We start from the raw sequence: 450,992 nt of genomic DNA on the forward strand, positions 1-450,992 counted from the left end.
GTTTCTCGGCGAGCAGCAGCACGGTCTATACCGCGCTGATCACGCCGACAGCGGATGGCCCGGTGACCCTGGACGTCGCGGCGGCTGTGGCCGAGGACGCGGGCGGCAACGGCAACACGGCTGCGGTGCAGGCGGTCTCGGAGTACGACGCGACGGCCCCTTCGGTCACCATCACCGGCGTGCCGACCCTGTCGAGCGCGCCGTTCACCGCGACGTTCACCTTCAGCGAGGCGGTCACCGGCTTCGCGGCGGGCGATATCACGGTTACCAACGCGGCGGTCTCGGGCTTTGCAGCCAGCAGCAGCACGGTCTACACCGCGCTGATCACGCCGACGGCGGACGGCCCGGTGACGCTGGACGTCGCGGCAGCTGTGGCCGAGGACGCGGGGGGTAATGGCAACACGGCGGCAACCCAAGCCAGCAGCCAATACGACGCCACCGCCCCCTCGATCACCATCACCGGCGTGCCGACCCTGTCGAGCGCGCCGTTCACCGCGACCTTTACCTTTAGCGAGGCGGTTACCGGCTTCGCGGCGGGCGATATCGTGGTTAGCAACGCGTCGGTCTCGGGCTTCGCGGCGAGCAGCAGCACGGTCTATACCGCGCTGATCACGCCGACGGCGGATGGCCCGGTGACGCTGGACGTCGCGGCGGACGTGGCCGAGGACGCAGGGGGCAACGGAAACACGGCTGCGGTGCAGGCGGTGTCGGATTACGACGCCACCGCGCCGTCGGTCACCATCACCGGCGTCCCGGCGCTGACCAGCGCGCCATTCACCGCGACCTTCACCTTCAGCGAGGCGGTTACCGGCTTCGCGGCGGGGGATATCGTGGTTACCAACGCGTCGGTCTCGGGCTTCGCGGCGAGCAGCAGCACGGTCTACACCGCGCTGATCACGCCGACGGCAGACGGCCCGGTGACGCTGGACGTCGCGGCGGACGTGGCCGAGGACGCGGGGGGCAACGGGAACAGCGCTGCGGTGCAGGCGGTCTCGGAGTACGACGCCACCGCGCCGTCGGTCAGCATCACCGGCGTGCCGACCCTGTCGAGCGCACCGTTCACCGCGACCTTTACCTTCAGCGAGGCGGTCACCGGCTTTGCGGCGGGCGATATCACGGTTAGCAACGCGTCGGTCTCGGGCTTCGCGGCGAGCAGCAGCACGGTCTACACCGCGCTGATCAGCCCGACGGCGGACGGCCCGGTGACACTGGACGTCGCGGCGGACGTGGCCGAGGATTCAACCGGCAACGGCAACACGGCTGCGGTGCAGGCGGTCTCGGAGTACGACGCGACCGCCCCTTCGGTCACCATCACCGGCGTGCCGACCCTGTCGAGCGCGCCGTTCACCGCGACCTTTACCTTCAGCGAGGCGGTTACCGGCTTTGCGGCGGGGGACATCGTGGTTAGCAACGCGGCGGTCTCGGGCTTCGCGGCCAGCAGCAGCACGGTCTACACCGCGCTGATCACCCCGACGGCGGACGGCCCGGTGACGCTGGACGTCGCGGCGGACGTGGCCGAGGACGCGGGCGGCAACGGCAACACGGCTGCGGTGCAAGCCGGCAGCCAGTACGACGCGACCGCGCCGTCGGTCGCCATCACCGGCGTTCCGACCCTGTCGAGCGCACCGTTCACCGCGACCTTCACCTTCAGCGAGGCGGTTACCGGCTTCGCGGCGGGGGACATCACGGTTACCAACGCGGCGGTCTCGGGCTTCGCGGCGAGCAGCAGCACGGTCTATACCGCGCTGATCAGCCCGACGGCGGACGGCCCGGTGACGCTGGACGTCGCGGCGGCTGTGGCCGAGGACGCGGGGGGCAACGGCAACACGGCTGCGGTGCAGGCGGTCTCGGAGTACGACGCCACGGCCCCTTCGGTCACCATCACCGGCGTGCCGGCGCTGTCGAGCGCAGCGTTCACCGCGACCTTTACCTTCAGCGAGGCGGTCACCGGCTTCGCGGCGGGCGATATCGTGGTTAGCAACGCGGCGGTCTCGGGCTTCGCGGCGAGCAGCAGCACGGTCTACACCGCGCTGATCACCCCGACGGCGGACGGCCCGGTGACACTGGACGTCGCGGCTGAAGTGGCCGAAGACGCAGGGGGTAATGGCAACACGGCGGCAACCCAAGCCAGCAGCCAATACGACGCGACGGCCCCCTCGGTCACCATCACAGGCGTCCCGGCGCTGTCGAGCGCGCCGTTCACCGCGACGTTCACCTTCAGCGAGGCGGTTACCGGCTTCGTGGCGGGGGATATCGTGGTTAGCAACGCGTCGGTCTCGGGCTTCGCGGCCAGCAGCAGCACGGTCTACACCGCGCTGATCACGCCGACGGCGGACGGCCCGGTGACGCTGGACGTCGCGGCGGCTGTGGCCGAGGACGCAGGCGGCAACGGCAACACGGCTGCGGTGCAAGCCAGCAGCGAGTATGACGCCACCGCCCCCTCGGTCGCCATCACCGGCGTGCCGGCGCTGTCGAGCGCAGCGTTCACCGCGACCTTTACGTTCAGCGAGGCGGTTACCGGCTTCGCGGCGGGGGATATCACGGTTACCAACGCGGCGGTCTCGGGCTTCGCGGCGAGCAGCAGCACGGTCTATACCGCGCTGATCACGCCGGCGGCGGACGGCCCGGTGACACTGGACGTCGCGGCGGCTGCGGCCGAGGACGCAGGGGGCAACGGCAACACGGCTGCGGTGCAGGCGGTCTCGGAGTACGACGCCACCGCGCCCTCGGTCACCATCACCGGCGTGCCGACCCTGTCGAGCGCGCCGTTCACCGCGACCTTCACCTTCAGTGAGGCGGTTACCGGCTTCGCAGCGGGGGATATCATGGTTGCCAACGCGTCGGTCTCGGGCTTCGCGGCGAGCAGCAGCACGGTCTACACCGCGCTGATCAGCCCGACGGCAGACGGCACGGTGACGCTGGACGTCGCGGCGGCTGTGGCCGAGGACGCAGGGGGTAATGGCAACACGGCGGCAACCCAAGCCAGCAGCCAATACGACGCCACCGCCCCCTCGATCACCATCACCGGCGTGCCGACCCTGTCGAGCGCACCGTTCACCGCGACGTTCACCTTCAGCGAGGCGGTTACCGGCTTCGCGGCGGGGGATATCATGGTTGCCAACGCGTCGGTCTCGGGCTTCGCGGCGAGTAGCAGCACGGTCTATACCGCGCTGATCAGCCCGACGGCGGACGGCCCGGTGACACTGGACGTCGCGGCGGCTGCGGCCGAGGACGCAGGGGGCAACGGCAACACGGCTGCGGTGCAGGCGGTCTCGGAGTACGACGCCACGGCCCCTTCGGTCACGATCACCGGCGTCCCGGCGCTGACCAGCGCGCCGTTCACCGCGACCTTCACCTTCAGCGAGGCGGTTACCGGCTTCGTGGCGGGGGATATCATGGTTAGCAACGCGTCGGTCTCGGGCTTCGCGGCGAGCAGCAGCACGGTCTACACCGCGCTGATCACGCCGACGGCGGATGGCCCGGTGACGCTGGACGTCGCGGCGGACGTGGCCGAGGACGCGGGGGGCAACGGGAACACGGCTGCAACCCAAGCCAGCAGCCAATACGACGCCACCGCGCCGTCGGTCGCCATCACCGGCGTCCCGGCGCTGACCAGCGCGCCGTTCACCGCGACCTTCACCTTCAGCGAGGCGGTTACCGGCTTCGCGGCGGGGGATATCGTGGTTAGCAACGCGTCGGTCTCGGGCTTCTCGGCCAGCAGCAGCACGGTCTACACCGCGCTGATCACGCCGACGGCGGACGGCCCGGTCACGCTGGATGTTGCGGCGGCTGTGGCCGAGGACGCGGGGGGCAACGGCAATACGGCGGCCGTGCAGGCCAGCAGCCAGTACGACGCGACGGCCCCCTCGGTCACCATCACCGGCGTCCCAGCGCTGTCGAGCGCGCCGTTCACCGCGACCTTTACCTTTAGCGAGGCGGTTACCGGCTTTGCGGCGGGGGACATCACGGTTACCAACGCGGCGGTTTCGGGCTTCTCGGCCAGCAGCAGCACGGTCTACACCGCGCTGATCACGCCGACGGCGGATGGCCCGGTGACGCTGGACGTCGCGGCGGCTGTGGCCGAGGACGCGGGGGGCAACGGGAACACGGCTGCGGTGCAGGCGGTCTCGGAGTACGATGCCACCGCGCCGTCGGTCAGCATCACCGGCGTGCCAGCGCTGTCGAGCGCGCCATTCACCGCGACGTTTACCTTCAGCGAGGCGGTTACCGGCTTTGCGGCGGGCGATATCATGGTTAGCAACGCGGCGGTCTCGGGCTTCGCGGCGAGCAGCAGCACGGTCTATACCGCGCTGATCACGCCGACGGCGGACGGCCCGGTGACGCTGGACGTCGCGGCGGCTGTGGCCGAGGACGCAGGGGGTAATGGCAACACGGCTGCGGTGCAGGCCAGCAGCGAGTATGACGCCACCGCCCCCTCGGTCACGATCTCGGATTTCACCGGACCCCAGGGCGGTACGTTCAGCGCCGAGATCACGCTCAGCGAGGCGGCCGATGACTTTGCCCTCGGGGACATCGCGCTTGAAAACGCGACGGGTGTGCTCAGCGGCACGGGCACCGGCTACACGCTGGTCGTCACGCCGCTGGCAGCGGGCACCGTCTCGGCACAGGTCACGGCGGGAAGCTTCACGGATGCGGCGGGCAACGCCAATGCTGCGGCCTCGAACCGTGTGTCCTTTACCCATGACCCGGTGGCGCCGACGGTGGCCATTGTCGATCTGCCGGACGAGTTTGCCGGCGCGGCGAGCTTTTCGGTAACCATCCTCTTCTCGGAGGACGTCACCGGTTTTGCCCCTGAGGGGATCATCGCGCAAAACGCCAGCATCACTGCCCTCAGCGGGTCCGGCACGCGGTATGCTGCCACGATCCGTGCCACGGGGGCCGGGGATGTGGTGCTGCGGATTGCTGCGGGGGCTGCCCGGGACGCGGCGGGGAATGCCAGCCTTGCGTCGGATGCGGTGCGGATCACCAACCGGACGGTCGCCGAAACTCAGGGCCAGATCACGCGGTTCATGCTGCACCGGGCAGTGCAGCTGGTGTCCAATCAGCCCGGCCTTATCTGCCTGATGCAGGGAACCTGTGCCGGGGGGTGCTGAACGTCAACGCCAACGAGGACGGGCTGCGGTTCAGTGTGAGCACGATGTCCGGCGCGCTGACGGCGGACTGGCCGCTGTGGGTGCAGGTTCAGGGTTCGCGCAGCGCTGATCCAAACGGCGATACGGACTATCTGATCGGCACCATCGGCGCGCATCACCGGCTCAGCGACACGCTGTATCTGGGCGCGATGCTGCAGGTCGACCATGTCGCGCGCAATGACGGTATCGGCCGGATCGAGGGCAGCGGCTGGCTGGCCGGACCTTATGTGGTGGGGCGGCTGCCGGACCATCCGCTCTATTTCGAAGGCCGGTTGCTATGGGGTGAAAGCCGCAACACGATCAGCCCGTTCGGCAGCTATAGCGACCGCTTCAATACCGAGCGGATGCTGGCGATGGCGCGGATCACCGGCGAGGTGGCGCTTGGCGACGTGACGCTGATGCCGACCTTCGCGGCCTCGCATACAACCGACCGGCAGCGGGCTTATACCGACAGCCTTGGCAACGCGATCGGCGCGCAGGATATCGCGCTGACGCGGGTAGAGCTGGGGCTGGACGTTCAATGGCCGGTCTTGCTGGGCGTGTCGGAATGGATCGTTGAAGGCGGTGTCCGGGCGCTGCATTCGCGCAGTTCGGGCAGCGGGTTGACGGTGGCCGATTCTGCGCCGGTGGATGGCACGCGCGGTCGGCTGGATCTGGGGCTCAGGCACGTGACCGGGTCAGGCGGCGAGTTTTCGATGAGCGGCTATTACGACGGGATCGGCCAGCGGGACTATGAAGGCTACGGGCTGGCAATCGGCTACCGGCGGAGTTTCTGACACCGGTCTCGGGTGACAAGGAAACGGGGCGCTCAGGCGCCCCGTTCGCTTTCAGACCCTTCGCCCGATTGACGCCGGGGTCGCCGCGCTGACCGGATGCTGGGAAGCTGCGCCAACGGCGAAGCGGGCCATGCGTCTGCCGTTTGTGAGGATGGCGGCGTGTCCCACGATGGGACAGGGAGGTGAGGTGAGGAATTTCAGGGGTTTAGGGAGGGGCGTTAAGGATTTGGCAAGGTGTCCCTGGTCAACCCCTGCGACCCTTCGCGCCTGCCGCCGCTGAGCCCTGCGGAAGGGGCCGACGCCAGCCCCCTCCCTCAGTCATCCCCCTGCGGGCGGTCAGCCTGTGCAGGGCCTCAGGCGAATGACCGGCGGCGAGCGATCAGATGAGCGGCCACTTCGATCACCGCCAGCAGCAACATCGACAGCCCGACAAGGGGAAAGAAGATCCCCGCCGCGATCGCCATCACCAACAAGGTCCGCGGGATGCGCCAGTCGGTCGGAACGCTCGGGATGCCCAGCGCGCCCGAGGGGCGGCGCTTCCACCACATCGTTGCCGCCGACACGCACAGCATCACCATGGCGAGGCAGGCCAGCAGCAGGACGATCTGGTTTGCCAGACCCCATTCCTGACCCATGTGGACCGAGATCCCCCATTCCGCAAAGCGCCCCAGCGCGCCAAGATCCTCGAACCCGGCGTCGTACAGAACCGCGCCGGTATAGCGATCAAGGTGGATCGTCCGTTCAAAGCTGATGTCATCGGGATAGACCGAGGCGGTGAAGACACCGGTCGGACCGCTGGGCAGGCTCAGCGCGTAGCCGGGAACGATGCCAAGGCCTTCGACCGTGGCCACCACCGCGTCCAGCACCTGCGGCGCAACCAGATCCGGCTGATCCGATGCCATCGCGGCGGCGGTGTGGCCTGCGTGCTCTCCGGCAGCGGGGAGGGGCGAGGCGGGGATCGGCTGGCGCTCCATGATCCAGGGGGCGCGGTCAACCACCGCTTCGGTGGGGACGCTCGACAGCGGCAGACCCGACCAGTAGCCATCCGGCATCCCCAGCCCCAGATCATAGGCGGTGTCGTAGAATTTCGCTCCCCAGACGCCGGACCACGGCAGGCCGGTCAGCGCAAGGAACACGATGAAGACACCGGTATAGATCCCGGTGACCGCGTGCAGATCGCGCCACCATGGACGGCCCCGCGTGGCTTTGATGCGCAGCGTGCCGACGGTTTTGCGTCCGCGCGGCAGCCACAGGTAGATGCCGCTGGCAACGAGCAGGATCATCCAGCCCGCCGCCGCCTCGATCAGCCGGTTGCCGAACCAGCCGACGTATTCCAGCGAATGCAGCTTGCGCACCACATGCATCGCCGGGCTGCCCGCCGCGCCGCCGTCCCACAACGTGCCCAGAACGCGGGCGTCATACGGGTCGACATAGACCGTGTTGCGCAACCCGTCTTCGCCGGTGATATCAACCTCGGCGCTGCGGTCGGGGGCCGGTGCGGGCGAATAGGCCCGCAGCGTGCCGGGATGGGCAGCAAGGGCGGCGGCGGTGATCTGAGAGGCCGACAAGGCATCGGTCCGGGGTTCGACGAAGCGCATCTGGTGATGCGCGGTGTTGTTGATTTCATCCTTGAACAAGTAGATCCCGCCGGTCACGGACAGGATCAGGACGAAGGGCAGGACGATCAGTCCCGCGATGAAATGCCAGCGCCAGACAGCGCGGTAGAGCGCGGCCGTGGCCGTGCGGTTTGTCTCTTGGGTCATGGGTACATTCCAGCAGCCCGTCTGCGGGACGGGCGGGTCAAAGGGCGGTCCTGCGCGCGGTCAGCGCTGTGGCCATCGGATCTTTTGCCGGTCAGGCGATCCGCGGGGGTGCCCGTGTGGAATGGTTGATGTTTCGTCCCTGCGCCGCGCGGCGCAATGCCTCACCCTGCCGCCACAGATCGTGCGGGCGGAAGGCAAGGCTTACAGCGGGCGAGGTGACATGGGGGGGCTGCGAGAGGGTATGACAGAAGGGGCAATGGTATTCATGCCCGCCGTGCCCCGAATGATCGCTACAGATATCGCTCTGCGAGGCCCCAAGGATCATCGCATAGACCGCCCGGGCATGGCTGGTCTTGTCGGGTGCCATGAGTGCCGCCGAGACAACGTTCGTCACCGCAAGGCAAACGCCGAGCGCGAGAGCGAAAATCAGGGGGAACCGGACCGTCATGCTGCCGATATGCCAGCATCGCACGGCAAGGTGAAGACGGTGATTTGCCACGGCAGTCTTTTGCGCGTTGCGATGCGGCGTTGACGTTCGTCGTATCCGCCAACCCCGCTGGGGTTAACGCCTGCCCATGGCGGCGAATGCGCCGGGCGACTGGCCCTCGTGCCGGGCAAAGGCCAGTCCGAAGGCGCTGGCGGACCCGTAGCCGACCTTCAGCGCGATTTCGGCATTGGTCAGCCCGCCCTGCCGCAGCAGGGTCTTGGCCACGGCCATGCGCCAGTCGATGACATATTCCATTGGCGCGCGGCCGACCTCTTTGCGGAACCGCGCGTAGAAGCCCGAGCGCGACATCCCGGCCTCTTTCGCCATGCCGGTCACGGAAAGGCTGCTGTCGGTGTCGTCGTGGATACGCCGCAGGGCGCTGGCCAGATGCGGATCCGAAAGGCCGCGCAGCAGTCCCGGCGGCAGGCGTGCCGCAGGGCCCGAGCGCAGGGATTCGATCAGCAGCACCTCCAGCAAGCGCTCAAGGATCATCTCGCGCCCCGGACGGTGGGCGCGGGTTTCTTCGTGGATCATCGGCACAAGGGCGGTCAGGCGGCCCGGGCCGGAAATATGGATCATCGCGGGCAGCAGCGACACAAGCAGGTCACTGGCAGGCGTGTCAAAGCGGCAGTGGCCGACAAGGGCGCGCACATCGACCGGGGCGTCGCACTGGCCAAGACGAAAGCGACCGGGGCCGGTTTCCAGCGGCAGGCGCGGGACATGTGGCGGTGGCGGCACCGCGCTGGACATGGTGAAGCCCTGCAGGTGCGGGATCAGGACGAAATCCCCGGCAACCAGCGTGACGGGGGCACGCCCGGCGACGTGCAACTGGCAGCGCCCCTCGACCATCGCGCAGTAGAAGGGGCTGGCCAGATCGCGCCGCTCGACCAGCCACTGGCCCCCGGCCTCGACCATCTTCGAGATCGAGACCGAGGGTTTGAGCAGCGAGACGACGCTGGAAAGGGGGTCTGCGGGACTGTCGGGCATGTTTCTGGACGATCAATGGATGATTGCGGACATTCGTATATCGAACGAACGGATCTTGGCGCGTATTTCTCGATCTCACAAGACAAGGATCGTTCCTATGCCCCGAATTCTTATCACTGGCTGTTCCTCGGGTTTCGGTCAGGCCATCGCCGCGCAGTTTCTCGATCAGGGGTGGGAGGTCGTCGCGACGATGCGCAGCCCCTCGGCTGAAGGGTTGCCGGTGTCCGACCGCCTGCAGGTGCTGGCGCTGGATGTGACCGACCCCGACAGCATTGCCGCCGCGCTGGCTGCGGCGGGGCCGATCGACGCGCTGGTGAACAACGCCGGTGTCGGCATGCTCAACGTGCTGGAAGGCGCGGATATCGCGCGGGCCCGTGAGCTGTTCGAAACCAATGTGCTGGGTGCGATGGCGATGACCCGCGCCGTGATGCCGGCGATGCGCGCCCGGCGCAGCGGCGTCATCGTCAACGTCAGTTCCAGCGTGACGCTGCGCCCGTTGCCCGCGTTGTCGATCTACAGCGCCAGCAAGGCCGCGCTGAACGCCTTTACTGAAAGCTTTGCGCTGGAGGCGGCTGAATTCGGCGTCCGGGCGCGTCTGGTGCTGCCCGGCAGTGCGCCGGGAACGTCCTTTGGGCGTAACGCCGTGGCGCGGATGGGCATGGCGGTGCCCGAGCCGTACGCGCCCTTCGTGCAGGCCTATTTCCAGAGCCTTCAGTCCGCGACGCAGAAGACCGAGGCGCGGGAGGTCGCGCGGGCCGTCTGGCGTGCAGTCACGGATGAGACCGCGCCGATGAAGCTGCCCGCCGGTGCGGACGCGGAAAGCTGGTTCCGCGAAGACGGTCTGGCCACGGCCTGAGACCGGCGACCCAATCAACCCTGCAAAAGGAAAACACCATGAACCGACTGATCACCCTGTCCCGCGCCCTGCCAACGCCCGCGCCAGAGATTACCGTAGCCTATACGCCGATCCGGCTGCCGATGCCGGGACGCCAGCCGCTTGAGCTGCGCCTCACCGCGCCGGCGGTGGGCAATGACCTGCCCGTCGTGATTCTGCTGCACGGCTTCGGTCCGTCGAACTATATCCCGTCAAAGGACGGCTACGCGCCCTTGGCGCAGTTCTGGGCCGAACGCGGTGTGGCGGTGATCCAGCCGACGCAAGCCAGTTCGCGGGTTGGCGGACTGGATCCCGATCAGCCCGGCGGGCCGTTCTTCTGGCGTGAACGGGTGGCGGAAGTTCATGCCATCCTCGACCAGCTGGCCGAGATCGTGCGACAGGCACCCGCCGTGGCCGGGCGGCTGGACCCTGATCGGATCGCCGTGGCCGGGCATTCCTTTGGCGGCTTTACCGGCGGTCTTCTGCTGGGCGCGCGCTTGCAGGGCGAGAGCTTCGCGCATCCGCGGATCCGTGCCGGGATCCTGCTGGCCGCGCCGGGGCGCGGTGGTGCGGATCTGACACCGGAAAGCGCCGCTCGCTTTCCCTTTTTCGATGTGGATTTCAGCGCGATCACCATCCCGACGCTGGTGGTCATCGGCGCACAGGACGCCCCGCGTTTCACGCCCCGGGGTGCCGAGTGGCACGCCGACGCCTTCCACGACGCACCGGGGGCCGAGGCGCTGCTGACGATCCACGGTGTCGGCCATGGTCTGGGGGGTATCGCCGGGTGGGACGCTCGCGAGACCGAGGTCGAAGACCCCGACGCTTTGGAAGCGACGCGTCGGTTGACGCTGGCCTGGCTGCGGAGTGCCTTGGCCGTGGCCCCGGACGCCTGGACAGAAAGCCAGTCTGCGCTTGCAGAGCACGCGGCATCGATCGCGGAGATTGCGGTGCGATCGACAGCCAGCGCGGCGTGATCGGCATCGCGTCATGACAGCCTGTCGCGTTCTCGCCGCGTCCAAAGGCTTGCAGCCTGCGCCCTGAGCCGGGCAGAATGAGGGGCGCTGCCGCTCAAAGCGCAGCGCCCCTCTTGTGCTGGACCCTCAGACGGCCCGTGTGTCGCCGCCGCTCAGCAAGCGGCGGCTGTCAGCATCAGGGCCGCACAAGCCGGTTGCGCAGGATGCCGATGCCGTCGACCTCAAGCTCGATCACGTCGCCGGGGTTGAGAAAGCGCATCTGCTCCAGCCCGCAGCCATTGCCGACGGTGCCCGAGCCAATGAACTCGCCGCTGTGCAGGGTTTCCGAGGCCGAGACATGCGCGATCACATCCTCGAACTTCCAGTGCATCGTGCTGGAATTCCCCCGGCCCCATTCCTCGCCGTTGACGCGGCAGATCATGGTCAGGTTGTAGGGATCGGTCATTTCATCCGCCGTGACCAGACAGGGGCCCATCGGGTTTGCGGTGTCGAAATCCTTGCCCTTGGCCGGTCCCAGCTGGCCGCCCATTTCGGCGGTCTGCGCGTCGCGGGCGGTCATGTCGTTGAAGATCGTGTAGCCGAAGATGTGGCTGCGCGCGTCTTCCTTGCAGATGTCCTTGCCGGGTTTGCCGATGTAGCAGCCAAATTCCAGTTCAAAATCCATGAAGTTGGAATAGTGCGGCCAGAGCACGTCCTGCTCGGTGCCGATCACCGAGAAACGGTTGGCTTTGTAGTAGATCGGCTGGTCGTAGAAGGTCTGCGGAATCGACAGGATGCCTTTGGCCTCCATGTCCTTGAGCGCGGCCTCGGGGTCATCAAACGCCTGCGCGCGCAGTTTGCGGGCGTTGGCGAAGGCCTGCTTGAGATGGGTCTCGAAGCACAGCGCGTCGCGCATCTGCGGCGGCGGCTGGATCGGTGCCAGCAGCGTGACCGCCGTGCGGCCATGCCCGTGGTTCGCCGCGCCACGCTGCTCGGCGTCTTGCGCGGCGGCCAGCGCGTCGGGCCCGCCTTCGGCGATGGCCAGCACCGAGGCCACGCGCGCGTCACCGCCCGACGCGGCCAGCAGGTCGATCACGCGCGTGCCGCCCTCGACCAGCGCGCCTGCGCGTTTCACGCCGTCGCCGGCGTCATAGGTCACCAGTTTCATCCTGTTCCTCCTGTCCAGAAATCTTTGGGTCAGCGGGCGCGGTGGCGCAACCCGGCAACCAGAATCGCGACCAGATGCTGCGAGGCTTCCTCGTTGCGGTCAGGGTCGGCGGCACCGTCGCTCAGGCGCGCGATACGGCCAGTGTCGGCCATGAAGAACATCATCGAGCCGAGCATGGTGCTATAGGCGTAATGGACTTCGGCCTTGGTCCAGTCGGGCAGGCATTCGTGCAGCGCCGTCAGGATCATTCGGGCCACCGGGTCGAACATCTCGGTGAAGATCCCGCGCTCGACATTGGCGGGTTCGGTGATCTCGCGCGCCAGGATCGCGCCGAAATGGCCTGAATTGCGCAGGCCCAGCATCGGCACGATCAGCGCGCGGACCACCAGTTCAAGCCGGCGATCCAGATCGCTTTCCATGCGCGCGATTTCCAGCCCGATCTGCCGCTGGCCGACAATGGTCGGCACCCGCAGGCGGAAGATCGAGCGGTAAAGCTCAAGCTTGGAAACGAAGTGATACGAGATCAGCGCCACCGGCACATCGGCGCGTGTGGCGATGGTGCGCAGGCTTGTTCCGGCGAGATCCCTGTTCGGCAAAGACCTCTTCGGCCACCGCAAGAATGCGGTCGCGGGCCTTTTCCGACTTCGGTTCGGTGCCGGGCGCGTCGGCGTCCTGAGAAAGCGGCGAGGGGGTCTTGGGCATTGGTCTTCGAGGCTCCGGGGCTTCAATATGATCATGGTATAAATATTATTGACAGGTAGGTCAATAATATTGAACACCTGTTCAAGACGCGGAACGAAGAGGGTTGGAGCGATTCGACGCCGCGCCTGATTCAGGGAGAGAGACATGATGACCAAGACTTTCGGGGCGCTTGCCCTGACCGCCTCGACGCTGGCGCTGACCGCGCCCGCCTCGGCGACCGACACGCTGCGCCTGACCATCGCCATGGGGCACCCCGAGGTGTTCTTGTGGGTCAAGCACATCCACGAAACCTTCATCCCCGCGTTGGAACGCGAACTGGCGCGCACGGGTGAGGTGCAGGTCGAGTGGACCGAAGCCTATGGTGGCACGCTGGTGCGGCTGGGGTCCGAGATCGAATCCTTCCAGACCGGCATCATGGACGTCGGGCAGGTCTCGGGCGTGTTCAACCCGGCCGAGGCGGGGATCCTGAACGTGACCTATGCCATGCCCTTTGGCCCGACCGACCCGGCGCAGGTTACCGCCGCTGCGGAAGAAGCGTTGCGGGCCTCCGGCGCGCAGGACTTGCTGCAAGAGGCGACGGGCGTCGTCTATATCGGCGGCGGCGTGGCGATTGACGGCTATAACATCGGCGCCAACCGCGAAATCCGCAGCCTGTCGGACATGAACGGCCTGCGCATTGGCGGTGCGCCGTCGAACCATGCGTGGCTGGATGGCAGCGGGGCGGTTGCGGTCGGGGGCTCGTACACCAGCTTTTACAACGACATTCAGACCGGCGTTTACAGCGGCCATATCGGCTGGATCACCGCCTCGACCCCGGCCCGGCTGTACGAGGTTGCGCCCTATTGGAACCAGGTTGATTTCGGCTCGATGTATATCGGTGGCCTGGGCGTGTCGCAGGCGCGCTGGGACAGTTTTTCGGACGACACGCGCCAGGCGTTCCTGACCGCCGCTGCCGAGTATACCGAGGCCTATCACGCCGAACAGGCCGCCCGCTATGACGCCGCGCGCGAGGCGTATGTGGCCGGGGGCGGGGAGTTCGTCGAGATGGAGCCGGGCGAACGCCAGCACTGGATCGACGCGATGACCAACCCGACCACCGCTTTCATCGCCGCCGCCGAGGCGCGCGGCGAGCCGGGGCGCGGGGTGCTGGAAGCCTACCGCGATCTGCTGGGGGCGCAGGGCTTCACCTTCCCGCGCGACTATCTGGCGCCGTGATCAACCAGCGCGGCGCGGGGGCTTCCCGCGCCTCCCTTCCACCAATGAACGGTGATTTTTCCCATGGTTGGCACTGACCCTGCACTTCCTGAGGCCGCGACGGATCGCGGCCCCGTTTCAGCGATCACGGCGGTGCTCAACGCTGTCGGTACGGTCTGGATCGTGGCGCTGATGCTGCTGATCGTGTCCGACATCGCGATGCGCAACATCGCCAACGCGCCGATTGCGGGCGTGCCCGAGATGGTGTCGTTTTCCATCGTCGGCATCGTCTTTCTGCAATTGTCGCACGCGCTGCGGGCCGGGGGCTGACCCGCTCGGACATCCTGCTCGACGCGCTGGCCGAGCGCGCGCCGATGGCGCGGCGGCTGTTGCTGGCGCTGTTCAACCTGACCGGCGCGGGCATTCTGGCCATCGCGTTGTGGTGGTTTGTGCCGTCGCTGTCGTCGGCGTGGAACAACCCGGCGCGGCATTTCATGGGCTCGCCCGGCGTGTTCACCCTGCCGCGCTGGCCGCTTTATGCGCTGATGTGCATCGGCATGGCGGCGACGATCCTGCAATTCCTGACCTTCGCCTGGTCAGCCCTGAAAGGAGGCAAGGCATGAGTGGCATCGCCGTTGCCCTGATCACCATCGCCCTGATGCTGGTGTTGATCTACGCCGGGCTGCACGTGGCCATCGCGCTGTTGGTGCTGTCCTTTGCCGGTGTCTGGATGCTGCGCGACAGTTTCGACATTGCCGCCAACATGATGGTGCTGGCGTTCAAGGATTCGATCTCGGACTATCTGTTCGGCGTCGTACCGCTGTTCGTGTTGATGGGGCTGGTCGTGGCCGCCGCCGGGATTGGCCGCGATGCCTTTGACGTGGCGCATCAGGCCTTTCGCCGGGTGCGCGGCGGGCTGGGCATCGGCACGGTGGTTGCCAATGCGATCTTTGCCGCGATCACCGGGATCTCGATCGCCTCGGCGGCGGTGTTCAGCAAACTGGCCGTGCCCGAGATGCGCCGCCGGGGTTATACCAAATCCTTCTCCGTTGGCGTGGTGGCCGGGTCGTCGGTGCTGGGCATGCTGCTGCCCCCCTCGCTGCTGTTCATCCTGTACGGTGTGCTGACCGAGCAATCGGTGGGCGCGCTGTTTGTCGCCGGGATCCTGCCGGGGCTGTTGCTGACCGTGATCTACAGTCTGGGCATTCTGGTGGCCGCGCGGGTCACGCCAAACTGGGTGGGCGGCACGCTACCCGATGACGATGACACGCCGCTGATGAGCGGGGCCGAGATCGCCCGCAAGATGGGGCCGATCATCCTGCTGGTCGCGCTGGTGATGGGCGGCATCTATGGCGGGATCTTCACCCCGACCGAAGCCGGTGCCGCCGGTGCCTTCGCCGCCACGCTGATCGCCATCGCCAAGCGGCGCATCACCTGGCGCGTGTTTCGCGATGTGCTGATCCAGACCGGCCATACCACGGCGGCGGTGTGTTTCCTGATCCTGTCGGCCTCGCTCTATTCGCGGATGCTGGCGATGTCGGGCCTGCCCAGCTGGCTGGGCGCGCAGGTGATGGGCGCCGGGCTGGATGCCTCGAGTGTGGTGCTGCTGGTGGCGCTGGTGATGATCGTGCTGGGCACGATTCTGGACAGCTCGTCGATCATGCTGCTGGTTATTCCCATCGCCTATCCGGTGCTGGCCGCGTTGCAGGTCGATCTGATCTGGTTCGGCGTGCTGGTCATTCTGGCGGTCGAGATCGGGCTCTTGACCCCGCCCTTCGGCATCGCCGTCTTTGTCGTCAAGGCCGCGCTTGGGCCGACCAGCGACATCACCCTGTGGCAGATCTTCAAAGGGGCCGCTCCCTTCGCGCTGGCGATGGTCGGTCTGCTGCTGCTGGTTTTCTTCTTCCCCTCTCTCGCGACTGCGCTTCTGTAAGGAGAACCCCATGTCCAAATGGACCTTCACCAAAGGCCTGCACGAGGTCGGCAACGGCGTCTGGGCTTACCTGCAACCCGATGGATCGTGGGGCTGGTCGAACGCCGGTGTGATCGTGGACGGCGATCAGTCGCTGTTGGTCGATACGCTGTTTGATCTCAAGCTGACCGGCGAGATGCTGGACGACATGCGCCGCTCGATCCCGGCCACGCGGCAGATCGACGTGCTGGTCAACACCCATGCCGATGGCGACCACACGTTCGGCAATCAGCTGGTCGAGGGCGCGCGGATCATCACCTCGCAGGGCACGGCGGATGAATTTTCGGTCATCCAGCCCGCGGTCTGGCAGAACCTTGCGGACAACGCCGAACAGTTCGGCGCGGCGGGCGCGTTCATCCGCGAATGCTTCCGTCCGTTCAACTTTTCGGACGTGGTGCTGACCCCGCCGACCGAAACCTTCTCGGGGCACAAGGAGATCAGGGTCGGTGACAAGATCGTCGAGCTGATCGAAGTCGGCCCGGCGCATTCGCTGGGCGATACGCTGATCCACGTGCCCGCCGACGGGGTCGTTTATACCGGCGATATCCTGTTCAACGGCGGCACCCCGATTGCGTGGTACGGCCCGGTGCATCGCTGGGTGCGTGCCTGTGACGTGCTGCTGGATCTGGACGCCGAGGTGATCGTGGCCGGGCATGGCCCGATTGCCACCAAGGGCGACGTGCGCCGCATGAAGCAGTACCTTGTCGACATCACCGGCGAGGCGCGGCGGTTCTATGACGCGGGCGTCGCTTGGGACGAGGCGGTGCGCGAGATCAATCTGGGCGCTTATGCCGATTGGGACGATGCCGAGCGCGTCGCCGTGACGTTGCAGACCCTCTACGACGATTTCTCGGTCGGTGATCAGCGCCCGGTGCGCGACAAGATGCCTTACTTCGCGGTCATGAAGGCGATGCGCGAGAAGCTGGGCAAACCGCCGGTCCATGCGCATCTCTATGGCACCTGCAGCTGCGGCAAAGATCACTGAGGGGGCTTCCATGCCAATCCAGACCTATATCACCGGCACCGGCCACAGCCGGTTCGGCAAACTGTCGGCCACGCTTGAAGAGCTGATCACCGAGGTCACCCGCGAGGCGCTGGCGGATGCCGGGTTGCAGGGTTCGGATATCGACGCGGTGTATCTGGGCCATTTCAACAGCGGTCTGGTGCCGGATGGCTTTGCGTCGTCGCTGGCGATGCAGGCGGATGCCGGGCTGCGCTTTGCCCCGGCGACGCGGTGCGAGAACGCCTGCGCCTCGGGTGCGGCGGCGTTTCACGGCGCGCTCAACCTGATCCGGGCGGGCGGGGCGCGCAACGTGCTGGTGATCGGCGCGGAAAAGATGACCCACCGCACGACGGCGGATGTCACCCGCGCGCTGGCGGGGGCGGGCTACCAGAATGACCCGGCCGAGGCAGGCTTGAGCTTTCCGCAAGCTTTTGCCCTGCTCGCGCAGGGTTACGGCGAGCGCTATGGCGATCCGACCGAAACGCTGGCCCGCATCGCGGTCAAGAACCACGCCAACGCGCTGAACAACCCCTTGGCGCAGATGCACAAACCGCTGGATCTGGCCGTCGCGCTTACCGTCTCGGATCGCAACCCGCTGATCGCGCCGCCGCTCAAGCTCAGCGATTGCTCGCTGATTACCGACGGGGCGGCGGCGGTGGTGCTCAGTTCTGCCGACGCGGCTGCCAGTGCCTCCCGCAGGGTGCACATCGTCGCCGCCAGCCACGTGTCCGACCTGCTGCCGATGGCCGCACGCGACGTTCTGGCCTTTGAAGGGCCGCGCCGGGCGATCGAGGCCGCCTATGCGCAGGCCGGGATCACCGTGCAGGATCTGGATTTCGCCGAGGTCCACGATTGCTTCACCATCGCCGAATTGCTGATCTACGAGGCGATGGGGCTGGCCGCGCCCGGTCAGGGCGGCAGAGTTATTGCCGACGGGACAGTGCTGGCCGATGGCGCGCTGCCAGTGAACCTGTCGGGCGGGCTCAAGGCCAAGGGGCACCCGGTGGGGGCCACGGGTGTATCGATGCTGGCGCTGGCGGCGCGGCAGTTGACGGGCGGGGCCGGGGCGATGCAGCTGACCACGCCGGAATGGGCGCTGGCCTTCAACATGGGCGGGGCGGCGGTGGCGAATTACGCGACCGTCCTGCACGCCGACCGGGCCTGAACGCAGGGAGAGTGACGATGAATCTGGCGCACTGGTTGTGGCAACAGGCGCAGGCCCATCCGGGCCGCCCGGCACTGTATTCGGGCGACGCGCTGCTGAGCGATTACGCGGGGCTGGCGCAGCGGGTGCGGCAGCGGGCCGGAACGCTGGCGGCGCGGGGCGTCGCGCCCGGCGACCGGGTGGTGCTGTGGGCGGCGAATGATCCCGCGTATCTGGTGTCGCTTTATGCGCTGTGGTGGCTGGGCGCGGTCGCCGTGCCGGTCAACGCCAAGCTGCACCCGGTCGAGGCGCGCTGGATCGCTGACCACGCCGAGGCCGGGCTGGTCCTGACCGACCGGCGGGCGGACTGGCCTGCGGATTGGGTGGGCGACATCCTTGCGCTGAACGCGGTGGATGATCGCTCAGACAACGCGCCGCAGCGCCCCGTGCGGGTCGCGCCGGACGCTTTGGCGTGGTTGTTCTACACCTCAGGGACCACGGGCAAGCCCAAGGGCGTGATGCTCAGCCATGCAACGCTGGTGCAGATGACCCTGTGTTTCGCGACCGATGTCGAGCCGTTGAGCGCCGATGACCGCATGCTCTATGCCGCGCCGATGTCGCATGGTGCGGGGCTGTATGCGCTGGCTGCCGTGCGGGCCGGTGCTGGGCATGTGGTGCCCGAGTCTCGCGGGTTTGATGCGGGCGAAATCATGGATCTTGCCGCCAGGCACGGAAACCTGGTGCTGTTCGCGGCACCGACCATGGTCAAGCGGCTGGTGCAGGCGGCTGAGCCGCGTGGCTATCGCGGCGAGGGGATCAAGAGCATCATCTACGGCGGCGGGCCGATGTATGCGGCGGATATCGACGCCGCATTGCGGGCCTTTGGCCCGCGTTTCGCGCAGATCTACGGGCAAGGGGAATGCCCGATGACGATCACGGCGCTGCCCCGCGATCTGGTCGCCGACACGGATCACCCCGATGCCGCCCGGCGCAGGGTCTCGGTCGGTTACGCGCAAGCGGCGGTCGAGATTGCGATCATGGACCCCGCCGGGGACGAATGTGCCCCCGGCGAAACCGGCGAGATCTGCGTGCGTGGACCGCTGGTCATGTCGGGCTACTGGCGCAACCCGCAGGCCACCGCGCAGGCGATCCGCGACGGCTGGCTGTGGACCGGCGATCTGGGGCATCTGGACGCGGGCGGGTTCCTGTTTCTGACGGATCGTTCCAAGGATGTGATCATCTCGGGCGGGACCAACATCTACCCGCGAGAGGTCGAGGATGTGCTGCTGGAACACCCCGACCTGCGCGAGGTGTCGGTGATCGGGGCCTTTGACGACGATTGGGGCGAAGTGGTGGTGGCCTGCGTGGTCGCCAAGGGCCCGCTGCAAGCGGCTGATCTGGACGCGTTCTGCACGGCCCGGATGGCGCGGTTCAAACGGCCAAAGCGCTATCTGTTCCTGCCGGATCTGCCCAAGAACGCCTATGGCAAAGTTCTGAAGACAGAATTGCGCCAGATCGCGGGCGAGGCTGTTCGCGGCTAGCCCTTGGGGCGGGCCGGTCAGGGCTGCGCGCGTTTTCAGGGCGATCACCGGCCCGTCGCAGCCTGCGGGCACTATTTTGCGCAGAGCACGCAACCGAACGCTGCGGCGGGCGTTGGTACAGGCGACATGTGCTCGCACACCCCCCGGACTGGAGTTCAGATCATGATTGACGACACCCCGCAAAACGACACCGCCGCCGAGGTCGAAGAGATCAGCCAGCAACTGGCGTCCTTGCGTGAAGATCTGTCGGCGCTGGCCAAATCCATCACCGGAATCATCGGGCGCGGCGGCGAGAGCATGGCCGAAGAGCTTGCCGCCGGGCTGAACGACGCACGGCGCCAGGCCGAACACTCTGGCCGCTCGGTCGAGGCACGGCTGGAACGCTCGGTGCTTGCGCATCCGCTGCTGGCGGTGGGGCTGGCGGCTGCGGCTGGCGTGCTGCTCGGCGGATCGATGGCGCGGCGCTAAGGCGTTCGCCCGCCGCCTTCGCTGGCCTGACGCCGACACTGGCCCTTGATACGCTGGCCCCTGGTGACACTGGCCCCAGACGACACTGGCCCACAGTGGTTTCATCATGGGCCAGTGTCAGGACTTTCGTGCCTTCCTCGCGGTCCCTTTGCGCAATCAGGCCCTGTGGTTGCAGGGCCTTGACCTGGATCAGTGACGGCAGGCCCCCAGCCGTGGCATCCAGACGCAGGCAGCCCCCGGGATGCGGGGCGGACGCAAAGGAGCGGCGATGCTCAACGACCCCTATAAAGCGCTTGGCCTGAGCAAAACGGCCACGGCGGACGAGATCAAGAAGGCCTACCGCAAACTGGTGCGCACCAGCCATCCCGACCTGCACCCCGACGATCCGCAGGCGGAGGCGCGTTTCAAGGCGATTTCAGCGGCTTACGATGTGCTCAAAGACCCTGAGACCCGCGCGCGCTATGATGCCGGTGAGATCGACGGGCTGGGTGCCGAACAACCCAGACGGCAGTATTACCGCGACTTCGCCGGGGATGCCGAGAACCGCTACCAGCAGCGGCGCGGGGCAGGGCCTGAAGCCGACCCCGCCGATATCTTCGCCGAGATCCTGCGCAACCGCGCGCGGGGCGGGCAGGGGTTCGGCGGCGGCTTTGGCGAGCAGGGTTTCTCAGCCGCCGGGCAGGACGCGCGCTATGCGCTGGAGGTGCCGTTTCTGGACGCCGTACGCGGGGCGGAAACGCCGATCACCCTGCCGGATGGCAATGCGCTGTCCGTCAAGATCCCGGCGGGGACCGAGGATGGCCAGACCCTGCGCCTGCGCGGCAAGGGCATGCCCGGCTTTGGCGGCGGTCCCGCAGGCGACGCGCTGATCACCATTCGCGTACAGCCCCATGCCGTGTTCCGGCGCGAGGGTGACGATATCCTGCTGACCCTGCCGATCACGCTGGACGAGGCGATTCTGGGCGGCAAGGTCACCGCCCCCACCATCGCCGGGCCGGTCGGGCTGACCATCCCGCCCGGTGCCAGCTCGGGCCGGATCCTGCGCTTGCGGGGCCGGGGCGTGGCGCGCGCCGGGGGTAAGGCGGGCGACCAGAAGGTCGAGCTGAAGATCGTCGTGCCCACCGAGCCTGACGCCAGCCTGCGCGACTTCCTGAGCGAATGGCGCAAGACGCACAGCAGCGATCCCCGCGCCGATCTGATGAAAGGGGCCGGATCATGAGCGAGCGTTTTTCCGAAGGCGACGTGGTGATGAGCGTCACCCGCCTGACCCGACGCCAGCTGGTGCAGTTCATCGACACCGAACTGGTCAAACCCCAGCGCGACGGTGGGCGCTATGTGTTCCACCGCATCGACATCGCGCGGCTGGAGTTGTTGTGCGATCTGTCACAGGATCTGGATCTGGACGAGGCGGCGCTGGGCGTGGTGATCTCGCTGATCGACCAGCTGCACGCGGCGCGCGAGGATCTGGCCAAGATCGCCGGCGCGCTGGACGCCCTGCCGCCCGATGTGCGCGCCAGCATCGACGGTGCGCTCAAGCAGCGGTAATCGCCCTCAGCAGTTCGGTTGCTTCCCAGCGCCGGGGCGTCACCGCCGCATCGCGCACCAGCGCGGTCAGGCAGGCGTTGACCGGGGCCTCGCGGCACATCTGTGTGGCCAGCCGCCCCACCTCGCCGTTGATCGCGTCCAGCTCGGGCGCACGGCCCAGCGCCAGATCATCGGCCATGGACGAGCGTGCCAGCGGGTCGATCCTGAGCATGCTGCCTGCAATCGCGCGGAACATCGGATCGGGCAGGCGCAGGACTGACGGTATCCACGCGGCGGGCAGGGGCGAGAGTTTCGCCAGTGGTTGCCCGGCCTGCGCGCAGAGCGCCAGCAGTTCCGATTGCGCCAGCGCCAGACAGCGGCGGAAATCGCGCTGGGCCAGTTGGTCGCGCAGCGGAATGCCGGACAGCGCGTTGATGGCGTTGTTGAGGTTCAGCATCAGCTTGGCCCATAGCACCGGCCCGATATCGGCGTGGGTCTTCAGTGGCAGACCGGCACGGGCGAACAGATCCAGCGGCAGGCCGGGCGTGGCTTCCACATGCAGATCGCCCTGCGTGCCCTGATGGAACCGCCCCTCACCCTGCGCCGCGACGTTGAAGCCGACCATCCCCGCCAGCACCGGACGCTCCAGCCCGTCCGCCAGCACCCCGGCGTTGCGGATGCCGTTCTGAAAGCTGATCACCTGCGCACCCGTCGCCAGATGGGGCCGCAGCGCCCGGGCGGCGGCCTCGCTCCCCGGCGACTTGACGCAGACCAGCACCAGACCCGCCCCTGCCGCGCCCTCAGCCCCTTGGGCAAACGGCAGCGGATCACAGCGCACCGACCCGCCGCGATAGTCGCTCAACACCAGCCCCTGCGCCAGTTCGGCCCCGATCCGCGCGCGGCCGATCAGCACCACATCGCCCCCCGCCGCCGCCAGCCTGCCGCCGATATAGCAACCGACCGCCCCCGCTCCGAATACCGCAATCCTCATGCAAAAATCCCCTTTGCACGCACAGTATCAGGCCCCACTGGCAACGTCGCCCGTTTCCGCCTATATGCCCGCGCATGGATATGGCGACTCCCCCCAACCTGACGTTCCGTAAAATGCACGGGGCGGGCAATGATTTCGTGGTGATCGACTCGCGCGGGCGCGAGCCGGTGACGACGCCTGCGCTGGCGCGCGCCCTGGGCGACCGGCATCGCGGCGTGGGGTTTGACCAGTTGGCCGAGCTGCGCACCGGCGACGATGCCGATTTCATCCTCGATTTCTGGAACGCCGACGGCACAATGGCCGGGGCCTGCGGCAACGCGACCCGCTGCGTGGCGTGGCTGGTGATGGAAGAGACCGGGCGCGACGCGCTGACCATCCGCACCGCGCGCGGGTTGTTGCAGGCGCAGCGCCTTGACGGTCAGGTCTGGGTCAACATGGGCCTGCCGATGTTCGACTGGCAGTCGATCCCGCTGAATGCCCCGCAGGACGCCCTGCATCTGCCGCTGGCGGGCGATCCCGTCGGCGTCGGCATGGGCAACCCGCATTGCGTGTTTGTCGTGCCCGATGCCGAGGCCGTGGCGCTGGACAGCCTCGGCCCGCAGGTCGAGCATGACCCGATCTTCCCCGAACGCACAAATGTCGAATATATCAGCCTCCTCGGCCCCGACCGCCTGCGCATGCGGGTGTGGGAGCGCGGCACAGGCATCACGCTGGCCTGCGGCTCGGGCGCTTGCGCGGCGGCTGTGGCGGCGGTGGAGCGGGGGCTTACGGCCCGTCGCGTCGTGCTGGAACTGGACGGCGGCATCCTTGAGGCCGACTGGCGCGCGGATGGCGTCTGGCTGACCGGCCCCGTCGCCGATGTCTTCACCGCGACCCTGACCCCCGCCTTTCTGGCCGCCCTATGAACGCGCCGGTTTTCACCACGCTTGGCTGCCGTCTCAACGCGTACGAGACCGAGGCGATGAAAGACCTTGCCCAGCAGGCGGGCGTGGCGAATGCGCATGTGGTCAATACCTGCGCGGTGACGGCGGAAGCGGTGCGCAAGGCCCGGCAGGAAATCCGCAAGATCGCGCGCGAGAACCCCGGGGCCGCGATCATCGTCACCGGCTGCGCCGCGCAGACCGAGCCCGAGACCTTCGCCGCCATGCCCGAAGTGACGCGGGTGATCGGCAACCATGAGAAAATGCAGCCCGAGACCTGGGCGGGCCTTGCCCCCGATCTGATCGGGACGACCGAGCGCGTGCAGGTCGATGACATCCTGTCGGTGCAGGAAACGGCGGGCCATCTGATCGACGGTTTCGGCACCCGCGCGCGCGCCTATGTGCAGGTACAAAACGGGTGCGATCACCGCTGCACCTTCTGCATCATCCCCTACGGGCGCGGCAATTCCCGTTCGGTTCCGGCGGGCGTGGTGGTCGAGCAGATCAAACGGCTGGTCGGCGCGGGCTACAATGAGGTTGTGCTGACCGGGGTCGATCTGACCTCGTGGGGGGCCGATCTGCCCGCCACGCCAAAACTGGGCGATCTGGTGCGCCGCATCCTGAAACTGGTCCCCGACCTGCCGCGCCTGCGCATCTCGTCCATCGATTCAATCGAGGCGGACCCCGCCCTGATCGAGGCCATCGCCGCCGAGCCGCGCCTGATGCCCCACCTGCATCTGTCCCTGCAGGCGGGCGATGACATGATCCTCAAACGCATGAAACGCCGCCATTTGCGCGATGACGCGATCCGGTTCTGCGAGGACATGCGCAAGGCCCGCCCCGATCTGATCTATGGGGCCGACATCATCGCCGGTTTCCCGACCGAGACGGATGAGATGTTCGCCAACACGCTGGACATGGTGCGTGCCTGCGGGCTGACCTGGCTGCACGTCTTCCCCTACAGCCCGCGCAAGGGCACGCCCGCCGCGCGGATGCCGCAGGTGCTGAAGGCGGTGATCAAGGACCGCGCGGCGCAGCTGCGCGCCCTTGGCGATCAGCTGGCGCAGGCGCATCTGGCGCAGCAGGTGGGCCGCGAGCACCGCGTGCTGATGGAAAGCCCGCGCATGGGCCGGACCGAGCAGTTCACCGAAGTCAGCTTTGGAACCGACCAGCCCGTCGGGTCCATCGTGCCCGCGCGGATCGCCGGGCACGACGGGGCGCAGTTGCGCGCCGGTTAAGGGGTTACGCGCGGTCCCACGGGATCGTGTATTCGCCCATCAGGTTCGACAGCTTGTCCGCATCGACGCTGTCAGCGGCCCTGATCTTCGCCACCAGCCCGCGCTTCTTGTCCTCGACGACCTCAACGACCTCGGCCTCAAGCCCGGCGGTCTTCAAGGCCGCGTTGAACACCCGCGTGATCGCCATGCGCCGCAGATCGGGTTTGAACACCTTGCCCACGGCGGTCTTCGGCAACTCGTCCATCACCTCGACATGCTTGGGCACCGCCGCGCGCTCAGGGATGCGCTCGGCGGCGTGCTGCATCAGTTCCTTGGGGGTGACGGTCTTGCCACCAACCAGCTCGACATAGACGCAGGGCAGCTCGCCGGCCACCGCGTCCGGCTGACCGATCGCGCCCGCAAAGGCCACGGCGGGGTGGCTGAGCATGGCCTCTTCGATCATCGCCGGGTCGATGTTGTGCCCGCCGCGGATGATCAGATCCTTGGCCCGCCCGGTGATCCACAGATACCCGTCGGCGTCCAGCCGCCCCAGATCGCCGGTGCGCAGCCAGCTGCCATCGGCGTAAAGGCCCTTGTTCTTGTCGGTCTCGGTATAGGTCGAACCGGGGATCACGCCGGGGTTCGAAATGCAGATCTCGCCGACCTCATCCACCGCGCATTCCTTGGACACGCCGCCATCGGCCCCGTGATGCAGGATGCGTACATTGGTATAGGGGAAGGGGATGCCGACCGAGCCGACCTTCTTGTCGCCCTTGGGCGGGTTGGCTGACACCAGACAGGTCGCCTCGGTCAGGCCGTAGCCTTCAAGGATCGACACGCCGGTCGCCTGCTCGAAGCGCTTGTACAGCTCTACCGGCAGCGCCGCCGAACCCGAGAACCCGCCCTGCAGCGACGAGATATCGGCATTCACCGGGCGCTGCATCAGCGCGGACACCGCCGTCGGTACGGTGAAGATGAAGGTGACCTTCCAACGCTCGACCAGCTTCCAGAAATTGTCGAACACCCCGTCGCCGCGATAGCCCGCAGGGGTGGGGAAGACCACATGCGCGCCCGAGGTGATGGCGCTCATCATCACCGGATAGGCGGCAAAGACGTGGAACATCGGCAACGGACACAGGATGATGTCCTGCTCGGTAAACAGCAGCTCCCCCCGACCCAGCCGTTATAGATCAGGCCCGAGAACTTGTGCTGCGCCACCTTGGGCGTGCCGGTGGTGCCGCCGGTGTGGAAGTAGCAACACACCCGGTCGCCGCCCTTTTGCTCAAAACTCAGCGTGGCAGGCTGGCGGTCCAGCGAGGGGCCGAAACGGTGAATGCGGGCGGAATGGCGCACCGGATTCTTGGGCCGGATCAGCGGCACAAGCAGCTTCTTGACGCCGGTCAGATAGCGGTTCAGGTCGATCTCGACCACATGCTTGACGTCGGGCGCATGCGCCACCGCCTCGGCCACCTTCTGCGCGATATCCACCTTGGGAAAGGCGCGCAGGGTGACGACGACCTTGGCCTTGGTCTCGCGCAGGATGCCGGCGATCTTTTCGGGCTCCAAGAGCGGGTTGATCGGGTTGACGATCCCCGCCGTCATCGCGCCAAACAGCGTGATCGCGGATTCGTTGATGGTCGGCAGGATATAGGCAACCGTGTCGCCCTCACCCACGCCGAGGCTGCGAAAGAAATTCGCCGCCTGCGTCACGCGGGTGTGGAATTCGTTCCAGCTGAGCGTCTCGGCCTTCGCCCCGTCGTCGGAAAACATCTGAAACGACAGCGCGTCGCGGCTGCCGAAAGACTGGCGGGTCTGGCTGAGCAGATCGTAGACGGTGACCGGCACATCCCGCTCGACCCACGGCATTTCGGCTTCAATAGCCTTGGTGTCGGCAACACTGGCAAAGGGGCGCGTCATGGTTTCCTCCCTGGCGCGAGTTCTTGGGTACTCTCTGAGAAGATGGGCATTTTTGCGCGCCGATGCAATCGTGACGCCGCCCTGCCGTTGCGTCCCGCCTCTTTGCTCTGAAAATATCCCCGGGGGTGAAGACGGGCCCGACGCAGGAGGGGCCGGCGAGGGGGCTGGAAGCCCCCTGCCTGGCGGCGCGGGGCCGCAAGGCCGCGCGCCGCCGTGGGTCGCGTGAGGGCTAAAGCCTGCAGGGCTTTCGGCCGAGGGCGAAACCCCTCACCCGTCGATGCCCTCACCCGTCGATGCCCTCACCCGTCGATGCCCTCAGCCTTCGATGGTGGCGAAATCCGCAGCGCCGTCGGTGAACTGCAATCGTGCCAGCCGGGCGTAAAGCCCGCCTTGGGCGACCAGCTCGGCATGGGTGCCCTCGGCCTCGATCTTGCCGTTCTGGAACACCACGATCCGGTCTGCCTTGCGTACCGTGGCCAACCGGTGCGCGACCACGATGGTCGTGCGCCCCTGCGACAGCCGCTCGACCGCGCTCTGCACCAGCCGCTCGCTTTCGGCGTCCAGCGCCGAGGTCGCCTCGTCCAGCAACAGCACCGGCGCGTCGCGCAGGATGGCGCGGGCGATGGCGATGCGTTGTTTCTGCCCACCCGACAGCATCACGCCGCGTTCGCCCAGCTGGGTGTCATACCCCTCGGGCAGCGCGGCGATGAAGTCATGCGCGGCGGCGGCTTTGGCGGCCTCGTCGATTTCGGCGTCGGTGGCGCTCAGGCGGCCAAAGCGGATGTTCTCGCGCGCCGAGGTGGCAAAGATCACCGGGTCCTGCGGCACCAGCGCCATCGCGCCGCGCAGATCGGCGCGGGTCAGGTCGCGCAGGTCGATGCCGTCCAGCGTGATCGCCCCCTGCTGCGGGTCATAAAACCGCATCATCATCTGGATGATCGTCGATTTCCCGGCACCTGAAGGACCGACCAGCGCCACCGTCTCACCCGGCTTGACCGACAGCGAGATCCCGTCCAGCGCCGATTGCTTCGGGCGCGAGGGATAGTTGAAGCGCACGTTCTCGAAGGCCACGGCGCCGCGCACCGGCGCGGGCAGCGCGACCGGCTTCTCGGGGTCCAGCACCGTATCGATGACGCCCAGCAGCTCGACCAGCCGCTCGGTCGCCCCCGCCGCGCGTTGCAGCTCGCCCCAGATTTCCGACAGCGCGCCGACCGCACCTGCGACCAGCACCGAATAGATCACGAACTGCACCAGCTCGCCGATCGACATCGTGCCCGCGCGCACGTCCAGCGCACCGATCCACAGCACGCCGACGATGCCCGAAAACACCAGCATGATGATCAGGAAGGTCATGATCGCGCGAGTCATCGTGCGCGTCATGGCGACGTCGAAGCTTTTCTCGGTGACCGTGTCGAAGCCTTGGATCGAGCGTGGCTCATGGGTAAAGGCCTGCACCGTCTGCGCCGCCCCCAGCGCCTCGGACGCGGTGCCCGACGACGCGGCGATCCAGTCCTGGTTTTGCCGCGACAGCGTGCGCATCCGGCGGCCCAGCACGATGATCGGCACCACCACCGCAGGCACCAGCAGCAGCACCAGACCGGTCAGCTTGGCCGATGTCAGCCCCAGCAGGGCAAGGCCGCCGACCAGCATCAACAGGTTGCGCAGGGCGATGGACATGGACGAGCCGACGATGGACTGGATCAGCGTCGTGTCGGTGGTGATGCGCGACAGCACCTCGCCCGACATGATCTTTTCAAAAAACGCCGGTGACATGCCGATCACGCGGGCGAACAGCGCCTTGCGCAGATCGGCCACCACGCGCTCGCCCAGCCGCGTCACCATGTAATAGCGCGCCGCACTGCCGGTCGCGAGCAGCGCCGCCAGCCCCAAGGCCGCCACGAAATACTCATTGAGCAGCACCAGATCGCCGCCGCTGAACCCGTCGACCACCCGGCGCACCGCCAGCGGCAGCGCCAGCGAGATCCCGGCGGTGATCACCAGCGCCAGAAACGCGCTGATCAGCAAGACACGGTAAGGTCTGAGATAGGGCCACAGCCCGGACAGCGCCCCGATCCGGCGCGACACCGCACGGGTCTCGGTCTGCGAAACGTCGGTCATGGCGTGCCTTTCCTGAAGCTGTGCGCCTTCGCATGTAGGCAACGCAGGCCCATTGAGCAAGCGACAGCCTGACGCGGGGTGTCTATGTGTGTCCCAAGGGCTGGGGCCAAGCGGTCGATCACGCGCCCGAGGGTGCCCGCCAGCACCGCAGCCCCGGACGGTCTGCGCGCCTTTCCGCGCGATCACGCGGCGCTGCCACATTGGTGATCGCCGCACACTTGTCGGTTGATTGGCGCAAAGGCATTCTGCAGCTTTCCCCACCCGGAGTTCTAGTCATGACATTTCCCCTGATCCGCCTGCGTCGCGCGATGATTTTGTCGCTCAGCGGGCTGGCCCTGGCGCTGCCGCTGGCTGCCGAAACGGCCATCCATGCGGTCACCCTGTCCACTGCTGGCCTCGCCATGATCGAAGCGGAAGGCCAGCTGGGCACCGAGCCGATCCGCTTGTCCGTCGCCCGCGACGACATCGACGATTTCCTCAAAAGCCTGTGGGTGCTGGACCCGGCAGGTGCTGTGCCCTTTGTCACCATGACCGGCCCCGGTTCGTTCGAGGATGCCTTTGCGCATTTCCCCTTTGGCCCGCAGGATGTGACCGACCCGGCCCGCCTGATGTCCACCATGGTCGGCGCACCGCTGGTGGTCGAGCGGAGGGGCGAGACGTGGCAGGGGCTGAACATGGGCGTCACCCAGCGCCCCTGCGAGCACGGGCCCTGCAATGTGCTGAACCTTCAGGGCGAGGACGGCGTGATGCACAGCTACGTCATGGATGACGCGCTGGGTGTCCGCTTTGCCGATGCCGCCGATCAGGCCACGCTGACCGACGCCCTGCGCGCCTGGCGCGGTGCCGCCAACCCGCGCCGGGTGGAGCTGACGCTGGACAGCGACAACGAGACCCCGCGCGATGTCGGGATGGTCTATCTGCAAAACGCCCCGCTCTGGCGCACCGCCTGGCGCGCCGTTGACACGCCCGAGGGCATCCGCCTGATCGGCTGGGCCGTGGTCGAGAATACCACCGGCATCGACTGGGATGACATCGAGCTGACGCTGGCCACCGGCTCGGTTCGCGCAATCTCGGCCCGCCTGTACGAGCGCCGCTATGCCGAGCGCGAAGAGGCCGCGATGGACGGCCGCAGCGCGCCGGTGCCGGCGACGGCCATGTTCCGTGGCGCGATAGGCGCGATGGCCGAAAGCGTCCCGGCCCCCGCCCCGATGGCGATGGCCGACAGCGCCGCCTCGATCGGGATCACCGCCGATGATGGCGACAGCTTCAGCCGCTTCACGCTGGATACGCCGGTAACGCTGGCCGCAGGCCAGATGATGAGCGTGCCGTTCCTGTCGGAGCTCCTCACCGATGCCCGCCTGACGCTCTATCGCGGCGGCTCGGGCCAGTTGCACCCGGTGATCGCCCTGTCGCTGGAAAATCCGCTGCCCCTGCGCCTGCCTGCCGGTGTGCTGACCCTCTATGAGGACGGGCGCGGCCATGCCGGTGATGCGATGATCCCCGAAATGGCCCCCGGCGCGACCGAGGTTGTCGATTTCGCCCGCGACACGGCGGTCGAGGTGCGCGAGGACCGCGCCAACACCGAAACCGTGCGCGAGATGCGGCTGGCCAACGGGTTGCTCTACGTGACCGAGGATCTGGAACGCCGCGTCACCTACCGGATCGAGGGCGCGCCGCAGGCCGACCGCGAGATCACCATCGACCACCCGCGCAACGCCGACTGGACCGTCTCCAGCACCACCGGGGCCGAGGAACGCCCCGATGCCTGGCGCTGGGTCGTGCCGGTTGCGGCCGCGGAAAGCGCCAGCCTTGTGGTGACCGAGCGCCAGCCGCGCATCCGCCGTGTCGGGTTGATGGACATCGATCTGGGCACGCTGGCCTACTGGCAGGGCCGCACGCTGGACCCGCAGGTCCGCGCGACGCTGGAACAGCTGGCCGATCTGCGCCGCCAGATCAGCGACACCGAGGTCGAGCAGCGCCGTCTGGCCAACGACACGCAGACGCTGGAGCGCGAGCAGTCGCGGCTGGTCAACCTGATCGTGCAGCTGGGCGATGACAGTCAGGCCAACCGCGAGCGCCGCGCCCGCGTCGATGCGATCGACGGCCAGATCGCCGACGCGCAGGCGGCGTCCGAAGCGGCAGCGCAGCGGATCACCGAGCTGCGGGCCGAGATTGCCGCGCTGATCGGCGGCTGACAGAACAAGGCGGCCATCCGGGTTTCGGGTGGCCGCGCTCTTTTCCGCTCAGGCGTCAGCCGAACTGATAGCTCGACGCGGTGACGCCGCCCATCAGGCCGACATCGTGATAGATCCGGGTCGCAGCCTCGCCCTCAGCCGCGCCCAGGGCGGCGAAGATCGGCACAAAGTGATCCTCCTCCTTGTGGCACACGCGGGCATAGGGCGCGCTTTCCCAGTCGAGCAGGCTTTGCGTGCGCGCCTCGGGCGCTTCCTGCAGCGCCTCGTCCAGCCAGGCGTCGAACGCCTCGGACGGCACCTTGGCCCCCGGCCCGAAAAGACGCAGGTTGTGATAGCTCAGCCCCGAGCCGACGATCATCACCCCTTCATCCCGCAAAGGGGCCAGCGCGCGGCCCATGGCGAGGTGTTCGGCGGGGGAATAGTTCCGGTTCAGCGAGATCTGGTAGACCGGCACATTCGCTTCGGGGAACATGATGTAGAGCGGCACGAAGGTGCCGTGATCATAGCCTTGCACGGTGTCCAGATGGGTCGGCAGACCGGCAGCGGCCAGCAGATCGCGGGTCCGCGCGGCGATGTCGGGCGCGCCGGGGGCGGGGTAGGTGATCTTGTAGGTCTCCGGCGGGAAGCCCGAGTAATCATAGACCATCGGCGGGTTGGGATGCGCCATCACGGCGAAATCGTCGCCCTCCCAATGGCCCGAGATCGACAGGACCGCCCTGGGGAGTTCCGGCAGATCGGCGACCATCTTCTTGAGCGAGGCCTCCAGATTGACGAATTGCGCGCGCATCTGCGGGATCCACGGCCAGGGTCCGCCGCCGTGCGAGATGAAATAGGTGGGAAGACGGGTCATGTCGGGGCCTCCTTGAGGGAACTGACCCTTGATATGGACGACCGGGGCCCCGCTGAGAAGCCACATCGGCGCACAGGGAGTGTGCGGTTGGGGACTGTCCCACGATGGGACAGGCAAGTGGGGTGAGGGATTTCAGGGGGTTAGGGGGAGGGGTTAGGGATTTGGTAAGGGGTTGGGGGGATTCGGCCCAACCTGCCGTTCTTAGGTCACGCAGTGGCTAGAGACCGCCAGCCCGAGCCAGCCTCAACTCAGAATCCCAACGTATGATAGCAGGCTCCCGCCCGAGCATACCATTTCGGTCAGGATACTGACCATTGGCTGTCATATTTCCTGGTATTGCTAGTGGCTATATCGCCCTTCCAAGCACGGCTTACGTCGACCTTGGCTTATTGCGAATGACCACTATCGTTTCATCGCTATCCTCTTGAGGGCGCCGGCTCATTGGTTCGCCAAATTTGGTCATCCGTAGATTGGAGTCGAAATAGTAAGCGAGAAAAATCAGTGCAGAGAGTCCAGGTAGTACAATTGTAACCAACGAATTCGGTCCAAAAAATATCGCTACCGAAGTTGCGCCAATAAGTATCCACATTAATAGCGTAAATCCCGCCATAAGCTCGTTTATTTTTGAAACACTATAGGGCGCTTCATATTTAGGCACGGGATATGTCTTGTAAATAGCGCCTGAAATTCTATCCTCAATGAAATCAACGTGGCGCTCCCAGTTATTTTGCCAAAACTTTGCTCCGCGAAGAAGAAGAAGCCAAGCAAAGGCCGTAAACACCCCAAAGCACCAAATGGCAACGATAACCACTGATCTAACCCAAACGAGATGGCAATGTCCGCTTGTTTGAGGTGCAATCGGAAGACATTCTTCATTCAAGGGACCTGTCGATAAAATGACAGCCAAACCTGCTAAAGCGGCGCCTTGCAGAGTCCAAAGGTATGCGCTTCTACGCCAATACATTTCGATCTCAAATTTTCGGATGTCGTGAACCTTATCATATGCCTCACGTAGCTTTTTTTCTCTTCGGGATCATTGCTATCGGGGTTTATGCCCAGTGCGTCAAAGTATTTATCCTGCGACATATTGTCTCCTTATGAACTAGATCGATCCACAACGTGCGAACCCTAAAGTTGTCAAGAAAGCTACAACGACAACTTCTAGGTGCGCGCTCGGCTAATAGGCCACATTAGATACTCTGAGCGCTTATGGGTTGACGGCCAGCCAATTCTATTGAGGCTAGAAAGGAATAGGGTATTTGGTTGGAAGTGTATTGCAATTATCCGATACAAGTAAGTAATTAAATTTCCGTTTCCGAGAAGAAGCCTGACTTTGCAAACTATGCTTTCTGCCCATATTGGAGGTCGGCGCAAGTCGCAGCTAAAGTCCGCTAGCTTCCCTTTGCGGATTCTTCATCCCTTAGCCGACGCTCTCGCCCGACCAGTGTTGCCCACGCCTCGCTCGCTGTCGGCCGAACACCAGAAATGTCGCCGGGACCGGTTTATGCGACTAAAAAATTGCCTGCCGGTCTGCTGCGGCGGCGGGTGGTAACCCCGCCGCCCAAATAATTAAGCCGACGCCAGATCCGCCCCGATCCGCAGGTTTCTGAGCTTTTTCCACGTCACCTCGGGGTCGATCTTGCCATACCCGGCGAAGGTACCAAAGCCGCAGTCGGTGCTGGCGATGACGCGGTCCTGACCGACGATGTCGATAAAGCGTTGCAGGCGTTGGGCGATCAGGCGGGGGTGTTCGACGTAGTTCGAGCAGGTGTCGATCACGCCGGGTGCGAGGATCTTGTCGTCCGGAATGTCGGCGTCGCGCCAGACGGTCCATTCGTGCTCGTGGCAGGGGTTGGCGCTCTCGAACAGCACGGTGTTGGGGCGGGCCGAGAGCACCACGTCGATCACCGCCTCGAGCGGGATGTCGTGGTCATGCGGTCCCTCGTAGTTGCCCCAGCACAGGTGCATGCGCATGCGGTCGGCGGGCAGGCCCTCGGTCGCGGCGTTCAGGGCCTCGACATTGGCGGCGGCGATCTTGACGAACTCGTCCTGCGACATGTCCTGATAGCCGGTATGGGCGGACATGGCGAGGTCGGGGCAGTCGAACTGGATGTCGAGGCCGGCGTCGAGGATCGCCTCATACTCGGGGCGCATCGCGGTGACGAGGGCGTCGAGATAGGCCTCGTGGCTGGGGTAGTAGCGGTTCACCTGAAAGGCGGTGATCAGGCCCGGCGAGGCGGCGTTCATGAAGGCGCGGGTGCCCGAGCCGTCGGCGGCCAGCGCGGTCTTGAAGCGGCGGATGTCGTCGAGGGCGGGCTGCAGGTTGACCAGCTTGACCTCACCGATGCAGGACGCACGGGTGAATTCCTGACTGCCCATGATGGCGCTGAGCTTCTTGGCCAGCGCAGGGTGGGCGGCCATGTCCTTGGCCGGTTTGCGGTCGATATGGCCGCCAAAACCGCTGAGGCGTTCCTGCATGTAGGTGGAGTAGCCGACCTTGCCCAGCTCGCCGTCCGAGATGATCGAGACCCCGGCGTCGCGCTGGTGTTTGATCGCGTCGGCGATGGCGGCTTCAACCGCGGCTTCGAAGGCGGCGGGATCGTAGGCCTCGCCCTTGTCCTTGGCGATCAGCAGGGCCGAGAGGGCATCGCCGCGGGGCAGGCTGCCGACATGGGTGGTTTCGATGGTCATGAGGGGGTTCCGGTTTGGTCAAGGGGATGCGTTGGGCGCATTTGATCACTGGGGGGCGGAAAAACAACTGGGGATTGGTCGGCGCGGGGCGTGTCCCCTGATGGGACAGGGAGGTGGAGTAAGGGATTTCAGCGGCTTAGGGGGAGGGGTTAAGGATTTGGCAAGGGGTTCGCGGGGCGAGGGCAAAGCGAGGCCAGCGTGTCAGGAAAGGGGCCGGAGCGGGCACTGACGCTGCGCGCCCGCGACGGGTCGCACGGAGTGCTGGCAAGACAGCCGGACAAACAGGGGCGGCACGGAACGCTTAGCGGGCAGCACCTGGCGCGGGTCTTAGCCGCCTGCCGCCCGCCATGCCAACCACCGCTTGTGCAGCTCGCCTTTGCGCAGGCCATTGGATTCGTCGAGCACTGTGCCCGAAACCAGCCTGTCCGTCAGGAAGTAACGGAAATCGTTGCGCAATTCGCACCACGCCACGATCACCCTGCTTGCCTCGCCGTAGCCAAGGACGACCGGCCAGACCGTGCGCTCGGTCTCGCGACCCTCAGCCGACCGGTAGCGCAGATGCAGTTTTCGCCCGTCACGGATCGCCTGCCGCAAAATGGCAGGGTCGATCGGCTCAAACGGCTGAATGCGTGGCGGTGGGGTGCCTACAGTCGGTTCGACGATAAAGGGGCGCAGGGTTTCGGGAACCACCATCGTGATCTTGGCAATGAGATCCCGTGCGGCCCTCGCCAGTGTTGGATCGCCTCTGCCGGCGACCCATTGCGCGCCAAGCACGACCGCTTCGATTTCGTCCGGTGTCAGCATCAGCGGCGGCATGTCGTAATCGGCATCGAGCAGGAACCCGTATCCCGCCTCGCCAACGATGGGGACGCGCTGGCCGACAAGAACCGCAATGTCGCGGTAGACGGTGCGGCGCGACACTTCGAGTTCCTCGGCAATACGCGCGGCGGTGACCGGCTGGGTCGAGCGGCGCAGGATCTGGATGATCTGAAAGAGGCGGTCGGCGGGGCGCATGGCTGATGACTCCTGTTGCCATGATGCTGGCAACAGGCCTGTGTCACAAGCGGCTAACCGCAGCAATCGCGGTGCACCAACAGCCAAGGAAACACCATGATCTCGACCGCCATCGCAGCCATCAACCTCTGGGGGGTTCTGGCCGCTGCCGCCTTTGCCTTTGTCTTTGGTGGCGTCTATTTCGGGATGCTGACGCCGAAACGCTATGCGGTCGCGATGGGGCGCGCGGGCGAGCCCGCTGCAAGCCCCTCGCCCTTGTTCATCGTCGGGCCGTTTGTGTGCAATGTCGTGATGATCATCGCGACGGCCATTCTGGTGCAGGCGACGGGCACCGCGACATTTGCCCAGGCGGTCGTTCTGGGGCTTGTGGTCGCAATCGGCTATCTGCTGCCGATGTGCATGATGATCGCGATCAACCCGAACTTTCCCAAGCCGTTCTATTACACGGCGTTGAACGCACCCTATTTGCTGATCAGCGGGATGATGTACGCGGTCATCCTGACGCTGATGGCGTGACGCGGAATGGTGGAAATTACGTCAGAACCCCGTTGCTTTGCTTCGGCGGCAGAGCTGGACGCGTGGTTGGCACAGCACCACGGCACGGCGGCTGACCTTTGGGTTCGCCTTTGGAAGAAAACCAGCGGAATCCAAGGGATTTCGCGCGAGGAGTGTATCGTCAACGCCCTTGCGTGGGGATGGATCGACGGCATCGGCAAATCCTTTGATGACCTGTCCTACGTCGTCCGGCTGACCCCCAGGCGGCCCCGGTCGGACTGGTCGCAGCGCAATTGCGTCTTTGCCGAGCGCCTGATCAGCGAGGGTCACATGCGCCCACCCGGGCAGGCGCAGGTCGATGCTGCGCGGGCGGACGGCCGGTGGGCGCGGGCCTATGCCGGATCGGCGTCCATGCAGATGCCCGCCGATTTTACCGCAGCACTGGCAGCAGATCCGGCGGCAGCTGAAAGTTTTGGCCCCTTGAGCAGGGCGCGCATGTTCGCAATTTACCTCAGGCTTCAGCGGATCAAACGCCCAGAGAACAGGGCGCGTGCCATCCGGCAGATCATCGCGGAACTGGCGGATCGGCAGGGGCCGTAAGTCGCCCTGACCGGGACGCTGGCGACTGCTGTGCGGGGCATCGCATCCCGCCGCCCGTGGCGGGTTTGGTCTTTCCACAGCGCAGCGCGTCGGGTCAGCCAAGCTCCATGGTCGCTATCGCCTGAAACCGGGCCGGATCGGTTGCAGGTTCAGCCCCGCTGAACATTCTGGCGGTTTCAAATGTTGCCTCAAAACCGAGCGACGTGAGCATCGTAGCAAGGGGTGCGTCGGGGTTCAGGACATCGACAAAGCAGGGCTCACCGGCGGTGGCGAAGGGATTGGCGGCCAGAAGCGCGCGTGCGTCAGTGGCGGATCGTGCGTAAACCGGACCGATCTTGCTGCCCAGCCGGCAGCGGCGGAAGGTGGCGAACCCGGCGATCTCCGCGCCATCCCTCAACACCCGAGTCTGCCGCGTCGGTGACGGGCCAAACCAGCCAGTGGCAAACGCGGTGCGGGTTATGCCGCATGCCCGCGCGTCAAAGGCTACCAAGGCCGCGCTATCGCCCGGTGACGCCGGGTGGATACGTGGGTCCGCGATCGGGGTGATGTGGCCCTCGTACCGGATGGTGGCGCCCGTTTTGACAAAGCCCGACCGGGCATAGTTTTCCTGCTGGTCTGGCACCCCGTCCAATCCGATGCTGCGGGTTCCCGCATGGGCAATCCCGGCGCGCCAAACCTCGATCCCATGTCCCCGGCCCCGAAACGCAGGCTTGCAAAGATAGAGGCCAAGAAAGGCAAAACCGGGATCATGATTGACGACCGAGATCGCGGCGATGGGTTCCCCGGCGATTTCCTTGATCAGAAAGCCCGTCGGATCGGCCGCATGGAACGCCTTTGCGTCGTCCAGTCCGGGGTTCCAACCCTCAACAGCGGCCCAAGCCAGCACAAGCTCCAGATCCTCAGGGGTCATCGCACGGATGGTCATATGACGAGAGCGTCCTTCACGTTAGCCTTGCCGCAGGGCCCCTGACATCGCGGATGCGGTTGGAGCTTTTGAGAATGACGGAGATGCCGGAAAAATTCAATGCCGGTGGCGGCCGCGCGCTCGCCTTCAGGTTTTGCTGGACAGCCGCTGCTCGCGCAGCCTAATTTTAGTCGCGATGCCCCTATTTTCCATCGCAACTTCAGAGCTGGATACACGGTCCCGTGTCGCGGGTTTTCAGGACACGGTGGCCGAGCTGTGCCGTCTCGAATTCACGCCTGACAGTCTTGAAGGGTTTCGGTCCTCGACGGCGATTGGCGTCTTGCCTGAGGTGATGCTGGGCTGGGGGCGGCATTCACCGTGCCGGGCCGTTCGCACCGCCGAACTGGCGGCGTCGGGGTCGGACAATGTCATGGTCCACTTCCCCCGCAGCGGCGCGTTCCGCATGCAACAGACCGGCGGCGCAGAGGTGATCTGCGAGCCGGGCCAGATCTATATCGACCCGAATGAAACCGCCGGGGTTTCGCGCTTTCTGGCGGACAGGACGGATGTCTTCTACATCTCGCTGCCGCGCCCGCTGGTGGCCGGGCTGCGGGGGATCAACGATCAGCTGAGAACCCGCCTTGATCTCACCCCGCAATGGCGACTGCTTCAACGCTATGGCGAGGCGCTGTTTGAGGATCTGCAAGAGCTGACACCCGATCAGCTGGCGCTGTCGTCAGCGCATCTGCACGATCTGGCGCTCTCGGCGTTCAGCACGCGTGACCCGGGGCCGTTGCCCGGAACGATGGCCGCGCGGTTGCGGTTGATCAAGGAGGATATCGCGGGCCTGTTGCACCACCCTGACCTGTCGCCGGGGCTTGTCGCTGCGCGGCACGGGATCTCGACGCGCTATCTGCGGATGATGTTCGCCGAGGAAAAGTCGAGCTTCCGCGCGCATGTTCTGGAAGCGCGTCTGCGTCGCGCCCATGCTGCCCTTTCGGCCGGCGAATCCGCCGGGCAGGCGATTTCCGACATCGCCGGTGCGGCCGGGTTTTCCGACCTGTCATGGTTCAACCAATGCTACCGGCGTCGTTTCGGCCAAACCCCGCGCGAGACGCGGACCGAAGCGGTTCTGGCCGTGCGGAGCCGCCACACGGCCTGGCGTCGTCGCGGGGTGTTCACAACTGCGACAGAAGCGGTGCGCTGGCGGCGGGTGTTTCCGCCCGGCCCTGTTTCCTGCCGTCCAGCCCAAGACGTGCGTCCCTTCGCCCGCTAGCGTTCCGGTTGAACGACAAGGGTCTGGGGTATGCGGTTTTTCTCGATGTTTCCGGCGATTGCATGGTCGCCGGGGCGCGCCATGACGGGCGCAGATGGAAGCGTGGCGCTGTCTAATGGGTGGGACGTGGCATGACTGGCCCTGCGGTTGCGCCGCCACCACGGGGCACGTTGCTTGGGCTGCTCGCCCGGCTTGGCGGGCCGCATCGGCGGGGCCGTCAGTTCGGCTCGCTTGGCCGCCCACGGCAGCCCGGGCCGGTGCTGCCAGAGGAACAGTTGGCGGGCTTGCAGGCACGCCTTGGCCCGGTGCTGGCCCGTCTCGACGCGGAACGGCGGGCGTGGATCCGACAGACCGAGCGTGAGCTGCGGCTTGCCGCCGGGGCGGCGGCGCTTGTCGGTCTGGGGCTTGGCTGGAGCATGGGCGGGCCGGTTACGGGCCTGGCGCTGATGCTGGGCGGGGCGGGCTTTGCGCTTTTGCTTCTGATGGGCCGGGCGCAGGGTACAACGCGCGAGGCGGCCAAACAGGCCATCGCCGAGGTGCTGGCACCCGAGCTGATCGGCCTTTCCCCGGTGCCACCGGACGCGCGGGCGCGACGTTTCACGCCCGAACGGCTGGCGGGGTGGGGGTTGCCCGGCCCTGTCCATACCGTCACCGTGGATGAATGCCTGACGGGTGAGCGGGCCGGGTTCAGCGTCTCAATCGCCCGGGTCGGGATGTTTTTTGGCAACGAAAACAACCGCACGGCCGAGGTGGGCGGCGGTGCCTGCTTTGTCGTGGCCGAGCTGACGGCACCCGGCGAGGCCGAGGGTGACGCGACCGTTGTCATCCCGCAGGACGCGGCGCTGGCGTTTCGCACTGCCCCGTCCGCCGGTCGCCCGCCCGCTGCGGCGACGGGCGATGCGGATTTTGACGCGCGCTACCGGGTCCATGGCGATCCTTCGCCGCTTGGCCCCGAAGCCCGCGCAGCCTTTGCGGCGCTTGAGGCCGTGGCCCGCGCCGATCCGACCTGCACCCGTGACGTCACCCCCGGCACGGGCCTGCGCCCCTTTGTGATCCTGCGGCCCGGCCGGGTCACCGTGCTGACACCGCTTGCGCTTTTCGACGGCGCGTTCGAGCCGCCGCCCTTCTGGGCCGCGCTCGACGCGGCTTCCCTTACCCCACGCTTCGCCTCGGACCTGTTGATCCTGAACGATCATCTGGCCGCCGCGACGATCTTGACGAAAGGACTTTTCCGATGATCCGCCCCTCTCGACTTCTGGCCGGGCTTTGCCTTGCCACGGTCCTGTCCACCCCGGCCCTCGCCGAACGGGTCTCGGTTCTGGTCTTCGACGCCTCGGGTTCGATGTGGAACCGGGTCGAGGGCGACCAGAGCCGGGTCGAAGTCGCCCGCGACGTCATCAGCGACTATTTCGCCAGCCGGGACGCAGCGGTGCCGCTTTCGGTCATCGCGTATGGCCACAACCGGCGCGGCGATTGTCGCGATATCGAGATCGTGGCCCCGATGGGGCAGGGGACACCGGCCGAGCTGGAACGCCGTCTGCGCGGGCTGATGCCACGGGGCATGACACCGCTGACCGACAGTCTGGCGCTGGCGCGCGACCAGATCCCGCCGACGGCCGAGGCGGCGGACATCATCCTTGTCACCGACGGGTTGGAAACCTGCGAGGGCGATCCCTGCGCCTTGGCCGCGACGCTGGCCGCCGAGGGGATCGACATCCGCGCGCATGTGGTGGGTTTCGGCCTGAGCCGGGTGGAGCTTGAGGGACTGTCGTGCATCACCGAGCAGACCGGCGGGATGATGTTCGACACCAATTCCGGCGCGGAACTGGCCGATGCCTTGCGGCAGGTCAGTACGGCTGAGCTCATCCCCGCGCCGGAACCGGAACCCGCACCCGCACCCGCACCCGAAGCGGTTTTCGACATCGGCGACCGGGCCGAGGCAGGGTTCGCCTATGCGATCCGCTGGAATGGCGAGGCGACCAACGTCGATTACATGGGCTTCGTGCCGCAAGGCGAGAGCGACGCCACGGTGGGCCCGGCCTATGGCACGATCGGCGGCACCTCGCGCCAGCCGCACAACCCGGTCCGTCTCACGGCACCAAGGGAGCCCGGGCCCTATGACCTGATCCTGCGCACGGCACGTGACGGGGTCATCGCGCGGCAGGCCATTGAGGTTGTGGCACCTCATATCGGGTTCGAGGCCGTGGGCTCGGTCGAGCCGGGAAGCCGGGTACGCTTTGCGTTCCGGGGGCCTGAGCGTGTCGAGGAACGCATCGTCATCGCCCGGCCCGGCGACCCGCTGGACGCGCAGATCGGCGATTGGGGCTATGCGTTGCACAAGAACGGCGTGATCACCCTGACCGTGCCGCAAGAGCCCGGCGCCTACGAGATCCGCTACCTGGCGCGGGGTCGGTCCGAGATCCTGTTTGCGCGCGGGTTCGGCGTGGGCGTGCCCTTCGTGGACGACGACCTTACAACCGCCGCAGGGCTTGCGGCCTCGGCGGCGGCGGCCACGCAGGGCGATGCGTCGCAGGATGACATCGGCGCGGTGTCTGCGACCTTCCGCCTGCCAGATGGTGTGCAAGACAGCGCCGTGTCGTGGGACGGGATCCCGCTTGACCCGGACATGGCGCCCGAGGCCTGGGCACCGGTGGAGACCGGGCGCGCCGTTTCGGGCCTGTTCGAGCCGGGCCGCTGGCGCATCACCGCCCGCGCGCCGGGCGAGGTGGTCTATTCCGCCGACGTCGCGATCTTTCCCGGCCAGCCCAATGACATCACGCTGTCCGTGGTAGAGGACGCGCTGGAGGGGGCCCTTGCCGGTGGCTGGACGGTCTGGGCGATTCCACCGCGCGCCGTTGATGATCAGCCGATGACCATGGCGCGGGTCATGCTGCGGCTTACCGACGAGCGGCAGGACTACACCGGCCAGATAAAACCCGGCCCCGGGATGGGGCCGGACGCGGTGCCGGGCGACCTGCTTTCGGTCGTGATCGAGGATGACACCCTGTCCATCGCGTTCGCGCAGCCCCGCATCGCGCCCGAGCCGCTGCGCCTTGCGCTCTCGCCTCAGGGTGCGGGGTTTGTGGGCACCCTTTTTGCCGGTCCTGAACGTCTGCCGGTGGCTTTCTGGCCCGAGGCGGTGCCGCAAGACCTGCCGCTCTGGCGCGATGCGGCCTTCGGGCCTGATAGCCCTGCGACACAAGACCCGTCCGACGGGGCCGAGAGTGCCTTTCGCTGCACCGAGGCCCGCTGCGCGGTGACCCTCGACGGGCTGACGGCGACGCTGGAACAGGGCTGGTCGATGACGCCACCCGCCTGGGTCGGCGCGACAGCCGGGGCGCATCCGCTCTCAGCGCCCCGGGTCGATTTCTACGGCCCGGGCGGGGCAAGCCTGCATCTCAACCCGCATCAATGGCTGGTCAGCAACGGCCCGTGCCTCGCGACGGCGGCGGGGCCTCTCTGCCGCTTCCACGACAGTCCCACCGCTGCCGCCGAACCGCTCGCGCAATCGCTTGCCCTTGTGGCGCGCAAGGGGGCGGTGCGCCTGCGCCTGCGCAGCCGGGGCTTGTCCCGGTTCCGCTGCCCGAGGGGCTTGATGCCGATGCGCTCCTTGACCTTCTCCTTCCCGGCCTGACCACGGAGTGATGCCATGACGACCGCTTTTCTTTCCCCTGTGCTGACAGCGCTTGCCGGTCTCTCGCTGATGGCGCTGCCCGGGGTCGCGCAGGATCTGCCCCGGCTGTCGAACGGTGTGACACGGGTCGATGCGGCGGGCCTGATCGTCGCCACCTGCCGGACGGGCGAGGGCTGCCACTGTTACCAGTCCAACCATTCCCTCGCGACGCTGGAGACGCAGACCGATATCGCGCCGCCCGAGGGTCTGGTGAACCCGATCCTCGTGCGGACCGGCGACGGGGTCTTTTGGACCGGCGAGAGTGGCCACGCTATCGACCTTCTTTATGGCGGCGACGGGCTTTGCGATCCGCAGGTGTTTCCGGCCGAGGAAACCGGGCTGCCCCGTAACGGCCCGTGGACGATGACGATCACCGGCAACAGCCTGTCCGGCTGTCCGGCGCAGGTTGCCTCGGCCATTGCGGGCGCGATCGATCTGGGCGGGAGCGAGCGGCGCAGTATCGTCTGGCCGCGCCCCTTCTCGATGGCACCCCTGACCGCCGACAACCCGGCGGCTGGCCCGTGGATCGATCAGGGCGGCGGCGTGTGGCACAATGAGGTGTTCAGCGTGAACGGCGCACTGGGCCGCAATGCCCAAGTGTCGATGACCGCGCGCATCGTCAGTCCGGTCGAGATTGCGCTGACGCAGGTCTTCTCGATGGACGTGCTGGCGATCCTCACCGGCGAGGCCTGCCGCTCGACAACCCAGGCGCGGCTGCGGTTCGCGGGCTGAGCAGGCGATCTGCAGTTTCCGCTCAGCGACCCCTGAGGCCGATTGAAGAAAGGCGCCGGTTTCCCGGCGCCTTTAATCTCAGTGAACCACTTTCCCCGCGGCTGGTCGTCATCATCGGCATGGGTCTGCCCGTTGATGATCAACCCCTCAGGCCCTGCCGAGACCGGCACCGTGGTGCCGTCGAGCACGTCGCCCGACAGCAGCATCTGCGCCAGCGGGTCTTGCAGATAGCGCTGGATCACCCGTTTGAGCGGGCGCGCGCCATAGACCGGGTCATAGCCCTTGTCGGCCAGCCAGACCCGTGCCGCGTCGTCGAGATCGAGCGCGATCTTGCGCGATTCCAGCCGCTTGAGCAGGCGCTTCATCTGGATCTTGACGATCCCGTCCATGTCCACCCGCTTGAGCCGGTCGAAGATGATCGTCTCATCCAGACGGTTCAGGAACTCGGGCCGGAAGTGGGCGCGGACGGCCTCCATCACATGCGCCTTGGCCTCGTTCACGTCGGTGCCGTCGGGCAGGTGGCTGAGCGCTTGGCTACCCAGGTTCGAGGTCAGGATGATCAGCGTCTGTTTGAAGTCCACCGTGCGCCCGTGGCTGTCGGTCAGGATGCCGTCATCAAGCACCTGCAACAGCACGTTGAACACGTCGGGGTGGGCTTTCTCCACCTCGTCAAACAGCACCACCTGATAGGGCCGGCGGCGAACGGCTTCGGTCAGCACGCCGCCCTCGTCATAGCCGACATAGCCCGGAGGCGCGCCGATCAGCCGGGCGACCGAATGTTTCTCCATGAATTCGGACATGTCGATGCGCACCATGGCGCTGTCGTCGTCAAAGAGGAACTCGGCCACCGCCTTGGTCAGCTCGGTCTTGCCCACGCCGGTGGGGCCCAGAAACAGGAAGGAACCCAGCGGACGGTTCTCATCATTCAGACCCGCGCGCGCCCGGCGCACCGCGTTGGCGACGGCGTGGACAGCGTGGTTCTGGCCGATGACCCGCTTGTGCAGACCCTCTTCCATGCGCAACAGCTTGTCGCGCTCGCCCTCCAGCATCCGCGTGGTGGGGATGCCGGTCCAGCGCTCGACCACCTCGGCGATCTGCTCGGGGCGCACGGCGTCGCCGACCATCTTCTCGGTCTCGCGCGCCTCGGCCTCGGCCAGCGCGCGCTCCAGCTCGGGGATGCGGCCGTATTGCAGCTCACCCGCCTTGGCGAAGTCGCCGACCCGCTTGGCGGTGTCCAGATCGATGCGGGCCTTCTCAAGCTTCTCCTTGATACCGCGCGCCGCTTCCAGCATGTCGCGCTCGGCCTGCCATTGGCCGGTCATCTCGGAGGATTGCTGCTGCAGCTCGGACAGCTCGACCTCGATCTTGGACAGACGGTCGCGGCTGGCCGCGTCGTCTTCCTTGCGCAGGGCTTCGACCTCGATCTGCTTTTGCAGGATGTCGCGGTCCAGCGCGTCCAGCTCTTCGGGCTTGCTGTCGATCTGCATGCGCAGGCGCGAGGCGGCCTCGTCGATCAGGTCGATGGCCTTGTCGGGCAGGAAGCGGTCGGTGATGTAGCGATGCGAGAGCGTCGCCGCCGCCACCAGCGCCGAATCGGCGATGCGCACGCCGTGGTGCAGCTCGTATTTTTCCTTGATGCCGCGCAGGATGGACACGGTATCCTCGACCGTCGGTTCTTCAACCACGATGGGCTGGAACCGGCGGGCCAGCGCCGCGTCTTTTTCGACGTATTTGCGGTATTCATCCAGGGTGGTGGCACCGATGCAATGCAGCTCACCCCGCGCCAGCGCCGGTTTGATCAGGTTGGCGGCGTCCATCGCGCCCTCGGATTTACCGGCGCCGACCAGCGTGTGCATTTCGTCGATGAACAGGATGATCTCGCCCGCCGCGGCGGTGATCTCGCCCAGCACGCCTTTCAGCCGCTCCTCGAACTCGCCGCGGTATTTCGCCCCGGCGATCAGCGCGCCCATGTCCAGCGCCATCAGCGTCTTGTCGCGCAGGGATTCAGGCACATCGCCATTGATGATGCGCAGCGCCATGCCCTCGGCAATCGCGGTTTTACCCACGCCGGGTTCGCCGATCAGCACCGGGTTGTTCTTGGTGCGGCGGCTGAGCACCTGCATGGCGCGGCGGATTTCCTCGTCGCGGCCGATGATCGGGTCGATCTTGCCATCGCGCGCGGCCTGCGTCAGGTCGCGGGCGTATTTCTTCAGCGATTCATAGGTATCCTCGGCGCTGGCGGAATCCGCCGTGCGGCCTTTGCGGATGTCGTTGATCGCGGCGTTGAGCGCCTGCGCGGTCACGCCGCCGGCATCCAGCGCGTCCTTGGCGGCGGATTTCACCAGCGCCAGCGCCATCAGCACACGCTCGACCGGGACATAGCTGTCCCCGGCTTTCTGCGCCAGTTTCTCGGCCTCATCCAGCACGCGGGCGACGGCGCTGTCGGTATAAACCTGCCCCGCATCGCCCGAGACCTTGGCGTGCTTGCCCACCGCGAGATCGACGGCCTGAAGGACCTGTTCGGGCTTGCCGCCCGCGCGGCGGATCAGGTTGGCGGCCATGCCCTGATCGTCATCCATCAGGGCCTTGAGCAGGTGTTCGGGCGTCAGCCGCTGGTGCTGTTCGCGCGCGGCGATGGTGTTGGCGGCCTGCAGGAACCCGCGGGCGCGCTCCGTGAACTTTTCAAGGTTCATCGCATTCTTCCTTTCAAGCGCCCGGCTGGCGCGGCACGCCCGACCATCGGCGCGTGCCCCTGGCGGGCCTCGGATCTTATGTGGGGGGCGAAATCCCCCTGATCAAGAGAGCGTTTGTTAACCGGACAGAAACCTCTGGCGCGCAGGATCAGGAAAAAGCCATGCGGGAGAACCACCATGCTTAACCGCGCTCTGCGATTGCCAACGCGGGCGTTTGTTCAGGTCCGCTCGCCCCGCGGGGCGTTCGACGCGACGCTTGGGAACCTGTCGGCAGCGGGCGCGCGGCTGGTCGGAATACCCGAACGAACGATCATCGTCGGCGACTGGATCGGCATTCACTGTGTCGGGCAAAATTATTCGGCCGAAGTGCGCTGGCATTTCGACGATACCTGCGGGCTGATGTTCGAAGAACCGCTCAGCGAGTATCAGATTATGACCATTCTGGGCTCACGCGTGGCGCTGTGACGGCGTGCCGCCCCCGGCTTCCTTGACTTGAACCCCCGGCAGTCTCATATCCGGGGTCAAACCGGAGGCCTGTGCCATGTTCATCCAAACCGAATCCACCCCGAACCCCGCCACGCTGAAATTCCTGCCGGGGCAGGACGTCCTCGGCCAGGGAACGGCTGATTTCCCCGAGGCTGCCGCCGCCAGCGCCTCGCCGCTGGCCCGCGCGATCTTCGCCGCACCCGGCGTGACCGGCGTGTTCCTGGGGGCTGACTTCATCACCGTCACCAAGGCCGAGGCCAATGACTGGTCGCATGTAAAACCCGCCATCCTGGGCGCGATCCTTGAGCATTTCCAATCCGGCCGCCCCGCGATCGAGGGTGAGGCCGAAGCGGCCCATGCCGTGCAGGAAGGCCCGGACGGCGAGATCGTCGATCAGATCAAGGAATTGCTCGATACCCGCGTGCGCCCGGCTGTGGCGCAGGACGGCGGCGACATCACTTTCCACGGTTTCGACCGGGGCGTGGTCTATCTGCACATGAAGGGCGCCTGCGCGGGCTGCCCGTCGTCAACGATGACGCTGAAAATGGGCATCGAGAACCTGCTGCGCCACTATATCCCCGAAGTGACCGAGGTCCGGCAGGTTGCCGTCTGATACCGTCCTTGGCTTCGACAGCTCGGGCGGCTGGATCGCCGCGGCCCTGATCCGCGGCGATACCGTACTGGCCGAGCGTTTCACGCCGCTGGCCAAAGGGCAGGGCGAGGCGCTGATGCCTGCGCTCAAGGCCCTTCTGGTTGAGGCGGGCGTCGACTGGTCCGACCTCGCTGCCATCGGGGCGGGCATCGGGCCGGGCAATTTTACCGGCATCCGCATCACCACCGCCGCCGCGCGCGGGCTGGCGCTGGGGCTGGGCATCCCGGCGATCGGGGTGAACCGGTTCGAGGCGCTCGCGCTCGATGGCCCCGACCTGCCCACCGTCGTCCCCGCCCTGCGCGGCCAGGTCTGGGTCCAGACCCACGGCCAGCCCCCGGCGCTGACCGACACCCCCCGGCCACCGGTATCGGCGACGGTCTGACGCCGCCCGCACACCCCCTCGCCGTTGCCATCGCCCGCCTCGCCGACGCCCGCCGCCACAGCCCGCAGCCGCGCCCCGCGCCGCTCTACCTGCGCGACGCTGACGCCGCCCCACCGTCCGAGCAACCGCCCGCCCTCATCGGCTAAGCCACTCATCTGTCCCCAAATATCCTGGGGGGTGAATTTGGCGAAGCCAAAGAGGGGGGCAACGCCCCCCTTGCCCGGTCGCCCGAAGACATGACGCTGAAAGCGTCAGGGGCCGCGGGCGAAACCCTTCCCCCGCAGCCCCCGACGCGCTATCCCCGCCGCATGACCCCTGACGCGCTTGCCACTCTGCACGGCCGCTGTTTCACCGCGCCCCCGCCGTGGAGCGCGCGCAGTTTTGCCAATCTGCTCGACAGCCCCTTTACCTTTCTCACCCACGATCCGCAGGGCCGCGCCTTCGCGCTGGGCCGGGTCATTGCCGGAGAGGCCGAGCTGCTCACCCTCGCCACCGATCCCGATGCGCGCCGACAGGGCCTTGCGCGCGCGCAGCTGGCCGCGTTTGACGCAGGCGCAAAGGCGCGCGGGGCCGGGACCGCGTTTCTTGAGGTCGCCGAGGACAATACCGCCGCCCGCGCGCTGTATGAGGGGGCCGGATGGGTGCAGACCGGGCGCAGACCGGCGTATTACGTCGCTGTCGACGGGCGCAGTGTCGCCGCATTGATCCTTTGCAAGTCGCTCGCCTGACAATTAACCTTGCTGTTGCCAGACGATTCCCCTGACTTGTCCGTTTGGTAAAATTTGCTTGACGGCTCATGCGCGCATGGACCTAGATTACCTATGAACCGAAAGTTCGGATCAGCCGCAAAAGAAGACGCGCTCTGGCGGCCCATGACGACCCAACTGGGAGAAAAAACCAACATGAAACTGACCCGCACCCTCTTCGGCGCGACCGCTGTTCTGGCTCTGATGACCGGCGCTGCGCTTGCCGATCCGGCCCTGATTTACGATCTTGGCGGTAAGTTCGACAAATCCTTTAACGAAGCCGCTTTTGGCGGGGCCGAGCGTTGGGCTGCCGAAACCGGCGGCACCTACCGCGACATCGAGATGCAGTCCGAAGCCCAGCGTGAGCAGGCGCTGCGTCGTCTGGCGGAATCGGGATCGAACCCAATCGTGATGACCGGCTTTGCCTTCAGCTCGGTGCTCGAGCAGGTCGCGCCTGACTATCCCGACACCACCTTTGCGATCATCGACGGCTATGTCGATGCGCCCAACGTGCGCAACATCAACTTCAGCGAGCACGAAGGCTCGTATCTGGTGGGCATGCTGGCCGCGATGGCCTCGGAAACCGGCACCGTCAGCTTCGTCGGCGGCATGGACATTCCGCTGATCCGTCGTTTCGCCTGTGGCTATGCGCAGGGCGCCGTGGCGGCGAATGCGGATGTCAACGTGATCGTCAACTACACCGGCACCACCCCGGCTGCCTGGAACGACCCGGTGCGCGGCGGTGAGATCACCTCGGCGCAGATCAGCCAGGGGTCGGACGTTGTCTATGCTGCTGCTGGCGGCACCGGTGTGGGCGTGCTGCAGACCGCCGCCGACAGCGGCATTCTGTCGATCGGCGTGGACAGCAACCAGAACTACATGCACCCGGGTCAGGTTCTGACCTCGATGCTCAAGCGCGTCGACAACGCCGTGTTTGACGTGTTCTCGGCCGGGACGGACGTTGAGACCGGCTCGTTCGTGATGGACCTCGCCTCGGGTGGCGTGGGCTGGGCGCTGGACGAGAACAACGAGTCGCTGATCACCGAAGACATGCGCGCCGCGATGGCCGCTGCCGAGGCGTCGATCGCATCGGGTGAGACGGTTGTTCATGACTATACGTCGGACAACTCGTGCCCTGTCTCGGTTGACTGAGGACCGGAACACATGGTCGCTGACGTGACCGGGGGGCGGCGGCAGACGCCGCCCCCGCCATCGAGCTTCGCGGGATATCGAAGGCATTCGGCCCGGTCCAGGCGAACAAGGACATCAACATCCGGGTGCGCAAGGGCACCATTCACGGGATCATCGGCGAAAACGGCGCGGGGAAATCCACGCTGATGTCGATCCTGTACGGGTTTTACCGGTCGGATTCAGGCGAGGTTCTGATCGACGGCAAACCCACCCAGATCACCGATTCACTGGCCGCGATCCGCGCCGGGATCGGCATGGTCTTTCAGCATTTCAAGCTGGTCGAGAATTTTACGGTTCTGGAGAACGTCATTCTGGGGGCCGAGGGCGGCGCGTTGCTGCAACCCTCGAAGGCGCGGGCACGCAAGTTGCTCACCCAGCTGGCCGATGATTATGAACTGAGCGTCGATCCCGATGCCGTGGTCGAGGATCTGAACGTCGGTCACCAGCAGCGGGTCGAGATCCTCAAGGCGTTGTACCGCCAGGCCAATATCCTCATTCTGGACGAGCCGACCGGGGTTCTGACCCCGGCCGAGGCCGACCATCTGTTCCGCATCCTGCGCGGGCTCAAGGAGCAGGGCAAGACGATCATCCTGATCACCCACAAGCTGCGCGAGATCATGGAAGTGACCGATGAGGTCAGCGTCATGCGGCGCGGCGAGATGGTGGCGACGGTGAACACGGCGGATACCAACCCGTCCGAACTGGCCGAGCTGATGGTCGGCCGCAAGGTGCTTCTGGACGTGCAAAAGACCCCGGCGCAGCCCGGCGAGGTCGTGGTGTCCGTCCGCAATCTGCAGGTCATCGACCGCCACGGGGTCGAGCGTCTGCGCGGCATTGATCTGGACGTGCGTGCGGGCGAGATCCTTGGCATCGCGGGCGTGGCTGGCAACGGTCAGTCGCAACTGCTTGAGGTGCTGGCGGGCATGATGCCGGGCACCGGCACGATGACCATGAACGGCGCGGACATGGACCTGAGCCTGCGGCGCGACAACGCGCGCACAAGGCGCGAGGACAGCATCGCGCATGTGCATGAGGATCGCCACCGCTGCGGGCTCATTCTGGATTTCATGGCGTGGGAAAACGTGGCTTTCGGCTATCACGACCGGCCCGAGTACCAGAAGAACGCGCTGCTGATGGATAATGCCGCGATCCTTGAGGATGCCAAGGGCAAGATCGAGCGGTTCGACGTGCGCCCGCCCAATCCGATGCTGACCGCCGAAAGCTTCTCGGGCGGGAACCAGCAGAAGATCGTTCTGGCCCGCGAGATCGAGCGCAACCCCGATCTGCTGCTGGTCGGCCAGCCGACGCGCGGCGTGGACATCGGCGCAATCGAGTTCATCCACAAGCGGCTGATCGAACTGCGCGATCAGGGCAAGGCGATCCTGCTGGTCTCGGTCGAGCTGGACGAGATCCTGTCGCTGTCGGACCGCATCATCGTGATGTTCGATGGCAAGATCATGGGCGAGCGCGATCCTGAACAGACCAACGCGCAAGAACTGGGTCTGCTGATGGCCGGTGTGGTCGGAGACTCGGTCACGGGGGACGCCGCATGAGCAGCCGAAACATGCCGAAATGGGCCGATGTCCTGCTGGTCCCGCTGTTCTCGCTGGTGATCGCCTTCGCGATCTCGGCGCTGGTCATTCTGGCGATTGGCGAAGACCCGATCAGGGCGATGGAGCTGATGGTCACCGGCTCGCTGGGGTCGACCTATGGCTGGGGCTATACGCTTTACTATACCACCAACTTCCTGCTGACCGGTCTGGCCGTGTCGATCGCGTTTCAGGCCAAGCTGTTCAACATCGGCGGCGAAGGTCAGGCGCTGATCGGCGGTCTGGGCGTGGCACTGGTCTGTCTGTATGTGCCCTGGCCGAACTGGTGGACGGCGATGATCGGGGCCATCCTTGCCTCGGCTGTATTTGGCGCGCTATGGGCGGCGATCCCGGCGTATCTGCAGGCCAGACGCGGCAGCCATATCGTCATCACCACGATCATGTTCAACTTCATCGCCGCCTCGGTGCTGAACTACATGCTCAGCCATGTGCTGCGCCCGCCCGCGTCGATGGACCCGGCGACCGCGCGCTTTGCGTCCGAGCTGCGGCTGCCGCGTCTGGCCGATGTGCTTGAGCCCTTCGGTATCGCATTTTCGCGCTCGGGTCCGGCCAACGTGATGCTGTTTGTGGCGCTGGCGTTTTGTGTGCTGGCCTATGTGATGATGTCGCGCACCAAGCTGGGCTTCGAGATCCGCGCCTTTGGTCAGTCCGAACCGGCCGCGCATTATGCCGGGATCAGCGCGTTCAGGATCATCATGATCGCGATGCTCATCTCGGGCGCGCTGTCGGGGGTGATGGCGGTGAACTCGGTCATGGGCGGGCCGCAGCGGCTGGTGATGAACGCGGTCGAAGGGGCGGGCTTTATCGGCATCGCCGTGGCGCTGATGGGGCGCTCGCATCCCATCGGCATCATCGCCCCGGCGCTGCTGTTCGGCTTCCTGTTTCAGGGCGGCTCGGAACTGGCGATCGAAACCACGATCCCGCGCGAGATGATCGTGATCATTCAGGCTTTGGTGATCATGTTCACGGGCGCCTTGGACAATCTGGTCAGGCAGCCGCTTGAAGCGATGTTTGCCCTGGGCCGGAGGAAGAGCTGACATGGATCTTGCAACCATTGTCCAGATTCTGGAATCCACCCTGCGGCTGGCCACGCCCTTGTTGTTCACCTGTCTTGCCGGGCTGTTTTCCGAGCGCGCGGGCATTTTCGACATCGGGCTTGAGGGCAAGCTGCTGGTCGCTGCATTCTTTTCGGCGGCCTTTGCGTTCTACACCGGTTCGGCATGGCTGGGTCTGCTGGCGGGCATCGCGGCCTCGGTCGTGTTTGCGCTGATCCATGGCTTTGCCTCGATCACCTTCCGGGGCAATCAGCTGATCTCGGGTGTGGCGATCAACTTTCTGGCGGCAGGCATGACGGTGGTCGTGGCGCAGAGCCTGTTCCATCAGGGCGGGCGCACGCCGCCGCTGTCGGGTAATGCCCGGTTCGAACGGATCGATCTGCCCTTCGCCGATGCGCTGCGCGATGTGCCGGTGATCGGGCCGCTGTACAGCAACGTGCTGTCGGGCAATTCGGTGCTGGTCTATCTGGGCCTGCTGGCCGTGCCGCTGACGTGGTGGGTGCTGTATCGCACGCGCTTTGGCCTGCGGTTGCGTGCCGTGGGTGAGAACCCGGCGGCGGTGGACACGGCGGGCGTGTCGGTGGTGCGGATGCGCTATTACGCGGTGATCATCGCGGGGGTGCTGTGCGGCATCGGCGGGGCGTATCTGTCGACCTCGCTGGCGGCGGGTTTCGTCAAGGATATGTCGGCGGGGCGGGGCTATATCGCGCTGGCCGCGCTGATCTTCGCCAAGTGGCGCCCGTGGCAGGCGCTGGTCGCGGTGCTGCTGTTTGGCATGCTCGAAGCCATCGCGAACCGCTGGCCCAATCTGGATCTGGGCCTGATCACCCTGCCCAACCAGTTCATGGCGGCGCTGCCCTATATCCTGACCGTGGTCATTCTGGCCGGGTTCGTCGGCAAGGCCATTCCGCCGCGTGCCGGGGGCGAGCCTTACGTGAAAGAGCGGTGAAAACAGCCCCGGCCTGCCGTTTTTGGCCGGGGCGTTTCACCGGGCGAAATATTGTCTCAAAGCCCCTGTAAAACGCAGGGGCTTTGTCCTATTCAGACTCATGTTGGTCTATCTTCCCATTGCCGAGATCTCGACGAGATCTGTTCACCCTGCTGGGGGTTGGAGCAGGGGTCGGCATGTTGTCGGGCATGTTCGGGGTCGGTGGCGGCTTTCTGATCACGCCCTTGCTGTTCTTCATCGGCATTCCGCCCGCTGTCGCCGTGGCAACCGGGGCGAGATCAGGTGGTGGCCTCGTCCATCTCGGGCGTGCTGGCGCATCTGCGGCGCAAGACGGTCGATCTGAAGATGGGCACGGTGCTGCTGATCGGCGGCCTCATCGGCTCGTCCATCGGGATCGTGCTGTTCCGCTGGCTGAGCGCGCTGGGGCAGATCGATCTGGCCGTTCAGCTGTCGTATGTGCTGTTTCTGGGCGTGGTCGGCACGCTGATGCTGCAGGAAAGCCTGCGCGCGTGGTATCGCACCAAGAAGACCGGCAGCGGGCGGCGCAAGGCGCACAAGCACACCTGGGTGCATTCGCTGCCGTTCAAGATGAAATTCCGCGTGTCGGGTCTGTATATCAGCGTGATCCCGCCCTTGCTGGTCGGCGCGTCGGTGGGCGTTTTGTCGGCGGTGATGGGCGTTGGTGGCGGGTTCATCATGGTGCCCGCGATGATCTATCTGCTGGGCATGCCCACCAAGGTGGTTGTCGGCACCTCGTTGTTCCAGATCATTTTCACCACGGCCTATACCACGGTGATGCATGCGGTCACCGGGCACTCGGTCGACATCATGCTGGCCTTCTTCCTCATTCTGGGCGGCGTGATCGGTGCGCAGTTCGGCACGCAGATCGGTCTGCGGCTGAAGGCCGAGCAGTTGCGCATTCTGCTGGCGCTGCTGGTCATGGCGGTCTGTATCAAGGTCGGTCTGGATCTGCTGATCCAACCCGACGAGCTGTATTCCATCCGCATCGCGGGGGGCCGTGATGCGGGGGCTGCTGTTGATCGCGCTGATCCTGCTGTCGCTGCCCGCGCGCGCCAGTGAGATCGTCGGCGCGCTGAGTCAGAACCGCGTGTCGCTGACGGCGAATTTTTCGGGGTCCGAGATCCTGATCTTTGGCGCGATCCGCCGGACGGCTGAAGAGGTCACGATTCAAGAGGCCGACGAGGCTGCCGGGTCCGAGGATTTCGACGTCATCGTGGTGATCGAGGGCCCGCGTCAAGCGGTCGAGGTCTGGCGCAAAGAGCGCCGGGCGGGGATCTGGATGAACGTGGATTCGGTCGGCATGGCGTCGGTGCCGTCGTTCTACGCCGTGGCCAGCACGCAGCCGCTGAACCAGATCCTGTCGCCCGAGGCCGACGAGGCGTTTCGCATTTCGGCGCGTCAGGCGATCCGGGCGGAACAGGTCGGTGACGGCTCGCCCGAGACCTTGCTGTTCGCCGAGGCACTGATGCGCATCCGCGAGCAGTCGGAACAATATCTGTCGCTGGACCGGTTCGTTCACATCGACCGCGACATCCTGTTTCGGACCAATGTCCGGCTTCCGTCGAATTTGACCGAGGGTGCTTATACGACGCGGATGTATCTGGTGCAGGACGGGCAGGTGGTCAGCCAGTTCCGCACGGCGATCTTTGTGCGCAAGGACGGGATCGAGCGGTGGCTGCACGAACTGGCCTATGACCAGCCATTTCTGTACGGCCTGCTCGCTCTCGTCATTGCGCTGATTGCAGGATGGGGGGCGTCGGCGCTGTTCCGGATTATCCGGCAGCAGTGACGCTTCAGAGCTGGGCTTGGGTCTGGCGGGCTTCCTGGCTCACGGTTTGACCGGCGCTTTGCAGGTCACGGCCCGCACCTTCGACGGTTTCACAGGCGCTCAGGGTCAGAACGGCAGCAATCAGGCTCAGAATGGCAAAGGGTTTCATCGCGGTCATCTCCGGGTAGTGGACGTTTCGATGACAACGCAGACCCCCCGTGACTGGTTCCGTCACCCGCGCCCGATAAAGGGCATATTTGTTGCCATCACCGTCAGGAACGGCACATTCGTGCCCGCCGGTTGCGTCGCCATATAGAGCACCGCCTGCGCGACCTCGCCCACGTCCATCATCGGTTCGGCCTTGATCGATCCGTCGGCCTGCGGCACGCCCTTCGAGATGCTGGCCGCCAGATCGGTGCGGGCGTTGCCGATGTCGATCTGCCCGGCGGCGATGTCGAAGGGGCGGCCATCCAGTGCCAGCGTCTTGGTCAGCCCGGTGACGGCGTGTTTGGTGGCGGTATAGGCGACCGAGCCGGGGCGCGGCGCATGGGCCGAGATCGAGCCGTTGTTGATGATGCGCCCGCCCTGCGGATCTTGCGCGCGCATCTGCCGGAACGCGGCGCGGGCGCATAGGAACATGCCGGTCAGGTTCACATCGACCATGCCGCGCCAGTCGGCGACTGACATCTCGTCGATCAGCTGGCCGGGCAGCATCTTGCCGGCGTTGTTGAACAGCGCGTCGATGCGGCCAAAGCGGGCCGCGATGGCGGCAAAGGCTGCGTCTACCTGCGCCTCATCGGTCACGTCGCAGGGCAGGGCCAGCGCGTAGGGGTCGTCGCCCGCCACCTGCGCCAGTGTGTCGGCGTTGCGGGCCAAGAGGGCGACCTGCCAGCCTTGCTTGAGAAACCGCTCGGCGGTGGCGCGGCCGATCCCGGCGCTGGCCCCGGTGATGACGATGACCGGCATCAGAACGCCTTGTAGGTCATGGTGGTCAGCGTTCGCGAGATGCCCGGCACGTCGAACAGTTTTTCGCTGAGGTAATGGCCGACGTCCTCGCCTTCGGGGATATAGACCTTGGCCATCAGATCCCAGTCGCCCGAGGTCGAGAACAGCTCGGACACCACCTCGCGGTCGTAGATGGCGCTGGCGACCTCGTAGGTTTTGCCGGGGATGCAGCGGAACTGGACAAAGACGCAATACATGCGGGAAGCCTCCTGAATTTGGCTCAGGTTACGGCAGCGCGCGCAGCGGGTGCAAGGTCAGAAGCGGAACGGATAGCTGGCCAGCGGGTCATAGACCGGCCCGTCCGCGCGCAGGGTCGAGCGGGTGAGGATCAGCTCGGGCGGGGTCCAGGGCGGGCTGGTGAGCGGGCCCAGCGCGCCGATGGCGCTGGCCAGCGTGCCGGGCAGCATCTCGCCCTTGCGAAAGCGGGCGAGGGTGATGTGGGGCACGAATTTGCGCGCCTTGACCGCGATCCCGATGCGCCGCGCGGTTTGCGCCAGCTTGGCCTGCAGGGCAGTGAGCACCGGGTCAGGGGCAATGCGGGCGTAAAGCGCGTCGGGGTCATTGCCGCCGAAGGTGCCCAGCCCGTCGATGCGCAGGGTGGGGGCCGTCAGGGACAAGCCGTCGAGCGCGTAGTGCAGTTCCTCCAGCAGCGGCTCGGGCTGGCTGTCCAGAAACACCAGCGTCACGTGGAAATTTTCCTCGGGCACCGGGCGCGACAGGGGCAGGCGGTGCTGCGCGACAGTCAGCGTGTGGACCACGGGCAAAGGGACCGGCAGGGCAAGAAAAGTGCGGATCATGGGCACGGGGTATCCCTGAGGTTGAGCCAGATCAAGGAAAACGAAAGGTTGTCAGGTTTTATTGAGGTCTGAGGTTAGCCAAGGACGTATCGGGTGACGGAAGGACAGACCATGAAAGAACGCTTCCTGAAGATGTTTCGGCGGAGCCGCGATCTGAACGCCATCGCCGAGATGAGCGAGGCCGATCTGGCCGATATGGGCGTCAGCCGCGCACAGGCGCAGGCGCTGGCGGCGGTCGAGGATTCGGTGCCCGTGCGTCTGGCCGAGATGGCGCGTTCCCAGCACGTGCCGGAGACGGTGCTGGCGCGGGACCGCGACAGCTGGCACGAGCTGGTGCACCGCTGCGCCGAGTGTCATGACGTGCCCGCCTGCGAGCGGTATCTGGCGCGCGAAGAGGGAATGGATGCCGAATCCGTGGCCTTTTGCCCCAACATGGCGATGTTCAACGCGCTGGCGGCGCGCTGAGCGCAGCAAAAAGGGCGACGCACTGCGCCGCCCTTTTTCGTTTCCCTGAGGGTCGCGTCAGTCGCGCGGCTCGTCCATCAGCCCGCGGACCAGTGCGTAACAGGCCAGCAGCAGCACGATGGCGAACGGGAAGCCCGTCGAGACCGCCATGGCCTGCAACGCCCCCAACCCGCCGCCGATCAGCAGCGCGATGGCCACCAACCCTTCGAACGAGGCCCAGAAGACCCGCTGCGCCACCGGCGCATCGACCTTGCCACCGGCCGTGATCGTGTCGATCACCAAGGAGCCGCTATCCGACGAGGTGACGAAGAACACGATCACAAGGATGATCGACAGAAGCGAGGCGATCCAGGTGAACGGCAGTTGCGTCAGCATCTCGAACAGTTTCAGCTCAAGCGCCGCGTCCTGTGCGCCGGTAAAACCGTTGACCACCAGCTGGTCCAGCGCGGTGCCGCCCAGAATGGTCATCCACAGGATCGACACAGCCGTCGGGATCAGCAGCACGCAGGTGAGGAACTCGCGCACGCTGCGGCCCCGGCTGACGCGGGCGATGAACATGCCGACGAACGGTGACCAGCTGATCCACCACGCCCAGTAGAATGCGGTCCAGCCCTGCGAGAAGTTGGCATCTTCGCGGCCAAACGGGTTGGACAGCGGGATCAGCTCGGTCGCGTAGGCGCTGACGTTGTGGAACAGGTCGGCAAACAGCGTCGTGGTCGGTCCGGCGATGATGATGAACAGCACCAGCAGCGCGGCCAGCCCGAGGTTGATCTCGGACAGGATCTTGACCCCGCCGTCGAGCCCCCGCAGCACCGACACCAGCGCGGCACAGGTTATCAGCGCGATCAGGATGATCTGCGCGGTCACGCCGATCTCGATCCCGAACAGGTAGTTCAGCCCGGCATTCGCCTGCTGCGCGCCGATGCCCAGCGAGGTGGCAAGGCCGAACAGCGTGGCAAACACCGCCAGAATGTCGATGACATGGCCCGGCCAGCCCCAGATGCGCTCGCCAAAGATCGGGTAGAACATTGAGCGGACGGTCAGCGGCAGGCCCTTGTTATAGGCAAAAAGCGCCAGCGACAGACCGACGATGGCATAGATCGCCCAAGGGTGCAGACCCCAGTGGAAGATCGTCGCGGCCATGCCCAGCGCATGCGCCGCGGCGGCGTCGCCCTCGGCCCCGCCCAGCGGTGCCCAGTCGGTGCGCAGCCCGTTCTCAAGCGTGACGCCCCCGAACGAGGTCGAGTAGTGGGTGATCGGTTCGCTGACGCCGTAGAACATCAGGCCGATACCCATGCCGGCGGCAAACAGCATCGAGAACCAGCCGGCATAGCCGTAATCCGGCGTCGCATCGCGCCCGCCGATCCGAACACGGCCCAGCGGGCTGATGATCAGGCCAAGGCAGACCAGCACAAAGACATTGCCGGCCAGCAGGAAGAACCAGTCAAAATTGCTGGTCAGAAAGTCACGCAGCCCGGTGAAGACCGGACCGATGGTGTTCTGAAAGGCCATGGTGACGATGACAAAGGCCACCACGCTCAGCCCGGAAATGGCGAAGACCGGGTTGTGGATGTCCAGCCCGAACAGCTGGACATTGTTCTGACCGATCTCGAAATCGGTGTCGATGATATCGGCCGGGCCTTCCGGTGCGCGGATGGCTTCGCCGTCTGTGGAGTCCGTCATACGTTCCCTCCTTTGCGCCGTTCAGGCTTGATCCCGGGTCGAGCGCCCGGCTGAAAGGAGGGGTAACAGGTCACAAAGCGACATCGAAGGCTAAAAGCGACATCTTTGCAGTCAAAATATGCATTCTGCCTGCCGGTTAAGCCACGCGCCTGCGAGTCTACTCGTCTTGAATCGCCAGCGTGAGCGGCGCGGGGCCTCCGCCCAGATCGTCGATTCTCAAAGGTCCGGTCGGTCGCGCCAGCCGGTTGCGCACCACCCAGTGCAGGCGGTGTTCGGCCCGGGTGATGGCGACATAGGCGAGGCGTTTCCACAGCGGCAGCCCGGCCTCGGTCCGCCCGGCGCGGGCGGCGGCGTAGAGGTCGGGGGCGAAGACCTGCACCTCGGGCCACTGGCTGCCCTGCGCCTTGTGGATGGTGACGGCGGCGCCGTGCAGGAACGCCGCCCCCATGTGGTGCGCGAAGGGGATGAAGGGCTCTTCCTCGCCTTCGCGCTCGATCTTGACGATTGACGCGACCGAGGTCTGCGGGTCCTCGGCCCCCATGACATGCAGGCGCGAGAAGCCGGGGCGCTTGCCCGGTCCCAGATAGATGCATTGCGCGCCCTTGATCAGGCCGCGCGCCTCCAGATCGACGCGCTTCTTGCGGTGCTTGAGCGGCAGTTCAAGCCCGTCGCAAATCAGCGGCTCACCGGGCAGCAGTTCGGTTTCCGGCGCGCCATGGGCGGCGCGAAAGGCGTGGATCAGGCGGATGCGCGTGGCGTTGCGCCAGACCAGCACGGGCGAGCGCGCCATCAGATCGCTCTGGACCCGCTGCGCCCAGACCACGCGGTCATCCTTGCGCGCAGCGGCCTCGATCTGCGCCTCGAAGGTTTCAAACGTCAGGTCGGGATCGGCCAGCGCATGCGCCAGATCGAGGATCGGGTTGTCCTGACTCTGCCGGTGAATGCGGTGCAGCTCCAGTTTTTGCGGCGCGGGCAGGGTGTCGAACACCATCTCGCCGGACTGGCCGACCGGGGCCAGCTGGGCGGGGTCGCCAAACAGGATCAGGGTCTGGAACAGCTCGTGCAGATCGGTGAACTGCCGCGCGTCCAGCATCGAGCTTTCGTCAATGAAGCCAATGTCCAAGGGATCATCGCGCCGTTTCCAGCCCTTGATGAAATCGCTGCCCCTCAGGCCTGCGGCCGCCAGCGCGCCGGGGATGGATTTGACCGTCTCGTAGAACGCCTGCGCCCGGTCGAGCGCGGTGTCGCCCAGATCGGGCATGTCGGGGCGCGGGCCGTTGCCGGCCAGCCACTCGGCGATCTTCTCGTATTCGGGGTCATAGACCGGGGTGTAGAGAATGCGGTGAATGGTCGTCGCGGGAACACCGCGGTTGCGCAGCACCGACGCGGCCTTGTTGGTCGGCGCAAGGATCGCCAGCGTCCGCCGCTCGCGCCGCCGCCGTCCTTCGTAGTCACCGCTGACGGTTTCCACCCCGGCGGCGATCAGGGCCTTGGTCAGTTCGGACAGCAGCATCGTCTTGCCCGACCCGGCCTTGCCCAGCACGGCCATGACGGTGTTGTCACTGTCCAGATCGGGGGCCGAGATATCTTCGTCGAGAATATCGATCCCGGCCTTGGCGAGCACCTCGGCCATGCGGTCCCAGGCGGCGGCCTGGTCATCGGAAAACGTCACGGGAAGGGGCGCGGCTGTCATGGCGCCACCCTAGGCCAAGGGGCGGGGAGAGGGAAGCCGGGGAGAGCGGCGCTCGGGCCCATCGAGGGCCCTCGCGCCGCGTGGGTTGCCACCCACACCCTCTTCAAGGGAGGCGCACGCGCCCCCTTGAAAATCCCCCCGTGGATATTTTCAGACAGAAAATGAAACAGGTTTAACGAAACCTTATCATCTGTCCTTAAATATCCTGGGGGGTGAATTGGCCGTCAGGCCAAGAGGGGGGCAACGCCCCCCTGCCCGGTCGCCCGAGGGCGCGGCGGCGACAGCCGACAGGGGCCGAGGGCGAAACCCGCTCAGGCCTCGTTCAGCCGCGCGTCGCGGCCGCCGCGGCGTTTTTTCAGCAAGGTGGCGCGCTCGGGCAGGGCGGCGGTGACGCTTTGGCGCGCTTCGGGGCTCAGGGTGGACCACTCGGCGATCTCGTCCAGCGTGCGGTAGCAGCCAGCGCAGATCCCGACCCTTGGGTGGATCACGCAAAGCTTCACACAAGGACTGTCGAGTTCGGTGCGCATCCAGATCGTATCGGTGGAGAGTTTGTTCATCATGATCTTCCAGAACCGTCGGGCCAAGATACCGCTGCGGCGGGCTGATTCCAGCCTGTCAGCGACGCATCACGGCGATTCTGTCCAGCACGCCCTGCAGGATGAACCCGGCGGCGACGTGGTCGATCACCTGTGCGCGTTTCGCGCGCGAGGTGTCAAAAGCCAGCAGCGCGCGTTCGGCGGCGACGGTGGAGAGGCGTTCGTCCCAGAAGCCGATCGGCAGGTCGGTGAGCCGTTCCAGATTGCGCGCAAAGGCGCGGGTGGATTGGCAGCGCGGGCCTTCCGAGCCGTCCATGTTCAGCGGCAGTCCCAGTATGAACCCGGCCAGCGCCTTGGATTTGGCGATCTCCAGCAGGCGGGCGGCGTCCAGCGTGAATTTCGACCGTTTCACCGTTTCCAGCGGCGTGGCGACCGAGCGGCGCAGGTCTGACACGGCCACTCCGATGGTTTTCTCGCCAAGGTCCAGCCCGGCCAGCGCGCCCTGCGCGGGCAGGGCGGCGAAGAAGGCGTCGGGATCGGCAAAGACGCTCATTCGCCGAACCCCGCGCTGCGGGCGGCGGCGTCGATCTGCGCCAGCCCCTCGGGTTGGTCGGCGAACACCAGCCGCGCTTCGGCCCAGATCGCGCGGGCGCGTTCCTGCTGGCCCAGCACGCCCAGAGCGCCGATCAGCCGCGCCCATTCCTCGGCCGTGCCGCCCTGATTGGCCAGCCGCGAGGCCGGACCGTCGACCATGCCGCCGATCATCTGCTGGCGATCCTCGTCCGACATTTCCGCTGCTGCCTGCATATCCTCGGCCGTGGGGCCGCGCCCGCCCGTTGCCACCGGGGGCAGGGTGTAGCGCACACCGGCGATCTGCGAGAGTTCCTCGATGGTGCCGCGGATCGCGGGCACCCACGGATCGGTCGGCTGGCTGTCTTCCAAGAGCCCGCGCCACAGGCGGAAGGTCAGGTCGGGCCGCCCGGTCTGGGCGAACATCAGCCCGAGGTAATAGCGCGCCGTGCCGTTGCGCGGGTCGCGTTGCAGGATGCGGTCGAGCACGACCTCGGCCTGGGCCGAGACCAGCCCGCCGGTGGCCAGCACCATGCTTTCGCCCAGTGCCACCAGATCCTCGACCGGCGCCTCCTCGCCCTCAAGCGCGATCAGGCGGGCCCAGGCAGTGGCCGCGGCGGCGTTGTTGCCGATGTTGCCCTCGTTCACCGCCAGCAGGCGCAGCCCGCGGGGATCGTCGGGGCGTTGTTCAAGCGCGGCGCGCAATTGCGCCATCAGGTCGAGGTATTGCTGTTCGACCTCGGGCGCAGGCGGGCGCGTGGGGTCGGCCTGCCATGCGGCCTCCATGGCGTCCTGACTGAGCCGGGCTTCGCGCAGATCGTTGGCGGCGGCGTAGCGGGCGCTCATCGGCATGTCGCCGTACAGCGGCGTGCCCTGGTTGAAGTAGAGCGCGAAGGCCCCCAGCGGCACGGTTAGCACAAGGACCAGCGCTACCCATTTGGCCGCGCTGGGCGATTCGCGCAGTGCGCGGCTGCCGCGACGGTCGGCATCCAGCAACCGACGCGCGGTTTCGGCGCGCAGGCGCGCGGCTTCGTCATCGGGGATCACGCCGCGCGCGCTGTCGCGTTCGATCTCTTTGAGCTGGTCGGCATAGATGCGCATCTCGCGCTTCTGGCCCGAGTCGGCCCCCTGCACCTGCGCGCCCCGGCGCAGGCCGAGCACGACCAGAGCCGCCACAAGCACACAAAGGGCCAGGGCCGGGCCAAAGAACCACCAGATCGCCATGCAAACTCCTGTTTCGCGCCCCCTCCCATAGCCGGTTGGCGCTCAATAAAAAAGCCAAACCGCCCTCACCTTGCCGCGACAAAGGGCGCGTCGGGGGCTGGCGGGGTGCGACCAGTCGGCGCAGGATTGGGGCCATGTCGGTTTTGTCCGCATTGTGCCGCTTGCAGCCAAGGGTTTGATCGCCTGCGGCCCCATCACCGCACAAAACCGCGGCCCAACGCAGGGAGTGCGCCCATGACTCGGTATTCGGTCTTTGCCATCGCGCGTGAAGCGATGCGCCAGCACAGCGGCTGGACCCGCGCCTGGGCCTCGCCCGAGCCCAAACCGCATTACGATGTGATCATCGTCGGTGCGGGCGGGCACGGGCTGGCCACGGCCTATTATCTGGGCAAGAATTTCGGCATCACCAATGTCGCGATTATCGAGAAGGGCTGGCTGGGGGGTGGCAACACGGGCCGCAACACCACGATCATCCGCTCGAACTATCTGCAGGATCCGTCCGCCGCGATCTATGAAAAGGCGCGCAGCCTCTATGAGGGGCTCAGTCAGGACCTGAACTACAACGTCATGTTCAGCCCGCGCGGCGTGATGATGCTGGCGCAGACCGAGCACGAGATCCGCGGCTACAAGCGCACCGAGATGGCCAACAAGCTGCAAGGCGTGGAAACCCGCTGGATCGGTCCGGCCGAGGTCAAGCGGCTGGTGCCGATCATGAACATCGACGGCCCACGCTATCCGGTGCTGGGCGCGCTGTGGCAGGCGCGGGGCGGCACCGCGCGGCATGACGCCGTAGCCTGGGGCTATGCGCGGGCGTGTTCGGACATGGGCATGCATGTCATCCAGAACTGCGAAGTGACGGGCATTGAAAGCGTCGGCGGCAAGGTGTCCGCCGTGCAGACCACCAAAGGCACCATCGGTTGCGGCAAGCTGGGGCTGGTTGTGGCCGGGCATTCGGGTCATCTGGCCGCGATGGCCGGGTTCCGGTTGCCGATCGAATCGGTGGCCCTGCAGGCGATGGTTTCGGAGCCGATCAAGCCCTGCATGGACGTGGTCGTCATGGCCAACACGGTGCATGGCTACATGAGCCAGTCGGACAAGGGTGAGATGGTGATCGGCGGCGGCGCGGATCATTTCAACAACTACACCCAGCGCGGCTCGTGGCAGCATATCGAGGAAACCACCCGCGCGCTGATCGAGACCTTCCCGATGCTGTCGCGCCTGAAGATGCTGCGGCAATGGGGCGGGATTGTTGACATGACCGGCGACCGCTCGCCGATCATTTCCAAGACGCCCTTGGGCAATACCTTCATCAACTGCGGCTGGGGCACCGGCGGGTTCAAGGCGATCCCCGGCTCGGGCTGGGCCATGGCCGAGATGATCGCCAAGGGCGAACCGGGGCCACTGGCCGCCGAGTTCTCGATGTACCGGTTCCGCGAAGGCAAGTTCATCGACGAGAGCGTCGCGGCGGGGGTCGCGCACTGATGCAGATCGCCCGGGGCCAGAGTGAACCGGACGCGCGTCTGGCGCGACTGACGGGTCAGTGCCCGTCAGTCCCGGGCCTGTCAGTCCCGGAGATCCCTTATGGCCGCGAAAGAAACTCTCAAACCGACCTCAGCGCTGCGCGCCGTTTCGGTCACGCTGCTGCTGGCAGCGGGCTATGGCGCGTGTTCGGCGCTGGTGCCGCTGATCAAGCTGGATGCGCTGATGCTGATGCTCGCCGTGCTGGCACCGGTTGCGCTGCACATGGGCCTGATGCGCGGGCTGGTGCCCAATCTGCTGGTCGGGCTGCTGAGCGGCGCGCTGGCCGTGGTGGCGATGTGGGCGGTGTGGTTCGGGTTCGAGCATGGCTGGACCCCGCTGTGGCACATGGTGCAGCACGGCCCCAAGGCCATCACCACAACGCTGCGGCATCTGGCGGCGACCACCTCGGTCAGCGTGACGATGAGCGGCACGACCACGACGCACGGGCCCGACACGATGCGCCTGCTCTGGGCGCTGGAAACCGCGCTGATCGGCGGGGCACCGGTGCTGGGCGCGCTGTTGTCGCCGATCGGTCAGGCGCGCATTGCCCGGCGGGTTCCCGCCACCTGAGGGTGCGCCGGTGGAACCGCGCAGCCTTCCCGACTGTTTTTTCCCCAAGCACACAGCACTTGGAGAAAAGCACATGGCTTACACGACCAACGGACCCGCGCCTTACCCCCACAACACCGGTCAGGCCGCGCAGCCGGGCGATCCCCGTCTGTCCCAGCCTGCCTATCAGGCGCCGCAGTACCGCGAAAAACGCGACGGGGTGGGCATGTTCGGCATCGGCATGGTTGTTGCCGCGCTGGCGCTCATCGTCGGCGCTGTTGTCTGGGGCGCGGCCGAGAACGACGCAGCCCCCGGCGCGGCTGTCCCCGGTGCGACCGGTGGCAATACCACGGTCAACATCGTGCCCGAGCCTGCCGCGACCCGCACGCCGCCCGCTGACACGGTCGAGCGCACCGCGCCCGTCGAGGCTGCTCCGGCTGCGCCTGAAGCCCAGCCTGCGCCGGTTGAGCCTGCTCCGGCGGGCACCAACCTCGGCCCGATTGATCCGGCACCGGCCCCGGCTCCGGCCAACTGATACCTGTCCCCCGACCGGGCGCTTGCGCGCGCCCGGTTGCTCCCGCCTCTCCCGGGCGGGCCGGAGCGTCGGGTCGGCTTTGCCGAACCCGGCGCTTCGCGTCGCGGGGAACCCAAAGGCCACGGCGCGCGTTCTTCTGGCAACACGTCTTTGCACAGGAACGCCTTCATCATGTCTCAGAATTCCAACACCCCGTCTAACGGCAACAGCACCGCTATTGCCCTCATTGTCGGCGCGCTGGTCGCGCTGGTCGCTGTGTTGGGCTGGTATGTCCTTGCGCGTCCCAGCGATGACGTCACGATCACCATCGACGGGGGCGGCTCGGCGCTTGAAGACGCTGCAGGCGCGGTCGAAAACGCCGTCAACGGCAACTAACGCCCCCTCCCTCCCCCTTACGACCAAGCCAGTAACGAAGCCGGTCGCGGCACTGCCGCGACTGGCCTTTTTCCAGCCTGCGGCGTGTCGGCGCAGCACGCCATCGGCCCGTCATCGGCGGATCCCGGCTCGGCGGAAGCGCGCCAGCCTGCGCGCCGGTCGCGGAACCCCGGGGGCAATGTCCGGGTTTCCCTTTCCTACGCAGCATACGCAGCAAAGGAGAGGTTCCCATGGCGTATCATGACGAAGCGCGCAGCGCGCGCCAAGACCGGGTCCCCGGCACTCCGCTGGGGTACGAAACCAGACAGTCAGGCACAGGTGTCGGCGGCATCCTTGTCGGCGCAGTGGTTGTGCTGCTGCTCATCGCAGCCTTCGTCTTTGGTGGACGGGGCAGTGACGAGGGCAGCCTGTCGGCACCCAATACGGCCGCGCCGGCTGACGTCGCTCCCGCGCCCGCAGCCGTCCCGCAAGAGGGTGATGCAGCGCCAGCACCGCTGGTCCCGGCCGAATGACCTGACGGGTCATGACCTGACGGGCCTCGTGCCCTCGGACCTCGGGTGCGGTCACGCATCCGGGGTCGCTTTGCGCCCTGCAGCCGCAGCCCTTTCGTTCCTATCCACCGTCCCCCTGACCGACCCGGCTGGTCGCGGCATTGCCGTGGCCAGCCCTTTTGCATGCCGCGCATGTGCTACGGAGGCTTCATGCTTTTGCTGACCTGTCCCTGCTGCGGTGTCACCGCCGAGGAAACCGAATTCGCCAATGGCGGTGAAGCGCATCTCAAGCGGTTTGGTCCGGGTTCGGATGATGCCGATTACGAGGCCTATATGTTCGCCCGCAAGAACCCGCGCGGCGTGCATTTCGAGCGCTGGCGCCACATCTACGGCTGCGGCAAGTGGTTCTTGATGGCGCGCTGCACGATGACGCTGGAGGTGTTCGGAACCTACCCCGCGCAGACCAGCGAACCGCCCGCCGAAATTGTTGCCAAGATCAAGGCCCGCCGGCCTGAATGGGAGGGCTTCTGATGAGCCATCGTCTGGGAACCGGGGGCCGGTTGATCGACCGCACCCGTCCGATGGAATTTTCGTTCAACGGCAAGGCGATGCGCGGCTATGGCGGCGACACGCTGGCCTCGGCCATGCTGGGGGCGGGGCAGGTGCTGGCCGGGCGCTCGTTCAAGTACCACCGCCCGCGCGGGGTTGTGGCCTCGGGCGCTGAAGAACCCAACGCGCTGGTGGGTCTGGGCGAGGGGCAGCGGTTCGAGCCGAACCAGCGCACCACCACGACCGAGCTGTTTTCGGGGCTCAAGGCCACCAGCCAGAACCACTGGCCCAGCCTTGAGTTCGACGTGGGCGCGGTCAATTCCAAACTGTGGCGCTTCTTCCCGGCGGGGTTCTATTACAAGACCTTCATCGCCCCGCGCCCGTTCTGGAAGCATGTCTACGAACCGATCATCCGCCGGTCCGCCGGTCTGGGCAAAGCCCCGGCGGCCGAGAGCCGCGATGCGGATCGCTATGAGCAGATCTACGCGTTCTGCGACGTGCTGGTGATTGGCGGCGGGATCGCCGGTCTGGCGGCGGCAAAGGCGGCGGCGGACAAGGGGCAGCGCGTCGTGCTGGTCGAACAGACGGTGGCGTTCGGGGGCCGGGCCGTGGTCGACGGCGCGGTGATCGACGGGCAAAGCGCCGACGCCTGGGTCGCGGCGCAACTCGCGGCGCTGCACGGGATGGCGAATGTCACGGTGCTGAGCCGCACGATGGCCTCGGGCGTCTACGATCATGGCTATGTGCTGGCCTATCAGCGCGTTGCGGATCACGAGCCGGGCGCGGACAAGCCGCGCCATCGGCTGTGGCGGGTCCGCGCGGGGCATGTGGTCACGGCAACAGGGGCGATCGAGCGGCCCTTGAGCTTTGCGGGCAACGATCTGCCCGGCGTGATGCTGGCGGCGGCGGTGCGCGATTATGTGGTCAACTGGGCGGTCAGCCCGGGCAAGCGCGTCGCCGTGGTCACCAACAATGATGACGCCTACCGCACCGCGCTGGCGCTGCACGCTGCCGGGGTCACGGTCGCTGCGGTGATCGACGCACGAGCCGAGGTGACGGGCGCGTTGCCCGCCAAGGCCCGCGCGGCGGGCATCCGGGTGCTGGAAGACACGGCGATCCGGCATGTCGAGGGCGGCAAAGCCGTCACCGGCGTGGCGCTCTGCCGCTTTGACAGCGACGGTGGCGCGGTGTTCGAGACGCTGGCCTGCGACGCGGTGGCGATGTCGGGCGGCTGGTCGCCGGTCGTGCACCTGTGGTCGCATTGCGGTGGCAAACTGACCTGGGACGAAAGCGGCGCCTTCTTCCGCCCCGATCCCAAACGCCCGCCGCTGGGCCATGACGGGCAGGGCTTTGTCACCGCCGTCGGCACCGCCAATGGCGTGCTGGATACGGCGGGCGTGCTGGCCGATGCTGGCAGCAGCGCTGTGGTGGAACCCGAGGTCGAAGCCCCGATGAAACCCGTCTGGATGATGCCCGCGCAGGCCGATTACGGCTTGCGGGCGAAGATGTGGCTGGACCCGCAGAACGATGTGAAAGTGTCGGACGTGCAGCTGGCCGCGAAGGAAGGCTATGCCTCGGTCGAGCATACCAAGCGCTATACCACGCTGGGCATGGCGACCGATCAGGGCAAGCTGAGCAACATCAACGGTCTGGCGATCCTGTCGGACGCGCTGGGCCAGCCGATCCCGCAGACCGGCACCACCACCTTCCGACCGCCCTATACCCCGATCTCGCTGGGCGTGATCGCCGGTGAGGCGCGCGGCGGCATCTTCCAGCCGCTGCGCAAGACGCCGATGCATGACTGGCACGAAGCGCAGGGCGCGCATTGGGAGCCGGTCGGCCACTGGCGCCGCCCCTACTGCTATCCGCAGGGCGCGGAAAGCCACAAGGATGCCGTGGCGCGCGAGATCAATCAGGTGCGCGGCTCGGTCGGGTTGCTGGATGCCTCGACGCTGGGCAAGCTGCTGGTCACGGGGCCGGATGCGGGCCGCTTCGTCGACATGCTCTACACCAACCTGATGAGCACCCTGCCGGTCGGCAAATGCCGCTATGGGCTGATGTGCAACGAGAACGGTTTTCTGTCGGACGATGGCGTGGTTGCGCGGCTGAGCGAGGACAGCTTCCTGTGCCACACCACCTCGGGCGGGGCGGACCGCATCCATGCGTGGATGGAGGACTGGCTGCAATGCGAATGGTGGGACTGGAAGGTCCATGTGGTCAACCTGACCGAACAATTCGCGCAGATCGCCGTGGTCGGGCCGAACGCCCGTAAGGTGCTGGAAAAGCTGGGCGGCATGGAGGTGAGCCGCGAGGCGCTGCCGTTCATGGAATGGCGTGACGGGGCGTTGGGGGGGTGCAGGCGCGGGTGTTCCGCATCTCGTTCTCGGGCGAACTGAGCTATGAGATCGCGGTGCCGGCTTCGCAGGGGCAGGCGTTCTGGGAGCAGTTGCTGGCGGCGGGGGCCGAGTTCGGCGTGATGCCGTATGGCACCGAAGCGCTGCACGTTCTGCGCGCCGAGAAGGGCTTCATCATGATCGGCGACGAGACCGATGGCACGGTGATCCCGCAGGATCTGGGGCTGAGCTGGGCGATCTCGAAGAAGAAGACCGACTTCCTGGGGAAACGCGGGATGGAGCGGACGGCGATGGTCTCGCCCGATCGCTGGAAGCTGGTCGGGCTGGAAACGGTTGACGGCTCGGTGCTGCCCGATGGCGCGCTGGCACCGCTGCCGGGCAAGACGCCGAACGGCCAGCAGGCGACGCAGGGGCGCGTGACCTCGACCTATCACTCGCCCACGCTGGGCAAGGGGATCGCCATGGGTCTGGTGCATCGCGGGCCCGAGCGGATGGGCGAGGTGATCGCTTTCCAGTCGGCCAGCGGTGGCGAGGTCTCGGCGCGGATCGTCGATCCGTGTTTCTATGACAAGGCCGGGGAGAAGCAGGATGTCTGAAGTGGTAAGTGCATTGGCCGGGGCGCGGGCCTCGGGCATGGTCGAGCTGGCGGATGCCGGGGCGACCGGAATGATCACGCTGCGCGGCGACCCTGCGGTGCTGGGCGCGGCGGTGCAGGCGGTGCTGGGGCTGGCGATGCCCGAGGTGCGGCGCGTGGTGGCGGGCGAGGGGGCGCAGGTGCTCTGGATGTCGCCCGACGAGCTGCTGGTGGTCACCGGGTATGACGCGGCGCCGGGGCTGGCTGCGGGGCTGGCGGCAGCGCTGGGCGATGCCTTCGCCACCGTCGCCGTGGTTTCCGACGCGCGCGCGGTGATCACACTCAGCGGCGCACAGGCGCGCGACGTGCTGGCCAAGCTGTGCCCGGTGGACTTTGCCGATTTTCCCGTGGGGTGCCTGCGCCGCACGCGCGCCGCCCAGGTCGCGGCGGCGGTGTGGCGCACATCGGACAGCGACTGGTCGCTGATCTGCTTCCGCTCGGTCGCGGGCTATGTCTGGGAGGCGCTGGCCACGGTGGCGCAGCCGGGTGGCGAGGTGGCGCTTTACCGCTGAGGGACACGGGTTGAGGTGTTGGCAAGGGGGGCTTTCTGCCCCCCTCTTTGCTGCGCAAATTCACCCCCGAGGATATTTAGAGAGCAAAGAGGGGCGTTAAGGCTTTATTAACCGCGCCCTCTTTGCTCTTCAAATATCCACAAGGGGGTCCGGGGGACGCGTGCGTCACCCGGGTGTTGGTGCGGGGCGCGGCGGCTGGGGGTTTCCTTGGCCTGCGTTGCGCTTTACCTCGTGCCCTATGACACGTCCCTTGCACCCCACCGCCCTCGTCACCGGCGCCAATCGCGGCATCGGTAAAGCCATCGCCGCCGGGCTCAAGGCCCGGGGCTGCCTTGTCACGCTGGGCGCGCGGGATGCTGCCGCAGGGCGGGTCGTGGCGGCGGAGCTGGGGGTCGGTTTTGCGCGGATCGATTTGCAAGAGCCGGACAGCTATTTCGAGGCCGTCACCCGCGCCGGTGGCTTTGATATTCTGGTGAACAACGCCGGGGTTCTCAAGGATGTGTCGCTGCTCGACCGCGGGTCGGATTTCGACGTGGCGATGGAGGTGATGGTGCAGGCACCGCTGGATCTGATCCGCCTGAACACGCCGCATTGGCGGGCCAGCGGCTGGGGGCGGATCGTCAATCTGTCGTCGGACTGGGGGTCGCATGCCGAGGGGCTGCAGGGACCGGGTGCGTACGGTGTCGCGAAGGCGGCGCTGAATGCGCTGACGCGGGCCTTGGTCCGGGATCTGCCGCCGGGCGTTAAGGTTAACGCGTGTGATCCGGGGTGGGTTGCCACGCGGATGGGCGGTGCCGGGGCGCCCTTGAGTGCCGAGGAGGGCGCCGATACGCCGCTGTGGCTGGCGCTTTTGCCTGAAGATGGCCCGACCGGCGGGTTTTTCCGCAAGCGGCAGCCAGCCGGCTGGTAGCGCCGCCCACATGCCTGACGGTCTTTCGATCCCGCGCCCGCAAGCGCGGGATTTTTCTTTGTGGCTGCGCAAATTTCGCTTGCTTGAGTTAACAAAATTAGGGTAAGAAAAATTGAGGCAAGAAAATATCAAGCACATGGCCGCCCAGCCCCCACGACCGAAATTGCCGCCGCTTACTGCGTTGCGCGCGTTCGAGGCCGCGGGACGGCTGGGCGGATTTGCGCCCGCCGCCCAGGAATTGGGCGTGACGCCGGGCGCTGTGACCGCTCATCTCAAAAATCTGGAAACCACGCTGGGGGTGACGCTGTTCGAGCGTCAGCATCGCGGTGTCTCGCTGACCGCCGTGGGCGCGCGGGTTCTGCCCGATTTCACCCGCGCCTTTGCCGCGCTGGACGCCGCCGTGCACCGGCTTGAGGACGAGGCCGCACCCGGGCTGGTGCGCATCGCGACCACGGCGGATCTGGCGCAGCTGTGGCTGTCGCCGCGTCTGCCCGCGCTCAGGGCCGCAGGGGTGCAGGTGGTGGTGGTGCCGATGGACTCGCCCGAAGCGGCGCGGGGGCTGGCAGAACTGGCGCTTTATCCGCAGGTCGGTGGCGCGATTCCCGCGCCCCTGATCGCCGTCGCGGCGCCCGGGTTTACCGGCGGGCTGGAGCCGGGGATGGCGCTGGTGCTTGCCGGGCCGCTGGGTAACTGGGCGCGTTGGGCGACTGCGGCGGGGCGCGCGGGGTTTGTGCCGCGCGGGCCGGTGCATGGCTCGGCCGCATTGGCGCTGGAGGAGGCGGCGAATGGTGCGGGGGTGCTGGTCATTGCGCGGCCTCTGGCCGAGGCCGCCTTGCGCGCCGGGCGGGTGGTGCACGTGTGGGGGATCGAGGCCGAGAGCGGTCTGGGGCTGGCGCTGTACCCGCTGCGCGCGGTTGCGCCGGGGTCGGCGACCGCGAAGGTGCTGGCGGCGCTAGGCGATCAGCGCGGGCCAGATGGCGGCGTTGCGGGGTGAAAACACCCGAACATGGCCAAGGCTTTCAAGCCCGGCATCGGCGGGCCTGAGCAGGCGGTGCTCCACCTGCGCGCGGGGGAACCACGCGGCCATTTTTTCGACGCAGGGCGCTGGCATCATGATGTCATCGGCCATGGCGACAAGGGTCAGCGGCCCGCTGTAGCCGGGTTGCGCCAACCCGCCCAAGGCCGGATCAGCGGGCAGACTGCCCCGGCTCAGCAGCCAGCGCCGCCATTGCCTGAAGACGCCCTTGGGCAGGCTCTGCCCCAGTCCGAAGCGCGCAGCGGGGAAGTGGTCGCGCCGCAGGCACGACAGCGGCCCTGCCACGTACCACAGCAGGGCGGCATAGGCGCGGAAGGGCCAGGGATGGGCGCTCAAGTGGCCGTGGCCTGCCGCGACGGTGATCACCCGGTCAACGCAGTCCATGCCGGGCTGAAAGCCCGCTGACATGCCGCCCAGCGAATGCCCGATCATCCACAGCGGCAGTTCGGGGAAATGCGCGCGCAGCCAGTCGCGGGCGGCGGCGGCGTCGTGGATGGCCCAGTCGGTCATCGTGGCGCGCGAGCCGCCGGGTTGACCCGACGCGCCGAAGTCGCGGTAGTCCCAGCACAGGACCGCCGCGTCACGCTCGACCGCCAGCCACTGCGCGAAAGGGTAATAGAACTTGGCAGGAACGCCGGTGGCCGCGTTGATCACCACCGCCATCTGCGGCTGTGGGACGCTGATCAGCGTCCCACGCAGGGCGGGGGTCAGGGCGACCGGCGCGGCTGTGACGTCGTTCATCAGGCCGGGTGCCTCAGGCAACGATCTCGCGCGGGACGATGAAGTCACGGGTTGCGCCAAGGCCGTAGGCCAGTTGCGCCCAGTCGTCGATCTCGAAGCTGGCGACGAGGGTGGCGCCGGTGGGGAAATGGCGGAACTCGGGCGACATCGGCGGCTGGGCGACGATGCGGGCGGCGAATTCGGCGATACCGGGGTTATGGCCGATGACCATCACCGTGTCGCTTTGCGCGTGGCGCAGCACGGCCATCATCACGTCAGGCCCGGCGTTATAGAGCGACGGCTTGAGCGAGAGGGTCGGCGAGCCGGGCAGCGCGGGCGCGATGCCGGACCAGGTCTTGCGGGTGCGCAGCGCGTCCGAGCACAGCACCTCATCGGGGACATACCCGCGCGAAGCCAGCCAGGTCCCCAGATCCGCAGCCGCGGCCTTGCCGCGCTCATTGAGCGGGCGGTCGTGGTCGGACATGGTGGGGTCGTCCCAGCTGGACTTGGCGTGGCGCGTCAGAATCAGGCGCTTGGTCATACGTGGAACTGGCTCATGTGATACTGGGATTGGGACTGCATTCTTGCATGGCTTTGTGACGCGGGGCAAGCGCGCCTTGCGCCGCAGCCATTGCTGAGACACGCGTCTCCGGCGGGCGTGTCGAGATAGGCGTGACATGCAGCGGTGTCATAGCCGTCCCTGCCCAGCGCGTTGACGGGGCAGGCGGTCCGGCAGGGTTGGGCCACGCAGGTGTCGCAGGGGTTCCGGCTGTCGGGCAGGGACAGCGGGAAGGGCAGGGCCAGCGCGCCGCGGAATGATACCCACAGGCCCGCGTCGGCGTGGACCAGCATGCCGACCGGGCTTTGCCACACAGACCCTGAGTCGCGCGCCCAACGCAGGAAGGGCGGATAGGGCGGGCCGTCCGAGGGGAACAGCGCCGTGCCGCCGAATCGTCCGGCCAGTGCGGAGAGGGTGCGGTGTGACCAGCGGTCGACGGGATCGGGCGTGCGGTCTTGCCATTCGGGCGAGGCTTGCAGCCGGTCCCACCAGACCGCGCCGCCCTGCGGGCCGATCAGGACCAGCGCGCAGGCGTCGGGCGGGCAAAAGCCGGGGTCGGGCCGGGTCACGGCGAGCGCGACCAGACCCTCGGCGTCGAGCGCGCTTAGAAGCTCACTCTTCGTGTCCACGGGGGTCACGCGCGGCGTGGTCGAGCGGATGATCGACCCGGCGCCATGCTCGGTGAACAGTTCCAGCAGGCAGGCGTTGGGCACCCGGCCATCCAGAATGACCACCGCCCGGACGCCCGCTTCCAGCGCGTCCAGCGCGGTTTCGGTCTTGGGGATCATGCCCCCGGCGATGCTGCCATCGGCGATCATCGCGCGGACCTGATCGGGGTGGATCTCGGTCAACACATTGCCAGCGGCGTCCTTGACGCCCGACACATCAGTCAGCAGCAGCAGGCGATCGGCCTTGAGCGCGCCGGCAATCGCCCCGGCAGCGGTGTCGCCGTTGACGTTGAAGGTTTCGTTCGCGCTCATCCCCGTGGCGACGGGGGCGGCGACGGGGATGATCCCGGCGTTGAACAGATCGCGCAGCACCTGCACATTCATCTCGACCGGGCGCCCGACAAAGCCCAGTTCGGGGTCGTCGGCAACGCAGACCATCAGGTCGTCATCCTTGCCCGACAGACCCACCGCGCGGCCGCCCTCATCCATGATCGCCTGCACGATGCGTTTGTTGACCAGCCCGGTCAGCACCATCTCGACCACTTCAACCGTGGCCTTGTCGGTCACGCGCTTGCCGCGCACGAATTCCGATTTGATGCCCAGACGGCCCAGCAGGTCGTTGATCATCGGCCCGCCGCCATGCACGACGACCGGGTTCAGACCGACCTGACGCATGAGCACGATGTCACGGGCGAATTCCGCCATGGCGTCTTCGTCGCCCATCGCGTTGCCGCCAAATTTGACGACCACGACGGCACCCGAAAAGCGCTGAAGATAGGGCAGGGCCTCGGACAGGGTCCGGGCGATGGCTTTCCAGTCGCGATTCATGTTCTGATTTCTCATGGACATTACTGCATTGTGGCGATGAGCGCGCGAAGCGTTTCGACACCCTCACCTTTTTCCGACGAGGTGACAAGCAGCTCGGGAAACGCCGCCGGGTGTTTGGCCAGCGCTGTGCGGACCTGCGCCAGCGTCTGTTCCTGCTGCGCCAGACCGATCTTGTCGGCCTTGGTCAGCACCACCTGAAACGGCACGGCGGATTTGTTCAGAAGGTCGAGGATTTCTTCATCCACCTTCTTCACCCCGTGGCGCATGTCGATCAGCACAAAGGCCCGGCGCAGGGTCGAGCGGCCCGCCAGATAGCTTTTGAGCAGCGCCTGCCATTGGCGCACCACGGCGACCGGGGCTTCGGCAAAGCCATAGCCCGGCAGATCGACCAGATAGAGCTTTTCGCCCACGTCGAAGAAGTTGATCTCCTGCGTGCGGCCCGGCGTGTTCGAGGTCCGCGCCAGCGACTTGCGCCCGGTCAGGGCGTTGATCAGGCTGGATTTGCCGACGTTCGAGCGCCCGGCAAAGCAGATCTCGAGCCGGTCGGCGGGGGGCAGCCCCTCCATCGAGACGACGCCTTTGACGAAATCCACCGGCCCGGCAAACAGCTTGCGGCCGATTTCGGCGGTTTCCGCGCTGGGGGTTTCGGTCAGGGGAAACGGGAGGGAGGTCATGCGTGAAGCTCCATCTGATCGCCAAGCGTCACGGTGCCCGAGGCAACGACGCTGGCATAAACGCCAAGATCCTGATGGCCCCAGCCCGCGCGCAGCGCGGCGAGCGTGTCGCCGTCGGCGGTGCCGGTCTCAGGGTCATAGGTGGTGGCAACGCAGCGCGTGATGCGCTCTTCGACGCGAAGGCGCGCGCTGCCAAGGGTGAAGTCGCGGCCGATCAGGTCGAACTCCTGCCAGGCGGGCATCTCGTCCAGCCACAGGTTACCGCGGAAGCGGTGGATCGACAGATCCTGCCCCATGCTCTCGGCCAGTGCCTTGAGCGAGGCAAGGTTAAGCACCGCGATCCACGGGTCGGGCACATCGGTCATCGCGCCGCCGTCCTGCCGCGCGACCAGCCGGTCGGGGGCGGGGCGCGCCGCGGGCCAGAGCGGGCGCAGCCAGTCGACCAGCGCCGCGCCATCGTCGGGCAGGGTGCCCGTGAACAGCTCTTGCGCGGGGTGCGACAGGTGGATCACGCGGGTTTCTTCGTCGAACTCGGCGCGGATCGCCTGCAGCGTTCCCGCCGCCGCGCCGCGCACGAAGTTCATCTTGGCCATCCAGCCCTCTGGCGCGCCGTCGAACTTGGCGCTTTGCGTGGCCACGGCCCAGACCCGGTCAAAGGGCATCGGGCGGCCCTGCGAAAGGACCGCCCGGTTGAGCATCTGGAACCCGGCGGATTTCACCGGGTGCCTGACGATATGCGCAAGCCGCGCGCCGCTCACTTGGGTTTGCTGCCCTTTGGCAGCCGAACCGAGGCGCGGATATTGCCGAAGATATCCGGCTTGGACCCATGCGCGCGCATGATGAAATACTGCTGCGTGAAGGTGATCACGTTGTTGCCGATCCAGTACATCAGCAGGCCCGAGGCAAAGCCGCCCATGACGAACATGAAGATCCACGGCATCCAGTTGAAGATCGTCGCCTGCATCGGATCGGCCGGGGCCGGGTTCAGACGCATCTGGAACCACATCGAGGCGCCAAAGAGCAGCGGCAGCAGGCCCAGGAACACCGTGGCCATCAGGCTACCCGTCTCAGGGGCTGCCCAGGGCAGGGCACCAAACAGGTTGAACAGCGACGTCGGATCGGGTGCGGACAGGTCGTTGAACACCCAGAACCACGGCGCATGTCGCAATTCGATGGTGACGAAGATCACCTTGTAGAGCGAGAAGAAGATCGGGATCTGCAACAGGATCGGCAGACAACCGGCGGCAGGGTTAACCTTTTTCTCACGGTAGAGCTTCATCATCTCTTGCTGAAGCTTCTGGCGGTCGTCGCCTGCACGATCTTTGAGGGCGGCCATTTCCGGCTGCAACTCTTTCATGCGCGCCATCGAGACGTAGGATTTCCACGCCAGCGGCAGCAGGACCGCTTTCAGCGTCAGGGTCAGTGCCAGAATGGCCCAGCCCATGTTGCCGATCAGGCCATGATAGAAGTTCAGCACGCGGAAGATCGGGCGGGTCAGGAAAAAGAACCAGCCCCAGTCGATCGCATCGGTGAAACGCTCGATGTTGTCGTCGTTCTGGTAGTGGTTCAGAACGGCAAATTCCTTGGCGCCGGTGAACAGCATGGACGAGGCACTGGCGGTTTCACCGGGTTGCACGGTCACGGTGGGCTGGCGCAGGCTGGCCTGATAGATGTCAGCGCCGGGCACATACTGGGCCACGCTGGTCACTGGCTGACCGGGCGCGCCGACCAGCGTCGCCATGAAGTATTTCGACGTGAAGCCGATCCAGCCGTTGGTGGTGGCGGTGGTTTCATGCGTCGGGATGCGTTCGCTCTGGCTGACCGGATAGTCCACCATGTCGCCGTAATCGGCTTCCAGCAGCGCACCGTCGGTCATCTGCACGAGACCTTCATGCGAGATATAGTAGCCCTGAATGTCCGACGGGACGCCATGCTGCGCGATCAGCGAATACGGGTCCAGCGACACAGCCGTGTCCGAGGTGTTCGTGATCTCTTGCGCGACGGTGAACATGTAATCGGCATCGACGCTGATCACGCGGGTAAAGTTCAGGCCCGCGCCGTTGTCCCATTGCAGGGTGACGGGGGTTTCCAGCGTCAGGGCGTTGTTGCCGACCTGCTGCCACGGCGTCGCCGGACCGGGAACCAGATCGTAATCCAGCGCACCGCGCGGGCTCCAGCCGAAGAAGGCATAGAACGGGTGGCGGTTGCCGCCGTTGGGGTTCAGCAGGTGAACCAGATCGCTCTCGGGATCGACGGTTTCGGTGTAATCGCGCAGGCGGATATCGTCAAAGCGACCGCCGGTGACGGCAATCGAACCGGCCAGCCGCGGGGTGTCGATCTCGATCCGCGCGGTTTCGGCCAGCGGTTCGGCCACGGCCACACCATCAGCCCCCAGTGCCGGGGTTGCCGCCGGGGGCGGCAGCAATTCGGACTGGGCAACGGTGTCACCGGGCTGCGGTTCGGCCGGCGGGAACAGGGCAAACCAACCCATGATCACCGCGAGGCTGAGGGCGAAAGCAAGGATCAGGTTCTTTGTTTGATCGTCCATCAGGTCTTTCCGGGCACGATTTCAATGTTGCGAGGGTTCAACAGACCTTGCCCGGAAAGGTCAAGCGGATTCCCCGCCCAAGCGCCGGGATGCAGCCATTCGTCGCTGTCGTTTGCGTGAGAGTGGCCTACGATGGACCGGTTGCGCCACAGCCTGCGCCGCTGGGCGGGGCAGGGCCAGGCGGTGCGGTCACCGGGCAGGGTGCGGGCCTTCGTCGGCGCGCTTTTGGCCCATGGCGGGCGCGGCGCGAACGGCCTGCGCTAGTCGGCGGCGGCGCCAAGCGCGGGCGCGCCGGTGGTGATGTCGCTGGCGCAGCTGGCGGGGGGCGTTACCGGTGGCGCAAGCGCAGCGCCAGCAGGGGCTGCGCCGGGTTCGCCCTTGGCAAGTGCCTGATCATGGGCGACGATCCAGTCGACCAGTTCTTCGGCGGGCATCGGGCGCGCGATACTGAAGCCCTGCAGATGGTCGCAACCCAGCTGCGCCAGTGTCACGTGCTCATCCGGATGCTCGACGCCTTCGGCCAGTGTGCTCAGCCCCAGTTGCGCCGCCATCGACAGGATTGCCGCGACCATGCGCTGCTGTTCGGGATCGCGGTGCAGGTTGGTCACGAAACTGCGGTCGATCTTGATGCGACCCACGGCGAACCGCCGGATCGCGGTGATCGAGGCATTGCCGGTGCCAAAGTCGTCCAGATCAATCCCGCAGCCCATGCCTGAAAGCCGGGCGATGGTACGCACGGCGATGTCATCATCGTGCCGTGTGACCACGGTTTCCAGAATTTCCAGCGCCAGCCGCTCGGGTTTCAGGTCATGGCGGTCCAGTTCCCAGGCGATTTCGTCAGCCAGTCGGGGATTGCGCAGCTCTTGCGCCGACAGGTTGACCGAGACGCAGGGCACCGACAATCCGGCCTTGTCCAGCGCAGCCAGCGTGTTGAGCGCGTCGCGCAGCATGACCTCGGCCAGCCGGGGCGACAGGCCGGCCGCTTCGATCTGGGGAAGAAAGTCAGCCGGTGAGAGCACGCCTTTTTGCGGGTGATGCCAGCGGGCGAGCGCCTCAAGCCCGCTGATGGCACTGTTGTCGGTGCGGATCTGCGGCTGGAAATGCGCCCGGATCTCGCCCGAGTCGAGCGCGCGCCGCAGCGTGGCGATGCGGTCGCCGCTGAGCGATGCGGGGAAATCCACCACGGAATAGCTGCTCAACGCGCCCGGGCCGCTGCGCAACGCCTTGTCCGCCGCCGATTCTGCCGCCTGCAGCATGTCGATTCCGTTAAGCTGCGCCGCGCGCGGTGACAGCGAAAAGCCGATCGACACGCTGGGCCAGACCGTCACGCCGTTCAGCGTGACCGGGGCTGCCAGTTGCGATTGTGCGCGCTGCGCCACCGCCATGACGGCGCCAAGGTCCAGCCCGCGATGCGGAAAAAGCGCAACGCCGAACCCGTCCGGGTGCAGCGCGCAGATGAGATCCTGTGCGCGCAGGGCATCGGCGAGTCGCGCGGCAAGGGTTTCGGTCAACTGCTGAAACCCGCTGTCGCCATGATGCTGGCGCAGCCGCTCTGCACCATCCAGCCGAAGCGCCAGCGCCGCCCCGTTGATCCCGGCCCTTGGCATCAGTTGCGCCTGCACGGCCTCGCGTGTGGTGATCCGGGCAAGGCCGGGGCTTTCGGCCACCACAGCGGCATCGCCTGTTGCCCGCAAGGCAGACCACACAAACACGCCCTGCACCCCAACCACCAGAGCGACACCCCACCAGGGCATGTCAGCGGCCCGGGCCACGAGCATCAACGTGACGGTCGGGATCAGCGCCAGAGCCCAAAGGCGGCGCAGGGCGGCATAGTGCTGCGTGCGTAGGGCCGATTCTCTGGTCATCCTGCGTCCTTCCGATGGCCTTTGCCCGAGTCCGGGCGATTGGCAGCATCAGCTTTCGCGCAAAGGATGAGCCAAAGCTTAACGCAGGCTCGGAATCTCGCTCAAATTGTCCGGGTCAGGCGCAGCGGCGTCGGGCCAGAGGTTGGCAAAGTCAAACAATGCCGGATCGGCCAGATGCGACGGGCGCACGTTCATCAATGCGCGGAACATGATGTTGCGGCGGCCCGGCGTGCGGCGCTCCCACTCGTCGAGAATACCCTTGACCTGCACCCTTTGCAGCCCGTCCTGCGAGCCGCACAGGTCGCAGGGGATCACCGGATAGTTCATCGCGCGGGCGAATTTCTCGCAATCGGACTCGGCCACCAGCGCCAGCGGGCGCAGCAGGGTCAGATCGCCATCTTCATTCACCAGCTTGGGCGGCATGGTTGCCAGCCGTCCGCCATGGAACAGGTTCATGAAAAAGGTTTCCAGAATATCGTCGCGGTGATGGCCCAGCACCACAGCCGAGCAGCCCTCTTCGCGCGCCACCCGGTACAGGTTGCCACGGCGCAGGCGCGAGCACAGGCTGCAATAGGTCCGGCCCTGCGGGATCTTGTCGACGACAACGGAATAGGTGTCTTTGTATTCGATCCGGTGCGGTACGCCCATCCTGGTCAGGAATTCGGGCAGGACGGTCGCCGGAAAGCCGGGCTGGCCCTGATCCAGATTGCAGGCCAGCAGGTCGACCGGCAGCAAGCCGCGCCATTTCAGCTCGTGCAGGATGGCGAGCAGGGTGTAGCTGTCCTTGCCGCCCGACAGACACACCAGCCAGCGGTCGCCGGGGCGGATCATGCCATAGGTGTCCATCGCCTCGCGCACCTGCTGCACCAGCCGTTTGCGCAGCTTGCGGAACTCGGTCGATTTGGGCGCGCCGTGGAACAGCGGGTGGATGTCGTCTTGATCGTCGAGCATGGGCGGATCTCCTGCCCCGAGGCATAGGGGGATGCGCGGCGCGCCGTCAAGGCGCTGTGGGGTCAGCGGTGGTGGGCGTCGTGCTCGGGGTCGGTACCGGGCACCGGGTCATAGCCCTGCCCGCCCCAGGGCTGACAGCGGGCAAGGCGCTTGGCGGTTAACCATGTGCCGCGCAGCGCGCCGTGATGCTTCAGGGCCTCCATCGCATACGCGGAGCACGTGGGCTGAAACCGGCACCCGTGCCCGACCCAGGGACTGAGCAGCAACCGGTAGGCGCGCACCGGCAGTGAAACGATCCAGGCGGCGGGGGTCATGCGGGGCGTGTCACACATCGGGCGATCCTTTGGGCTGCGCTGGATGTGGGGCGCCTGGCGCCGCCGCGCAAGGGTGGTCAGCCCAGCCGCGCCGCGAGGTCGGTGATCTGCGACGGGGCGAAGACGGCGATGCCGTGGCGGATGAGGTGCTCGGCCACCACCCCGCGGCCTGCGATGCGGGTGCCGTCATGACGGCCGGCATAGATCTGAAGCGAACCGCACGAGGGGCTGGCGTCGGTCAAAAGCGCGAAGGTGCAGCCGTGTGCAAGGGCCGTGCGCAGGGCGATCTCGGCACCGCGGACAAAGGCACGGGTTACATCAGCGCCTTGATCGGTGCGGATGCTGCCCGTGCCATCAAGAACCTGCGCGGCTGTCACGCCGGGGGCAAGTTCTGCGGGCGGGCGCGGGGTTGGCAGACCGGCGGCGACTTCGGGGCAGAGGGGGACGAGCCGACCCTCGGCCTGCCATCGGGTGAGCAGGGCGTCGGTCAGGGTCTTGGCGCGACCGTCATAGCGCACGGGCGCGCCCATCAGGCAGGCGCTGATCAGGATGCGGGACATCTGCGCAGTTTAGGCGGCGATGCTGGCGCGGTAAAGGCGGGGCGGCGCGCGACCCCATCGAGGGGTCGCGCGCCGCTCGGGGGCGCTGCCCCCGCCGGGCCGTTCCGGCCCGCCCCCGGGATATTTAGAGAGCAAAGAAAGCGCGGTTAACGAACCGTTAACGCCGCATTTTCTGTCTGAAAATATCCTCGGGGGGTGGATGGCGCGGGACGCGCCAGAGGGGGGCAGAAGGCCCCCTGCACCGGGTCAGCCGTGAAGGCGGCTGAGGGCGCTGTGCAGATCGCGTTGCAGCGCCGCGTAGTCGCTTGCAATCGTGGCCTGAGGTTTGCCGACCAGGACGTAATCCCAGCCGCTCAGCCCGCGATCGGTGAGGATTTCCCGTGCCAAAGCCCGCAAGCGGCGTTTGGCACGGTTGCGGGCGACGGCGTTGCCGATCTTCTTCGAGCAGGTGAACCCGACGCGCACACCCTCGCCCGGCTCGCCCGCCTCGCGCTGGCGCGCTTGCAGCAGGAAACCCGCCACGGCAGCGCGGCGGGCTCGGGCGGCGGCGAGGAAATCGCTGCGTTTGGTCAGCACCGTCAGGCGTGACAAAGCCGCCGGTGCTGCCCGGTCTCCAGCCTCAGGGCTGGTCAGGGGCGCGTCCGGCGGTGTCATACCTGCGACAGGCGCGTGCAGGCCTTAGGCCGACAGGCGCTTGCGGCCAGCCGAACGGCGTGCGTTCAGGATCTTCTGGCCGGCTTTGGTGGCCATGCGCGAACGGAAGCCGTGGCGCTTTTTGCGAACCAGGTTCGAAGGCTGGAAGGTGCGTTTCATTGCGCAAGTCCTTATTTGGTATCTGGTTGCCCGACTCCAACCCGTGGGAGTCGAGGGCTTATCATTCTGAAGGCCGGGCAATAGCCAAGCCGGGCGGGCAAGTCAATCGACGCCGGGGCGGATTCGGAAAAAGACGCACGGCGCTTGACCTTTCTTAACGCCTTTCGCTGGATGGCGCCATGACCCTGCTGGCCGCAAAACACCCGTTTCGCCTGCCTGTCGTGGTGCATGCGGGGTCTGGCGTTGTTGAAATCCTCGGCGTTGCCCGGCTGTCCATGGCGGGCGGTGGTTGCGGTTCGACGTGGGGACTGCCACCTAGGTGTAACGAAGCGCTGTGCCGGGTCGTCCTGCCCATGGCCCGCACCGGAGATCCAAGATGCCCCCGACCCTGCGCCGCTGGCTTCCGTTGATCATCATCGCAACCGGCGCGGTGCTGGGTCTCGTGCTGCTGCGCGACCGGCTGAGCTTTGAGTCGCTGGCCGAGAACCATGACGCGCTGCTGGCCTATGGTGCTGCGAATCCGCTGCTGACCCCGGCGCTGTTCATCGCGGCCTATGTGGTGGTTGTCGCTTTCTCGATCCCCGGGGCGATCTGGGTCACGCTGACCGGCGGGTTCCTGTTCGGGGTGTTTCCCGGCGTGCTCTATAATGTCAGCGGGGCGACGCTGGGCGCACTGCTATTGTTCCTCGCTGTCCGCGCCGGCTTTGGCGAACGGTTGCGGGCGCGCATCGATGCGGGTGACGGGGCGGTGCGGCGGCTCAGCGATGGCATCCGCGCCAATGAGGTGCCGGTGCTGCTGTCGATGCGGCTGATACCGGCAGTGCCCTTTTTCGTCGCCAATCTGATCCCGGCTTTTCTGGGGGTCGCGGTCTGGCGGTTTGTCTGGACCACGCTGCTTGGCATTCTGCCGGGCGCGCTGGTCTATACCTGGGTCGGTGCCGGGCTGGGCGAAGTTTTCGCGCGCGGCGAGACGCCTGATCTGGGTGTCATCTTCGAGCCTTATATCCTGGGGCCATTGCTGGGGCTGGCGGCACTGTCGCTGCTGCCTGTTGTGTTGAAAAAACTGCGGAGAGCTTGAGATGAGCATTCTGGAAACCGACATCTGTGTGATCGGCGCGGGCTCGGGCGGGTTGTCGGTGGCCTCGGGTGCTGTGCAGATGGGCGCGCGGGTGGTGCTGGTCGAAGGCCACAAGATGGGCGGCGACTGCCTGAACTATGGCTGTGTGCCGTCAAAGGCGCTGCTGGCCGCAGGCAAGGCCGCTGCCGCGCACCGCACCAACGGGCCGGGCGTGGCGGCCGATGAGCCCGAGGTGAGCTTTGCCGCCGCCAAGGACCACGTGTCGCGGGTGATCGCCGCCATCGCGCCGCATGATCTCGCAGGAACGCTTCGAGGGGCTGGGCGTGACGGTCATCCGTGATTGGGCCCGCTTCACCGGCCCGCGCGAGATCGAGGCGGGCGGCAAGCGCATCCGCGCGCGGCGTTTTGTCATTGCCACCGGCTCGCGTCCGCTGATCCCGCCGATCAAGGGGCTGGACGCGGTGCCGTATTTCACCAACGAGACGATCTTCGATCTGCGCCAGCCGCCGGGCCATCTGCTGATCATCGGTGGCGGGCCCATCGGGCTGGAAATGGCGCAGGCGCATCGGCGGCTGGGCAGCAAGGTGACGGTGATCGAGGGGGCGCGCGCCTTGGGCCGCGATGATCCCGAAGCCGCAGCGATAGTGCTGGCCAAGCTGCGCGCCGAGGGGGTCGATATTGTCGAAGAGGCCAAGGTCGAGCGGGTCGGCGGACGCTCGGGCGCGCTGGAGGTGCGGGTTGCGGGGGGCACGATCTTTGTTGGCACGCATCTGCTGGTGGCGGTGGGGCGCTCGCCGTCGCTCGAGCGGCTGAACCTTGAGGCGGCGGGCGTGCTGACCAACCGCGCGGGGGTGCAGGTGGACGACCGGCTGCGCAGTTCGAACCGCCGGGTTTATGCCATCGGTGATGCGGCGGGGCGCGGGCAGTTCACCCATCTGGCGGGCTATCACGCCGGGCTGATCATCCGCCCGATGCTGTTCGGTCTGCCCGGAAAGGCGCGCGGCGACCATATCCCGCGCGTGACCTTCACCGACCCCGAACTGGCGCAGGTCGGCCTGACCGAAGCCGAGGCGCGCGAGAAGCACGGGCCAGCGGTGCAGGTCTTGCGGCTGGATTTCGACGCCAGCGACCGCGCGCAGGCCGAGGGCAAGACGGTCGGGCTGATCAAGGTGATGGCGCTCAAAGGCCGGCCCATCGGGGCCACGATTGTGGGTCCCGGCGCGGGTGAGCAGATCGCGCTGTGGTCGCTGATGCTGGCCAATCGCCTCAAGCTGAGCGCCATGGCTGCAACCGTTCTGCCCTATCCGACGATGGCAGAGCTTTCCAAACGCGCATCATCGGCTTATTTTACCCCCAAACTCTTTGATAATCCTTTGATCAAGCGGGTGGTTCGGGCTGTGCAGTATTGGGTGCCCTGACTTTCTCTGCCAACTGGGACGGGTATGTTCTTTCGAACGCTTTCAGGCCGTTTCCTGCTGCTGACACTGCTCTTCGTGCTGTTGGCCGAGGTGCTTATCTTCGTGCCCTCCGTTGCCCGGTTTCGCGAAGATTACCTGCTGACCCGCCTTGAGCGGGCGCAGATCGCATCGCTGGCGTTGCTGGCTTCGGATGGCAGTATCAGCGACAAACTGGCCGAAGAGCTGCTCAACACCGCCGGGGTCTATAACGTCGTGCTGCGGCGCGATGCGGTGCGCGAACTGGTGCTGTCCTCGCAGGTGCCGGGGCCGGTGTCGGCGACCTATGATCTGCGCGCGCCGCCGATCTGGACGCTGATGCGCGACGGGCTGGCGGCGATGTTCATCCCTGACAACACGGTAATCCGGCTGATCGGCGACCCGGTGCAGGAAGCGGGGCTGCTGATCGAAGTCACGATGAACGCGGGGCCGTTGCGCGGTTCGCTGCGCGACTATGCGCTGCGTATCCTGTTCTTGTCGCTGATCATCACCCTGGCCACCGCGGCGTTGCTGTTCTTCTCGGTACAACGCTTGATCGTGACGCCCATCCGGCGCGTCATTGCCTCGATGGCGGCCTATGCCAAGGCGCCCGAGGATGCGCGGTCGATCATTGATCCCAACAGCCGCGTGACCGAGTTGCGCGAGGCCGAAGAGGCTTTGCAGCATCTGCAGACCGATCTGGCTCAGGCGCTGCGGCAAAAGGAACGGCTGGCGCAGCTGGGCGGTGCGGTGGCGCGCATCAGCCACGATCTGCGCAACATCCTGTCCACGGCGTCGTTGCTGGCTGACCGGATCGAAAGCTCAAGCGATCCTGCGGTGGCCCGCGCTGCGCCCAAGCTGCTCAACTCCCTGTCGCGGGCGATCAGCCTGTGCGAGAGCACGCTGGCTTTCGGTAAGGCCGAAGAGCCGTCGCCCCGGCTCAGCCAGTTCGCGCTGCGGCCAATGGTTGAGGAACTGATCGAAAGCGAGCGCATGGCGGCGGGTGAGGCCAGCGATGCGGTCGAGTTTCTTGTCGATGTCCCTGCCACGATGATGCTGCGCGCTGATCCCGAGCAGTTGTTCCGCGTGCTGACCAATCTGGTGCGCAACGCGCGTCAGGCGATCGAAGCCACACGCAAGCCCGGCTCGATCGAGGTGACCGCGCGGGAGACCGACACGACCACGGCGATTCGGGTGATCGACACGGGCCCCGGCTTGCCGCAGCGTGCCAAAGAGAACCTGTTCGCGGCCTTTCAGGGCGGCGCGCGCAAGGGCGGCACCGGTCTGGGACTGGTCATTGCGGCCGAGCTGGTGCGCGGTCATGGCGGCAAACTGGAGCTGATACGCAGTGACGAAGACGGCACCGAGTTCCGGCTTTCGCTGCCTCTTGGCGGCTGAAAAAAGGTGTGAAGAAAAGCGCAGATACCCCCTTGCGCTGCCCGGCGGTGGACGCTAAATCACGCCACACAGTGCACCCGTAGCTCAGCTGGATAGAGCATCAGACTACGAATCTGAGGGTCGGGCGTTCGAATCGCTCCGGGTGCACCACTTTCCTTTTCTTATCGTAAGACAGACGGCTTTACGCCGTCTTTGGCCGTTGTCCTGGCGTTGGCGGGTGATCGCGCGCTGTGGTTTTGGCCGAATTGGCGGGCAAGGTGGGTGCAATCGGTCAGGCGGATTTCGAGGTGTGTCTTCATCTTGTTTCAATGCCTGCCGTTCTTTGAATACTAATGAGCCGCCGCGACTATTTAGACTTTCGCCTGAAAGCGCGCCCAAAAAGCCGGTATAAAAAGCCGATAAAAAATATCCAAAAAGCGGAGCCGGTGCTGGCGCCGTTGGAAAAGCATGTCCGTTTGCTGAGGGGTTTTTTCTTTACGTTACGTAAACTCTGGCGAATCGATCAGGTCGTCAGGCCCAACCCAAAGGGCATTACCTCCTGAAGCGGGAGGCTTTTCTGAGTCGCGGCTTTCGGGCGAGTTGGAAAGGGTGCCATCAGGCTTTTGCGGAATGAACGCAGAATCTTCGTCGTTGAAGTAAAATAGCTACAAATATATGCGACATGGTTGAGGCCGCCATCTTATTGCCATAGTGAGACTTGTTATTGTCAAACTAGTCCCGGTTTTACTTGACCGGTGCAGAGGGTTGCACTTACAACTAGTATCAAAAGGATACTTAACTTGGAGCACCTTAGAAATGCGGACCGCCACATATCATGAGCCCTCTGCGGAGGCTGATTATGTAGGTTTCCAAGAAGCGCGTCGCATCATCGAGCTTGAACTGGAGTTCGAGCGGGCCGTAGCAAAGAACCGGGATCTGGCCCTGTTCCGCCGAAATGCGGCAACGTGGGAGATGCTTCTGGCCGCACTTGCTGCCGGCGATGACGACCGGATCGGGGTGTATGATCTGGTTGAATCGGTGACGTCGACGGGTCTTGGCAGCTCAGCCTTGCTGCGCTTCGTGCGCGATCGCCGGGACGATGGTCTTTTCGTTTTCGGCGCCGATCCGAAAAAGAAAAGCAAGCATCGGATCAGTCTGAATGACGACCTTGCCGAAGCGGCGCTGGCGCTGCTTGAGCAACGCAATCAGGCGTTGCGCAAGGCGACGCTGGAAACGGCCAACGCGCCGGTGCCGTTCCAGTCTGAAGGCCGTCTGCTGCGGGCTGCTGGCCGCCGTGACTAGACTGTGGAACGCGCGATCAACAGGGCCGGTGCCGCAGCAAGCGACACCGGCCTTTTTCGTTGTCGCAGGGGTCGGCGAACTTGTGCCACGCCAAACGCTAATCGGCGATCAAGGTGCAGGCAGTGGTTGCGCAAAGCCTTTTTCTGAGGGTAGCATAAGAGCCTTGTAGTGAAGAGTTTGACTGCGTGAGGCAAAGCATGACACACGGATTGCTTGCACAGCTGAGACGAGCGGTGCGCCAACTGGAACACGATATGGGCTTGGCGCGATATTCTGAATGCGAGCGCGACATTGTGTGCTTCGGTCAGGATTTCCCGTCAGAGGCGAGCTTCGATGTCCGAAATTTGCTCGCGGACGAATCGATGCGGAACTATTCGCGTCCGACCATCTTTCGCGGCCTCAAGACGCTGGTCGATGACCAGATCATCGAGAAGGTCGGTGGACCGCGAAGCGGGGTCTACAGGATCGTGCGGCGTCCAGTGCCTAGGGGCGCAACCGTTGCATCCGAAAGAATACCATCAACATCAAGAGCAGGGTAAGCAGCCCGATGTTGTCGCCTATGACATGGGTGACGGTCGTTGGTAGCAGCAGATCCGAATACAGGTTGTCGCCCGGCAACAGAATCAACCCGGTCGCGTTCACCAGTGACGCCAGCAACCCGGCGGTGAGCAGATCTCGGTAAAGCTTGCCATCCCTGCGCTGTGCGACGAAAAACGCGCCCCGTCCGCACAGGGCCAGAATGGCAAACGCCACATAGGCTGCGAATGCTGACACCAGCATCTGCGGAATCGCGTCAAAGGACAGGCTCTTGCCGTAGACCAGCTGCGTTGTGAGAAGCTGCGCCAGGAACACGGCAGGCACTGCCTTTTCCCGGTAGAACCAGATCGCAATCACCCGGACGCCATGTGGCAGGTAGCACAGGCTGCCTTGCTGCGCGGCCTCGGGCACGAGCATCGCCTGTATCGGCATCAGCACCTCGGACACCACGATGGCGGCTGCGACATAGCACAGCACGATTTCGGCAATGGTTTTCAGCTTCAACACTTGCAAGCCCTTCTGCGCATCACGCCTTGCCATCCATGATTCAGCGCGCTCTTTTAGCGCGAAAATCGCCCGGTAATTTGCGGTGTTGGTGGCTGGGGCGTGCGAAGCGCCTGGCTGAACAACGATGACCGCGCTGGCACAGCGATCACGTTCGCTTAGGAATGCAACCAGATCTGGCCAAAATCCACCGAAAAGTGACGTTCATCGGCGCGCCCCGCTCAGTCGCGCCGCTGTTTATACTGGTAACGATAGCCGTACCCGTAACCATAGCCGTACCCGTAGCCATACCCTGCCTTGGCCTTTCTGGGGTCAAAGCCGTTCAGGATGGCGCCGTTCATCTTCGAGCCAGCGGCTTCGAAGGCCTTCAGCGCCGCCGAGATTTCACCGGGCAGCGTGACAACGTGACGCGCGACAAGAATCGTGGTGCCGACCGAATGGCTGACGATAACCGGATCGGTCACGGCAAGGATGGGCGGGCAGTCAAAGACCGACAGGTCAAAGTAGCTGTCCAGTGTCGTCACCAGCGTCGCAAGGTTGTTGCGCATCAGCAGTTCTGACGGGTTGGGCGGGTATTTCCCGGTTGGCAGGAAATAGAGGTTCTCTACCGGGCCGCGCACGAGGCAGCTTTCGAGATCGGCATCACCGGCCAGAATATCCGCCAGACCCGGCCGGTTGCGCTCGACACCGAAATAGCGCCGCAGGTTGCCGCGCCGCAGGTCGGCGTCGATCAGACAGATGCGCTGCCCCGCCTGCGCGGCAATCACCGCGAGGTTGACGGCGGTAAAGCTTTTGCCAGCTTCAGGGTGCGTACTGGTGATGGCCAGAGACCGGCTCTTCGCGTCCAGCATGCCGAAATGCAGGCTGGTGCGCAGCGAGCGGAAGGCCTCGACGGCCAGATCGGTGGGTTCGGTGATGGCAAGAACGCCAAGCGAATCGCGTCGGTTGCCGTGGGTGTCGCCCTTGGCCGAGTAGCTGATGGTCGCAAAGACCGGCAGGCCGAGCTTCTCGATGTCCGAGGCGTCCTGAACGCCCTTGTGCATCCAGTTGCGCACCAGAACGACGCCAACGCCGAGTGCCAGACCCAGAATCAGCGACACGATCAGCACGCGCGCCTTGCTGGGGGCAATCGGGAAGCGCCCGGCGGCGGCCGAATCGACAATGCGCACGTTGCCGACCGTGCTGGCGCGGAGGACTTCGACTTCCTGCTGCCGGGTCAGCAGCTCGGTGTAGATCCGCTGCGCCAGCTCGACGTTGCGGCTGAGGTTGAGGATCTCGCGCTGGGTTTCCGGCAGATCGCCGGCCTGCGACCGCAGATCCGCCAGACGCAATTCCAGGCGCTGGCGGTCTTCAAGCAACTGGCGATAGACCGGATGGCTGGTGGTGTAGCGCTGGCTGACTTCATCCTCCTGACGCTGCAACTCGGCCAGCTGGCTTTCGACCGTGTTGATCTGCGTCAGGATGTTTTGCGTTTCAAAGGTCAGGTCGATGGCGACCTGACGCTGGCGGTAATTGTTGAGCGCGGCCTCGGCCTCGCGCAGCGTCGATTCGGCTTGGGGCAGTTGGGTGTTGATGAAATCAAGGCTGCTTTGCGCTTCGGCGGCGCTGCGCGAGATGTTCTGCTGCACATAGGATTGCGTCACCGCGTTCAGGATACGAACGTTCTCGCCGCGGTTGCCCCCCATGAACCGCACTTCAAGGATGCCTGAACCGCGGCCGCGTTCCGATACGGCAATCTGGGCGCGGATACTGTTGATGGCGGTCAGCTCGTCTATCTGCGAGATCACATACTGCCGCCCCGACCGTGCGTTGAGGCTGTCGACATGGATGGCGAAATTGTCTGCTTCCAGCGACAAAAGCGTGCCCACGGTGCCGGACACTTCCTGCCCGTCGGGCAGCGTCAGCGCATAGCCGTCGCCTGTCACTTCCAGCTCGATCTCCTGATTAAGCCAGCGCGGAGGGACAGACAGCAAGGCCAGGGTTAGCGAATCGCCAGAGCGCGCATAGCTCGACAGAAAGCCGATGTCGGGAATCGGCAGCGAATGGCGCGCAAGGATTTCGCCGATCAGGGGTGCTTTCACCGACGCCACGCGCCAATCAAGGTTCAGATCCGCCACCACGCGGCCAAGGACCATACGCGAGCGGAGCACCTCCATTTCGGTTGCGCTTTGGGGCGAATTGTCCACCAGATCCTGCATCGCCGAGGGCAGGGCGAGCTGCCCCGAGCGCTCTTCCAGCTGAAGCAGGGCGTCGGCCTGATAGGTGGGGGGCGTGCGCGCAAATTGAAAAGCACCGGCCATCAGCGCCAGCACCGCAAAGGTTGCGATGATGATCTTGCCCTTCCACGCCGTGAGGGCGATCTGCAGAAGGTCAATCTCGTCTTCGTCAATCGCCTGGGGTTCTTTGGCCATTGTCGGGTCTCATTTATGCTGTGGGTGCGCTAATAACACTGCGCTCTAAGGGGATATTCATGTAAGCGGTCCGACCCGTCGCCTGACGGCGTGTCAGCAGGTTTGACCGGCTGGGCCAGGATTTGCGGCCGACGGCGCCAGTTTGGCGGCCCAGTCTTGGGCACCGTCGTGGATCAAGAGAAAAACGGCTTCGTGGAAGTCTTTGGAGCGGCGATACGGATCAGCGATTCCCTTGGCGCCGCTCCATTGGTCAAAGAGGAAAACCTTGCCGGACAAAGCCGGTGCGGTACGGGCAATTTCAATCCTGTGGGCCGGTTCCATGACCAAGATCAGGTCATGGTCGCGACCCATCTCGAGGGTGAACCGGCGTGCCTGATGGCCGTCCAGCGAGACGCCACGCTTGGCGGCGACGCCAAAGGTTTCAGTGTCGGCGGGGTGGCCGACGACCGCGTGCAGACCGGCCGAGGTGACACTGATCTGAGCGCCACGCTGTTCGAGTTCAGCCCGCAAAAGCCGTTCGCCCAACGGCGAACGGCAAATATTGCCAACGCAGACCACAAGGACCGACTCGATCTTCATCCCGGCCGACCGATCAGTTCGTGATCGTGTCGATGGCATCGATAGCGCGGACCGACGGCAGCAAACGGGTGATGGTGTCGTTCCAGCGTTGCAGCGGCGAGCGGACGACATAGACCACATCGCCGGGTTCGAGCACAAAGCGCGTGCCCAGCAACAGTCCGGTGGGCGAACTGGTGTCGAGCTGGAACACCCGCGGGCGAGCCTCGGTCATGCGAAAGACGAAGATCCCGCGCATATCGGCACGCGGTGCGGCCAGACCGCCCAGCCGCGTTACGGCTTGTGTCAGTGTGACCGGCTCAAGCGACAGGTCGATCGCGTCCGGGCGCGCGACTTCACCCAGAAGATAGGCTTCCTGCGCCAGTCGGCGCGGGACGCTGACCACGTCGCCATTGCGCAGAACCGGGTTGTTCTGCACGATGCCTGCGCGCAGGAATCCTTGCACATCAACGGGATAGACCTGACCGCTGCGTTGGACGGTCACTGCCCGCAGGTCGGCTGTATCCGACGCGCCACCCGCGGCGTTGATCGCTTCGATCAGGGTGAGCGGAACGGTTGTCAGCGCCTGACGGTTGGGTGCGCTGACTTCGCCGGACACGACGACGCCTTGCGAGTTGAACGCCGCGACGCGGACATCGACCTGCGGGTCAGGGATGAAGCGGCTCAGGCGCTGGGTGAGATCGTCGCGAATCTGCTCGGGTGGGCGGCCGCGCGCGGTGACGGCACCGACGAAGGGATAGTTGATGGTCCCGTCGCTTTGCACGCGAAAGCCGCTTTCGGCCGAGGACCGGTTCTCGCCCTCGGGCAGGGTCAGTTCCGGGTGATCGAACACGATCACCGACAGAATATCGCCGGTCCCGACCAGATAGTTCCAGCCGCGCCCGCTGGGCAGGGCGGTGCCCGCATAGCCGCGCGTCGGCTCTGAGAAGGACGCGATGTTGCTGGCGTTCAGGTGGATGATGTCGACCTGCTCGGTCAGCGCTCGCTGCGCATCGGCGGAAACCGGAAAGCGCAGGTAGCTGTCCGAGCAGCCGGCAAGGCCAAGCGTTGCACATAAAAGCACCGCAAGCGCGCGCTTTGCCTCGATCCGGCGGGGTGCCGTCATTGCAGACGCGATCTGCACGGGCGGGTCATTCGGGAAAAGGTAAGTCACTCGCGGCTGTCCTTCAAACTGTCGATTGCTGCCCATGTGGTTGCGGGACTGATGCCCGTTCTATCGCGCCCATTGAAACGGGACGTTTTCCTCGGCCGCGGCGCGCAGCAATTGACGGTTGCGCGTGTCCAGCAACTCGATGAGTTGCGCGACAAGCTCTTCGTTCAACTGAAGCGTCCACTTGCTTTTCTTTTCATGTTCAAGGAATTGCACCAGCCCGTCGTCGCGACGTTCGCGGATGAATTTCAGCAGGGCTGAATTTCCCAAATACCGCGTCCCGACCGAATCTATGGTGTTGTAGACGCCCTCGTTGCTGCCATTTTTATATCGCGCGAGAAGAAGTAATAATTCCCATGTTGTGGGGTTTCTTCTGAAAAGAGAAAGCCCGCGCGACCGGGCGACTTCGCGCTCGAAGTTGAGCTCGATGTTGACGATTTTTTGGTGTTCCATTTAGAATTGCAACCTGCACTTTGCTGAATAGACCGCAAGCACGAGTCTTCTCTCGCAATTGCAATCGAACACCGGGCTTATTCACGTTTATCGACCCGTCATCTAAAAGACGCATCTTGTGCATCTTGCAAAATGATCCGGATCGAAGCGTCTCGTTGCCCTCGATCGCTCTGCGTTCCTCGCATTATTCAAGTGTTCACCTACTGGCGGCACATAAACACAACCGTGAGGAGAAAGTATCAGCAAAATAAGCCGATAAAGCCGGTCTTACCGGCAAAAAAGGGCGACAAAAAGCACCCTCAAAAGATGCAGATATTAGAAGTGTGCAATCTAGGGTAGTATACTTTTTAGCGAACTAGCGCGACAACCTTATCCAGTGAGGCTTTTAATGGCCGGGCTGTTGTGGCGCACTTGTATTTTGCATCGAGATTAGTCTGCGGGCGAAGTAGTAAGTTTTTATTCCGCCCAGTCTTCAGGCGAATTGCAACTATAATGCACGTCTCACCAGGTTGAGCAAGGGCCGACCCCAAAAACAATACCGCGAGTGAGGTAGTTCGACATGGAAACGTCACATTTGACGATCTCGGCAATCGCAGCATTTGCGCTGTCGCTATTGCTATGCATGGCGCTGGTGGGCCTATCGCGGACGCGGTGGCGCTCATTGGTGCGCCAAGGGGATCTCGGCGCGGTGCAGGCTGCGCATTCCTCCCCGACGCCCCGGGTTGGTGGGGCTGCAATTATCTTCGGTTACTTGCTTGGCTGCGCAATCGCATATTACAGCGGTGGCACTTTGTGGCTGCTTTTGATGGTGGCGGTGGTGCCGCTGTTTGTTTCGGGCGGGGCAGAGGATCTGGGTTTCCGGGTCTCGCCCGCCGGTCGGCTGGCGGCGGCCGTGCTTTCGTCGGCTCTGGCGGTGATCCTGACGGGCGCCTGGATCGGACACACCGGCCTCTACGCGTTGGACCCGCTGTTCGCCTGGAGCCCGTTCGCCGTGGTGATCACCGTGGTCGCCGCCGCGACCATCTCGCACGCGTTCAACCTGATCGACGGATTGAACGGTCTGTCAGGGTCGACGGCGGTTCTGGCCAGTGGTGGTATCGCTGCGACGGCGTTTCTGGTCGGTGATACCGAAATCGCCATGATGGGGGTGTTGCTGGCTGCCGCGACGATGGGCTTTCTGGTGCTCAACTTCCCGTCTGGCAAGATTTTTCTGGGTGACGCCGGCGCTTACACGCTGGGCTTCCTGCTGGCCTGGATGGGGATCGCGCTGATCTCGCGCAATCCTGACGTCGCACCGATCTCTGTGGTGATGATCATGTTCTGGCCGCTGGCGGATCTGTCGCTTGCGATCTATCGCCGCTATCGCTGCAACCTGCCTGTGTCCCACCCGGACCGGCTGCATTTCCACCAGATCGTCATGCGCGGGCTCGAGATCTGCGTGCTGGGGCGCGGTCGCCGGTCGGTGGCGAACCCGATGGCAACGCTGGTTCTGCTGCCGCTGATCGCCACGCCCGTGGTTCTGGGTGTCCTGATGCACGACCTGCCGCGTCTCTCCTTCGTGGCCCTGGTCGCCTGCCTTGCGGCGTTCTTCGGGATTTACGGTCTGGGCATGCGCCTTGCGACCAGTCGCGCCCGGTCGTCGCTGATGTCGTCCCTGACGGCCCCGCGTGGCCGCGCCTGGGGCCGTGCTTGAACGGCGGATCTGACCGGTACGGAAGTTGATCTCTCATGTTTGACGATGCCAGCTGGTTTGAGGCTGCAGGACAACGTGTTGGCGGGGGGATACCCTCCGCTGGTTTCTGGCGCAGCTGAAGCCGAATTCCCTGTCGATCGCGACGAAGAACCTGAACAGGCAGGGCTTTCGGTCGTTCGCGCCACAGACAGCCGAGACGCGCCGCTTTGGCCATCAGGTCAGAACGCAGCTGCGGCCGCTTTTCCCCGGCTACGTTTTCGTGTCGCTGGATACCAGTCAGGGGCACTGGCGGGCGGTAAACAGCACCTATGGCGTGACCAAGCTTGTCGCGTTTGGCGGCAAGCCCCGGCCTGTCCCGCGTGGGCTGGTCGAGCAGCTTGCCTTGCGGTGCGATGCGCAGGGTCAGATTCTGCCGTCCGAGGCCCTGTCACCGGGCGACCGGGTGCTGGTCACACACGGACCCTTCGCCGATGTGGTGGCCGATGTGGAGACGATTGAGCCCGACCGCCGGGTGTGGATCCTGCTGGACCTGATGGGGCAGCAAACCCGCGTTCAGGTTGACCGGGAAACGCTAAAGCGCGCCTGAGCGCGCTTTAGTTCCGGGGCTTTCGGGCGACGATCCTTTGATACCGGACCGCTCCGCGATCCGGATCAGGCTGCGTGCCACCGCCAAAGCACACGTGGTAGCCCAGCAGCCCGGCAACGGTGTTGCGGGCCAGATGCCGCGGCATCACCTTGAGCGCCAGACGCCATTTCAGGTCGGTAAACGCCTTCATCGAGCGGCGGTGCAGCGAGGACAGCCCGGTCAGCGTCTTTGCCGTCAGGTCGTCGCTGGCCGTCAGATCCAGCCCCGCTTTGACAAAGGCCCGCTCCCACGCACCATCTGTGTGGAAACCGCGGGTGACGGCGGTGGTGATCTCATACAGGCGCGTCGCGGTCACGCTGTCGGCGGGAAGGCTGTCGAAATTGTCGCGGCGATGGGCATCAAACAGGATGATCTGCCCGCCAGGCCGCAAATGCTGCGCGATCTGGGCGGCGACACGGTTGAGATTGGTCGCGTAGCACAGGGTTTCCACCGCCAGAATGACGTCAAAAGTACCCAGATCGCGCGGCAGGTTTTCGAAACTGGCGCATTGGAAGCGGGCATTGGGCAGGTCTTGTGCCTTGAGCGTTGCGCGTTTGACGTGCTCGGGCATGAGGTCGATAGCGACAAAGTCCACATCCGGGTGGCTCTCGGCCAGATGCAGCGTGTTCGCGCCAAGGCCGCAGCCCAGTTCCAGCACCCGTTGACCCGCCCCGGCGCCCAGCACCTTGCTGACCGCGCTCGCCTGCGCGAAAAACGCCTGTTTTTCGGTGTTGACCGTGTCGTGCAGCGCGACATGCATGCACTGCCACTGGTTGTAGAGTGACGCATATCCCGGCAGGGATTGTCGATAATAAGTGTCGACAATCGGAATGCCGGTATCGGCCAGAATTCTCTGGATACCAAAGGCGCCGTCTACATATCCCAGCGAAGTAGCCAATGTTTGACGGACCATGCCGTCGGTCGCGTCCGGCAGGGGGGACGGATAGAGGGTGGTTTGGTTCAGATTGACGTTCATGACTCAGGACAGGTTCACTTGCAAAAGGGGCATGGTTCCCGACCGGTCAGGGTCGAACCGAAAGCGTCACCGCGCCGGGGCGCGATGACAGGCTGGCAAATGCCGTGCGGCTTTGGGTGCGCGTTGCGTTCAGCAGCTGCTGACGGCGGTCGACACGCAGGCACCGATCGGCGTGGTGCCCGGTGCGGCGCCTCCGACCGTCGACACGATCGTCGAGGCGACGGCCGTGCTGCCGGTCGACGAGACATCCCCCGCGAAACTGGCGGTCGGTGCTGCAATCAGGGTTGCGAGGACAAGGGCGATGGTGGTTTTCATGAGCTCAGTTCCCGAACAGGTTGAAGGCATAGCCAAAATCAAAGCCGATCCCGCGACGGTCGGAATCATCGAGGTTGCGCAGCGACAGCTGGACCACGGCGTTGGGCATGAAGGCCGGGAAATAGCTGACACCGATCGAGTTGTTGTCGCCATAGACCCCGGCGCTGACCGCCCATTCTTCATTGATCCCGACGCCAAGCCCCAGAATTCCCTGCACGTCCTGCGCCATGTTCAGATCATTCGCCACGCCGACGCTGATCATGTAGGGCCGGGTTTCGCTGCCGGTGATAAAACTGGCGACCAGCGAACCGCCGATCTCGCGCCCGGATGCGGTACCGTAAGCCCCGACACCCGACACCGTTGCGTTGACCGAGCCATAGCCGTTGGTCATGCGGAACTGCCGATGCGCCGAGAGGTTGAAATACCCCGAATCGCCGAAATCATCGTCCAGCGAGGTGATGTCGGCGCTGATCCCGAAGCCGATGGCGTTGACCGCATCACCAAAGCCCAGGGCAATGCCGATATCGCCGTCAACGTCGATGGGCGGGTGATAAGGGCCATAGAGCCCCGAGAGCGAAACGCCGAGGATGCCGTTCGCCATGCCGAAGCCCGAGGGCAACGACGTGATGGCCGCACGGGTTTGCGCTTGGGCGAAGCCGGGGGCGATCACCAGTGCGATCGCGATGAGGGATGCTCTTGTCGCTGACATGGGCTCTGTTCCTTTGGCGCATTTCACGCTCATTGCTGCGTCTGCGAGATTTGAATGTACGAGGCTTCGCATTGCAATTAACGTTCCGTCGCTTCGCGAATTAACGGCGCGTGTGCGGCTATAAATACACTCAGGCAAAATCGGCAAAATAGAGCGATACTGCGCGGGTGCGCCGGGTCGGACGATTAGGCGGAACCGCAGTCATGAGCGGGGCAGCCGAGGTGGGATGTTGCGGGCGTCAGGATCGTCGCTGCATGCCCAAATTTAAGGTGATCAGGTGCGAAACTGGCGGATCTTTGACAAGTTCTTCATCGCAAGCGTCGAGATCCCACCCACCCGGTTGCGGCGGATCGCATGGAAATCTTCGCCCATCTTCTGGCGGATCTTGGCCAGATTCCGGTTGCTCACGCCGCCAAGGCGCATTTTGTACAGCACCTCAGGGATATAGACCGATTTCTGCGTCGTTTGCGAAAAGTACCGCAGGATGAAATCGTAATCCGCAGAGATGCCGAATTTAATATCGTAGGTGCCGTAGTGATCATAGACGTCGCGCCGCAGATACAGGGTCGGGTGGGCTGGCATCCAGCCGCGTTTCAGGCGCTCGCGGTGGAAGGGGCCGGTCGACCAGTGGCGGATGACGCGTGAAGTGTCAGTCTGTGACACATAGTCCAGATCGCTGAAAACGGCCTCGACGCCGGGATCCTCGAAGGCAGCGGCGATCTGTTCCAGAACGCCGTCATGCGCCAGAAAGTCGTCGCTGTGAATGAAGCCGACCACATCGCCGGTTGCGTTGCGGATGCCCTTGTTCAGCGCATCATAGATGCCGCCGTCCGGCTCGCTTATCAGCCGCATGCGGTCATGGGCTGCGGCCTGGATCGCGGCCAGAGAGCCATCCTTCGAATTGCCTTCGACGATGACATGCTCAATGTCGCGATGGGTTTGGCGCGCGACGCTGGCAATCGCGGCGCCAACGGTCGCCTCGGCGTTATAAACGGCAGTGATGACGGAGATTTTCAAAAGCGGGCCTTTTCAAGCAAAGTGCGGCCTGGTCATGCGCGATCATCCCTGCGCAAAGCGCGCAAGGCGGGCCGTGGTCCGAACGGGCACTCCATGCGAGGCACAAGCGGAACGGGTTGTGCTCATCTGGTAAAATGGGAGGCAAAAACGTGGTGGTATCCAAGCCTATAAAAGCCGGATCGCGGTGCGATTTATACCATCCATAATGGGCGACAATTCAGGTTGCCTGCGGTGCCGGGCGCTTGGTCCGGACCCGCGAAAAGGCGTCAGGCCGGGTTCGCCAGCTTGTCTGAGATCGTGGCTGCCCCCTGCACGACCGCTTGTGCGACGGTCTGGGCGCCGCTCGCGTTGTGGGCCGTGTCGTGCTGCGTCAGGCACAGCGCGCCAATCGGCATGCGGCTGCCGTCGATGATCGGCGCCGAGGTGCCGTTCACCCCCGCCATCACCTCGCCACGCGAATGGGCGAAGCCCTGGCGTTTGATCTTGCGCAGGTTGGTGAGCACGGCCTCGGTGGTTTCACCAAAGCCCGAGGCGCGAAAATCGTTCAACAGGCTCTCGACCAAGGGCAGCGCCTTGCGGCGCGGCAGGGCCGCGATGATCGCCCGCGCGGTCGCGCCGTGGCTCATGCCCATCGGCTGGCCGCGCATATAGCGGACAATGGGCGCTTGCGGCGTGGTTTCATGATGAATGCAGACCATGCGGTTGCGATACCAGCGTATCAACATCGCCGTTCCCTTGAACTGGGCGGCCAGTTCCGATGCCACGGTCGTTCCCGCCAGAATAAGCGGGTCAGACATGCGCACCAGGTGGTGCAGCTCAACCACGCGCGGGCCCAGCAAATAGCGCCCCGGGGGCAGCGAGGTGACAAGACCTGCGTCGGTCAGAATTTTCAGGTAGCGATACAGCGTCGGGCGGGTGTAGCCGAGAAAATCAATCAGCTCGTCTGGCGTCCATTCGTATTTGTCGTCACTGAAGACGGACAGGATAGACAGCATGCGTTCCAAACTATTGGTGTCGCTCATAATACTGAACACTCCGCTTAAACATGCGGGAACTAGCTAAGCTCCTGACCGGCCATTGCCACAGTTGATCATGGTTTTAGTCGGGAAATATAGGTATATTTTATATCTTTTTTACCGCGATGCAGTTCACGCATCGCCAAGTGTCGCTATCGCAGGCTGAGCCAGCCTTTGGGCGGAGGTTGCGGCGTTGCAAGCTCTGCGCAAACCCCGGCAGACCCGCGCGCAGTGTTTCCTTTCTGGCCGGTGGCGCGGTACAGATCAAAGCAACAACGAGCGTTGCGGGGCGGCGATGAACGAGCAGACATCTTCAGGACAGACCAGCCGCGCGCCGGCTATTGATCTTGCGCGGGGCATCGCGCTGATCGGCATGGCGGTGTTCCATTTCACCTTTGATCTGGAGTTTTTCCACCGGATCGAGCCGGGCACGATCACCAGCCTGCCGTGGATCGTGTTCGCGCGCACCGTGGCCGGCAGCTTCGTGTTTCTGGCCGGGGTCTCGCTGGTGCTGGCCGCGCAGGGCGGGATGCGCTGGCCGTCCTTCTGGCGCTCGACCGCCGTGGTGGCGGTGGCGGCGCTGGGGGTAAGTGTGGCGACGTGGTTCGCGATCCGTCCGGCGTTCGTGTTCTTTGGCATCCTGCACATGATCGTGGTCGGGCGGCTGCTGGGGCTGGCGTTCCTGCGGGTGCCGCCCGTGCTGACGGCACTCATCGGCGTGGCGGTCTGGGCGCTGCCGTATCTGGTGCAGTCGCCGGTATTCGATACGCGCTGGCTGGCGTGGATCGGCTTTGCCGAGGTCCAGCCGTTCAGCATGGATCTGGAGCCGGTCTTCCCGTGGTTCGGACCGTTCCTGCTGGGCATGGCCGCCGCCGGTCTGGCGCAGGGCTGGCTGCGGGGCGGGGTGCTGGTGAATCCGATTTTGCGCGGGCTGGCGTGGGCCGGGCGGCATAGCCTCGCGATCTACCTTATCCACCAGCCGGTGCTTTTGGGCACGCTATGGCTGTTCTTCGGCTGAGCGCGGCGCGCCGATGTTTTCGGGCGCGACGGCGACGGTCTTGATCACCGCGTGACAGCGGACACCGGGGGCAAGCCCCAGCGCGGTGGCCGAGCGCCCGGTGATCCGCGCCAGCAGACGACCGGCGGGCGTATCCAGCGAGACCATCGCGCCGGGACCGTCGCCCGCGCGAACCTCGACCACCACAGCGGGCAGGATGTTGAGCGCGGAGAGACCTTCGGGCCGGGCGCGCGACAGGATCACGTCATGCGCGGCAATCCGCAGGCGCAGGGTGCTGCCGGGGGATTGCGCGACATGGGGCAGGAAGAGGGCGTGGCCGCCCGCGTCCAGCTCGCTCAACCCGTCATCGTGGTGGTGCTTCACTGTCGCCAGCAGCAGCGCCCCCGCCTCCCGCGCGCCCAAAGGGGTCACCGAGGGGTCGCCCAACACCTCGGCAGCGGGGCCTTGGCGGATCACGCGGCCTTGGTCCAGCACCACGACGGTCGTCGCCAACCGCGCCACTTCAGCCGCCGAATGGCTGACGTAGAGGATCGGCACCTCGCCGCGCAGGCGCTCGAAATAGGGCAGGATCTCGGCCTTGCGGGCTTCGTCCAGCGCGGCGAGCGGTTCATCGGCAAGGATCAGACCCGGCGCGGCCAGCAGCGCCCGGCCAATGGCGACACGCTGCTTTTCACCCCCCGACAGCGCGGCGGGGCGGCGGTCGAGCAGGGGGCCGATGCCCAGCATTTCGACGACGCGGGACAGGTCGGCGCGAGGGGCCGAGCGGGGGGCGAACCAGCGGCCATAAGCCAGGTTCTGGCGGACGCTCAGGTGCGGGAACAGGCGGGCTTCCTGAAACACATAGCCCAGACGGCGTTTGTGCGGCGGCAGGAAAAGGCCGCGCGCACTGTCAAACAGCACATGATCCTCCACGGCAATCCGCCCGGCCTGCGGGCGCAGCAGACCGGCGACGGCGTTGATCAGCGTGGTCTTGCCCGAGCCGGAGCGGCCAAAGAGCACGGTGATCCCGGGCGGAGCCTCAAACGCGACATCCAGCGTGAAGGCGCCCTGGGTATGGGTGATCTGCACCGAAACGCTCATGCCCCGTTCACCCGTTTCTGTACCCGCCGCGCCAGCACCTCGGACGCGATCAGCGCGCCCATGGCCAGCACGATTGACACCAGCACCAGCCGCAGGGCCGAGGCTTCACCGCCCGGCACCTGCAGAAAGGCGTAGATCGCCGAAGGCAGGGTCTGCGTCTGGCCGGGGATGTTTGAGACAAAGGTGATCGTCGCGCCGAATTCGCCCATCGCCTTGGCAAAGCCCAGCACCGCCCCGGCCAGCACACCGGGCAGGATCAGTGGCAGCGTGACGGTGAGAAACACCCACAGCTTTGACGCGCCCAGCGTGGCGGCGGCTTGTTCCAGTTTGGGATCGACCGCCTCGAACGACAGGCGGATGGCGCGGACCATCAGCGGAAAGCCCATGATCGCCGCAGCCAGCGCGGCCCCGGTCCAGCGGAAGGCAAAGACGATGCCCAAAGGTTGCAGGAAGGCACCAATCGGGCCGCGTGTGCCGAAGGTAAGCAACAGCAGGTAGCCGGTGACGACGGGGGGCAGGATCAGCGGCAGATGGATCAGCCCGTTGAGCAGGGATTTCCCCCAGAACTCCCGCCGGGCAAGCGTATGGGCCGCAAGGATGCCGAAGGGCAGCGAGCACAGCGTCGCCCAGAGCGCCACCTTGAGCGACAGGGCGACGGCTTGCCATTCCGCAGGGCCCAGCCAGTCCATTCAGCCCCCGGCGGTAAAGCCGTGGCGGGCGAAGATCGCCTGCGCTTGCGGCGTTTGCATCCACGTCAGAAAGGCGGTGGCGGCTTGGGGTTGGGCGGCGTCGGTGGTGACGGCACCGGGGTAGGTGATCGGTGGGTGGCTGCCCTGAGGGAAGGTCATCACGACGCTGACCTGCGGCTCGGCGGCGGCGTCGGTGGCGTAGACGATGCCGTAGGGGGCCTCGCCGGTGGCGACCAGCGCCAGCGCGGCGCGGACGTTGTCGGTTTGCGCCACCAGCGGCGCGACGGCGTCCCATTGCCCAAGGCTTTCCAGCGCCGCGCGGCCATAGATGCCCGCAGGGACGGCGTTGACCAGCGCCATCGCCAGCCGCCCGTCGCCCAGCAGCGCGGGCAGATCCAGCGTGTCTGGCGTTACAGGCGCGGCGCTGCCGTGGCCGATCAGCACCAGCGCGTTGCCCAAGACATCGGCGCGGGTGGCGGGGTCGATGCGGCCTGCCTGCTCCAGCGTGTCCATCCAGTCGGTGTTGGCCGACACGAACAGATCCGCCGGTGCGCCCGCCTCGATCTGACGGGCCAAGGCTGACGACCCGGCGAAGACCAGCGTGGCATGGTCGCCCGAGCTGGCCTCATGCACGGTGGCGGCCTCGGTCAGGGCATCGCGCAGGCTGGCGGCGGCAAAGACGGTGAAGTCGGCGGCCTGCGCCGGGGCGGCGAGCAGGGCGAGCAAAGCGAGGGCGCGCAGCATGGGGGAGGCTCCGAGTGATATGTTTCGCAAAACATATCGCAAGGGCGTGCCGGTCTGGCAAGCGTTATTTCTCATCGGGAATATCGCGCAGCAGTGCGCCGATCGCGGCAATGTCGTCGGCCCCGGCCTGCGCCGCGCGGTCCTCGAAGCTGCGGTAATGCGCCAGCACCTGCGCGCCCGTCTCGGTCAGCTGCGCGCCGCCGCCCTGTGGACCCCCGCGCGCGCTGAGCACCAAAGGCGCGCGAAAGGCTGCGTTCATCTCTTCGACCAGCGACCACGCGCGCTTGTAACTCATCCCCATTGCCCGCCCGGCGGCCGAGATCGACCCGAGATCGCGGATCTGCTCGAGCAGCTCGGCCTTGCCCGGCCCGAGCATGGCGTCCGCGCCAAAGACCAGACGCAGGCGCAAACGGGGAGAGGGGGAGGGCATGGGCATGCCTCTAGATGCCAGCAGGGCAGGGGCGCTGGCAAGCGGGACGTTGGATTGCGCGCAAAGTGACCGCAGGACGGTTCTTGAGGGCAATCTTTGTGCAACTGGCAAAACGCCCCCCCCAATCTGCCACCGCCTTTTGTCATTGCCGCGCCGCAGCGATATGCCAACAGGCAGAACGCCCAAACTCGCGGCGCCTGGATGATCATGTCCGACCGTCTGTCGATCGTTGTTGTTGAAAAAGACCGCGACCGCGCGATTCAGATCGTGGACGCGCTCAAGGTCACCGATGATTACGACATCTTTGTCATCGCCGATGAGCGCGGGCTGGCCCGCCAGATTGCCGCGCGTGCGCCCGATATTGTGCTGATCGACATCGACAACCCGTCGCGCGATACGCTGGAAGAACTGACGCTGGCCTCAGGCCCGCTGGAACGCCCGGTGGCGATGTTCGTCGGCGGGCAGGCCGGGGGGCTGGCGGCGGCGGCGATCGAGGCGGGGGTGTCGGCCTATGTGGTGGACGGGCTGCTGCCGGACCGGATCAAACCCGTGCTCGATACCGCCATCGCCCGGTTTCAGGTGTTCCGCCGGATGCGCACAGAGCTGGCCGAGACCCGCAAGGCGCTGGAGGAACGCAAGGTCATCGACCGCGCCAAAGGCATGTTGATGAAGGCGCGCAACCTGAGCGAAGAGCAGGCCTATGCGCTGTTGCGCAAGGCGGCGATGGATCAGGGCAAGAAGGTGGTCGAGGTGGCCGAGGCGCTGGTCACGGCGGCGAGGCTGTTGGGATGAAGACCGTCACGCTGTCTGCCGCCTATATCCCGCTGGTCGATGCGGCGCCGCTGATCGTGGCGCAAGAGATGGGCTTTGCCGAGGCCGAAGGCCTGACGCTGGACCTGATCCGCGCGCCGTCATGGTCATCGGTGCGCGATATGCTGGCCTTCGGGCGGGTCGACGCGGCGCATCTGCTCTCGCCGGTGCCGGTGGCCATGGCGCTGGGCCTCGGTGGCGTGACGACGCGGTTGGCGGCGGTGTCGGTGCTGTCGGTCAATGGCGATGTCATCTGCGTCAGCACGGCGCTGGCCGACAAGCTGCGCGCCACCGGCTTTGCGTTCGACTTCGCCGATGCGACGGCGGCGGGCGCGGCGCTCAGCCGCGTCGTCACCGACACGTTGCGCATCGGTGTGCCTTTCCCGTTTTCGATGCAGGTCGAGCTGCTGATGTACTGGCTGACCGCGCTGGGCATGCCGCGCGCGCGGCTGGATGTGCGCACCATCCCGCCGCCGCTGATGGCGCAAGCTCTGGCCGCCGGTGAGATCGACGCGTTTTGTGTCGGCGAGCCCTGGGGGTCCATCGCGGTCGAGCAGGGGTTCGGGGCGCTGCTGCTGCCCGGTTCGGCGATCTGGGCGTTCTCGCCGGAGAAGGTGCTGGCTGTGCGCGAGGACTGGGCCGAGACCGAGCCGCATCTGACCGACCGGCTGATCCGCGCCGTCTGGCGGGCGGGGCAATGGTTGAGCCGACCCGACAGCCGCATCACCGCATCCGAGATCCTGTCGCGCCGTCATTATCTGGATGTCCCCGCCGAGGTCATCGACCGCAGCTTTGAGGGCCGCCTTGTCCTCTCGCCGCGCGGAGAGCAGCGCATGGTGCCGCAGTTTCAGGTGTTCCACGACGGCCTCGCCACCTTCCCGTGGCGCAGTCAGGCAGCGTGGATCGCGCGGCAGCTGGCGCTGCGCGCGGGTCTGAACCCGCAATCGGCCATGCATGCCGGGCGCGGGGTTTATCGCTCGGATCTTTACCGCCGCGCGGTGCGCCCGCTGGGGGCCGATCTGCCCGGCGCGTCGGAAAAGCTGGAGGGCGCGATTGCCGCCCCGGTGACACAGGCGGCGGTCGAGGGCAGCGTGCATCTGATGAAGGATCTGTTCTTCGATGGCCGCATCTTTGATCCCGGTCAGCCCTGACGCCCAAATTTCGGGCAGCGGCACCGGGCTTTTCTGCGTCGCAGCGATATTGGTGTGAGCGCAGCAAAACACGGATTGCGAATCATGCCCGCCTGAGGAAACGTTTAAGAGTGGAGGCAAAGACGTCTCCGAAAGAACCTCTTCCCATTGATTGGGACCCTGAGCACAGCCGCTCGACACCCTTGCCCCTCCCGCAAGGTCTGTCAGCGGCTGTTTTTCTTTTTCTCGCTCTCATTCCGTATCCGAGCCCCGCTTCCGGATGCCAGGAAAGGACACGACTCCATGAACCGTCTTTTTGCCGCCCTCATCGCCACCACGGCCCTGACCGGCACGGCCTGTGCCCAGGATCTTGAGATCGACGAGCTGACCTTTGGCTTCATCAAGCTGACCGACATGGCCCCCCTCGCCATCGCCTATGAGCGCGGATATTTCGAGGATGAGGGCCTGTATGTCACGCTGGAAGCGCAGGCCAACTGGCGGGTTTTGCTGGATGGCGTGATCTCGGGCACCCTGCAGGGCGCGCATATGCTGGCCGGTCAGCCGCTGGCCGCGACCATCGGCTACGGCACCGAGGCGCATATCGTCACGCCTTTCTCGATGGATCTGAACGGCAACGGCATCACCGTGTCGAACGAGGTCTGGGAGATGATGCTGCCCAGCCTGCCGCTGATGGAAAACGGTCTGCCCCAGCACCCGATCAGCGCCTCGGCGCTGGTGCCGGTGGTCGAGGCCTTTCGCGATCAGGGACGCCGGTTTGACATGGGCATGGTCTATCCCGTCTCGACCCACAATTACGAGCTGCGCTACTGGCTGGCCGCTGGCGGTCTGAACCCGGGGCTCTATAGCCCTGAGGATAGCTCGGGCCAGATCGGTGCGGATGTGTTCCTGTCGGTGACCCCGCCGCCGCAGATGCCCGCCACGCTGGAGGCCGGCACGATCAGCGGCTATTGCGTCGGTGAGCCGTGGAATCAGGCCGCCGTGCAGCGCGGTATCGGCGTGCCGGTGATCACCGATTACGAGATCTGGCCGAACAACCCCGAGAAGGTCTTTGGCCTGCGCGCCGATTTCGTCGAGGACTACCCCAACACCACGCGCGCCATCGTCCGCGCCCTGATCCGCGCCGCGATCTGGCTGGATGCCGACGACAACGCCAACCGGATGGAGGCGGTCGAGATCCTCAGCCGTCCGACCTATGTCGGTGCGGACGCGGCGGTGATCGCCGCGTCGATGACGGGCACATTTGAATACGCCCCGGGCGATGTCCGCGATGTGCCTGATTTCAATGTGTTCTTCCGCTATAACGCGACCTATCCCTATTATTCCGACGCCATCTGGTATCTGACCCAGATGCGCCGTTGGGGCCAGATCGCCGAAGCGCACCCGGATCAGTGGTACACCGACGTCGCCGCCAGCGTGTACCGCCCCGACATCTATCTGGACGCTGCGCGCAGCCTCGTGGATGAGGGTCTGGCCAATGCCGCCGACTTCCCCTGGGATACCGACGGGTTCCGCGAACCGGTCAACACGCTGATCGACGCAGTGCCCTATGACGGCCGGACCCCCAACGCCTATATCGACAGCTTTTCCATCGGTCTGACCGGCGAACAGCAGCTCGTTGACGGTGCGGTTCAGGGCTGAACCCCCGGCCTTGAAGGGCGCGCCCGACCTGCGCCCTTCGACACCCCTCGAAAATCCCGTGCCTGCCCCCGGCCCTGATCGAAAGGCCCTCCGATGACGACGATAGATCCGCAATTCGCCGCCGACGCTGCCCGCGACGCCCGTCGCGCCCGGCTCTTTACCCGCATCAACAAGATCGACAGCGGGTTGAAAGTCTTTGGTCTGGCCTGGATCACGCCGATCCTGCGCGCCGCCGCCGGGGACAACCCGCGCGGTCAGATGAAAGAGGTCTGGCGCCTGCTGGGTGTTCCCCTGCTGGCCATCGCGATCTTCCTGATGCTCTGGTCCGCGCTGGCGCCGCGCGTGCAAACCTCGCTGGGCGCGATTCCCGGACCGATGCAGGTCTGGGAGCAGGTCGAGAACCTGCACGCCGACCATATGCGCACGATGGAAGACAGCGCCGAGTTCTATGCCCGGCAGGACGAGCGCAACGCCACCCGCATCGCCAATGGCGACGCGCCGCGCTACCGGACGTTTACCGGCGCGCCGACCTATTATCAGCAGATCTGGACCTCGATCAAAACCGTGTTCTTCGGCTTCGTGCTGGGCACCGTGATCGCCGTGCCGATGGGCATCGCCGCCGGGCTGTCGCCGACCGCCAATGCGGCGATGAACCCGCTGATCCAGATCTTCAAACCCGTCTCGCCGCTGGCGTGGTTGCCCATTGTGTCGATCCTTGTGTCGGCGCTCTACACCGCCGATGACGGCTGGTTTTCCAAAAGCTTCCTGATTTCCGCGATCACCGTGACGCTGTGCTCGCTCTGGCCGACGATCATCAACACCGCGCTGGGCGTGGCGTCGATCGACAAGGATCTGGTGAATGTCTCCAAGGTGCTCAAGATGAGCACCTGGACCAAGATCACCAAGCTGGTCCTGCCGTCGTCCCTGCCGCTGATCTTTACCGGACTGCGTCTGTCGCTGGGCGTGGGCTGGATGGTGCTGATCGCCGCCGAGATGCTGGCGCAGAACCCGGGTCTGGGCAAATTCGTTTGGGACGAGTTTCAGAACGGCTCGTCGGTGTCGCTGGCCAAGATCATGGTCGCGGTCTTTACCATCGGCATCATCGGCTTTCTGCTCGACCGGCTGATGTTCGCGATCCAGTCGATGTTCACGTTCTCGAACAACCGGTGATGGCCATGAACATTCTTGAATTGCGCAATGTATCCAAGGGTTTCGGTGAGGGTATCCACCGCTCGGAAGTTCTGCCTGGCATTGATCTGGCCATCGCGGATGGTGAATTCGTGGCGATCCTGGGCTTTTCGGGTACCGGCAAATCGACGTTGATGAACCTGATGGCCGGGCTGATCCTGCCTGATCGCGGCGAGGTGCTGTTCAAGGGCAAGCCGGTCGAAGGGCCGGGGCCGGAACGCGGGCTGGTGTTTCAAAGCTATTCGCTGATGCCCTGGCTGACCGTGCGCGGCAACGTGGCGCTGGCGGTGGATGCGGTGAACCCAAAGCTGCGCAAGGCCGAGCGGGCCGAAAAGGTCGCGCATTACGTCGAGATGGTGGGCCTTGGTCACGCGATGGAACGCCGTCCGGCCGAGCTGTCGGGCGGCATGCGCCAGCGCGTCGCCGTGGCCCGCGCTTTGGCGCTGAATCCCGAAATCCTGCTGCTGGACGAGCCGCTCTCGGCGCTGGACGCGCTGACCCGCGCCAAGCTGGCGGATGAGATCGAGCGGATCTGGGACCAAGACAAGAAAACCTGCGTGCTGATCACCAACGATGTGGACGAGGCCATTCTGCTGGCCGACCGCATCATCCCGCTGAACCCCGATGGCACACTGGGCACCGAATTTGCCGTCACCCTGCCGCGCCCGCGTGACCGGGGCGCGATGAACCACGACGCCGGTTTCAAACGCCTGCGCGCGCAGATCACCACCTATCTGATGGACGTCGGCATCGAGAGCAAGATCGAGGGTTCGCGCATCCTGCCGAACGTGACGCCGATCCACGGCATCGCCGGGGACGTGCCGCAGTTGGTGGCCGATGCTGCCGCCTCGCCGCTCACCGACCGCTATCTGGAGTTCTGGAACCTGCACAAGGTCTACCCGACCGCCAAAGGCCCGCTGACCGTGGTCGAAGATTTCAACCTCAAGGTCAACAAGGGCGAGTTCATCAGCCTGATCGGCCATTCCGGCTGCGGGAAATCCACCGTGCTGACCATGGCGGCGGGGCTGAACGCGATCTCGAAGGGCGTGATCACGCTGGACAACCGCACGGTTGAAGGGGCCGACCCCGAGCGCGCCGTGGTGTTTCAGTCGCCCAGCCTGTTCCCGTGGCTGACCGCCAAGGAAAACGTCGCGGTCGGTGTCGACCGGGTCTATCGCCGCGCCAGCACCGCCGAGCGGCAGGAGGTGGTGGAATACTATCTTGAGCGCGTGGGTCTGGGCGACAGCATGGACCGCGCCGCCAGCGAGATGTCGAACGGCATGCGCCAACGCGTCGGCATCGCCCGCGCCTTCGCGCTCAGCCCCAAGCTGCTGTTGCTGGATGAACCCTTTGGCATGCTCGACAGCCTGACGCGGTGGGAACTGCAAGAGGTGCTGATGGAGGTCTGGTCGCGCACCAAGGTCACCGCCATCTGCGTCACGCATGATATCGATGAAGCGATCATGCTGGCCGACCGCGTGGTGATGATGACCAACGGTCCGCAGGCGACCATCGGCAAGGTGATGAGCGTCGATCTGCCCCGCCCGCGCACCCGCAAGGCGCTGCTGGAACACGCGGATTACTACCTCTACCGCGAGCAGGTGCTGAGCTTCCTTGAAGACTACGAAGGCGGCGCGCGTCCGCATGAAAAACCGGCGGCGCACGCGGCCGCCAAGCCGCAAGAGGCCGCATGATGGATGTGACGCTCGACCCGCAGGCGCGGACCTTTATCGAGGTCGCCGAAGTCTGGGTGCCGCAAGAGGACCGTCTGGTCCATGCGCAGGGCAGTTATGGCGCGCTCGACGGCTTTGCCGAAACCTCAGCCGGCGAGAGTTTTGCCAAGGGCGAAGGACTGCCCGGCAAAGCCTGGGCCGAAGCGCGGCCGGTGGTGCTGAAAGCCTTCGACGGCTCGTATTTCAAGCGGGCCGAGGCGGCGAAAGAGGCCGGCCTGACCGCCGCCGTCGCCATCCCGGTCTTTGCCGGGGCCGCGCTGAAAGCGGTGCTGGTGGTGCTCTGCGCCGGTGATGCCGAGCGGATCGGCGCGATCGAGGTCTGGGCCGAGACTGACGGCTTTCTGATGCTGGAAGACGGCTATTTCGGTGCCGCCAAACAGTTCGAAGGGGTCAGCCAGCACACGCAGTTCCCCATCGGGCAGGGCCTGCCCGGCGGCGTCTGGGCCGCGCGCACGCCGATGCTGATGCGCGATCTGGGCTCGGGTTACCGCTTTGTGCGCGCCGAAAGCGCCGGCAAGGCGGGGCTGACCACCGGGCTGGGCCTGCCGGTCCCGGTGCCCGGCAGCAAGACCTATGTGCTGACGCTGCTCTCGGCGCGCGGCACCCCGCTGGCCCGCCGGTTCGAAATCTGGGACGCGCGCAGCGCAAGGGTCGGCAAGACCGGTGCGGCGCTGCTGGTCGACGGCACTTGCGCGCGCGACGGCAGGCTGTGGGACGCCGACAACCCCCGCCGTGCTGCCGCGTGGGAGGGCCCCATCGGCACCGTCCTGGGCAACGGTCTGCCGTTGGTTCTGGCGGGCAATCCGGCGCAGACCGCGGGTTACGACTCGATGGTTGCGCTTCCCATCCATCAGGCTGGCGAACTGGCGTTCGTCATCGCCTGGTATTGCTGAGGGCTGAACATGAAAAAACTGGTCGTTATCGGTGCTGGCATGGCCTCGGGCCGGATGCTGGAAGAGCTGTTCGACACCGCGCCCGGTGCCTATGCGGTGACGCTGTTCAACGCCGAGCCGCGCGGCAACTACAACCGCATCATGCTGTCGCCGGTGTTGTCGGGCGAGAAAAGCTATGCCGAGATCGTCACCCATGACGCGGCGTGGTACGCGGCCAACGCGGTGACCTGTCGCTTTGGCGAGGCGGTCACCCGCATCGACCGCGCGCGCAAGGTGGTGGTCGGCGCGCAGGGCGAGGTGCCTTATGATCAACTGGTGATCGCCACCGGCTCGGCCCCGTTCATCATCCCGGTGCCGGGGCATGCGTTGCCCGGCGTGATCACCTACCGCGATCTCGACGATACCAACGCGATGATCGAGGCCTCGGGCAAGGGCGGCAGCGCGGTGGTGATCGGCGGCGGTCTTTTGGGGCTTGAGGCCGCCGCGGGCCTGCGCCTGCGCGGGATGGAGGTGACCGTGCTGCACCTCAGCGGGCATCTGATGGAGCGCCAGCTGGACGAGGCCGCAGGCTTCCTGTTGCGCCGCGATCTGGAGCACCGGGGCATCACGGTGATGACCAAGGCCTCGACCACCGCGATTCTGGGCGACGACCGGGTCGCGGCCGTTCTGCTCGAGGATGGCACGACCTTGCCCGCCGATCTGGTGGTGATGGCCGTGGGCATCCGCCCCGAAACCCGGCTTGCCACGGATGCCGGGCTTGAGGTGGCACGCGGTATCGCCATCGATGCGCAGATGCGGACCTCGGATCCGGATATCTTTGCGGTTGGCGAATGCGTTGACTTCAATGGGCAATTGTTTGGTCTCGTCGCGCCGCTCTATGATCAGGCCAAAGTCTTGGCGCAGACGCTGCTGGGGGCCGAGGCGGTGTTTGTGCCCAAGGAGCTGTCCACCAAGCTCAAGGTCACCGGCTGCGATCTGTTCAGCGCCGGGGATTTCGCCGAAGGCCCCAACCGCGAAGACATCGTGTTCCGCGACCCCGGGCGCGGGGTCTACAAGCGGCTGGTGATCGAGGACGACGCGATCATCGGCGCGGTGATGTATGGCGATACCGCCGACGCCAACTGGTTCTTCGGCCAGATCCGCGACGGCACAGACATCAGCACCCTGCGCGACACGCTGATCTTTGGCCCGGCGTTTCAGGGGGTGCCCCGGTGGACCCTATGGCGGCCGTTGCAGCCTTACTGCCTGAGGCGGAGATCTGTGGTTGCAACGGCGTCTGCAAGGGCACCATCGTCGCCGCGATCAACGGCGGGGCCAGCGATCTGGCTGCCGTCAAGGCGCAGACCAAGGCCAGCGCATCCTGCGGCACCTGCACCGGGCTGGTCGAGCAGGTTCTGGCCTCGACGCTGGGTGCCGGGTTCACGCGCAAGGCCGTGCAGCCGGTCTGTGGCTGCACCGAGCTGACGCATGAGGACCTGCGCCGTCTGATCAAGTCGGAGGCGCTCAAATCCATGCCCGCCGTCTGGCAGGCCGGGGCGTGGAAGACGCCGGATGGCTGCCACGTCTGCCGCCCGGCGCTGAACTTCTACCTGCTGGCCGACTGGCCGCTGGAGTATCGCGACGATCTGCAAAGCCGTTTCATCAACGAGCGCAAGCACGCCAATATCCAGAAGGATGGTACGTTCAGCGTGATGCCGCGCATGTGGGGCGGGATCACCACGGCCGCTGAGCTGCGCGCGATTGCCGATGCCGCCGACAAATTCGCCGTGCCGACGGTCAAGGTGACGGGCGGCCAGCGCATCGACCTGCTGGGCGTGAAATCCGAGGATCTGCCCGCGATCTGGGCCGATCTGAACGCCGCCGGAATGGTCTCGGGGCATGCCTATTCCAAGGGCCTCAGGACGGTGAAAACCTGTGTGGGGACGGATCATTGCCGGTTCGGCACGCAGGATTCGACCGGGCTGGGCATCAAGCTGGAAAAGGCGCTCTGGGGGTCGTGGACGCCGCATAAGGTCAAGCTGGCGGTCTCGGGCTGTCCGCGCAACTGCGCCGAGGCGACCTGCAAGGATGTCGGCATCATCTGCGTCGACAGCGGCTTTCAGATCGGTGTCGCAGGGGCCGCAGGGATGGATCTGAAAGAGACCGAACGTCTGGCGCAGGTCGACACCGAGGACGAGGCCATCGCGCTGACCATCGCCTTTGTCCAGCTTTATCGGGAAAACGCGAAATATCTGGACCGGCCCTATAAATGGGTCGCCAAGGTGGGGCTGGACTGGGTGAAAGAACGGGTCGTGGACGATCTGGCGGAACGCCAGCGCCTCATCGACGCCTTCGCGGTTTCGCAATCGGTTTACCAGAAAGACCCCTGGGCCGAGCACGTCCGCGAGCGCGCCGAGCTGTACAAACCCGTCGACCTGTCCGGCCTTGCCGCCGAATGACCCCTTTGCCGCAGGAGAAACCCATGACCGACTGGATCGACATCGGCCCCCTCGACGCCATCCCGCCGCGCGGCGCGCGCAAGGTCACGACGCCGCTGGGCTGCGTTGCCGTGTTCCGCACGGGCGCGGATGAGGTCTACGCGCTGGACAACCGCTGCCCGCACAAGGGCGGGCCGCTGGCGGATGGTATCGTGCACGGGCATGCGGTGACCTGCCCGCTGCACAACTGGGTCTTCGACTTTACCACCGGCGAGGCGCAGGGCGCCGACACGGGCCGCGTCGCCACTTATCCGGCGCGCGTCGAGGGCGGTCGCGTGCTGCTGGACGCCGCGCGCCTGCAGGCCCGGTCCGAGGCCGCCTGACCCATGGCCCGCCCGGACAGCCCCGCCGCAATCCGCACCACCTGCCCCTATTGCGGGGTCGGTTGTGGGGTGATCGCCCGGCCCGACGGGCAGGGGGCTGTCCGCATCACCGGTGACAAGGACCATCCGGCCAACGCGGGGCGGCTGTGCTCAAAGGGGTCGGCGCTGGGCGAAACCCTGGCGCTGGACGACCGGCTGCTGGCCCCTCGCATCGGAGGTCAGGACACGGACTGGGACACGGCGTTGCAAACGGTGGCGGACCGTTTTCGCGCAGTGATCGACACACACGGGCCGGATGCGGTGGCGTTCTATGTCTCGGGCCAGTTGCTCACCGAGGATTACTATGTCGCCAACAAGCTGATGAAGGGCTTCATCGGCTCGGGCAATATCGACACGAACTCGCGGCTCTGCATGGCCTCGTCGGTGGCCGGTCACCGGCGCGCCTTTGGCACCGATACCGTGCCCGGTCTCTATGACGATTTCGAGCTGGCCGATACCGTCGTGCTGGTCGGCTCGAACCTCGCGTGGTGCCATCCGGTGCTGTATCAGCGCCTCGCCGCCGCCAAGGCCGCGCGGCCGGACATGACGGTCATCACCGTCGATCCGCGCCGCACTGCGACCTCGGATCTGGCCGACCTCCACCTGTCGATCCGCCCCGGCGGCGATGTGGCGCTGTTCAATGCACTGCTGGTGGCGATTGCTGATCAGGGCGCGATGGATGCCGATTTCATCGCCGAGCATGTTGACGGCTTCCCCGAGGCCCTGCGCGCCGCGCGCGCCGATGACGTCACGGCCAGTGGGCTGACGGCTGCCGAGATCGCGCAATTCTGCGCCCTCTGGATACGCAGCGACACGGTGGTGACGCTGTATTCGCAGGGCGTTAACCAATCCAGCAGCGGCACTGACAAGGTTAACGCGATCCTCAACTGCCATCTGGCGACGGGGCGCATCGGTCATCCCGGCATGGGTCCATTCAGCATCACCGGCCAGCCCAATGCGATGGGCGGGCGCGAGGTGGGCGGGCTGGCCAACATGCTGGCCTGCCATCTCGACATCGAAAACGCCCAGCACCGCGCCGCCGTGCAAACCTTCTGGAACGCGCCGGTCATCGCCGGTCAGCCGGGTCTGAAGGCGGTCGAGATGTTCAAGGCGGTGGGTGACGGGCGGATCAAGGCGATCTGGATCCTCCACACCAACCCCGTTGTCACCCTGCCCGACGCCGACGCGGTGCGCGCGGCACTGGCGGGTTGCGATTTTGTCGTGGTCAGCGACGTGACTGGCCGCACCGACACTGCGCGGCTGGCGCATGTGCTGCTGCCGGCGACGGGCTGGGGCGAAAAGGACGGCACCGTCACCAATTCCGAGCGCTGCATCAGCCGCCAGCGCGCGTTCCTGCCCGCGCCGGGTCAGGCCCGCGCTGACTGGGCGATGCTGGCCGAGGTCGGGCAGCGCATGGGCCATGCGCAGGCGTTTGACTATGCCGCGCCCGCCGAGATCTTCCGCGAATACGCCGCGCTGAGCGGGGTCGCGGGCGGGCTCGGGCTCGACTTTGACATCTCGGGCCTCGCGGACTGCTCGGACGCCGATTATGACGCGCTGGAGCCTTTCCGTTGGCCGTTGAACGGCACGCGGTCGGGCGGGCGGTTCTTTGGCGACGGGCGGTTCTTTACCCCCTCGGGCAAGGGCCGGATGCTGCCGCTGACCAGCCGCGCGCCGGCCGCCGTGCCTTCTGCGGACTTCCCGCTGGTCCTGAACACTGGCCGGGTGCGCGATCAGTGGCACACGATGACCCGGACCGCCAAAGCGTCGCGCCTGAATGCGCATATGGCCGAGCCGTATCTGGAAATTCATCCGCAGGATGCGCAGGCTCTGGGGCTGGAGCCGGCGACGCTGGCACGGGTGCGAAGCCCCGTCGGTCAGGCGATCCTGCGCGTGCTGGTCAGCGACAAGGTGCAGCCGGGGCAGGTGTTCGCGCCGATGCACTGGACCGGCGAGACGGCCAGCGCCGGGCGCATTGATGCGCTGGTGGCGGGGGTGACTGATCCGGTCTCGGGCCAGCCCGAAAGCAAGGCAGCGATCTGCCAGGCGGAACCGTTCAAGGCACTGTCTTACGGGTTCGGGCTGTCGGTGGCTGAGCCACAGCCGGACGCCGCCTATTGGGCCAAGGCCCGCGCGAAGGACGGCTGGCGGGTTGAGCTGGGCTATGATGCGCCGGTGACTGATTGGGTGGCACAGGCCCGCGTGCTCTTTGCGCTGCCGGACAGCGCCGAGCCGGTCGTCGTCTCGGACCCGGCGCGCGGGGTGCATCGGCAGGCGTTTCTGGAACAGGGCCGCCTGATCGCGGCGCTGTTCATCGCACCCCAGCCGGTCGCGGTCTCGCGTCAGCATCTGTTGGGGTTGCTGGGTCAGGCGCAGGGCATCGCCGTGCTGGCCGGACAACCCGGCGCCGACCGGCCTGACCCCGGTGCGACGCTCTGTGCCTGTTTCGACATCGGCGTGAACACCCTTCGCGCGGCGATCAGCGACCAGCACCTGACCAGCGTCGAGGCGATCGGCCAGGCCTTGCGGGCGGGCACCAACTGTGGATCGTGCAAGCCAGAGCTGCGTGCGCTGTTGCAGGCAGCAACCCCAAGGATGGCTGCCGAATGAGCCTTGCTCCCTTTGTTCAGATTTTGGGCCGTGGCCCCGGACGCTCGCGCAACATGACGCAGGACGAGGCGCGCGCGGCGATGGCGCTGATCCTGTCGGGCGAGGCCGCGCCCGAGGCGGTCGGCGCGGTGCTGATGCTGATGCGCTTTCGCGGCGAGAATGCCGAAGAGATCGCCGGATTCGTGCAGGCGATCCGGGCGCAGGCCTCGCCGTGGCAAGGGCCTGCGCCTGCGCTCGACTGGCCCAGCTATGCCGCCGGGCGGTCGCGCGGGTTGCCGTGGTTCCTGCTGGCGGCAAAGCTGGTGGCGCAGGCGGGGTATCCGGTACTGCTGCACGGCTGGAACACGGCGGATGGCGCGGACCGCGTGCGCGGGGCGCTGGCCGGAATGGGGATCGCCGCGGCGCAATCCACGGCGGGGGCCGGGAGCCTGCTGGCGCGCGACGGCATCGCCTATCTGCCGCTGGAAGCGGCCTCGCCCGAGGCGCTGCGCGTGTTGCGATTGCGCGATGTGCTGGGGTTGCGCTCGCCGATGAACACCGCGCTGCGGCTGTTCAATCCGGGGAGGGCAGCGGCCAGCGTGCAGGGGGTGTTTCATCCGCCCTATCGCGGGTTGCAGAGCGATGCTTCGGCGCTGTTGGCGCAGCCGAACCAGATGGTGCTCAAGGGCGCGGGCGGCGAGTTCGAGCGCGCGCCGTCCAAGGCCATCGCGCTGATGGGCCTGCGCCGCGGCGTGCCGTTTGAAGACACCGCGCCCGCGCTGATCGACGCGACCGGGCGGCTGGCCGACGGGCCGGAACTGACCGAACCGGACGCACTGGCGGCGCTCTGGCAGGGCCGCGCGCGCGATGCCTACGCCGAGGCTATCGTCACCGGCACTGCCGCCGTCGCCCTGCTGACGCTGGGCGCGGCGGACACCATCGCGCAGGCGCAGGACGCCGCGCAGCATTTGTGGACCACCCGCCCGCTGGGCTGAAATCGGAGAGCGCCATGAAGACCTTCCCCATGTTCCTGCAAATGGCTGGACGCTGTGTGGTGATCGCCGGGGGCGGTGAACAGGCGGCGCAAAAGGCGCGGCTGATGCTGAAGACCGAGGCACGGTTGCGGCTGGTGGCATATGATCTGGAGCCCGAGCTGGCGGGGCTGGTCGCCTCGGGCCGCGCCGAGCAGGTGCGCGAGGCGACGGTTGAGGCCTTCGCCGGGGCGGCGCTGGTGTTCATCGCCACGGGGGACGCCGCGCGCGACACGGCGCTGCACGCAATGGCCAAGGCGGCGGGCTGTCTGGTCAACGTGGTGGACCGGCCCGATCTGTGCGACGCGGTGACGCCCTCGATCGTGGACCGAGATCCGGTCGTGGTGGCCATCGGCACCGAGGGCAACGCCCCGGTGCTGGGCCGCCAGATCAAGACGCAGATCGAGCAGTTGCTGGAGCCCAATCTGGGCGGGCTGGCCGCGCTGGCTGGTCGGATGCGCAGCACGGTGGCCGGGGCAGTGCCGCAGGCGCAGCGGCGGGCGTTGTGGGACTGGGTGTTCGCGGGGCCAGTGCGCGCCGCCCATGCGCGCGGCGGCGAGCGCGAAGCGGCGCGGATGCTCAAGGATGCCATTGCACGGGGGCAGGCGCCCGGTGAAACGGGGCAGGGCCATATCGCGCTGGTCGGCGCGGGGCCGGGCGCGCGCGACCTGCTCACCCTGCGCGCGGTGCAGCGGTTGCAGCAGGCGGATGTGATCTTCTACGACCGGCTGGTGGACCCTGCGGTGATGGAACTCGCCCGCCGCGATGCGCAGCGGATTTACGTGGGCAAGACGCTGGGCGCGCATGAATGGCCGCAAGAGCGGATTGACGCGGTGATCATCGCCGCCGCCCGGCAGGGTCAGCGCGTGGTGCGGCTGAAATCCGGTGACCCCTCGCTCTTTGGCCGCGCCGAAGAGGAGCTGCGCGCCGCCCACGCAGCAGGCATCCCGGTCGAGATCATCCCCGGCGTTACCGCTGCCAGCGCGGCGGCGGCCAGCCTTGGCCGCGCGATGACCGAGCGGGGCGCGACGGATCACCTGATCCTTGCCACGGCGACGGCGCGCGACGGTGTCGCCGCGCCCGACATCGCCGCGATGGCCCGGCCCGGCGCGACGCTGGCGCTGTACATGGCGGTGCGGCAGCTGCCGCGCATCCGCGCCGACCTGCTGGCCGCTGGCTGGCCCGAGACGACCGAGGTGGAGGCCGTCGCCAGTGCCTCGAGCGCGCAAGAAGTGCAGTGTCGCTGCATCTTGGGCGATATGGACCGCGCGCTGGCCGGGTTGGCCAATCCGGCGATCATCTTTGTGCGCTTTGCCAAGGACGCGGTGGCGGTGCCGCAGACGCCGCACTTGCAGGTCGTCAGCGCCTGACGCCCCTGCGCCTTGCCGCGCCCGGCGCGCGTGCTACTGTCCGCCCATGACACAAGCCGCCGCGCCCCAATCCCCCGCCCTCGTGCGCTTTTTCGGGCTGCTGCTGGCGCGTCCGCTCTGGCCGGGGCTGGCCCTGGCGCTGGTCACCCTGCTGTCGGTCTGGCAGATCACCACCCTGCGGGTGGCGGTGGATCTGTCGGGCCTGATCGGCCCCCAGACCGACGGTGCGCAGGCGCTGGTGCGCTATGAGGAAACCTTCGCGCCGTTTCGGGCGGAAGAGGTGCTTCTGGTCCGCGCGCCTAGTTTTGCCGATGACGACGCGCTGGCGGCGCTAGACGATCTGGTGCTTGAACTGCAATTTGTTGACGGGGTGGCGCAGGTCATCTCGCTGGCCGCCTTGCCCGCGCCGGGCCGTACCGGGTCATGGCTGAACGGGCCCGAACTGGCCGCGCTGCCCCCCGCCGACCGTTTGACCCTGATGCGCACGCAGAACCCGCTGGCGGCGCAGCTGATGTCGGCGGATCTGACCGCAACCGTGATCGCCGTCGGGGCCGAGCGCGGGCGGGCCGGCGACGGGTTTTCGCAGCGGGTGCTGGCGGCGGTGCAGGGGATCGACGGGCTGTCGGTCGAGCTGGTCGGGCTGCTGGAGGTGCAGCGTTCGATTGCCGAAGAGCTGATCCATGACCTTGTGCTGCTGGTTCCGGCGGCAGTGGTGCTGTGTCTGATTGTCTCGATGATCCTGTTTCGCAGTGTGCGCGCCGTGGCGGTGATTGCGCTGCCGCCAATTGCCGGGCTGGTCTGGTTCATGGGATTTCTGGGCTGGAGCGGCACGCCGATTGACCCGGTGATGGGCTCGCTGCCGGTGGTGCTGATCGTGCTGGCGTTCTCGGACGCGATCCACGTCTACCATGCCGCGATCCATGCGCTGGACACGCCCGGCGACCGCCGCGCCGCGCTGGCACTGGCGCTGGGTCAGACCGCACCGGCGGCGGCGCTGACCTCGCTGACCACGGTGATCGCCTTCGCCTCGCTGGCGCTGCCGGATTCGCCGTCGCTGAACGCGATGGCGTGGACCGGGGGCGTGGGGATGGCGCTGTGTCTGGTCTCGGTGCTGCTGATGACACCGGTGTTGATGTGGGCGCTGGGCGTGCCACGCGCAGGCGGGCGGGTGCCCCGCTTGTTCGACGCCGTGGTGCCGCCGGCGCAGGCCGTGTCGCGGCATACCCGCTTGGTGCCGGTGGCGGCGGCGTTGATCCTGGCAGGGGTCTGGGCGCTGCAAAGCCAGTCGACGCTGGGCTTTCGCTATGCCGATTACCTGCCGCGCGGTGCCGCCGTGACGCAGGCGCTGGGCGAGATGGAGGCGGCGGGGCTGGGTTCGGACCGCATGCTGGTGATCGTGCAGGACGACCCTGCCGACCCTCTGGCCCGGGTCGAGGCGGCGGCGGGCGCGCTCTGGGGGCCTGAGGGCGCGGCGTGGGTTGCCTCGGATGCAGGGCAGGGGATGCTGGCGCGCATGGCCTCACGCGATGGCACGGCGCATGCGTTGCCGGTGCAGCTGCCCATCGCCGCGCGGGATGTGCGGGCGGATGAGGCGCTGGCGCTGCTGGCGGACCGGCTGGAGGCGGCAGGCGTCGGACCCGAGACGCAGGTGATCGGGCCGGGCTATGCGCTGCTGACCGAGGGGCCGAAGATCGTGCAAAGCCTGCGGATGGGGCTTTACACCACCATTCTGGCGATCACCCTGCTGGTTGCCTTGGTGCATCGGTCTATGCGGCTGGCGCTGGTGGCGCTGGTGGTCAACCTGATCCCTATTCTGGGGGTCGAGGCGTGGCTGGTGTTGCTGGGGCGTGAGGTGACGATCATGAACATGATCGCGCTGACCGTGGCCTTTGGCATCGCGGTGGACGACACGCTGCATTTCCTCAACCGCTACAAGCTGGCGCAGGGCAATACCGAGGCCCGCGTGCGGCAGGCGGTGGCGCAAGCCGGGCCGCCGATGGCGGCGACAACGGCGATCTTGCTGGCCGGGCTGGTGGTCACGCTGTTTTCCGCGCTGCCGGGTCTGTCGATCTACGGCGGGCTGATCGCGCTCGCCGTGGCACTAGCGCTGGCGGCGGACCTGTTCTTGCTGCCCGGCCTGATCCGAAGGAGCGTGAAATGATCCGAGTGCTGCTGTTTCTGGCCATGGCCAGCCCCGCCATGGCGCAGAGCTTGCCCGCCTTTGAAGGGCGCTGGCGCGGGGAGGGGGATCTGGCGCTGGGCACCGAACCCTTGCAGCGCTTTCGCTGCCAGCTGCGGCTGGAACCCTTGCGCACAGGCGAGACCTTTCTGGTCGGGCGCTGTGCGACGGCGCAGGTGCATCAGAGCTTTGCCTATCTGTTGACCGAAGACGCGGATGGCACGCTTCACGCGCAAAATACCGAGACGGTCGAGGACGGCCTCCCGTCCGACCTGCTGGGCACCGCTGCGCCCGGCGTCTTGCGTCTTGAAGGCTCACAGGACGCGCTGCTGGAGCTGCGGCGCGAAGGGGAGACGCTGCAGTTCACCATCGCCGGGCATGATCTGCGCGGTCCGGCGCGCGGTGACGCGGTGCTGGAACGCCGCGAATGATGGTGGAAACACCGGTTTCGCGCCGTAAACGCAGGGCTTGTGGCCTTTCCATTCGCCGTCTCGGCGCTTATAGGCAAAAAGACGATCCGCGGGACGACCCCGCGCCTTGCGAGGCTGTATGAACATCATCACCACGACCGAGGCTTTGGCTGCGCTCTGCGCCGAAGCGGCGCACGAGCCGTTTGTCACCCTCGACACCGAATTTCTCAGAGAGCGCACCTATTACGCCAAGCTGTGTCTGGTGCAGATGGCGCTGCCCGGCAAAGGCCCGGATCGCGCCTATCTGATCGACCCGCTGGCCGAGGGGATCTCGCTCGATCCGCTGCTCGAGCTGATGCGCAACACCGATGTGGTCAAGGTATTCCACGCCGCGCGGCAGGATCTGGAGATCTTCTTCATCGACGGCGGGGTGATCCCCGAGCCGCTGTTTGACACCCAGATCGCCGCGATGGTCTGCGGTTTTGGCGAGCAGGTTGGTTATGAGACGCTGGTCAAAAAGATCGCCAAGGCGCCGCTGGACAAGACCTCGCGCTTTACCGACTGGTCGCAACGCCCGCTGACCGATGCGCAGATGCGCTATGCGCTGGATGACGTGACCCATCTGCGCCAGATCTATGAGTATCTGAAAGCCGATATCGAGAAAAGCGGCCGCGCCGCCTGGGTGGCCGAGGAAATGGGCATCCTGACCTCGCCCGACACCTATGTGACGCATCCTGAGGACGCCTGGCAGAAAATCCGCACGCGCGGGCAGTCGGGCAAGTTCATGGCGATGGTGCGCGAACTGGCGCGTTTCCGCGAGGATTACGCCCAGACCCGCAACGTGCCCCGCTCGCGTGTCTACAAGGACGACGCCCTGCTGGAGCTGGCCTCGACCAAGCCCGAGAGCATCGAGGCGCTGGGCCGTTCACGCCTGCTGCTGCGCGAAGCGCGGCGCGGCGAGATTGCTGACGGGATTCTGGAATCGGTGCAGGTTGCGCTGACGATGGACCCCAAGAACTGGCCGCGCGTCGCCGATGAGGGCGCGCCGTTGCAGGTGAACCCGGCGCTGGCGGATCTGCTGCGCGTGCTGCTCAAGGCCAAGGCCGACACGGCTGGCGTCGCGCAGAAACTGATCGCGCCGACCAGCGATCTGGACGCGATTGCCGCTGGCAAGCGCGACGTGGCCTGTCTGAAGGGTTGGCGCGGCGAGCTGTTCGGCAATGATGCGATCCGTCTGTGCAAGGGCGAGCTGGCGCTGGCGACCAAGGGCCAACAAGTCATCGTCATCGAAATCTGACGCCTCTGTGTGCACCGTCCCGCGCGGTTGCAACACCGGCGCAGGATGGGCATATAGGGCACGTCCTATGGGGTGTTGCCAATGAACTATCTGGAATTCGAAAAACCGCTGGCCGAGATCGAAGGCAAAGCCGCCGAGCTGCGCGCGATGGCCCGCAATACCCCCGAGATGGACGTCGACAAAGAGGCCGAAGCGCTCGACAAGAAGGCCGAGCAGCTGCTGGGCGATCTCTACAAGAACCTCGCGCCCTGGCGCAAATGTCAGGTGGCCCGTCACCCCGACCGGCCGCATTGCAAAGATTACATCGACGCGCTGTTCACCCAGTACACGCCCTTGGCCGGGGATCGGAATTTCGCCGATGACCACGCCATCATGGGGGGGCTGGCGCGGCTTAACGACCGTCCGGTGATGGTGATCGGTCAGGAAAAGGGCTCGGACACCAAATCGCGCATCGAGCGCAATTTCGGCATGGCCCGGCCTGAGGGCTACCGCAAGGCGATCCGCCTGATGGATCTGGCGGCGCGCTTTGGCCTGCCGGTGATCACGCTGGTCGACACCCCCGGTGCCTATCCCGGCAAGGGCGCGGAAGAACGCGGTCAGGCCGAGGCCATCGCCCGCTCGACCGAGAAATGCCTTGCCGTGGGCGTGCCGGTCATCTCGGCGATCATCGGTGAGGGGGCTCTGGCGGGGCTGTGGCGCTGGCGACGGCGGACAAGATCCTGATGCTGGAGCATTCAGTCTATTCGGTCATCACGCCCGAAGGCTGCGCGTCGATCCTGTGGAAAGACAGTGACAAGATGCGCGAAGCCGCCGAGGCGATGCGCCTGACCGCGCAGGATCTGCTGAAACTGGGCGTCATCGACCAGATCATCGCCGAACCCCGTGGCGGCGCGCAGCGCGACCGCGACGCGGCGATTGCGTCTGTCGGCAAGGCGCTGGAGTCGGTCCTGGCCACCTTCGACGGCAAATCGCCCGCCGATTTGATCGCCGCGCGTCGCCGCAAGTTCCTCGACATGGGGCGCAAAGGCCTGGCCGCGTGATGCTGCCCGGTGGTCCCTGGGCGCTGCTCTTTGCCGCCGGCCTGCTCGAAATCGTCTGGGCCGTGGCGCTGAAAGCCTCGGACGGGTTCACCCGCAAGGGCCCGACGGCGCTGACCGTCGTGGCGGCTGCGGCCTCGTTCTATCTGCTGGCCCGCGCGATGCGCGATCTGCCTGCTGGCACCGCCTATGCGGTCTGGACGGGGATCGGCGCGCTGGGCGTGGCGATTCTGGGCATGATCTGGTTCGGGGACGCCGCAACCCCGCTGCGCATCGGCGGTATCGTGCTGATCGTCGCCGGGATCGTGGCGCTGAAACTGGCATGAGCCTGACCATCCGCCCCACGGTTGAAGCAGACGCCCCGGCTTTGGCCGAGGTGCTCAACGACATCATCGCGGCGGGCGGCACTACGGCCTATGAGACGCCCTTCACGCCGCAGGGGCTGTGGCAGTCCAGTCTGGGCGGTGCCAAGGTTCTGTGCTGCCATACCGTGCTTGAGGGCACCACGCCGGTTGGCTTTCAGACGCTGGCCAAGCATCCCGATCTGCCCGCAGGCTGGGGGTCAATCGCCAGCTTCACCCGCCGCGATCCGCCGGTGCGCGGGGCGGGCACGGCCCTGTTCGAGGCGACCAAGGCCCGCGCAAGGGCGTTGGGGCTGGTCGCGATCGACGCCACGATCCGTGCCGATAACGTGCCGGGGCTGGGGTATTACGGCAAGATGGGCTTTGTCGATTACAACGTGATCCGCGCGGTGCCGTTGTCGGATGGCACGCTGGTTGACCGCATTCAGCGCAAATTCACGCTCTGAACGCAAGGTTTGTGCCGCGAAAGCACGCAGGCTCAGTCCGGAAGATGGCCGGCGCGGCGCGTCGCCTCACGGGTCGGGCACGGATCGCGCAGCGGCTTCAGCTTGCGCGTCGAGTGCGGCACGCCAATCGACGAGCTCTGCCTCATCCCGAACATGGCCGCCGTAGAGTGTCTGCCAGGACATTTGAGTCTTGCTCCAATAATAGGCTACCGGGTCACTGCCGATCACCAACACGGCATGGTGGGGCCAGTAAATTGTAGAACTGTTGTTATAGGGGGCAAAAAGGACGAGCCCACGCAGGTCCCACAAACTGAAATCAGACCGGTAGTCTCCCTGCTTGTCGGTGATGAGGATGCGCCAGGGCGCCCCGAACGCCAATGACGTGGCTCCGTAAAGCATGGCGGGAACCGATGCCAGCGACCAGAGCGCCACAGCCAGTGCTGGAACCGCCCAGAGCCAAAGCTCCCGACGCGCACGGCGAAGCAAGGCGGCGGCGATCCCGCCCGAGGCGAGGAGAAACAGCGCGATCAGCGCAAAGCGGTCCGGACTGGAAAACAGCCCAAGTACCAAGGAAGAAATGCAACTGACGAAGCCGAGCACGTATGCAGTCACTACCGAAGGCATGCCGCCCGTGCCTCGCATGGCGATTCCGAAGGCAACCGGAATGGCGAGATATTGCACGAACAAAGCGGCAACGCCAAAAACGGCGAACGGAAACGATGGGGTGAGAAGGGTCTGCGCTACACCCGCGGGGGATACAAATGGTGGAACGGCAGACAGCCCCAGCAGCCAGACCGAAGCCGCGAGGATGACGTTGGTGCGCGTCACCACATCGTCTGCGCGGCGCGGGCGGGCCAGACTTGGTCATATTCCGCGCCGTCAAACGCGCCTTGGGTGATCTCGGTCAGGATCTCGCCCACGGTGGGCAGGCCCGCGCTGTCATCGCGCGCCCAGATCCCGGAGCGCAGCAGGGCGCGCGCACATTGGGCGTAAACCTCGCCCACGGCGATGACGATCACCAGATGCGGGTGCTTGCCTGCCTGCTCGAACCGCGCGCACAGCGCCGGGTCGGTGCTGAGCCGGGCGGAACCATTCACGCGCAGCACGGTGTTCGACCCCGGCACCAGAAAGCTCAGCGACACGCGCCCGTCGCGGACGATATTGCGCAGCGAATCCACGCGGTTGTTGCCGCGCCAGTCGGGCATCAGCAGCGTGCCGGGGTCCATCTGCTGCACGACCGGGCCGTTGTCGCCGCGCGGGGTGCAGTCGGTGCCCTCGGGGCCGACCGTGGCCAGCATGCAAAAGCGCGAGGCCTCGATCCAGCGGGCATAAGCGGGCGTCAGGCGGCGGGTAACCTTGACGATGGCAGCCTCGGGTGGGGCGCCGAACATCGGTTCGAGTTGGTCGAGACTGGTGATCCATGTCATGAGGCGATCCTTCCGGCTGGGGTTGCCGTCACCCTAGTTGATGCCATTCGCCCGCTGCAAGGCACGAACATACGCGATCACCGCCGCAACATCGCCGCGCGTCAGGCCTTCGATCCGGGGCATGTTGCCGAACGTCCAGTGATGCGCCCGCACGCCTTGGGCGACGGCGATCTGGAACGCCTCATCCGCGTGATGCGAGGGTTCATAGATCCTGTGCACCAGCGGCGGGCCGATCCCGTCGCGCCCCACCGCCGCCTCGCCATGACAGGCGGCGCAGGTCTGCGCAAAGATGCTTTCACCCAGTTGCGCGTGCGCATCCAGCGTCCCCGGCAGCGTGATCTGAACCAGCGCATCCGTACCGGCCCGAGAAGGCGGCAGCGGGGGAGCGGCTGGTTCCGGGCGGGTGGTCCACCACAGCCCGCCAGCGAGGGCGAGGATGGCGAGAGCAGCAAGGGGTTTGAGCATAAGGGCCTCCTGCGCCGGGTTCCTAGGGGTTCCAGCGACGGGAAGGTCAAGGCGGTTTTTCCGGCTCAGGCCTTGGGCTTGCGCGGTTTTTTGGGCTTGGGCACGGGCAGGTCGGCCCAGATGGCAAGCGCCACGGCGATCAGGGCCTCGGGTTCGTCCAGCAGCCCATCGCCGATCAGATACGGCTTGGCGCCGGGATAGGGCGGCGCGGTCTCGGGCGTGTCCATCAGCGCGCGGGCACCCGGCGTATCCTTGAGATAGAGCGTGTCGTCGCAGATCAGGGCAATCGCCTTGCCATCCAGATACAGCGCGTATTCCCCGAACATCGCGCGGGTGCTGACCACTCCTGCGGGGTCCATCTGTTCGCGGATAAACTCGACGGTTTCGCGGGTCGAGGACATCTCAGCGCTCCAGTGCGGGAAAACCTGCCTCGGCCATCAACGCGTCCGAGCGGGTCTCGACGACCTCTTCCACCGTCGCCAGAAACGCGCGGATCGGCAGGCCCGGCTCAATGGCGGGCAGGAACTCGATCACCGCCGTGCCGGGTTTGCGGTATACCGCGTGGCGCGGCCAGAACACACCGACATTGCAGGCGACGGGGACCACGGGGGCTTTCAGCTCGTTATACAGCACGCCGACGCCGACCTTGTAGGGCATCGAGACGCCCGCAGCGACGCGGGTGCCTTGCGGGAAGATGATCAGCTGCCCCGGCTCCACCGCATTGGCGCGGACCTTTTCCACCATGCCCTTGATCGCGGCACCGCGCCGACCACGGTCCACCGGCACGCAGCCGATGCGCAGCGCGTACCAGCCGACGATGGGGGCCCAGAGCAACTGCTTTTTCATGATGAACTTGGGGCGCGGCAGGGCGCTGCAGATCAGGATGATGTCGAAAAAGCTCTGATGCTTGGCGGCGATCATCACCTCGCCTTCGGGGATCGGCCCGCGGATTTCGGACTTCAGGCCAACCATCCAGCTGGCCGTCCAGCGAATCCAGCCGGTCCAGGCGTGCACCGCGCCAAAAGCCCCGCGCCGGTCGATCAGCGCCCAGGGCAGGAAGATCAGCGCGATGGGGATCATCGCGAAATAGGCCTGCGCTGAAAAGATCAGCGAGCGCAGCCATTGGATCGCGTAGCGCATTATCCCTCCTGCCTCAGTACCCGCATCGCCGCCGTGCGGGTCGCGGCCCAGGCGATGACCCCGGCCAGCGGCGGGATCGCCAGCGGCATGAACCAGCCTGCGCCCGAAAAGCCCAGACCCGTCAGGAAACCCGAATCCCCCGCCACCGGCAAGAGCGCAAAGGCGGCAACGCCGAGCACCATGCCGGCCACCGCGCCGATCACCGCCAGCACGGTGAAGCGGTTGGTAAAGGCGCGGGCGATGAAGGCGTCGCGCGCACCGACCAGCCGCAACACCCGGATAACCTGTGCATTGGCGGCCAGCGAAAAGCCTGCGGCCAGCGTGATCATCGCGGCCATCATCACCCCGATCAGCGCCACCGACAGCCACGCCAACGCGCGCAGACTTGCCGCCGCCTGCACCAGCGGGCGACGCCAGCGGGTGTGGTCATCCAGCATCGCGCCCGGCGCTTCCGACGCCAGCCGCAGGCGCAGCCCGACCGAGTCGAACCCCTCGGGGGCTTCGATGATCTCGATCAGACGGGGCAGGGCGAGGCTCTCGATCGGCAGATCGGGCCCGAACCAGGGTTCCAGCAGCGCGCGCTGTTCGTCGATATCCAGCACGCGGGTCGAGGCGATGCCGGGCGTGGTGCGCAGCACCTCCAGCACGGCAGCGGTCTGCGCGGCGATTTCCGAAGGCGGGGCCGAGATCCTCAGCGTGGCGCTTTGCGACAGGGTCGAGGACCAGCGCTGCGCCAGTTGCCCCGCCGACATCGACAGCGCCAGCGCGAAGACAGCCAGAAACGCCATCGCCCCCGCTGTGATCGCGGTCAACAGCGTGGCAATGCCGGACGAGGGCACGATCCGTGCGGGATCGCCGAAACCGGGCGTGGGGCGGGCGCCGCCAAGGGCGCGCACCGCGTTCATAGCTCGGCCCCGGCGGTTTGCAGCGTGCGGTCGGCGATGCGCAGCACGCGGGCCGACACCATCGACTTGGCACTGCGGATCATCGGCAGGTCATGCGTGGCGATCATCACGGCGGTGCCCATGCGGTTCAGCTCGACCAGCAGGGACAGCAGGCGCTGCGACATTTCGGGGTCGACGTTGCCGGTGGGTTCGTCGGCCAGCACCACCTCGGGCGACAGAATTACCGCGCGGGCGAGGGCGGCGCGCTGACGTTCACCGCCCGACAGGGTGGGCGGCAGCGACTCGGCCTGACCGGCCAGACCGACCCAGCTGAGCAGTTCGCGCAGATCCGCCTCGGGCACCGGGCGTCCGGTGGCCACGAAGGGCAGCGCCACGTTTTCGGCCAGCGTCAGGTGGTCCAGAAACTGGCAATCCTGGTGAATCACCCCGACCCGGCGGCGCATGTCAGCCAGTGCATCGCGGCTGAGGCCGCGCAGCGGTTGGCCGAACAGTTCGATCTCACCCGCACTGGGGCGCAGTTCACCATAACACAGCTTGAGCAACGTGCTTTTACCGGCACCCGAAGGTCCGGTCAGGAAATGGAACGCACCCGGCGCGATATGCAGGTCGATTCCGTTCAGCAGGGCGCGTCCGCCATAATCGTGCGATACGTTTGCCAGTCGGATCAACAGTAACCCCTTTACCTCTGGTCGAAACTGGGCTCTGCCCTTGGAAGTTGGTTTTGGGATTGCTACAACGTTGAGACACCGTAGCCAATGGCCGAGGCGGGCAACGGGCGGATTTCGTCCTGTAGGAGAGCCGATGCGACTGACCTGTCCGAACTGCAATGCGCAGTACGAGGTAGATGAGAGCGTCATTCCCAAAGCTGGGCGCGACGTTCAGTGCTCTGCCTGTGGAAATACCTGGTTTCAATACCCCATGGAGGTCGCGCTGCAGATGCGCGCGGCGGAAATGGAGGATGATGACGACGAGGATGGTCCCGACGACGAAGACAACGCGCGCCCGGTCGGTTCGACCATGGGCGAGCGCGCCGCGCCGCGCATCGACAAGACGGTGCTCGATGTGCTGCGCGAAGAGGCCGATCGCGAGATGGGCGAGCGCAAGCGCGCTCAAGGCGCCATCGAAACGCAGGGCGATCTGGGGCTGACACGGCCGACCCGCTCGAAGGCCGCGCCGTCACGGGTGTTTGGCGAGGATGATCCAGCCCCCGCAACGGTGGCACCCGTCAGCGCAGAGGGGCCGGTCGAAGAAGAGCACATCAGCCGCCGCAACCTGCTGCCCGATATCGAAGAGCTGACCTCGACACTTGAGCCGGGCAGCGACCGACGCGGTGCCGATACGGCCTCTGATGCAGGCGTTTCCAGTGAGAAACGCAGCTTTCGGCAGGGCGTGTCGCTGATTTCGCTGCTCGCGATTGCGTTGGTGGTCGTGTATCTGCTGGCGCCGCTCATCACCACAACCGTGCCTGCATTGCGCGACCCCCTGGCAAGCTATGTCGGTGCGATCGACAGCGCCCGCATCGCGGTTGCCACCATGATGCGCGGGCTTTTCGGGGGCTAACGCCCCCATTGCCCCCAGAGCAGCACGACCCATGCCACGCCCGCAGCAAGCGCGGTCAGCGCCACGGCGGCGCTGCCGCAATCCTTGGCCTTGGCGGCGAGCGGGTGGTGTTCGGGTGACACCATGTTCACCACGGTCTCGACAGCGGTGTTCATCAGTTCGACCGCCAGCAGCAAGATCCCCAGCGACAGGATCAGCGCACGCTCAGCCGGGGTGAGCGGCAGCCAGAGCGCCAGCGCCGCCGAGGCGATGTTGGCAAGGCTCCATTGTCGAAGCGATTTTTCGCTGGCCCAGGCCGCGGTCCAGCCGCGCCATGACCACAGGCAGGTCCGCCCAATACGCAGCCCTTCGGCTGCCAGCCACGCCAACATCATCGCCCCCCGCTTCCTGACGCAAGCAGCCTAGGCGCAGTTGACAATACTGTGAAGCGGCCTCAGCCGTTCTGGCGGGCTTCCAGCGCGTCGAGCCGGGCTTTGAGCGCCTCATTCTCTTCGCGGGCCTTCTGCGCCATGGCGCGCACCGCGTCGAATTCTTCGCGCGTGACAAAGTCGCGGTCCGCAAGCCAGCGGTCCATCAGGCTTTTGACGGCGGTTTCGGCCTCGGTCCGGGCACCTTGGGCGACGCCCATGGCGTTGGTCATCAGCTTGGACAGGTCATCGAAAATACGGTTGCCGGGCTGCATCGCGGGCTCCTCAACTGGGTTGTGACCTATATGGGATGGGCGTGCCCGATGCGCAAGGTTGACTTCCCCCGGCCCTCACGGGAAACCCAAGGGATCACAGCCAAGGGTTGCCATGCCGTTCGTCATCGAATTCCCGTCCTTTCTGCGCCCCGAGATCTTTTCGCTGGATCTGGGCGGGTTCCATCTGGCGCTGCGCTGGTACGCGCTGGCCTATATCGCCGGTTTCGTCATCGGCTGGCGGCTGATCGTCGCCGCCATGCGCCGCCCGGCGCTGTGGCCGGGCGACCGCGCGCCGATGACCGCTGAACTGGTCGAGTCGCTGCTGACCTGGATCATTCTGGGCGTGATCCTGGGCGGGCGGCTGGGTTTTGTGCTGTTCTATCAGCCCGAATATTACCTCTCGCATCCGCTTGAGATCCTGAAGGTCTGGGAAGGCGGCATGTCCTTCCACGGCGGTCTGATCGGCGCCACGGTAGCGGGCTTCCTCTTTGCGCGCCGCAACGGCGTTCCTGCCTCGGCGGTGGGGGATTCCATGGCGATGGTGATCCCGGTCGGGCTGGGGCTGGGGCGCTTGTCGAACTTTGCCAATGCTGAACTGTGGGGCCATCCCACCACCCTGCCATGGGGCGTTATGTTCCCCGGCTCGGGCGGTGTCTGCCCGACCGACTGGATGCATGAATGCGCCCGCCATCCCACGCAGCTGTATGAGGCGGGGATGGAAGGGGTGCTGCTGGGGCTGGTCCTGTGGGTCCTCGTCACCCGACTGCACGCGCTGAAAAAGCCGTGGCTTGTTACGGGTGTGTTTCTGGCGGGCTATGGTCTGGCGCGGATCATCGTCGAATTCTGGCGCATGCCGGATGACCAGTTCCTTGCGGCGGACCCGGCGGGTTACGTGGTGCGGCTGGGTGATTTCGGCCTGACCATGGGCCAGACGCTGAGCCTGCCGATGGTGCTGGCGGGGCTTGCGCTGATCGTTTTCGCGCAACGTCGGCGGGTGCCATGACCGCACTCGCGGACATCCTGACGCGCCGGATCGCGGCAACCGGGCCGATCACGCTGGCCGAGTATATGGCCGAGTGCCTGCTCAACCCCCAGCACGGCTATTACGCCACCAGCGACCCGCTGGGCATCGCGGGTGATTTCACCACCGCGCCCGAGGTCAGCCAGATGTTCGGCGAGCTGATCGGGCTGTGTCTGGCGCAGTCGTGGCTGGATCAGGGCGCGCCCGAGGGCGTGCTGGTCGAGGCCGGGCCGGGACGCGGCACGCTGATGGCCGACATCTGGCGTGCCACGCGCGGCGTGCCCGGCTTTCATCAGCGCATGGCGGTGCATCTGGTCGAGGCCTCGCCCGTGCTGCGCGCGGTGCAGGCGCAGGCGCTGGCCGGTGTGCCGGTCACGTGGCACGACACGCTTGCCACGCTGCCCGACGCGCCGCTGTGGTTTGTGGCCAACGAGTTCTTCGACGCCCTGCCGATCCGCCAGTTCCAGCGCTCGGGCGAGGGCTGGCGAGAGGTGGTCGTGGGGGTGCAGGACGGCACGCTGACGGCGGGCCTGACCCCTGCCGCGCCGCTGGCCGATCTGGCACACCGGCTGGCCGATACGCAGGACGGCGACGTGGTGGAAACGCGCCCCTCGGCCCGCGCGTCGGTTGAGGTCGTGGCGCAGGGTATCGCCGCGCGCGGTGGGGCGGCGCTGATCATCGACTACGGCGACTGGCGCAGCACCGGCGACACGTTTCAGGCGCTGCGTGGGCATGCCTATACCGACCCGTTCGCCCAGCCCGGCCTTGCCGACCTCACCGCCCATGTGGATTTCGAGGCGCTGGCCTTGGCTGCTGCGCCACTCAAGGTCAGCGCGCTGACCGCGCAGGGGGCCTTGCTCTCGGCGCTGGGAATTGAGGCACGCGCCGCCCGACTGGCCCAAGGTCTGACGGGCGAGGGGTTGCGCCAGCACCTTGCCGCGCTTCGCCGCTTGACCGATGCCTCAGAAATGGGAACGTTGTTCAAAGCGCTTGCGCTGGTTGCACCGGGCGCGCCGATGCCGCCGGGATTTTCCCCGGCACAGGATACCGAGGCCGTAACATGACCATGGAGATCCTCACCTCAGACGCGCTGAGCGACGCGCGCCACGGGTTTTTCACCCGGCGCGGCGGCGCGTCGTCGGGGATTTTCTCGGGCCTCAATTGTGGGACCGGATCGTCGGACCAGTCCGAGATCGTCGCCATCAACCGCAACCGTGTGGCCAGTGCCATGGCGGTGATGCCGTCGGCGCTGCTGGGCGTGCATCAGGTGCATTCCGCCAAGGTGGTGACCGTCACCACGGGCGGCCCGCAGGGCAAGGCCGACGCGATGGTCACCGATGTGCCGGGCTTGGCGCTGTCGATCCTGACCGCCGATTGCATGCCGGTTCTGCTGCTGGACACCACCGCGCAGGTGATCGGCGCGGTCCATGCCGGGTGGCGTGGTGCGCTTGAAGGCGTGCTGGAAGCAACGCTCGACGCGATGGAGGCGCTGGGCGCGGACCGGGGCGAGACCTCGGCCATCATCGGCCCCTGCATCAGCCAGCGCGCCTATGAGGTGGGGCCAGAATTCCTGCAGGCTTTCCTTGATGAAGACCCTGATAACGAATGGTTTTTCGCCAGCGGCGAGGGCGATCGCTATCTCTTTGATCTGCCCGGTTTCGGCCTGAAACGCCTGCGCGACGCGGGCGTCGGTCATGCCGAATGGACCCGGCACTGCACCTATTCCGACCCGCGCCTGTTCTATTCCTATCGCCGCTCGGTACATGCCGGCGAGGCCGACTATGGCCGCCTGATCTCGGCCATCCGGCTCTAGTCTCGGAATTTCCCGCCTCTGGCCGCGCGCGGGCCGCGATCGTGCCCCATTCCGCCGCCAGAGTCAGCGCTGGAACGACGCCCGTTCAGAGTGTCGACAGGCAAGGATGTGACTGATGGCCAAGACCCCCTCCCGCTGGACTCGATGGGTCATTTCCGAGAGCGCCAATCCGCGCATTCAGATGCCCTGGGCACTGCGCCGTCAACGCCGCAAGGTCGCGAAACCTGTTTTCGCCTGAGCGCTGTCAGACCTGCCGCCGCGCCGCCAGCGCCGCGGAAATCGTTCCGTCATCAAGGTAATCCAACTCGCCCCCCATCGGCAGACCCCGCGCCAAGGCGCTGACGGTCACGCCGCTGGGGGCCAGCGCCTCGGCGATATAATGCGCCGTGGTCTGGCCCTCGACCGTGGCGTTGAGCGCCAGAATCACCTCGCGCAGGTTCTCGCTCTCGATCCGGGCGACCAGCTGCGGGATGCGCAGAACGTCCGGCCCCACCGATTCCAGCGCCGAAAGTGTCCCGCCCAGCACATGATAGCGGCCCTTGAAGCCGCCCGCGCGCTCCAGCGCCCACAGATCGCTGACATCCTCGACCACGCAAACCACGCCCGTCGCCCGCCGGTTGTCGGCGCAGATCGGGCAGATGTCATAGTCCGAGATATTGCCGCAGCTCCGGCAATCGCGTGCCGTCGCGGCGACCCGGGCCAAGGCCTGCGCCAGCGGGTCCATCACGACGGCACGCTTCTTGAGCATATGCAGCACCGCCCGGCGGGCCGAGCGCGGCCCAAGCCCGGGCAACCGCGCCATGAGCGCGATCAGCGCCTCGATCTCGCCGGGCGCCTGCGCCATTTACAGACCCGGCAGGTTCATGTCGCGGGGCAGGCCCATCGATTCCGCCAGATTGCCCATTTCGTATTTGGTGCGCTCCTGCGCACGGCTCTGCGCATCCTTGATCGCGGCAAGGATCAGATCCTCGACCACTTCCTTGTCCTCGGCATTGAAGATCGACGGATCAATGGTGAGGCCGCTCAGAACGCCCTTGCCGTTCGCCTTCGCCTTGACCAGCCCGGCCCCGGATTCGCCCGTGACCTCGATGGTGTCCAGCTTCGTCTGGAGATCGGCCATCTTCTCCTGCATTTCCTGCGCGGCTTTCATCATCTTGCCCATATCGCCAAGACCGCCGAGCCCGCCCAACCCTTTCAGCATCGTTCTTCTCCTGCATTCTGAAGTTGCCCGAAAGATAGGGACGCGCGGGCAGAGCCGCAAGGCGCGGTCAGTCCTCGAACGGATCCCATTCGTCCTCGACTTCGGGCAGCGCGGCCTCGGCCACTTCAAGCGCGGTCTCGACCGGGGGCAGGAAGGCGGCGATCTGGGCCTTGGGGAAGGCGGCGAAGATCGCCTGCACCAGCGGGTCGTGGCGGGCCTGCGCCTCGCGCTCGGCCTTCTCGGCGTCCTGCACCTCGGCGATGGTCTTGCCGCCGCCCTGCGCGATGCTCACCCCCCAGCGCGCGCCGGTCCAGCCCTGCAACCGCCCGGCCAGCCGTGAAGCGAAATCGCGCGCGGCATTGCCTGTCGGCTCGAACTCGATCCGGCCCGGCGAATAGCGCACCAGCCGCAGATTGGTTTCCACCTCATGCAGCAGGTGGATGTCGCGGCGTTCCTCGATCAGCGCGACGACGCTCTCAAACGTCGCATAGCGCGCCAGCGGGGCCACATCCCCCGCCAGCGCCGCCTGCGCGCCGCCACCGCCGCCGCCCGAGGGCATCGCGCTGCGGCCCATCGCCTGCGCGCCGCCACCCTCACCGCGCCCCATCGGCGCGCCGCCGCCATTTGGCGCGGGCGGAGGCGGGCTGTCTTGCAGCCGCTTGATCAGCTCATCCGGCGTCGGCAGTTCGGCCACATGGGTCATGCGGATCACCGCCATCTCGGCGGCCATCATGCTGTTTGGCGCCTGCCCCACCTCTTCCAGCGCCTTGAGCAGCATTTGCCACATCCGCGCCAGCACCCGCAGATCCATCCGCGCGGCCAGATCGACGCCGCGCGTGCGCTCATCCGGGCTGACGGTGGGGTCTTCGGCAGCGGCGGGGGTCACCTTGATGACAGATACCCAATGCGTGATCTCGGCCAGATCGCGCAGCACGGCAACCGGGTCGGCCCCGTCGGCATATTGCGCGGCGAGTTCTTCCAGCGCGCTGGCGGCATCGCCGCGCAGGATCGCCTCGAACAGATCCATCACCCGGCCCCGGTCGGCCAGCCCCAGCATCGCGCGCACCTGATCCGCGCCGGTCTCGCCCGCGCCATGGCTGATCGCCTGATCCAGCAGCGACATCGCATCGCGTACCGATCCTTCGGCCGCCCGCGCGATCAGCGCCAGCGCGTCCTCGGCGACCGATGCGCCCTCTTTGCCCGCGATCTTCTGCAGATGGGCGATCATCACCTCGGGCTCGATCCGCCGCAGATCAAACCGCTGGCAACGGCTCAGAACGGTTACCGGCACCTTACGGATCTCGGTCGTGGCGAAGATGAATTTCACATGGGGCGGCGGCTCTTCCAGCGTTTTCAACAGCGCGTTGAACGCGCTGTTGGACAGCATGTGCACTTCGTCGATGATGTAGATCTTGTAGCGCGCCGAGGCGGCGCGGTACGCGACCGAGTCGATCAGCTCGCGGATGTCGCCCACGCCTGTGCGGCTGGCGGCGTCCATCTCCATCACATCGACATGCCGCCCCTCGGCAATCGCCTTGCACGAATCGCACACCCCGCAGGGCTCGGTCGTCGGCCCACCGTTGCCATCCGGCCCGGTGCAGTTCAGCCCCTTGGCAATGATCCGCGCCGTCGCCGTCTTGCCGGTGCCCCGGATGCCCGTCATCACGAAGGCATGGTGAATGCGATCCGCCGCGAAAGCATTCTTGAGCGTGCGCACCATCGCCTCTTGCCCGATCAGATCGGCAAAGGTCTCGGGGCGGTATTTGCGGGCAAGAACCTGATAGGTCTGGGTCATCGGCATCCTTTCGACGGCAGACTAGGCAGCACAAAGGGCGAGGTCCAGCCCCGCCCCCTCTTTGCTCTCTAAATATCCTCGGGGGGTGAATTCGGCGACAGCCGAAGAGGGGGCGGAAAGCCCCCTTACCCGCTCACCTTCATCACGATCTTGCCGATATGCTCGGACGTTTCCATCCGCGCATGGGCAAGTGCCGCGTCTTCCATGGCGAACTCGCTGTCGATGATCGGGGCGATGCGTCCCGTGGCCAGCAGCGGCCAGACCTCGCGCTCCAGCGATTCCGCGATCCGGGCCTTGGCGGCGACGGACTGGGGCCGCAGGGTTGAGCCGGTGATGGTCAGCCGCCGCATCATCAGCTGCGCGAAGTTCAGCTCGACCTTGGGGCCGGTCAGAAAGGCGATCTGCACCAGACGCCCGTCGCCGGCCAGCGCGTTGACGTTGCGCGGAAGATAGCTGCCACCGACCATGTCGAGGATCAGGTTCGCGCCGCCCTCGGCCTTCAGCACGTCGACGAAATCCGCCTCGCGGTAGTTGATCGCGACTTCGGCGCCCAGCGCTTCGCAGGCGGCGCATTTCTCGGCATTGCCCGCCGTCGCGAACACCCGCGCCCCACGGGCCGAGGCCAGCTGAATCGCCGTCGTGCCAATGCCCGATGAGCCGCCATGCACCAGAAACCGCTCGCCCGCCTGCAAGCGGCCCCGGTCGAAGACGTTGGTCCAGACAGTGAAATAGGTCTCGGGCAGGCAGGCGGCGGCGCGCAGGTCCATGCCCTCGGGCACCGGCAGCGCATGGGCGGCGGGGGTGGTGACGTATTCGGCGTATCCACCGCCCGGCAGCAGGGCGCAGACCTTGTCACCGATGTGCCAGCGGCTGACGCCCGGCCCGATCTCGGCCACCACGCCCGAGCATTCCAGCCCCGGCAGATCCGACGCGCCCGGCGGCGGGGCATAATTCCCCGCGCGTTGCAGCGTGTCGGGGCGGTTCACGCCCGCATAGGCGACGCGGATGACGATTTCGCCTTCGCCCGGCACCGGCACGGCGCGCTCGGCGGTGACCAGAACTTCGGGCCCGCCGGGCTTGGAAATCTCGATCACGCGCATGGTGTGGGATTGGGGCATGGCTCTCTCCGGCTGATTCGGGCGCAGCATAGCCAAGGCAGGCGGTGGCGGAAATAGCCGGGGTAGGGTGTGCGCTTGCGCGCACCATCCGTCGGCTGGGCTCAGCGCGACAGCGCCCAGTCCCAATACATCTGCCGCACGCGCGACCCCAACGGCGTCTGTGCGAACACCCGGTCGTCCAGCGCCGCGACCGGCATCACCTTGGCGATATTGCCGGTGACAAAGATCTCGTCGGCACTCTGGAAATCCTCAACCCGCAGCGCGCATTCCACCACCTCGATGCCAGCGTCGCGCATCAGTCCGATCACCCGCTGCCGGGTCAGTCCGTTCAGGAACATGCCGTTCGGCACCGGGGTAAACACCACCCCGTCGCGCACCAGAAATACATTGGTCGAGGCCGTCTCGGCCACATTCCCCTCAACGTCCTTCGACAGCGCATTCGAAAAGCCGCGCTTGCGGGCTTCGGCCATGATCCGCCCGTTATTGGCATAGAGCGAGGCGGCCTTGGCCTCGGTCAGCGCCATGTCGGGGCGGGGGCGGGTGTAGGGCGAGACGGTCAGGGTAAACGCGCCCGGCTGGGGCATCGGCATCGCTTCGATGCACAGCGCAAAGCCGGTGGACTCGGGCACAAGGTCTATGACGCCAGGCGTGCTTTCGCAGGCCCACATCATCGGGCGCAAGTAAAGCGCGGCATCGGGGGCAAACATCTTGCAGCCCTCTTCCAAGAGCCCCTGCACCGTTTCGCCGGTGACCGGGGCGATCATCCCCATGGCTTGCGCCGAGCGGATGATACGGGCCGCGTGCAGGTCCAGATCGGGGCGCACACCCTCGAACTGCCGCGCGCCGTCGAACACGCCTGACCCCAGCCACGCCGCGTGATCGCCCGCGCGGATCACCGGTACGTTGCCGGCGTGCCATTTGCCGTCAAACCAGGTTGCGAGTTCGGTGCCGACTGCCATCGTGAGGCCCTCCCAGAGTGTGCAAGGGGCTTACCTTTACGGCAGGGCAGTCGTCAACTGATCGCGTAACAAAGTTGCGCTGTTGCGCAATATTATTACTGCGTGCCGCCAGGCATCGGCCCCGTTGCTTGTGGCTTCTTCAGGCTTTCCAGCAGCCGGAAGGGCAGGCCCACCGTCGCATTCAGCACCGGCGAGGCTTTGATCTTTGCCTTCGTCTGCTCGAACTGCATGACATTCTCGATCCGCCGGTCAAGGAAGTGCCACGTCTCGTGTTGCCCCTCGCTGTCATCGCCCAGCCAGAACAGCACGGTCGAGGAATGCACCGCCGACAGGATCGCGCGTTTGGAATACCAGTTGCCGTCTTCGCTGGTGTCACCCAGCACCGTCCAGATTGCATCAGCGGTGGCCCAGACCGCACGGGCGGCCTGCGGGGCATTTTGCGGCAGCGACAGCAGCGTGGCGGCGCGGCGTACCGCCTCACGGTCGGCGTTCTCCAACCGTAGCCGGATCGCCAGCGCAATCTTTTCGCGAAAACGCAGGGCGGTCAGATCCCGCTCGGCCAGAGCCGCCAGCATCTGCGCATCGCCTCGGCGGTGATAGGCCAGCGCCAGATCGACCCCGGCGCGGGGAAACAGCGCCTTTGCCAAGGCCGGGTCGATGCCGGTGTCGCGCGCGGCGGCTTTGAGCGTGGCTTCGGACCAGCCGTCAAAGGCGACGTGCACGAGGGCTGCATCAAGCAGGCGGTCGGCTGCGGACTGGGTCATCGGGGCCTCGCTTTCTGGGGTTGTCTGGAATGTAGGCCGAAACCCCAGGGCGTCCAAGCCCGAAGGGCTGCGCGGTCAGCGGATCATGGCCGATCCGGGCAGGGTGAGCACAAACTCGGCACTATAGGCCGTCGAGGGCGTCTGATAGCCGATCGGCGCATCGCCCTGCATCACCCGTGCGCCGATCTCGGCCATGCTGAGCGCGGTCAACTGATAGGCCTCGGCGGTACGCAGGCGCAGCTCGACCACCATCCCCTCGGCATTCACCACACGGCCGTAAACCAGCGCGTGCCCCTCGGCCCGCGCGTGGGCGTCGGGGCCGTCGGGCAGGTTGGCCAGCGCTTTCTCGACCCGGCTCTTGCCCCAGGACGAGGTCAGGAACCTGCGCAGCAGCCATGGGGCGGTGACCAGTTTGCGGGACTCAGGCGGCAGGACCATAAAGGCCTCGATGTCGGCAATGCCGGTCGAATGCCACGCCGTCACGATATCGCCCCAGCTGACCGCGCGGGCCTTGACCGGGCCGCTGCCGAAATCGATCCGCGCCTCGCGCCTGCCGCGCCGGGGCGTCAGTTCGCCCCTGCGACGCACCAGGGGCGCATCGGCAAGATACGCCGCCGAGGTCCGCATCGTCCCGCGCGATGCGCCGCCGGTGGTACTGAACGCCAGCGTCAGCTTTATTGCATCCGGCAGCCGGGCCTTGAGCATGGCGGCGATGCAATCGGTCGGCACCACATCGAACCCGCCGCCCGACATCAGCATGATCCCCGCTGCGCGCGCCGCCGCATCCGCCTCGGCGCAGGCTTGCAGCACCTCAACCTCGCCGGTGATGTCGATGTAATGCGTCCCCGTCGCCAGACAGGCCGCGCGCATCGGCGCTGCGGTGTCGCGGAACGGACCGGCGCAATGCAGCACCGCCGCCGCGCGCTTGGTCAGCCCGCGCAGCCCGGCGGCATCGCCCAGGGCCACCGCGACCCGGTGACAATTCATCGATTCCGCCACCGATTGCAGCCGTGCGCCGTTGCGCCCGGCAAGGATCGGATGCAGTCCGCGGGCTACCAGCGCCTCGGCCACCAGCTTGCCGGTGTAGCCATACGCCCCGTACACCACCAGTTCCCGCGCCATAAATAGGGCTCCCTGCGATCAGGCGTTGCGCATGGTGGGGGGCGAAGACGCGCAGCAATCCGCACACTCCCCCGGCGTCAGCCAGTCGCAAATCTTTGCCCCCGGCCCAAAGGCTGTCAAGTCAGGCTGGCCAGACCCGGCGATCCCCCGCCGCGCATAGAATCAGCGTGGACAAACGCTGCGGCCCTTGTTAAGGCAGCGCGTCCTGCACTTTACGAAACTCAAACCTAGAAAGGTGGTGAAAACCACATGCAGGTATCGGTTCGCGACAACAACGTCGAACAGGCTCTCCGCGCCCTGAAGAAAAAACTTCAGCGTGAAGGTGTGTTTCGGGAAATGAAGCTCAAGCAGCATTTCGAGAAACCCTCCGTCAAGAAAGCCCGTGAGCAAGCTGAAGCTATCCGTCGTGCGCGCAAACTCGCGCGCAAGAAGGCACAGCGCGAAGGCATGCTCTGAACTGCTTCGCCCTTCGGGGTGATGGACATAGAGAACCCCCAGACCCTTGCGGTCCGGGGGTTTTTCTTTGACCCGGGCACTGGGCTGGCCGACAAAGGCGCAAACCAGCCGGAAGTCCCATGACCTACCCTTCACAACCGCGCGTCCTGATCGTTGCCGACAATGCCTCGGCCCGGTTCGGGGGCGAAGCCATCTTGCCGCTGAAGTATTTCACCCTGCTGGCCCGGCGCGGGCGCGACGTGCGGCTGATCACGCATGAGCGCAACCGCGCCGGGCTTGAGGAATTGGCCCCCGATCTGGCCGACCGCATCACCTATTCCCCCGACACCGCCCTGCACCGCTGGCTCTGGCGGATCGGGGCACGGTTTCCCGGCGCGATCCGCGACCATCTGTTCGGCAATCTGATGGGGCTGGCGACGGGGGTGCAGCAGCGGCGGCTGGCGCGCGGGCTGATCACGGCGGGGCAGGTGGATCTGGTGCATCAGCCGATCCCGGTGTCGCCGGCTGCGCCGTCGCTGTTGCACGGGCTGGGGGTGCCGGTGGTGATCGGGCCGATGAACGGCGGGATGAGCTATCCGCCGGGGTATGAGGATTTCGAAGGCCGCGCCTCGCGCCTGTTCGTGGGGGTGGGGCGACCTCTGGCCGGGCTGGTGAACCGGCTGATCCCCGGCAAACGCCGCGCGGCGCTGTTGTTGGTGGCGAACCAGCGGACGGCCAAGGCATTGCCGGTGTCGGGACCGCCGGTGGTCGAACTGGTCGAGAACGCGGTGGATTTCAGCCTGTGGCCGCAGCCCGTGGATGCCCCGCGCGATGAGGGCCCGCTGAGGCTGGTGTTCATGGGGCGGCTGATCCGGTTGAAGGCGTTGGACAGTGTCCTGACTGCGCTGGTCCAGACGGCCAGGCCGGTGACGCTGGCTGTTCTGGGTGACGGACCCGAGCGCGCCGCGCTCGAGGCGCAGACCCGCGCGCTTGGCCTGACCGGGCGCGTTACCTTCCACGGCTTCCTGCCGCAAACCGCCTGCGCCGCGCATCTGGCTGGAGCAGACGCGCTGATCCTGCCCAGCCTGCGCGAATGCGGCGGGGCGGTGGTGCTGGAAGCGATGGCAATGGGCCGCGCGGTGATCGCCAGCGACTGGGGCGGGCCGGCGGATTATCTGGACCCGACCTGCGGCATCCTTGTGCCGCCCGCGCCGCGTGAGGGGTTTGCGCAGCGGCTCACCATGGCCATCGACATTCTGGCCGCTGACCCCGCGCAGGCCCGTGCCATGGGGCAGGCGGGCGCGGCCAAGGTGCGCAGCGATTATGACTGGCAGAAAAAGATCGACACGATCGAGGCGCTTTACACCCGCGCGCTGTCCTGATCGTCGTTGCGAAACAGCCAGCCGCCCAGCACCATCCCGGCCAAGGCGCCGATCACCTGCGCCGCCCAGAACCCCGGCAGATCAACCGGACGGATGCCTGCAAAGGTATCGCTGAACCCGCGCGCCAAGGCGACCGCCGGGTTGGCAAAGCTGGTCGAGGCGGTGAACCAATAGGCCGCCGTGATCCACAGCGCGACGACAATCGCCACATTCGCCTGCGCCCGGATCGCGCCCAGGATCGACAGGATCAGACCAAAGGTCGCCACGCCTTCGGCCAGCCATTGCGCGCCGCCGGTGCGGATATGGGTAGAGGCTTGCAGCACCGGCTGTTCGAACATCAGATGCGCCAGCCAGCTGCCCGCCACCCCGCCCGCACACTGCGCGGCGACCATGGCGACGGCGGTGGTCACGGCCACCTCGCCACGCAGGGTGAAAACCAGCGTGACGGCAGGGTTGAAATGCGCGCCCGAGATCGGCCCCAGCACGGTGATCAACATCACCAGCGCCGCTGCCGTGGCGATGGTATTGGCCAACAGCGCCAGCGCGACGTCGCCGGTCAGCGTTTCGGCCATGATGCCCGAGCCGACAACGGCAGCGACCAGAAGCAGGGTGCCGAGCGCCTCGGCGGTCAGCATCCGCGCGTTCATTGCAGCGCGCCGATGGCTTTGAGTTGCGCGTCATAGTCGGCTGCTGCGGGGTCCAGCGCCACCAGCGCCGCCATCCGCCGGGCGATCACGCCATAAGCGTCCGCGAAGGCAGCCGCCTTGTCGGCGTCCGATCCGGTGACAGCGGCCGGGTCCGGCAGCCCCCAATGCGCCCGTTTGGGCGCGCCGGGCCAGTAGGGGCATTCCTCAGCCGCAGCGGAATCGCACACGGTAATCACCAGATCCAGCGCGGGCGCACCCTCAGCGGCGAACTCGTCCCAGCTTTTCGAGCGCGCAAAGCCGGGGTCGATGCCCTCGGCCTCCAGTTGCGCCAGGGCAAACGGGTTGGGCGCGCCCGTCGGCTTTGACCCCGCAGAATAGGCAGTGAAGCGCCCGCCGCCCAGAGCGTTCAACGCGCCCTCGGCCATGATCGAGCGGGCCGAATTGCCGGTGCAAAGGATCAGAACATGGGTCATCGCAAGCTCCTGCTGTGTCGCTCGCGCTTAGGCCCGCTGCGTGACGGTTTCATGACAATCCGGCGTTACAGGTCCAACGCCGTCGTCTTGACCACCGTGCGCAGCGCAAAAGACGACTGCATCTGCGCCACGCCGGGCAGGCGGGCCAGATACTGTCGGTGAATGCGCGCGAAATCCTCGGTATCCTCGACCACCAGCTTGAGCAGATAATCGGCGCTGCCCGCCATCAGGTGACATTCCAGCACATCGGGGATCTTGGCCACGGCCTTTTCGAACCCGTCTAGCAGTTCATCCGACTGGCCGTTCAGCGTGATCTCCACGAACACCGTCGCCGGCTTGCCGATCTTGCGCGGATCGACCAGCGCGACATAGCCCGCAATGAAGCCGTCGGTTTCCAGCCGCTGCACACGCCTGTGGCAGGCCGAGGGCGACAGCACGATCTGCTCGGCCAGCTCGGCGTTGGACATGCGCCCTTCACGCTGAAGCGTTCTCAGGATGCGGCGGTCTGTAGCGTCTAGCTGCATTGCAGCGCAACTTTCATCGAAGGGTTGGTGTAAATGTCGAAGCTTCTTGCGCGATCTTTCCTTGTCTCGCCGAAAAAATCAAGCACCTGTCAGTCCCGATGCGCGACCCTGAGCGCACAAACAACAGGAGAGCACGATGCTGATCGGATGCCCCCGGGAAATCAAGCCACAGGAATTTCGCGTCGGGATCACCCCCGCCGCCGCGCATGAGGCCGTCGCAGCGGGTCACCGTGTGATCATCGAGGCCGGCGCGGGGCTGGGGTCTGGCTATAGCGACGACGATTACCGTGCCGCCGGGGCCGGGATCGTCGACACGGCTGCCGAGATCTTCGCCACGGCGGAAATGGTGGTCAAGGTCAAGGAACCGCAACCTGTCGAGCGCAAGCAGCTGCGCGAAGGCCAGCTTTTGTTCACCTACCTGCACCTCGCGCCCGATGCCGCGCAGACCCGCGACCTGCTCGACAGCGGCGTCACCGCCATCGCCTATGAGACCGTGACCGACCGCAACGGCGGGCTGCCGCTGCTGGCGCCGATGTCCGAGGTCGCGGGCCGTCTGGCCCCGCAGGTCGGCGCGTGGTCGCTGCAAAAGGCCAACGGTGGGCGCGGCGTGCTGCTGGGCGGTGTGCCGGGTGTGCGTCCGGCCAATGTGGTGATTGTCGGCGGCGGTGTCGTCGGGACCGCGGCGGCGCGGGTCGCGGTGGGGATGGGGGCGAATGTGACCGTGCTCGACCGCTCGATCCCGCGCATGTCCTATCTTGACGACATCTTTCAGGGCCGCCTGACCACGCAATACTCCAGCGCCGCCGGTCTGGCCGATCTGCTGCCTGTCGCGGATATGATCATCGGCGCGGTGCTGATCCCCGGTGCCGCAGCACCCAAACTGGTAAGCCGCGCACAGCTGTCGATGATGAAGCCCGGCGCGGTGCTGGTCGATGTGGCGATTGACCAGGGCGGCTGCTTTGAGACATCGCATGCCACCACCCACGCCGACCCGATCTATGAGGTGGACGGCGTGCTGCACTATTGCGTCGCCAACATGCCGGGCGCGGTCGCGCGCACCTCGACACAGGCGCTGGGCAACGCGACGCTGCCGTTCATGATGGCGCTGGCGAACAAAGGCTGGCGACTGGCCTGCGCCGAGGATGCGCATCTGATGGCCGGTCTCAACACCCACGCGGGCCACCTGACCTACGCCGCTGTCGGCAAGGCGCTGGAATTGCCGGTCATGGACCCGCGCGAGGCGCTCCGGGTCTGAAGCGCCGCCGGGGCGGACGCTTCCCGCGCCAGCCCTTTCATCTTGCCCCAAATACGCACGGGGGTTTCCAAAGGGGGCGCGTGCGCCCCCTTTGGCGCGGGGAGCGCGAGGGGGCGCGCAGCCCCCTCGCTTACCGCGGTGCCGCCGCGCGCCGCAGCCGGTCGTTCACCGCGCGCCCCAATCCCACCTCGGGCACCGGCGCGAAGCCGATCCGCCCACCGGGTCCGGCCAGCGCATCCGCCTCGTGCAACGCATGGAACAGACGCGCGGCGGCTTGCGTCGTGTCGCCGGACTCGCTCAGACTCAGCGCCGCGCCGGGGCAGGGGCCAAAGCCGACCCAGACCTCCCCCGCCTCGGGCGACACGACCCCCAGTCGCACCCGCCCGCGCGGCGCGTAATGCGAGGCCAGCTGCCCCGGCGCGGTGATCGCGCCACTCGTCGCCACCCCCACGCGCAGCCCCAACGCCTCGACCGCCTCCACCGCCAGCCCGCCTGCGCGCAGCAGAACCGGGGCATCGCCGGTGGCATCCAGAATCGTCGACTCCAGCCCCACCGCACAGGCTCCGCCATCGACCACCCCGTCGATCCGCCCGCTCAATCCCTCCAGCACATGCTGCGCTGTCACCGGGCTGATCCGCCCCGACGGGTTGGCCGAGGGCGCGGCGAGCGGCCCGCCGAAGGCCTCCAGCAACGCGCGCGCCACCGGATGCGCGGGCACCCGCACCGCCACGGTCTCCAGCCCTGCCGTCACCAGCGGCGACAACCCGCCGTCCAAGCGCAACGGCAGCACCAGCGTCAAAGGGCCGGGCCAGAACGCCGCTGCCAACTGTTCGGCCAGAGGCGTCAGCACCGCATAGCGCGAAACCAGCCTCACATCCGGCACATGCACGATCAGCGGATTGAACCGCGGCCGCCCCTTGGCGGCAAAGATCCCCGCCACCGCGTGGTCCTGCGTTGCGTCGCCGCCCAGCCCGTAGACCGTCTCGGTCGGAAAGGCGACCAGCCCGCCCGCGCGCAGCAGCGCGGCGGCCCGGGTCAGGCCCGGCGCATCGGCGGTCAGAAGGCGGGTCTCGGGCATGGCGGGGCGGGCTCGGGTGACGCTGCGTTTTGATTTCTGCGGGTAGCGAAAGGCGCTGAACTGGGGCAATACAACCCTCGACCGGGCTTGCCAAGCAGCCCTTCTTTCACTGGTCCCGCGCGTCAGCCACGGAGATAGCCAATGCCCTACACCTCACCCGTCGCCGAAACCCGTTTCCTGCTCGACAAGGTTCTGGGCTACGACCGTCTTGCCCAGACCGACCTCTTCGCCGAGGCCGGTGCCGATGTGACCGAAGCCATTCTGACCGAGGTGGGCCGCCTGTGTGACGAAGTGCTGGCACCCCTGAACCGGGGCGGCGATCTGACGCCTGCCAAGCTGGAAAACGGTGTCGTGCGCAGCTCGCCAGGTTTCAAGGACGGCTACAAGGCGATTGCCGAGGGTGGCTGGGTCGGTCTCTCTGCCGCGCCTGAGCATGGCGGGATGGGTCTGCCGCTGACCCTGAACACGGCCGTGTTCGAGATGATGGCCGGGGCCTGTCTGTCGCTGCAACTCTGCCCGCTGCTGAGCCAAGGCCAGATCGAGGCACTGGATCACCACGCCAGCGACACGCTCAAGGCACTGTATCTGCCCAAGCTGATCTCGGGCGAATGGACCGGCACGATGAACCTGACCGAACCGCAGGCCGGTTCCGACGTCGGCGCGCTGCGCACCAAGGCCGAAGATAACGGCGATGGCAGCTATGCGATCACCGGTCAGAAAATCTTCATCACCTGGGGTGATCACGACGTGGCCGAGAACGTCTGCCATCTGGTGCTGGCCCGTCTGCCCGATGGCGCGCCCGGCACGCGGGGCATCAGCCTGTTCATGGTGCCCAAACTGATCCCCGACGCTGCCGGTAATCCCGGCGAGCGTAACAACCTGCGCGTGGTCTCTTTGGAGCACAAGCTGGGCATCCACGGCTCGCCCACCTGCGTGATGAGCTTTGAGGGCGCGCAAGGCTGGATGGTCGGCAAGCCGAATGGCGGCATGGCGGCGATGTTCACCATGATGAACAATGCCCGTCTGGGCGTCGGCGCGCAGGGTATCGGCGTGGCCGAGGCCGCCTATCAGCACGCGCTGGCCTATGCCAAGGACCGCAAGCAGGGCCGCACCCCGCTGGGCGACGGCGCGATCATCGACCACGCCGACGTGCGCCGCATGCTGGCGGTGATGAAGGCCGAGATCTTCGCCGCCCGCGCGATTGCCTTGGATTGCGGCATGGCCATCGACATGGCCAAGGCCACCGGCAAGGACAGCTGGAACGCCCGCGCCGCGCTGCTGACCCCGATTGCCAAGGCGCAAGGCACCGATATCGGCTGCGAGATTGCGTCACTGGGTGTGCAGATCCACGGCGGCATGGGCTTTATCGAGGAAACGGGTGCCGCGCAGTACCTGCGCGACGCCCGGATCACGCCGATCTATGAAGGCACCAACGGCATTCAGGCGATGGATCTGGTGGGCCGCAAGATGATGGACGGCGGCGAAGCGGCCTTCCGTCTGCTGCAAGAGGTCGAGGATACCGCCGAAGCCGCGCGCTCGAAAGCGCCCGAGCTGGCCCACAAGGTCTGGGATGCGGCTGAAACGCTGCGCGAGGCGACCGAATGGCTGGTGGCGCAGGAAGCGGGCGACCGCAACGCCGGGGCGACCGCCTTCCTGCGCGCCTTTGCCCGCATTCTGGGTGCGCATTACCACCTCAAGGCCGCGCTGGCCGATCCCGACGGGCCGCGTGCCCGGCTTGCCACCGTCTTCATCGACCGTATCCTGCCCGAGCACGAATCGCTCCTGGTGCAGGCCCGCGCCGGGGCCGGGCAACTCTATGCTCTGAGCGCCGAAGATCTGGAAAGCGCATGACCCAAACCACTGCCCCGCGTCCGCAAGACCCCGGTATCCGCTTTCCGCATGAAGAGCCGCCCGCGCCGGGTGAGGCGATCACGGTGGCACCGGGCGTGCTGTGGATGCGGATGCCGCTGCCGATGCAACTGGACCACGTCAATGTCTATGCGCTGGATGATGGCGACGGCTGGACGGTCATCGACACCGGTTTTGGGGGCGGAAAATCGAAAGAAGCGTGGCTGGGACTGATGGCCGGGCCACTGGCCGGGCGTCCGATCCGCCGCATTGTGGTGACGCATCACCACCCCGACCACATCGGGCTGGCAGGCTGGTTGCAGACCGACCACGGGGCCGAACTGGTGACCACGCGCACCTCATGGCTGTTCGCGCGCATGCTGCTTTTGGACGTGCACGAGCGCCCGGTGCCCGAGACCGTGGCTTATTGGCGCAGTGCGGGCGTGGATGAGGCCGAGATCGCGCGCCGGATGGAAGAGAATCCCTTCAATTTCAAGGATGTTGTGTCCTACTTGCCGTTGGGCTTCACCCGTGTGGCTGAGGGCGACGAGATCACCATGGGCGGCCGCCGCTGGCGTGTGCGCTGCGACAACGGCCACGCCCCGGAACATGCGACCTTCTGGAGCCTGGACGACGATCTGGTGATCGGCGGCGATCAGTTGCTGCCCGGCATCAGCGCCAATCTGGGCGTCTACGCGACCGAGCCCGACGCCGATCCGGTCGGCGAATGGATGGAAAGCTGCACCCGTCTGGCGCAGTTCGCCGAGGATCGCCATTTTGTGCTGCCCGGCCACAAGCTGCCCTTCACCGGCCTGCCGCTGCGCTTGCGCCAGATGGTCGAGAACCATGTCGGGGCGCTCAACCGGCTGGAAGCCTTCCTGACCGAGCCCAAAACCGCCGCGCAGTGTTTCCTCCCGCTTTTCAAGCGCGAGATCACCGGCGCGTCGGCGGGCATGGCGCTGGTCGAGGCGGTCGCGCACCTGAACCACCTCTTGCACCACGGGCGTGTCCGCCGCTGGCGCGACGATCCGCAGGGCGCGTGGTTGTGGCAGGCCGTAGGCTAAGCCGTGGACTTCAGGCGCAAATAGCGCTGGGCAGGCTGGGTGAAGACGGGCAGCCGTCCGACTTGGCCAAAGCCGGGTTCAAGACGCCCAAGCAGGGGGCTCGACGACACTCTGGGCGGCGACCTCGCCATTGCTGGTGGGCAAGCCCGGCGTCTATTGCGAGGATTGCGATATTGCGCTGCCGACCGATCCCGACAGCCCGACCGCGCGCTTTGCCGGTGTCAACGCCCACGCGGCCAATGACGAGTCGGCCGAACGGCTGTGGGAGATCAGCACCATGATGCTGGCCGTGGCCTGAACTGCGATCCCAACGCGCTGAAATTGCGCGATAAGAACGGGCCGCGGCGCGGGTGTGGCATCCCTGCCGTGCCCGCGCTTCTGTGCCATGGCGACACAGTCCATTGCAGGTGACAGGGGTTTCTCAATCCGCTAAGGAAGGGGAAATCCACGCTTACGGGAGTTCCGACAATGGCGCATGAACACGGCTCGATGGACACCACCTCGCAGGAAAAAACCTTCAACGGTTTCATTCGTGCGTCGATCATCGTTGCAGCATTTTCAATCGGCTGCCTGATTTTCATGGCGCTGGTCAACGCCTGACGCGCCGGGCCGGGCAACCGGCCGACGCGGACACCTCTGTGCGGCGGCGCGCGTCCTGCGGGCGCGCCAGCCCTTCGGTGAAGGACATCTCATGCCCCTGCTGACGCGCCTTGTGGCCCTTGTGGCGCTGGCCTTGCTGGCCGCCTGTACCAAGCCCGTCGCCTGGGCGCCCGAAGCCGATGTGATCGCCGCCCGCTATCAGCATGAGGGCCCGACCGAGATCGTTGTGTTCAACGTGATCAACAACGAGACCGGGCGCGGCGAGCATTCGGCGATGATGATCAACGCACCCAGCCAGCGGGTTCTGTTCGACCCGGCGGGCACGTGGACGCATCCCGATGCGCCCGAACGGCACGACGTGCATTACGGTTTCGATGAGCGGCAGCTCTATCGCTACACCTATTACCATGCGCGCCGGACGCATCATGTGCTGATCCAGCACCTGCAAGTCCCACCCGAGACCGCCGAATACATCCTGCGGCTGGCCGAGCAGGAAGGCCCCGTGCCCGACGCCTATTGCGCGAAATCCATCGTGCATATCCTCAATCAGGTGCCCGGGTACGAATGGATCCGCTCAGGCTTTCAGCCCAACCGCCTGTCCGAGCAATTCGGCACCATCGCGGGTGTTGTCGAGGACCGGATCTATTCCGACGCCGAACCGACAGAGCGGCAGCAATACACCGAATAAGATGGGAAAAGGGGCCGCGAGGCCCCTTTTTCTTACGCACCAATCAGGGTGAGGGCGGTCAGAACCACCGCGCCGCCCAGCATCGCCCAGATCGCGTTCTTGGTCCACAGCCCCACAACCAGCGTGACGCCGACAGTCGCCAGCAGCACGGGGTCCGGCAGGCCGGTGTCCGGTTGCAGGCGAAAGATCTGCGGGGCCATCAGGCCGGGGATCACCGCGACCGGTGTATAGCGCAGCAGACGCAGGGCCCAGGCGGGCAGGGGGCGGTTGCCGATCAGGCCCAGAAACGACAGGCGCAGCGCGAAGGTGCCCAGCCCCAGCAAGACGATCACCAGCCAGATTGTGCCGTTGGACATGATCATGCGGTGTTCCCCCGTCGGCGGGTGGTCCAGATCTCGACCAGTGCGCCGGTAGCCATCGCCGCCAGTGCGGCCAGCAAAAGGCCCAGATTATACGGCAGCGCGGCCAGCAGCAGCGCGCCCGCGACCGACACAAACGCCGCCGCCACATGCGCCAGCGTGCGCAGCATCGGGCCGATCAGCGCGATAAAGGCGATGGGCACCGCCGCGCTGAGCGGGATGCTGGCGGGGATCTGATTGCCCAGCACCGCACCGGCCAGCGTCGACAGATACCAGACCGGGCAGATTAGCGCGACGGCACCGAAATAATAGGCGATCTTCACCGCCGTGCTGAGTTCGGGCTCTTGCTCGAAGCGCAGGATCGACAGCGCATAGGCTTGGTCGACCATCGAATAGGCCACCAGCGCCCGTTGCCAGAAAGGCGCATCGCCCAGATGCGGGGCCAAGGATGCCGAATACATCGCCATCCGCATGTTCACCGCAATCGCGGTGATCAGCACGATGATCAGCGGCGCCTGGTCGGTCATCAGTTGCAGCGCAGTCAGCTGCGCGGCACCGGCGATGACCACCACCGAAAACGACAGCGCCTGCAGTACGTTGAGGCCCGTTTCCATCGCGACGACACCGAACACCAGACCGAAAGGTCCGACGATCAGCACAAAGGGTCCGCCGTGGCGCATGCCCTGAAAGAAGGCCCCGCGAGGGGTGAGAATTGGCGCTGTGGTCATTGCTTTATCCGAATATGCCGGTGACGCGGCCCAGCAGCATGAACGCGCGGGCCGAGCGGGTCTCGGCGAACTGGGCGATCTCGCCGTCCGAGGCCAGCGCCTCGAACACGGTAAACCGCCGGTCGAAGGCGCGCAGGAAACGGTGCGCGGCATCGCGGAACTCGGGGTCCGAGCGCATCCGGGCAGTGGTCAGCGCCAGACACGAGCGGTCGCGAATGCCGCCCAGCCCCGCCACTTCGGCACCGCGCACCCCCATGGCGAAAGCGCGCCAGACCTCGGGGCGGGCGCGGTCGGGGTGCAGGTCATCCATGAAGATGCCCTCTTCCGACAGGGTGGTCAGCACGTCCTGCGCGGCCCGAACCAGAATCGCCGCACCATGATCGGCCAGCGCCCGGCGCAGGGCGGCGAAACCCGCTTCGTCGGTTTCGGTCTCGGGGAAATTCAGGGCGCGGATGAAATCGGCGGGTGGCAGGGGATCGGGCGCGGGGGCCGGGTTTTCCAGCGCCAGCAGCGGTTGCGTGCCGTCGCTGTCGCCCTCGATCAACAGGCTGCGCGGCAGGCTGCGGCGGGTGGTGAAGCTGACCAGACGGTCCTCGGTGGCCTTTTGCGCTGCAGCGATCTCGTCGAGCTTTTCCTCGACCGTCGGCTTCAGCGACAGGCCTGCCGCCTGCTGTTCGCGAATCCAGCCACGGCGCATCGCCTCGACGGTGGCGTGCAGCCGCACCGATTCGTCGCGCATGTCGCGGGCAGCGCGCAGGACCAGCACCGCCAGCCAGATCAGCGCGATCGGCAGGAACACCGCCAGTGCCAGCACCACCAGCCCCAGCGTGTCGGCAATCTGCATGCCCTGCTGGCCCAGAACGCCAAACGCCGCGACCAGCAAGACGAGCCAGGCCAGCGACAGCACAAAGGCCAGCATCTCGGGCGAGATGCGGGGCTTGTGCGCCTTGCGGCTCTTGCGTGCGCGGTGTTTCGCGTCCTCGGGCATACCCGGGGCCGTCAGCGAAAGTCGACGGAGATCACTTCGTAGCTGCGCTCGCCACCCGGCGTGCGGACCTCGACCGAATCGCCCGGCTCTTTACCGATCAAGGCCCGCGCGAGCGGCGACTTGATGTTGAGCAGGTTGTTCTCGATATCGGCCTCGGATTCGCCCACGATCTGATAGGTGCGCTCTTCGTCGGTGTCTTCGTCAACGATCTTCACCGTCGCGCCGAATTTGATCGACCCGCTCAGTTTCGAGGTGTCGATGACTTCGGCGCGGCCGAGCAGGCCTTCGACCTCTTTGATCCGGCCTTCGATGAAGCTCTGCTTCTCGCGGGCGGCGTGATACTCGGCATTTTCAGACAAGTCGCCATGCTCGCGCGCCTCGGCAATCGCGCGGATCACAGCGGGGCGCTCCACGCTTTTCAGCTGGCGCAGTTCCTCGTCCAGGGCGTCAAAGCCGCGGCGGGTCATGAGGATCTTTTCCATGGGGTCTCACATACAAATGAAAACGCCCACGGCCATAGGCCGGGGCAATTCGGATCAACCGGTGTACCTGACAACATGGGGCCGAGGAATGCAAGCCCCGCCACGACAGCGGGCGGGGCGTGGGCGTTCGCGCGCCGGTTGTCTCAGGAATAGCTGACGACTTCGTATTCCACGCCGTCGCTATCGTTGAAATAAAACCGCCGTCCGGGTTCGTAATCGGCGTGGCTATGCGGGGCGAAACCCTGCGCGCGCACCAGCGCTTCGGTGGCGTCGAGGTCGGACACGGTCACGGCGATATGGTTCAGCCCGCCGATCGTGGCATAGCTGCCCGCCGCGTTCCGGGCGGGCGGGGTCTTGGGCTGATAGAGCGCCAGATAGCTGTCGTCGGACCCGACGTGGACGGAAAAGCCACTGTGGATCGACGGGCCTTGCCAGCGGGTGTGCCAGCCAAAGACCGACGCCATCCATGCAGCGGTGGCCAGGGCGTCGGTGACGGTAAGGTTGGTGTGTTCCAGCGTCGTAACCATGCTCGGGTTCCTTGTGATTCGGCTTGCAGGGATCAGCGTAATTGCTCAACCTAACTTTAGGTCAAGCCTTTCAGGAGCCCGCCCATGCCCCCCGAACGCGGCCTCGCCATCGGCGCTTTGGCCGAGCGCACCGGCCTCGCCGTTTCGGCGATCCGCTACTACGAGGCGCAGGGCCTCATCACCGCCGACCGCAACGCGGGCGGCCAGCGCAGATTCGCCCGTGCCGCGATCCGGCGGCTGAGTTTTGTGATGATTGCGCAGCAATTCGGCGTGTCACTGGCCGAGATCCGCGCGCTGCTGAGCGAGTTGCCGGGCAACCGCACGCCGACCCCCGCCGACTGGACGCGCATCAGCCTGCGGTTCCGCCAGCAGATCGACCAGCGCATCGCCACGCTGGAACGGCTGCGCGATGATCTGGACGGCTGCATCGGCTGCGGCTGTCTGAGCTTGCCCAAGTGCCGCCTTTATAACCCCGATGACCGCGCCCATGCCAAAGGCAGCGGCCCGCGCTATCTGATGGGGGATAGTGCGGCCTCGGTGTTGACCTCTGACGCGCAGTCCTGATTGACCGGGGCAGGGTGCGAGGGTATCCACCACGAAACAAAATTGCGCCAAACGGCAGCCAACCCGACGCGAGGAGCCACCATGTCCGATATCGAACGCGAATCCATGGAGTATGATGTCGTCATCGTGGGGGCAGGCCCGGCGGGCTTGTCTGCGGCGATCCGCCTGAAGCAACTGGATGCCGATCTGAGCGTCGTGGTGTTGGAAAAGGGCTCGGAAGTTGGCGCGCATATTCTGTCGGGCGCGGTGCTGGACCCCTCGGGTCTGAACCGCCTGATGCCCGACTGGAAGGAAAAAGGCGCGCCGCTGAACGTGCCGGTCAAGCATGACAATTTCCTGCTGCTGGGCGAAGCGGGCAAGCTGCGCATCCCCAACTGGCCGATGCCGCCGCTGATGAACAACCACGGCAACTATATCGTGTCGATGGGCAATGTCTGCCGCTGGATGGCCGAACAGGCCGAGGCTCTGGGCGTCGAGATTTTCCCGGGCATGTCGGCCTCGGCGCTGGTCTATGACGGCGACCGCGTCAAAGGCGTGGTGGCCGGCGAGTTCGGCAAGGAAAGCGACGGCTCGATGGGGCCGAACTATGAGCCGGGCATGGAATTGCACGGCAAATATGTGTTCATCGCCGAGGGTGTGCGCGGCTCGCTGGCCAAGCAACTCATCGCGAAATACGCGCTGAGCAAAGACAAATGCCCGCAGAAATTCGGTCTGGGCATGAAAGAGATCTGGGAGATCGACCCCGACAAGCACCGCGAAGGTACTGTCACACACACGATGGGCTGGCCGCTGGGCGGCAACGCAGGCGGCGGGTCGTTCATCTATCACTTCGAGAACAATCAGGTGCTGATCGGGTTCGTGGTGCACCTGAACTACAGCAACCCGCATCTTTATCCCTACATGGAATTCCAGCGCTTCAAGCATCACCCGGTGGTCGCCGAGCTGCTCAAGGGCGGCAAGCGTGTGGCCTACGGCGCGCGGGCGATTTCCGAAGGTGGCTATCAGTCGGTGCCGAAAGTCACCTTCCCCGGTGGCGTGCTGCTGGGCTGTTCGGCCGGTCTGGTCAACGTGCCGCGCATCAAGGGCAACCACAACGCCATGCATTCGGGGATCGAGGCTGCCGAGGCCGCCTATGCCGCGCTGCAGGCCGGGCGCGAGGGTGACGAGCTGACCGCCTATGAAGACACGCTGCGCAACGGCGTGATCGGCAAGGACCTCAAGAAGGTCCGCAACGTCAAGCCGTTGTGGTCCAAGCTGGGCCTCTTCCCGTCGCTGGCGCTTGGCGGGCTGGACATGTGGACCAACACCCTGGGCTTTTCGGTCTTCGGCACGATGAAGCACGGCAAGAACGACGCCAAGGCGACCGGCGAGGCGGCCAAGTTCAAGCCGATCGACTACCCGCGCCCCGATGGCAAGCTGTCGTTTGACCGGCTGACCAACGTCGCCTTCAGCTTTACCAACCATGAGGAATCGCAGCCCGCGCATCTCAAGCTGACGGACCCGACGATCCCGATCACGGTGAACGTCCCGATCTACGACGAACCGGCGCAGCGCTATTGCCCGGCGGGGGTGTATGAGGTGGTCGAGAAGGACGGCAAGAAAGAGTTCGTCATCAACTTCCAGAACTGCGTTCACTGCAAGACCTGTGACGTCAAGGATCCGTCCGAAAACATCACCTGGACCACGCCGCAGGGCGGTGACGGGCCGAATTACCCGAATATGTGACCGATCTCGCGCGTGCGTGATGCCTCACGCACGCGCGGCGGCGCCCTGCGCATTGCCCTTGGGCAACCGGGTCGCTACACCTTGAGGTCTGACAATCCCTCAGCACCGCTGGAGTGACCTTTGCCCTTTCCCCCACAGTTTCGTCCGGCCCTTCTGGCCCTGCTGATGTCCACCGCCGCCGTGCTGGCACCGGACTCGGGGCAGGCCCAGAATGCGGCGGGGGCCTTTCTGGCCGCCCGTGAAGCGGGGGTGGTGAACGACTTCGCGGGCTCGCTGCCGTATCTTGAGCGGCTGCACGCCGACGACCCGCAGAACATCAACACGCTTGAAGGGCTGGTGGTCAGCGCGCTGTCCGTGGGCGAGCAGGAGATCGCGATCCGCAACGCGGAGGCGCTGAACGCGCTGGACCCGACCAGCCGTTCGGCAGCCATTGTGTTGCTGACCAAGGCCTTTGACGACGAAGATTATACGGCGGCGCTGGAAATCATCAGCGGCGACACTGTGCGCGTTCACCCGCTGATCGACGGACTGGCACTGGCCTGGGCGCATCTGGGCGCGGGCCGGATGTCCGAGTCACTGGAGACGCTGGATCAGGTCGCTGGTCTGGACGGGATGCAGGACTTTTCGCTCTATTGCCGCGCTTTGGCGCTGGCTTTGGCAGGCGATTACGAGGGCGCGGTCGAGATCATCGAAGACCCCAACGCCGGTGTGGCCGCCGCACTGAACCGGCGCGGTTACATCGCCTATGCCCAGTTGCTGGGCCTGACCGAACGGTTTGACGACGCGATTGCGCTGATTGACTCGGTGTTTCCCGGCGCGAGCGATCCGGCCCTTGTGCACATGCGCGAAGCTTACGCAGCCAGGCAGGCACTGCCGTTCAACGTGATCGCGTCTCCGGCGCAGGGGATGGCCGAGGTCTACGGCGTCATGGCCAGCGCGATGCAAAGCTCGGACAACGCGCTGGAGGCGCTGCTCTATGCGCAGGCCGCCGTCTGGGTGAACCCGGCGCTGAGCGATGCCCAGCTGATGATCGGTCAGGTCTTTGAGTTCCTCGACCAACCGCAAGCCGCCGCCGCCGCCTATGACGCGATCCCGGACGGCGATGTGTTTGGCACTGCCGCGCGCATGGGGCGCGCGCAGGTGCTGGAGACGCTGGACCGGCGCGATGAGGCCATCGCCGATCTGACCGCCATGGCACAAGAGAACCCGCAAAGCTTTGCCGCCCAAAGCGTGCTGGGCGATTTCCTGCGCCGCAACAACCAGTTCGCCGAGGCCGCGCAGGCCTATACCCGCGCGATTGACCTGCTGACCGCTGCTGGCGGGCGGCCCGACTGGCAGTTGCTGTTTGCCCGCGCCGTGGCCTATTCGCGCGCCGATGACTGGCCCGCCGCCGAGGCGGACTTCCGCGCGGCGCTGGCGCTTCAACCCGATCAGCCGACCGTGTTGAACTATCTGGGCTATTCGCTGATCGAGCGCGGCGAGAATTATGACGAAGCGCTGGACATGATCGAACGCGCCGTCGCGGGCGATCCGACCAGCGGCTATGTGCTCGACAGCCTCGCCTGGGCGCTGTTCAAACTGGGCCGCTACGACGAGGCGCTGCCGCATATGGAGCGCTCGGTCGAAATGGAACCGACGGATGCCATCCTCAACGACCATCTGGGCGATGTGTTCTGGGCGGTGGGCCGTCAGCGCGAGGCACGGTTCCAGTGGCGTCGCGCGATCTCGTTCCTGCCCGCCGAGAATCTGGACGAAGAGCAACTGCGCCGCAAGCTTGAGGTCGGTCTGGACGTCGTGCGGGCCGAGGCGGGCGAGCCGCCCCTCCACCCGGCCAACTGATGCGCGCGGCGGTTTCTCGCCTCGCGCCGGCCAAGATCAACCTCACGCTGCACGTCACCGGTCAGCGTGAGGATGGCTACCATCTGCTGGATTCCCTTGTCGTCTTTGCCGAAGCTGGCGATCTGCTCACCCTGCGCACCGGCCCCGGCCTGTCGCTGGACCTGATCGGCCCCTGCGCCGCTGCCCTCGCCCCTGAGCCTGACAATCTGGTCCTGCGCGCCGCGCGGTTGACCGCAGCGCAGGGCGTCGCGTTCACGCTGGATAAGCAGCTCCCTGTGGCCTCGGGCATGGGCGGAGGCTCGTCTGACGCCGCTGCCGCGCTGCATCTGCTGGCCGAGGCGCGCGACCTGCCCCTGCCCGGCACCGAGGCGCTGATGCGGCTGGGGGCGGATATGCCGGTCTGCATGGCGGCACCCGCACCGCAACGGATGCGGGGCTTGGGCGAGCGGGTTGATCCGGTGGCGGGCATTCCCGCGCTGTGGCTCTTGCTGGTCAATCCGGGGCAGGGGCTGTCCACCCCGGCGGTCTTCAAGGCGATGACCCAGCGCCGGAACCCGGCGATGCCTGACGCGCTGCCAGACTGCCCGGACGCAGAGTCGCTCTGCGCCTGGCTGGCCGGAATGCGCAACGATCTGCAGGCACCGGCGATTGCCCTGATGCCGCAGATCGAGGCGTTGCTTGCGGATATCGGCGCACAGAACGGCTGCCTGCTGGCCCGTATGACCGGCTCAGGCGCGACATGTTTCGGGATCTTCACCGACGAGACGGCGATGCGCGCCGCCGCCACGGCGCTGAGCGCGCCGGGCCGCTTCATTCTGCCGACCCGCAGCCTGCCGTCGCCGTAAGGGCTCAGTTCACCCGTTCGACCACAAAGCCCGCCAGATCGCTCAGCAGCGCCTTGAGCGGGTGGTCGGGCAGCGGGGCCAGTGCCTGACGCGCGCGCTCTGCCCAGTCCAGCGCCGTCTGGCGGGTACTCGCCAGCGTGCCATGCCGGGCCATCAGCGCCATCGCCTGCTCCAGATCACCCGCCTGCTGTTTGCCGCGCCCGATGGTGCGGTCCCAGAAAGCGCGTTCCTCGGCATCGGCCAGTGCGATTGCCCGGATCACCGGCAGGGTCAGCTTGCGCTCGCGGAAATCGTCGCCAAGGTTCTTGCCCAGCCCGTCGCCCGCGCCACCGTAATCCAGATAGTCATCGACGATCTGGAAGCAGATCCCCAACGCATCGCCATAGTCATACAGCGCCTGCACCTGCGCCTCGGGTGCGCCCGCGATCACCGGCCCGACCTGCGTCGCGGCTGAAAAAAGCGCCGCCGTCTTGCCCCGGATCACCGTCATATAGGTCGCTTCATCGGTGGCGATGTTCTGCGCGGCGGTCAGTTGCAGCACCTCGCCCTCGGCGATCACCGCCGAGGCGTTGGACAGGATGGTCAGCGCCCGCAGGTTGCCCGGTTCGACCATCAACTGAAACGCCCGGGCGAACAGGTAATCGCCGACCAGCACGCTGGATTGGTTGTCCCACAACAGGTTGGCCGTCGGACGCCCGCGCCGCTGTTCGCTTTCATCGACCACATCGTCGTGCAGCAGCGTGGCGGTGTGAATGAACTCGACCGTCGCGGCCAGCTTGATATGCGCGTCGCCCTCGTAGCCACACAGCCGTGCCGCGGCCAACGTCATCATCGGGCGGATGCGTTTGCCGCCCGCCTCGATCAGATGCGCGGTGACTTCAGGAATGCGCGGTGCATGGTCCGAGGCCATGCGCGCGCGGATCAGCACATTCACGCGCTCCATGTCATCGGTCAGAACGCGCGACAGGGCCTCAAGCGGGCTGATTTCGGTGACGCTCATCGGGCATTCGCCTCTGCTTTGACAAGCGCGAAGGCTTGCCGTCTACTGTCTGGATGAAAGAACTGCTGCGCACGTCAGACCCGACGGTCATCCCTTTTGCAACGGCCCTTCTCGCGGCCGAAGGTATAGAGACGTTTGCCGTTGACGTCCATATGAGCGCGCTGTCTATCGTGCCGCAGCGGCTGATGGTACGCGACGAAAATCTCTTTCTGGCCAAGGCCATCCTGCGCGACAACGGCGTGGAATTGAATGGATGAACCCCTGACGCGCGATGTTTTCCTGGGCGGGCGCTTGTCGATCTGGCAGCCGCGCGCAGGATACCGCGCCGCAACGGACCCGGTGCTGCTGGCGGCCAGTGTCGGCGCGCGCCCGGGCGACAGCGTGCTTGAACTGGGGTGCGGCGCGGGTGTGGCGCTGCTGGCGCTGGGGCAGCGGTTGCCGGGGCTGGCGCTGAGCGGGGTCGAGCGGCAGGACGATTATGCCCAGCTGGCACGCCGCAATGCTCAGGAAAACGGGCTGGACGCGCGGATCGTTACCGCCGATCTGACGGACCTGCCAGCCGATCTGCGCGTGACTTTCGATCACGTTATGGCAAATCCTCCGTATTATCGCCCCAGCTCTCCGGCCGCGCGGGATGCAGGCCGCGCTGCGGCGCTGCGCGAAGAGACGCCGCTGGCTGACTGGATCGGTTGTGGATTGCGGCGGCTGAAAAGCGGCGGCACCCTGACGCTGATCCATCTGGCCGAACGCCTGCCCGCGATCCTTGCGGCGCTTGACGGTCCCGCCGGGTCGATTGCCGTGCGACCCGTTGCCTCACGCGTCGGGCGGCCCGCTGGTCGGGTGATTGTGCAGGCGCGCAAAGGCGCGCGCGGTGTCTTCCGGTTGCTGGCGCCGCTCACCATGCACGCTGGCGCTGAGCACCTTGAAGACCGCGATGACGCCTCGGATGCCGCGCGCGCGCTCTTGCGCGATGCGCAGGCACTTGACTGGATCTGACACCGGGAATCGGCTTGTTCCTGCTTGCTCGATCAAATTGACGGAAATTCGGTTCGGGTTTTGTGTGACAAAACGATGAATCTGTGGTGCACTCTGAGCACGGACACCCGTTACAGGAGGATATCCATGTCGTTGACGTCTCATCTTCAGGAACTGCGCCGTCGCCACCAGACCCTTGCTGATCAGGTCGAGGTCGCGCAGCGCGCGCCCGGCGTGGACGATCTTGCAGTCGCCGACATGAAAAAGCAGAAATTGCGCCTCAAGGAGCAGATTACCCGGCTTTCGGCCGAGTAACGCGCGTCCCGGCGCGCGCGGCCAAGGCCGCGCCGCCGGTGATCAGCACTGCCGCGACGGCCAGCGTGACGCTTCCCGCCGCCATCCCGGCAACGACCAGCACCAAGGTAGACAGCAGCGGCGCCGCGTAAGATGCCGTGCCAAGCAGCTGGATGTCACCGCCCTTGACCCCCACGTCCCACGTATAGAATGCCAGCCCCACCGGGCCCAGGCCAAGGCCGAGAACGGCCAGCCACCCCAGCGGGCCAACCGGCCAGGCCGTTGTTTCCAAAGCCAGATGTGCGGCGATGGACAAGAGGGCGGTCATCAGGCAGGTGACGGCTACAGCGGCCGTGGGCACGGATTTCAGCCGCCGCGAACCCAGCGAATAGCCCGCCCAGGTCAGCGCGGCCAAAAACGCCACGCCATACCCTGTCAACGCACCCGAGACGGCACTCAGTCCCTGTGCCACAATCAGCGCCGCGCCGGCAAAGGCCAGCAGCGCCCCGGCGATGTGGCCTGCGCGCAGTGTTTCGCCGGGCAACAGGCCTGAAAACAGCACGATGAACAGCGGCCACAGATAGCAGATCAGCCCGGCCTCGGCGGCGGGGGCCATGCGCAGGGCGGTGAAATACAGAAAATGGTAGCCAAAGAGCCCAAGAGTGCCGAAGGCATAGGCCGACAGCGGCACTGACTTCAACTGCGCCAACCCGCCAGTTGCAATCACCCAGATCAGCCCCACGCCGCCGCCAACCGCAAAGGTCAGCGCGTTCAGCAGAAGCGGCGGAACGGGGGAAGAGGCGACGGTGAACAGCGCCAGCAGCGACCACAGCGCCACGGCCGAAAACCCGATTGCGGTGGCTTTGCTGCGCTCCATGGTGCCGTCCGTTCTGCCCGTTATCCGGGGCAGGGCCCGGCGCCACAGACAAACGCACCCGGGTCAAAAGAACAAGACGATGTTCAGGATTACTGGCGTTGGCCCACGTGGTGCACACATGACCGGGCAGAGGGGCGGCAGAGCGGCAGTAACCGCTCTGCCGCCTTGTTTTTACACGAAGAACTGGCCGCCGTTGGCGCTGATCGTCGAGCCGTTGATAAAGGCGGCGTCATCCGACACCAGGAAGGCGACGCAGCGCGCGATCTCTTCGGGCTCGCCCAGACGCCCCGTCGGGATGCCCGCGATGATCGACTCGCGCACTTTTTCCGGCACAGCCATCACCATTTCGGTGGCGATGTAACCCGGGCAGATCGCGTTGGCAGTGATGCCGAAACGCGCGCCTTCCTGCGCCAGAGATTTCACGATGCCCAGATCGCCCGCTTTGGTCGCGGCATAGTTCACCTGACCGAACTGGCCTTTCTGACCATTGATCGAGCTGATCACCACCACGCGGCCAAATTTGCGCTCGCGCATACCCGGCCACAGCGGGTGAACGGTGTTGAAAACACCGGTCAGGTTGGTGTCGATCACCTGTTTCCACTGGTCGGGGGTCATCTTGTGAAACGGGGCGTCGCGGGTGATGCCCGCGTTGGCGACGACCACGTCGACCGGGCCCAGATCGGCCTCGACCTGCGCGATCCCGGCTTTCGAGGCCTCATAGTCGGCCACATCCCATTTATAGGTCTTGATGCCGGTTTCGGCGGTGAAGCTTTTCGCCGCTTCGTCATTGCCCGCATAGCTGGCGGCGACCGAATAACCCGCGTTTTGCAGGGCAATCGCAATTGCTGCGCCAATACCGCGCGATCCCCCCGTAACCAATGCAACCCGTCCCATGCCGTCCTCCTCACGATTTCCCTTGAAATTCTGTTACCCAATAGAAAAGGCGGACGCAATATTCTTGCGCCCGCCTATCCGCGTCTTAAGCGAAATTTTGCGGTGTTTACCGTTCAAGGCACATGGCAACGCCCATGCCGCCGCCGATGCACAGCGTGGCCAGACCTTTTTTCGCGCCCCGGCGCTGCATTTCAAACAGCAGCGTGTTCAGGATACGCGCGCCCGAGGCACCGATGGGGTGACCGATGGCGATGGCACCGCCGTTGACGTTCACCACGTCCGGGTTCCAGCCCATATCCTTGTTCACGGCGCAGGCCTGCGCGGCGAAGGCTTCGTTCGCCTCGACCAGATCCAGATCGGCAGCGTCCCAGCCGGCCTTGGCCAGCGCCTTGCGCGAGGCATGGATCGGGCCGACGCCCATGATCGACGGGTCAACACCGGCGGTGGCGTAGGAGGCGATGCGGGCCAGCGGGGTCAGGCCGCGCTTTTCCGCTTCCTCGGCGCTCATCACCATCACGGCGGCAGCGCCGTCGTTCAGACCCGAGGCGTTGGCGGCCGTGACCGAGCCGTCCTTGGTGAAGGCCGGGCGCAGTTTCTGCATGGCGTCGATGGTCGCGCCGTGGCGGATGTATTCGTCGGCATCCATGCTGGTCTCGCCCTTGCGGGTCTTGATCAGGAAGGGGACGATTTCGTCAACGAATTTACCGGCTTTCTGCGCAGCTTCAGCCTTGTTCTGGCTGGCGACGGCGAAGATGTCCTGCTGTTCGCGGCTGATCTGCCATTGTTCGGCGACGTTTTCAGCGGTCTGGCCCATGTGGTAGCCGTTGAAGGCGTCCCACAGACCGTCCTTGATCATCGAGTCGATGAATTTGAAATCGCCCATCTTGTGGCCCGCGCGCAGGTTCGCGACATGGGGCGACAGGGACATGTTTTCCTGACCACCGGCGATGACGATGGACGCATCACCCAACTGGACATGCTGCGCGGCCAGCGCGACGGCGCGCAGGCCCGAGCCACAGACCTGATTGATGCCCCAGGCGGCGGCTTCGATGGGCAGGCCTGCCATGATCGCAGCCTGACGGGCGGGGTTCTGGCCCTGACCGGCGGTCAGCACCTGACCCAGAATGGTTTCCGAGACCTCGGCCTTGTCGATACCGGCGCGGGCAACGACCGCCTCAATCACCGCGGCGCCGAGTTCATGGGCCGGCGTGTTGGCAAAGCTGCCATTGAATGAGCCCACGGCAGTGCGTGCAGCGGATACGATCACGACGTTGGTCATTGGGGATCCTCTCGCGTTGGGCGTGGCCAACGGGGCCCCGCAACTGGGCGAAGGTTTACGCCCGCCCCTTTTTCAAATCAATGCCGCAGTGCGGAAATGAGAGGCAAACCGCCATATTTTGCGACGTTAGCGACACCGGGCCGTGTAAACGACGGGCCATCATCCCTGTTTCGCCAGACGCGAGGTCAGCCACGGTGCCTCGGTCGTGGGGACGCCGTAAAAGTAGCCTTGCAGGCAGTCGAACCCGATATCCACCAGATAGCGCGCGTCCTCTACGGTTTCGACCGATTCGGCGACGGTGAACATGTCGAAGTGCCGGGCGATCGAGACCAGGGCCTGCGCCAGAACCTGATTGTCGGGATCATGGGCAATGCCGCGGATGAACTGGCCGTCGATTTTGATGATGTCGAAGTAAAAATCCTTCAGGTACCGGAACGCCGTATAGCCCGCGCCGAAATCATCGAGGGCAAAGCAGATGCCGCGCGCCTGCATGTCTGTCATGAACACCGTCACCAGATCCGGCATCAGCATGGCCGAGCTTTCAGTGATCTCAAGAATCAACCGCTCGGCCACATCCGGCGCGGCCCTGAGCCCACGCTCCAGCACCGCCAGCCATTGCGCATAGCCGATAGAGCGGGCGGACATGTTCACGCTAAGGCGGATCGACGGCTCTTTCGCCAGCGCTGCCAGGGCCATTTCCAGCGCCAGGCAGTCGATGCGGCGGCCCAGTTCATGCGTTTCAACCGCGCCGACGAAGTCGCGCGCGGGGATGACCCGGCCCTGTTCATCCAGAATGCGGATGAACGCCTCATAGAAGGCGGCACGGTTGGTCATGCGCGCCTGCACCACCGGCTGAAACGCCAGCCTTCCGCGCCGCTCATCCAGCGCGCGGCGCACCATGGTGATGGTCTCTTCCTGCCTGAGCCGGTCGGCAACGGAAAGCGGGCTTTCCATGCCGTCGACGGGCAGGTCTGTGGGGGGTCTCAGGGTCATTGCGCGCATCCTTGCTCCAACAGTCCTGATCCTGACGCCCAGCCGTTAACAGCAGGTGAACCGCCGCAGCAAAGCCCCAGCCGATTGCACCGCAGGCCCCCGCGCGTATACCGGCGCCGCAACACTTCAGGGGACAGATGATGAGCGACGGCGCGAACAGCATGTGGGGCGGGCGGTTTGCCGGGGGCGTGGACGCGATCATGGAGGCGATCAACGCCTCGATCGGGTACGACAAACGTCTTTACGGCCAGGACATCGCCGGGTCGCGTGCGCATGCCGCGATGCTGGCCGCGCAGGGCATCATCACCGCTGAAGACCGCGCCGCCATCGACGCGGGGCTCGTGCAGGTTCAGGGCGAGATCGAGGCGGGCACCTTTACCTTCCGCCCGGCGCTGGAAGATATTCACATGAATATCGAAGCCCGGCTGAAAGAGATCATCGGCGAGCCTGCAGGCCGTCTGCACACCGCCCGGTCGCGCAATGATCAGGTGGCGGTCGATTTCCGTCTGTGGGTCCGCGATCAGGCGGATGCCGTGGTCACCGGGCTGGACAGCCTGATGCGCGCCTTTCTGGCGCAGGCCGAGGCCGGGGCGGATTGGGTGATGCCCGGTTTCACCCATCTGCAGACCGCGCAGCCGGTGACCTGGGGCCATCACATGCTCGCCTATGTCGAGATGCTGGGCCGCGACAAATCGCGGTTTGAGGATGCGCGCCGCCGGATGAACGAATGCCCGCTGGGCGCGGCGGCGCTGGCCGGCACCTCGTTCCCCATCGACCGTCATGCGACCGCCGCCGCGCTGGGCTTTGACCGGCCGACGGCGAACAGCCTCGACAGCGTGTCGGACCGCGATTTCGCGCTGGAGTTCCTGAGCGCCGCCTCGATCTGCGCCATGCACCTGTCGCGCTTTGCCGAAGAGCTGGTGATCTGGTCCTCGGCCCAGTTCCGCTTTGTTCGGCTGTCGGATGCCTTCACCACCGGCTCGTCGATCATGCCGCAGAAAAAGAACCCCGACGCGGCCGAGCTGATCCGGGCCAAGCTGGGGCGGATCCTGGGCGCGACGGTGGCGCTGTTCACCATCATGAAGGGTCTGGCGCTGACCTATTCCAAGGACATGCAGGAAGACAAAGAGCAGGTCTTTGACGCCGCTGACAACCTGATGCTGGGCATCGCCGCGATGGAGGGCATGGTCAAGGACATGACCGCCAATCAGGACGCGCTGGCCGTGGCCGCCGCCAGCGGCTTCTCGACCGCGACGGACCTTGCCGACTGGCTGGTGCGCAGCCTGAACCTGCCGTTCCGCGAGGCGCATCACGTCACCGGCTCGCTGGTCGCCATGGCTGAGAAAAAGGGCTGCGATCTGCCCGATCTGGGGCTGGCCGAGATGCAATCGGCGCATTCGGGCATCACCGAAGAGGTGTATTCCGTGCTGGGCGTAGACAACTCGGTGCGCTCTCGTGTCTCGTATGGGGGGACCGCGCCCGCGAATGTCCGCGCGCAGGTCGCCCGCTGGAAGGAGATCCTGGGATGAAACGCTCTCTCATTGCGGCGCTGGCCGGGCTTGTCCTGCTCAGCGCCTGCGGCGCGGGTGATCCACCCGAGGCCGACGGTGGCATCGACCTGAGGGCGTTCTGGCGGGCCGGTTCGTGAGACTGGTCTGGCTGGCGCTGGCGCTTTGGGGCACGGTGCATCCGATGGTCTGGTTCGTGACGTGGTTCTCACAGAATGGCGTGTCGATCAGCGGGATGATCGAGGCCTGGCATGCCAATGCGGCCTCGTCCGGGCTGGTCTGGGATCTGACCATCGCGGCTGTCACGCTCAGCGTCTGGGTGGTGTGGGAGAGTATCCGCACCCGCAACTGGATCGGATTTCTGGCGATCCCGGCGTGTTTTCTGATCGGCGTCAGCTGCGGCTTGCCGTTGTATCTGTTTCTGCGTGGGCAGCCGCGTATCTCTTGATTTACGACCTGCGCGCGTCGGCGTGCATTGCTTGACTTAGTGCCTGCGCGCGTACGCGTGCAATTCTTGACTTAGTGAAAGCGCCGCGTGCGCATTCGGGGGCGAAGTTGGACCATTTTCTCTACCGTGACGGGCAGCTCTATGCCGAAGATGTTGCAATGTCGGACATTGCAGCCGCTGTGGGCACGCCGTTTTATTGCTATTCCAGCGCCACGCTGACCCGGCATTACCAGCTGTTCAAGGACGCGCTGGACCCGCTGCCCTCGCTGGTGTGCTTTGCCGTCAAGTCGAACTCGAATGTCGCGGTGCTCAAGCTTTTGGGCGATCTGGGCGCGGGCATGGATGTGGTCAGCATCGGCGAATACCTGCGCGCCAAGGCGGCGGGCGTTCCGGGCGAGCGCATCGTGTTTTCGGGCGTGGGCAAGACCGCGTCCGAGATGCGGCAGGCGCTTGAGGGCGGCATCCGGCAGTTCAACGTCGAGAGCGAGCCGGAGCTGGAATTGCTGTCGGCGGTCGCCACGGCGATGGGGGTTCAGGCCCCGATCACGCTGCGCGTGAACCCCGATGTCGACGCCAAGACGCATGAGAAAATCGCCACCGGGCGCAAGGAAGACAAGTTCGGCGTGCCGATCAGCCGCGCGCGCGAGATCTACGCGCGCGCCGCCGCGCTGCCCGGCATCAAGGTGATCGGCATCGACATGCATATCGGCAGCCAGCTGACCGATCTGGCCCCGTTCGAGGCTGCCTATACCAAGATGGCCGAGCTGACCCGCGCTCTGCGCGCCGACGGGCACAGCATCGAGCGGCTGGATCTGGGCGGCGGTCTGGGCATCCCCTATACCCGCTCGAACGAGGCACCGCCGCTGCCCACCGATTACGGCGCGATGGTCAAGCGGGTGCTGGGCGATCTGGACTGCGAGATCGAGATCGAGCCGGGCCGCCTGATTTCGGGCAACGCGGGGATGATGGTCTCGCAGGTGATCTATCGCAAGGAAGCCGAGGAACGCGCCTTCCTGATCATCGACGCGGCGATGAACGATCTTGTGCGCCCGGCGATGTACGGCGCGCATCATGACATCCTGCCCGTCGTCGAGGCCGAGGCGGGCGTCTCGCTGGCCCCCGTCGATGTGGTCGGCCCGATCTGCGAATCCGGGGATACCTTTGCCAAGCAGCGCGCCTTGCCGCCGCTCGGGGCGGGCGATCTGGTCGCCTTCCGTTCGGCAGGGGCCTACGGGGCAGTGATGTCATCGGAATACAACTCGCGGCCGCTGATCCCCGAGGTTCTGGTGCACGGCGATCATTTCGCCGTTATCCGCCCGCGTCCCTCCTATGACGAGATGATTGCCCGCGATACGATACCGGCCTGGCTGTAAGGGGTTTTCATGGCGGCACCGACCGATCCGCTGGCATCTGTCGCGCGTGCGCTCTGGCTCACGCGGGCCGGGATGGTGGCCGAACGGGTGGTACGGGCGCTGTGGCTGCCGGTCTCGCTGGCGCTGATCGCGGCGACGCTTTGGGCCTTTGGGCTGCAGGGCAAGCTGCCGGGCGATGCGGCACTGTGGGTTGCGGGCGCGTTTGCTGTGGCCATCGTGGCGACGCTGGCTCTGGGGCTGTGGCGCTTTCGCTGGCCCGCACGGGCCGAGGCGATTGCCCGGCTGGACCGCACGCTGCCGGGGCGTCCGCTGGCGGCGCTGACCGATCAGCAGGCGATCAACGGGGGCGATCCGGCCTCGGCTGCGCTGTGGACGGCGCACCGCGGGCGGATGGAGCTGCGCGCGGCCAAGGCCCGCCCGATTGGCCCCAAACCGGACCTCGCCAAGCGTGACCGTTACGCGCTGCGACTGGTGGCGCTGACCGCAGCACTGGTCGCGGTGCTGTTTGCGGTGCCGGGGCAGCAGGGGTCATTGCGCGGCGCTGGCTCTGCCGGGGCTGCGATCGGTCCCAGCTGGGAAGGGTGGATCATGCCCCCCGCGTACACCGGGCGGCCCGGCCTGTACCTGAACGAAATCGACCGCGACGGGTTTGAGGTGCCGCAGGGCAGCCGCGTCGTGCTGCGCTTCTATGGCCCGCCCGGCGCGCTGCAGCTTGAGCAGTCGTTGGATGCGGGCGTGCAGGCCGATGACACGGGCCAGGCGCTGGAATTCGACGCGCGCCACAGCGGGCGGCTGGCCATCGACGGGCCGAACGGGCGGGAATGGCAAATCACCGTCGCCCCCGATGCCTTGCCGGAAATCAGCGCCACCGGGCCGATGACCCGTGCGCGGGGCGGGGTGCTGGAACAGGAGTTCACCGCCAGCGACGATTACGGCGTGCAGGCGGGCGAGGCCGAGATCACCCTTGATCTGGCCGCCATCGACCGCCGCCACGGGCTGAGCATCGAGCCTGAAACCCGCGAACCGCTGCGCCTGCAACTGCCGATGCCGATGAGCGGCAACCGCGCCGACGTCACCGAAATGCTGCGCGAGGATCTGTCGCAACACCCATGGGCCAACCTGCCGGTGCGGGTGGTGCTGCACGCGACGGATGCGGCGGGCCAGACCGGTTCGAGCCGCGCCGAGGCGGTGGTGCTGCCCGGAAGGCGGTTCTTTGAACCCTCGGCCAAGGCGCTGATCGAAATTCGCCGTGACCTGCTGTGGAGCCGCGACAATGCCCGCCGCGCCGCCGGGCTGATGCGCGCGATGCTGCACCGCTCGGACGGGGCGTTCCTGTATGACGGCGCGCCGGTCCTGATCCGGGGCGCGGTCGAGTTCATCGAATCGCGCCTGACCACCGATGACGGCTTCACCCCCGAGGCCCGCGATCAGCTGGCCAGCCGGCTGTGGGAGCTGGCGCTGCTGATCGAAGAGGGCGAGCTGGCCAACGCCCGCGAACGGCTGCAACGCGCCCGCGAGCGGCTGGACGAGGCGATGCAGAACGGCGCCGATCCGGCGGAAGTGCAGGAACTGATGGACGAGCTGCGCGACGCGACGCGCGACTACATGGAAATGCTGGCCGAACAGGCCGAACCTGTCGATCAGGGCGGCGACCAGCGCGATCAGGGCGGGGATCAGGAACGCCAAGCCGTGTCACAAAGCCAGATCCAGGAGATGATGGACCAGATCCAGCAGCTCATGGAAGAGGGCCGCATGGACGAGGCGGCGGCGCTGATGGCGCAGCTGAACGCTTTGCTGGACAATCTGCAGATGCAGCGCGGCGAGGGTGGCGATCCGATGCCCGGCGGCGAGGCGATGGAGGGGCTGGGCGACACGCTGGGCGACCAGCAAGGGCTGGCGGACGAGACCTTCCAGCAACTGCAGGACCAGTTCGGGCAAGAGACCAAGCCGGGGCAAGAGGGCGACAACGGCCAGCAAGGTCAGCAACCCGGCCAGCAGCAAGGCGAGCAGCCGGGTCAGGAAGAGGCCATGCGCCAGCTTGCCGAGCGCCAGCGCCAGCTGCGCGAGCGGCTGCGCGAGCAACAGCTGAACGAACAGTTGCCCGGCGAGGGCACCGCCGAGGGCGAGGCCGGGCTGCAGGCGCTGGAGGAAGCCGACCGCGCGATGGAAGGGGCGGCACAGGCGCTGGAAGACGGCGACATGCGCGGCGCTCTGGAACGGCAGGCCGAAGCGCTGGAAGCGCTGCGCGAAGGCCTGCGCGAATTCCGCGACGCCACCGCCGCCGATCAGCGCGAGCAGCAGGGCGTCGAAGGCGAGGCCGACACCGCACAGGGCCAGGGGCAGGGCCGCGATCCGCTGGGGCGCGAGATGGGGCCGAACGGCGAGAACGGGCAGTTCGGTCAGGGTGTGCCGGGGCTCGATCCGCGTGAACGCGCGCGCGAGCTGATGGACGAGATCCGCCGCCGCTCGGCCGAACGCGAGCGGCCGGAGACCGAGCGCGACTATCTGAACCGGTTGATCGAGCCGTATTGAGGCGGCGCGCGCGGGGGGGCGGCGCTCAGGCCCATCGAGGGCCTGAGCGCCGCGCAGGGGCGCTGCCCCCACGGCCTGCGGCCTACCCCCGGGATATTTTCAGAGCAAAGAGGGGCGCGCCGGTCAGTGCACGAGGCGTTCCAGCGGGTCGTAGAGCGGGGCGGTTGCGGGCTGGAACGCGACGTCGATCAGGCTGTCGGGTTTGAAGCGCAGGCTGCGCAGCTCATCCTGCGTGACCCAGCGGCGGCGGTTGACGACGCCTTCGGGGTCGGTCCAGTCGGCGCTGGTCGGCGTGCCGATGACCTGCGCGCGGAAGTAGAGGTCGACCTGATGAAAGCCACTGTCGGGGTCGTGGAATTCGTTGATCAGGCAGGGCGCGCCGACGCGGATGGCGAGGCCGGTTTCCTCATACACCTCGCGCTTGAGGTTATCGGGAAGCGAGGCGCCTTTTTCGACGCCGCCGCCGGGGGCACACCACAGGTCGCTTTGATCGCCGGGATAGGCGTTGACGATCAACAGCCGCCCCGCGCGCAGGATCACCGCCCGGGCGGCCAATCTGGGGCCTCCTGTCATTCTGGGGCCTCGCGTCATCGTGTCCCTCGGGTTTTGCCGCATCTGCACTCTGTCGCTTTTGCAAACGCTTGGCGAGGGTTATACTGCCCCGCATGCGCGCTCTTGCCCTTCTCCTGATGTTGCTTCCCGCCACGGCCCGCGCCGAGTGCGTCGTGCTGTTGCATGGGTTGGCGCGGTCGGAAGCGTCGATGCTGGTGTTGCAGGAAGTGCTGGAATTTCACGGCTACCGGGTGATCAACGAGGGGTATCCGTCCGAGGATGCGCCCATCGAGGATCTGGTGCGCTATGTCGGCGAGTCGGCTGCGCTGTGCGGGACCGAGCGGATGCATTTCGTCACCCATTCGCTGGGTGGCATTCTGGTGCGGGCGTGGCTGGCGCAGGCGCATCCCGACAATCTGGGCCACGTGGTCATGCTGGCCCCGCCGAACCACGGGTCCGAGATCGTCGACACATTGGATAGCAACAGCGTGTTGCGCGACATCGCCACCTTCTTCAACGGTCCGGCGACGCATGAGCTGGGCACAGGCGCGCAATCGGTGCCCAACCAGCTGCCGCCGGTGGATTTCGATCTGGGCGTGATCGCCGGGAATGTGCCGATCAACCCTTTGGGCGCGGCGGTGATCAACGGGCCGAGTGATGGCACGGTGTCGGTGGAAAGCACGCGGGTCGAGGGGATGCGCGATCACATCGTCATCAATGCCTCGCACACGCTGATCATGATGAACCCAGTCGCCATGGCCGAAGTGCTGGAATATCTGCGCAACGGCGTGTTCGACCACGCCATCACCCTGCCCAGCGCGTTGCGCAAGCTGTCGCAGCGTCAGGCAGGCTGAAGGGTCAGGCGTGGCGGGTGACCATGCCCGCCAGCGAAACGCGGTCAGTGCGGGCGGCGTTGGCCGGGTGCGCGGGGTCTTCATACCCAAAGGCGATGCCGCACATCAGCTGCGGACCGGGGGCGAGGCCAAGCTCGGCGCGGATCACGTCGGGGTAGAGCGACAGCGCGCCCTGAGCGCAGCTGCCCAGCCCCTGCGCCGTCAGCGCCAGCATCAACGTTTGCACAAAGCCGCCGAGATCCGCCGCCTCGCGCGTGCCGAAGCCTTCGGGCAGGAACACAAAGGCCGCGTGCGGTGCGCCAAAAGCGTCGAGGTTGCGCAGAAACGCTGCCGTGCGCCCGGCGTGATCGTCGCGCGCGATGCCCATGGCCCCGTAGAGCGCCACCGCTGACCCGATCTGGCGTTTGCGAAACTCATCGCGGTAGGCGGTGTCCATCGGCACATCCGGCGCGGGCTTGCCGCCTTGCGCCTGCGCGATCATCGCCTGACCCAATCGGCGCAGCCGCGCGCCCGAGACCAGATGCACCAACCAGGGCTGCACATTGCAGTTGGAGGGTGCCCAGAGTGCTGTCTGGAAGGCGGCGTCGATGACAGCGTCTGCGACAGGCTCGGGCCGGTAGCCGCGCACCGAGTGGCGGGCACGGACCACGGCGTCAAAAGCGGTGGGGTCAAGCGAGGTCATGAACATCTCCGGTTTTCAAGCGCGCATCTGGCGGAGCAGGCCCGCCAGGGTGCGGATGACGGGCAGGCGGTCAAACCAGCGCGCGGCGGCGATGTCCGAGCGCGACGGGCGCTGAACGGCGACGGCGGGCGTTACGGCGAGCGCGATCAGGTCAGGGGTGGTGCGGCGGATCCAGTTGAGCGCGCCATCCACATGCATCGGCCCCCCGTCGGCGCTGCCGGGTTCGCGGGCCAGCATCGCACGCAGCTGTGGCACCATCTGCGCGGCGGCGGCGCGGGTCAGCGCCAGAAAATGCAGCTGGATAAGGGCCAGATCGGCGGGCAGGGTGATCAGGCCCTGCGCATCTGCGGCGGGTGTGTGCGCGGGGCGGTCACCGGGATGACCGTACAGGATACCCCAGTCGCGCGCGCTCAGCGCCGCCGCCAAAGCGGGCAGGCGGGTCAGCGCGCCGGGGGCGAAGGCCATGTCGTCTTCAAGCACCAGAACGCGGTCCCAGCCTTTTTCCAGCATCATCTCCATCACGCCAAGATGGCTGAGAAACGCGCCGCGCACCCCGATCGCCGGGAAGCCGCCCGGTTCTTCGGGGCGGATCGCGCGGAAGAACATCACAGCCGGATGGCCGGGCGCGATGCCCGCTTTGCGCAGCTCGGCGTTGAGGGCGCGGCGGCGGTCCTGACGCTCGGGCAGGTTGATGATGACGATGTGGCCGAAGGTCTCAAGCAAGGCCCTCGCGGCAGGAGAATCGCTCATGGACGCCTTCCGTTGCGCAGTTGCCCCTTTTTGCCGCGCGCCCGAGGCGGATACAACCGGCGATCCGGGCAGGCTCTTGCAGCGGCGCGGGCGGCGTGGAACACAGGCGCGGCATCTGTCAGCTTTGGAGACACCCATGACAAGCCCGATCACCCGCCACGAACCCGGCACCCGCATGAGCCAAGCCGTTGTCCACGGCGACATGGTCTACCTTGCCGGTCAGGTCGGCGAAGGCGACGACGTGACCGCTCAGGCACACTACGCGCTGGCCGAGGTCGACCGCCTGCTGGCGCTGGCCGGAACCGACAAGTCGCGCATCCTGACGACGACGATCTGGCTGGCCGACATCGCCGATTTCGGCGCGATGAACGCGGTCTGGGATAGCTGGGTCGATCCGGCCAACCCGCCGGCCCGCGCCACCGGTGAGGCGAAACTGGCGACGCCCTATTACCGCGTCGAATTCATCGTCACCGCCGCGCGCTGAGCGCCCGGCTCAGTCCCGGGGTCAGTCCCGGGTTCTGTCCCACGCGATCAGGATCATATCCGAGCGCCACAGCGGGCCGGGATCGGTGAAACGACCGATCTCGCGCCCCTGCTGGGCGGCGTAGAACGCCCGTGCGCGGGCGTTTTCACGGACCACGCCAAGGGCCGCGCCGGGAAATCCGGCCCGCGCCAGCACGTTGCGGCCCTCGGCCAGCAGCGTGGCACCCAGACCGAGCCGTCGTGCTGCGGGGCCGACATAGAGATGCTTGATCTCGCCACGCCCGGCATATAGTGGCGCCTGCGTTGGCCCGACACTCACCAACCCCACAATCTGCCCGTGCTGTTCTGCGATCACCGTCACCCGGCGGGGATCGGCATCGGCCAGCGACTCGCGCCATGCGATGAGTCGCCGTTCGAAGCCGAGCTGTGCGACGGCCTCGGGCGGGGCCATGTCGCGATAGGTCTCGTGCCAGACGGCGACATGAAAGCGTGCGACGGGCTCGGCATCGGCCAGCGTGGCGGTGCGACAGACAAGACTGGCGGTGGATCTGGCGGTCATTGACGCGTCTCAAACTCGGGGGGGATAGGCGTGCGCTGTGGGCAAGGCTACCGCAAGCACGACGGAATGCTGCAGCTGCACCGTAGGACAGCCAGCGTGGATCTTACAACACAGGGAATGATGATGTCTGCTTTGGTCTCGAAATACAGTCTCACCCAGCGGGTGCTTCATTGGCTGACGCTGCTTTTGCTCTTCGTCAGCTTCTTCAGCCATGAGGCGATGGCAGACGTCTGGGATGCGATCACCGAAGGCGGTGGCACGGCGGTGACGCCCGCTCTGGGGTCGCAGATCCACGTGTATACCGGCATCGCGATTCTGGTGCTGACGGTCCTGCGCCTGATCCTCCGGGTAACGCAGGGCGCTCCGGCCCCGGTGGTGGGCCTGCACCCGCTGTTGGCCAAGGCGTCTTCAGCCGTGCACGGGCTGCTGTATCTGGTGCTGCTGGCAATTCCGCTGAGCGGCATGGCGGCGTGGTTTGCCGGTTTCACCGATCTGGCCGAGCTGCACGAGGTGCTGTTCAACATCGCCCTTGCGCTGGTCGGGATCCATATCGCGGCGGCGCTGTACCACCAGTTCGTGCTGCGCGACAACCTGATCGCGCGGATGCGCTGACGGGGAGCCCGGCGTACTGCGCCGGGCGTTCCCTCTTAGCGCACCATCGCCATCAGCTGATCGACCCGGTCGCGACCCAGCGTGATCTTGCAGGCGGTGATCGCGATCCCGGTGCCCGAGCCGCCGCCATAGGTCGTGCCGACATAGGCGCAGTGCGCATCCCGCCACGCGCTCCACGCCGCCTGTGCGGTATCGAGCGCAGGCGCGGTGACAGGGCGAGTCGTGGCGCTGTCGAGCTCCTGCGCCGAGGCCTGTGCGAAGCCGAGTGCCGTGTCGATCGCAAGATCCACAGCGGTGAGCATATCGGTGACACAGGCCCCGATCTCGATCTGGCTGGCGCCCGAGCATTCCATCGTCGGATCGGCCTGCGCCGCCACGGGCAGCGTCAGGGCCATCAAAGTGAGGGTGAGAAGGCGCATCGTGGGGTCCTGAGATGGGGGAGCGTTGCGCCGCAGTTTACCCTGCCGCGCCGCTTCCGCCTAGACGCTTGCGCCCGCTGCGCTCTGCCAGAAAGGGCCGCGCCGCCGGGCGTCAGCGCCAGAGGGGGGCCTTGCCCCCTCTGGCGCTGACGCGCCATTCACCCCCCAGGATATTTAGAGACAGATGATAAGGTTTGGTTAACCTTGTTTCATTTTCTGTCCTCAACTATCCACGGGGGAAGTCCAGAAGGGGAGCGTGCTCCCCCTTCTGGCGAGGGGGTTCGGGGGGCGCGTAGCCCCTCGACGCACCCGTGATCCGCGCAGCCTTGCATCGGGCGCCTCTCTCGGGTCACATGGCGCCGAAATTTCAGGTGGAGCCTCCATGTCCGAACCCCGCAAACAACCCTCGGCGCTGGTCAAGCAGCTGTTGGAATTCGGACCGCTGCTGGTGTTCCTGGGCGTCTATCTGTGGATGCGCGATGCGACCGTGGTCCTGGCCGGGCGCGAGTATGCCGGTTTCGTTGTGGCGGTCATCGCTTTCGTGCCGCTGCAGATTGCCTCGACCATCACCATGCGGGTGCTGACCGGGCGGCTCAGCCGGATGCAGGTGGTCACGCTCATTCTGGTGATTGTGCTGGGCCTCGGCACGGTGCTGTTCAATGACGAGCGGGTGTTCAAGATGAAGAGCACCTTCATCTTCGGCCTGTTCGGCATCCTGCTGTTCATCGGCCTGTGGCGCGGCCAGTCGTGGCTGGCCTTTGTGCTCGATCAGGCGCTGCCGCTGGACCGCGAGGGGTGGATGATCCTCACCCGCCGGATGGCGTGGTTCTTTATCGCCTTCGCCGCGATGAACGAAGTGGTCTGGCGCAATTTTTCGACAGATACCTATGTGTTGTGGGACACGTTCGGCCAGATGGCGGTGATGTTCGTCTTCCTGATGGGCAACTACAAGCTGATCGAAAAGCACTGGATCGGCGAGCGGTGAGCCCGCCGGATCACAAAACCAGCTCGTAGGTCGTCAGCATCTCGCGCGCGCTTTCGGTGCCCGAAGGCCGCAGGATGTTGCGGCTGAAGAGCTCGGCCTCGGCCAGCACCGCATAGTCCACCAGCGCGCGGGCGACGGTCAGGTCATCCTGACCGATATAGTCGCGGAACGTGGCGGCGATGCGGGCGTAGGTCAGGCTGAGATCGGTCGCGCTCATCGCGCGCAGGGCAGATTGCACTTCGGCGCGGGCCGGGTCGGCCATGCGCAGGTCGGCCAGCGGCAGGGTCAGCGCGACCTCGGTCTGCACGGCCGTTTGCGCCTGCGCATCGTCGATCACCCGCCCGAAGCCGAACACAGCCGCCGCAAACACCGACGCCGACAGCGCGATTGCGTTGACCGACGTGCCCCCGAATTCATCTCGAAAGAAGGGGTGTCGTGTGGTTTTCATAGCCATCTATTCCCGCTGTTCTTTTCACGTCCCTCTGTTTAACGGGCCAAAACGGGCGATTCGGGGGCAGGGCGCGGGTGATTGCAGGGCGATGTCGGGTCAAGCTTTTGGCGCAAAGGGACCGAAATGCGGCGCAGGAGCGCCGCCAGCATTGACCTGAACCGGGTTTTGGGCTTATGCGATCCCCCATGTGGGGCTTTGTGCCGGCTTGCGGCCCACAATAAAGAAACCGCTAAAGAGGCAGGGCCGCGTCGCAAGCGACAGGCCCCCTCGTGCCGGTATTCGGACAGCGCGGCGCGACCGCAGAGGGGCAGAGCTCATGAACCCGCAGAGCAAATGGAACAAGCGCACCATCGCGGTGCATGGTGGCGTCCGGCGTAGCCAGTATGGCGAAATGGCCGAGGCGATTTATCTCACGCAGGGCTTCGCCTATCCCGACGCCGAAACCGCCGAGGCGCGGTTCATCAAGTCGGGCGCGGATGAGTTCATCTACGCGCGCTACGGCAACCCGACCACCGCCGCCTTTGAAGACCGCATCGCCGCCATCGAGGGCACCGAAGACGCCTTTGCCACCGCCAGCGGCATGGCCGCTGTGTCGGGCGCGCTGACCGCCTTGCTGAAATCCGGGGACCGGGTCGTGGCCAGCCGGGCGCTGTTCGGCTCGTGCCTGTATGTTCTGGAAGAAGTGCTGGGCCGCTACGGCGTGACGGTCGAGTTCGTCGATGGGCGCGATCTGGCGCAATGGCAGGCCGCTCTGGCCACGCCCGCGCAGGTGGTCTTTCTGGAAAGCGTGTCAAATCCGACGCTTGAGGTCATCGACCTGCCGAAAGTCTGCGCACTGGCCCACAAGGCAGGCGCGTTGGTGGTGGTCGATAACGCCTTTGCCACGCCGACCTTCAGTCAGGCGGTTCAGCATGGCGCCGACATCGTGGTCTATTCCGCGACCAAGCACATCGACGGGCAGGGCCGCTGTCTGGGCGGCGTGATCTGTGGCACGCGTGAGGTGATCCGCGGCCGGATCGAGCCCTACATGAAGCACACCGGCGGCGCGATGAGCCCGTTCAACGCCTGGGTCCTGCTCAACGGTCTGACCACGCTCGATCTGCGGGTCAAGGCGCAGGCGGCCACGGCGCAGACGCTGGCCGAAAAGCTCGAAGGCCATCCCGCGATTGCCTCGGTCCTGTTCCCCGGTCTGCCCAGCCATCCGCAGCACGAGACCGCGCTGGCGACCATGTCGGGGCCGGGCACGGTGCTGGCCTTTGACCTCAAAGGTGGCAAGGAAGCGGCCTTTGTGTTCATGAACGCCCTGCAGGTTGTTCTGATCTCGAACAATCTGGGCGATGCGCGCTCGATCGCCACGCACCCGGCCACCACCACCCATCAGCGTCTGCCGGCCGATCAAAAGGTGCTTCTGGGCATCACGCCGGGCCTGATTCGCCTCTCGGTGGGTCTGGAAGACGCAGAGGATCTGCTGAACGACCTGATCGCATCTTTGAATGCGACGCTGTCGCAGGGCTAATCGTTGGTCTGGATGATCCATGGCGGCGCACGCGGCGTATACACGTTGAAATTCCGCGTTTTGCTCTTAGGTTACGCGGGCGCCAGTCGTGGGGGGCTAGGATGAATATTCAAACGCCAGTCGAGGACCGTGAGCCGGGCCGGATCGAGGTTGAGGCCGCGCTTGATGTGTTGCGCGCCTTTGCCCAACACGCGTCGACAAGCGACATGGCGGCGCTGGACCCGCGGTTGCGGGCCATGCTGTCGGGCTCGAACGAGTCGATTTATCCTGACTTCAACAGGGTTTATCCGACCAGTTTCCGCCCTGATGCAGCCTATAAAGACACGATGCCCGATTTGCAGAACGGGCCGTCCAGCCTGATCAAGGGCGCAAAAACGCAGATCCAGCATGTCGGGATCTCGAACTTCCGCCTGCCGGTCCAGTTCCGCACCCGTGACAAGACCGGGCCTGTGACCCTGCAGGCCTCGGTCACCGGGACGGTCAGCCTTGAGGCGGACAAGAAGGGCATCAACATGTCGCGCATCATGCGCAGCTTTTACCGCCACGCGGAAAAGCTGTTCAGCGCCGAAGTGATCGCCGCCGCGCTGGACGATTATCGCAACGATCTGGAAACGGTCGATGCCCGTATTCAGATGCGCTTTTCCTTCCCGATGAAGATGAACAGCCTGCGCTCAAACCTGTCGGGCTGGCAGTATTACGACATCGCGCTGGAACTGGTTGATCAGGGGGGGCGGCGGCAGTTCCTGCATCTGGACTATGTCTACTCCTCCACCTGCCCCTGCTCGCTGGAACTGAGCGAACACGCCCGCTATGGGCGCGGGCAACTGGCCACGCCGCATTCGCAACGCTCGGTCGCGCGCGTCTCGGTCGAGGTGTTGCCGGGCGATGTGCTGTGGTTCGAGGATCTGATCGACCTGTGCCGCAAGGCCGTGCCGACGGAAACGCAGGTCATGGTCAAGCGCGAGGACGAGCAGGCCTTTGCCGAACTCAACGCCGCCAACCCGATCTTCGTCGAAGACGCAGCGCGTCTGTTCTGCGAGGCGATGGACGGCGACGCGCGCATCGGCGATTTCCGCGTGGTGGCCAGCCATCAGGAAAGCCTGCACAGCCATGACGCGGTCAGCGTGCTGACCCGGGGCCCGACGTTTGAAAGCGAAAGTCTGGACCCGCGTCTGTTTTCGACGCTGATCCACGTCGGTTAATCGCCAAGCCGCCCGCCCGGGCTTTCGGGCGGGCGCGCAGAGGGGTAGGATGGCGGCAACGTCTCCTGACTGGCGCTGCCCGCGATGACCCATCTTCTCACCGTGACCCTGAACCCGGCGCTGGATGTCAGCGGCGCGGTTGATCATGTCCTGCCCGGTCCGAAACTGCGCATGGGAGCGCCGCGATACGAGCCCGGCGGCGGCGGACTGAACGTCGCCCGTGCGGCCGCCAAGCTGGGCGGTGAGCCGCGCGCGCTGGCGGCGCTGGGCGGCATGGCGGGCGCACAGATCGCGGCGCTGCTGACGGGCAGCGGCGTGTCGTTGCGCACTGTCGCTGTGGACGGCGAAACACGGCAGAGCCTTGCGGTGAATGATCTGCAGACCGGCGAACAGTTCCGCTTTCAGATGCCCGGCCCTGCGTGGACCGCCGCAATGGAAGACGCGATGCTGGCGGTGATCGTGGAAGAGGCGGCGCTGATCGGCCCCGGCGCGGTCGTCGTGCTCAGCGGCAGCCAGCCGCCCGGCATGCGCGACAGCTTCCCGCAGGCGCTGGCCCGGCAGATGGGTGCCGGGGCGCGGCTTGTCATCGACACGTCCGGCCCCGCCCTGCAGCGGCTCGTGGCTGCGCCCGCAAGCGACGCGATGCCCGCCGTCCTGCGCATGGATCAGGCGGAATCCGAGGGCCTCGCCGGGCACCCGCTGCCCGATGTCGCTGCCAGTCTCGACTTTGCCGCCGCGCTGGTGGCCGCCGGGGTCGCGGGCTGCGTCGTTGTCGCACGCGGGGCAGAAGGCTCGGTTCTTGCCGCTGCCGATACCCGCCTGCACTGCCAGCCGCCCGAGGTGGCAGTGGTCTCCAAGATCGGCGCGGGCGACAGTTTTACCGCCGGTTTCGGCCTGTCGCTGGCGCGGGGTGAAGACTGGGCCACGGCCCTGCGTGCCGGCACTGCCGCGGCGGCTGCAGCGGTGATGACGCCGGGCACCGAACTGTGTCGCGCCGAAGACGCCGCCGCCCTGACGCCACGCTGCAGCCTGCGGCGCGCTTGACAGTTTCCGGGCTCCCGGCCAAGGGTTTCTCATGATCGATATCCGCCCCGTTGCGAACATCATTGGCTGGCTGCTCGCGGCACTGGGAATGATCATGATCGTCCCCGCCATCGTCGATTTCTGGGCAGGAAACCCGGATTGGCGGGTGTTCATGATTTCCGCCTTTATTACCGTGGTCGCGGGCGGGTTGCTGATTCTGGCGACCTCCAACGCCCAAGGCTCGGGGCTGACGCTGCGCCAGTCGTTTCTGGTCACCACGCTCAGCTGGACGGTGCTGCCGGTGTTTGGCGCAATCCCTTTCGAGATGGCGCTGGAACACGTCAACTGGACCGACGCGATTTTCGAGGCGATGTCGGGCATCACGACGACTGGCTCGACCGTGTTCACCGGGCTGGACGCGATGCCGCCGGGGATTCTGCTCTGGCGCTCGACCCTGCAATGGCTGGGGGGGCTGGGGATCGTGCTGGTCGCGCTGATCTTTTTGCCGGTGATGAAGGTCGGCGGGATGCAGCACTTCCGGTCCGAGGGTTTCGACACCATGGGCAAGGTGCTGCCGCGCGCTGCCGATATCAGCTGGATGCTGCTCCAGATCTACGCGGGACTGACCATCCTGTGCGCGGCGGCCTATGTGCTCACCGGGATGAGCGTCTTTGACGCGGTGAACCACGCGCTCACCACGCTATCGACCGGCGGCTTTTCCACCCGTGATACGTCCTTCGCGCTCTATGACAGTGCCGCGCATTGGGTCTGCGTGATCTTCATGTGGCTGGCCGGGTTGCCCTTTATCCGCTACCTGCAATTCATCAATGGTTCGTACCGGCCCCTGTTCAACGACATCCAGATCCGCGCCTATTTCCGCTGGACGCTCTATGCGATCGGCGCAGTTTTCGCCTACCGGCTGCTGCGCGAGGATACGGCTGTCGAGGGTATGTTCCGCGAGTCCGCCTTCAACGTGGTGTCGATGTTCTCGGGCACCGGGTTCGGCAGCGCCGATGTGTCCGCCTGGGGCGATTTTCCGATCCTTGTGCTGGTGGTGGCCGGGTTCATCGGTGCCTGCACGGCCTCGACCGGGTGCTCGATCAAGGTCTTCCGCTATCTGGTGCTGTTCGAGGCGATCAAGGCGCAGCTCAAGCAACTGGTCTATCCCAACCGGGTGATCCCGCTGCATCTGGACGGGCGGCGGCTGGATGAAGAAGTCGTTGTGTCGGTGGTGGTCATGTTCACCGCCTTTGTGGTCGGGTTCGGTGTGCTGACCGTTCTTCTGTCGCTTGCCGGGCTGGACATGCGCACGGCGTTTACGGCCGCCTGGACCTCGATCTGCAACGTCGGCCCGGCCTGGGGCAGCGAGGTCGGACCGACCGGCGCGATGAACGAGTTTCCCGTCTTCGCCAAATGGCTGATGATCGGGGCGATGATGATGGGACGGCTTGAGATGGTCGCGGTGCTGGTGCTGGTCCTGCCGCGCTTCTGGCGCGGCTGATTGCGCAGCTTCCGGGTCGCCGGAAAGGGGGCTGAGCGGCACAAGACGGGTGTCGCAACCTTGAGGCTCTCATGCACCCGATCTTCCTTCCGCTTTCTGCTGCCACCGTCGCGCATTACCGCCGGGGCGGGCTCGATTCCAACGGGCAGCCGCCCGAACGCCGTATCGTGCAACCCGGCGACGGCGTCCCCTGCCGCCATACGCTCGAATACCTGCCCGAAGGCAGCGCCTATCTCGTCGTCGGCCACCGCCCGTTCGAGGGGCTGAACCCCTACACCGAAACCGGTCCGCTTTTCCTGGCCGCGGATGAGGCGGTGCCGGGCGCGGTGCCATCGTCCGCACTGCCGCCGTTCCTGACCGCGCCCAGCTATCTCGTGCGCGGCTACTCAGCCGATGAGCGGATCGTCTATGGCACCGGCGCCGTGACGCCGACCGAACGCATCATCGAGCGGTGCGCCGATCTGCTTGCGCGCGACGATATCGCTTTCGTCCACATCCGCTCGGCCAGCAACAATTGTTACCACGTCCGCGTCGAGCGCAGCGCCGGGTGAGGGTTTCGCCCTTGGCCGAGACGGCTGTCGCCGCCGCGCCCTCGGGCGACCGGGCAGGGGGGCGTTGCCCCCTCTTTGGCTTCGCCAAATTCACCCCCCAGGATACTTGAAGCATAAAGTTGACCGGCTCATGAAAGAGGCGCGGCCCTTGCGAGCCGCGCCTCTTTCATCTTGCGTCAAATACGCAACCCGGCCCTTCGTCCCGCGATGCCCTGCCCAGGAAAGCGAGGGCGCGCGCGTGAGCGGGGGTGGGCGGGAGCGACGCGCGCGCGCCTGCTCCCATTACCCGGTCAGTTCCAGCAGGACACCAGCACGGTCAGGTCCGCCGACATGCGTGTCAGCATCTCGGCCGACATCGGCGAGGTCGTGCGGCTGACGCTGGGGTTGGCCCCGCTGGTGGTCAGCGCCGACTGGATGGACGCGCCGTCAACGGCGAAGTTGACGTCGCCGGGCAGCATCCGCCCCGGGGTTTCGGTGCGCGGCAGCAGCATGCCGATCACCGCGCCATTGCTGTCGAACACCGGCCCGCCCGAGTCGCCGGGCTGAGCGCTGAGCGTCAGGCGGCGCAGGTTGGCTTCGCCGTCGAGGCCGGTCATTTCGCTGAGTTGGCCAAAGGTGACGATCGGACGGGTCAGCGTGTCCTGATAGCTGAAGCCTGACACGCGGATCTCGCTGCCCAGCGACGCGGGGTTCGGCGCGAATTGGGCGAAAGCCAGCGGGACCAGCGGGTCTTGCGGCGTCAGCACGGCGATGCCGTTTGCCGGGTCGACCGAGCGCACGGTGGCGCGGTACGCCTCGTCAATCGTTACCCGGTCGCACATCGCCACAGCTTCGGCGGTGGTCACCACGGTGCCGACGCTGTCCACGAAGAACCCCGAGCGCGAGCGATCCGGGCGGCGGACGTCAAGCCCGGCGATGAGGTCGCGGCGCGATACCGTCGAGGCCGTCGCGCCCAGCGTCGAGGGCAGCACGCCGTCGATCGAGCGGAAGCTGTCTCGCATGGTGGCCATGATCACCTCGGAATCGTCGTCCGCTTCAGGCCCCCAAAGCAGGATCCAGCCCTTGATCTGGCCGTTCTGCAGCCGTGCCTCAACCTGCGCGCGCGCCGTGGCGCTGCGGCCGGTGATGGTGAAGCGATCACGCGAGCGGTCGCGTTCGCCGTCCAGCGGGATGATTTCCAGCGTTTGCAGGATTTCATACAGTCCGTAGAACGTGCTTTGCGAGCCTTCCTGGCTGATCAGCAACACGCGCATGCCCGACCCGTTGATCGCGTTGAAATGCGAGAAGGGGGCTTCGTGGCGGTCAAAGGCGACCATACCCAGCGGCAGGGTCAGTTCGATCCCGGCGGCTTCATCGCGGAACGGACCGAAGGAATAGCGGGCAACGGCGCTTTCATAGCCGGTCAGCAGCACGGCGCGCTGGCGGGTGGTCAGGTAGCCCGTCGGCTCGAAGTCGCGCGCGCTCTGCCAGTTGCCGATCGCGTTGCGGGTGCCGGGGCCGAAATCGGCGTCGATGAGGCTGCGATAGAAACCAAACCATTGCAGGGCGGTCTGGATCTCCATCCGGTCCTCGCGCGACCAGTCGCGTTCCAGCTGGCGCGCCTGAGCCAGCGGTTCGTTCGGCAAGTCGTCAAGCGTCGGCTCGCGGGGCGTGACCGGGGCCTGGACGACCGGCTCGGGCGTGACCGGGGTCTCGGCTGGCGCGACGACAGGCTCTTGCGGGGCCTCGGCGACCGGCTCTTGCGTTGCGGGTGCTGTCGGCTGCGTCACGTCACGCGACGGTGCCACCACGGGCGGCTGGCCGCCAACCGGCCAGAACTGCTGGCCGTAGATGGCGTTGTCCGTGACATAGCTGTCTTCGCGGATCTCTCGCGTGGCGATCAGCTCGGCGCGGCGGGCCTCAGCCTCGGCGGGGGTGGCGAAAGGGCCGACCGCCAGCGCGTACCAGCCGCCCGCGATGCGGAACCCGGCGATGCCGCCGATCTGCGTCTGATACCGCGTGGCGAAATCCTCGGCGGTGCGCAGGGTGGCATGGGCTTCGATCTGGACCCAATGGGTCGCCTGAGCCAGTGCCGCAACGGGCACAAGGATCAGGAAAAAGAGAGCGGCGAAAATAACTTTGACGATACGGTCGGTCACGGCGGTTCCACGGATTATTGAACGGCTTGATTCCTGGCGACCCTAGCAGGGTCGTCAAGCAGATACCGATAAAAAGTAAGTTAAGTCGGCCGACTGTCCACAAGGCGTGTCATTTTTTCCGCGGCAGGGGGCGGCCAAGTGATTCCGGCCCCCGGCGCTGACGTTGACCCCGCGCGGCGGCACGCCTATTGAGGCGCTAAACCGCACAGGCCGAGGCCCCCGATGTCCGTCAGCACCGACAAGCCACGCAGCTTTCAAGAGATCATCTTGCGTCTTCAGGCCTATTGGGCAGCTCAAGGCTGCGCGATCCTGCAGCCCTATGACATGGAGGTCGGTGCGGGCACGTTCCACCCGGCCACCACGCTGCGCAGCCTTGGCAGCCAGCCCTGGGCCGCCGCCTATGTGCAGCCCTCGCGCCGCCCGACCGACGGGCGCTATGGCGAGAACCCCAACCGCATGCAGCACTACTACCAGTATCAGGTGCTGATCAAACCAAGCCCGCCCGCGATGCAGGATCTGTATCTCGGTTCGCTCGACGCCATCGGCATCGACACCGCGTTGCACGATGTCCGCTTTGTCGAGGATGACTGGGAATCCCCACCCTTGGTGCCTGGGGTCTGGGCTGGGAAGTCTGGTGCGACGGGATGGAAGTCAGCCAGTTCACCTATTTCCAGCAGGTCGGCGGGCATGACTGCCGCCCCGTCTCGGGCGAGCTGACCTACGGGTTGGAGCGTCTGGCGATGTATGTGCTGGGCATCGACCACGTCATGGACATGCCGTTCAACGATCCCGGGTCGCCGATCCCGCTGACGTATGGCGACATCTTCCGCCAGACCGAGCAGGAATACTCGCGCCACAATTTCGACGCGGCCACCACCGAGATGCTGCTGCGCCACTTCGAGGATGCCGAGGCCGAATGCAGCCGCCTGCTGGCGTTTGACCCTGCCGACCCCAACAGCGGCAAGCGCATCCTCATGGTCCACCCGGCCTATGACCAGTGCATCAAGGCCAGCCACCTGTTCAACCTGCTTGACGCGCGCGGCGTGATCTCGGTCACCGAGCGGCAGGCCTATATCGGCCGCGTCCGCGCCCTTGCCAAAGCCTGCGCCGACGCCTTCGTGCAGACCGAAGCCGGCGGCTGGCGCGCCGAGGTCACCGCGTGACCGGCCGTATCGCGGCCATCGCCATCGTGCTCTGCGCCGCCCTTGCGGGTGGGGCGATGTATTACCTGCAGGTCTATGGCTATTACACCACGCTGGAACCGCAGATCGGCTATCAGGTCGCCACGCCCGGTGGCGGCACGGCCCGTCTGGATATCGCGGACTTCGAGGGCATCGACAGCGACTCGTCCCCGCTGCGCTACCGCGCCTGTTTTGACGTGATCGGCACCCTGCCTGACATGGTCGATTATGCCGAGCCGACGCCTCTGACCGGCCCCGGCTGGTTCAGCTGCTTTGACTCTGAAACCATCGGCACTGATCTTGAGGCCGGACAGGCCCGCGCCGTGCTGGTCGAGGGCGATTTCCGTTATGGTTTCGACCATGTAATGGCCCTCTACCCCGATGGTCGCGCCTATGTCTGGCCGCAGGTCAACACCTGCGGCGAAGCCCATTTCGACGGACGCCCCCTGCCGCAGGGCTGTCCGACCCCGTCCGAGAGATAAGCCATGCCCGATGTCCTGATCGAACTCTTCTCCGAGGAAATCCCCGCCCGCATGCAGACCCGCGCCGCCGAGGATCTGCGCAAGCTGGTGACCGATGGTCTGGTCGAGGGCGGGCTGCACTATGCCCACGCCCGCGCCTTTTCAACCCCGCGCCGTCTGGTGCTGGCCATCGAAGGGCTGAGCCTTGAAAGCCCCACCCAGCGCGAAGAACGCAAGGGACCGAAAGTCGGCGCGCCGCAACAGGCGCTCGACGGCTTCCTGCGCTCGACCGGCCTGGCGATGGATCAACTGCACACGCATGAGGACAAGAAGGGCGCGTTCTACGTCGCCCATCTGACCAAACCGGGCCGCCCCGCGCCCGAGATCCTGTCCGAGGTTCTGGACAAGACCATCCGCAATTTCCCCTGGCCCAAGGCGATGCGCTGGGGTTCGAGCAGCCTGCGCTGGGTTCGACCGCTGCATTCGATCATCGCCCTGATGGTGACTGAGGCGGGGGCCGAGGTTGTGCCGCTCGACATTGACGGCATCGTCGCCGGCAACACCACGCGCGGGCACCGCTTCATGGCGCCGGGGGCGTTCGAGGTCAGCAATTTCGAGGATTACGCCGCCAAGCTGAAACGCGCCTTCGTGGTGCTGGACGCAGGCGAGCGCGCCGATATCATCGAACACGAGATCCGCAATCAGGCCTTCGCGCTGGGGCTGGAACTGGTCGAGGACAAGGGCCTGCTGGCCGAGGTCGCCGGTCTGGTCGAATGGCCGGTCGTGCTGGTTGGCGAGATCGGCGCCGATTTCCTGTCCCTGCCGCCCGAGGTGTTGCAAACCTCGATGCGCGAGCACCAGAAATTCTTCTCGCTGCGCAAGCCGGGCACCGGGCAGATTGTTCGTTTTGTGACGGTGGCAAACCGCGAGACCGCCGACAACGGCGCCACCATCCTGCAGGGCAACCAGAAGGTGCTCGCCGCCCGCCTGTCGGACGCGAAATTCTTCTGGGAGAATGACTTGCGCACCGTCGCGAATGTCGGGCTTTCGGGCATGGCCGAAGGTCTGGCAAGCGTCACCTTCCACAACAAACTCGGCAGCCAGAAAGCGCGGATAGATCGCATTTGTGCCCTCGCGCGCGAGATCGCCCCGCTGGTCGGCGCCGATCCCGACCAGACTGAGACCGCCGCCCGCATCGCCAAGGCCGATCTGCAATCCGCCATGGTCGGCGAGTTCCCCGAACTGCAGGGCACCATGGGCGTCTACTACGCCAAGGCCGACGGTCAGCCAGATGCCGTGGCCAACGCCTGCAAGGCGCATTACCAGCCGCTGGGACCGTCTGATGACGTGCCGTCCGAGCCAATTTCCGTCGCCGTCGCGCTGGCCGACAAGATCGACACGCTGACCGGGTTCTGGGCGATTGACGAGAAACCCACCGGCTCGAAAGACCCGTTCGCCCTGCGTCGGGCGGCGTTGGGGGTTATTCGGTTGTTGGTAACAAACAATTCCAGAGTCGGACTAGAAGGTATTGGCAAGCTCGCGACTAAATCTTGTATAGTTGCGGCAGCAAGGGCGGGCCAACTTGGCGAACGCAGAAAGATCAAAAGCAATATCAACGGTGTCGAACGTGAGGACGACGTTTTGATGCGCTTCGTGGTTTTCAACAACGGTAAGATGATTGGACTCAAAGACATCGAACGATCCGTGTTTAGCGCTTGGTCGAAACAAGTCCTTGTCCGCGTTCGTTTCCCCGCTGAATTTGAACAGGTCAAAGCATATGAAGGGGAGGAAACTGTCCCACAGTTGGAGGTAATCGTTGCCGACCTCCTCGCCTTCATCCATGACCGCCTGAAAGTCTTCCTCAAGGATCAGGGCATCCGCCACGACGTGATCGACGCCTGCCTCGCCATGCCCGGCAATGATGACCTCACGCTCTTGGTCAATCGGGCGACGGCGCTCAGCGATGTGCTGAAGACCGACGATGGCGAGAACCTGATCCAGGGCTACAAGCGCGCCAACAACATCCTGTCCCAGGCCGAAGCCAAGGACGGCGTCGAATACTCCTACGGTGCCGATCTGAAATTCGCCGAAACCGACGAGGAACGCGCGCTCTTCGCCGCCCTCGATCAGGCCGAAGCCGCCATCGCGCCCGCCATGGCCAAGGAAGACTTCGCCACCGCCATGGCCGCCATGGCCACCCTGCGCGCCCCGATTGATGCGTTCTTTACGGCTACGCAGATCAATACCGACAACGCCATCGTCCGCCGCAACCGACTGAACCTGCTCCACCGCATCCGCGCCATCTGCGCCGGTGTCGCAGACCTCACGCGGTTGGATGGCTGAACTGGCGGATGAGTATTTGAGACAAGGGGAAGCGCAAGGTTAACAGCCCGTTAACCGCGCCTCATCATCTGTCTCTAAATATCCTCGGGGGTGAATTCGCTGCAAGCGAAGAGGGGGCAGAAGGCCCCCTTTCTGTTTTCCGCTCAGATCGACCATTTCGGCGTAAACGGCAGCTGCGACGACAGCCCGCCGTCCACTGCCAGCACCTGCCCGTTCACATAGCGCGCCGCGTCCGAGGCGAGCCAGACGACCGCCTCGGCGATCTCCTGCGCCTCGCCGCCGCGCCGCAGCGGGTTCAGCTGGCCGATCCGGTCCTCGCGTCCCCGCGCGCGGGCGTCGTCGAACAGCGGCGCGGTCATCGGGGTGTCGATCAGCCCGGGGGCGACGCCGTTCACCCGGATGCCGCGCCCGGTCAGCGCCATCGCTGTGCTCTGCACCAGATTGACGACCCCGGCCTTGGACGCCGAGTAGGGGATCGGCCCCGCCCCTGCGCGCAGGCCCGCGACCGAGGCGGTGCAGATGATCGCCCCGCCCGTCTGCATATGCGGCAAGGCGGTGCGAATGGCGATCCAGGGGCCGAGCAGATTGATGCGCAGCACCTCCATGAAATCGGCGCTGGACGTGTCGAGACGCGGCAGCAGCCCGCCGGTAATGCCCGCATTGGCGTGCAGGATATCGATCCCGCCGAAGCGCTCCACCGCGCGCGCGACGATGGCCGCGACGCCCTCATCCGTCGCGCAATCGGTCACCAGCGCCTCGGCCTGACCGCCCGCCGCCCTGATCATCGCGGCGGTTTCCAGCACCGCTTCATTCAGGTCGGCCACGACAACCGCAGCGCCCTGCTGCGCCATCAGCCGCGCCGTGGCGCGCCCGATTCCGCCTGCGGCGCCGGTGATGATGGCGGTTTTTCCGGTGAGATCCATGACGGCGCTCCTGTTGGTTGGGCGGGAGGAGGGGGCCTTGCCCCCTCGGCGCGTGCCGCGCCTTCACCCCCAGAGTATTTGGACCAAGATGATTAGGCTCAGGACAGTTTGGGGTTGCGGCCCCGGCTGGTGACCATCGGCTCCCAGCCCGGGTGGTTCAGGCCCTTGCGCTTCTTGATCTCCATCCGCGCCAGTTGGTCGCGATGCACCTCGTCCGGGCCATCCGCCAGCCGCAGCGTGCGCAGCCCGGCATAGGCGAGTGCCGTGCCAAAGTCATTGCCGGTGCCGCCGCCGCCGCAGGCCTGAATCGCCCAGTCGGCGATCTGGCAGGCCATGGTGGGCGCGGCGATCTTGATCATGGCGATTTCGGCGCGGGCTTCCTTGTTGCCGACGGTGTCCATCTTGTGCGCGGCATGCAACGTCAGCAGGCGGCACTGGTCGATCATGATCCGCGCCTCGGCGATGCGTTCGCGGGTGACGCCCTGTTCGGACACCGGCTTGCCGAAGGCGACGCGTTGCAGCGTGCGGTCGATCATGATTTCCAGCAGCCGCTCGGCCATGCCGATGGTGCGCATGCAGTGGTGGATACGTCCCGGCCCGAGGCGGCCTTGCGCGATCTCGAACCCGCGGCCTTCGCCCAGCAGCAGGTTGGCGGCGGGGACGCGGACATTCTCGAACAGCACTTCCGACGCGCGGTCGGGCACGCCATAGTAGCCGAACACCGGCAGCGAGCGGGTCACGGTGATGCCGGGCGTGTCCATCGGCACCAGAATCATCGATTGTTGCTTGTGGCGGTCGGGGTTCGACGCATCCGTCTTGCCCATGAAGATGCAGATCTTGGTCTTGGGGTTCGACGCGCCGGTGGTGTACCATTTATGCGCGTTGATGACGTATTCATCGCCATCGCGCCGGATCTCGGCCTGGATGTTGGTCGCATCGGACGAGGCCACCGCCGGTTCGGTCATCGCAAAGCACGAACGGATCTCGCCCTTCAAGAGCGGTTTCAGCCAGCGCTCCTTGTCAGCCTCGGACCCATAACGCTCGATCACCTCCATATTGCCGGTGTCAGGGGCGTTGCAGTTGAATACCTCAGGGGCAAGGAAGCTGCGCCCCATGATCTCGCACAGATAGCCGTATTCGACATTCGACAGACCCGCGCCCCGGTCGCTGTCGGGCAGGAAGAGGTTCCAAAGCCCCGCCTCGCGCGCCAGCGGTTTGAGTTCGTCGAACAGAGGATAGACAGCGAAGGGGCCAAGTTCCTCGGCGTCACGGAAGAACCGCGCCTCGTTGGGGTAGATGTGCTCATCCATGAACGCCGTGAGGCGGGCTTCATAATCAAGCACGCGGGCGGATTTGTCGGGAACCATGCTATCCTCCTCCTGAGTTGGGGTGAGCCTAGCGGGCGCATTGGCATCTGACAAGATCGTCTGACGATCTGTCTTGACGGCCCGGCGACCGCCCGCCATCCTTGCGCCAAACGGGGAGGGTGCCACATGGCCGAAGCAGAACTGAGCGCGTGGATGCAGGCGCATGTCGCGGGGTTTCAGGGGCCGTTGACCATGACGCGGCTGGCGGGCGGGCAATCCAACCCGACGTGGCGGGTTGAGGCTGCTTCGGGCCGTTACGTGCTGCGGCAGAAACCGGTGGGCAAGGTGCTGCCCTCGGCGCATCAGGTGGACCGCGAATACCGGGTGATGAAGGCGCTGGGGGCCACCGATGTGCCGGTCCCGCGCATGCTGGCGCTGTGTGAAGACGACAGCGTCATGGGCTCGATGTTCTTCGTCATGGAGTATCTGGAGGGCCGCACGCTGTGGGATCCGCGCCTGCCTGACATGACCCCGGCCGAGCGCGGGGCGGTGTTCGAGGCGATGAATGACGCCATCGCCAGGATTTCACTGGTCGATCCCGTTGCCGTGGGTCTGGGCGATTACGGGCGGCAGGGCGGCTATGTCGAACGGCAAATCTCGCGCTGGTCCAAACAGTACCGCGCCAGCGAGACGGTTTCGATCCCCTCGATGGATGCGCTGATCGACTGGCTGCCACAGGCGATGCCGACGGCACCCGAAGAGGTGCGCATCGCGCATGGCGACTTCCGGCTGGACAACCTGCTGTTCCACCCGACGGAGCCGCGCGTGCTCGGCGTGCTGGACTGGGAGTTGTCGACGCTGGGTGACCCCTATGCCGATTTCGCCTATAACGTGATGGTCTGGCGCATCGTGCCGGGGATCTTCCGCGGGCTGGGGGGCGTCGATCTGGCGGCGTTGGGCATCCCGACGGAAAGCGACTATATCGACCTGTGGTGCGCCAAGACCGGGCGCGAACGGCCCGAAAACTTCGACTTTTACATCATTCTAAGCCTTTTTCGGATTGCTGCCATCGTGCAGGGCATCGCCAAGCGCGCGCAGGATGGCACAGCGAATGACCCCAAGGCCGCCGAGATGGGCAAGGTCGCCGGGCCGCTGGCCGACATCGCCTGGGGCATGGTGAAACGGTGAACGCTGACGCGCCGTCCGGTCCCGAGGCGCTGGTGCGCGATGTGCTGCAAGGACTGGCGGAAGGGCGCTTTGTCCCCGGTCAGCGGCTGGCCGAACCGGATCTGATGGCGCGCTACGGGATGGGGCGCTCGACCGTGCGCGAAGGGCTGGGGCGGTTGGCGGCAAGCGGGATCGTGGTGCAGGCACCCCATCGCGGCGCGCAGATCCGCCTGCTCAGCCGTCGCGCGGCGCAGGACGTGCTTCGGGTGACGGATCTGTTGCTGGGCCTCGCGGCGCGGCAGGCGGCCGAGGCCGTGGCGGCAGGGGCCGACCCCGCGCCGCTGATCGCGGCAGCACACGACTATGACGCGGCTGAACCGGGCGATCGCGCCCGTGTCCGCGCGCGCTATTACCGGGCGTTAACCACGTTGGCGGGCAATGCCGAACTCGACCGGCTGCTGCCCCTGCTCCAGGTCCACCTGATCCGCGCCCAGCTACGCCTCAACCGTCCACCGGGTCGCGGGGCGCGCACCGCGCTTGTGGCCGCCGTCGCCGCAGGCCAGCCCGAGACTGCCGAACTCGCCGCCCGCAGCCATATCCGCGCCCTTGTCGCCGCCTTGCCGGACCTCCCCGACAGCGCCTTCGCGCCCGATTAACCTTAACGCCCCCTTAACCCTCATTTTCTGTCCTTAACTATCCTCCGGGGGGTCCGGGGGTGGAAAACCCCCGGGACTCGGGCACCGGCGCGCCGCGGGCGGTCTTACCAGACGTTATACTGCAGATACTTGCCCGACATCTCGACCTTGACGCGGTCGCCCTTGGGATGGGCCTGCCGTGTCACCGACATCTCGAAATCGATCGCCGACATGATCCCGTCGCCGAATTCCTCATGGATCAGCGCCTTCAGGGTCGGGCCGTAAACACCGACAATCTCGTAAAACCGATAGATGCAGGGATCAGTGGGCACCGTCTGGGCAAAGACCTTGTCGGGACTTTGCGCCAGCACCCCGACCGCCTCGTCCGGCAATCCCAGCAGGGCAACCAAAGCCTCGGCCTTGGCCTGCGGAAAGGCGTTCATGCCGACGCAGGCGGAGTGGGTGAACACCGGCGACAGGCCGAGCGTCTCGGCGATGCCGGTCCAGGTCAGGCCAGCGGCTTTCTTGGCGGTCAGGATCAGCAGGGCAACATCGTCTTTGGTCATCATCGCAGGGCTCCTTCAGGGGGTGTTGAGCAGGGTTAACAGCAGCGCCGCGCAGGCCAGCGCCAGCAGGGCCGAGGTGGTTTTCCAGAACCGCTCGGGGTGGCGCTCGATCAGCGGCGGTTTGGTGCGGGCGCGGTAGGTCAACGAGGGCGCGCGCAGCTCGGCGGCGAAGGCGGACAGCGCCTCGGGCCGGCGCGCCGGGTCGGGATGCACGGCGCGGGCCAGCGCGGCATCCAGCCAGTCGGGCAGCGGATTCTTGTCCGTTCTGGCCGAGCGATAGCGCAGCCGCCGCCGGTCGCGCGGGCTGCGCACCTTGGCGACCTGCGTGCCGTAGGGCAGCACGCCGGTGAGCATCTCGTAGGTGATCACCCCCAGCGCATAGAGATCGGCGCGCCAGCTGACCGGCTCGTTGGCGAAATACTCGGGCGCGGTGTATTGGAAGGTGCCCAGAATGCCGTCCTCGCCGCGCGCCGGGGCGGCTTCCTGCACCCCCGCCACATAGGCCGCGCCAAAGTCGATCAGTTTCACCGTGCCGTTGGTGTCGATCATGATGTTTTCCGGGCGCAGATCCTGATGCAGCATCTCGCGCCGGTGCAGGGCGCGCAGGCCTTTGATCACTTGCTCCACAATGTCGCGGACCTGTTCGATCTGCGGTCGCGGATGGTCGGTCATCCATTGCCGCAGGGTCTGGCCGTCGATGTAATCAGTCACCGCGTAAAACGCGCTGCGCGGGGACAGATCCTCGGGCGCGCTCATCAGATGGGGCGAGGACAGCCGGCGCGCGATCCATTCCTCCATCGCGAAACGGCGCAGGGCGTCCGGGTCATCGCGCATCTCGCTGGCCGGGATTTTCAGCGCGACCTTGTGGCCATCCGGGGCGAGGGCCAGAAACAGGTGCGAGCGGTGATTGCCGTGCAGGCTGCGCAGGATGGTGTAGCCGTCGATCCTTCCGCCGTTGGGCGGCAAGGTCGGGATTGGCAGCGGGCTGGGTTCCAGTCCGGTCGCGTCACCGGGGGGCAGCGCGTCGATGCGCAGGATCTGGACGGTCAGATTGTCCGCGCTGCCTGCGTTGAGCGCGGCGTCGATGATCTGCCGGGCGATGGCGTCGAGATCGTCAGCCACAGCCAGCAATCTGGCAACCTGACGCGCGTCCCAATGATCATGCACCCCGTCGGTGGTCAGCACATAGATGTCGCCGACGCGCAGCGCCTCGACCCGGTGGTCGATCTCGACCCGGTCCTGCGCCCCCAAGGCGCGCGACAGGACGGTCTCGCGGCCCAACGCCAGCCGGTGATCCTGCGTCAGCGGCTCGAGCGAGCCGCCTGCCAGGCGCCAGATCCGGCTGTCCCCGACATGAAACAGATGCGCGCTGCGGGCTTTCAGGATGAGGCAGGCCAGCGTGCAGACATAGCCGTGATCCGCGTCGCTTGCGCCGGCATAGCCGCTTTGGGCGTGAAGCCAGGCGTTGGTCGCGTCAATCACCCGGCTGGCGGCGGTGCGCACGGTCCAGCTGTCGGGCGTCGCGTAATAGTCGCTCATCAGCGCGCTGACCGCGGTCTGCGCCGCCGCCGCGCCATGGGCCGAGGTCGAAATCCCGTCCGCCAGCGCGATCACCGCACCTTTGAGGGCCAGAACCGGCCCCGAGGGGATCAGCGCGCCGTGGAAATCCTGATTGACCGGCTTCACCCCCGCCGAGGATGCCTGTCCCAGCGACAGGGCAAGGGCAGGGCTGGTGGTGTCCTTGGGCATGCCGGTGATCCCTGTCGTGAAAGCCCCGGCCCGATCTGGGGCCGGGGCAGCCGCGCTCATTCGGCCGGGACGCCGACGCTGCTGCGCGCGTTGCGCTTGGGCGAGGTCTTGTAATGGGTGGAATAGATCATCGCGCCGACAAAGGTCAGGCCGCCGACGAGATTGCCGATCACCGTGGGGATCTCGTTATACAAAAAGTAGTCTGCCCAGGTGAATTGCCCGCCCAGCATGATGCCCGAGGGGAACAGGAACATGTTGACGATCGAGTGCTCGAACCCAAGGTAGAAGAACACCAGAATCGGCATCCACATCGCCATGATCTTGCCCGAGACCGAGGTCGACATCATCGCCCCGACCACGCCGGTCGAGACCATCCAGTTGCACATCACCGCGCGAATGAAGAGGGTCAGCATGCCGCCGAAGCCGGCTTCGGCATAGCCCAGCGTGCGGCCTTCACCGATATGGCCGATGCGCACGCCGACGTCGTTGGGTTCGGTCGTGAAGCCCATGGTAAAGATGACCGCCATGAAGAACGCCACCGTCAGCGCGCCGCCGAAGTTGCCGACAAACACCAGCCCCCAGTTGCGCAGCACACCGCTCCAGGTGGCGCCGGGACGCTTGGCGATCACCGCCAGCGGGGCCAGCGTGAAGACGCCGGTCAGCAGATCAAAGCCCAGCAGATACAGCATGCAGAACCCGACCGGGAACAGCAGCGAGGCCACAAGGAAGTTGCCGGTGTTCACCGCGATGGTCACGGCGAAGGCTGCCGCCAGCGCAAGGATAGCGCCCGCCATATACGAGCGGATCAGGGTGTCCTTGGTCGACATGAAGATCTTGGATCTCGCCCGCGTCGATCATCTTCGTCGCGAATTCAGCAGGTTGTACATATGACATGCAGGGGTCCCTTTATTGAGAATGTCGGCGGTCCGTCAGAACCACGATTGCAGGGGGAAACACCGAGGCGAACCACGCGCAGACCGCGGCCGCGCCCCACAGCTTTGGATGGTTGGGTGGGAGGTGTCGGAAAACAGAGGCATCGGGCGATCCATCTTTGCCAAGGCCCCGGAGTGGAGCCGTCGTGTTGGAAAGATGCAGCGCCGTTGCTGCGTGCCCCGGTGGGGCGATAAGCGCGGACCGCGCCCTTGCGGTCCCATGGCGCGTGATCTGCGCCTTTGGTGATGCTGTCGCGGCCAGCGTTCTCAGGCAAGGCCCGGCGCGGCACGGTCGGGGGTTTTGCGGGCAAACGGGCGCGGCGCGACGCAGTGCGCCCAAGCTTTCAGCGCCCTCACAGCGTGCATGGCACTGGCTGCCCGGTTCCTTGGCGCGTTGAAAACAGAAGCATCCGTGGCGCGCGTCGCGCCTGCGGCGAATCGCAGGGGGTGGTCAAGCCTCGGCGGCGTCCCCACGGGCGGTGGCGCTTGCGTCCAGCAGGATCGGCAGGGTGCGGGAATGCGATGCCAGCACATCCGTCAGCGTTGTCTGGTCCAGCATCTGGTAAAACGTCTCTTTTGCATGCCGCAACGCGCCGACCAGTCCGCACGAGCCCTTGAGGATGCAGGTCGAGCAATCCACGAGCTGTGTATCGCCCTGCATGTGCCGCACGATCGCCCCGACGCTGGTTGCCGTAGCGGGTTGCGACAGGCGTACACCACCCGCGCGCCCGCGCGTACTGCTGAGAAAACCGCCGTCGACCAGCCGGTTCACCACTTTCATCACGCTGCTTTGCGGGACCCTGTGCGACCGGGCCAGTTCCGAGATCGGCACCACACGCTCGTGATGAGCCGCCAGATACAGGCAAACGCGCAGCGAATAGTCCGTGAACTTTGACAGATTCATCAGTGATCAACTCGATACTACGGGCCAAAGCTACCATGCGGGGCGCAAGGCGGGCAGGCAAGCGTTGTCACGCCGCGCGCTTACCCGCGTCCGGTCAGCCGGTTGCCCAACGCGGCAAGGCGCGACGGCGGGCTGCCTGCGGCCTCGGCCCGGTCGGCCATGGTGTAGAGCCGGTACATCGCCCGCACGCCCAGCCAGCGCAGCGGCTCGGGCTCCCAGGCTTTCGGTCGGCGGTTGACCCAGGGCAGGGTGGTCAGCGACCCGCCCGATCCCAGCGCCAGCGCCGCCAGCGTGCGCCCGGCAAGGTTCGAGGTGGACACGCCAACGCCCACATAACCGCCAGCCCAGCCGATCCCGTCGCCGCCCAGACCCACCGTCGCGCACCAGTCGCGCGGCACGCCCAGCACGCCGCACCATGCGTGGTCGATCCTGGCCTGCCGCGCCGCCGGGAAATGGCGGTGCAGGATCGCGGTCAGGCGGCGTACGGTTTCGGCATCGGGCGTGCCGTCGCGGTCAATGGCCGAGCCGAAACGGTACGGTATGCCGCGCGCGCCCACGGTGATGCGCCCCTCGCGGGTGCGCTGGCAGTAGCAATACGTGTGGTCGAAATCGCCGAGGATCTCGTGCCCGTCCCAGCCGATCTGCGCCCAGATCTCGGGCGAGAGCGGCTCGGTGACGATCTGCGCCGAGTTCATCGGCAGCCATTCGCGGCTCAGTCCGGGCAGGGTCGCCGTGAAGCCTTCGGTGCAGCGCAGGAGGATCGGCGCGCGGACGGTGCCACGGGTGGTGGAGACCGCGCCTTTGGCGATGCCCGTCACCTCGGTCGCTTCATGGATCGTCACGCCCAGCCGCTCAACCGCCTGCGCCAGCCCGCGCACCAGTTTGGCGGGCTGGATGCGGGCGACGCCGCTGATCCCCATCGCCCCCAGCGCGCCCGGGATATTGATGCGGGCGCGCGTTGCCTCGGCGTCCAGTTCAAACACCCGCTCGCCTTCGCCCCAGCGCGCCTTGTGCGCCGCCTCGGCGCGCAGGCGCTCCAGCTGGGCGGGGTTGGTCGCAACCATCAGCTCGTCGCAACGGCGGATGTCGGCGTCGATGCCCTCATGCTCGGCCACGCGGATCACCTCGTCCACGGTGCCCATCATCGCCTCGACCATGCGGCGCACGGCCTCGGGGCTGCTGGTTTGCGCGTAGCGCTCTTGGTTCCACGCGAAGCCGCCCGACAGCCAGCCACCGTTGCGGCCAGACGCGCCGTAACCCGCGAAGTGCTTTTCCAGCACCGTAACGCGCAGGCCGGGGTCTTGCTGCTTGAGGTAATAGGCAGCCCAAAGCCCGGTATAGCCCGCGCCGATGATCGCCACGTCGCAGTCACTGTCGCCGGGTAGGGGGGCGCGGCGCTCGGTCGGCAGGCCGATATCGGCGTACCAGAACGACAGCTTGCCCAGCGTCGTCATGCCATCCCCAGCGTCTTCAGGATTTCCGCGCGGTGCTGGTCGCGCGCCGGGGCCGGGCCGGGGTCGCGCGCGATACCGTCAAACCGCGGTGCCGGGCGCGGTTGCAGCACGCCGCCCGCGTCGGTCCAGGTGCCGCGCGCCGCCAGATGCGGATCCGACGCGGCCTCGGCCGGGGTCAGCACCGGCGCGACGCAGGCATCCGAGCCGGCAAACAGCGCCGTCCAGTGATCGCGGGGCTGTGTGGCGAAGAGTGCGGCAAGCCGTTCGGTGGCCGCAGGCCAGCTGGCAGGATCGGTCTGGCGGGCGAAGGCAGGGTCGTCGGACAGGGACAAAAGCGACAGAAACCGGGCGTAGAACTGCGGCTCAAGGCATTGGACCGAGACAAACCCGCCATCTGCACAGACGTAGCTGCGCGACCAGTGCGGGCCGTCCAGCATCGACGCGCCGCGCTGGGCCTGAAAGCGCCCGCCCGCCTGCATCAGCATGATCAGGGACATCATATGCGCCGAGCCGTCGACGATCGCCGCGTCCACCACCGTGCCCATGCCGCTGCGTCCTGCATGGATCAGCGCGGCCAGTATCCCGCTGACCAGATAGAGCGCCCCGCCGCCGATATCGCCGACCAGCGTCGGCGGGGTGACCGGCGGCTGGCCGGGAAGCGAGGCGTACCAGAGCGCCCCCGACAGTGCGATGTAGTTCAGGTCATGCCCGGCCTCCAGCGCGCGGGGGCCGTCCTGCCCCCAGCCCGTCATGCGCCCGTACACCAGCCGCGGGTTCCAGCCGTGACACTCGGCCGGACCAAGGCCAAGGCGCTCCATCACGCCGGGGCGAAAGCCTTCGATCAGGGCGTCGGCGCGGCGGATCAGGGCTTGCAGGATCGCGCGGTCCGCATCGGATTTCAGGTCCAGCGCGATGGTCTTCTTGCCGCGATCCAGCAACGAGGTCGCAGGCGCGCCGGGCAAGGGCGCGGCTCCGGGGCGCTGCACGCAGATGACCTCGGCCCCCAGATCGGCCAGCATCATCGCGGCAAACGGGCCGGGGCCAAGCCCCTCGATCTCGACGATCCGTATCCCTTCCAGCATCAGTCCCTCCATTCACCGCGCGCGATCAGCACGTCTTTCAGCACCGAGGGACGGTCCGTCATGATGCCGTCCACCCCCAGATCCAGCAGCCTGCGCATCTCGGCGGCGTCATTGACCGTCCAGACCTGCACCTGCACACCCCGCTTGTGTGCGGCGCGCACAAAGCGCCGCGTCACGATGTCGATGCCGCGATATTTTAGCGGCACCTGCACCACCGGGAAGTCGGCGCGCGGCAACGGCAATCCCCAGCCGCCCAGCCACAGCCCGAACACCCCGCGATACGAGGGCGACCAGCACAGCGGTTTTCCCAGTTGCGCGCGCAGCCGGTTGGTACGCGCGCCGGCAAAGCTGGCTGCGCCGCAGCGCGTCATCGCGCCCGAACGCTGAAGCAGGCTGGCCAGCGGGTCGATGACCGCGTCGGATTTGGCCTCGATATTCACCAAAAGCCCGGGATGCTCTTCCAGCAGATCGCTCAACCGGGGGATCGAGGCCCCGCCGGGCGTGCGCACGCGCGACAGTTCGGCCCAGCTCATCGAGGCAATCGCGCGGGGATCGCCGGTCATGCGGGCCAGCGTCGGGTCGTGGTGAATGACCACTTCGCCGTCGCGGGTCAGGTGGACATCGGTTTCGACATGGCGATAGCCCATCGCCACGGCGCGGGCAAAGGCGGGGAGGGTGTTTTCCTCGGCCTCAAGCGAGCCGCCGCGATGGGCGATGGGAACGGGGCGCGCATGCGCAAGATAACCATGGGGGGACATCGGCTCAGGCCTCAACAGGGCGGCGCAGGATGCGCGCGGTCAGGGCCAGCACCAGCAGATAGGCAACCGCGCCGTAAGAGATCAGATCGCGGGCGACGGCTGTGCGCTGCTCCCACGGCATCCCGGCCATGATATGCGCGTGAACCAGCCCCCAGCCACAGGCCAGCCAGACCAGCACCAGCAACAGGGTCTTCTCAACCGTCGTGGCCCGAGCCAGCAGGTCGCGGGCGATCAGGGCCAGCCCGACCCCGGCAATCGTCATGTCATAGGCGTAAAGATAGGGGCTGACCAAGGCCGAGCCAAAACAGGCGATGGCCAGTGTCAGGTGCAACGGCAGGCGCGCGCGCACCGCCAGCGCGATCAGCGCGCAGGCGGTCAGGCCGATGCCGATCTGCACCCACAGCGCGATCTGCGGCGGCATTCCCAGCGAATGCAGCAGCGCATAGACCGAGGTCATCAGGAACAACGGGTAGAAATCGGTGGACAGGGCGTGGCTTGCCGCCGCGACTCCGCTGCGGAAGGCGGTCCAGATATCGGGGCCAAAGGCCAGCGTGGCCAGAGCCGCGAAGGCAAGCGCGACGGTGCAGGCCACCACAAGAACCCGCCAGCGCCCGGCGATGAGCGCATGCACACCCAGTCCGACCGCCAGATGTGGCTTGATGACCATCAGCCCCAGCGGCAAGCCTGCCAAGGTCTTGCCCCGCAGGCTGAGGGCCACAAACACCGCCACCAGCCCACCGGTCAGAAAGGCGTTCTGGCCGACGTTCACATTGATGTAGATGAGCGGGGTCATCGTCAGGAGCACAGCCAGAAACGCCGTTCCCGACAGGCGCGCGATCATGGCCAGATAGAAGGCCAGCGTCACGCCGGTGAACAGCGCATAGGCGATGCCGCGCGGCAGCAGGGGCAGCGGCGCGACGACCAGATCGAACATCGGCGGGTAGGTCCAGGGCATGAAGCTGTTGTGCCCCAGCAGCGCCGACTGGATTTCCGCCATCACCGCAGGATCATAGGCCTGTGCCGCGCGCCCGTCGGCGATCAATTGCCCGACGATGTAGAACGCGTCGAAATCGACCAGCGAATTGCCTGCGCCAAGGGTCGGTCGCATCTGGGCGGCCAGATAGATCGCCAGATAAAAGAAACCGATCAGCACAAGCGCCAGAACGCGGTTGCGCAACAGCCGCGATGGCGGTGCGGTCTGTGGCGCAATGTCTTGCGATGCTGTCATGCCATGCCCCTGTGCCCGGTTTATCCGGGTTTGTGGCAGAGCCTAACCCTGACCGCGCAGGGGCGCAACGCGGGGAGCGGGGTCAGGCGACCCCGCCCACCGTCAATCCGCCGATCAGCAGCGACGGTTGCCCCACGCCCACCGGCACCCATTGCCCGGCCTTGCCGCAATTGCCGATGCCGGGATCTAGCGCCATGTCGTTGCCGATGCCGCGCACATTGCGCAGCGAGGTGGGCCCGTCGCCGATCAGCGTTGCGCCCTGCACCGGCTCGCCGATCTGGCCGTTGCGCACGCGGTAAGCCTCGGTGCACGAGAACACGAACTTTCCGCTCGTGATATCCACCTGACCGCCGCCAAAGCCCACGGCCCAGATGCCGTCCTTCATGCCGGACACCAGATCCGCCGGATCGTCGGTGCCGCCCAGCATATAGGTGTTGGTCATCCGCGGCATCGGGGCGTGGGCATAGCTTTCGCGTCGGCCGTTGCCGGTGGCGGACACGCCCATCAGCCGGGCGTTCTGGCGGTCCTGCATGTAGCCGACCAGCACACCGTCCTCGATCAGCACGTTCCTGGCTGATGGCGTGCCCTCGTCATCCACGGTGATCGAACCGCGCCGGTCGGGGATCGTGCCGTCATCAAGGACCGTCACGCCCCTCGAGGCGACCTGCTGGCCCATCAGCCCGGCAAAGGCCGAGGTCTTCTTGCGGTTGAAATCGCCTTCCAGCCCATGACCGACAGCCTCGTGCAGCAGGATGCCGGGCCAGCCGGGCCCAAGCACCACATCCATCATCCCGGCAGGGGCGGGGACGGCGTCGAGATTGACCAGCGCGACGCGCAGCGCCTCGCGGGCGATGGGCCGCCAGTGGTCGGCTTCCATCAGCCCGTGCAGGCCGATCCGGCCTCCGCCGCCGTAATGGCCCGATTCGCGCCGTCCGTCGCGTTCGACGATCACCGCAATCGAGATCCGTGCCATGGGTCGGATGTCGGTGGTCAGCCCGCCTTCGGGGCGCAGGATCGCGACCTCTTGCAGCGATGCCGCAAGGCTGGCCGTCACCTGCACGACGCGGCCGTCCAGAGCGCGGACGAAATCGTCGATGGCGCGCAGGGTTTCAAGCTTGGCGGCAAAGCTGGCATCGGTGATCGGGTCGAAATCGCCATACAGGTGACGGTTGGTGCCGACCGGCGCCTCGGCCAGCGTGCCACCGCCGGCACCCACGGCCAGCCGGGCCGTCGCTGCGGCGCGGCGCAGGGCGGACTCGGTCACTTGGGTCGAATGGGCGTAGCCTGCGACATCACCGCGCACCGCGCGCAGGCCGAATCCCTCCGCGGCGTCATAGGTGGCGTTACGGATGCGGCCATCGTCCAGAACGAGTGATTCGGAGCGGCGACGCTCAAGGAACAACTCGCCGTCGCCGGCGCCGGCGACGGCCTCGCGCAGGACGGCAAGCGCCGAGTCGCGGTCAAGAAGGGTCTCAAAGGGCCGAAAACGGCTGGCCTCGGGCAGGGATTGGGCGGGCGCGGGCATCGGGTTCCTTTCGCGGCAGTGCAGCATGTCTTTGACACAGGTCAAATGGCGGCAACCTGACGCATTGGTTTGGCTTGTTCTGACGATGCTAATATGATTTTAGGTGAGAGGGAAACCGCCCCCGATTTCGTGAGGCCGGTCAAGGTTGATCGGACGCTCTGTGGCGGGGCGGCGGAGAATGACGGTCGAAGGGCCGCGTAAAACGGGAACATACAATGCATCTTTTCAAGGACCTCACCCGTCGTGCTGCCGGCCTGGGCGGTCTTGTGGGCGGTGCGGCGCTGTCGATGACGGTGGCCGGTCAAGCACTGGCGCAGGAGCTGAACTTTATCGGCGAACCGCATGCCGGCGGCATCGCGCTGCAAGAAGCGCATTCGCCGGTCTCGGTGACCAGCCACGCCATCGACCACATGCTTCTCTATATTATCATCGCGATCTCGGTGTTCGTTACGCTGCTGATGGTCTGGGTGGTCATCCGCTACAACCGTCGCGCCAACCCGACGCCCTCGCGTTTTACGCATAACTCGCCGCTGGAAGTGGCGTGGACGATCCTGCCTATCTTCATTCTGATCTTCATCGGTGCGTTCAGCGTACCGGCGCTGTTCAAGGACCAGATCATGCCTGAGGCTGACGTGACCATCAAAGTCACCGGCTATCAGTGGTTCTGGGGCTATGAATACGTCGATCACGGTGTCGAATTCTCCAGCTACCGTCTTGAGCGCGACGAGCTTGAAGCCGCAGGCTACGAGCAGCGCCACTACCTGCTGGCCACCGACACGCAGGTTGTCGTGCCGATCAACCGCAACGTTGTGCTGCAGGTCACCGGCGGTGACGTGATCCATTCGTGGGCAATGCCGGCCTTCGGCATCAAGCAGGATGGCGTCCCGGGCCGTCTGGCCGAAGCCTGGTTCAACGTTGACGAGCCGGGGATCTATTTCGGCCAATGTTCCGAGCTGTGCGGTCAAGAGCACGCCTACATGCCGATCACGGTCCACGCTGTGACCGAAGAGGAATATATCGCCTGGCTGCAAGAGCAGGGCGCGACCAACCTCGCTGCCGCGCCGGGTTACACCCCTGCGGTCGAGCTGGCCTCGAACTGATCTGACCAAGCGGGCGCCGCGTGAGGGCACTGACCCACGCGGCGCCTGACCTATTTTGAGGATACCATGACAGACATGCGCGCAGAGATCTCAGGGCAGGGCGGAACCGGCGACGCCGGTTTCAACGACTATGTCCAGCTGCTCAAACCGCGCGTCATGTCGCTGGTGGTGTTCACGGCGATGGTCGGCCTGTTCGTCGCTCCCGTACCGCTGCACCCGATCGAAGCGCTGGCGGCGATCATCTTCATCGCGCTGGGGGCCGGGGCCTCGGGCGCGCTGAACATGTGGTGGGACGCCGACATCGACCGCGTCATGCGCCGCACGGCCAAACGCCCGGTCCCGTCGGGCGCGGTCGAGCCGGGCGAGGCACTGGGTCTGGGGCTGGCGCTGTCGGGGCTGTCGGTGGTGATGCTCGGCCTTGCGACCAATCTGCTGGCCGCCGGTCTGCTGGCCTTTACCATCTTCTTCTATGCCGTTGTGTACACGATGTGGCTGAAGCGCTCGACGCCGCAGAACATCGTCATCGGCGGTGCGGCTGGCGCGTTCCCTCCGATGATCGGCTGGGTCGCGGCGACTGGGCACGTGGGTCTGGAAGCGGTGCTGATGTTCGCGCTGATCTTCATGTGGACCCCGCCGCATTTCTGGGCCATGGCGCTGTTCATCAACAGCGACTACGAAAAGGCCAAGGTGCCGATGCTGACCGTGACCCACGGCCGCAAATCGACGCGCACGCATATTCTGGTCTACACGATCCTGCTGGCCCCCGTCGCTTTGGGCGCCGCCTTTACCGCGATCGGCGGACCGATCTATTTCGCTGTCTCCCTGGTGCTGAACGCGCTTTTCCTGTTGGGCGCGGTTCGCATCTGGCGCCGCCGCGAAGAGGTGGCCGAGGCGGACTCGTACGCCGTTGAAAAGCGCTTCTTTGCGCTGTCGCTGGCCTATCTGTTCTTGCATTTCGCGGCGTTTCTGGTCGAAGCAACGCCTTGGGCCAACGCATTGTCGACCACATTGGGCTGGGAGTCACTGACATGGCGCTGAACCAAGAACACGAGCTGCACCAGCGCCGCCGGGGCCGCAATCTGGGTGTCGGGCTGACGCTGATGGCGTTTGTCCTGCTGGTTTTCGGCCTGAGCATTGCCAAGGTGCAGCGCGGCGAGCCGATGCAGGGCTATGACCACGTGTACCAGCCTGAATCCGACCCGACCTTGCGCCGCACGGGAGCCAGCGAATGAGAAACTGGTGGGCAGGACTTGATGGCAAAAGCCGCACGGCAGCGGCGTCGGTCTGCGTTGTGGTTGTCATGGCCTCGCTCGCCTGGGCTGCGGTGCCGCTGTACAACCTGTTTTGCCGCGTGACCGGCTTTGGCGGCACCACGCAGGTGTCCGAGGCTGCCTCGGACGAGATCCTCGACCAGACGATCAACATCCGCTTTGATGCCTCGGTCGAACGGGGCTTCCCGTGGGAATTCCGCCCGGTTGAGCGCACCATGACCCTTCGCATCGGCGAAACCGGCATCGCCTTCTACGAGGCGTATAACCCGACCGATCACGTTGTGGCGGGGACGGCCAGCTACAACGTCACGCCCTACGCGGCGGGTGGCTATTTCACCAAGATTGCCTGCTTTTGCTTCACCATGCAGGTCTTGCAGCCCGGCGAGCGGGTGCAGATGCCCGTGACCTTCTACGTTGACCCCGATCTGGTCAACGATATGGATGCGCGCGATATCAACACGATTACGCTAAGCTATACTTTCCATCCGGCCGAGCTGCCCGAAAGCGCAGCGCCGGTCGCTACGAACTGACTGACCGCACCCGGGGAGGGTGCGACGAACGCAGGACCGCGCCAGCGGCAAGAAACGGGAACGTCTGAGGGAATCCACATGGCCCACGCAAAGAACCACGATTACCACATCCTTCCGCCGTCGATCTGGCCCTTCCTCGGTGCCGTCTCGGCCTTCGCCATGCTGACCGGCGCGATCCTGTGGATGCACGGCTCCGGGCCGTGGATCTTCCTGATCGGCCTGGTTGGTGTGCTCTACATCATGTTCGCCTGGTGGTCGGACGTGGTGACGGAAAGCCAGTCAGGCGACCACACGCCGGTCGTCGTGATCGGCCTGCGCTATGGCTTCATCCTGTTCATCATGTCCGAAGTCATGTTCTTCGCGGCATGGTTCTGGAGCTTCTTCAAACACGCGATGTACCCGATGGGCCCGCTGTCGCCTGCCGTCGACGGTCCCTGGCCGCCCGTCGGCATCACCACGTTCGACCCCTGGCACCTGCCGCTGATCAACACGCTGATCCTGCTGCTGTCGGGCTGCGCGGCGACCTGGGCACACCACGCCCTGGTGCATGAAAACAACCGCAAGGACGTGAAAACCGGCCTGATCATCTCGGTCGTGCTGGGTATGATCTTCACCGTGCTGCAGGCCTACGAGTACAGCCACGCGGGCTTTGGCTTTGCCGGGAACATCTATGGCGCCAACTTCTTCATGGCGACCGGCTTCCACGGTTTCCACGTGGTCATCGGCACGATCTTCCTGTTCATCTGCTACCTGCGCGTCCGTGCCGGGCACTTCACGCCCGAACGTCACGTCGGCTTTGAAGCCGCTGCGTGGTACTGGCACTTCGTGGACGTGGTCTGGCTGTTCCTGTTCGCCGCCATCTATGTCTGGGGCCAAGGCTGACACCAGCGCATCTTGCTGAACGCTTAACGGGGGGCTATCTGCCCCCCGTCTCTATTCGACGGAGTGGTATCGTGAACACACGAATGATCGGCGCGGGTATTTTCGGCATCGTGGGCGTCGCGATCCTGTTGTCGCTGGGAACGTGGCAGATCAAACGGCTGGCGTGGAAAGAGTCGTTGATCGCCCAGATCGAGGCGCGCATCCACAACGAGCCCGTCGCCGTGCCCGAGACACCGGTCGAATCGCGCGACCGCTACACCCCCGTTCTGGCCCATGGTCGTTTTACCGGCGAGTCGGTGGATGTCCTGTCCAGCCAGCGCGAAGCCGGACCGGGCATGCAGGTGATCGAGGTGCTGGAAACCGACACCGGACGCCGCCTTCTGGTCGACCGGGGCTATGTACCCGAGGCACAGCGCGACGGGCTGGTGCTGGTCTCGCAAGACGTGACCGTGACCGGCAACCTCGACTGGCCCGACGAGACCGACAGTTTCACCCCCGCGCCGGACATGGGCCGTGGGCTGTGGTTCGCCCGCGATCCGGCCCCGATCGCCGCCGTTCTGAACGCCGAGCCGTTCCTGATCATCGCCAGCAGTGACAGCGCCGCCGTCTCGCCGCTGATGACGATGCCGATGAACACCGTGTCGATCAAGAACGACCATCTGGAATACGCGATGACCTGGTTTATGCTGGCCGCCGTCTGGGCAGTGATGACATTCGCGCTGGTCTGGCGTATGAGGCGCAGCACGGTCTAAGGATATCTCCATGCAGTACATTTCGACCCGGGGCGCTGCGCCCGTTCTGACCTTTGAACAGGCGATGCTGACAGGCCTCGCACGGGACGGGGGCCTTTATGTGCCCGAAAGCATTCCAACCCTGACCGAGGCCGAGATCACGGCGATGGCCGGGTTGCCCTATGAAGACATCGCCTTTCGGGTGATGAAGCCCTTCATCGGCGAGACCTTCACCGACGCCGAATTCAAGAGCCTGATCGCGCAGGCCTACGCCGGTTTCGGCCATGCCGCCCGCGCGCCCTTGAAGCAACTGGCGCCGAACCATTTCCTGCTGGAACTGTTCCACGGCCCGACGCTGGCGTTCAAGGATTTCGCCATGCAGCTGATCGGTCAGCTGTTTCAGGCCTCGCTCACCCGGTCGGGCGACCGGGTGACCATCGTCGGCGCGACCTCGGGCGATACCGGGTCTGCCGCGATCGAGGCCTTCAAGGGACTGAGCAATGTCGATGTGTTCATCCTGTTCCCGCATGGCCGCGTGTCCGAGGTTCAGCGCCGTCAGATGACGACGCCGGCCGAGTCGAACGTGCATGCGCTGGCGGTCGATGGCGATTTCGACACCTGTCAGGGTCTGCTGAAAGACATGTTCAACGATTTCGACTTCCGCGACCGGGTGCGGCTGGCCGGGGTCAACAGCATCAACTGGGCGCGGGTTCTGGCGCAGGTGGTCTATTACTTCAGCGCCGCCACCAGCCTTGGCGCGCCCCTGCGCGCGGTCGATTTCACCGTGCCCACCGGCAATTTCGGCGACATCTTCGCGGGCTATATCGCGCGCAAGATGGGTCTTCCGATCGGCAAGCTGGTGATCGCGACGAACCAGAACGACATCCTGCACCGTTGCCTGACCACCGGCGTGTACCAGACCGAAGGCGTCACGCCGTCGATCTCGCCGTCGATGGACATTCAGGTCAGCTCGAACTTCGAGCGGGCGCTGTTTGACGCTTACGGGCGGGATGGCAAGGCCGTGGCGCAGTTGATGGACGAGCTGAAGACGACCGGCCAGTTCACCGTGAGCCAAGGCGCGCTGCAAGCCCTGCGCGAGGTCTTCGCCTCGGGCCGGGTGAGCGAGGCTGAAACCTCGGCCACCATCAAGGCGACGCTGGCCCAGTCGGCCGAATTGCTCTGCCCGCATTCGGCGGTCGGTGTGGCCGTGGCGGAAGATCACCTCGGGTCCAACCCGATGATCACGCTGGCCACTGCCCATCCCGCCAAATTCCCCGACGCCGTCGAGGCCGCAAGTGGCATCCGCCCGCCACTGCCGCCGCGCATGGCCGATCTGTTCCAGCGCGAGGAGCGCGTTACCCGTATGCCCAACGACCGCGCCGCTCTGCAGGCGCTGATCCTGCAACGTATTTCCAACGTGACGACTTCTAACGCGGCGGGGGTTTGATGCATCGCATCACGACGCTGTCCAACGGTTTCCGCATCGTTACTGAACCCATGCCCGGACTTGCCAGCGCGGCGGTCGGGATCTGGGTCACCGCCGGTGCGCGCCACGAAAAAGCCGACCAGAACGGCATCGCGCATTTTCTCGAACATATGGCGTTCAAGGGCACGGCCAAGCGCACCGCCCTGCAGATCGCCGAGGAAATCGAGGATGTCGGCGGCTATATCAACGCCTATACCAGCCGCGAAATGACCGCCTATTACGCCCGCGTGCTTGAGGCCGACGTGCCCCTCGCGCTGGATGTGATCGCCGATATCGTGCTGAACCCTGCCTTTGATCAACGCGAGATCGAGGTCGAGCGCCACGTCATCCTGCAGGAAATCGGTCAGGCGGCGGACACGCCCGACGACGTGATTTTCGACTGGCTGCAAGAGGCGACCTACCCGGATCAGCCGATTGGTCGCCCGATTCTGGGCCCGGCTGAGCGCATCGCCAACTACGGCGCCGCCGATCTGCGCAGCTTTGTCGGCGGACATTACGGGCCGGGGCAGATGATCCTCGCGGCCTCGGGTGCGGTGCATCATGACACGCTGGTCAAGCTGGCCGAGGCGCTGTTCGGCAGCCTGCCCGCCGTGGCCCTGCCGGTGATCGAACCCGCGCGATTCGAGATGAACGAGCGGCGCGAGATCAAGGACCTTGAGCAGGCCCATTTCGCGCTGGCGTTCGAGGCCCCGTCGTTCCGTGACGCCGATCTCTTCACCGCGCAGGTGTACTCGGGCGTGATGGGCGGCGGCATGTCCTCGCGTCTGTTCCAGAAACTGCGCGAGGAACGCGGCCTGTGCTACACCACCTTCGCGCAGGCGGGGGCGCATGAGGATACCGGCTCGATCACGCTGTATTCGGGCACCGGGGCCAAGGACGTGCACGATCTGGCCAACCTGACCATCGACGAGCTGCGCCGCGCGACCACCGACCTGACCGAAGCCGAGGTCGCCCGTGCCCGCACGCAGATGAAGGCCGGGCTGCTGATGGGGCTGGAAAGCCCGTCCAGCCGGGCCGAGCGTCTGGCGCGGCTGCTGGCGATCTGGGACCGCGTGCCCAGCCTTGAAGAGACCGTCGAGCGGATCGACGCCGTGGACCTGACCGCGCTCAAGACCTATGCCGAAAAACTGGTCAGCGAAGGCCGTCTGTCGATGGCGCTCTATGGTCCGGTCGACACCGCGCCATCGCTGGAGGCGCTGCGCGAAAGGTTGGTGGCGTAATGTCCGGCTTCCTGCTGGCATCGAAGCGACGATTCCGGCTGGACACCGAACGGCTGAGCCTGCGCCTGCCCGAACACGCCGACTTTCGCATGTGGTCCGCGATCCGCGAGGCCTCGGCCAGTTTTCTGGTCCCGTGGGAGCCGACATGGGCCGATGACCATCTGACACGCCGGGCGTTTACCGGCCGGGTGCAATGGGCGTCACGGGTGCGAAAGCAGGGCACGGCGCTGCCGCTGTTCCTGATCCGGCGCAGCGACGAGCAGCTGTTGGGCGCGATCACGCTGGACAACATCCGGCGCGGCCCGGCGCTGTCGGGGACGGTGGGCTACTGGATCGGCCAGCCCTTTGCGCGCCACGGCTATATGCGCGAGGCATTGCGCGCCGTGGTGCACCACGCCTTCACCCAGCTCGACATCAGCCGGATCGAGGCCGCCTGCCTGCCCGAAAACGCCGCCTCGCGCGCGGTGCTGGAGAAGTCCGGCTTCAAATATGAGGGCGTTGCGCAGAGCTATCTGCAGATCAACGGCCGCTGGCGCAACCATGTGCTCTATTCCAACCTGCGCGGCGACCGGCGCGGGCGCACCGATGTTGCCTGACCCACGCATCCTGCTGCTGCGGGGCGTCAATGTCGGCGCGCACCGCAAACTGCCGATGGCCGATCTGCGCGAGATTTTGGCGGGGCTGGGGCTGGTCGACGTGCGCACGCATATCCAGAGCGGCAACGCGGTGTTCCGTGACCCGCAGGGGCGCGACGGGCTGGGTCCGCTGATCTCGCAAGGCATCGGCGCGCGGTTTGCCTTTACGCCCGAATCGCTGGTGCTCGACCGTGCTGCCTTTGAGAGCGTGCTGGCGGCGAACCCGTTTTCGGGCGAAGATCCGGGTAAGGTGTCGATCGGGTTTCTGGCCTGCTCAAGCGCCGTTAGCGTGCATGTTCTGGAAGCACTCGCAGCCGGTGACGAACGCTGTGCGCTGACCCCGGCGGCGTTTTACCTGCATTCGCCCGCCGGGATTGGCCGCTCGAAATTGGCGGCGCAGGCCGAGCGCAGGCTGGCCGTGCCGATGACCGTCCGCAACGCGCGCGTGGCTCAGGCCATCGCGTCCCTGGCTCAGGAGCTGTGAGCATGCTGAACCCCTGCGATTCCGGTTTTCTTGACGCTCTGGACGCGGCGCTGCCCGCCCGGACCCTGCGTCCCGCTGAGGAGCGTTACCTGCGCGAGCCGCGCGGGCGGTATCTGGGGCAGGCGGGGGCGGTGGCCTGTCCCGCGTCAACGGCTGAGGTCGCCACCATCGTGAAGGCCGCGCAGGCCGCACGGGTCGGTGTGGTGCCGTATGGCGGCGGCACCGGGCTGGTGGGCGGGCAGGTGATGAGTGCAGGCCCCGCGCCGCTGATCCTGTCGCTGGAGCGGATGAACCGGGTTCGGGCGGTCGAGCCTGCGGGCAATGTGATGGTGGCCGAGGCGGGCTGCATTCTGGCCGATGTGCAGACCGCGGCGGCTGACGTGGACCGGCTGTTCCCGTTGTCGCTGGGCTCGGAAGGGTCGGCGCGGATCGGTGGGCTGCTGGGCACCAACGCGGGTGGAACGGGCGTGCTGCGCTGGGGCAATATGCGCGATCTGACGCTGGGGCTTGAGGTGGTGCTGGCCGATGGCTCGGTGCTCCATGGCCTCAAACGCCTGCGCAAGAACAACATGGGCTACGACTTGCGGCACCTGATGATCGGCTCCGAAGGCACGCTGGGGGTAGTCACCGCGGCCTCGCTGCGGCTGTTCCAGCGGCCCGCGCGCACGGGTGCTGCGATGCTGGTGGTCCCGTCACCCGAGGCGGCGCTGAAACTGCTGGCACTGGCGCAGGCGCGGCTGGGCGAGGGGATCTCGGGGTTCGAGCTGATGGCCGGGCAGGGGCCGCGATTCGTGGCCGAGGTGCTGCCGCAGGTTCGGCAACCTTTTGCACAGGTGCCCGACTGGATGGTGTTGATCGACCTCGGTCTGATCGCGGCGCTGGACCCGGTGGTCGAGCTGGAGGCGCTGTTCGAGGCGGCAGCCGAGGACGGGCTGGTCAGCGATGGGGTGATCGCCAGTAATGAGGCGCAGCGCGCGCAGTTCTGGGCGCTGCGCGAGGCGATTCCGGAAGCGAACCGGCTGATCGGGGCCGTCGCCAGCCACGATGTGTCAGTGCCGCTGGCGGCGATCCCGGCCTTTATCGAGCGGGCTACGGCGGCGCTGGCAGCGCTGGGTGACATGCGGATCAACTGTTTCGGCCATGTCGGCGACGGCAATCTGCATTTCAACATCTTCCCGGCGCAGGGCCGTGACCGTGCCGAGTATGAGCCGATCCGCGCGCAGGTGATCGAAACGGTGCATGATCTGGTGGCCGGTTTCGACGGCTCGGTCAGCGCCGAGCATGGTATCGGGCGGCTGAAGACCGGCGATCTGGAGCGCTATGGCGATCCGGTTGCGCTGGCAGTGATGCGGCAGATCAAGGCCGCGCTCGACCCGCGCGGCATCCTGAACCCCGGCGCGGTGCTCAGGTCTGAGGTGCGAGGGGGTAGGCGCGCGCGCGTCGCTCCCACCCACCCCCGCTCGCGCGCGCGCCCGTGCCTTTTTGGCGAGGGGCGCGCGGGTGGAGAACGGGTGGGCGTATTTGCGGCAAGATGAAAGCGCTGGTCGTCTCAGCTTTCGCCGGGGCGGGACAGTTCGAACGGGTCGTCGACATAGGCGTAGTCGCGGTAGCCGAGGCGGCCGACGGGGGTGAAGGCTTCATAGGCGAAGCGGCCGTCGATCAGGCAATCGGGGTGCAGATGGATGCCGGTGACTTCGCCCAGCACCAGCGTGTTGGCCTTGCCCTGCAGCGGGATGATCTGCGTCACCCGGCACTCCAGCGCGGCGGGCGCGGCGGTGACGCGCGAGCAGGCGATGGTTTCGCAGTCGGTGCGCTCGAGCCCTGCCATGCTGAACTCGTCCACCTCTTTGGGCCAGGGGCCGGAGGTGGTGTTCATCGCGTGCAGCAGCGCCTTGGAGACCACATTCACGCAGAAGACACCGGTTTCGCGGATGTTGGCGATGCTGTCCTTGGTGTTGTCGCGGTCGGGTTTGGCGCCGGTCGAGGCGAACATGACCTGCGGCGGCACATAGGCGACAGCGTTGAAGAACGAGTAGGGCGCGAGGTTTTCGCTGCCGTCAGCCCCACGGGTCGAGATCCAGCCGATGGGCCGGGGCGAGACGAGGGCGTTGAACGGGTTGTGGGGCAGGCCGTGGCCATCGGCGGGGCGATAAAACATGGGTGTCCTTGGGGCAGGTCTTGGGGTGCGGCGGGGATTTGATCTTGGATTTAACGCGTGTTAGGGGCGAGTCCAGCCTTTCCGCATCCCCCACGGGTGCCGGGGCAGGGATAATCCGGGCAGAGGTGGAGGGGCGGTTGGATCTGGAGCGGGAAGAGCCTGCCGATTGGTGGGAAGTCGAGGCGCTGTATGACCTGTGCTTTGCGCCCGGGCGCACGGCGCTGTCCTCGTACCGGCTGCGCGACGACGTGCCGCCGGTCGCCGAGCTGTGTCTGGCGCTCTGGGACGAAACCGAGGCGCTGGCGGGGGTGATCCGCTACTGGCCGGTGCGGGTCGGCGGTGCGGCGGCGCTGCTGCTGGGGCCGGTCGCCATTCACCCGACGCGGCAGGGTGAGGGGCTGGCGGGCCTGTTGATCCGCGAGAGCCTGCGCCGGGCGCGTCGGCTGGGCTGGGAGCGGGTGATGTTGGTTGGCGACGCGCCCTATTACCAGCGCTTCGGCTTTACGCGGCTGCCCGGCGTTCTCATGCCGCCGCCGACGAACCCGGACCGGGTGCTGGGGCTGGAACTGGCCGAGGGCGCGTGGCACGGGATCACGGGCGCTGTGACGCGCTGGGAGATCGGTCAGAGCGATGACAGGCTGCGCACGTAATCATTGATCAACGGGCGCAGGCGCTCTTCGCCGCGCGCCTTGGCCTCTTCGATGATCGACGACACGACCGAGCAATCGGCGCGGCGGATCAGATCCTTGACCGGACCGATCGACGCCGGGCGCATCGACAGCGAGCGCACGCCCGCACCGATCAGCGTCAAGGCTTCGACCGGGCGACCGGCATCCTCACCGCAGAAGCTGAGGGCGGCGCCGTTCTCGGCGCAGCGCTGGACGATTTTCTGGATGAAGGTGATGAAGGACGTCGACAGCGTGTCATAGCGACGGCGCACCAGCTCATTCTCGCGGTCTGCGGCGTAGAAGAACTGCTTGAGGTCATTGCCGCCGATGGAGATGAAATCGGCCATCTTGAAGAACGCATCCGGCGCGAAGGCAAGGCTGGGGGTTTCCAGCATCGCGCCGACTTCCAGCTTTTCGGGCAGCAGGTGTCCCAGATGCGCCTCGCGCTCGATCTCGCGCAGAAGCAGTTCGCGGGCCTGCACGAATTCCGACATTTCGGCGACCAGCGGGAACATCACGGTCAGCGGTCGTCCGGCCGAGGCGCGGATCAGCGCCTGCAGTTGCATGCGCATCACGCCCTTTTTGTCCAGACCGACCCGCACCGCCCGCCAGCCCATCGCGGGGTTTGGCTCCTCGGGCCGGTTCATGTAGGGCATCACCTTGTCCGAGCCGATGTCGAGCGTGCGGAACACCACGCGCTTGCCGTCGGCGGCCTTGAGCACGCGGGCATAGAGCGCGGCCAGATCCGAGCGGCGTGGCATCGAATTGCGCAGCAGGAACTGCAGCTCGGTGCGGAACAGGCCGACGCCTTCGGCGCCAGAACCGCTGAGCGACGGCAGGTCGGCCATGATGCCCGCGTTCATGTGCAGTCCGACCAGCGAGCCACAGGTCGCCCGCGCCGGCAGATCGCGCAGAGCGGCGAAGCGGGCGGCGGCCTGGGTCTGCATGATGATCTTGTCGCGGTAGGCCGAGGCGACGCTTTCATCGGGGCGCAGGTGCACCACGCCCTCATCGCCATCGACGATGATCGTATCGCCGTTCAGCGCCTCGGTGGTGACGCCGTCGCAATGCACGACCAGCGGGATCGCCAGCGCGCGGGCAACCACGGCGGCGTGCGAACCAACCGAGCCTTCTTCCAGCACGACGCCCTTGAGCAGTTTGCCGTATTCCAGCAGCTCGCCCGGCCCGATATTGCGCGCCACAAGGATCGGGCGGTCGGGCATGGTGGCGCCCGTGTCGCGGCCTTGTCCGGTCAGGATGCGCAGCAGGCGGTTGGACAGGTCATCCAGATCGTGCAGCCGGTCGCGCAGATAGGGGTCGGGCACCTGCTGCAGGCGGGCGCGGGCGTCGGATTGCTCTTTTTCGACCGCAGCCTCGGCTGACAGGCCGTTTTCGATGCTTTGCTCCATCCGCCGCAGCCAGCCGCGCGAATTGGCGAACATGCGGTAGGCTTCAAGGATATCGGCGTGTTCCTTGTCGCCGGTGGCCGCGGCCTGCATCAGGTCATTGACCGAAACGCGCAGCCGCTCGACCCCGACGCGCAGGCGTTCGCTTTCGGCGACCGGGTCGTCGTTCACCAGATTGGTGACCACCACGCGCGGCTCATGCAGCCACACATTGCCTTCGGTCGTGCCCTCTTGCCCCGAGCCGCCACGCAGCATCACCGGGTGCTTGTGGGGGCGGGCGATGGTGGTGTCTTCGCTGGTGAAGGCACCCAGTTCGGTCATCTCGGCCAGAACCATGGCCACGACGTCCAGCGCGTAGACCTCATCCTCGGAAAACGCGCGGGCTTCGTTCGACTGGACGACCAGAACGCCCAGCTTCTCGCCCAGCCGCTGGATGGGAACGCCCAGAAAGCTGGAGTAAATCTCTTCGCCGGTTTCGGGCATGTAGCGGAAACCGCGTTCGCTGGGCGCATCGGCGGTGTTCACCGCGGTGGCGGTGCGCGCGACGCGGCCGACCAGACCCTCCCCCAGACGCAGCCGGGTGCGGTGGACGGCTTCTGCCTTGAGCCCGCGCGTGGCGCAGAGTTCCATCGTCTCGCGGTCGCGGAACAGATAGATCGAGCACACGTCCGTATTCATCGACTCGGCGATCAGCCCGACGATGCGGTCGAGCCGCTCTTGCCCCTGCCCGGGTTCGGCCAGAGTGTCGCGAAGACGCTGCAGAAGGCGGCGGCTATCGCTTTCGCTACGGTCCTGCATCGGTGCGAGTGTCCTGTCCATCTTATCGGGTGGCGCGACTGGACCTTAGATCAACTTAAGGCCGAAAGGAAACGCCTTTGCGACGCCGCAGCGCGGCGACGCCGGGCCGCATTCCATCTGCCGGAATTGCAGGCGTCGGCAGAGCCGACTGCCTGCACACCGTCACGCCGCAGAATCCAGAGCGAAGGCGTCGTGCAAAATCTGCACGGCAAGCTCCATGTAGCGCCGGTCGATCAGCACCGAGATCTTGATTTCCGAGGTCGCGATCACCTTGATGTTGATGTTCTCGGCCGAGAGGGCCTTGAACATCCGCGCCGCAACCCCGGCGTGGCTGCGCATGCCGATGCCGACGACCGAGACCTTGCTGACATCGGTGTCGATGATCAACTCGTCATACTTGATCTTGCCTTCGGCGCGGGCCTCTTCCATCGCCTTCTTGGCGCGGGCGACCTGATCGACGGGGCAGGAAAAGGTCATGTCGGTGACAGCGCCCGCATGGGCCGCGTCATAGTCCTTTTCGCTGATGTTCTGCACGATCATATCGACATTCACCCCCGCATCGGCCAGCGGGCCAAAGATCGCGGCGGCGATGCCGGGGCGGTCCTCGATGGTGAAAAGGGTGATCTTGGCCTCATCGCGCGAATGGGCGACGCCGGACACGACTTTCGATTCCATGATTTCCTCCTCGTCACAGACCAAGGTGCCGGACGTTTCATCGGTTTCGTCAAACGAAGACAGCACCCGCAGGCGCACTTTATAGCGCATCGCTAGCTCGACCGAGCGGGTTTGCAGGACTTTGGCCCCCAAGGACGCCAGTTCGAGCATTTCCTCGAAGCTGATCTTGTCCAGCTTGCGCGCTTTGGAGGTGATGCGCGGATCAGTGGTATAGATCCCGTCGACATCGGTGTAGATATCGCAGCGCTCGGCGTCGAAGGCGGCGGCGAAGGCGACAGCGGTGGTATCCGAGCCGCCCCGGCCCAGCGTGGTGATGCGGCCCTCATGACTGACGCCCTGGAAACCGGCCACGACGGCGACCTTGAAGCCTTCGGCGAATTTTGCGTCGATATTGTCGCGCGGGATGCTTTCAAACCGCGCTGCGCCATGCGCCGACGTGGTGTTGATCGGCACCTGCCAGCCCTGCCAGCTGCGCGCCGAAATGCCCATTTCCTGCAGGCGCATCGCCATCAGGCCAGCGGTGACATTCTCGCCCGACGAGACGACGGCGTCATATTCGCGCGCGTCGTAAAAAGGCGATGTCTCATTGACCCATTTGACCAGCTCGTTGGTCTTGCCCGACATGGCAGAGACGATGACGATCACGTCATAGCCACGCTCGACTTCGCGTTTCACCTTCTCAGCAGCGTTGGCGATCCGACCCAGGTCAGCCACCGACGTTCCGCCGAATTTCATAACCAGGATCGGCATAGACCCCCCGCAACAGGCGCGCGGCACCCCTTGTGCGACGCGCGCTTCTCTTACGCGCGGGCTGCGGGCGGTGCAAGGGTCGCGAAACCCCTTACAGAGCCCGGGCGTGCAGCAGGGTTTGCGGGCGCTGGCTGGCGTCGAAACCGTCGCTGCTGGCAACGCCAGAGGCGATCGAGATCGTGGCGGCAACGGCGACACAGGCAGCAGCGGCCCCCATCGTGACCCAGTCAATGCGGCCTTCGGTCGACGCGGGACGCGACGGGGCGGTCATGGACATACGCGGCATTGTTGATCCTCTCTCCATGGCTGGCTTCGTTGACAAGCAAGACACAGAGACAATGCGCCCAAATCGTGAAAAGTTCCTGACCAAGCCAAGAATGCGCGGATAACTGCGCGATTTGTCGCCGGATGTCAGTTCGTGCGGGCCTTGGGGATAAACGGCAGCGGGGCGACGGGAACCCCTTCCTCTGCCAGCGCGCGGGCGTCTTCAAAGCGCGCTTCGCCCCAGATCGCACGCTCGGGGGCGTCGCCCAGATGCATGGCGCGGGCCTGTTTGACGAAATCCGTGCCGACGTAATCCGAGTTTTCCTCAACATGACGCCGCAAGGCCGCGAGCTTTTCCTCGGGCCCGCCCGCGACGGGTGTCAGCGCTTTCGCGGTGCTGTCACCGTCGGCATTGGCGACCGAGGGGGCCATCAGCGCCTTTTCAACCTGCGCGCTGCCGCAGTGCGCACAGCTCAGATGCCCCGCTTTTTTCAACGTGTCAAAACCCGACGCCGAGGCAAACCAGCTCTCGAACGCGTGTCCCTGATCGCATTTCAGGCTGTATCGGATCATTGTCTCTCCATAGAGCCACTCAATCCTTAAAATAGTCTTTGCGCCAGCCCCTGCAAGCGCTTCGCCGCGCCGCCGCGTCATCGGCATGCCGGGCTTGTACGCCGCCCTTTGCGGTTTACCTTTTGCCCAAAGGAGACTTGCCGTGCATCACTATTCCATCCTCGATCTGTCCACCGTGCCCGAGGGCGGCACACCCGCCGATGCATTGCGCGGCTCTGTTTCGCTGGCGCAGGCGGGTGAGCGGCTGGGCTTTAACCGTTTCTGGCTGGCCGAGCACCACAACATGACCGGTATCGCCAGCGCCGCGACCGCCGTGGTCATCGGCCATGTCGCCGGCCACACCAAGACGATCCGCGTTGGCGCGGGCGGCATCATGCTGCCCAACCATGCCCCGCTGACCGTAGCCGAATCGTTTGGCACGCTGGAAACCCTGTATCCCGGGCGTATCGACCTTGGGCTGGGCCGCGCGCCGGGGACCGATGGCGCGACGATGCAGGCGCTGCGGCGTTACATGCAGGGCGAGGATACCTTCCCGCAGGATGTCGTCGAACTGCTGCATTATCTGGGCGACGAAGACCCCAAGGCGCAGGTCCGCGCCGTGCCGGGGACGGGGACGCATGTGCCGATCTGGATCCTCGGCTCCAGCCTGTACGGGGCGCAGCTGGCGGCCTATCTGGGCCTGCCCTATGCCTTCGCCTCGCATTTCGCCCCCGCTGCGCTGGATGACGCGCTGGCGATCTACCGCTCGCGCTTCAAACCCTCGCAATGGCTGCAAAAGCCCTATGCGATGGTCGCCGCCGGGCTGTTTGCCGCCGACACCGATGACGAGGCGCATTACCTGCGCTCGTCGCAGATGCTGTCCTTTGCCCGGTTGCGCAGCGGTCAGCCCGGCAAACTGCCGCGCCCGGTCAAGGATATCCGCGAGCATATCCCGGCCCCGCTGCTGGCGCAGGTGTCGGGGGCGTTTTCGGTGTCTGCTGTGGGGTCGCCGGCAACGCTGGAAGCCGAACTGAAGGCGATTATCGAGCGCACAAGGCCCGACGAGATGATCTTCACCGGCGCGATCCACGATCCGGCCAAGCGCATCCGTTCGTTCGAGATTGCGTCCGAGGTGCTCAAAGGGCTGGTGAAGACCCCGGCCTAAGCCGCCAGCTGTACGATCACCGCCCCCGCCGCAATCATCGCCATCAGCGCGACGCGGCGGGGGCCGGTGCTTTCGCCCAGCATCACCCAGCCGATCAGCGCGGCGAACACCGTCGAGGTTTCGCGCAGAACCGCCGCCTGACCGACCGGCCCCAGCCGCGTGGCCAGCATGATGCCGCCAAAGCTGCAAAACGCGACCAACGCGCCAAAGAACCCGCGCTTGAGCAGATTGCTCAGATCCTCACGCGGCATTGCCATCATGCGCCGGGCGCAGACCACGGGCATGAAGACGCTGTCGATCAGGAAGAACCACGCCAGAAAGGTGAACGGGTCCGCCGTCGCCCGGATGCCGTAGGCGTCATAGGTGGTGTAAATTGCCACCATCGCCCCGGTCGCGACGGCGAAGCCCAGCGCCGGGACCAGCGTCTCACGGTTCACGGTGATCTTGCGCAGATTATACAGCGCCAGCCCATAGATCCCGCCCAGCAGCACCCCGACGCCCAGCCATTGCACGGCGTTGAAATGCTCGCCAAAGATCAGCCCCGCGCCGATCACCGCGAACAGGGGCCCGGTGCCGCGCACGACGGGATAGACCACCGTATAGGCCCCGCGCGTGTAGGTCATCGCCTGCAGGACCTTGTAGACCACATGAATCACCCAGGCCCCGGCGAAGATCGGCCACATATGCGGCTCGGGCCAGGGCACGACGAACAGGACCAGCGGCACCGAGAGCGAGAAGGTGAAGACGTCGATCCCTGCGCGCGAGATCCACGGGTCATGGCGGCCCTTCTGCAACGCGCCGAAGACCGCGTGCAGGACAGCGGCAGCAAGGGCGAAGGCCATCGACAGGTAAAGACCCGTCTGCGTACCTTCCTGCGCGATCAGCCAGTTGCTCAAATCGGGAAACCTTTGGGGGCGGTCCTCGTGCTTCTGCACCCAAGGGCAGGCGGGGGCAAGACCGACACGGACTGGACGCCAACCCGCGCCGCCCTACAACAAGGGCATGTGGGACATTATCTCAAGCGAATTCGCCCCGGCCAGCTCCGTCGTCTCCACCCCGGCGGCGCTGCTGCGCCTGTTGAGCGCCTTGGTGCTGGGGGCTGCCATCGGCATCGAGCGCGAGTGGCGTCAGAAGGCCGCCGGGCTCAGGACGCATATTCTGGTTTCGGTCGCCGCCTGCCTGTTCGTCATTTTGGGGCTGGAGATCAGCGCGCTGGATTTCGGCACCGCCGGCGAGCAGCGCAACGATCCCCTGCGCATGATCGAGGCGGTGACGGCGGGTGTGGCGTTTCTGGCGGCGGGGATGATCTTCACCTCCAAGGGTGAAGTGCGCAACGTCACCACCGGCGCCTCTCTGTGGCTGGCGGGCGCTGTCGGGCTGGGCTGCGGCACCGGGCGCGAATCGCTGGCGTTGATGGCCACGCTGATCGTGGTGGCTGTTCTGGCCATGCTGCGGCTGGTCGAAAAGGACAAGTCCGGGGATTGAGCCGCTCAGTCCGGGCTTCCCGTCAGCGCCGCTGCGAAATCCCGCGCATCGAAGGCGTCGAGGTCGTCGATCTGCTCGCCGACGCCGATGGCATGGATCGGCAGGCCAAAGCGATCGGCCAGCGCCACCAGCACACCACCGCGCGCGGTGCCGTCGAGCTTGGTCATGATCAGGCCCGTGACATTGGCCATCTGGCGGAAGACCTCGACCTGCGTGACGGCGTTCTGGCCGGTGGTCGCGTCGAGCACCAGAAGGGTGTTATGCGGCGCAGAGGGGTCTTTCTTGCGGATGACGCGGACGATCTTGGCCAGTTCCTCCATCAGATCGGCGCGGTTCTGCAGGCGGCCTGCGGTGTCGATCATCAGAAGGTCCACGCCTTCGGCCTGCGCGCGGGTCAGCGCGTCGAAGGCGAGCGAGGCGGGGTCCGAGCCTTCGGGCGCGGTCATCACCGGCACGCCTGCGCGGTCGCCCCAGACCTGCAACTGCTCGACCGCAGCGGCGCGAAAGGTGTCGCCAGCGGCAATGATCACCGACTTGCCCGCCGCGCGGAACTGGCTTGCCAGCTTGCCGATCGTCGTGGTTTTGCCCGCGCCGTTGACGCCGACCACCAGCACCACCTGCGGCCGCTTGGGGTACAGCGGCATGGGCCGGGCAACGGGTTCCATGATGCGGGTGATCTCGTCGGCAAGGGCTTCCTTGATCTCGGCCGTGCTGACGCGGCGGCCAAAGCGGCCCGCCGCGATGTTGGCCGTCACCTTGAGCGCGGTTTCAACGCCCAGATCGGCCTGCACCAGCAGGTCTTCGAGTTCTTCGACAAACGCATCATCCAGCACCCGGCGCGGCGCGTCGCTGCGGCCGGTCAGGCGCGAAAGCAGCCCGGGCTTGGCGATCTCGACGGGAGCGGCGGGGCTGGCGGGCGGGATGTCCAGCGCAGACGTGGCATCCGCCGAGACGAGCGCATCAAGCCCCTCATCGAGTTTCGAGGAGGAGCGGAACATCCGTTCCTTGAGTTTGCCGAAAAAGGACATGGGGCCTCCGTGCCGGTTGGGCCTTTGTTTGCATCCTGCAGTTAGCCTTTGCGGGCCGCAGATGGAAGGGGCCTCACCCTCTTCTGTGTGGCGCATCCGCGGTCTATGATGGCCGCATGCAGCTGATCGCCTATGCCATCGCCACCCTGACCCCGGCCGCCTTGCTGTTGCTGGGCGCGATGTGGGGCGGTTGGTTTATCTGGGCGGCGCCGGTGTCGGTCGGGCTGTTGTGGCTGGTGATGGACCGGCTGCCGGGCCCCTCTGAGGGGGGCGAGCTGCCCACCGGGGACGGGTTGCTGGCGGTGCTGGGTCTGGTGCAGCTGGCCTATCTGCCGCTGGCGCTTTGGGCGCTGACCGGGCGGTTGCACGGGGTGGACTGGGTGGCGGGCTTGATCGGGTTCGGGCTGTTCTTCGGCCAGATCGGCAACCCGGCGGCGCATGAGCTGATCCACCGCTCGAACCAATGGCTCAGGCGGCTGGGCACGGCGGTCTATGTGGCGCTGCTGTTCGGGCACCATGTCTCGGCCCACCGGCTGGTGCATCACACGCATGTGGCGACGCCCGCAGACCCCAACTCGGCGCGGCGCGGGCTGGGGTTCTGGCGGTTTCTGCCGCGCGCCTGGATCGGCAGCTTTCGGGCTGGCTACGCGGCGGAAGAGGCGCTGCGGCGGCGCGGGGCAGGGCGGCGCAATCCCTATACCCTTTATGTTGGCGGGGCAGTGTTGCTGATGCTGGCGGCCTTCGCGGTGTTCGGGGCCCGGGGGCTGCTGGTTTATGCGCTGCTTTGTGCCCATGCGCAGTCGCAGCTGCTGGTGTCGGATTACGTGCAGCACTATGGTCTGCGCCGGGCGCAGCGGCCCGATGGCCGGTTCGAGCCGGTCGGCCCGGCGCATAGCTGGAACGCGGCGGGGTGGTACTCGGCGGCGGTGACGCTGAACGCGCCGCGCCATTCCGACCATCACGCGCATCCTGCCCGGCCCTATCCGCAGCTTGAGATGCCAATGGGGGCCGCGATGCTGCCCGCGCCTTTGCCTGCCATGGCACTGGTCGCACTGGTGCCGCCGCTGTGGCGCCGCGTGATGAACCCGCGTCTGGACGCAGTGCAGCGTATCGCGGCATCGTGACGGCGGGGTGCTGGCCCTTTCGCAATCGCTCTGGCACAGTGCATCAGTCCTGCGACCGAGGTGCCCATGACCCTGCCGTTCCTGATGCCCAACTGTGGCCCCTCAGCGCTGCGCCTTGCCGGTGCGCTGCTGCTGGCCCTCAGCGTTCCCGCCCTTGCGCAAGAAATGAGCCGGCCCATCGGCGCCGAAGAATTCCAAGCCTATACCGAGGGGCGGACGCTGAGCTACAACTTCTCGGGCACGCCCTACGGGACCGAGGAATACCTGCCCGACCGCCGCGTCCGCTGGGCGTTTCGCGATCAGGAATGTCAGGACGGCGTCTGGTACGAGCGCAACGGCAACATCTGTTTCCTCTACGACAATGACCCGACGGATGAGCAATGCTGGTCCTTCTATGCCACCAGCGACGGGCTGCGCGGCGTCTTTCAGGGGCCCGATGGTCCGACCACCGAGCTGTACGAGGTCGAGCAATCCAGCGCCCCGCTCAGCTGTATGGGTCCAGAGGTTGGCGTCTAACGTCTGACCAATCGCAGATGTGGCAATTGTGACAGGGCGCAGGGGAAACCCCGCGCCCGTCTTGCATTGCGTGGTCGGAAAATTGGCAGCTCAGCGCTGCGGTACGGCCAGCACCGCCAGCGTATCCCCGCGCTGCACCAGCCCCGGAAAATGCCGCGCCGCCAGCACCCCGTCGCGTTGGGCAAACACCGTCACGGGCTGTTCGCCGGTGCAATCGGTCGCCCAGATCCGCGCCAGTGGCTGATCCGGCACGATGGGGTCGCCCAGATCAGCCAAAGGCTCGATCAGGCCAGAGGCCGGGGCGGTATGGTAGCAGGCGTCATCCGGCATCTCCAGCATCACCGACGGCTCAACCTCAGGCGCGCCACTCAGCATCCCGCCGTGGATCAGCACATTCCGCAGCCCCCGCCGCGCGATCCGCGCCGTGCGCGCCGAGGCCGTCCCGCCGCCGCCCAGTTCCGTGGTCACGAACACCTTGCCCTGCGCCTCGACGGCGGTGTCATACATCCCCACCGCATCAATCTCGCGCAGCATCAGCGACCAGGGCGCGTTGAACGCCTCGACGGCGGCGACGCAGGCGGCCTGCTGCACGGGGTCATCAAGGTAATGCGCACAGGCGAAGGGCAGGAAATCCAGCGTCTTGCCGCCGGAATGAAAGTCGACCACCAGATCGGCCAGCGGCACCAGCGTGTCGTTGAAGTAATGGGCGATCTTCTGCGTCACGCTGCCATCGGGCGCACCGGGAAAGGCGCGGTTCAGGTTGACCTGATCAACGGGCGAGACCCGGCTCGCCGCCGTGAAGGCGGGGAAGTTGAAATACGGCACGATGATCAGCCGACCCGTGACCTCCTCGGCCTCGACCTCATGCGCCAAGGCTTGCAGCGCAATAGGCCCCTCGTATTCATCGCCATGATTTGCCCCGGTCAGCAGCGCTGTCGGGCCGGGTGCGCCCACGATCACCGTCAGCGGGATCATCACCGATCCCCAGGCGCTGTCGTTGCGCGAATAGGGCAGCTTGAGGAAGCCATGGCGTTTGCCGGGCGCATCCAGCGACAGGGTCGGGCGGATCGGATTGGCGGGCATCAAACCTCCTGATTTGCGCCCATCCTGCCGCGCCCGCGCGCCCAAGGCCAGAGGGTTCACGCCAGCGGCTGAACGCGTTAGCCTGCCCGCAACCACAGGAGGCCTGCCATGCTGACCAACGACCAACTCGCCCACTGGGACCGCGAGAGCTTTTTCCACCCCTCGACCCATCTGAGCCAGTTCGCCCGCGGCGAGGCCCCGCAGCGCATCATCACCGGCGGCGAGGGCGTGTTCATCACCGACCGCGACGGCAACCGGCTGCTCGACGGTTTTGCCGGGCTCTATTGCGTCAACGCGGGCTACGGGCGGCGGCAGATCACCGATGCCATCGCCAAACAGGCGCACGAGCTGGCCTATTACCACTCCTACGCCGGTCACGGGACCGAAGCCTCGATCACCCTGTCGAAGATGGTCATGGACCGCGCGCCCGAGGGCATGGCGCGGGTGTATTTCGGTCTCGGCGGGTCGGATGCGAATGAGACGAACATCAAGCTGGTCTGGTATTACAACAACATCCGTGGCCTGCCGCAGAAGAAGAAAATCATCTCGCGCTGGCGCGGCTATCACGGCTCGGGGCTGGTTTCCGGCTCGCTGACCGGGCTCGAGCTGTTCCACAAGAAGTTCGACCTGCCGCTGTCGCAGGTCGTCCACACCGAGGCCCCCTTCTACTACCGCCGCCCCGATCCCGCGATGACTGAGGCCGATTTCACCGCCTGGCTGCTGGCCAAACTGGAAGAAACCATCGCGCGTGAGGGGGCCGACACCATCGCCGCCTTCATCGGCGAGCCGGTGCTGGGCACGGGCGGCATCGTCCCGCCGCCGGTCGGCTACTGGCAGGGCGTGCAGGAGATCCTCAAGCGCCACGACATCCTGTTGATCGTCGACGAAGTGATCACCGGCTTTGGTCGTCTGGGCACCATGTTCGGCTCGCAGCACTATGGCTTGCAGCCCGACCTGATCACCATCGCCAAGGGTCTCACCTCGGCCTACGCGCCGCTTTCGGGCTCCATCGTCGGCACCAAGATGTGGGACGTGTTGTGCCAGGGCACCGATGAGAACGGCGTCTTCGGCCATGGCTGGACCTATTCCGCCCACCCGATCGGCGCGGCGGCCGGCGTGGCGAACCTCAAGCTGATAGACGAACTGGGTCTGGTCGAAAACGCAGGCAAGGTCGGCGCCTATCTGCGCCGCGCCATGACCGATGCCGTCGGCGATCACCCCAATGTCGGCGAGATCCGCGGCGAAGGCATGCTCTGCGCGGTCGAGCTGACCTCGGACCGCGCCACCCGCGCCAGCTTTGACCCGATGGGCAGCGTTGCGCCCAAGGTCGCGGGTGAGATGCTCAAACGCGGCGTCATCGCCCGCGCCATGCCGCAAGCCGACATGCTGGGCTTCGCGCCGCCGCTCTGCCTGACCACGGACGAGGCCGACCAGATCGCCCGCGTCACCGGCGAGGCCCTGCGCGCCACCCTCGGCTGAGACGAAAAGAGCGCGGTTAACACCCCGTTAACCGCGCCCCTATCATCTGTCTTCAAATATCCTCGGGGGTGAATTCGCGACAAGCGAAGAGGGGGCTGAAGGCCCCCTGCCGCCCTCACCCCATCGCGCGCAGCTTGGCCAGCACGTCGCGCAGCCGCTCGGCCTCGTCGCTCTTCTCGGCCAGTTGTCCGCGCGATTCCTCGACCACTTCCTCCGAGGCATTGGCGACAAAGCGCGGGTTGTTCAGGCGCCCGGACAGACCGTTGATGTCCTTGTCCAGCTTTTCCAACCCCTTGGCCAGACGATCCGCCTCGGCCGCGATGTCGATCACGCCCTCCAGCGGCAGCGCATAGGTCGCGCCCTCGACGGCCACGGTCAGCGCGGCCTTGGGCACCGTCTTGCCGACATGCAGCCCGTCGATCCGCGCCAGCCGCTCGATCAGCGTGGCGTTGCGGGCATAGGCCCCCTCGGCCGCCGTGTCCTGATCCACCACCAGCATCGGCAGTTTCAGCCCGGCGGGGACGCGCATCTGGCTGCGGGTCGAGCGTACCTGTTCGATCAGGTTGATCACCCAGCCCATTTCGCGGTCGGCCTCTGCATCGGCGATCTCAGGCCCATAGGTCGGCCAGTCGCCATGCACCAGCAGCTTGGCGCGGGTGCCGGTCTGGCCCCAGAGCTCTTCGGTGATGAAGGGCATGATCGGGTGCAGCAGCAGCAGACACTGGTCGAGCACCCAGCGCATCGTCTCGCGCGTCTCGTCCGCCGCCTCGCCGTCGAACAGCGGCTTGGAAAATTCGACATACCAGTCACAGACCTTGCCCCAGACGAACGCATAGAGCGCCTGCGCCGCGTCATTGAAGCGGAAGGCGGCCATCGCCTCGTCCACCGCCACGCGGGTGCGGGCGGTTTCGCCAATGATCCAGCGGTTGACCGTTGCGGTCGCAGCAGGCGGGGTGGCCGATTGCGCCACGCCCGGCTCGAACACGCCGTTCATCTCGGCAAAGCGGGTCGCGTTCCACAGCTTGGTGGTGAAATTCCGATAGCCGGTGATGCGCTGCGTGTCGAGTTTCAGCACCCCGCCAAGGCTGGCCATCGCCGCATTGGTGAAGCGCAGCGCATCGGCACCGAATTCGTCGATGATATCCAGCGGGTCGATGACGTTGCCGACCGACTTGGACATCTTCTTGCCCTTGGCGTCGCGCACCAGCCCGTGCAGATAGACCGTGTGGAACGGCACCTGATCGACCACGGCCAGCTGCATCATCATCATGCGGGCAACCCAGAAGAACAGGATGTCCTGCCCTGTCACCAGCACATCGGTGGGGAAGTATTTGCCCAGCTCCGGCGTCTGCTCAGGCCAGCCCAGAGTGCCGATAGGCCAGAGGCCCGAGGAGAACCAGGTGTCGAGCACGTCGGGATCTTGCGTCAGCACCTTGCCCGGTGCCATCGCCTGCGCATCGGCAGCCGAGGCGGCGCAATATTGCTGGCCGTCCTCATCATACCACACCGGGATCTGGTGTCCCCACCACAGCTGGCGGCTGATGCACCACGGCTCGATATTCTCCAGCCAGTGGTAATAGGTCTTCTCGCCCGAGTCCGGCAGGATGCGGGTATAGCCCGCGTCAATGTCGAACGTCCCGTTGCGGTCGGCCTCGCAGCCCTTGCGCACGGCGTCGAGCGCCGGTTCGACGATTTTCGACGTGTCCACGAACCACTGATCGGTCAGGAACGGCTCGATCACCACCTTCGAGCGGTCGCCGAAGGGCTGCATGATCAGCTTGTCCTCGACCACCGGCAGCAGTTCGAGATGCTCGGCATGGGTCTCGGGGTCGATGGATTTCTTCAGGTACGTGACCGCCAGCCCCTCGGCGGTGACCGCCGCGATCACCGCCTTGCGCGCCTCGAAACGGTCCAGCCCGCGGTATTCCTCGGGGACGAGGTTGATCTGCGTGACATCGCCCGCCTCGCGCTCACCGCGGGCGATCTCGCCGGCCAGCGTGGCGCTTTCGGCATAGGACAGGCCATCGGCGCGCATCTGCGCCTTGGTGTCCATGAGGTTATAGAGCGGAATACCGTTGCGCTGGGCGACGGCGTAGTCGTTGAAATCATGCGCCCCGGTGATCTTCACCGCGCCGGAACCGAAATTGGGATCGGGGTAGGGGTCGGTGATGATCGGGACCAGGCGGCGGTGTTCCTTGGGGCCAACGGGGATCTCGCAGAGCAGGCCGACGATGGGCTTGTAGCGCGCGTCATCCGGGTTCACCGCGACTGCGCCATCACCGAGCATGGTCTCGGGGCGGGTGGTGGCGATGGAGATATAGTTGCGGGTCTCGCGCAGGGTGACGTTCCCGTCCTCGTCGCGCTCGACGTATTCATAGGTTGCGCCGCCGGCGAGCGGGTATTTGAAGTGCCACATGTGGCCCTGCACTTCGGTGCTCTCGACCTCGAGGTCGGAAATCGCCGTTTCGAAATGCGGGTCCCAGTTCACCAGCCGCTTGCCGCGATAGATGATGCCCTTGTTGTAGAGATCGACAAAGACCTTGATCACGGCGTCGTGGAAATTGCCGTCTTCGCCCCCGGAGCACCGGGGGCACCCGACATGGTGAAGGCGTTGCGCGACCAGTCGAGCGAACAGCCCAGACGCTTGAGCTGGCCGATGATCGTGCCGCCGGACTTGGCCTTCTGTTCCCAGACCTTGGCGGTGAAGGCCTCACGGCCCAGTTCGCGCCGTCCGGGCTGCTGGGACAGGGCCAGCTCACGCTCGACCACCATCTGCGTGGCGATGCCCGCGTGGTCCTGACCGGGCTGCCAGAGCGTGTCGAACCCGCGCATGCGGTGCCAGCGCACCAGAATGTCCTGCAGCGTGTTGTTGAAGGCGTGCCCCATGTGCAGGCTGCCCGTCACGTTGGGCGGCGGGATCATGATGCTGAAGGTCTCGTCGCGGCTGGCATTCGCGCCCGCCCTGAAAGCGCCGGTCTCTTCCCAGAGCGCCGCGATGCGGGCTTCGGCCTCGGCGGCGTTGAAGGTCTTGTCCATGCTCATCTGATCGTTCCCTCGAGGCTTTGGCCGGGTTTTATCCAAGCGCGGGGCAAAGGGGAAGGGGAGGGGCGCGGCGACGGGGGCATTGAGCCCCCGCCGCCGCGCGCGGGGGCGCTGCCCCCACGGCCTTGCGGCCTCCCCCGGGATATTTAGGGAGCAAAGAGAGCAGGGTTAACGGGCGGTTAACGCGATCATCTGTCTCTAAATATCCACGGGGGGTTCCCCAAGGGGGAGCGTGCTCCCCTCTTGGGCGAGGGGGTCCGGGGGCGAGCAGCCCCCCGGTTTACTCACTCGGCCGCGTCGAGATAGTCACTGAGCGGTGGGCAGACGCAGCTGAGATTGCGGTCGCCCCAGACGTTGTCGACCCTTCCCACCGGCGGCCAGTATTTGTCGACCCGGAACGCGCCCGGCGGGAAGCAGCCTTGCTCGCGCGAATAGGCGCGGGTCCAGTCGGCGACCAGATCTTCGACGGTGTGGGGGGCGTGGCGCAGCGGCGAGTCCTCGGCGGTTATCTCGCCCGCTTCGACGGCGGCGATCTCGGTGCGGATCGCCAGCAGGGCGGTGATGAAGCGGTCGATTTCGGCTTTGGTCTCGGACTCGGTCGGTTCGACCATCAGCGTGCCCGAGACCGGCCAGCTCATCGTTGGCGCGTGAAAGCCGTTGTCGATCAGGCGTTTGGCGATGTCTTCGACCGTCACGCCAGCCTCGGCGAAGGGTCGGGTGTCGAGGATGCATTCATGCGCCACGCGCCCCCGGTTGCCCATGAACAGCACCTTGTAGGCCCCGCGCAGGCGGGCCGCGATGTAGTTGGCGTTCAGGATCGCGACGCGCGTCGCCTGCGTCAGACCCGGTCCGCCCATCATCAGGCAATAGGCCCAGCTGATCAGCAGGATGGAGGCCGAGCCAAAGGCGCGGCCGACACCGGCCCTGCGTCGCCGCCGGTTTCGGGGTGGCCGGGCAGGTGGGGGGCGAGGTGGGCTTTCACGCCGATCGGACCCATGCCCGGCCCGCCGCCGCCATGCGGGATGGCGAAGGTCTTGTGCAGGTTGAGGTGGGACACATCGCCGCCGATCTCACCGGGTTTCACCAGCCCGACCATCGCGTTCATGTTCGCGCCGTCGATATAGACCTGCCCGCCGAACTGGTGGGTGATCGCGCAGACCTCTTTCACCGTTTCTTCGAACACCCCGTGGGTCGACGGATAGGTGATCATGCAGGCCGCCAGCCGGTCGCCCGCCGCTGCCGCCTTGTCGCGGAAATCGTCGAGGTCGATGTCGCCGTTGGGCGCAGAATGCACAACGACCACCTCCATCCCCGCCATATGGGCCGAGGCCGGGTTGGTGCCGTGTGCCGACATGGGAATCAGGCAGATGTCGCGCTCGGGCTGGCCTTGGGCGCGGTGGTAGGCCTGAATGGTCAAGAGCCCCGCGTATTCCCCCTGCGCGCCTGAGTTGGGTTGCATCGACATCGCGTCATAGCCGGTGATCGCGCACAGCTTGGCCGAGAGGTCGGTGATCACCTCGGCATACCCCAGCGCCTGATCGGCGGGGCAGAACGGGTGCAGGGCGCTGAAGTCGGGCCAGGTGATCGGCATCATCTCGGCGGCGGCGTTCAGCTTCATCGTGCAGGACCCCAGCGGGATCATTGCCCGGTCCAGCGCCAGATCGCGGTCCGACAGGCGGCGCATGTAGCGCATCATCTCGGATTCGGCGCGGTTCATGTGAAAGATCGGGTGGGTGAGATAGGCGGTTTCGCGGGCCAGCTCGGGCGGGAACCCCAGCTGCGCGTTATGCGGGGGGACGGCGTCGATGCCGAAGGCCTTGAGCACGCGGGTCAGCACCTCTTCATCACTGGTTTCATCCAGCGCGATGCCGACATGCCGGGTGCCGATCTTGCGGAAGTTCAAGCCCTCGTGCCGGGCGGCGGCCAGAATGCCCGCTTGCCCCACGCCCACCTCGACGGTGATCGTGTCAAAGAAGGCGTCCGGCTGGACCACGGCGCCCGCTGCCTTCAGCGCACGGGCCAGCCGTTCGGTGCGGAAATGCACCCGCTCGGCGATGGCGCGCAGCCCGTCGGGGCCGTGGAAAACGGCGTACATCGAGGCCATGACGGCCAGCAGCGCCTGCGCCGTGCAGACGTTCGAGGTCGCCTTCTCGCGGCGGATATGCTGCTCGCGGGTTTGCAGGGCGAGGCGGTAGGCCTTGTTGCCGCGCGCGTCGACCGAGACGCCGACCAGCCGTCCGGGCATCTGGCGTTTATGCGCATCGGCGCAGCTGAGGAACGCGGCGTGCGGGCCGCCATAGCCCATCGGCACGCCGAAACGCTGCGACGAGCCGACGGCGATATCGGCACCCATGGCGCCGGGTTCCTTGATCAGGCAGAGCGCCAGCAGGTCGGTCGCCAGAATTGCGATGGCTTTGGCGGCGTGCAGGGCGGCAATGGTGCCCGAGTAGTCGCGCAGACGGCCATGGGTGCCGGGGTACTGGAAGATCGCGCCGAAGACGGCGGCGGGGTCCAACGTTTCCGGCTCGCCGACGATCACCTCGATGCCCAGCGGCGCGGCGCGGGTCTGCATGACGGCGATGTTCTGCGGGTGGCAGTTGGCGTCGATGAAAAAGCCCTTGGCCTTCGACTTGGCCACCCGCTGCGCCATGACCATCGCCTCGGCGCAGGCGGTGGATTCGTCGAGCAGCGAGGCATTGGCGATGGGCAGCCCGGTCAGATCCGCCACCATTGTCTGAAAGTTCAGCAGCGCCTCAAGCCGCCCTTGGGCGATTTCGGGCTGGTAAGGGGTATAGGCGGTGTACCACGCCGGGTTCTCCAGAATGTTGCGCTGGATCGCGGGCGGGGTGATCGTGCCGTAATAGCCCTGCCCGATGAGCGAGGTCATCACCGTGTTGCGCTTGCCCACCTCGCGCATTTTCGCCAGCAGCGCGCCCTCGGACAGCGGTTCCCAGTCCAGCGGCGTGTCCTGCCGGATGGTGGGCGGGACGGTCTCGTCGATCAGCTGGTCCAGCGTGTCGCAGCCGACAGCGGCCAGCATCTCGGCCATTTCGACCGGCGAGGGGCCGATATGGCGGCGGTTGGCGAAATCGTAAGGGTCATAGGCGGAGGGCGTGAAGGACATGGGAGCCTCAGGGCTAAGGGTCAGCGCGCGTCGGAATGGGCGGCGACATTCACAAGGTTGCCGTCGGGGTCGCGCAGGTAGAACCGGCGCACGCCCCAGGGTTCGGTGACAGGGCCGTAGACCGGCTCGGCCCCGGTGGCGCGCAGGCGGGCGAGGGCGGCGTCCAGATCATCGACCGCGATGGTCAGCGCGGGCAGTTCGGTGCCCGAGCCGCCTTCGGTCGCCACCTGCAGCTGGGCGCGGGGTTGCGGGGGGCCGCCAAGGAAGGCGATCCACCCCATGTCAAACTCGACCTCTAGATCGAAGATCTGCGCATAGAACCGCGCCAGAGCGGCAGGGTCGCGCGTGGGCAGGTTGGGAACGATGCGCAGGACGGTCATGTCAGCCGATGAAATCCTTGTATTCGTCTTCGGTCATCAGGTCGTCCAGAACGCTCAGATCCTCGATCTGCATCTTGAAGAACCAGCCCTCGCCCATCGGGTCTTCGTTCACCAGACCGGGGTTGGCGACGATGGCGTCGTTGATTTCGACGATCTCGCCGTCCAGCGGGGCAAGAATGTCCGAGGCGGCCTTGACCGATTCGATGACGCTGACCTCGTCGCCCTTGGCGACCTTGGTTTCCAACTCGGGCAGTTCGACAAAAACGATGTCGCCCAGTTGCTCGGCGGCGTGGTCGGTGATGCCGACGATGACGACATCGCCGTCAACCAAGAGCCATTCGTGTTCTTCGGTGAATTTCATCGCTGAGACCTCATGTGCGATAAGAGGAGGGACGGAAGGGAAGGGAACACACCCGGGCCGGCAGGCGTTTGCCGCGCAGCTCGGCCCAGATCAGGGTGTCGGGGGTGGCCAGATCGGCGGGCAGGTAGCCCATGGCGATGGGGGCCTGCAGCGAGGGGCCAAAGCCGCCCGAGGTGATGGTGCCGATGGGGTCTGCGGCGGTCTCGGTCGCGAAGAGCCGGGTGCCTTCGCGCATCGGCGCGCGGCCTTCGGGGCGCAGGCCGACGCGCTTGCGGGCGGGGCCTTGGGTCAGATCGCGCAGGATGCGGTCGGTACCGGGGAAGCCGCCACTGGCGCGGCGCGATTTCTGGATGGCCCAGCTCAGGCCTGCCTCGACCGGCGAGGTGGTGGTGTCGATGTCGTGGCCATAGAGGCACAGCCCGGCCTCAAGCCTGAGCGAATCACGGGCGCCCAGACCGATCGGCGCCACTTCGTCCATCGCCAGCAGGGCGCGGGCGAAAGCCTCGGCGCGGCTCTCGGGCAGCGAAATCTCGAAGCCGTCCTCGCCGGTATAGCCCGAGCGCGAGATCCACAGCGCCACGCCGTCCCAGTCCAGCGTCGCCACATCCATGAAACGCAGCGCCGTCACACCGGGCACCAGCCGGGCCAGCGCCGCCTCGGCCAGCGGGCCTTGCAGGGCGACCAAAGCGCGGTCGGTGACCGGCTCGACCCCGGGCAGATGCGCTTGCAGATGGGCGATGTCGGCGTCCTTGCAGGCGGCGTTGACGACCAGAAACAGGTGGTCGCCCCGGTTGGCGACCATCAGATCGTCCAGAATGCCGCCGTCGGCGTTGGTGAACAGCGCATAGCGCTGTCGCCCCTCGGCCAGCCCCGCCACATCGACCGGCACCAGCGCCTCAAGCGCCTGAGCGGGCGCGCGCAGGATCACCTGACCCATGTGGCTGACGTCAAACAGCCCGGCCTTTTTGCGGGTGTGCAGGTGTTCACCCATAACCCCCATGGGGTATTGCACGGGCATCGCATAGCCCGCGAAAGGGACCATCTTGGCCCCGCGTTCGACATGAAGATCATGAAGGCACGTTTGCCGCAGTTCGGTCATTCCGATCACTCCCTGACCGGTCGAATGACCGGCACCAAGCCCGGCGCGATATGCGCCCGTATGGTGCCCCCTCTGTCCTTGCCCGGTTTGGGCGCCTGAGATCGTTATCCCTTCGGCGGGCGCGAACGCCACTCTCCAGAGTTCCAGATGTGAACGCGGTCCTTTGCGCCTGAGAGTTTACCGGGGCGGTTGCTCCTTCGGCACCGGCGGGGTGGAGACCGCCGGGTTCTCCCGTGTTCACGACCATTTCGATAGCAGCAGCGACATGGGGCTGGCAAGCCCCTCGCGATGCCGGGCTTGCGCCGGGGGCGGGGTTTCGGCATCCCTTGGGCACACGACAGGAGAATGCCCTTTGTCCGAACCGTTTTTCTTTGGCTATGGGTCGCTGGTGAACCGCGCGACGCATATCTACACCCCCGCCTACCGTGCCCGGCTGACCGGCTGGCGGCGCGCGTGGAAACACACCGATGGCCGGGGCGCGCCGTTCCTGACGGGTGTGCCCGATGCCGGCTCAACCATCGACGGGCTGGTCGCCCATGTGCCGGGCGGCGACTGGGCGGCGCTGGATCTGCGCGAGGAAGGCTACGCGCGCCACCTGATCGGCGCGGGGCTGAGTGTCGAAGGCGACGAGCCGGTCGCCGCGCAGGTCTATGCGGTGCCGCCGCTGAGCATGATCACGCAGGGTGATCCCGCACCGATCCTGCTGAGCTATCTCGACGTGGTGGTGCAGGGCTATCTGCGCGAATTCGGCGAGGCGGGCGCACATGACTTTTTTGCCACGACAGACGGTTGGGAGACGCCGGTGATCGATGACCGCGCCGTGCCGATCTATCCGCGGCATCAGGCACTGACCCCGGCCGAACGCTGGTTCGTCGATGCGCGGCTGGTGGATTACGGGGTGCGGGTGGTCTGATGCGGCTGGTCTGCCTGAACGGCTGGGGCGGCACGCTGCACGAGGCGCTGATCCCGTGGCTGGCGCAGGCGGACCCGGATGTGCTGTGCCTGCAAGAGGTGGTGCACACGCCCTTGTCGCGCAAGGACTGGCTGGAATACCGCGACGGCGACCACATCCTGCCGCAACGCGCCCGGATGTTCGACGAGGTGAAGGCCACGCTGCCCGGTCACGCCGCCTATTTCTGCCCGGCGGCGACCGGGGTGCTGTGGGACGGCGCGCGCCCGGTGCCGTCGCATTGGGGGCTGGCGACGTTCGTGCGCGGCACGATCCCGGTGATCGGGCAGGCGCAGGGCTTTGTGCACAAAGGCTATGGCGCCGATGGCTATGGCGAGCATCCCCGCTCGCGCAGCGCGCATGCGGTGCGGATCTGGGACAACGGGCCGGTGGTTATTGCGCAGATGCACGGGTTGCGCGATCCGGCGGCGGGCAAGGCCGATACCGCCGCGCGCGCCGCACAGGCCGAGCGGTTCGTCGGTCTGATCTCGGGGCTGGCGCTGCCCGGTGACGGGGTGATCGCGTGTGGGGATTTCAACGTCCTGCCGGGCAGCGAGACCCTGACGCGGCTGACGGCGCTGGGCCTGCGCGAGCTGGTCACCGAAGGCGGTTTTCCCGGCACGCGCACGGCGCGCTACACCAAGCCCGGGCGCTTCGCCGATTACCTCATGGTGAACGGCGCAGTCGGGGTCCGGCACTTCGACGTTCTGCAAACGCCCGAAGTCAGCGATCACTGCCCGCTGATCCTGCAGACGTAAAAAAACCGGGCGCTGGGCGCCCGGTTTCGAGGTGTACGAGGTAACGCCTCTTCTGGGTCGTCTTAGTCGACCGACAGCGCCACGAACCGCGGATCGCCGCCCGAGCGGACCATCAGCAGCAGGGTGCGGCGTCCGGCCTCGCGGGCTGCATCCAGCCGCGCGTGGAAGTCTTCAACCGAGGTCACAGGCTGCTGCCCGGCTTCGGTGATGATGTCCCCGGCGCGCAGGCCTTTGGCTTCGGCATCCGAGCCCGGCTCAACCGCGCCGATCACCACGCCGGTGACCCCCGGTGCCAGCCCCATCTGCTCGCGCATCTGGTCGGTCAGAGCGGTCAGCTCCAGCCCCAGAACCTGCGACACGTTCGGTGACTGCGGTTGTGCACCGGTGGCGGTCTGCGTCAGCTGCTCTTCATCGCGCTGGGCGAGGGTCACTTGCAGCGTCTGCTCGGCCCCGTCGCGGAACACCACGACATCGACCTCACGGCCCACGCCAGCATCGGCCACACGGCGGACCAGCTCGCGGGTATCGGCAACTTCCACGCCATCGAAGCTGAGGATGACGTCACCCGATTCCACGCCGGCGGCTTTCGACGGACCGTCCATGACCTCGGTCACCAGCGCGCCCCGCGCGGCGGCCAGACCCAGCGCCTCGGCAACGTCGCTGGACACATCCTGAATGCGCACGCCCAGCCAGCCACGGCGGGTTTCGCCGAACTCTTGCAGCTGGAACACCACGCGTTCAACCACATGCGAGGACATGGCGAAGCCGATGCCGATCGAGCCACCATTGGGCGACAGGATGGCGGTATTCACGCCGATGACCTCGCCGCTCATGTTGAACAGCGGCCCGCCCGAGTTGCCCCGGTTGATCGCCGCGTCGGTCTGGATGTAGTCGTCATAGTTGCCTTGCAACGCACGGCCACGGGCCGACACGATCCCGGCAGAAACCGAAAAACCCTGACCCAGCGGGTTGCCGACAGCCAGCACCCAGTCGCCGACACGGGCGGATTCGCTGTCGCCGAAGCTGACGAAGGGCAGGTCGCGATCGGCGTCAACCTTGAGCAGCGCGATGTCGGTGGCGCTATCGGTGCCGACCAGCGTCGCGTCCATGCGGGTGCCGTCGCGCATTTCGATCTCGATCTCGTCGGCACCTTCGATGACGTGGTTGTTCGTCACGATATAGCCGTCAGCCGAGATGACAAAGCCCGAACCCAGCGCCTGGCTTTGACGCGGGCGTGGCTGTTGGCGACCATCCTGATTGAAGAAATCGTTGAAGAAGTCCTGAAACGGTGCGCCATCCGGCAGCTGTGGCCGCGTGCGGTCGAGGCTGGCGGCAACGGTCGTCGAGGTGGTGATGTTGACCACCGCCGGGCTGACCAGATCGGCCAGATCGGCAAAGCTGACCGGACGGTCCTGCGCGTGCAGCGGCAGAGCCATGGCGGCCACGAGCAACACCATTCCCAGGAGGTTGAACCAGCGCAAGGCAACCCATCCCGGGGTTGGTCGCGCAAGGGCCAGAGCGCTTGCCGCGCCCGCCTGGTGATGCGTCATGATTGTATCCCCTTGGTCGTTCGATACGCGCCTGGATCCCCGCCCTGGCGCAGTCCTGAACTTAGGAGCATTCGCCAAGAGTGCAAACAGACATTGAGCGTTTCAAGCGAAGGTGAAGGTTTGGTGAATTTCCGTGTTGGAAAGCGGCGATGCCGCGATCACCTGTGTTTTGCGCTGAGCGCAGGGCCACTGAAACCAGCGCGGACTAAACGTTGACCAAGGGTTTTCGCTGTGGCAGTGACGATCTGCAACAGAAGGCGGGGCTCGCGATGACCAGCGCAATAGCACTTCAGGTCTTCAACAAGCCGGATCTGACGTCAGAGCTTTTGACCTCTCTTTCCAATGCGTTCGGGGTCGAGACGTATCGCGTGTATTTGCTGCAGGATCTCGTTGACCGGTGCGCTGTCTTCCAAGCGGTATGCGCTGGATCACGCGCGCACAAAAGCCGTCGCCGAGGCTTGGCTCCAGCAGAATGCAACGCGGTTCGTTGCGGCAAGTTTTCGCGAGAACGACAGAAACCTGGGCACATGCAAGACGACCCAGTCGGTGATCGACTGGGCGCTGACTGACTGCGACGATGTCATCTTTTCCGAAGATGACACAACGTTCGAGCCTGATGCCTTGACGTGGTTTCGGGCGATGTTGGCGCATGAAACCTTTGCAGCCGCTGACGTCTGGGCGGTCGCGGGGGAATCCAAGATCTTTGACTCCGGCGGAGCGCCCGTCACGCAAGAGCAACTGGCCGAAGGACATGCCGCCGTCACGAACGAAGGGCTGTTGGCCGAATTCATCCGTCTCGGCTTTCTGCCGTCGACCTGTTTTGCCACCAATCGGCAGAAATGGTCCGCGTTCGGACACACGCGGGGTCTTCCCAATGGGGATCGGGATGTGAATATCCGTTGCAAGGAAGAGGGCCGGTTTTCGCTCTGGCCCGTTGTCGCCCGCGTTTCCGACAACGGAATGCACCACCCCAACGGGTTTTCCGTGCTGGTGCACAAAAGCCCTGAGCGTGTTTCAAACAAGAAGCAAAACATCGCGTCCGGGCAGTTCGGGGCGTACGACCCTGACTTTGTCGAAAAAACCAGAAACGTAGGTGGCCTGTTCAGTCGGTTCTCGACAGGCTGGAGGACCACGTGACGCTTGAGGTGGCCTACGATGATGCAAACATAGCGGTTCTGCATGTTGATCGTGGCCGCAGCGGGCCGCTTTTCGTGACCTTCTCCGATCTTGCCTTCCGCCCGGCCCCGGGACGCTTTTCAGCGGACACTGTTGCCGAGGCTCTCGGATACTCGGTTCTTGGCGTCGTGGCCAAATCGCCCGCCTGGTACCCGGCAACAAGCCTTCGTGCCGCTGCGCGGTCGCTAGAGCACCGCCTGCAGCGCGATGGTCCCCGCGTGCTCTACGGGGGCTCGATGGGGGGTATGCCGCGCTCAAATTCTCGCGTCTCTTTCACGCCACGCATGTTCTGGCGATGTGTCCGCAGGTGACGATTGACCCCGCTACGTGCCCTGCGTTCGACCGCAGGTTTTCGCGCTACTGGAACGAGGGAAGCGGCGGAGAACTGGTAACGGCTGACGATCTCGCGGGCCGCGCTTACGTCTTCTACGATCCTTTTCATCCCATTGATTCGTGGCACGCCGCCCAGATTTTTGCCCTCGACCCAGACGCTGTCGAGGTAAAGATGCCGTTCACCGGACATCACACGACAAGTGTTCTTGCAGGAACAGGGCGCGTGAAGCGTCTTCTCGACTGCGCGCTCTCTGGCCGTGACGCTGTCTTGAGGGCAGAAGTGGCGGTAATGCGACGCGGACATGACCTGCGGGCGCGGGTGCTCCTTGAGGCAGCCCTGGCCCGTCATCCTCATCTCTGCCACCGGGTCCTGAAGGGCTTGAAAGCCAAGGGCGATGCTCTGCCGTTCAACGAGAGGTTCTGGACATGGGCAAATCCGCTGCTTGAGGCCGCGTCGTCGTAACGGGAAATCGCGCGCATGGGGAGGAGCCTGAGAGGGCATCCAGAGCGCACAAGATCGGTGGGGCCGGGGCGCGACGAATCGGAATTATGCCCGTACGGGCTCCGCGAAAAACAGGGCGCCTGTGCACGTAAGTACCTGTAAATGCGCTGAACACAGTTGGCGAACGTCGCTCAGCGCTCCATCGAAAAAGCCCTTGTTCTCCCTCCACATGGCCAATATACGGGTCGGCGGAGATGTGGCCGAGTGGTCGAAGGCACACCCCTGCTAAGGGTGCAGGCCCGGAAGGGTCTCGAGGGTTCGAATCCCTTCGTCTCCGCCACCAACCCCTTTTCAATCAGGTGCTCTTGCTGGCTTGCCGAGCAGGGCGGTGGTCAGGCCGCTGTTGCCCCCCCGGTATGGTGAGCGCTATGGCGCGGGCGCGGGCTTTTACGCAAGCGGCGTCTGACGCATTCCGGGGGCACGATACGCGACCGCGTGTCCGCAGAATTCATCCCTTCACTGCTGCCATGCCCGACGGTGCCGCGACCGCGTGTCGCCGTCTGATCAGATCGACTCGCGTTCGATCAGCTCGCATTCGACCTTGATCTGGTTGTGCCGTGGCGTGAGGCCGGCGGCGATGTCGAGGATCTGATCTGCCGCCGCGACACCCATCTCGTAATGCGGCAGGATGAGCGAGGTGAGGGGCGGGCGCATGAACTGCGCGATCTCGCGGTTGTCGAACCCGATCACGGCCATGTCCTGCGGTATCCGCAGCCCGGCCTCTTTCAGCGCGTCATAGCAGCCGGCGGCCATCATGTCGTTGGCGCAGAAGATCGCATCGGGCGGGGTGTCGAGCGCGAGGAAAGCCCGCGTCCCGTCATACCCCGACGGCGGTTCCCACGTGCCGTTGTAGACAAGCGCGGGGTCGAAGCTGATGTCGTTGCTTGCCAGCGCCTGCCGGTAGCCGCGCAGTCGGTCGCTGGACGCGTCGATTCCTTCCTGGCCGTTGATGAAGCCGATCCGTTTGCGGCCGGAATCAATGAGTTGTTGCGTGGCTGTGCGTCCGCCTTCGAGATCGCCGGGCATCACCGAGGGAAGCCGCCGCTTTGCGTCGTAGCAATTCAACAGGACAGTTGGTGCCTGCGGGAAAACGGCTTGCGACGAAATCTCGCGGGTGAGCATGGTGCCATAGATGAAGCCGACGACGGGGATCTGGCTGTATTGGCGCACCAGGTCGTCGTCGATGACATTGGCGTTTCGGCAGACGGCGAGGGACATCGAGACCCCGCGCTCAAGCGCACGCTCGCGCGCGCCCTCGAACGCAAGGGCCATCCAAGGATCGCTGGTCAGTTCGTCGACCACAAAGACGATCAGATTGGCCGCGGAGGTCATTTGCACCGGGCCGCGCTGTGTCAGGCGATAGCCCAGAGCCTGCGCCGCTTCGCGGACTTTCAGGCGGGTGTCCTCGCTGAAGCGGGCGCCCGGGCTGCCGTTCAGGATCAGCGAGACTGTCGCTTGCGACACGCCCGCCTTGGCGGCAACATCCATCATCGTCGGCTTCAGCAACTTCATGTCAGAATTTCCGCTTCCTGATCCTTTCGTCATCGTCGCAACGATCAGGCGTTTCTTCGGTTCCTGAACCTGTCGAACGCGACGGCGACGATTATGAAGGTTCCTATGAACATGCCCTGCCAGAATGTCGAGATGCCGAGCAGGATAAGGGAGTTGCGGATTACCTCGATCAGGAAGGCGCCGACCACGGCTCCGACGGCTGTGCCCTCGCCGCCAGCCAGGTTGGCGCCACCGATGACCGCCGCTGCGATCACGGCCAATTCCATCGACTGGCCAAGGTTGGTGGTGACCGATCCCAGCCAGCCGGTCATCAAGATGCCGGTCAACCCCGCCGTGAAGGCCGCGAACATGTAGATCGTCACCTTCTGAAACTTGACCGAGATCCCGTTGAGAATGGCCGCCTGTTCGTTGCCGCCGATGGCAAAGACATACTGCCCCCAGCGCGTCCATCGCAGGATCAGGGCCATCACGACCATCAGGGCTGCCAGCACATAGGTGGGGTGCGGGATGCCCAGACTCGATCCGCCGCCCAGCCACAGCAGCAGGGATTGATCGGGGCCGAATTCGTAGATCATCTGGTTGTTTGACAGCACCATCGCCAGCGACCGCGCGCCGGACAGCGTTCCGAGTGTGACCACAAAGGGCGGCATGCCGGCATACGCGATCAGCACGCCGTTGAACGCGCCGACCGCCAGTGCCGCAAGCAGGGCGACGAAGGCCGCCGCCAGAAAGCTCCAGCCTGCCGTCATCAGTACGCTGAGAACCATGGCCGTCAGCACCACGGTCGAGCCGACCGACAGGTCGATGCCCCCAGAGGCAATGACGACGGTCATGCCAATCGCGATGATGGCCACAAAGGTAAAGTTGCGCATCACATTGAAAACGTTGCGCTGGGTGGCGAAGGTATCGGTCAGCAGCGTTAACGCCACGCAGGCGGCAATGGCGGCAAGGATGACCCAGAAAACCGGGACCGAGGTGATGCGGTTGGCGGCGCTCTTGTGCTCAGACCGGCCGATGATGTCGTCGAGTGTCGTCATGTGATCTCTCCCTGCCTCACGCGGTCTCAATGGCGCCGGTGATCAGCCCGGTGACTTCTTCGGGTGACGAGGTTGCTGTCGCTTTGCTTGCGACCAGTTCGCCGCGCCGCAACACGGCGATCCGGTCGGCGACGCCGAAGACATCGGGCATCCGGTGGCTGATCAGGATCACGCTGATGCCGCGATCACGCAGGCGTCGGATCAGGTCGAGCACTTCGGCGACCTGCCGGACCGAGATCGCGGCGGTCGGTTCGTCCATCAGGACGATCTTGGGTTCGGACAGCAGGGTGCGCGCGATGGCGACGGCCTGCCGCTGTCCGCCGGACATCCGCCGCACGACGTCGCGGGCGCGGGTTTCTGACTTCAGCACCTTGAACAACTCGCTCGCCCGCCGGTTCATCGCCGGATAGTCCAGCAGCCGGAGTGGCCCGATTTTGCGCATCGCCTCACGGCCCAGGAACACGTTCGAGGCCGCTGTGAGATTGTTGCAAAGCGCCAGATCCTGGTAAACCACCTCGACCCCGCCGGTCTGGGCGTCGCGCGGTTTGTGAAAAACGACCGGCGCGCCATCGATCATTATCTGGCCCGAGGACGGGCGGAAGTTGCCGGCGATGATCTTCACCAGCGTGGATTTTCCCGCGCCGTTGTCGCCCATCAACCCCAGAACCTCGCCGGGTGCGACGTCAAGCGTGACGCTGGACAGCGCCTGAATCGCTCCGAAATTCTTTGATATTCCCGTCAGTTTCAAGCGAGACACGTCTGTTTCCCCCTCTTGTCGATCCCCGGTGTGGCGCAAAAAGTGGCGCTGGCCGGGTCTGGTACGCTCAGGGCCTCCCGCCCTGCCTCCTCAAAGGCGTACTTGACTTAATATTATTAGTAAATATGAATTGAGGATATTATTAGCAAATATGAATCGGTCTTATGCCCGGGGAGGGGACATGAAGCTGCTGATCACAGGGGCCACCGGCAAGGTGGGACAGCATCTGCTGTCGTCGCTGCTTGCGGATCCGCGCCATGCGGAAACGCAGGTGGTGGCCCTGTGCCACAATCGCAGCGTGCAGCAGACGGACCGGCTGCGTGTGGTGCGCGGATCCATCGCCGATCCCTCCGTCGTCGCGGCGGCGATGGCGGGCGTGACGCAGGTGCTGCACCTTGCTGCGGTCAAGGAATCCCCCGATCTGGCCATCGACGTGTCGGTCAAGGGCATGTTCGTGCTGCTCGAAGCTTTTCGGGCAAACCCGGCGGCCAAACGGTTCGTTCTGCTGAGCGGCGACTGCTCGGTCGGACACATCTTTCAGGCCTATCCTGCACCGATCACCGAATCCGATCCGCGCCGCGCCTATCCGGGCTGCTATGCGCTCACCAAAGTGATCGAAGAGGTGATGCTCGAACAATACGGGCATCAGTACGGACTGGACGGCTGTGTCCTGCGGGCGCCGTGGATCATGGAAAAGGATGATCTGCGCTATGCCATGAGCTTTGGTGACGATCAGTTCGGCGGGCCTGCATGGTCCGACCTGATGCCACAAGAGACGCTGGCGGCGGCGCGCGCGGGCAATCATGTGCCGGTGATGCGCGACGCAAACGGCGCGCCCCTGCGGCGCAATTTCGTTCATGTGGATGATGTCGTTTCCGCGTTGATGACCGCGCTCGACCACCCCGCTGCTGCACGGCAGACCTTCAACATCGCGATGGCCGAGCCGCTCGACTACGGGCAGTTCGCCGCGATCATGGGCCGCCGCACAGGCGCGCGGCCCGTCGACATACCCACATCGTTTCACAGCAACTGGCTCGACTGTTCCAAGGCGGGCTTGCTGCTGGGATGGCGACCGACGGTGGATCTCGAAACGCTCATCGAGCGGGCATGGAGGTACGAACGCGCGGCAGAAGACCCGCGTGTCGTGTGGTATCCCGGCTGACCGCGGGAGGCGGCGGGCCGGTGCAAGTCTTCAACAGGGAGAGAGAAGAATGACCTACAAGTTTGGAATGACGGCGCTTCTGGCGACCATGGCGGCAAGCGGTGCGATGGCGCAGGATGCCAACACGCTGGCAATCGTCGTGAAGGGCCTCGACAACCCCTTCTTTGAACAGATCAACCTTGGCTGCCAGCAATGGATGGCCGAGAACCCGGACAGCCAGTACAATTGCCTCTACACCGGGCCTGCGTCCTCGTCGGACGAAGCCGGTGAGGTCCAGATCGTTGACGACCTGATCGCGGCAGGGGTTGCGGCCATCGCGATTTCGCCGTCCAACGCGCCCGCCATGGCCAACCGCATCCGGGCGCTGGCACCCGACATCCCGATCATGACCATCGACGCCGATTTCCTGCCGGCTGATGCGGATCTGCGCGCGACCTATCTGGGCACCGACAACTACCTGATGGGCGTGCAGATGGCTGAACAGGCGATGGCGCTCAAGCCCGAAGGTGGGACGATCTGCCTGCAGCTTGGCAACGTGGCGGCGGCGAACATCAACGCGCGGGCGCAAGGCTTTCGCGACACGGCAGGTGGCGCGGAAGGGCTGGACCGCCTGACCGGCGAAAACGGCTGGACCGAGATCGAGGGCTGCCCGGTCTTCACCAACGATCAGGCCGATCTGGCCAATCAGCAAATGTCGGACGTGTTCACCGCCAATCCTGACCTTGATGCGTTCATCCTGATCGGCGGCTGGGCGCAATTCGCGCCGCAAGCCTATGCTCAGGTGACCGATCAGGTCATGGACCGGCTTCAGTCCAACGCGCTGATCATCATCGCGGGTGACACCTTGCCGCCGCAAACACAGGCGTTCCGCGAGATGCGCAGCCACGCGCAGGTCGGACAACGCCCGTTCGAAATGGGCCTGCGGGCACCGGACGTGATGATCCAGCTGTTGAACGGCGAAACGGTCGACGATCCGCTGTTCACCGGCCTTGACGTCTGCACCCATGCCGAACCCGGCTTCTGCGCCGACAACTGAGCCTGTCCCGGGCCGGACCTGAGCGTCCGGCCCGCCGCTTCCCATCCCCTTTCGATCAGCAAGGCGACGCCGGTTCCGGTGCCGCACAGCATCTTACGGCCTTTCGGGGCCGCACAGAGGAGTACCGAAATGAAACGCTCATCCCTACTTCTGGCGTCCGTGGCCCTGTGCCTCGGGGCCGGGGCCGCTCAGGCGCAAGAGCAAACCTCCATGGCTTTCGTGGTGAACGCGGCGTCCGATTTCTGGAAACTGGCCGAGGCCGGGGTGCAAGCCGCGCAAGCCGAGATGCCGGACTATGACATGCAATTCCGCTATCCGGCGCAGGGCACGGCGGCGGGTCAGAACCAGCTGATGGACGACCTCGTGGCCTCGGGCGTCGATGCCATCATGATTTCGTCGGTCGATCCGGGCAACTCGATCGACGCCTTCAACCGGATCGCGGCACAGATCCCGCTGTTCACCACCGACAGCGACGCACCGCAAAGCAACCGCATCGCCTATCTGGGATCGTCCAACACGGCGGCGGGCATTCAGGCTGGCGAAATCGCCGTGGCGGCGATGCCGGAGGGTGGCCGCTGCATGGGCTTCGTCGGCTTCCTGGGCGCCGATAACGCGGTCGAGCGGATCGCAGGCTTCCGGCAGGCCGTCGAAGGCTCGGGGATCGAGCTGGTCGATGTGCGCGGTGATGACGTGGATTTTGCCCGCGCGCGCTCGAATGTCGACGACGTGCTGGCCGCCATGCCCGAGATCGACTGCATGGTCGGCTTCTATTCCTACAACCCGCCCAAGATCTACGAAGCCCTGCAAGCGGCGGGTCAGCTGGGCGAGATCACGGTCATCGGTTTCGATGAAGACCCCATTACGCTGGGTGCCGTGCGCGAGGGCAGCTTTGCCGGCACCGTGGTGCAAGACCCTTACCAGTGGGGCTATCAGGGCATGCATCTGATGGCGGCCTATCTGGGGGGTGACACCTCGGGCGTGCCTGAGGACGGGCTGATCATCGTGCCGACCGTGATTATCAACCAAAGCAACGTGGACGCCTTCGAAGCGCAACTGCGTGAGCGTCTCGGCGGCTGAGCGGACGTTCCTCCCTCCGCTCGGTCGAGCCGCACCGGTGCACCTTGTACCGGTGCGGTTTCGTCGCGCTAACGGCAAAGGCTGACCCCTGTTGACCCATGATCCGATCACCCTGACGCTTTCGGGCATCACCAAGATTTACCCCGGTGCCGTGGCGCTGGACTCCGTCGACCTGAGCATTCGGGGCGGCGAAGTCGTGGGGTTGGTGGGTGAGAACGGCGCCGGGAAATCGACGTTGATGAAGGTGCTCGGCGGCACCATAGCGGCCGACGCGGGCCAGATCACCGTCGATGGCGTGTCCCATGCCGCGTTGACCCCCGTACAGGCTGCAGCGCTTGGCATCGCCTTCGTGCATCAGGAGCTGAACCCTTTCACCAATCTGGATGTGGCGGGCAATGTGTTGCTTGGGCGCGAGATCCGGCGTGGACGGCTGGGCTGGATGGACCGCAAGGCGATGTCGCGCAAGGTCGCGGGCATCCTTGAGACGCTGGGCACGCGGTTTGGCCCTGACGATCCGGTGCTTGGCCTGTCGCTGGCCGATCAGCAGATGATCGAGATCGCCAAGGCGCTGTCGACGGACGCGCGCCTGATCATTCTGGATGAGCCGACCTCAAGCCTCACCCTGTCCGAAACCGAGCGGCTGCTCGAGGTCGTCTGCGACCTCAGGGCCCGGGGCGCGGCGGTGCTGTTCATCACCCACCGCCTGTCCGAGATCGAGGCCGTCGCCGACCGCGTCGTCGGTCTGCGCGACGGGCGCAACGCGGGCGGGCTGCCGCGCGAAGATATTACCCGCGACGCCATGGTCCGGCTGATGATCGGTCGTGACGTGAAACGGGTGTGCCAGCCGGTGGATCACAGACCCGGCACGCCGGTGTTAGAGGCGCGGGGCATCCGAACCGAAGCCTTCCCTGAGCGTGACGTCGATCTCACCCTGAATGGCGGCGAAATTCTGGGCCTTGCCGGGCTGGTCGGCGCGGGCCGGTCCGAGCTTGCGCGGGTGCTGTTCGGTATCGACGCTGGGCGGGGAGGCACGATCGCGGTGAATGGCCGCCCGTTGGCGCGCCAGTCGGTGGCCGACGCCATCGCCGCCGGTGTGTGTCTGGTCCCCGAAGACCGCAAGGGCCAAGGGCTGCTGCTGGATTTCGCCATCTGCGACAACATCGCGCTGCCCAGCCTGTCGCGCCTTGCGCCCGGCGGGCGGCTGAGACCCAAGGCCGAAACGGCGCTGGCCGAGGCCTCGCGCGAGCGGTTGCGCATCAAGGCCAGCAATCTGCGGCGCGCCGTGGCCGAGCTGTCGGGCGGCAACCAGCAGAAGGTCGTTCTGGCCAAATGGCTGGCGATGGAGCCGAAAGTGCTGATCTTCGACGAACCGACCCGCGGCATCGACGTCGGCTCGAAGGCCGAAGTCTACGAGTTGATGCGCGCGCTTGCCGACCGGGGCGTGGCGATCCTGATGATCTCGTCCGACATGGAGGAAGTCATCGGCGTGTCGGACCGCGTGGCGGTGATGTGCCGGGGGCGCATGGCGGGCACGCTGGATCGAGGCGCGGTATCCGAAGAAGCAATCCTGCATCTGGCTGTGGAATAGGGAGACAACAATGGGGCGCAAGGACATCGGACTGCTGATGCTGGTCCTGACTGTCGGGGCGGTGGTGGCGCTGATCAATCCGCGCTTTCTGTCGGCGGTTAACCTCGCCAATACGGCCAATCTGATCGGGCTGTTCGGCCTGTTCTCCATCGCCGAGGCTTTTGTGATCGTGACCGCCGGCATCGAATTGTCGGTGGGGTCGGTGATCGCGCTGCTGGGGGTGCTCTTTGTCGATATGGTCGCGCAAGGCGTGCCTTGGCCGGTCGCCGCGCTCATCGTGCTTGCGCTGGGCGCGGTGATCGGCCTGACGCATGGCTGGCTCGTTACCCGGCTGCGGCTGCAACCCTTTGTCGTCACGCTTTGCGGTCTGCTGATCTATCGCGGCATCGCGCGGTTCTACACCAATGACGGTACGGCGGGCTTCACCTTCGGGTCCCATTTTCCGACGCTGGAATTCCTGACCACCGGGCGCACCGCAGGTGTGCCGCATTCGGTCGTGGCGTTTGTGATCGTGGCGGCAGGGGCGTGGTATCTGCTGCATCGCACGGTGTTCGGGCGGCATTTGTTCGCCGTAGGCAAGAACGAAGAAGCGGCGCGCTATTCGGGCATCAACACCAGCCGGGTCATTGTGCTGGCCTATATCCTGTGCGCTGTCCTGACGGCGTTGGCGGCGATTTTCTTTGCGATGTACACGCGCTCGGTCCAACCGTCATCGCATGGGAATTTCTACGAGCTCTACGCCATCGCCGCTGCCGTTCTGGGCGGATTTTCCCTGCGCGGCGGCGAGGGGTCGATCATCGGTGTCTGTCTGGGGGTCGTGCTGTTGCAGGAATTGCAGAACCTCGTGAACCTGCTCGGCATCCCGTCATCGCTGAATTTCGCGGTGATGGGCAGCGTTATTCTGATCGGGGTGATCGCCGATACCCAGTTCGAACGCTTTCGCACCGCGCGCAGACAGGCCGCGACCCGGGCCGCCGTGGAGGCGACATCAGCGAAGGGTTAGCCCCAGAAAAGCGCGGAGTCGGGACATGTGCAGATGGCTCCGCACCGTGTCAGCGGATTGCCGTCCATTCACACGGACCAGCCATGCGGGTGTTGCCTTGCCGAAAGAAGTTGGGCATCACGACCGGGCTTTGGGGGCATGAGCGCCCCTCTGATCCAAGGACATCCCGTGGCCGTCACGCTTGCACCCCCTGAAGTGCCCCCCAAGCGCCTGCGCGCGGTGGAAATTGTTCTGGCGTTGGCGGCGGGCAGCCTGTTGAGCTTCATGCTGCTGTGCAACAGCAGCCTCGCGGCCTATGGCACGCCGTTGTTCTCGTCGCTGACAGCCCATGGCGTGGGAACGGTGGTGGCGGGCATCGCGCTGGCCGGGCTGTGGCGCTGGCGCGCTCGGCCGGTCGCCGGTCGCGGCCGTGCGCCGCTTTGGGCGTATCTGGGTGGGTTGTCGGGGGCGTTGACGGTGCTGGCAACCTCGATCGCTGCCAATTCCTCACTGGCGCTGACCGGCACACTGGCGTTGGGTATCGCAGGGCAGGTGTTTCTGGCCTTGGTGTTCGACGCGATGGGGGCGATGGGGCTGGCCCGCCGTCTGCCCAGTCTGCGCGATCTTGCGGCGCTGGCGGCGATCCTTGCGGGAACCGGGCTGATCATTGCCGCACGGGGGATGGGCGCATGATGGCGGCGGTGATTTTCGCGCTTGGCGGCGGCATGCTGATCGCGCTGTCCCGGCAGGTCAACGGACGGCTGGCGCTGCAAAGCTCGGCGCTGGAGTCGTCGTTCTGGAACCATCTGGTGGGTTTTGCCGCGCTCATCGCGATCACCGTCGCGGTCGGCAGCTTCTGGCCCGAGGGCGTCGAAAATGCGCCGTGGTACGCCTGGGCAGGCGGCGCTGTGGGGGTGGTGTTCGTGGCTGCCAGCAGCTGGCTGATCCCGCGACTGGGGGCAACAATGACCGGTGCGCTGCTGGTGGCCGGGCAGATGCTGTCAGGCGTTACGCTGGATGTGCTGCGCGGGGTCGATGCCGTGCTGTGGATGCAGATCGGCGGCGTCGCGCTGATCCTTGGCGGGGTGCTGCTGGCGCGGCGGTAAGGTTTGCAGGCTTACCCCGTCTGCCTGACTTGGGCCGGGGCAGGGTGCTCGGGTCAAACCAAAAACATTCCTGACGTAAGGGAAGGATTGGGCGCGTCGCGACCGTTTTGCCGGTCCGGAGCGGGAGATCCGCCCTGCCAGCCGCGAATTTGGTCGTTTTTCGACAGGAATCCCGCAACTGAACGAAAAATTACAAAATCACGCACACCCGCGCATCAGAATGATTGTCACGAATCTGTTTCCGATGTTCAGTAGCTGGTGTCAGTCGCGTCGCACCGGGCCCTCCGGGGCAGAAATGCGGCGGCTTTGCCAACAGGAGGCTACGATGAAAACGACGACCGCGCTGGCCGCGTCGGCCAGCATTCTGGCCATGATGACCACCACGCCGGGCATGGCCCAGAGCATGGACGACCTGATTGCCGGTGCCCGTGCCGAGGGCATGCTGACCACCATCGCGCTGCCCCATGACTGGTGCGGCTATGGCGCCGTCATTGACGGTTTCCGCCAGATGTACCCGTTCCTTGAGATCAACGAGCTGAACCCGGATGCCGGTTCCGCCGACGAGCTGGAAGCGATCCGCGCCAACCGCGACAACACCGGCCCGCAAGCGCCCGACGTCATCGACGTGGGTCTGGCCTTTGGCCCGACCGCAGCCGCCGAAGGGTTGATCACGCCCTATATGGTCTCGACCTGGGACACGATCCCCGAGGGTGCGCGCGATGCCGAAGGCTATTGGTACGGCGACTACTACGGTGTGATGTCGTTCATCGTGAACACCGATCTGGTTGAAAACGTGCCGACCTCGTTCGCCGATCTGCTCAAGCCGGAATACGTGGGCCAGGTCGCGCTGGCGGGTGATCCGCGCGCCTCGAACCAGGCGATTCTGGCGGTGATGGCTGCCGGCATGGCGCAGGGTGCCGAGCCGGGCGCGGCTGCCGCCGAGGCCGGTCTTGAGTATTTCGCGCAGCTGAACGCCTCGGGCAACTTCGTGCCGGTCATCGGCCGCACGGGCACGCTGGCGCAGGGCACCACGCCGATCCTGATCCAGTGGGATTACAACGCTCTGGCCGCCCGCGACACGCTGGCTGGCAACCCGCCGGTTGAAGTGATCGTGCCCAGCGATGCGGTTCTGGCCGGTGTCTATGTGCAAGGCATCAGCGCCTTCGCGCCGCACCCGAACGCTGCCCGCCTGTGGATGGAGTACCTCTATTCGGACGCGGGTCAGCTGGGCTGGCTGGCAGGTTATTGCCACCCGATCCGCTTTAACGATCTGGCTGCCCGCGGCGTGATCCCGCAGGACATGATGGACGCCCTGCCGCCGGCAGAAAGCTATGCCGCCGCTGTCTTCCCGACGCTGGATCAGGTCAACGCGAACCGTGACGCCGTTGTGGCGAACTGGGACGCTGTCGTCGGCGCCAACGTCAACTGATCGACGCCTGACAACGGGGCCTGCCGCCACTGGCAGGCCCTCCTTTCCCTGCCAAGGCCCCCTTTTTCTACCAAGGCCCCCTTTTCCACCAAGGATCGCCGATGCCCGCCTCGCGCCCTGCACGCCGTCCCTTGCCGTTGACATGGCTGGGCGTGGCTCCGTTCTTCCTGTTCGTGGGTCTCTTTCTGCTGCTGCCCACGGCGTATATCGTCGTCGGCGCGTTTCGCACGCCCCAAGGCGGTTTCACCTTTGACAACATTCTGGCGCTGAACACGCCGACGATCCTGTCGGCCTATTGGGTGTCGATCAAGATCAGCTTCTGGTCGGCGCTGATCGGCTGTGTCGTCGGTTTTGCCATCGCCGCCGCGCTGACGGTCGGGGGCTTGCCGCGCTCGGTCCGCAACCCGATGATGACCTTCTCGGGCGTTGCGTCGAACTTTGCCGGTGTGCCGCTGGCCTTCGCCTTTATTGCGACCATCGGCCCGGCTGGGATCATCACGCTGTACCTGCGCAGCGAATTCGGCATCAACCTGCGTCTGATGGGCTTCAACCTGCTCTCGACGCTGGGTCTGGTGATCACGTACCTGTTCTTCCAGATCCCGCTGATGATCCTGATCATCACCCCCGCACTGGACGGTCTGAAACGCGAATGGCGCGAGGCTGCGGCGATTTTGGGCGCAACCGGCCTGCAATACTGGCGCATGGTGGCGTTCCCGATCCTGTTTCCGTCGATCCTGGGCACCATGGCGCTGCTCTTTGCCAATGCCTTTGGCGCGGTGGCGACGGCGATTGCCCTGACCGGCCCCTCGCTGAACATCGCGCCGATCCTTCTGTACGCGCAGATCCGGGGTGACGTGCTGGGCTCGCCCAACCTTGGCTACGCGCTGGCCTTCGGGATGATCGTCATCACCGGCCTTGCCAATGCGCTCTACATCGTGCTGCGCGCGCGCTCGGAAAGGTGGCTGAAATGACCAAGTTCTGGTCCTGGGGCGCGCTGCTTTTCGGCGTGTTGTTCTTCCTGATGCCGCTCTACGGCATGACCGAATTCTCGCTGAAGATGCGGCGCGGCGAATATTCGTTCGATGCCTATACGGCGGTGATCAACAACCCGCAGTTTCAGGCGACGTTTTCCTATTCGGTGATCATGGCGCTGGTGACGATCGCCTTTGGCGTGCTGCTGGTCGTGCCGACCGCGTTCTGGGTGCGGCTCAAGATGCCGTGGCTGCGGCCGTGGGTCGAATTCATCACGCTGTTGCCGCTGGTCATCCCGTCCATTGTCGTCGTTTTCGGCTATATCCGGCTGTACAACACCTCCAGCTGGCTGCCGCTGACGGGCACGGCGCTGGGCACCAACATCCTGCTGATGTTCGGCTATACCGTGCTGGCGCTGCCGTATATGTACCGCGCCGTGGATACCGGATTGCGCACCATCGACGTCGCCACCCTGACCGAAGCCGCGCAATCTCTGGGCGCGGGCTGGGCGACGATCATCGTCCGGGTGATCCTGCCCAATGTGCTGGGTGCGGTGCTGTCGGGGGCCTTTCTGACCTTCGCCATCGTGATCGGTGAATTCACCATGGCGGCACTTCTGGACCGCCCCGCCTTTGGGCCTTTCATGCAGCTTTTGGGCGCCAACCGCGCCTATGAACCCGCAGCACTTGCGGTGATCGCCTTCGGCATCACCTGGGCCTGCATGGGGTTGATCCAGCTGGTCACCCGCTTTTCCAAACATAACAGACTGGCACGCTGATGGCTTTCCTCGACATTTCACACCTCGAAAAAGCCTTTGGCACCATGCGGGTGGTCAAGGATTTCAATCTGGGGATCGAAAAGGGCGAGTTCATCTCGCTGCTTGGCCCCTCGGGCTGCGGCAAGACGACGGTGTTGCGCATGGTCGCCGGGTTCGAGCGCCCGGACATGGGCGCGATCACCATCGACGGCAAGGACATCACCGGACTGAAATCCAACCAGCGCAATGTCGGCATGGTGTTTCAGGCCTATGCGCTGTTCCCCAACCTGACGGTGGCCGAGAATGTCGGCTTTGGCCTGAAGATCGCCGGCGTTCCGCGCGATGAAGCCGCCGAGCGCGTGCGCGAGATGCTGGCGCTGATCGGCTTGCCGGATCTGGGCGCGCGCTATCCGTTCCAGCTGTCGGGGGGCAGCAGCAGCGTGTGGCGCTGGCCCGCGCGCTGGCCCCGCGCCCGCAGGTGTTGCTGCTCGACGAGCCCTTGTCGGCGCTCGATGCGAAAATCCGCGTCAGCCTGCGCACCGAGATCCGCGAGATCCAGCAACGCCTTGGCATCACGACAATCTTCGTCACCCATGATCAGGAAGAGGCGCTGTCGATTTCCGACCGCATCGTGGTGATGAACGGGGGCATCGCCGAACAGGTCGGTGCGCCGTTTGACATCTACAACCGCCCCGAGACGCGGTTCGTGGCGAATTTTGTCGGTACGCTCAGCATGATAGACGGCACCGTTATTGAACCCGGTGCTGGCCACGTGCGCATCGGCGACACCGAGATCACGCTTGGCCGTCCCCTCGCTCAGAAGGGCGGCGATTCCGTCACATTGGCCCTGCGGCCCGAGACGGTGCATCTGGGCCGCGCGCCGGGCTGTGAGATCATCCTGCCCGCGCGGATCCTTGAGGTTCACTTCCTCGGCTCGGTGATCCGCATCCGGGTCGAGGCGGCGGGAACGCAGCTGTCGCTCGACACCTTCAACCGCGCCGACATGCCCCCACCGCCGGTCGGCGCTGCGACCGAAATCAGCCTCGCGCCGGGCGATGTGATCGTGTTGGGAGACCGGCTGCCGGGGGGCGAATAACCCCTGGCAGGCTTGCCCGTGAGTCAGGTTTTGACATTAATGGACGGATCGGTCTATTAATGTCGGATGACGGTCAATCACGCCCCCATCCCTGAACCCAAACGCCGGGGCCGCCCCAAGGCCGATCCGGCAACGTCTGACACGCGGGCGCGGCTTTTGCGCACCGGGATGATCCATCTGACCGAACGCGGCTATGCCGCGACGGGGGTGGACGAGATCCTCGCAAACGCTGGCGTGCCCAAGGGCAGCTTTTACCATCACTTCGGCTCAAAATCCGCGTTCGGCGCGGCGTTGATCGACGCGTATCACCTCTATTTCGTCGCCAGACTGACCCGCGCGCTGGACGACATCGGCCTGTCCCCGCTCGACCGCCTGCGCCGCTTCACCAAGGATGCCGAGGCCGGCATGGCCCGGCACGGCTTCACGCGCGGTTGTCTGATCGGCAATCTGGGGCAGGAAATGGGCGCGCTGCCTGAAGAGTTCCGTGCCCGGCTGATCGAGGTGCTGGCCGACTGGCAAGCGCGCACCGCCGCCTGTCTGCGCGCCGCCCAAGACGCGGGCGCGCTGAAACCCGGCCTGAACCCCGATGCGCTGGCCGCCCTGTTCTGGACCGGATGGGAGGGGGCCGTGCTGCGCGCCAAGCTGGAACGCAGGCCAGACCCGCTGCACCACTTCGCCGACACTTTCTTTGATCTTATCGCAACCGAGAGGCCCTCATGTTCGACGCCATCCTGATCGATAAAACCGGCGACGCGCAAACCGTGTCGCAAACCACCGTGTCCGAGGGCGATCTGCCCGAGGGCGACGTGCTCATCGACGTTGCCTATTCGACGCTGAACTACAAGGACGCGCTGGCGATCACCGGGGCTGCCCCTGTGGTGCGCCGTTTCCCGATGGTCCCCGGCATCGACTTTTCCGGCATCGTGCGTGAAAGCAGCCACCCCGATTATGCCCCCGGCGACGCGGTCATCCTGAACGGCTGGGGCGTCGGTGAAACCCATTGGGGCGGCTTGGGCAAGGTAGCGCGGGTCAAGGGCGGCTGGCTGGTGCCGCTGCCCAAGGGGATCTCCTTGCGGCAGGCCATGGGGATCGGCACGGCGGGCTATACGGCGATGCTGTGTGTGATGGCGCTGGCGCAGCAGGGCATCACTCCGGAGATGGGCGAGATCGCCGTGACCGGTGCCGCCGGGGGTGTCGGCTCGGTGGCGACGGCGCTGCTGGCCTCGCGCGGCTATGATGTGGCGGCGGTCACAGGCCGCGCGTCGGAAGGTGACTATCTCAAAGACCTTGGTGCGAAAACCATTGTGGACCGGGCCGAGCTGTCGGGCAAACCCCGCGCGCTGGGCAAAGAGCGTTTTGCGGGTGGCGTCGATGTGGCGGGAAGCATTGTGCTGGCCAATCTTCTGTCGATGACCCGCTATGGCGGCGCGGTGGCGGCCTGCGGTCTGGCGGCGGGGATGGATCTGCCCGCCTCGGTCGCGCCGTTCATCCTGCGCGGCGTCACCTTGGTCGGCGTCGATAGCGTCATGTGCCCGGCGGCGAAGCGGCGTGAGGCTTGGCTGCTGCTGGCCAAGGAGCTGGATCTGGCCAAACTGGACGCGCTGTGTGTCGAGCTGCCCTTCGATCAGGTGATCGCAACCGCGCCGAAGTTTCTGGCCGGGCAGGTGCGGGGCCGGGTCATCGTGCCCGTCTCGCCCGACCTGGGCTGAGCGCGCGCCATGTCCGAGACCGAGAGCCGGCTGTTCGACCACCCCTCATGGCTGTATCTGCTGCGCGAGTTTGATACGCTCTACCGGCACGGCTCGGCCGGGGGCAGCCGGTTGATCCGGGCGCATCGCAAGCGGGTGCGCGATACGCTTTCGATGGTGATCGATGCGAACCCCGCAATCACCCTGCGCGCGCCTGAGGTGAAGCCGGTCACCGCCCATCTGCCCCGTGCGCTGGATCTGGGCGAGCGGGGCGTTGTCGGCAGCATGGCCCGCGCGCTGTCGCGGGTCGCGCCGCTGCTCACGTGGGAATACGGCTACGAGAAGGTGCCCAAGGCGCTGGCTCAGAAATACGCCTATTGCGAGGTTCTGGGACCGCGCGGTCCGGTCCGCTCGGACCGGCTGGTGCTGGGCTTTGTGCTATTCGCGCCTCGAACCACCTATCCGCAGCACAGTCATCAGGAGATCGAGGAAAGCTATATCTCAATCGCCGGGGCGTGGTCCGAGAATGACACGGCGGTGCATGCGCCCGGCTCGCTGATCCTCAACCGCCCGGATCATGAGCACCGCATCACCACCGCCGATCTGGACCCCTGCCTGCTGGCCTACGCCTGGGTCGGACCCGAGGAGCGCCTGAGCGCGCCGGGCATGAAGCTGAGCGCCAGCCGCAAGCAGCGCATGAGCGAAGGGATCTGAGCGGGCAGGGGTGCCGCATAAGGCGGCACTCGGGCCCCGCATCGGCGCTAAACGGCCCGGCCGCCTTGCATCTGGGCACCCGGGCCCTACACTTGACCCATGTTGACACAAATGAATGAACCCGCCGGGCTTGTGAAAGCTCAGGACCGGGATTGGTGGCGCGGTGCGGTAATTTACCAGATTTACCCCCGCAGTTTTCAGGACTCGAACGGCGACGGGATCGGCGATCTGGCCGGGATCATCCAGCGCCTGCCGCATATCGCCGAATTGGGCGTCGATGCGATCTGGATCAGCCCGTTCTTCCGCTCGCCCATGGTCGATTTCGGCTATGACGTCAGCGATTACCGCGATGTGGATCAGATTTTCGGCACGCTGGGCGATTTCGACGCGCTGATCGAGCGTGCGCATCAGTTGGGGCTGAAGGTGCTGATCGACCTCGTGCTCAGCCACACGTCGGAGCAGCACGCGTGGTTCCGCGAAAGCCGCTCTGGCCCGGATAACGCCAAGTCCGACTGGTATGTCTGGGCCGATGCCAAGCCCGACGGGACGCAGCCGAACAACTGGCTGTCGATCTTTGGCGGCCCGGCCTGGGAATGGTCGACCGAGCGGCAGCAATACTATCTGCACAATTTCCTCGTCGAACAGCCCGATCTCAACTTGCACAATCCCGATGTTCAGGACGAGTTGCTGAACATCGTGCGTTTCTGGCTGGATCGCGGGGTTGACGGATTCCGGCTGGACACGGTGAACCTGTATTTCCACGATCCCGAGTTGCGCAATAATCCGGTTTTGCCGATTGGCGAGCGTAACGAGATCCTGACGCCCAGCGTCAATCCCTACAACTGGCAAGACCACCTCTACGACAAGAACCGCCCCGAGAATCTGGCGTTTCTCAAACGGTTGCGCGCGGTTCTGGATGAGTATCCGGCAACGACCAGCGTCGGCGAAGTGTCGGATGCGCAGCGCGGGCTGGCGATCCAGTCGCAGTACACGTCCGGCGACGATATGTTGCATATGTGCTATGACTTCGCCTTTCTGTCGGGCACCTACCCTAGCGGCGACCGAGTGGCGGATGTGCTCGACACCTTTGGCGAACTGGGGCCGGAAAGCTGGGCCTGCTGGGCTTTTTCCAACCATGACGTGATGCGCCACATCTCGCGCTGGGAGTTGCCCAAACCCGCCGCGCGCACCTTTGCCGCGCTCTTGCTCAGCCTGCGCGGCAGCGTGTGTCTGTATCAGGGCGAGGAGTTGGGGCTGAGTGAGGCCTATGTTCCCTTCGAGGAACTGCAAGACCCCTACGGCATCCGCTTCTGGCCCAAGTACCACGGGCGCGACGGCTGCCGCACGCCGATCCCTTGGGTGCATGACGGGGTGAACGGCGGGTTCTCGACGGCGAAGCCGTGGTTGCCGCTGCCGGTCGATCATCTGGAACACGCTGTTGCCCGCCAGACCGAGGATTGGGACAGCATGCTGCGGTTCTATCGCAAGATGATCGGCTATCGCCAAAGCCGCGAGGCACTGCGCACCGGGTCTTTCGAGGTGATCGAGCGGCGGCCCGAGCTGCTCAGCTTTATCCGCCGGTCCGGCAACGAGACGCTGTTCTGCGCCTTTGCACTCAGCGACGAGCCGCAGGCGATCAGCCTGCCGCCGGGCCGGTGGCAGGCCGACGACAGCGCGCCGTTCCGTGCAACGCTGCTGGGCCCCGAGCGGGTGCTGGAGCCGTGGCAGGTGGTGTATGCGCTGAAGATAGACTGAAGAAAGGGCGCGTTCGGTCAGAACGCGCCCAACTCTTATGCGGCGGTTTGCGCGTCGGCGGCGCGGGCGCGCCCCCGGCGTGGTCATGGCTGTCGCGCACCGCGTTGCCCCAGGCCTTGACGTCATAGGTGCGCACCGTTTCGCGCAACTGGCGCATGCGCGACACCCGCTCGTCGACCGGCATGGTCAGCGCGTGCAGGATCGCCGTGTCCATCGAGCGGTTCGAGAACGGGTTGGTGATCACCGCCTGATGCAGCTCGACCGCAGCCCCAGCGAATTCCGACAGCACCAGAACCCCGTCGTCATCAGTCCGCGCGGCGACGAATTCCTTGCACACAAGGTTCATGCCATCGGCCAGCGGGGTGATCCATGCCACATCGGCGGCCCGGTAATAGGACACCAGTTCCTCGAACGGAATCGCCTGCGAGATCAGCGCGACAGGCTGCCAGTCCAGTCGCCCGAAACGGCCATTGATCTGGCCCGCCGACTGCTCGATCTCGCCCTGAATGTCCGAATAGATCGTCATGTTCTTGTTGGCACTGACCGACACATGCATCAGGCGAACCTTGCCGTGCAGCTCAGGGTGCGCCTCAAGCAGGCGGCCAAAGCTGGCCAGCTGTTCGACGCCGCCCTTGGTGTAATCCGTGCGGCCCACCGACAGGATCAGCTGCGCCTCGCCCAGATCTTCGCGGATTTCCTTGACGCGGGTATCGGTCTCGGGCCGGCGCGCGCGCTCTTCGATGAAGCCGACATCCACGCCAACCGGCGTGACGCTCAGCGTGACCTGACGCCCGTCATAGCTGAGCGCCTTGGGCACGCCACGTTCGGACAGCGCGGTGCCGTCGGAATACAGATGCGGCGGCACCGGCGCGCGGGCGGCGACGACAACGTCGCACAGGCTGCGTGCGACCGAGGCGAAGTTTTCCGCGTAACGCGGGATGTGGAAGCCCACATCGTCGCAGGCCAGCAGGCTTTCAACGATCTCGCGCCGCCATGGCAGCACGTTGAACATATCCGCCGCCGGGAAGGGCGTGTGGTGGAAGAAGGCGATGCGCACATCGGGGCGCAGTTTGCGCAGATAGCCCGGCACCAGCCACAGGTTGTAGTCATGCACCCAGACCAGCGCCCCATGCGCCGCTTCGCGCGCGGCGGCTTCGGCAAAGGCCCAGTTCACTTCGCGGAAATTGGGCCATTCAACCCGGTCGTAGTTATACTTTTCCTTGAAGCTGTGCAGGATCGGCCAGAACGCCTCTTTCGAGGTGACATGGTAGAACTCGCGCACCTGAGCGGCAGACAGCGGCAGCCGGGTGACCGAGTAGGTGCCGAAATCATCGGTGATCTCGATCACCGGCTCGAAGTCCGGGTTGGCCGGATCTTCGGCCAGCTTCCACGCCACCCAAGACCCGCGATCAACCGCGCCGAAGAAACTTTTCAGCGTGGGCACGATCCCGTTGGGGCTTTTGTTCTCGCGCAGGACGATCTTGCCGTCAACTTCAACCTCTTCATAGGGTTGTCGATGATAGACGATGACCAGATCTGACGGCATGATGACCTCCTATGCTGCGGCTAAGCTGATGAAATTCTTGGCGATGATGGCTTCTGCGATGCCGCCTGCGCCGTGAGCTTCGGCGATATGGACATGGTCCAGACCGGCCAGCTTGTCCAAGAGCCCCTGTTCGGAATTCCCCACTGCAACGGCTGGAAGACCCAGCGACAGCATGGACAGATCGTTGAGCGTGTCACCGGCAACCAGACAGCGGCGGGTGTCGATTTCCAGATAGGTCAGCAGGCGCAGCAGCGACGGACCCTTGCTCACACCCTTGGGCAGAACGTCGAAGAAACGGTTGTCGGAAACCAGCGCGTCGAGGCCCATCTCGGCCACGATATCCAACGCGCGGGTATCGAACAATTCGGGGTCCATGTCATAGCTGAGCCGGTAGCGGAAACCGGTGGATTGCAGCGACAGGCCGGCAAGGCCTTGCAGCGCCACTTGCGCGCGGGGGCCGGTGTTGACCCAGGCGGCCTCGATCTCGCGTTCCAGCTCAAGGATCGGGGCGACGAAGTTGTTGTCGTCGAACTCGGCGATCGTGGTGCCGACATCACCGATGACATAATCCGGCTTGGGCACTTCACCCGAGCGCGTCAGGTCGCGCACAAATTTGGGGTCGCGGCCGGTGACGAAGATCAGGCCGACCTGATGGCGGTTCTCTTCGATCCAGCGATAGAGACCGGCGCGGGCATTGTCATTGCCGCCCAGAAACGTTCCGTCGAGATCGGTTGCGAGGACCAGCTGCTTTTGCGAGATGGCGCGGGGTTGAACGGCGGGAATGATGTTCATGAGATCCTTTCTGCAAGATTTTGGATAGCTTGCGCTGATGCAGGATGGTCAAAGACCAGATCCATCGAGCGCGGTTCAGATTCAATCGGACGGGCCCAGAGCGCGGCAAAGGTCGCGCCCAGATCAGCCCCGTCGCGCAGGATGGTTTGTACGGCCTCGCAGATCGGCATCGACACGCCGACGCGGTGGGCCAGATCGGTGACCGATTTGGCGTTCATCTCGCCCTCGACCACCACGGGCTTGCCGTCAAAGCAATCGGCGCGTGGCACGCCTTCGCCCAGCTGAAAGCCCAGCGACATGTTGCGCGAGGTCGGGCTTGAGCAGGTCAGCGTCAGATCGCCGATACCCGACAGGCCCGTCACGGTTTCGCGCCGCCCGCCCAGAGCCTCGGCCAGTTGCTTCATCTCATCAAGGCCCCGCGTGATCAGCGCGGCGCGGGTGTTTTCGGCAAAGCCTGCGCCGGTCATCATGCCGCAGGCGATGGCGATGACGTTCTTGACCGCGCCGCCAACCTCGACGCCGACCAGATCGTCGGACACGTAAGCACGGAAGCTCTCGGTGGTCAGCGACAGCGCCAGACGCACCGCAGGGCTGGTGCCGGGGTTGATCCGGTCCGAGGGGCCAAAGGCAAAAGCCACGGTGGCAGCGGTCGGGTGGTTCAGCGCGGTTTCGCGCGCGAAGGTCGGGCCTGAGACGACGCCGACCGGGTGGCCCGGCAGTTCCTCTTCGGCCACTTGCGTCATCAGAAGGCCGGTTTCAGCCTCGATCCCCTTGGCGCAGACGGCAACCGGCATGCCCTTGGGCGCGAACAAGGCCACCTGACGCGCCACGCTGCGCACACTGCGCGAGGGGACGACGATCAGCGCCGCATCGGCGCCGTCCAGCGCGTCGCGCATCTCCTTGATGCCGAACAGCCCCTCGGGCAACGGGACGCCCGGCAGATGGCGGGTGTTTTCGCGCTGGCGGTTGATGTCGGTGATGACCGCAGGGTCGCGGCCCCACAGCCGAGCGGTGGCGCCCGACCGGGCAAGCGTGGCGGCAAGGGCAGTGCCCCATGACCCGGCACCGATCACGGCGACAGTGTCATAGCGGCGGGCGGGTTGCGGCAGCGAAGGACCGGGAATCGGTTGAAGCTTCATCGTCTTCCTCTCGTTCTGCTCGGCTCTGGGCGCATCGCGGCGACGCAGGATGCTCAAAGCCATGTGCGGCGGCAGGGGGCACGCTATCGTCGGGTTGTGCGGCGCACCCCTCATCGAAATATGTTGCGGTGCGGCAAATCGTCGAGCGCAGGGCTAACCAACGGCGCTCGACGGATCAGCGAAATGGGCTCCCGCCCATCCGTTGTGCATTATCATGCACTTCGTGCCAGCTCGATCCGCGTCTCTAGTCTAATATAGGCCGCTTTCGACATTCTCAACGTCGTTTTTTGACATTTCGCGACTATAGCCTAGTTTCTGCGGTGCAGCGGCACAATTCGCCCGCTGTTGACCCGTTACCGCAACCAGATCTCAGGAGACCCGTATGAGCACGACCGTCAGAACCGCAATTTTTCCGGTTGCAGGGCTTGGGACGCGGTTTTTGCCCGCGACCAAGGCGACGCCGAAAGAGCTGCTGCCGGTCATCGACACGCCGCTGATCCAGTATGCGATCGACGAAGTGCGCGCGGCGGGGATCGAGCGGATGGTGTTTGTCAGCCACCCCAGCAAGGCCGCCATCGAGCGCTATGTGATGGATGACAAGCGCCTGCGGCGGAACCTTGAAGCCAAGGGAAAGCACGCGCTGGCCGAGCAGTTGCACGACAGCGCCTTGTGCGCGGCTGACGACGACGTGGTGTTCACGATGCAGGACGAGCCGCTGGGTCTGGGTCACGCCGTGGCCTGCGCGCGCCCGCATGTGCTGCCGGGGCCGGTGGCGGTGATCCTGCCCGACGATCTGATCCTTGGCGCGACTGGCGCACTGTCGGAGATGATCGCCGCCTATGACACCGCGCCCGTCGGGCACATGGTCGCCGCGATGACGGTTGATCGCGCCGAGACGCGCAAATACGGCGTGCTGTCGGTGACGGGGCAGGAGCGGGATGTCATTCTGGCGGATGGCATGGTCGAAAAGCCTGAGCCTGACGCCGCCCCGTCACGCAAAGCAGTGGTCGGGCGCTATGTGCTGGATGCGTCGATCTTCGACGATCTGGCGCAGGTCGCCCCCGGTGCGGGCGGGGAAATCCAGCTGACCGACGCCATCGCCAAAGGGGCGGGCCGTCTGGGGCTGGGGGGCTTTGCCTTCTCGGGGCGTCGCTTTGATTGCGGGTCCAAGGCCGGGATGCTGGAAGCGACCCTGCATCTGGCGCAGCAAGACCCTGAGTTTGCCGATGTCCTCGCTGCCTTCAGCGCAGCGCCACGCGCTGCTGCCTGATCACGCCTCGCGCGTTTTGGCCAGCACCGTGCGGTGGGTGATCTGGCTGCCGGTGCGCGCATCGATCAGCACCGGCTGAAGGGGTTCGTCGGTCTCGCGCGACATCAGCGTGACTGATGAGCCGCCCTCGACCGGCACATGGGTATTCGCCCAGTCAATCAGCGTGACCAGCAGCGGATAGAGCGCCTTGCCCTTGTCGGTCAGGCGGTACTCGTGGCGCAGGGGCCGCTGTTGATATGCCTCGCGGCGCAGCACACCGTCGGCTTCCAGTTTGCGCAGCCGGTCGGCCAGAACATGCCGCGTGATCCCCAGCCTTTCCTGCATCTGGTCAAAGCGTCGGATGCCAAAAAAACACTCGCGCACGACAAGCATCGTCCAGCGATCACCGATCACGGACAGGCCGCGGGCGACGGGGCAGGCTTCGGTTTGCAACTCGGTCCATTTCATGAGGTCAGTGTAACAGCGGTTGACAGGTTCCGAAAGAGAACTTACGCCATAAGGGTTCCGAAAAGGAACTTACTTGTCCCGACGAAAGAGATCGCATGACCACGCAGGACGCGCCCCGGACCAGAACCCGCAGCTACAGCTATGCACTGGCGGCACTCGATACCGGCGCCGCGCTGCGACTGTCAGGGCTTGAGTACATGCGCGCGCTGGCTGCCGGAGAGATCGGCGCGCCGCCGTCGATGATCACCACGCTGGGTTTTTCAAATCCGCTGGATCTGGAAGACGGCAAAGCGGCCTTCGAGGCCGACGCGGCCGATTTCCTGCTCAACCCGATGGGCGCGGTGCATGGCGGGTTTGCGGCGACGCTGCTCGATACGGTGATGGGCGCGGCAGTCCATACGTCACTGGGACCGGGTCTTGGCTTCACCACATCGGATCTGTCGGTGAAATACACGCGGGCGATCCTGCCGGGCACCGGCCGCTTGCGGGCCGAGGCGACGATTGTTCACCGGGGCCGCCAGATGGCGACAGCGCAGGGCACGGTGATCGGTCTGGCAGATGGCAAGCTTTATGCCCATGGGTCGACGACCTGCCTGATCTTCCCGCTGACCTCGGTAAAGGGCTGAGATCGTGAACCAGAGCCTGCCGCCCCTCGACCCCGCCGCCCGCGCCCGCGCGGCGCGCACGCAAGCCTTGCTGAGCGCACCCATCGGCCCGACGCTGGCCAAACTCGCCGCGCCCAATATTCTGGCGATGGTCGTGCAGGCGGCGCAGAGCATCGCCGAGGCCTATTTCGCCAGCCGCATCGGCGTCACCGCGCTGGCCGGGCTGGCGCTGGTTTTCCCGCTGGTGATGCTGACGCAGATGCTGTCCGCCGGGGCGATGGGCGGCGCGATCTCGGCTTCAGTCGCGCGGGCACTGGGGGCGGGCAATCCGGACCGCGCCGCCACCCTCACGATCACCGCGTGGCTTCTGGCGGTTGGTTTTGCGCTGGTGATGGCGGCGATCATGCTGCTGTTTGGTCCGGCGATCTTTGTCACGCTGGGCGGTGGGCCCGAGTCGGTGGCGGCAGCCGTGACCTATGCGGCGGTGTTCTTCCCCGGCTGTATCGCGATCTGGATGTGCCACGCGTCCCTCAGCGTCATTCGCGGCACCGGCGACATGGGGATGCCGTCGCTGCTGTTGCTGCTGGTCTCGACCGTCTCGATCCCGCTTGCCGGTGGCTTCGCGCTGGGCTGGGGGCCGTTGCCCGCGCTGGGTATGGCGGGTCTGCCGCTGGGTCTGATCGTCGCCTACGGCGTCGGCGCGCTGGTGGCTGTCGGGTATATCGCCGCCGGGCGGACCGGACTGGCCTTCAAGGGCGCACTGGGGCGCATCGATGGCGGCATGGTCCGCGATATCATGAGCGTGGGCGCGATGGCCTCGGTCAATACGGTGCTGACCGTGCTGACGGTTGTGATGATGGTCGGCATGGTCGGCAGGCATGGCGAGGGTGCGCTGGCGGGCTATGGTCTGGGCGCGCGGCTGGAGTTCCTGATGATCCCGGTGATCTTTGGCATCGGCGCGGCAATGACGTCGATGGTCGGCGCGAATATCGGGGCAGGGGCCAAGGCCCGCGCGTTGCGGGTTGCGTGGACGGGATCGCTGGCCGGGGCGGCGATTGTCGGGGTGATCGGGTTGGTGCTGGCCCTGTTCCCCGATCTGTGGCTGGGCATCTTTCTTGAGCCCACAAACACCGAGGCCCTGACCGCCGGGCGCGCCTATTTCCACATCGTCGCGCCGTTCTATCCGTTCTTCGGGCTGGGGTTGGCGCTCTATTTCGCCTCGCAGGGGGCGGGACGCATGCTGTGGCCGGTGATCGGGAGCTTCTCGCGTATCGGGGTGGCGATTGGCGGGGCAGTGTTGCTGCGTTCGGTGACGACGATCGGGGTTAACGGGGTGTTCATGGCGATTGCCTTTGCCATGCTGGTCTATGGATCGATCATCAGCATCGCTGTCTGGCGCGGTCGCTGGGCATAGGAGGGAAGATCATGCTTTACCTTGAGGATTTCGCGCCGGGGCAGACCTATGGCTCGGGCAGGCTGACCGTGACCGAGGCCGATGTGATCCGCTTCGCCAAAGAATTTGACCCCCAGCCGTTCCATCTGGACGCCGAGGCGGCCAAGGACACCCTGTTCCGGGGGCTGGCCGCAAGCGGCTGGCACACGGCGGCGATGACCATGAAGCTGTTGCAGGGCGGAGAGCTGACGCCCGCCGGCGGCATCATCGGTGCCGGGTTCGAGGAATTGAGCTGGCCGCGCCCGGTGCGCCCCGGCGACGTCTTGCGGGTTCACAGCGAAATCCTCGAGGTCCGCGCCTCGCAGTCCCGGCCCACGCAGGGGGTGATCAAGGTGCGCGGCACGACGATCAATCAGGACGACAAACCCGTGCAGGTCTTTGTCGGTCATCTGATCGTGCAGGCCCGTCCCAGCGCGTAAGCGAGGGCCTTGCCGTCGGGCGAGCCGCCTGTCTATCGTGCATTCAAGGCGCGATGAGGGACGGGGACAATGACCAAGGCTGACACTGCCCGCGCTGCTGTTGCGGCCCGCCACCGCGCGATCCCGTCAATCCCCGCATGACCCTTGATCACCTGATCTCGCAATATGGCCTGTGGGCGGTGTTCCTGGGCTGCTTTTTCGAAGGCGAGACCGCGGCCATCACCGGCGGCGTCTTTGCGCACCGGCATCTGCTGGTGTTGTGGCAGGTCACGCTGGTCGCGGGATTTGCGGCCTATCTGGCGGATATGAGCTTCTTTCTGGCCGGGCGGCGGTTTCGTGACCATCGCCTTGTGCGCACGCTGGCAGCCCGCCCTCGTTTCGCGGTCGCACTGCGCGGCATCGACCGGAACCCCGCCCGCTTTGCCGCCGTGTTCCGCTTTATCCCCGGCATGCGGATGATCGGCCCGCTGGCGCTGGCGCAATCGACGATTTCGACCGCGCGGTTTGCGCTGCTGGCCGCGCTGGCGGCGGCGGTCTGGTCGGTGCTGTATGCCGCGCTCGGGCATGTCATCGGGCAGCTGTTAGCGGCGCTGTTCGGCCCGATCGAGCGGGTCGAGGTGCTGCTGACCGGCGCGCTGGTCGCAGCACTTGCGGTTGCTGCTGTGATCCTTTGGCGCCGCCATCGTCGGGGTTGAGCGCGAAAACCCGGCTGCGACAGAGTGTCAGGCACAGGGCATTTTCCGGGTTAAATCGCGTGAAATCAACGCACTATCGGTGCGACATGATCGAACCTACCCGGTGCTGGTCTTGGGGCGTATGGTCTATCACAGACTCAGATATAGTATCTGAGAGGGGTTGCTGCCGGATCGATGCGTCGATCAGAGCGCGCCCGTGCCCAGTGGGGCGCGCCAGAACCTGAGTGAGGTGTCCGAATGTTCAACGATTTCGCCGCGATTGATCTGGCCCGTTTCCAGTTCGCCTTTACCGTGTCGGCGCATATCATTTTCCCGGCCTTCACCATCGGTCTGGCGAGCTTTCTGGCGGTCTTGAACGCCCTGTGGCTCTGGCGGCGCGACGAAGTATATCTGCGGCTCTTCGACTACTGGAAGACGATCTTCGCCGTGACCTTCGGCATGGGCGTCGTGTCGGGGATCGTCATGTCCTACCAGTTCGGCACCAACTGGTCGGTGTTCTCGGACCGCGCCGGGCCGGTGATCGGGCCGTTGATGGGCTACGAGGTGCTGTCGGCCTTCTTCCTTGAGGCGGGCTTTCTGGGCATCATGCTGTTCGGCCGTCAGCGTGTCGGCGAGAGGCTGCACATGGCCGCCACGGCGATTGTCGCGGTGGGGACGCTGTTCTCGGCCTTCTGGATCCTCAGCGCCAACAGCTGGATGCAGACCCCGGCGGGCTACGGGATCAATGAACTGGGGCAGTTCGTGCCCGAGGACTGGTGGGCGATCATCTTCAACCCCTCGTTCCCGTATCGTCTGGTGCATATGGTGCTGGCCGCCTACCTGACCACCGCCTTTGTCGTCGGTGCGGTCGGCGCGTGGCACCTGTTGCGCACGCCGGAAAGCCGGGGTGCGGCGATCATGTTCTCGATGGCGATGTGGATGGCGCTGATCGTCACGCCGATCCAGATCTTTGCCGGGGATGCGCACGGGCTGAACACGCTGGCGCATCAGCCCGCGAAAATCGCCGCCATCGAGGGGCATTACGAAAGCTACCCCGAGGGGCGCGTGCCGCTGATCCTGTTCGGCCTGCCCGACGATGACGCGGGCGAGATGCGCTATGCGGTCGAGATCCCGCTGCTCGGCTCGCTGATCCTGACGCATGATCTGGACACGCCGATGCAGGGTCTTGATGCCTTCCCCGAGGATGAGCGCCCGCCATCCGCGCTGATCTTCTGGACCTTCCGCATCATGGTCGCTGTCGGCTTCGCGATGTTGGGCCTTGGCCTGTGGGCCGCGTTCGCGCGCTGGCGCGGGCGGCTTGACACCTCGCCATGGCTGCACCGCGCGGCGGTGTTGATGGGGCCGACCGGCTTTCTGGCCGTGCTCTGCGGGTGGATCACCACCGAAGTGGGCCGCCAGCCCTATACTGTCTACGGGCTTCTGCGCACCACGGACAGCGTCGCGCCCTTGCAGGCCGAGGCTGTCGCCACCTCGCTCATCGCCTTCATCGTGGTTTATTTCTTCGTCTTCGGGTTCGGCACGCTCTACGTCCTGCGCCTGATGAGCAAGCGGCCCAAAGACCGGGTTGATATCGAGGAAATCGGCCCGACCCGCTCGTCCGGGATCACCCCGGTTGCCGCCAGTCCCTCAGCACCGCACGCGACGGCCAAGGAGTAAGCCATGGTCTTTGACCTTTCCTTCATCTGGGCCGGGCTGATCGCCTTTGGTGTGCTGGCCTATGTCCTGCTCGACGGGTTCGATCTGGGGATCGGCATCCTGTTTCCCTTCCTCAAGGACCGACAGGAACGGCATCTGGCGATGAACACCATCGCGCCGGTCTGGGATGGCAACGAGACATGGCTGGTGCTGGGCGGCGGCGGGCTGTTTGCCGTGTTCCCGCTGGCCTATGCCATCGTCATGCCCGCGCTTTATCCGCTGATCATCGCCATGCTGCTGGGGCTGGTGTTTCGCGGCGTGGCGTTCGAGTTCGTGCACCGCACGGCGCGGATGCAGGGGTTCTGGGAGATCGGCTTCTGGGGCGGATCGCTGGTTGCCACGCTGGCGCAGGGCATGGCGCTGGGCGCGCTGGTGCAGGGCATCACCATCGAGGGGCGGGCTTATGCCGGCGGCAATTGGGACTGGTTCACGCCGTTCTCGGTGCTGACGGCGGTGGCGCTGCTGGTGGGATATGCGCTTTTGGGCGCGACATGGCTGATCCTGAAGACCGAAGGCGAAACGCTGCAACGCGCGCAGCGTTTCGCGCGCCCGCTGGCGCTGGCGTTTCTGGTGGCGATTGCGGCGGTCAGTCTGGCGACGCCCTTCCTGCACCCGCAGTACCTTGAGCGCTGGTTCGGCTGGCCGAGTGGCCTCTACAGCGCCATCGTGCCGGTGCTGCTGGCGCTGGCCGTGTGGCAACTGTGGAGCGGCTTGTTCCACGGCCACCCTATGCGCCCGTTTCTGGCCACGGTGGGGATCTTCGTGATCTCGTTCGCCGGGCTGGGGGTCAGCTTTTACCCCAATCTGGTGCCCCCGGGCCTGACCATCGTCGAGGCCGCCGCACCCGATGCGTCGCTGAAGTTCCTGCTGGTCGGGGCTGTGGTGCTGATCCCGGTCATTCTGGCCTATACCGCGTTCTCGTACTGGGTGTTTCGCGGCAAGGTGAAACACAGCGACGGGTATCACTGATGCGCTGGCTGTGGTTTGTGGCGCTCTATGTCGGCAGTGTGCTGGCGCTGGGCGCGGTGGCCTATGCGATCCGGTCGGTGCTGATGTAGTCAGGTAACGTGGATGGCGAACAGCGCCAGCAGCACGAAGACGGCGGCGACCAGCAATGCCAGAAACGCGTCGCTGGCCATCGCGCCATCATCAAAGCTGTCCTGCGCGTCGATGCGTTTGCGCAGGTGGAGCATGCGCAGATAGGCGACCAGCACCACCACGCCGCCCGCGATCAGCATCAGCACCTCGGACCACAGCGGCGCGGGCGTGTCGCGCAGCCGGGCCGAGGCCAGACCGAAGCCGACAATCGCCACCGCCGTGCGCACCCATGCCAGAAAGGTGCGCTCATTCGACGAGTGGTCGGCGTAATTGGCGATCATGCCCGCCTCCTTGTGTCACCGCCCTGTGAGTGTGTCATGGCGCGCGCGCGGCGCACAAGACAGCGCTCATGGGGTGCGCTCGGCCAGATCGAACACCTGCAACCCGTCCAGCCCGGTCTGCCGCGCGATCCAGTCCGGGTGGTGCAGGGTCGTCTGCGCGTCCTTCGCCCCGGCTGCCCAGTGCTCGTGCATGCTCAGACGCGAGAATTCGTAATCCTTTGACTGCGTCTCGAACCGTTCCTTGCGGTGGATCAGATGCACCAGCGTCCGGGCGCTGCCGCCGCCGATGGCACAAAGAGCGGCCAGATCGGGGTCGTCGCGCAGATCCTTGGGCAGGCGGTCACGCAGGCGCAGGGCGGCGGCGCGCAGGTCGTGCAGGGTCTTGTAGCGGTCGGTGGTCAGGCGCGTTCGGCTGGAATACTGGATGTCCTTTTGCCGTTGCGCCACCGCGCCCAGATCCGGCGGCAACGGACCGCGGGCGCTGAACAGGTCGATCTGGAAGACACAAAGCGGCTCTTCCCCGGCACTTTCCATGACGTATTGCAGCGGCGTGTTCGACACGAGGCCGCCGTCCCAATAATGCCGCCCGTCAATCTCGACCGCCGGAAAGCCGGGGGGCAGGGCCCCGCTGGCAAGGATGTGCTCGGGTCCGATCCGCGTTGTGGTGCTGTCGAAATAGGTGAAATTGCCGGTTTCGACATCGACCGCGCCGACAGACAGGCGCGGGCCCTTGTCGTTGAGATAGTCGAAATCGACCAGCGCCTGCAGCGTTTCAACCAGCGGGGCGGTGTCATAAAGGCTGGCGGCGGGGTGATCGAGCATCGGCCAGAAGGCGGGCAGCGGGCGGGGACGGAAGAAACCGGGCACCCCGGTCGAGGCAACGGCCAGCGCGGCCGCTTCGGTATAGGCCCGGCGCGCTGCGTCACCGCCCAGCCAGAGCGGCGCGCGCAATTCCGACGTGATCGTTTCCCAGAACGCGGTCAGGCTGGCGCGGCGCTCGGCTGGCGGGTTGCCACAGATCAGCGCTGCATTGATCGCGCCGATCGAGATGCCAGCGACCCAGTCCGGCTGGTATCCGCCCGCTGCAAGGATCTCGTAGGCCCCGGCCTGATACGCCCCCAGCGCGCCGCCGCCCTGAAGGACCAGCACCGTTTTCTCACCGTTGTTCATGGCTTTGCGTCCTGTGTGACCGGCACCTTTGGGTGCCTTGGGGTGGAAAAAGACCCCGTTGTGGACTCTAGATAGGGGCGGTCTGTGCGGAGGTCGAGATGGGCCAGCGGCCAGCGCCCCTGGCTTGCGCGCACCTTGCCGTGAGGTCTCGGGAAACCGCCCGATCGGGGCAGTGCCGCTTTTCGCGGCGATGGGCGCACCGCGCGTCCCGGTCCCTGCAGTCGGGCCGTCAGCAGGGTTGCAATTTGATCAAAATGTTGCTCAAGTTTGAGTCGGAGCAACGGAAATGAGTATTTCAGGCATGGCACTGGCGACGCTGATCATCACGAATGGCCGCGTATTGACGATGGACGCACGCCACCCCCGCGCCGAAGCGGTCGCGCTGCAAGGCGATCAGATCATGGCGGTGGGCGACACGGCGAGCATCACCGCACTGGCCGGTCCGGGCTGCCGGATGATCGACGCGGGCGGGGCCACGGTCCTGCCCGGTTTCATTGAAAGCCACCTGCATCTGTTCATGGCGGGCAACGAACTGGCGCATCTGCAATTGCTGGGCGTCGAAGGCCCCGAGGCGCTGGGCGCCGCGCTGACCGCCTATGCCGCCGCCAACCCCGATGTGCCGGTGATCCGGGGGCAGGGGTGTGATTACGCCATTTATGGCCGCTCGCTGACCCGCCACGACCTTGACGCCATCGTCGCCGACCGCCCGGTGCTGCTGAGCGCTGCCGACCACCACACCGCCTGGGCCAACACCAAGGCGCTGGAAATGGCGGGCATCCTGCAGGGCCGCGACCTGCCCACGGGCAATGAGATTGTCATGGCAGAGGATGGGCTTGCTGCGGGCGAGCTGCGCGAGTTCAACGCTTTCGAGCCGGTGCTGGCCCTGAGCGGCGAAGAACGGATCTCGGCGGGGATTGCCACGGGCGAAGAGCCCAATCCGATGCCCGGCTACGCCGACCTGATGCGCGATCTGGAGCCTATGGAGCGCGGGTTGAAGCATTGTGCCAAGCATGGCTTCACCTCGCTGGTGAATATGGATGGCAACCGCTACACGCTGCTGGTGCTGTCCGAACTGCGCCGTCAGGGCCGTCTGACCGCCCGCGTGCGCGTGCCGTTCCACTACCGCCCGCACCGCACGCCTGCCGATCTGGAACAGGCCAGCGTGCTCAGCGCCGAGTTCAACGATGACTGGCTGTCCTCGGGGTTCGTCAAGCTGTTCATGGACGGCGTGATCGACAGCGAAACCGCCGTTCTGGTCGATGACTATCCTGCCACGCCCGGCTGGAAAGGCGACGCGTTGCACAGCGACGCGCGGTTCAAGGAGATTGCGGTCGAGGCCGACCGACGCGGCCTGCAGATCGCGGTCCATGCCATCGGTGACGGGGCCGTCCGCCGCGTGCTCGACGGCTATGAGGCCGCGCGCAAGGCCAATGGCAAACGCGACTCGCGCCACCGGATCGAGCATATCGAGCTGATCAACCGTCAGGACGTCCCGCGTCTGGCCGAGCTGGGCGTCGTTGCCTCGGTCCAGCCGGTGCATGCGCCCGGCTCGATGGATTTCCCGGTTTTTCCGACCATGGACAAGATCGCCCGCGACCGCTGGGTCGATGCCTATCTGTGCCGCGATCTGGCCGAGGCGGGGGCGAAGCTTGCCTTCGCGTCGGACTGGCCGGTGGCCGATGTGAACCCGTTGCGCGGCATTCAGGCGGCGATGACGCGCCCCACCTATGAGGGCGCGCGCGATCAGCGCATCCCGCTGCTTGACGTGCTGGCGGCCTATACCACCGGCGGTGCCTATGCCGAGCATACCGAGGATCGCAAGGGCTGCCTGCGTCCGGGGTATCTGGGCGATGTGGTGATCCTGTCGGATGACATCGAATCCGTGCCGGTCGATCAGATCGGCGCAATGCAGGTTGCGAAAACCATTTGCGGCGGTCGCGTCGTCTGGGAGGGTGAATGACCCAAGAAATCGAGATCGCCGGACTGAGCAAGGTTTTCGGGCAGGGGGCCTCGGCCTTTCGGGCGCTGACCGATATCAACCTGAGCATCGACACCGGCGAGTTCTTTACGCTGCTGGGCCCCTCGGGCTGCGGCAAGACCACGCTGTTGCGGATGATCGCCGGGTTCGAGCACCCCACCGGCGGCACGCTCAAGATTGCGGGCGAAGAGATGGCGGGCAAAGGGCCCAATGCCCGCCCGGTCAACACCGTGTTTCAGTCCTACGCGCTGTTTCCCCACATGACCGTGGCGCAGAACATCGGCTTTGGCCTGAAGATGCTGGGCAAATCGCGCAGCGAGGTGGACAAAACGGTGGCCGAGATGCTGCGGCTGGTGCGCATGGAACCGATGGCCGACCGCAAACCCAGCGAGATCTCCGGCGGTCAGCAACAGCGGGTCGCCTTGGCACGCGCGCTGGCGCCGCGTCCGCGCGTGTTGTTGCTGGACGAGCCGCTGAGCGCGCTGGACCTCAAGCTGCGCAAGGAGATGCAGAGCGAGCTGAAACGCCTGCAAACCGAGACCGGCATCACCTTTGTCTTCGTCACCCATGATCAGGAAGAAGCTCTGACCATGTCCGACCGCATCGCGGTGATGAGCGCCGGACGTATCCTGCAACTGGGAACGCCGCATGACATCTACCACGCGCCTGCCGAGCGGTTTGTCGCGGATTTCATCGGCGATACCAATTTCCTCGACCTTCCCGTCACCGCGATCAGCGGCGACGTCGCGACGCTGACCCTGCCGGGCGGCCAGTCAGCCGAGGCGCGACTGCCCGCAGGCTATCTGCCCGTGATCGGCGAGACGGTCACCGCCGTGGTGCGCCCCGAGCAGGCGGTGCTGGGCGAGCCGGGCAGCGGGATGCTGTCGGGCACGGTGGCTTCAAGCGTGTTCTTCGGCACCGACACGCATCTGCATCTGACGCTGTCCGACGGGCAGGACTTTATCCTGCGCCGTCAGAACACCGCCGATCTGCCCGTACCGCAACCCGGCACGCCGGTGGGCATCACCCTTGGCGCGGGCACCCTGCGCGTGCTGAGGAGCTGAGCGCATGGCAGCCCAAAACCCCGACCCGGCCCCCGAGGGCGAACCGCAGGAGCGCCACGGCTGGAAATGGGCGCTCAACGCGCCTGCGCTTGCGGTGTTGATCCTCGCAGCCTCGGGCCCGTTGATCATCGTCGCCGTCTATTCCTTCCTCAGCCCCGGCAACATGGGCGGCGTGGCGTGGGATTTCTCGCTGGATGGCTGGTTCAAGGTCTTCTGGTCGCGCGACATTTTCGACCCTGAGAATGTCAGCTGGAACTGGGGCAACCTGTCGGTGTTCTGGCGCACGGTCTGGCTGTCGATGCAGACCACCGTGATCTGCGCCGTGCTGGGCTTTCCGACGGCGTGGTTCATCGCCACCCGCCCGCCGCACCGCCGCGCGCTGTGGCTGTTCCTGATCACCATTCCGTTCTGGACCAACCTTCTGATCCGCACCTTTGCCATTCAGGAACTGATCCGGGGTACGGGTCTGCTCAACACCGTGCTGATGGGACTGGGCATCGTCAGCGAGCCGGTGCAGATGCTGTACAGCGATTTCGCCATCCTTCTGGGCATGGCCTATGTGTTTCTGCCGCTGATGGTGCTGCCGCTCTATGCCGCGATGGACAAGCTGGATTTCCGGCTGGTCGAGGCAGGCTATGACCTTTACGCCAGCCGGTTCCGCGTGCTGTGGCACGTGATCCTGCCGCTGGTGAAGCCGGGGTTTGTGGCGGGGTCCATTCTGGTCTTCATCCCCTCGATCGGTGCCTATGTGACCCCGCGCGTGCTGGGGGGCGGGCGCACGATGATGCTGGGCAACCTGATCGGGCTGCAATTCGGGCAGGGGCGCAACTGGCCTTTGGGCGCGGCGCTGTCGATGCTCTTGCTGATCATCGTGATGATCGCGTTGATCGCCTATCTGCGCACTGTCAACCGTGACGACGGAGGCCGCCGTGGCTAAATCCTTTTCCGTCCGCCGCCTGCCCGGTTTCGGCGCCATCGCCTTGGCAACCTTCGTGATGCTCTACCTGCCGATCGTGGTGCTGGTGGTGTTCTCGTTCAACGCGGGTTCGTCGCAATCGCAGTGGGAGGGGTTCTCGCTGCAATGGTACGCGGCGGCCTTTGCCAATGAGCAGGTGCAAGAGGTCTCGATCCGCTCGCTCTGGCTGGCCGCTGTGGCTGCCGGAGTGGCCACGGCACTGGCGGTGCCTGCGGCACTGGGCACCACGCGGGTCAGCCGCTTTCCCGGCCAGACGATGATCTATGCGCTGATCAACCAGCCGCTGATGGTGCCCGAGATCGTCACCGGCATCGCGCTGCTGATCGTCGTGGCGTGGCTCAAGGTGCACACAGGCTATACCGGCATGGGGTATCTGGTGCTGGCGCATACCGCGTTTTGCATTCCCTTCGCCTATCTGCCCATCCGGGCGCGGCTTGAGACACTGGATGCGACGCTGGAATCCGCTGCCTCGGATCTTTACGCGTCGCCGTGGCAAGCGTTTCGCTATATCACGCTGCCCCTGCTGGTGCCGGGGATCGCGGCGGGGTTCATGCTGAGCTTCGTGATCTCGCTCGATACCGTGGTGATCACCGAGTTTGTAAAATCGGCGGGACAGGATACGCTGCCGACCTACATGCTGGGCCAACTACGGCGCATCATCACGCCCGAGATGAACGCCATTGCCACGCTGTTTCTGGCGCTGTCGCTGCTCTTTGTGACGGCGTTCTTCCTGATCACCCGCAAGCGCGGGTGATCCAACAAACCGCTATAAAAACCAACCAACCGGGAGTTACCAATGAACAAGACACTCGTATCGGCACTGGCGCTGATCGTGGCATCGGCCTCGACCGCATCGGCGGATGGTGTGCTCAACATCTATAACTGGGGCAACTACACCAGCCCCGAACTGATCGAACAATTCACCGCCGACACCGGCATTGAAGTCACCATCACCGATTTTGACAGCAACGAAACCGCACTGGCCCGTGTGCGTCAGGGCGGCCACGGCTTTGATATCGTCGTGCCGACGCACAGCTATGTGCAGGCGTGGATTTCCGAGGGGCTGCTGGTGCCGCTCGACCCCGAGATCGTCACCGACCGGGGCAATATCGCGCCGCAATGGGTCGATGTCGATTTCGACCCGGGCCGCGAATACACCGTTCCGTGGCAGTGGGGCACGACCGGCATCGCGGTGAACACCTCGGTCTATACCGGCGATATCAACAGCGCGGACATCATCTTCAACCCGCCCGAGGAACTGGTCGGTCGGATCAACGTGATCCCCGAGATGTCGGACGTGCTGGCCATCGCCGTCTATGCTGTCGGCGGTGACGATGTGTGCACCACCAACATGGACACCTGGCGCGCGGTGCGCGACATGCTGGAAGCGGCCAAGCCCAGCTGGCTGTCGCTGGATTACGGCACGATCGACAACTACACCGCCGGCGACATTCTGGCCGGTGTCTACTGGAACGGCGCGACGATGCGCGCGCGCCTTCAGAACGCCGATGTTGCCTATGGCTATCCGGCGACTGGCTATCCCGTCTGGATGGACAACGCCGCCGTTCTGGCCGATGCGCAGAACACCGAAAACGCGATGATCTTCATCAATTACATCCTGCAGCCGGAAAATGCGGCGATGCTGTCGAACTTTGCCCGCTACGGTAATGGTGTGACCGGGTCCGAAGAATTCATGGACGCCGACATGCGCGACGCGCCCGAGATCGTGATCCCCGAAGCGCTGGTTTCGGCAGGTCATTTCAACGTCCCCTGCTCGCAAGAGATCCAGGACGTGCGCACCCAGATCTGGACCGAACTGCTGCAATAAACAGCGGGGTTTGTGACTGCGAAAGGGGGCCGGTTGGCCCCCTTTCTTGTGCTCAGTTGGCGCTGCGCAGGATGCCCGCAAAGAACGCGGACAGGCCCGCGAAATCGTCCAGCGGCAGGATATGGGCGACATGCTGGTCGGGGCGCATCACCACCAGACAGCCGGTCTGACGGTTGATGCCGCGCATCGCGAAGATATCCTGATCGCTGCTGTGGTCGGCGCAGAACACCTTCTCATAATCGGTCAGCGCATAGATCCCGGTCGCGGGCCGCACCAGCGCTGGCATCGACCCGAACGCCAGTTCTCGGAAGCCTTGCTGGAAGACGGCGCGCAGGTCGATGACCGAGTCCAGATCCGCGCCTTGGGGCGTGTGCCGCAGGACGGGCGAAGCCGGGTCGCTGTCCAGATACCGGCACAACGCAGCGATGGCACCGCCCTCAGCGCCGGTATCCGCAGCCCCGGCAAAGGCGAACAGCCGCCAGCGCGCGTCGGCATCGACGCAATGGCCCAGATGCATCGGCTTGGCATCCGCCAGCCGGATCACCGGGGCCGAGTGGAAGCGCATGCCGATGTCGAACCCGGTCGCCAGATCCTGCCGTGCGTCTGCCGACGTGAGGGCGGAAGGCGCGTACTCAACCGTCAGCCCGCAGGTGAAGGGCAGGTTGTTGACGAACTCGCGCGCCACTTTGGGCAGGCCCGCTGTTTTCTCGGTTTCGGTCTTTTCCCCCACCACGCGCGACCATTTGTGGTCAAAGTCCACCAGCCCCTTGGCCGCCGCCAGCCGCTCGGACGAGTAGCTGTGCAAGAGCGACGCCTCGGACCGCCCGGTCAGCACCGAGATCAGCTTCCAGCCCAGATTGAACGTATCGCCCATCGACACGTTCATGCCTTGCCCGGCCTTGGGGCTGTGGGTGTGGCAGGCGTCGCCCGCCAGCATCACGCGGGGCGCGCGGGTGGCGATCTGGTCGTGGGGCACGTCGTCGAACTTGTCGGTCAGGCGGTGGCCGACCTCATAGATCGACCACCAGACGGTTTCCTTTACGTCCAGCTGGTAAGGCGCAAAAATGCGCTGCGCCTTGTCGATGATGGTGTTCTCATCCATCCTGCGATCCGCGACGCGCTCATCTTCGCCCAGCCGGTCCAGTTCGACATAAAGTCGCACCAGATGCCCGCCCTCGCGTGGCAGCACCATCAGCGTGCACTCGGCCTGCGAGCGCACAAAGGCCTTCATCCGCCAGTCGGGGAAATCGGTCACCGCCAGCATGTCGATCACGCCCCAGGCGTGGTGCGCCGCGTCGCCATGCAGCGCGCCGCCGATGGCGCGGCGCACGTTCGAGCGCGCGCCGTCGCAGCCCACAACGTAGTTGGCGCGCACGGTTTCGGTCTGACCGTCTCGCCCCGGGGCGGTGTGCTCCAGCGTGACGGTGACGGGGTACTCGGTCGCGTCGGGGTCGATGGTCAGATCGGCGACCTTGAGGCCATAGTCAGGCACCAGTCGGGTCGGCGCGTTCTTCATGACATCGAGGAACATGTCATGCACCCGCGCCTGATTGAGCAGGACGTGGGGCATTTCCGAGATCCCCTCGGGCACGTCCTGAACCTGCCCGACGCGGGTGATGCCGCCGTCGCTGCCGGGGGTCCAGAAGGTTGCCTCGTTGATCCAGACCGACTCGCGCTTGACCTTCTCGGCAAAGCCAAAGGCCTGAAACATCTCCATCGAGCGCACGTTGATGCCATCCGCCTGACCCTTTTCCATCGGCCCGGCCTTCGGCTCGACGATCATGGTGCGGATCGACGGCACGCCAGCCAGTTGCGCCGCAAGGCACAGACCCGCGGGACCACAGCCCGCGATCAGCACATCCACCGTCTTGGGCAGCCCGTTCGTGCGGTCATGGGCGCCGGGCGCGGCGGCGCGGATATCGGGATCGCCGGGGCGGAATCCGTTGAGATGGAACTGCATGCACTCTCTCCCTCTGGTCGTCTGGGCACCGCAACGGGCGCTGGTTGCCGAGATAGTTGCTATACTTATCATTTTGGGTCAATGAAAAAGATATGTATGCTTTCTATTTCCACCAAGACCCTGTAAAACAGGCCTTACCCAAGGCCGCACGCAGCGCAGGAGAGCCGGATGGAAGCCTATGACATGGCCGGGCACCTGATTCGCCGGCTTCACCAGATCTCGACTCAGGTGTTCATGGCCCGCGCGCGTGACGCCGGATTCGACCTGACGCCGGTGCAATTTGCCGCGATGGATGCGATCCGCGTGAACCCCGATATTGATCAGGCCGGGGTGGCGGCGCTGATCGCCTATGACCGCGCGACGATCGGCGGGGTGATCGACCGGCTGGTGACCAAGGGCTATGTCGCGCGCAGCGTCAGTGCGCGCGACCGCCGCGCGCGCGAGGTGCGACTGACCGACGAAGGCGAGGCGCTGTTCACGGCGCTCTTGCCGGTGGTGCGGGATCTGCAGGGCGATATTCTCGCGCGGCTGAGCGAGGACGAGCGCGCGACTTTCATGGCGCTGGCGCGTAAATCCATCACCGAGGTCTGAGATGCCTCACGCCGCCTGCGCGTGACGGCGCAGGGCGTCGAGCAAAAGCTCTGCCGAGGGCGGCAGCAGGCCCCGGCGGCGGCGATAGATCTTGAACCCGCGCCGCCAGTCCAGCCCGGGGACCTGCAGCGCGCAGACCTGCCCGCGCTCGACATCCGCGCGCAGGATCGGCTCGGGCATCCAGCACACCAGATCGCCGGACAGCATTGCCGCCCTGAGCACGGGGACCGAACGCGACTGCAGCACCGGCGCGCGCGGCTCAAGCCGCTGCGCGTGGAACCGGCGCAGCCATTCGCGCGTCACAGGCGTCGGTTGTGGCGGCATCGCCCAGTCCAGCGTCGCGGCCTCGGCCAGCGTTATCGGGCGACCGGCAGCGGGGTGGCCCGCGCGGATATAGGGGTGCACGAGGTCGTGGAAGGTCTCATCCGTCGCCAGCCGCACGTCATCGTCCAGTGTCGGATCAGGCAGCACAGCCAGATCGACCAGCCCGGTTTTCAACCCGTCGAGCAGGCGGTCTTCCAGCTCTTCGACCACGACAAACGCGACCTCGGGGTGGCTGGCGCGCAGCTCGGTGATGGCGCTGACCAAGAGCCCGCTGGCGACTGATCCAACGCCACCGATCCGCACCACCCCGCGCCCCGCGCCGCGCATCTGCCGGATCAGGATTTCGGCCTGACTGGCCTCGGACACCAGCACTTCTGCATAAGGCAACAGCGCCGCGCCATAGGGCGTCAGATCGACGCCGCGCGTCGTGCGCTCGAACAGGGGCGCATCCAGCGCGGCCTCAAGCCGGGTCAGCGCACGGGTCACGGCGGGCTGCGCCATGTTCAGCGCGCGCGCGGCACGGCCGATGCTGCGGGCCTGCGCGCAGGCCAGAACGATGCGGGCGGAACGGACATCTAAAGTCATATCCATAGGGTATGACTTTTGAACAAACATGGCAATTCTGCGCAGGGGGCGAATCGTGCAAGACTTGGGCTCCCACGGCGGGAGGGCCGCTCGGGTGGAGGAATGACATGAATGAACAGATGCGCCCGGCTCCAGTCGGCGTGAAAGCCGGTCGCCAGACCGTCGCGCAGGCCGTGTTCGACCTGCTGCGCGCGCATGGGATGACGAAGATCTTTGGCAATCCTGGCTCGACCGAACTGCCGATGTTCGTCAACTTGCCCAGCGATTTCAGCTATGTGCTGGGATTGCAGGAATCCGTGGCCGTGGCGATGGCTGACGCGCATGCGCAGATCACCGATAACGCCAGCTTTGTGAACCTGCACTCGGCGGCGGGGTTGGGCCATGCCATGGGCAACCTCTATACCGCGATGAAGAACCGCACGCCGCTGATCGTGACGACGGGGCAGCAGACCCGCGCGCTGCTGCCGGGCGATCCGTTTCTGGGCAACGAGAACCCGGTCGACATGCCCAAGCCCTGCGTGAAATGGGCGATCGAACCGGCGCGGGCGGCGGATGTGCCACGCGCTTTGGAGCGGGCCTACTGGATGGCGATGCAGCCGCCGCGCGGGCCGGTGCTGGTCTCGGTGCCGCTGGACGACTGGGACGAACAGGCCGCGCCGGTCGAGCCGCGCGCAGTGTCGCTGCGGTTGGGCGGCGATCCGGTGGCGCTGGATCAGATCGCGCAGGGGCTGGAGGCGGCGGCGCAGGTCGCGCTCGTCGTCGGTCCCGGCGTTGACCGCGATGGCGCGTGGGATGCCGTGGTCGCGCTGGCCGAGCAACTGGCCGCGCCTGTCTGGGTCAGCCCGATGTCGCCGCGCTGCTCGTTCCCCGAGACGCACCCCAATTTCGCCGGCTTTCTGCCCGCCAAACAACCCGCGCTGTCGGATTGTCTGGCCGGGGCGGATGCTGTTCTGGTGCTAGGCGCACCGGTCTTCACCTATCACTTCGCTGGCCCGCTCGAGCATGTCCGCCCCGGCACCGCACTTTACCACATCACCGATGACGCGCAGCAGGCGGCGGGGGCGGCGATGGGCATGTCGGTCCTCGCCGACTGCCGCCTTGCCGCCGAGGTGCTGGTCTCCAAACTGACACCACGTCCCCGCCCGACCCGCGCGTTTCGCGATGTTCCGGGGTGGCGCGGCCCGACACGATCACCAATGAATGGTTCATGCAGGTGCTCTCGGATCTGCGCGATCCCGACAGCATCGTGGTCGAGGAAGCCCCCAGCGCGCGCGGCGCGTTGCACGATTATTTCCCCATCGACCGGCCCGGCGGCTTCTTCGCCACGGCCTCGGGCGGCTTGGGCTATGGACTGCCCGCCGCCGTGGGGGCCGCGCTGACCGGGCAGGACCGCCCGGTGGTGGCGATCATGGGCGACGGGTCGAGCCTGTATTCGATTCAGGCGCTGTGGTCGGCGGCGGAATACGACGCGGATGTCTGCTTTTTGATCCTGAACAACGGCGGCTACGCGGCCCTCAAGGGCATTGCCGAACAGACGCAGGCGCAGGCGATTGCCGGGGTCGAGATCGGGCATCTGGATTTCGTCGCCATCGCACAGGCACAGGGCGTGCCCGCGCTGCGCTGCGCCGATCCGGGCGCGCTGCCCGCCGCCATCAAGGACGTGCTGGCGCGCAAAGGGCCGCGCCTGCTGGAAGTCATGATCGGGCAAACGCCCGAACCTTCAACAGATCAACGGGAGGAAACACCGATGAACGTGATGAACAACCCCACCGCATCGCGCGGGGCAGGCGGGCTCAAGTCGCCCGAGAAATTCTTTATCAACGGCCAGTGGGTCGATCCGCTGTCCAAGTCGATGATCGAGGTCGTCTCGCCGATGACCGAAGAGGTCATCCTGCGCTACCCCGAGGCCGGCACCGCCGACATGGACCGCGCCGTCAATGCCGCGCGCCATGCGTTTGACGAGGGCCCCTGGCCGCGCCTGTCGCCTAGTGAGCGCGCGCGCTATCTGCGCAAGATCGCCCGCAACATCGAGGACCGTCTGGACGATATCGTCGAGGCCTGGGTCGCACAGGTCGGTGTGCCGGTGATGCTGGCCAAGAAACTGGCGCCGCAGAACGCGCAGCTGTTCGACTATTATGCCGATGTGATCGAAAGCTATCCCTTCGTCGACGCCCGCAAGCGCGCCGATGGCGGCACCACGCGCGTCGTGCAGGAGCCGGTCGGCGTTTGTGCCGCGATCTCGCCGTGGAACGCGCCGATGGTGCTGCTGACCTACAAGATCGCCGCCGGGCTGGCGGCGGGCTGCACCTTTGTCGCCAAACCCTCGCCCGAGACCCCGCTCGAGGCCTATATCATGGCCGAATGCATCGAAAAGGCCGGGCTGCCGGCGGGCGTGTTCAACCTCGTCCCCGCCGGGCGCGAGAGCGGCGATTACCTGATCCGCCGTCCGCAGGTCGACAAGGTGGCTTTCACCGGCTCGACCGCCGCGGGCAAGCATATCGCCGGCGTCTGTGCCGAGCGTCTGGCGCGGGTGTCGCTGGAGCTGGGCGGCAAATCCGCCGCTGTGCTGTTGCCGGACGCCGATTTCAGCAAGGCGATGATGCCCTTGATGATGTACTCGATGCCGATCTCGGGGCAGGTCTGCTTCTCGCTGACGCGCATTCTGGTGCCCGAGGCGCGCAAGCAGGAATTCCTCGATATGTTCGTGCCTGCGGTGCAGAGCATCAAGCTGGGCGATCCGGCGGATCCGTCCACCCAGATGGGCCCGCTGACCATGGATCGCCAGCGCGAGCGGGTTGAGGGCTATATCCGCGCGGGCCTCGATGGCGGCGCACGGCTGATGTGCGGCGGCGGGCGTCCGGCGGGGCGTGACAAGGGGTATTTCATCGAGCCCACCGTGTTCGCCGACGTGACCCCCGGCATGAAGATTTTCCAGGAGGAAATCTTTGGCCCGGTCGTCTCGGTCATCGGCTACCGCGATGAGGAAGACGCGGCGCGCAAGGCCAATGACTCGGTCTATGGTCTGGCCGGGGCGGTCTTCTCGCAGGACCCCGAGCGCGCCTATTCCTTTGCCCGCCGCGTGCAGGCCGGGAACATGAGCGTCAACAGCATGATCGTGGATATCACCATGCCGTTCGGCGGGTTCAAGCAGTCCGGCATGGGCCGCGAAGGCGGGCTTGAGGGGCTGGGCAACTATCTGGAAACCAAGTCCATCCACATGGGCTGACGCGTGTCTGGGTAGAGACATCAGGGGCCCGGGGGAAACCTCGGGCCCTTTTTGTTGGGCCGGGCAGGGCTTGGGGCGGCGCGTGCCAAGGGCCACGCCTGCCGATGACCAAGCCGCGTAGAGAAGCTGATTGATCAGTGTCTGGGATCTCCGTAATCAGAGGAGCCTCAGCGGTGTCGTCCGTGCCTGACCGAGCTTAGGGCGCAGGACTATTTCCGTGCCAAAGGATACCCCGATGACGTCTCCGGCCCTGCTTCCGATCCTGCTGTTGATCTGTTCCAACGTCTTCATGACCTTCGCGTGGTATGGCCATCTGAAGTTCGCCAACAAGCCGCTGATGATCGTGATTCTGGTCAGCTGGGGCATCGCCTTTGTCGAATATTGCTTCGCTGTCCCCGCCAACCGCATCGGTCATCACGTCTATTCGGCGGCCGAACTGAAGGTCATGCAGGAGGTCATCACGCTGACGGTTTTCGTCGTCTTCTCGGTCACCTATCTGGGCGAGAGGATCACGATGAACCACCTTGTCGGCTTTGGACTGATTTTCGCCGGGGCCTTCTTTATCTTCAAGGGCCCCTTCAACTGAGCCAGCGGCGACAGTTTGCGTCTTCAGTCCAACGACAGGCGTTGGACCAGCGCAGGCCAGCCGTCCAGAAACGCTGCACGCGCCATGATGCCCGGCGACTCTGTTTGCCGGGTCTGCGTGCGGGTCAGTCGGACGAAGACCACGCTCTGATCGCCCCGCTCGGCCCAGCCAACATACCAGCCCCAACCGCGTGCGTAATCAAAGCTGCGGTCGGCGCGGCGGGGATAAGCGCCGCCGGTCTTGCCGTGGATCACCCAGCCGTCGATCTGGTGTTGCTGCGTGCTGGCGCGGGTGTTGGCCATGGCCCGCGCGCTGACGGGCAGGCTGTCGGTGACAAGGCCGCGCAGGAAGTCGGCCTGCTCGCGCGGCGAGACCAGCAGCGATGAGGCAATCCACGCGCGTTCCAGCCCGTTGTCGTAACCCGCGTCGCCGCTGAAATCCGCGTTGCCATAGCCAAAGGCGCGGGCATAGCGGGTCAGCGTGTCGGCGCCCAACGCGCGGGTGATGCGTTGCGAGTACCAGACCACGGAATAGAGCAGCCAGTCGGTGGGCGTGGTGTCGCGCCGCCAGTTTTCGCCGCCCCAGTCGGGGTCTGCGGGCTGGAAGGACAGGACCGGTTGCAGCGGGTCTTGCAGGAAGCCCGTGTCGAAGCCGATCACCGCCAAGGGCAGCTTGAAGGTCGAGGCCGGGGTGACGCGACTGTCGCAGTCGCCCTCTTCCAGCAGCACCGCGCCGGTGCCCGCGTCCAGCGCCAGCGTGCAGAGCGTATCAACCTGCGCCAGCGCCGGAGAGGCGAGGCACAGGCTCAGAGCAAGGAAGATCGCGCGCATGGAGGGCTCCCATTCTGGCACCCGTCCTAAGCGGGCGAAAGGGGCGGGGCAAGCCGCCCCCCGTCACCCCATCGTGCGCGGCAACCAAAGCACAATCGCCGGGAAAGCCACCAGTATCCCCAGCCTGAGCACATCGGCTGCAATGAACGGCAGCACCCCACGGAAGATCACCGGCAGTTTGACGTCCTTGGCTATCATATTGATCACATAGACGTTTATCCCCACCGGTGGCGTAATTAGCCCCAGTTCTGCGGTCATCACGATGATGATGCCGAACCAGATCGGATCAAAGCCCAGATGCACGATCACCGGATAGACGATCGGCACCATCAGGATGATCATCGCCATGGAATCAAGGATGCAGCCCGCGATCACGAACACCAGCAGGATCAGGGCCAGCGTGCCCATCGGGCCGTAATCCAGCGCCACCAGCCACGCGGTCAGCTTTTGCGGCGATTGGGTGATCGCCAGGAAATAGCCAAACAGGATCGCGCCGATCAGGACGGTGTAGACCGAGACCGAGGTCCGCAGCGCTTCGGTCAGGCTGTCGACGATCTGGCGGAACGTCAGGCGCCCGCGCACGATGCCGACGATCATGGTGAGCAGCGCCCCGATGGCCGAAGCCTCGGTCGGGGTGGCAACACCCCAGTAGATCGAGCCGATCACCATCACGAAGAGCAGCACAACCGCCCAGATCCCGGCCATGGAGCGCATGGCCTCACCCAGATTGAACGGCGTGCCCGCTGGCAAGGATTTGCGGTGACCGATCAGGAGGGCGGCCATATACATGGTGATCGCCAGAATGCCCGGCACGATCCCGGCGATGAACAGCTTACCCACATCGGTTTCGGTGATGTAGGCATAGACCACCATCACCACCGAGGGCGGGATCAGGATGCCCAGCGTGCCGCCCGCAGCAATCACGCCCGAGGCCGCGTCGTCCTTGTAGCCAAAGCGGCGCATCTCGGGCAGGGCGATCTTGGTCATCGTCGCGGCGGTGGCGACGGACGAGCCGCAGATCGCGGCAAAGCCACCACAGGCGGCGATGGTGGACAGGCCCAACCCGCCCTTGAACTGCCCGAGCCACGCGTTCCCGGCTCGGAACAGTTCGCGGCTGATGCCCGAGTTGGTGGCGAAAATGCCCATCAGGATGAAAAAGCTGACCAGCGTCAGGTTGAAGTCGGTGATCACGCGGATCGGCGAGGTTGCCAGCAGGTTCAGCGCCGGATTGATCCCGCGAACCGCGGCAAAGCCAAACACCCCCACCAGCCCCATCGCCACGCCAATCGGCACGCGCAGCGCCATCATGCCGAACAGCGCAAGGAAGCCGACAACGGCAATCAGATCGGTATAGGCCATGTCAGTCCACCTTTTGCGCGGCGTCGCGCTCGAATTCAGGATCGGCCTTGCCGGTCGCCAGCAGGAACATCCGCACGGTAATGGTAACGATGCTGATCGCTGTGCCGGCCCAGATCAGCGCCATCAGCGGCCAGACCGGAAAGCGCAGATCAAATGTCGCCTCGTTCGAACGCATGGCACTTTCAACGCGGGTGAACATTTTCCACGTCAGCAGGATGACGAAGAACAGCAGCACCAGCCATGCCAGCAGCTCGACCCAGCGCCGCACGCGTTCGGGCATCATCTCGACAAACAGGTCAACGGTGATGTGCCCGCCGCGATACCCGACCGAGGCAAAGCCCCACATGATGCAGGCTCCCAGCAACAGGCGCGAGACGTCGAAACTGTCAGGGATCGGGCTGGTTAGGGCATAACGTCCAATCGCGGACGCGACGATCAGGATCGTGCAGAGGCCAAGCAAAAGCCCGGCCAGCATTTCCACGATCCGGCAGAAATTTTCGAGGATCTTGACCAAGGGATACGTCCGTTCGTCAGAAGAAAGGCCCGGGCGGAAGGTCTCCGCCCGGTGCTCAGAGGGTCAGATCGACCGATGGTTCACTCGCCGTAGAGGCCGTCATACCGCGCCAGCGAGTCGCGCAGGCCCTGCATGATCGCTGCGCCGTCCTGGCCTTGGCTTTCCATCAGCGCCAGCCATTCTTCGGTCAGCGGTGCTGCAGCTTCCTGCCACATCGCGACCTGCTCGGCGTTGGGGGTGTGCATCGTGTGCGCCGGATCGGCGGCGATGCGTTCACGGCCCGCAGCTTCAGCACCCGCCCAGCCGGTTGACATCTGCTCGGCCATTTCGGGTGTGCAATGGTCCATCATGACCTGACGCAGATCCTCGGGCAGCCCGTCGATCATGCCGCGGTTCATGACGAACGCGTTGATCGACGCGTAGAAGGGCATGTCGAGGTGATGCGTGACCAGACTGTCGGCGCCGAAGATATAGAGCGACTCCCACGGGCTTTGCGTGATGTCGGCGGTGCCGTTCGACAGCGCCTCACGCATCGCAGGGGCGGGCACCTGAACCGAGGCGCCGCCCAGCAGGTTCACGAACCGTGCTTCGGTGGCGTTGGCCGGGCGCACGGTGTGGCCGCGCACGTCTTCGGGCACCAGGATCGGGGACTTGCCGTGCATGGTTCCCGGATCATGGGTCAGGGCCATGCAGAAGTAGGTCTCGGACATCTCCTGATCGTCGTAGTTCTGATACCACTCGGTCAGGCCCCGCACCGCGCCCGTTGCGTTGGCGAACAGGAACGGCAGCTCGGCCGCGGCCAGAATGGGGAAGCGGCCCGGCTGATAGCCCGGGTTGATAAAGGCGATGTCGGCGATGCCGTCGCGGGCCATGTCATAGTGGTCTGCTGCCGCGCCAAGCTGCTGTGCCGGGAAAATGTCGATCGCGATGCGCCCTCCCGACGCCTCCGAAATCGACTGGATCCACGGCTCGATTCCCAGCGTCTGCAGCGGGTGCGTACCGGGCACCCAATGCGCGAGGCTGAGCGTGTAGTCCTGTGCGAGAGCCGTTTGGCCAAGGCATAGAGCAACGGCCGTGGCAGTTGCCAAGGTTCTGGTGTTCATTGATTTCCTCCCTCGAAGTCCGGGCTGCCACCTGTCAGTGTGCGGCGGCAGGGCTTCACCTGATATGTGTACATGTCGCAGGCCTCCTGACAAGGAATTTTCATGAACCATTCTCAATCTTAGCCGTGATCGGGCGTGCGACATCGGCGGCCGTGGCAGCAATTTCGGGAAAGCCGGAAACAAGGATCGGTCTTTGATTCCGGCGGCTTGCAGGGTTTTGCGATGATCCTGACCGCAAAAAGACAGGAAATTCCCGACCTGAGCGGATTTTCCAGCGGTGTGAACCGCAGCGCTGACACCGCGGCGGGGAAACCTGTCGCCGAATCAGTGTCAGGGGCCCGAATAGGTCGCGCCCGTGCCCGATTTCTGCCGTGAAGCCGGACTAGCCAGCATCTGGCCCGTTGCGAAGGGCTCTTTTGTCAGGCAGACTGACAAGCAATGTATACATTCTGGGAGGGGTGGCATGAAAGTCGGAGAGGCAATCGCCGAAATTCTCAAACGCGAAGGCGTTGAGATGGTCATCGGCTATCCGGTCAATCACGTGCTCGAATACGCCGCAATGGCCGATATCCGGCCGATCATCGTGCGGCAGGAACGCACCGGCGCGCATATGGCTGATGCCATCAGCCGGATGACCAGCGGCGCGAAAATCGGCGTGTTTGTCATGCAGTCGGGCCCGGGGGCCGAGAACACCTATGGCGCCATCGCGCAGGCTTTTGCGGAATCGGTGCCGCTGTTGGTCATGCCGGGCGGGTATCACCGGCGGCTGGCGCATGTCTCGCCGAACTATAATTCGACGCTCTCGATGCGCGACATCACCAAATCGGCCGAGCCGATCAACGATGCCCGCGAGATCCCCAGCATCATGCGCCGCGCCTTTTCGCGGCTCAAGAACGGGCGCGGCGGTCCGGTTCTGGTCGAAATCCCCAACGACATCTGGAACGATGACGTGCCTGAGCCGCTGAACTACACGCCGGTCCTGCGCACCCGCTATGGCCCCGATCCGGCGGCGGTGGTGCAGGCCGTTGACCTGCTCGCCGGGGCGAAACGCCCGGTGATCTATGCGGGGCAGGGTGTGCATTACGCCAAAGCCTGGCCGCAGCTCAAAGCACTGGCCGAACGGCTGTCGATCCCGGTCTGCACCTCGCTCGAAGGCAAAAGCGCGTTTCCTGAGGACCACCAGCTCGCGCTCGGCTCGGGCGGTGCGGCCCTGCCGCTGACCGTGCGGCATTTCCTCGATACGGCGGATGTGATCTTCGGTATCGGCTGCTCATTCACCGAAACCGCCTTTGGCGTCGAGATGCCGTTGGGCAAGCGGGTGATCCATGCGACACTGGACCCCGACCACGTCAACAAGGATATCGAGGCCGAAATCGCGCTGGTCGGTGACGCCGCGCTGATGCTCGACGCCGTTCTGGCCGAGATCGACGCCCGCCGCCTGCCGACCCCCGACCCGCGCGCCGTGGCCGACGAAATCCAGCGCGTCCGCGCGCCGTGGATGAAGAAATGGATGGTCAAGCTCAAGTCCGACGAGGCGCCGTTCCGCCCCTACCGCGTGCTCTGGGACCTGCAGCACACCGTCGATGTCGCCAACACCATCATCACCCATGACGCCGGCAGCCCCCGCGACCAGCTCTCGCCCTTCTGGGTCTCGACCACGCCGCTCAGCTATATCGGCTGGGGCAAATCCACCCAGCTTGGTTATGGTCTGGGGCTGGCGATGGGCGCGAAACTGGCCTGCCCGGACAAGCTGTGCATCAACGTTTGGGGCGATGCGGCGATCGGCTTTACCGGCATGGATTTTGAAACGGCGGTGCGCGAACGCATTCCGATCCTGTCGATCCTGCTGAACAACCACTCGATGGCAATGGAACTGCCAATCATGCCGGTATCGACGGAAAAATACCGCTCGACCGACATCGGCGGTGACTATGCCGCCTTTGCCCGCGCCATGGGCGGCTACGGCGAACGCATCACCGAGGTGGCCGAGATCATCCCGGCGATCAAACGCGGCATCGCGGCGACCGAGGCGGGGCAACCCGCGCTCTTGGAGTTCATCACCTGCCAAGAGATTGAATCGTCGAAATATCCGCGCGGCAGCGGGAGCCTGTATCCGTGAACCTGACCCATACGATCACCGCGCTGCAAGGGCTGCTGGGCGAGCGTCTGACCACCGCCAACGCCGTGCGCGACCACCACAGCCGTGACACCGGCTGGCACGCCGCCGCGATGCCCGACGCTGTCGCGTTTCCGCGCACGGTCGGTGAGGTGCAAGAAATCGTGCGCCTTTGCGTCGAAAATGATGTGCCCATGGTGCCCTACGGTGCGGGTTCGTCGATGGAGGGCCACACGATCCCCGCGCGGGGTGGCATCACCATCGACACCCGCGAGATGAACCAGATCCTTGAAATCCGGCCCCAAGACGGGTTGGCGGTGGTGCAATCAGGTGTCACGCGCAAGCAGCTGAACACCGAATTGCGCGCGACGGGCCTGATGTTCTCGGTTGATCCGGGCGCGGATGCGTCACTGGGCGGCATGGCCTCGACCCGCGGGTCGGGGACGATGGCCTACCGCTATGGCACGATGCGCGACAATGTACTGGCGCTGAAAGTGGTGACGCCGGACGGCAAGCTGGTGAAAACCGGCAGCCGGGCGCGGAAGTCCTCGACCGGCTATGATCTGACGCATCTCTTTGTCGGGGCCGAGGGCACGCTGGGTGTGATCACAGAACTCACCGTGCGCCTGCACCCGATCCCCGAAGCGATTTCTTCGGCCGTTTGCGCCTTTCCCGATGCCGCCAGCGCGGTCGAAACCGTGATCGAGGCGGTGCAATACGGCGTGCCCATGGCACGGGTCGAGTTTCTGGACGCCGTCGCTGTGGCCGGGGTGAACGCGTATTCCAAAACCACGATGAAGGTCGCGCCGACCCTGATGTTCGAATTCCACGGCACCGATGCCTGGGTTGCCGAACAGGCGCAGATTGTCGCCGGGATCGCCGCCGACCACGGTGCCGAAGATTTCGTCTGGACCGCGGATGCCGAGGAACGTACGAAACTCTGGCAAGCGCGGCATGATCTCTACTGGGCGACCAAGGCGATCCGCCCGGGCAGCGAGCTCTATACCGGCGATATCTGTGTGCCGATTTCGGAATTGGCCGGCCAGATCGAAGCGGCGCGTGCCGATATCGAGGACAGCTTTCTGTTGGGTCAGATCATCGGCCATGTCGGTGACGGCAATTATCACGCGGCTTATATCATCCAGCCCGACGATGCCCGCGAGTTGGCCGAGGCCGAGCGTCTGGCCGAGCGTCTGGTCGAGCGTGCCCTTACCGTCGGTGGCACGGCGAGCGGCGAGCACGGGATCGGCACCGGAAAGCTGAAATTCCTGCGCGCCGAGCACGGGGATGCGGCGGTCGATCTCATGAAGACGCTGAAATCAGCGATCGACCCGAAAGGGTTGATGAACCCGGGGAAGTTGGGTCAGGGGGGCTGACTGGCCCGGCGCGGTCTGAAGAGATGCCGGTCCCTGCGGGCCGGCGTCCGTTGTTGGCGGCGGGCAGGCGGGTGATTCAGTCAAGATGTGCAAGTCGGCGTTGTTGACGCGCGGTCCAGGACGTTTCTCGTTCCCGGTAAGATGGACGACAGCTCGGGGGTCACACAAAAATCGAGCAGATTCGTGACCGATGATCCTTACCCTCTCGGCGCCATTCTGGTCGGAATCCCTTTGGGTGCGATGCTGGAAGACTGCAATTGCGGGTTTGATGACTGCAAGAAGGCCGATGTCAACCAGACAGCGACTGCGGGCCGCCTGACCGACACCATGCTGTGGTTGCGCGATGCGCTGCTCAACACGCACGTAGTGCGATGCGCATGGCGTGCGGTGCCAGATGCAGACACATCTGTTGGCAAGCAGTTCCCGAGCTGGCGTGCCGCGCTCACAACAGGGTGGGGATACTTCCGAGCAGCGCTAATCTGACCGCAAGCCGGCAAAGCCGCAAATGCTGCGGTTCGCAAATCCGACCCGCGACACGAGCCAATCGTTGCTTGAAACAGCCAGGATTCCGGGTGTTCTGGACGATCTCGACAATGTTCTGCCCGATGTCGATCGTCCGATCGATGCCTGTGCTGTTGAACAATTACGGCTTCATCGCTCCGCACGGCTCAGCGCTGCGAAACGCTAACCGGGCCCGGGAGGTCTGGGCTTCAAGGCAATCTTTGATGTCGGCCTTGCCCGGCTTTTGTTCCGTGATTTGTGGTGTTGTCCCTTGGTTCTGTGAGGTGTCCCGCAGGTTCGGCGAGCGGGCAGGTTTGGTCTGTGCGCCCTTTCGGACGCGCGAGTTGCACCGCGTTGACCTATCTCCAAGGCCAGCGAGGCGCGTGGTCCGTCCTCATTGGTTGCGCCACGCGCCGCTGACGGAGCCCCGCGATCTCATGGAAAAGCGTCGCTCCTGACCGACCGGCGGGGTGCAGATACCTCGGCTTGTTGCTCACCTCAGGTACTGCCGTCTCGCGACAAAGGCCTGTTTCCGTCACCGGCGATTACACGGACCCTATCGGCAGAATTTCTGGGCTAAAACAGTGTGATACCTTCAGTGCGCGACGCTGGCGGCCGCAGGGGTACGCGCGCTGGCGTGACCGTGGTCTCTTCGTCGGGTGCGGTATGAATGACGCGGGCATACCCCGTCACAGGGTGGAAATTCACACGCCGAGCGGCATTGCCGCCCAGATCGTGCGACTGAACGTCGAAATCCTCGGCCGCGAGATAGCGCAGCGCAAATTCGGCGTTGCGCGGGCCGATATCGGCAAACCGTCCGGTCATTCGACTGCCGCCAAACACCTTTGCACGCAAGGTGCCGCGCTTGGCTCCTTGTTTGAGCAAGTTGTTAATCAGAAGTTCCATTGCGTGCGCCCCGTATTTCAGGCTGCTTGCGTCAGACTCCGTCCCTTCGGCCAGCAGGTAGTGGTTCATCCCGCCTATCTTCGCGCCGGGATCGAACATGCAAACGGATACGCACGACCCCAGAACCGTTGACAGAACAACAGACGGGTCCGACGAGACTTGGAAATCCCCGCGAATGACCGCGACGGTGCGGGTTTGAAAGCCCGGTGGCCAGTGTTGCAAGGGCTGTTTCACGCCGTTTTCCTCTGCGCGGCTCGCAGTAGTGCGGGCCCGATGTCACCAATTGGCAGTTCGCTCCCGACAGCGCCCAGTTCAGCGGCTTGACCGGGCATGCCGTAGACCACCGAGGTGGCACGATTCTGGCCAATGGTCCGGGCGCCGGCTTGGCGGAGCGCAAGCATTCCGTCGGCACCATCGCGGCCCATCCCGGTCAGGATTGCGGCTGTAACCTTTTTAGCGATCGGAACCGCTGACGCAAAAAGCGCATCGACCGACGGTCGATGGCCGCTGACGCGCGGGCCGTCAACCAAACGACAGGACTGACCTTGTCGCGTGTGCAAGACGAGGTGTTGGTCCGAACCCGGTGCCAGCAGAACCGATCCACGCCGCAGGGGCTCGCCGTCGCGCGCTTCGCGGACCTGTGGGGCGACATTTCGGTCGAACAGGCGGGCAAGCCCACTGCTGAAGGCTCCACCAGTATGCTGCACGATCAAAGTTGGCGGGCAATCTTCGGGAAAGCTGCCAAGGACCTGGAGAAGCGCGTCAATCCCACCGGTTGACGAACCGATCAGGATCACTCCCTCGTCAGCAGATTGCCCTACAGAACGCAGCAATCCTGTGTTTGCCCGCGGCATCGGCGCGTTCCCGGACGCAAGCCGAGCCCGCAGGTTCTGCTGTAGCGAAGCGTCATCACCAGAGAGATCAGCAACAAGTTGAGTGCCCAAACGCGGTGCATTGCTGCGACCGAACACCAGAGGCATCCATCGTACCGAAAGCGAACGGAAGAGCATCTCCATCATTTCAAACTCAGGCAGTGCCACCAGTTCTGGCGCGATGAGAGCCAGCGTGGGTGGCCTGTGCTCGACGGCGTTGAATGTCGCGGTCAGGTCAGCGCAAAGGTCGGACACGCGAATACCCGGAAACGCGCCCAATCTTTCCGAAGCCGCGCGTCTGTGAGGACTATCCGGGTCGGCTATCAGCAATCGCATTGTTTATCCTCTCCCGACCTAGAACCTAACCACCTCAAAAATCCTGCCAGCGCGCGAGATTTGCCGCGATCGGCGGTGCAGCTTGCGCATGTCGTGGCGCTTGAACTGCGGCAGCGAAGTCGTCGTCTTCGTTCTCAGCCGGTCTGGGTGCGTCCTGTCGGGCGACATGGGCCGTGAAAGCAGAGGCATCCATACTGACCTCGCTGTCGTTCAGCCTGAACCGCGAAACAATTTGCATAAGCGCCGAAGATTCCGTGTTTAGGGTCGTCGCTGCTGCGGTCACCTCTTCGACCATTGCGGCATTCTGTTGCGTGACCTGGTCGAGTTGTGAAACCCCAACATTGATTTCACCAAGACCGGCGGATTGCTCGCGCGAGCCCGTGGCGATGCCGCCAATCAGCTGATCAATGTTGCTGACGCGTTCGATGATCATGCGAAGCGTGTCGCCGGCACGGCCAACCAGGCCGACACCCGTTTCCACCTGTTCCGCACTGCCGGTGATCAAGGTCTTGATCTGTTTCGCAGCTTCAGAGGACCGCTGCGCCAAGGCGCGCACTTCTGACGCAACAACGGCGAAACCGCGCCCCGCGTCTCCGGCTCGTGCGGCTTCGACCCCAGCGTTCAGCGCCAAAAGGTTGGTCTGGAAGGCAATGTCGTCAATCACACCAATGATCTGAGAAATCTCATTGGATGACTGCCGGATCATCGACATTGCCGATACCGCTTCCGACACGACCTGCCCGCTTTTCTCGGCCTCTTTACGCGCATCAGCGACAACGGACTCAACCTCTGAGGCGCTCTCGGCTGCCGTCCGCACACTGGCTGTCAGTTCATCGAGCGCTGCGGCGGTTTCTTCGAGCGTCGCCGCCTGGTTTTCGGTGCGATGTGACAAATCATCGGACGAGGCGCTGATCTCTTCGGCACGGGCGCGAATTTCCATGGCATTCGACGCGATTGATCGCATCAAGTTCTCCATGGTTTCAACTGTCTCGTTGAAATCCGCGCGCAGTTGTTCATAACCGCCGGAATAGGCATCGGTCAGCCGCGTATCCAGGTACCCGCTGGCAAGGCCGCGCAAACCACGGCCCAAGTCCTTGACGACAAGCTCTTGCTCGATCTGCGACTGGCGCTGCTGTTCATCTGCGATTTGACCCTCAATGAGTTTGTTGCGAAAGACATCGAGCCGCCGCGACAGTTCGCCGAGCTCATCGCGTCGGTCAATGCCGACAACCGCCGTTTCGTAATCTTCCGTGGCGATACGCTCCATGGAGCCTTGAAGCGCGCCCAACGGCTTGGTGATGGCGCGTGCAATGAGGTAGCCAACCCCCAGGAAAATAGCGATACCAATCACCATGAAGACAAGCACCGTACGCTTGAACTCTGTCAACGCGGTGAAGGTTGCGGCGTGGTCAAGTTCGACAACGACCGCTCGCGCCAAGCCATGCGACTCGAATGTTTCTACCCAGGCTAAGACCTCATGCCCATGCAGGCCGGGCACGTGTTCAATGAAGCCAGTTTCACCAGCCTGGGCCATTGCGATCTGGGGCAAATCGGGCAGCGGGCTTAGGACGCTGAGGGCGCCTTCCAACCGGTTCGGGCTGCGGCTCAATCCATCTGGTCCGATGATATAGGCATCATCCCGTGGATTCAGGGGGGTGATGTTGTTCAAAGCCTCGACAATGCCTTCTTCCGGCAGTTGAATCGCAACCACACCGATTACGGGGGTTCCTGGCGCGTCAAGATCGACAATGCGGCGCGCGAGAAACGATGCCGGAGCGTTTCCGCTGGGAAGGTAGTGTTCGAAATCGGCATAGCTTGTGATGGCGCTCGGCGCATCCATTGCTGCGCGCCATGCGCGCGCGAGACCCGTATCGGCGTAGAGGCCAGACACGACGCTGGTCGCAAAGTCGTCCTCTTTGGCAACTGAATACAGGATGTCGCCATCGGTCGAGATCAGAAAAAGATCATAGTAGCCAAAGCGTTCCAGGTGCTCGCGGAGGTATTGATTAAAGGCGTCGTGGACCCGGTCATACGCGGGACGGCTGGTGCCTTGGTCGAAATTCTGGCGTTCGCCGGCAGCAAAGGGGTTTTCATCGATATAGGCTTGCCGAAGATCGCTCTGCCAACCATCTGGTTGCAGCGCCAGAGCGTCGTTGAACTGACGCAGCGCTTCTGGTGCAAGGCTCCCTTCGGCGAGATCTTCTGTCAGCCGGAACATGCCATCAAGCCAGACCCGATAGGCCGTTTCGGTGTGGCCTGCGAGCGACTCGGCCAGGTGGTGTGCAAGTGTCTGTTGAGCAGTCTTGATGCTGTAGTAGTAAACTGCACTCGCTGCCGCGAGACTGACCGCGAGGGCCACGACCACCATGGCAGGAAGGCGAAGGCCAATCCGCGATTGTGTAAGACGTGTAAGCATGGCTGAATCCTTGATGGAAAGAACGTCAACGCGGGCGCGGTTAGGACGTTTCGGCGTTTGATCCTGTGTCGATGTCGCCGACTGTGGCCTCGTCGGGCGGGGGTGCGAAAAGGTCTATGGTCGGCTTTTGTCTTTGCGGGCGCGCCCCGACGGTACCCTGCGCGGCGGCCACCACACGGCTTCGGCTGCTTTCCAGTTGGAGCCGTCCCAGACTCACAGCAGAGCGCGAAACCAGATCATCGGGAAGTTCCAAGGCCAGTTTTCGCGTGATCGTCTCCAGGTCGTGCAACGATTGGATCGCAAGGTCGAAGTCCTGCACCGCGCGTTTGTTTTGCAGCGTTCGAGTGTCCCCTGTCATTGCGGCTTCGTAGACGAGCAACATGTGGCGGATTTCGGACATGACGTCGGCAATCGTGCCCAGGACCGGCGGAATCGGAAATGGGCCATGAAGTGTCATATCTTGCCCACCACCGCCTCGATCGAGGCTTTGAGGCTTTGTGTCGTAAAAGGCTTTTTTATCAGGTTGTTAAGCCCCAGTTTGACGCCCCTTTCCAGGAGGTCCTGACTTGGTGAGCCGGTGATAAGGATAAAGCCGATCTGTTGCGTCTGCTTGTTGCTGCGCAGGTTTTCGAGCAAGTCGAGGCCGCTCATACCCGGCATATTGTAATCGCTGATCACCAGATGCGCGGGGTTCACCGCCAGACGGTTGAGCGCGTCCTGACCGGATTTTTGGAAGTCGATATTCTTGATCCCAATTTCTTCCAGCCCTTGTGTCATCAACCCTCGGCTGACCGACATGTCATCAACGATCATGACTTTGAGGATATCCTTTAGTGCCATTGTTGGTCCTCTTTCATCGGGGCGCGGTGGTCGGGAGAAGGCCGGTTTTGCGATAGGCTGTGATGCCGACCGCCTCGAGTGCATGCTCAGCGGGAGCCGTGATGCGTTCTGAATGTCCGATCAACAAAGAACCGCCGTCATTCAGTGCTTCGGAAAAGCGCGTCCACAGTCGCGTTTGCGTCGGCTTGTCGAAATAGATGGCGACGTTGCGGCAGAGGATCACGTCAAAACGCCCGGAAAATGGCCAAGGCTGCATGAGATTAAGCCGCCGAAAAGCGATCAAGGGCTGCAGTTCGGGTCTGATCGTTCGGAAGGCCTCAGGCGGCGTGGACGGTTTGTTGAAAAGCCGGGCCTCAAGCGCCGGTGAGGGGAAAACGCAAGACTGCGCCTCATAGCGCCCGCCTTCGGCCGTCACCAGAACCGTCGGATCGACGTCTGTTGCAAGGATGCGGAGGTCGAGAGACGCGGCGTCCTTGGCCAGCGCCAGAATGGAACCGGCCAGCGAATACGGCTCTTGACCCGAGGAGCAGCCCGCAGACCACAGGCGCACCCGCTGACCCTTGCGGGCCCGCGCGATGAGACCGGGAAGAACCTCCGACTCCAGCAGCTCGAAGTGATGCGCTTCGCGGTAGAAATGTGTCACATTCGTCGTGAGCGCGGTGATGAAATGGTCGCATTCCACGGTGTCGCCGGATTCGATGATCTCGCAATAGGGGTCGAAACTGGCGAGATTCAGGGCCTTCAGCCGGCGCCCGAGGCGCGAGCGGATAAGCGGCCGTTTTGCACTGTCGAGACTAAGGCCCCACCCCGCTTTGGCGATGCGCGCGATGCGTGCAAAATCAGCTTCGGTCAACTGAAGCTCGGCGTCGGCCGGTGGTGAACGCAGTTGCGCGGTCATGCGGCTTCCTCGGTTCCTTTGGCGAAAAGTGTTTCGAGATCGAGCACGCGCAGCATCACATCATCAACGGGCAGCAGACCCACCACGTGATTCCCGGTGCCATCACGTCGCAACGTCGGGTTCGGGCGAATGGTCTCAACATTAACCGAGAGGATTTCAGAGACCGAATCGACAACCAGTCCGACGATCTTGCTGCCGATGGCGGTAACGACGACGATATTGCGCGCACCGATTTCTGTTGCGCCGAGACCAAGCCTGGCTGCAAGATCGACAATGGGGATCACCGCGCCGCGCAGGTTCATCACACCAAGAACCGAGTCTTCGGCGAAGGGGAGCGCGGTTACCTGACTCCAGCGCCGGATTTCACGAATGAGCGTGATCTCGATGCAGAACCCCTGCCCGCCGGCGGTCAGAGAGACGAACTCAATCGTCCGTGCGCTTTCCGTTGTTTCTTTTTCGCTCATCTCAGGCCTCCAGTTCGACAAGAGGGCGGGCGGTGCGGCGTGGCGCCACCAGCCCGACCAAGGCTTCGGAATCGATGATCAAGGCGATTTTCCCGTCGCCCAGAATTGTGGCAGCGGCGATGCCCGTGACGGTGCCGTAGTTCCCTTCGAGGCTTTTGATCACGACCTGTCGCTGGTCCCAGATGGCGTCGACAGCGATGGCCACGCTGGTGTCGCTCGCGTCGAGGATCACATAGGAGCGGTCGGCTGCGGCAGCGCGCACGGGACGCAAACCGAAAAGCTGGCACAGGTCGACGACCGGCAAGAATGTCCCGCGCACCGAGAGGACGCACTCGCCCGGACCGATTTCATGGATGTCGGAGCGGCTGGGGCGGACGGTTTCGACAACGCTGGACAAGGGAAGAACCATGGTTTCCGAGCCGACGCCGATCACCATTCCGTCGAGCACCGCCAGCGTCAGTGGCAGGGAAATGGTGAAGGTTGATCCTTTGCCGGGCACGCTGGCGATTCCGACCTTGCCGCCAAGCGAAGTTATGGTCGTCTTGACCACGTCCATGCCGACCTCGCGGCCGGACAGATTGGTCACACTGTCGGCGGTCGAAAACCCCGGAGCAAAGAGCAGTGCGTCGATCTCGGGTTCGGAAAGTTTTGCATCTGCGGGGACGAGGCCCTTTTCGATGGCCTTGGCGAGAATTCGTTCGCGGTTTAACCCGGCGCCATCGTCCGCGACCTCTATCACGACATGACCGGATCGATGTGCCGCGGTGAGACGAACACTGCCGATTGCGGGTTTGCCGGCCAGCTGGCGCTTTTCGGCGGATTCGATGCCGTGATCGACCGAATTGCGCAACATGTGGGTCAGGGGATCGGCGAGGCGCTCAAGGATTGTCTTGTCAATTTCGGTCGCTTCGCCTTCGGAGATGAAGTTCACCGGTTTCGCCGTGGCTTCGGCCGCTTCGCGGACCACGCGACCCATCCGCTGAAACAGCGATTTGACCGGTTGGGCGCGGATGGACATCACCCCCTCCTGAATTTCACGGGCGAGGTAGCGATAGTCGTCCAGCGCGGCCATGATTTCGGAGTCGTTGTTGATCCCGCAGGCCGCCAGTTTCTGGCTGATGACAGCATGGTTGATGATCAGCTCACCGACCGTGTTGATCAGCCGGTCCACGCGATCGGGGTCAATCCGCAGCGTCGTTGCAGTCTTCACCGGGACTTTTGCAGCGGATTGCGCCGGGGCAGCGGCAGCGTTCTGGACGGCAGGCGACATGCTTGGCTCGATGATCGCTGGCGGTTCTGCTGGGGCAGAGGGGGCAGGTCCAGCGGGATGCCAAAGAGGCTGGCGGGAGGTTCGGTTGGCTCGATGCTCGTGTCGGGTTCCTGCGCATCGGCTAGGGGCGAAACATCGAGCGTGCAGAGGCCTTCGGCGAAGGCGAAGACCGCCTTCACAGCGTCGGGGTTGGTGTCACCGGTCAGCGTCAGAGTCCACCGGAGATAGCTTTCGTCGATATCAAACTCGGTCAGCGGTGGGATCGCGGTGATGTCGCAGGCGACCGAAAGCGTGCCCAGACCCGCGAGCGCCGCGAAATAGCGAGCGGGCTCGTGGCCATTTGTGTAGAAGGCCGCCTTTGGCTGAAACCGGATGACGAACCCGGACGGCGTTGGCGAGGGATCGTCAATCTGGATGAGCGAGAGAGGGGCAAACACGAAGTCCGGCTCGGGCGGCTCTTCGGATTTGACCGCTTCGGCGTGGCTTTCAAGGTCATTGATCAGATCCTGGACCGGGTCCAGAGACGCAGAACCGGTGTCGCGCGTAAGTTCGACCAGTTCAGCCAGTGCATCCGACGACCGGGTAATCAGCCGCAGGATTTCGGCACTGATGTCGAGCTTGTCCGCGCGGATCAGGTCGAGGACGGTTTCGTAGCGATGGGCAAAGGCGACAAGGTCGTTGAAGCCGAAGGCACCCGCCGCCCCCTTGATCGAGTGGACCGCGCGGAAGATCGCGTTGATGGTTTCCTTGTCGCGATCCCCTTGGGCGATCGCGTCCAGCCCTTCGGTCAGGGATTCGATGAGTTCTTCGCATTCAGCGAAGAATGTTGCCCGTAGCGCATCGTTGCTCATGCTCCGTCGGCCCCCGTCACCAGTTTGAGGATATCGACCAGTTGATGGTCTTCGAATGGTTTGACGATCCAGCCGGTCGCCCCCAGACCGCGCGCGCGATCCTTGAATTCGACCGAACTTTCGGTGGTGAGCACCAGAATGGGCACCTTGCGGTTGGCGGTGCCCTTGCGGATCGCATCAATCACCCCGAAACCGTCCAGCTTGGGCATGTTGATGTCGGTGATCACCGCGTCGAACCGGCTGTGCAGGAAGGTGGAAACCCCATCTTCACCGTCGACGGCGGTGGTGACCTCGAAGCCTGCTTCGGACAAGGTTTGCGACACCAGTTGTCGAATGGTGCGGGAGTCGTCGATCGCGAGAATGGTCTTGCCGGTCATACCCCGTCCTCTGTCAACAGGTGGTCGAGTCCCAGCGCGGAGAGGCTGGCTTGGGCGGCCTGTGACGGCTGCACGATGAGCAGGGTCTGATCCCGTGCCGCAGCGGTTCGTCGCGCGGCCAGAAGCAATTGCGCAACCGAACCGGGGAGGGCCCCGCTGTTGGATGCGTTGATGACCAGACGGGGTCCGGTACGCGCGAGGATGGCATCAATGACCGCCTGCGGCGCGTCCATCCACTCGTCCGGATCGAGGATCAAGGGTTCAGGTTCGGTTTCGGCCACGGCTTTCACCTTCGCAATTCAAGGAACGTCCTGATGGCCTTGGTAGACGGCCAACTCTTAAGATTGCGTTCCCGCTGCAACGATCCGTTGCGCGCCTATCGGACGAAGGGTTGGGCAAGCTCGCGCCGAGGTGGGAAAGGTTCGACCAGGGGCTGAACCGGTAACGGCTTAATTGTATTGATGAAATTATGAGAGTTGCAGCGCGCGGCGATCAGGCGGGATGCGCCCGCCTTTGGCCCTGGCCGTCTGGGTCTCTTCGGCTTTACTGAAAAAGCGAGATGATAAATCGCGCGCGGCAAGGTGCCGGCGCGCGATTCTCTTCAGGGCGACGCGGGTTCAACGCCCGACAAATTCAAACGAAAACCGCCGCTGGGCGCCGGGTGGCGGTGCCGGGAACGGCGCGGCGCGGCGGATGTGATCCAGTGCGGCGCTGTCCAGCGCGCGACTGCCCGAGGCCTGTGCGATGCTGACCGACGCCAGCCCGCCACCGGGCGCGACGGTAAAGGCGACCACAGCCACACCCCGCGCACGAACGGATTGCTGCCGGACGCGGCGGATCGCGCGCATCACCTGACCGGGATAATTCGACGCCTCGGCGTTGCCGGGGGCGCTGGCGGCGGTTGCCGGGCGCTCGGCGCGCTGTGTCGCGGCACCCGTGGTGCCGTCGGCGCTGCCACGGCGGGCGCTCCGTTCGCTGTTGCCCGCGGGTTGCGCGGCACTTGCCTGCTGCGGTGACGGGCGCTGCTGAGGGCGCGGCGTGGTGGCGTCGGCGGTGCGGACGGTGACGTCGGGTTCTGGGGTGGCCGTTGGCAGGGGGCTTGTGGGCGCTGACTCGGCCAGCGACGGGGGGCTTGGCGGCGTGGGTTGAACCGGCGTTGCGCGCGCTGTCGTGAGCGGCTCGGGCGGTGTGCTGGGTGTCTGCGCCGCAAGCGGGGTGGTGCCGGCAACGGCAGCGGGGGGCAGCGTTCTGGGTGCCGCAGCGGCGGCAGGGGTCTGGGGCGCGGTCGGGGTCTGGGTTGCCTCTGCCGCAGCGGGCGGCGGAGGGGGCGGCGCGGCCTGTGCGGGCGGCGTTTGCGGGGCAACCGGGGCTTGGGTCGATTCGGCCATCGAGGCCGTCGAGGGCAGGGCGCCTTGGGTGAAATCCTCGAACGCGCTGCCCAAAGCTGCGGGGGCAGAGGCTGCGCCACCCGCGATCTGCACCGGATCGGTCGAGGGCACGAACGCGCTGAGCAAGATCCCATGCGCCGCGACCGACACCGCGCCGGTCATCGCCAGCGCCCGCCAGTCGAAGGCAGCGCGTCTTGCTTGAGCAGACAGGATCATGGCTGTCCCCGCTCGCCCAGAATGACCACCCGTTCTGCCCCCGCTGCCCGCAGCGCGGCGCTGAGCGTGACCAGTTGCGCCGCCGGGGCATTGCGGTCGGGCAGCAGGCGGGCGATGCGCGGCTCACCCAGCGAGGCGACATAGGTGTCAGCGTCGGTGGGCTGTTGCTGGTGGAGCAGCGTGCCATCAGCGGTGATGACCAGGGCTTCGGGCGGGGCCTTGCCATCCAGATCCGCGATCTGCACCAGCGCGATGCCGTCACCCGGAGGGGGCGCGATGGTGCCCGCGATCAGGAAGAAGATCAGCATCAGAAAGACCACGTTGATCAGACCGATCGTCGGCTCACCCTTGGCACGGGTCGGGGGCGGGACAAGGCTCATGGCAGCACCTGAAGGTTCAGTTCGGCCCCGCGCAGCACAGCCAGAACATCGACCAGCCGTTGGGCGGTGACGCCCTCGGCCAAAGAGACCAGCACGAGGCCTTCGGTCCCGTCAAGCCGGGCACGCAGGGCGTCCAGGGCAACGGGTTCGGTGTTCACAGCCAGCGATTCGGGCGCAAGTTGGACAAAGAGCGGCGGCTCGGTCGCGGAACCACCGGGCGTGCCGGCGCTCAGCTCCAGTTCGCCCAGTTTGGTGAAGGTCGAGGTCAGCATGAAGAACAACAGCAGCAGGAAAATCACGTCGATCAGCGAGGTGAGCGACAGGTTGGCCCGCCGCACCGGGGGCACCAGGCTAGGCATGGCGCGCGCCCAGACCGGCGCCCAGACCGGCACCCAGACCGGCACACAGAGCGGTGTCGATAATCCGTTCGGCCATGCGCGCCTCGTGCGCGATGCGCCCGTCGAACCAGGTCAGCACCAGCGATGCGGGCATCGCCACCACCAGCCCGACGGCCGTGGTCAGCAGCGCCACCCAGATCCCGCCGGCCAGCGCCGAGGGATCAACCGCCGAACCCGCCGATTGCAGGCCCTGAAACGCCTCGATCATGCCCAGAACGGTGCCGAACAGCCCCAGCAGCGGCGCGACCTGCGCCACGGAATCCAGCACGCGCAGACCTGCGGACAGCCGCGCCAGACGCCCGGCAGCAAGCCCGGTCAGGCGCGCGCGCAAAGCGGGGTCATCGCGGTGCGTTTCCTCGGCGGCGCGCAGGGCGACGACGGCGACGGCGGCGAGATGGGTCGGGGCGGCGGCAGCCTCGGCGCAAGCGCGCTGCACGTCACCCTGATCCCAGGCGCCGAGCGCCTGATCCAGCGCGGCGTGACGACCGACCCCCAACCGCACGAATTGCCACAGCTTGGCCAGCACCAGCGCCACGGCAATCAGCGACATGGCCAGCAGGATCATCACCACCGGCCCGCCCAGATCGGCAACGCGGTTGAGCGCGTCCATCAACAGCGTCATTGCAGCACCTCGACCGGAACGCGGCTTTCCAGCGCCAGAGGCGCGGTGCAGGCGGCGCTGTCAGCGGGCGCGCACTCGTTGAGGCCGTTGATCAGCAACCGGCTGACGTCCCCGCAGCTCAGCCCGCCGATCTCGAACGAGCGAACGCGCATCCGGTCCGCCGGCAGATCCTGCAGGTCGAGCAGCGTCATCGCCGCAACCTGGCCTTGCTGGCCAAACAAGACGGCTTCAAGCACCAGCCGCGATACGTCGGCCCCGGTTCCATTCTGCGCGACAAAGACCAGTTGGCAGGCGCCGTCACGCGGGTGCAGGGCGTTCAGTTCTATGCGCAGCGGATCGGCCTGCGCGGCTTGGGCAAAACTCGCCATGGCGCAGAGGGCCAGCGGTAAAAAACGGGGGAAGGTGGCCATGGGGGGCTCCGGGACTGGGACGGGATCTGCTGGTTGGCAGAAGGCTCGCGTGCTGCGAAAGCCCGGAAAGAATTCCGTTTTTCCGCTTGCATCTTTTCGCTAGAATACCTTACAGAACTTGTCAAGTAAGCCGCGTTTGCGAACGCGCTCCCTGCGCTATCCAGCTTTCCGCCAGAGCCGCGCCGTCCCCGACAGCCAAATTCTGACCGCAAAGGATAGCCCATGAGCACCATCGCCCCCGATTCGCCCGCCGCGCTGCGCAGCGCCCGTGCCGAGAACCCCAAAAGCCGCACCCGTGATCTGGCGCAGACGCTGGGTGTGACCGAGGCGCATCTGGTTGCCGCCATGGTCGACGGCACCGCTGTTGTCCGCATCGACCCGTCGCTGGACCGTCTGTTCCCGGCGATCGAGACGCTGGGCACCGTGATGGCGTTGACGCGCAACGACAGCTGCGTGATCGAGCGTGACGGGACTTATCTGGACTATCGCTCGGGCCAGCATGCCGCGATGGTCCTGGGACCGGATATCGACATGCGCATGTTCCCGTCGCATTGGGCCCATGGCTTTGCTGTGACCGACGGCGACAAACGCTCGATCCAGATCTTTGATGCGGCGGGTGACGCGGTGCACAAGGTCCACCTGCGCGAAGCCTCGAATGTCGCGGCCTTCGACGCGCTGGTCGCCGATCTGCGGCTCGAGGATCAGTCGGACCAGATCGACACGATTGCCCGCGCGCCGACCGAAGCGGCCAAGTCGAACCCTGAAAAGCTTGATATCCTGCGCAAGGAATGGGACGGCATGACCGATACCCATCAGTTCATGCGCCTGACCTCGAAACTGCGGATGAACCGTCTGGGCGCGTACCGCATCGCCGGCGAGCCCTATGCGAAATCCCTGAAGCCCGAAGCCTTCACCGAGGCTCTGCACCGGTCGGCTGCTGGTCAGATCCCGGTCATGATCTTCGTCGGCAACCGTGGTTGCATCGAAATCCACGGCGGGCTGATCCACCGGGTCGAGCCGATGGGTCCGTGGATCAACGTCCTCGACCCCGGTTTCAACCTGCACCTGCGCGCCGATCACATCGCCGAGGTCTGGCTGGTCAACAAGCCGACCAAGCAAGGCCCCGCGATTTCGATCGAGGCGTTTGATGCTGAAGGCGGGCTGATCCTGCAAATGTTCGGCAAGCGGGATCCCGACACCGATGCGTGGATCGCGATGACCGAGGCGCTTGGTGCTGAGATGCCCGCCGAAACGGGGGCCTGAGCCATGCGCCTTTCTCTGATCGCGGCGGCCTGTCTGGCCGCCACCCCCACGCTGGCGCAAGAGCGTGTGGTGGTCGCGGGCTCTGCGCTGGCCGAAATCGTCGCGGCACTGGGCGCGTCTGACCGGCTGGTCGGACGCGACACCACGGTCAGCTACCCCGAGGCGCTGACCGCGTTGCCTGATGTCGGCTACATGCGCGCCCTGTCGGCTGAAGGTCTGCTGTCGCTGGGGCCGGATCTGATCCTTGCGGATGTCGATGCAGGCCCGCAAGCCACGCTGGATCTGGTCGCCGCCACCGATGTTCCGGTTGTCCGCGTCACCGGCGGCTATACCGCCCAAGGCGTCATCGACCGCATCGAGGCCGTCGCGCAGGCGCTGAGCCTCGACGCCGCGCCGCTGGTCGGGCAGGTGCAAAGCGCCTTTGCCACGCTGGCCGAGGCGCGCGCGGATGCAGCACCCGTGAGCGCGATCTTTGTGCTGTCGGCGGCGGGCGGTCGGGTTCTGGCCTCGGGGCAGGGCACGGCGGCGGAAGGCATTCTGGAACTGGCAGGCGCGCAGAACGCGATCACCGGCTTTGACGGCTATCGCCAGATGACCGACGAGGCGATCATTGCCGCCGCGCCGCAGGCCATCGTGATGATGGACCGGTCGGGCGATCACGCGCTGAGCGATGCCGATATCCTTGCCCATCCCGCGCTGGGGCTGACCCCGGCGGCCGAGGCCGGACGCATCATCCGGCTGGATGGCGCGTTCCTGCTGGGCTTTGGCCCGCGGACCCCAGAGGCCGCGCAGGCCCTGATGGACGCGCTGGAGGGCTGAGCCGATGGTCGCGATCCCCAGCGAAGCCCCGGTGCGCAGCGGTGACCGTGCCCCGCGCGCCCGCGCGATGCTGCTGGCGCTGGTGCTGCTGTTGGCGGCCACCGCCGCGGCCTCGCTGGCCGTCGGCGCGGCGGGGGTTTCGCCGCTGGCGGTGATGGGCGACTGGCTGGCCGGGGCAGAGATCGCCATGCGCGAGCGGGTGATCCTGTTCGACATCCGCCTGCCGCGCCTGATCACCGGCATGCTGGTCGGGGCCTCGCTGGCGGTGTCGGGTGCCGTGCTGCAAGGGCTGTTTCGCAACCCGCTGGCCGATCCCGGTATCATCGGGGTCAGTGCGGGTGCCGGTCTGGGCGCGGTATTTGCCATCGTTCTGGGCGGTCTGCTGCCCTTTGGCGGGCCGCATCTTGTGCCGCTGGCGGCCTTTGTCGGGGGATGGGGCGTGACGATGCTGCTTTATGCCGTCGCAACCCGCGCCGGGCGCACCTCGGTCGCGACGATGCTGCTTGCCGGGATCGCGCTGGCGGCGCTGGCCGGGGCGGGCATGGGGGTGATGATTGCACGGGCGGATGATGCGCAGCTGCGGGATCTGACTTTCTGGAACCTTGGCTCGCTGGCCGGGGCCAGCTGGGCCAAACTGGCCGTCGCCGCGCCGGTGATGCTGGCCGGTCTGGCCGCCGCGCCCTTCCTTGCCCGAGGCCTCAACGCCCTGTCGCTGGGCGAGGCGGCGGCGATGCATCTGGGCATCCGGGTGCAGCGCATCAAGGCGCTGGCGGTGCTGTCGGTGGCGGCCTCGGTCGGGGCGGCCGTGGCGATTTCAGGCGGCATCGGTTTTGTCGGCATCGTCGTGCCCCATCTGCTGCGCCTTGCCATCGGGCCCGACCACCGCTTTCTGCTGCCCGGCTCGGCGCTGCTGGGGGCGGTGCTGCTCTTGGGGGCCGACATGGTCTCGCGCGTGATCGTTGCCCCGGCTGAGCTGCCCATCGGCATCGTCACCGCGCTGGCGGGCGCGCCGGTGTTCCTGTGGCTGTTGCTGCGCAAACGCGGATTGGTGGACCTGTGAGCATGCTGCAAGCCCTTGATCTGTCTGTCTCTCTCAGCCGCAAGCCGATCCTGCGCGGCATTCATTTCAATGCCCGTGCCGGTCAGTTGACCTGCATCGTTGGCCCCAATGGCTCGGGCAAGACCACGCTGCTGCGTGCGCTGACGGGCGAACTGCCCTATACCGGCCAGATCCTGCTGGACGGCACCGACCTGAGCACCCGGCGCCCCGAAGCGCTGGCCGAGCGCCGCGCCGTGCTGCCGCAGGCGATGCCGCTGGCCTTCCCGTTTACCGTGCTCGAAGTGGTGCGGCTGGGCCTGACCGGCACGGCCGCGCTGGCCTCGGACGCCGCCGACCTGCCGCGCCGCGCGCTGGAGCGGGTCGGGCTGAGCGGCTATGAGGGGCGGCTGTTTCAACAGCTTTCGGGCGGCGAGCAACAGCGCGCGCATCTGGCGCGGGTGCTGGTGCAGGTCTGGCGGCCCGTTGTCGCGTGCCAGCCGCGCTGGCTGTTTCTGGATGAGCCGGTCGCCTCGCTGGACATTGGCCATCAGCTGCAAATCATGCGGCTGGCCAAGGAGTTTGCGCAGGCGGGCGGCGGGGTCATTGCCGTGATGCATGACCTGAACCTGACCGCGATGACCGCCGATGCCGTCTGTCTGATGGAGAGCGGGCGCGTGCTGGCCCATGGCGCGGCGCGCGACGTCTTTACCGATTCCATCCTGAGCCGCGCCTATGGCTGCGCGCTCAAGGTGTCTACCCCGCCGCCTGATGGCGGCGTGTTCATCCTGCCGCAAGCTGCGGCCTGACTCATCCAATATGCCAGCGGTCCAGCCAGCGAAATCAACTGTAAGAGGGACCCATGTCACCCACCATCCGGCGCTTTGGCGCTGTCTCGACCCTTGCGCTGGCGACGGCGCTTGGCACCCCCGCCGCCGCCCAGACGCCACAGGACAACAGCGTCTTCACCATGCTGGGCCGCATCATTCTGGGCGCAGGCCGCGCCCGTGTCGCCATCGACACGCCGCAAGCCGTCACCGCGCTTGAGACCGACGACATCGAGCGCGAGCAAGCCTCGACGCTTGGCGATCTGCTGCGCGCCGTGCCGGGGGCCGAGGCCTTTGGCGGCTCGGCGATGACCGGGCAGTTCCTGAACATCCGGGGCGTCGGCACCTCGACCTCGTCCGATGAGAACCGCATCATCGTCACCATCGACGGCGTGCAGAAATACTACGAGCAATACCGCGTGGGGTCGCATTTCGGCGAGCCCGAGCTCTATCGCCGCGTCGAAGTGCTGCGCGGGCCGGGCTCGTCGATGCTGTATGGCGCGGGCGCGATCGGCGGCGTCGTTGCGTTCGAAACACGCGATGCCTCGGACTTCCTGACCGACGAATCCAGCACCGCCCTGCGGCTGCGCGCGGGCGGCAATTCCAACGGCGAGGGCTATCTGGGGTCGGCCATTCTTGCGCACCGATTCAACGAACGGGTCGAGATGCTGGCGGCGATCACCACCCGGTCCGAGGGCGATGCCGACGCTGGCGACGGCTCGCTAATCACCGGCTCGAACATGCAGTCCCGCTCGGCGCTGGTCAGCGGCACCATCCGGCTGTCGGACGAAAGCGAGCAGACGCTGCGTTTCTCGGCCTCGCGCTGGACCACCAGCGGCGAGCAGGTTCCCTATTCGGCCTATGGCAATTTCTCGATCTTCGGCAATGTCGACCGCGAAGTGACCGACGATTCCGCGCAGATCACCTGGGAAAACCCGGCATCGGACAACCCGTGGGTCGATGCGCGCGTGCAGCTGTCGTGGACCCAGTCGCGCGTCGTGCAGGAGAATGCGACGAATTATCCGGGCTATCCCTTTGCCCCGCCCTATGGCCTGTGGCAGGATTCCGAATATGCCTATGAAGGTCTGGCGCTTGATGCGCGCAACACCTTCACGATGATGGGCGACACCTGGGAAAACTACCTGACCGTTGGCGGCACCATCGCACGGCGTGACCGTGTCGCGGTTGTCGGTGGAACCGGCTATGCCTCGCAGCCCGGCGGCACCAGCGACACCTGGGGCCTGTATCTGCAGAACGAGTTCATCCTGAACGAGCGTCTGACCATCCTTGGCGCGCTGCGCTATGACCACACGCGGCTCGAGGCGACGTCGGGGGCGGATGCCAGCCTGCTCAACCAGCCGGTGACGCATGGTGGCTCTGCCGCCTCGCTGGCGATGCACTATGAAATCAACGACGCATGGTCGGTGTTCGGCTCGCTGGCCGATACGACCCGGTTGCCCACGATTGACGAGGTCTTCGACAGCGCCGATCCCACCGCGACCAACCCGCTTGGCCTGCGCCCGGAACACGCGCGCACCATCGAGCTGGGCTTCTCGTGGCAGGGGCGGGACGTGTTCATGGCTGGTGACGGGCTGGACCTGAAACTGACCGCGTTCAACAACCAGTTCCGCGACATGATCACCCGCACCGGCGGCGGTGTGCCGTTTACCAACATCGGTCGCGCGCGCATCCGTGGGGTCGAGCTGGAAGCCTCGTACCAAAGCGAGCGCTGGTTCGGTCGCGTGGCTGCCAGCATGATCGACGGGGTGGATCAGACCACCGGGCGCGTGCTGGCCTCGACGCCGTCGCATCAGATCCTGCTGGAACTGGGCCATCGCCTGCCGGCGCAGAACCTCGAATTCGGCTGGCGCGGCACCTTCGCACGCGGCATGGAAACCGCGTCGGGCGATGCGGTGCCGGGGTATGGCGTGCATGACCTGTTTGTCACCTGGCGTCCCGATCAGGGCGCGCTGCGCGGGGTCGAGGTCCAGCTGGCGGTCAACAACGTCTTTGATCGTTACTACTATAACGCGCTGGATGTCGGCGGCTACGGCTATGCCTTCTCGAATCCACGGTCGGGCCGCGACGTGCGCCTGACGTTGGGTCGTACCTTCAACTTCTGATCCCTCGGGTTGGGTACGAAGCGATTGCCCCGGGTCACACCGGGGCAATCCGCTTTGACAGCACCTCTGCTGTCTGACGCACGACACCCGCGATCTGGGTGAGCTGCTGCGCTAACGGACTGGAATTTCGCCATATCATGCCGATGGTGCGCTGGGGTTGCGGCTCGGGGAAGTGCGACACGGCAACATCGGCCGAGCGCGTCTCGACGGCCACCGCCATTTCCGGGATCAGCGTCACGCCGATGCCGGCCCCCACCATCTGCACCAGCGTTGACAGCGACGAGCCGTCGAGCAATTCGCGGGGCAGGGTGCTTTGCAGGTTGCAAAAGCTCAGCGCCTGATCGCGAAAGCAATGCCCCTCTTCCAGCAGCAACAAGCGCATCTCGCGCAGGCGCTCGGGGCTTGGCACCGGCTTGCCCGCGTCGCTGTCAGGGCGCACCAGCACGAAGCTTTCGGAAAACAGCGCCACCTCGGTCAGCGCGGGTTCCGAGACGGGCAGGGCGACGATGGCGGTGTCCAGCCGCCCTTCGTGCAGCTCGGTCAGCAGCTTCGGCGTTACCGTTTCGCGGATGTGGATGTCCAGATCGGCGTTGATCCGCGTCAGGTTGCCGATCAGCGCCGGTAGCAGATAGGGCGCGATGGTGGGAATCACCCCCAGCCGCAACCGCCCGGTCAAACGATCGCGTGAGGCGCGGGCGAGATCCTCCAGCTCTTCGACCGAGCGCAGGATGTCGCGCACCCGGATCGCGAAGCCCTCGCCGAAAGCGGTGAGCCGAACCTGCCGGGCGCCACGCTCGAACAGCGGCGTGCCCAACGATTCCTCCAACTCTTTGATCTGCATTGATAAAGCAGGCTGCGAGATCGCGCTGGCTTCGGCCGCACGGCCGAAATGGCCATGGCGCGCGAGGGCTTCGAAATAGCGGAACTGCTTGAGGGTGAGGTTCGTCATAACTTTAACTTATCGGGATGATCAGAAAATACAACTTAGACTAATCGCAGCTCTGCGCTAGGCTCTCTCTAACGGAGGCTTGGAGGAGTCGGCATTCCAGCACGACACGCGTCCCACCGCCCGATCCATCGGGCAGCGGGGCGGCTTCAGGCCTGCGCCTCAATTGCGACCCAGACAGGAGAGAGAGATGGATGGGAATACCGCGGGCAAATGCCCGGTCATGCATGGCAGCAACACGGTCAGCTCAAAATCGGTGACCGAGTGGTGGCCGAATGCGCTGAACCTCGACATCCTGCATCAGCACGATACCAAGACCAACCCGATGGGCGCTGCGTATAACTATCGCGAAGCGGTCAAGACGCTCGATTTCGACGCGCTCAAAGCCGACATGCGCAAGCTGATGACCGAAAGCCAGGACTGGTGGCCAGCCGACTGGGGCCATTACGGCGGCCTGATGATCCGTCTGTCGTGGCACGCGGCGGGCTCGTACCGGCTGGCCGACGGGCGCGGCGGTGGCGGCACCGGCAACCAGCGCTTTGCGCCGCTGAACTCGTGGCCTGACAACGCCAGCCTCGACAAGGCGCGCCGCCTGCTGTGGCCGCTCAAGAAGAAATACGGCAACAAGATCAGCTGGGCCGACCTGATGGTTCTGGCCGGGACCGTCGCCTATGACATGATGGGGCTGAAAACCTTTGGCTTCGGCTTTGGCCGCGCCGACATCTGGCACCCCGAGATCGACACCTACTGGGGTGCCGAAAAGGAATGGCTGGCACCCTCGGACGGTCGCTACGAGGACGTGTCCAAACCCGACACGATGGAAAACCCCCTCGCTGCCGTGCAGATGGGCCTGATCTATGTGAACCCCGAAGGGGTGAACGGGAAATCCGACCCGATGGCGACCGCCGCGCAAGTGCGCGAGACCTTCGCGCGTATGGCGATGGATGACGAGGAAACCGTGGCGCTGACCGCCGGTGGCCACACCGTCGGCAAGACCCACGGCAACGGCGATGCCGCGCTGCTGGGGCCAGAGCCCGAGGCGGCTGGCCCCGAAATGCAGGGCATGGGCTGGGCGAACCCGCTGCAGAACGGCCATGCCAACCGCGCGGTGACCTCGGGGCTGGAAGGCGCGTGGACGACCAACCCGCTGGTCTTCGACATGGGCTATTTCGACATGCTCTTCGGCCACGAGTGGGAGCTGCGCAAGTCGCCCGCTGGTGCGATGCAATGGGAACCTGTGACCATTGCCGAAGCCGACAAGCCGCTTGATGCCTCGGACCCCAGCCAGCGTCACAACCCGATGATGACCGATGCCGATATGGCGATGAAGGTCGACCCGATCTACAACGCGATTTGCCAGAAGTTCATGGCGGACCCAGCGTATTTCAACGACGTCTTCGCCCGCGCGTGGTTCAAACTGACCCACCGCGACATGGGGCCGAAGGCCAATTATATCGGCCCCGATGTGCCAGCCGAGGATCTGATCTGGCAAGATCCGATCCCCGCCGGTCCCACCAGCTATGACATCGCGGCGGTCAAATCCATGATCGCAGCCTCGGGTCTCAGCCTGTCGGACATGGTGTCGACGGCGTGGGACAGCGCGCGGACCTACCGGCAATCGGACATGCGCGGCGGTGCCAATGGCGCGCGCATCCGTCTGGCACCGCAAAAGGACTGGGCCGGGAACGAGCCCGAGCGTCTGGCCCGCGTGTTGTCGGTGCTGCAACCGATCGCGGCACAAAGCGGCGCGTCCATCGCGGATGTGATCGTGCTGGCGGGCAATCTGGGCGTCGAGCAGGCAGCCAAGGCTGCCGGCTTCGAGCTGACCGTGCCGTTCAGCCCCGGTCGTGGCGATGCGACAGCCGAGCAGACCGACGCCGACAGCTTCGACGCGCTGGAACCGCTGGCGGATGGCTATCGCAACTGGCTGAAGGCCGACTATGTGGTCAGCCCGGAAGAGCTGATGCTGGACCGCACGCAACTGATGGGGCTGACGGCTGCCGAAATGACGGTGCTGGTGGGCGGCATGCGCGCGATGGGCACCAACCATGGTGGCACCGCGCACGGGGTGTTCACCGACCGTGTGGGCACGCTGACGCCGGACTTCTTCACCACGCTGACCGACATGGCCTATACGTGGGTCAAGGCGGGTGATCACTACGAGATCCGCGAGCGCAAATCGGGCGCGGTCAAGTACACGGCGACGCGGATGGATCTGGTGTTCGGCTCGAACGCGATCCTGCGCGCCTATGCCGAGGTCTATGCCCAAGACGACAACACCCCGAAATTCGTTGAGGATTTCGTGGCGGCCTGGGCCAAGGTGATGAACGCCGACCGCTTCGATCTGGCCTGATCGGCGCGACGAAACGACAGCGGGCGCGACCGAAAGGTCGCGCCCGTTTTCATACGGTGCATCAGGGCGTCAGCCTGAATAGCCGCCGGTCTTGTGCCAGGTCCACGCGTCCTTGATCATCACCTTGAGCGACGAACGGGCAGGGTTCCAGCCCAGTTCATTCAGCGCGCGGTGCGAGCCCGATATGAGCGCCGCTGCATCGCCGCCTCGACGCGGACCAAAGCTGTGCGGCACCTTGTGACCCGTGGCGGCGCGGGCATGGCCGATCACTTCCTTGACGGTAAAGCCCGCCCCGGTGCCCAGATTGAACACCCGGCTTTCCTTGCCGTCCAGCAGCCACTCCAACCCCAACACATGCGCCTCGACCAGATCCATCACATGAACATAATCGCGGACGCAGGTGCCATCGGGCGTGTCGTAATCGGTGCCATAGATCACCAGTTCCGAGCGTTGACCGTCGATGGCTTCCAGCATCACCGGGATCAGATGCGTCTCGGGGCGGTGGCATTCGCCGATCTCGCCCTCGGGGTCGGCCCCCGCCACGTTGAAATAGCGAAAGATCACGTGGTTCAGGCCCGAGGCGGTGCCAAAGTCGCGCAGGATCTCTTCGACCGCCTTCTTGGACGACCCATAGGCGTTGATCGGCTGCTGCGCGCTGTCTTCGTCCAGCAGAACACCGTCCTGCTCACCGTAGGTGGCGCAGGTTGACGAGAACACGAAATCCCTGACCCCCGCCGCAACCGTGGCCTCAATCAGCGTCAAAGATCCCATGACGTTGTTGCGCCAGTATTTTCCCGGGTCGGACATCGCCTCGCCGATTTCGCTGCAAGCGGCGAAATGCATGACGGCAATGGGATCATAGGCCGCAAACGCAGCGTCCAGCGCGGCGCGGTCGTTCAGGTCGCCCTGAATGAAGGGACCGTATTTCACCGCCTGTGCCCAGCCGGTCGACAGATTGTCAAAACAAACCGGCACATACCCGCGTGCCGCCAGAACCTTGCAGGCGTGCGAGCCGATATAGCCCGCACCCCCGGTGACCAGGACGTGTCTCACCGCCTCAGTCATTTTTCAGCCAATCTCGGCCTCGCGCTTTTGAAGTCTGTCGCGGATCAGGTCATAGAACTTGTCGCGGAACTCGTCATGATCCAGCGCGTGATCCACAATCGCGGTCAGATACCCCATCTTCGAGCCGCAATCATAACGCGTTGCGGTCATTTCCATCGCCGCAACCTTGCCTTGGCCGGCGAGGATGTCGATGGCGTCGGCAAGCTGGATCTCGTTGCCGGCACCGGGCTTGAGCGTGCGCAGGATGTCGAAGATCTCGGCGTTGAAGACATAGCGCCCCATCGAGGCCAGATGCGACGGCGCATCCTCAAGCTTGGGTTTCTCGATCAGACCGGCAACGGTGACACGTCCGTCGGGGCCGACGGGGCCGGGTTTGACGATGCCGTATTTATGCACGACGTCAGGTTCGACCTCGGTCACGCACAGATAGTTGGTCGGGTTGGCGTCATAGGCGGCGACCATTTCAGAGGTGGGCAGGCTGGGGCCCTTCATCAGGTCATCGGCCAGCAGCACGACAAAGGGGGCATCGCCCACAGCAGGGGCGGCGCACAGAACGGCGTCGCCCAGGCCCTTGGGTTCGGGCTGGCGGATGAAGATGCAGTTGACGCCCTGCGGCACGATGTTGCGCACCATGTCGCGTTCGGCGTGCTTGCCCTTCTGGGTCAGCTGGAACTCCAGCTCGAGGTTGGCGTCGAAGTGGTCGCCGATTGCGCGCTTGGGACGGCCGGTCACAAAAATGATGTCCGTGATCCCGGCGGCGATTGCCTCTTCAACGGCGTATTGGATGATAGGGCGGTCGATAATCGGCAGCAGTTCTTTCGGCATCGCTTTGGTCGCCGGCAAAAAACGCGTGCCCAAGCCTGCTACAGGAAAAACAGCTTTCTTGATCTTCGTCATAATATCCAACGGTTCCTTTGGAACGTGCAGTAACACTGTACCACTTCTAAAGGAGGACACACGCAACACAACCGGGAAAACAGGTCCAAGGCTGGCTTGACCCGTGGCGCGCCGCGCCGCGCGCAAGAAAACGCCGAGCAAAACGTGGATTTCTGACGTTCAGGCAGGCCGCGCCGTGGCGGTCACTCGACCCTGCGTGCCGGGTTCAGGACGACCAGAACCCACTCGAGCACGACAAACCCTGCAATGGTGGCAAAGGTGGCGCGGAACGCCAGCTCCCAGCCCGCGCGGCTTACCGTGTCGGCCGAAAGCCCCCCGACAGGATCGCCCCGGCGTCGCTGCCCGATGGCGCTACGGCAAACAGCACAAAGGCGGTCAACGCCGTGCCGACCACCGCCCCGATCGAGCGCGCGAAGGTGATCGCGCCAATCGCGCGGCCGCGGATTTCATCGGCAGCGGTGACTTGCACCACGGTGTTGAGCACCGGCATCACCCAGCCAAAGGTCAGGCCGATCAGCAGGTAGTTGGCCATCAGCGCCGGGCGGCTCAGGTCGGCCCCGTAGAACGCCAGAAACCCGAGAGCGGCGACCGATACCGGCAGGCTGAGGCTTGGAAACAGCACAGTGCGGCCCGTTATGGTGACAAGATTCCCGGCGATGATACCGGCGACGCCAAAGGCGACGGTCAGTGCCAGCATCGTCGTGGCGGTGACAAGCGCGCCATCGGTGCGCAGGATCGCGTGAAACAGCGGGATCGTGGTGACCAGCGAGACCAGCGCCGCGCCATGGCAAAAGATCGCCAGACTGGCGCGGTTCAGCGCCGGGGTCTTGAAGATCACCGCCGGGAACAGCGCGTTGGCCGCGCGGCGTTGCGAGCTGAGCAGGCCGACGATACCCGCCGCGGCCGCAACCGCCGCCAGCCCGGCCCAAAGCCGCAGGCCGGGCACCGAGACCATCTCGATGGCACCGGTCAGGCCCGTGACCAGCAGGACCAGCGACAGGAAGCCTTGCAGATCAAAGCGCCCGGCGGCGGCAGCGCGCCGGGGGATCTTGGTGCGCAGCAGCACCGTGATCGCCAGCAGTGCCAGCGGGATGGTGACCAGAAACAGGCTGCGCCAGCCAAAGGTCACCACCAGAACGCCCGCCACCAGCGGACCCGCGGTCGAGGCAACCACGCTGATCGCCGCGATATTGCCCTGCGCGCGTCCCCGGTCGCGCGGGGCCACGACATCACCGATCAGTGCCTGACTGAGCGACATCAGCCCGCCGCCGCCCAACCCTTGCAACAACCGCGCCGAGGCCAGTACCGGGAAATTCCACGCCATCGCCGCCAAGGCGGTTCCGGCGATATAGACGCACAGCGCGATCAGCAGCATCCGCGCGCGCCCGTAACTGTCGCCCAGCACGCCGTAAACCGGCCCGGCGATGGTCAGCGCGATCATATAGCCCATCACCAGCCACGGCAGCCGCCGCACTTCGCCCAGATCGGCCCCGATATTGGGCAATGCGACCGAGACCATCGTTTGATTGGCGATGGCCAGAAACGCCGGGATCGCGATCAGCGGCAGCAAGGAAAGGGGAGAGCGGTAGATCGGGGTGTCAGGCACAGGGGGCGCATCCGCGGGCATGGAAAAAGGCGCCGTCCCGGGGGCGGCGCCTTTCTTTAACGCGTTAAGCGTCTCAGGTGAAGCACTTCTCGATACGGTCGAGCGTGCGCATCGCATCCAGCACCTGATGAACCGAGCCATTCGGCTCGCGGCCCTCTTCGATGGCGGCGATGAATTCGCGGTCGATCAGCTCGATCCCGTTGTTCGACACCGCGACGCCGGTCAGGTCGATCGGCTGTTCCTTGCCGTCAAACAGATCGTCATAGCGCGCCAGATACGTGCCATTGTCGCAGATGTAGCGGAAGAACGTGCCGAACGGGCCATCGTTGTTGAACGACAGCGACAGCGTGCAGATCGCGCCCGAGGGCACTTTCATGCCGATGGACATGTCCATCGCAATGCCCAGCTCGGGGTGATGCGGACCTTCCAGCCCGTAGCACTCGCTGACCACTTCGCCGGTCTGGTACTGGAACAGATCGACGGTGTGGCAGGCGTGGTGCCAGAGCAGATGGTCGGTCCAGCTGCGCGGCTCACCCTTGGCGTTCATGTTCGAGCGGCGGAAGAAATAGGTCTGAACGTCCATCTGCTGGACCTTCAGTTCCCCCGCTGCGATCTTGTTCTTGATCCACTGGTGCGACGGGTTGTAGCGGCGGACCTGACCGGCCATCGCCAAAACGCCCGTTTCCTTCTGCACGCGGCAGATCTCTTCGCTTTCCGCGACGCTGTCGGCCATCGGGATCTCGATCAACACCGGCTTGCCCGCCTTCATGCAGGCAATCGCCTGCTCGGCATGCAGCTGGGTCGGCGTGGCCAGGATCACCGCATCGACATCGTCGCGCGCCAGGCACTCGGCCAGGTCGGTTGCGGCGTGGCCGATGCCGCGATCCGCGGCCAGCGTGTCGATCTTTTCACGGGTCGGGCCCATGACCGAGGTCACGGTCACACCCTCGATGGCACTCAGCGCATCAAGGTGCTTGATCCCGAAGGCGCCATAAGCGCCGGCGACACAAATTCGCATCGGTTCCCCCTTCAGGCGTTCTTGTTCTCAAGGATGATGTGGCCCACAGCCGTGTTCGAGGCCGGGACGTGGTAGTGACGATGCACTTCGACGACGTCGTCGTCCAGCGCGCCGCGCATCACGTGCCACATGACCATTTCCACACCTTCCGAACCCGCCTCACGCAGATAGTCAACGTGCGGCATCTTCGACAGACCGACCGGATCCGAGGTCAGCTTGTCCAGGAACATGGTGTCGAACTCGGGGTTGATCAGACCGGCGCGCTTGTATTGCAGCTGGTGCGACATGCCGCCCGTGCCAAAGATCACGACGTTCAGATCTTCGGGGAAGCTTTCCACAGCGCGGCGGATTGCCTTGCCCAGATTGTAGCAGCGGTTGCCGGTCGGCGCGGGATATTGCACCACGTTCACGGCCAGCGGGATCACCAGAACGCCCCAGTCATCCTCGGGCTTCTTGTCGCCGTACATGACGCTGAGCGGAACGGTCAGGCCGTGGTCGACTTCCATCTCGTTCATGATGGTCAGGTCGAATTCGTCCAGGATCAGCGACTGGGCGATATGGCTGGCCATTTTCTGGTGGTTCTTCACCACCGGCACCGGACGCGGGCCATAGCCTTCATCAGCGGGGGTGAAGGTGGCCGCAGCCCCCAGCGCGAAGGTCGGGATGCACGAGGCATCAAACGCCGTGCAATGGTCGTTATAGACCAGAAACACCACGTCAGGCTTCTTCTCGGCCATCCATTTGCGCGAGAATTCAAAGCCTTTGAACACCGGCTGCCAGTACGGCTGCTCGGTGATCCCGGTGTCCATGGCAACCCCGATCGCGGGGACGTGCGAAACCCCGACGCCTGCAGTAATACGAGCCATTATTCTTCTCCCCACTCGGATTTATAGCGGTTGCCGTCGATGCTGCGGCCCCCGTTCAGCATCATCTCGCGATAGGATTCGACACCCATCCCGGTCATCAGACCCGCGAGGTTCTGAAAGTTGATCCCGTCATTCGCCGCCAGCTTGGACGTGTAATAGACGTTGCCGCCCAGCTCGAGCAGGCGGTTCCACTCGCGCTTGAGCACGGCTTCGCGCTGTTCGGGCGTCATGGGGAAGCCGTCGAGATAGGCTTCTTCATTCGCGTTGAACGCGTCGCGGTTCTTTTGCAGACGCAGCGTGATGCAGAACTGGTTCAGATGATATCCTTCGCGCGAACGGTCGGCGTCAAAGACGAACGTTCCGGGGATATCCTCATAGTCCTTTTTCATTGGTGGCTCTCCCGATTATCGTGATGCTCCGAACCTTCGCGCAGGGGCGCGGGCGGGCAGGCGATCACGAGATGTATACATTGAAGCCGCCCTGCGACACAATTGAATCGCGCCGCCTTGCATTGAAAAAAGCTATTCGGGCGGCAGGTTTTCGCCAGACCCCGCCGGGCTGCACTGGCGCAGAAGCGCCAGAAACCGGGCCTGAGTGTCGGTCGGACGCCAACTGGTACGATACGTCAGACCTATGGTGCGCAGGTCATTTGTCAACGGTACGTTGAGCGGCACGATGTGACCGGCGCGTTCCTCGTCGCTGATCTGATGGCGTGAGACAATCGAGATATAGTCGCCTTCCGCCAGAATCCCGCGCAGGAACACCAGGGACGACGACACCACCCGCACCGGGGTGCGTGGCTGCTGATCAATGCGCAGGGTTTCAAACAGATAGGTGCCCGCGGGCGTGTTCTTGGGTGGGGCGACCCAAGGGTAGGCGAGGGTATCCTCAAGGCTGACTTCGGCCCGGCCCGCCAGCGGATGGCTGGGGTGGGCAACGATGGCCAGCGCGTCGTCAAACAGCGGCTCTTGCGTCACATCCTCGGCGGGCAGCGGCGTGCGCAGGGCGCCAATCAGGCAATCCAGATCGCCTTCACGCAGCGAGCGCAGCAGCGCGTCATAGCGCCCGTCGACGACCTGCACCTGCACGCCCTGCGTCGCGCTGATCAGCGCATGGGTGGCGCGCGGCACGATCACCGTGCGCGCCAGCGGCATCGAGCCGAGCAGGAACGTGCCGCGATCATCGCCCATCTCGCGGCCGATTTCCTCGAACCCCTGCCGGATCTCGGCTTGCGCCAGCTTGGCACCCAGCACAAAGGCCTGCGCGGCGGTGGTCAGTTCGACACCCGAGGCCGTGGTCAGGAAGAAAGGCACGCCCGCCACATCCTCAAGACTGCGCGCGGCGCGGTGGACGGTGGGTTGCGACAGGCCCAACGACTGTGCGGCAACGGTGAAACTGCCGGTTCCAGCCACGGCGATCAGCGCGCGCAGCTGCGCGGCCGTGATCAGATGATCAAACGACGCGCGCTTGCCGCCCGTATCGCGCGCGCCGCGCAGGGCCATCCGCGCGCCGGTGTTGAGGTGATCCAGCGCCGCCTCGACCCGCCGGACGAACAGCGCGCCGCAGGCCGTGGTGCCAAAGCGCCGTGTGCGCCGGACCAGCAGGGGCGCGCCCACCTCACGCTCAAGCCGGGCGATGGCCTGCGTTGCGGCGGGTTGCGACAGCAAGCATCGCTCCGCCGCCGCCGAGACCGACCCGGTGCGCGCCGTCTCCAGAAACACGCGCATGTGGCGCAGGTTCGGCAAGCTGTCAGCCATTTGACACCTGAATAGCGAAAACTTATTTTACGGCCTTGGTTTGAAATAGGCAAACTGTGTTCATTGCGGCATGGTGCGCGCAAACGGCAGGGCCCACTGCACAAGGCCTGTCGCAGGAGGAACAACATGACGACGCAACCGCAGCCGATGGATGCCGACTGGCTGGTCTATCACCCCAATCCCAAAACGCCCGATTTCGTGCTGCCCAAGGGCGCGGTCGATGCGCATTGCCACGTCTTCGGCCCCTCGGCCGAGTTCCCCTACGCACCCGAGCGCAAGTACACCCCCGGCGATGCGGGCAAGGACAAGCTGTTCGCGCTGCGTGATTTTCTGGGGTTCGAGCGCAATGTGATCGTGCAGGCCACCTGCCACGGCAAGGACAACCGCGCCATGGTCGACGCCTGCGTTGCGGCCGGTGACCGGGCGCGCGGCGTGGCCTCGGTGGGCAAGGACATCACCCGCGACGAGCTGAAAGCGATGCACGAGAGCGGCGTGCGCGGCGTGCGCTTCAACTTTGTGAAACGTCTGGTCGACGCGACCCCGCCCGAGGTGTTCCTGGGCATCGCCGACAAGATCCAGGAATTCGGCTGGTCCACGGTCGTTTATTTCGAGGCGCAGGATCTTGAGGGGCTGGAGCCCTTCCTCACCTCGCTGCCCGGTATCATCGTCGTCGACCACATGGGCCGCCCCGATGTGTCCAAGGGTGTCGATCACCCGGATTTCCAGCGTTTCATCAATCTGATGGCGCAGAACGAGAACGTCTGGACCAAGGTAACCTGTCCCGAGCGGCTGACCAAAACCGGTGCGCCCTATGACGATGTTGTCCCCTATTATCAGGCGATCGTGGACCGGTTCGAGGACCGCGTGCTCTGGGGCACCGACTGGCCGCACCCGAACATGAAGTCGCACATGCCCGATGATGGCGCGCTGGTGGATTACATCCCCCGGATCGCCCGCAGCGAGGCGCAGCGTCAGAAGCTGCTGATCGACAACCCGATGCGCCTGTACTGGGCCGACTGAGCGACACTTACCGAACCAACCCGACGGGCGTGCCGAAAGGCGCGCCCGTTTCGCATTGCGCACGCCGCTGCGTCTATAACTTCTGTGTCTGCGCTATTGGTTTCGCGCCGACCGCGCCGCCCATTTGATTCAGGTCAAATTTCCGGGCGCGCCCGCGTGGGACACTGGCCCTGCAAGCGATGGAGGACACGCGATGGACCAGCCCGGCTACGACTATCACATTGATATTCCTGGCACGACCTTGTTCGACGGCAAGATGGCCATGAAGGGCTATGCGCTGAACAAGATGTGCTACTCGTTCAACCAGCAGATCAACCGCGAGGCGTTTCTGGCGGATGAAGAGGGCTATATGGCCAAGTTCGGCCTGAACGACGAACAGAAAGAGGCGATCCGCAAGCGCGACGTTCTCGGCCTGATCGACGCGGGCGGGAACATCTATTACCTCGCCAAATTCGCCGGGATCTTCAAGTTGTCGGTGCAGGATGTCGGCGGGTTGCAGACCGGCAAGACCACCGAAGAATTCCAGCAATATCTGGCCAGTCAGGCCTAAGGAGACGCGATCATGGCACGCATTCTGGGCGGTATCACCACCTCGCACATCCCCGCCGTGGGCAACGCGATCAACAAGGGCCTGCAGGACGATCCCTATTGGAAACCGTTCTTCGACGGCTATCCCAAGGTCCATAAATGGGTTCAGGACAACAAGCCCGACTATGTGATCAACATCTATAACGACCACGGGCTGGGCTTCTTTCTGGACCGCATGCCGACCTTCGCCATCGGTGCGGCGCATGAGTACCGCAACGAGGATGAGGGCTGGGGCCTGCCGTCGCTGCCGCCATTCCCCGGCGCGCCGGAACTGAGCTGGCACATCATCGAGTCGCTGGTGGCGGATGAATTCGACATCACCTCGTGTCAGGAGCTGGCAGTGGACCACGGCTTTGTGGTGCCGATGCAGCTGTTCTGGCCGGGCGCGCCGAACAATCCCGACATGCCGCGCGCCGTGCCGATCAGCGCCAATACCGTGCAGCACCCGATCCCGACGCTGAACCGGGCGCTGAACTTCGGCAAAGCGCTGCGCAAGGCGCTGCTCAGCTTCCCCGAGGATGCCAAGATCGTGGTGCTGGGCACCGGGGGCTTGAGCCACCAGCTTGACGGGCAACGCGCGGGCTTCATCAACAAGGAGTTCGACCGCTATTGTCTGGACAATATCGTCCATAATCCTGAGGAACTGACCAAGATCACCCGTCAGGAACTGGTCAAGAACGCGGGCGCGCAGGGCACCGAATTCCTGATGTGGATGATGATGCGCGGGGCTTTGGGCGACGACGTGACCGAGATCACGCGCAATTACCACATCCCGATCTCGAACACCGCCGCCGGGACGCTATTGATCGAATGTGCGGCCTGAAAGGTCAGAAGGGGCCTCAGCGGCCCCCTTTTTTCAGCGCGCCGGTGGTCACGGCGATGGCGAACAGCGCCGAGGCTGCGACGACAATGCTCGGCCCGGCGGGCGTGTCCAGTGTCAGCGAAGCGCCGAGCCCCAGCACCACACTCATCGCCGCCAAGGCGACAGACACCAGCGCCATCTGCTCGGGCGTGCGGGCGAAATTGCGCGCGGCGGCGGGGGATGACCAGCAGCGCACCGATCAGCAGCGCGCCCACGACCTTGAGCGCCACGGCCACCACCAGTGCCAGCGCCAGCGTCAGGATCAACCGCTCGCGGTCAGGGTTCAGGCCCAGTGAACGTGCCAGATCCTCGCTGATCGTGGCGGTCAGCAAAGCCTCCCACCGCCAGACCATCAGGCCGACAACCGCCAGCGCACCAGCCGCCATCACCCACAGATCCGTGCCGCGCACGGTCAGGATGTCGCCGAACAAGAAGGCGTTGAGGTCCACCCGCACCCCGTGCAGGAAGGACACCGCCACCAGCCCCAGCGCCAATGCGGCATGCGCCATCACCCCCAGCGTCGTATCCAGCGCCCAGCCGCGCCCGGCCAGCGCCGACACCAAGAGCGCCATCGCCAGCGCGGTGGCCAGCGTCCCGGCGAACAGCGAGACACCGAACCCCAGCGCCAGCGCTACGCCCAGAATGGACGCATGCGCCGTCGCGTCCCCGAAATAGGCCATCCGCCGCCAGACCACGAAACAGCCCAAGGGCCCGGTCGCCAGCGCCACCAGCAATCCCGCCGCCAGCGCGCGCAGGACGAAATCGTCAATGATCATGGGTGCAGGTCTCGTGGTCGTGGGGGTGGTCGGGGTGATCCGTCCCGTGGTCATGGTGGTGCTGGTAGAGCGCCAGCGCGCCGCCGGTGCCCAGCCCGAACAGCGCGCGGTATTCCGGCGCATTCGACACGACCGACGGCGTGCCCTCGCAGCACACATGCCCGTTCAGGCACACCACCCGGTCCGAGGCGCTCATCACCACATGCAGGTCGTGACTGACCGACAGCACGGCGCAGCCGATCTCACGCCGGACCTCCTCGATCAGACGGTAGAACGCCGCCGTGCCGGGTTGGTCCAGCCCCTGCGTTGGCTCATCGAGCACCAGCAGTTGCGGATCGCCCGCCAGCGCCCGCGCCAGCAGCACCCGCTGGAACTGCCCGCCCGAGAGGGTGGACAGCTCGCGTGCTTCCAACCCCTGCGCGCCGGTGCGCATGAGCAGCGTGGCGATCGCGTCGCGGCTGAGTTTGCGCTCCAGCCGCAGGAACCGCGACACGGGCAGGGGCATGTTCGGGTCCAGATGCAGCTTTTGCGGCACATAGCCCACGCGCAGCCCGGCGGCGCGGCTGACGGAGCCCTGAACGCCGGGGATCATGCCCAGCAGAGCGCGCAGCAGCGTGGATTTGCCCGAGCCGTTGGGGCCGACGATGGTGACGATCTCACCGGGGCTGAGGGTGAAATCGACATGCGACAACACCGGGGGGCTGCGCCGTAAGCCACGCTCAGGCCGCGCGCCTGCAACAGGGCGCTCATGCCTCGGCGCTCGTCTGGCAGGCGGTGCACAGGCCCAACGCCTCGATATTGGCGCGCTCGACGGTGAAGCCGACGGCGCCCGCGCTTTGCGCCAGAACTTGGCGCAGCGGGGCGGCGGGCACTTCGGCCACGGCATCGCACCCACGGCAGATCAGGAACGCGGCCTGATGCTCTTGCCCCGGATGCGTACAGGCAGCGAAGGCGTTGAGCCGCTGGATGCGATGCGCCAACCCGTTATCCACCAGAAACTCCAGCGCCCGGTACGCGACCGGCGGCTGGTGGCCGAACCCGTCTTCGGACAGGCGCTGCAGCACATCATACGCCCCCATCGCGCCGTGGCGCTCCAGCAGGATCTCCAGCGTGCGGCGGCGCACCGGGGTCAGGCGCAGGCCGCGCGCATGGGCCAGCGTTTCGGCGCTGCGCAGCGCGGTGCTGACGCAGTCATGATGATCGTGCGGCTCGAAAGCGGGGGTGGTCATGCGGGGCCTTGCGGTCGGATATGTGATACTATAACAAGTAACAGTATAACATCTCTAACAGCGGTTCCAAGCCCCATGACCTCCCGTTTTCTCCCCTGCGCTCTGGGCGCGTCCCTTCTTGCGCTGCCCGCCTTTGCCGATGTGCCGCGCGTGACCACGGATCTTCCGGTGACCCAGTCGCTGGTGGCGCAGGTGATGGGCGATCTGGGCACGCCCGAGGTGCTGCTGGGCCAGGGCGCCGACCCCCACCATGCGCAACTGCGCCCCAGTCAGGCCCGCGCCTTGTCGGGTGCGGGGCTGGTCGTCTGGGTGGGCGAGGGGCTGAGCCCCTGGCTGGAAGGGCCGGTCGAGACGCTGGCCACCGGGTCGGTGCTGGAACTTGCGGCGGTCGAGGGGCTGACAGTGCAGGGATTTCAGGCGTCGTCTCTCTTGGGCGAGGGTGAAGACGATGATGATCATGACCACGATCACGATCACGATCACCACGACGAAGACGGCCACGATCATTCCGGGCAAGACCCGCATCTGTGGCTCGCACCCGAGAATGCGGCGCTCTGGCTGAACGCCATCGCCACCGCGTTGAGCACGCTTGACCCCGAGCACGCCGCCCAATACGCCGCCAACGCCGAAACCGCAGTGGCGGGCGTGTTGCAAACCCGCGACGAGGTCGCTGCAATCCTCGCGCCGGTCGGCGATGCAGGGCTGGTGATGTTCCACGATGCCTATGGTTATTTTGCCAGCTCCTTTGGCCTGAACATCCTTGGCACGATTTCGGAAGGCGACGCCGCCGCCCCCGGCGCTGCCCGCCTCACCACGCTCCGCGCGGCGCTGGACGGGGCAGGGGCTGTGTGCTTGTTCCCCGAGGCCAACCACCCGCTCGACTTCGCGCAGGTTGTGGTCGAGGGCGGCAGCGTCCGGCTGGGGGCTCCGCTGGACCCGGCGGGCGTGATGCTTGAGCCGGGCGCCGCGCTCTACGGCGACTTGATGCGCGGGCTGGCCACGGCCATCGCCGCCTGCGCCACGCAGGGCTGAGCGCTTGACGCGCCGCGCCGCACATGGCTCCTTTGGGCCATGTGCGGCCGCTTTGCGATCACCTTGCCAGACGATGCCATGGCGCGGCTCTTCGATGCCGCGCCGGCCAACGACCTGCCGCCGGTGCCGCGCTACAACATCTGCCCGACGCAACCGGTCGCGGTGGTGATCAGCGCCGAAGGGCGGCGGCGCTATGGGCCGATGCGCTGGGGCTTTATCCCGCGCTGGTACAAGACGCCGACCGACGGCCCGCTCCTGTTCAACGCCCGCTCGGAAACCATCGCCGAGAAACCCGCCTTCCGCGAGGCTGCCCGTCAGCGGCGCTGCCTGATCCCGGCGTCGGGGTTTTTTGAGTGGACGAAGGACGGCCAGACGCGGTTGCCGTGGTACATCACCCGGTCTGACGGTGCGCCGATGGTTTTTGCCGGGGTCTGGCAAAGCTGGCAAGGGACCGAGGGTACCCGGATCGCCAGCTGCGCCATCGTCACCGCCGCGGCGCAGGACGAGATGGCGGCACTGCACGGCCGTGTGCCGGTGGTCCTTGACCCCGGCAATTGGGGGAAATGGCTGGGGGAAGAGGGCCATGGCGCGGCACGGCTGATGCAAGCGCCGGCGCAAGGCGTGCTCGGTTTTCGGCGCGTTGGCCCGGCGGTCAACTCGAACCGCTCGGAAGGGGCGGAGTTGATCGAGCCGTTTGACGCTTAGCGGCGAGGAGCGGCGCTCGCCCCCATCGAGGGGGCTCGCGCCGCGCGGGGCCAGCCCCGCGCCCCGTTCAAGGGGCGCGCACACGCCCCCTTGAAAATCCCCCCGTGGATATTTGCAGACAGATGATGAGGCGTGGTTAACGAAGTCTTATCATCTGTCCTTAAATATCCTGGGGGGTGAATTGGCCGACAGGCCAAGAGGGGGCAAGGCCCCCTGACGTGGTCCCCAATAGCAAAACGCCGCCCGGTAAGGGGCGGCGTTTGAGTTTCCGAAAAGCCGGGCTCAGCGGTTTTCGACGTCGCTGTAATCGCGGCGCGGCGCGCCGGTGTAGAGCTGACGCGGGCGACCGATTTTCTGATCGCTGTCGCCGACCATTTCTTTCCACTGCGCAACCCAGCCCACGGTCCGCGACAGGGCGAAAATCGGGGTGAACATCGCGGTGGGAAAGCCCATCGCTTCCAGGATGATGCCCGAGTAGAAATCGACGTTCGGGTAGAGCTTTTTGGACACGAAGTATTCGTCCTCGAGCGCGATGCGCTCCAGCTCTTTGGCGACCTTCAGGGTCTCGTTGTCGTGGATGCCCAGAAGGTCGAGCACCTCATCCGCCGATTCCTTCATGACCTTCGCGCGCGGGTCGAAGTTCTTGTAGACCCGGTGACCAAAGCCCATCAGGCGGAACGGATCGTTCTTGTCCTTGGCCTTGGCAATATACTCGGGGATGCGGTCCACGGTGCCGATTTCGCGCAGCATTTCCAGGCACGCCTGGTTGGCGCCGCCGTGGGCAGGGCCCCACAGGCAGGCGATACCCGCAGCGATACAGGCGAAGGGGTTGGCACCCGACGACCCGGCCAGACGCACCGTCGAGGTCGAGGCGTTCTGCTCATGGTCGGCGTGCAGCATCATGATGCGGTCCATGGCCTTGGCCAGGATCGGATCGACCACGTAATCTTCGGCCGGGACAGCAAAGCACATGTGCAGGAAGTTGCCAGCGTAATCGAGCGAGTTCTTCGGGTACACGAAGGGCTGGCCGATCGAATACTTATACGCCATGGCGGCGATCGTCGGGATCTTGGCGATCAGGCGGATCGCGGCGACCTCGCGCTGCCACGGATCTTCGATATCGGTCGAGTCGTGGTAGAAGGCCGACATCGCGCCGACCACGCCGACCATGGTGGCCATCGGGTGCGCATCGCGGCGGAAGCCGCGGAAGAAGTTGTGCATCTGCTCGTGGACCATCGTGTGACGGGTCACACGGGTCTCGAAATCGATCATCTGCTGGGCGCTGGGCAGTTCACCGTAAAGCAGCAGGTAGCAGACTTCGAGGTGATGCGACTGGGCCGCCAGCTGTTCGATGGGATAGCCGCGATAGAGCAGCTCACCCTTGTCGCCGTCGATATAGGTGATGGTCGACGAGCAGGCCGCGGTCGAGGTAAAGCCCGGGTCGTAGGTAAAGACGTCGCCTTGTGCGTAGAGCTTGCGGATGTCGAGCACGTCGGGGCCGACGGTAGGCGAATAGATCGGCAGGTCCAGTGACGTATTGCCAATCGTGAGTTGTGCACTTCCCTTGGATTCTGCCATCATGTCCCTCGCTTTATGTCCAGTGTTTTGCAGCCCGGAGCGCCGGCGCCGCGGGTCTTTCTCAGCCGCCCGTCGCGGCATCTTGCAGCCGCGCGAGGGTTTCTTCACGTCCCAGAACCACCATCATGTCGAACACACTTGGCGACACGGTCCGCCCGGCAAGAGCGGCCCGCAGGGGTTGCGCTATCTTGCCTAAGCCGAGGCCATGTTCCGCCGCGAGGTCGCCCACAATGGTTTCGAGTCTCTCGCGTTCCCAGCTAGCATTTCGCAGATGCGGCGTCAATTCATTCAGTATACTACGGGATACCGGATCAAGAGATTTTCCCGCCTTTTCATCTGGTTGGATGGGCCGCTGGGTCAGAACAAAATGTGCCCTTTCAAGGATTTGGCCAAAGCTTTTTGCTTTGTCCTTGAGCTGCGGCATGGCGCGCAAAAGCGCCTCTTCCTGCGTCCCGCTCAGCGGTGCGGCATCGGTCGCGGTGAGGTAGGACCGCAGCTCTTGCAGCACTGCGGCATCGTCCAGCACGGAAAAATGCTGCGCCGTGAGATGGTCGAGTTTCTTGAGGTCCAGACGCGCCGGAGCCCGCCCGATTCCGCCCAGATCGAACCATTCCGTCGCCTGCGCATCGCTGAAGAATTCGTCGTCCCCGTGGCTCCACCCAAGGCGGGCCAGGTAGTTGCGGATCGCAGCCGAGGGGTAGCCCATGCGCTGATAATCCTCGATCCCCAGCGCGCCGTGGCGTTTGGACAGTTTCTTGCCATCCTCACCATGTATCAGCGGGATATGGGCGAACTGCGGCACCGGCCAACCCATGGCCTGATAGACCTGCGCCTGGCGTGCCGCGTTGTTCAGATGGTCGTCCCCCCGGATGATATGCGTGACCCCCATGTCATGATCATCGACCACGACCGCGAGCATATAGGTCGGCGTACCATCAGAGCGTAAACAAACCATGTCATCGAGCTGGTCATTGCGGAACACAACGCGGCCCTGCACGGAATCCTCGATCACCGTCTCGCCGTCACGCGCGGCTTTGACCCGCACGACATAGGGTGCGTCGGGATGCGTCGCGGGATCGGCGTCGCGCCAGGGGGATTGGTACAGGGTCGAGCGGCCTTCGGCCCGGGCGGCTTCGCGGAAGGCTTCGATCTCGTCTTGCGTGGCAAAGCACTTGTAGGCGTGGCCCTGCGCCAGCATCTGATGCGCGACCTCGGCGTGGCGGTCGGCGCGTTCGAACTGGCTGATCGCCTCGCCGTCCCAGTCCAGTCCCAGCCATGTCAGGCCGGAAAGGATCGCCGCCGTCGCCTCGGGCGTCGAGCGGGCGCGGTCGGTATCTTCGATGCGCAGCAGGAACTTGCCGCCGCGACCGCGCGCGTAGAGCCAGTTGAACAGGGCAGTGCGGGCGCCGCCGATGTGCAAAAAGCCCGTGGGCGAAGGGGCGAAGCGGGTGACCACGGGGGAATTCATCAGTCGTTAACCTTTCGGAAACCACGGGAGACGTAAGCTGGGCGCAAGCTCTAGGCAATGACGGGGGCAAGAACAAGTGTCGAGCCCCGTCGATCCCTTCGAGCCAGACCTGGCGGGCGGCTCTGCGTGTGACGGTGAAGATGGGCCGATCGCCGCGCCGGTCAACCCGGCGTTCCGCGTGGTCACTGTTGTGCTGGCCAGCCTCGCCGCTGCGCGCGGTGCCCTGTTCCCCTTTGCGCCCGTGGTGCTGGGGCTGGGGGTGGGGGCGTATTTTCTGCTTCCGCGTGAGCTGATGCTGCGGGAACTGGGCGTGTTGGCCGCTGGCATGGTGGCGCTGGCTGTCGCTGCTCTGCGCGGACCAGAGGGCGCGCGCCCGGTTGCTCTGGCGCTGGCGCTTGTCTGTGCCGGGACGCTGCTGGCCGCCTGGCGCGCGCAATCGGTCGCGGCACCTGTGCTCGGCTGGCACCGCTATGGCGCGGTCGAGGGGCGGATCGTGACGGTGGATCGCTCCGCCTCGGATGCTGTGCGGTTGACGCTGGACCGGGTGGTCTTGCCGGGCGTGGATCCGGCGCGGGTGCCTGCGCGGGTGCGGGTGTCGGTGCATGGCACGCTGGACCTGGACCCGGTGGCGGGCACGCGGGTGATGCTGACGGGGCATCTGGGCCCGCCCGGCGGTCCGGTCGAGCCGGGGGGCTTCGATTTCCGCCGCCTCGCGTGGTTCGACCGGTTGGGGGCGGTGGGATATGCGCGCTCGCCTGTGCTGGCGCTGGAAGACCCCGCGCCGGGCGTGGCATTGGCGCTGACCCGGCTGCGGCACCGGCTGGCCGACGGCATCCGCGCCCGTCTGCCGGGCGAAACAGGCGGCTTTGTTGCGGCGATCCTGACGGGGGATCGCTCGGGCGTCGGGCTGGAGACCGTCGAGGATCTGCGCCGCTCCAATCTTGCGCATCTGCTGGCGATTTCCGGGTTGCACATGGGGCTGTTGACCGGCGTGGTCTACGGTGCCTTGCGGGCCATCCTTGCGCTGTTCCCACTGCTGGCGCTGCGCCTGCCGATCCGCAAACTGGCTGCGCTGGGGGCCTTGCTGGCGGCGGCCGCCTATCTGGCGCTGTCGGGCGGCAATGTGGCAACGCAGCGCGCCTTTGTCATGGCGGCGGCGATGCTGGGCGCGGTGCTGGCCGAGCGGCGGGCGCTGTCGATGCGCTCGGTCGCGCTGGCCGCGCTGATCTTGCTGGCGTGGCGGCCCGAGGCGCTGTTGTCCGTCGGCTTTCACATGTCCTTCGCCGCGACGGTGGCGCTGGTCGCGGTGTTCCGCTGGCTGCGCGACCGGCGAAGGGGAGAGGTCCGGGTGCGACCGTCGGGCTGGCGGCGGGCGCTGGCACCGGTGGGCAGTGCGGCGCTGTGCTCGCTGGTCGCGGGCGTGGCCACTGCGCCTTATGCGGCGGCGCAGTTTCACCGGGTGGTGGAATACGGGCTGATCGCCAACCTGCTCAGCGTGCCGCTGATGGGGCTGCTGGTGATGCCTGCAGCGGTTCTGGCGGCGGTGCTGTGGCCGGTCGGGCTGGAGGGTATCGGGCTGTGGCTGATGGGGCTGGGCACGCGCTGGATTCTGGGCGTGGCGAACCGGATCGGCAATTGGGACGGGGCGGTGACGATGGTTGTCACGCCGCCGGGCTGGGTGGTGCCGGTGCTGTCGCTGGGGGCGCTGTGGCTGGTGCTGTGGCCGGGGCGGGCGCGTCTGGCCGGGGTTTTGGTTGTGGCCATGGCGCTGGGCGGCTGGGGTCTGGCCGAGCGTCCGGCCTTGTTGATCGACGGCGAGGGCGCGCTGGTCGGGCTGATGGGGCCGCAGGGCAGGGCGCTCAGCCGGGCGCGCGGGGCGGGGTTTGTGGCGCGCAACTGGCTTGAGGCGGACGGCGATGACGCATGGCAGGATCAGGCTGCGGCGCGGGTGGGTTTCACGCCGGTCGAGGGTGGGGCGCGGTTCCATTTTGCCGGGCGCGACTGGGTGCATCTGACCGGGCAGCGCGGGCTGGCGGCGCTGCCAGAGCAGTGCCGGGACGGAGTGGTTGTGGTGATCGACCAACGGGTCGACGCGCCACCGCAAGGGTGCAGGCTGCTCGATCCGCGGGCGCTGCGCGCGACGGGGGCCATCGCTGTCGCCGCAGACGGGCACGAGGTGACGGCGCGCGAAACGGCGGGGCGGCGGCTGTGGAGCGGCTGGTGAAGCGCGCAGGTTGAGTCCCCAGGGCAACAGATCCGGGTTTTTCGCGGCGGTGACGGGGCCTGTGGGCAGTTCCGTCTGGCCTCGATTGCGTCCGCTGGCTATTTTTTCGGAAACAAACAGGCAAAATAATGAGCAGTGTTTCCGGGTTCAGCGGCGTGTACGCCGTCGATTGGGCGCAGACTGCGCCCGGTGAAGAATGGGGGCTGGCCCCTGAACTGGTGAGCGTCGGCATGTCGTGGCGCTGGCGCGGTTCGGCGCGGCGGCTGGATGCCGGGGTGGCGGCGCTCTGGCTCGACAGCCCGCAGGACCGCAACAATCCGCGTCAACGCGCGCGCAGACGGCTGCGGCGGCTTTCGCTTGCCACGATGCCCGAGCTGCAGCGCGAACCGGGGGCTGACGACGCGATGCCCGGCGATTCGCTGGTGCTGACCGATGGCAAGCGGCTCTATCCGGCGCGGATCGTGCGGCAGGCGGGGCGCCTGCTGGCGGTGTTTCACCCGCTGTTGCCCCGGCCGGATGCGGAACTCTGGATCGCGGGCCTGAACATCGCCCCTGCGCAGGCGGCGCGGCGCACCGGGGTGATCTGCTTTCTGCCCGGCACAATGATCGCCACACCCGACGGCCCCCGCGCCGTGGAAACGCTGGAGCCGGGCACCGCCGTCACAACCCGCGACAGTGGCTCGCAGCCGGTGGTCTGGCGCGGCGAGACGAGGTTGTCGGGGGCCGAGCTGTACCTCTATCCCCACCTGCGCCCGCTGCGCATCAGGGCGGGTGCCTTGCCGGGCGCGCGGCCCGATGCGGATCTGCTGATCTCGCCGGGGCACCGGTTGCTTCTTGGCGCGTCCGGCTTCAGCGGCACCGGGGAAGTGCTGGTCGCGGCCGAGGATCTGGAGGACGGGCGGCGCATCCGGCGCGACTTTACGCTGGGGGCGGTGCGCTATGTGCATCTGATGCTGGCGCAGCACGAGATCCTCACCGCGAACGGGCTGGCCTGTGAGAGCTTCCATCCCGGCCTCGCCGACGCCCGCGTGCTGCAATGGCATGCCAAATCGCTGGAGAAAGCGGCACCGGGTCTGATCGCCGACCCCGCACGCTATGGCGATCCGGCGCGGCGCTGTCTGAGCCGGGGAGAGGCGGCGATCCTGCAACCGGCTTTCGTCTAACGCAGCCAGCGCCGGAACCGCGAACGCAACCGCACCATCAGCCCGCCCACGGCAGGGCGCAACAGCGGCAGGTCCACGGCCAGCAGCAGCAGGCCGACGGGCAGCATCCAGACGCCCAAAACAGGCAGGAAGCCCAGAAACCCGCCGAGGATCAGCAAAATGGCGGCGGGCAGGCGCATCCACAGCCGGCCCGGCGCGGTCAGCCGCTGCAAGGCGCCGCCGATGCGGGGATAGCGACGCTCGATCTGGGCGATCTGGCGGCGAAAGCGGCGGTCGGTGGGCGTGGACATGGGGGCCTTGGGTTGTTGGTGGCTCTATGTGGGGGGTGCGGCCTGCGGGCGCAAGCGGCAGGGTTTGTCACATACCAGTCATTGACAGTGCCGGGACGGGCTGTATAAGCGCGCCGTCCGGGTGCCCTGTTCCGCAACAGGGTGTCTGGCTTTTCATTGGTGTTGGTGGACCTCGCAAGAGGAACCCTGTCGCCCCGCTCAAACGGGGAAAGGACAACGCCCTTCGATACACAAAGAAGGAGATCAGCCGTGACCAAACGCACGACTGCCAAGTACAAACTCGACCGTCGCATGGGCGAGAACATCTGGGGCCGCGCCAAGTCGCCGGTCAACAAGCGTGAATACGGCCCCGGCCAGCACGGTCAGCGCCGCAAGCAGAAGCTGTCGGACTTCGGCACCCAGCTGCGCGCCAAGCAGAAGCTGAAAGGCTACTACGGCGATCTGACCGAAAAACAATTCAAGCGCATCTACGGCGATGCTGCCCGCGTCAAAGGTGACACCGGCGAGAACCTGATCGGCCTGCTCGAGCGCCGTCTGGACGCGGTGATCTACCGCGCCAAGTTCGTGCCGACGATTTTCGCCGCCCGCCAGTTCGTGAACCACGGCCATATCACCGTGAACGGCAAGCGCGTGAACATCGCGTCGTACCGCGTCAAGGAAGGCGACGTGATCGCCGTTCGTGACCGCTCCAAACAGCTGGCCATCGTTCTGGAATCGGTCAGCCTGACCGAGCGTGACGTGCCCGACTACATGGAAGTCGACCATTCCAAAATGACCGCGACCTACACGCGCACCCCCTCGCTGGCGGATGTGCCCTACGCGGTTCAGATGGAACCGAACCTCGTCGTCGAATATTACGCCAAGAACTGATCCGGTTTCGGCTTAGGTCTTGCTACGACAGGAAGGGCCGCGCCGGGGAACCGGGGCGGCCCTTTTCTCATGCGCGGTGACGGTGGACAGGCCAAAGGAGCGTATTTTCGGCAAGATGAAGCCGCAGCCCATGCAGGCAAGGCCCAGGCGGGTAGCCGCCTTGGCGAAGACAGGGTAAACGCGCCAGAGCGGCGCCCGAGGATAGACCGATGCCCGAGGACAGACCGATAACCGACCCCATCCGCCCGCAACCCGGGATCATGGAGATCGCCCTCTATGTCAGCGGCGAGAGCAAGCTTGCCGGGCGCACCGATGTGCTCAAGCTGTCGTCGAACGAAAACCCCTACGGGGCCTCGCCCAAGGCACAGGCGGCCTTTGCCGCCGCCGCCGGGAATTTGCATCGGTATCCCAACACCGATCACGCCGGTCTGCGCGCCGCGATCGGCGAGATCCACGGGCTCGACCCGGACCGCATCATTTGCGGCGTCGGCTCGGACGAGGTGTTGCAGTTCATCACCCAAAGCTACGCCGGGCCGGGCGATGAGGTGATCACCACCGAGCACGGTTTCTCGATGTATCCGATCCTTGCGCATGCTGCCGGGGCGGTTCCGGTCGAGGTCAAGGAAGTTGAGCGCCGCATCGATGTCGATGCCATTCTGTCGGCAGTCACCGAGCGCACGCGGATCGTGTTCATCGCCAACCCGGCCAACCCCACAGGCACGATGGTGGCCGAGGCGGATCTGCACCGGTTGGTCGCCGGGCTGCCGGGTGACGTCATTCTGGTCCTCGATGGCGCCTATGCCGAGTTTGCCGAAGGCTTCGATGGCGGCGCGTCGCTCGTCGATACCTACCCCAATGTCGTCATGACGCGGACCTTCTCGAAGATCCACGGCCTTGGCGGGTTGCGGATCGGCTGGGGCTATGCCCAGCGGTCGATCATCGACGTGCTCAACCGCGTGCGCCAGCCGTTCAACCTGAGCGTCGCGCAGATGGAGGCCGCCGAGGCGGCAGTGCGCGACGTATCCTTCACCCGCTTCTGCGCGACCGAGAATGCCAAATGGCGCGACCATCTGCGGCAGGCGCTGGTGCAGATGGGCATCGGCTGCGACGAGAGTTTCGCCAATTTCATCCTTGCCCGCTTTGCCAGCGCAGAGGAGGCCGACGCCGCCGATCTGGCTCTCAAGGCCGAGGGGATTCTGGTGCGCAAGGTGGCGGGCTACAAGCTGCCTAACTGCCTGCGCATCACGATCGGGGATGAGGACGCTTGCCGCCGGATCATTGGCGTGCTGGCCACGTTCAAGGGGGTGCGGTAATGGCGCAGGTCTATGAACGCGTGGCGCTGATCGGGCTGGGCCTGATCGCGGGGTCCATGGCGCATGCGATGAAGCGGCGTGGGCTGGCCGGGCATATCGCCGGCTACGCGCGCAGCGCCGAGACGCGGGCGGCAGCGGCGCAGATCGGCTTTGTCGACAGCGTGCATGACAGCGCGGCCGAAGCCGTCGCGGGGGCGGATCTGGTTGTGCTGGCCGTGCCGGTCGGCGCGATGGGCGCGGTGGCCGAAGAGATCGCGCCGTTCCTCAAGGCAGGGGTGACGGTGACGGATGTGGGCTCGGTCAAGCAGGCGGTGATCGACGCGGTTGGCCCGCATCTGCCCGAGGGCGTGCATTTCATCCCCGGTCACCCGCTGGCCGGGACCGAGCATTCCGGCCCCTATTCCGGCTTTGCCACGCTGTTCGAGAACCGCTGGTGGTTGCTGACCCCGGTTGAGGGATCTGACGCCGACGCCGTCGCGCGGCTGAGCGCGCTCTGCACCGGGATGGGGGCGAATGTCGATACGATGGACGCGCCGCACCATGATCTCGTCTTGGCCGTGGTGTCGCATACCCCCCACCTGATCGCCTATACGATGGTCGGCGTGGCGGACCATTTGCGCCGCGTGTCGCAGACCGAGGTGATCAAATACTCGGCCTCGGGCTTTCGGGACTTTACCCGGATCGCCGCCAGTGATCCGACGATGTGGCGCGATGTGTTCCTGACCAACAAGGAGGCGACGCTCGATATTCTGGGTCGCTTTACCGAGGAACTCTTCGTGCTGCAGCGCGCCATCCGCATGGGCGACGGGCCGCTTTTGCACGAGTATTTCACCCGCACCCGCGCGATCCGGCGCGGGATCATCGAGGCGGGACAGGACACTGACGCGCCGGATTTCGGCCGCGTCAGGAAGGACTGAACGGATGGTGGTGTTGCGGTGGGTTCTTGTGGTGCTGGTGCTGGCCCTTCCGGGGGCGGCGTGGAGCGATGCACCCGAGACCTCACCGCGCCCACGCATGCGCCCGCCCTCGGGCGCGGTCGTGTCGATCGCCGATGCTGCGGTCGCCGAAGCCACCGCAGCCCGGCAGGCCGCCGAACAAGCCGAAGCGCTTCGCCTTGCCACTGAACGCGCTGCCGCTGAGGCGCTGGCTGCGAGTCCACCCGTGACGGTCAATCCGCTGGCCGTTGCCACCAGCCTGTTTCCCCGCCACCGGACCGACAGCGTCATGCAGCGGTATGCTGCCATCGCCCGCGACCGCGCCCGCGACCGGCAGGTCGCCGCCCCCGCTGCGGTGACCGCGCCGACCCGTAGTGGTGGCCCGCAACAGCGCGGGATTTGCGGTGTGCGGGGGCTGGAGGGCCGCGAATTGCCGCGTATCACGTCATCCACACGCGGTTGCGGCATTGATCAGCCGGTCAGTGTGACCAGCGTTCAGGGCATCCCGCTGTCGATGGCCGCGACCATCGACTGCGACACCGCGCGCGCCTTTGACCGCTGGGTGCGCACCGAAATGGTGCCCGCCGTTGGGCGTACCGGTGGCGGCGTGGCGCAGATCCGGGTGATCGGGGCCTATTCCTGCCGGACCCGCAACAGCCAGCCCGGCGCACGGATTTCCGAACATGGCCGGGGCCGCGCCATCGACGTCGCAGGCTACCGGCTGGTCAATGGCGACACGGTCAGCGTGCTGCGCAACTACCGGCGCGGCAGTCACAGCCGGTCGTTGCGGCGCATGTACGAGGCCGCCTGCGGTATCTTCCGCACGACGCTCAGCCCGGATTCGGATCGTTTCCATCAGGACCACTTCCATTTCGATCTGGCCCAGCACCGGGGCGGCGGCACCTATTGCCGTTAAGGCAGTCTGACGCTGCGTGACGGATGCGATGCGCGCTTTGAGCGCGCGGGCACGGGGTGTAGAACCGCGCTGACATCAGACGAAAAGGGATGGACATGGACGAGATCGTCATTCTGGGCGGCGCACGCAGCCCCATCGGCAGCTTCGGCGGCAGCCTTGCCGATAGTGCCCCGGCGGATCTGGCCACCACGGTCAGCAAAGCCGCGCTGGAGCGCGCTGGCGTCGAGCCCGGGCAGATCGGCGCCGTGGTCTTTGGCCATGTGATCAACACCATCCCGCGCGATGCCTATCTGTCACGCGTGGCGGCAATGGGCGCGGGTATCCCCGACACCACCCCGGCGATGAACGTGAACCGGCTGTGCGGCTCGGGCGCGCAGGCGATTGTGTCGATCTTCCAGTCGCTTATGCTGGGTGATGCCGACTTCGGTCTGGCTGGTGGCGCTGAATCGATGAGCCGCGCGCCCTACATCATCCCCGCCGCGCGCTTTGGCCAGAAAATGGGCGACACCGCTGCGATGGACATGATGCTGGGCGCGCTGACCTGCCCGTTCGGCACCGGTCACATGGGCGTCACGGCCGAGAATGTCGCGGGCGAGCATGACATCACCCGCGAAGCGCAGGACGCTTTCGCGATGGAAAGCCAGATCCGCGCCGCGCGGGCGATTGCCGAGAGGCGCTTTGCCAGCCAGATCGTCCCGATCGTCTCGAAGGGTCGCAAGGGTGACGTCGTTTTCGACACGGATGAGCATCCCAAGGCCACCAGTCTTGAGAAACTGGCAGCCCTGCGTCCGGCCTTCCGCAAGGATGGCTCGGTGACGGCGGGCAATGCCTCGGGCATCAACGACGGTGCGGCGGCGCTGGTTCTGGCGCGCGGCGACGCGGCGGCCAAGGCGGGGCTGAAACCGCTGGCGCGGGTTGTCGGCTATGCGGTTGCAGGTGTGCGGCCCGAGGTGATGGGCATCGGCCCGATCCCGGCGGTGCAGAAGCTGTGCGCGCGTACCGGCCTGTCGATCAGCGATTTCGATGTCATCGAATCGAACGAGGCCTTTGCGTCGCAGGCTTTGGCGGTGAACAAGGGGCTGGGTCTGGACGCGGCCAAGGTGAACCCGAACGGCGGCGCGATTGCATTGGGTCACCCGGTCGGCGCAACCGGCGCGATTGTCACGGTCAAGGCGCTTTATGAACTGCAGCGCATTGGTGGGCGCTATGGCCTGATCACCATGTGCATCGGCGGCGGTCAGGGGATCGCACTGGCAATTGAGCGCCTCTGAGCTTTGAAAACCGTCCGCGTTTAAGAGTGTCTTTACCGTTCGCGGCAATTCTGAGCGGACCGGCCCTGCGCCGGTCCGTTTTCTTTTTGCCGGGGCCGTCGCGGATGACATTGTTCGACAAGCTGACGCTGGAACGCCGGGCACGCCTGACGGCTGAGCGGCGGCTGGATCAGCGCAATCGTGAACTGGACGCAGCGCTCGCGCAACTGGACCAGATGCGCATCGATCTGCACGGGCTGCGCCAGAACGGGCGTGCTTCGGCGCTTGAAGATGCGCAGCGCGTGGTTGAGGTGCAAAGCAAGGCGCGCGCGGAAACCGAGACTGCGCAACGGACTGCCACGATGGCCGAACGGCGGCTGTGGGACTCGATCAACACCATCCGGGACGGTTTCGCAGTCTTCAACCGCGCGCAGGAGCTGGTGATCGCCAACCACGCCTATCTCGATGTTTTCTCAGGTATTCCCGAGGTTCAGGTCGGCATCAGCTACCGCCGTCTGGTTGAGATACTTGCGCATGAGGAAAGGGTCGCCTTTGACGGGATCACGCCCGAAGCATGGACGCAAACCATGCTCTCGCGGTGGGAGCATGAGCATATCGAGCCGATCACGCTGGTCTTCACCCGCGGTGACACCGCGCGTATCCACGACCGGCGCGCACGGGGCGGCGATATTGTCAGTCTGGTACGCGACATCACGGAAACCCAACGCTACGCCGCCGAACTGGAGGAGGCGCGCGAACGGGCCGAGGCGGCGAACCGCGCCAAATCCGCCTTCCTTGCCAACATGAGCCATGAGATCCGCACGCCGATGAACGGCGTCGTCGGCATGGCCGAACTGATGTGCGACACCGCGCTGTCCGACGAACAGCGCCTCTATGCCGAGACGATCCGCTCCTCGGGTGAGGCGTTGCTCAACATCATCAATGACGTGCTCGACTTCTCCAAGATCGAAGCGGAAAAGCTCACGCTGCACCCCGAACCCTTTGATCTGGAACGCTGTATCCATGAGGTGCTGATCTTGTTGCAGGCCGGGGCCCGCAAGCGGTCGATCGACCTGCTGATGGACTATGACCTGTTCCTGCCCACCCGGTTTCTGGCCGATCCGGGCCGCATGCGACAGGTGATGACCAACCTGATCGGGAATGCCGTCAAATTCACCCAGACCGGTCATGTCCTGATCCGCGTCGTCGGGATCGAGGCGGGCGATTTCGCCCAACGCATCACCGTCACCGTCGAAGATACCGGCATCGGCATCGCGCCGGAACATGTCGAACGGATCTTTGGTGAATTCGCGCAGGTGGATGAACAGGCGAACCGCAAGTTTGAAGGGACGGGGCTGGGATTGGCGATCACCCGTCGCCTGATCGATCTGATGGGCGGTGAGATCTGGGTCGAAAGCGAGCTGGGCAAGGGCGCCTGTTTTGGCTTCTCGCTGACCCTGCCGCTGTCCGAGGATGCCGAACCGTTGACCGCCGAACCCATCCGGCTGGCACGGGTGATGATTGCCGAAAGCCATCTGATCAACCGCACCATTCTGGAACGCCAGCTGACCGCGCAGGGTGTTGAGGTGACACTCTGTGCGTCGGGCGCTGAGGTGCTGGAGAAATTCGAGCACGGGCAGGGCGGGGCGATCGAGCTGTTGATCACAGATCACCTGATGCCCGGTATCGACGGGTTGGATCTGACGGCGAAACTGCGCGACGCGGGCTTTGACACGCCGGTTGTGCTGCTCAGTTCCAACCCCGCCAGCGTGCGCGATCATCCCGCCATAGGCGAGCTGCGCGCCGTGCTGCAAAAGCCGATCCTGCGTCAGGACCTGTTGCGTCAGCTGCAACTGTCGTCCGCCCCGGGTGGGCTGCCTGCGATCCCCTCTGCCGACGCCGCGCCGACACCCGGTCCCTTGCCGCGGCTGGGCGGGGGCCGGCGGATGCGCGTGCTCGCGGCCGAAGACAACCGGACCAACCGGCTGGTGTTCTCCAAGATGCTCGACGGGCTTGAGGTCGATCTCAGCTTCGCCGAAGATGGTGAACAGGCGGTTGAGGCTTTCCGCACGACCAAACCGGATCTTGTGTTCATGGACATTTCGATGCCGGGCATGGATGGCCGCTCGGCGACCCGCGCGATCCGCCAGTTGCCCGGCGGGGCCCAGGTTCCCATCGTCGCGCTGACCGCGCATGCGATGGCGGGCGACCAAGAGGACATCCTCGCCGCGGGGTTGGATCACGTGATGACCAAGCCGTTGAAGAAACCGCTTCTGCTGGAGATGGTCGCCCGCTATTGCCCGCAAGACGCCAGCCTGCCCGCCCCGTCGCTGGATCGCACCGGGTGATCGCGCCTGCGGGGTTGCGGCGCGGCCTCGCAGGCCTTACCTCAGGGGCAAAGCCGCATATGAGGATGCCATGCTGTCAGTGATCCAGATCCTGTTTCTTGTGCTCAACGTGATCTGGTGGATCGTGATCGCCCATGTGATCATGAGCTGGCTGATCAATTTTCAGGTTCTGAACCTCCGCCAGCCGCTGGTGGCGCAAATCTGGGACGGTCTGAACCGCGTGCTCGAACCGGTCTACAGCCGCATCCGGTCTTTCCTGCCCAATATGGGCGGTCTGGATCTGGCGCCGCTGATCGTGCTTTTGTCGATCTATGCGATCCGGATTGTGATCACTAACAACATCTCGGTCTTCCTCTGACCCCGTGGATAGCGCTGACATCTCTGCCCCTGCCGCCGAACTGACCCACGCCCTGTTGGCGCGGGTTTTTGGCTTCTCTGCGTTCCGGCCCGGTCAGGAAGAAATCGTCGACGCGGTGATCGCCGGGTCCGACGTCCTGGCGATCATGCCGACTGGCGGCGGAAAATCCCTGTGCTTTCAGTTGCCTGCGCTGGCCCGCGACGGGTTGACCGTGGTCATCTCTCCGCTGATCGCCCTGATGCGCGATCAGGTGCGCGCGTTGCAGGAAGCGGGCGTGGCGGCGGGGGCGATCACCTCGGGGAACACCCCGGAAGAGAACGAGGCGATCTTTTCCGCGCTGGAAGACGGTCGGCTCAAGATCCTCTACATCGCGCCGGAACGACTCGCCTCCTCGGCAACCACCAACCTGCTGCGTCGGTCGAATTGCCGCCTGATCGCGGTGGACGAGGCACATTGCGTCAGCCAATGGGGCCATGATTTCCGCCCCGATTACCTGCGGATCGGCGACTTGCGGCAGGCGTTGGGCGTGCCCCTTGCTGCCTTCACCGCGACCGCCGATGCTGCCACGCGGGATGAAATCGTCCACCGCCTCTTTGCCGGAACGCCGCCACAAAGCTTTCTGCGCGGTTTCGACCGGCCCAACATCCGGCTGGCTTTTGCGGTCAAGGACAACCCGCGCAAGCAGATCATGAGCTTCGCGGCGGCGCGCAAGGGCCAGTCCGGCATCGTCTATTGTGCGACACGTGCGCGCACCGAAACCCTTGCCCGCGCGCTGGAAGAGGCGGGTCACACCGCCTGCGCCTATCACGGCGGGATGGAAGATTGGGAGCGCCGCAAGGTTGAGGGCCTGTTTCAGACCGAAGAGGGTCTGATCGTTTGCGCCACGGTCGCCTTCGGCATGGGCGTGGACAAGCCGGACGTGCGCTGGGTCGCCCATGCGGACCTGCCCAAGTCAATCGAGTCCTATTATCAAGAGATTGGCCGCGCTGGTCGCGATGGTTTGCCCGCCGATACCTTGACGCTGTACGGCCCTGACGACATCCGCTTGCGCCGCGCACAGGTCGACGATTCCAACGCCCCGCCTGACCGCCGAGAGGCTGATCACGCGCGGCTCAACACCCTTCTCGGTCTGGCCGAAGCCTGTGGTTGCCGCCGCCGCATGCTGCTGGCGTATTTCGGTGAAGTCAGCGAACCCTGCGGCAATTGCGATCTGTGCGAAACGCCCGCCAAGACCTTTGATGCGACCGAGGCCGTGCGCAAGGCGCTGTCGGCGATGTTGCGCACAGGTGAGAGCTTTGGGGTGGGCCATCTGGTCGATATCCTGACCGGGACGATGACCGACAAGATCACGCAACGCAGTCATGACCAGCTTCCCACCTTTGGTGTCGGGCGCGAGTTGAGCAAGGCGGCGTGGAATGCGGTGTTCCGGCAAATGATGGGCCGTGATCTGGTCCGTCCCGATGCCGAGCGGCACGGCGCGCTGCGCATGACGCAGGATGCCCGGCCGATCCTGCGCGGCGAAAGCGCGGTCACCTTCCGCGCTGACACGATCCAGCAGGCGAGTACGCGGGCAGAGCCGCGCGCACTGGTGTCGGACGAAGACGCGCCTCTGCTTTCGGCGCTCAAGGCCCTGCGCCGGTCTCTGGCGCAGGCGGGCGGCGTGCCGCCTTATGTGATCTTCAATGACCGATCCTTGGTGGAAATGGCCGAGAAGCGCCCGCAATCGCTGGATGACTTTGCCGGAATTACCGGTGTTGGCGCAACCAAACTTGAGCGGTATGGCGCCCGCTTCCTGCAGGTGATCACCGGTGAAGAGACCGAGGTCGCGCATCCGGCACGGCGGAAACTTGCGGGGACCGAGGCCGGCGGGGTCTTTGACCGGCTGACCGAAGTGCAGGCTCAGTTGTCGCGGGGCGAAGACGGCACGGGCAAGTATCTAAGCTGCACCCACGCCACCTTGCGCACCATCGCCGAGCGCCGCCCGCGCAGTCTGGCCGACATGGAACGCATCGCAGGCATGGGCGCGGCAAAGGTCGAACGCTTTGGTGAGGCGTTTCTGGAGATCTTGAGCGAAAGCTAGTCTCAGCTCAGGGCGGTTTCCGGCCCGAGAAGCACAAAGACCAGGACGGCGGCGTAGAACACGAAGCTGGCTGCCAGAACAAAGACGTGCCAGATCGTGTAGTGGAACGGCAGGCGCCGCCACAGGTAAAACACGACGCCGAGGGTGTACAATCCGCCACCCACGGCCATCAGGATCAGCACCGGCAGCGGCAACGCCGAGAACAGCGTGCCGCCAGCAACCACGCCGGCCCATCCCATGCCCAGATACAGGATCAGCCCGGCCCATTTGAACCGTTCCGGCGAGATGATCTTCAGCGTGATCCCGGCGAAAGCCGCACCCCACACGCCAATCGTCAGCGCAACGCCGTGACCAGAGAGCAGCGTGAAGGGTGTGTAAGTGCCTGCGATTTTTAAGTATATCGCGGAATGATCCAGTCGCCGCAGCAGCCATTCCTTGGCCGTCCCAACGCCAGAAGTTTCCCCGATGTTGTACAGCGCCGAGCACAAGATCATTGCAAACAGCGCGCCGCCATACACCGACACCCCGGTCACCGAGGCCACATCGCCCCGGTAAAGCGCGGTCAGCACGATCAGGACGGGAACCGCCATCAGGACCAGCATCAGGCCCATGACATGCACGACAGCGTCCGAGACCTGTTCGGCCTTGGAATACGCGGTGCGCAGGGCGCTGGTCATTGGGGACTCCTGGGGCATGGTGGCAGTTTACGCCGTGGTTCTGTGTGGGGCAACGCCGACGCACGGTAAACTATGGCCCCCAAACGTAACCGTTTCGTCAACGCGCGTTTTCGGCGGTGACGGCAAAGCCCTGTCTGACGCCGCGACGCGGCTTGACGCCATGCGCGCCCCGGTCCAGTGGACGGGCGCAACAAAAGGGGTTGGTATGTATCCAGTCATCCGGCTGCTCAAGGAAACGTTGAAATTCCGGGGGAAATCGCTGTCCCCGTTCGACACGCATCTCTCGCATCATCGCTGCTGGCCGTGGGATCTGGACCCGTGGAGAGAGCTGAACAACGGTCGCACCCTGACCCTGTATGACCTGGGGCGGGTGCCGTTTTCAGCGCGAATCGGCATGACGGCCGCGTTGATGAAGCAACGCTGGGGCATGACGGTGGCGGGCTCGACCGTGCGGTATCGGCGGCGCGTGCGGATGTTCCAACGCTTTGAAATGCGGACGCGATCGCTGGGCTGGGACGGTCGGTTTTTCTACATCGAGCAGTCGATGTGGCGGCAGGGTGAGGCGTTGAACCATGTGCTGATCCGCGCCGCCGTGACGTCCCATAGCGGAATCGTATCGCCTGCCGCGCTTGTTGCTGCGATGGGCTATCCCGATCTGGTCAGCCCGGCGCTGCCCGAATGGGTGCAGGCCTGGGTCGGGGCCGATGCAAAGCGGCCCTGGCCACCGATGAGCGATGGGAAAGGCGCGGGCCTCGTTTAAAGGCGCCGCGCCGAGGGGTCAGCAAAGCGCGACGTCGACGGTGATCTCAATCTCACTGTCGTCGCCGTTACCCTCGTCGGTGGCGGGCGGCAGGAACAGATCGTGACCCAGATCCGAGACAACGTCTTCCACGGTGTCGCCGACCTTGTCGAACAGGCTTTCCAGATCCTTGCCGCCATACAGCAGCGTCTCGTCCAGATCCGAGGTTAGCTCGGTGATCGCGTCATCCAGCGCGCTGCCATCGAGCCCCAGATCGTCGAGCAGATTGTCGAGCAGGTCGCCGACATCGCCGCCCAGCAGACCGGTGCCCAGCCCGGTCGTGTCGAGCGTCTCGGCAACCGTCTTGCCCACCGTGTCGATCAGATTGTCCAGGCTGTCGCCCAGATTTTCAGGATCGAGCGGCGCATCGAGCAGGCCGTTGATGTCGTCGCCCAGCTGGTGCAAGATCTTGTCGATTTCATTGCCGCCATAAACCAGCGTGGTGTCCAGCGAGCCACCGATATCGGACACCCCGTTATCCAGCGTGCTGCCCAGATCGCCCAGCCCCAGTGTGCCAAAGATATCCTCAACCGTATCGCCTGCCTCATCGGTGAGGTCACCGACCGTCAACCCGAGTGAATCGGTGATGTCGGCCACGCCATCGCCGAGAGAATCGAGCAGACCGTCAGCGCCATCGCCGACGCTGTCGAGAAGATTACCCAACAGGCCGTGGTCATTGGTGACCGGGCTGGTCACAACGGGGGTGCGCCCGAGCGAGAGCGAACCGAGCAGTCCAAAACGAAAACCCATTTTTACCACCTACTGATAGAGGACTAACAAGCGTCTAAGGTGTCGATGATTGCGCGATTTTAAGATTCATCAAATATGCATATTTTGAAACAGACTGTTTATGGCCATGAATGATCCCAGTTTCGCCACAATTGCCTAAAGCGGCAGGCGAGGCGGTCAGCTGCCTCAGCAGGGGCTTTTCTTTTCGCGCCGGATCTCTACGATTTCAGTCTGATAGACGGGATAGTATGCGAGGTTCCCATGCCCGGACTTGGCCATAACAACGGACCGACGATGGAACCGGGCGAGAGCTGGCGCCGCCACGCCTGGGGCAAGGCGCGCGCGCAGCTGATGCCGGTGCTGCCGATTGAGGTGGTGCGCCTGCGTGTCAAGCGGGCGGCGGAGATCGGGCTGGACTACAAGACCTACGCGTCGATCCGCGCGGCATCGGGCCATGACGTGATTGCGTTTATGTTTTCCACCAATGCGTTGCGTCTTCTGGCGCCGCAGCCGTCGCTGCCATTGGATCGGCAAGAGAAACTCGCGGCGATCATCGACACCGGCCGCGTCGCCTTGACCCGGGCGCCGTTGACCCCTGAGCATGTCCTCGATCTGGCCTCAGGTCTGATCGACCATGCCGCCAGCGCCCCGCGTCCCTTCGCGCCCTGGGGCGAAAGCCGCAAGGCGCTGCTGGCCGCGATCAGCGCGCAGAAATGGCCGGCTGACCGGGTGGTGATGGTGGGCGACACCTCGGACGAACGCGTCTGGGCGCAGTCGGCGCGGCTGGGGTATTACCTGCCCGCCGACCGCTATTTCGCGGCCTGAACCCAGACCTGGAACTCAGGCCCCGATCTCAGGTCTTGTCGGTGGCCAGCAGGTCGCGGACCATCGGGATCACCTGCTCACCATAGAGCCGCAGGCACTCCATGTTCAGCGCGTGCGGCACCGGGCCGCTGGTGTATTTCATATCAAAGCGCTGAATACCCAACCCTTTGACCGAGCGCGCAATTTTCCGTGCGACGGTTTCGGGCGAGCCGACGACGAGCGCACCTTGCTCGATCTCGTCGATGTAGCGCGCCTTGGTCATCGGCGGCCAGCCACGCTCGCGACCGATACGACCGAACATTTCCTGATGGTGCGGCCAGAGCGCCTCGCGCGCTTCGTCATCCGTCGCGGCGACAAAGCCGGGCGAGTGGATGCCGATCGGGCGCGCTTTCGTCTCCAGCTGAGTCACCGCGCGGTGATACAGCTCGACATAGGGTTTGAACCGCAGCGGATCGCCGCCGATGATCGCCAGCATCAGCTGCAGATCGTGCCGCGCCACACGTACCACCGATTCCGGGCTGCCACCGACGCCCACCCAGGTGGTCATCGGCTGGCCCAAAGGCGGATAGACCGTCTCATTCTTCAGCGGGCTGCGGGTCTTCCCGCTCCACGTCACTTTACCATCGCGCAGCAAGCGGGCGAAGATGTCGAGCTTCTCCTCGAACAGTTGGTCATAGTCCTGCATGTCGTAGCCGAACAAACCATAACTTTCGGTAAAGCTGCCCCGGCCCAGGATCGGCTCGGCGCGCCCGTTCGACACCGCGTTCAGCGTCGAGAAGCGCTGGAACACCCGCACCGGATCGTCGGTCGACAGGATCGTCACCGCCGTGCCCAGCTTGATGCGGTTGGTTTTCCCGGCAATCGTGGCCAGCACGATCTCGGGCGAGGAAATGGCGAAATCGGACCGGTGATGCTCGCCCAGACCGATAAAGTCGATGCCCAGCTGATCCGCATAGACCGCCTGATCCACGACATCGCGCAGAACCTGGTCCATCGGTTTGGGCTGGCCCTGATCGTCGTGGCTCACATCGCCAAACGTATCGAGGCCGAGAGAAATGTCGTGTGCAAGATCGGTCATGGCAAACTCCTGTTTGCAGCAGACCTAAGCTGCGCCCGGCTGCCGGTAAAGGCACCCGGGCGCATGGGGGCTGTGCGCAGGCTCACAGGTCGACGGCGATCACCCCGTCTGGCGCGCTGGCGCGCGAGCAGCACAGGATCACCCGCTTTTCGCGTTCCTTGGCTGACAGCACATAGTCGCGGTGCTCGATCCCGTCCGGCGCGTGATGGGTCGCCGAGCACACGCCGCAGATCCCATCCGAGCATTTGGTGGGCACGATGATCCCCACCTGCGCCAAGGCATCGGTGGCGGATTGATCGGCGGGCACCGGGATGTCGCGGCCCGAGTGCGTCAGGCGCAAGGTGAAGGGGTGGTTTACGTACTCGGGTGCTTCGGGGACGGCGAAATATTCGCGTGCCAGGGCTTCATCCGGCCAGCCCTGCGCGCGGGCGGTGTCGAACACGGCGTCCATGAACGCGCCGCCGCCGCAGGTGTAAAGCCGCGCGCCGGGTGCATAGGGCGGGATCAGCGTGGCCATATCGACGCGGGGGCCGTCGGTTTTCACATGGCTTTCCGCCTTGTCCGCCCACGGCGCGGCGGCAATCTCGGGCCCGAACGGCGCGGTGCCGCGCGCGAGGTAGTGCAGGCGGAAATCGCCACCCAGAGCGTGCAGCCGGTGCGCCATGGTCAGCATCGGCGTAATGCCGATGCCGCCGCCGATGAGCAGGGTAAAAGGTGCTGCCTCATCCAGCGGGAACAGGTTGGTCGGCGGCGTGACAAACACTTTCCGCCCCTCACGAAACACCCGGTGCATGAGCAGCGAGCCGCCCCGGCCCTGCGCCTCTCGCTGGATGCCCAGCACGTATTTCGACGTATCCGCCGGGTCACCGGCCAGCGAGTATTCGCGCTGGAATTCGGGCGCGATCACCACGTCGATATGAGCGCCCGCCTCGAACGGCGGCAGCGGCTGGCCGTCGCTGCGCGTCAGTTCGAAGCGCACGGTGTCGTCGCTCAGATCCTCGCGCTTGGTGATCGTCACGGGGAACACGGGCGGCTCGCCCGGCATTTTCACGCCGGGCACCAGCCCCTCGGTCTCGCCGCGCGCCAGCCGGTTGCGGTATTCCTCGGGCGTAAGCAGGCTGCGGTAGCGCGCGATGCCCTCTTCGCGGTTCAGCGGGTGGGTGATGGGGAAGGGCGGGGGCATGGTGTCGGCAGGATAGACGGCCAGCGTCTGGTCCTCATAGTTCAGCACCAGATCGCGGCTCAGCGCGCGCCGGTTGGTCGCCCCCGCCGCGATGTAACGGGTCCCCGCCTTGTCCAGTTCGATATCCCACCACCACGCCTTGACCGGGTTGATCGATCCGCGCCCCAGCTTGTCATCCAGCGCCGCCAGCGCCTTGGCCGAGCCCGGGGCCTTCATCGCCAGCCAGCGGAAGGGGGCCTCGGCAAACAGGCCCTGCAGGTTCCACGGGCAGGTCTTCATGCAGCGCCCACACATGCCTCCCGCGCTGTTGGTGATCCGGTAGCGCGCGCATTTCTCGGCGTCGGATTTCCAGATCTCATACCCGTTGTACATCAGTTTTGGACCAGCGGTGATCGCTCCGGACGGGCATTCGCGCGCGCATTTGTTGCAATTGTCGCAGAAGGTCTGAAGGCCAAAGTCGATGGGCTGATCGTGGACCATGGGCATGTCGGTGGTCACCGTGCCCGATTTCAGGCGCGGGCCAAGGTAGGGGTTCAGGATCACCTCGCCGATCCGGCTGACCTCGCCCAGCCCGCTGAGCAGCAACAAGGGCGGCTGCAACACATCGCCGTCGATGACCGTATGCACCCGCGCGGAAAAGCCCAGACGGCGGATTTGTTCGGCCACCACGCCGCCGAGGAGGGAAAAGCGCAGATAGGCGCGCATGGATTGCGCGACGCTGATCCAGTCATCGCCGGAGGCGCCCTCCATCGTCTCGTGCCCCTGATCGAGCAGCATGTTGACGGCATTGGCGTGGTAGGGGGTGATCACCTCACCGGCGGAATTGTGCGAGTAATAGGCCCAGTCCGGGACGCCACACAGGCCGACAGCATCGGTGCTCAGGTAGTAGCTGGCGGCTTTCAGATTTTCGGCATTGCGTTCGGGGTCGGTCGCCTGAACAGGGCCCCGCGCCTCGCCAAACTGCAACAAAAGCAACGCGCCAAGCGCGCGGCGGGCGCAGGCGCCGATGGGGGACTTGGCGACATAGCGCCCGCCCTTGGTGGCCTCCTGCACCGATTTCCCCATGTCGCCATAGAGCGCGCGGGCGAAGAAATCGGCGCGCTTTGGGAACCGCGGCACCCGGTCGTGGTCGATCAGGGTGCTGGGGGTTTCACGCCGTTTGAGACGCTCAAAAGGGAAGGGCCCCTTGCGGAATTCGCGGTGGGCGAAGGGTTCGGCGGTGGCGGCGCGTTTGGGCGCTGCGGCCCCGGTCCACCAGCCCGGCCCATGGCTGCGTGCCGAGCGGCCGTCACCGTCGAGCGGCGCATCGGGGGCCAGTTCCAGCGTCGTCGTGACGGCAGCCAGACCAAAGCGGGTGCCCAGATAGGGGTTGACCGCCTCGCCACCCTCAATCGACGCCATCCCGGCCGAGACGGCCAGTCGCGCCAGATCGACCTCGGAGGTGCTGGCCGAATGCGCCCGCGCGTCATGGCCCAGCATGCGCAGATAGGACGACAGCACCACGGCGGTGTTGTTGGCCAAAAGCGCCGCGCGCTGCGCTTGCGTGCCGTGCAGCCAGTCGGTGCCCGGCTCGCCCTGCGCCGGGTCGCGGGTGTAGCCGACAGCGATCAACAGCGCGAAACGGTGGCTGGTGACCGGGCCATGCGGGCTGCGGGCGGCATCAAGGATGTCGGCGTAGATCGCGTCGATCCCGGCGGCATGCGTTTTGGGCTGGCCCTGCTCCAGCTCGACGCGCAGGGCATCGATCATCGGGTTGCGATGCGGCACCGGCAGGTGGTGCTCGGGTAGCAGGGCGCAGACGCCCATTTGCGCGGCGTCGAAGTAATAGCCCGCGGCCTTGAGGTGGTTCGAGCGCTCCTGCGGAGCGTCGGGGATCTCGGCCTCAGCGTGGACAATGGGACCTTGGCGCACCGTGTCGAACATCGCCTGATAGCGCGCCATGGCGTGGGTCAACGACTGCGGGTCGGGATGGTCGAATGAGAGCGGGCGCGACCAGGGCAGCGCGTTCAGATCGGGTGCCGTGCCCCGGCGCAGGCGCTCCAGCGGGAAGGGGCCCAGATGGACGGGCCGGTCGGCATGGGCGAAGACGGGCATCGGCAAGCCTCCTTAAAAATCGGTGGGATCGGGTTCATCGGCGGCGAGCAGGGCAAGTGCTGCGGTCAAAGCGGTCAGGGCGTCGGGGCTCAGTTTGGCGGCGAAATGCGCTTGCAGCGCGTCACCGGCGGCGCGGGCGCGGGTCAGTGCCGCGGCGCCCTTTGGCGTCAGCAGCACGCAGGTCTGCCGTCCGTCACCGTCGCCAGGTGCGCGGGAGATAAAGCCGCGCGTCTCAAGCCCGCGCAGCAGGCGCGACATCGCAGGGCGGGTGATGCCGACATAGGCGGCCAGTTCCGAGGGCGCACGCACGCCTTCATCCCCGACACCCCCCAGAACGGCGGCACCCAAGCGGGTGAGGCCATCCTCGGCCAAAGCCGCCTCGTGACGCGCCTGCATCAGCCGGGCCAGACGCGAGACGCGAAAACCCAGTCGGGTGTGCAAACGATAGGTCATGAGCAATCCTCCGATGAGATGATTGCCGAAGTTAATTATCAATGTCAATCAAATCCGCGCCCGATCATCTGTCCTCAAATATCCACGGGAGGAGTCCAGAGGAGGGGGCGTGCCCCTCCTCTGGGCAGGGGGTTCGGGGGGCGGCAGCCCCCCGACAGCTACAGCGGCCCGGGGCGCCGTTCCTCGCTTAGCAGCACATTGGCATCCACCGCGCCGATCCCCGGCAAGGTCATGATCCGCCGACGCAAGACCCGCTCGAAATCGGCCAGATCCCGCGCGACCACGCGCAGGCGGTAGTCGTACAGGCCAAGAACGTGCTGCACGGTCTGCACCTCAGGGATCGCACTGACGGCGCGCTCGAAATCTTCCAGCGACACGCGGCCCTTGGCGGCCAGCGTGACGCCCAGAAATACCGTCACCCCAAAGCCGAGCGCGGCCTGATCCAGCACCAGCCGCCGCCCGGCGATGGCGCCGGATTCGGTCAGGCGTTTGACGCGGCGCCAGGTGGCGGGCTGACTGAGGCCCAGCTGCCGCCCCAGCGCCCCGGCGCTGAGCGTGGCATCGGCGGCAAGGGCGCGCAGCAGGGCGCGGTCGGTGTCGTCGAGATCGATCATCGGCGGTGCCGGTGAAAAGAAAGGGCGTATTTAGGGCAAGATGAAAGGTGGGGGCGGGTCACAGCGGCAGCGCCTCGCCACGCTTGATTTCGGCGACATGCATCAGGGCTTCGAGGTCGGCGATATGGGGAAGGGTAAGGATGCGGGTGCGGTAGACCTCGGTATAATGGGTCATGTCGCGGGCGATGACGTTGAGGCGGACATCGACGCGGCCGAGGAAGGTCTGGATTTCGATCACTTCGGGCACCAGCCGCGCGGCGGCGATGAATTCGTCAAAGGCGCGCGGGTTGGTCTTGTCCAGCGTGACGCGCAGCGAGACCTCGACCTCCCAGCCCAGTTTGCGCCAGTCGATCACCGCCTCCACCCCCTTGAGCACGCCGCGCGCGCGCAGCCGGTCGAGGCGGCGCGAGGCGGTCGCCTCGGTCATCGTCGCGCGGCGGGCGAGTTCGGCGATCGGTTGGGCCGGGTCGGCCTGCAACTGGCGCAGCAATCGGCGGTCGGTGTCGTCGATGGACATGATTCCCTCCAAATTAGCGATCTGTGCGAATGGTACCTGACAGGATTGCGCAAATTATAGAGGAAATTGCAACGCCTTTGCTTGGAAATTCCCTATGATGCAGGGCAACCAACACCGACCAAGGAGCGCCCTCATGCGCGTGTATTACGACCGCGATTGCGACATCAACCTGATCAAGGACAAGAAAGTCGCCATCCTCGGCTATGGCAGCCAGGGCCATGCCCATGCGCTGAACCTGCGCGATTCGGGTGCCAAGAACGTCGTCGTCGCCCTGCGCGAAGGCTCGTCCTCGGCGGCGAAATGCGAAAAAGAAGGCCTGAAAGTGATGGGCATCGCCGAGGCTGCCGCCTGGTGCGACCTGATCATGTTCACCATGCCTGACGAGCTGCAGGCCGAGACCTACAAGAAATACGTCCACGACAACCTGAAAGAGGGTGCCGCGATTGCCTTCGCGCATGGTCTGAACGTGCATTTCGGCCTGATCGAGCCGAAAGCGGGCGTCGATGTCATCATGATGGCCCCCAAGGGCCCCGGCCACACCGTGCGCGGCGAATACACCAAAGGCGGCGGCGTGCCCTGCCTGGTCGCCGTGCATCAGGACGCGACCGGTCGCGCGATGGAGCTGGGTCTGAGCTATTGCTCGGCCATCGGCGGTGGCCGCTCGGGCATCATCGAAACCAACTTCCGTCAGGAATGTGAAACCGACCTCTTCGGCGAGCAAGCCGTGCTGTGTGGCGGTCTGGTCGAGCTGATCCGCATGGGCTTTGAGACGCTGGTTGAAGCGGGCTACGAGCCGGAAATGGCCTATTTCGAGTGCCTGCACGAAGTGAAGCTGATCGTCGACCTGATCTATGAAGGCGGCATCGCGAACATGAACTACTCGATCTCGAACACCGCCGAGTATGGCGAGTATGTCTCGGGCCCGCGTATCCTGCCCTATGATGAGACCAAGAAGCGCATGAAAGACGTGCTGACGGACATCCAGAACGGCAAGTTCGTGCGTGACTTCATGCAGGAGAACGCCGTCGGTCAGCCATCGTTCAAAGCGACCCGTCGCCTGAATGACGAGCACCAGATCGAACAGGTCGGCGAGAAGCTGCGCGCGATGATGCCGTGGATCTCCAAGGGCAAGATGGTCGACAAGACCCGCAACTGATCAGGGTTGCAGTAAGGCAGGGGGCGCGCGACCGCAGGGTTGCGCGCCCTTCTTCATGCTGCGCACGCGGCTTTGACCTCGCTGCTGCGCACAGGCGTGCTAGACTGGGGACAGACACTTTCAGGAGCACCGCCATGCAACGCCGCCACTTTCTGACCAGTTTTGCAGCCGCCCTTGGCGCAGGGAGCATGGCGCAGGCCTCGGGCCGCAACAGCGTGCAGAGCGGCGCGGCCTATCCGGTGATTGTTAACCGCGACGGGATGGCGGCGCGGATTGATCATCTGGTGATTACCGATGGCCGGCAGGCCCTGTCGTTGGACTGGAATAACGGTGCGGCCTTGTATGACGAGGATCGGGTGGATCTGTCGCGGGTCGGCGGGTTGGGTTCGATTTTCCGCACGCCCTTCCGGCGTCGCTGGCGTGACGGCATTCCGGCGGGAACGGTCGAGATCATCCCTGACCGCAACACGCTCATTGCGCGGGTGCAAGACGCGTCCCAGTTCGCCGGAACGCAAGCAACGCTGGGTGCGGGCGATTACAGCTGGGATCTGCCGGGGCGCTTTGCGCAATCCGGGATGCCGGGGACGGGCGCGCCTGCCGGGGCGATCCGACTTGGCCGGGATGGCCGGGTGCTGATCGCGCTGCCGCAGATGGTGGCGCAGGTCTGAGGGGCTGGACAGTGGCGCGTGCCCCGCGCTAGGGGCAGCGCATGACTCAGGATTTTGATGTCGAGATCGACGCCCGCGACCTGCTCTGCCCGCTGCCGGTGCTGCGGGCGCGCAAGCGGCTGGCCGGGATGAGTGCCGGGCAGGTTCTGCGCGTGCTGGCGACCGACACGGCGTCCATCATCGACATGCCGCATTTCTGCGCCGGGGCAGGGCACAGCTATCTGGGCTGCGAGGAACAGGGCGGCTCGCTGGTGCACCGCATCCGGCGCGGTTAAGCCTCGCGGCGATAGCGTTCTTCGAGCACGTCGAAGGGCACGCCCGGATCATCCTTGGCCACGCGGATCACCAGTGAGGTTTTCACGCTGGCGACGTTATCGGCGGCCAGCAGATCCTCGGTCAGGAAATTCTGGAACGTCGACAGGTCGGGTGCGACGCATTTCAGGATAAAGTCGATCTCGCCGTTCAGCATGTGGCACTCGCGCACCAAGGACCACGCGCGGCAGCGGTCTTCGAAGGCGCGCAGATCGGCCTCGTTCTGGCGGTGGAGGCGGACCATGGCGAACACCTGCACCTCGAACCCCAGTTCGCGCACATCGACGCGGGCGTGGTAGCCGCGGATATAGCCCGCCTCTTCCAATGTGCGGACGCGGCGAAGGCAGGGCGGGGCCGAGATGCCGACTCGCTTGGCCAATTCGACGTTGGTCATGCGTCCATCGGCTTGCAATTCGGCAAGGATCATACGGTCGATGGGATCGAGTTTCGCGCCGGGCATTGCGGCAGGTCTCCATGTCGGTTTGCGCTTATGTAGGCATGATCGCCCGGATGCGCAATAATCTTTCGTACTTAAGCAATTTCTGTGCCGCAGAGTGACACAAACCCGCATTTGCGCGGGCGGTCGTTGGAAAGGCAATGGCTCGGGTTGGCGGGTGCCGTCTTGCCACGCCCCGGTCTGAGCCGATAGGAGAATGCAAGCCCTTGCATGACGCTCTTGCGCGATTACATGCAGTGAAAAGAATATGTATGGAGCGCCAGATGTCCGAAACCAAACACACCCGCCTCTTGATCATCGGTTCGGGCCCTGCGGGCTATACCGCCGCCGTCTATGCGTCCCGCGCGATGCTGGAGCCGGTGCTGGTGCAGGGCATGCAGCCGGGCGGTCAACTGACCATCACCACCGATGTCGAAAACTGGCCCGGTGACGCGTCGGTCATGGGCCCTGACCTGATGGTGCGCATGGAGAACCACGCGCGCGAGATGGGGGCCGAGATCATCACCGACATTATCCTGTCGCTGGACCTGTCCAAGCGGCCGTTCACCGCCGTTGGTGACAGCGGCACAGTCTATACCGCCGATGCCGTGGTGCTGGCGACCGGCGCGCAGGCGAAATGGCTGGGGCTTGAGAGCGAAGAGAAGTTCAAGGGCTTCGGCGTCTCGGCCTGCGCCACCTGCGACGGGTTCTTCTATCGTGGCAAGGAGATCGTCGTGGTCGGCGGCGGCAACACCGCCGTGGAAGAGGCGCTGTTCCTGACCAATTTCGCGTCCAAGGTCACGCTGGTGCACCGTCGCGACAGCCTGCGGGCGGAAAAGATCATGCAGGACCGGCTGTTCAAACACCCCAAGATCGAAGTCGTCTGGGACAGCGAGATTGTGGAGGTCGAGGGCACCTCGATGCCGCTGGGTGTCAGCGGCGTGAAGATCCGCAACCTGAAGACCGGGGCCGAGTCGGTGCTGCCCGCCGAGGGCTTCTTTGTCGCCATCGGTCACGCCCCGGCGTCAGAGCTGGTCAAGGATCAGCTCAAGCTGCACTCGGGCAATTACGTCTGGGTCGAGCCGGGCTCGACCCGCACTTCGGTTGAAGGGGTGTTTGCGGCAGGCGATCTGACCGATGACAAATACCGTCAGGCAGTGACCTCGGCGGGCATGGGCTGCATGGCCGCGCTCGATGCCGAGCATTGGTTGGCCGCGCAGGACTGAACGCAGGCAGCGTCCCGCTCAATGGGCGGGGCGCTGCACCGTATCCAGAACGGACCGGCCGCCGTCCAGCCCGACGACTTGCCCTGTCATGAAGCCCGACGCGGCCGAGGCAAGGAACTGCGCCAGTTCAGCGACTTCCGATGCCGTGCCAATCCGGTGCAGGGGCGTGCCCGCGATGATGCTGTCGCGGTATTCGGGGTGCTCGGCGATCGTGTCGCGCAATGTGCCGCTCATCAGCGAGCCAACGGCAATCGCGTTCACCCGGATCGCCTGCGGCGCCAGCGCCACGGCCATCGAGCGCGTCATCTGTTCCAGCGCCGCGTTCGAGATGGAAAAGCCCAACAGCTCAGGCTGCGTGCGATGCGCGGCGATCGAGGACAGGTTGATGATCGTTCCGGCCTCTTGCGGGCGGGTTTCCTGTTGCTCGGCTTGCAGGATCATCCGCCGCGCAACCGCCTGGCTGGTGCGCAGGGCGACATTCAGGTTCTGGTCCAGCAGGGTTTCAACGCTGTTGTCAGCGGGGTCCAGCGGGTCGGTGACCATAAAGCTACGGGTTGCGTTGATCAGGATATCGACCCGGTCGAACGCGTCCAGAGCCGTGGACAACAGATTGGCAACGTTCAGCTTTTCGCGCAGGTCACCAGCAAACAGGCGGCAATTGGGCAGCTCTGCCAGATCGTCCGCACCCGATTTCAGACGCTTTTCGTTCTGGTCGGAGAAGACGACATTGGCCCCCTGATCGACAAAATGCCGGGCAATCGCATGGCCGATACCGGTGGCCGCACCAGTGATGATGGCGGTCTTGCCCTCGATCGAAAAGCTCATGCGCGGCGTCCTTTGCTGTGGCCGGCGCGGGGCGCTGCGGTGCGTGCCTTGGCGGCTTTGAGTTCGCGCACCGGGCCTTCGGCGACAAACAGCTTGAAGCCGGCGTTGCCGGGCTCTTCCGTCAGCTTGCGGAAACACGCCGCCAGCGTCGTCTCATAGGGCAGGTGCCGGTTGGCGACGATGAACAACTGTCCCCCCGGCTTGAGCATCTTGGCCGCACTCTGGATGAACGCAACGCCCAGCTGTGGGCGCGCCTCGCGGCCCTGATGGAACGGCGGGTTCATGATCACCGCATCCAGCGGCAGGCGCGGCAGCGGGTTGGTGGCGTCGGCCCAATGAAACTGGGCACGCGGGTCGGTGACGTTCAGACGCGCGCATCCCAGCGCGCGGGCGTCTGATTCGATCAGGTGCAGCGCGGCGATGCCGGGGGCTTTGGCCAGCAGTTGTGCCGACAGATAGCCCCAGCCCGCGCCCATATCCGCGACTTGGCCCTTCAGGCCCGCCGGCAGCATCTGCGCCAGCAAGGCCGATGCCGCGTCGATGCCATCCGCCGAAAACAGGCCGGGCAGGGTCTGATAGCTGCGGGTGTCGTCGGACAGGTCGCTGGCCACCGCGCGCCAAGTGCCCAGCGTATCGCCGGGCGAGGGGAACCAGGCGATCTTGCCATGGCCCTTGGCGATGACCTCGCTCAGCTCAACCCGATCACGCAGTTCGCGCAACAGCGCATCCGCGCCGTCGGTCTTCTGGCCATCCACGATCACCGGCCCATCCGTCAGCGCCGCAGCCTGCGCCAGCAGATCGCGCGCCTCGCTCCGCGAGCGGGGCAGGCAGACGAGCGCGGCGGTGTAGGGACCGGTCGCGGCTTGCGCACAGCTGTAGCCCTGCGCGACGAACGCGGCATGGTCAGGCGCATGCGGGGTGACAATCTGCACGCGCTCACGCGGCAGCGGGTCCAGCCATTCACCGGCGCGGGGGTGGAAAACGGCGATGGTGCCGCTCGAAGGCAAGGCAAGCCCAGCCTCGACGGCAAGCTCCAGCCGCAGGGCGCGGGGGGCCGGGTCAGTCAGCGAAATGGTCATGGGCAGACGCGAGCGCGTCCTACTCCTCTTTTTCCAGCGTGCACTGTAGCGGGTGCTGGTGACGGCGCGCAAAGTCCATCACCTGCGCGACCTTGGTTTCGGCGATCTCGTAGCTGAAGACGCCAACCACGGCGAGGCCCTTCTTGTGGACCGTGAGCATGATCTCGAACGCCTGTGCGTGATTGACGCCAAAGAAACGCTCAAGCACATGCACGACGAATTCCATCGGCGTGAAATCGTCGTTCAGCAGCATCACCTTATACATCGGCGGACGCTGGGTACGGGTGCGTGTCTTGGTGGCAACGCCGGGGTCCCCGTTGTCGGGGTCGTCTGTGCGATCGGACATCGTGGAGTGCAATACCATGCGGGTTTGGCCTGGGGTGACAGATTCGGTTTCCCGGCAGTATATAGCGCGCAGAACGCTCAAGTGAACCCTGCCAGGACATCCCTTACGATGCAGTTAACGACGATTGGTCTCGATGCGGACGATACGCTCTGGCACAACGAGCGGTTTTTCACCCTGACACAGAGCCGTTTTGCCGAGCTGCTGGCCGATCATGCCGAGGCCGAGCACCTGTCCGAACGGCTGCTCGCCGCCGAACATCGCAATGTCGGGCGCTATGGGTTTGGCATCAAGGGATTCGTGTTGTCGATGATCGAAACGGCGGTCGAGGTGACCGAGGGGCGCGTGCCGGGCAGCGTGATCGGTCAGATCATCGCCGCCGGGCAAGAGATGCTGGCCCATCCGATCGAATTGCTCGACGGGGTGCAGGCCACGGTCGAGGCTTTGGCCGACAAGCACCGGCTGGTACTGATCACCAAGGGCGATCTGCTGGATCAGGAGCGCAAGCTGGCGCAGTCGGGCTTGGGCGAGTTGTTCGACGCCGTCGAGATCGTCAGCCACAAGACGCCCGATGCCTATGCCCGCGTCTTCGCGCGGCATGGCGACGGGGCTGCGCACGCGCTGATGGCGGGCAATTCGATGGCGTCTGATGTGGTCGCGCCGCTCAACGCCGGGGCATGGGGCGTGTTTGTGCCGCACGGGCTGGAATGGGCACTGGAGCGCGCGCCGACCCCCGAGGGTCACCCGCGCTTTCGGCGGATTTCCACCTTGGCTGATTTGCCTGCGCTGATTGATGATATCGAGTCGTCCTGAATGTTGTGGGCGCCCCGCGTGGCGCTGCCAGATATAGATCTCGTCTCAAGATCGTCCGAAAAGCTGTTGAAAAGGCGGGGGTTTTCATATCGCCGCTTTAATGGTAGCCTTATCGTGAGCAGAAATGACGCCGCCGGCTAAACGGGGGCGCAGAGGCAGAGGTCAGGCAAGTGACAACGCATCGACAGCGTTGGCTCAGGGACATGTGTGCGTGGTCCGTAGCAGTATTCTGTGCGGCGATCCTCGCCACCGGCATGCCCATGCGAGCCGTAGCGCAACCCTATTCAGCCGTGATCATGGACGTGCGAACGGGTGAAGTTCTTCAGGAAACCGACAATTCGACAGCGCGCCTGCATCCGGCGTCGCTGACCAAGATGATGACACTCTACATCGCCTTCGAGGCGCTGGAGAATGGAGAGATCACGCTCGACACGCGGGTGCGAGATCTCGCAGCACGCCGCTGCGCAGCCCCCTCGCGGCTGGGTCTGCGCGCTGGGCAGACGATCTCGTTTCGCTATCTGATCCGCGCCGCCGCGCTGCGTTCAGCCAACGATTCCGCTGTCGCGATCGCCGAGGCGCTTGAAGGCTCGGTATCGGCCTTCGCCACCCGCATGAACCGCACCGCGCGGGCGATTGGCATGACCAGCACCCATTTTCGCAACCCGCACGGGTTGACGTCAGAGGGGCACTATTCCTCGGCCCGTGACATGAGCCGGCTGGGGCGGCAGCTCTATTTCGATTTTCCGCAGTATTACAACATCTTCTCGCGTCGGTCCGAGGATGCCGGGATCGCCACGGTCAACAACACCAACCGCCGTTTTCTGAACGGATACCGCGGGGCGGACGGGATCAAGACGGGCTTTACCAGCGCGGCGGGCTATAACCTGACGGCGATGGCGGAACGCAACGGCGTGCGCATTCTGGTCACGGCGATGGGCAACCGGTCGTCCACGGCGCGCTATAACCGCGTGGTCGAGCTGATGGACCGGGGCTTCCGGCTGGCGCCACGCAGGGCCGCCGTTCACCGTCCCTCGCGTCCCAGCTATGTGCCCGGGTCGGATGATCGGGGCTCGGGCGTCGCTGCGGGCCGGGTGATTCGCCTGCAAACCGCGCCGACGACATCGCGCTTTCCGCGGCGCAGGCCGCAGCCCGGCGATGCGCCGTCTGATGACCTGATCGCCGCGCTGCGCGACGGGATCGACGAGGTGATCGAGGATATCCGTGAGCCGGACGAGCTTGTCGAGGTCGCCGATTCTGGGCGTCCTGCCCGGCGTTTCGTCAGAGGAATCGGAGGAGGGTGAAGACGGCCTCGCTGAAGAGGGCACGGTGCTGGTTGCCGCTGCCGCCCCTGAGCGGTCTCCCTTGCCGCGCGCGCGGCCGGAAGAGGCCGTGGCGGCGCTGGAACAGGCTGACGAGACCGAATCAGCCGGGATGGGGGACAGCGGCGTCGAGGTTGCGCGCGCTGCCGGGTTCTCGATCATCGACCCCGAGCAATACGCCGCGCTGACGCAGCAGGATGCGGTTCCCGCCGTGACCCCGGCGCCGCGCCCGGAAGAACTGGCAGCGCTGGCTGATGCGACCGCGCCGACGCCGCCCGAACAGTTCGAGCATGACCCCGAGGCCGTGGCCGAGGTGCAGGTGGCGGATCACGCGTTGACCATCCCCGGCCTGCCGCCCATTGCGCTGGACCAAGCAGCGCCCGCGCAGCCGGCTGAAAGGGTTGCGGCTGCTGGTGCGACACCCGTCGCGGCCCCGAACCCGGACGCACTTTTGCCGGCGATTGAGCCTGCGGCCGTCGAGCTGGCAGTGGATGACGAGGGCCGCGTGTTGTGGCGCGATGAAGAACTGTTGCAAGCGCTGGACCACGAAAACCCCGAAGAGCCTGTGCTGGCCCCGGCGATCGTGCTGACCAGTGCCTCGGATGAGGATCCGGCCCCTGTCGAAGCCCCGATGCCCGAGATTGTCACCCGCGTTTCCACCTCCGGCGGGCGACTTTGGCGGGTCGAATTGGGTCGCTTTGGCTCGCCCTTTGACGCCGAGCGCACGTTGCTGCGCATCGCTTTGTCCGAGTCGACGACGCTGAGCACCGGCGTGCGCCGGGTCGCCACACGCGGCGGGCGCTATGTGGCCGAGGTGAACTCGCTGTCGCAGGAACAGGCCGAAATGGCCTGCACCCGCCTGATCGCGCGCGATCACGATTGCACGGTCGTCGCCCCCGAGGGGTGACCCACGGCCGGGCCCCGCAACAGGTGCTTGTCGCAGGAATGCAAAACGCTCGCGAAGATCTCTTCGCGAGCGTTTTCAAGGGTCAGGCGGCAGTGTCAGTCGCGCGTGCAGATCACCCGGACGGAATCGTATTTCTTGGCCGGGTCAGCCAGTGCCGTGGCGGCGAACAGCCCGAGCGAATGGCGCACCTGACGGTCGATATCGGCCTGCAGCAGATCGCGCCCCTCCATCTCGGCGGTGATGCGGGCCTCGTCGATCAACCAGTCCGGCATGAACTGACGCACATAACCGCGATAAAGGACGGCACGCACGCGCAGCCCGGCGGCTTCGGCGCAGGCTTTCAGACTGTCCGGCGTGAAGAAATTCAGATGCCGTGGCACATCCAGCCAGCGCCAGCGCGGCCCCATCCGGCGCGCGCCTTCGCTTGCCATATTGGGGACTTCAACCGACATGACGCCGTTGTCTGACAGCAGATCACGCGCATTCGCCAGCGCCAGAACCGGGTCCAGCGTGTGCTCCAGAACATGCGAGAAAACGATCAGGTCATACAGCGAACTCCGGATCGCAGCCGGCAGCGATTCCGCTGTTCCCTCCCTCACGTCCAGCCCACGGCTGCGCGCCACAGCGACCGCACGGGGGTCAGGCTCGACCCCGCGCACGGATTTCAGATGCGGTCCAAAAGTGCGCATCCTGTCGCCATCGCCGCAGCCGATCTCCAGCCCGGTCTCGGCCTCCTGCGGGATGATCGATCGCCACCAGGCCGATGTCGGCTCAGCCCCGCGCTCAAACCGCCAGGCCAGACGGCCCAGCTGGCGGCCCAGCGTGCCCACGCGTCGCGCCTCGTCGGCGACGTCGGGCGTATAGCGCTCGGCATGGGTGTAATAGGCGTCGATGTCGTAAAAACTGGCTACGTCACTGGGGCGCGGGCGCGGAAAGACCTGACCAAAGCCATCGGTCTCATTCCACCAGATCTGCCAGGCGCGGCGATCTGCCGGTCGTCGCCAGTCGATTGGCACGGTCAGACCCGGGTGCATTTCCGATCCCGTAAGGGGACAGATCGGGCTGAATCGCGTATGGGCCATCGTCTGTGACACGCTAGCGAGATCCTTCATAAAGCCGACTCCCTTGGTTCGGTGCGGCTTTGGTGCCTCGGGTTTTTGTCAAGACTAGGGCAAAATAGAGCGGGAAGGGGCGATTTCCTCAGATTGCGCGCGACAAAGGCAATGTGTGTGTCGGTGCCGCGTCCGATCCGGTTCCTGCCACGGCCACCGCGCCGGTGATCACCAGCACGACGGCAACGACGCTCCACAGGCGGGCAGTCTTGAGGCGAACAGGCATGGCGGCTCCTCCGGGGCTGATGTCCCTTATGGGTCGCGCCCAGCGACGGATCGGTTCAAACAAAAGGCACCCCGTTGCGCGGGCGCGACGCTGGGGATAATCAGGCGGCATGAGCGTGACCCTCCCCACCCCCGCCGAACCCCTGAAGATCGGCACCCGCGGTTCGCCGCTGGCGCTGGCGCAGGCCTATGAGACCCGCGCCCGGCTGATGGCCGGCTTCGACCTGCCGCAAGCCGCGTTCGAGATCGTCGTGGTCACTACCACCGGCGACAAGGTGCAGGACCGCCCGCTCAAGGAGCTGGGCGGCAAGGGGCTGTTCACCCGCGAGATCGAGGACATGATGCTGGCGGGCGACATCGACATTGCCGTGCATTCGATGAAGGACATGCCGGTCGCACAGCCCGCAGGGCTGATGCTGGACTGCTACCTGCCGCGTGAGGATGTGCGCGATGCCTTCGTGTCGCCGGGTGTGGCGCGGCTCGACGATCTGGCACCGGGGCAGGTGGTCGGCACCTCGTCCCTGCGCCGTCGCGCGCAGCTTTTGCACCGTCGTCCGGATCTGAAGGTGGTCGAGTTTCGCGGCAACGTGCAGACCCGCCTGCGCAAGCTGAGCGAGCAGGTCGCCGATTGCACCTTCCTCGCCATGGCCGGGCTGAACCGGCTGGGCATGGCCGATGTGGCCCGTTCGGCCATCGACCCCGAGCAGATGCTGCCCGCCGTCGCGCAAGGGGCAATCGGCATCGAACGCCGCGTCGATGACGCGCGCGCGCAGGCGATGCTCGAACTGATCCACCACCAGACCACCGGCTTGCGGCTGGCCGCCGAACGCGCGTTCCTCGCCACGCTCGACGGCTCGTGCGAGACGCCGATTGCCGGGCTGGCGGTGATCGAGGGCGACCAGCTCTGGTTGCGCGGCGAGATCCTGCGCCCTGATGGCTCTGAGTCCCTTAGCGACGAAGGCCGCGCCCCGATTGCCGAGGGCGCCGCGCTGGGCAAGGCCGTGGCAGAGCGCTTGCTGGCCCGCGCACCTGCCGGGTTCTTCGACTGGCGCAGCTAATCGTCAGACTTTTTGCATATGTTGGATAAGGGAAAACCCGTTGGCTGTAGCCTCGGGGTTTTCCTTTGCCGATGTCGGAAAACTTCAACCCAGGATCGCTGCGATCTGATCCGCCAGCGCTTCCTGAGCGGCGTCATCCAGTCGTTCGCTGCGCAACACCTGCGCTGCCGCTTCCCCCTGCCGCAGCTTGGTGCGCGCATAGCGCGGGTCGTAGTGCTCGGCCATCAGCCGCGCCGCAAGCGGGGTGAAATCACCGGCCTCGGCCAGCGCCTGCCATTCTGCAATCGTCGCCTTGGACTGGAACGGCCCCAATGCCGCGATCCGCGCCGCCAGCACATCGGGCGCGGTGGTGATGTCGGCATAGGCCGTGGTCAGCCACTGCGCGCGCGCCTCAATCGGCGCGTCGATCTCGATCCGGGGTGCTGTCTGCATCGCTTGCCACAGCGACGGTGGCAAGCGGATTGCCCCGATGCGGTTGGACTCGGCCTCCACCAGCACCGGCCGCGACGGATCGAGCCGGGCCACCGCCTCGGCCAAAGCGCTCTCGAACCCCTTCTGCGCCGGTTGCGCATCGCCGGGCACCAGTCCGAACAGGCTGCCCCGGTGCCGCGCCAGCCCCTCCAGATCGATCACCTGCCCACCGCGCGCCGCCACCTTGTGCAGGATCGCGGTCTTCGCCGTCCCGGTGTTGCCGTCCAGAACCATAACCGGCGCCGGGAACGGCTCTTCATAGAGCGCCTTCTGCACCAGCCGCCGCCACGAGCGCCAGCCACCGTCCAGCACGCCAACGCGCCAGCCGATCTGGCCCAGGATCAGCGCAACCGAGCCCGACCGCTGCCCGCCCCGCCAGCAATACACCAAGGGGCGGTAATCGGTGGGCTTGTCGGCCAGATACCCCTCCAGCTGCGACGCCACATTCCGCGCCACCAGTGCCGCGCCCATCCGCCGGGCAAGAAACCGGCTCTCTTGCACGTAAACCGTCCCGACCCGCGCGCGTTCTTCATTGCTTAATGAGGGCAGGTTGACCGCACCGGGCACCCGGTCCTCGGCGAATTCCGCCGGCGATCGTACATCGATCACCTCGTCATAGGGCAAGGAGAACAGATCCGAGAGGGCGGTGAGCGTGACACGTTGCATGCCTCAGGGCTTAGCGCCCAACCCGTCAAACGCAAAGCCCAACTTTATGCCGGAAATATCCTCGGGGGATTCCAAGGGGTGGAAAACCCCCTTGGCGGGGTGTGGGGCTGGCCCCACCCGGCGCGAGCGGGCTCGATGCCCGCGAGCGCCGGCCTCCCTCACTCGGCAATCCGCGCGATCAGCTCCTCAACCGCAGGCCCCATCGCCTCGACCACCAGCAAGACCCCCGCTGGATTCGGATGGATCATATCCCCCTGCATCACCGCGCGCGGCGCGACGCCTTCCGCCATCAGCGGCGCCATCATATCGGCCACCAACAGCGTGCCATGTTCCTCGGCCAGCTCCGGGTACATCGCCGAGAACGCCTGCTGATACGCCGCCCCGTAATTCCCCGGCGCGGGCAATCCGACCAGCAACGCAGGCAAGCCCTCGTCCTCAAGCCGCGTCAGGATCGCGTCCAGGTTGGCGCGGCTCAACGCGGGATCAATGCCGCGCAGCAGGTCATTGCCCCCCAGCGCCACGATCACCGCGTCAGGAGTGTCCGCCAGCGTCCAGTCCAGCCGCGCGCGCCCGCCGGTCGTGGTGTCGCCACTGACGCCCGCGTTGATCACGCTCACATCATGCCCGCGCGCCCTCAGCCAGGCCTCCAGCTGCGGCACCAGCCCGTCGCCCTGCATCAGCCCGTAGCCCTGCGTCAGTGAATCGCCCAGTGCCGTGATGCGCAAAGTTTCGGCATCTGCGGCGGAAACTCCGGCCAGCAGCGTGAAAAGCGCAGCTGCGGCAAGGCCGCGTAGCTTGCTATGCGCGCGCGCGACCCCATATCGGCCTGAAGCTCCATATCCGCCTGAAGCGTTGCAAAGGATTGTTTTCATGCCCGAACCCGTTCTGTCCCTCAAGGATGCCTGCCTGACCTTGCAGGGCAATGCCGGCCCTGTCGAGATCCTCAAGGGCATCTCACTGGACGTTGAACGCGGCCAGTCCATCGGATTGGTGGGCCCGTCGGGCTCGGGCAAGTCCTCGCTGCTGATGCTGATGGGCGGGCTGGAGAGCGCCACCAGCGGCGCGGTCAAGGCGCTGGGGCAGGATCTGACCACGATGAACGAGGACGCGCTCGCGCGGTTCCGGCGCGGCAATATGGGCGTGGTGTTCCAGTCGTTCCACCTGATCCCCACGATGACCGCGCTGGAAAACGTCGCCACGCCCTTGGAGCTGGCCGGTCACAAGGACGCGTTCGAACGCGCCGAGGCCGAGCTGACCGCCGTCGGCCTTGGCGCGCGGATGCACCACTACCCCGCGCAGATGTCGGGCGGCGAGCAGCAGCGCGTCGCGCTGGCGCGTGCCGCCGTGCCCAGGCCCGCGATCCTGCTGGCCGATGAGCCGACCGGCAACCTTGACGGTCCCAACGGGCAGGCGATCATGGACCTGCTGTTCGGGTTGCGTGACCGCCATGGCGCGACGCTGGTGCTCGTCACGCATTCCCCTGAACTCGCCGCGCGCTGCGACCGGGTGATCCACCTGCGCGATGGCGGGATCGAGACCGAGACCCGCGCCACCCAAACCCGCGCCGGGGTTCCCGCATGACCCTTGCCCTTGCCGCAAGGCTGGCCCGGCGCGAGTTGCGCGGCGGGATTGCCGGGTTCCGCATCTTCCTGCTCTGTCTGGTGCTGGGCGTCGGGGCGATTGCCGCTGTCGGCTCGGTCCGTGCCGCGATTGAGGCTGGTCTGGCCCGCGAAGGTCGCGCCCTGCTGGGGGGCGACGCCGAGCTGCGCATGACGTACCGCTTCGCCGACGAGGCCGAGCGCGCCTGGCTTGATACGCAGGCGGCGGCCTGGGGCGAGGTCGTCGATTTCCGCTCGATGGCTGTCGCGCCCGATGGCGAACGGGCACTGACGCAGGTCAAGGCGATTGACGACACCTGGCCCCTGATCGGCGCGCCCGAGTTTGACCCGCCGATGAGCGTCGATACCCTGCTGGCCGGGCAGGGCGGTTTGCCCGGCGCGGCGCTGGACCCGCTGCTGATCGACCGTCTGGGCCTGCAGATCGGCGATACGGTGCGCATGGGCACGCAGGATTTCGCGCTGATGACCGCGGTGATCCGCGAGCCGGATTCTGTCGGCACCAGCTTCGGCTTCGGCCCGCGCAGCATCGTGGCGACCTCGGCGCTGGAAGGGTCCGGGCTGCTCGGCGCAGGCTCGCTCTATGACACCTCCTACCGGCTGGTTCTGCGCGATGGCGACACGCTGGAACGCGTCCGCGCCTCGCTCATCGACACGTTCCACGACGCTGGCATCCGCTGGCGCGACGCGGCGCGGGCCGAGCCGGGCGTGGCCCGTTTCGTCGACCGGATCGGCGCGTTTCTGGTGCTGGTCGGGCTGGCCGGGCTGGCGGTGGGGGGCATCGGCGTGTCGTCCGCCGTGCGCGCCTACCTCGACGGCAAGACCGGGGTGATTGCCACGCTCAAGACACTGGGGGCCGAGGGGCGGACAATATTTGCGATCTATTTCATCCAGATCGGCGTTCTGACACTGGTTGGCGTGGCGCTGGGTCTGGCGCTGGGCGCGGGGGCTGTCCTGTTGGCGACGCCGCTGGCGCAGAGCAGCCTGCCCGTGCCGATTGCCGCCGGGCTCTACCCCCGCCCGCTGGCCGAGGCCGCGCTCTACGGCGCGCTCACCGCGATGGTCTTTACCCTCTGGCCGCTGGCGCGGGTGCAGAGCGTGCGCGCCGCCGCCCTCTATCGCGGTATCGGTACCGAATCGCGGGCCCGGCCCGGCGCTCTGCCGATGCTGGCGCTGGCACTCTCGGTCGCAGCGCTCATCGGCGCGGCGGTCTGGTTCTCGGGGACGTGGGAACTGGCGCTGGGCGCGGCCTTCGGCATCGCTTTCGCGCTGGGTCTTCTGGCGCTGGTGGCGCTGGGGTTGCGCGCTCTGTCGCGGCGCGCATCGCGGGCCAAGGCGTTGCGCGGCCATACCGCGCTGCGGCTGGCGCTGGGCGCAGTAGGCAACCCGCGTGAGGGGGCGGTGGCCGTGGTGCTCTCGCTGGGGCTGGGGCTGACGGTGCTGGCCACCGTGGGTCAGATCGACGCCAATCTTCGCAACGCCATTTCGACGCAGATGCCCGACCGCGCGCCGTCTTTCTTCTTTCTGGACCTGCAACCCGATCAGGTCGCGCCGTTCAGCGCCGCGCTTGCCGGGTTCGACGGCGTCAGCGACATCCAGACCGCGCCGCAGCTGCGCGGCGTGATCGCGCAGATCAACGGCCGGCCGTCCAGCGAGTATGGCAACCACTGGGTGCTGCGCGGCGACCGGGGCGTGACCTATGCTGCCGATCAGGGCGGGTTGCGGCTGACCCAAGGGACGTGGTGGCCCGAGGATTACGACGGCCCGCCGCTGATTTCCTTCGGGGAGGAAGAGGGGACCGAGCTTGGCCTTGCCCTGGGCGACACGATCACGGTCAACGTCATGGGCCGCGACATCACCGGCACCATCGCCAATTTCCGCGAGCTGGACTTCCGCACGGGGGGCATCGGTTTTGTGATGACCTTCAACCCGGGTGCTTTCGCGGGCGCACCGCATACCGTGATCGCGACCGCCCGCGCCCCCGAGGGGTCCGAAGGCACAATCCTGCGCGCGCTGGGCAATGCCTTTCCCAACGTCACCGCGATCCCGATCCGCGAGGCGGCGCAGCGGGTGGTCGAGGCTTTTGGGGCGCTGGCGGCGGCCACCTCGCTGGCCGCACTGGCGACGCTGGCGACGGGCTTTGTCGTGCTGATCGGTGCCGCCGCGGCAGGCGAGCGCGCGCGGGTGTTCGAAGCGGCTGTGCTCAAGACACTGGGCGCGACGCGGGGGCGCATCCTTGCCAGCTTCGCCCTGCGCTCGGCGCTGATGGGGGCGGCGGCAGGGCTGGTGGCCATCGGTGCCGGGGCTCTGGCAGCCTGGGCGATCCTCGTGCAGGTAATGGACCTGCCCTACCGGTTCGAGCCGGTCTCGGCGTTGCTGATCGTGGTCGGCGGCGTGGTGGCCGTGCTGCTGGCCGGGTTGCTCTTTGCCTGGCGACCGCTGGCGGCGCGCCCGGCGGGCATCCTGCGCGCGCAGGAGTAAGCCGGGGAGGGACGGCGCTCGACCCCATCGAGGGGTCTCGCGCCGCTGTGGGGCCAGCCCCACCCCCGCGCGGGGGACGCACGCGTCCCCCGGACCCCCTGGTGGATATTTGAAGAGCAAAGAAACGCGCTTAACAAAACCTTAACGCCCCTCTTTGCTCGCTAAATATCCTGGGGGTGAATGCGCGGCACGCGCAGAGGGGGCTAGCCCCCCTGCCTTGGCCGCCAATCGCGCCTTGATCCCGGTTGTGCGCTGGGGCATCACCATGGGGCAAACGACGAAAGCCACGTGAATGAACCGCATCTGCCACATCGACATCGACGATTCCGGCCTGCCTGCTCCGACCCCCGAGATGGAGCAGGAGCGCAAGGTCGCGGTGTTCGATCTGTTGGAAGAGAATTGCTTCACGCTGCCCCAGCGCGAGGGCCGCAGCGTGCCCGAAGGGCCCTACCGGCTGGCACTGGCGATCCGCGACCGGCGGTTGGTCGTCGAGATCAGTCAGGAAACCGGCACACTTGTCGGTGAAATGCACCTGTCCCTTGGCCCGTTCCGGCAGGTGGTCAAGGATTACGACCAGATCTGCGCCAGCTATTTCGATGCGGTGAAACGCCTGCCGCCCAGCCAGATCGAAGCGATCGACATGGCCCGGCGCGGCATTCACAACGAGGGAGCGCGGGTGTTGCAAGAGCGGCTCGAGGGCAAGGCCGAGATCGATCTCGACACCGCCCGCCGCCTTTTCACCTTGATCAGCGTGCTGAATCGCGGGGCGTGATCTTGGGTGAACCCTTTCCCAGTTCCATTCTGTTTTGCTGCGACCACAATTCCGTGCGCTCGCCGATGGCAGAGGGGCTGATGAAGCAACTCTACGGGCAGCGCGCCTATGTCCAATCCGCCGGTGTCTACAATGATCTGGAAATCGACGGGTTCGCCGTCACCGTCAGTGCCGAAATCGGCGTCGAGCTGTCGCGCCACCGCTCGCGCAGTTTCGACGAGATGGTCGAGTGGGGCGACGATCTGTCGGGCTTTGATCTGATCGTGTCACTGTCACCCGCCAGCCAGCGCATGGCGCTGGAGATGACACGCTATGCGCATGTGAACGTGGAATACTGGCCGATCATGGACCCCACGGGACTGGGCGAAACCCGCGAAACCAAGCTGCAGGCCTACCGTCAGACCCGCGATCAGATCGTCAAACGGATGCAGGAGCGGTTTGGTCCGGCGACTCGCTGAGGTCACCCGCCGATCCATGGGCGGACAGGATCTGGCCCAAGGCCCCTTCGATCCAGCCCACCAGTCCGACCAGATGCTGCGCTGCCGTCTCACCCAGCGGGGTCAGCGAGTATTCGACCCGCGGCGGCACCTCGCCATAATCCTTGCGATGCACAAAACCGTCGCCCTCAAGCTGCTGCAGCGTCTGCGCCAGCATCCGCTCGCTGACCCCGCCGATTTTGCGGCGCAGAGCGGCAAAGCGGTAGGTGCCGGTCGCCAGCACCGCCATCACCAGCACCCCCCAGCGGCTGGTCAGATGTTGCAGCACGGCGCGCGAGGGGCAGTCGGGGGCCAGAACATTGCCGCGTGCCATGGCGTCGAGCATGTCTTGGGCGGATTGCGCGGGGGTCATGGTCGTCTCCGGAAATCTTACACTAACATTTATGTAGGTACTTATGTTTCGTAAGTAAAGGTCTATGTGTCCCTCATTAACCCTGTGAGGAACCCATGACCCAGACCATCGCCATCACCGGCGCCACCGGCCAGCTCGGCCGTCTCGCCATCGCCGCCCTGAAAACCCGCGCCCCCGGTGCCACGCTGATTGCGCTGGTGCGCGATCCGGCCAAAGCCGTCGATCTTGGCGTCGACGCGCGGGCGTTTGACTATACCGCCCCTGCCACGCTGGCCGCGCCGCTCAAGGGCGTCGATGTGCTGGTGCTGATTTCGTCAAGCGATTTCAACGATCGCGCCGGTCAGCACCGCAATGTCATCGCGGCCGCCGAACAGGCGGGCGTGGGCCGGATCGTCTATACCTCGATCCTGAAGGGCGATGCCTCGCCGATGCTGCTGGCGCAAGACCACAGTGCGACCGAGGCGGCGCTGGCCGCCTCCAGCCTGACAGCGACCGTCCTGCGCAACGGGTGGTATTTCGAGAACTACACCGGCGCTCTGGCCGGCGCGATCGAGGCGGGTGCCATTGTCGGGGTCAACGCCGCAGCCAGGATCGCCCCCGCCGCGCGCGCCGATTTCGCCGAGGCGATTGCCGTGGTTGCAGCGGACGATGCGCACGCCGGCAAGGTCTATGAGCTGGCTGGGGACGAGGCCTTCACCATGGCCGAATTCGCCGCCGAGGTTGCTGCACAAGCGGGCAAGCCCGTCGCCTACGCACCGATGCCGCAGGCCGCCTATGCCGATCTGCTGAAAAGCTTCGGCCTGCCCGAGGGCGCTGCGATGATCTTTGCCGACAGCGACGCGCAGGCGGGTGAGGGCGCGCTGCTGGACGAAAGCCACACGCTGTCGCATCTGATCGGACATCCGACGACGCCGTTGAAAGACGCTGTCGCTGCCGCTCTGGCCTAATCGTGTAGCGGGCCGGGGTCAGACCGGCCCGCTGCCCCATCTTTGGGGCTTTCGCCCGGAAGTGACTTGGGTATCCTGCCGGCGAAAATCAGGAGAACCCGATGCCCTCGCAAACCGCCCGCGCCACGATCCAAGCCTATTACGACGCCTTCAACGCGGGCGATGTCGCCGGAATGGTGGCCTGCCTGCATGACGATTTCGCCCATCATGTGAACGAGGGCGCGACGCGTCTGGGCAAAGCGGCTTTTGCGGAATTCTGCGCGCATATGTCCGAGACCTATAAAGAGCGGCTCACCGATCTGGTGGTCTATGGCAGCGAGGATGGCACGCGCGGCGCGGCGGAATTCACCGTCAACGGCACCTATCTTAAAACCGATCCGGGTCTGCCCGAAGCACATGGCCAGACCTATGTGTTGCCCGCCGGGGGGTTCTTCAGCCTCAAGGACGGCAAGATCACCCGCGTCACCACGTACTATAACCTGCAAGACTGGATCGCGCAGGTCAGCGCGTGAGGGTCGAGGCGCTCACCGGCCCTGCGCTGAGCGCGGCGCTGGACGATGTGGGGCGGCTGCGGATCGCCGTGTTCCGGGACTGGCCGTATCTCTATGACGGCGATCTGGCCTATGAGCGGCTCTATCTGGAGCACTACCGCACCAGTGCGCGTGCGGTGTTGGTGGGGGCCTTCGACGGCGGGTCGCTGGTCGGGGCGGCGACGGGGACGCCGATGGAAGACCACGCCAATGACTTCGCGACTGCGTTCTCGCAAACCGGGCTTGCGCTGTCAGACATTTTCTATTGCGCTGAATCGGTGCTGTTGCCCGCGTATCGGGGCAAAGGCGTCGGACATCGCTTTTTTGACAGCCGTGAAGCGCATGCACGATCCCTTGGTCGCCGTTATGTTGCCTTTTGTGCAGTGCAGCGCCCGGATGATCACCCGGCGCGCCCTGACGGGTATCGACCCTTGGATGCCTTCTGGCGGGCGCGGGGGTATGCGCCGCTGGACGGGGTTGTCGCGAAGTTTCGCTGGAAAGATCTGGGCGACACCGTAGACTCGGAGAAACCGCTGCAATTCTGGATGCGAGAGCTATGACCAATACCGTGACCATCGCCGCTGCTGCCTATCCTCTGGACTGGTTCGACAGCTTCGACGCTTTCGAGACAAAAGTCGCGCGCTGGGTCGCCGAGGCGGCAGGCAAGGGTGCGCAAGTGATGGTATTCCCGGAATACGGCGCCATGGAACTGGCCAGTCTGGGCGGCGCGGCGGTGGCGGGCGATCTTGAAGGGGCGCTATCGGAAGTGGCCAGGCACCAGCCTGCCGCCGATGCGGTCTTTGCCCGGCTGGCAGCGGAATACGGCGTCTATATCCTCGCGCCGTCGGGTCCGGTGTTTACCGGCAACCGCCCGGTCAACCGGGCGTCGTTCTTTGGCCCCAACGGGCCGATCGGGCATCAGGACAAGCAAATCATGACCCGGTTCGAGCGCGAGGAGTGGGATGTCATTCCCGGTGCCGACGGACTGGCGGTCTTCGATACGCCGCTGGGACGCTTTGGCGTGGTGATCTGCTATGACAGCGAGTTCCCGCTGCTGTCGCGTGCTCTGGCCGAGGCCGGTGTCGAAATCCTGCTCGCCCCCAGCACCACCGAAACCCACGCCGGATTTACCCGCGTGCGTGTCGGCTCAATGGCGCGGGCGCTGGAAAATCAATGCGTTGTGGTCCACGCCCCGCTGGTCGGTGAGGCCGCGTGGTGCGTCGGGGTCGAAGAGAACACCGGCCGTGCGTCGATCTATGGCCCGCCGGATCGCGACTGGCCTGCGACCGGGATTATCGCTGAGGGCGAGATGAATGTGCCGGGATGGGTCTATGCTACGGTGTCGCGCGATCAGATTGCGCAAACCCGCGCTGACGGCGTTGTCTTGAACCTGACGCACTGGCCGGAACAGAGCGAACGCATCCACAGCGCGACGCGGGTTATTAGCGCAAGTTAAACCTTGATTCTTCTGAAATGAAGGCGCATATCGCCATCGCCTGCTTCGTGCGGGCGGATACCCATTTGGAGAGACCATGGCCAAGGAAGAACTGCTCGAATTTCCCGGCGTCGTGAAGGAACTCTTGCCGAATGCGACGTTCAAGGTCGAGCTGGAAAACGGCCATGTCATCATCGCACACACGGCAGGAAAGATGCGCAAGAACCGCATCCGTGTCCTCGCAGGCGACCGCGTTCAAGTCGAAATGACCCCCTACGATCTGACCAAGGGCCGGATCAACTATCGCTTCAAGTGATGCGTCTTGTTCTGGGTTCGGCCAGCCCGCGCCGGCTGGACCTGCTGGCGCAGATTGGCGTCACGCCTGACGCCGTACGCCCCGCTGACATTGATGAAACGCCCAGGGCCCGGGAACTCCCGCGGCCTTATTGCGCGCGCATGGCGTTGGAAAAAGTTCAGGCGGTGACGGCGGCCGAGGATGAGATCGTGCTCTGCGCCGATACCACCGTGGCGCTGGGCCGCCGGATTCTGGGCAAGCCAGAGACGGCGACACAGGCGGCGGAATTCCTGATGCTGTTGGGCGGGCGTCGTCATTCGGTGATCACCGCTGTCGCGGTCAAACGCGGCGCGCAGGTCTGGACGCGGGAAGTGGAAACGGCGGTGAAAATGAAGCGCCTTTCGGACGATGAATTGAACGGCTACCTCGCCAGCGATGAGTGGCAGGGCAAGGCCGGTGCTTATGGCATCCAAGGCCGGGCCGGGGCGTTTATCCCGTGGATTCAAGGCTCGTTCAGCGCCGTTGTCGGCCTGCCGCTGGCGGAAACTGCTGTGTTGCTGAACGCTGCCGGGTGGCGCGCATGATCGGCCGGGTGATTGCGCTGGGCCAGATCGAGGGCCGCGAGGTGGCGGCGCTGATGGTCGATGGCCTGATCGAAGACCTGGCCATGGAAACCGACGCGCTGGGCACAGGGGCAATCCTGCGCGGGGTTGTCGGGCGGCCGGTCAAGGGGCTGGGCGGCGTGTTCGTCGACCTGCCGGACGGCCAGAGCGGCTTTCTGCGTGCGCCCAAAGGGCTGGCGCCGGGGCAGCGCATTCTGGTGCAGATCGCCGGGGCGGCCGAGCCGGGCAAGGCTTTGCCGCTGACGCAGCGCCTGTTGTTCAAGAGCCGCTACGCGATCGTCACGCCCGATGCGCCGGGGCTGAATGTCAGCCGCGCGATTCATGACGAAGACATCCGCGCTGAGCTGACGGCACTGGCAGGGGCCGCGATGGCAGGGGCGAGCGAGACGCTGGGCCTGATCCTGCGCTCGGTCTGCGAGCAGGCGAGCGACGAGGACGTAACCCAGGACATCGCCCAGATGCGCGCGTTGGCCGAGGCCGTGCTGGCCGATCTGACCGGCGGACCCGAGTTGCTGGTCGATGCGCCGGGGCCGCATGAGCTGGCCTGGCGCGACTGGGGCGATGCGGATGAGGTCGACGACAGCGCCGAGGCGCTGGATCACTCAGGCGCGCTTGACCAGATCGAGGCGCTGCACCGGGGCGAAGTCAAGCTCGACGGCGGCGCGTCGATGTGGATTCAGGCGACCCGCGCCTTTGTCGCGGTCGATGTGAACACCGGCGCGGACACGTCGCCGGCGGCGGGGCTGAAAGCCTCGATCGCGGCGGCGCGCGATCTGCCCCGCCAGCTGCGGTTGCGCGGTATGGGCGGCATGATCATCGTCGATTTCGCGCCCTGTCCCAAGCGTGACCGGCATGTGCTGGAGCAGGTGCTGAGCAAGGCGTTCCGCGCTGATGCGGGGGAGGCGACGATGGCGGGCTGGACTCCGCTGGGCAATTTCGAGCTGACGCGGCGGCGCGACCGTGCACCGCTGGCCGGGTGGCCGGTGTGAGCAAGGCGGCGACATGCGCGCACTGCGGCAAGCCGGTGGTCGACGCGTACAAGCCGTTTTGCTCGAAGCGCTGCGCGGATGTGGATCTGGCGCGTTGGCTGCGGGCGGATTACGCGATCCCGGTGGCCGACGAGCTGCCGGACGAGCCGGAAGAGTAGCAGAGCGGCGGCGCTCGGGGGCATCGAGCCCCTCGCGCCGCGCAGGGGACGCTGTCCCCTACGGCCTGACGGCCTACCCCTGGGATATTTATGGACAGATGATGCACACCCCCTGTGGGCGGTGGCGTCATGCTTTCGTCACAGCGGCTGCGGTCTTATCGTGTCGGAAAGCTCAGGAGAGACAGCATGCGCATTCTTGTGTTCAACGCGGGCAGTTCGAGCCTGAAATTCGGTGTCTTCGAGGGCGCGCGGGGGGAAGGCGGCGAGACGCGGCAATTGGTGAAGGGGGCGTTCGAGCGGTTCCGCGAGGGGGCCTGCGCGTTTGCGCTGGAGATCGACGGCGTGGCCGAGCGTGGCGAGGCCCCGCATGGGGATCTGGGCGCGGCGATCGCAGCGGTGCCGGGGGTGTTGGCGCAGCACGGCATCGACGGGATCGAGGCGGTCGGGCACCGGATCGTGCATGGCGGCGCGGAATTCGCCACGCCCGCCGTGCTGGATGCGCCGACGTTGGCGCGGATCGAGGCGCTGACGCCCTTGGCCCCGTTGCACAACCCCGCGAATCTGCACGCCGTCCGGCTGGCGCAGGCCGTCTGGCCCGATCTCCCGCAAGTCGGGGTATTTGACACGGCTTTTCATCTGACCAACCCGCCGCGTGTCTACAGCTATGCGGTGCCCGCGGCGTGGCGCGAGGCCGGGTTGCGGCGGTTCGGGTTTCACGGCACCTCGCATAAATACGTCGCCGAGCGCGCGGCGCAGGCGCTGGGGCAGCCCTTGGCGCGGCTCAGGATCATCTCGGTCCATCTGGGCAACGGGGCGAGTGTCTGCGCGATCAATCTGGGTAAAAGCTTTGAATCCTCGATGGGCCTGACCGCGCTGGAGGGGCTGGTGATGGGCACGCGCTCGGGCGATGTCGACCCCGGCGCGTTTGGGTATTTGCAGCGCCAGCTGGGGCTGGGCATCGAGGAAATCGAGCAGGCGCTGTACAGCGACAGCGGGTTGAAGGGGCTGACCGGCTCGTCCGACATGCGCGATGTCGAGGATCGCGCGGCGGCGGGCGACGCGGCGGCGCAGATGGCGATCAACCTCTATGCCCACCGCGCCCGCAAATACATCGGTGCCTATGCCGCCGGAATGGGCGGCGTGGATGCGGTGGTGTTTACCGGCGGGATCGGCGAAAACTCGGCCTCGATGCGGCGGCGGATTTGTGACGGGCTGGATTTCATGGGGCTGCGGCTGGATTTCGACCGCAACCAGTCGGTTGATCTGGCCGGGCGCGCGGCGCCGCAGATCCAGTCGTACGGCGCGCGGGTGGCGGTTCTGGTGACCGAGACCGCCGAGCAATTGCAGATAGCGCGCGAAGTGGCGGCGCATCTGTCGCGGCCCGAGGCTGAGGTCAGGCCAATCCCGGTGGCGGTATCGGGGCGGCATGTGCATCTGGCCGAGGATTCGCTGAAAGCGCTGTTTGGCCCGGAGTATGCGCTGACCATCGCCAAGCAGTTGCGCCAGCCGGGCAACTGGGCGGCCAACGAGCGGGTGACGCTGGTTGGTCCCAAGGGGCGGCTGGAGAATGTCGCGATTCTGGGGCCGCTGCGGCGGCGCACGCAGATCGAGGTCTCGCGTACCGACAGTTTCGCGCTGGGTATCGACGCGCCGGTGCGCGATTCGGGCGATCTGGACGGCACGCCGACGGTCCGTCTGATCGGGCCGCACGGGCAGCTGGACACCGACGGGCTGATCGTGGCGGCGCGGCATGTGCATATGCACCCCGATGACGCACAGGCGATGGGGCTTGAGGACGGGCAGATGGTGTCTGTGCGGATCGGGCAGGGCGAGCGGGCGCTGACTTTCGGCCATACCAAGATCCGCATCCAGCCCAATGCCTTCACCGAGATGCACATTGACACGGATGAGGCGAATGCCTCGGGCATCGGGCCAAACTGGGTGGGTGAGGTGATCGAGATGGAGGCGCATCTGGGCGCGTGACATCTTGCGAAACGGGGATTTGCGCGGGATAAGGGCGTGTTCTCAGGGCGGGGCGCAATTCCCCACCGGCGGTAAGCGGGCCTCCCGCAAGCCCGCGAGCGCCTTCCTTGCGGAAGGGTCAGCAGATCAGGTGCAATGCCTGAGCCGACGGTCATAGTCCGGATGGAAGAGAACCATCGCCCGATGCCGCGCAGCCGCGCGGGGCCGGGATGTATGGGATCGCCTTGGGTGACGTGTCGCTTGATAAGGAGATCCACTATGACACACACCCGTTACGCCTTTGTTAAAGCCGGTTGGCACGCCGATATCGTGGACCGCGCCTTGGAAGGCTTCTTGCAGACAATCCCCGCCGAGCAGGTCGATGTGTTCGACGTCCCGGGCGCGTTCGAGCTGCCGCTGATGGCGCGCGATCTGGCGAAAACCGGGCGCTATGCGGCTGTCGCGGCGGCGGCTTTCGTGGTGGATGGCGGCATCTACCGGCATGATTTCGTGGCACAAGCCGTGGTCAGCGGGCTGATGCAGGTGGGGCTTGAGACCGGGGTGCCGGTGCTTTCGGTCTCGTTGACGCCGCATCAGTATCAGGAGACCGCGCATCACAACGCGATCTACCGCGCGCATTTCGTCGAGAAAGGGCGCGAGGCGGCCCAGGCGGCGGTGAAAATCACCCAAGCGCGGGCCGCGTTGGCCTGACCGGCATTGGGGGCTCACGCCGACAGCGTGATCCCCTCGGCGGCCAGGTCGGGGGCCAGATCCGCGAGCTGCCACAGCGTCTGGATATGATGCACCCCGGTCTCGGTTCGCGTGGCCATGTCGCGCGCCACGCGGGCCGCGACCAGCGCGGTGATCTCGGCTTCGGCCCGCCCGTCGAGGGTCAGGCGGCGCGTTACCCGCGCGCCGTCGCGCCACCCGTCGGCGATGATCACAAGGCCGGTTCTGTCCGACCCCAGACGAAAGCGCGGCAGGCTCCAGCGCAGGAGTTTGCGCATCATGGGGCGCGGGGCAAGGGCCGACAGCAGGCGAAGCGACGCGCCGGTCACCAGCGGCGAGCCGAGGCCGAGGCGGGTGGTGACGGCCGGGATTCCGGCGCGGGTCAGCACATGCTGATCCGCAAAATCGAAGGGGATGGTCGGCACCGGACCCGAGGCGAAGTCGAGCCGCTGCACCGCGTCCGGCGGCAGGGGCCGCAAGCTGTCGAGTGTCCAGTCGATCGCCGCAGCGCCGTGGCTGTCACCGAGGCCCAGAAGCACGCCGATTGTCAGCGACTCGATCCGGTCGAGACCGCGCAAGGCCTCAAGCGCCATGAGGTTGGTCAACCCCGGTGCCAGCCCGACCGACAGCACCGCCAGCGCCCCGTGCGAACGGGCGAGAGCGTCGAGCGATTCGTGGCGTTGCAGCACGGCGTCGGTGGCCGAGATATCGACATAACCCAGTCCGCGCGTCAGAACGGCGCTCGCGAACTGCGTCGTGGCGGTATCGAGGCAGACCACCACTGGCCCCGACCCCTGCAAGGCCGCGTCCCAGCTTGTGGCGTCGTCCAGATCGAGCCGCGCCGCGTCGGTGCCAAGCTGGTCGGCCAGCGCTTTCGCCCGCACGACATCGCGCCCGGCGATGCGGACGGGCAGTCCCGCGCCCGACAGCCGCCGCGCGATCTTTGAGCCGACATGGCCGTAGCCGCCGACGATGGTGATGGGTTTCATGGCTTGGTCTCCTGCGGTCGCGGCGGCATAGTGCCGCCTGCTGCGCTTCAATCACACCGAATCGACCCTTTCCAAATGGGAAGTCCTGACGATGCTGACCGCCGATCCTTGCCGCCCCGATCAATGCCTCGCCGAGGATTGGCTCGGATTTCTGGGCCATCGCTGGAACGCGTTGACGCTCTGGCAACTGGAGGCCGGCCCGCGCCGGTTTTCCGACTTGCAGGACCGGCTGCCGGGGATTTCGCCCAAAGTGCTGACCGAGCGGCTTGAGGGCTTGCAGGCGCGCGGGCTGGTCAGCCGTCAGGTCTCGAACGGTTTTCCCCGCACGGTGACCTACGCGTTGACCGTGCAGGGCGCCGGGTTGCGCGGCGTGTTGATGCATCTCTACGACTGGGCCGAAACCCTGCCGGTGATGGGTGCTGAAAACACGAACGCCGCGCTGTAAGGGCGCGGCGTTTCGGGGGAGGGTGGTGGAGCAGAGGGGGATCGAACCCCTGACCTCGTCATTGCGAACGACGCGCTCTCCCATCTGAGCTACAGCCCCACACGCGGCGGTTTTGCGGCATTCGGGAGGCGCTGTCAAGGGTGGCGACGGGAATTGGCGGGGCTTTGCAGGCGCAGCGAAGACGTTGCCCTCGACCCTGCACAAGGGTATGGTGAACGACTGTTAACCAGCGTTTTCCCCAAGCCAAGGATCGACCTGATGTCGCTGCGCGCCCGGATCTCCGAGGACCTCAAGACTGCCATGAAGGCAAAGGACACGCTGCGCCTGTCCACGCTGCGGCTGATCAATGCCGCGATCAAGGATCGCGATATTGCCCTGCGCGGCGAAGGCGAAGACCGCGAAATGACCGATGTCGAGATCACCGCCGTGATGTCGCGCATGGTCAAACAGCGTCAGGAAAGCGCGCGCGCCTATGAAGAGGGCGGGCGGCTGGAGCTGGTCGAGCGCGAGCTTGACGAGATCAAGGTGATCGAAGGCTATCTGCCGCGTCAGTTGAGCGATGACGAGGTCGACGCCGCGATCGCCGCGACGATTTCCGAGCTTGAAGCCTCGTCGATCCGCGATATGGGCCGGGTGATGAATGCGTTGAAAACGCAGTTTACCGGGCAGATGGATTTCGGCGCTGTCGGGCCGATGGTCAAATCCCGGCTCAGCTGAACGGGTCGGGCGCGTAGGTTTTAAACCGCACCAGCAGGTCTGACAGGGCGTCATGCAGGGATGCCCGCTCGTCTGGCGTGAGGTATGCGCCCAGCTCGACCTCGCGCCCGCCGCCGGTCAGGATCAGGTAATTCTCAACCGGGCCGCCCCGAGGCACCAGCCGCAGCGACACCCAATGCGGATCGGCGCGCCATTGCTGTTGCGGGCTGCGCGGGTTGGTCCGGGTCAGGGTGATTTCTGCCCGGCTCAGGGTCAGTTCCTCAAGGATCTGGCGGTCGCGCCAGTTGCGGTCCAGCCCGTACCACAGACCCCACAGCGCGATGCCGGCAAAGGGCAACAGACCCCACAGCACCGGCGAGCCGATCACCGCCAGCAGCGGAATTGCCAGCGTTCCGGCCGCCATGCCAACAGCCATCACAAAGCCGCGCGGGTTCAGCGCGTTATGCGGCCACGCGCGCAGCGTTGCCTGCGTGGGGCTGTCTTGGGTCAGGGCATAGGGCATCAGGCCGGGCGCAGCGCGTCGTACGAGACCATGACATGCTCGGCATAGGCGGGACGCGCGCAGAGCCGGTCGTAATAGGCCTGCAGAGCGGGCAGATCGGCGCGGGCGATGTCGAGGGTGAAGTAGCGGTACAGAATGTTTCCCATATGAATATCGGCCAGCGTCAGCGTGTTGCCCATCATATAGGGGTGCAGGGCCAGCCGGGCCTCGGCCATCTGAAACTTGGCGGTCAGCGCCTTGAGGCTGGCCTCAAGGGCAGCCGTATTCCTGACCTCGGGCTTTTGGAAAATCATCGGCATGAACACCTGCCCGCCGAAGGGCAGGATGATGTTGATCTTGGCCCATTCCGCCCAGCGGTCGACGTCGGCGCGGGCGCCCGGCTCGACGGGCCAGAAGCTGTCAGGCGCGTAGCTGTTGGCCAGATACCGCAGGATCGCCGCTGATTCCCACAGCACCGGCCCGTCGCCGTCCTGCACCACCGGGACGGTGCCATTGGGGTTCATCGCCAGAAATTCGGGCGTGCCTGTGACGCCGAAGCGGTGGCCTGCGTCGATGCGGGCGTGGGTCAGGCCCAGCTCGGCCACCGCCCACATGACGGCTTGCACATTGGAGGAATCGCGTCGGCCCCAGATGGTCAGCATGGTTGCGCCTTGTGTTGGGTTGGGTCTGTGTTCTGCGGTCTTATAGCAGGGTTTCCGCGCTGGCGATCACGCGGATCTCGACCAGCGCGCCGTCGCGGCGCAGCCCGGCGACCTCGACCGCTGTCCAGGCTGGGAAGGGGTCTTGGACATAGTGGCGCCGGACGGCGGCGAAAGTGTCGAAATGGTCGCGTAGACCGACATGGTAGGTGGTCATCTCGACCACGGCGTCAAAGCCCAGCCCGGCCTCTGCCAGTACCGCGCCGATCTTGTCGAAGGCGTTGCTGAACTGCGCTTCGGGGTCGACCGGCATCTCACCCGTCGGGGCGCTGCCGGTCATGCCGGTAAGGAACAGATGACCGCCAGAAAGCACACCCGGCGACAGCGCCAGCTGGCGGACGGCATCGCCGGACCCGGGCGGGATGATGGCTTTGGGGGGCATCGCGGACTCACGCTGGGGGGAACGCAAAAGGCCCCGGGGTGAACCGGGGCCTCTCAAAATGGTGTGCCTCAGTGGGCGTGGCTGTGATCCCAGTCTTCACGCTTGGGCAGCTGCTCGAACGTGTGCTCCGGCGGCGGGCAGGGCAGGGTCCATTCCAGCGTGTCGGCGTGCTCGTTCCAGTAGTTGTTCTCGGTGACGCGTTTGCCGAAGAACAGCGTGTAGAACACGACCCCGATGAAGAACACGAACGACGCGAAGGACAGGAAGGCGCCCAGCGAGCTGACGTAGTTCCACAGTGCAAAGGCTTCCGGATAGTCGATGTACCGGCGCGGCATGCCCTGACGACCCAGGAAGTGCTGCGGGAAGAAGGTCAGGTTGGCACCGATGAACATCACCCAGAAGTGAAGCTTGCCCGCCCATTCCGGGTACTGACGGCCCGACATCTTGCCCATCCAGTAATAGATCCCGGCGAACAGCGCAAACACGGCACCCAGCGACATCACGTAGTGGAAGTGCGCCACGACATAATAGGTGTCGTGATAGATGCGGTCCACAGGGGCCTGGCTGAGCACGATACCGGTCACACCGCCGACGGTGAACAGGAACAGGAAGCCAAAGGCCCACAGCATCGGCGTTTCAAACGACAGCGAGCCGCGCCACATCGTGGCGATCCAGCTGAAGATCTTGACGCCGGTTGGCACGGCGATCGTCATCGTGGCCATCATGAAATACGTCTGCTGGGTCAGCGACATGCCCACGGTGTACATGTGGTGCGCCCAGACGACAAAGCCCAGCGCCGCAATGGCAACCATCGCGTAGACCATCGGCAGATAGCCAAAGATCGGCTTGCGCGAGAAGGTCGCGATGACGTGGCTGACGATGCCGAAACCGGGGATGATGATGATGTACACTTCCGGGTGGCCAAAGAACCACAGGATGTGCTGGTACAGGATCGGGTCACCGCCACCGGCCGGGTCAAAGAACGTCGTGCCAAAGTTGCGGTCGGTCAGCAGCATGGTGATGGCACCGGCCAGAACCGGCAGCGCCAGCAGGATCATCCACGCGGTGACGAACACCGACCAGGCGAACAGCGGCACTTTGTGCAGCGTCATGCCCGGCGCGCGCATGTTCAGGAAGGTGGTGATGATGTTGATCGCGCCCAGGATCGACGAGGCACCCGACAGGTGGACGGCGAAGATCGCGAAGTCCATCGAGTAGCCCGACTCACGGGTCGACAGCGGCGGGTACAGAACCCAGCCGGTGCCTGCGCCGTTCTGGCCTTCACCGCCCGGGACGAACAGCGAAACGACCGCCAGCGAAGCGCCTGCGACATACAGCCAGTAGCTGAGGTTGTTGAGGCGCGGGAACGCCATGTCCGGTGCACCGATGTGCAGCGGCATGAAGTAGTTGCCGAAACCGCCAAACAGCGCCGGGATGACGACGAAGAACATCATCAGCACGCCGTGGGCGGTGACGAGCACGTTCCACAGGTGGCCGTTGGGCGTTTCGCAATCGGAGCTGGCCAACAGGCGCGCGCCTTCCATGCACATGTGCTGCACGCCGGGGTGCATCAGCTCAAGGCGCATGAAGACGGTGAGCGCTACTGCGACGAAACCCACAAGTCCTGCGGTGAACAGATAAAGGACGCCGATGTCCTTGTGGTTGGTGGACATGAACCAGCGGGTAAAGAACCCTCGCTGGTCTTCATGTCCATGAGCGGCTGCGTTGGCCATGAGTTGCTCCCGTATCCCTAGGCGAATTTTTTCATTGCGCGGAATCCCCCGCTGCGGCGCAGAACCGCAGCAGAGACCTTGATCCGTTCTAGATTGCCCGGCGCGCGGCGGCAACGTCCCTGATGTCGCAGAGTGGAAAAATTTGATGCAGATCATGGTCATTCTTGCGGACGCGCCGGGTTTGACCCCGATTTGTATCGGCCAGGGCCGCCCAGGGGGCCCGATGCGCCCGGGGCGATCACAAATTCCGGGGCATTGCTGTAACAATAGGTCAGTCGCATTGACATAGTGCCCGGCCGGGCGCCTTCTCCGCTCCGATTTCGTCAGGAGAATGGTCATGGATTGGCAAAAAGTGCTCGCAGAGCGCAATACACGCATGAAAGCATCCGAGATCCGCGAGCTTTTGAAACTTTTGGATCAGCCCGAGATCATTTCCTTTGCTGGCGGCATCCCCGACCCCGCGCTGTTTCCGACGCAGGCCTTCGCTGACGCGATGCACGCGACGCTGACCGGTCCGGCCTCGGGTGCCGCGTTGCAGTATTCGGTTTCCGAGGGGTATCGCCCGCTGCGCGACTGGATCGCCGGGCAGATGGCTGCCATTGGCGTGCCCTGCGATGCGGATAACATCCTGATCACGTCAGGCTCACAGCAAGCGCTTGATTATCTGGGGAAACTCTTCCTCGATCCCGACGACACGGCGCTGGTCACCTGGCCGACCTACATGGGTGCCTTGGGGGCGTTCAACGCCTATCAACCGCGCTACGAACGCCTTGATCCGCACAGCAACCGGCCCGTCGAAGCGCTGGCCGAGGCGGCTTCCGAGGCCGGTGGCCGGGTGAAATTTGCCTATCTCTCTGCCGATTTCGCCAACCCTACCGGCGAGACGCTGGATCGGGCGGGGCGCGAGGCGCTGCTCGACATGGCCGAGTCGCTGGACATCGCGGTGATCGAGGACGCCGCCTATCAGGTTCTGCGGTATGACGGCGCGCCGGTCGCGCCGATTCTGGCGCTGGAGCTGGCGCGCAAGGGTGATCTCGAGGCGTGCCGCACGATTTATTGTGGCTCGTTCTCCAAGGTGCTCTCGCCGGGACTTCGTGTGGGCTGGGTTGTCGCGGCCAAGCCGGTGATCGCCCGGCTGGTGTTGATGAAGCAGGCCGCTGACCTGCATTCCCCGACCCTGAACCAGATCGCCACCGACCACGTCGCCCGCGCGATCTTTCCTGAGCATGTCGCCAGACTGCGCTCGGTCTACGCCGCACGCCGCGACGCGATGCTGGCCGCGCTGGCACAGCACATGCCCGAGGGCGTGCGCTGGACCAGGCCTGAGGGGGGCATGTTTGTCTGGCTGACCCTGCCCGAGGGCATGGACGGGGCCGCGTTGCTGGCGCAGTCGCTCAAGACCGAAAAGGTCGCCTTCGTGCCCGGCCGTGCGTTCTTCGCCGATGGCTCGAACGGCAACACGCTGCGGCTTGCGTTCTCTGTCGCCGACGAGGCGATGATCGCCGAGGGGATCAGGCGGCTGGGCCGCCTGATCGGCGGGGCTTAGTCGAACCGGATGCCGGTGTTCTCCAGAAAGACCGCCGCGGTGCCGCAATAGGTGACGATCAGTTCCTGTATCGAGCCGTCTTCATAGGTGATGCGGGTCTTCAGGTCACACTGGCCGCCCATGTCGAAGGGGAACTGCAGGGTCAGGCCGGTGCCCGGCACCATGCGTTGCGCCAGCCAGTTGTTGCTGTAGCCGCCCGCGGGCATCATCACGGCAAAGGAATCCACGCCGCGCGCGGTGTCGTTGAACAGGTTGAAGCTGGTGTCGTCGGCATGCAGGTCCTGCGCGACGGAAGGCGCGGCGAGCGCCACAAAGGCGGCAGCGCCGAGCGCCCGGACAAGGGCGCGGTAGGGGGTGAGGGTCATGGAGGGAGATCCTGAAGGGAAAGGGACAGCCGCGCGACGCTATGGTGGCGCGCCCCTTAAAGATAGTGGAATTTTTCGTCTTGATGTCATGGGTTTGTGGCCAGCAGACGGGGCTCAACCGCAGGGGGTCTGCCGCGCGAACACCGCGTGAAACTGTCGCTGCAGCGCGACATCCAGATCGTCCATCGTCACCGGCAGTCCCAGATCAACCAGCGAGGTCACCCCGTGCTCCTTGATCCCGCAGGGCACGATGCCGGAAAAATGCTCCAGCTCCGGCTCGACGTTGATCGAGATGCCGTGAAAGCTGACCCAGCGCCGCAGCTTGACCCCGATCGCGGCGATCTTGTCCTCTCGCGCGGTGCCGTCGGGGTTGGGCGCCTTGTCGGGCCGCGTGACCCAGACACCAACGCGTCCCGCGCGCCGCTCACCCGTCACATTGAACTCGCCCAGCGTGCGGATCACCCAGTCTTCCAGCTGGTTGACGAAACAGCGCACATCGCGGCCGCGGCGGTTCAGATCGAGCATCGCATAGGCCACGCGCTGACCCGGCCCGTGATAGGTGTATTGCCCGCCGCGCCCGGCCTTGAAGACGGGGAAACGGTCAGGATCGGTCAGATCCTCGATCCGGGCCGAGGTGCCGGCGGTGTACAGCGGCGGGTGTTCAAGCAGCCAGACGGCCTCGTCCGCGGTGCCTGCGCTGATCGCGGCCACGCGCGCTTCCATCGCTGCCAGGGTCTCGGGATAGGGCTGAAGCCCGGGCAGCACCGACCATTCCATTTTTCTGCACGCCTGATTGACTCGTTAGGCGGAAGGTAACGAACCAAGGGCTAGGGTCAATGATTGCTGGGGCCGAATCGTCTTTGACGGGCAATCCGTGCTTGGCGATTTGCGAGTCTGGGTGCTACGCTTCTCGCCATAGGGTTGCTTTATTATGTTGGGGGTATCATGAACCGCAAGATTTTCACGACGACCGCGCTCGTCGCGGCATTGATGACCGGTTCCGTCGGTCAGGCCCGCGCCGATGTCGGCAGCGCCATCGCGGGTGGAATTATCGGTGGAATTATCGGTGGGGCCATTCAGGGCCAGCGCCGGCCGACGCGCACCACGCGCTATGTCGTGCCCTCTGCCGCCCGGCAAGAAGCGCGTGAGGTGCAGACCGCGCTCAACCATTTCTATTTCCACGTCGGTACGCCCGATGGTGTGCTTGGCCGCCAGTCCCGCGCCGGGATTTCGCAGTATCAGGCCTATCTGGGCTTTCCGGTTACCGGCACGCTGGCCGTGTTTGAGCGGCAGGTGCTGATCTCGGCCTATCAGCGCGCGCAGATCGGCGGGCCTGAAGTGACGCGCGTCACGCAGCGCCATCAGGACGGTTTGCGCGGCCTGCTGACCGTCGTACGCGATGAGATGCAGGGCGGCGGCACCCGCGTTCGCAGCGCCGGGGCCTATGGGCTGCCGGGCGAAGTGGCCGACGCGGTCGATGAAATCGCCGCCAGCTCGGACCCGACGGCCGAGCAACTGGTGCAGCGATCAGGCTTTGTGCAGCTTTCGGATCTGAATGGTGACGGGCGCACCGACTATATCATCGACACCTCGGTGACCGGCTCGGCCTTCTGGTGTAACGCGCAGGCCTGTACGGTGCAGGTGTTCGTGTCTACGCCTGACGGCTATCGCCGCAACGACTTTCAGTCCAACAACGCCACGCCCGCCATGTTCGAGTGCCAGCAATCGTCGTGCCGCCTGACCGAAGGCGGGACCACGACGGTGGCCGCGCTGGGGGGACACGCTGACTCACCGCTGGCCCCGCCCGTCTCGGCGGCACAGCCGATGGTGCAAAACCCCAACGCGGCAGCGCCGGGCGTTACCGCGACGGGTGGCGGGATGCCCAACTTCTTCGGCGGGGGCAGCCGTCCGGCACAGACGTCACTCGCATCGCATTGCAACCGCGTGGGTCTGGTGACCTCGGCCAACGGCGGCTACAGCGATGTGACCACGATGACCGATCCCGTGTTTACCCTGAACGAACAGTTCTGTCTGGCGCGTGGCTATGCCATCGCCGATGGTGAAGCGATGATGGCGCAGCTTGGCGTGGCATCGCAGGACGTCGCCGGTCAGTGCGCCGGTCTGGCGACTGCCTTGCAGGCCAATGTTTCCGCCCTGTCGCTGCAACCGCGGGACGTGGTGCTGGCCGGGATGACGCAATGGATGTTGACCTCGGGGATGAGCACCAGCGATCTGGCGATGAACGCGCGGGTCTGTCTGTCCAGTGGCTATGCGACCGATAACCTGCCGGTGGCACTGGGGTCGGCGCTGATTCTGACCGCGCTGGGGGAAACCGCTTATGGCGAGCTGCCCGCGCATCACCTGATGCAAGGCATCGGCGCCGTGCAGCGCCGTGATCTGGCCGCCGACTGGTTCAACGCAAGCGTCCCCACCACGATGACCACCGAGGTGGCGTTTCAGCCCGGCCCGGCTTCGCGCAATGCGCTGATCATGGCGGCTGTCAATGGTGCTACCGGAAGCGTGCCGAGCATGGCGGCACCGGTGCAGCCACAGGTCCAGACGCCCGTCGCGCCCGCTGTCACCAAGTAACCACCGACGCTGAGTATAGCGGTCGGGCTCAGAACAGCCCGGCCGCTTTTGCTGCGGCGGCATAGGTGCGGCTGACGGGGATCTCGCGCCCGTCCGATAGGGTCAACACCCCGCGCGCGCCCTCGCGCCGCGCCGCGCGCACCTGATCCAGCGCCACCCAGTGCGACCGGTGCACCTGCAATCCGACGTCGCCGCCGGTTTCGGCGATGGCGTCGGACAGGCGCATCAGCAGCAACTCGCGGCCGCGCAGGGTGACCACCTCGACATAGTGATCCTGCACCGACAGCGAGATCAGCGCGCCGCGCTTGTCCAGCGGCAGCCGGGCCAACAGGCGCGGCGGTTGCGGGCTGGTGGTTTGCAGCGTGGCGGGCGTGGCAGGCGGGGGAAGCCCCAGATGAAGGCCGCGGTGACCATCAGCGCGATTGGGACGGTCGAGGTGAGCAAGTCGGCCACCGCGCCCCGGTCGGTGACGTAAAAGCCAAAGGCCAGAACGTTGAGCACCCCCACAACCGCCGCCGTCACCGCCGAAACCGTCAGGCTGGCGATCAGCCATTGTCCGATCCGCCCGATCCCCCGCCGCGCCAGCGCGTGCACGCATCCCTGTGTGGCCAGCCATCCCGCGCCCAGGGTCAGCACGACCACCGCCGCCCAATACGCCAGGCGCGTGGCGAATCCCAGCGAGGCCAGCGTGCCGAACGGCCCTGAAACCGCCAGCGCGACCACCACCGCAGCGACAATCACCCAGGGGCCGGGACGGCTGAACGCCGCGTGCATTTCACGAAGCGCAAGGCGCAGGGCGGTATCGTTCACGCAGATCCTCGTGTCGTTTACGTCTCGGGCCTCGACCAGCCGGGGCTGAGCGGGCAATCGACCACAACGCATAAAGACACGATGAGGCCCTCCGATGACAAGTCTTGCCCCGATTCTTCAAGCATCCCCGGCGATCCAGATCCACGTCGCTGCGGCGGTTCTGGCCCTGCTGCTGGGGCCGCTGGCGTTCTATCGGCAACGCCGTGACCGGCTGCACCGCGTCGTCGGCTATGTCTGGATCATTGCCATGATGGTGACGGCGCTCTCCAGCTTCTGGGTGCATTCCATGCCGCTGATCGGCCCCTTCGGCCCGATCCACGCGCTGTCGCTGTGGACGCTGTTCGCGCTGATCCGGGGTCTGCGCGCGGCCATACGTGGCGATATCGCCGTCCATCGCGGAACGATGCGCGGGATCTACCATTTCGGGCTGGCCGCGGCCGCGCTTTTCACCCTGTTGCCCGGCCGGATCATGCACCGGGTGCTCTTTGGTGCAGACAGCACTGGCGGACCGGTGGCGCTCGCTGCCCTGCTGCTGGCGGTGGCCGCTGCGGTGCTGCTGCAACGCCGCTACGGGCCGCGCAGAAATGCGTGAAGCGCCCTGAATTCCCTCTTCACATCCCTTGGTGAACCCGCTATGAGCAGCGCACCAATCCCAGTGCGGTCGTGGCGGAATTGGTAGACGCGCAGCGTTGAGGTCGCTGTGGGCTAACCCCCGTGGAAGTTCGAGTCTTCTCGACCGCACCATTTTCCCCTTGCAGCGAAAAACCCTCCGGGGACCCGGCCCGAGCCTGTCTCGAAGGTCAAACGCCTGTGAAACGATGTTTCATGAGGCCATTCTCCTGCACAGGACGCGATTCGCGCGCCATTTGTCGCCTTTGACCCTGCCGATGTGGCCGTTCCCCGATAATGGGTTGAAATACGGTCGGTGCCTTGCTTTAACTTGAAGCACCAATAATGCGTAAAAATATACGCAAACACACATAAAAAACAAAAACTTCCATCAGGGGGAAGCATACGTGTCTCAAGCCCGCGCCGACGGATTCGTCGTCTTTGATCGCGTGCAGAAAAGCTATGACGGCGAGATCCTCGTTGTCAAAGATCTGAACCTCAGTATGCCCAAAGGTGAATTTCTCACCATGTTGGGCCCGTCGGGCTCGGGCAAGACGACTTGCCTCATGATGCTCGCAGGCTTCGAGACCGCCACGCATGGCGAAATCCTTCTCGACGGCAAGCCCATCAACAACATCCCGCCGCACAAGCGCGGGATTGGCATGGTGTTTCAGAACTACGCGCTTTTTCCGCACATGACGATTGCTGAAAACCTGTCCTTTCCCCTGGAAGTGCGGGGCCTTGGCAAGTCCGAGCGCGAAGCCAAGATCACCCGCGCGCTGGACATGGTGCAGATGGTCAGCTTTGCCAACCGCCGCCCGGCCCAGCTGTCTGGCGGCCAGCAACAGCGCGTCGCTCTGGCGCGTGCGCTGGTGTTCGAGCCCGAGCTGGTCCTGATGGACGAACCGCTGGGCGCACTGGACAAGCAGTTGCGCGAACACATGCAGTTCGAGATCACCAATCTGGCGCATACGCTGGGCATCACCACGGTCTACGTGACGCATGACCAGACCGAGGCGCTGACCATGTCGGACCGCGTCGCCGTGTTCAACGACGGCCGCATTCAGCAGCTTGCGCCGCCCGAGGATCTGTACGAACGTCCCGAAAACAGCTTCGTTGCGCAGTTCATTGGCGAAAACAACAAGCTGGACGGCGTGGTCGAAACCATCAAGGGCGAACATTGCACCGTCCGTCTGGACGACGGCACGCTGGTTGATGCGCAGCCGGTGAACGTCAGGTCGGTCGGCGAACGCACCCGCGTGTCGATCCGGCCTGAACGGGTCGAATCCAATCCCGAGCGTCTGCATCCCGATGCCCATCTGGTCGAGGCCGAGGTGCTCGAATTCATCTACATGGGCGACACGTTCCGTTTCCGGCTGAAAGTGGCCGGTCGCGACGATTTCGTCATGAAATACCGCAACGCGCAAGACCAGCGCAGGCTTGCGGCGGGCGACAAGATCCGCATCGGATGGCGCCCAGAAGATTGCCGCGCGCTCGACGCCTGAGGGCAGGGCGCACAGGTATCTCTTGCCGTCTGGGCCCGCAGGACGGTTTGCGACAACAGCGGGTAAGTTCGACTAGGGAGAATAATAAAATGAAAATCACCACCGTTCTGAAAGGTGCTGTTGGCATCCTTGCACTGAGCGCCGGTAGCGTCGCTGCCGAAGACATGACCATCGTTTCCTGGGGCGGCGCCTATCAGTCGTCGCAGACCAATGCCTATTTCACGCCTTACCTGGCCATGCATTCGGACATCAACATCATCACCGACGAAAGCTCGGCCGATGCGGTTGCGCGTCTGCGGGCGATGACCGAAGCGAACAACGTGACCTGGGATCTGGTCGACGTTGAAGCCGCCGACTCGCTGCGTCTGTGCGATGAAGGTCTGGCGATGCCGATCAACCACGACGAGCAGCTGGCTGCTGCGCCCGATGGCACGCTGGCCTCGGTCGACTTTGGCCCGATGATCGTGTCCGAGTGCTTTATCCCGCAGATCGTCTTCTCGACGACCTTCGGCTATCGCACCGACATGGTGCCCGAGGGCGTCGATGCCCCGACCGACGCCTGCGCGGTCTTCGATCTGGAAACCTATCCGGGCCGCCGTGCGCTGAACCGTCGTCCGGTCGGCAACATGGAATGGGCGCTGCTGTGCGACGGCGTGCCCTATGAAGAAGTCTACGCGATGCTGGAGACCGAAGAAGGTCTTGAGCGCGCGTTCGCCATGCTCGACACCATCAAGGACGAGACGATCTGGTGGTCGGCTGCCGCCGAAGTGCCGCAGCTGCTGGCCGATGGCGAGATCTTCATGGGCTCGACCTATAACGGTCGTCTGTTCTCGGCGATCGCCGAGCAGGACCAGCCGATCGGCATGGCCTGGGGTTACCAGATGCTCGACATTGACGGTTGGGTCGTTCCCGCCGGTCTGCCCGAGGATCGTCTGGCCCGCGTGATGGACTTCCTCTACTTTGCGACCGACACCCAGCGTCTGGCCGATCAGGCCAAGTACATCTCGTATGGTCCGGCCCGTGCTTCGTCGGCACCGCTGGTGGGTCAGCATGAAACGCTGGGCATCGAAATGGCCCCGCATATGCCCACCGATCCGGCCAACATGACCGGTGCCTTCGTGACCAACTACCTGTGGTGGGCTGACTATCGCGACGAAATCGACGCCCGCTTCCAGGCTTGGCTGGCTCAATAAGATCTTGAGGGCCGGCCCCATCCGGGGCCGGCCCTTCGCATTGACCAGACCGGCTTCCCGCACAAAGACGGGGACCGTCACCTCAGGGGGACGACGCGATGACCACCGATACCGCCAGCCAGGACATGCGCGGAGGCGAGCCGCTCAAGCGCTCGCTGGGCCGCGCGCTCAGACGCCAGAAGGCCCGCGCCTTGCTGCTGATCGCCCCTTTGCTGATCTTCATCTGCCTGGGTTTCCTGATGCCCATCGCTTCGATGCTGTTCCGCTCGGTCGAGAACGGCATTGTCGAGGACATCCTGCCCAACACCGTTTCGGCGCTGGATGTCTGGGACGTTGACAGCCCCGAACTGCCGCCCGAAGCCGTGTTCCGCGCGCTGGTCGAGGACCTGCAGGTCGCCATCCCCGAGCGCACGGCGCTGAACGTCGCGCGCCGGATGAATTTCGAGGCTGCGGGCTTTACCACCATGGTCCGTCGCGCCCAGCGGGAAGTGCCGGACTGGGATCTGCAAACCGATGGCCCGTTCCGCGAACGCATGATCGATCTGCACCGCGACTGGGGCGATCTGGATACCTGGCGCGCGCTCAAGGCCTATTCCAGCACGCTGACCGGCGGGTATTATCTGGCGGCGGTCGATTACACGATGGTCTCGGGGCATATCGAGCCGATGCCCGACAACCAGTCGCTGCATCAGATGCTGTTCTGGCGCACCGCGTGGATGTCGGGGCTGATCTGCTTTCTGGCGCTGCTGCTGGGTTATCCGGTCGCGTTCTTGCTGGCGAACATCAAGGAGCGCAACGCCAACCTGTTGCTGATTCTGGTGCTGCTGCCGTTCTGGACCTCGCTTCTGGTGCGGACGTCGTCATGGAAGGTCCTGTTGCAGGATCAGGGCGTGATCAACCAACTGCTGGTTTCGGCGCATATCATTGCGGATGACAGCCGGTTTCAGATGGTGAACAACAAGTTCGGCGTGATCATCGCCATGACGCATATCCTGCTGCCCTTCATGATCCTGCCGCTCTATTCGGTGATGAAGACCATCCCGCCAACCTATGTCCGTGCGGCGAAATCGCTGGGTGCGAATGACTGGACGGCGTTCTGGCGGGTATATTTCCCGCAATCCATCCCCGGTATCGGCGCGGGCGCGATCCTCGTCTTCATCATGGCCGTTGGCTATTACATCACGCCGGAACTGGTGGGCGGCCCCTCGGGGATGTTCATCTCGAACCGGATTGCGCACCAGTGGTATGTCTCGGGCAACTGGGGTCTGGTGGGCGCGCTGGGCACGATCCTGCTGGTCGCGGTGATGGTGCTCTACTGGGTGTATGACCGTGTGGTCGGCATCGACAACGTGAAGCTGGGGTAATCAGACATGGCACTTCCCATCTATGCGACGCCGCTGCAACGGGTCTGGTACTACGCGTTCCGGGTGATCTGCGGGCTGATCTTTTTCTACCTGATGTTCCCGATCCTGGTGATCATTCCGCTCAGCTTCAACGCGCAGAACTACTTTACCTTCACCACCGAGATGCTGGCGCTGGACCCGGCGGGGTATTCGCTGCGCCATTACGTCGATTTCTTCACCAACCCCGACTGGCAACTGGCGACGCGCAACTCGTTGACCATCGCGCCGATGGCGACACTGATTTCCGTCAGTCTGGGCACATTGGCCGCGATTGGCCTGAGCCAGAGCCACGTCCCCTTCAAACGCGCGATCATGGCGATCCTGATCTCGCCGATGATCGTGCCGCTGATCATCTCGGCGGCGGGGATGTATTTCTTCTTTTCCGCCATCGGCTTGCAGGGCACCTATTGGGGCGTCGTGCTGGCCCACGCGATCCTGGGCATTCCCTTCGTCATCATCACCGTGACGGCAACGCTGGTCGGTTTCGACCGCTCGCTGACCCGCGCGGCGGCGTCGATGGGGGCGGGGCCGCTGAAGACCTTCTTCAAGGTTCAACTGCCGCTGATTCTGCCGGGGGTGATTTCGGGCGCGTTGTTCGCCTTCATCACCTCGTTCGATGAGGTGGTGGTGGTGATCTTCGTCGGCTCGGCGGCGCAGCAGACGCTGCCGTGGCAGATGTTCCTGGGGCTGCGCGAACAGATCTCGCCGACGATTCTGGCAGTGGCGACGCTGATGGTGGCGCTGTCGATCATCCTGCTGGCGACGCTGGAAGTGCTGCGGCGGCGCAATGAGAGGATGCGGGGCATGAGCCCGGGGTGAACGGCGGGATCGAGGGGGCTGCGCGCCCCCTCGAGCTCCCCTCGCCAAAGGGGCCCACGGGCCCCTTTGGAAACCCCGTGGATACTGAGAGACAGAAAATGCGCAGGCCGGGGATCAGCCGACGCGCTTGAGATTTTCTTCCAGGAACCGGATCAGGTCAGTGGCCGGGCGGGCACCGGCAAGCCGGGCGACTTCACGGCCGCGGTGGAAGAGGATGAAGGCCGGGATGCCGCGGATGTTGTAGCGGACGGTGGCGTCGGGGTTCGACTGGGTGTCGATCTTGGCGAGCCTGACGCGGGGCGAGAGTTGTCGCGCGGCCTTTTCAAACTCGGGGGCCATCTGGCGGCAAGGGCCGCACCACGGGGCCCAGAAGTCGACCAGCAGCGGCAGGTCATCGTTCTTCGCCATCTTTTCCAGCGTCTTGAGGTCGAGCTTCGCGACTTTGCCGTCGTTGAGCGCATGGCCGCAGATCCCGCATTTGGGCGCGGCCGAGGCCTTGTCGGCGGGGAACTGGTTGGTCTGGCCGCAGTCTGGGCAGGTCAGGCGGATCTTGCTGGACAAGGGGAGCCTCACGCATTCATCGGGTTGAATGTGATGTGGGGGTGTGGGGCGGGCGAGTCAAGCCCCGGTGGTTACATGCGGTTGCGCGGCGGGCGGGATTTGTAGACCGGGAGCTTCCAGCCGAAGGCCATGGAGCCTGCGCGCAACAGGAAGGTCACCACGGCACAGGCGAGCAGGGCGAGGGGCGTCGGCCCGATGGCAAAGCGGACGGCGAGTGCAACCAGCGCACCGGCGAAAGCAGCGGAGAGGTAGAGTTCGCCCTGACGCAGCACCAGCGGCACCTCGTTGCAGACCACGTCACGCATCAGTCCGCCAAAGGCCCCGGTCATCATGCCCATGATCACCACCACGGCGGGGCCATGGCCGAGGTTCAGCGCAACCCCGACCCCCGCAGGGACGGCGACGGCCAGGGCGCCCGCGTCCAGCCAATCAATGGCCCGGCGGCGATTCTCCAGCAGATGCGCGGTGAAGAACACCAGCACGGCAGCTACGCAGGCGGTGCCGATGTACCACGGGTTGGCGATCCAGAAGACCACCTCGCGGTTCACAAGCAGGTCGCGGACCGTGCCGCCGCCCACCGCCGTCAGCGAGGCGATGAACAGAAAGCCGAGCAGATCGAGCTGCGCGCGGCTCGCCACCAGTGCACCGGTCAGCGCGAAGATAAAGACCGACAGGTAGTCGAGGACCACCAGCAGGGTCATGGCTTAAAAGGGGCCATGCCGGCGCGGGCCAGTTCATCGGCGCGCTCGTTCTCGGCGTGGCCGGCGTGACCCTTGATCCATTTCCACGTTACCTGATGCTGCTTTTGCGCGGCATCAAGGCGTTGCCAGAGTTCGACATTCTTGACCGGCTGCTTGCTGGCGGTCTTCCAGCCGTTGCGCTTCCAGCCGTGGATCCATTGGGTCACCCCGTTCTTCACATAGGCCGAGTCGGTGGTGATGGTCAGCTCGGTCGGCCGGGTCAGCGTTTCGAGCGCCGCGATGGCCGCCATCAGCTCCATGCGGTTGTTGGTGGTGTCGGCCTCGCCGCCCTGAAGCGTGCGCTCCTTGACGACGGTATCGTTCTCCATGGCGCGCATCAGTACGCCCCAGCCGCCGGGGCCGGGGTTTCCGCTGCAGGCACCATCGGTCCAGGCGTAGAGTTCAGGCATGGGACAGGATCAGTATTCCAAGGTCTTCGCTTCCCGAGAGGCCGGTGTCGCGGCGCTCGATGGTCGAGACGAGGGTGAAGCCAGTATCGGCGAGTCGCGCGTGCAGCGCGTCGCGGGTGTAATAGGTGTAAAAGCGACCCAGCGCATCGCGTTTTTCACCCGCGCCCAGTTTGAGACCCAAAAAGAACAACCCCTTGGATTTCAGCGCGGCATGGATCGCAGCCAGATGGCCGGGCAGGGCGGCGCGCGGCGCGTGGAGCAGGCTGAAGCTGGCCCAGACCGCATCGTAGCGCTCGGTCAGCGGGTCATCGAAAGTGGCGAGCCGGGCTGGCAGGCCCTGAGCCCGGGCCAGCGACACCATCTGGGGCGAGGCATCGACGGGATCGGGGTTGAGCCCGGCGGCGGCCATGCGGGCCGAGTCGCGGCCCGGGCCGCAGCCCAGATCGAGCACGCGGGCGCCGGGGGCGAGGCGGGCAATGAAATCGGTCAGTTCCGGCGCGGGATGCGCGTCGGCCATCGCGGCATAATCGGCCGCGCGCTGGTCATACACCGACAGGGTTTGCGCGTCGCTCATGCGCGCTCAAAAGCCAGGCGTGCCCCCAGCGCCGCGAAGGAGGCGGCAAAGGCGCGCCGCATCCAGGTCATCGCGCGCTCGGAGCCCAGCACGCGGCTGCGCAGCCAGCCAGCGGCAAGGGCGTAGAGCAGGAAGACGGCGGCCGTCATGGCGACAAAGCCGAGGCCGAGCTGGACCAGCAGGGCGGTGGCATGGGGATCACCGGCGGGAATGAACTGAGGCAGGAAGGCGACGAAGAACATCGGCAGTTTGGGGTTGAGGATGTTGAGGAGGATGCCGCGCCCGATGAGCGACAGCGGCGAGCGCTGGGTGGCGTCGGGCTGGACCTGCAATGCTCCGCTGCCTTGCAGCGTGCCCCAGGCCATCCAGAGCAGATAAGCGACGCCGAGGTATTTGATCGTGGTGAACAAGAGCGCCGAAGTTTGCAGCACCGCTGCCAGCCCTGCCAGCGCAAAGCCCAGATGCACCGCCGTGGCCAGCGTACACCCCAGCACCGCCCAAAGCCCGGCGCGCAGGCCGCGGCCCAGCGTGGTCGAGAGCGTGTAGATAATGCCGACGCCGGGGGCGAGGCAGACGATGAAGGCGGTCAGCAGGAACTCGGGGCTCATGCGGGCACTCGCAGCACGCGGGGGACTTTGAATTCGACGTTCTCGACGGCGGTTTCGACGATTTCCTTGGTCAGATCATAGCGCGCGGCGAAGGCGTCGATGACCTCGTTGATCAGCCGTTCAGGGGCCGAGGCGCCGGCGGACAGGCCGACCGAGGTGATGCCGTCGAGGGCGCGCCAGTCGATTTCATCCGCGCGCTGGATCAGTTGGGAATACGCGCAGCCTGCGGCGCGGCCCACTTCAACCAGACGCTTGGAGTTCGAGGAATTGGGCGCGCCGATCACCAGCAGCGCGTCTATCCTGCCCGCGATGGCCTTGACCGCCGCCTGGCGGTTGGTCGTGGCGTAGCAGATATCTTCTTTATGAGGGCCGATGATGGCCGGGAAGCGCGCGTGCAGGGCGGCGACGATATCGGCGGTGTCATCGACCGAGAGGGTGGTCTGGGTGATGAAGGCCAGCTTGGCCGGATCGCGCGGGGTGATGGTGGCGACATCGGCGACGGTCTCGACGAGCAGCACTTCGCCGTCGGGCAGCTGGCCCATGGTGCCTACGGTCTCGGGGTGGCCGGCGTGGCCGATCATCACCATCTGCAAGCCGTTTTCCGAGTGGCGCTCGGCCTCGATATGGACCTTGGAGACCAGCGGACAGGTGGCATCGACAAAGGTCATGTTGCGCGCCTGCGCGGCGCTGGGGACGGATTTGGGCACACCATGCGCGGAAAAGATCACCGGGCGGTCGTCCGGGCATTCATCGAGTTCCTCGACAAACACCGCGCCCTGATCGCGCAGACTGTCGACGACGAATTTGTTGTGCACGATCTCATGGCGCACAAAGACCGGCGCGCCCCATTTGGCGATCGCCAGCTCGACGATCTTGATCGCGCGGTCAACGCCCGCGCAAAAGCCGCGCGGGGCGGCGAGATAGAGGGTCAGGGGGCTTGGTCATGGGCGTCTCCGTCTGCATGTCAGAGGTAATCCGTGAGGGCCGTGAGGTCCAGCGTTTCGGGGCGAAAGCCGGGGGGCTGCCGCGCCGACGTTTCCTGTAGGTGCGGGGGGCTGCCGCCCCCGGGCCCCCTGCTTCAAGGGGGGAGCACGCTCCCCCTTGAAAATTCCCCGTGGATATTTTCGGACAGAACATGGGTCAGCCGAACAGGCCGGCGGTGATCAGTGCGAGGGCAATGTAGCGGCCGGTCTTGGCGATCGCCACGAGAAGGGTGAACTGCCACAGGGGGGTGCGCATGGCACCGGCCATGACGGTGGTCAGGTCGAGGACCGGGAGCCATGACAGCAGGAGTGTCCATATCCCCCAGCGGTCCCACCAGCGCTGAGCCTTGGCGAACTGGGCGTCGGGCACCTTGAGCCAGCGATGCGCCCCGGCGGTTTCCAGACGCAGTCCCAGCCAGTAATTCACGAAGGTGCCCAGCGTGTTGCCGAGCGAGGCGACAACAACCAGCAGCCACGCGGGGGCCATGCCGGCGACTTGCAGCCCGGCGAAGATCAGTTCGGATTGGAAGGGCAGGACTGTCGCCGCCACAAAGGCGGCGGCGAAGAGTCCGGCGAGCGCTGCGATCAGAAGGTCAGTCCTGCGACGGGGAGGTTTCGTCCTCGGCGGCTGCGTCTTCACGCGGGCGAACGTCACGCGGTTCGCGCGGCGGGCGGCCGATCACGTCGCGCAGCTCGTCCAGCTCGATGAAATTGTCGGCCTGACGGCGCAGCTCGTCGGCGATCATCGGCGGCTGCGAGCGGATGGTCGAGACGACCGAAACGCGCACGCCCTGACGCTGCAGCGATTCCACCAGCGGGCGGAAGTCGCCGTCCCCCGAGAACAACACCGCGTGATCGAGCCGGGGCGCGATTTCCATCGCGTTCACGGCCAGTTCGATGTCCATGTTGCCCTTGACCTTACGGCGGCCCATGGAATCGGTGTATTCCTTGGCGGGCTTGGTCACCATCGTGTAGCCGTTGTAGTTCAGCCAGTCGATGAGCGGGCGAGATCGGCGAATAATCGTCGTTCTCCAGCAAGGCGGTGTAGTAGAAGGCGCGCAGCATCTTGCCGCGGCGCATGAATTCCTGACGCAGCAACTTGTAGTCGATGTCAAAGCCAAGGGCCTTGCCGGCGGCAAACAAATTGGCACCATCGATAAACAGCGCGAGGCGCTCATCCTTGTAAAACATCACTGTTCCTTTCAAAATCGCTGCGTAATTAAAAGAAACGACACCGCGCCCGGAGAGCTGGCAAATTGATTTTGCCGATTAACTGGGGCGGTTTGGTTGCCAAAAACGATACGAACCAGATTGGACAATACGAGTGACCCCTGCGCACCGCAACCCGTTCCTCTTGGCCTTGGGCAGCAATATGTCACACGACATGACATCCAACACCAACTTACTTAATGACGCGATCGACAAGATCAAGCGGGCCGGGGTTGTAACCCTGCGTCGCAGCCGGAGTTTCGCCACCCCCGCTTTCCCCGCCGGTGCTGGCCCCGATTTTGCCAACGCGTGCCTGCTGGTCGAGTCTGATCTGACGCCCGAAGCGCTGCTGGCGCTGCTGCATCAGATCGAGGCCGAGATGGGCCGGGTGCGGATCAAACGCTGGGGTCAGCGGGTGATTGACATTGATCTGCTGGCGGCGGGCGGGCAGGTGCTGCCGGACCGCGATACCGTCGAGCACTGGATGGCGCTGCCGCCCGAGCACCAGGCCCGAGTCGCGCCCGAGCAGCTGATCGTGCCCCATCCCCGGCTGCATCAGCGCGGATTCGTGCTGGTTCCCCTGGCCGAGGTGGCGCCCGATTGGGTGCATCCCTTGACCGGGCAGAGCGTGAGGACGATGTTGGAGGCACTGGATCCGGCGGAAATTGCCGAGATCAGGCCGATTTGACCGCAACAAGCGCCGTTAAGCGGCCTCGTGCGCTTGTCATCTGGGGGAAATGCCGTTACACGCCACAGGCTGATCCTCCCCTTTGCCGCAGATGGAGTGCTTCATGGCCCGCGTGACGGTCGAAGATTGCGTTGATAAAGTACCGAACCGGTTCGAGCTGGTAATCCTTGCGGCCCATCGTGCGCGGGAGATCGCCGCTGGCGGTCCGCTGACGATTGACCGCGACAATGACAAGGACCCGGTTGTGGCCCTGCGCGAAATCGCGGACGAGACGCAAGGGGCCGAGTCCCTGCGCGAGCGTCTGATCGAGAGCATGCGCACCCAGAACGAGGTCGACATGCCGGAAGAAGACGACATGGCCTCGCGGATGAGCAGCCAGGCTGATCGTCCGCAGCTGGATGACCTGACCGAAGAGCAGATGCTGCGCCAGCTGGTTGCCGCACAGATCGAGCAGGACTGACCATGAATCGGGCAGGGTCGCGACGTGATCACGCCCGATGATCTGGTTGCGTTAATCCGCAATTATAACCCGACTACCGACGAAGCCCTGATTCGCCGTGCGTGGACGTATGGCGATGACATGCATAAAGGGCAGATGCGCCATTCGGGTGAGCCGTATTTCACGCATCCCGTGGCCGTTGCCTCGATCCTGACCGAGATGCGGCTGGATGATGCGACGATCATCACGGCGCTTTTGCACGACACCATCGAGGACACGCGCTCGACCTATACCGAGGTCCAGCACCTGTTCGGTCACGAAGTGGCCGAGCTGGTCGATGGCGTGACAAAGCTGACCAACCTGCAGCTGTCCTCCGAAGCCAAGTCCAAGGAACCCCAATCGGCGCAGGCCAAGCAGGCCGAGAATTTCCGCAAGCTGTTGATGGCGATGTCGCGCGATCTGCGGGTGATTCTGGTCAAGCTGGCCGACCGGCTGCACAACATGCGCACGATCCGCTCGATGCGGCCCGACAAGCAGGCGCAGAAGGCCCGCGAGACGATGGAGATCTACGCGCCGCTCGCTGGCCGCATGGGCATGCAGTGGATGCGCGAAGAGCTGGAGGATCTGGCGTTCCGCGTCCTCAACCCCGAGGCGCGCAACTCGATCCTGCGCCGTTTCATCACCCTGCAGCGTGAGACCGGCGATGTCATCGCCCGGATCACCGCCGACATCCGGTTCGAGCTGGAAAAGGCCGGGCTGGACGGCACGGTTTATGGCCGCGCGAAAAAACCCTATTCCGTTTGGCGCAAGATGCAGGAGAAGGAACTTACCTTCAGCCGCCTGTCGGACATCTATGGGTTCCGCATCATCGTTGACCATGTGCACGAATGCTACGATGTGCTCGGCCTGATCCACCAGCGCTGGCGCGCGGTGCCGGGGCGGTTCAAGGATTACATCAGCCAGCCCAAGACCAACGGTTATCGCTCGATCCACACCACGGTGTCGGGACGCGATGGCAAACGGGTCGAGGTGCAGATCCGCACCCGCGAGATGCACGAGGTCGCCGAGGCGGGCGTGGCCGCGCATTGGTCCTACAAGGACGGCATGCGCGCGGTGAACCCCTTCGCCATTGATCCGGCGAAATGGATCGAAGGGCTGACCGCGCGGCTGGATTCGACCGAGGATCACGATGAATTCCTCGAACATGTCAAACTGGACATGTACGCCGATCAGGTCTTTTGCTTCACGCCCAAGGGGGATGTGGTGCAGCTGCCCAAGGGCGCGACGCCGCTCGATTTCTCCTATGCGATCCATACGCGGCTGGGCAATGCCACCGTCTCGGCCAAGGTCGACGGGTTGCGCGTGCCGCTGTGGACCCGGCTGCGCAATGGTCAGCAGGTCGAGATCATCACCGCCGACGGCCAGCGCCCGCAGAATTCGTGGATCGAACTGGTCCACACTGGTCGCGCCAAGGCCGCGATCCGCCGCAGCTTGCGCGAGGAAGACCGCGAGCGCTTCATCAAGCTGGGCCGTGAACTGAGCCGCGTCGCGTTCGAGCGGGTCGGGCGGCGGGTGACGGAAAAGGCGCTGGACACGGCGGGGCGGGCCCTGGGTCTGCGCGGGCCGAATGAGTTGTTGGAGAAGATCGGTGCCGCCGAAATCAGTGCGCGCGCGGTGATCCAGCAGCTCTATCCCGAAACCGCGACGATGGTTGAGCCCGAGGTTGACGGCGCGCGTCCTGTCGTCGGGCTGGAGCCGGGGGTACAGTTCCGCCGCGCGCTGTGCTGTCAGCCCGTGCCGGGCGAGCGGATTGTCGGCATCACCTATCGCGGCAAGGGCGTTGTTGCGCATACCATCGACTGCGGCGCGCTGGCAGCGCTGGAAGATCAGCCGGAACGCTGGATTGACCTGCATTGGCTTGAGGGCAAGCACGCGGCAGTGCATGGTGTCCGTCTGGAACTGACCATCACCAACAGCGCCGGGGTTCTGGGCCGCGTCTGCAGCCTGATCGGTGAACAAAAGGCCAATATCTCGGATCTGCATTTTCTGGATAAAAAGCCTGACTATTTCCGCATTTCGGTCGAGATAGACGTCTCTGATGTGGAACATCTTCACAGGATCCTGACCATCCTTTCGGCTGAAAGTGATGTAGCCCAGGTCTTCCGAGCCCGCGACCTGACTCGCCAACCCTGAACCCGGACCCTAGCGCGTGATCTTCAAGCGGCGAGACACCAGACCCCTGCTGCGAACGATCGCCGAATTCTTCTGGCCGCGTGGCGGGTGGCGGCGGGCCTCGACCTATGTTCTGCACCGCATGCGCCGCCTGCCGGATTCGCCCGAGCGGATCTGCCTTGGCATCGCCGCCGGGGCGTTTGTGTCCTTCCTGCCGCTCTATGGTCTGCATTTCCTGACCGCCGCGCTGGTGGCCTGGATCGTGCGCGGCAATATTCTGGCCGCGCTGCTGGGCACATTCTATGGCAATCCGATCACCTTTCCGATCATGGCCGTCAGCGCGCTGGAATTGGGCCACTGGCTGCTCGGCACCGGCGCGATGGTCAGCTTTACCGAAGCGATGGCGGCCATCGGGCGGGCCAGTGGCGAGCTGACGCATAACCTCTGGGCGCTGTTCACCGGCGGACAGGTCCACTGGTTCCGCTTGCAACTGTTCTTCTGGCGGGTATTCCTGCCCTATATGATCGGCGGCGTGATCATCGGGGCCCCCGCAGCCGTCGCGATCTACTTCTTGCACCTCCCGCTGGTGCGCGCCTATCAACGCGGCCGCGCCAAGCGCCTGAAAGCCCGATTTGAAGCCGCGCGCCTACGCCAGCGCACGCGGGAAGCCGGAGACGAGACATGACCACCCCCCGCCAACGGTTAGGCGTCAACATCGACCACGTCGCCACCCTGCGCAACGCGCGCGGCTCGGCCTATCCTGACCCGGTGCGCGCTGCCCTGATCGCCGAGGCGGCGGGCGCCGACGGCATCACCGCCCATCTGCGCGAAGACCGTCGCCACATCCGCGACGCCGATATCGACGCGCTGATGGACGCGCTGAGCGTGCCGCTGAATTTTGAGATGGCGGCAACCGCCGAGATGCAGGCAATCGCCCTGCGCCATAAACCGCACGCCGTCTGTCTGGTCCCCGAAAAGCGCGAAGAGCGCACGACCGAGGGGCTGGACGTCGCCGGCGATGCGAACCGCCTGACCGGCTATATCGCCGCGCTGACCGACGCCGGCAGCCGCGTGTCGCTGTTCATCGGCCATGATGCACGCCAGATCGAGGCGGCAGCGCGCGTCGGTGCGCCGGTGATCGAGTTGCACACCGGGGCCTATTGCGATCTTGTCGCCGACGGGCAGGCCGAGGCCGCAGCGCAGGAGCTGGCCGGGCTGCTGGCGGGGGTGACGCTGGCCAGCGCGTTGGGGCTTGAGGTCCACGCAGGCCACGGGCTGAGTTACGCCACCGTTTCGCCCTTCGCCGCGACGCCGCAGATCCGCGAGCTGAACATCGGGCATTTCCTGATCTCCGAGGCGGTGTTCATGGGACTCGACCCAGCAATCCGCGAGATGCGCCGCCTGATGGACGCTGCCCGCACCTGATCCTTTCCGCCCGAGGTTTCCCCGAGGTTCCCATGTCCCTGTCCGAACTTCTGCCCATCCTGATCGGCTGGGTCATCGCCATCTCGTCCCCCGGTCCGGCCACGCTGGCCCTGACCGGCACGGCGATGGAGGGTGGCCGCGCGCGCGGGCTGGCCGTCGCGCTGGGGATCGTCACGGGCTCTGCGGTCTGGGCGCTGATCGCGGGCATGGGGCTGGGGGCGGCGATGATGAGCCACGCCTGGGCTGTTGATCTGCTGCGCTATGTCGGCGCGGGCTATCTGGCATGGCTGGCGTTTCGATCCGCGCGTGCCGCCCTGCGCCCCGGCGACGCCGTCGCGCGGTCGGCGGGGGTTGAAACCCTGCGCCATGCCTGGGCCCGCGGCGCGCTGATCCACCTGACCAACCCCAAGGCGGTGCTGTTCTGGGGCGCGATGTTTGCCGTGGTCATCCCGGCGGACGCGCCGGTCTGGGTGCTGTGGCAGGTCGGGTTGGCGTGCCTTGCGACCTCGACGCTGACGATGTCCACGATGGCGCTGGCCTTTTCCGCCCGTCCGGTCGCCGCCGCCTATCTGCGGTTGCGGCGCTGGTTTGACGGGGCGTTTGCGGTCTTGTTCGGCCTGGCCGCGCTCAAGGTGCTGACGGCCCGGCTGGCATGAGATCACGCTTGCGCGCGGCCGGTTGAGTTGTCTGCGGCCTTGGCGGATGATGGTATCCTTCATGGTTGAGGAGAAATTTATGCGTAAAGCTTTCATCGCTGCCGCCTGCTGCCTCCTGCCGCTAAGCGCCACGGCGCAGGTTATTGCTGACTGTGATTGGGTCGGTAGCCCAGCCAATATTTTCGAACCCTGGGATACCCATTCGCGCAGCTTCGCCAATGGGGCGATCCGCGTGGCGCTGCTCGACACCGGCGGCGAACCCGCCTGCTGCTCGCGGCATCTGCTGATCCTGTCACCGTCGGGGGATGGCTCGGACGAACCGATCTTCCGCCAGTGCCGCGTGGCGTCGGCTCAGGTGAACAGCGGTTTTTATGACGTGGATGTGCCGGGGATCACCGCCAGTTATGACCCGGCCAAGGGGCTGCTGCTTTCGGTTCCTGTCGGGCACTGGCACGAAGGGGTCGAGGCTGGCCGCCCGCCGATCGTCGAGCGGATGGAGATCCGTATCAACCAGTCAACCGGAACGGTTGCGGTGGAATGAGGGCCGTCGCGTGATCCTGGGCATCGGTACCGATCTGGCCAATATCGAGCGTATTGCCGGCACTCTGGACCGCTTCGGCGACCGGTTCCGCCACCGCGTCTTTACCGATCTGGAACTGGCCAAGGCCAACCGGCGCAAGGACGAAGCGGGCACTTTGGCCAAACGCTGGGCAGCAAAGGAAGCTTGCTCGAAAGCGCTGGGGACCGGGTTGGCGATGGGGATTTCGTGGAAAGACATGGGGGTGGTCAATCGCCGCGGCGGACAGCCGACCATGCTGCTGACCGGCTGGGCTGCAGAACGCCTCGCCGCGATGACCCCGGCTGGGTACGAAGCGGTTGTCCATGTGTCCTTGACGGATGACCACCCCTGGGCGCAAGCCTTTGTGGTTATCGAGGCTCGACCGGCCGGCTAGGCGCGGCGCGCGACCCCATCGAGGGGTCGCGCGCCGCGCTGGGCTGCCGCCCAGACCCGCTCGGGAGGATTTTCCATCCTCCCGAACCCTCCTGGAGGATATTTAACAGAGCAAAGAGGGACGTTAACGAAAGGTTAACCGCGCTTTCTTTGCTCTTCAAATATTCTCGGGGGGTGAATTCGCTGAAAGCGAAGAGGGGGCAGAAGGCCCCCTGGCGCCCTGGCCCGGAGGCACAAGAAGGGCGGTCAATAACTGCGGATCAGCCCGACAAGCCGGCCCTGCACCTCGACCTGATCATCGCGCAGCATCCGCGTTTCATACGCCGGGTTCGCCGCCTCGAGCGCGATCATTCCGCGCAGACGCCGGAAGCGTTTGAGCGTGGCTTCCTGCCCTTCAACCAGGGCAACGACGATGTCGCCGTTATCGGCCGAGGTCTGCTCGCGGATCACCACGATATCGCCATCATGGATTCCGGCTTCGATCATCGAGTCGCCGCGCACTTCCAATGCGTAATGTGTGCCCGTGCCGGACAGCATCGAGCCCGGTACCGAGACATGGTGCGAGATTTCCTGAATCGCCTCGATCGGCGTGCCGGCCGCGATGCGACCCATCACTGGCAGGTCCATCGCATAGCTTTGCTGCACCGCCATTGCACGGGCCGGCGCCGGAGAGGGCGTCGGTTTCGCGCCGCCTTCGATCACCCGCGCCACATTGCGCGGCTGTGCGGTGTCTGGCATGCGCAGCACCTCGATGGCGCGGGCGCGGTGGGCGAGGCGGCGGATAAAGCCGCGTTCCTCCAGCGCTGTGATCAGCCGGTGGATCCCCGATTTCGAGCGCAGGTTCAGCGCGTCCTTCATTTCGTCGAGCGACGGCGGCACACCGTCGCGCCGCAGCCGGGCGTCGATGAGTTCCAAAAGCTCAAGCTGTTTGCGGGTCAGCATCGCGTCCTCCAGCAGTCAAACGTCAGGCGTTTAGCCACTGTTCTACGCTTGTTCCCCTTTTGTGTCAATCGTGATGTCGCAAAAGCGCCTTACAGCGGCAGCACCGGCACCATCTCGCCCGCCTTGCGGGGCCGGTCACCCAAGGGCCGTTCCAGCAGCGCGTTGGCGTCTGACAGCACACTGAGCAGCGAGCTGTCTTGCCGCGCATAGGGCGTGACGCTGTCGCCGTCCAGCCGCGCGCGCATGAAATGCGTCCGTGGTCCCGTCGGTCCCACGTCTTGCGCCAAGCGGGCCGAGACGCGCTTGGGCTGCACATCCTCCAGCCCCAGCCAGCGTTTGACCATCGGCACCAGAAACAGATGCCCGGTCACGATGGCCGAGACCGGATTGCCCGGCAGCCCGAGGTAGGGCACGGCCCCCAGCGATCCCGCGATCAGCGGTTTGCCGGGGCGCATCGCCAGTTTGTAAAAGGCGCGTTCCAGCCCCAGCCGTTCGCCGACCCGGCCAACCAGATCGTGATCGCCGACCGAGGCCCCGCCGATCGTCACCGCGATATCGGCCTTGAGCATCTCGGCCATCGCTGCGGCCAGTGCGTCCTCACGGTCGGGGGCGATGGGCAGTATGATCGCCTCGCCGCCCGCCGCATCGACCATCGCTTTCAGCGCAAAGACATTCGAGGCGATGATCTGGTCGCGGCCCGGCGTCTGACCGGGCAGAACCAGTTCGTCGCCTGTCGCCAGCAGCGCCACCCGCGGGCGCCGGGCGACGATCACCTCGGGGATGTTCATCGCGGCCAGCAGGGCAAGGTCCGAGGGGCTCAGCCGACGCGGCGCTTCCAGCTCGAAATCGGCCGGAAAGTCAGCGCCAGCCGGGCGCACGTTGGGGCCTGAGCCGAGGTTGGGCTGCAGGGTGATGCGGCCCCCCTCGCGCAGGACATCCTCTTGGATGACCACGTGATCCGCCCCCGCAGGCACCGGCGCGCCGGTGAAGATGCGCAGCGCCTGACCCGGGCTGAGCGTGCCGTCCCAGCCATGCCCGGCGGCCGCTTCACCGACAACCTCGAAGCTGGCACCCACGGCAACCTCGGCATCGCGGACCGCGTAGCCGTCCATCGCCGCCGAAGCAAACGGCGGCTGCGCCCGAAACGCCCGCGGCGCACGGCGCATCACACGGGTATGCGCGGCGACAAGCGGGACGACGTCCAGCGCATCGGTCGGGGTGACCAGATCGAGGCACAGCGCCTGCGCTTCATCGACGCCGATCATTGCGGCCCCCGCTCATACGTGCCCGACTTGCCGCCCTCTTTGCGAAGGACGGCGATGCCGCCGATTTCCATGGATTTTTCCACGGCCTTGAGCATGTCGTAGACGGTCAACGCTGCCGTCGAGGCCGCCGTCAGGGCCTCCATCTCGACGCCGGTCTGGCCGGTGGTCTTCACCTCGGCCGTGATGCGGACGCCGGGCAACTCGGGGTCAGGGGTCAGGTCGACCGAGACCTTGGTGATCGGCAGCGGGTGACAGAGCGGGATCAGCTCGCTGGTTTTCTTGGCTGCCATGATCCCTGCCAGCCGCGCCACGCCCAGCACGTCGCCCTTCTTGGCGGTGCCTGCGATGACATGGGCCAGCGTCGCAGGGAGCATGACCACATGCGCGCAGGCGATCGCGGTGCGCGACGTGACCGGCTTGTCGCTGACATCGACCATCAGCGCGCGGCCTTCGGCGTCGAAATGGGTCAGGGCGGGGGGCTGGGTCATGCGGGCACCGGGTCGGCCAGCAGCGCACGGGTGGCGGCAGTCACGTCGTCCTGCCGCATCAGGCTTTCGCCGATCAGGAAGCAGCGCGCGCCGTGACCTGCCATGTCCGCCAGATCATTCGGCGTAAAGAGGCCGCTTTCGCTGACCAGCATGCGCCCGGCGGGCACGCGGGCGGCCAGCGTGCGGGTGGTGTCGAGCGTGGTCTCGAAGGTGTTCAGGTTGCGGTTGTTCACCCCGATCATCGGCGATTTCAGCGCCAGCGCGCGGTCCAGCTCGGCCCCGTCATGGACCTCGACCAGAACATCCATCCCCCAGCCGAAGGCCGCGTCTTCCAGTTCAGCCGCCTGCGCATCGCTGACCGAGGCCATGATCACCAGAATGCAATCGGCGCCCCAGGCGCGGGCTTCGGCGACCTGATAGGGGTCGTAGAGGAAATCTTTGCGCAGGCAGGGCAGGGTGACGGCCGCGCGTGCCTGCATCAGGTAGTCGGGCGCGCCCTGAAAGCTGGGGGTGTCGGTCAGGACGGACAGGCAGGTCGCGCCCCCCGCCTGATAGGCCTGCGCCAGCGCGGGCGGGTTGAAATCGGCACGGATCAGGCCTTTGGACGGGCTGGCCTTCTTGATCTCGGCAATCAGCCCATAGCCGGTGGCCGAAGCGGCCGTCAGCGCCCTGGCAAAGCCGCGCGGGGCGTCGGCGGCGCGGGCGTCGCCTTCGATCTCGGCGAGGGGGCGCGCGGCTTTCGCGGCGGCGATTTCCTCAAATTTGTAAGCCTTGATCTTGTCGAGAATGGTCGCCATGGCGTGGCCCTCCTTGCTTGGCCCTGACTAGCGCCTGACGCTGGCGTTGAAAAGCCGCGTTTGCGGGTCGCTCAGATGAGGGCGTCGCGCAGGGCCTTTTCGTGGCCGAGGCCGAGGATCCAGCCCTCCTCACGAATGCGCGCATCGTCCGGTGTGGTGAGGAGCGTTTTCAGGTCGGCTTGCCGGGCCAGCGCGCGGGCCAGAAGCGTGACCTGCATGCGGTCCTTGACGCTGCCGGGGCGCAGGCGCGCGGTGACCTCGGGGCCAAGCAGCGAGGGGAAGACCTCGGCCAGCACAACCGGGGCGCTGAGCGGCTCAAAGGGCCAGACGGCGATCTGGCCGGGGAAGGCGGTGCGCAGCCGGTGCAGGACCGGCAACCCGGTCAGGATCTGCGATCCGACTGCCCCCGCGCCGCCCAGTTTCCACGGCGATTGCGCGCCTTTGGCGGTCTCGTCGGCCAGACGATGCTCGGCAAAGGGGGTGCCGTGGCGGGTGCTGCCTTTGTGCGGCAAGTCGGGAAAGGGCAGGCGCGTGGGGTTGAACCAGAAGGGCCCGAGGCCGGGCAGGCGGGCGTTGATCTGCGCGGCCAGCGCGATGCGGTTCGAGCGGTTTTGCGCATCGTCGTGCAGGTTGCTGGCCAGCCAGTCCCAGACGGCCAGCGCCTCGGCCCGGCCGGTCAGGGCCTGCGCGAAGCCAGCGGGATAGCCAAAGGCGAAATCGGCACCGATCAGCAGGGTCTCGCGGCGGGCGAGGGTGGTCTCGACCAGAGCGCAGAGTTCATCGAACGCCTCGGCCCGCGTGCATGGGTTGGTGGCGGTGCCGTCGTCCAGCCCCAGCCAGATCGAATCCTTGCCCCGGCGTGGTGTGTTGGCCGCGGACCAATCGAGGATGGCGATGCGGTCGAAGGTCACAAAAGCGCCTCGGCGGCGCGCAGATCTTCCGGTGTGTTGATGTTGAAGAACGGGTCAGGCAGAGCGTCAAACGGCACCGCCACCGCGCCGTGCTCGGCAGCAAAGCGCCCGACCTTGTTCTCACCACGCGCCAAGGCCTCGCGCAGCGCCTCACGCAAGCGCACCGGCCACAGACCCACCGTCGGATGCTGCCGCAGCCGCCCGTCGAGACAGGCTGGCCGCCAGCGCAAACGCCCCGGCCCCCGATAGACGCGCCACCAGATCCACCGGCAGGAACGGCGTGTCCCCCGCGACGCACAGCACCGCCTCGGCCCCCAGCCCATGCGCCCAGTCCATCCCCGCCAGCACCCCGGCCAGCGGCCCCGGAAACCCCGCCACCGGATCGGCCAGCACCGGCAGCCCAAAGCCCGCAAACCGCGCCGGATCGCCATTCGCGCTGATCGCAACCGCGCCGACCTGCGGCCCCAACCGCCCCAGCACATGCGCCAGCAGGGGCCGCGCGCCCAAGCGCAACAGCGCCTTGTCCCCGCCGCCCATCCGCGTCGCCCGCCCGCCTGCCAGCACAATCCCTGCGATCATCGTCTGCCTTTCGCGCCTTGTCGCTTCAGGCTATCAGGGCAGCAAGGCACCACAAGGGGGCAGGCCATGGCAGCGCTGGGATACGTGATCGGCGGGGCGCGCGGCGCGGGCGACAAGCTGCTTGCCGCCGTGGCCGAGCGGCTGGGTGCCGAGGGCTGGCCGCTGGCCGGGGTCGTGCAGATCAACACCGACCGGGCCAGCAGTGCGGACTGCGACATGGACCTGCGTGTGCTGGGGCGGTCTGAGCGTATCCGCATCAGCCAGCAGCTCGGGTCAGGTTCGCGCGGGTGTCGGCTGGACCCCGAAGGCCTGCAAACCGCCGTCGGGCTGGTGGAAACCACGATGTCCCCGCCGCCGCGCCTGCTGATCCTGAACAAATTCGGCAAGGCCGAGATCGAGGGCAGCGGCTTTCGCGCCCTGATCGGCGAGGCACTGGCGCTGGACGTCCCTGTCCTGCTGGGCCTCAAGCCGCTGAACCTGCCGGGCTTCGAGGCATTCGCGCAAGGATTGGCCGAGGTTTTGCCCGGCGATCTCGAGACCGTGCTTGACTGGTGCCGCACGCAGGCCGCTGCAAAAATCTGATCGGCGCAGCCCTTGACCTTCCAGTTACGGGAGCCTCCATATGAGAGAGGACCGATAAAAGGAGGTCCCGATGACCGACACCCAAACCCTGCGCGTCGAGGGCATGACCTGCGCGTCCTGCACCTCGCGCATCGAGCGTCTGCTCGCCCGTGAAGACGGCGTCACCGGCGTGCGCGCCAATCTGATGACCGGCACCGTCGCTTTCGACGGACAGGCACAACCCGCTGATCTGGCCGCGAAACTCAGCGCCGCCGGGTTCACCGCGTCCGAAGATGTGACGCGGCTGGCGATTGGCGGGATGACCTGCGCATCCTGCGTGTCGCGGGTGGAGCGGGTGTTGGAGAAGCAGCCGGGCGTGACCTCGGCCAGCGTCAACCTCGCCGATGAAAGCGCCACGGTGCGCCATCTGGCGGTGACCGGCCTGCCCGAGAAACTGGCCGAGTCGGTGCGCGCGGCGGGCTATGAGGCCCGCATCGCCACCGAAACCTCGCGCGCCGATGTGGCCGAGCACAAGGCCGAGGAACAAGGCAAACTTGCCCGCGCGGTGATCCTTGCCGCCGTGCTGACCCTGCCGGTTTTTGTGCTGGAAATGGGCGGACATATGGTCCCGGCGTTTCACCACTGGCTGCACGGGCTGGTCGGGCAATTCCCGCTGTGGGTCGCGCAATTCGTGCTGACCTCGGTGGTCCTGTTCGGCCCCGGCTGGCGGTTCTTCAAGGCCGGGGTGCCCGCGCTGCTGCACGCAGCGCCCGACATGAACAGCCTCGTCGTGCTGGGGGCCACCGCCGCCTGGGGCTATTCCACGATTGCCACCTTCGCGCCCGGGCTGCTGCCCGAAGCCTCCATCGCGGTTTACTATGAAGCGGCGGCGATGATCGTCACGCTGATCCTGCTGGGCCGCTATCTTGAGGCCCGCGCCAAGGGCCGAACGGGGGCGGCCATCGCCAAACTGGTCGGGTTGCAGGCGCAAACCGCGCGGGTCGAGCGGGACGGGCAGGTCGAGGAGGTTGCGATTGATCAGGTCGCTGTCGGTGACCTTTTGCACCTGCGCCCCGGCGAGCGGGTGGCGGTGGATGGCAGCGTCGCCTCCGGCCACTCGTGGCTCGATGAAAGCATGATCACCGGCGAGCCGATCCCGGTCGAGAAATCCCCCGGCGAGACGCTGACGGCAGGCACGGTCAACGGCACCTCGGCGCTGACCTATCGGGCCGAGCGCGTCGGTGCTGATACCGTTCTGGCCCGCATCATCCGCATGGTGGAAGAGGCGCAAGGCGCAAAGCTGCCGATTCAGGCCACGGTGGACCGCGTCACCCGCGTCTTCGTGCCCATCGTCATGGCCGTCGCTGCGCTGACCTTCGCGGTCTGGATGATCTGGGGCCCCGGCCTGTCGCACGCGCTTGTCGCCGCCGTGGCCGTCCTGATCATCGCCTGCCCCTGCGCGATGGGTCTGGCGACGCCGACCTCGATCATGGTCGGCACCGGGCGCGGCGCGGAAATGGGCGTGCTGTTCCGCCGGGGCGATGCCCTGCAGGCGTTGCAGGGCGTGCAGGTCGTTGCCTTCGACAAGACCGGCACGCTGACCGAGGGACGGCCCGAGTTGGTCGGGGTCCACACCGCCCCCGGCGCGGATGACGCGCAGGCGCTGGCCATCGCCGCCGCCGCCGAATCCGGCTCGGAACACCCCATCGCCAGCGCCGTCCTGCGCGCCGCCAAAGAGCGCGGCCTGACCCTGCCAAAGGCCGAGGACGTCACCGCCCTGACCGGCTTCGGCCTGCAAGCCCGCGTTGACGGCAAGGCGGTTCTCATCGGCGCACAGCGCCTGATGGACCGCGACAGCATCGCGCTGGGCGATCTGCCTGAACACGCCGCCAAGGGGGCGGCGCACCGCCAAACCCCGCTCTATATCGCCGTCGACGGTCAGGCCGTAGCCCTCCTCCTCGTCGCCGACCGCCTCAAACCCTCGACCAAAGCCGCCATCGACGCCCTGCACGCGCTGAGCGTTCAAACCGCGATGATCACCGGCGACGCCCGGGGCACCGCGCAGGCCATCGCCGCCGAGCTGGGTATCGACCATATCGAGGCCGAAGTCCTGCCCGACGGCAAGGTCGCCGCCATCGAGACCCTGCGCCAAGGCGGTCGCAGCGTCGCCTTCGTCGGTGACGGCATCAACGACGCGCCCGCATTGGCAGCGGCGGATGTCGGCCTTGCCATCGGCACCGGCACCGATGTCGCGGTCGAAGCGGCCGAGGTCGTGCTGATGTCCGGTGATCTGCGCGGCGTGGTGAATGCCATCCACCTCAGCCGCGCGGTGTTGCGCAACATCCGCCAGAACCTGTTCTGGGCCTTTGCCTATAACGCCGCCCTGATCCCCGTCGCGGCGGGCGTGCTCTACCCCGGTTTCGGCATCACCCTGTCGCCGGTTCTGGGCGCGGGCGCGATGGCGCTGTCGTCGATCTTTGTCCTCACCAACGCGCTGCGCCTGAAAACGCTGCGCCCCGCTCTGGAGGCCGCATGAACATCGGCGAAGCCGCGGCAGCCTCGGGCCTGCCCGCCAAAACCATCCGCTACTATGAAGAGATCGGCCTGATCCGCCCCAAACGCGACAGCAACGGCTACCGTGCGTTTGCCGAGGATGACGTGCATCGTCTAGCGTTCCTCAACCGCTCGCGCGGTCTTGGCTTCTCGATCGAGGATTGTCGCGCGTTGCTGGGCCTCTACGCCGATGACACCCGCGCCAGCGAGGATGTAAAACGCCTCGCCGCCGATCACCTGACCCGCATCGACGCCCGCATTGCCGAGCTGCAAGCCCTGCGCGCCACGGTGGCCGGGCTGGTCGACGCCTGCGCGGGCGACGGACGCCCCGATTGCCCGATCCTTGAAGACCTCGCCACCGGTCCGCTTTGCGCGCACCAGAAACCCAAACCGCTGGCATGAGCTTTCTTTGCTCTGCAAATATCCCGGGGGAGGCCGCAAGGCCGTGGGGGCAGGGCCCCCGAGGCGCGGCGCACCCCCTCGATGGGGGTGCGCCGCGCCCCCTCCCTGTCCGGTCCCATCACCAAAGGAGCCACCATGACCCAAACCCTGCTGGGCCTGAAAAACTGCGACACGTGCCGAAAAGCGCGCAAAGCGCTGCCCGAGGCGGGCTTTCGTGACATCCGCGAAAGCCCGCTGTCCGAGGGTGAGATCGGCGCCTTGCTGAATGAGTTCGGCGAGGCGCTGGTCAACAAATCCTCGACCACCTGGCGCGGGCTCGGTGACGCAGAGCGCCTGCAGCCTGCATCCGCTCTTCTCGCGGCCCATCCTGCCCTGATGAAGCGCCCGGTGATCCAGTCCGGCGGCGTCTGGTATCTGGGCTGGACGCCTGCGGTGCGCGCGGCGCTGGGCGTGGCGTGAGGCGTTTTTTCCTCCTGACCGGCTGCTCAGGCAGCGGGAAATCGACACTGCTGGACGCCTTGGCGGCAGAAGGCATGGCCACGGTGCCCGAACCCGGCCGCCGACTCGTCGCCCAAGCGCTGGCAGGGGACGGGAAGGGCTTGCCGTGGGACGACCCAAAGGGCTTTGCCGAGCGTGCCATTGCTCTGGCGCTCGACGATTGGCACGCAGCGCAGGCGCTGCGCGGGCCTGTGGTCTTTGACCGGGGATTGCTGGATGCGATTGCCGCCTATGAGCATGTCACCGGCGCCCTGCCGCCACAGGCGCAAACCCTTGGCGCATGCTACAACCCGCAGGTTTTCGTCGCCCAGCCCTGGCCCGCAATCTTTGCCACCGACGCCGAGCGCCAGCACGATTTCGACGCCGCCCTCGCCGAGTACCACCGGCTGATCGCCTTCCTGCCCCGATTCGGCTACCGCGCCCTGCCGCTGCCCGAAGCCCCGGTTGCCGACCGCGTCACCTTCGTTCGCGCCGTTCTGGCACAACAAAACCCGCCGGGCGTGCCGGCGGGTTAAGCGACGCTGTCGCGTCACAGTCGCGATGAAAGCTCAGAGCAGCCGCAGATCGGCGGCCGAGGCACGCCCGTCGCGGCCCGACTGCATTTCAAAGCTGATTTTCTGGTTGTCTTGCAACCCGGTCAGCCCGGCGCGCTCCACGGCCGAGATGTGCACGAAGATGTCTTTGCCGCCATCATCAGGGGCGATAAAGCCGTAGCCCTTCGTCGAGTTGAACCATTTTACGGTGCCAGTGGCCATGTCCGTGTCCTTTCTCTGGTTTCCCACCGGCGGAGTACCGATGGGCCGTGCAGCCAGTCCTTCGAATATTGCGGGCTGCCTGTCAGAGGCCGGCGGACGCAGGAAGTCTGTTGTCACACCCTGAGGATGCCACGAATCTGCAACAAATCAAGGGCGCACTTGGCTGTTTGACGGCCAGACCTTGACTCCGGGCTTCCAAGAGCGCATCTGCCATATCTGACCGCGCGCCCTTCACGGGGCAGCGCGCACCGGCATTTGCGCCGCCCTTGGGGCCTGGCGCCCGAAAGGACTACCATGACCGATTTCTCTATGCTGGGGCTGAACCCGGCGCTGCTGGCCGCGTTGGAGCGCACCGGCAAAGACGTACCGACCCCGATTCAGGCCCGCGGCATCCCCCCGTTGATGGAAGGGCGCGACCTGATGGGTCTGGCCCAGACCGGCACCGGCAAGACGCTGGCCTTTGGTTTGCCGATCCTGCACCGGCTGGCCGGGCAGGGCAAGCCCGCACCGAAGACCGCGCGCGCGCTGATCCTCGCGCCGACGCGCGAACTGGTGCAACAGATCGCCGAGGCGCTGACCCAGCTGTCGCATGGCACGCCCACCGCGATCACCACCGTCGTTGGCGGGGCCTCGATCAACCGTCAGATCGACCGCCTCGTGCGCGGCACCGATGTGCTGGTCGCAACGCCCGGTCGTCTGATCGACCTGCTCGAGCGCGGCTCGGTCTCGCTGGCCAAGGTGCAGATGCTGGTGCTGGACGAGGCCGACCAGATGCTCGATCTGGGCTTCATCCACGCGCTGCGCAAGATCGCCCGCTATCTGCCGGCCGAGCGTCAGACGATGCTGTTCTCGGCCACCATGCCCAAGGACATGAGCGAAATCGCCGACGCCTATCTGGACCGCCCGGTCCGCGTGCAGGTTGCGACGCCCGGCAAAGCCGCCGACAAGATCACGCAGGCCGTTCACTTTGCGCCGCAGGGCGATAAGGCAGCGGTGCTCAGAGAGTATCTCTCGCAGCACCCTGACGAGCTGGCGCTGGTCTTTGGCCGCACCAAACACGGGTCGGAAAAACTGTCCAAGCTGCTGGCATCGTGGGGCTTTTCCGTCGGCTCGATCCACGGCAACAAGAGCCAGGGCCAGCGCGAGCGCACCTTGGCCGCGTTCCGTGCCGGGGAAACCAAGGTGCTGGTCGCGACCGACGTGGCCGCCCGCGGGCTCGACATTCCGCTGGTCGCGCATGTCTACAACTACGAACTGCCCAACGTGCCCGAGAACTACGTTCACCGCATTGGCCGCACCGCGCGCGCCGGGCGTGAGGGGCGGGCCGTGGCGCTGTGTGCGCCGGCTGAAATGGCCGATCTGCGCGCCATTGAAAAGCTGATGAACATCAAGATCGAGGTTATCGGTGGCGATGTCTGGCCCGAGATCATGGCCGAAGCCGCCCGCGCCAAAGCGCGCGCAGCGACCGGTCAGAACCGTGGCCAGCGGCCCGGCGGCGCAAAGGCAGGCGGCGGCAAACCCGGCGGCGCCAAAGGGGCTGGCGGTGGTCGTCCCGGTGGCGGCAAACCCGGTGGCAAGCCGGGTGCGGGGGCCGCTGATGCGGCCAAGCCGCGCAAGCCCCGCGTGCACCCGGCGCTGGCCGAGGCGATGGCCGCCGAGCGCCCCAAGCGTCCCAAGCGGTTCAGCCAGAAACCGGCGCGTCGCAGCGACGGTTGATCGGATCGTTGTGGTGAGCCGAAAGGCTCACCGCATCCCGATCCCCAGTTGCATCAGACCCCGGCGCACCGGCGCCAGCGAATAAAGCGCATGCAGCGCCGCCGCCCGCGCATCGCGCAGCGGCTGCGCGTCGATCATCGACGCCCGGTTCAGCGCATCGACCCCTGCCAGCCGCAGCTTGGCCTCGGGCCAGCGGCGGCGGTGATAGGCCTGAAGCGGTCCCGATTCGCCCAGCGTTTCCGGTGAGGCCAGCGCGATCAGCGCCCCCAGATCCCCCAGACTCATGTTCAGCCCCTGCGCGCCAATCGGCGGCACCACATGCGCGGCTTCCGCCATCAGCGCGACGCGCTGGCCGTTAAACCGCTCGGCAATCTGGGTGATGATCGGCCAGACGGTCAGCGGCGTCGCCTGCTCAAGCCAGCCGTAAAGCCCGCAACTGCGCTCGTTCATCGCCTGCTCGAACGCGGCGGGGTCCAACTGGCGCAGCCGGTCCACCTCGGGCCCCGTTTCCATCCAGACCACCGCCGAGCACGGCTTGCCCTGATGATCGCCCAGCGGCACCAGCGTGAACGGCCCGCCCGAGCGATGCACCTCGGTCGAGACGTTGTTATGCGGCTCGGGGTGGGTGACGGCGAAGGCCAGCGCCTTTTGCCCGTAGCGCGTGGTCTGCACCGGGATGCCCAGGGCCTTGCGCACGGGCGAGTGGCGGCCATCGGCGGCAATCACCAAGCGGGCGGACACGCGGCTGTCGTCGGACAGGGTGACCAGTGCCTCGCTCTCGCGGGTGAACACGCGGCTTGTGGCGGTGCCGGGGCGGAAATCGACATTTTCCAGCGCGTCCAGCCGCGCAACAAATTCGCGCCGCAGCAGCCAGTTGGGCAGGTTCCAGCCAAACGGTTGGGCCGAGACATCGGCGGCATTGAAGTCATGGGTGATACGGGCGACCGGCTCGGCCCCGCCTGCGTCAACGATGCGCATGACCTGCAAGGGCATGGCGTGGGGGCGCAGGCGCTCCCACAGGCCTGCGGCTTCAAGCACCGGGATCGAGGGCTGCAAGAACGCCGTGGTGCGCAGATCGGCACCCGGTGCGGTGCCATCGGTGATCGGCGGCGCGGGATCGACGCAGATCACCGAATAGCGCGCCGACCCGAACGCTGCCGCTGCCGCCAGACCGGCAACGCCGCCGCCTGAAACCAGCACATCCACCGATTGCCGCATGACCGTCTCCTTGCTTTGGCGCTTATCTAGCGCAAAGCCGGGGCCGGGGCGAGGCGGCAAGCCGCCTCAGGCGGCTGCGTCAGCCCCGGCTGATCGCCACCAGCACCACGACCATCAGCGGCGAGGCCACGACGGCAGGCAGATAGAGCGCGGGCAGGCCGAAGAAAAAGATCGCCAGACCCCAGATCGAGACCAGCGCCAGAATCAGGTAGAGCGGATAATCGGCGTCACCCTCGGCCAGTTCGCGCGCAATCGCCCCGAGCAGCGGCACGCGGTAAACGGCGGGGGCAGGGGTGTAGCTGAGGTCAGCACTGGCCATGGGAAACTCCGGGTTAAAGCTATCCCGGAGATATGGCTTTCGCCCCTGCGCCTGAACATCCGGCGAGATGCCGCACTGCGGCAACACGCCACCTGCGCGCCAGTGTCACAGGGCGTTCAGGAACGCGGTCAGATTGTCGGTATGGTGGTGGACGTGGTCGTGCGTTTCCAGCTCAGGCGTGACAAGCACCGTGCGCATGCCCAACTGATGCGGGACACGCAGGTTGCGCTGGTCGTCCTCGAACATCGCGGCGCGGGCCGGGGTCAGCCCGTCGATGCCGAAGATCTGCTCAAACGCCTGTGGCTGCGGTTTGGGGTGATAATCGGCGTTTTCGACGCCGTAAACCGCATCGAACAGCCCGTCGAGCCCGCGCGCCTCGAGCACCCGGCGGGCATAGGGGGCCGAGCCATTGGTATAGACGATCCGCCGTCCGCCCAGCCGCTCAATCGCCGCGCGTAGCGCGGGATCGGGGGCGAGCACGGTAAAGTCGATGTCGTGCACCTCGACCAGATAAGGCACAGGGTCCAGCGCATGATGCGCCATCAGCCCGGCCAGCGTGGTGCCATAGGTCTGCCAGTAGTCGTGCCGCAGCCGGTCCGATTCGGCCCGGTCCGCGCCGGTCACGCGCATCACCACTTCGGTCATCTTGACGTCGATCTGATCGAACAGACGGACGCTGGGATGATAGAGGGTGTTATCAAGGTCGAAGACCCAAGTCTCGACGTGGTGGAAATCGCTGTCTGCCATGCGCACAGGGCTAGCCCGACCCGCCGCGCGACACAAGGTTGCAGCGGCCAGAACAGGCCTTTTCATGCGGCGCCTGCGCCCCTAGTCTGCAGCGCTTCGGAGGACTGCCCATGAATGACCAGCGCCAACCCCTGCTCGATGCTTATTCGCTGATCCTCGCGGCGATTGACGACGGCGTCTACAAACCCGGCGACCGGCTGGTGGAATCCGAGCTGGCCGAGCGTTTCGGCGTCTCGCGCACCCCGATCCGCGAGGCGTTGCAGCGGCTGGAAACGCAATCGCTGCTGACCCGCGACGGGCGCTCGCTGATCGTGGCCTCGCTTGATCACAACCAGTTGGCCGAACTCTACGTCGTGCGCGCCCAGCTTGAGGGGCTGGCAGCGCGGCTGGCGGCCAAGCATGCCTCGGTCGAAGAGGTGCGCGTGATGCGCGACATGGTCACGGAAGACCGCCGTTTGATGAATGATCCCAAGGCGTTGAGCCGGGCGAACAAGCGGTTCCACAAGCAGATCCATCTGGCCAGTCACAACCGCTTTCTGGTGCAACAGCTTGATCTGGTCCACCGCTCGATGGCGCTGCTGGCGACGACTTCGCTGGAAGCCGAGGGGCGCGGCCGCGCGGCGCTGGACGAGCACGACGCGATGGTCGAGGCGATCGCGCGCGGGGACGGGGACGCCGCCGACAAGGCGCTGCGCGAGCATATCAGCCGGGCGTTCGAGACCCGGCTCAAGCTGGAATCCGGCGACCGGCGGCGACAACGCTAACCCTGTTCCGCGACCGAGGCATGCGCGGTACCGTCATGCAGGCCATGCGTGGTCTTGTCCCAGTAGAACGGGCTGGTCAGCATTTCCCAGATGCCTTTCCACGCGGCGATCACAGCCAGGGGGAAATAGAAATGCAGGCTGATCGCCCAGATCCTCAGCGCGCGGTGGCGTTTGTGTTGCAGCGCGGTGAGGCTGATCGCCAGCGAGGATACCTCCGAGATCAGGAACACCGCCGACACACCGATCAGCGCCCAGCCGGGCAGGGCGGCAGCGGCGGGGTGGCCAAGGCCGAAGAGCATCAGCCAGAAGCTCCACAGGATCGGGGCCAGCAGGAACTGCACCAGCGTGCCCAGAAACAGCAACTGCACCCCGGCAAAGCGCCACGCGCCCAGTTGACGCCACAACAGCACCGGGTCGCGCATGTGCACGGCGTAGGTCATCGCGTAGCCTTTCAGCCAGCGCGAGCGTTGCTTGATCCACGGCCAGATCCGGCAGTTCGCCTCTTCCATGGTCACGGTGGACAGCAGCGCGGTGCGATAGCCGTGGCGCGCCAGGCGCAGGCCCAGATCGGCATCCTCGGTCACGTTATGCGCGTCCCAGCCGCCCAGTTCCTCGAGCACGTCGCGGCGGAAAAACAGCGTTGTGCCGCCCAGCGGCACCACCAGCCCCAGCCGTGCCAGACCGGGTAGAATCAGGCGGAACCAGACGGCGTATTCGATGGTGAAACAGCGGCTGAGCCAATTGGTGTGCGGGTTCACATAGTCCAGCACCCCTTGCACGCAGGCCAGATCGGGCCCGGACCGGGCGAAACACTCAACGACGCGGTGGATCTGGTCGGGCGCCGGTGCATCCTCGGCGTCATAGACACCGATGATCTGCCCGCGCGCGAAGTTCAGCGCGTAGTTCAGCGCGCGCGGCTTGGTGCGCAGGGGCAGATCGGGCACCGGGATAACGCGCATCCATGTCGGCAACCCGCTGGAGGCCAGCGCGGAACGGGTCAGGTGGTCATCCTCTTCGACGATCACAAGCACGTCGAGCAGCTCACGCGGATAGGACAGCGCGCCCAGCCGCTTGATCAGGCGCGGCGCGATATCGGGTTCGCGGTAGAGTGGCACCAGCACCGACACACAGGGTTTGCGCAGCAGATCCGTCGCTACGGTTGCGTCGGGGGGGCCTGGCTGGCGCGCAGTTGTGCGACGGTCGCGGCAACTTTCATCGCGTTGCCGAGCGTCAGAAAGCCCAGCACCAGGCCGAAAAGGGCCAGAAAGCTGGCGACAGGGGCAACCAGAGTCAGCGCGACGAACGAGGCGAGCGCCGTTGCAACCCAGTGGCTGAAGCGCCGCCCGTCCCAGAGCCGACAGCTTTCTTGCGCGGCCACGCAGGTTTCAGCCATCAGCCGCAGACTGCCACTGCGCGAGTCGATCAGGGCTTGTTGCAGGTCGGTTTCGGTGACGACACCCATCACCACGGGGCCGAGCGCTGCCTCCAGCTCTGCCCGGTGGGCAAAGAACTGATCCGGTTCGGCACAGGCCACAAGGGTGACGGACCCGGCGCGTGACCACGGCAGGCAGCCGATGCGCAGGCATCGGCGCGGCCCGACACGGTCGATCAGGCGCGGATCGGGCCGCGTTTGCGTTGTGTCGATGACGCCGGTGCCGAATTGCTCGGCCAGTGCTGCCATCACGGCTGTTTCGCTGGCCAGCCCGTGAGCGCGCAGGATATCGCCAAGAGGCAAGTGCTGGCGGGTCTGAATTTCGAGCGCGCGCAACAGGTCGCACGACCGTATCTCCCCACGCCGGAGCAGAATCGCACCCAAAGGCGGGCGCTGGCACGTCGGGGCAGCACGGGGCACAACAAGGGCCGGGTACACAACCCCGGACCCGTCGTTCAAGAGATCCCCCTCGACCGTAGGCCTTGCCTCAGAATGCTGGCGTGCGAGGTGTGGCATCTTGACCTCCGACCGGACCCCATCACTGATGCCCGGTGGAAGTTAAGAGAGCGTTAATAATCGTTTACGCAGGCACTTTGCGCAGGCACTTTGCGCGCGGCCATCGCGTCAGCAAAACGCTCGAACAGGTAGTAGCTGTCCTGCGGGCCGGGGCTGGCCTCGGGGTGGTATTGCACCGAGAAGACCGGGCGGTCGGCCAGACGGATGCCGCAGTTCGAGCCGTCGAACAGCGAGACATGCGTTTCCACCACGCCAGCGGGCAGGGTTTGGCTGTCGACGGTAAAGCCATGGTTCATCGAGGTAATCTCGACCTTGCCGGTGTCGTGGTTCTTGACCGGATGGTTCGCGCCGTGGTGGCCGTGGTTCATCTTGATCGTGCGCGCGCCCAGCGCCAGCGCCAGCATCTGGTGACCCAGACAGATGCCGAAGACCGGCAGATCGGCGTCCAGCACCTGTTTGATCATCGGCACGGCGTAATCGCCCGTCGCCGCCGGGTCGCCGGGGCCGTTGGACAGGAAAACCCCGTCCGGATTGAGCGCGAGCACCTCTTCCGCCGTGGCGGTCGCGGGCAGGACGGTGACGTCGCAACCGGCCGACGCCAGACAGCGCAGGATGTTGCGCTTGGCACCGAAGTCGATGGCGACAACCTTGTGCACCGGCGCGGTCTGCGGCTGGTAGCCCTGCGGCCATGCCCAGCGCATCTCGTTCCAGTGATAGCTCTGGGCGCAGGTCACATCCTTGGCCAGATCGAGGCCGACAAGCCCCTTCCAGCCACGGGCCTTTGCCAGCAGGCTGTCCAGATCGAAGTTGCCGTCGGGATCATGCGCCAGTGCGACATGCGGCGCGCCTTGCTGGCGAATCGCCCGCGTCAGGCGGCGGGTGTCGAGCCCGCCGATGCCGATGCGGCCCTGCCGGGTCATCCAGGCGGTCAGCTCGCCGGTGGCGCGCCAGTTCGACGGTTCGGTCGGGTCCCATTTCACCACCATGCCGGCGGCGACGGCCTGTTGGGCCTCTTCATCCTCATCCGTCACACCGGTATTGCCGATATGCGGGAAGGTGAAAGTCACGATCTGCCCGGCGTAAGACGGGTCGGTCATGATTTCCTGGTAGCCGGTCATCGCGGTGTTGAAGCACAACTCGGCTACCGTCTCGCCGGTCGCGCCGAAGCCGAAACCGTAAAAGATGGTGCCGTCGGCGAGAACGAGGCAAGCGGTCGGGCGCGGCGACTCTTGGGCTGCGGGCATCGGACGGCTCCTGATCTGATATCGCGCTGTCTCTACGGGGTCAGCGGGGGGAATCAAGGGCGCGCGCGCAAGGGCGGGCCTCGGGGGGCATCGAGCCCCCTCTCGGCCCGGCGGGTTGCCACCCGCAGGCGCGCGGATCATGCGCTCAGAGCGGCATCTCGTAGGTCTTCCACTGCGCAGCCTTCGCCAGCTTGTCGTAAAGCCCACGGGCGCGGGCATTGTCCTCGGCGGTGATCCAGCTGAGCGCGGTCCAGCCGCGCGCGCGGCCCTCGGCGGCGATGGCCTCGATCAGCGCGCGGGCCGCACCTGAACCGCGCGCGGCGGGATCGACGAACAGATCGTCAAGGTAGCCGCCAGTCGAGGCGTCGAGTGGCAGCGCGTAGGGCCGGAAATGGGCGAGGCCGACGAGGCCGCTGTCGCCTTCGGCCACAAAGCACTCGACCTCATGCGCGGGGTCATGAAGCCAGCCCCAGACGCGCGCGCGCATCTCGGCGCTCTGCTGAACGTGGTAAAACGCGGCATAGGCGGCGTAGAGGCGCTCCCAGTCGGCGCGGTCACGGCGGTGCGGTCGGCGGATGAGCATGGGGAACCTCCTGTTTCGCGCACAGCCTAGACGCCGCTCGACGGGGCTGAAAGGGGAGAATCCGCAGGTTCCCCTTTCCATTGGCGCGCCTTTCCCGTAAGGCCCAACGCTGTTCAGGACGGAGCCAGCGAAATGCAGGGAAGTGCCAATCTCAACCTCATGATCAAGGCCGCGCGTAAAGCGGGGCGTTCCTTGGTCAAGGATTTCCGCGAGGTGGAAAACCTGCAGGTCTCGTCCAAGGGGCCTGGGGATTTTGTGTCGAAAGCCGACCGCGAGGCTGAGCGGATCATCAAGGAAGAATTGATGGACGGCCGGCCGAACTATGGCTGGCTGGGCGAAGAAACCGGCGAGGACGAGGGCACCGACCCGACCCGCCGCTGGATCGTCGACCCGCTGGACGGGACGACCAACTTTCTGCACGGGCTGCCGCACTGGGCGATTTCCATCGCGCTGGAGCACAAGGGCGAGATCGTTGCCGGTCTGGTGTTCGATGCGGCCAAGGACGAGATGTTCTACACCGAGAAGGGTCTCGGTGCCTATATGAACGACACGCGCCTGCGGGTGTCGGGGCGCCGGTCGATGATCGAGTGCATCTTTGCGACGGGCGTGCCCTTCGGTGGCCGCCCGGCACTGCCCGCAACGTTGCAGGATCTGGCGCGGCTGATGCCGGTCTGCGCCGGTGTGCGCCGCTGGGGCGCTGCGGCGCTGGACCTCGCCTATGTTGCTGCCGGTCGTTACGACGGGTTCTGGGAACGCGGTCTGAAACCTTGGGACATCGCCGCCGGTTCGCTTCTGGTGCGCGAAGCGGGCGGGTTCATCGGGCCGATCCGCGACGGGCAGGATCCGATCGAGTCGGGCAACATGATCGCCGCCAACAGCGTGATCTTCGACAGTTTCTCTAAAATTATCCGTACCCGCGACTGACCGCCGTCGCAAAGGGGGCTTTCCGCCCCCCTCTTCGCTTGCAGCGAATTCACCCCCGAGGATATTTGAAGACAGAAAATAGGGGCGGTTAACCAAACCTTAACCCGCATTTTCTGTCTCCAAATATCCTCAGGGGTGAGGCCCGGAACGGGCCGAGGGGGCGAGCCCCCCTGACCCCGGCAGCCGCCTCAGCGACCGCCCTCCTTCACCGATTCCATCGCCACATGCGTCGAGGTCGAAGCGACATGCGGCAGGCTCGAGATCCGCTCGGCCAGGCTTTGCCGATAGTCCAGTATATCGGCGCTGCGCACTTTGAGCAGGTAGTCGAAAGCCCCGGCAATCATGTGGCATTCTTCGACTTCGGGCAGAGAGCGCACCGCCGTGTTGAACGCCTTGAGTGCCGCTTCCCGGGTGTCGGACAGCCGCACCTCGACAAAGGTGATATGCGCCATGCCCAGCCGCAGATGGTTCACCCGTGCCTGATAGCCGGTGATGAACCCCTCACGCTCCAGCCGCCGAAGCCGCGCCTGCGTCGGTGATTTCGACAGGCTGATTCGGCTGGCCAGTTCGGTGACGCTGAGCCGTCCGTCCTGTTGCAGGACGCGCAGGATGGCCTGATCGAAGCTGTCGAGATCGTCGCGGGTCATTTGCCTGCCTGTGAGACCAAATGCAGCCAATTTGCCTGCCGATGCAGCGTAATCGGGAAAAACGCAGGCGGCAATCGGCGTATTCTGGGGATTATCGAAAATTCCGGGTGCTGCCATGCCGACTGATCCCCTGTTGTCCCCCCTCCCACAAGACGAAGCCGCCCTCACCGCCGCTTTGGCCGAGGCTTCGGCGCTCGACCCGGCCGCCCGCGCGCGCATCACCACCCGCGCCGTCGATCTGGTGCGCGCCATCCGCAGTGGGGCAAAGCCCGGCTTGATGGAGGTCTTCCTGGCCGAATACGGTCTGTCCACCGACGAGGGCATCGCGCTGATGTGTCTGGCCGAGGCGCTGCTGCGCGTGCCGGATGCGGGCACGATGGATGCGCTGATCGAAGACAAGATCGCGCCGTCGGACTGGGGCAAGCATCTGGGGCATTCGGCCTCGTCTTTGGTGAACGCCTCGACCTGGGCCCTGATGCTGACCGGCCGGGTGCTGGACGAGGCAGAGCCGGGCATCGCCGGTCAGCTGCGCGGCGCGGTCAAGCGTCTGGGCGAGCCGGTGATCCGCACCGCCGTGTCGCGCGCCATGAAGGAGATGGGGCGGCAGTTCGTCCTGGGCGAGACGATCAGTGCCGCGATGAACCGCGCCTCGGCGATGGAGGCGCGTGGCTACGCCTATTCCTACGACATGCTGGGCGAGGCCGCGCGCACCGAAGCCGATGCACTGCGCTATCAGCGCGCCTATGCGGCGGCCATCGAGGCGATTGGCAAGGGCTGCAAGGGGCAGGACATCAAGGTCAACCCCGGCATCTCGGTCAAGCTGAGCGCCCTGCATCCGCGCTACGAGGAAGCGCAGCGCGAGCGGGTCATGCGCGAGCTGGTGCCGCGGGTCATCACGCTGGCGCGGATGGCGGCGCGGCGGGGCATGGGTTTCAACATCGACGCCGAAGAGCAGGACCGGCTGGTCCTGTCGCGCGATGTGATCGGCGCGGTGCTGGCCGATCCGGCGCTCGAGGGCTGGGACGGGTTCGGCGTGGTCGTGCAGGCTTACGGTCCGCGTGCGGGCGCGATGATCGACTGGCTTTATGCCGAGGCGGGGCGTCTGGATCGTCGCCTGATGGTGCGGCTGGTCAAGGGTGCGTATTGGGACAGCGAGATCAAGCGCGCGCAGGTGCTGGGCCTGCCCGGTTTCCCGGTGTTCACCGCCAAGACCGCGACCGATATTTCCTATGCCGCCAATGCGCGCAAGCTGTTGGGTATGACCGACCGGCTGTATCCGCAATTCGCCACGCATAACGCGCAGACCGTCGCCACGGTGCTGGAGATGGCGCAGGTGCAGGGCCGCGACGCCTATGAATTCCAGCGCCTGCACGGGATGGGCGAGCGTCTGCATGACCTTGTGCTGGCCGCCGAGGGCACGCGCTGCCGCATCTATGCGCCGGTCGGCGCGCACCGCGATCTGTTGGCCTATCTGGTGCGCAGGCTGCTGGAGAACGGCGCGAACAGCTCGTTCGTGCACAAGATCGTCGATGAGAGCGTCTCGCCCGAGGCGGTGGTCGCCGATCCGCTGGCGGTGCATCGCCCCGTGACGTTGACCACCGGGCCGGGGCTGTTTGCGCCGGAACGGGTGAACTCAACGGGCTGGGATCTGACCGATGCCGGGGATCTGGCGGCAATCGAGGCCGCGCGCGCGCCGTTTGCGGCGCAGGTGTTCGACGCGAGGCCGCTGCTGGCGGGGCCGGTTCAGGGCGGGGACACGCTGAGCGTCGGCAACCCGGCGCGGCCCGGTGAGGTCGTGGGCCACGTGGTGCAGGCAACGGCGGCGGATGTGGAAACGGCGCTGGGGGCCGCGCAGGTGTGGGACGCTTCGCCGGCCCAGCGAGCGACAATCCTGAACCGGGCCGCTGACCTCTATGAGCGCGATTTCGGCCCCTTGTTCGCCGTTCTGGCGCGCGAGGCGGGCAAGACGCAGGCCGATTGCGTGGGAGAACTGCGCGAGGCGGTCGATTTCCTGCGCTATTACGCCGCCCGGATCACCCTCGACATGGCCCCGCGCGGGCGGATCACCTGCATCTCGCCGTGGAACTTCCCGCTGGCGATCTTCACCGGCCAGATCGCCGGGGCGCTGGCGGCGGGCAACGCAGTGCTGGCCAAGCCTGCCGAACAGACGCCACTGGTTGCCGCCGCTGCCGTGGCCCTGCTGCATGAGGCCGGCGTGCCGCGCACGGCGCTGCAACTGCTGCCCGGCGAGGGCGCTGTGGTCGGGGCCGCGCTGACCTCAAACCCGCGCGTCGATGGCGTGGTCTTCACCGGCTCGACCGATACCGCGCAGGCGATCCGGCGGGCGATGGCGGCAAACCTTGCCCCCGGCGCGCCTCTGATCGCGGAAACCGGCGGGCTGAATGCGATGATCGTGGACTCGACGGCCCTGCCCGAGCAGGCGGTGCGCGATGTCGTCGCCAGTGCGTTCCAGTCGGCGGGGCAGCGCTGCTCGGCCCTGCGCTGCCTCTATGTGCAGCAGGACGTGGCGCCGCATCTGCTCGACATGCTGGGCGGGGCGATGGAGGCGCTCACCCTGGGCGATCCGTGGAATCTGACCACCGATGTCGGCCCGGTGATCGACGCCGAGGCGGCACGCGAAATCCGCGCCTATGTCAGCGCCGCGCGCAAGGAAGGGCGCGTGCTGCACGAGTTGCGCGCGCCGGGTGCGGGGCCTTTCATCGCGCCCGTGGTGATCGAGGTGACAGGCATCGACGACATCCCGCGCGAGATTTTCGGCCCGGTTCTGCATGTCGCGCGCTTCAAGGGGCGTGATCTGCGCAAGGTTCTGGATGCGGTGAACGCGCGGGGATTCGGGCTGACCTTCGGGCTGCACACCCGCATCGACAACCGCGTGCAAGAGGTGGTCGAGGCGATGCGCGTCGGCAACCTTTATGTGAACCGCAACCAGATCGGCGCGGTCGTTGGCAGCCAGCCTTTCGGCGGCGAGGGGCTTTCGGGCACCGGACCCAAGGCAGGCGGGCCCGAGTATGTCGCGCGGCTGGCGCAGCCGGTGGCGGCGCCCGAAGCGGCAGCGACGGGGGCAGTGGCGGATCTCGTCAAGCTCGCCCGCGATTTGGCTGTGGCGGTCCCGCAAGAGCCGCTGACCACGCGCGACATGCCCGGCCCGACCGGCGAGATCGAATCGCCTGAGCCTGCATGCAAGGCCGCCGGTGCTGTGCATGGGGCCGGGACCGCAGGCCGAGGCGCAGCAGGCCGCTGCGATCCGCGCGCTTGGCGGGGTGGCAGTGATGGCGGGCGGGACGGTGCCGCCGGACTGGCTGGAGACCGCTCAGGGGCTTTCAGGGGTGATCTGGTGGGGCGATTGCGGCACCGCGCGGGCCTGCGCGCAGGCATTGTCGCGCCGCAAAGGCCCGATCCTGCCACTGATCACCACGCAGCCGGATGCGGCCCATGCCCTGACCGAACGGCATCTGTGCATCGACACCACGGCTTCGGGCGGAAACGCGCAACTGCTTGTTGAGGCAGCAGGTGCTTGACGGGCGGGTCATGATCGCCCATCCCCATGGGCATGTTGCCAATCCGTGACCGAAACCCGTCGGGACAGGTGCCCTATGTGACCTGGGGGCTGATCGCCGTGAACATTGTGGTGTTCATGGCGTATTACCCGTTGGGCACGGACACTTCCGTTCTGGAACTCTACCGCCACTGGGCGATGATCCCCGCCCGCCTGAGCGCGGGCGAGGGGTTGGCGACGCCGCTGGTGGCGATGTTCGTGCATGGCGGCTGGTTCCATCTGGGCCTCAACATGCTGTTCCTGCGCATCTTCGGCGATAATCTTGAGGCCGAATTCGGACCGGTCCGTTTCCTTGCCTTCTACCTGCTGTGCGGGTTGATCGCCTTTGCCCTGCAATACATTGCCGCGCCGCTCAGTCTGGTGCCGGTCGCCGGTGCCTCGGGCGCGGTGGCGGGGGTGATGGGGGGCTATCTGCTGATGTTCCCGCGCGCCCGCGTCGATGTGGTGGCCTATTACGTCATTGGTCTGCGCACCTTTGCCGTGCCGGCGTGGCTGCTGCTTGGCCTTTGGTTCGCGCTGCAGGTCTGGGGCGGGCTGGCGACGCCCGCCGATGGCGGCGTGGCGTTCTGGGCGCATATCGGCGGGTTCGTTGCGGGCGTCGGCTTGAGCGCGCGAACCTGGCGGTTGCGCGGCGGGCGGATGTTCTGGAGCCGGTTCCACGGGTTGCCGCCCCACCCGCAGGCACCGATTGCCGTGCCGGTTGTGCGCCGCCGGGGCGCAATCTTGCCGCCGCCGCAAGCGCATGGGCTCTTTCGCCGAGAGGGCGATCCGCGCTGAGGCGCACAGGCTCTGTGCAGGCGCTGTGCGGGGCTTTTCCTGACAGATGTCGCTCTCCATGTTAGGCATAACCATCGCCATAGGAGCCTGACATGAGCTGGAATCCCGCCTTCAATCCCGGCCCCCTGACCACCGATCCCGCCTCGATCGAGACCGTGATCGTCCCCCGCGCCCGCGATCTGGGGGGCTTTGAGGTCCGCCGCGCGCTGCCCGCCGCCGCCCGCCGCATGGTCGGGCCGTTCGTGTTCTTCGACCAGATGGGCCCGGCCGAGTTCATCACCGGCAGCGGCATCGACGTGCGCCCGCACCCGCATATCGGGCTGGGCACGGTGACCTATCTGCTGAATGGTCACTTCATCCACAAGGACAGCCTTGGCACCGATCAGAAGATCGTCCCCGGCGAGGTGAACTGGATGATCGCCGGTCGCGGTATCACCCATTCCGAGCGCACCGATGCGACGGTACGTCAGGCCAAGCATGAGCTGTTCGGCGTGCAGACATGGCTGGCGCTGCCGGAAAACAAGGAAGAAATGGCCCCGGCGTTCGAGCATCACGGCGCCGGTGCGCTACCGTTTCTGGAAGCCGAAGGCCTGCGCGCCCGGTTGATTCTGGGCACGGCCTGGGGCGAGAAAGCCCCGGTCAGCACCTTCGGCGATCTGTTCTACGTTGATGCGGTGCTGGAAGCCGGTGCCCGCATGCCGATGCCCGACGGGCATGAGGATCGCGGGCTGCACGTGCTCGACGGGTCGGTGATCATCGCCGGGCAGGAGTTCGAGACCGGCAAGATGGTCGTCTTCCGCCCCGGTGACGCGATCACCCTGCAAGCGGGGTCGCGCGGAGCGCGGCTGATGCTGCTGGGCGGCGACACGCTGAATGGGCCGCGCTACATCTGGTGGAACTTTGTCAGCTCGTCGAAGGAGCGGATCGAAGAGGCGAAAGAGGCCTGGCGGCGCGGGGATTGGGCGGATGGCCCGTTCCATCTGCCGCCGGGGGATACGGACGAGTATATCCCGCTGCCGGAGTGAGGCGAGGCGTGGTAAAGGGTGGGGTTGAACCCCACCCTACGGGCGCGCTGTAGGGTGGGGTTTAACCCCACCCCCGCTTACCACCGCAGCAGTCGCCGCCCGATCACCGCGCCCGCCGCCGTGACAATCGCCATGGCACTGCCATAGGCCGGGAAGAAATACATCAGCGGGTCATGCGGGCAATGCAGCGAATAGATCGCAGCGGCGCTGCCACCTGCCACCAGCCCTGCCGCCGCGCCCGCCCAGCCCGGGCTGCGGGGCGCCCCGGCCCGCAGGGCCCAGAGCGCGCCCGCCAGAGGCAAAGCAGCCAAAACGGGCACCGAAATCAGGCAATTGCTGAAATCACGCGTGTCGAGGATCTCGGCAACCTCGGCCATCGGCGTCGTAGCCAGCGCATAGACCAGCAACGCCGCAAGCCCTGCCAGCAGCACCCCCATCAGCGCGCGCTGAGCGGTCACGCGGGCGTCCGGGCGGCTGAGCCCCTGCGCCAGCCACAGCGCCGCCAGCGCCAGCACCGCAGGCACCAGCGTCTTGTACACGGTGGGCGACGCCAGAACCTGCGCCAGATCGGGCCGCGTGTGCCACAGCGTCACCAGCGCCAGCCCGGACACCAGCAGCGCGGGCGGCAGGGCACGCGCCATCCGCCGGGCGGGGGCCGGGCCGGGCGTGGTGTCGGCGGCGAGCGCCGCGATGAGCTCTTCGGTCTTCATTCAATCATCCTTTCGCGCAACCGGGCGACGCTTTTGAGCGCCCGGTGCAAGGCCACACGAACCGCCCCCTCGGTCATGCCCAGCCGCGCGCCGGTTTCTGCGGCGCTGTCTCCGTCTATGCCGATCGCGCGCACGATCTGCGCCGCGCGCGGGTCGAGCTGGTCGATCACCCGTTCCATGTCCTGTGCCTCGAACGGATCGGGGCCAGCGGGCGCGGGCAGAACCTCGGCGATCTCGTCCACCGGGATCTCGATCCGCTTGCCGCGCGCGCGGAACGCGTCGATTACCTTGTGCCGCGTGACCGCATAGAGCCACGGGCGCAACGGCGCGTCCTCGTGCCAGGTCTGCCGCTTCAGGTGGATGGTCAGCAAAACCTCCTGCACGATATCTTCCCCGCTCTCCGTGCCCAGCGTCCCGCCGCGAGCCCGGACAATGCCGCGCACAACCGGCGTGATCGCGATCAAGAGCCGCCCATAGGCGCGCTGATCGCCGCGATTGGCGGCGCGCATCAGATGCTCCCAGCTCGGGTCTTGGGTCGTGTTCACGTACTCTCCTTACGGGTCGGACCGGGGTGTTGTTACACCGCCCCTGCGTAATTTCGACGAAAAACGCGGCAATGTCACGGCTGCGTGATCGCTGTAACGGATCGCCGGGCGTCTGCGTCCTGAACGGCAGGCCCGCAACGAATGCGGGGCCTTTTCAGGGAGCTACCTCATGACCAAACACACCCCGATCCTTGCCGCTTCGATCGCCGCCGCCCTTTCGCTGGCTGCGACCGGCATGGCCGCTGCCGACGACATGGCGCAAGAGCGTTGCTATGGCGTGTCGATGGCCGGCGCGAATGACTGCGCCGCCGGTCCCGGCACCAGCTGCGCGGGCACGTCGACCATCGACTATCAGGGCAACGCCTGGACCCTGGTTCCTGCCGGCACCTGCGCAACGATGGAAATCCCGGCCGACGGTATGGGCCACGCCCGCATGGGTGCGACGGCCGAGCAGCTGGAAGCCGGTGGCTACGGTCCGGGCATCAACCGCGATCTGCCGCCGTCGCTGGCCTCGGACATCGCCGACACCTACATGCCGACGATGATGTAACCCCGCTGGCCGCCCTGGCCCGGTGCCGGGGCGGCCGCTCTCCTGACGTTTGACCGCAGGACCGATGCCATGTTCGCCTCCCCCGATTTCCGCCTTCCCGCCGCACCCGGTCTCAGCTTCAAGCCCGAGCATTTCGCGCAGGCGATGCAGGCCGCACCTGCGCTGTTCTTCGAGGTTCACGCCGAGAATTACATGGGCGCGGGCGGTGCTCCGCATGCCATGCTTGAACGGTTGCATGCCGATCACGCGCTCTCCATCCACGGGGTCGGTCTGTCGATTGGCGGGGCAGGGCCGCTTGACCCTGATCACCTCAAACGCCTGCGCCGTCTGCTGGACCGCCACCAGCCCGAAAGTTTTTCCGAACATCTGGCGTGGTCCTCGCATGGCGCGGACTGGCTCAACGATCTGCTGCCACTGCCCTACACGGATGAAACCTTAACCACGATCTGCGCCCATATCGATCAGGCGCAGACCGCGCTGGGCCGCCGCTTGCTGCTCGAAAACCCGGCCACCTATGTGACCTTCGCCGCCAGCACCTGGCCCGAGGCCGACTTCCTGCGCGAGATCGCCCGCCGCAGCGGCTGCGGGTTGTTGCTCGATGTGAACAACGTCTTCGTCTCGGCCACCAACCACCGCACCGACCCGCGCGCCTATCTCGCCGATTTCCCGCTGGAGCAGGTCGGCGAGATCCATCTGGCCGGCCACGAGGCCGAAGCGCTGCCCGATGGCCCCTTGCTGATCGACAGCCATTCGCGCCCGGTGGCCGACCCGGTCTGGACGCTCTACGCCGAGGTGCTGGCCCGCACCGGCCCGCTGCCCAGCCTTGTGGAATGGGACAACGATGTGCCCGGTTTCGATACCCTGCTGGCCGAGGCCGCCCGCGCCGAGACCCTGCTGAGCGAGGCCTGCCATGCACACGCCGCCTGACCACGCCACCACGCAGGCCCGGCTGCACGCCGCCCTCTGGTCACCCCAGACCCCCGCAGGGCTGGGTGAAGCGCAGGCTCTTGACCGCCGCTTCGCCGTCTACCGCAACAACGTCCAGCACGGCCTCAGCCGTGCCCTCGCCGCCCGCTTCCCGGTCATTGAGCGCCTCGTCGGGCCTGACTTCTTCGCCGCCATGGCGCGCGTCTTCGCCGCGCAGCACCCGCCGCAAACCCCCGTCCTGCTCGACTGGGGCGATACCTTCCCCGCCTTCCTCGCCACCTTCCCCCCGGCGCAATCGCTGCCCTACCTGCCCGATGTCGCCCGTCTGGAAGGGCTGCGCGGCCAAGCCTATCACGCCGCCGACGCCCCCAGTGCCGATCCCGCAGCACTGGCCACCGTTGATCCTGCGCGGCTCCTGCTGACCCTCGCCCCCTCGGTCCGCGCCTTCGACGCACAGCACCCCGCCGTCAGCCTCTGGCACCTTAACCAGCCCGGCGCCCGGCCCGTACCCCTGCCCAAGGGCCCGCAATACGCCCTCATCGCCCGCACCCCCGGCTTCGCCGTCACCGTCGAGCCGCTGGGCAAAGACCAGCACACCATCCTCACCCACCTGCTGCGCGGCCAGCCCTTCGCCAGCGCCGCCATCACCGACCCAACCCCGCTGCTGGCCCTGCTCATCCGCCACCAGCTGATCGCCCAGATCGGAGAGATTCCATGACCGAGACCACCCTGTCCGCCCCCGGCGCCGCACCCGCCACCGGCCTGCGCCCCCGCATCCGCGCGCTCAACGCGCTGGCCGGGCGTCTGATGCCCAAAGACCTCGTGCAGCTTGCCGCGCGGCTCTTCGTCGGTATCGTCTTCTGGCAATCGGCCCGCACCAAGGTCGACGGGTTCATGATCAAGGACCAGACCTATTATCTGTTTGAAAACATCTACAATATCCCGCTGATCCCCGCCAACTGGGCCGCGGTGATGGCCACCATTGGGGAACACAGCCTGTCGGTGCTGATCATCCTCGGCCTCGCCAGCCGCTTCTCTGCCGCTGGCCTTCTCGTCATGACCGCCGTCATCGAAATCTTCGTCTTCCCCGAGGCCTGGGTTCTCCACGGCACCTGGGCCGCCAGCTTGCTGGCCGTCCTCGCCTACGGTCCCGGCCGCCTTTCGCTCGATCACCTGCTCAAGCTCGACAGCTAACTCTCTTTGCTCTGAAAATATCCCGGGGGGCAGCGCCCCCGAGGCGCGCGGCAGGGGCTCGATGCCCCTGCCGCTCGCCACCCGCTCGCCAAGGCCCCAAAGCCAGACCGTTTTCCGCCACCTCAGCCACACTCCCATTGCACCCGCCCCGCCCGCGCCTCTACTCTGCGCGCTCCCAACCCCGGAGCCGCCGATGACCGACACCCCCCTCTGGCAACTCAGCGCCACCGAACTCTCGGCCCTCACCCGCGCCGGTGATGTCAGCGCCGTTGAGGCCACGCAGGCCGCCATCGACCGGATGCACGCCGTGAACCCGGGCCTCAATGCCGTTGTCGTCGATCTTTCCGAGGCCGCGCTCGCCCGTGCCCGCACGCTTGATGCCTCCGACACGCCCAAAGGCTCCCTCCACGGCGTGCCGATCACCATCAAGATCAACGTCGACCAAAAGGGGCAGGCCTCCTCGAACGGCCTGCTCGCCCTCAAGGATCACAGCGCGGGTGAAGACGCGCCTTTGGTGAAAAACCTGCTCGACGCGGGGGCCATCATCATCGGCCGCACCAACACGCCCGAGTTCTCCTTCCGCGTCGATACCGACAACCCGCTGCATGGCCGCACCCACAACCCGTGGGGCCCGCATCTCAGCGCTGGCGGCTCGTCGGGCGGGGCAGGGTCTGCCGTTGCCGCCGGGATCGGTGCTCTGGCGCATGGCAATGACATCGCCGGATCGCTGCGCTACCCGGCCTCGGCCAATGGCGCGGTGACGGTCAAGCCGGGCCTGGGCCGCGTCCCCGCCTGGAACCCCTCGCAACCGGCCGAGCGCGGCATGCTGGCGCAGGCGATGTCGGTGCAGGGGCTGATCACCCGCTCGGCCCGCGATCTGGCGCTGGCCATGCCCGCGATGATCCGCCCCGATCCGCGCGATCCGTTCCATGTGCCGCTGCCGTGGAAAGGTGCTGCGCAGGACGGCCCGGTCAAGGTCGGCTTCACCACCGAAACCCTGGACTTCCCGCTGCACCCCGAAGTCGCCGCCGCCCTCACCGACGCCCGCGAGGCGCTCACGGATGCGGGCTATGTCGTCGAAGACATCACGCCCCCTGCGCTGCGGGATCTCGCCGACTGCGCGATCCGCGCGCTGATGACCGAAACGCAGGCGATGATGGCGGGCGACATCCAGCGGCTGGGCTCGGACACCGTCAAAGGCATCTTCGCCGAGTATTTCGCCACCTTCCAACCCTACGAACCCGAAGACTACCTGCGCACCAGCGCCAAACGCACCCATTTCGCCCGGCAGTGGTCGCTGCTGCTGCACGATTACCCGCTGGTCCTGACCCCTTTCCTGCCGCAACCCTTCTTCGCACCGGGGCGGGACGCACAGGGGCCTGAGGGCGTGCAAGAGGTTCTTGGCTCGGCGATCTGGTCCACCTCGATGAACTTTATCGGCCTGCCCGCCGGCAATGTTCCTGCCCGCCTTGCCGCGCTCGACAGCGGCACGCAGCCAATCGGCGTGCAGATCGTCGGCCGCCGCTGGCGCGAGGATCTGATCGTCGAGGCGATGACCGCCATCGAAGAACGCGTCGGCCCCATGGCCCCGCGCCTGTGGTCGCGCATGGGTTAAGCCTGCGCCCCTCTTTGCTCGAAAAATATCCCGGGGGCGGGGCCGCAAGGCCCCGGCGGGGGCAGCGCCCCCGGCGCGGGCGGCAGGGGCTCGATGCCCCTGCCGCCCGCCACCTGCTCACGCAGCGCCGCGCGCTTCCATCATCCGCGCCAGCATCGCCGCCCCCAGCGGCAAGGACGCATCGTCAAACACATAGCCCGCGTTGTGCAACGGCACGCCGCTGCCATGGCCGACCGTGCAATAAGCGCCCGGCACGACCTGCAGCATGTCAGCGAAATCTTCAGACCCCATGACCAGCTCGGTCTTCTCCATCGCCAGATCGCCGACCAGCCCGGCCGCCACCCCCAGCATCGCCTGCGACAGCGTCGGATCGTTTTCCAGCACGTCGAACACGTTGCGCATGTCCAGCGTGACCGTGCAGCCATAGGCGACCGCCGCCCCGTCGCACAGCGCCTGCATCCGCTCGGTGACCAGCGCCGCCGTTTCGCGGTTGAAATAGCGCACGGTGCCGGCCAGCGTGGCTTCGCCGGGGATCACGTTATAGGCGCTACCTGCGTGGATCTGGGTGATCGACACCACGATTCGCTCACCCGAGGGCACGTTGCGCGCCTTGATGCTCTGCATTTGCCCGACCAGGTCGGCGGCGATGACCACCGGGTCGACCGCGGCCTCGGGCATCGCCGCATGCGCGCCCTTGCCGGTGACCGTGATGTCAAAGAAATTCGCCCCCGCCATCGCCTGACCCGGTTTCACGCCGATCTCGCCGGGTTGGTGGAAGGGCGAGTTGTGCAACCCGTAAATCTCGTCGCAAGGAAATTGCGTGAACAGCCCGTCCGCGATCATCGCGCGCGCACCGCCGAGGCCTTCTTCGGCCGGCTGGAAGATGAACACCGCCGTTCCGGCGAAATCGCGGTCCTCGGCCAGATAGCGCGCGGCGCCCAAGAGCATGGTGGTATGCGCGTCATGGCCGCAGGCATGCATGACGCCGGGGGTTTTCGACGACCACGGCAGGTTGGTCTGCTCGTCAATCGGCAGCGCGTCCATGTCGGCCCGTAGCCCGATGGTCTTGCCGGGGCGGTTGCCCTTGAGCACACCGACCACGCCGGTCTTGCCCAGCCCCGTCGTCACCTCGATGCCCAGCCGCGTCAATTCTGCGGCGACGATGCCCGAGGTTCGGACCTCCTGAAAGCCCAGCTCGGGGTGTTCGTGCAGGTCGCGGCGGATGGCGGTGAGGTCTTCGGCAAAGTCCTGAATGCGGTGGGGAATGGTCATGGCGGCTCTCCTGTTTGCGCGGCAGGCTGAACGGCAGCGGCGGGGAAAGCAAGGGGAAGCATCGCCCTGATCAAACCTGTCCCACGATGGGACATGCTTTCCTCGCCAATAATTTCAAAGGCTTGCTGAAAATATTAACCTTCAGTCAAGACTTCCGTCCTGCCAGCCCCCTCACTCCCGAGGGAACATCCCCTGTCTGAAGGCGGCGCGGATCGCGTCAGCAGGGCAGGGTTGCGGATAGGAGACGACCGGGTCGTTGGCCGCACCTTCGGTCAGCGTTTCCGCCCGCAGGGCCTCGCCTTCGAGAAGGAAGCGGGTAACCTGCTGGAACTCGACCGGCCCGTCGCCGTTATCGACCCAGCCGGTGCAGGTCATACTGTCGTCAGCGTTGGTCTCGCAGGTGCGTTCGGAATCGAGCCACAGGGCCGTGGTTTCCTGTGCCTCGACCAGCAGAAAGCTCTGGGCCGAGCCGTCCGCGTAGACCAGTGAGAAGCCGGTTTCGCACGAGGCTGCCAAGGCGGCGGTGTCCAGACCGGGTTGGTCGGGATAGGCCCAGAACCCCGGTTCCATCTGCGCCAGTGCCGGGAGCGGGATGAGAAAGGCGGCGACTATCAAGGGGGTGCGGGCAAATCGAGAGAGACGCATGGGACGATCCTGTCTTCTGTAAGGTTGCGCCCAGCCTGTCAGTCCTGACTCCGCGTGTCGAATAAGAACTCTGTCAACGCGGGCGCGACGGGGTTCCGGCGACATAGGTTTCCACCACGCTGCGGTCGTCGCCAAGGATCAGCAGCGAGAACAGCTCGTCCTTGAGATCCTGCGCCGCCTCCATCCTGAGCGCCTGTTCGGGCGTCGCGCGGCTGTCGAGCACCACGAGATCCGCCTCGGTCCCGGCCTCGAGCGTACCGATCCTGTCCGTCAGCCCCAGCACATCGGCATTCCCGCGGGTGATCCACCAGAAACCGCTGAGTGGGTCCAGACTGCGTCCCTGCAACTGCGCAATCGCATAGGCCGCGCCGCCGGTCCTGAGCATCGACCAGCTCATCCCGGCGCCAATATCCGTGGCAATCCCGCTGGTCGCCCCCTTGGCCGCCAGCGCCGCCTCATCGAACAGGCCTGAGCCGAGGAACAGGTTCGACGTCGGGCAATGCACCGCGTGCGAGCCGGTTTCGGCGATCACGTCGCGTTCGCGGTCGCTGAGATGGATGGCGTGGCCGAGCAGCGCCTTGGGACCGAGCATGCCATAGCGGGCGTAGATATCCAGATAGCCGTCCGCCTGCGGGTAAAGCGAACAGGCGAAGGCGATCTCGTCGCGGTTTTCACTCAGATGGGTCTGCACATGGCACTCGGGATGCTCGGCGATCAGCGCCTGTGCGGCTTCCATCTGCGCGGGGGTCGAGGTGATCGCGAAGCGCGGCGAGATGGCGTAGAGCGCGCGACCCTTGCCGTGCCAGCGCGCAATCAGCGCCTTGCTGTCGTCATAGCCGGTTTGCGGCGTATCCTGCAGCGCCTCGGGCGCGTTGCGGTCCATCAGCACCTTGCCGCCCAGCATGCGCATGCCGCGTTTCTCGGCCTCACCGAAATAGGCCACGACCGAGGCCGGATGCACCGAGCAGAAGGCCGAGGCGGTGGTGGTCCCGTTGCGCAGAAGCAGGTCGTAAAACAGCCCGGCCATCCGGTTGGCATGGGCGGGATCGGCAAAGCGGGTCTCGGCCGGGAAGGTGTAGGTGTTGAGCCAGTCGAGCAGCTGCGCCCCCCACGAGGCAACGATCTGGCCCTGCGGGAAATGCAGATGCGCGTCGATGAACCCGGCGGTGATCAGATGCGGGCGGTGGTCCGTCACAGGCACGCCCGCCGGGGCGACCACGGCGAAATCGCCGGTCGCCACGATCAGCCCGTCGCGGATATGGACCGCGCCATCCTCATACCACTCATAGGCCGAATGATCGCCGACACCCTCAGGGCGGCGGCGGAAAGTCAGCACCCGCCCGCGCAACACGCGTTCTGTCATGGTCCGGCTCCTTGGATCAGCGCAGAACAATAGGCGGGTAATTTGGCATGGCAAGCGGGCGAAAGCGTTTGACTGTCTGCTTGCAGCGTTGAAAATCAGGCAGCGATCCGCAGAGATTGTCAACGAAACGGGCGCATTTGCCCGCGTGGGAGCGGATAAATGCCCTATCTCGAAAGCATTCAGGTCTTTGTGCGGGTGGTTGAGCTGGGCTCGATCACCTCGGGCGGGCGGGATCTGCGGCTGACCCCGGCGGTGGCGTCAAAGCGGATCAAGGAACTTGAGACGCGGCTGGGCACGCGCCTGCTGAACCGCACAACGCGCAAACTGGTCCCGACCGAGGCGGGTCGGCTGTTTTATGAACATGCCCGCAGCGTGGTCTCTGCGCTCAACGACGCCGAAGCCTCGCTTGCCGGGTTCGAGGGGCGGCCGCGCGGCACCATCCGCGTCACCGCCCCGCTGGGGGTCGGGCGGCGGGTGATCGCGCCGCTGGTGCCGCGCTTTTGCGACCTGTTCCCCGAGGTTGACGTGCGCCTGCGCCTGTCGGACCGGCGGGTCGATCTGTTCGAGGACGAGCTCGATCTGGCCTTTGTGCTGGGCACGCCGCAAAACTCGGCCCTGACCCTGCGCAAGATCGCCGATTGCCCGCGCCTGCTCTGCGCCGCGCCCGAGTATCTGGCACGGCAGGGCACGCCGCTGGTGCCGCAGGATCTGCTGGATCAGGGGCACAACTGCCTCTTGCTGCGCTATCCGCGCTCGCCCGAGTATTTCTGGGTGCTCGAGACGCCGCAGGGTCCGCAAAAGCTGGAAGTCAGCGGGCGCTATGACGCCGACGAGGGCGATGTGCTCTTGAACTGGGCGCTGGACGGGCGGGGCATCGTGATGAAACCGCTGTTCGAAGTCGCGCGCCATCTGGACAGCGGGGCGCTGGTGCCGGTGCTCGAACAGACGCCGCCGCTGCCGGCGGTATTTGGCTGTCTGTATCCGCACCGAAAGCTGCAAGATCCCAAGATCCAGCGTTTCATCGACTTCATGCAGCGCCATTGCCGGGCGGCGCTGGAGACCTTCTAACGTGCAAAGACTGTTTCTGCCTGCCCCATAAATGCCCAGTTTCGGGCCGAACTTCCGCATAGTTTCGCATGATAAATGCAACACCAAAGCCCTTGTTTCGCGTCAGGTGAGCAGGGCCCGGCGTAACGGGAAGAGGGGTACAGTCACCCCGTTTGTACAAGGGATGAGACCATGAGCGTAGTGTCGAACGTCTCCGGCAGTGTGTATGCCTATTCGGGCAGCCTGCTGGATCTTTACGCAGGAAACCTTCTGGGCGCGAGCGTGCTGAACGCGGTCGGCGGCGGTGTGGATGCCGAGTTCAGTGACAACAACGGTCAGCTGACGGCGGACGAGAGCGGGACGACCACGGTGTCGGTTGACGGCGGTGCGGATCTGCCGATGACATACCTTGGCACGGGGACCGTGGCGACGATCTCTGTGGTCGGGCTGGAAATCGACCCGCGGACGGTGATGATCTTCGAAGTCGGTGGCCAGATCTATCTGCACGCGCCCGATGGCCTGCCGATTCTGAGCTCGCTGTCGGTCTCGTTTGATGTGGATCCGAACGCGCCCTTCGATCTTACCGCAGCGCCGGACGGGGCGGTTGACGGGCTCGACACCGGCGAAGTGATGAATGTCGGCTACGTCGATCTGCAAGGCGATGACTTCACCAACACCGGCTCGCTGGTGAATGCCCATGGCGGTGACGACACGGTCTATGGCGGCCTTGGCGACGACACGATCAACGGAGGTGCCGGTGCCGATTCGCTCTTTGGCGGCGACGGCAACGACCTCCTGAATGGCGGTCTGGACAATGACACGATCTGGGGCGATGCGGGCGATGATACGCTCAATGGCAATGAGGGTGACGACAAGCTGATCGGCGGCACGGGCAATGACCTGCTGGACGGCGGCGACGGCGACAACCTGATGTTCGGCGACAATGTCGACGGCGATACCGGCGGTCTGGAGCCGTCGGATCCGCCCGAAGTGGGCTATGGCAGCGACACGCTGGTCATGGGGACCGGCAATGACACCGCCTATGGCGGATCGGGTGACGATTTCTTCCACGTCTTCGACGATTTCGGCAATCACCAGATCATCGGGGGCGAAACCGGCGAGACGCTGGGCGACAAGATCGACGCCACGCCGATGACCCAGGATACCTCGGTCGTCTATACCGCCGACGAACAAGGGACGATGGACAACGGCACGAACATCGCTGACTTCTCGGAAATCGAGCGGCTGTTCCTCGGCTCGGGCGACGACAACGTCGAGGTGATCACCTCGACCACCGGCTTTGTCCATGGCGGGTCGGGTTTTGACACGCTGGTCCTGCCGGACCCCGCGCCGGGCGATCCCGCGCCGGTGGTGACGGTCACCAGCGAGATCGACAACGGTGACGGCACCACGTCGAAGACCGGCTATGTCGATTTCCCCGATGGCTCGCGCATGGATTTCGAGAGCTTCGAAGAGATCATCTGCTTCACGCCCGGCACCCTGATCGACACCACGCGGGGCCGCGTCGCGGTCGAGGACCTGGTGATTGGCGACAAGGTCCTGACCCGCGACCATGGCTACCAGGACCTCACCTGGACCGGGCGCCGCGACCTGACGCAAGCCGAGCTGGCATCCTGCCCGAGCGCCGCGCCGATCCGCATCAAGGCAGGCGCGCTGGGCCGTGATCTGCCCGAGCGTGACCTCACCGTCTCGCCGCGCCACCGGATGCTGGTCACCGGCGCCCGCGCCGAGCTGATGTTCGGCGAGCGTGAAGTGCTGGTCGCCGCCGCCGACCTGCTGGGTCTGCCGGGGGTCGAGCAGGTCACCGAGGGCGCGGTCAGCTACATCCACGTGATGTGCGAGGCGCACCAGATCATCCGCGCCGAGGGCAGCTGGACCGAAAGCTTCCAGCCCGCCGAAGCGGTGATCAACGCGCTGGAAAGCGAAACCCGCGCCGAACTGCTCGGGCTGTTCCCGGAACTGGCGACGCAAGCGGGCCGCGACAGCTTCACGGCTGCCCGCCCGGTGCTGACCGGCGCCGAAGCGAAAACGCTTTTCGCCGCCTGAGGCAGCGGCGATCGGGAAGAGAAAGGGCTGCCCGCGCGGGCAGCCCTTTTGCGTGGCGGCCCGCTTTGAGCACCCGGGCAGGCGGGTGCGGCGCTCGGGCCCATCGAGGGCCCTCGCGCCGCGCGGGGGCGCTGCCCCCCACCGGGCCGTTCCGGCCCGCCCCCCGGGATATTTAGGGAGCAAAGAAGGGCGTTAACGAAGGGTTAACCGCGCTTTCTTTGCTCTGCAAATATCCTCGGGGGTGAATTCGGCTTTAGCCGAAGAGGGGGGCTGAAGGCCCCCTTTTTTCAGGCCTCTTGCAAGGCGGCGATGATCTGGCCGAAGTCTTCTGCTTTCAGCGAAGCGCCGCCAACCAGCGCGCCCTCAACATTGGCCAGCGCAAAGATCGTTGCGGCGTTGCCGGGGTTGACCGAGCCGCCATACAGCAGCCGGATCCCGGCGTCCGGGGCCTTGTCGCGCAGGAAGGCGTGCACTTCGGCGATCTGCTCGGGTGTCGGCGTGCGGCCGGTGCCAATGGCCCAGACCGGCTCGTAGGCGACGACGGTGTTCTGCGCGCTGGCGCCTTCAGGTAGCGATCCGGCCAGTTGTGCGCCGATCACTGCCAGCGTCTCGCCTGCATCGCGCTGAGTTTCGGTTTCCCCGACACAGACCACCGCGATCAGCCCGGCGGCCCAGGCCGCCTGCACCTTGGCGGCGACCATGGCCGAGGTCTCGCCATGGTCCGCGCGGCGCTCGGAATGGCCGAGGATCACATAGGACGCACCGGCATCGACCAGCATTTCGGCCGAGATATCGCCGGTATGCGCGCCCTTGACCGCTGCGTGGCAATCCTGCCCGCCGACCGCGACGGCACTGCCCAGCATCGCCTGCGCCATCGGGGCCAGCAAGGTGGCCGGCGGGCACAGCAAGACATCGACCGTGGGTGACGGGTGGGCACCCGCCAGTGCCATGGCTTCGGCCAGTTGGGGCATGCGCCCGTTCATCTTCCAGTTCCCGGCGGCGAGTTTGCGAAGGCTCATCTGTGTCTCCCTATTCTGGCCCATAGTTAACCCGATGCACCCCCCGGGGCCAAGCGCGCATCCCCCCTAACCCTTGATCCCGCCCCGGTGACGCACGATTTCTGAGGGATCAGGTGGCAACCTTCCTTGTCCAAGCCGCCCGATCTGCGCTATTTAGCGCCGGACACAGCCATGAGGACCACAGCATGCCGCATTACCGTTCCCGGCGATCCACCCACGGGCGCAACATGGCCGGGGCCCGCGGGCTCTGGCGCGCCACGGGCATGACCGACAGCGATTTCGGCAAGCCGATCATCGCCGTGGTCAACAGCTTTACCCAGTTCGTGCCCGGTCACGTGCACCTCAAGGATCTGGGCCAGATGGTCGCCCGCGAGATTGAGGCCGCCGGTGGCGTCGCCAAAGAGTTCAACACCATTGCGGTCGATGACGGCATCGCCATGGGCCATGACGGCATGCTCTATTCGCTGCCCTCGCGCGAGCTGATCGCCGACAGCGTCGAATACATGGTCAACGCCCATTGCGCCGATGCGATGGTCTGTATCTCGAACTGCGACAAGATCACGCCGGGCATGATGATGGCCGCCATGCGCCTCAACATCCCGACGATCTTTGTGTCGGGCGGGCCGATGGAGGCCGGCAAGGTGCAGATCGGCGATCTGGTCAAGTCGGTTGACCTGATCGACGCGATGGTCGCCGCGGCCGATGACAAGTATTCCGACGCCGAAGTGGACGAATACGAAAAGAACGCCTGCCCGACTTGTGGCTCGTGCTCGGGCATGTTCACCGCCAATTCGATGAACTGTCTGGCCGAGGCGCTGGGTCTGGCACTGCCGGGCAATGGCTCGATGCTGGCCACGCATGCCGACCGCAAGGAGATCTTCCTTGAGGCCGGTCGCCGCATCGTCGACATCACCAAGCGGCATTATGAGGGCAACGAGGCCGGGCTTCTGCCGCGCGAGGTTGCCACCTTCGAGGCGTTCGAGAACGCGATGAGCCTCGACATCGCCATGGGCGGGTCGACCAACACCGTGCTGCACCTTCTGGCCATTGCCTATGAGGGCAAGGTCAACTTCACCATGGATGACATCGACCGGCTCAGCCGCAAGGTGCCGGTGCTGTGCAAGGTCGCGCCCTCGGTCGCCAATGTGCACATGGAAGACATCCACCGCGCCGGTGGCATCATGGGTATCCTGGGCGAGATGCACCGCGGCGGGCTGCTGCATGGCGATGTGGCCACCGTGCATTCGGCGACCATGGCTGAGGCGATCGCCACCTGGGACATCAAGACGGCGAACGACCCCAAGGTGGACCAGTTCTACCGCGCTGCCCCCGGTGGTGTGCGCACGACGCAGGCGTTCAGCACCGACAACCGCTACAAGGAACTGGATTCCGACCGCAAATCGGGCGTGATCCGCTCGGTCGAGGAGTCCTTCTCGAAGGATGGCGGGTTGGCCGTGCTGTTTGGCAACATCGCGCTGGACGGTTGCATCGTGAAGACGGCGGGCGTGGATGATTCCATCCTGAAGTTCAACGGCACCGCCAAGGTTTACGAATCGCAGGACGACGCGGTCTCGGCGATCCTGACCGGCAAGGTGGTCGAGGGCGACGTGGTGGTGATCCGCTACGAGGGGCCGCGCGGCGGGCCGGGGATGCAGGAAATGCTGTATCCGACCAGCTACCTCAAGTCCAAGGGGCTGGGCAAAGCCTGTGCGCTGCTGACGGACGGGCGTTTCTCGGGCGGCACGTCAGGGCTGTCCATCGGCCATGCCTCGCCCGAAGCGGAAGAGGGCGGGCTGATCGGGCTGGTGGAAACCGGCGACCGGATCGAGATCGACATCCCCAACCGCTCGATCAATCTGGCGGTGGATGACGCGGTTCTGGCCGCCCGTCGCGAGGCCAAGGGGCCGCTGCCGTGGAAACCGGCGGCTCCGCGCAAGCGTGAAGTGTCGACGGCGCTCAAGGCTTACGCGATGCTGGCCTCGTCGGCGGCCAAGGGCGGCGTGCGGATCCTTCCCGGCGAGGAATGAGCGCGGGGTTTACCCTCAGACACGCCATCTCCGCCGATGCGGCGGGGATGGCGCGCGTGCTGCAGGCACTGGTCGCCAGCGGCCAGCGCAGCCGCCCGGCGACGGTCGAGCATGTCCTGTCCCATTACATCGAAGATCCCGAGCGTCTGTCCTGCCTGCTGGCGGTTGACGCTGATGGCACGGTGCTGGGCTTTCAGTCGCTCAAGCGGGCCAGTGCCGGCAATCCCTATGGCGTGACGCCGGGGTGGGGCATCATCGGCACCCACATCGCCCCGGACGCCGCGCGGCGCGGGATCGGGCGCGGGCTGTTCGGCGGGCTGTTCGAGGGGACGCGCGCAACGATCCTGCGCGAAGGGTTGCCGGGTGTGGATGCCTCGATCGGCACCCGGAACGCGCAAGCGCTGGCGTATTATCACGCCATGGGCTTTCGCGATTACGCCACCGGCCCGGGCGTGCAGCGCAAGGCGTGGCACCCGGAACATAGCAATACCACTAAAATTTGACCTAAATCCGCGCCTCTTTGCTCCCCAAATATCCCGGGGGGTGATCGGCGTCTCGGAAACGCGCCAGTGGCGCGTTTCAGCCGAGAACGCCGCGCCCGTGGCGCGGCTGTCGGGGGCTGGCCCCCGGGCGCGCGCAAAGGGTGTTACTCGGCGGCCTTGCTCGCCGCGTCCATGCGGGCTTTCAGCGTCTCGACATCGTCGAACTTGACGCTTTCGCCACAGCCGCAGGCGTCCGACACGTTGGGGTTGCGGAACTTGAAGCCCGCTTCCAGCAGACCGACCTCATAGTCGATCTCGGTGCCGAACAGGAACATCTGCGCCATCGGTGCGATCAGCACGCGGGCTGAACCCTGCTCGATGATCTCTTCATGCGCCGCGATCTCGTCGGCGAAATCCATCGTGTATTCCATGCCCGCACAGCCGCCTTTCTTGACGCCGATACGCAGGCCCATCTTGCCCTGCGACGCCATCAGCCGGGCGACGTGGCGCTCGGCGGCGGGGGTCAGGGTGACGGGGGATTTTCCGGGGATGCCGAACATAGTTTTTACATGAATCCCAATTCGAGGCGGGCCTCATCCGACATCATATCCATGCCCCATTGCGGATCAAAGGTCATGTCGATGTCGACGTCTTGCACGCCGGGCACTGCGCCCACCGCGTCTTGCACCCAGCCGGGCATTTCGCCAGCGACCGGGCAACCCGGAGCGGTCAGGGTCATGATGATCTTGACCTTGCTCTCAGGGTCGATGGTGACGGTATAGACCAGCCCAAGGTCATAGATATTGACCGGGATTTCCGGGTCAAAGACCGTGCGGCACGCGTCAACCACCGCTTCATAAAGCGGGTGGTCCGTGGTGGAAGGCGCGATCAGCGGGCTGCCTTCGGCCGGGGTGGTGTTCTGCGACGCGTCCATCCGTCTCTCGGTTCCTGTAATTCCTGACCGAAGATATAGGATTATGCCATGGATGCGTAAAGGGGTGCGCGGGAGTTTGTGACCCGGGCCCGGTTTTCGCGCCGGTCAGCCTGCGGCAAAGCGCGAGGTTTTATCCTGCGCCTGCAGCCTGTCGTCCATGAAATGCTCGATCATTTCGCGGGTTGCCAGCGCATAGGCGTCGGCGATCGAGAGGTCCAGATGCGCCTTGGTCGCTGCCAGTCCGGCCTGCGACACCGGTGAAATGCGCGCGGCCAGCTGCGTAGAGACCTCGGTCACGCGGGAAGCCAGCGCATCCGGGGCAACCACTTCGTTCACCAACCCGGCGTTGAGCGCCCAGATCGCGCCGCGGTTCTCACCCGAGAGCAGCAGCTCCATCAGGTGTTTGCGCGACACGGCGCGTGCCACGGCAACGCCCGGTGTGGTGCAGAACCCGCCGCGCGTGATCCCCGGCAGGCAGAAGCGCGCGGTGTCGGCGGCAAAGGCCAGATCGCAGGCGGCGACCAGTTGCAGCCCCGAGGCCGTGGCGATCCCTTCGACCTGTGCGATCACCGGACGGCTGCTGTTGGTGATCTCCAGCATGAGGGCCGCGCAGGATTCGAACAGATCGGTCAGATAGGCCCGGCCCTGATCGGCATCCGCGCGGTGCCGGGCGATCTCTTTCAGATCATGCCCGGCGCAGAAGATCGAACCGGGGCCGTCGATCACGATCACCCGGACCTGAGGGTCGTGCTGCGCCGCCGAAATGGCGGCGTGCAGCGCAGCGATCATCGCGCGGGACAGGGGATGGGCCTTGCCGCCACCCAAGGTGAGGGTCAACACGCCGTTTGTGCAGGTACTCGTTACATTCTCGCTCATAAGGCGAGTGTGCCGTGACTTGGCCGGACTGGCAAGATGCGCGCTGTCACGCTAAAGCGAGTGCTGAAAGAGAGGGCACCCATGAGCGAGCGGTTTTCCTTTACCCTGAACGCCACCGATGGCGCGGCGCGGACCGGCGTGATCCACACCCCACGGGGCGACATCCGCACCCCGGCCTTCATGCCGGTCGGCACGGCGGCGACGGTCAAGGCGATGATGCCGGACTCGGTGCGCGCGACCGGGGCGGATATTCTGCTGGGCAACACCTATCACCTGATGCTGCGCCCCACGGCCGAACGGATCGCGGCGCTGGGCGGGCTGCACAGGTTCATGAACTGGGACCGGCCGATTCTGACCGATTCGGGCGGGTTTCAGGTGATGTCGCTGGCCAGCCTGCGCAAGCTGACGGAAGAAGGGGTGCGGTTCTCCAGCCATATCGACGGCTCGAAACACATGCTGACGCCCGAACGCTCGATGGAAATCCAGCGGCTGCTGGGCTCGGATATCGTCATGGCTTTCGACGAATGCCCGGCGCTGCCCGCGGATGACAAACGGGTGGCCGAGTCGATGCAGCTGTCGATGCGCTGGGCCCTGCGCTCGCGTGAGGCGTTCGGCGACCGGCCCGGCCATGCGCTGTTCGGCATCATGCAGGGCGGGGTCACGCAAGAGCTGCGCGAGGAAAGCGCCAAGGCGCTGGTCGATATCGGGTTCGAAGGCTACGCCATCGGCGGGCTGGCCGTGGGCGAGGGGCAAGAGGCGATGTTCGGCGTGCTCGACTATGCGCCGGGCTACCTGCCGCAGGACCGCCCGCGCTATCTGATGGGGGTGGGCAAGCCCGACGATATCGTCGGCGCGGTGCAGCGCGGTGTGGACATGATGGACTGCGTGCTGCCCTCACGCTCGGGCCGCACGGGGCAGGGCTGGACGCCGCGCGGCGCGGTCAATCTGCGCAATGCAAGGCACCGCGACGACCCGCGCCCGCTGGACGAGGGCTGCGGCTGCCCCGCCTG

442 protein-coding genes, 4 tRNA genes, 18 pseudogenes and 3 riboswitches (2 of these 467 only partly in view) are annotated in these 450,992 nt (G+C 65.7%); of the genes and pseudogenes, 250 read left to right on the top strand and 214 right to left on the bottom strand.

Annotation, left to right across the window (positions count from 1 at the left end):
* Both OKW52_RS05560 and OKW52_RS05565 read left to right on the top strand, forming a co-directional pair.
* Positions 1-5,114, top strand: partial view of an Ig-like domain-containing protein gene (locus OKW52_RS05560; protein WP_264504833.1) — the 3' portion only. It extends 1,903 nt beyond the left edge of the window; only the last 5,114 of its 7,017 coding nucleotides appear in the window; its start codon lies beyond the left edge, outside the window; it ends in the stop codon at positions 5,112-5,114.
* Positions 5,108-5,929, top strand: a complete 822-nt coding sequence (locus OKW52_RS05565; protein WP_264504834.1) for an autotransporter outer membrane beta-barrel domain-containing protein — start codon at positions 5,108-5,110, stop codon at positions 5,927-5,929. Before OKW52_RS05560 ends, OKW52_RS05565 begins: the two co-directional genes overlap by 7 nt.
* A gap of 353 nt (positions 5,930-6,282) precedes the next feature.
* Here the strand turns inward: OKW52_RS05565 and OKW52_RS05570 are convergent, their stop codons facing one another.
* From OKW52_RS05570 to OKW52_RS05580, 3 genes are all read right to left on the bottom strand, one after another.
* A complete protein-coding gene (locus OKW52_RS05570; RefSeq protein ID WP_264504835.1) occupies positions 6,283-7,692 on the bottom strand; it encodes a PepSY-associated TM helix domain-containing protein in 1,410 nt (469 codons plus the stop codon).
* Between the two features lie 91 nt (positions 7,693-7,783).
* The gene (locus OKW52_RS05575; RefSeq protein ID WP_264504836.1) at positions 7,784-8,059 is read right to left on the bottom strand and encodes a DUF2946 family protein; all 276 of its coding nucleotides are present in this window, start codon (positions 8,057-8,059) and stop codon (positions 7,784-7,786) included.
* 195 nt (positions 8,060-8,254) lie between these two features.
* On the bottom strand, positions 8,255-9,166 hold the full coding sequence (locus OKW52_RS05580) for an AraC family transcriptional regulator (protein WP_264504837.1): 912 nt from the start codon (positions 9,164-9,166) through the stop codon (positions 8,255-8,257).
* 97 nt (positions 9,167-9,263) lie between these two features.
* Between OKW52_RS05580 and OKW52_RS05585 the strand changes: the two genes are divergently transcribed.
* Together OKW52_RS05585 and OKW52_RS05590 are read left to right on the top strand one after the other, a co-directional pair.
* A complete protein-coding gene (locus OKW52_RS05585; RefSeq protein ID WP_264504838.1) occupies positions 9,264-10,022 on the top strand; it encodes an SDR family oxidoreductase in 759 nt (252 codons plus the stop codon).
* Positions 10,023-10,060: 38 nt separating this feature from the next.
* Positions 10,061-11,017 (top strand): alpha/beta hydrolase family protein, encoded by a 957-nt coding sequence (locus OKW52_RS05590; protein WP_264504839.1) that lies wholly within the window; start codon positions 10,061-10,063, stop codon positions 11,015-11,017.
* Positions 11,018-11,192: 175 nt separating this feature from the next.
* Here the strand turns inward: OKW52_RS05590 and OKW52_RS05595 are convergent, their stop codons facing one another.
* Both OKW52_RS05595 and OKW52_RS05600 read right to left on the bottom strand, forming a co-directional pair.
* Complete coding sequence (locus OKW52_RS05595) at positions 11,193-12,164, bottom strand: fumarylacetoacetate hydrolase family protein (RefSeq protein ID WP_264504840.1); 972 nt, start codon at positions 12,162-12,164, stop codon at positions 11,193-11,195.
* 29 nt (positions 12,165-12,193) lie between these two features.
* On the bottom strand, positions 12,194-12,760 hold the full coding sequence (locus tag OKW52_RS05600) for a TetR/AcrR family transcriptional regulator (RefSeq protein WP_264504841.1): 567 nt from the start codon (positions 12,758-12,760) through the stop codon (positions 12,194-12,196).
* A gap of 250 nt (positions 12,761-13,010) precedes the next feature.
* On the opposite strand from OKW52_RS05600, the gene OKW52_RS05605 reads away from it, so the two are divergent.
* The 10 genes from OKW52_RS05605 to OKW52_RS05650 all read left to right on the top strand — a co-directional run bounded on the left by OKW52_RS05605 (position 13,011) and on the right by OKW52_RS05650 (position 21,733).
* Positions 13,011-14,081, top strand: a complete 1,071-nt coding sequence (locus tag OKW52_RS05605) for a C4-dicarboxylate TRAP transporter substrate-binding protein (protein ID WP_264504842.1) — start codon at positions 13,011-13,013, stop codon at positions 14,079-14,081.
* A 63-nt stretch (positions 14,082-14,144) separates the two neighbouring features.
* The gene (locus tag OKW52_RS05610) at positions 14,145-14,390 is read left to right on the top strand and encodes a hypothetical protein (protein ID WP_264504843.1); all 246 of its coding nucleotides are present in this window, start codon (positions 14,145-14,147) and stop codon (positions 14,388-14,390) included.
* Positions 14,391-14,434: 44 nt separating this feature from the next.
* Positions 14,435-14,683, top strand: coding sequence for a hypothetical protein (locus OKW52_RS05615; RefSeq protein WP_264504844.1), 249 nt, complete (start codon positions 14,435-14,437; stop codon positions 14,681-14,683).
* Positions 14,680-15,993: a TRAP transporter large permease gene (locus tag OKW52_RS05620; RefSeq protein WP_264504845.1), complete on the top strand. Its 1,314-nt coding sequence runs from the start codon at positions 14,680-14,682 to the stop codon at positions 15,991-15,993. The genes OKW52_RS05615 and OKW52_RS05620 overlap by 4 nt, the downstream gene beginning before the upstream one ends.
* A gap of 10 nt (positions 15,994-16,003) precedes the next feature.
* Positions 16,004-17,017 carry an MBL fold metallo-hydrolase gene (locus OKW52_RS05625; protein WP_264504846.1) on the top strand — a complete coding sequence of 338 codons (1,014 nt, stop codon included), beginning with the start codon at positions 16,004-16,006 and terminating at the stop codon, positions 17,015-17,017.
* A 10-nt stretch (positions 17,018-17,027) separates the two neighbouring features.
* The gene (locus tag OKW52_RS05630; RefSeq protein ID WP_264504847.1) at positions 17,028-18,200 is read left to right on the top strand and encodes a thiolase domain-containing protein; all 1,173 of its coding nucleotides are present in this window, start codon (positions 17,028-17,030) and stop codon (positions 18,198-18,200) included.
* 17 nt (positions 18,201-18,217) lie between these two features.
* A complete protein-coding gene (locus tag OKW52_RS05635) occupies positions 18,218-19,720 on the top strand; it encodes a class I adenylate-forming enzyme family protein (RefSeq protein ID WP_264504848.1) in 1,503 nt (500 codons plus the stop codon).
* A 162-nt stretch (positions 19,721-19,882) separates the two neighbouring features.
* Positions 19,883-20,188, top strand: a complete 306-nt coding sequence (locus OKW52_RS05640; protein ID WP_264504849.1) for a hypothetical protein — start codon at positions 19,883-19,885, stop codon at positions 20,186-20,188.
* A 268-nt stretch (positions 20,189-20,456) separates the two neighbouring features.
* Positions 20,457-21,407: a J domain-containing protein gene (locus tag OKW52_RS05645; RefSeq protein WP_264504850.1), complete on the top strand. Its 951-nt coding sequence runs from the start codon at positions 20,457-20,459 to the stop codon at positions 21,405-21,407.
* Positions 21,404-21,733, top strand: coding sequence for a chaperone modulator CbpM (locus OKW52_RS05650; RefSeq protein WP_264504851.1), 330 nt, complete (start codon positions 21,404-21,406; stop codon positions 21,731-21,733). The genes OKW52_RS05645 and OKW52_RS05650 overlap by 4 nt, the downstream gene beginning before the upstream one ends.
* On the opposite strand, the gene OKW52_RS05655 is transcribed toward OKW52_RS05650, so the two are convergent.
* Positions 21,720-22,703 (bottom strand): 2-dehydropantoate 2-reductase, encoded by a 984-nt coding sequence (locus tag OKW52_RS05655; RefSeq protein ID WP_264504852.1) that lies wholly within the window; start codon positions 22,701-22,703, stop codon positions 21,720-21,722. The two genes, OKW52_RS05650 and OKW52_RS05655, sit on opposite strands and share 14 nt — an antisense overlap.
* A gap of 74 nt (positions 22,704-22,777) precedes the next feature.
* Between OKW52_RS05655 and dapF the strand changes: the two genes are divergently transcribed.
* Both dapF and mtaB read left to right on the top strand, forming a co-directional pair.
* Complete coding sequence (gene dapF / locus OKW52_RS05660) at positions 22,778-23,608, top strand: diaminopimelate epimerase (RefSeq protein WP_264504853.1); 831 nt, start codon at positions 22,778-22,780, stop codon at positions 23,606-23,608.
* Positions 23,605-24,861, top strand: a complete 1,257-nt coding sequence (gene mtaB / locus OKW52_RS05665; RefSeq protein ID WP_264504854.1) for a tRNA (N(6)-L-threonylcarbamoyladenosine(37)-C(2))-methylthiotransferase MtaB — start codon at positions 23,605-23,607, stop codon at positions 24,859-24,861. Before dapF ends, mtaB begins: the two co-directional genes overlap by 4 nt.
* A gap of 4 nt (positions 24,862-24,865) precedes the next feature.
* Here mtaB and OKW52_RS05670 read toward each other — a convergent pair.
* Positions 24,866-26,757: pseudogene (locus tag OKW52_RS05670) on the bottom strand (acyl-CoA synthetase).
* A 315-nt stretch (positions 26,758-27,072) separates the two neighbouring features.
* Positions 27,073-28,875: an ABC transporter transmembrane domain-containing protein gene (locus tag OKW52_RS05675; RefSeq protein ID WP_264504855.1), complete on the bottom strand. Its 1,803-nt coding sequence runs from the start codon at positions 28,873-28,875 to the stop codon at positions 27,073-27,075.
* A gap of 275 nt (positions 28,876-29,150) precedes the next feature.
* Here OKW52_RS05675 and OKW52_RS05680 point away from each other — a divergent pair, with 275 nt between their 5' ends.
* Complete coding sequence (locus OKW52_RS05680; RefSeq protein ID WP_264504856.1) at positions 29,151-31,070, top strand: DUF4139 domain-containing protein; 1,920 nt, start codon at positions 29,151-29,153, stop codon at positions 31,068-31,070.
* Between the two features lie 55 nt (positions 31,071-31,125).
* On the opposite strand, the gene OKW52_RS05685 is transcribed toward OKW52_RS05680, so the two are convergent.
* The 4 genes and pseudogenes from OKW52_RS05685 to OKW52_RS05700 form a co-directional block, all read right to left on the bottom strand.
* Positions 31,126-31,920: a DODA-type extradiol aromatic ring-opening family dioxygenase gene (locus tag OKW52_RS05685; protein ID WP_264504857.1), complete on the bottom strand. Its 795-nt coding sequence runs from the start codon at positions 31,918-31,920 to the stop codon at positions 31,126-31,128.
* A gap of 370 nt (positions 31,921-32,290) precedes the next feature.
* Positions 32,291-32,917: pseudogene (locus OKW52_RS05690) on the bottom strand (RipA family octameric membrane protein); the annotation flags it as partial.
* 572 nt (positions 32,918-33,489) lie between these two features.
* On the bottom strand, positions 33,490-34,611 hold the full coding sequence (locus tag OKW52_RS05695) for a cobalamin-independent methionine synthase II family protein (RefSeq protein WP_264504859.1): 1,122 nt from the start codon (positions 34,609-34,611) through the stop codon (positions 33,490-33,492).
* A gap of 327 nt (positions 34,612-34,938) precedes the next feature.
* Positions 34,939-35,625 carry a helix-turn-helix transcriptional regulator gene (locus tag OKW52_RS05700; RefSeq protein WP_264504860.1) on the bottom strand — a complete coding sequence of 229 codons (687 nt, stop codon included), beginning with the start codon at positions 35,623-35,625 and terminating at the stop codon, positions 34,939-34,941.
* A gap of 96 nt (positions 35,626-35,721) precedes the next feature.
* Here OKW52_RS05700 and OKW52_RS05705 point away from each other — a divergent pair, with 96 nt between their 5' ends.
* Together OKW52_RS05705 and OKW52_RS05710 are read left to right on the top strand one after the other, a co-directional pair.
* Positions 35,722-36,141: a DUF1761 domain-containing protein gene (locus tag OKW52_RS05705; protein WP_264504861.1), complete on the top strand. Its 420-nt coding sequence runs from the start codon at positions 35,722-35,724 to the stop codon at positions 36,139-36,141.
* Between the two features lie 66 nt (positions 36,142-36,207).
* On the top strand, positions 36,208-36,720 hold the full coding sequence (locus OKW52_RS05710; RefSeq protein WP_264504862.1) for a YdeI/OmpD-associated family protein: 513 nt from the start codon (positions 36,208-36,210) through the stop codon (positions 36,718-36,720).
* 94 nt (positions 36,721-36,814) lie between these two features.
* On the opposite strand, the gene OKW52_RS05715 is transcribed toward OKW52_RS05710, so the two are convergent.
* On the bottom strand, positions 36,815-37,645 hold the full coding sequence (locus tag OKW52_RS05715; protein WP_264504863.1) for a GNAT family N-acetyltransferase: 831 nt from the start codon (positions 37,643-37,645) through the stop codon (positions 36,815-36,817).
* A 175-nt stretch (positions 37,646-37,820) separates the two neighbouring features.
* On the opposite strand from OKW52_RS05715, the gene OKW52_RS05720 reads away from it, so the two are divergent.
* The 4 genes from OKW52_RS05720 (at position 37,821) to OKW52_RS05735 (ending at position 43,305) form a co-directional block, all read left to right on the top strand.
* A complete protein-coding gene (locus tag OKW52_RS05720; protein WP_264504864.1) occupies positions 37,821-38,900 on the top strand; it encodes an AraC family transcriptional regulator in 1,080 nt (359 codons plus the stop codon).
* Positions 38,901-39,031: 131 nt separating this feature from the next.
* Positions 39,032-40,138: a hypothetical protein gene (locus OKW52_RS05725; RefSeq protein WP_264504865.1), complete on the top strand. Its 1,107-nt coding sequence runs from the start codon at positions 39,032-39,034 to the stop codon at positions 40,136-40,138.
* The gene (locus OKW52_RS05730) at positions 40,135-42,534 is read left to right on the top strand and encodes a vWA domain-containing protein (RefSeq protein ID WP_264504866.1); all 2,400 of its coding nucleotides are present in this window, start codon (positions 40,135-40,137) and stop codon (positions 42,532-42,534) included. Before OKW52_RS05725 ends, OKW52_RS05730 begins: the two co-directional genes overlap by 4 nt.
* 15 nt (positions 42,535-42,549) lie before the next feature.
* On the top strand, positions 42,550-43,305 hold the full coding sequence (locus OKW52_RS05735; protein WP_264504867.1) for a hypothetical protein: 756 nt from the start codon (positions 42,550-42,552) through the stop codon (positions 43,303-43,305).
* Positions 43,306-43,403: 98 nt separating this feature from the next.
* On the opposite strand, the pseudogene clpB reads toward OKW52_RS05735, so the two are convergent.
* Positions 43,404-45,998 (bottom strand): annotated as a pseudogene (clpB, locus tag OKW52_RS05740) (ATP-dependent chaperone ClpB); the annotation flags it as partial.
* 177 nt (positions 45,999-46,175) lie between these two features.
* Here clpB and OKW52_RS05745 point away from each other — a divergent pair.
* The 10 genes and pseudogenes from OKW52_RS05745 to OKW52_RS05790 all read left to right on the top strand — a co-directional run bounded on the left by OKW52_RS05745 (position 46,176) and on the right by OKW52_RS05790 (position 54,879).
* Positions 46,176-46,463 (top strand): hypothetical protein, encoded by a 288-nt coding sequence (locus tag OKW52_RS05745; protein WP_264504868.1) that lies wholly within the window; start codon positions 46,176-46,178, stop codon positions 46,461-46,463.
* 76 nt (positions 46,464-46,539) lie between these two features.
* A complete protein-coding gene (locus tag OKW52_RS05750; protein WP_127105182.1) occupies positions 46,540-47,097 on the top strand; it encodes a NifU family protein in 558 nt (185 codons plus the stop codon).
* Entirely contained in the window at positions 47,087-47,518 is a 432-nt protein-coding gene (gene tsaB, locus OKW52_RS05755; protein ID WP_264504869.1) for a tRNA (adenosine(37)-N6)-threonylcarbamoyltransferase complex dimerization subunit type 1 TsaB, read from the top strand. Before OKW52_RS05750 ends, tsaB begins: the two co-directional genes overlap by 11 nt.
* A gap of 236 nt (positions 47,519-47,754) precedes the next feature.
* Complete coding sequence (locus OKW52_RS05760) at positions 47,755-48,246, top strand: GNAT family N-acetyltransferase (protein WP_319800454.1); 492 nt, start codon at positions 47,755-47,757, stop codon at positions 48,244-48,246.
* 174 nt (positions 48,247-48,420) lie between these two features.
* Positions 48,421-49,416: a BMP family lipoprotein gene (locus tag OKW52_RS05765; RefSeq protein WP_264504870.1), complete on the top strand. Its 996-nt coding sequence runs from the start codon at positions 48,421-48,423 to the stop codon at positions 49,414-49,416.
* A 59-nt stretch (positions 49,417-49,475) separates the two neighbouring features.
* Positions 49,476-51,008 carry an ABC transporter ATP-binding protein gene (locus OKW52_RS05770; RefSeq protein WP_264507662.1) on the top strand — a complete coding sequence of 511 codons (1,533 nt, stop codon included), beginning with the start codon at positions 49,476-49,478 and terminating at the stop codon, positions 51,006-51,008.
* A complete protein-coding gene (locus OKW52_RS05775) occupies positions 51,005-52,102 on the top strand; it encodes an ABC transporter permease (RefSeq protein ID WP_264504871.1) in 1,098 nt (365 codons plus the stop codon). Before OKW52_RS05770 ends, OKW52_RS05775 begins: the two co-directional genes overlap by 4 nt.
* Before the next feature lies 1 nt (position 52,103).
* Complete coding sequence (locus tag OKW52_RS05780; protein ID WP_264504872.1) at positions 52,104-53,069, top strand: ABC transporter permease; 966 nt, start codon at positions 52,104-52,106, stop codon at positions 53,067-53,069.
* Positions 53,070-53,169: 100 nt separating this feature from the next.
* Positions 53,170-54,149, top strand: a pseudogene (locus OKW52_RS05785) (sulfite exporter TauE/SafE family protein).
* Positions 54,091-54,879, top strand: coding sequence for a TIGR02186 family protein (locus OKW52_RS05790; protein ID WP_264504873.1), 789 nt, complete (start codon positions 54,091-54,093; stop codon positions 54,877-54,879). The pseudogene OKW52_RS05785 and the gene OKW52_RS05790 overlap by 59 nt, the downstream one beginning before the upstream one ends.
* Positions 54,880-54,883: 4 nt before the next feature.
* Here OKW52_RS05790 and OKW52_RS05795 read toward each other — a convergent pair whose 3' ends face one another.
* The 4 genes from OKW52_RS05795 to thpR all read right to left on the bottom strand — a co-directional run bounded on the left by OKW52_RS05795 (position 54,884) and on the right by thpR (position 56,660).
* Entirely contained in the window at positions 54,884-55,027 is a 144-nt protein-coding gene (locus OKW52_RS05795) for an entericidin A/B family lipoprotein (protein WP_127105176.1), read from the bottom strand.
* A gap of 62 nt (positions 55,028-55,089) precedes the next feature.
* Positions 55,090-55,824 (bottom strand): SDR family oxidoreductase, encoded by a 735-nt coding sequence (locus OKW52_RS05800; protein WP_264504874.1) that lies wholly within the window; start codon positions 55,822-55,824, stop codon positions 55,090-55,092.
* Positions 55,824-56,060: an Lrp/AsnC family transcriptional regulator gene (locus OKW52_RS05805; protein WP_264504875.1), complete on the bottom strand. Its 237-nt coding sequence runs from the start codon at positions 56,058-56,060 to the stop codon at positions 55,824-55,826. The genes OKW52_RS05800 and OKW52_RS05805 overlap by 1 nt, the downstream gene beginning before the upstream one ends.
* Before the next feature lie 57 nt (positions 56,061-56,117).
* Complete coding sequence (thpR, locus tag OKW52_RS05810) at positions 56,118-56,660, bottom strand: RNA 2',3'-cyclic phosphodiesterase (RefSeq protein WP_264504876.1); 543 nt, start codon at positions 56,658-56,660, stop codon at positions 56,118-56,120.
* Between the two features lie 111 nt (positions 56,661-56,771).
* Between thpR and OKW52_RS05815 the strand changes: the two genes are divergently transcribed.
* Positions 56,772-57,125 carry a DUF6455 family protein gene (locus tag OKW52_RS05815; RefSeq protein ID WP_264504877.1) on the top strand — a complete coding sequence of 118 codons (354 nt, stop codon included), beginning with the start codon at positions 56,772-56,774 and terminating at the stop codon, positions 57,123-57,125.
* Positions 57,126-57,182: 57 nt separating this feature from the next.
* On the opposite strand, the gene OKW52_RS05820 is transcribed toward OKW52_RS05815, so the two are convergent.
* The 5 genes from OKW52_RS05820 to ccmI all read right to left on the bottom strand — a co-directional run bounded on the left by OKW52_RS05820 (position 57,183) and on the right by ccmI (position 62,831).
* On the bottom strand, positions 57,183-58,808 hold the full coding sequence (locus tag OKW52_RS05820) for a BCCT family transporter (protein ID WP_264504878.1): 1,626 nt from the start codon (positions 58,806-58,808) through the stop codon (positions 57,183-57,185).
* Positions 58,809-58,965: 157 nt separating this feature from the next.
* Entirely contained in the window at positions 58,966-60,501 is a 1,536-nt protein-coding gene (locus OKW52_RS05825; protein ID WP_264504879.1) for an ATP-dependent DNA helicase, read from the bottom strand.
* Positions 60,502-60,812: 311 nt separating this feature from the next.
* Complete coding sequence (locus tag OKW52_RS05830) at positions 60,813-61,058, bottom strand: DUF1289 domain-containing protein (protein WP_264504880.1); 246 nt, start codon at positions 61,056-61,058, stop codon at positions 60,813-60,815.
* 58 nt (positions 61,059-61,116) lie between these two features.
* Positions 61,117-61,590 carry a Holliday junction resolvase RuvX gene (ruvX, locus tag OKW52_RS05835; RefSeq protein ID WP_264504881.1) on the bottom strand — a complete coding sequence of 158 codons (474 nt, stop codon included), beginning with the start codon at positions 61,588-61,590 and terminating at the stop codon, positions 61,117-61,119.
* Complete coding sequence (gene ccmI / locus OKW52_RS05840; RefSeq protein WP_264504882.1) at positions 61,587-62,831, bottom strand: c-type cytochrome biogenesis protein CcmI; 1,245 nt, start codon at positions 62,829-62,831, stop codon at positions 61,587-61,589. The genes ruvX and ccmI overlap by 4 nt, the downstream gene beginning before the upstream one ends.
* A gap of 234 nt (positions 62,832-63,065) precedes the next feature.
* Between ccmI and OKW52_RS05845 the strand changes: the two genes are divergently transcribed.
* The 10 genes and pseudogenes from OKW52_RS05845 to OKW52_RS05890 all read left to right on the top strand — a co-directional run bounded on the left by OKW52_RS05845 (position 63,066) and on the right by OKW52_RS05890 (position 72,255).
* Positions 63,066-64,313 carry a sarcosine oxidase subunit beta family protein gene (locus OKW52_RS05845; protein ID WP_264504883.1) on the top strand — a complete coding sequence of 416 codons (1,248 nt, stop codon included), beginning with the start codon at positions 63,066-63,068 and terminating at the stop codon, positions 64,311-64,313.
* A 99-nt stretch (positions 64,314-64,412) separates the two neighbouring features.
* On the top strand, positions 64,413-64,922 hold the full coding sequence (locus OKW52_RS05850) for a hypothetical protein (RefSeq protein ID WP_264504884.1): 510 nt from the start codon (positions 64,413-64,415) through the stop codon (positions 64,920-64,922).
* A gap of 73 nt (positions 64,923-64,995) precedes the next feature.
* Positions 64,996-65,436 carry a hypothetical protein gene (locus OKW52_RS05855; protein WP_264504885.1) on the top strand — a complete coding sequence of 147 codons (441 nt, stop codon included), beginning with the start codon at positions 64,996-64,998 and terminating at the stop codon, positions 65,434-65,436.
* A gap of 171 nt (positions 65,437-65,607) precedes the next feature.
* On the top strand, positions 65,608-65,811 hold the full coding sequence (locus tag OKW52_RS05860; RefSeq protein WP_264504886.1) for a hypothetical protein: 204 nt from the start codon (positions 65,608-65,610) through the stop codon (positions 65,809-65,811).
* A 230-nt stretch (positions 65,812-66,041) separates the two neighbouring features.
* Positions 66,042-66,323 carry a hypothetical protein gene (locus tag OKW52_RS05865; protein WP_264504887.1) on the top strand — a complete coding sequence of 94 codons (282 nt, stop codon included), beginning with the start codon at positions 66,042-66,044 and terminating at the stop codon, positions 66,321-66,323.
* A gap of 189 nt (positions 66,324-66,512) precedes the next feature.
* Positions 66,513-66,833, top strand: coding sequence for a sarcosine oxidase subunit delta (locus tag OKW52_RS05870; RefSeq protein ID WP_264504888.1), 321 nt, complete (start codon positions 66,513-66,515; stop codon positions 66,831-66,833).
* Positions 66,833-69,801 (top strand): annotated as a pseudogene (locus OKW52_RS05875) (sarcosine oxidase subunit alpha family protein). The gene OKW52_RS05870 and the pseudogene OKW52_RS05875 overlap by 1 nt, the downstream one beginning before the upstream one ends.
* A complete protein-coding gene (locus OKW52_RS05880) occupies positions 69,794-70,351 on the top strand; it encodes a sarcosine oxidase subunit gamma (protein ID WP_264504889.1) in 558 nt (185 codons plus the stop codon). Before OKW52_RS05875 ends, OKW52_RS05880 begins: the two are co-directional and overlap by 8 nt.
* A gap of 250 nt (positions 70,352-70,601) precedes the next feature.
* The gene (locus tag OKW52_RS05885) at positions 70,602-71,261 is read left to right on the top strand and encodes an SDR family NAD(P)-dependent oxidoreductase (protein WP_264504890.1); all 660 of its coding nucleotides are present in this window, start codon (positions 70,602-70,604) and stop codon (positions 71,259-71,261) included.
* Positions 71,262-71,424: 163 nt separating this feature from the next.
* On the top strand, positions 71,425-72,255 hold the full coding sequence (locus OKW52_RS05890) for a LysR family transcriptional regulator (protein ID WP_264504891.1): 831 nt from the start codon (positions 71,425-71,427) through the stop codon (positions 72,253-72,255).
* Here OKW52_RS05890 and OKW52_RS05895 read toward each other — a convergent pair.
* From OKW52_RS05895 to rpmH, 12 genes and pseudogenes are all read right to left on the bottom strand, one after another.
* On the bottom strand, positions 72,214-73,038 hold the full coding sequence (locus OKW52_RS05895; protein WP_264504892.1) for an alpha/beta hydrolase family protein: 825 nt from the start codon (positions 73,036-73,038) through the stop codon (positions 72,214-72,216). The genes OKW52_RS05890 and OKW52_RS05895 overlap by 42 nt on opposite strands.
* Positions 73,039-73,051: 13 nt before the next feature.
* Entirely contained in the window at positions 73,052-73,558 is a 507-nt protein-coding gene (locus OKW52_RS05900) for a SixA phosphatase family protein (RefSeq protein WP_264504893.1), read from the bottom strand.
* Between the two features lie 647 nt (positions 73,559-74,205).
* A pseudogene (gene argB, locus OKW52_RS05905) lies at positions 74,206-75,072 on the bottom strand (acetylglutamate kinase); the annotation flags it as partial.
* 20 nt (positions 75,073-75,092) lie between these two features.
* Positions 75,093-75,746 carry a ribosome biogenesis GTP-binding protein YihA/YsxC gene (gene yihA, locus OKW52_RS05910; RefSeq protein ID WP_264504894.1) on the bottom strand — a complete coding sequence of 218 codons (654 nt, stop codon included), beginning with the start codon at positions 75,744-75,746 and terminating at the stop codon, positions 75,093-75,095.
* Complete coding sequence (locus tag OKW52_RS05915; protein WP_264504895.1) at positions 75,743-76,504, bottom strand: MOSC domain-containing protein; 762 nt, start codon at positions 76,502-76,504, stop codon at positions 75,743-75,745. The genes yihA and OKW52_RS05915 overlap by 4 nt, the downstream gene beginning before the upstream one ends.
* A complete protein-coding gene (yidC, locus tag OKW52_RS05920; RefSeq protein WP_264504896.1) occupies positions 76,501-78,294 on the bottom strand; it encodes a membrane protein insertase YidC in 1,794 nt (597 codons plus the stop codon). Before yidC ends, OKW52_RS05915 begins: the two co-directional genes overlap by 4 nt.
* Before the next feature lie 260 nt (positions 78,295-78,554).
* On the bottom strand, positions 78,555-80,159 hold the full coding sequence (locus OKW52_RS05925; protein ID WP_264504897.1) for a GGDEF domain-containing phosphodiesterase: 1,605 nt from the start codon (positions 80,157-80,159) through the stop codon (positions 78,555-78,557).
* A 78-nt stretch (positions 80,160-80,237) separates the two neighbouring features.
* A complete protein-coding gene (ttcA, locus tag OKW52_RS05930) occupies positions 80,238-81,110 on the bottom strand; it encodes a tRNA 2-thiocytidine(32) synthetase TtcA (RefSeq protein ID WP_264504898.1) in 873 nt (290 codons plus the stop codon).
* Between the two features lie 62 nt (positions 81,111-81,172).
* On the bottom strand, positions 81,173-81,424 hold the full coding sequence (gene yidD, locus OKW52_RS05935) for a membrane protein insertion efficiency factor YidD (RefSeq protein ID WP_264507663.1): 252 nt from the start codon (positions 81,422-81,424) through the stop codon (positions 81,173-81,175).
* A gap of 77 nt (positions 81,425-81,501) precedes the next feature.
* Positions 81,502-81,984 carry a DUF523 domain-containing protein gene (locus OKW52_RS05940; RefSeq protein WP_264504899.1) on the bottom strand — a complete coding sequence of 161 codons (483 nt, stop codon included), beginning with the start codon at positions 81,982-81,984 and terminating at the stop codon, positions 81,502-81,504.
* 246 nt (positions 81,985-82,230) lie between these two features.
* Positions 82,231-82,638, bottom strand: coding sequence for a ribonuclease P protein component (rnpA, locus tag OKW52_RS05945; protein WP_264504900.1), 408 nt, complete (start codon positions 82,636-82,638; stop codon positions 82,231-82,233).
* Positions 82,639-82,662: 24 nt separating this feature from the next.
* Positions 82,663-82,797, bottom strand: coding sequence for a 50S ribosomal protein L34 (gene rpmH / locus OKW52_RS05950; RefSeq protein WP_127105145.1), 135 nt, complete (start codon positions 82,795-82,797; stop codon positions 82,663-82,665).
* A gap of 376 nt (positions 82,798-83,173) precedes the next feature.
* Here rpmH and OKW52_RS05955 point away from each other — a divergent pair, with 376 nt between their 5' ends.
* The 6 genes and pseudogenes from OKW52_RS05955 (at position 83,174) to OKW52_RS05980 (ending at position 87,987) form a co-directional block, all read left to right on the top strand.
* Complete coding sequence (locus OKW52_RS05955; protein WP_264504901.1) at positions 83,174-83,875, top strand: TVP38/TMEM64 family protein; 702 nt, start codon at positions 83,174-83,176, stop codon at positions 83,873-83,875.
* A gap of 1 nt (position 83,876) precedes the next feature.
* Positions 83,877-85,293 (top strand): annotated as a pseudogene (locus OKW52_RS05960) (dihydrolipoyl dehydrogenase family protein).
* A 24-nt stretch (positions 85,294-85,317) separates the two neighbouring features.
* The gene (locus tag OKW52_RS05965) at positions 85,318-86,706 is read left to right on the top strand and encodes a sensor histidine kinase (RefSeq protein WP_264504902.1); all 1,389 of its coding nucleotides are present in this window, start codon (positions 85,318-85,320) and stop codon (positions 86,704-86,706) included.
* A 73-nt stretch (positions 86,707-86,779) separates the two neighbouring features.
* Positions 86,780-86,856, top strand: a tRNA-Arg gene (locus OKW52_RS05970).
* Positions 86,857-87,038: 182 nt separating this feature from the next.
* Entirely contained in the window at positions 87,039-87,248 is a 210-nt protein-coding gene (locus OKW52_RS05975) for a hypothetical protein (RefSeq protein WP_264504903.1), read from the top strand.
* A gap of 253 nt (positions 87,249-87,501) precedes the next feature.
* The gene (locus tag OKW52_RS05980) at positions 87,502-87,987 is read left to right on the top strand and encodes a hypothetical protein (protein WP_264504904.1); all 486 of its coding nucleotides are present in this window, start codon (positions 87,502-87,504) and stop codon (positions 87,985-87,987) included.
* Between the two features lie 483 nt (positions 87,988-88,470).
* Here OKW52_RS05980 and OKW52_RS05985 read toward each other — a convergent pair whose 3' ends face one another.
* The 5 genes from OKW52_RS05985 to OKW52_RS06005 all read right to left on the bottom strand — a co-directional run bounded on the left by OKW52_RS05985 (position 88,471) and on the right by OKW52_RS06005 (position 93,618).
* Entirely contained in the window at positions 88,471-89,031 is a 561-nt protein-coding gene (locus tag OKW52_RS05985) for a hypothetical protein (protein ID WP_264504905.1), read from the bottom strand.
* Positions 89,032-89,249: 218 nt separating this feature from the next.
* A complete protein-coding gene (locus OKW52_RS05990) occupies positions 89,250-91,439 on the bottom strand; it encodes a polysaccharide biosynthesis tyrosine autokinase (protein WP_264504906.1) in 2,190 nt (729 codons plus the stop codon).
* 93 nt (positions 91,440-91,532) lie between these two features.
* Positions 91,533-92,018 carry an arsenate reductase/protein-tyrosine-phosphatase family protein gene (locus OKW52_RS05995; protein WP_264504907.1) on the bottom strand — a complete coding sequence of 162 codons (486 nt, stop codon included), beginning with the start codon at positions 92,016-92,018 and terminating at the stop codon, positions 91,533-91,535.
* A 13-nt stretch (positions 92,019-92,031) separates the two neighbouring features.
* Entirely contained in the window at positions 92,032-93,168 is a 1,137-nt protein-coding gene (locus OKW52_RS06000; protein WP_264504908.1) for a polysaccharide biosynthesis/export family protein, read from the bottom strand.
* A 60-nt stretch (positions 93,169-93,228) separates the two neighbouring features.
* Entirely contained in the window at positions 93,229-93,618 is a 390-nt protein-coding gene (locus OKW52_RS06005) for a hypothetical protein (protein ID WP_264504909.1), read from the bottom strand.
* A gap of 790 nt (positions 93,619-94,408) precedes the next feature.
* Between OKW52_RS06005 and OKW52_RS06010 the strand changes: the two genes are divergently transcribed.
* Both OKW52_RS06010 and nusG read left to right on the top strand, forming a co-directional pair.
* Positions 94,409-95,311, top strand: a complete 903-nt coding sequence (locus tag OKW52_RS06010; protein WP_264504910.1) for an MraY family glycosyltransferase — start codon at positions 94,409-94,411, stop codon at positions 95,309-95,311.
* 106 nt (positions 95,312-95,417) lie between these two features.
* Positions 95,418-95,897, top strand: a complete 480-nt coding sequence (gene nusG, locus OKW52_RS06015; RefSeq protein ID WP_264507664.1) for a transcription termination/antitermination protein NusG — start codon at positions 95,418-95,420, stop codon at positions 95,895-95,897.
* A 7-nt stretch (positions 95,898-95,904) separates the two neighbouring features.
* On the opposite strand, the gene OKW52_RS06020 is transcribed toward nusG, so the two are convergent.
* The 5 genes from OKW52_RS06020 to OKW52_RS06040 all read right to left on the bottom strand — a co-directional run bounded on the left by OKW52_RS06020 (position 95,905) and on the right by OKW52_RS06040 (position 99,975).
* Positions 95,905-96,912, bottom strand: a complete 1,008-nt coding sequence (locus tag OKW52_RS06020) for a class I SAM-dependent methyltransferase (RefSeq protein WP_264504911.1) — start codon at positions 96,910-96,912, stop codon at positions 95,905-95,907.
* A gap of 129 nt (positions 96,913-97,041) precedes the next feature.
* Positions 97,042-97,227, bottom strand: coding sequence for a hypothetical protein (locus tag OKW52_RS06025; protein WP_264504912.1), 186 nt, complete (start codon positions 97,225-97,227; stop codon positions 97,042-97,044).
* Between the two features lie 4 nt (positions 97,228-97,231).
* Positions 97,232-97,936 carry a hypothetical protein gene (locus tag OKW52_RS06030; protein ID WP_264504913.1) on the bottom strand — a complete coding sequence of 235 codons (705 nt, stop codon included), beginning with the start codon at positions 97,934-97,936 and terminating at the stop codon, positions 97,232-97,234.
* Positions 97,937-98,209: 273 nt separating this feature from the next.
* Positions 98,210-98,953, bottom strand: a complete 744-nt coding sequence (locus tag OKW52_RS06035; protein WP_264504914.1) for a glycosyltransferase family 2 protein — start codon at positions 98,951-98,953, stop codon at positions 98,210-98,212.
* Positions 98,954-99,219: 266 nt separating this feature from the next.
* Positions 99,220-99,975 (bottom strand): IclR family transcriptional regulator, encoded by a 756-nt coding sequence (locus tag OKW52_RS06040; RefSeq protein ID WP_264504915.1) that lies wholly within the window; start codon positions 99,973-99,975, stop codon positions 99,220-99,222.
* A gap of 289 nt (positions 99,976-100,264) precedes the next feature.
* Here OKW52_RS06040 and OKW52_RS06045 point away from each other — a divergent pair, with 289 nt between their 5' ends.
* Positions 100,265-100,987, top strand: coding sequence for a heparan-alpha-glucosaminide N-acetyltransferase (locus OKW52_RS06045; protein ID WP_264504916.1), 723 nt, complete (start codon positions 100,265-100,267; stop codon positions 100,985-100,987).
* On the opposite strand, the gene modC is transcribed toward OKW52_RS06045, so the two are convergent.
* From modC to OKW52_RS06065, 4 genes are all read right to left on the bottom strand, one after another.
* Positions 100,967-102,067: a molybdenum ABC transporter ATP-binding protein gene (gene modC, locus OKW52_RS06050; RefSeq protein ID WP_264504917.1), complete on the bottom strand. Its 1,101-nt coding sequence runs from the start codon at positions 102,065-102,067 to the stop codon at positions 100,967-100,969. The two genes, OKW52_RS06045 and modC, sit on opposite strands and share 21 nt — an antisense overlap.
* Positions 102,064-102,756 carry a molybdate ABC transporter permease subunit gene (gene modB / locus OKW52_RS06055; protein ID WP_264504918.1) on the bottom strand — a complete coding sequence of 231 codons (693 nt, stop codon included), beginning with the start codon at positions 102,754-102,756 and terminating at the stop codon, positions 102,064-102,066. The genes modC and modB overlap by 4 nt, the downstream gene beginning before the upstream one ends.
* Positions 102,757-103,500: a molybdate ABC transporter substrate-binding protein gene (gene modA, locus OKW52_RS06060; RefSeq protein ID WP_264504919.1), complete on the bottom strand. Its 744-nt coding sequence runs from the start codon at positions 103,498-103,500 to the stop codon at positions 102,757-102,759.
* Positions 103,501-103,564: 64 nt separating this feature from the next.
* A complete protein-coding gene (locus tag OKW52_RS06065) occupies positions 103,565-103,930 on the bottom strand; it encodes a winged helix-turn-helix domain-containing protein (protein WP_406622190.1) in 366 nt (121 codons plus the stop codon).
* A 207-nt stretch (positions 103,931-104,137) separates the two neighbouring features.
* Between OKW52_RS06065 and OKW52_RS06070 the strand changes: the two genes are divergently transcribed.
* The 17 genes and pseudogenes from OKW52_RS06070 (at position 104,138) to OKW52_RS06150 (ending at position 124,903) form a co-directional block, all read left to right on the top strand.
* Positions 104,138-104,722 (top strand): ANTAR domain-containing response regulator, encoded by a 585-nt coding sequence (locus OKW52_RS06070; protein WP_264504921.1) that lies wholly within the window; start codon positions 104,138-104,140, stop codon positions 104,720-104,722.
* Positions 104,719-105,891: an ABC transporter substrate-binding protein gene (locus tag OKW52_RS06075; RefSeq protein ID WP_264504922.1), complete on the top strand. Its 1,173-nt coding sequence runs from the start codon at positions 104,719-104,721 to the stop codon at positions 105,889-105,891. Before OKW52_RS06070 ends, OKW52_RS06075 begins: the two co-directional genes overlap by 4 nt.
* Positions 105,892-106,173: 282 nt before the next feature.
* On the top strand, positions 106,174-107,529 hold the full coding sequence (locus OKW52_RS06080; protein WP_264504923.1) for a CmpA/NrtA family ABC transporter substrate-binding protein: 1,356 nt from the start codon (positions 106,174-106,176) through the stop codon (positions 107,527-107,529).
* Positions 107,530-107,622: 93 nt separating this feature from the next.
* Positions 107,623-108,699, top strand: a complete 1,077-nt coding sequence (locus OKW52_RS06085; RefSeq protein WP_264504924.1) for an ABC transporter permease — start codon at positions 107,623-107,625, stop codon at positions 108,697-108,699.
* A 5-nt stretch (positions 108,700-108,704) separates the two neighbouring features.
* On the top strand, positions 108,705-110,411 hold the full coding sequence (locus tag OKW52_RS06090; RefSeq protein ID WP_264504925.1) for an ABC transporter ATP-binding protein: 1,707 nt from the start codon (positions 108,705-108,707) through the stop codon (positions 110,409-110,411).
* The gene (locus OKW52_RS06095; RefSeq protein ID WP_264504926.1) at positions 110,408-111,343 is read left to right on the top strand and encodes a GAF domain-containing protein; all 936 of its coding nucleotides are present in this window, start codon (positions 110,408-110,410) and stop codon (positions 111,341-111,343) included. The genes OKW52_RS06090 and OKW52_RS06095 overlap by 4 nt, the downstream gene beginning before the upstream one ends.
* A 9-nt stretch (positions 111,344-111,352) precedes the next feature.
* Positions 111,353-113,781 (top strand): annotated as a pseudogene (gene nirB / locus OKW52_RS06100) (nitrite reductase large subunit NirB).
* 23 nt (positions 113,782-113,804) lie between these two features.
* Positions 113,805-114,143 carry a nitrite reductase small subunit NirD gene (gene nirD / locus OKW52_RS06105; RefSeq protein ID WP_264504927.1) on the top strand — a complete coding sequence of 113 codons (339 nt, stop codon included), beginning with the start codon at positions 113,805-113,807 and terminating at the stop codon, positions 114,141-114,143.
* A 3-nt stretch (positions 114,144-114,146) separates the two neighbouring features.
* Positions 114,147-116,792, top strand: a complete 2,646-nt coding sequence (locus OKW52_RS06110) for a nitrate reductase (protein ID WP_264504928.1) — start codon at positions 114,147-114,149, stop codon at positions 116,790-116,792.
* Positions 116,789-117,766, top strand: coding sequence for a glycosyl transferase family protein (locus OKW52_RS06115; RefSeq protein ID WP_264504929.1), 978 nt, complete (start codon positions 116,789-116,791; stop codon positions 117,764-117,766). The genes OKW52_RS06110 and OKW52_RS06115 overlap by 4 nt, the downstream gene beginning before the upstream one ends.
* Before the next feature lie 14 nt (positions 117,767-117,780).
* On the top strand, positions 117,781-119,172 hold the full coding sequence (gene cysG / locus OKW52_RS06120; protein WP_264504930.1) for a siroheme synthase CysG: 1,392 nt from the start codon (positions 117,781-117,783) through the stop codon (positions 119,170-119,172).
* Positions 119,173-119,218: 46 nt separating this feature from the next.
* The gene (locus tag OKW52_RS06125; RefSeq protein ID WP_264504931.1) at positions 119,219-121,333 is read left to right on the top strand and encodes an efflux RND transporter permease subunit; all 2,115 of its coding nucleotides are present in this window, start codon (positions 119,219-119,221) and stop codon (positions 121,331-121,333) included.
* Positions 121,330-121,782, top strand: coding sequence for a hypothetical protein (locus tag OKW52_RS06130; RefSeq protein WP_264504932.1), 453 nt, complete (start codon positions 121,330-121,332; stop codon positions 121,780-121,782). Before OKW52_RS06125 ends, OKW52_RS06130 begins: the two co-directional genes overlap by 4 nt.
* Positions 121,783-121,900: 118 nt before the next feature.
* Positions 121,901-123,058 (top strand): ribonuclease D, encoded by a 1,158-nt coding sequence (gene rnd / locus OKW52_RS06135; protein WP_264504933.1) that lies wholly within the window; start codon positions 121,901-121,903, stop codon positions 123,056-123,058.
* 81 nt (positions 123,059-123,139) lie between these two features.
* A pseudogene (locus OKW52_RS06140) lies at positions 123,140-124,098 on the top strand (acetyl-CoA carboxylase carboxyltransferase subunit alpha).
* Complete coding sequence (locus tag OKW52_RS06145; RefSeq protein ID WP_264504934.1) at positions 124,098-124,421, top strand: DMT family transporter; 324 nt, start codon at positions 124,098-124,100, stop codon at positions 124,419-124,421. Before OKW52_RS06140 ends, OKW52_RS06145 begins: the two are co-directional and overlap by 1 nt.
* Positions 124,418-124,903 carry a GNAT family N-acetyltransferase gene (locus tag OKW52_RS06150; protein WP_264504935.1) on the top strand — a complete coding sequence of 162 codons (486 nt, stop codon included), beginning with the start codon at positions 124,418-124,420 and terminating at the stop codon, positions 124,901-124,903. The genes OKW52_RS06145 and OKW52_RS06150 overlap by 4 nt, the downstream gene beginning before the upstream one ends.
* Before the next feature lie 66 nt (positions 124,904-124,969).
* Here the strand turns inward: OKW52_RS06150 and OKW52_RS06155 are convergent, their stop codons facing one another.
* The 7 genes from OKW52_RS06155 to OKW52_RS06185 all read right to left on the bottom strand — a co-directional run bounded on the left by OKW52_RS06155 (position 124,970) and on the right by OKW52_RS06185 (position 129,508).
* On the bottom strand, positions 124,970-125,731 hold the full coding sequence (locus OKW52_RS06155) for a hypothetical protein (protein WP_264504936.1): 762 nt from the start codon (positions 125,729-125,731) through the stop codon (positions 124,970-124,972).
* The gene (locus tag OKW52_RS06160; RefSeq protein ID WP_264504937.1) at positions 125,728-126,330 is read right to left on the bottom strand and encodes a pyridoxamine 5'-phosphate oxidase family protein; all 603 of its coding nucleotides are present in this window, start codon (positions 126,328-126,330) and stop codon (positions 125,728-125,730) included. The genes OKW52_RS06155 and OKW52_RS06160 overlap by 4 nt, the downstream gene beginning before the upstream one ends.
* Positions 126,331-126,363: 33 nt before the next feature.
* Complete coding sequence (locus tag OKW52_RS06165; protein WP_264504938.1) at positions 126,364-126,795, bottom strand: c-type cytochrome; 432 nt, start codon at positions 126,793-126,795, stop codon at positions 126,364-126,366.
* A gap of 65 nt (positions 126,796-126,860) precedes the next feature.
* Positions 126,861-127,196, bottom strand: coding sequence for a TfoX/Sxy family protein (locus OKW52_RS06170; protein WP_264504939.1), 336 nt, complete (start codon positions 127,194-127,196; stop codon positions 126,861-126,863).
* A 1-nt stretch (position 127,197) separates the two neighbouring features.
* Positions 127,198-127,935, bottom strand: coding sequence for a lysophospholipid acyltransferase family protein (locus tag OKW52_RS06175; protein ID WP_264504940.1), 738 nt, complete (start codon positions 127,933-127,935; stop codon positions 127,198-127,200).
* Positions 127,935-128,840 (bottom strand): cell division protein FtsX, encoded by a 906-nt coding sequence (locus tag OKW52_RS06180; protein ID WP_264504941.1) that lies wholly within the window; start codon positions 128,838-128,840, stop codon positions 127,935-127,937. Before OKW52_RS06180 ends, OKW52_RS06175 begins: the two co-directional genes overlap by 1 nt.
* Entirely contained in the window at positions 128,837-129,508 is a 672-nt protein-coding gene (locus OKW52_RS06185; protein ID WP_127105103.1) for a cell division ATP-binding protein FtsE, read from the bottom strand. Before OKW52_RS06185 ends, OKW52_RS06180 begins: the two co-directional genes overlap by 4 nt.
* A 133-nt stretch (positions 129,509-129,641) precedes the next feature.
* On the opposite strand from OKW52_RS06185, the gene OKW52_RS06190 reads away from it, so the two are divergent.
* Positions 129,642-130,400: a zinc-ribbon domain-containing protein gene (locus tag OKW52_RS06190; RefSeq protein WP_264504942.1), complete on the top strand. Its 759-nt coding sequence runs from the start codon at positions 129,642-129,644 to the stop codon at positions 130,398-130,400.
* Here the strand turns inward: OKW52_RS06190 and OKW52_RS06195 are convergent.
* A complete protein-coding gene (locus OKW52_RS06195; RefSeq protein ID WP_264504943.1) occupies positions 130,397-130,774 on the bottom strand; it encodes a diacylglycerol kinase in 378 nt (125 codons plus the stop codon). The two genes, OKW52_RS06190 and OKW52_RS06195, sit on opposite strands and share 4 nt — an antisense overlap.
* Positions 130,775-130,833: 59 nt before the next feature.
* The gene (locus OKW52_RS06200) at positions 130,834-131,082 is read right to left on the bottom strand and encodes an accessory factor UbiK family protein (protein ID WP_264504944.1); all 249 of its coding nucleotides are present in this window, start codon (positions 131,080-131,082) and stop codon (positions 130,834-130,836) included.
* A 112-nt stretch (positions 131,083-131,194) separates the two neighbouring features.
* On the opposite strand from OKW52_RS06200, the gene lgt reads away from it, so the two are divergent.
* From lgt to OKW52_RS06220, 4 genes are all read left to right on the top strand, one after another.
* Entirely contained in the window at positions 131,195-132,085 is an 891-nt protein-coding gene (gene lgt / locus OKW52_RS06205) for a prolipoprotein diacylglyceryl transferase (RefSeq protein ID WP_264504945.1), read from the top strand.
* Positions 132,082-133,167, top strand: coding sequence for a class I SAM-dependent methyltransferase (locus OKW52_RS06210; protein ID WP_264504946.1), 1,086 nt, complete (start codon positions 132,082-132,084; stop codon positions 133,165-133,167). Before lgt ends, OKW52_RS06210 begins: the two co-directional genes overlap by 4 nt.
* Positions 133,164-133,916 (top strand): peptidoglycan editing factor PgeF, encoded by a 753-nt coding sequence (gene pgeF / locus OKW52_RS06215; protein WP_264504947.1) that lies wholly within the window; start codon positions 133,164-133,166, stop codon positions 133,914-133,916. The genes OKW52_RS06210 and pgeF overlap by 4 nt, the downstream gene beginning before the upstream one ends.
* Before the next feature lie 115 nt (positions 133,917-134,031).
* The gene (locus OKW52_RS06220; RefSeq protein ID WP_264504948.1) at positions 134,032-134,154 is read left to right on the top strand and encodes a hypothetical protein; all 123 of its coding nucleotides are present in this window, start codon (positions 134,032-134,034) and stop codon (positions 134,152-134,154) included.
* A gap of 6 nt (positions 134,155-134,160) precedes the next feature.
* Here OKW52_RS06220 and recR read toward each other — a convergent pair whose 3' ends face one another.
* The 7 genes from recR to OKW52_RS06255 all read right to left on the bottom strand — a co-directional run bounded on the left by recR (position 134,161) and on the right by OKW52_RS06255 (position 140,875).
* Complete coding sequence (gene recR, locus OKW52_RS06225) at positions 134,161-134,760, bottom strand: recombination mediator RecR (protein WP_264504949.1); 600 nt, start codon at positions 134,758-134,760, stop codon at positions 134,161-134,163.
* Positions 134,761-135,117: a YbaB/EbfC family nucleoid-associated protein gene (locus tag OKW52_RS06230; protein WP_264504950.1), complete on the bottom strand. Its 357-nt coding sequence runs from the start codon at positions 135,115-135,117 to the stop codon at positions 134,761-134,763.
* 67 nt (positions 135,118-135,184) lie between these two features.
* Positions 135,185-136,918: a DNA polymerase III subunit gamma/tau gene (locus tag OKW52_RS06235; protein ID WP_406622191.1), complete on the bottom strand. Its 1,734-nt coding sequence runs from the start codon at positions 136,916-136,918 to the stop codon at positions 135,185-135,187.
* A gap of 119 nt (positions 136,919-137,037) precedes the next feature.
* A complete protein-coding gene (locus OKW52_RS06240; RefSeq protein WP_264504952.1) occupies positions 137,038-138,030 on the bottom strand; it encodes an NAD(P)H-quinone oxidoreductase in 993 nt (330 codons plus the stop codon).
* 101 nt (positions 138,031-138,131) lie between these two features.
* Entirely contained in the window at positions 138,132-138,989 is an 858-nt protein-coding gene (locus tag OKW52_RS06245) for a branched-chain amino acid aminotransferase (protein WP_264504953.1), read from the bottom strand.
* A gap of 95 nt (positions 138,990-139,084) precedes the next feature.
* Entirely contained in the window at positions 139,085-139,753 is a 669-nt protein-coding gene (locus OKW52_RS06250; protein ID WP_264504954.1) for a COQ9 family protein, read from the bottom strand.
* 75 nt (positions 139,754-139,828) lie between these two features.
* The gene (locus OKW52_RS06255) at positions 139,829-140,875 is read right to left on the bottom strand and encodes a saccharopine dehydrogenase family protein (RefSeq protein WP_264504955.1); all 1,047 of its coding nucleotides are present in this window, start codon (positions 140,873-140,875) and stop codon (positions 139,829-139,831) included.
* 249 nt (positions 140,876-141,124) lie between these two features.
* On the opposite strand from OKW52_RS06255, the gene rpsU reads away from it, so the two are divergent.
* Both rpsU and OKW52_RS06265 read left to right on the top strand, forming a co-directional pair.
* Positions 141,125-141,331: a 30S ribosomal protein S21 gene (rpsU, locus tag OKW52_RS06260; protein WP_068305413.1), complete on the top strand. Its 207-nt coding sequence runs from the start codon at positions 141,125-141,127 to the stop codon at positions 141,329-141,331.
* Between the two features lie 119 nt (positions 141,332-141,450).
* Complete coding sequence (locus OKW52_RS06265) at positions 141,451-142,692, top strand: glycosyltransferase family 4 protein (protein WP_264504956.1); 1,242 nt, start codon at positions 141,451-141,453, stop codon at positions 142,690-142,692.
* Here OKW52_RS06265 and OKW52_RS06270 read toward each other — a convergent pair.
* The 3 genes from OKW52_RS06270 to OKW52_RS06280 form a co-directional block, all read right to left on the bottom strand.
* A complete protein-coding gene (locus OKW52_RS06270; protein ID WP_264504957.1) occupies positions 142,671-143,339 on the bottom strand; it encodes an aquaporin in 669 nt (222 codons plus the stop codon). The two genes, OKW52_RS06265 and OKW52_RS06270, sit on opposite strands and share 22 nt — an antisense overlap.
* The gene (locus tag OKW52_RS06275) at positions 143,336-143,812 is read right to left on the bottom strand and encodes an arsenate reductase ArsC (protein ID WP_264504958.1); all 477 of its coding nucleotides are present in this window, start codon (positions 143,810-143,812) and stop codon (positions 143,336-143,338) included. Before OKW52_RS06275 ends, OKW52_RS06270 begins: the two co-directional genes overlap by 4 nt.
* 65 nt (positions 143,813-143,877) lie before the next feature.
* On the bottom strand, positions 143,878-144,336 hold the full coding sequence (locus tag OKW52_RS06280; RefSeq protein WP_264504959.1) for an Lrp/AsnC family transcriptional regulator: 459 nt from the start codon (positions 144,334-144,336) through the stop codon (positions 143,878-143,880).
* Positions 144,337-144,472: 136 nt separating this feature from the next.
* Between OKW52_RS06280 and ald the strand changes: the two genes are divergently transcribed.
* Positions 144,473-145,591 (top strand): alanine dehydrogenase, encoded by a 1,119-nt coding sequence (gene ald, locus OKW52_RS06285; protein ID WP_264504960.1) that lies wholly within the window; start codon positions 144,473-144,475, stop codon positions 145,589-145,591.
* Between the two features lie 130 nt (positions 145,592-145,721).
* On the opposite strand, the gene OKW52_RS06290 is transcribed toward ald, so the two are convergent.
* Complete coding sequence (locus tag OKW52_RS06290) at positions 145,722-146,669, bottom strand: L-threonylcarbamoyladenylate synthase (protein ID WP_264507665.1); 948 nt, start codon at positions 146,667-146,669, stop codon at positions 145,722-145,724.
* Between the two features lie 141 nt (positions 146,670-146,810).
* On the opposite strand from OKW52_RS06290, the gene OKW52_RS06295 reads away from it, so the two are divergent.
* The 5 genes from OKW52_RS06295 (at position 146,811) to OKW52_RS06315 (ending at position 150,869) form a co-directional block, all read left to right on the top strand.
* Positions 146,811-148,520 (top strand): acyl-CoA dehydrogenase, encoded by a 1,710-nt coding sequence (locus tag OKW52_RS06295; protein WP_264504961.1) that lies wholly within the window; start codon positions 146,811-146,813, stop codon positions 148,518-148,520.
* Entirely contained in the window at positions 148,517-149,581 is a 1,065-nt protein-coding gene (locus tag OKW52_RS06300) for an MBL fold metallo-hydrolase (protein ID WP_264504962.1), read from the top strand. The genes OKW52_RS06295 and OKW52_RS06300 overlap by 4 nt, the downstream gene beginning before the upstream one ends.
* A 130-nt stretch (positions 149,582-149,711) precedes the next feature.
* The gene (locus OKW52_RS06305) at positions 149,712-149,879 is read left to right on the top strand and encodes a hypothetical protein (RefSeq protein ID WP_264504963.1); all 168 of its coding nucleotides are present in this window, start codon (positions 149,712-149,714) and stop codon (positions 149,877-149,879) included.
* Between the two features lie 170 nt (positions 149,880-150,049).
* Positions 150,050-150,181, top strand: a complete 132-nt coding sequence (locus OKW52_RS06310; protein ID WP_127105080.1) for an aa3-type cytochrome c oxidase subunit IV — start codon at positions 150,050-150,052, stop codon at positions 150,179-150,181.
* A gap of 91 nt (positions 150,182-150,272) precedes the next feature.
* The gene (locus OKW52_RS06315; RefSeq protein WP_264504964.1) at positions 150,273-150,869 is read left to right on the top strand and encodes a hypothetical protein; all 597 of its coding nucleotides are present in this window, start codon (positions 150,273-150,275) and stop codon (positions 150,867-150,869) included.
* A gap of 32 nt (positions 150,870-150,901) precedes the next feature.
* On the opposite strand, the gene OKW52_RS06320 is transcribed toward OKW52_RS06315, so the two are convergent.
* The 5 genes from OKW52_RS06320 to OKW52_RS06340 all read right to left on the bottom strand — a co-directional run bounded on the left by OKW52_RS06320 (position 150,902) and on the right by OKW52_RS06340 (position 153,953).
* Positions 150,902-151,231 carry an AzlD domain-containing protein gene (locus tag OKW52_RS06320; protein WP_264504965.1) on the bottom strand — a complete coding sequence of 110 codons (330 nt, stop codon included), beginning with the start codon at positions 151,229-151,231 and terminating at the stop codon, positions 150,902-150,904.
* Complete coding sequence (locus tag OKW52_RS06325) at positions 151,228-151,956, bottom strand: AzlC family ABC transporter permease (RefSeq protein ID WP_264504966.1); 729 nt, start codon at positions 151,954-151,956, stop codon at positions 151,228-151,230. Before OKW52_RS06325 ends, OKW52_RS06320 begins: the two co-directional genes overlap by 4 nt.
* A 4-nt stretch (positions 151,957-151,960) precedes the next feature.
* Entirely contained in the window at positions 151,961-152,944 is a 984-nt protein-coding gene (locus OKW52_RS06330; protein ID WP_264504967.1) for a hypothetical protein, read from the bottom strand.
* A gap of 11 nt (positions 152,945-152,955) precedes the next feature.
* A complete protein-coding gene (gene greA / locus OKW52_RS06335) occupies positions 152,956-153,426 on the bottom strand; it encodes a transcription elongation factor GreA (RefSeq protein ID WP_127105075.1) in 471 nt (156 codons plus the stop codon).
* 143 nt (positions 153,427-153,569) lie between these two features.
* Positions 153,570-153,953: a VOC family protein gene (locus OKW52_RS06340; RefSeq protein WP_264504968.1), complete on the bottom strand. Its 384-nt coding sequence runs from the start codon at positions 153,951-153,953 to the stop codon at positions 153,570-153,572.
* Between the two features lie 84 nt (positions 153,954-154,037).
* On the opposite strand from OKW52_RS06340, the gene soxR reads away from it, so the two are divergent.
* The 4 genes from soxR to OKW52_RS06360 all read left to right on the top strand — a co-directional run bounded on the left by soxR (position 154,038) and on the right by OKW52_RS06360 (position 158,926).
* Positions 154,038-154,517, top strand: a complete 480-nt coding sequence (gene soxR, locus OKW52_RS06345; protein ID WP_264504969.1) for a redox-sensitive transcriptional activator SoxR — start codon at positions 154,038-154,040, stop codon at positions 154,515-154,517.
* Between the two features lie 81 nt (positions 154,518-154,598).
* Positions 154,599-156,242 (top strand): electron transfer flavoprotein-ubiquinone oxidoreductase, encoded by a 1,644-nt coding sequence (locus tag OKW52_RS06350; protein WP_264504970.1) that lies wholly within the window; start codon positions 154,599-154,601, stop codon positions 156,240-156,242.
* 120 nt (positions 156,243-156,362) lie between these two features.
* Positions 156,363-158,081, top strand: a complete 1,719-nt coding sequence (locus OKW52_RS06355; protein WP_264504971.1) for a tetratricopeptide repeat protein — start codon at positions 156,363-156,365, stop codon at positions 158,079-158,081.
* Entirely contained in the window at positions 158,081-158,926 is an 846-nt protein-coding gene (locus tag OKW52_RS06360) for a 4-(cytidine 5'-diphospho)-2-C-methyl-D-erythritol kinase (RefSeq protein WP_264504972.1), read from the top strand. The genes OKW52_RS06355 and OKW52_RS06360 overlap by 1 nt, the downstream gene beginning before the upstream one ends.
* Positions 158,927-158,930: 4 nt before the next feature.
* Here the strand turns inward: OKW52_RS06360 and OKW52_RS06365 are convergent, their stop codons facing one another.
* Positions 158,931-159,926, bottom strand: a complete 996-nt coding sequence (locus tag OKW52_RS06365) for a polyprenyl synthetase family protein (RefSeq protein ID WP_264504973.1) — start codon at positions 159,924-159,926, stop codon at positions 158,931-158,933.
* A 53-nt stretch (positions 159,927-159,979) separates the two neighbouring features.
* Between OKW52_RS06365 and OKW52_RS06370 the strand changes: the two genes are divergently transcribed.
* The 3 genes from OKW52_RS06370 to OKW52_RS06380 all read left to right on the top strand — a co-directional run bounded on the left by OKW52_RS06370 (position 159,980) and on the right by OKW52_RS06380 (position 161,216).
* Complete coding sequence (locus OKW52_RS06370; protein WP_127105068.1) at positions 159,980-160,183, top strand: putative signal transducing protein; 204 nt, start codon at positions 159,980-159,982, stop codon at positions 160,181-160,183.
* Complete coding sequence (locus OKW52_RS06375; protein ID WP_264504974.1) at positions 160,176-160,922, top strand: tRNA1(Val) (adenine(37)-N6)-methyltransferase; 747 nt, start codon at positions 160,176-160,178, stop codon at positions 160,920-160,922. The genes OKW52_RS06370 and OKW52_RS06375 overlap by 8 nt, the downstream gene beginning before the upstream one ends.
* A 126-nt stretch (positions 160,923-161,048) precedes the next feature.
* A complete protein-coding gene (locus OKW52_RS06380) occupies positions 161,049-161,216 on the top strand; it encodes a YdcH family protein (RefSeq protein WP_264504975.1) in 168 nt (55 codons plus the stop codon).
* On the opposite strand, the gene yddG is transcribed toward OKW52_RS06380, so the two are convergent.
* From yddG to OKW52_RS06400, 4 genes are all read right to left on the bottom strand, one after another.
* A complete protein-coding gene (gene yddG, locus OKW52_RS06385) occupies positions 161,194-162,072 on the bottom strand; it encodes an aromatic amino acid exporter YddG (protein ID WP_264504976.1) in 879 nt (292 codons plus the stop codon). The genes OKW52_RS06380 and yddG overlap by 23 nt on opposite strands.
* Before the next feature lie 171 nt (positions 162,073-162,243).
* The gene (gene phbB / locus OKW52_RS06390) at positions 162,244-162,966 is read right to left on the bottom strand and encodes an acetoacetyl-CoA reductase (RefSeq protein ID WP_264504977.1); all 723 of its coding nucleotides are present in this window, start codon (positions 162,964-162,966) and stop codon (positions 162,244-162,246) included.
* Between the two features lie 106 nt (positions 162,967-163,072).
* Positions 163,073-164,245, bottom strand: a complete 1,173-nt coding sequence (locus OKW52_RS06395) for an acetyl-CoA C-acetyltransferase (RefSeq protein ID WP_264504978.1) — start codon at positions 164,243-164,245, stop codon at positions 163,073-163,075.
* Positions 164,246-164,404: 159 nt separating this feature from the next.
* Positions 164,405-165,247, bottom strand: a complete 843-nt coding sequence (locus OKW52_RS06400; RefSeq protein ID WP_264504979.1) for an EAL domain-containing protein — start codon at positions 165,245-165,247, stop codon at positions 164,405-164,407.
* Between the two features lie 131 nt (positions 165,248-165,378).
* Between OKW52_RS06400 and argH the strand changes: the two genes are divergently transcribed.
* From argH to OKW52_RS06425, 5 genes are all read left to right on the top strand, one after another.
* Positions 165,379-166,767 (top strand): argininosuccinate lyase, encoded by a 1,389-nt coding sequence (argH, locus tag OKW52_RS06405; RefSeq protein WP_164736565.1) that lies wholly within the window; start codon positions 165,379-165,381, stop codon positions 166,765-166,767.
* Complete coding sequence (locus OKW52_RS06410; RefSeq protein ID WP_264504980.1) at positions 166,764-166,886, top strand: hypothetical protein; 123 nt, start codon at positions 166,764-166,766, stop codon at positions 166,884-166,886. The genes argH and OKW52_RS06410 overlap by 4 nt, the downstream gene beginning before the upstream one ends.
* Positions 166,883-167,194 carry a DUF2834 domain-containing protein gene (locus OKW52_RS06415; RefSeq protein ID WP_264504981.1) on the top strand — a complete coding sequence of 104 codons (312 nt, stop codon included), beginning with the start codon at positions 166,883-166,885 and terminating at the stop codon, positions 167,192-167,194. The genes OKW52_RS06410 and OKW52_RS06415 overlap by 4 nt, the downstream gene beginning before the upstream one ends.
* Positions 167,195-167,301: 107 nt before the next feature.
* A complete protein-coding gene (lysA, locus tag OKW52_RS06420) occupies positions 167,302-168,567 on the top strand; it encodes a diaminopimelate decarboxylase (protein ID WP_264504982.1) in 1,266 nt (421 codons plus the stop codon).
* A gap of 9 nt (positions 168,568-168,576) precedes the next feature.
* The gene (locus tag OKW52_RS06425; RefSeq protein WP_264504983.1) at positions 168,577-171,099 is read left to right on the top strand and encodes a DUF4175 domain-containing protein; all 2,523 of its coding nucleotides are present in this window, start codon (positions 168,577-168,579) and stop codon (positions 171,097-171,099) included.
* A gap of 123 nt (positions 171,100-171,222) precedes the next feature.
* Here the strand turns inward: OKW52_RS06425 and OKW52_RS06430 are convergent, their stop codons facing one another.
* Positions 171,223-171,672, bottom strand: coding sequence for an NUDIX domain-containing protein (locus OKW52_RS06430; protein WP_264504984.1), 450 nt, complete (start codon positions 171,670-171,672; stop codon positions 171,223-171,225).
* Positions 171,673-171,764: 92 nt separating this feature from the next.
* Between OKW52_RS06430 and OKW52_RS06435 the strand changes: the two genes are divergently transcribed.
* On the top strand, positions 171,765-172,505 hold the full coding sequence (locus OKW52_RS06435) for an alpha/beta fold hydrolase (RefSeq protein WP_264504985.1): 741 nt from the start codon (positions 171,765-171,767) through the stop codon (positions 172,503-172,505).
* A gap of 4 nt (positions 172,506-172,509) precedes the next feature.
* Here the strand turns inward: OKW52_RS06435 and OKW52_RS06440 are convergent, their stop codons facing one another.
* Together OKW52_RS06440 and OKW52_RS06445 are read right to left on the bottom strand one after the other, a co-directional pair.
* Entirely contained in the window at positions 172,510-173,187 is a 678-nt protein-coding gene (locus tag OKW52_RS06440; RefSeq protein WP_264504986.1) for a nitroreductase, read from the bottom strand.
* A 15-nt stretch (positions 173,188-173,202) separates the two neighbouring features.
* Positions 173,203-173,937, bottom strand: a complete 735-nt coding sequence (locus OKW52_RS06445; RefSeq protein WP_264504987.1) for a glycosyltransferase family 25 protein — start codon at positions 173,935-173,937, stop codon at positions 173,203-173,205.
* A gap of 136 nt (positions 173,938-174,073) precedes the next feature.
* Between OKW52_RS06445 and OKW52_RS06450 the strand changes: the two genes are divergently transcribed.
* The gene (locus OKW52_RS06450) at positions 174,074-174,421 is read left to right on the top strand and encodes a RidA family protein (protein ID WP_264504988.1); all 348 of its coding nucleotides are present in this window, start codon (positions 174,074-174,076) and stop codon (positions 174,419-174,421) included.
* A gap of 21 nt (positions 174,422-174,442) precedes the next feature.
* Here the strand turns inward: OKW52_RS06450 and OKW52_RS06455 are convergent, their stop codons facing one another.
* Positions 174,443-174,979: a GNAT family N-acetyltransferase gene (locus OKW52_RS06455; protein ID WP_264504989.1), complete on the bottom strand. Its 537-nt coding sequence runs from the start codon at positions 174,977-174,979 to the stop codon at positions 174,443-174,445.
* A gap of 96 nt (positions 174,980-175,075) precedes the next feature.
* Here OKW52_RS06455 and OKW52_RS06460 point away from each other — a divergent pair, with 96 nt between their 5' ends.
* On the top strand, positions 175,076-175,591 hold the full coding sequence (locus OKW52_RS06460; RefSeq protein WP_264504990.1) for a cytochrome b: 516 nt from the start codon (positions 175,076-175,078) through the stop codon (positions 175,589-175,591).
* Positions 175,592-175,626: 35 nt separating this feature from the next.
* Here the strand turns inward: OKW52_RS06460 and OKW52_RS06465 are convergent, their stop codons facing one another.
* Positions 175,627-176,010 (bottom strand): lysozyme inhibitor LprI family protein, encoded by a 384-nt coding sequence (locus OKW52_RS06465; protein ID WP_264504991.1) that lies wholly within the window; start codon positions 176,008-176,010, stop codon positions 175,627-175,629.
* A gap of 382 nt (positions 176,011-176,392) precedes the next feature.
* Here OKW52_RS06465 and OKW52_RS06470 point away from each other — a divergent pair, with 382 nt between their 5' ends.
* Positions 176,393-176,995 (top strand): inner membrane-spanning protein YciB, encoded by a 603-nt coding sequence (locus OKW52_RS06470; RefSeq protein ID WP_264504992.1) that lies wholly within the window; start codon positions 176,393-176,395, stop codon positions 176,993-176,995.
* Between the two features lie 10 nt (positions 176,996-177,005).
* Here the strand turns inward: OKW52_RS06470 and OKW52_RS06475 are convergent, their stop codons facing one another.
* The gene (locus tag OKW52_RS06475) at positions 177,006-177,443 is read right to left on the bottom strand and encodes a hypothetical protein (protein ID WP_264504993.1); all 438 of its coding nucleotides are present in this window, start codon (positions 177,441-177,443) and stop codon (positions 177,006-177,008) included.
* 180 nt (positions 177,444-177,623) lie between these two features.
* Positions 177,624-177,700: riboswitch (SAM riboswitch) on the top strand.
* Between the two features lie 62 nt (positions 177,701-177,762).
* Between OKW52_RS06475 and metZ the strand changes: the two genes are divergently transcribed.
* From metZ to OKW52_RS06500, 5 genes are all read left to right on the top strand, one after another.
* Positions 177,763-178,962, top strand: a complete 1,200-nt coding sequence (metZ, locus tag OKW52_RS06480; protein WP_264504994.1) for an O-succinylhomoserine sulfhydrylase — start codon at positions 177,763-177,765, stop codon at positions 178,960-178,962.
* A gap of 101 nt (positions 178,963-179,063) precedes the next feature.
* Positions 179,064-180,164 (top strand): GTP cyclohydrolase FolE2, encoded by a 1,101-nt coding sequence (gene folE2, locus OKW52_RS06485; protein WP_264504995.1) that lies wholly within the window; start codon positions 179,064-179,066, stop codon positions 180,162-180,164.
* A gap of 84 nt (positions 180,165-180,248) precedes the next feature.
* Positions 180,249-181,208, top strand: a complete 960-nt coding sequence (locus tag OKW52_RS06490; protein ID WP_264504996.1) for a 1-phosphofructokinase family hexose kinase — start codon at positions 180,249-180,251, stop codon at positions 181,206-181,208.
* A 31-nt stretch (positions 181,209-181,239) separates the two neighbouring features.
* The gene (locus tag OKW52_RS06495) at positions 181,240-182,688 is read left to right on the top strand and encodes a TrkH family potassium uptake protein (RefSeq protein WP_264504997.1); all 1,449 of its coding nucleotides are present in this window, start codon (positions 181,240-181,242) and stop codon (positions 182,686-182,688) included.
* 71 nt (positions 182,689-182,759) lie between these two features.
* The gene (locus OKW52_RS06500) at positions 182,760-183,239 is read left to right on the top strand and encodes a DUF1203 domain-containing protein (RefSeq protein ID WP_264504998.1); all 480 of its coding nucleotides are present in this window, start codon (positions 182,760-182,762) and stop codon (positions 183,237-183,239) included.
* Between the two features lie 290 nt (positions 183,240-183,529).
* Here OKW52_RS06500 and OKW52_RS06505 read toward each other — a convergent pair whose 3' ends face one another.
* Positions 183,530-185,377: a trypsin-like peptidase domain-containing protein gene (locus OKW52_RS06505; protein WP_264504999.1), complete on the bottom strand. Its 1,848-nt coding sequence runs from the start codon at positions 185,375-185,377 to the stop codon at positions 183,530-183,532.
* 222 nt (positions 185,378-185,599) lie between these two features.
* Between OKW52_RS06505 and OKW52_RS06510 the strand changes: the two are divergent.
* The 3 genes and pseudogenes from OKW52_RS06510 to glyS all read left to right on the top strand — a co-directional run bounded on the left by OKW52_RS06510 (position 185,600) and on the right by glyS (position 189,362).
* Positions 185,600-186,540, top strand: a pseudogene (locus OKW52_RS06510) (glycine--tRNA ligase subunit alpha).
* Positions 186,537-187,040 (top strand): DUF6446 family protein, encoded by a 504-nt coding sequence (locus OKW52_RS06515; protein ID WP_264505000.1) that lies wholly within the window; start codon positions 186,537-186,539, stop codon positions 187,038-187,040. The pseudogene OKW52_RS06510 and the gene OKW52_RS06515 overlap by 4 nt, the downstream one beginning before the upstream one ends.
* A gap of 3 nt (positions 187,041-187,043) precedes the next feature.
* On the top strand, positions 187,044-189,362 hold the full coding sequence (glyS, locus tag OKW52_RS06520) for a glycine--tRNA ligase subunit beta (RefSeq protein ID WP_264505001.1): 2,319 nt from the start codon (positions 187,044-187,046) through the stop codon (positions 189,360-189,362).
* Positions 189,363-189,505: 143 nt separating this feature from the next.
* Here the strand turns inward: glyS and OKW52_RS06525 are convergent, their stop codons facing one another.
* Positions 189,506-190,285 carry an SDR family NAD(P)-dependent oxidoreductase gene (locus OKW52_RS06525; RefSeq protein ID WP_264505002.1) on the bottom strand — a complete coding sequence of 260 codons (780 nt, stop codon included), beginning with the start codon at positions 190,283-190,285 and terminating at the stop codon, positions 189,506-189,508.
* Between the two features lie 98 nt (positions 190,286-190,383).
* Complete coding sequence (locus OKW52_RS06530; RefSeq protein WP_264505003.1) at positions 190,384-191,652, bottom strand: acyl-CoA dehydrogenase family protein; 1,269 nt, start codon at positions 191,650-191,652, stop codon at positions 190,384-190,386.
* 126 nt (positions 191,653-191,778) lie between these two features.
* Between OKW52_RS06530 and OKW52_RS06535 the strand changes: the two genes are divergently transcribed.
* Positions 191,779-192,780: a phosphotransferase gene (locus OKW52_RS06535; RefSeq protein WP_264505004.1), complete on the top strand. Its 1,002-nt coding sequence runs from the start codon at positions 191,779-191,781 to the stop codon at positions 192,778-192,780.
* Positions 192,777-193,415 (top strand): GntR family transcriptional regulator, encoded by a 639-nt coding sequence (locus OKW52_RS06540; RefSeq protein ID WP_264505005.1) that lies wholly within the window; start codon positions 192,777-192,779, stop codon positions 193,413-193,415. Before OKW52_RS06535 ends, OKW52_RS06540 begins: the two co-directional genes overlap by 4 nt.
* 104 nt (positions 193,416-193,519) lie before the next feature.
* Here OKW52_RS06540 and cynS read toward each other — a convergent pair whose 3' ends face one another.
* The 9 genes from cynS to tldD all read right to left on the bottom strand — a co-directional run bounded on the left by cynS (position 193,520) and on the right by tldD (position 203,592).
* Positions 193,520-193,963 carry a cyanase gene (gene cynS / locus OKW52_RS06545; protein WP_264505006.1) on the bottom strand — a complete coding sequence of 148 codons (444 nt, stop codon included), beginning with the start codon at positions 193,961-193,963 and terminating at the stop codon, positions 193,520-193,522.
* 12 nt (positions 193,964-193,975) lie between these two features.
* Entirely contained in the window at positions 193,976-195,709 is a 1,734-nt protein-coding gene (locus tag OKW52_RS06550; RefSeq protein WP_264505007.1) for a bifunctional protein-serine/threonine kinase/phosphatase, read from the bottom strand.
* A 56-nt stretch (positions 195,710-195,765) separates the two neighbouring features.
* On the bottom strand, positions 195,766-196,536 hold the full coding sequence (locus tag OKW52_RS06555) for a formate/nitrite transporter family protein (RefSeq protein ID WP_264505008.1): 771 nt from the start codon (positions 196,534-196,536) through the stop codon (positions 195,766-195,768).
* Between the two features lie 556 nt (positions 196,537-197,092).
* Complete coding sequence (locus OKW52_RS06560) at positions 197,093-197,545, bottom strand: RrF2 family transcriptional regulator (protein ID WP_264505009.1); 453 nt, start codon at positions 197,543-197,545, stop codon at positions 197,093-197,095.
* Positions 197,546-197,625: 80 nt separating this feature from the next.
* Positions 197,626-198,999: an NAD(P)/FAD-dependent oxidoreductase gene (locus tag OKW52_RS06565; RefSeq protein WP_264505010.1), complete on the bottom strand. Its 1,374-nt coding sequence runs from the start codon at positions 198,997-198,999 to the stop codon at positions 197,626-197,628.
* Positions 198,996-200,081, bottom strand: coding sequence for a CaiB/BaiF CoA transferase family protein (locus OKW52_RS06570; RefSeq protein ID WP_264505011.1), 1,086 nt, complete (start codon positions 200,079-200,081; stop codon positions 198,996-198,998). Before OKW52_RS06570 ends, OKW52_RS06565 begins: the two co-directional genes overlap by 4 nt.
* Positions 200,081-200,839, bottom strand: a complete 759-nt coding sequence (locus tag OKW52_RS06575; RefSeq protein ID WP_264505012.1) for a glycerophosphodiester phosphodiesterase — start codon at positions 200,837-200,839, stop codon at positions 200,081-200,083. Before OKW52_RS06575 ends, OKW52_RS06570 begins: the two co-directional genes overlap by 1 nt.
* 4 nt (positions 200,840-200,843) lie before the next feature.
* Positions 200,844-202,067 carry a glycosyltransferase family 87 protein gene (locus OKW52_RS06580; RefSeq protein WP_264505013.1) on the bottom strand — a complete coding sequence of 408 codons (1,224 nt, stop codon included), beginning with the start codon at positions 202,065-202,067 and terminating at the stop codon, positions 200,844-200,846.
* Between the two features lie 82 nt (positions 202,068-202,149).
* Positions 202,150-203,592 carry a metalloprotease TldD gene (gene tldD, locus OKW52_RS06585; protein ID WP_264505014.1) on the bottom strand — a complete coding sequence of 481 codons (1,443 nt, stop codon included), beginning with the start codon at positions 203,590-203,592 and terminating at the stop codon, positions 202,150-202,152.
* A 215-nt stretch (positions 203,593-203,807) separates the two neighbouring features.
* Between tldD and coxB the strand changes: the two genes are divergently transcribed.
* The 11 genes from coxB to OKW52_RS06640 all read left to right on the top strand — a co-directional run bounded on the left by coxB (position 203,808) and on the right by OKW52_RS06640 (position 213,466).
* Positions 203,808-204,692, top strand: a complete 885-nt coding sequence (gene coxB, locus OKW52_RS06590) for a cytochrome c oxidase subunit II (RefSeq protein WP_406622192.1) — start codon at positions 203,808-203,810, stop codon at positions 204,690-204,692.
* 66 nt (positions 204,693-204,758) lie between these two features.
* Positions 204,759-205,730 (top strand): heme o synthase, encoded by a 972-nt coding sequence (gene cyoE, locus OKW52_RS06595; protein WP_264505015.1) that lies wholly within the window; start codon positions 204,759-204,761, stop codon positions 205,728-205,730.
* Positions 205,721-205,924 (top strand): hypothetical protein, encoded by a 204-nt coding sequence (locus OKW52_RS06600; RefSeq protein ID WP_264505016.1) that lies wholly within the window; start codon positions 205,721-205,723, stop codon positions 205,922-205,924. The genes cyoE and OKW52_RS06600 overlap by 10 nt, the downstream gene beginning before the upstream one ends.
* Positions 205,921-206,493: a cytochrome c oxidase assembly protein gene (locus tag OKW52_RS06605; RefSeq protein ID WP_264505017.1), complete on the top strand. Its 573-nt coding sequence runs from the start codon at positions 205,921-205,923 to the stop codon at positions 206,491-206,493. Before OKW52_RS06600 ends, OKW52_RS06605 begins: the two co-directional genes overlap by 4 nt.
* Positions 206,494-206,571: 78 nt before the next feature.
* The gene (locus tag OKW52_RS06610; protein ID WP_264505018.1) at positions 206,572-207,375 is read left to right on the top strand and encodes a cytochrome c oxidase subunit 3; all 804 of its coding nucleotides are present in this window, start codon (positions 206,572-206,574) and stop codon (positions 207,373-207,375) included.
* Between the two features lie 71 nt (positions 207,376-207,446).
* Positions 207,447-208,127 (top strand): SURF1 family protein, encoded by a 681-nt coding sequence (locus tag OKW52_RS06615; RefSeq protein ID WP_264505019.1) that lies wholly within the window; start codon positions 207,447-207,449, stop codon positions 208,125-208,127.
* Between the two features lie 10 nt (positions 208,128-208,137).
* Complete coding sequence (thrC, locus tag OKW52_RS06620) at positions 208,138-209,553, top strand: threonine synthase (RefSeq protein WP_264505020.1); 1,416 nt, start codon at positions 208,138-208,140, stop codon at positions 209,551-209,553.
* Positions 209,550-210,812: a M16 family metallopeptidase gene (locus OKW52_RS06625; protein WP_264505021.1), complete on the top strand. Its 1,263-nt coding sequence runs from the start codon at positions 209,550-209,552 to the stop codon at positions 210,810-210,812. Before thrC ends, OKW52_RS06625 begins: the two co-directional genes overlap by 4 nt.
* On the top strand, positions 210,812-211,408 hold the full coding sequence (locus OKW52_RS06630; protein ID WP_406622194.1) for a GNAT family N-acetyltransferase: 597 nt from the start codon (positions 210,812-210,814) through the stop codon (positions 211,406-211,408). The genes OKW52_RS06625 and OKW52_RS06630 overlap by 1 nt, the downstream gene beginning before the upstream one ends.
* Complete coding sequence (locus OKW52_RS06635) at positions 211,398-211,931, top strand: DUF1697 domain-containing protein (RefSeq protein ID WP_264505022.1); 534 nt, start codon at positions 211,398-211,400, stop codon at positions 211,929-211,931. Before OKW52_RS06630 ends, OKW52_RS06635 begins: the two co-directional genes overlap by 11 nt.
* Positions 211,932-211,933: 2 nt before the next feature.
* Positions 211,934-213,466 (top strand): FAD-binding oxidoreductase, encoded by a 1,533-nt coding sequence (locus OKW52_RS06640; RefSeq protein WP_264505023.1) that lies wholly within the window; start codon positions 211,934-211,936, stop codon positions 213,464-213,466.
* Between the two features lie 14 nt (positions 213,467-213,480).
* On the opposite strand, the gene OKW52_RS06645 is transcribed toward OKW52_RS06640, so the two are convergent.
* The gene (locus OKW52_RS06645) at positions 213,481-214,089 is read right to left on the bottom strand and encodes a flavin reductase family protein (RefSeq protein ID WP_264505024.1); all 609 of its coding nucleotides are present in this window, start codon (positions 214,087-214,089) and stop codon (positions 213,481-213,483) included.
* Positions 214,090-214,226: 137 nt separating this feature from the next.
* Between OKW52_RS06645 and OKW52_RS06650 the strand changes: the two genes are divergently transcribed.
* Entirely contained in the window at positions 214,227-214,739 is a 513-nt protein-coding gene (locus OKW52_RS06650; RefSeq protein ID WP_264505025.1) for a GNAT family N-acetyltransferase, read from the top strand.
* On the opposite strand, the gene ptsP is transcribed toward OKW52_RS06650, so the two are convergent.
* The 4 genes from ptsP to OKW52_RS06670 all read right to left on the bottom strand — a co-directional run bounded on the left by ptsP (position 214,712) and on the right by OKW52_RS06670 (position 219,223).
* Positions 214,712-216,961 carry a phosphoenolpyruvate--protein phosphotransferase gene (gene ptsP, locus OKW52_RS06655; protein ID WP_264505026.1) on the bottom strand — a complete coding sequence of 750 codons (2,250 nt, stop codon included), beginning with the start codon at positions 216,959-216,961 and terminating at the stop codon, positions 214,712-214,714. The two genes, OKW52_RS06650 and ptsP, sit on opposite strands and share 28 nt — an antisense overlap.
* A 162-nt stretch (positions 216,962-217,123) precedes the next feature.
* Positions 217,124-218,386 carry an aspartate kinase gene (locus OKW52_RS06660; protein ID WP_264505027.1) on the bottom strand — a complete coding sequence of 421 codons (1,263 nt, stop codon included), beginning with the start codon at positions 218,384-218,386 and terminating at the stop codon, positions 217,124-217,126.
* Positions 218,387-218,477: 91 nt separating this feature from the next.
* Positions 218,478-218,672, bottom strand: coding sequence for a hypothetical protein (locus OKW52_RS06665; protein ID WP_264505028.1), 195 nt, complete (start codon positions 218,670-218,672; stop codon positions 218,478-218,480).
* A gap of 125 nt (positions 218,673-218,797) precedes the next feature.
* Entirely contained in the window at positions 218,798-219,223 is a 426-nt protein-coding gene (locus OKW52_RS06670) for a DUF1178 family protein (protein ID WP_264505029.1), read from the bottom strand.
* 142 nt (positions 219,224-219,365) lie between these two features.
* On the opposite strand from OKW52_RS06670, the gene OKW52_RS06675 reads away from it, so the two are divergent.
* Positions 219,366-220,367, top strand: a complete 1,002-nt coding sequence (locus tag OKW52_RS06675) for an LLM class flavin-dependent oxidoreductase (RefSeq protein WP_264505030.1) — start codon at positions 219,366-219,368, stop codon at positions 220,365-220,367.
* On the opposite strand, the gene OKW52_RS06680 is transcribed toward OKW52_RS06675, so the two are convergent.
* The gene (locus OKW52_RS06680) at positions 220,364-221,263 is read right to left on the bottom strand and encodes a DMT family transporter (RefSeq protein WP_264505031.1); all 900 of its coding nucleotides are present in this window, start codon (positions 221,261-221,263) and stop codon (positions 220,364-220,366) included. The two genes, OKW52_RS06675 and OKW52_RS06680, sit on opposite strands and share 4 nt — an antisense overlap.
* 106 nt (positions 221,264-221,369) lie before the next feature.
* Between OKW52_RS06680 and OKW52_RS06685 the strand changes: the two genes are divergently transcribed.
* Positions 221,370-221,852 (top strand): MgtC/SapB family protein, encoded by a 483-nt coding sequence (locus tag OKW52_RS06685; RefSeq protein WP_264505032.1) that lies wholly within the window; start codon positions 221,370-221,372, stop codon positions 221,850-221,852.
* Between the two features lie 5 nt (positions 221,853-221,857).
* On the opposite strand, the gene ftsY is transcribed toward OKW52_RS06685, so the two are convergent.
* On the bottom strand, positions 221,858-222,880 hold the full coding sequence (ftsY, locus tag OKW52_RS06690; protein WP_264505033.1) for a signal recognition particle-docking protein FtsY: 1,023 nt from the start codon (positions 222,878-222,880) through the stop codon (positions 221,858-221,860).
* Between the two features lie 116 nt (positions 222,881-222,996).
* Here ftsY and OKW52_RS06695 point away from each other — a divergent pair, with 116 nt between their 5' ends.
* The gene (locus OKW52_RS06695) at positions 222,997-224,004 is read left to right on the top strand and encodes an alkane 1-monooxygenase (RefSeq protein ID WP_319800455.1); all 1,008 of its coding nucleotides are present in this window, start codon (positions 222,997-222,999) and stop codon (positions 224,002-224,004) included.
* 66 nt (positions 224,005-224,070) lie between these two features.
* On the top strand, positions 224,071-224,520 hold the full coding sequence (locus OKW52_RS06700) for a hypothetical protein (protein ID WP_264505034.1): 450 nt from the start codon (positions 224,071-224,073) through the stop codon (positions 224,518-224,520).
* A 90-nt stretch (positions 224,521-224,610) separates the two neighbouring features.
* On the opposite strand, the gene doeB is transcribed toward OKW52_RS06700, so the two are convergent.
* The gene (gene doeB / locus OKW52_RS06705; protein WP_264505035.1) at positions 224,611-225,603 is read right to left on the bottom strand and encodes a N(2)-acetyl-L-2,4-diaminobutanoate deacetylase DoeB; all 993 of its coding nucleotides are present in this window, start codon (positions 225,601-225,603) and stop codon (positions 224,611-224,613) included.
* Positions 225,604-225,711: 108 nt separating this feature from the next.
* Between doeB and OKW52_RS06710 the strand changes: the two genes are divergently transcribed.
* The gene (locus OKW52_RS06710) at positions 225,712-227,082 is read left to right on the top strand and encodes an aminotransferase (RefSeq protein ID WP_264505036.1); all 1,371 of its coding nucleotides are present in this window, start codon (positions 225,712-225,714) and stop codon (positions 227,080-227,082) included.
* A gap of 115 nt (positions 227,083-227,197) precedes the next feature.
* Here OKW52_RS06710 and OKW52_RS06715 read toward each other — a convergent pair.
* The 5 genes and pseudogenes from OKW52_RS06715 to gcvT form a co-directional block, all read right to left on the bottom strand.
* Positions 227,198-230,124, bottom strand: a pseudogene (locus tag OKW52_RS06715) (valine--tRNA ligase).
* A gap of 284 nt (positions 230,125-230,408) precedes the next feature.
* A pseudogene (gcvP, locus tag OKW52_RS06720) lies at positions 230,409-233,248 on the bottom strand (aminomethyl-transferring glycine dehydrogenase).
* 20 nt (positions 233,249-233,268) lie between these two features.
* Positions 233,269-233,628 (bottom strand): VOC family protein, encoded by a 360-nt coding sequence (locus tag OKW52_RS06725; RefSeq protein WP_264505037.1) that lies wholly within the window; start codon positions 233,626-233,628, stop codon positions 233,269-233,271.
* Position 233,629: 1 nt separating this feature from the next.
* On the bottom strand, positions 233,630-233,989 hold the full coding sequence (gene gcvH, locus OKW52_RS06730) for a glycine cleavage system protein GcvH (protein ID WP_264505038.1): 360 nt from the start codon (positions 233,987-233,989) through the stop codon (positions 233,630-233,632).
* Between the two features lie 10 nt (positions 233,990-233,999).
* Positions 234,000-235,088 carry a glycine cleavage system aminomethyltransferase GcvT gene (gene gcvT, locus OKW52_RS06735; RefSeq protein WP_264505039.1) on the bottom strand — a complete coding sequence of 363 codons (1,089 nt, stop codon included), beginning with the start codon at positions 235,086-235,088 and terminating at the stop codon, positions 234,000-234,002.
* Between the two features lie 146 nt (positions 235,089-235,234).
* Positions 235,235-235,332: riboswitch (glycine riboswitch) on the bottom strand.
* A gap of 108 nt (positions 235,333-235,440) precedes the next feature.
* Between gcvT and OKW52_RS06740 the strand changes: the two genes are divergently transcribed.
* Together OKW52_RS06740 and OKW52_RS06745 are read left to right on the top strand one after the other, a co-directional pair.
* On the top strand, positions 235,441-236,001 hold the full coding sequence (locus tag OKW52_RS06740) for a gamma-glutamylcyclotransferase (RefSeq protein WP_264505040.1): 561 nt from the start codon (positions 235,441-235,443) through the stop codon (positions 235,999-236,001).
* A complete protein-coding gene (locus OKW52_RS06745) occupies positions 236,001-236,795 on the top strand; it encodes an endonuclease/exonuclease/phosphatase family protein (protein ID WP_264505041.1) in 795 nt (264 codons plus the stop codon). The genes OKW52_RS06740 and OKW52_RS06745 overlap by 1 nt, the downstream gene beginning before the upstream one ends.
* 62 nt (positions 236,796-236,857) lie before the next feature.
* Here OKW52_RS06745 and OKW52_RS06750 read toward each other — a convergent pair whose 3' ends face one another.
* Entirely contained in the window at positions 236,858-238,345 is a 1,488-nt protein-coding gene (locus OKW52_RS06750; RefSeq protein ID WP_406622195.1) for a Do family serine endopeptidase, read from the bottom strand.
* 390 nt (positions 238,346-238,735) lie between these two features.
* On the opposite strand from OKW52_RS06750, the gene OKW52_RS06755 reads away from it, so the two are divergent.
* From OKW52_RS06755 to OKW52_RS06765, 3 genes are all read left to right on the top strand, one after another.
* Entirely contained in the window at positions 238,736-239,482 is a 747-nt protein-coding gene (locus tag OKW52_RS06755; RefSeq protein WP_264505042.1) for a glycosyltransferase family protein, read from the top strand.
* A gap of 346 nt (positions 239,483-239,828) precedes the next feature.
* A complete protein-coding gene (locus OKW52_RS06760) occupies positions 239,829-240,317 on the top strand; it encodes a hypothetical protein (RefSeq protein WP_264505043.1) in 489 nt (162 codons plus the stop codon).
* A 229-nt stretch (positions 240,318-240,546) separates the two neighbouring features.
* Positions 240,547-240,636, top strand: a tRNA-Ser gene (locus OKW52_RS06765).
* 224 nt (positions 240,637-240,860) lie between these two features.
* Here OKW52_RS06765 and OKW52_RS06770 read toward each other — a convergent pair.
* From OKW52_RS06770 to OKW52_RS06780, 3 genes are read right to left on the bottom strand one after another with little or no spacing between them, the layout of a single operon-like run.
* Positions 240,861-241,868 carry a LacI family DNA-binding transcriptional regulator gene (locus tag OKW52_RS06770; protein ID WP_264505044.1) on the bottom strand — a complete coding sequence of 336 codons (1,008 nt, stop codon included), beginning with the start codon at positions 241,866-241,868 and terminating at the stop codon, positions 240,861-240,863.
* Positions 241,869-241,912: 44 nt separating this feature from the next.
* Positions 241,913-242,905, bottom strand: a complete 993-nt coding sequence (locus OKW52_RS06775) for an ABC transporter permease (RefSeq protein WP_264505045.1) — start codon at positions 242,903-242,905, stop codon at positions 241,913-241,915.
* A gap of 16 nt (positions 242,906-242,921) precedes the next feature.
* Positions 242,922-243,662 carry an ATP-binding cassette domain-containing protein gene (locus tag OKW52_RS06780; protein ID WP_264505046.1) on the bottom strand — a complete coding sequence of 247 codons (741 nt, stop codon included), beginning with the start codon at positions 243,660-243,662 and terminating at the stop codon, positions 242,922-242,924.
* Positions 243,663-243,843: 181 nt separating this feature from the next.
* Between OKW52_RS06780 and OKW52_RS06785 the strand changes: the two genes are divergently transcribed.
* From OKW52_RS06785 to OKW52_RS06855, 15 genes and pseudogenes are all read left to right on the top strand, one after another.
* Positions 243,844-244,824, top strand: a complete 981-nt coding sequence (locus OKW52_RS06785; protein WP_264505047.1) for an NAD-dependent epimerase/dehydratase family protein — start codon at positions 243,844-243,846, stop codon at positions 244,822-244,824.
* Positions 244,825-244,873: 49 nt separating this feature from the next.
* Positions 244,874-245,860 carry a substrate-binding domain-containing protein gene (locus OKW52_RS06790; protein ID WP_264505048.1) on the top strand — a complete coding sequence of 329 codons (987 nt, stop codon included), beginning with the start codon at positions 244,874-244,876 and terminating at the stop codon, positions 245,858-245,860.
* A 129-nt stretch (positions 245,861-245,989) separates the two neighbouring features.
* Positions 245,990-246,937, top strand: coding sequence for a sugar-binding protein (locus tag OKW52_RS06795; RefSeq protein WP_264505049.1), 948 nt, complete (start codon positions 245,990-245,992; stop codon positions 246,935-246,937).
* A gap of 91 nt (positions 246,938-247,028) precedes the next feature.
* Positions 247,029-248,525: a sugar ABC transporter ATP-binding protein gene (locus tag OKW52_RS06800; RefSeq protein ID WP_264505050.1), complete on the top strand. Its 1,497-nt coding sequence runs from the start codon at positions 247,029-247,031 to the stop codon at positions 248,523-248,525.
* Positions 248,526-248,535: 10 nt separating this feature from the next.
* A complete protein-coding gene (locus OKW52_RS06805) occupies positions 248,536-249,528 on the top strand; it encodes an ABC transporter permease (RefSeq protein ID WP_264505051.1) in 993 nt (330 codons plus the stop codon).
* 168 nt (positions 249,529-249,696) lie between these two features.
* Positions 249,697-250,200 (top strand): DMT family transporter, encoded by a 504-nt coding sequence (locus OKW52_RS06810; protein WP_264505052.1) that lies wholly within the window; start codon positions 249,697-249,699, stop codon positions 250,198-250,200.
* Positions 250,197-250,613 carry a DMT family transporter gene (locus tag OKW52_RS06815; protein WP_264505053.1) on the top strand — a complete coding sequence of 139 codons (417 nt, stop codon included), beginning with the start codon at positions 250,197-250,199 and terminating at the stop codon, positions 250,611-250,613. The genes OKW52_RS06810 and OKW52_RS06815 overlap by 4 nt, the downstream gene beginning before the upstream one ends.
* 325 nt (positions 250,614-250,938) lie before the next feature.
* Positions 250,939-252,042 (top strand): ABC transporter substrate-binding protein, encoded by a 1,104-nt coding sequence (locus tag OKW52_RS06820; RefSeq protein WP_264505054.1) that lies wholly within the window; start codon positions 250,939-250,941, stop codon positions 252,040-252,042.
* 101 nt (positions 252,043-252,143) lie between these two features.
* Positions 252,144-253,013 carry an ABC transporter permease gene (locus OKW52_RS06825; protein WP_264505055.1) on the top strand — a complete coding sequence of 290 codons (870 nt, stop codon included), beginning with the start codon at positions 252,144-252,146 and terminating at the stop codon, positions 253,011-253,013.
* The gene (locus OKW52_RS06830; RefSeq protein ID WP_264505056.1) at positions 253,010-253,792 is read left to right on the top strand and encodes an ABC transporter permease; all 783 of its coding nucleotides are present in this window, start codon (positions 253,010-253,012) and stop codon (positions 253,790-253,792) included. The genes OKW52_RS06825 and OKW52_RS06830 overlap by 4 nt, the downstream gene beginning before the upstream one ends.
* Positions 253,792-254,867, top strand: a pseudogene (locus OKW52_RS06835) (ABC transporter ATP-binding protein). The gene OKW52_RS06830 and the pseudogene OKW52_RS06835 overlap by 1 nt, the downstream one beginning before the upstream one ends.
* Positions 254,868-254,933: 66 nt before the next feature.
* Positions 254,934-255,602: an acrylate utilization transcriptional regulator AcuR gene (gene acuR, locus OKW52_RS06840; protein WP_264505057.1), complete on the top strand. Its 669-nt coding sequence runs from the start codon at positions 254,934-254,936 to the stop codon at positions 255,600-255,602.
* Entirely contained in the window at positions 255,584-256,576 is a 993-nt protein-coding gene (gene acuI / locus OKW52_RS06845; RefSeq protein WP_264505058.1) for an acrylyl-CoA reductase (NADPH), read from the top strand. Before acuR ends, acuI begins: the two co-directional genes overlap by 19 nt.
* 9 nt (positions 256,577-256,585) lie before the next feature.
* On the top strand, positions 256,586-257,269 hold the full coding sequence (locus OKW52_RS06850) for a dimethylsulfoniopropionate lyase (protein ID WP_264505059.1): 684 nt from the start codon (positions 256,586-256,588) through the stop codon (positions 257,267-257,269).
* Positions 257,270-257,380: 111 nt separating this feature from the next.
* Entirely contained in the window at positions 257,381-259,024 is a 1,644-nt protein-coding gene (locus OKW52_RS06855; RefSeq protein WP_264505060.1) for an alpha-glucosidase, read from the top strand.
* Here the strand turns inward: OKW52_RS06855 and ggpS are convergent.
* The 3 genes from ggpS to OKW52_RS06870 are packed head-to-tail and all read right to left on the bottom strand — an operon-like array spanning position 258,906 to position 262,501.
* Positions 258,906-260,570 carry a glucosylglycerol-phosphate synthase gene (gene ggpS, locus OKW52_RS06860; RefSeq protein ID WP_264505061.1) on the bottom strand — a complete coding sequence of 555 codons (1,665 nt, stop codon included), beginning with the start codon at positions 260,568-260,570 and terminating at the stop codon, positions 258,906-258,908. The genes OKW52_RS06855 and ggpS overlap by 119 nt on opposite strands.
* A gap of 9 nt (positions 260,571-260,579) precedes the next feature.
* A complete protein-coding gene (locus OKW52_RS06865; protein ID WP_264505062.1) occupies positions 260,580-261,362 on the bottom strand; it encodes an HAD family hydrolase in 783 nt (260 codons plus the stop codon).
* Entirely contained in the window at positions 261,359-262,501 is a 1,143-nt protein-coding gene (locus tag OKW52_RS06870; RefSeq protein WP_264505063.1) for an NAD(P)H-dependent glycerol-3-phosphate dehydrogenase, read from the bottom strand. The genes OKW52_RS06865 and OKW52_RS06870 overlap by 4 nt, the downstream gene beginning before the upstream one ends.
* A gap of 382 nt (positions 262,502-262,883) precedes the next feature.
* Between OKW52_RS06870 and OKW52_RS06875 the strand changes: the two genes are divergently transcribed.
* Positions 262,884-263,771: a UTP--glucose-1-phosphate uridylyltransferase gene (locus tag OKW52_RS06875; protein WP_264505064.1), complete on the top strand. Its 888-nt coding sequence runs from the start codon at positions 262,884-262,886 to the stop codon at positions 263,769-263,771.
* Here the strand turns inward: OKW52_RS06875 and OKW52_RS06880 are convergent, their stop codons facing one another.
* Complete coding sequence (locus tag OKW52_RS06880; RefSeq protein ID WP_264505065.1) at positions 263,772-264,218, bottom strand: winged helix-turn-helix transcriptional regulator; 447 nt, start codon at positions 264,216-264,218, stop codon at positions 263,772-263,774. It abuts the gene before it with no gap.
* A 95-nt stretch (positions 264,219-264,313) separates the two neighbouring features.
* Here OKW52_RS06880 and OKW52_RS06885 point away from each other — a divergent pair, with 95 nt between their 5' ends.
* The 7 genes from OKW52_RS06885 to OKW52_RS06915 all read left to right on the top strand — a co-directional run bounded on the left by OKW52_RS06885 (position 264,314) and on the right by OKW52_RS06915 (position 270,143).
* A complete protein-coding gene (locus OKW52_RS06885) occupies positions 264,314-264,844 on the top strand; it encodes a PaaI family thioesterase (protein ID WP_264505066.1) in 531 nt (176 codons plus the stop codon).
* Positions 264,845-264,848: 4 nt separating this feature from the next.
* The gene (locus tag OKW52_RS06890; RefSeq protein ID WP_264505067.1) at positions 264,849-266,237 is read left to right on the top strand and encodes an MATE family efflux transporter; all 1,389 of its coding nucleotides are present in this window, start codon (positions 264,849-264,851) and stop codon (positions 266,235-266,237) included.
* An 11-nt stretch (positions 266,238-266,248) separates the two neighbouring features.
* The gene (locus OKW52_RS06895) at positions 266,249-266,695 is read left to right on the top strand and encodes a MaoC family dehydratase (RefSeq protein ID WP_264505068.1); all 447 of its coding nucleotides are present in this window, start codon (positions 266,249-266,251) and stop codon (positions 266,693-266,695) included.
* A 137-nt stretch (positions 266,696-266,832) separates the two neighbouring features.
* Entirely contained in the window at positions 266,833-267,390 is a 558-nt protein-coding gene (locus tag OKW52_RS06900; protein ID WP_264505069.1) for a DedA family protein, read from the top strand.
* Positions 267,391-267,627: 237 nt separating this feature from the next.
* Positions 267,628-269,046, top strand: a complete 1,419-nt coding sequence (locus OKW52_RS06905; protein ID WP_264505070.1) for a cytochrome ubiquinol oxidase subunit I — start codon at positions 267,628-267,630, stop codon at positions 269,044-269,046.
* A gap of 3 nt (positions 269,047-269,049) precedes the next feature.
* The gene (cydB, locus tag OKW52_RS06910; RefSeq protein WP_264505071.1) at positions 269,050-270,054 is read left to right on the top strand and encodes a cytochrome d ubiquinol oxidase subunit II; all 1,005 of its coding nucleotides are present in this window, start codon (positions 269,050-269,052) and stop codon (positions 270,052-270,054) included.
* Positions 270,054-270,143: a DUF2474 domain-containing protein gene (locus tag OKW52_RS06915; protein WP_264505072.1), complete on the top strand. Its 90-nt coding sequence runs from the start codon at positions 270,054-270,056 to the stop codon at positions 270,141-270,143. Before cydB ends, OKW52_RS06915 begins: the two co-directional genes overlap by 1 nt.
* On the opposite strand, the gene OKW52_RS06920 is transcribed toward OKW52_RS06915, so the two are convergent.
* On the bottom strand, positions 270,144-270,464 hold the full coding sequence (locus OKW52_RS06920) for a YidH family protein (RefSeq protein WP_264505073.1): 321 nt from the start codon (positions 270,462-270,464) through the stop codon (positions 270,144-270,146).
* A gap of 66 nt (positions 270,465-270,530) precedes the next feature.
* Complete coding sequence (locus OKW52_RS06925; RefSeq protein ID WP_264505074.1) at positions 270,531-271,634, bottom strand: patatin-like phospholipase family protein; 1,104 nt, start codon at positions 271,632-271,634, stop codon at positions 270,531-270,533.
* Between the two features lie 286 nt (positions 271,635-271,920).
* Between OKW52_RS06925 and OKW52_RS06930 the strand changes: the two genes are divergently transcribed.
* Genes OKW52_RS06930 through OKW52_RS06950 form a run of 5 tightly spaced genes read left to right on the top strand, consistent with a single transcriptional unit; the run spans position 271,921 to position 277,480 of the window.
* On the top strand, positions 271,921-273,594 hold the full coding sequence (locus tag OKW52_RS06930; protein ID WP_264505075.1) for an amidohydrolase: 1,674 nt from the start codon (positions 271,921-271,923) through the stop codon (positions 273,592-273,594).
* A complete protein-coding gene (locus OKW52_RS06935; RefSeq protein WP_264505076.1) occupies positions 273,591-274,676 on the top strand; it encodes an ABC transporter ATP-binding protein in 1,086 nt (361 codons plus the stop codon). Before OKW52_RS06930 ends, OKW52_RS06935 begins: the two co-directional genes overlap by 4 nt.
* A 4-nt stretch (positions 274,677-274,680) precedes the next feature.
* On the top strand, positions 274,681-275,613 hold the full coding sequence (locus OKW52_RS06940; RefSeq protein ID WP_264505077.1) for an ABC transporter permease: 933 nt from the start codon (positions 274,681-274,683) through the stop codon (positions 275,611-275,613).
* Entirely contained in the window at positions 275,606-276,406 is an 801-nt protein-coding gene (locus tag OKW52_RS06945) for an ABC transporter permease (protein ID WP_264505078.1), read from the top strand. Before OKW52_RS06940 ends, OKW52_RS06945 begins: the two co-directional genes overlap by 8 nt.
* Positions 276,407-276,448: 42 nt before the next feature.
* Positions 276,449-277,480 carry an extracellular solute-binding protein gene (locus OKW52_RS06950; protein WP_264505079.1) on the top strand — a complete coding sequence of 344 codons (1,032 nt, stop codon included), beginning with the start codon at positions 276,449-276,451 and terminating at the stop codon, positions 277,478-277,480.
* Between the two features lie 52 nt (positions 277,481-277,532).
* On the opposite strand, the gene OKW52_RS06955 is transcribed toward OKW52_RS06950, so the two are convergent.
* Positions 277,533-279,440: an FAD-dependent monooxygenase gene (locus tag OKW52_RS06955; protein ID WP_264505080.1), complete on the bottom strand. Its 1,908-nt coding sequence runs from the start codon at positions 279,438-279,440 to the stop codon at positions 277,533-277,535.
* 168 nt (positions 279,441-279,608) lie between these two features.
* Between OKW52_RS06955 and OKW52_RS06960 the strand changes: the two genes are divergently transcribed.
* On the top strand, positions 279,609-280,031 hold the full coding sequence (locus OKW52_RS06960) for a MarR family winged helix-turn-helix transcriptional regulator (protein ID WP_264505081.1): 423 nt from the start codon (positions 279,609-279,611) through the stop codon (positions 280,029-280,031).
* 6 nt (positions 280,032-280,037) lie between these two features.
* On the opposite strand, the gene OKW52_RS06965 is transcribed toward OKW52_RS06960, so the two are convergent.
* Positions 280,038-280,946 carry a LysR family transcriptional regulator gene (locus OKW52_RS06965; protein ID WP_264505082.1) on the bottom strand — a complete coding sequence of 303 codons (909 nt, stop codon included), beginning with the start codon at positions 280,944-280,946 and terminating at the stop codon, positions 280,038-280,040.
* A 101-nt stretch (positions 280,947-281,047) separates the two neighbouring features.
* On the opposite strand from OKW52_RS06965, the gene OKW52_RS06970 reads away from it, so the two are divergent.
* From OKW52_RS06970 to OKW52_RS06985, 3 genes are all read left to right on the top strand, one after another.
* The gene (locus tag OKW52_RS06970; RefSeq protein WP_264505083.1) at positions 281,048-282,319 is read left to right on the top strand and encodes a thiamine pyrophosphate-binding protein; all 1,272 of its coding nucleotides are present in this window, start codon (positions 281,048-281,050) and stop codon (positions 282,317-282,319) included.
* Positions 282,220-284,166: an aldehyde dehydrogenase family protein gene (locus OKW52_RS06980; RefSeq protein WP_319800496.1), complete on the top strand. Its 1,947-nt coding sequence runs from the start codon at positions 282,220-282,222 to the stop codon at positions 284,164-284,166. The genes OKW52_RS06970 and OKW52_RS06980 overlap by 100 nt, the downstream gene beginning before the upstream one ends.
* A 235-nt stretch (positions 284,167-284,401) precedes the next feature.
* Positions 284,402-284,752, top strand: a complete 351-nt coding sequence (locus tag OKW52_RS06985; RefSeq protein ID WP_264505084.1) for a DMT family protein — start codon at positions 284,402-284,404, stop codon at positions 284,750-284,752.
* Positions 284,753-284,775: 23 nt separating this feature from the next.
* Here the strand turns inward: OKW52_RS06985 and blaOXA are convergent, their stop codons facing one another.
* The 4 genes from blaOXA to OKW52_RS07005 form a co-directional block, all read right to left on the bottom strand.
* Positions 284,776-285,582 (bottom strand): class D beta-lactamase, encoded by an 807-nt coding sequence (gene blaOXA, locus OKW52_RS06990; protein ID WP_264505085.1) that lies wholly within the window; start codon positions 285,580-285,582, stop codon positions 284,776-284,778.
* A gap of 63 nt (positions 285,583-285,645) precedes the next feature.
* Positions 285,646-286,941: a TRAP transporter large permease gene (locus OKW52_RS06995; RefSeq protein WP_264505086.1), complete on the bottom strand. Its 1,296-nt coding sequence runs from the start codon at positions 286,939-286,941 to the stop codon at positions 285,646-285,648.
* 1 nt (position 286,942) lies between these two features.
* A complete protein-coding gene (locus OKW52_RS07000) occupies positions 286,943-287,455 on the bottom strand; it encodes a TRAP transporter small permease (RefSeq protein ID WP_264505087.1) in 513 nt (170 codons plus the stop codon).
* An 80-nt stretch (positions 287,456-287,535) separates the two neighbouring features.
* On the bottom strand, positions 287,536-288,558 hold the full coding sequence (locus OKW52_RS07005; RefSeq protein WP_264505088.1) for a TRAP transporter substrate-binding protein: 1,023 nt from the start codon (positions 288,556-288,558) through the stop codon (positions 287,536-287,538).
* 463 nt (positions 288,559-289,021) lie between these two features.
* Between OKW52_RS07005 and OKW52_RS07010 the strand changes: the two genes are divergently transcribed.
* The 3 genes from OKW52_RS07010 to OKW52_RS07020 all read left to right on the top strand — a co-directional run bounded on the left by OKW52_RS07010 (position 289,022) and on the right by OKW52_RS07020 (position 292,533).
* Positions 289,022-290,677 carry a thiamine pyrophosphate-requiring protein gene (locus OKW52_RS07010; RefSeq protein ID WP_264505089.1) on the top strand — a complete coding sequence of 552 codons (1,656 nt, stop codon included), beginning with the start codon at positions 289,022-289,024 and terminating at the stop codon, positions 290,675-290,677.
* The gene (locus tag OKW52_RS07015) at positions 290,674-292,050 is read left to right on the top strand and encodes an FAD-binding oxidoreductase (RefSeq protein ID WP_264505090.1); all 1,377 of its coding nucleotides are present in this window, start codon (positions 290,674-290,676) and stop codon (positions 292,048-292,050) included. Before OKW52_RS07010 ends, OKW52_RS07015 begins: the two co-directional genes overlap by 4 nt.
* Positions 292,051-292,233: 183 nt before the next feature.
* Positions 292,234-292,533: a hypothetical protein gene (locus tag OKW52_RS07020; RefSeq protein WP_264505091.1), complete on the top strand. Its 300-nt coding sequence runs from the start codon at positions 292,234-292,236 to the stop codon at positions 292,531-292,533.
* Between the two features lie 594 nt (positions 292,534-293,127).
* On the opposite strand, the gene OKW52_RS07025 is transcribed toward OKW52_RS07020, so the two are convergent.
* From OKW52_RS07025 to OKW52_RS07100, 16 genes are all read right to left on the bottom strand, one after another.
* Complete coding sequence (locus OKW52_RS07025) at positions 293,128-293,691, bottom strand: chemotaxis protein CheD (RefSeq protein ID WP_264505092.1); 564 nt, start codon at positions 293,689-293,691, stop codon at positions 293,128-293,130.
* Positions 293,688-294,584 (bottom strand): CheB methylesterase domain-containing protein, encoded by an 897-nt coding sequence (locus OKW52_RS07030; RefSeq protein ID WP_264505093.1) that lies wholly within the window; start codon positions 294,582-294,584, stop codon positions 293,688-293,690. Before OKW52_RS07030 ends, OKW52_RS07025 begins: the two co-directional genes overlap by 4 nt.
* 115 nt (positions 294,585-294,699) lie before the next feature.
* Positions 294,700-297,081, bottom strand: coding sequence for a methyl-accepting chemotaxis protein (locus tag OKW52_RS07035; RefSeq protein ID WP_264505094.1), 2,382 nt, complete (start codon positions 297,079-297,081; stop codon positions 294,700-294,702).
* A gap of 40 nt (positions 297,082-297,121) precedes the next feature.
* On the bottom strand, positions 297,122-297,538 hold the full coding sequence (locus tag OKW52_RS07040; protein WP_264505095.1) for a hypothetical protein: 417 nt from the start codon (positions 297,536-297,538) through the stop codon (positions 297,122-297,124).
* Positions 297,535-297,921 (bottom strand): response regulator, encoded by a 387-nt coding sequence (locus OKW52_RS07045; RefSeq protein WP_264505096.1) that lies wholly within the window; start codon positions 297,919-297,921, stop codon positions 297,535-297,537. Before OKW52_RS07045 ends, OKW52_RS07040 begins: the two co-directional genes overlap by 4 nt.
* Positions 297,922-297,934: 13 nt before the next feature.
* Complete coding sequence (locus OKW52_RS07050) at positions 297,935-298,819, bottom strand: CheR family methyltransferase (protein WP_264505097.1); 885 nt, start codon at positions 298,817-298,819, stop codon at positions 297,935-297,937.
* Positions 298,816-299,283 (bottom strand): chemotaxis protein CheW, encoded by a 468-nt coding sequence (locus OKW52_RS07055; protein ID WP_127104931.1) that lies wholly within the window; start codon positions 299,281-299,283, stop codon positions 298,816-298,818. The genes OKW52_RS07050 and OKW52_RS07055 overlap by 4 nt, the downstream gene beginning before the upstream one ends.
* 1 nt (position 299,284) lies before the next feature.
* The gene (locus OKW52_RS07060) at positions 299,285-300,553 is read right to left on the bottom strand and encodes a chemotaxis protein CheA (protein ID WP_264505098.1); all 1,269 of its coding nucleotides are present in this window, start codon (positions 300,551-300,553) and stop codon (positions 299,285-299,287) included.
* Positions 300,490-301,404 carry an Hpt domain-containing protein gene (locus OKW52_RS07065; protein WP_264505099.1) on the bottom strand — a complete coding sequence of 305 codons (915 nt, stop codon included), beginning with the start codon at positions 301,402-301,404 and terminating at the stop codon, positions 300,490-300,492. Before OKW52_RS07065 ends, OKW52_RS07060 begins: the two co-directional genes overlap by 64 nt.
* The gene (locus OKW52_RS07070) at positions 301,401-301,781 is read right to left on the bottom strand and encodes a response regulator (RefSeq protein ID WP_264505100.1); all 381 of its coding nucleotides are present in this window, start codon (positions 301,779-301,781) and stop codon (positions 301,401-301,403) included. Before OKW52_RS07070 ends, OKW52_RS07065 begins: the two co-directional genes overlap by 4 nt.
* Entirely contained in the window at positions 301,778-302,062 is a 285-nt protein-coding gene (locus OKW52_RS07075) for an STAS domain-containing protein (RefSeq protein ID WP_264505101.1), read from the bottom strand. The genes OKW52_RS07070 and OKW52_RS07075 overlap by 4 nt, the downstream gene beginning before the upstream one ends.
* Before the next feature lie 336 nt (positions 302,063-302,398).
* On the bottom strand, positions 302,399-303,385 hold the full coding sequence (locus tag OKW52_RS07080) for a TonB family protein (RefSeq protein ID WP_264505102.1): 987 nt from the start codon (positions 303,383-303,385) through the stop codon (positions 302,399-302,401).
* The gene (locus OKW52_RS07085; protein ID WP_264505103.1) at positions 303,382-303,765 is read right to left on the bottom strand and encodes an ExbD/TolR family protein; all 384 of its coding nucleotides are present in this window, start codon (positions 303,763-303,765) and stop codon (positions 303,382-303,384) included. Before OKW52_RS07085 ends, OKW52_RS07080 begins: the two co-directional genes overlap by 4 nt.
* Positions 303,762-304,124, bottom strand: coding sequence for an ExbD/TolR family protein (locus OKW52_RS07090; protein WP_264505104.1), 363 nt, complete (start codon positions 304,122-304,124; stop codon positions 303,762-303,764). The genes OKW52_RS07085 and OKW52_RS07090 overlap by 4 nt, the downstream gene beginning before the upstream one ends.
* Positions 304,117-304,785 carry a MotA/TolQ/ExbB proton channel family protein gene (locus tag OKW52_RS07095; protein WP_264505105.1) on the bottom strand — a complete coding sequence of 223 codons (669 nt, stop codon included), beginning with the start codon at positions 304,783-304,785 and terminating at the stop codon, positions 304,117-304,119. The genes OKW52_RS07090 and OKW52_RS07095 overlap by 8 nt, the downstream gene beginning before the upstream one ends.
* Positions 304,782-305,195: a hypothetical protein gene (locus OKW52_RS07100; RefSeq protein WP_264505106.1), complete on the bottom strand. Its 414-nt coding sequence runs from the start codon at positions 305,193-305,195 to the stop codon at positions 304,782-304,784. The genes OKW52_RS07095 and OKW52_RS07100 overlap by 4 nt, the downstream gene beginning before the upstream one ends.
* Positions 305,196-305,417: 222 nt before the next feature.
* On the opposite strand from OKW52_RS07100, the gene OKW52_RS07105 reads away from it, so the two are divergent.
* From OKW52_RS07105 to OKW52_RS07125, 5 genes are read left to right on the top strand one after another with little or no spacing between them, the layout of a single operon-like run.
* Positions 305,418-306,458 carry a hemin-degrading factor gene (locus tag OKW52_RS07105; protein WP_264505107.1) on the top strand — a complete coding sequence of 347 codons (1,041 nt, stop codon included), beginning with the start codon at positions 305,418-305,420 and terminating at the stop codon, positions 306,456-306,458.
* 3 nt (positions 306,459-306,461) lie between these two features.
* The gene (locus tag OKW52_RS07110; RefSeq protein ID WP_264505108.1) at positions 306,462-307,277 is read left to right on the top strand and encodes a heme/hemin ABC transporter substrate-binding protein; all 816 of its coding nucleotides are present in this window, start codon (positions 306,462-306,464) and stop codon (positions 307,275-307,277) included.
* A 4-nt stretch (positions 307,278-307,281) separates the two neighbouring features.
* Positions 307,282-308,337, top strand: coding sequence for a FecCD family ABC transporter permease (locus tag OKW52_RS07115; protein WP_264505109.1), 1,056 nt, complete (start codon positions 307,282-307,284; stop codon positions 308,335-308,337).
* Positions 308,338-308,339: 2 nt separating this feature from the next.
* The gene (locus OKW52_RS07120) at positions 308,340-309,122 is read left to right on the top strand and encodes a heme ABC transporter ATP-binding protein (protein WP_264505110.1); all 783 of its coding nucleotides are present in this window, start codon (positions 308,340-308,342) and stop codon (positions 309,120-309,122) included.
* A gap of 53 nt (positions 309,123-309,175) precedes the next feature.
* Positions 309,176-311,263, top strand: coding sequence for a TonB-dependent receptor domain-containing protein (locus OKW52_RS07125; RefSeq protein ID WP_264505111.1), 2,088 nt, complete (start codon positions 309,176-309,178; stop codon positions 311,261-311,263).
* A gap of 34 nt (positions 311,264-311,297) precedes the next feature.
* Here OKW52_RS07125 and OKW52_RS07130 read toward each other — a convergent pair whose 3' ends face one another.
* On the bottom strand, positions 311,298-312,212 hold the full coding sequence (locus OKW52_RS07130; RefSeq protein ID WP_264505112.1) for a hydrogen peroxide-inducible genes activator: 915 nt from the start codon (positions 312,210-312,212) through the stop codon (positions 311,298-311,300).
* A 187-nt stretch (positions 312,213-312,399) separates the two neighbouring features.
* Between OKW52_RS07130 and katG the strand changes: the two genes are divergently transcribed.
* Positions 312,400-314,562, top strand: a complete 2,163-nt coding sequence (gene katG, locus OKW52_RS07135; protein WP_264505113.1) for a catalase/peroxidase HPI — start codon at positions 312,400-312,402, stop codon at positions 314,560-314,562.
* A 69-nt stretch (positions 314,563-314,631) separates the two neighbouring features.
* Here katG and galE read toward each other — a convergent pair whose 3' ends face one another.
* The 7 genes from galE to OKW52_RS07170 all read right to left on the bottom strand — a co-directional run bounded on the left by galE (position 314,632) and on the right by OKW52_RS07170 (position 321,771).
* Positions 314,632-315,615: a UDP-glucose 4-epimerase GalE gene (gene galE / locus OKW52_RS07140; RefSeq protein ID WP_264505114.1), complete on the bottom strand. Its 984-nt coding sequence runs from the start codon at positions 315,613-315,615 to the stop codon at positions 314,632-314,634.
* A gap of 15 nt (positions 315,616-315,630) precedes the next feature.
* Positions 315,631-316,524 carry a UTP--glucose-1-phosphate uridylyltransferase GalU gene (galU, locus tag OKW52_RS07145; RefSeq protein WP_264505115.1) on the bottom strand — a complete coding sequence of 298 codons (894 nt, stop codon included), beginning with the start codon at positions 316,522-316,524 and terminating at the stop codon, positions 315,631-315,633.
* 292 nt (positions 316,525-316,816) lie between these two features.
* Positions 316,817-318,130 carry an MFS transporter gene (locus OKW52_RS07150; protein ID WP_264505116.1) on the bottom strand — a complete coding sequence of 438 codons (1,314 nt, stop codon included), beginning with the start codon at positions 318,128-318,130 and terminating at the stop codon, positions 316,817-316,819.
* Positions 318,131-318,203: 73 nt separating this feature from the next.
* Positions 318,204-319,148, bottom strand: coding sequence for a Gfo/Idh/MocA family oxidoreductase (locus OKW52_RS07155; RefSeq protein ID WP_264505117.1), 945 nt, complete (start codon positions 319,146-319,148; stop codon positions 318,204-318,206).
* An 11-nt stretch (positions 319,149-319,159) separates the two neighbouring features.
* The gene (locus tag OKW52_RS07160; RefSeq protein WP_264505118.1) at positions 319,160-320,014 is read right to left on the bottom strand and encodes a class III extradiol dioxygenase subunit beta; all 855 of its coding nucleotides are present in this window, start codon (positions 320,012-320,014) and stop codon (positions 319,160-319,162) included.
* Entirely contained in the window at positions 320,014-320,403 is a 390-nt protein-coding gene (gene ligA / locus OKW52_RS07165) for a protocatechuate 4,5-dioxygenase subunit alpha (RefSeq protein ID WP_264505119.1), read from the bottom strand. The genes OKW52_RS07160 and ligA overlap by 1 nt, the downstream gene beginning before the upstream one ends.
* 132 nt (positions 320,404-320,535) lie before the next feature.
* Positions 320,536-321,771, bottom strand: coding sequence for a LysR family transcriptional regulator (locus tag OKW52_RS07170; RefSeq protein ID WP_264505120.1), 1,236 nt, complete (start codon positions 321,769-321,771; stop codon positions 320,536-320,538).
* A gap of 126 nt (positions 321,772-321,897) precedes the next feature.
* Between OKW52_RS07170 and OKW52_RS07175 the strand changes: the two genes are divergently transcribed.
* The 3 genes from OKW52_RS07175 to OKW52_RS07185 all read left to right on the top strand — a co-directional run bounded on the left by OKW52_RS07175 (position 321,898) and on the right by OKW52_RS07185 (position 324,202).
* Complete coding sequence (locus OKW52_RS07175) at positions 321,898-322,791, top strand: amidohydrolase family protein (protein ID WP_264505121.1); 894 nt, start codon at positions 321,898-321,900, stop codon at positions 322,789-322,791.
* Between the two features lie 193 nt (positions 322,792-322,984).
* Entirely contained in the window at positions 322,985-323,341 is a 357-nt protein-coding gene (locus OKW52_RS07180; RefSeq protein WP_264505122.1) for a protocatechuate 4,5-dioxygenase subunit alpha, read from the top strand.
* A gap of 12 nt (positions 323,342-323,353) precedes the next feature.
* On the top strand, positions 323,354-324,202 hold the full coding sequence (locus OKW52_RS07185; RefSeq protein WP_264505123.1) for a class III extradiol dioxygenase family protein: 849 nt from the start codon (positions 323,354-323,356) through the stop codon (positions 324,200-324,202).
* Between the two features lie 16 nt (positions 324,203-324,218).
* Here the strand turns inward: OKW52_RS07185 and OKW52_RS07190 are convergent.
* From OKW52_RS07190 to OKW52_RS07200, 3 genes and pseudogenes are all read right to left on the bottom strand, one after another.
* Positions 324,219-325,014: pseudogene (locus OKW52_RS07190) on the bottom strand (metal ABC transporter permease).
* A complete protein-coding gene (locus OKW52_RS07195; RefSeq protein ID WP_319800456.1) occupies positions 325,007-325,711 on the bottom strand; it encodes a metal ABC transporter ATP-binding protein in 705 nt (234 codons plus the stop codon). The pseudogene OKW52_RS07190 and the gene OKW52_RS07195 overlap by 8 nt, the downstream one beginning before the upstream one ends.
* Before the next feature lie 52 nt (positions 325,712-325,763).
* Positions 325,764-326,246 (bottom strand): Fur family transcriptional regulator, encoded by a 483-nt coding sequence (locus tag OKW52_RS07200; RefSeq protein ID WP_264505124.1) that lies wholly within the window; start codon positions 326,244-326,246, stop codon positions 325,764-325,766.
* Between the two features lie 75 nt (positions 326,247-326,321).
* On the opposite strand from OKW52_RS07200, the gene OKW52_RS07205 reads away from it, so the two are divergent.
* Together OKW52_RS07205 and OKW52_RS07210 are read left to right on the top strand one after the other, a co-directional pair.
* Entirely contained in the window at positions 326,322-327,278 is a 957-nt protein-coding gene (locus tag OKW52_RS07205) for a zinc ABC transporter substrate-binding protein (protein ID WP_264505125.1), read from the top strand.
* A gap of 39 nt (positions 327,279-327,317) precedes the next feature.
* Positions 327,318-327,983 carry an SOS response-associated peptidase gene (locus OKW52_RS07210; protein WP_264505126.1) on the top strand — a complete coding sequence of 222 codons (666 nt, stop codon included), beginning with the start codon at positions 327,318-327,320 and terminating at the stop codon, positions 327,981-327,983.
* 282 nt (positions 327,984-328,265) lie between these two features.
* Here the strand turns inward: OKW52_RS07210 and gltA are convergent, their stop codons facing one another.
* Positions 328,266-329,561 (bottom strand): citrate synthase, encoded by a 1,296-nt coding sequence (gene gltA, locus OKW52_RS07215; protein ID WP_264507671.1) that lies wholly within the window; start codon positions 329,559-329,561, stop codon positions 328,266-328,268.
* 61 nt (positions 329,562-329,622) lie between these two features.
* Positions 329,623-331,029: a glutamate--tRNA ligase gene (gene gltX / locus OKW52_RS07220; RefSeq protein ID WP_264505127.1), complete on the bottom strand. Its 1,407-nt coding sequence runs from the start codon at positions 331,027-331,029 to the stop codon at positions 329,623-329,625.
* A gap of 76 nt (positions 331,030-331,105) precedes the next feature.
* Here gltX and OKW52_RS07225 point away from each other — a divergent pair, with 76 nt between their 5' ends.
* A complete protein-coding gene (locus tag OKW52_RS07225; protein WP_264505128.1) occupies positions 331,106-333,253 on the top strand; it encodes a ComEC/Rec2 family competence protein in 2,148 nt (715 codons plus the stop codon).
* A gap of 128 nt (positions 333,254-333,381) precedes the next feature.
* Positions 333,382-334,416, top strand: a complete 1,035-nt coding sequence (locus OKW52_RS07230) for a Hint domain-containing protein (protein WP_264505129.1) — start codon at positions 333,382-333,384, stop codon at positions 334,414-334,416.
* Here OKW52_RS07230 and OKW52_RS07235 read toward each other — a convergent pair.
* Positions 334,413-334,706 (bottom strand): tryptophan synthase subunit beta, encoded by a 294-nt coding sequence (locus OKW52_RS07235; RefSeq protein WP_264505130.1) that lies wholly within the window; start codon positions 334,704-334,706, stop codon positions 334,413-334,415. The genes OKW52_RS07230 and OKW52_RS07235 overlap by 4 nt on opposite strands.
* Before the next feature lie 249 nt (positions 334,707-334,955).
* On the opposite strand from OKW52_RS07235, the gene rpsD reads away from it, so the two are divergent.
* The 8 genes from rpsD (at position 334,956) to recQ (ending at position 344,776) form a co-directional block, all read left to right on the top strand.
* Positions 334,956-335,576: a 30S ribosomal protein S4 gene (rpsD, locus tag OKW52_RS07240; protein WP_264505131.1), complete on the top strand. Its 621-nt coding sequence runs from the start codon at positions 334,956-334,958 to the stop codon at positions 335,574-335,576.
* Positions 335,577-335,785: 209 nt separating this feature from the next.
* Complete coding sequence (gene hisC, locus OKW52_RS07245; protein WP_264505132.1) at positions 335,786-336,889, top strand: histidinol-phosphate transaminase; 1,104 nt, start codon at positions 335,786-335,788, stop codon at positions 336,887-336,889.
* Positions 336,889-337,806 carry a prephenate/arogenate dehydrogenase family protein gene (locus tag OKW52_RS07250; RefSeq protein WP_264505133.1) on the top strand — a complete coding sequence of 306 codons (918 nt, stop codon included), beginning with the start codon at positions 336,889-336,891 and terminating at the stop codon, positions 337,804-337,806. The genes hisC and OKW52_RS07250 overlap by 1 nt, the downstream gene beginning before the upstream one ends.
* Positions 337,807-337,810: 4 nt before the next feature.
* Positions 337,811-338,740 (top strand): extensin-like domain-containing protein, encoded by a 930-nt coding sequence (locus tag OKW52_RS07255; RefSeq protein WP_264505134.1) that lies wholly within the window; start codon positions 337,811-337,813, stop codon positions 338,738-338,740.
* Between the two features lie 95 nt (positions 338,741-338,835).
* Positions 338,836-340,011 (top strand): acetyl-CoA C-acyltransferase family protein, encoded by a 1,176-nt coding sequence (locus OKW52_RS07260; RefSeq protein ID WP_264505135.1) that lies wholly within the window; start codon positions 338,836-338,838, stop codon positions 340,009-340,011.
* Between the two features lie 104 nt (positions 340,012-340,115).
* A complete protein-coding gene (locus tag OKW52_RS07265) occupies positions 340,116-342,338 on the top strand; it encodes a response regulator (protein WP_264505136.1) in 2,223 nt (740 codons plus the stop codon).
* Positions 342,339-342,408: 70 nt separating this feature from the next.
* The gene (locus OKW52_RS07270) at positions 342,409-342,696 is read left to right on the top strand and encodes a YggT family protein (protein ID WP_264505137.1); all 288 of its coding nucleotides are present in this window, start codon (positions 342,409-342,411) and stop codon (positions 342,694-342,696) included.
* Positions 342,697-342,700: 4 nt separating this feature from the next.
* Positions 342,701-344,776 (top strand): DNA helicase RecQ, encoded by a 2,076-nt coding sequence (recQ, locus tag OKW52_RS07275; protein WP_264505138.1) that lies wholly within the window; start codon positions 342,701-342,703, stop codon positions 344,774-344,776.
* 2 nt (positions 344,777-344,778) lie between these two features.
* On the opposite strand, the gene trhA is transcribed toward recQ, so the two are convergent.
* Complete coding sequence (trhA, locus tag OKW52_RS07280) at positions 344,779-345,453, bottom strand: PAQR family membrane homeostasis protein TrhA (RefSeq protein WP_264505139.1); 675 nt, start codon at positions 345,451-345,453, stop codon at positions 344,779-344,781.
* Positions 345,454-345,658: 205 nt separating this feature from the next.
* Here trhA and OKW52_RS07285 point away from each other — a divergent pair, with 205 nt between their 5' ends.
* Positions 345,659-346,213: an acyl-CoA thioesterase gene (locus OKW52_RS07285; protein WP_264505140.1), complete on the top strand. Its 555-nt coding sequence runs from the start codon at positions 345,659-345,661 to the stop codon at positions 346,211-346,213.
* 18 nt (positions 346,214-346,231) lie between these two features.
* Here OKW52_RS07285 and OKW52_RS07290 read toward each other — a convergent pair whose 3' ends face one another.
* The gene (locus OKW52_RS07290) at positions 346,232-347,002 is read right to left on the bottom strand and encodes a hypothetical protein (protein ID WP_264505141.1); all 771 of its coding nucleotides are present in this window, start codon (positions 347,000-347,002) and stop codon (positions 346,232-346,234) included.
* A gap of 240 nt (positions 347,003-347,242) precedes the next feature.
* Here OKW52_RS07290 and OKW52_RS07295 point away from each other — a divergent pair, with 240 nt between their 5' ends.
* The gene (locus OKW52_RS07295) at positions 347,243-347,806 is read left to right on the top strand and encodes a hypothetical protein (RefSeq protein WP_264505142.1); all 564 of its coding nucleotides are present in this window, start codon (positions 347,243-347,245) and stop codon (positions 347,804-347,806) included.
* 28 nt (positions 347,807-347,834) lie between these two features.
* Here the strand turns inward: OKW52_RS07295 and OKW52_RS07300 are convergent, their stop codons facing one another.
* From OKW52_RS07300 to OKW52_RS07320, 5 genes are all read right to left on the bottom strand, one after another.
* Positions 347,835-348,884 carry an LLM class flavin-dependent oxidoreductase gene (locus OKW52_RS07300; protein WP_264505143.1) on the bottom strand — a complete coding sequence of 350 codons (1,050 nt, stop codon included), beginning with the start codon at positions 348,882-348,884 and terminating at the stop codon, positions 347,835-347,837.
* 82 nt (positions 348,885-348,966) lie between these two features.
* Positions 348,967-352,161 carry a 4Fe-4S dicluster domain-containing protein gene (locus OKW52_RS07305; protein ID WP_264505144.1) on the bottom strand — a complete coding sequence of 1,065 codons (3,195 nt, stop codon included), beginning with the start codon at positions 352,159-352,161 and terminating at the stop codon, positions 348,967-348,969.
* Positions 352,162-352,173: 12 nt separating this feature from the next.
* Complete coding sequence (locus OKW52_RS07310) at positions 352,174-352,614, bottom strand: MarR family winged helix-turn-helix transcriptional regulator (RefSeq protein ID WP_264505145.1); 441 nt, start codon at positions 352,612-352,614, stop codon at positions 352,174-352,176.
* A gap of 158 nt (positions 352,615-352,772) precedes the next feature.
* Complete coding sequence (locus tag OKW52_RS07315) at positions 352,773-353,228, bottom strand: Lrp/AsnC family transcriptional regulator (protein ID WP_264505146.1); 456 nt, start codon at positions 353,226-353,228, stop codon at positions 352,773-352,775.
* Positions 353,229-353,286: 58 nt separating this feature from the next.
* Positions 353,287-353,745: an Lrp/AsnC family transcriptional regulator gene (locus OKW52_RS07320; protein ID WP_264505147.1), complete on the bottom strand. Its 459-nt coding sequence runs from the start codon at positions 353,743-353,745 to the stop codon at positions 353,287-353,289.
* 133 nt (positions 353,746-353,878) lie between these two features.
* Between OKW52_RS07320 and ilvC the strand changes: the two genes are divergently transcribed.
* The 3 genes from ilvC (at position 353,879) to OKW52_RS07335 (ending at position 355,844) form a co-directional block, all read left to right on the top strand.
* The gene (gene ilvC / locus OKW52_RS07325; RefSeq protein ID WP_127104884.1) at positions 353,879-354,901 is read left to right on the top strand and encodes a ketol-acid reductoisomerase; all 1,023 of its coding nucleotides are present in this window, start codon (positions 353,879-353,881) and stop codon (positions 354,899-354,901) included.
* Positions 354,902-355,035: 134 nt separating this feature from the next.
* On the top strand, positions 355,036-355,569 hold the full coding sequence (locus OKW52_RS07330) for a hypothetical protein (RefSeq protein WP_264505148.1): 534 nt from the start codon (positions 355,036-355,038) through the stop codon (positions 355,567-355,569).
* A 41-nt stretch (positions 355,570-355,610) separates the two neighbouring features.
* Entirely contained in the window at positions 355,611-355,844 is a 234-nt protein-coding gene (locus OKW52_RS07335) for a sulfurtransferase TusA family protein (RefSeq protein ID WP_264505149.1), read from the top strand.
* Here OKW52_RS07335 and OKW52_RS07340 read toward each other — a convergent pair.
* Positions 355,841-356,341, bottom strand: coding sequence for an Lrp/AsnC family transcriptional regulator (locus OKW52_RS07340; RefSeq protein ID WP_127104881.1), 501 nt, complete (start codon positions 356,339-356,341; stop codon positions 355,841-355,843). The genes OKW52_RS07335 and OKW52_RS07340 overlap by 4 nt on opposite strands.
* Positions 356,342-356,601: 260 nt before the next feature.
* On the opposite strand from OKW52_RS07340, the gene trxB reads away from it, so the two are divergent.
* Positions 356,602-357,543, top strand: a complete 942-nt coding sequence (trxB, locus tag OKW52_RS07345; protein WP_264505150.1) for a thioredoxin-disulfide reductase — start codon at positions 356,602-356,604, stop codon at positions 357,541-357,543.
* An 18-nt stretch (positions 357,544-357,561) separates the two neighbouring features.
* On the opposite strand, the gene OKW52_RS07350 is transcribed toward trxB, so the two are convergent.
* Genes OKW52_RS07350 through clpS form a run of 3 tightly spaced genes read right to left on the bottom strand, consistent with a single transcriptional unit; the run spans position 357,562 to position 359,793 of the window.
* On the bottom strand, positions 357,562-358,368 hold the full coding sequence (locus OKW52_RS07350; protein WP_264505151.1) for an SDR family NAD(P)-dependent oxidoreductase: 807 nt from the start codon (positions 358,366-358,368) through the stop codon (positions 357,562-357,564).
* Positions 358,365-359,447, bottom strand: coding sequence for a class I SAM-dependent methyltransferase (locus OKW52_RS07355; protein ID WP_264505152.1), 1,083 nt, complete (start codon positions 359,445-359,447; stop codon positions 358,365-358,367). The genes OKW52_RS07350 and OKW52_RS07355 overlap by 4 nt, the downstream gene beginning before the upstream one ends.
* A gap of 19 nt (positions 359,448-359,466) precedes the next feature.
* Complete coding sequence (clpS, locus tag OKW52_RS07360; RefSeq protein ID WP_164736557.1) at positions 359,467-359,793, bottom strand: ATP-dependent Clp protease adapter ClpS; 327 nt, start codon at positions 359,791-359,793, stop codon at positions 359,467-359,469.
* A gap of 108 nt (positions 359,794-359,901) precedes the next feature.
* Between clpS and OKW52_RS07365 the strand changes: the two genes are divergently transcribed.
* From OKW52_RS07365 to OKW52_RS07375, 3 genes are all read left to right on the top strand, one after another.
* Positions 359,902-360,603: an HAD family hydrolase gene (locus OKW52_RS07365; RefSeq protein ID WP_264505153.1), complete on the top strand. Its 702-nt coding sequence runs from the start codon at positions 359,902-359,904 to the stop codon at positions 360,601-360,603.
* 260 nt (positions 360,604-360,863) lie between these two features.
* A complete protein-coding gene (locus OKW52_RS07370) occupies positions 360,864-361,904 on the top strand; it encodes a D-alanyl-D-alanine carboxypeptidase family protein (protein ID WP_319800457.1) in 1,041 nt (346 codons plus the stop codon).
* Between the two features lie 25 nt (positions 361,905-361,929).
* Positions 361,930-362,829, top strand: a complete 900-nt coding sequence (locus tag OKW52_RS07375; RefSeq protein ID WP_264505154.1) for a hypothetical protein — start codon at positions 361,930-361,932, stop codon at positions 362,827-362,829.
* Between the two features lie 95 nt (positions 362,830-362,924).
* On the opposite strand, the gene OKW52_RS07380 is transcribed toward OKW52_RS07375, so the two are convergent.
* Positions 362,925-363,941, bottom strand: coding sequence for a class I SAM-dependent methyltransferase (locus OKW52_RS07380; protein WP_264505155.1), 1,017 nt, complete (start codon positions 363,939-363,941; stop codon positions 362,925-362,927).
* Positions 363,942-364,029: 88 nt separating this feature from the next.
* A complete protein-coding gene (locus OKW52_RS07385) occupies positions 364,030-364,167 on the bottom strand; it encodes a hypothetical protein (RefSeq protein ID WP_264505156.1) in 138 nt (45 codons plus the stop codon).
* Positions 364,168-364,276: 109 nt separating this feature from the next.
* On the opposite strand from OKW52_RS07385, the gene hemC reads away from it, so the two are divergent.
* Complete coding sequence (gene hemC / locus OKW52_RS07390) at positions 364,277-365,224, top strand: hydroxymethylbilane synthase (RefSeq protein WP_264505157.1); 948 nt, start codon at positions 364,277-364,279, stop codon at positions 365,222-365,224.
* 84 nt (positions 365,225-365,308) lie between these two features.
* Here hemC and mnmH read toward each other — a convergent pair whose 3' ends face one another.
* Both mnmH and OKW52_RS07400 read right to left on the bottom strand, forming a co-directional pair.
* On the bottom strand, positions 365,309-366,361 hold the full coding sequence (gene mnmH, locus OKW52_RS07395) for a tRNA 2-selenouridine(34) synthase MnmH (RefSeq protein ID WP_264505158.1): 1,053 nt from the start codon (positions 366,359-366,361) through the stop codon (positions 365,309-365,311).
* A 158-nt stretch (positions 366,362-366,519) separates the two neighbouring features.
* The gene (locus OKW52_RS07400; RefSeq protein WP_406622199.1) at positions 366,520-367,233 is read right to left on the bottom strand and encodes an arylesterase; all 714 of its coding nucleotides are present in this window, start codon (positions 367,231-367,233) and stop codon (positions 366,520-366,522) included.
* Here OKW52_RS07400 and OKW52_RS07405 point away from each other — a divergent pair.
* The 4 genes from OKW52_RS07405 (at position 367,232) to OKW52_RS07420 (ending at position 371,688) form a co-directional block, all read left to right on the top strand.
* Positions 367,232-367,942: an ABC transporter ATP-binding protein gene (locus tag OKW52_RS07405; RefSeq protein WP_264505160.1), complete on the top strand. Its 711-nt coding sequence runs from the start codon at positions 367,232-367,234 to the stop codon at positions 367,940-367,942. The genes OKW52_RS07400 and OKW52_RS07405 overlap by 2 nt on opposite strands.
* A complete protein-coding gene (locus OKW52_RS07410) occupies positions 367,939-370,458 on the top strand; it encodes an ABC transporter permease (protein WP_264505161.1) in 2,520 nt (839 codons plus the stop codon). Before OKW52_RS07405 ends, OKW52_RS07410 begins: the two co-directional genes overlap by 4 nt.
* A gap of 292 nt (positions 370,459-370,750) precedes the next feature.
* A complete protein-coding gene (locus tag OKW52_RS07415) occupies positions 370,751-371,230 on the top strand; it encodes a UPF0262 family protein (RefSeq protein WP_264505162.1) in 480 nt (159 codons plus the stop codon).
* Positions 371,231-371,295: 65 nt separating this feature from the next.
* Positions 371,296-371,688 (top strand): arsenate-mycothiol transferase ArsC, encoded by a 393-nt coding sequence (locus OKW52_RS07420; protein ID WP_264507672.1) that lies wholly within the window; start codon positions 371,296-371,298, stop codon positions 371,686-371,688.
* Here the strand turns inward: OKW52_RS07420 and OKW52_RS07425 are convergent.
* The gene (locus OKW52_RS07425) at positions 371,648-372,079 is read right to left on the bottom strand and encodes a winged helix-turn-helix transcriptional regulator (RefSeq protein WP_264505163.1); all 432 of its coding nucleotides are present in this window, start codon (positions 372,077-372,079) and stop codon (positions 371,648-371,650) included. The two genes, OKW52_RS07420 and OKW52_RS07425, sit on opposite strands and share 41 nt — an antisense overlap.
* Positions 372,080-372,174: 95 nt before the next feature.
* Here OKW52_RS07425 and OKW52_RS07430 point away from each other — a divergent pair, with 95 nt between their 5' ends.
* From OKW52_RS07430 to OKW52_RS07475, 10 genes are all read left to right on the top strand, one after another.
* Entirely contained in the window at positions 372,175-373,026 is an 852-nt protein-coding gene (locus OKW52_RS07430) for an NmrA family NAD(P)-binding protein (RefSeq protein WP_264505164.1), read from the top strand.
* A gap of 101 nt (positions 373,027-373,127) precedes the next feature.
* Positions 373,128-373,538 carry a ketosteroid isomerase-related protein gene (locus tag OKW52_RS07435; protein ID WP_264505165.1) on the top strand — a complete coding sequence of 137 codons (411 nt, stop codon included), beginning with the start codon at positions 373,128-373,130 and terminating at the stop codon, positions 373,536-373,538.
* Positions 373,535-374,116, top strand: coding sequence for a GNAT family N-acetyltransferase (locus tag OKW52_RS07440; RefSeq protein ID WP_264505166.1), 582 nt, complete (start codon positions 373,535-373,537; stop codon positions 374,114-374,116). The genes OKW52_RS07435 and OKW52_RS07440 overlap by 4 nt, the downstream gene beginning before the upstream one ends.
* 8 nt (positions 374,117-374,124) lie before the next feature.
* Positions 374,125-375,012, top strand: coding sequence for a carbon-nitrogen hydrolase family protein (locus OKW52_RS07445; protein WP_264507673.1), 888 nt, complete (start codon positions 374,125-374,127; stop codon positions 375,010-375,012).
* A gap of 76 nt (positions 375,013-375,088) precedes the next feature.
* Positions 375,089-375,307 (top strand): translation initiation factor IF-1, encoded by a 219-nt coding sequence (gene infA, locus OKW52_RS07450; RefSeq protein ID WP_127104863.1) that lies wholly within the window; start codon positions 375,089-375,091, stop codon positions 375,305-375,307.
* Positions 375,307-375,870: a Maf family protein gene (locus OKW52_RS07455; RefSeq protein WP_264505167.1), complete on the top strand. Its 564-nt coding sequence runs from the start codon at positions 375,307-375,309 to the stop codon at positions 375,868-375,870. Before infA ends, OKW52_RS07455 begins: the two co-directional genes overlap by 1 nt.
* Entirely contained in the window at positions 375,867-376,898 is a 1,032-nt protein-coding gene (locus tag OKW52_RS07460; protein ID WP_264505168.1) for a ribonuclease E/G, read from the top strand. The genes OKW52_RS07455 and OKW52_RS07460 overlap by 4 nt, the downstream gene beginning before the upstream one ends.
* Positions 376,895-377,056: a DNA gyrase inhibitor YacG gene (locus OKW52_RS07465; protein WP_264505169.1), complete on the top strand. Its 162-nt coding sequence runs from the start codon at positions 376,895-376,897 to the stop codon at positions 377,054-377,056. The genes OKW52_RS07460 and OKW52_RS07465 overlap by 4 nt, the downstream gene beginning before the upstream one ends.
* A 186-nt stretch (positions 377,057-377,242) precedes the next feature.
* Positions 377,243-379,039: an acetate/propionate family kinase gene (locus OKW52_RS07470; RefSeq protein WP_264505170.1), complete on the top strand. Its 1,797-nt coding sequence runs from the start codon at positions 377,243-377,245 to the stop codon at positions 379,037-379,039.
* A gap of 34 nt (positions 379,040-379,073) precedes the next feature.
* A riboswitch (FMN riboswitch) is annotated at positions 379,074-379,217 on the top strand.
* Positions 379,218-379,297: 80 nt separating this feature from the next.
* Entirely contained in the window at positions 379,298-379,729 is a 432-nt protein-coding gene (locus tag OKW52_RS07475) for a 6,7-dimethyl-8-ribityllumazine synthase (protein ID WP_264505171.1), read from the top strand.
* Positions 379,730-379,743: 14 nt separating this feature from the next.
* Here OKW52_RS07475 and OKW52_RS07480 read toward each other — a convergent pair whose 3' ends face one another.
* On the bottom strand, positions 379,744-380,736 hold the full coding sequence (locus OKW52_RS07480) for a saccharopine dehydrogenase NADP-binding domain-containing protein (RefSeq protein WP_264505172.1): 993 nt from the start codon (positions 380,734-380,736) through the stop codon (positions 379,744-379,746).
* 91 nt (positions 380,737-380,827) lie between these two features.
* On the opposite strand from OKW52_RS07480, the gene OKW52_RS07485 reads away from it, so the two are divergent.
* Positions 380,828-381,181, top strand: coding sequence for a winged helix-turn-helix transcriptional regulator (locus tag OKW52_RS07485; RefSeq protein WP_264505173.1), 354 nt, complete (start codon positions 380,828-380,830; stop codon positions 381,179-381,181).
* 23 nt (positions 381,182-381,204) lie between these two features.
* On the opposite strand, the gene OKW52_RS07490 is transcribed toward OKW52_RS07485, so the two are convergent.
* A tRNA-Ala gene (locus tag OKW52_RS07490) sits at positions 381,205-381,280 on the bottom strand.
* 159 nt (positions 381,281-381,439) lie between these two features.
* On the opposite strand from OKW52_RS07490, the gene OKW52_RS07495 reads away from it, so the two are divergent.
* Positions 381,440-381,898 carry a GatB/YqeY domain-containing protein gene (locus OKW52_RS07495; RefSeq protein ID WP_264505174.1) on the top strand — a complete coding sequence of 153 codons (459 nt, stop codon included), beginning with the start codon at positions 381,440-381,442 and terminating at the stop codon, positions 381,896-381,898.
* Here OKW52_RS07495 and OKW52_RS07500 read toward each other — a convergent pair.
* The 4 genes from OKW52_RS07500 to ctaD all read right to left on the bottom strand — a co-directional run bounded on the left by OKW52_RS07500 (position 381,891) and on the right by ctaD (position 385,213).
* Entirely contained in the window at positions 381,891-382,400 is a 510-nt protein-coding gene (locus OKW52_RS07500) for a DUF2244 domain-containing protein (protein WP_264505175.1), read from the bottom strand. The genes OKW52_RS07495 and OKW52_RS07500 overlap by 8 nt on opposite strands.
* Positions 382,400-383,041 carry a glutathione S-transferase family protein gene (locus OKW52_RS07505; RefSeq protein ID WP_264505176.1) on the bottom strand — a complete coding sequence of 214 codons (642 nt, stop codon included), beginning with the start codon at positions 383,039-383,041 and terminating at the stop codon, positions 382,400-382,402. Before OKW52_RS07505 ends, OKW52_RS07500 begins: the two co-directional genes overlap by 1 nt.
* A 40-nt stretch (positions 383,042-383,081) precedes the next feature.
* A complete protein-coding gene (locus tag OKW52_RS07510; RefSeq protein WP_264505177.1) occupies positions 383,082-383,480 on the bottom strand; it encodes a RidA family protein in 399 nt (132 codons plus the stop codon).
* A gap of 68 nt (positions 383,481-383,548) precedes the next feature.
* Complete coding sequence (gene ctaD / locus OKW52_RS07515; protein WP_264505178.1) at positions 383,549-385,213, bottom strand: cytochrome c oxidase subunit I; 1,665 nt, start codon at positions 385,211-385,213, stop codon at positions 383,549-383,551.
* Between the two features lie 337 nt (positions 385,214-385,550).
* Here ctaD and OKW52_RS07520 point away from each other — a divergent pair, with 337 nt between their 5' ends.
* A complete protein-coding gene (locus OKW52_RS07520) occupies positions 385,551-386,759 on the top strand; it encodes an aminotransferase-like domain-containing protein (protein WP_264505179.1) in 1,209 nt (402 codons plus the stop codon).
* Here OKW52_RS07520 and OKW52_RS07525 read toward each other — a convergent pair.
* Both OKW52_RS07525 and lipB read right to left on the bottom strand, forming a co-directional pair.
* Positions 386,756-387,124: a hypothetical protein gene (locus tag OKW52_RS07525; RefSeq protein WP_264505180.1), complete on the bottom strand. Its 369-nt coding sequence runs from the start codon at positions 387,122-387,124 to the stop codon at positions 386,756-386,758. The two genes, OKW52_RS07520 and OKW52_RS07525, sit on opposite strands and share 4 nt — an antisense overlap.
* Before the next feature lie 114 nt (positions 387,125-387,238).
* A pseudogene (lipB, locus tag OKW52_RS07530) lies at positions 387,239-387,907 on the bottom strand (lipoyl(octanoyl) transferase LipB); the annotation flags it as partial.
* Between the two features lie 162 nt (positions 387,908-388,069).
* Here lipB and OKW52_RS07535 point away from each other — a divergent pair.
* Entirely contained in the window at positions 388,070-389,713 is a 1,644-nt protein-coding gene (locus OKW52_RS07535) for a peptidoglycan-binding domain-containing protein (protein WP_264505181.1), read from the top strand.
* A 28-nt stretch (positions 389,714-389,741) separates the two neighbouring features.
* Here the strand turns inward: OKW52_RS07535 and OKW52_RS07540 are convergent, their stop codons facing one another.
* Both OKW52_RS07540 and OKW52_RS07545 read right to left on the bottom strand, forming a co-directional pair.
* Positions 389,742-390,041: a LytTR family DNA-binding domain-containing protein gene (locus OKW52_RS07540; RefSeq protein WP_264505182.1), complete on the bottom strand. Its 300-nt coding sequence runs from the start codon at positions 390,039-390,041 to the stop codon at positions 389,742-389,744.
* Positions 390,005-390,523 carry a hypothetical protein gene (locus OKW52_RS07545; RefSeq protein WP_264505183.1) on the bottom strand — a complete coding sequence of 173 codons (519 nt, stop codon included), beginning with the start codon at positions 390,521-390,523 and terminating at the stop codon, positions 390,005-390,007. Before OKW52_RS07545 ends, OKW52_RS07540 begins: the two co-directional genes overlap by 37 nt.
* A 94-nt stretch (positions 390,524-390,617) precedes the next feature.
* Here OKW52_RS07545 and OKW52_RS07550 point away from each other — a divergent pair, with 94 nt between their 5' ends.
* From OKW52_RS07550 to OKW52_RS07575, 6 genes are all read left to right on the top strand, one after another.
* The gene (locus tag OKW52_RS07550) at positions 390,618-391,115 is read left to right on the top strand and encodes a DUF2306 domain-containing protein (protein ID WP_264505184.1); all 498 of its coding nucleotides are present in this window, start codon (positions 390,618-390,620) and stop codon (positions 391,113-391,115) included.
* A 65-nt stretch (positions 391,116-391,180) separates the two neighbouring features.
* A tRNA-Leu gene (locus tag OKW52_RS07555) sits at positions 391,181-391,267 on the top strand.
* Positions 391,268-391,539: 272 nt separating this feature from the next.
* Complete coding sequence (locus tag OKW52_RS07560; RefSeq protein WP_264505185.1) at positions 391,540-392,637, top strand: ABC transporter ATP-binding protein; 1,098 nt, start codon at positions 391,540-391,542, stop codon at positions 392,635-392,637.
* A gap of 89 nt (positions 392,638-392,726) precedes the next feature.
* Complete coding sequence (locus OKW52_RS07565) at positions 392,727-393,830, top strand: extracellular solute-binding protein (protein WP_127104842.1); 1,104 nt, start codon at positions 392,727-392,729, stop codon at positions 393,828-393,830.
* Positions 393,831-393,928: 98 nt separating this feature from the next.
* Positions 393,929-395,194: an ABC transporter permease gene (locus tag OKW52_RS07570; RefSeq protein WP_264505186.1), complete on the top strand. Its 1,266-nt coding sequence runs from the start codon at positions 393,929-393,931 to the stop codon at positions 395,192-395,194.
* Between the two features lie 6 nt (positions 395,195-395,200).
* Positions 395,201-396,052: an ABC transporter permease gene (locus tag OKW52_RS07575; protein WP_264505187.1), complete on the top strand. Its 852-nt coding sequence runs from the start codon at positions 395,201-395,203 to the stop codon at positions 396,050-396,052.
* Positions 396,053-396,166: 114 nt separating this feature from the next.
* Here OKW52_RS07575 and trxC read toward each other — a convergent pair whose 3' ends face one another.
* The 8 genes and pseudogenes from trxC to OKW52_RS07615 form a co-directional block, all read right to left on the bottom strand.
* The gene (gene trxC / locus OKW52_RS07580) at positions 396,167-396,613 is read right to left on the bottom strand and encodes a thioredoxin TrxC (RefSeq protein WP_264505188.1); all 447 of its coding nucleotides are present in this window, start codon (positions 396,611-396,613) and stop codon (positions 396,167-396,169) included.
* A 71-nt stretch (positions 396,614-396,684) separates the two neighbouring features.
* The gene (locus OKW52_RS07585) at positions 396,685-397,314 is read right to left on the bottom strand and encodes a trimeric intracellular cation channel family protein (RefSeq protein ID WP_264505189.1); all 630 of its coding nucleotides are present in this window, start codon (positions 397,312-397,314) and stop codon (positions 396,685-396,687) included.
* Entirely contained in the window at positions 397,311-397,763 is a 453-nt protein-coding gene (gene rnhA / locus OKW52_RS07590; RefSeq protein ID WP_264505190.1) for a ribonuclease HI, read from the bottom strand. The genes OKW52_RS07585 and rnhA overlap by 4 nt, the downstream gene beginning before the upstream one ends.
* A complete protein-coding gene (locus OKW52_RS07595) occupies positions 397,756-398,337 on the bottom strand; it encodes a class I SAM-dependent DNA methyltransferase (RefSeq protein WP_264505191.1) in 582 nt (193 codons plus the stop codon). Before OKW52_RS07595 ends, rnhA begins: the two co-directional genes overlap by 8 nt.
* Positions 398,334-398,945, bottom strand: coding sequence for a LysE family translocator (locus OKW52_RS07600; protein WP_264417173.1), 612 nt, complete (start codon positions 398,943-398,945; stop codon positions 398,334-398,336). Before OKW52_RS07600 ends, OKW52_RS07595 begins: the two co-directional genes overlap by 4 nt.
* Complete coding sequence (gene ispH, locus OKW52_RS07605) at positions 398,942-399,877, bottom strand: 4-hydroxy-3-methylbut-2-enyl diphosphate reductase (protein ID WP_264417296.1); 936 nt, start codon at positions 399,875-399,877, stop codon at positions 398,942-398,944. The genes OKW52_RS07600 and ispH overlap by 4 nt, the downstream gene beginning before the upstream one ends.
* A gap of 208 nt (positions 399,878-400,085) precedes the next feature.
* A complete protein-coding gene (locus tag OKW52_RS07610) occupies positions 400,086-400,478 on the bottom strand; it encodes a YqaA family protein (RefSeq protein ID WP_264417175.1) in 393 nt (130 codons plus the stop codon).
* Between the two features lie 43 nt (positions 400,479-400,521).
* A pseudogene (locus OKW52_RS07615) lies at positions 400,522-401,119 on the bottom strand (LabA-like NYN domain-containing protein).
* 133 nt (positions 401,120-401,252) lie between these two features.
* On the opposite strand from OKW52_RS07615, the gene folK reads away from it, so the two are divergent.
* The 8 genes from folK (at position 401,253) to acpS (ending at position 407,470) form a co-directional block, all read left to right on the top strand.
* Complete coding sequence (gene folK, locus OKW52_RS07620; RefSeq protein WP_264505192.1) at positions 401,253-401,825, top strand: 2-amino-4-hydroxy-6-hydroxymethyldihydropteridine diphosphokinase; 573 nt, start codon at positions 401,253-401,255, stop codon at positions 401,823-401,825.
* A 103-nt stretch (positions 401,826-401,928) separates the two neighbouring features.
* A complete protein-coding gene (rpoZ, locus tag OKW52_RS07625; RefSeq protein ID WP_127104832.1) occupies positions 401,929-402,285 on the top strand; it encodes a DNA-directed RNA polymerase subunit omega in 357 nt (118 codons plus the stop codon).
* 24 nt (positions 402,286-402,309) lie between these two features.
* The gene (locus tag OKW52_RS07630) at positions 402,310-404,457 is read left to right on the top strand and encodes a RelA/SpoT family protein (protein WP_264505193.1); all 2,148 of its coding nucleotides are present in this window, start codon (positions 402,310-402,312) and stop codon (positions 404,455-404,457) included.
* Positions 404,458-404,473: 16 nt separating this feature from the next.
* Complete coding sequence (locus OKW52_RS07635) at positions 404,474-405,121, top strand: DUF2062 domain-containing protein (protein WP_264417180.1); 648 nt, start codon at positions 404,474-404,476, stop codon at positions 405,119-405,121.
* Entirely contained in the window at positions 405,118-405,861 is a 744-nt protein-coding gene (locus OKW52_RS07640; protein WP_264505194.1) for a pyridoxine 5'-phosphate synthase, read from the top strand. The genes OKW52_RS07635 and OKW52_RS07640 overlap by 4 nt, the downstream gene beginning before the upstream one ends.
* Before the next feature lie 32 nt (positions 405,862-405,893).
* A complete protein-coding gene (locus OKW52_RS07645; protein ID WP_264417182.1) occupies positions 405,894-406,517 on the top strand; it encodes a LysE family translocator in 624 nt (207 codons plus the stop codon).
* A gap of 79 nt (positions 406,518-406,596) precedes the next feature.
* Positions 406,597-407,058 (top strand): hypothetical protein, encoded by a 462-nt coding sequence (locus OKW52_RS07650; RefSeq protein WP_264417183.1) that lies wholly within the window; start codon positions 406,597-406,599, stop codon positions 407,056-407,058.
* Positions 407,059-407,068: 10 nt separating this feature from the next.
* A complete protein-coding gene (gene acpS, locus OKW52_RS07655; protein ID WP_264417185.1) occupies positions 407,069-407,470 on the top strand; it encodes a holo-ACP synthase in 402 nt (133 codons plus the stop codon).
* Between the two features lie 245 nt (positions 407,471-407,715).
* Here the strand turns inward: acpS and lexA are convergent, their stop codons facing one another.
* The 6 genes and pseudogenes from lexA to mobA all read right to left on the bottom strand — a co-directional run bounded on the left by lexA (position 407,716) and on the right by mobA (position 412,451).
* Positions 407,716-408,411 carry a transcriptional repressor LexA gene (lexA, locus tag OKW52_RS07660; RefSeq protein WP_264505195.1) on the bottom strand — a complete coding sequence of 232 codons (696 nt, stop codon included), beginning with the start codon at positions 408,409-408,411 and terminating at the stop codon, positions 407,716-407,718.
* Positions 408,412-408,500: 89 nt separating this feature from the next.
* Positions 408,501-409,676, bottom strand: a complete 1,176-nt coding sequence (locus tag OKW52_RS07665; RefSeq protein ID WP_264505196.1) for a molybdopterin molybdotransferase MoeA — start codon at positions 409,674-409,676, stop codon at positions 408,501-408,503.
* Positions 409,673-410,164: a cyclic pyranopterin monophosphate synthase MoaC gene (moaC, locus tag OKW52_RS07670; protein WP_264505197.1), complete on the bottom strand. Its 492-nt coding sequence runs from the start codon at positions 410,162-410,164 to the stop codon at positions 409,673-409,675. The genes OKW52_RS07665 and moaC overlap by 4 nt, the downstream gene beginning before the upstream one ends.
* A complete protein-coding gene (trpC, locus tag OKW52_RS07675) occupies positions 410,161-410,961 on the bottom strand; it encodes an indole-3-glycerol phosphate synthase TrpC (RefSeq protein WP_264417188.1) in 801 nt (266 codons plus the stop codon). The genes moaC and trpC overlap by 4 nt, the downstream gene beginning before the upstream one ends.
* Positions 410,962-411,032: 71 nt before the next feature.
* A complete protein-coding gene (locus OKW52_RS07680; protein ID WP_264417189.1) occupies positions 411,033-411,872 on the bottom strand; it encodes a hypothetical protein in 840 nt (279 codons plus the stop codon).
* Positions 411,869-412,451, bottom strand: a pseudogene (gene mobA / locus OKW52_RS07685) (molybdenum cofactor guanylyltransferase MobA). Before mobA ends, OKW52_RS07680 begins: the two are co-directional and overlap by 4 nt.
* Before the next feature lie 66 nt (positions 412,452-412,517).
* On the opposite strand from mobA, the gene OKW52_RS07690 reads away from it, so the two are divergent.
* From OKW52_RS07690 to OKW52_RS07710, 5 genes are all read left to right on the top strand, one after another.
* Positions 412,518-413,033 (top strand): DUF2478 domain-containing protein, encoded by a 516-nt coding sequence (locus tag OKW52_RS07690; protein ID WP_264417191.1) that lies wholly within the window; start codon positions 412,518-412,520, stop codon positions 413,031-413,033.
* A gap of 70 nt (positions 413,034-413,103) precedes the next feature.
* Complete coding sequence (locus OKW52_RS07695; protein WP_264417192.1) at positions 413,104-415,548, top strand: heavy metal translocating P-type ATPase; 2,445 nt, start codon at positions 413,104-413,106, stop codon at positions 415,546-415,548.
* Positions 415,545-415,967 carry a Cu(I)-responsive transcriptional regulator gene (locus tag OKW52_RS07700; RefSeq protein WP_264417194.1) on the top strand — a complete coding sequence of 141 codons (423 nt, stop codon included), beginning with the start codon at positions 415,545-415,547 and terminating at the stop codon, positions 415,965-415,967. The genes OKW52_RS07695 and OKW52_RS07700 overlap by 4 nt, the downstream gene beginning before the upstream one ends.
* A 135-nt stretch (positions 415,968-416,102) precedes the next feature.
* The gene (locus OKW52_RS07705) at positions 416,103-416,426 is read left to right on the top strand and encodes an arsenate reductase family protein (RefSeq protein ID WP_264417195.1); all 324 of its coding nucleotides are present in this window, start codon (positions 416,103-416,105) and stop codon (positions 416,424-416,426) included.
* Complete coding sequence (locus OKW52_RS07710; RefSeq protein WP_264505198.1) at positions 416,423-416,980, top strand: AAA family ATPase; 558 nt, start codon at positions 416,423-416,425, stop codon at positions 416,978-416,980. Before OKW52_RS07705 ends, OKW52_RS07710 begins: the two co-directional genes overlap by 4 nt.
* Before the next feature lie 33 nt (positions 416,981-417,013).
* Here the strand turns inward: OKW52_RS07710 and OKW52_RS07715 are convergent, their stop codons facing one another.
* The gene (locus tag OKW52_RS07715) at positions 417,014-417,220 is read right to left on the bottom strand and encodes a cold-shock protein (protein WP_127104814.1); all 207 of its coding nucleotides are present in this window, start codon (positions 417,218-417,220) and stop codon (positions 417,014-417,016) included.
* 294 nt (positions 417,221-417,514) lie between these two features.
* On the opposite strand from OKW52_RS07715, the gene OKW52_RS07720 reads away from it, so the two are divergent.
* Entirely contained in the window at positions 417,515-418,936 is a 1,422-nt protein-coding gene (locus OKW52_RS07720) for a DEAD/DEAH box helicase (RefSeq protein WP_264505199.1), read from the top strand.
* Between the two features lie 27 nt (positions 418,937-418,963).
* Here the strand turns inward: OKW52_RS07720 and OKW52_RS07725 are convergent, their stop codons facing one another.
* The 3 genes from OKW52_RS07725 to OKW52_RS07735 all read right to left on the bottom strand — a co-directional run bounded on the left by OKW52_RS07725 (position 418,964) and on the right by OKW52_RS07735 (position 421,220).
* Positions 418,964-420,154, bottom strand: coding sequence for a UbiH/UbiF family hydroxylase (locus OKW52_RS07725; protein WP_264417197.1), 1,191 nt, complete (start codon positions 420,152-420,154; stop codon positions 418,964-418,966).
* Between the two features lie 79 nt (positions 420,155-420,233).
* Complete coding sequence (locus OKW52_RS07730; RefSeq protein WP_264417198.1) at positions 420,234-420,473, bottom strand: hypothetical protein; 240 nt, start codon at positions 420,471-420,473, stop codon at positions 420,234-420,236.
* 105 nt (positions 420,474-420,578) lie between these two features.
* Entirely contained in the window at positions 420,579-421,220 is a 642-nt protein-coding gene (locus OKW52_RS07735; RefSeq protein WP_264417199.1) for a pyrimidine 5'-nucleotidase, read from the bottom strand.
* 110 nt (positions 421,221-421,330) lie between these two features.
* Between OKW52_RS07735 and OKW52_RS07740 the strand changes: the two genes are divergently transcribed.
* Complete coding sequence (locus OKW52_RS07740; protein ID WP_127104809.1) at positions 421,331-421,984, top strand: GntR family transcriptional regulator; 654 nt, start codon at positions 421,331-421,333, stop codon at positions 421,982-421,984.
* Here the strand turns inward: OKW52_RS07740 and OKW52_RS07745 are convergent.
* From OKW52_RS07745 to OKW52_RS07760, 4 genes are all read right to left on the bottom strand, one after another.
* The gene (locus OKW52_RS07745; RefSeq protein ID WP_264505200.1) at positions 421,981-423,105 is read right to left on the bottom strand and encodes a glycosyltransferase family 2 protein; all 1,125 of its coding nucleotides are present in this window, start codon (positions 423,103-423,105) and stop codon (positions 421,981-421,983) included. The genes OKW52_RS07740 and OKW52_RS07745 overlap by 4 nt on opposite strands.
* 32 nt (positions 423,106-423,137) lie before the next feature.
* Positions 423,138-423,752 carry a GspE/PulE/PilB domain-containing protein gene (locus tag OKW52_RS07750; protein ID WP_264505201.1) on the bottom strand — a complete coding sequence of 205 codons (615 nt, stop codon included), beginning with the start codon at positions 423,750-423,752 and terminating at the stop codon, positions 423,138-423,140.
* 233 nt (positions 423,753-423,985) lie between these two features.
* A complete protein-coding gene (carA, locus tag OKW52_RS07755) occupies positions 423,986-425,176 on the bottom strand; it encodes a glutamine-hydrolyzing carbamoyl-phosphate synthase small subunit (RefSeq protein WP_264505202.1) in 1,191 nt (396 codons plus the stop codon).
* 145 nt (positions 425,177-425,321) lie between these two features.
* Entirely contained in the window at positions 425,322-425,759 is a 438-nt protein-coding gene (locus tag OKW52_RS07760; protein ID WP_264417202.1) for a GNAT family N-acetyltransferase, read from the bottom strand.
* A 132-nt stretch (positions 425,760-425,891) separates the two neighbouring features.
* Here OKW52_RS07760 and OKW52_RS07765 point away from each other — a divergent pair, with 132 nt between their 5' ends.
* The gene (locus OKW52_RS07765) at positions 425,892-426,683 is read left to right on the top strand and encodes an inositol monophosphatase family protein (protein ID WP_264505203.1); all 792 of its coding nucleotides are present in this window, start codon (positions 425,892-425,894) and stop codon (positions 426,681-426,683) included.
* A 188-nt stretch (positions 426,684-426,871) separates the two neighbouring features.
* Here the strand turns inward: OKW52_RS07765 and OKW52_RS07770 are convergent, their stop codons facing one another.
* Positions 426,872-427,330 (bottom strand): Lrp/AsnC family transcriptional regulator, encoded by a 459-nt coding sequence (locus OKW52_RS07770; RefSeq protein WP_264417205.1) that lies wholly within the window; start codon positions 427,328-427,330, stop codon positions 426,872-426,874.
* Positions 427,331-427,445: 115 nt separating this feature from the next.
* On the opposite strand from OKW52_RS07770, the pseudogene putA reads away from it, so the two are divergent.
* The 3 genes and pseudogenes from putA (at position 427,446) to OKW52_RS07785 (ending at position 432,709) form a co-directional block, all read left to right on the top strand.
* A pseudogene (gene putA, locus OKW52_RS07775) lies at positions 427,446-430,869 on the top strand (bifunctional proline dehydrogenase/L-glutamate gamma-semialdehyde dehydrogenase PutA).
* 26 nt (positions 430,870-430,895) lie between these two features.
* Positions 430,896-431,684 (top strand): rhomboid family intramembrane serine protease, encoded by a 789-nt coding sequence (locus OKW52_RS07780; protein ID WP_319800458.1) that lies wholly within the window; start codon positions 430,896-430,898, stop codon positions 431,682-431,684.
* A gap of 92 nt (positions 431,685-431,776) precedes the next feature.
* Positions 431,777-432,709 (top strand): pirin family protein, encoded by a 933-nt coding sequence (locus tag OKW52_RS07785; RefSeq protein ID WP_264417210.1) that lies wholly within the window; start codon positions 431,777-431,779, stop codon positions 432,707-432,709.
* A gap of 77 nt (positions 432,710-432,786) precedes the next feature.
* Here the strand turns inward: OKW52_RS07785 and OKW52_RS07790 are convergent, their stop codons facing one another.
* Positions 432,787-433,419, bottom strand: coding sequence for a DUF1109 domain-containing protein (locus OKW52_RS07790; protein ID WP_264417212.1), 633 nt, complete (start codon positions 433,417-433,419; stop codon positions 432,787-432,789).
* Complete coding sequence (locus OKW52_RS07795; RefSeq protein ID WP_264417213.1) at positions 433,416-433,964, bottom strand: sigma-70 family RNA polymerase sigma factor; 549 nt, start codon at positions 433,962-433,964, stop codon at positions 433,416-433,418. Before OKW52_RS07795 ends, OKW52_RS07790 begins: the two co-directional genes overlap by 4 nt.
* 169 nt (positions 433,965-434,133) lie before the next feature.
* On the opposite strand from OKW52_RS07795, the gene OKW52_RS23270 reads away from it, so the two are divergent.
* The 5 genes from OKW52_RS23270 (at position 434,134) to OKW52_RS07820 (ending at position 438,250) form a co-directional block, all read left to right on the top strand.
* The gene (locus OKW52_RS23270; protein ID WP_406622200.1) at positions 434,134-434,514 is read left to right on the top strand and encodes a BufA1 family periplasmic bufferin-type metallophore; all 381 of its coding nucleotides are present in this window, start codon (positions 434,134-434,136) and stop codon (positions 434,512-434,514) included.
* Positions 434,515-434,583: 69 nt separating this feature from the next.
* Positions 434,584-435,441, top strand: a complete 858-nt coding sequence (gene bufB / locus OKW52_RS07805) for an MNIO family bufferin maturase (protein WP_264417214.1) — start codon at positions 434,584-434,586, stop codon at positions 435,439-435,441.
* A complete protein-coding gene (locus tag OKW52_RS07810) occupies positions 435,425-436,159 on the top strand; it encodes an HvfC/BufC N-terminal domain-containing protein (RefSeq protein ID WP_264417215.1) in 735 nt (244 codons plus the stop codon). Before bufB ends, OKW52_RS07810 begins: the two co-directional genes overlap by 17 nt.
* Positions 436,156-436,635, top strand: coding sequence for a DoxX family protein (locus tag OKW52_RS07815; RefSeq protein ID WP_264505204.1), 480 nt, complete (start codon positions 436,156-436,158; stop codon positions 436,633-436,635). Before OKW52_RS07810 ends, OKW52_RS07815 begins: the two co-directional genes overlap by 4 nt.
* A gap of 193 nt (positions 436,636-436,828) precedes the next feature.
* Positions 436,829-438,250 (top strand): amidase family protein, encoded by a 1,422-nt coding sequence (locus OKW52_RS07820; protein WP_264417217.1) that lies wholly within the window; start codon positions 436,829-436,831, stop codon positions 438,248-438,250.
* 117 nt (positions 438,251-438,367) lie between these two features.
* Here the strand turns inward: OKW52_RS07820 and OKW52_RS07825 are convergent, their stop codons facing one another.
* The 3 genes from OKW52_RS07825 to guaD all read right to left on the bottom strand — a co-directional run bounded on the left by OKW52_RS07825 (position 438,368) and on the right by guaD (position 441,530).
* On the bottom strand, positions 438,368-439,522 hold the full coding sequence (locus OKW52_RS07825) for a M20 aminoacylase family protein (protein WP_264505205.1): 1,155 nt from the start codon (positions 439,520-439,522) through the stop codon (positions 438,368-438,370).
* A 171-nt stretch (positions 439,523-439,693) separates the two neighbouring features.
* Positions 439,694-440,167 (bottom strand): hypothetical protein, encoded by a 474-nt coding sequence (locus OKW52_RS07830; protein ID WP_264417221.1) that lies wholly within the window; start codon positions 440,165-440,167, stop codon positions 439,694-439,696.
* Positions 440,168-440,240: 73 nt separating this feature from the next.
* Positions 440,241-441,530, bottom strand: coding sequence for a guanine deaminase (gene guaD / locus OKW52_RS07835; RefSeq protein ID WP_264505206.1), 1,290 nt, complete (start codon positions 441,528-441,530; stop codon positions 440,241-440,243).
* 159 nt (positions 441,531-441,689) lie between these two features.
* Between guaD and OKW52_RS07840 the strand changes: the two genes are divergently transcribed.
* Positions 441,690-442,598, top strand: coding sequence for a LysR family transcriptional regulator (locus tag OKW52_RS07840; protein WP_264417224.1), 909 nt, complete (start codon positions 441,690-441,692; stop codon positions 442,596-442,598).
* Positions 442,599-442,769: 171 nt separating this feature from the next.
* A complete protein-coding gene (locus OKW52_RS07845) occupies positions 442,770-444,644 on the top strand; it encodes a Hint domain-containing protein (RefSeq protein WP_264505207.1) in 1,875 nt (624 codons plus the stop codon).
* A 287-nt stretch (positions 444,645-444,931) separates the two neighbouring features.
* Here the strand turns inward: OKW52_RS07845 and tpiA are convergent, their stop codons facing one another.
* Complete coding sequence (tpiA, locus tag OKW52_RS07850) at positions 444,932-445,663, bottom strand: triose-phosphate isomerase (protein WP_264417229.1); 732 nt, start codon at positions 445,661-445,663, stop codon at positions 444,932-444,934.
* 185 nt (positions 445,664-445,848) lie between these two features.
* On the opposite strand from tpiA, the gene ilvD reads away from it, so the two are divergent.
* Positions 445,849-447,690, top strand: a complete 1,842-nt coding sequence (gene ilvD / locus OKW52_RS07855; protein WP_264505208.1) for a dihydroxy-acid dehydratase — start codon at positions 445,849-445,851, stop codon at positions 447,688-447,690.
* Positions 447,687-448,193 carry a GNAT family N-acetyltransferase gene (locus tag OKW52_RS07860; protein WP_264505209.1) on the top strand — a complete coding sequence of 169 codons (507 nt, stop codon included), beginning with the start codon at positions 447,687-447,689 and terminating at the stop codon, positions 448,191-448,193. Before ilvD ends, OKW52_RS07860 begins: the two co-directional genes overlap by 4 nt.
* A gap of 143 nt (positions 448,194-448,336) precedes the next feature.
* On the opposite strand, the gene OKW52_RS07865 is transcribed toward OKW52_RS07860, so the two are convergent.
* The 3 genes from OKW52_RS07865 to OKW52_RS07875 all read right to left on the bottom strand — a co-directional run bounded on the left by OKW52_RS07865 (position 448,337) and on the right by OKW52_RS07875 (position 449,946).
* Entirely contained in the window at positions 448,337-448,732 is a 396-nt protein-coding gene (locus OKW52_RS07865; RefSeq protein ID WP_264417231.1) for a HesB/IscA family protein, read from the bottom strand.
* A 5-nt stretch (positions 448,733-448,737) separates the two neighbouring features.
* The gene (locus OKW52_RS07870; protein WP_127104757.1) at positions 448,738-449,106 is read right to left on the bottom strand and encodes an SUF system Fe-S cluster assembly protein; all 369 of its coding nucleotides are present in this window, start codon (positions 449,104-449,106) and stop codon (positions 448,738-448,740) included.
* Between the two features lie 105 nt (positions 449,107-449,211).
* The gene (locus tag OKW52_RS07875; RefSeq protein WP_264505210.1) at positions 449,212-449,946 is read right to left on the bottom strand and encodes an enoyl-CoA hydratase-related protein; all 735 of its coding nucleotides are present in this window, start codon (positions 449,944-449,946) and stop codon (positions 449,212-449,214) included.
* A gap of 117 nt (positions 449,947-450,063) precedes the next feature.
* On the opposite strand from OKW52_RS07875, the gene tgt reads away from it, so the two are divergent.
* On the top strand, positions 450,064-450,992 hold the 5' portion of the coding sequence (tgt, locus tag OKW52_RS07880) for a tRNA guanosine(34) transglycosylase Tgt (RefSeq protein ID WP_264505211.1). It continues 202 nt past the right edge of the window; the window shows 929 of its 1,131 coding nt (coding positions 1-929); the start codon lies at positions 450,064-450,066; its stop codon lies beyond the right edge, outside the window.

The sequence above is a fragment of the Pararhodobacter zhoushanensis genome, from assembly GCF_025949695.1.
Taxonomy (GTDB): Bacteria; Pseudomonadota; Alphaproteobacteria; order Rhodobacterales; family Rhodobacteraceae; genus Pararhodobacter; species Pararhodobacter zhoushanensis_A.

Coding starts and splice junctions, on each gene's coding strand:
- OKW52_RS05570 (WP_264504835.1), bottom strand. CDS start 7,692: ATGACCCAAGAGACAAACCGCACGGCCACGGCCGCGCTCTACCGCGCT.
- OKW52_RS05575 (WP_264504836.1), bottom strand. CDS start 8,059: ATGGCACCCGACAAGACCAGCCATGCCCGGGCGGTCTATGCGATGATC.
- OKW52_RS05580 (WP_264504837.1), bottom strand. CDS start 9,166: ATGCCCGACAGTCCCGCAGACCCCCTTTCCAGCGTCGTCTCGCTGCTC.
- OKW52_RS05585 (WP_264504838.1), top strand. CDS start 9,264: ATGCCCCGAATTCTTATCACTGGCTGTTCCTCGGGTTTCGGTCAGGCC.
- OKW52_RS05590 (WP_264504839.1), top strand. CDS start 10,061: ATGAACCGACTGATCACCCTGTCCCGCGCCCTGCCAACGCCCGCGCCA.
- OKW52_RS05595 (WP_264504840.1), bottom strand. CDS start 12,164: ATGAAACTGGTGACCTATGACGCCGGCGACGGCGTGAAACGCGCAGGC.
- OKW52_RS05605 (WP_264504842.1), top strand. CDS start 13,011: ATGATGACCAAGACTTTCGGGGCGCTTGCCCTGACCGCCTCGACGCTG.
- OKW52_RS05610 (WP_264504843.1), top strand. CDS start 14,145: ATGGTTGGCACTGACCCTGCACTTCCTGAGGCCGCGACGGATCGCGGC.
- OKW52_RS05615 (WP_264504844.1), top strand. CDS start 14,435: ATGGCGCGGCGGCTGTTGCTGGCGCTGTTCAACCTGACCGGCGCGGGC.
- OKW52_RS05620 (WP_264504845.1), top strand. CDS start 14,680: ATGAGTGGCATCGCCGTTGCCCTGATCACCATCGCCCTGATGCTGGTG.
- OKW52_RS05625 (WP_264504846.1), top strand. CDS start 16,004: ATGTCCAAATGGACCTTCACCAAAGGCCTGCACGAGGTCGGCAACGGC.
- OKW52_RS05630 (WP_264504847.1), top strand. CDS start 17,028: ATGCCAATCCAGACCTATATCACCGGCACCGGCCACAGCCGGTTCGGC.
- OKW52_RS05635 (WP_264504848.1), top strand. CDS start 18,218: ATGAATCTGGCGCACTGGTTGTGGCAACAGGCGCAGGCCCATCCGGGC.
- OKW52_RS05640 (WP_264504849.1), top strand. CDS start 19,883: ATGATTGACGACACCCCGCAAAACGACACCGCCGCCGAGGTCGAAGAG.
- OKW52_RS05645 (WP_264504850.1), top strand. CDS start 20,457: ATGCTCAACGACCCCTATAAAGCGCTTGGCCTGAGCAAAACGGCCACG.
- OKW52_RS05650 (WP_264504851.1), top strand. CDS start 21,404: ATGAGCGAGCGTTTTTCCGAAGGCGACGTGGTGATGAGCGTCACCCGC.
- OKW52_RS05655 (WP_264504852.1), bottom strand. CDS start 22,703: ATGAGGATTGCGGTATTCGGAGCGGGGGCGGTCGGTTGCTATATCGGC.
- dapF (WP_264504853.1), top strand. CDS start 22,778: ATGGATATGGCGACTCCCCCCAACCTGACGTTCCGTAAAATGCACGGG.
- mtaB (WP_264504854.1), top strand. CDS start 23,605: ATGAACGCGCCGGTTTTCACCACGCTTGGCTGCCGTCTCAACGCGTAC.
- OKW52_RS05675 (WP_264504855.1), bottom strand. CDS start 28,875: ATGACCGACGTTTCGCAGACCGAGACCCGTGCGGTGTCGCGCCGGATC.
- OKW52_RS05680 (WP_264504856.1), top strand. CDS start 29,151: ATGACATTTCCCCTGATCCGCCTGCGTCGCGCGATGATTTTGTCGCTC.
- OKW52_RS05685 (WP_264504857.1), bottom strand. CDS start 31,920: ATGACCCGTCTTCCCACCTATTTCATCTCGCACGGCGGCGGACCCTGG.
- OKW52_RS05695 (WP_264504859.1), bottom strand. CDS start 34,611: ATGACCATCGAAACCACCCATGTCGGCAGCCTGCCCCGCGGCGATGCC.
- OKW52_RS05700 (WP_264504860.1), bottom strand. CDS start 35,625: ATGCGCCCCGCCGACCGCCTCTTTCAGATCATCCAGATCCTGCGCCGC.
- OKW52_RS05705 (WP_264504861.1), top strand. CDS start 35,722: ATGATCTCGACCGCCATCGCAGCCATCAACCTCTGGGGGGTTCTGGCC.
- OKW52_RS05715 (WP_264504863.1), bottom strand. CDS start 37,645: ATGACCATCCGTGCGATGACCCCTGAGGATCTGGAGCTTGTGCTGGCT.
- OKW52_RS05720 (WP_264504864.1), top strand. CDS start 37,821: ATGCCCCTATTTTCCATCGCAACTTCAGAGCTGGATACACGGTCCCGT.
- OKW52_RS05725 (WP_264504865.1), top strand. CDS start 39,032: ATGACTGGCCCTGCGGTTGCGCCGCCACCACGGGGCACGTTGCTTGGG.
- OKW52_RS05730 (WP_264504866.1), top strand. CDS start 40,135: ATGATCCGCCCCTCTCGACTTCTGGCCGGGCTTTGCCTTGCCACGGTC.
- OKW52_RS05735 (WP_264504867.1), top strand. CDS start 42,550: ATGACGACCGCTTTTCTTTCCCCTGTGCTGACAGCGCTTGCCGGTCTC.
- OKW52_RS05745 (WP_264504868.1), top strand. CDS start 46,176: ATGCTTAACCGCGCTCTGCGATTGCCAACGCGGGCGTTTGTTCAGGTC.
- OKW52_RS05750 (WP_127105182.1), top strand. CDS start 46,540: ATGTTCATCCAAACCGAATCCACCCCGAACCCCGCCACGCTGAAATTC.
- OKW52_RS05760 (WP_319800454.1), top strand. CDS start 47,755: ATGACGCTGAAAGCGTCAGGGGCCGCGGGCGAAACCCTTCCCCCGCAG.
- OKW52_RS05765 (WP_264504870.1), top strand. CDS start 48,421: ATGAAACTGACCCGCACCCTCTTCGGCGCGACCGCTGTTCTGGCTCTG.
- OKW52_RS05775 (WP_264504871.1), top strand. CDS start 51,005: ATGAGCAGCCGAAACATGCCGAAATGGGCCGATGTCCTGCTGGTCCCG.
- OKW52_RS05780 (WP_264504872.1), top strand. CDS start 52,104: ATGGATCTTGCAACCATTGTCCAGATTCTGGAATCCACCCTGCGGCTG.
- OKW52_RS05790 (WP_264504873.1), top strand. CDS start 54,091: ATGCGGGGGCTGCTGTTGATCGCGCTGATCCTGCTGTCGCTGCCCGCG.
- OKW52_RS05795 (WP_127105176.1), bottom strand. CDS start 55,027: ATGAAACCCTTTGCCATTCTGAGCCTGATTGCTGCCGTTCTGACCCTG.
- OKW52_RS05800 (WP_264504874.1), bottom strand. CDS start 55,824: ATGCCGGTCATCGTCATCACCGGGGCCAGCGCCGGGATCGGCCGCGCC.
- OKW52_RS05805 (WP_264504875.1), bottom strand. CDS start 56,060: ATGTATTGCGTCTTTGTCCAGTTCCGCTGCATCCCCGGCAAAACCTAC.
- thpR (WP_264504876.1), bottom strand. CDS start 56,660: ATGATCCGCACTTTTCTTGCCCTGCCGGTCCCTTTGCCCGTGGTCCAC.
- OKW52_RS05815 (WP_264504877.1), top strand. CDS start 56,772: ATGAAAGAACGCTTCCTGAAGATGTTTCGGCGGAGCCGCGATCTGAAC.
- OKW52_RS05820 (WP_264504878.1), bottom strand. CDS start 58,808: ATGACGGACTCCACAGACGGCGAAGCCATCCGCGCACCGGAAGGCCCG.
- OKW52_RS05825 (WP_264504879.1), bottom strand. CDS start 60,501: ATGACAGCCGCGCCCCTTCCCGTGACGTTTTCCGATGACCAGGCCGCC.
- OKW52_RS05830 (WP_264504880.1), bottom strand. CDS start 61,058: ATGAACAAACTCTCCACCGATACGATCTGGATGCGCACCGAACTCGAC.
- ruvX (WP_264504881.1), bottom strand. CDS start 61,590: ATGAGCGTCTTTGCCGATCCCGACGCCTTCTTCGCCGCCCTGCCCGCG.
- ccmI (WP_264504882.1), bottom strand. CDS start 62,831: ATGGCGATCTGGTGGTTCTTTGGCCCGGCCCTGGCCCTTTGTGTGCTT.
- OKW52_RS05845 (WP_264504883.1), top strand. CDS start 63,066: ATGACTCGGTATTCGGTCTTTGCCATCGCGCGTGAAGCGATGCGCCAG.
- OKW52_RS05850 (WP_264504884.1), top strand. CDS start 64,413: ATGGCCGCGAAAGAAACTCTCAAACCGACCTCAGCGCTGCGCGCCGTT.
- OKW52_RS05855 (WP_264504885.1), top strand. CDS start 64,996: ATGGCTTACACGACCAACGGACCCGCGCCTTACCCCCACAACACCGGT.
- OKW52_RS05860 (WP_264504886.1), top strand. CDS start 65,608: ATGTCTCAGAATTCCAACACCCCGTCTAACGGCAACAGCACCGCTATT.
- OKW52_RS05865 (WP_264504887.1), top strand. CDS start 66,042: ATGGCGTATCATGACGAAGCGCGCAGCGCGCGCCAAGACCGGGTCCCC.
- OKW52_RS05870 (WP_264504888.1), top strand. CDS start 66,513: ATGCTTTTGCTGACCTGTCCCTGCTGCGGTGTCACCGCCGAGGAAACC.
- OKW52_RS05880 (WP_264504889.1), top strand. CDS start 69,794: ATGTCTGAAGTGGTAAGTGCATTGGCCGGGGCGCGGGCCTCGGGCATG.
- OKW52_RS05895 (WP_264504892.1), bottom strand. CDS start 73,038: ATGAACGACGTCACAGCCGCGCCGGTCGCCCTGACCCCCGCCCTGCGT.
- OKW52_RS05900 (WP_264504893.1), bottom strand. CDS start 73,558: ATGACCAAGCGCCTGATTCTGACGCGCCACGCCAAGTCCAGCTGGGAC.
- yihA (WP_264504894.1), bottom strand. CDS start 75,746: ATGACCTCCCTCCCGTTTCCCCTGACCGAAACCCCCAGCGCGGAAACC.
- yidC (WP_264504896.1), bottom strand. CDS start 78,294: ATGGACGATCAAACAAAGAACCTGATCCTTGCTTTCGCCCTCAGCCTC.
- OKW52_RS05925 (WP_264504897.1), bottom strand. CDS start 80,159: ATGACCAGAGAATCGGCCCTACGCACGCAGCACTATGCCGCCCTGCGC.
- ttcA (WP_264504898.1), bottom strand. CDS start 81,110: ATGCTCGACGATCAAGACGACATCCACCCGCTGTTCCACGGCGCGCCC.
- yidD (WP_264507663.1), bottom strand. CDS start 81,424: ATGACCCCCGCCGCCTGGATCGTTTCACTGCCGGTGCGCGCCTACCGG.
- OKW52_RS05940 (WP_264504899.1), bottom strand. CDS start 81,984: ATGTCCCGCATCCTGATCAGCGCCTGCCTGATGGGCGCGCCCGTGCGC.
- rnpA (WP_264504900.1), bottom strand. CDS start 82,638: ATGACACCGCCGGACGCGCCCCTGACCAGCCCTGAGGCTGGAGACCGG.
- rpmH (WP_127105145.1), bottom strand. CDS start 82,797: ATGAAACGCACCTTCCAGCCTTCGAACCTGGTTCGCAAAAAGCGCCAC.
- OKW52_RS05955 (WP_264504901.1), top strand. CDS start 83,174: ATGCCCCCGACCCTGCGCCGCTGGCTTCCGTTGATCATCATCGCAACC.
- OKW52_RS05965 (WP_264504902.1), top strand. CDS start 85,318: ATGTTCTTTCGAACGCTTTCAGGCCGTTTCCTGCTGCTGACACTGCTC.
- OKW52_RS05975 (WP_264504903.1), top strand. CDS start 87,039: ATGAGCCGCCGCGACTATTTAGACTTTCGCCTGAAAGCGCGCCCAAAA.
- OKW52_RS05980 (WP_264504904.1), top strand. CDS start 87,502: ATGCGGACCGCCACATATCATGAGCCCTCTGCGGAGGCTGATTATGTA.
- OKW52_RS05990 (WP_264504906.1), bottom strand. CDS start 91,439: ATGGCCAAAGAACCCCAGGCGATTGACGAAGACGAGATTGACCTTCTG.
- OKW52_RS05995 (WP_264504907.1), bottom strand. CDS start 92,018: ATGAAGATCGAGTCGGTCCTTGTGGTCTGCGTTGGCAATATTTGCCGT.
- OKW52_RS06005 (WP_264504909.1), bottom strand. CDS start 93,618: ATGGAACACCAAAAAATCGTCAACATCGAGCTCAACTTCGAGCGCGAA.
- OKW52_RS06020 (WP_264504911.1), bottom strand. CDS start 96,912: ATGAACGTCAATCTGAACCAAACCACCCTCTATCCGTCCCCCCTGCCG.
- OKW52_RS06025 (WP_264504912.1), bottom strand. CDS start 97,227: ATGAAAACCACCATCGCCCTTGTCCTCGCAACCCTGATTGCAGCACCG.
- OKW52_RS06030 (WP_264504913.1), bottom strand. CDS start 97,936: ATGTCAGCGACAAGAGCATCCCTCATCGCGATCGCACTGGTGATCGCC.
- OKW52_RS06040 (WP_264504915.1), bottom strand. CDS start 99,975: ATGAGCGACACCAATAGTTTGGAACGCATGCTGTCTATCCTGTCCGTC.
- OKW52_RS06045 (WP_264504916.1), top strand. CDS start 100,265: ATGAACGAGCAGACATCTTCAGGACAGACCAGCCGCGCGCCGGCTATT.
- modC (WP_264504917.1), bottom strand. CDS start 102,067: ATGAGCGTTTCGGTGCAGATCACCCATACCCAGGGCGCCTTCACGCTG.
- modB (WP_264504918.1), bottom strand. CDS start 102,756: ATGGACTGGCTGGGCCCTGCGGAATGGCAAGCCGTCGCCCTGTCGCTC.
- modA (WP_264504919.1), bottom strand. CDS start 103,500: ATGCTGCGCGCCCTCGCTTTGCTCGCCCTGCTCGCCGCCCCGGCGCAG.
- OKW52_RS06065 (WP_406622190.1), bottom strand. CDS start 103,930: ATGCCCTCCCCCTCTCCCCGTTTGCGCCTGCGTCTGGTCTTTGGCGCG.
- OKW52_RS06070 (WP_264504921.1), top strand. CDS start 104,138: ATGTCCGACCGTCTGTCGATCGTTGTTGTTGAAAAAGACCGCGACCGC.
- OKW52_RS06075 (WP_264504922.1), top strand. CDS start 104,719: ATGAAGACCGTCACGCTGTCTGCCGCCTATATCCCGCTGGTCGATGCG.
- OKW52_RS06080 (WP_264504923.1), top strand. CDS start 106,174: ATGAACCGTCTTTTTGCCGCCCTCATCGCCACCACGGCCCTGACCGGC.
- OKW52_RS06085 (WP_264504924.1), top strand. CDS start 107,623: ATGACGACGATAGATCCGCAATTCGCCGCCGACGCTGCCCGCGACGCC.
- OKW52_RS06090 (WP_264504925.1), top strand. CDS start 108,705: ATGAACATTCTTGAATTGCGCAATGTATCCAAGGGTTTCGGTGAGGGT.
- OKW52_RS06095 (WP_264504926.1), top strand. CDS start 110,408: ATGATGGATGTGACGCTCGACCCGCAGGCGCGGACCTTTATCGAGGTC.
- nirD (WP_264504927.1), top strand. CDS start 113,805: ATGACCGACTGGATCGACATCGGCCCCCTCGACGCCATCCCGCCGCGC.
- OKW52_RS06110 (WP_264504928.1), top strand. CDS start 114,147: ATGGCCCGCCCGGACAGCCCCGCCGCAATCCGCACCACCTGCCCCTAT.
- OKW52_RS06115 (WP_264504929.1), top strand. CDS start 116,789: ATGAGCCTTGCTCCCTTTGTTCAGATTTTGGGCCGTGGCCCCGGACGC.
- cysG (WP_264504930.1), top strand. CDS start 117,781: ATGAAGACCTTCCCCATGTTCCTGCAAATGGCTGGACGCTGTGTGGTG.
- OKW52_RS06125 (WP_264504931.1), top strand. CDS start 119,219: ATGACACAAGCCGCCGCGCCCCAATCCCCCGCCCTCGTGCGCTTTTTC.
- OKW52_RS06130 (WP_264504932.1), top strand. CDS start 121,330: ATGATCCGAGTGCTGCTGTTTCTGGCCATGGCCAGCCCCGCCATGGCG.
- rnd (WP_264504933.1), top strand. CDS start 121,901: ATGAACATCATCACCACGACCGAGGCTTTGGCTGCGCTCTGCGCCGAA.
- OKW52_RS06145 (WP_264504934.1), top strand. CDS start 124,098: ATGCTGCCCGGTGGTCCCTGGGCGCTGCTCTTTGCCGCCGGCCTGCTC.
- OKW52_RS06150 (WP_264504935.1), top strand. CDS start 124,418: ATGAGCCTGACCATCCGCCCCACGGTTGAAGCAGACGCCCCGGCTTTG.
- OKW52_RS06160 (WP_264504937.1), bottom strand. CDS start 126,330: ATGACATGGATCACCAGTCTCGACCAACTCGAACCGATGTTCGGCGCC.
- OKW52_RS06165 (WP_264504938.1), bottom strand. CDS start 126,795: ATGCTCAAACCCCTTGCTGCTCTCGCCATCCTCGCCCTCGCTGGCGGG.
- OKW52_RS06170 (WP_264504939.1), bottom strand. CDS start 127,196: ATGTCCTCGACCCGCGAAACCGTCGAGTTTATCCGCGAACAGATGGAC.
- OKW52_RS06175 (WP_264504940.1), bottom strand. CDS start 127,935: ATGCGCTACGCGATCCAATGGCTGCGCTCGCTGATCTTTTCAGCGCAG.
- OKW52_RS06180 (WP_264504941.1), bottom strand. CDS start 128,840: ATGAACGCGGTGCGCGCCCTTGGCGGCGCCCGCCCCACGCCCGGTTTC.
- OKW52_RS06190 (WP_264504942.1), top strand. CDS start 129,642: ATGCGACTGACCTGTCCGAACTGCAATGCGCAGTACGAGGTAGATGAG.
- OKW52_RS06195 (WP_264504943.1), bottom strand. CDS start 130,774: ATGATGTTGGCGTGGCTGGCAGCCGAAGGGCTGCGTATTGGGCGGACC.
- OKW52_RS06200 (WP_264504944.1), bottom strand. CDS start 131,082: ATGCAGCCCGGCAACCGTATTTTCGATGACCTGTCCAAGCTGATGACC.
- lgt (WP_264504945.1), top strand. CDS start 131,195: ATGCCGTTCGTCATCGAATTCCCGTCCTTTCTGCGCCCCGAGATCTTT.
- OKW52_RS06210 (WP_264504946.1), top strand. CDS start 132,082: ATGACCGCACTCGCGGACATCCTGACGCGCCGGATCGCGGCAACCGGG.
- pgeF (WP_264504947.1), top strand. CDS start 133,164: ATGACCATGGAGATCCTCACCTCAGACGCGCTGAGCGACGCGCGCCAC.
- OKW52_RS06220 (WP_264504948.1), top strand. CDS start 134,032: ATGGCCAAGACCCCCTCCCGCTGGACTCGATGGGTCATTTCCGAGAGC.
- recR (WP_264504949.1), bottom strand. CDS start 134,760: ATGGCGCAGGCGCCCGGCGAGATCGAGGCGCTGATCGCGCTCATGGCG.
- OKW52_RS06230 (WP_264504950.1), bottom strand. CDS start 135,117: ATGCTGAAAGGGTTGGGCGGGCTCGGCGGTCTTGGCGATATGGGCAAG.
- OKW52_RS06235 (WP_406622191.1), bottom strand. CDS start 136,918: ATGCCGATGACCCAGACCTATCAGGTTCTTGCCCGCAAATACCGCCCC.
- OKW52_RS06240 (WP_264504952.1), bottom strand. CDS start 138,030: ATGCCCCAATCCCACACCATGCGCGTGATCGAGATTTCCAAGCCCGGC.
- OKW52_RS06245 (WP_264504953.1), bottom strand. CDS start 138,989: ATGGCAGTCGGCACCGAACTCGCAACCTGGTTTGACGGCAAATGGCAC.
- OKW52_RS06250 (WP_264504954.1), bottom strand. CDS start 139,753: ATGACCCAGTCCGCAGCCGACCGCCTGCTTGATGCAGCCCTCGTGCAC.
- OKW52_RS06255 (WP_264504955.1), bottom strand. CDS start 140,875: ATGGCGCGGGAACTGGTGGTGTACGGGGCGTATGGCTACACCGGCAAG.
- rpsU (WP_068305413.1), top strand. CDS start 141,125: ATGCAGGTATCGGTTCGCGACAACAACGTCGAACAGGCTCTCCGCGCC.
- OKW52_RS06265 (WP_264504956.1), top strand. CDS start 141,451: ATGACCTACCCTTCACAACCGCGCGTCCTGATCGTTGCCGACAATGCC.
- OKW52_RS06270 (WP_264504957.1), bottom strand. CDS start 143,339: ATGAACGCGCGGATGCTGACCGCCGAGGCGCTCGGCACCCTGCTTCTG.
- OKW52_RS06275 (WP_264504958.1), bottom strand. CDS start 143,812: ATGACCCATGTTCTGATCCTTTGCACCGGCAATTCGGCCCGCTCGATC.
- OKW52_RS06280 (WP_264504959.1), bottom strand. CDS start 144,336: ATGCAGCTAGACGCTACAGACCGCCGCATCCTGAGAACGCTTCAGCGT.
- ald (WP_264504960.1), top strand. CDS start 144,473: ATGCTGATCGGATGCCCCCGGGAAATCAAGCCACAGGAATTTCGCGTC.
- OKW52_RS06290 (WP_264507665.1), bottom strand. CDS start 146,669: ATGCCCGAGACCCGCCTTCTGACCGCCGATGCGCCGGGCCTGACCCGG.
- OKW52_RS06295 (WP_264504961.1), top strand. CDS start 146,811: ATGCCCTACACCTCACCCGTCGCCGAAACCCGTTTCCTGCTCGACAAG.
- OKW52_RS06300 (WP_264504962.1), top strand. CDS start 148,517: ATGACCCAAACCACTGCCCCGCGTCCGCAAGACCCCGGTATCCGCTTT.
- OKW52_RS06310 (WP_127105080.1), top strand. CDS start 150,050: ATGGCGCATGAACACGGCTCGATGGACACCACCTCGCAGGAAAAAACC.
- OKW52_RS06315 (WP_264504964.1), top strand. CDS start 150,273: ATGCCCCTGCTGACGCGCCTTGTGGCCCTTGTGGCGCTGGCCTTGCTG.
- OKW52_RS06320 (WP_264504965.1), bottom strand. CDS start 151,231: ATGATCATGTCCAACGGCACAATCTGGCTGGTGATCGTCTTGCTGGGG.
- OKW52_RS06325 (WP_264504966.1), bottom strand. CDS start 151,956: ATGACCACAGCGCCAATTCTCACCCCTCGCGGGGCCTTCTTTCAGGGC.
- OKW52_RS06330 (WP_264504967.1), bottom strand. CDS start 152,944: ATGCCCGAGGACGCGAAACACCGCGCACGCAAGAGCCGCAAGGCGCAC.
- greA (WP_127105075.1), bottom strand. CDS start 153,426: ATGGAAAAGATCCTCATGACCCGCCGCGGCTTTGACGCCCTGGACGAG.
- OKW52_RS06340 (WP_264504968.1), bottom strand. CDS start 153,953: ATGGTTACGACGCTGGAACACACCAACCTTACCGTCACCGACGCCCTG.
- soxR (WP_264504969.1), top strand. CDS start 154,038: ATGCCCCCCGAACGCGGCCTCGCCATCGGCGCTTTGGCCGAGCGCACC.
- OKW52_RS06350 (WP_264504970.1), top strand. CDS start 154,599: ATGTCCGATATCGAACGCGAATCCATGGAGTATGATGTCGTCATCGTG.
- OKW52_RS06360 (WP_264504972.1), top strand. CDS start 158,081: ATGCGCGCGGCGGTTTCTCGCCTCGCGCCGGCCAAGATCAACCTCACG.
- OKW52_RS06365 (WP_264504973.1), bottom strand. CDS start 159,926: ATGAGCGTCACCGAAATCAGCCCGCTTGAGGCCCTGTCGCGCGTTCTG.
- OKW52_RS06370 (WP_127105068.1), top strand. CDS start 159,980: ATGAAAGAACTGCTGCGCACGTCAGACCCGACGGTCATCCCTTTTGCA.
- OKW52_RS06375 (WP_264504974.1), top strand. CDS start 160,176: ATGGATGAACCCCTGACGCGCGATGTTTTCCTGGGCGGGCGCTTGTCG.
- OKW52_RS06380 (WP_264504975.1), top strand. CDS start 161,049: ATGTCGTTGACGTCTCATCTTCAGGAACTGCGCCGTCGCCACCAGACC.
- yddG (WP_264504976.1), bottom strand. CDS start 162,072: ATGGAGCGCAGCAAAGCCACCGCAATCGGGTTTTCGGCCGTGGCGCTG.
- phbB (WP_264504977.1), bottom strand. CDS start 162,966: ATGGGACGGGTTGCATTGGTTACGGGGGGATCGCGCGGTATTGGCGCA.
- OKW52_RS06395 (WP_264504978.1), bottom strand. CDS start 164,245: ATGACCAACGTCGTGATCGTATCCGCTGCACGCACTGCCGTGGGCTCA.
- OKW52_RS06400 (WP_264504979.1), bottom strand. CDS start 165,247: ATGCGCGCAATGACCCTGAGACCCCCCACAGACCTGCCCGTCGACGGC.
- argH (WP_164736565.1), top strand. CDS start 165,379: ATGAGCGACGGCGCGAACAGCATGTGGGGCGGGCGGTTTGCCGGGGGC.
- OKW52_RS06410 (WP_264504980.1), top strand. CDS start 166,764: ATGAAACGCTCTCTCATTGCGGCGCTGGCCGGGCTTGTCCTGCTCAGC.
- OKW52_RS06425 (WP_264504983.1), top strand. CDS start 168,577: ATGGCGGCACCGACCGATCCGCTGGCATCTGTCGCGCGTGCGCTCTGG.
- OKW52_RS06430 (WP_264504984.1), bottom strand. CDS start 171,672: ATGACAGGAGGCCCCAGATTGGCCGCCCGGGCGGTGATCCTGCGCGCG.
- OKW52_RS06435 (WP_264504985.1), top strand. CDS start 171,765: ATGCGCGCTCTTGCCCTTCTCCTGATGTTGCTTCCCGCCACGGCCCGC.
- OKW52_RS06440 (WP_264504986.1), bottom strand. CDS start 173,187: ATGACCTCGCTTGACCCCACCGCTTTTGACGCCGTGGTCCGTGCCCGC.
- OKW52_RS06445 (WP_264504987.1), bottom strand. CDS start 173,937: ATGAGCGATTCTCCTGCCGCGAGGGCCTTGCTTGAGACCTTCGGCCAC.
- OKW52_RS06450 (WP_264504988.1), top strand. CDS start 174,074: ATGACAAGCCCGATCACCCGCCACGAACCCGGCACCCGCATGAGCCAA.
- OKW52_RS06455 (WP_264504989.1), bottom strand. CDS start 174,979: ATGACCGCCAGATCCACCGCCAGTCTTGTCTGTCGCACCGCCACGCTG.
- OKW52_RS06465 (WP_264504991.1), bottom strand. CDS start 176,010: ATGCGCCTTCTCACCCTCACTTTGATGGCCCTGACGCTGCCCGTGGCG.
- OKW52_RS06470 (WP_264504992.1), top strand. CDS start 176,393: ATGTCCGAACCCCGCAAACAACCCTCGGCGCTGGTCAAGCAGCTGTTG.
- OKW52_RS06475 (WP_264504993.1), bottom strand. CDS start 177,443: ATGAAAACCACACGACACCCCTTCTTTCGAGATGAATTCGGGGGCACG.
- metZ (WP_264504994.1), top strand. CDS start 177,763: ATGAACCCGCAGAGCAAATGGAACAAGCGCACCATCGCGGTGCATGGT.
- folE2 (WP_264504995.1), top strand. CDS start 179,064: ATGAATATTCAAACGCCAGTCGAGGACCGTGAGCCGGGCCGGATCGAG.
- OKW52_RS06490 (WP_264504996.1), top strand. CDS start 180,249: ATGACCCATCTTCTCACCGTGACCCTGAACCCGGCGCTGGATGTCAGC.
- OKW52_RS06495 (WP_264504997.1), top strand. CDS start 181,240: ATGATCGATATCCGCCCCGTTGCGAACATCATTGGCTGGCTGCTCGCG.
- OKW52_RS06500 (WP_264504998.1), top strand. CDS start 182,760: ATGCACCCGATCTTCCTTCCGCTTTCTGCTGCCACCGTCGCGCATTAC.
- glyS (WP_264505001.1), top strand. CDS start 187,044: ATGCCCGATGTCCTGATCGAACTCTTCTCCGAGGAAATCCCCGCCCGC.
- OKW52_RS06525 (WP_264505002.1), bottom strand. CDS start 190,285: ATGGATCTCACCGGAAAAACCGCCATCATCACCGGCGCCGCAGGCGGA.
- OKW52_RS06530 (WP_264505003.1), bottom strand. CDS start 191,652: ATGGTTCCCGACAAATCCGCCCGCGTGCTTGATTATGAAGCCCGCCTC.
- OKW52_RS06535 (WP_264505004.1), top strand. CDS start 191,779: ATGGCCGAAGCAGAACTGAGCGCGTGGATGCAGGCGCATGTCGCGGGG.
- cynS (WP_264505006.1), bottom strand. CDS start 193,963: ATGATGACCAAAGACGATGTTGCCCTGCTGATCCTGACCGCCAAGAAA.
- OKW52_RS06550 (WP_264505007.1), bottom strand. CDS start 195,709: ATGCCCAAGGACACCACCAGCCCTGCCCTTGCCCTGTCGCTGGGACAG.
- OKW52_RS06555 (WP_264505008.1), bottom strand. CDS start 196,536: ATGTCGACCAAGGACACCCTGATCCGCTCGTATATGGCGGGCGCTATC.
- OKW52_RS06560 (WP_264505009.1), bottom strand. CDS start 197,545: ATGAATCTGTCAAAGTTCACGGACTATTCGCTGCGCGTTTGCCTGTAT.
- OKW52_RS06565 (WP_264505010.1), bottom strand. CDS start 198,999: ATGACGACGCTGGGCAAGCTGTCGTTCTGGTACGCCGATATCGGCCTG.
- OKW52_RS06570 (WP_264505011.1), bottom strand. CDS start 200,081: ATGCTGGAAGGGATACGGATCGTCGAGATCGAGGGGCTTGGCCCCGGC.
- OKW52_RS06575 (WP_264505012.1), bottom strand. CDS start 200,839: ATGTCCCCCCATGGTTATCTTGCGCATGCGCGCCCCGTTCCCATCGCC.
- OKW52_RS06580 (WP_264505013.1), bottom strand. CDS start 202,067: ATGACAGCATCGCAAGACATTGCGCCACAGACCGCACCGCCATCGCGG.
- tldD (WP_264505014.1), bottom strand. CDS start 203,592: ATGCCCGCGCCCGCCCAATCCCTGCCCGAGGCCAGCCGTTTTCGGCCC.
- coxB (WP_406622192.1), top strand. CDS start 203,808: ATGCATCTTTTCAAGGACCTCACCCGTCGTGCTGCCGGCCTGGGCGGT.
- cyoE (WP_264505015.1), top strand. CDS start 204,759: ATGACAGACATGCGCGCAGAGATCTCAGGGCAGGGCGGAACCGGCGAC.
- OKW52_RS06600 (WP_264505016.1), top strand. CDS start 205,721: ATGGCGCTGAACCAAGAACACGAGCTGCACCAGCGCCGCCGGGGCCGC.
- OKW52_RS06605 (WP_264505017.1), top strand. CDS start 205,921: ATGAGAAACTGGTGGGCAGGACTTGATGGCAAAAGCCGCACGGCAGCG.
- OKW52_RS06610 (WP_264505018.1), top strand. CDS start 206,572: ATGGCCCACGCAAAGAACCACGATTACCACATCCTTCCGCCGTCGATC.
- thrC (WP_264505020.1), top strand. CDS start 208,138: ATGCAGTACATTTCGACCCGGGGCGCTGCGCCCGTTCTGACCTTTGAA.
- OKW52_RS06630 (WP_406622194.1), top strand. CDS start 210,812: ATGTCCGGCTTCCTGCTGGCATCGAAGCGACGATTCCGGCTGGACACC.
- OKW52_RS06635 (WP_264505022.1), top strand. CDS start 211,398: ATGTTGCCTGACCCACGCATCCTGCTGCTGCGGGGCGTCAATGTCGGC.
- OKW52_RS06640 (WP_264505023.1), top strand. CDS start 211,934: ATGCTGAACCCCTGCGATTCCGGTTTTCTTGACGCTCTGGACGCGGCG.
- OKW52_RS06645 (WP_264505024.1), bottom strand. CDS start 214,089: ATGTTTTATCGCCCCGCCGATGGCCACGGCCTGCCCCACAACCCGTTC.
- ptsP (WP_264505026.1), bottom strand. CDS start 216,961: ATGCAGGACCGTAGCGAAAGCGATAGCCGCCGCCTTCTGCAGCGTCTT.
- OKW52_RS06660 (WP_264505027.1), bottom strand. CDS start 218,386: ATGCCGATCCTGGTTATGAAATTCGGCGGAACGTCGGTGGCTGACCTG.
- OKW52_RS06665 (WP_264505028.1), bottom strand. CDS start 218,672: ATGCCGCGTATGTCCATGACCGCCCCGTCGCGTCCCGCGTCGACCGAA.
- OKW52_RS06670 (WP_264505029.1), bottom strand. CDS start 219,223: ATGATCCGATACAGCCTGAAATGCGATCAGGGACACGCGTTCGAGAGC.
- OKW52_RS06685 (WP_264505032.1), top strand. CDS start 221,370: ATGTGGGACATTATCTCAAGCGAATTCGCCCCGGCCAGCTCCGTCGTC.
- ftsY (WP_264505033.1), bottom strand. CDS start 222,880: ATGTCCTTTTTCGGCAAACTCAAGGAACGGATGTTCCGCTCCTCCTCG.
- OKW52_RS06695 (WP_319800455.1), top strand. CDS start 222,997: ATGCAGCTGATCGCCTATGCCATCGCCACCCTGACCCCGGCCGCCTTG.
- OKW52_RS06700 (WP_264505034.1), top strand. CDS start 224,071: ATGACCCTGCCGTTCCTGATGCCCAACTGTGGCCCCTCAGCGCTGCGC.
- doeB (WP_264505035.1), bottom strand. CDS start 225,603: ATGCCCGCCAATCCGATCCGCCCGACCCTGTCGCTGGATGCGCCCGGC.
- OKW52_RS06710 (WP_264505036.1), top strand. CDS start 225,712: ATGCTGACCAACGACCAACTCGCCCACTGGGACCGCGAGAGCTTTTTC.
- OKW52_RS06725 (WP_264505037.1), bottom strand. CDS start 233,628: ATGACCGTCCTGCGCATCGTTCCCAACCTGCCCACGCGCGACCCTGCC.
- gcvH (WP_264505038.1), bottom strand. CDS start 233,989: ATGAAATTCACCGAAGAACACGAATGGCTCTTGGTTGACGGCGATGTC.
- gcvT (WP_264505039.1), bottom strand. CDS start 235,088: ATGACCGAACTGCGGCAAACGTGCCTTCATGATCTTCATGTCGAACGC.
- OKW52_RS06745 (WP_264505041.1), top strand. CDS start 236,001: ATGCGGCTGGTCTGCCTGAACGGCTGGGGCGGCACGCTGCACGAGGCG.
- OKW52_RS06750 (WP_406622195.1), bottom strand. CDS start 238,345: ATGACGCATCACCAGGCGGGCGCGGCAAGCGCTCTGGCCCTTGCGCGA.
- OKW52_RS06770 (WP_264505044.1), bottom strand. CDS start 241,868: ATGAAGTTGCTGAAGCCGACGATGATGGATGTTGCCGCCAAGGCGGGC.
- OKW52_RS06775 (WP_264505045.1), bottom strand. CDS start 242,905: ATGACGACACTCGACGACATCATCGGCCGGTCTGAGCACAAGAGCGCC.
- OKW52_RS06785 (WP_264505047.1), top strand. CDS start 243,844: ATGAAGCTGCTGATCACAGGGGCCACCGGCAAGGTGGGACAGCATCTG.
- OKW52_RS06790 (WP_264505048.1), top strand. CDS start 244,874: ATGACCTACAAGTTTGGAATGACGGCGCTTCTGGCGACCATGGCGGCA.
- OKW52_RS06795 (WP_264505049.1), top strand. CDS start 245,990: ATGAAACGCTCATCCCTACTTCTGGCGTCCGTGGCCCTGTGCCTCGGG.
- OKW52_RS06805 (WP_264505051.1), top strand. CDS start 248,536: ATGGGGCGCAAGGACATCGGACTGCTGATGCTGGTCCTGACTGTCGGG.
- OKW52_RS06815 (WP_264505053.1), top strand. CDS start 250,197: ATGATGGCGGCGGTGATTTTCGCGCTTGGCGGCGGCATGCTGATCGCG.
- OKW52_RS06820 (WP_264505054.1), top strand. CDS start 250,939: ATGAAAACGACGACCGCGCTGGCCGCGTCGGCCAGCATTCTGGCCATG.
- OKW52_RS06825 (WP_264505055.1), top strand. CDS start 252,144: ATGCCCGCCTCGCGCCCTGCACGCCGTCCCTTGCCGTTGACATGGCTG.
- OKW52_RS06830 (WP_264505056.1), top strand. CDS start 253,010: ATGACCAAGTTCTGGTCCTGGGGCGCGCTGCTTTTCGGCGTGTTGTTC.
- acuR (WP_264505057.1), top strand. CDS start 254,934: ATGACGGTCAATCACGCCCCCATCCCTGAACCCAAACGCCGGGGCCGC.
- acuI (WP_264505058.1), top strand. CDS start 255,584: ATGTTCGACGCCATCCTGATCGATAAAACCGGCGACGCGCAAACCGTG.
- OKW52_RS06850 (WP_264505059.1), top strand. CDS start 256,586: ATGTCCGAGACCGAGAGCCGGCTGTTCGACCACCCCTCATGGCTGTAT.
- OKW52_RS06855 (WP_264505060.1), top strand. CDS start 257,381: ATGAATGAACCCGCCGGGCTTGTGAAAGCTCAGGACCGGGATTGGTGG.
- ggpS (WP_264505061.1), bottom strand. CDS start 260,570: ATGCCGTCAGATCTGGTCATCGTCTATCATCGACAACCCTATGAAGAG.
- OKW52_RS06865 (WP_264505062.1), bottom strand. CDS start 261,362: ATGAACATCATTCCCGCCGTTCAACCCCGCGCCATCTCGCAAAAGCAG.
- OKW52_RS06870 (WP_264505063.1), bottom strand. CDS start 262,501: ATGAAGCTTCAACCGATTCCCGGTCCTTCGCTGCCGCAACCCGCCCGC.
- OKW52_RS06875 (WP_264505064.1), top strand. CDS start 262,884: ATGAGCACGACCGTCAGAACCGCAATTTTTCCGGTTGCAGGGCTTGGG.
- OKW52_RS06880 (WP_264505065.1), bottom strand. CDS start 264,218: ATGAAATGGACCGAGTTGCAAACCGAAGCCTGCCCCGTCGCCCGCGGC.
- OKW52_RS06885 (WP_264505066.1), top strand. CDS start 264,314: ATGACCACGCAGGACGCGCCCCGGACCAGAACCCGCAGCTACAGCTAT.
- OKW52_RS06895 (WP_264505068.1), top strand. CDS start 266,249: ATGCTTTACCTTGAGGATTTCGCGCCGGGGCAGACCTATGGCTCGGGC.
- OKW52_RS06900 (WP_264505069.1), top strand. CDS start 266,833: ATGACCCTTGATCACCTGATCTCGCAATATGGCCTGTGGGCGGTGTTC.
- OKW52_RS06905 (WP_264505070.1), top strand. CDS start 267,628: ATGTTCAACGATTTCGCCGCGATTGATCTGGCCCGTTTCCAGTTCGCC.
- cydB (WP_264505071.1), top strand. CDS start 269,050: ATGGTCTTTGACCTTTCCTTCATCTGGGCCGGGCTGATCGCCTTTGGT.
- OKW52_RS06915 (WP_264505072.1), top strand. CDS start 270,054: ATGCGCTGGCTGTGGTTTGTGGCGCTCTATGTCGGCAGTGTGCTGGCG.
- OKW52_RS06920 (WP_264505073.1), bottom strand. CDS start 270,464: ATGATCGCCAATTACGCCGACCACTCGTCGAATGAGCGCACCTTTCTG.
- OKW52_RS06925 (WP_264505074.1), bottom strand. CDS start 271,634: ATGAACAACGGTGAGAAAACGGTGCTGGTCCTTCAGGGCGGCGGCGCG.
- OKW52_RS06930 (WP_264505075.1), top strand. CDS start 271,921: ATGAGTATTTCAGGCATGGCACTGGCGACGCTGATCATCACGAATGGC.
- OKW52_RS06935 (WP_264505076.1), top strand. CDS start 273,591: ATGACCCAAGAAATCGAGATCGCCGGACTGAGCAAGGTTTTCGGGCAG.
- OKW52_RS06940 (WP_264505077.1), top strand. CDS start 274,681: ATGGCAGCCCAAAACCCCGACCCGGCCCCCGAGGGCGAACCGCAGGAG.
- OKW52_RS06950 (WP_264505079.1), top strand. CDS start 276,449: ATGAACAAGACACTCGTATCGGCACTGGCGCTGATCGTGGCATCGGCC.
- OKW52_RS06955 (WP_264505080.1), bottom strand. CDS start 279,440: ATGCAGTTCCATCTCAACGGATTCCGCCCCGGCGATCCCGATATCCGC.
- OKW52_RS06960 (WP_264505081.1), top strand. CDS start 279,609: ATGGAAGCCTATGACATGGCCGGGCACCTGATTCGCCGGCTTCACCAG.
- OKW52_RS06965 (WP_264505082.1), bottom strand. CDS start 280,946: ATGGATATGACTTTAGATGTCCGTTCCGCCCGCATCGTTCTGGCCTGC.
- OKW52_RS06970 (WP_264505083.1), top strand. CDS start 281,048: ATGAATGAACAGATGCGCCCGGCTCCAGTCGGCGTGAAAGCCGGTCGC.
- OKW52_RS06985 (WP_264505084.1), top strand. CDS start 284,402: ATGACGTCTCCGGCCCTGCTTCCGATCCTGCTGTTGATCTGTTCCAAC.
- blaOXA (WP_264505085.1), bottom strand. CDS start 285,582: ATGCGCGCGATCTTCCTTGCTCTGAGCCTGTGCCTCGCCTCTCCGGCG.
- OKW52_RS06995 (WP_264505086.1), bottom strand. CDS start 286,941: ATGGCCTATACCGATCTGATTGCCGTTGTCGGCTTCCTTGCGCTGTTC.
- OKW52_RS07005 (WP_264505088.1), bottom strand. CDS start 288,558: ATGAACACCAGAACCTTGGCAACTGCCACGGCCGTTGCTCTATGCCTT.
- OKW52_RS07010 (WP_264505089.1), top strand. CDS start 289,022: ATGAAAGTCGGAGAGGCAATCGCCGAAATTCTCAAACGCGAAGGCGTT.
- OKW52_RS07035 (WP_264505094.1), bottom strand. CDS start 297,081: ATGCTTACACGTCTTACACAATCGCGGATTGGCCTTCGCCTTCCTGCC.
- OKW52_RS07040 (WP_264505095.1), bottom strand. CDS start 297,538: ATGACACTTCATGGCCCATTTCCGATTCCGCCGGTCCTGGGCACGATT.
- OKW52_RS07045 (WP_264505096.1), bottom strand. CDS start 297,921: ATGGCACTAAAGGATATCCTCAAAGTCATGATCGTTGATGACATGTCG.
- OKW52_RS07050 (WP_264505097.1), bottom strand. CDS start 298,819: ATGACCGCGCAACTGCGTTCACCACCGGCCGACGCCGAGCTTCAGTTG.
- OKW52_RS07055 (WP_127104931.1), bottom strand. CDS start 299,283: ATGAGCGAAAAAGAAACAACGGAAAGCGCACGGACGATTGAGTTCGTC.
- OKW52_RS07060 (WP_264505098.1), bottom strand. CDS start 300,553: ATGTCGCCTGCCGTCCAGAACGCTGCCGCTGCCCCGGCGCAATCCGCT.
- OKW52_RS07065 (WP_264505099.1), bottom strand. CDS start 301,404: ATGAGCAACGATGCGCTACGGGCAACATTCTTCGCTGAATGCGAAGAA.
- OKW52_RS07070 (WP_264505100.1), bottom strand. CDS start 301,781: ATGACCGGCAAGACCATTCTCGCGATCGACGACTCCCGCACCATTCGA.
- OKW52_RS07080 (WP_264505102.1), bottom strand. CDS start 303,385: ATGATCCTGTCTGCTCAAGCAAGACGCGCTGCCTTCGACTGGCGGGCG.
- OKW52_RS07085 (WP_264505103.1), bottom strand. CDS start 303,765: ATGAGCCTTGTCCCGCCCCCGACCCGTGCCAAGGGTGAGCCGACGATC.
- OKW52_RS07090 (WP_264505104.1), bottom strand. CDS start 304,124: ATGCCTAGCCTGGTGCCCCCGGTGCGGCGGGCCAACCTGTCGCTCACC.
- OKW52_RS07095 (WP_264505105.1), bottom strand. CDS start 304,785: ATGACGCTGTTGATGGACGCGCTCAACCGCGTTGCCGATCTGGGCGGG.
- OKW52_RS07100 (WP_264505106.1), bottom strand. CDS start 305,195: ATGGCCACCTTCCCCCGTTTTTTACCGCTGGCCCTCTGCGCCATGGCG.
- OKW52_RS07105 (WP_264505107.1), top strand. CDS start 305,418: ATGAGCACCATCGCCCCCGATTCGCCCGCCGCGCTGCGCAGCGCCCGT.
- OKW52_RS07110 (WP_264505108.1), top strand. CDS start 306,462: ATGCGCCTTTCTCTGATCGCGGCGGCCTGTCTGGCCGCCACCCCCACG.
- OKW52_RS07115 (WP_264505109.1), top strand. CDS start 307,282: ATGGTCGCGATCCCCAGCGAAGCCCCGGTGCGCAGCGGTGACCGTGCC.
- OKW52_RS07120 (WP_264505110.1), top strand. CDS start 308,340: ATGCTGCAAGCCCTTGATCTGTCTGTCTCTCTCAGCCGCAAGCCGATC.
- OKW52_RS07125 (WP_264505111.1), top strand. CDS start 309,176: ATGTCACCCACCATCCGGCGCTTTGGCGCTGTCTCGACCCTTGCGCTG.
- OKW52_RS07130 (WP_264505112.1), bottom strand. CDS start 312,212: ATGACGAACCTCACCCTCAAGCAGTTCCGCTATTTCGAAGCCCTCGCG.
- katG (WP_264505113.1), top strand. CDS start 312,400: ATGGATGGGAATACCGCGGGCAAATGCCCGGTCATGCATGGCAGCAAC.
- galU (WP_264505115.1), bottom strand. CDS start 316,524: ATGACGAAGATCAAGAAAGCTGTTTTTCCTGTAGCAGGCTTGGGCACG.
- OKW52_RS07155 (WP_264505117.1), bottom strand. CDS start 319,148: ATGCGAATTTGTGTCGCCGGCGCTTATGGCGCCTTCGGGATCAAGCAC.
- OKW52_RS07160 (WP_264505118.1), bottom strand. CDS start 320,014: ATGGCTCGTATTACTGCAGGCGTCGGGGTTTCGCACGTCCCCGCGATC.
- ligA (WP_264505119.1), bottom strand. CDS start 320,403: ATGAAAAAGGACTATGAGGATATCCCCGGAACGTTCGTCTTTGACGCC.
- OKW52_RS07170 (WP_264505120.1), bottom strand. CDS start 321,771: ATGGCTGACAGCTTGCCGAACCTGCGCCACATGCGCGTGTTTCTGGAG.
- OKW52_RS07175 (WP_264505121.1), top strand. CDS start 321,898: ATGACGACGCAACCGCAGCCGATGGATGCCGACTGGCTGGTCTATCAC.
- OKW52_RS07180 (WP_264505122.1), top strand. CDS start 322,985: ATGGACCAGCCCGGCTACGACTATCACATTGATATTCCTGGCACGACC.
- OKW52_RS07185 (WP_264505123.1), top strand. CDS start 323,354: ATGGCACGCATTCTGGGCGGTATCACCACCTCGCACATCCCCGCCGTG.
- OKW52_RS07200 (WP_264505124.1), bottom strand. CDS start 326,246: ATGACCACCCCCGCTTTCGAGCCGCACGATCATCATGACTGCGTCAGC.
- OKW52_RS07205 (WP_264505125.1), top strand. CDS start 326,322: ATGACCTCCCGTTTTCTCCCCTGCGCTCTGGGCGCGTCCCTTCTTGCG.
- OKW52_RS07210 (WP_264505126.1), top strand. CDS start 327,318: ATGTGCGGCCGCTTTGCGATCACCTTGCCAGACGATGCCATGGCGCGG.
- gltA (WP_264507671.1), bottom strand. CDS start 329,561: ATGGCAGAATCCAAGGGAAGTGCACAACTCACGATTGGCAATACGTCA.
- gltX (WP_264505127.1), bottom strand. CDS start 331,029: ATGAATTCCCCCGTGGTCACCCGCTTCGCCCCTTCGCCCACGGGCTTT.
- OKW52_RS07230 (WP_264505129.1), top strand. CDS start 333,382: ATGAGCAGTGTTTCCGGGTTCAGCGGCGTGTACGCCGTCGATTGGGCG.
- OKW52_RS07235 (WP_264505130.1), bottom strand. CDS start 334,706: ATGTCCACGCCCACCGACCGCCGCTTTCGCCGCCAGATCGCCCAGATC.
- hisC (WP_264505132.1), top strand. CDS start 335,786: ATGCCCGAGGACAGACCGATAACCGACCCCATCCGCCCGCAACCCGGG.
- OKW52_RS07250 (WP_264505133.1), top strand. CDS start 336,889: ATGGCGCAGGTCTATGAACGCGTGGCGCTGATCGGGCTGGGCCTGATC.
- OKW52_RS07255 (WP_264505134.1), top strand. CDS start 337,811: ATGGTGGTGTTGCGGTGGGTTCTTGTGGTGCTGGTGCTGGCCCTTCCG.
- OKW52_RS07260 (WP_264505135.1), top strand. CDS start 338,836: ATGGACGAGATCGTCATTCTGGGCGGCGCACGCAGCCCCATCGGCAGC.
- OKW52_RS07265 (WP_264505136.1), top strand. CDS start 340,116: ATGACATTGTTCGACAAGCTGACGCTGGAACGCCGGGCACGCCTGACG.
- OKW52_RS07270 (WP_264505137.1), top strand. CDS start 342,409: ATGCTGTCAGTGATCCAGATCCTGTTTCTTGTGCTCAACGTGATCTGG.
- trhA (WP_264505139.1), bottom strand. CDS start 345,453: ATGACCAGCGCCCTGCGCACCGCGTATTCCAAGGCCGAACAGGTCTCG.
- OKW52_RS07285 (WP_264505140.1), top strand. CDS start 345,659: ATGTATCCAGTCATCCGGCTGCTCAAGGAAACGTTGAAATTCCGGGGG.
- OKW52_RS07290 (WP_264505141.1), bottom strand. CDS start 347,002: ATGGGTTTTCGTTTTGGACTGCTCGGTTCGCTCTCGCTCGGGCGCACC.
- OKW52_RS07295 (WP_264505142.1), top strand. CDS start 347,243: ATGCCCGGACTTGGCCATAACAACGGACCGACGATGGAACCGGGCGAG.
- OKW52_RS07300 (WP_264505143.1), bottom strand. CDS start 348,884: ATGACCGATCTTGCACACGACATTTCTCTCGGCCTCGATACGTTTGGC.
- OKW52_RS07305 (WP_264505144.1), bottom strand. CDS start 352,161: ATGCCCGTCTTCGCCCATGCCGACCGGCCCGTCCATCTGGGCCCCTTC.
- OKW52_RS07310 (WP_264505145.1), bottom strand. CDS start 352,614: ATGACCTATCGTTTGCACACCCGACTGGGTTTTCGCGTCTCGCGTCTG.
- OKW52_RS07315 (WP_264505146.1), bottom strand. CDS start 353,228: ATGATCGATCTCGACGACACCGACCGCGCCCTGCTGCGCGCCCTTGCC.
- OKW52_RS07320 (WP_264505147.1), bottom strand. CDS start 353,745: ATGTCCATCGACGACACCGACCGCCGATTGCTGCGCCAGTTGCAGGCC.
- ilvC (WP_127104884.1), top strand. CDS start 353,879: ATGCGCGTGTATTACGACCGCGATTGCGACATCAACCTGATCAAGGAC.
- OKW52_RS07330 (WP_264505148.1), top strand. CDS start 355,036: ATGCAACGCCGCCACTTTCTGACCAGTTTTGCAGCCGCCCTTGGCGCA.
- OKW52_RS07335 (WP_264505149.1), top strand. CDS start 355,611: ATGACTCAGGATTTTGATGTCGAGATCGACGCCCGCGACCTGCTCTGC.
- OKW52_RS07340 (WP_127104881.1), bottom strand. CDS start 356,341: ATGCCCGGCGCGAAACTCGATCCCATCGACCGTATGATCCTTGCCGAA.
- trxB (WP_264505150.1), top strand. CDS start 356,602: ATGTCCGAAACCAAACACACCCGCCTCTTGATCATCGGTTCGGGCCCT.
- OKW52_RS07350 (WP_264505151.1), bottom strand. CDS start 358,368: ATGAGCTTTTCGATCGAGGGCAAGACCGCCATCATCACTGGTGCGGCC.
- OKW52_RS07355 (WP_264505152.1), bottom strand. CDS start 359,447: ATGACCATTTCGCTGACTGACCCGGCCCCCCGCGCCCTGCGGCTGGAG.
- clpS (WP_164736557.1), bottom strand. CDS start 359,793: ATGTCCGATCGCACAGACGACCCCGACAACGGGGACCCCGGCGTTGCC.
- OKW52_RS07365 (WP_264505153.1), top strand. CDS start 359,902: ATGCAGTTAACGACGATTGGTCTCGATGCGGACGATACGCTCTGGCAC.
- OKW52_RS07370 (WP_319800457.1), top strand. CDS start 360,864: ATGCGAGCCGTAGCGCAACCCTATTCAGCCGTGATCATGGACGTGCGA.
- OKW52_RS07380 (WP_264505155.1), bottom strand. CDS start 363,941: ATGAAGGATCTCGCTAGCGTGTCACAGACGATGGCCCATACGCGATTC.
- OKW52_RS07385 (WP_264505156.1), bottom strand. CDS start 364,167: ATGCCTGTTCGCCTCAAGACTGCCCGCCTGTGGAGCGTCGTTGCCGTC.
- hemC (WP_264505157.1), top strand. CDS start 364,277: ATGAGCGTGACCCTCCCCACCCCCGCCGAACCCCTGAAGATCGGCACC.
- mnmH (WP_264505158.1), bottom strand. CDS start 366,361: ATGCAACGTGTCACGCTCACCGCCCTCTCGGATCTGTTCTCCTTGCCC.
- OKW52_RS07405 (WP_264505160.1), top strand. CDS start 367,232: ATGCCCGAACCCGTTCTGTCCCTCAAGGATGCCTGCCTGACCTTGCAG.
- OKW52_RS07400 (WP_406622199.1), bottom strand. CDS start 367,233: ATGAAAACAATCCTTTGCAACGCTTCAGGCGGATATGGAGCTTCAGGC.
- OKW52_RS07410 (WP_264505161.1), top strand. CDS start 367,939: ATGACCCTTGCCCTTGCCGCAAGGCTGGCCCGGCGCGAGTTGCGCGGC.
- OKW52_RS07415 (WP_264505162.1), top strand. CDS start 370,751: ATGAACCGCATCTGCCACATCGACATCGACGATTCCGGCCTGCCTGCT.
- OKW52_RS07420 (WP_264507672.1), top strand. CDS start 371,296: ATGGCAGAGGGGCTGATGAAGCAACTCTACGGGCAGCGCGCCTATGTC.
- OKW52_RS07425 (WP_264505163.1), bottom strand. CDS start 372,079: ATGACCCCCGCGCAATCCGCCCAAGACATGCTCGACGCCATGGCACGC.
- OKW52_RS07430 (WP_264505164.1), top strand. CDS start 372,175: ATGACCCAGACCATCGCCATCACCGGCGCCACCGGCCAGCTCGGCCGT.
- OKW52_RS07435 (WP_264505165.1), top strand. CDS start 373,128: ATGCCCTCGCAAACCGCCCGCGCCACGATCCAAGCCTATTACGACGCC.
- infA (WP_127104863.1), top strand. CDS start 375,089: ATGGCCAAGGAAGAACTGCTCGAATTTCCCGGCGTCGTGAAGGAACTC.
- OKW52_RS07455 (WP_264505167.1), top strand. CDS start 375,307: ATGCGTCTTGTTCTGGGTTCGGCCAGCCCGCGCCGGCTGGACCTGCTG.
- OKW52_RS07460 (WP_264505168.1), top strand. CDS start 375,867: ATGATCGGCCGGGTGATTGCGCTGGGCCAGATCGAGGGCCGCGAGGTG.
- OKW52_RS07470 (WP_264505170.1), top strand. CDS start 377,243: ATGCGCATTCTTGTGTTCAACGCGGGCAGTTCGAGCCTGAAATTCGGT.
- OKW52_RS07475 (WP_264505171.1), top strand. CDS start 379,298: ATGACACACACCCGTTACGCCTTTGTTAAAGCCGGTTGGCACGCCGAT.
- OKW52_RS07480 (WP_264505172.1), bottom strand. CDS start 380,736: ATGAAACCCATCACCATCGTCGGCGGCTACGGCCATGTCGGCTCAAAG.
- OKW52_RS07485 (WP_264505173.1), top strand. CDS start 380,828: ATGCTGACCGCCGATCCTTGCCGCCCCGATCAATGCCTCGCCGAGGAT.
- OKW52_RS07495 (WP_264505174.1), top strand. CDS start 381,440: ATGTCGCTGCGCGCCCGGATCTCCGAGGACCTCAAGACTGCCATGAAG.
- OKW52_RS07500 (WP_264505175.1), bottom strand. CDS start 382,400: ATGCCCTATGCCCTGACCCAAGACAGCCCCACGCAGGCAACGCTGCGC.
- OKW52_RS07505 (WP_264505176.1), bottom strand. CDS start 383,041: ATGCTGACCATCTGGGGCCGACGCGATTCCTCCAATGTGCAAGCCGTC.
- OKW52_RS07510 (WP_264505177.1), bottom strand. CDS start 383,480: ATGCCCCCCAAAGCCATCATCCCGCCCGGGTCCGGCGATGCCGTCCGC.
- ctaD (WP_264505178.1), bottom strand. CDS start 385,213: ATGGCCAACGCAGCCGCTCATGGACATGAAGACCAGCGAGGGTTCTTT.
- OKW52_RS07520 (WP_264505179.1), top strand. CDS start 385,551: ATGGATTGGCAAAAAGTGCTCGCAGAGCGCAATACACGCATGAAAGCA.
- OKW52_RS07525 (WP_264505180.1), bottom strand. CDS start 387,124: ATGACCCTCACCCCCTACCGCGCCCTTGTCCGGGCGCTCGGCGCTGCC.
- OKW52_RS07535 (WP_264505181.1), top strand. CDS start 388,070: ATGAACCGCAAGATTTTCACGACGACCGCGCTCGTCGCGGCATTGATG.
- OKW52_RS07550 (WP_264505184.1), top strand. CDS start 390,618: ATGACAAGTCTTGCCCCGATTCTTCAAGCATCCCCGGCGATCCAGATC.
- OKW52_RS07565 (WP_127104842.1), top strand. CDS start 392,727: ATGAAAATCACCACCGTTCTGAAAGGTGCTGTTGGCATCCTTGCACTG.
- OKW52_RS07570 (WP_264505186.1), top strand. CDS start 393,929: ATGACCACCGATACCGCCAGCCAGGACATGCGCGGAGGCGAGCCGCTC.
- OKW52_RS07575 (WP_264505187.1), top strand. CDS start 395,201: ATGGCACTTCCCATCTATGCGACGCCGCTGCAACGGGTCTGGTACTAC.
- OKW52_RS07585 (WP_264505189.1), bottom strand. CDS start 397,314: ATGACCCTGCTGGTGGTCCTCGACTACCTGTCGGTCTTTATCTTCGCG.
- rnhA (WP_264505190.1), bottom strand. CDS start 397,763: ATGCCTGAACTCTACGCCTGGACCGATGGTGCCTGCAGCGGAAACCCC.
- OKW52_RS07595 (WP_264505191.1), bottom strand. CDS start 398,337: ATGAGCGACGCGCAAACCCTGTCGGTGTATGACCAGCGCGCGGCCGAT.
- OKW52_RS07600 (WP_264417173.1), bottom strand. CDS start 398,945: ATGAGCCCCGAGTTCCTGCTGACCGCCTTCATCGTCTGCCTCGCCCCC.
- rpoZ (WP_127104832.1), top strand. CDS start 401,929: ATGGCCCGCGTGACGGTCGAAGATTGCGTTGATAAAGTACCGAACCGG.
- OKW52_RS07640 (WP_264505194.1), top strand. CDS start 405,118: ATGACCACCCCCCGCCAACGGTTAGGCGTCAACATCGACCACGTCGCC.
- OKW52_RS07645 (WP_264417182.1), top strand. CDS start 405,894: ATGTCCCTGTCCGAACTTCTGCCCATCCTGATCGGCTGGGTCATCGCC.
- OKW52_RS07650 (WP_264417183.1), top strand. CDS start 406,597: ATGCGTAAAGCTTTCATCGCTGCCGCCTGCTGCCTCCTGCCGCTAAGC.
- lexA (WP_264505195.1), bottom strand. CDS start 408,411: ATGCTGACCCGCAAACAGCTTGAGCTTTTGGAACTCATCGACGCCCGG.
- OKW52_RS07665 (WP_264505196.1), bottom strand. CDS start 409,676: ATGATCGGCGTCGATGAAGCGCAGGCGCTGTGCCTCGATCTGGTCACC.
- moaC (WP_264505197.1), bottom strand. CDS start 410,164: ATGACCCAGCCCCCCGCCCTGACCCATTTCGACGCCGAAGGCCGCGCG.
- trpC (WP_264417188.1), bottom strand. CDS start 410,961: ATGGCGACCATTCTCGACAAGATCAAGGCTTACAAATTTGAGGAAATC.
- OKW52_RS07690 (WP_264417191.1), top strand. CDS start 412,518: ATGGCAGCGCTGGGATACGTGATCGGCGGGGCGCGCGGCGCGGGCGAC.
- OKW52_RS07695 (WP_264417192.1), top strand. CDS start 413,104: ATGACCGACACCCAAACCCTGCGCGTCGAGGGCATGACCTGCGCGTCC.
- OKW52_RS07700 (WP_264417194.1), top strand. CDS start 415,545: ATGAACATCGGCGAAGCCGCGGCAGCCTCGGGCCTGCCCGCCAAAACC.
- OKW52_RS07705 (WP_264417195.1), top strand. CDS start 416,103: ATGACCCAAACCCTGCTGGGCCTGAAAAACTGCGACACGTGCCGAAAA.
- OKW52_RS07715 (WP_127104814.1), bottom strand. CDS start 417,220: ATGGCCACTGGCACCGTAAAATGGTTCAACTCGACGAAGGGCTACGGC.
- OKW52_RS07720 (WP_264505199.1), top strand. CDS start 417,515: ATGACCGATTTCTCTATGCTGGGGCTGAACCCGGCGCTGCTGGCCGCG.
- OKW52_RS07725 (WP_264417197.1), bottom strand. CDS start 420,154: ATGCGGCAATCGGTGGATGTGCTGGTTTCAGGCGGCGGCGTTGCCGGT.
- OKW52_RS07730 (WP_264417198.1), bottom strand. CDS start 420,473: ATGGCCAGTGCTGACCTCAGCTACACCCCTGCCCCCGCCGTTTACCGC.
- OKW52_RS07735 (WP_264417199.1), bottom strand. CDS start 421,220: ATGGCAGACAGCGATTTCCACCACGTCGAGACTTGGGTCTTCGACCTT.
- OKW52_RS07740 (WP_127104809.1), top strand. CDS start 421,331: ATGAATGACCAGCGCCAACCCCTGCTCGATGCTTATTCGCTGATCCTC.
- carA (WP_264505202.1), bottom strand. CDS start 425,176: ATGCCCGCAGCCCAAGAGTCGCCGCGCCCGACCGCTTGCCTCGTTCTC.
- OKW52_RS07760 (WP_264417202.1), bottom strand. CDS start 425,759: ATGCTCATCCGCCGACCGCACCGCCGTGACCGCGCCGACTGGGAGCGC.
- OKW52_RS07765 (WP_264505203.1), top strand. CDS start 425,892: ATGCAGGGAAGTGCCAATCTCAACCTCATGATCAAGGCCGCGCGTAAA.
- OKW52_RS07770 (WP_264417205.1), bottom strand. CDS start 427,330: ATGACCCGCGACGATCTCGACAGCTTCGATCAGGCCATCCTGCGCGTC.
- OKW52_RS07780 (WP_319800458.1), top strand. CDS start 430,896: ATGGGCATGTTGCCAATCCGTGACCGAAACCCGTCGGGACAGGTGCCC.
- OKW52_RS07785 (WP_264417210.1), top strand. CDS start 431,777: ATGAGCTGGAATCCCGCCTTCAATCCCGGCCCCCTGACCACCGATCCC.
- OKW52_RS07790 (WP_264417212.1), bottom strand. CDS start 433,419: ATGAAGACCGAAGAGCTCATCGCGGCGCTCGCCGCCGACACCACGCCC.
- OKW52_RS23270 (WP_406622200.1), top strand. CDS start 434,134: ATGACCAAACACACCCCGATCCTTGCCGCTTCGATCGCCGCCGCCCTT.
- bufB (WP_264417214.1), top strand. CDS start 434,584: ATGTTCGCCTCCCCCGATTTCCGCCTTCCCGCCGCACCCGGTCTCAGC.
- OKW52_RS07810 (WP_264417215.1), top strand. CDS start 435,425: ATGCACACGCCGCCTGACCACGCCACCACGCAGGCCCGGCTGCACGCC.
- OKW52_RS07815 (WP_264505204.1), top strand. CDS start 436,156: ATGACCGAGACCACCCTGTCCGCCCCCGGCGCCGCACCCGCCACCGGC.
- OKW52_RS07820 (WP_264417217.1), top strand. CDS start 436,829: ATGACCGACACCCCCCTCTGGCAACTCAGCGCCACCGAACTCTCGGCC.
- OKW52_RS07825 (WP_264505205.1), bottom strand. CDS start 439,522: ATGACCATTCCCCACCGCATTCAGGACTTTGCCGAAGACCTCACCGCC.
- OKW52_RS07830 (WP_264417221.1), bottom strand. CDS start 440,167: ATGCGTCTCTCTCGATTTGCCCGCACCCCCTTGATAGTCGCCGCCTTT.
- guaD (WP_264505206.1), bottom strand. CDS start 441,530: ATGACAGAACGCGTGTTGCGCGGGCGGGTGCTGACTTTCCGCCGCCGC.
- OKW52_RS07840 (WP_264417224.1), top strand. CDS start 441,690: ATGCCCTATCTCGAAAGCATTCAGGTCTTTGTGCGGGTGGTTGAGCTG.
- OKW52_RS07845 (WP_264505207.1), top strand. CDS start 442,770: ATGAGCGTAGTGTCGAACGTCTCCGGCAGTGTGTATGCCTATTCGGGC.
- tpiA (WP_264417229.1), bottom strand. CDS start 445,663: ATGAGCCTTCGCAAACTCGCCGCCGGGAACTGGAAGATGAACGGGCGC.
- ilvD (WP_264505208.1), top strand. CDS start 445,849: ATGCCGCATTACCGTTCCCGGCGATCCACCCACGGGCGCAACATGGCC.
- OKW52_RS07860 (WP_264505209.1), top strand. CDS start 447,687: ATGAGCGCGGGGTTTACCCTCAGACACGCCATCTCCGCCGATGCGGCG.
- OKW52_RS07865 (WP_264417231.1), bottom strand. CDS start 448,732: ATGTTCGGCATCCCCGGAAAATCCCCCGTCACCCTGACCCCCGCCGCC.
- OKW52_RS07870 (WP_127104757.1), bottom strand. CDS start 449,106: ATGGACGCGTCGCAGAACACCACCCCGGCCGAAGGCAGCCCGCTGATC.